This window comes from Gilliamella sp. W8126, assembly GCF_016102185.1.
In the GTDB taxonomy this organism is placed as follows: Bacteria; Pseudomonadota; Gammaproteobacteria; order Enterobacterales; family Orbaceae; genus Gilliamella; species Gilliamella apis_A.
This window is the reverse complement of record NZ_JACFPE010000001.1, coordinates 1-461373: the sequence shown is the minus strand read 5'-3', so window position 1 is coordinate 461373 and position 461373 is coordinate 1. Positions and strand designations below refer to the sequence as shown.

The following is a 461373-nucleotide window of genomic DNA, read 5'->3' as shown; positions in this document are numbered from 1 at the left end:
AGATCTTCAGCAAAACCTCTTAAACCAGCATTAATAACACTAATATGACTTAATAAAGGATAAGGTTTAACTAAATTGGCAGATTTATTTGTTGTAATGAGTTTTTTAGCTAGCAAGATAGCTTCGGGTAAATTATTCATCACAACAATATTTGCTGATTTTAATGCTTCAATTTGCTTACTACGGCACTGAGGATCTTGTTCAGAACCAGTCACAGTTGCGATAGCAATTAATGGATGATTATCATCACGTTTAGCGCAAGCTTTTTGATAACCAGAAATCACTGATTCGGCAGGATCAGCATTTGCACCATAACCGATTACTAAATCAATAAGTAATACACCAACATCAGGTTTATTGCCGAGTTGAGCGATTTCATCTTCGCGGATTGAAGGATCGATCATCGGATGAGGTTTACCTACTGTATAGAAATCATCACCTAAATCGATAATTTTATGGCCATTTTGCTCTAACATAACCCCTTTATCATGATGATGACTTGTTGTTAGATTCAGTTCCTCTGCCAATAACATCGCCGCTTCTGAGGCTAACGTTCCGCCAGTATACAATCCTGTAATAGTTTTGTTAGCTAAATTAGGTAAATTACTTGCTATTGCTTCGACTGGGCTTAATAAACAGGCTAATCGAGCCGCTTCATCTAATGTTCTGGCAAAATAGATATTATCATCTTTAGGTTTATCAATTTTAGAGCCCAAAAATAGTGCTACTACAGGTTTATCAATTAACTTCATAGCCGAAATAACTTTTTCCCTGACACTTTCCGCAGGCGGTTTCGAGATAAAGGTAATAACTTGAGTTTCGGGATCAGCCGCTAACATTTTTAAGGCTGTGAGTGCACTAATTCCCCCAACTTCTAAAGATAAATCACGTCCTCCAAGACCAATAGCTTGGGTAATTCCCTGATTTAATAAAGCGATTTGCGAAACCACCTCTTGAATACCGGTGCCAGATGCACCGATTACCCCAATGTTTCCTTTTGGAATAACATTGGAAAACGCCAATGGAGCACCAGCAATAAATGCAGTCCCACAATCTGGCCCCATGACAATTAAATCTTTTTCAGCTGCTTTTGTTTTCAACCGGATTTCATCTTCAATTGATACATTATCAGAAAAGATCATAACGTTTTTATTATCATCTAAAGCGCGATCGGCTAACTCAGCAGCATATTCACCCGCTATCGAAATTAAAACCAAATTGGCATCAGATAATTTTTTGGTCGCACTGGCTAGGCGTCTGGCTTTGAGCAGCTTTGCGCCACCTTGCTGAGCTTGAGCTATATTTTTTAAGGCATCTTCAAGTTGTTGACTGATTAACTCGACAACATCGGCAGAATCGTCGTTGGTTTTAATCGCCACACAAATATCATTTGGTGTAGCATCATTAAAATGATCACTCCAAAAACCAGTTGCGGTTAATAAAGACTTATTGGCAGGAGTACCCATCATGACAGATACTTCATCAACCTCATCAAGATTACTGAGTTTTTTGGATATCAACATCAAACTAACGGAATCTTGAAAGCTTCCCTTTTTTATAAAAGATTGAATCATGAAAACAGGCCTCTCAAATATGATAAATGCTGTTAATTTTGAACCTCATTAAGCTCATTATAAAAATTTAACAATGAGATTGTATTTATATATTACGGAAAAAATCAGTAATAAGCAGTTTATACATCACAAAACAATTACAATAACAAAAATATAATATTATTTAAAATCAGTATTATAAAAGATTATTAAAAAATTTTTTATAATAGTAACTAATTAATTTAATTAAATTTCACAAACATAAAAAAGCTAGTTTGATCACATTATTATTTGTTATTAATAGTATGGTAAACAAATATAAAAAAACGTTTAAAATGCTCCTGAGTATCGAAACAATACGATATGTGTAGTTAATATTAATCATGATTGATGTTAATAATGGATGGCGAGTTTTAAAAAATAGGTAAATATTAATGAATATTTTATATGATGATGTTGCTGATGCAGTTAAATGGATATCCAGTTTTGGTGGTTTAGAACAAGGTGGCACAACACGATTACTTTATACTACCGAGTGGCTGGCGGCCCAAAATTCGCTTAAAGAAAAACTTACGCAAATCGGCATGGATACCTATTTTGATGATGTAGGGAACTTATATGGCCGATTTGAAGGTAGCAAATACAAAGAACAGGTGATTATGTCTGGCTCCCATGTTGATACGGTCGTAAATGGCGGAAAACTTGACGGACAATTAGGCATTATTGCAGCTATGCTTGCCATGAAATATTTAAAAGAAAACTATGGCCAACCATTACGCAGTTTAGAACTTATCTCAATGGCCGAAGAAGAAGGTAGCCGTTTTCCTTATGTCTTTTGGGGAAGTAAAAACGTCTTTGCCATAGCGAACAATGACGATGTAGCCACAATTCAAGATAATAATGGAATCAAGTTTGTTGATGCTATGAGCAGCTGTGGTTTTAAATTTAACAGCCAAAAAGCACGAACTGATATCAAAGCCTTTTTAGAACTTCATATCGAACAAGGTGGTGTGCTTGAAAGAGAACAAAAAAGCATTGGTGTTGTCACCAGCATCGTAGGCCAACGCCGTTATAATGTTCGCCTAGTTGGTGAAGCCAATCATGCAGGCACCACACCAATGAGTTACCGTAAAGATGCTATCTATGCCTTTAGCCGAATTTGCCACGAATCAATCAATAAAGCGATCAAGATAGGCGATCCATTAGTATTAACCTTTGGTCATGTTGATCCTAAACCCAATGTAGTTAATGTGGTGCCTGGTGAAGTGATGTTTACGATAGACTGTCGTCATACTGATCAAGCTGAACTCAAAAAATTTACTGAAGAATTGGAAGCCGATATGCTCGGTATCGCTAAACAACTCGGTCTTGAGATCGAAATAAATCGTTGGATGGATGAAGCGCCAATCCCAATGGATGATCAATTAATCAAGATGTTCAAAGACATCTGTCAACAAGAAAACCTTAACTATCGTGTTATGCACAGCGGTGCTGGTCACGACTCACAAATTTTTGCACCACGAGTACCTACTGCCATGTTATTTGTTCCAAGTATCAAAGGTATAAGCCACAATCCAGCAGAAGATACTAAAACTGAAGACTTAGTCGAAGGAATAAAAGCATTAACCTATGCACTTTACCAATTGGCTTATCAAGAATAATAAGGAAGTAAAATGACAACAGTAGAAACAAAAGGCGGCATTCAGTACTGGCATAAAATTGTTGCTTTACTATTCCTTGGTTGGTTAGTAATGTGGATATATCGCCCTGTTCTAGCTGCGCTTTTTCCAGAAATTCAACAAACTGTAGGTCCACAATCAAATACTGAACTAGGTTTAATTGCTAGTTGTTACTTTTTTTCTTATACCCTGATGCAAATCCCAGCAGGGATCTTAGTCGATAAATATGGTAAAAAAGCCGTGGTTATACCAGGCTTTATTTTGTTCACTATTGCAGCGGTAATAATTGGTAATGCTCATTCGATGATGATGATTTATATCGGCAGCTTACTTGCTGGTTTAGGTTGTGGTTCTTATTATGGTTCTGCATGGTCACTATCAGCAGAAAATATTCCTGCTGAACATCGTAGCTTTGCCTCGGCAATTATCAATACTGGTGCAGCATTAGGTATGGGGATTTGTTTACTATCCACCAGCTTTTTAGTTAAATCATTAGATATGCCATGGCAATATATGCTCTTCATTATTGCAGCATTAACTCTCGCTTTAATAGCTGGATTTGCCATAATCATTAAAGAGCCATCGATTAAAACAGTTATAGCACGCAACAAACAGCAAAAACATAAAACCGTAACCGAAACGACAACAAAACAAAAACACAGCTTTTTTACAAGCCCAATGGTTGCTTGTTATATCATGTACTTTGCCACTTGTTATGGCTATTACATGGTAGTAAGTTGGTTACCCAACTTTCTTGAAACTGAACGGGGTTTTTCCGGCGGTAGTGTTGGTTCAGCATCCTCATTGGTTGCCTTTGCTGCTATTCCTGGTGCATTAGTTATCAGCAAAATTTCTGATAAATTTAGATCTAAACGACTGATGTTTATTATCGTATTAGAGCTGCTTTCAGCGTTAACACTGTTAATGGCAGTCCAATCAGCTACCATCACATTGTTGCTAATCGGCTTAATCTTATATGGATTGTTTGGCAAATTTGTAGTTGAACCGATTTTAATTTCTCACGTTGCTGACATTGCCCCAAAAAACAGTTATGGCACTGCATTTGGTGTATTTAACTTTTTTGGTATGAGTTCATCCGTTATTGCACCACCGTTGACAGGCTTACTAGCGGATATAACCGGTACCAAAATTACTGGTTTTTACGTTGCTATAGCAATATTAATCATTGCAACGGCGTTATTCTTTTTAATTAATTTGCGTAAACATATAACTTACTGATTGCGCAAAATGTCGACTATTTATCGATCTATAGCCCGAGTAAATGGTCGACCAATTAAAAATTAGTACACCAAGTTATGCTTTTAGGTTCACGCTCGTTGCACCTAAAAACCATAGCAGACCGAACATTATATGTTCCAAGGAGATCATTATGGGATATATCAATAATAATACCGGTTACCCAAAAGACCTATTAGCATCACGCGCAGTTATCAAACGTCAAAACTTCGCTTTAATTCCTCCAGATGGTTTAGTTAAAAATATTATTCCTGGTTTTGAAAATTGTGACATAACTATCTTAGCTACCCCTAAATTAGGCGCTTCGTTTGTTGATTATCTGGTTACCATGTATCAAGGTGGTCATAACTTACAAGGATTTGGTGATGATGGTATTGAGGTATTTGCTTATGTGATTGAAGGTGAAGTCAAGGTTAAAGCAAATGAACAATCATATGATCTGCATGCTGGCGGATATATCTATTGCCCTGCTGGCGTTAAACTTTACTTACAAAATTTAGTTTCTTCATCACGCTTATTTTTATATAAGCGTCGCTACAATCCTATTTTAGGTTACCAAACACGAGTTATTGTCAATCATGTTGAGCAATTAGAACGGGTTAATTATGAAAATATGAATAACGTATTTATTCAAGACCTACTACCTAAAGAGCTCGGTTTTGATATGAACTTTCACATTCTGACTTTTTTACCCGGTGCCAGCCATGGCTATATTGAGACTCATGTACAAGAACATGGCGCCTATCTACTTAGCGGTGAAGGAATGTACCTACTTGATAATCAATGGATTCCAGTAAAAAAGGATGATTATATCTTTATGGGTGCTTATGCATTGCAAGCTTGTTATGCGGTAGGCCAACAGCCTTTGAGTTATATCTATTCCAAAGATTGTCATCGCGATGTAAATATCTAAACAATAAACTATATTAGCTAAATATCTCAAAGGATACCATATGGAACTGATAGTTATTGCACTAGGTGGTAATGCAATTTCAAAACGAAACGAATTACTTTCTATTGATAATCAATATCAAAATATCAACAGCACCACCAAATTTATTGCAAAATTAGCCAATAAATATCGACTGGTAATTGTCCATGGCAATGGGCCTCAAGTTGGATTACTTGCCTTACAAAATGCCAGTTATCCAAGCGTGCCAGCCTATCCTCTCGATGTCCTAGTTGCACAAACCCAAGGTATGTTAGGTTATATGATACAACGCAGCTTACAACAATATGAAAATGTCGACCAAGTCGCCTGCGTATTAACCCAAGTTGAGGTCGACAATAACGATCCGTCATTTAAAGATCCAACCAAATATATTGGTCCTGTATATAAACCAGAAGAACAACAGAATCTACAAAATCAATACGGTTGGCAATTCAAGCAAGATGGTAAATATGTTCGTCGAGTTGTGGCATCGCCAAAACCGAAAAAAATAATCGAGCTTGATACTATTAAAGAATTGCTAAGCCAGAATACTATCGTTATCTGTAACGGTGGTGGTGGTATACCTGTAATAAAAGATAATACTGGTTATAAAGGTATTGAAGCTGTCATTGACAAAGATCATAGTGCCGCACAGCTCGCTATTGAATTAAAAGCTGACCATCTAATGATATTAACCGATACAGATGCAGTGTATGAAAATTGGGGTACGCCACAACAAAAAGCTTTAGGAAAAGTCGATACCAAACGTATACAACCAATGGCTATTGATGATGGCGCCATGGGACCAAAAATAAAATCAGTGATTGAATTTGTTGAGCAAACAGGTAACACCGCTTATATCGGTAATTTAACCGATATTGAATCGCTATTAGCAAAAACCAAAGGTACCATTATCAGCCAATAGCACCTATAAAACTCAGCAGTAACGGATAGATAGCTTGGACAGGAGTTTAAATATGAGATTAGACAGACAAACACTACATAACTTGATTGCCAAAAAGTTACATAAAGCTGGATTAACTCAAGAGCATGCCGATATCGCCGCAGATACACTGGCATTTGCCGATGCCAGAGGTATTCACTCGCACGGCGCCGTACGAGTTGAATATTACGCGGAACGGATTACCAAAGGTGGCATGACTCCCTATCCTAATGTCACTTATAAAGAGACTGGCCCATCGTCAGCAATCTTAGATTTTGATAATGGTTGTGGATTAGTTGCTGCTAAGGTCGGTATGGACAAAGCGATAGCAATGGCGAAGAAAAATGGTGTTGCAGTAGTTGGGATTCGTCGAATGTCACACAGTGGTTCACTGTGCTATTTTACCGAGATGGCAGCCAAACAAAACTTAGTCGCCATATCCATGTGCCAATCTGATCCAATGGCAGTTCCATATGGTGGCGCTGAAGAATTTTTTGGTACCAATCCTATTGCATTTGCTGCTCCCACCAATAACGAGCGAATTGTCTCATTCGATATGGCAACCACAGTTCAAGCTTGGGGAAAAGTATTATATGCTAGATCCAAAGGTGCCCAAATTCCACCTACATGGGCGGTTGATGAATTAGGTGAGCCTACTACTGATCCATATAAAGTAAATGCACTATTACCGATTGCCGATGCTAAAGGTTATGGATTAATGATGATGGTTGATGTACTTTCTGGCATATTACTTGGCTTACCATTTGGTAAAAATGTTTCATCCATGTATGCTGATTTATCCAAAGGCCGTGACCTTGGCCATCTGCATATTGTTATCAATCCTGAATATTTTATTGGCCTTGATATATTTAAACAAAGTATGTCTGCTATGCTTGACCAACTAAAACAAACTAAACCAGCCAAAGGTAATAGTGAAGTCTTCTTCCCAGGAGAACGAAGCAGAAAACGTGAAGCCGATTATCAAATAAATGGTATAGAAATTGTCGATGATATTTATAACTATTTAATTAGCGATGATATTCACTATAATCGATATGATCATAAAAATAAATTTGCGGAATAGTATCGAGGTTAAAAAACCCCGTTCCTCAAATTTTTTTATTCGCTGAGTTTCGGACGTTTTGTTGTTTGGTAGCTAGTTCTATACGGCGATTACGTCCGAGCAAAGCGGGTTGGCGCAACCCGCTTTACCATCTCCCGCGGCGACCTCGCAAGTGGTCACGATGTGACTGCCTTCCGCCTTCGTTCGCTCTTAACGCACCGGCTGTGATTTGTTCCTGACAAAACACAGCCTTGTCAAACTTCCCTGTTTGCCATGCTAACCTCACTCAGTTGTCAGCTCGTTGCTAAGGTCGCTAAATAAAACACACCAAACTGATTGGCAAACAATAAACTTTTATGTTTAGTGTGAGCTGATTTAATAACTAAGTGGTCCTGACACTAATTATTAGCAATAGATAAAAGATAATTAGTTTGTAAAAACATCATAAATAGTTATTAGTAAAAATATATTTTAGAAGTAATTGAGATAGTTTTTGATCTTTAGTTTAAGCCAGTTAACTAAACTTGCATATTTCTGCTTTCTAGTTTAATTTAACAACACAAATTTTTTTATATTTCGAGACTAAACATGACAATATCATTTAAAGAGCAGCAACAACGAATCAATTTTGTTAAACAATTTTTTGCCGAGCAATTAGCAAATAATCTATCATTAATTGAAGTTCAAGCACCAATATTGAGTCAAATTGGTGACGGCGTTCAAGATAATTTGTCAGGTACCGAAAAAGCCGTTCAAGTTAATATTAAAAGTATTCCAAATGCACAATTCGAAGTTGTTCATTCACTAGCTAAATGGAAACGTAAAACGTTAAGTCAGCACAATTTTCCTGTTGGTGAAGGCATTTATACCAATATGAAGGCTCTGCGCCCGGATGAAGATAAACTTTCGCCTATTCACTCTGTTTATGTTGATCAATGGGATTGGGAAAAAGTGATTCGTCCCGAAGATCGCAATTTAGCTTATTTAAAACAAACGGTTGAAAAAATTTATAGTGCAATTAAAGCGACTGAAAAAGCAGTCTCTGAAAAATATCATCTATCACGTTTTTTACCCGAAACAATTACCTTTATGGATAGTGAACAACTGTTAAAACGTTATCCAAATTTATCACCGAAAGAGCGTGAAAATGCAATTACCAAAGAGTTAGGCGCCGTATTTTTAATTGGTATTGGTGGTGAATTATCAAATAATGAAAAACATGATGTCCGTGCTCCTGATTATGATGATTGGAGTAGTGATAATGAAATGGGTTCAAAAGGCTTAAATGGTGACATTTTAGTTTGGAATCCTGTGCTAAATAGTGGTTTTGAAATCTCATCAATGGGAGTCCGTGTCGATCCAGAAACCTTAAAACGACAATTAAAACTGACTAATAATGAAGATCGCCTTCAATATGCGTGGCATAAAGCATTAGCTAATGGTGATTTTTTACAAACAATTGGTGGTGGAATTGGCCAATCACGATTAACCATGTTACTTTTACAGCAACAACATATTGGCCAAGTACAAGCAAGCGTTTGGGACGATGCCACCAAACGAGATTATTCAAAACTACTTTAGTTTAAACATTGTTTAAATATAGTTCAAATTCAGCATACTTTACCCAGAGTGGTAAAGTATGCTTATTATTTAAATACTTTTATCTAATCCCATTTGCCAGAAACCAGTTTCAAGTTTAGTTGCTTGCCTGAATAATTTTGTTAAATGTTCAATGCGACTAGCATCTAAATTTACTAAGCGCTGATCAATCCACGCAATTTCATTTTGCATTGTTTGTTGGAATTCCTTACTAGCATACATGTTAACCCAACTGTTATATCTATTGTTGTTAGCATCATACCAATGTTGTTTGGTTAGCCAATCAGCAATCATACTGTAACCAATTAAACAAGGCGCTAATACAATATGCAAATCTAATATATCCCCATGTAATCCGACATCCAATACATAACCCGTATATTCACTATTTGCTTTGGCTTCAGTTAATAGGTTAAGTTCGTTCTCAGTTATTTGCCACTTTTTACAATATTCAATATGTAAGTCTAGTTCAACTTCAACAATTGCTTTCAAGCTATTTAAAGATTGTTTGATTTCAATCAGATCATGACTTTTATACACTGCTAATCCCCATGCTCGGGAAAAATTGATAAGGAAAAGATAATCTTGTTTTAAGTAGTGTTGAAAGCAGGCAATATCTAATGTACCTTTACCTAATTGTTGAATAAACTCATGTTGAATATAGTTATCCCAATCACTTTGGCATGATTGAATAAGTGAATAAAATGATGACATGATGACTCCTTTTTATAAAAATTAGTAATTAAGGAGTACAACAGACTTGCAGAAAAGCGTGTTTTATACTCCCTTCGTCGGTACTAACCGAATCAGGTTCAACGGGTATAATCTCAGCCTAAGGCACCCCGGATAAATATAGATGAATAATAGCTCAGAAAATAAATAACAATTTTTGTAAAAATAATAGTTTATTAACCGTTACTATTTATTCAAATATTCTTCATTAATTAACCGATAGATCTTCTATAACTGTAGCTAATAATCAGTAATTATTCTGTCTTCGAGTCAATTTGCTGATTATCTTCTGAAGATGGCGCTACTATTTCTTGTTGAGAAGATTTCTCTAATTCAGCTTTTTCGGCTTGCTGATTAGAAATTGAAGACTCTTGTTGTTTTGCTTCAGTTGTTACCGAATTATCTTGTGAACGAATATATACAATCTTTTGTTGACCTCGGTCACACGATCCGACAATTTTACCTGCAACGCCTTGCTCAGCTTGTTCTGATGGAACTAAATTTAATTGAAAACTGTTTTCATCAACACCATTGTTTTTGATTTTCTCAGCGATACTGGCACTAATTTCTTCACAATTAGAAGCAGCGGCAACCATTGGAAGACCTAACAATAAAACCACGACTAACTTTTTCATACCCTTTCCTATAAATTATAAATAATAAGTCTTGTTGCATTGTAAAACGATTGATAAAACTTTCCATATCGTTATAAGCAATATGATAAATAAATTTTATCAGTTTATTAATGAAGTTAGCGCAAGATTCTAACCGATTAATCTTGCTTATGCTGGCTTTCAAGTACTTTCAATTTATCTAAAACCCAACAGCGAATATCGGCTAATTCAGTTTCAGACAATCGATTAACAAAATCTCTTTTTTCATGAAGTTGTTTACGATCTTCATCAGTCAAAACAACCCCTTTTAAATTTAATAATACTTCTTTACGGTACATAGAATAGATAAAATCTTTTATCAAATCGTCAGAAAGATTAATGTTAGTCATTTTGATTTCCTTATTTTATATCTTTAACGCTCATACGATTAAGTCGACATCTAAATTAATAACATCACCACTTAATATAAAAGAGTATTAAAAAATAAACTCTGTTTAATAAACAGCCGGATCTCCAATATAATCGAATCGCAAATAGATGACAATGATTGAATCAAATAACACAAACTAAAACTTTTTCATTTATTCAAAACTAACTTGTGAATTATTCACTTAATTATTTGATAAGTATTTAACAAACCTGTTGATAACTCTATAACAAATTGATATTTATGAATTTAATTTCAAGGTTAAAATTTAATCTGCAATATAAAAACCTATTTTTGAAAATAAATACTCTATATTTGTCAATAGAAATCATCTAACAATTTGATAAAATTTTGATAAAAAAATACAGCATAAGGTTTAAATTATGCTGTATTGAAATAATACAAAGAAGTATAACAATATATTTACAATGCCGTAAAAAACGCAATTAAACCAAACAAAACACCAGGGGAATTAGCTATAGCAATCGGCCAATCTTTTTTAGGTTGTAATAATCCATAACAAACCCATAATGAACAGTTAATTGCTGCTGCTAATGGTTGAGTTGGATTGGTTTTAAAACCATGAAGATTGTCGATAATTTGTGGGATATATGACACATACATGCCTAATGATGCAATCGTTGCAACGACGCCTAAATAATGGAAAGCTTTAGGGGAAAGATTCAAGATCAACCTGCCTGCTTAAATGTGAATGGAGAAATTAATCTATCATAGATAATCAGCGAATTAAACCTTGTGCTACCTAGCTTTTAGACAATTTTATGTAAATAAAATGATAAAAAATAACTGGCAAAATTAGTAATATTTTGAAAATAAAAAATAAAAAAATTTACTTTGGTTTGCCAAATTGCTTTGCTGAATTTTTTTGCTTTTATATTATCGTTAAGCTTAACAAGCAATGTACAAAAACTGATTACGACAGTAGCAGTATTAACAACTGAGTAAGGTTAGCATGACAAACATGGATGTTTGACAAGGCTGTGTTTTGTCAGGAATAAATAACAGTACAGCAGGAAATTTGCGCCTAAAACAGGGAAATGACGATAAATAGTCACTTATCTAGAGGTATTTAGGTCTAAATATAACCCCTAATGCCTCAAAAAAGCGCGGTTAGGAATTTAGTTTAAGTGAAGATTTATCGTACAAAGGCCACAATAAAAATCAAAGTGTTTTATACATATGGTAATTTATCAGTACCTGATTTTTTCTGTATATTTTGTTAGCTCGCTTTATTATAAAACCCCATTTTTGGAAAATTGGCATGGCCACTTTTGATGCATCTACACTTAATTGTGAAAAATTTTTCTGGTGGGCCAAATCGAGCACATGGTTATAGAGTTTTCTAGCTACGCCTCGTTTTTGAAAGTCAGGATGCACGTAAAAACAGTCTATGTAACCATCATCTTTAAGTTCAATAAATCCCGCAAGGCGTGAGCCAAAGATAGCTATCCAAGGCTGAGTGTTATCTAAACGTTTTAGCCACATCTGATAATCTGGTGGTGTTGGGCACCATGCTTCTTGCTCTGCTTTGCTATAAATATCGGTATCAATAGCATGAATAGTCGAATGAAACAAATCGCATATTTCAATGGCATAGAGTGAAGAGTATGCTTTTATTTCAATTTTAGATGTAGAATTATCCAATGTGTTTCCTATTTTCATTATGATTTACTTCAACAACTTCATTATCGCCAACATTGACAAGACTGGCTGTAGTTGGTAAAGAGGGTTTGCGCAAACCCTCTTTGCTCGGACGTAATCGCCATACAGAACTAGTCATAATATAATAAAACGTCCACAACTAAAACAACTAAGGTGGTTAATTAGTTATAAAAGACGAGTTTGTTTGGTCTCTTTGCCAAGCAATAATATTGCTAAAATAGCAACCAGAATTGATAAACTAAATAGCGCAAATATCATGCTTACACCAACTTGGTTAGCCATTAAGAATCCAACCATTAATGGACCTAATATGCCACCAATTCGACCAATAGATGCAGCCATACCAGCACCGGTAGCACGAATATTGGTGCTATATTGTTCTGGTGTATAAGCATACATTGCTCCCCATGCTCCTAAATTGAAAAATGATAATAATGCTCCACTGATAAGCAATTGGTTAATTGAGTCAGCAATACCAAATAAATAAGCACTGATTAAAGTACCCAATAAATATGCTATTAATACCCATTTACGCCCTACTCGTTCAATCAACCACGCAACTGTAAAATAGCCGGGTAATTGGGCTAAGGTCATCATGAGAATATAACCAAAGCTTTTTACCATATCAAAGCCTTTAAGCATCATTACGCTTGGTAACCATAAGAACATGCCATAGTATGAAAATACTACACAAAACCATACTATCCATAACATTATCGTTTGACGTCGGAATGAGTTTGATAATAGTGATTGTATTTTTTTGATAACTGGCTCTGTTTGAGCATGGCTATTTTGATGTTGATACGATTGTGAGTCCGGTAAATTAAAGCGTAAGTAAAGCGCGTAAAAAGCTGGTATTGCACATAATATCATTGCGCCACGCCAACCAACGGCAGGCAGAGGAATTAGAAAATAAGCAATTAGCGCAGCTAAAATCCAACCTACAGCCCAAAAGCTTTCAAGTAATACCACAATGCGCCCGCGTACTTCAGGCTCAACACTTTCACTAACTAGCGTCGATGCAACGGGTAATTCACCGCCTAGCCCCATACCAATGAAGAATCGTAAAACGAATAAACTACCTAACCCCCAAGCAAAAGCACTTAAGCCACTGGCAATACTAAACATTAATAAAGTGAATAGAAAAGCTGATTTGCGACCTTTTTTATCAGCATAAATACCAAATAAAAAGGCACCAACAGCCATACCAATTGAATTAACACTGCCAATCCAACCAAGTTGTGATGGTGTTAATCCCCAATCTTGCTTTAAAGCAGCTAATATAAAAGATAATAATCCAACATCCATTGCATCAAAAAGCCAGCCAGTGCCGGCAATAAGCAATAATTTATTGGTAGATAATAATGCGGTTTTAGAACTTTCCATAATCAATAATTTAACGCAGATTTTAGTATGTGTGATCAAAGCAATTTTTTTTCAAAATGTCCATAACTTAATCGGATAGAACCCACATTATCGCCAAAGTCAGTACCTTGCGAAACAATAATATGTTTTGACAACAATTGATTTAATATTGTCAGTTCTTGTGCAGCATTATTAACTGGTAAATGAGCATATAAATGAAAACCTCCGGTTGGGACTCGGTAAATAACATCACCATTAAAATAATCATCAAGCCAATCCATTAATTGATTAGCTTTATTCTGCAATTGTTGGCGGAGCCATTTTTGATGTGTTTGATAATGGTGACTTAAATATTCCTCAGCTAATAGTTGCGGTAAAATACTTAAGCCAGAGTCAATATGATGCCGGATATTGGCTAATTTTTCGATAATTTCACTTGGTGCTATCATCCAACCAATACGTATATTACGGCCGATATATTTGGATAAAGATCCTAAATAGACCACTTGATTACTTACATCAAATTTTTTAATCGGTAAAATATTGGTCTTTTCATCAAAAGCTAATCCACTATAGGCATCATCTTCAACAATACCAATACATTGTTTTCGACAAAATGCCAGTACCTGCTTCTTGCGCTGATTACTCATCACACAACCAATTGGATTTTGAAAGATAGGATTTAGAAATAACCATTTTATTTGTCGCTCTAAGGTAACTTTTTGTAAACTCTCTAAAGTAATACCCTCTTCATCACATTCAATACCGTATAAACGCAATCCTGCAGCTTGAAATAATGGTAATGAATAAAAATATGATGGTGATTCAATACCTATCGCATCGCCAGGTTTTAATAATCCTTGGGTAATCAAAAAAAGAGATTGTTGAGTGCCTGAGGTAATAAGAATTTGTTCGGTATCAACCACCATAGCAAATTGTTTCTTCATATAATGCGCAATTTGCTGCTTAAGCGAAGGAAGCCCTAATTGCAACATGTCGCTTTTCTTTTCGTAAGCAACCATTTCATGGGAAGTAATATTTGGTAATATTAATTTAGGGATCATATTAGTGGGCAAGTCACCATTAGCTAAATCACAAATATGATCCATTTGATGCCGAACCTGTGCCACTTTTTGGTGATATACATTTTGACGATGATGATAAAAATTGGCTGGCAATCGCCAATTAATAGTCGAATAAGCTTGCAGCCCCCACTTTTGTTCATTAACAAAAGTCCCACAGCCCTGCTTTCGCACTAATATACCTCGTTCAGTCAAACTATCTAGCGCATGCACAATAGTTGAACGGTTAACTTGTAGATCTTTGGCTAAATTACGCTCAGATGGTAATCGTTCACCGGCTATTAATACTCCTTGTTCGATATAGTTCTCAATCAATTGCGTGACTTTTTTAAATAATGCGCCATTAAAAAGGCTCAATTTTTGTTTATTCCACATCTTTTATTTTTTAAGTTTTCTAGAACTTATTACCTTAAAAGCAAAATTGGATGGGTTAATTATAGTCCAATTGGCTGTTTATTGCAGTGATTTAATTTTGAATAATAGTCCTGACATTAGACAACTAACATTAATTAATCAGGAGTAGCAATGAAACAACATACTGGTACACAAACTGTAAAACGCGGAATGGCACAAATGCAAAAAGGCGGCGTGATAATGGATGTCGTCAATGCCGAACAAGCAAAAATCGCTGAACAAGCGGGTGCCGTAGCTGTTATGGCTTTAGAACGTGTTCCTTCCGATATTCGTGCTGCTGGTGGCGTCGCAAGAATGGCCGATCCGACCATTGTTGAAGAAGTAATGAAAGCAGTAACAATTCCTGTTATGGCCAAAGCAAGAATTGGCCATATTGTTGAAGCACGTATTTTAGAATCAATGGGGGTGGATTATATTGATGAAAGTGAAGTGTTGACTCCTGCTGATGAACAATATCACTTATTGAAAGATGAATTCACTGTGCCTTTTGTCTGTGGCTGTCGAGATTTGGGAGAAGCATTACGCCGAATTGGTGAAGGTGCATCTATGTTACGAACCAAAGGTGAGCCAGGAACAGGCAATATTGTTGAAGCGGTTAGACATATGCGCCGTGTCAATGAACAAATTCGTTTAGTCGTTGGTAAATCAAAGGATGAACTCATGACATTTGCCAAAGAAATTGGCGCGCCATATGAATTAGTATTACAAATTAAACAACTTGGTAAATTACCAGTCGTAAACTTTGCTGCCGGTGGTGTAGCCACACCAGCTGATGCTGCATTAATGATGCAACTTGGTGCTGATGGTGTATTTGTCGGTTCAGGTATTTTTAAATCACAAAATCCAGAAAAATTTGCCAAAGCGATTGTTCAAGCAACAACTTATTTTGATGATTATCCAAGATTAGCTGAATTATCCAAAGGATTGGGTGAAGCAATGAAAGGGATTGAAATCAGTAAATTAACCGAATCAGAAAGAATGCAAGATCGAGGCTGGTAATGACAACAATTGCCAACTTAAAAGCTAACAAAATCATTGGGGTGCTTAATTTACAAGGTGCCGTAACTGAACATTTAAACATACTTGCTAGCATTGATTTTGTGTGCCCTATTGCAGTTAAAAAAACCGAACAATTGCGTCAACTTGATGGCTTAATTATTCCGGGAGGTGAATCAACAGCAATAAGTCGTTTAATTAGACAAAATGATTTATTCGAACCAATCCAAGCATTTGCTAAACAAGGTAAAGGTATTTTTGGCACCTGCGCTGGATTAGTACTTTGTGGCACTGAAACGAGTCATAATGAGGTTGAACAACTGGGACTAATAGATATTATTGTTGAAAGAAATGGCTTTGGGCGGCAAATAAATAGCTTCGAAACACTGTTAGATATTGCACCTATCGGTCAGCAAATTCCGGCGGTATTTATTCGTGCCCCCTATATTGCCAAAGCAGGTAAACAAGTAAAACAACTCGCTTTTGTTGATAATCATTGTGTAATGGCGGAACAAGATAATATTTTGGTATGTTCATTCCACCCAGAACTAACTACTGATAACCGCATAATGCGCTATTTTGTTGAAAAATGTTAATGCTTAAAATATAGTCCATTTTTAAACTATAAAAATGGCAAATTTTAGTAATATTTGATTATTGGCACTAATTATTAGTGCCATTTTTTTGTCTTAAAAACCTCGTTCCTCAAATTTTTTATTCGGTGAATTTCGGACTTTTTGTTGTTTGGTGATTAGTTCTATATGGCGTTTACGTCCGAGTAAAGAGGGTTTACGCGAACCCTCTTTACCAACTCTCGCGGCGACTACGCAAATGGTCACTGCGTGACTGCCTTCCGCCTGCGTTCGCTTTAACGCACCAGCTGTGATTTGTTCCTGACAAACACCAGCCTTGCCAAACATCACTGTTTGCCATGCTAATCTCTCTCAGTTATCAGCACATTGCTAATGTCGCTAAATGAAGTATTCCAGTCTGATTTGCTAGAAATAAACTTTTATGTTCAGAGCTAGCTGATTTTAGTTTTATAACCAATGTCAGTGAAATTGTGGCTAGATTTAGGCTTTAAAAACCCTCTCCTCAACTTTTTTGTTTTTTTAGTTTCGGACGTTTTGTTGTTTGGTCACTATTTCTATACTGCGATTACGTCCGAGTAAAGAGGGTTTGCGCGAACCCTCTTTACCAACTCCCGCGGCGACCACGCAAATGGTCACTTCGTGACTGCCTTCCGCCTGCGTTCGCTTTAACGCACCAGCTGTGATTTGTTCCTGACAAAACACAGCCTTGCCAAACATCCCTGTTTGCCATGCTAATCTCTCTCAGTTGTCAGCACATTGCTAATGTCGCTTAGATGAAGTATTCCAGTCTGATTTGCTAGAAATAAACTTTTATATTTAGAGCTAACTGATCTTAGTTTTAAAGCCAATTTCAGTGAAATTGTGGCTAGATTTAGGCTTTAAAAAACCCCGTTCCTCATATTTTTTGCTTTTTTAGTTTCGGACGTTTTGTTGTTTTGCAGTTATTTCTATTCGGCGATTACGTCCGAGTAAAGAGGGTTTGCGCGAACCTTCTTTACAAACTCCCGCGGCGACCACGCAAGTGGTCACTATGTGACAGCCTTCCGCCTGCGTTCGCTTTTAACGCACCGGCTGTATTTGTTCCTGACAAAACACAGCCTTGCCAAACATCCCTGTTTGCCATGCTAACCTCACTCAGTTGTCAGCATATTGCTAATGTCGCTTAGATGAAGTATTCCAGTCTGATTTGCTAGAAATAAACTTTTATGTTCAGAGCTAGCTGATTTTAGTTTTATAACCAATGTCAGTGAAATTGTGGCTAGATTTAGGCTTTAAAAACCCCGTTCCTCAAATTTTTGTGCTTTTGTTGAATTATGCTGATCATTTAGCTATCTATAGCTTATTTTAAATTTGCATGTAAAATGCGGTAATAATACGACTATAAATAATACAAGGAAATTAATCATGATGACAGGTAACTGCTTATGTGGCGAAATTGTCTATCAACTAAATAGTGATATCAAAGCGATTGTTTTTTGTCACTGTTCACGTTGTCGCAAACAAACCGGTTCAGCCTTTAATTCTGCCACACTCATTAACAAGGAAGATTTAACTTTTATCAAAGGGGAAGAAAATATAAAAGTTTTTTCTAACTTAGGTGTCAACCGTCATTTTTGTGGTAATTGTGGTTCACATCTATTTTCTAGTCGTGATAATGATAATAGTACTTACCGATTACGTATTGGATTGATTAATGAGCCAATTAATGCTGAAAAGCGTATACACATTTATATGGGTTCAAAAGCCAATTGGGATACTATTTGTGATGGTGATACTGAATATGAGGAAAATATCCCATCCAAGTTGTGATAACTCATTTTTGATTTAAGTTATTAGTGGGTTTTAGTTTGTGATTAGATAATGATTATGCTAAAACCTAACATACCATTTATCAAATTAATGATTTTTCAGATCTTCGTCTCGTTGCCAATAGCTTTTGTGCGCAAAACCAATCAGATTATTGGTCATCTTAATTTCTTGCAATCGTAGTGACCAAATCGGTGCTTTCATAACTCTTGCAAAAGGAAAGGCGGAATAATAAAGCTTATAAGCATTGCTAGCTTCATTATCAATGAGTTGTTCAGCTATAGCGCTAAATTGAATACCTTGAATTTTAGTTATCGATTTTGGATTAATACTTATAGTACCAGCAACATTTGGATTCTGTAGCATTGCTTGTGCATGCTTAGTTTTCAATTCCGATAAGAAATATAAACACCAATTCTCTTTGTCAAATACATAGAAGACATTACATGCCCATGGCTGGCTTTTAGCCAATATCACACATAAATTTAGTACATGTTGTTGCTGGATAAATTGCGCTATTTTAAACTCGTTTGTCTTCATGATATTACTTTTTATTCAGGCTTTTGATTAAGATTCCTATCTTCACCCCAGCGAGGTAAACAAGGTACATCAATATCAAACAGATCGAGCGCTCTAGCAACACTATGAGTAATAATATCATCAACACTTTCAATGTGTTGATATAGGGCAGGAACTGGTGGAAAAATAATCCCTCCCATTAAAGTCACTGCCTCCATGTTTTTGATATGACCTAAGTGTAATGGCGCTTCTCGCGTCATTAAAACTAATCGACGACGCTCTTTCAATACCACATCTGCTGCTCGAGTAAGTAAATTATCTGACAAACTATTCGCTATAGCTGCAAGTGTTCGCATTGAACATGGTGCAACTAACATTCCCATTGTTTTAAATGAGCCACTCGCTATCGCTGCACCAATATTATCGATCGCATATATAACATCAGCTAACCCTTGCAATTGCGTTAATTGTGATTTCGAATGCTCATAATGACCGGTAATTTTTGCCGCTTTTGAGATCACTAGATGTGTCTGAATATCCATTGGTTTTAATAGTTCTAAAGCTTTGATACCATAAGCAAAGCCTGTAGCACCACTTATTCCAATTACTATCCTTTTCGCAGCCATATTTATTCCTGTTATTTAATTGAATCCGAAAATTTGTTGATTAGTGTAGCTTAGAATAACATATTATAGATAATAATATTTTGAATCGACAGGATGATTAAAACTTTCTTTGAACAAGAAAAGATACCGCCAACAAAATTGTTAGCGGTATTTGTGAATGACTTATTCTTTTGCCATAGGCTCTTCAACTACTTTGGTCTGTTTGTTTCCTTGAATAGCCTTTATTTTAGCATCATAGTTTGCCACTTCTTCTTTATTTGACAATAGGCTATAAGTTAAAATAAATTCTGTACTTTTGCCCGCACCCAATTGAGGCACACGTTTTTGCTCACGCTCAATTGTAACTGGATAAGCAAAACTTGTTCCTGGTTCAATACCAGTTACATAGCCTTGTTTAAGCGTATCAGTATTTTTCCATAATGTCAGTACAGGTAATTGTTGAGTATTAAAAGCAATTCCAACCCCTTTATCACTTGCATTATTCGTCAACATAACTTGAGTCTGATTATTTGCATCTGAATAAGGGAAAATGTTATAAACCATTTCATCAAAGCCTTTGGTTGGCCCTTGATAAGTTTGCCAATTTTTCAAACCAGTTGCTGCATATTCATTGAAAGGTGAAATTTCTTTAACTGGTGCAACAAATTTAGCCCCTTGTTCTAAAATTGGCGTACCGAAATTGCTGTGATAAATAATTTGATAATCACGATCATAATCACTTAAATTAGTCAGGATATCATGTACGGTAAATTCTTTGCTGCCAGGAACATGTCGGATAGTAACCCAAGTTTCAAAATTGCTCTTCTTAAAAGTATTTTCTTTGATTAATCCCCTTATAGTAATCGTAAAAGGAGCTTGATCTTCAACCTCAACAAATAATTTTGACACAGGAGTATTTTGTGCACGACCATGAAGTGTATACATCATACCATCAGCTTGCACAGCATGCCCTGTCCATTCGAAACCACAACGAACCATCATTTCGTTAAAGCCATCTAGCCAACCTGCACCACCACGACTTTCTAAATTCATATATTTAGGATTAACAATCTCTTTAACCGGAGAGTCCCAACCTAAGCGAATCCCATTACCTTCAACGTTTACGATACCTAAACCACGAGTTGGGCTTAAATTAATTGTTAAGCCTTCACTCTTAATCGTTAATAGTTCAGATCCCTCTTGCTTCCCACCTTTGAGAATTACATTTTCAATAGTAAAAGAAGGTGCATCTGGACTAATATTTTTGTTTGATATTTGCCAATCACCTTTTTGAATTACTCTATCTCCATCGGTAATTACATAATCTTTTGCACTGGCGGAAGATGAAACTAAACCTAGTAAAATAGCTAATGATGTATTTTTAATTTTCATGAGATTAATTCCTTATAATAATTTAATATTTTTGCACATCAAAATATGAGCATTATTTTCTGATGCTAGAATATTTATCCAAATGCACAAGTAAATTTAATGATTTGGTCTTACCTGTCCAGCTTTCCAGTGTTTTCGACAAACTGAATGATACTCGCTATCACCAAGATGTATCGAATTTCCAAATTTCACTATTTGCCCATTTTCTCCCTCTAAAAGGATCATGGTGGCTTTTTTACCACACCAGCAAACCGTTTTAAGTTCTCTATAATTATCAGCAATTTCTAATAGGGTTTTCGAACCTTCAAATAAATGCCCCATGTAATCTGTTTTTAAACCAAAAAACATCATAGGAACACCGTATTCATCACAAACATCAGATAATTTCCAGATGGTATTAGATGATAAGAACTGACTTTCATCAATTAAAATACAAGCGTAATTATTTTGTTTGATGTGCTCAATTATGCCATCCACTGTACTATCGTCAAGTTGTAATGCTTTTTTACGTAAGCCAAGCCGAGATACAATTTCAACAGCGGAATCTCGAGTATCAACCGAAGATTTAAGCAATAATGTTTGCATATTATTACTTAAGTAGTTATGGTCGATTTGCAGTAATTCGGTAGATTTTCCGGCGTTCATTACGCCATAAATATAATAAATTTTCGACAAAATTAGCGTCTCAAAAAGTTAAATATTTATTCCCTGTGTTAGGAAATAAAAGGTAAGTTATTCAACTTACCCTTTAGATTAATTAATACTATTTTGCTTTACCTTGGTTCGCTACCGCAGCTTGTTTAGCGGCGATTTCATCAGCATTACCTAAGTAATAGTGTTTAACAACTTTCATGTTGTCATCAAATTCATAAACTAGTGGCACACCAGTTGGGATATTTAGATCGATAATATCATCATCACTGATGTTATCTAAATGCTTAACTAGTGCACGAAGTGAGTTACCGTGAGCAGCAATAATTACACGTTCACCTTTAGCAACACGAGGAGCAATAGTTGATTCCCAATAAGGAAGAACACGTTTAATCGTTAAAGCTAAGCTTTCAGTTAAAGGTAATTCAGATTCTGGTAATTTGCTATAACGTGAGTCATGCCCTGGGAAACGCTCATCAGATTTTTCAAGTGCAGGAGGAGTAATCGCAAAACCACGACGCCATAATTTAACTTGCTCATCACCATATTTAGCAGCAGTTTCAGCTTTATTTAGACCTTGTAGCGCACCATAATGGCGTTCATTTAATTTCCAGCTTTTTTCAACCGGTAACCATGCTTGATCAACTGCATCTAAAACGTGCCATAATGTGTGAATTGCACGTTTTAAAACAGAAGTATAAGCATAATCAAATTCGAAACCTTCTTGTTTTAATAATTGACCCGCTTCTGCTGCTTCTTTGTTACCTTTGTCAGATAAATCAACATCAGTCCAACCACAAAAACGGTTTTCTTGATTCCAAACGCTTTCTCCGTGACGAATAAGAACTAATTTTTTTACTGCCATGAATATAACTCCTTAAGTTACGTAAAATAAAATTGTTAAATCAAATTGGTTTGCAATAAAACACCTGATTAATTAGTCATAAGCCTCTATATTAATATAAAATACCGATTATTTTGTCGGTAAGTATTTTAACGGATCGACTGATTGTGCTTTATAACGAATTTCAAAATGTAATCTTACTGATGAAGTTCCTGTAGCCCCCATGGTAGCAATTTGTTCACCAGCACGAACATTTTGTTGTTCTTTAACTAAAATGGTTTGGTTATGTGCATACGCTGTCAAATAGTCATCGTTATGTTTTATAATAATTAAATTACCATAACCAGGTAATGCATTACCTGAATAAACCACTCGGCCATTAGCCGCAGCAACGACTTTAGCACCTAAATTACCTGAGATATCAATCCCTTTGCTAGCATTAGAAAATTTTTCAATAATTTTACCTTGTGCAGGCCATTGCCATACAATATTAGCTACGTTAGATGTAGTTGGTAGTTTAGTTGGCACTGCAGTATCAACTGGTTCAGTTACCGTTTCCGTAGTTTGAATCGTATTGGTTGGTTTATTTTTACCAGAAGTTGTAGTTGTAGTTGTTGTAACTGTCGTTACAACCGGTTTAGTTTTAGTCGTGGTATTGGTTACTGAACCGTTATTGTTATTATTTGTTGTGACAACAGGCATAGTAGAGGTGGTTTTTTTAGTTTCAACCACTGTTGTACCACCACTAACATCCAATACTTGCCCCACATTTACAGCAAATGGTTCTTTAATGTTATTTTTGGCTGCCAATGCTCTATAATCATTACCTGTTACCCAAGCGATATAAAAAAGTGTATCACCTCGTTTAACTGTATAAGTATCACCTTGATAACCACCTTTAGGTATATCATTGTAGTCACGATTGTAAACAATACGTTCATTGGAGGTAACCACACTTTGGCTATCTCTAGTGCTATTGTTATTGGCTGTAACTGGCGAGCGAGATGTTGTTGGTGTTGATGATGAATAAATTTGTGACGAAGAACGAGTCCCAGTAGAAATATTCGCCGGTGGTTTTGAATATACCGACGAAGTAGAACAACTGGAAGAGTCAGAAATATCTTCAATTTGAGCTGGATTAGTTTGTGTACATGCGGCGATCATCAAACTTAAACAACTTAATGTGAGAATTTTTTTCACAATAACACCTTTCATTAATTTATATTATATTATTTTGTTATGCACATTTTAACTTTTTTACAACAAAAAGCTATTATATTAATTACTTGTAAAGTAAATCAATAAAATCACTGGCAAAAATGTACAATTCTTGATTTAAAAGTTATTAATACATCTCATTTGATGGCTAATTGTTCACAGAATATATAAATAATTCCCGCATTCTAAATAACCTACTAACTATAGAACGAATAAATATCATCAATAAAAAAAAGCATTCAAGCAATATTTTTATCCAATAGTCATTAAAACTAATTTCACGGTAATGAGTATATACAATAAAACAAGGTTTGGTATAGTATATTTAATGTCTTACCATAAAATTTACAGTGATCAAAATAGAATGACTTTATATATTGTTGCAACACCCATCGGTAATTTAGATGATATTACACTAAGAGCCATTAATACACTTAAAAGTGTTGATCTTATTGCGGCTGAAGACACTAGACATAGTGGACTACTATTACAACACCTAGGTATTAAAGCTAAACTTTTTGCTTTACACGATCACAATGAACAAGAAAAAGCACAAGTTTTGATCGAAAAACTAAAATCAGGTTTATCAATTGCATTAATTTCAGATGCAGGCACACCGCTAATTAATGATCCTGGTTATCACCTAGTGAAAGCTTGTCGAGAAAATAATATTAATGTGGTACCAATTCCGGGCGCTTGTGCGGCTATTGCCGCATTATCGGTTGCTGGATTACCTTCTGACAAATTCAGTTATGAAGGTTTTTTACCGGCAAAAACCAAAGCTCGTCAAGATTATCTAACTACTTTATGCGAAGAGAGTCGAACAATGATTTTTTATGAATCAACTCATCGACTGTTAGAAACCCTAAATGATATGCAAACAATTTGGGGGTGCGATAAACATATTGTTTTAGCAAAAGAACTCACTAAAACATGGGAAACGATTGTCAACTATCCAGTAAATGAGTTAATTGACTGGTTACAAGAAGATAGTAATCGCCAAAAAGGCGAATTTGTTCTAATTGTTGAAGGACATAGCAAAACTGATAATGCTATTGATGCCAAAGTCATGACTACCTTAAAGTTATTAGTTAAAGAGTTACCATTGAAAAAAGCAGCGGCAATTACCGCAGAGATGTATGGGCTGAAGAAAAATCAATTATATCAGATCGGTTTATCACTGGAAAATTAATCAAAAAGGTAATTAATAGTTAATTATGATGATAGGAACAACAATTTTTAGTTCCTAAACTTAATACACTTGTTTTGCTCAATATTTTATATCAGTATCAACATTAGCATAATTAGCCTAATTTAGTATATAATTGCTGCCTATTTTTAAGATTTTTATAATACAAGGTAATAAACAGTATGGGATTTAAATGTGGAATTGTCGGACTACCTAATGTAGGTAAATCAACGCTTTTTAATGCACTAACCAAAGCAGGAATCGAAGCTGCTAACTTTCCGTTTTGTACGATTGAACCGAATACAGGTGTAGTGCCAATGCCAGATCCGCGTTTAGATCAACTTGCGGAAATTGTTAAACCACAGCGAACCTTACCTACTACAATGGAATTTGTTGATATTGCAGGATTAGTTAAAGGTGCATCGAAAGGTGAAGGCCTCGGTAATCAATTTTTAGCCAATATTCGTGAAACAGAAGCGATTGGCCACGTTGTTCGTTGTTTCGAAAATGAAAATATCGTTCATGTTGCAGGTAAAATCGATCCGGCTGAAGATATTGAAATCATTAATACTGAACTTGCGTTAGCTGATCTTGAGGCTTGCGAAAGAGCCATTACCCGTTTACAAAAACGTGCTAAAGGTGGTGATAAAGACGCAAAGTACGAACTTGAAATCTTAGATAAATGTTTACCTCATCTTGAACAAGGCAAAAAACTATTATTACTCGATTTTAGTAAAGAAGAATTAGATGCAATTAAATATTTAAGCTTTTTAACCCTAAAACCAACAATGTATATTGCTAATGTTAATGAAGATGGTTTTGAAAACAACCCATATTTAGAAAAAGTCAAAGCTATTGCTGAGCAAGAAAAAGCCGTCGTTGTACCTGTCTGTGCTGCTATTGAAGCTGAATTAGCTGAACTTGATGACGCTGATCGCGATGAATTTATGCAAGACCTTGGTTTAACTGAACCTGGCTTAAATAGAGTAATTCGCGCAGGTTATAGTTTACTTAATCTGCAAACTTACTTTACTGCTGGTGTTAAAGAAGTTCGGGCATGGACAATTTCTGTTGGAGATACTGCGCCACAAGCTGCCGGTAAAATTCATACCGATTTTGAAAAAGGCTTTATTCGAGCACAAACCATTGCTTTTGATGACTTCATTAAATATGGTGGTGAACAAGGCGCTAAAGAAGCAGGCAAAATGCGCTCTGAAGGGAAAGATTATATCGTACAAGATGGTGATATTATGAATTTCTTATTTAATGTTTAATCTTTGTTGATGCCGTATATTACGGCATCATTATCATATATTTATATAACTCAATAGATTATCTGCTATCAATTAACTACTTGTCTAACACCACGGAAAATCGATTATAAGGAGCTTCATTTATGTTATTAACCTTTGAACAAGCCAAAAAAAATATACTTGAAGCAACAAATAATCATAAACCGGCAATGGAAAAAGTAGCATTATTTGATGCCTTAGATCGAATCACTGCTGAACCTGTTATTTCTCCAATTAATGTACCTAGCTTTAATAATTCAGCTATGGATGGTTATGCTGTAAGATTATCTGATATCAATAAATCGACGTTATTACCGTTAGCAGGAGTCATTTATGCAGGTGACGATATCTCATCATTAAATTGGCCTAAAGGTAGTTGCTTACGAATTATGACTGGTGCACCAGTTCCTAACGAAGCTAGTGCAGTTGTAATGCAAGAAGAGACAGAACAAACTGAATCAGGAATTAAATTTTTACAGGAGATAAAACCAGCTAGTAATATTCGTTATATAGGTGAAGATGCTAAACAAGGTGCGGTTATTGTCGAAAAAGGTACTCGATTAACTATTCCGACCTTATCCAGTTTAGCAACACTTGGTATTGCTGAGTTAACAGTATATCGAAGAGTAAAAGTTGCAATATTTTCCACCGGTAATGAATTAACCGAGATTGGCAGCCCATTAGCAAATAATAGTGCAATTTATGATAGTAACCGATTTACCCTCAAATTATTATTAAACAAATTAAATTGTGAAATTATTGATTTAGGGATTATTGTCGATGATCCGAGCAAAATTAAGCAAACACTCGAAACCGCATCTAAACAAGCTGATTTAGTGATTAGTAGTGGCGGTGTTTCAGTCGGGGATGCTGATTATACTAAAATGGCACTAGAGGAACTGGGTAAAGTTAACTTCTGGAAAATTGCCATAAAACCAGGAAAACCGTTTGCCTTTGGCAATATAGGTAATGCGTTATTTTGCGGATTGCCGGGTAATCCTGTTTCAACTCTCGTCACTTTTTATCAATTGGTTCAGCCATTAATTTTGGCGCTTGCTGGACAAAATTTAACAGAAGTTGAGTTATCACTTAAAGTAAAAACAGCAACAAATCTGAAAAAAAGTATCGGTAGATTGGATTTTCAACGAGGTGTATTGCAAATTTCAACTAATGGCGAGTTAGAGGTTGTCTCAACTGGTCAACAAGGCTCCCATCTCACGCAATCGTTTAATCATGCTAATTGCTTTATCTTACTTGAAAAAGATAGAGGCAATGTAACCAAAGGTGAGATAGTAACTGTTGAGCTGTTTAATACACTATTAAAATAGTGCAACTAATATCGCCCCAGCAGCTATCATGGCAACGCCTATAGCCGAAAGAAATGAAATTTTTTCGCCAAATATGATGGCTGCAAAAATAACCGCAAAAACGACACTAAGTTTATCAATGGGGGCGACTTGCGATACTTTCCCTTCTTTTATTGCCATAAAGTAAAATAACCACGATAACGCCCCAGCAACGCCACTCAATGCAATAATAAGCAGTGCTTTTTTATCATTAAAAAAAGTATTAATTAAATTCAGTTTTCCCTGTACAACAACAACACCAACTAAAAATACTGCCATCACTATAGATCTAATTGCTGTCGCAGTATTAGCATCAAGATGTTGTAAACCAATTTTACCGAGAATTGCTACGCAAGCCGCAGTAATCGCCGATAATAATGCATAAATAAGCCAAGCACTCATATAAATTAATACCTATCAATTTGGAATAAATATTGTTGATTATTAGAATTTCTTTGACATTGCTCTGATTTATTCATTACACCACGGCAATCTTCGAGAACGCCATGAGCTTTTGACCAATGATATTGTTTACCTTCATCATTTTTGCCACCGCAAGCAGTTAAACCTAAACTAAGCGTTAAACAAGTTAATGCAATAATTACAGATTTCATTATATTTCCCCTCAGATATCAAAATGTAGTTTAAATTATTATTGCTAATTATTTTAGTTCATTATTGCGCTGATTGATAGCTAAGCTATCACCTATTTTTAATATATAAAAAGCTCTATCTTTCTTTAATGAATTTAATAATGTTGGTGGTTCATCTAATGGCTCATCAGCCAATTCAAAAGCCCCCCAGTGGATCGCAATGGCTGATTGGCAATTTAATTCATCATAAAGTTGTACAGCTTGTTGTGGATCTATATGCTGCGATTGCATAAACCAACGTGGTGCATAAGCACCAATTGGTATCAAAGCAAGGTCTATCTGCTTAAATTTATCGGTTATTTTCTTTAAGCTTGCGCAATAACCTGTATCCCCCATAAAGTAGACCGTTTTAGTTGATAATGGTTTATCAATATCTGTCTGCATAACCCATCCACTCCATAATGCTTTATTCACATCAAATGCACCTCGATTACTCCAATGTTTTGCTGGCGTAGCAGTAAAGGTAATTCCATTAACATTGGTCGATTGCCACCAATCTAACTCAATAACTTGCTTGGCCCCCCATTTTAATAATTTACTTTTAAGTCCCAAAGGCACCAGAATAGTAATTTGTGGAAACTGCGTGATAAGTTGGCAGATACTATTAAAATCAAGATGATCATAATGACTATGAGATATGACCACCACATTAATTGACGGTAATTTATTAATAGTGATTGCTGGTTTTGTTCGTCGTTTTGGCCCAATAAATTGAACCGGCGAAACCCGGTTAGAAAAAACTGGATCGGTTAATATCCATTGTTCATCAAGCTTTATCAAGGTAGTAGAATGTCCGATCCACCAAACTCTATCACCGCTTAAGCTAATATCAATTGAGCTAACCCAATTTTGGATGAATGCTTGATATCCGCCTTTCGGCGGTAACACTTTACGTTGCAGTCGCCAACGCAAAGCATCAGTTAATTTAATTGAAAAAGGTTCAGTATTATCAAAACCTTTCTTTTTATGATGTGACTGATCACATATTATTTTGTTCGCTTTACTCATTAAGGGATATCTAGTTGTAGTTATTTAGCGCTGCGTTCTATTAATACCGCAACGTTACCAGCATTAGCAATGGCATCAGGTTTTGACACTTTTATTTTCAACCATTGTACCGAGAATTGCTCAATGACTAACATTGCGACACGTTCAGCTACAGTTTCAATCAATTCAAATTTATTTCTTTCAATAAACGACGTTATTGATTGCGACACAACAAAATAGTCTAAACAAAACTTCACATCATCACTTTGCCCAGCAGGTTGATTATCCCATGCCATTTCAAGATCAAGAACTAACTTTTGTTTAATCGTTTTTTCCCAATCATAAACACCAATAGTGGTATAAACCGTTAGTGATTCAATGAATACTCTATCTTTAATTGTTAATGTCATATTCTATTCCAAATATAGATATTGTTTAAAATAGAGATTACCGAATCTTAATAAATTACGCTATAATTTATTTTAAATAATAGTAAATAATAGTTTATATGACGCGAATTTTTCAGCCTTACACAATCAATCAAAATAGTTTGATCACTTTGGATGATAATGCTTTTAATCACCTTATTCGAGTATTAAGAATGAAAACGGGGGAATCAATTACTCTTTTTGATGGTTCCAACCAAATTACGCCTGCCGTAATACATGAAGTTAATAAAAAAACGGTTATTGTTAAAACAGCAAACAGTATGTTAGATAATCGAGAATCACCATTGAACATTCATTTAGGACAAGTGATTTCTCGGGGTGATAAAATGGAGTTTACTATTCAAAAATCGGTAGAATTAGGTGTTAATACCATTACTCCCCTACTTTCAGAACGTTGTGGCGTCAAACTCGATCAAGAAAGACTCGAAAAGAAAGTTCAGCAATGGCAAAAAATTGTTATTTCGGCTTGTGAACAATGTGGACGAAATATCATCCCAAGCATCAATCCAGTAATGAAATTAGAAAATTGGTGTGCAAATTTAACCGATAGTTTAAAACTTAACTTACACCCTAAAGCCGAACAAGGAATAAATCAATTACCGAATGATAACAAAAATATTAGTTTATTAATTGGGCCGGAAGGCGGCCTATCTAATGAAGAAATTAGCATGACTCATCAATATCAATTTACTGATATTTTGCTTGGACCGAGAGTATTACGTACTGAAACAGCGGCGTTAACTGCAATAACAGCCCTTCAAGTTCGTTTAGGTGATTTAGGTTAGTCGCAAGAAATAAATAAGTTAACAAATGATTGCTTTGCTTATTAATCGGTAACGGGTATGATAGTTGAAAACTTGATTATTATTGCTAATACCTCTTTCTACCTTGATTTTATATAAATTATTAAATAGGTAGAGCAGCATGCAAATCATCAACACCGAATTCAGTAAAATCAAATATAATCAGTAAGGAGTTACCATGATCAAACTTGGTATTGTTATGGACCCCATTAGCCATATCAAATTAAAAAAAGATACTAGTTTTGCGATGCTACTTGAAGCACAAAAACGCGGCTATCAACTTTATTATATGGAAATGAATGATCTGTTTTTACGCAATGGAGAAGCTAGTGCAACAACACGTACAGTAACAGTTCATAACAATAGTGAGCATTGGTTTGATTTTGGAGACGAACAGACTATAGCATTAAGTGAACTTGATGTAATATTAATGCGCAAAGATCCGCCTTTTGATACTGAATTTATCTATGCAACCTATATATTAGAGCGTGCAGAAGAGAAAGGAGTATTGGTAGTAAACAAACCCCAAAGTCTGCGTGATTGTAACGAAAAATTATTTACGGCTTGGTTTGCTAATTTTACACCTGAAACCCTAGTTACTCGCCAGACATCACAAATTAAGGCTTTTCATCAACAATATCATGATATCATTTTAAAACCACTAGATGGCATGGGTGGTTCGTCAATTTTTAGAGTAAAACAAGATGATCCCAATGTTTCGGTGATTATTGAAACGCTTACTGAACATAATACCCGTTATTGCATGGCGCAAACATTTATTCCTGCAATCAAAGATGGAGATAAACGGGTTTTAGTTGTCGACGGTGTACCCGTGCCTTACTGCTTAGCAAGAATCCCACAAAAAGGGGAAACACGAGGAAACTTAGCAGCTGGTGGACATGGTGAAGTCAGACCATTAAGTGATAGTGATTGGCAAATCGCTAACAGTATCGGTCCTGTTTTGAAACAAAAAGGACTACTATTTGTGGGACTTGATATTATTGGTGACAAACTAACCGAAATTAACGTTACTAGCCCGACTTGTGTTCGAGAAATTGAAGCTGCCAACCCAGATTTATCAATCACAGGTTTATTAATGGATGCTATTGAATCAAGATTAAATATAAAGAGTTAAAAATGATTAGAGAATATCAAGCAAAAGATTTAGATGCCATAATGACAATTTGGCTTCAAGGTAATGAACAAGCACATAATTTTATCGATCCTGAGTTTTTTAAACAAAATTTTGAATTAGTGAAGATGTTGATCCCAATGTCAACAATATATGTTCAAGATATCAACGGCGTTGTTGTTGGTTTTATTGGCCTAACTGAAAATTATATCTCAGGTTTATATGTTGAAAAAAATTCTCGTCATCAAGGTACGGGGGCAGCATTAGTTGAAAAGGCCAAACAACGTCATAACGAATTAATGGTACATGTTTACAAACAAAATAGTGATGCAATTAACTTTTATTTATCACAAAATTTTGAAATTGTTGGTGAATCAATTAATGAAGAAACCAATCATCCTGAAATATTAATGCGCTGTAATGTTGAACATAAAGTCAAAATAGGTAAATGTGCATTATAAATTTAACGACAATGTGAGCATATGAATTTAAAAAATCATTTTATTATAGCCATGCCTACTGTTAATGACTCAATTTTTAGTCGTTCAGTAATATATATTTGTGAACATAATCGTGATGGTGCAATGGGGATTATTATTAATAAACCCATTGTTGATCTCAACGTAGAAACGGTATTATCCCGTTTAGAAATAACCGCATCAAAAAGTTGTGCTGAACTTGAACACCCCGTGTTTTGTGGCGGCCCGCTTGCAGAAGAGCAAGGATTTATTCTCCATACTCCTCATCAAGGGTTTGCTTCAAGTATAAAAATTTCTGATGATATCATGATTACCACATCTCTCGATGCATTAAAATCTATTGGCTCACCAGAACAACCAAAAGATCTTTTCTTAGCATTAGGTTATTCAAGTTGGCAATCATTACAACTTGAAAGTGAAGTAGCAAAAAATGATTGGTTAGTTACCGATGTTGATCCTGCAATTATCTTCGAGGTAGCTATTGAAGATCGTTGGCAGAAAGCAGCTGAATCATTGGGCATTAATATTAAAATGATTTCACCTCAAATGGGTAACGCATAAATTATGGCTACCATCATTGCATTTGATTTTGGTACAGCGAGCATCGGCGCAGCTATCGGTCAAGATATAACCAAGACTGCGAATCCACTTTGTTCATTCAAAGCTCGAGATGGCATCCCTAATTGGCAGTCAATAGAAAAAGTACTTAATGAATGGAAACCTGATTATTTAGTGGTAGGATTGCCACTAAATATGGATGGCACAGAGCAACCATTAACCGCAAGAGCACGCAAATTTGCAAACCGTCTGCATGGAATGTTTGGCTATCAAGTTCATTTACAAGATGAACGGTTATCAACCGTTGAAGCAAAATCACATATCTTTGCTTCACGTGGCTACCGAGCCCTTGAAAAAGGCCATGTTGATGCGACTTCGGCAATTATTATTTTAGAAAGTTGGTTCGAAAATAGCGAATCTTGATAATCAAGAAATTATTTTAACAATAATTAGTCGCCAATAAATTTCATCCTTGCTAAAATAACAAGCAATTTTTTCTATTGAAAGGACTGCTCCCCGTGTCAAATAATAAATCTCTTAGCTATAAAGATGCTGGTGTCGATATCGATGCTGGCAATGAATTGGTTGATCGTATTAAATCTGTCGTAAAAGAGACCAAACGTCCTGAAGTTATGGGTGGACTTGGTGGTTTTGGTGCATTATGTGCAATTCCGGAAAAATATAAACAACCTATTTTAGTTTCAGGTACTGATGGTGTTGGCACTAAATTACGCCTTGCAATGGATTTAAATCGCCATGAATCAATTGGTATTGATTTGGTTGCTATGTGCGTTAATGATTTAATTGTTCAAGGAGCTGAGCCTTTATTTTTCCTCGACTATTATGCTACAGGTAAATTAAATGTCGATGTTGCCGCAACAGTTGTTACGGGTATTGCGGAAGGTTGTAAACAATCTGGGTGTGCATTGGTTGGCGGTGAAACTGCAGAAATGCCTGGTATGTATCATGGCGATGATTATGACTTAGCCGGCTTTTGTGTCGGTGTAGTTGAAAAATCAGAAATGATTGATGGTAGTAAAGTTCAAGATGGCGATGCACTAATTGCCCTTGCATCAAATGGTGCGCATTCAAATGGTTATTCATTAGTACGTAAAATTATCGAAGTTAGTGGTGTTAATCCAGCAACAGAACAATTAGACGGAAAACCATTAGCAGATCACTTACTTGCGCCAACTAAGATTTATGTAAAATCAGTACTTGATTTGATTTCAAAAATCGATGTTCATGCTATTGCACACATTACTGGCGGTGGTTTTTGGGAAAACATTCCACGAGTTTTACCTGATAACACTCAAGCTGTTATTGATGAATCTAGTTGGCAATGGCCGGCCATCTTTAATTGGTTACAACAAGCAGGTAATGTAAGCCGTCATGAAATGTACCGTACTTTCAATTGTGGAGTAGGTTTAATCATCGCTTTACCAAAACAGTTAGCCGAACAAGCAATTAATTTACTTAATCAGCATGGTGAAAAAGCTTGGTTACTTGGCGAAATAAAACACTCTTCATCAACTGAACGAGTTGTTATTCAGTAATATATACAATATCAATTTTTGTCTAGTAATTGTAACTAATCAGCTAATATTACTGGACAAAAATTATTGATATAAAAATCTTCAAAGAAATTCCTTGCAGTATCAACCTAATATTTGCGTCTTATGTTTTTCTATACCAATACCCTTCCTTATTTATTTTTACTAAAAACGTATAGTTAGCCAAAAATTTAACTCAAAAATAACTAAAAGCTATCTTAGTTTCTGGTACAATATGCAAAATTATTATAACTAAGTAATGTCATAATACTCTAAGATACAAGGTTTTTTAATGATCATATCAGATGCTAATAGTGCGGTGTCATCTGTCGCATATCGTGCAAACGAAGTCATTGCTATTTATCCAATAACTCCAAGTTCATCTATGGCTGAACAAGCCAGCACGTGGGCGGAATTCAATAAACCTAATGTTTTTGGTGATACGCCGAAAGTCGTTGAAATGCAATCCGAAGCAGGAGCAATATCAACCGTACATGGCGCATTAATGACTGGGGCATTAGCAACATCATTTACTTCATCGCAAGGTCTGTTATTAATGATTCCTTCGCTATATAAAATAGCTGGGGAATTAACACCATTTGTATTACATGTTGCTGCCCGTACTGTTGCAACTCATGCCTTGTCTATTTTTGGTGATCATTCTGATGTTATGTCTGTCAGGCAAACTGGTTTTGCCATGTTGTGTTCTAGCTCGGTACAAGAAGCACAAGATTTAGCCTTAATCTCGCAAATTGCAACACTCAATAGTAGAGTACCATTTATTCATTTTTTTGATGGTTTTAGAACTTCACACGAGGTAAATAAAATTTATCCAATCAGTGATGAACAGATTCGTAATTTGCTTCCCCATCAAGCTATTGATGCTTTTCGCCACCGCGCCTTAACGCCTGATAACCCAGTCATTCGTGGAACATCAGCTAATCCTGATACCTATTTCCAGTGCCGTGAAGCAGTTAATCCATATTATGAGAATACTTTCAATCATGTTGCTGATGCTATGCAAGCCTTTGAAAAAGAGACAGGTAGGAAGTATCAACCTTTCGAATATTATGGCGCAAAAGATGCTGAACGTATCATTGTCATTATGGGCTCCGGCGTCAGCACCACGAAGGAAGTTGTCGATCATCTGATTAAAAATGACGAAAAAGTTGGTGTCGTTATCGTAAGATTATTCCGACCATTTTCAGCAACTCATCTACTTGACGTTATTCCGCAAACTGTGAAAAAAATCGCAGTACTAGATCGTACTAAAGAACCTGGAGCACAAGCTGAACCTCTTTATCTAGATGTAATGACAGCCTTTGCTGAGAGTTTTTCACGTGGCGAACGAAACCATTTACCGCAAATTATTGGTGGTCGTTATGGTTTATCATCGAAAGAGTTCGATCCTCGCTGTGTATTAGCCATTTTTAATGAACTGACAACAGAGAAACCTAAACCTCGCTTTACCGTTGGGATTTATGACGATATAACCGGTTTGTCACTGCCATTACCAGAAAAATCCATCCCACAAAAATCAGCACTTGAAGCACTATTTTATGGTTTAGGCAGTGATGGTACGGTTTCAGCGACCAAAAATAATATCAAAATCATTGGTGATAGTTCGCCATTTTATGTACAAGGTTATTTTGTTTACGATTCGAAAAAAGCAGGTGGTTTAACCACGTCTCATCTTCGAGTTAACCTTGAACCAATAGATTCACCATATTTGATAACCAGTGCCCATTTTATCGGTTGTCATCAAGATCAGTTTATCGACAAATATCAAATAGTTGAAAGATTAAAAGATGATGGTATTTTCTTACTAAATACACCTTATAGTAAGGATGAGGTTTGGCATAGATTACCTAAAGAAGTGCAAATTCAATTAATTAAGAAAAAAGCACATTTTTATATTATTAATGCAGCTAAAATTGCTCGAGAATGTAATTTAGGTGCAAGAATTAATACGGTCATGCAAGCTGCATTCTTCCATTTATCAGAAATATTTAAAAATGACTTTAGCATTTCACAGCTAAAAGAAGTTATTGCCAAAAGTTACAGCAGTAAAGGACAAGATATTGTTGAAAATAACTGGAAAGCACTCGATTTAGCCATTGCATCTCTTGAGCAAATTCCATTAAGTTGCGTGGATGAAAGTAGTTCATCACGTCCGCCAGTTGTGCCAAGCAACGCCCCTGATTTTGTTAAAATGGTCACTGCAACTATGTTAGCTGGCTTAGGTGATAGTTTACCTGTTTCAGCCTTTCCACCCGATGGAACATGGCCAGTTGGCACCACCAAATGGGAAAAACGTAATATTGCTGAAGAAATACCAATCTGGCAATCTGAACTTTGTACTCAATGTAACCATTGTGCAGTTGCTTGTCCGCATGCAGCCATTCGAGCAAAAGTTGTTGAACCAGAAGATATGATCAATGCACCAGAATCACTAAGCTCACTTGAAGTAAAAGCTCGAGATATGAAAGGTCAACGTTATGTTTTACAAGTTGCGCCTGAAGATTGTACCGGATGTAATTTATGTGTTGAAGTTTGTCCTTCACGTGACCGTAATAACTTTGATGTTAAAGCCATTAACATGCGTTCACGAATTGACAATTTAGAAACTCAGCGTGCTAACTATAATTATTTCACCGACCTTCCTGATCGGGAAATCAAAACGCTAGAACGAATTGATGTACGTACATCACAACTATTAACACCTTTATTTGAATATTCTGGTGCTTGTGCCGGTTGTGGTGAAACACCATACATCAAACTACTAACCCAATTATATGGTGATCATCTCGCTATTGCTAATGCAACGGGTTGCTCGTCAATTTATGGTGGTAATTTACCATCTTCACCATATACAACCGATCGCAATGGCCGTGGACCGGCTTGGGCAAATTCACTATTTGAAGATAATGCCGAATTTGCACTTGGTTATCGTATTACTTATGATCAACATAAAAAACGAGCATTACGTTTGCTTGAACATGTTGCCGGTGAGATTTCGCCAGAGATTGTTATTAATTTACAATCACCAGATTTATCAATTGATGAAAAACGAACTCAAGTTAATTTATTACGTCAACAATTAGCGCATTTAACTTCAGCTGAAGCTAAGGAGTTAATGCAAGATGCTAATTATCTGATTGATAAATCAGTATGGGCTATTGGTGGTGATGGTTGGGCTTATGATATTGGCTTCGGTGGACTCGATCATGTAATGAGTTTAACCGAAAACGTTAACATCTTAGTGCTCGATACCCAATGCTACTCGAATACAGGAGGACAGCAATCTAAAGCAACACCGATGGGAGCTGTATCCAAATTTGCAGATTTAGGTAAACATAAAGCTCGTAAAGATCTTGGGGTCAGTGTAATGATGTATGGCCACGTTTATGTCGCTCAAGTTGCTTTAGGTTCGCAATTGAACCAAACACTTAAAGCATTACAAGAAGCCGAAGCTTATGATGGCCCTTCTCTGGTTATTGCTTATAGCCCTTGTGAAGAACATGGTTACGACTTATCTAAATCTCATGAACAGATGAAAGATTTAGTTAAATCTGGTTTCTGGCCGCTATATCGTTATGATCCACGCCGCATGCAAGAAGGAAAACCAGGTTTAGTGTTAGACTCTAAAGCACCAAACAGTCAATCATTAACGGATGTTTTACTTAAAGAGCAACGTTTCCGTCGTTTAGAAACACTTGAACCAGTTATTGCCAATACTTTACATGAGCAATCAACTAAAATGGTAAATTCTAAATATAAATTCTTGCAAATGCTGGCAACCTATTCTGATATTGAAACACCAGCAGATAGTTAATAACAAAGTAACTATCAGGCAAAAATAGTCTTAGTTATGAGGTCTTAAGATCATTGTTCGTATATTCATTAATAGTAGCAATGATCTTAAACATTGACATAATGCAGTGCAAATCCGAACTAAATTAGTGCGCTTTTCAATCTAGCTAATTAGTATTCAAACATCATAAATTCACCAATCTTTAATTTTATCAATTTGATATCAGTTATTTCTATTTGTTTATTAAATTGGTATGAATCTTGCTGTATTTTATATTTGTAAAAGCGGACTGAACGTGAGGTGAATTATGGTAACAAATTTAAACATTAGTCGTAGAACATTATTGGGTTTTTCTACTGCAGCTATTGCTGGGTTATCTGTAAATCAATTATTATCTAAAGCCTATGCTAGCGAGTTACAAAAAACGATTTCATTCTCACTTCCGGTAATGGATACAGCTGTTACACCTAGTCTAGATAATCCAGTTAGACTCAACTTTAATGAAAATGCCATAGGTATGTCGGGAACAGCCAAACAAGCAGCTATAGATGCGGTTCCGAAAGCTAATCGATATGCTAAAGCTGAAATACTGCTATTGAGTAAAAGATTAGCACAGTATCATAATGTTAGCGAGGAACATATTTTATTAACAGCAGGATCATCTGAGGGTATTCGTAGTGCCATTGCTGCTCATATAAATCCTAACACTCAACTAGTTATTCCAGAATTGACTTATGGTGATGGGGAGCATTTCGCTAAAACTTTTAATTTGAAAATAACTAAAGTTCCTTCATTAAAAGATTGGCAAATTGATATTAACGGTTTGCGCAAAGCGGTTGAAAATCATCAAGGATTTTCGATTGTTTATCTAGTAAATCCGAACAATCCTACATCTACGGTAATTGGTTACAAAGAAGTTGAATCGTGGATAACAAGTAAGCCTAAAAATACATTATTTATTATTGATGAAGCTTATGCCGAGTTTGTCAATGATCCGGTATTCCGTTCTGTTGATAGTTTAATTTTTCAAGGTTATAGCAATATTATTTTACTGAAAACTTTTTCAAAAATTCATGCTATGGCAGGTTTGCGAGTCGGTTATGTTGTCAGTTCGCCAGATAATATCAAAAATATTGGTCAGTATGTAGCAGGTGAAAAACTGAATTACTGTGGAGTTTGTGCAGCTCTTGCATCAATCGATGATAATCAATTTTTGACCTACTCAAAGAAAGCAACTGATGTATCACGTAATATTATGGAAAAAGTATTGTCAGAATTAGGATTACACTATCTTAAATCAGAAACAAACTTTATCTTTCATAAGAGCCCTATTGAGTTGGGACAATATCGTGAATTAATGAAGAAAAATTTTATATTAATAGGACGTGATTTTAATCCAGCTACCAACTGGTGCCGAATATCATTGGGAACACCTGGCGAAATGTTGTATGTTGCCAATGTGTTATATGGTTTAAGAGAAAAATCACTGATATAAAATTGGAAAAACTAAGGAAAGGAAACAAAGACTCACTGAATATATTTCATATCAGTGAGTCAAAATTTTATTTAACTTTAGTATCAATTACCCGACGAGTCATCCAATAATGTTTTTTCCAATAATCTTCTTTTAAATTAGAGAAAATAACACCTTTTGATGTCGAAGCATGTAGGAATTTACCATCAGCATAATAGATGCCAACATGCAAACCACTTCGACTACGGCCAGTTTTAAAAAATACTAAATCACCAGCTTTAGGGGTGGTAACTTTATAACCTAATTTAGCTTGTTCAGCAGCACTTCTTGGTAGCGTTTTTGCCAATCTATTTTTGTAGAAATTCATGACTAAAGCAGAACAATCACTACCGGCTAAAGTCGTCCCACCATAACGATATGGGGTTTTTTTCCATTTTTTATAATGTTGATCGATTTTTGCCAAAATAACTGGATCTGATTTATTTACAGCTACTTGCCCCTGACTACTACTACAACCAAACAATACAAACAGAGAAAAAATAAGTGAAATTACTAAACATCGTTTTCTAACACTGCTGCAATTGTTGCGCAACTTGATTAATAACCGACTGTCTTTTTTTATCATTTCTTTTTGATCCTTTATTTAAAGTCGACCACTGCGAATAACGTCTCGCTACCTTTAGACTTTTAGGTAACACACCTTTTTGCCACTCGTTTTTATCTAATCTAGATAACCTAATCGGGCTGGTGTTCGCGTGGCTGCGATAATTTAGACTCTCTTTTAGTTGAACTAATCGTAAAGAAAGAAAACAAATAATCACATCATCAACACTTAATTTACTATATCCAGAAAACTGATAGCGCATTCTAGATCCATAATGCTTTGCAGTTTGCATCAAACTACCCACCGCAGCGCCAATTAACGCAGCTGAACCAAAGGATAATCCACCGGTAGCTAAATCAATACTAGCTCCGATAGTTGCGCCAGACACAAATCCTTTGGTCAAATGCATACCCATCAATTTCAACGCATCTAAGTTAAACAAATCAGCATTATATCTACCTTTAATTAAAGGTAGATTCTCTTCACTCTCTTGAGTTGAATCAAATTGATATAGTTGCAATAAATCGTTAATTACTTTTTGTTCACGTAACCTGACTTTATTTTGCATATCAGTTACAGCTTGATTATCATCCGATTTTGCCATTTTATAAAAAGCAGTCACATCAACCAATGCTTCGGCAATAAGCTTATTTGCTGTATGATTACGCGATTCACGAATCCTCGTAATATTATCTAACCAATTATCCAATATTTTTTTAGCTGGTTCAATTAATAAAGCTAAACTTTTGTATAATTTTTCCTCACCATCTATGGGTGGAAACATAGCGTCGAACCCAATGATAGCATGGATCCCCATTCTTGAAAGCAATCTTTTCCATTCCTTTTCGTTTTGTTCTTTAGTTGAAGTGAAGTTAAGGACAGCAAGAATGGGTTTATCACTATTCGCTAAGATGGCTAATTCATCGTGATATTTAGGTAGCACAGGCTCTCTCACATCGATGACATAAATAGCTGCATCACAATTTAACACTTGTCTAATGACTTTTGCTTCTTGATTAAAAAGGTTTTCAGCCTCTGGACTTTGTAAAAAATTCGTTAATTTATCGATACCATCAAGCTTAGTATTTGCTGGTAAAAGTTGTGTTATATAATCATAAAGTGCCAAACTATCTTCAAAACCAGGAGTATCATAAAAAGTGATGTCAGTATCATTAGCCAACGGCAACTTAATCGACTCGACGTGTCTTGTGGTGCCAGGTTTATCTGAAACATCACCAAAATGACTATTGTACGATAATGCTCGTAAAAGCGAAGTTTTACCAAAATTTGCATGACCAACTATCGCTAATTTCAATGAAGTTATCATATTAATTATCCTGCTCTAACCAATTAGGATTAGCTAATGGTAAAGATAACGATTGCCAATTATGAAATTGCTTTCCTTGATTAATAAACCATATCCGAGATTGCTGTGATTTATTAATTAACTGTTGAATAAAGTTCAATAATCCTCGATCAGGTGCTCGATCAGTATCGATGGCAATTAATAATTTTTTCGCCGGTTTTAGTTGCAAATGATCTAATATAGCAATCCGTTGTTCACGGGTATTGAGAAATCCATAGAACGGAACAATAGTTGCCGGTTTCCAACTGTCAACGATGTCCACTGCAACCAAATAGATACCATGTCCTTCTTCAATTTGCGAAATCGGCAATTGCCATCTAATTTCACCTAATTTATCTTCATCTTCTACATTAGTGACTAATGGCTGCAATTGTCGTGCTAGTATTTGATAATCTGGATCATCTAAATTTAATTTAAGCTTACGACTGCTTACCATCCAGATGACACCACAAAAAATCATTAGAAATAAACGAACAATTAAGCCATAAAAAATAAAAACGCCAAGTAACCATATCGCCCATGAAGAACGAATATCACCAGCACTTAATGCATGTTCACTAAGTTTAATCACTTCATCTTTTGGAATAGAAAATCCAAACCAAGAAGGTAAATAACCTAAATAATGAGTCAATTGGGTAATTGAATCCGCACTTAATAAAGTTGTTTTCCATTCAAAACTATAATGTTGTGTAGAAAAAAGTACTAGCAAAACGATTAAAGCGCTAGTCAAAATAACTGTCCAAAACAGATTAAGAACAAAACCTAATAACCAACGAATTCGATAACCAAATAATGAAACAAAAGCGGGAACAAGTTGTTTTACGGTCTTTTTTTGGTAAAGTTTTTCTGCTATCCATAACCAACAGTGAATTAATAGGCTACCACCAAACCGAGAAAAAAATAACAATGAGCAAAGCCAGATAATTAGCGTAATAAAATGAACCCCCAATAAACTGAATAACGCCCAATATAAATTGATTGGATTTTGACTTAATGCGCCAAATGTCAACGAGCTACCGATAAAAAGCGAAAAAAACAATAATAGCAAAAATGAGAGCTTAATTGAGCGCAACATGACTTTTTGTGCCAAATATAAACCATTTTGTTTAGATAATAAGGTAGCTCGCATAACAATACGATTAACCAAAGATGTTGGCATAGCTTTAACTTGCCGATTAATATCTTGATCAGCAAAGCGTCCAGATTGTGACTCAATTAAATGAATAGTTTCAGTAAGCCATAAAGATTTTAGCTTTTCACGCATTTTAATTTAATTTTCACATATTGGTTCGTCATAAAAGAAACGCGACATAAGTCGCGTTTAAAATCGATTAAATCGCTTACTGGGTAATTTCACCAATTTTATTTAAAAGAGTTTGAATCCGTTGCTGCCAAATTTGTTGGTCTTGTTTTAATTTTTCATTTTCATCACGTAATGCTTTCATTTCATCAGAACTATCATTAATTAATTGTTCAAGTTCTTGATTGCCTTGTTTTAATCTAGCGATCTCTTGTTGCAATGTATTAATGGTGTTAACAGTGTTTTGAATTCTAGTTTCTAATTGATTCAATATTTCTAATGACATATTTTTCCTCAAGCTCAATTTATTTGGTGTATAATAAGTAGTATTATAACCAATTCATTCTGAAATCAACACCTTTTTAAATTTTAAGTTGGAGAAAAATATGCGAAAACCTCTCGTTATGGGTAACTGGAAACTCAATGGTAGTATCGGTATGGCAAAAGACTTAGTCACAGGATTAAGAAATGAGCTATCAACAGATGCCAACTGTGGCATTGCAATTGCACCGCCTAGCGTTTATTTAGATTTTGTAGCACACCAATTAGGTGGCTCAAACATTCTTTTAGGCGCTCAAGATGTCGGTATTCATCTTTCTGGTGCTTATACTGGTGAAGTATCAGCAACTATGTTAAAAGAAATCGGCGTAACTCACGTTATTATTGGACATTCTGAACGTCGTACTTATCACAAAGAATCTGATGAATTTATTGCGCAAAAATTTGGTGTATTAAAAGAAGCAGGTTTAGTACCAGTACTTTGTATTGGTGAAACTGAGGCTGAGAACGAAGCTGGCCAAACTCAAGCAGTATGTGCTCGTCAAATCGATGCTGTCATTAATGCATTAGGTGTACAAGCATTTAACGGTGCGGTAATTGCTTATGAACCAGTTTGGGCAATCGGTACAGGAAAATCTGCAACTCCTGCTCAAGCACAAGCTGTTCACAAATTTATCCGTGATCATATTGCTAAACAAGATGCAGCTGTAGCTGAACAAGTAATCATTCAATATGGTGGTTCAGTTAATGATAAAAATGCAGCTGAACTATTTACACAACCGGATATTGATGGTGCTTTGGTTGGTGGTGCTTCATTAAAAGTTGATGCATTTGCAGCAATCGTTAAAGCAGCAGAACAAGCTAAGAAATAAAACGTAAGACGCCTATCTTAGGCGTCTTTTTCTACTCAGTAATACAATTGTAACTTATTTTTTAACCTTCTTTTCGTATCTAGATGGCCAAATTTGCTCAACAGGTACTTGTAAATATTCAGAGATAATACGTTCATATTTAGGACAATGTCGATATAATGCATTACGTAAAGTATCAGCCTGTAAACCACTTGAACGTGAAAGAGCTCTTAAATTTCCACCTCGAATTTTAATCTCACCTACTACTCTTGATGGTGTCCAGTCTTGATCTTGTTCTCTCATTATGAGATCCTCTATTGGTTAAATTTTTTGCTATTGTAAAGATTATCGGTATTACGCGACTAAAGCGATAACAAGTTACCAACAAAGAATAACATATAAAAAAACGAATTAAAATAATAAAAACAAAAAAATATCTAGAAATGGAATAAAAAACAATGGAAAATAAAGTAAAAAAACAGTCAGATCAAGAAAAAACACGAGCACTAACCAGTACGGGAGTAATAAACTTTAAAAATCGATTAACTATTGTTTTAGAAGGTCTCTCAGGAAACGCTTTTGCAAAAAAAGTAGGAATGTCTGAAGCAGTAATACGAGATTATTTATGTGGTAAAACCTATCCATCGCTAAATAGATTGGCAACAATAGCTCAGAAATGCGATGTACCAATCGAGTGGCTTGTGACAGGAAAGGGAGAATGTCGTTTACTTCCAGAAAGCCAAGGTAAAGGTTCTATTGATATTCCATTTCATCATCTCAATGAAACAAATAGTGCATTTTCAGTTTTGGAAACAATTCCATTTGATATCACCTTAATCAAACATCATGGTTGTGAAGTTGATAATCTAGTCGCTGTTTGGGCTAAGGGTGATAGTATGGAACCAACTATATCAAATCATGATATCCTTATTATCAATAAAGCTTATGCTAAACCTATTGATGGTTTTCTTTATGCGGTACAGTATGATGAGCATATAAGTATCAAGCGTATTCAAAATCAAGGTGCTAACTTAGTTTTAATTTCAGATAACCCTAAATATCCAGCTATGGTGGTTGACAGAAAAGAACAGGACGATTTTAAAATAATCGGTCATGTAGTCTATTTACTAAAAGATCTTAATTAATATCACCATGATAAAGCTATTTCTAATTTTAACTCCATTGATATTATCAATGGAGTTTTAAACTATAATTATTTTTTTCTGCGAATAAACATCAGCAGACAACTATTAATCAAAATTTGTTAATCTAATCCATATCCCTCTTTTGCATAGCCTTATACATTTCATCATAATTATGCTAAAATTATCACAAAATTTTTGCCCATTGATTTAGTTATTATGCCAAATATAAACACTCGAAAAAAAGTCGTTGTCGGCATGTCTGGCGGCGTAGACTCTTCCGTTTCTGCTTATTTATTACAACAACAAGGTTACGATGTTGTTGGTTTATTTATGAAAAATTGGGAAGAAGATGACACTGAAGAATATTGTTCAGCGGCGATCGATTTAGCCGATGCGCAAGCAGTTTGTGATAAATTAAACATCAAATTACACACAATCAATTTTGCTGCCGAATACTGGGATAACGTATTTGAACATTTTTTATCCGAATATAAAGCGGGTAGAACGCCTAATCCTGATATCCTGTGCAATAAAGAGATCAAATTTAAAGCTTTTCTTGAATATGCAGCCGAAGATCTTGGCGCTGATTATATCGCTACCGGTCATTATGTTCGCAAGCGAGAAAATGGAAATAAAGTCGAATTACTGCGCGGTATAGATAACAATAAAGACCAAAGTTATTTTTTATATACGCTGAGTGAAAATCAAATTAGACAAAGCTTATTTCCTGTTGGTGAACTGGAAAAACCACAAGTACGAAAAATAGCCGAAAAACTGGGCCTAGCAACAGCAGCAAAAAAAGACTCAACAGGGATCTGTTTTATTGGTGAAAGAAAATTCAGTGACTTTTTAGCTCGTTATTTACCCGCACAATCAGGAGTGATTCGTACTGTAGACGGTGAAGTTATTGGTCAACATCAAGGTCTAATGTATCACACATTAGGACAACGTAAAGGACTTGGTATAGGTGGTCTAAAACAAGCCGATGATACGCCATGGTATGTTGTTGACAAAGACATAAAAAATAATGAATTAATTGTAGCCCAAGGTCATGATCATCCTGCTTTGTTTTCGGATGGATTAATTGCTCAACAACTACACTGGGTTGATCGTAAAGTTGTGACAAAACCTTTCCAATGCACAGTAAAAACTCGTTATCGTCAACAAGATATTGTTTGTAGTGTCACACCATTAGAACAAGATAAAATTCAAGTAATGTTTGAACAACCTGTTGCAGCAGTAACACCAGGGCAATCAGCGGTATTCTATCAAGATGAAGTCTGCCTTGGTGGCGGTATTATTGAGGAACGAATTGTAAGCAGTAAGGAGCATTAAAGTGAATAGTAAATACCATCATATTGCAATAGCCCTTGCCGGCGTAACACAAAGTGCGTCACTTATTCCCCAACTTGCTAATACAGGGGGTTGTAACAATACGCTTTATCAAATAGCAATTAAAAGCATATTTAATACATCACCAAAAACCACTGATGATGTTTATGATGGTATTATCAATATTAAAACTGGTCTTGAAACACTTATCTCACTACTATCATCCAATCAAAAGCAACAAGTTGAAATCATCCGTTATTTGTTTGGTGCATTAAGTGTCACTAGCAAACTTTTAAAAAATAATGATGCATTAGGAAAAATAGATCAACGTTTACAACGGATATCTGGACTTTATTCAGATATGAATCAGGAGACAATTGGTAATCATGTTGATGATCTCTCTTATTCATTAGCGGGAATCTATTCGGATATTATCAGTCCTCTATCAACCAAAATCAAAGTAGTAGGTAAAGCTGAGTATTTACAAAATTCATTAGTGCAAGCCAAAGTTAGAGCTTCACTACTAGGTTGTGTTCGTTCCGCCATTTTATGGTACCAAGTTGGTGGTAGTCGCTGGCAAATTTTGCTGGGTCGTAAACGAATATGTAATGCAGCACAAGAATTATTAAAAGATGTTAATCAACAAAGTTATTAAATTTAAAAAAATAGCAACGGAGTAAAACCGATGGAATTATCTGCTCTTACCGCCCTATCACCAATTGATGGTCGTTATGGTGACAAAACAACAGAATTACGCACCATTTTTAGTGAATATGGTTTGTTAAAATATCGTGTGCAAGTTGAAGTTCGATGGCTACAAAAACTCGCTAAACAAGCAGATATTCTTGAAGTACCAACGCTAAGTGAGCAAGCTACTAAGCACCTTAATGAAATTGTTGAAAACTTTAATGAACAAGATGCAATACGCATCAAAACAATCGAAAAGACAACAAATCATGATGTTAAAGCTGTTGAGTATTTCTTAAAAGAAAAAGTTAACACTAACGAAGAACTGCAAGCTATTAATGAATTTATCCACTTTGCCTGTACATCAGAAGATATCAACAATCTATCTTATGCTTTAATGTTAAAAACAGCCAGAGACACAGTTCTTATCCCTTACTGGAACAAATTAATTACTATCATCACTACGCAAGCTAAGACTTATCGTGACTTACCATTATTATCAAGAACACACGGACAACCAGCTACGCCTTCTACCATCGGTAAAGAATTTGCCAATGTTGCTTATCGATTAAAAAGACAGTTAAAACAATTAGAGTCAATTGAAATCCTAGGTAAAATCAATGGCGCTACAGGTAATTATAATGCGCATATGGTTGCTTATCCACAAATCAATTGGCATAAATTTAGTGAGGAATTTGTAACTTCATTAGGATTACAGTGGAATCCATATACTACCCAAATTGAACCACATGATTATATTGCTGAATATTTTGATTGTATTGCCCGTTTTAATACAATTATGATTGATTTTGATCGTGATGTTTGGGGGTATATCGCTTTAAATCATTTTAAACAGAAAACCGTTGCTGGTGAAATTGGTTCTTCAACTATGCCACATAAAGTTAACCCAATTGATTTTGAGAATTCAGAAGGCAATTTGGGCCTTGCTAATGCAATTATGAGTCATCTTGGTAGTAAATTACCTATTTCTCGTTGGCAACGAGATTTAACCGACTCAACGGTATTACGTAATCTCGGAGTAGGTATTGGTTATGCGATTATTGCTTATCAGTCAACACTCAAAGGTCTAAATAAACTTGAAGTAAATCAAGAGTATCTGCTTGATGAACTTAATCGAAATTGGGAAGTATTAGCTGAACCAATTCAAACCGTGATGCGTCGTTATGGTATCGAAAAACCATATGAAAAATTAAAAGAATTAACGCGAGGTAAACGTGTCAATGCACAAGGAATGCAACAATTTATCGATTCGTTAGCGTTACCTGAACATGAAAAAGCTCGTTTAAAACAGCTAACCCCAGCAAATTACATTGGTTTTGCCATTAATTTTGTTGATGAATTATAACTGACATAATGAGTGTCGCAGCCTAAATCTCAAACATAATGAGTTTTAGGCTAATCAATTTATGTTGAATGACTTATAACAACAAAAATATTTAAAATTCGGTAGATAGGGAGCATCATTGAAAATCCGCATCGCAACAAGAAAAAGTCCCTTGGCCCTTTGGCAAGCTAATTTTGTTAAACAACAATTAATGACTATCCACCAAGATTTAACCGTTGAACTAATCCCAATGGTAACTAAAGGTGATGTACTATTGGATAGTCCGCTATCGAAAATCGGTGGTAAAGGGTTATTTGTCAAACAATTAGAACAAGCCATAATAGATAATGAAGCTGATATTGCCGTTCATTCTATTAAAGACATTCCAGCTCAATTTCCTACAGGATTAACACTTGCTACAATTTGTCAACGAGATGATGTTCGCGATGCATTCATATCAAATCAATATCAATGTTTAGATGATTTACCTGATGGAGCTATCATTGGCACCTCAAGTTTAAGACGTCAATGTCAATTACGGGCTAAATATCCACATCTCATAATCAAGGATTTACGTGGTAATGTTGGTTCGCGCTTATCAAAATTGGATAATCAAGAATATGATGGCATAATTCTAGCTGCGGTTGGTTTAAAACGACTAGGATTACAGGAACGAATCAAGCAATACATTGATACTGACTTAATTTTACCCGCGGTAGGCCAAGGTGCAGTTGGTATCGAAACTCGAATCAATGATGAAACAATCTTGCAATTACTTGCGCCACTTGATGATAAACATAGCCGAATTTGTATTCAAGCCGAAAGAGCAATGAATCAGGCATTGCAAGGTGGCTGTCAAGTGCCTATTGCCTGTCAAAGTCTTTTAAATAACAATTTATTAACCTTAAATGGTTTAGTTGGCAGTCTAGATGGTTCAACAATTATTAAAGTTAGTATAACAGGAGCTGCCAAAGAAGCCGAGAGCTTAGGTGAAAAATTGGCTGCAAAATTATTAGCTAAAGGCGCTGATAAAATATTAGCGGAACTAATTAACTAATGATTTATATTACTCGCCCTTCCCCCGAAGGGGATAATTTAACCCGATTATTAAATCAAGCCAGTGTATCAGCAATACATCTCCCTTTTTTTAATATCTTAGCTGGTCAAGATCTGAGGCATTTACAGCAACAATTGGATAATCTTAATCTAGGTGATATGGTTATTATTGTTTCACCACAAGTCACTTATATGATTAAACAACATCTGCCCAATCTCAGGTTACCTAATCACCTTCGTTATTTTGCTATTGGCAAAAAATCTGCCGAATTATTTAGTCAGCAAAATAACGTTCATGTTGATTACCCTAATGAAGAAAATAGTGCCGGATTATTATCATTATTAAATCAACAAGCAATAAGTGGTCATAATGCATTAATTCTTTGTGGGGATAATGGCGGTCAACAATTATCTCAGCAGTTAAAATTGCAAACAGTTAATGTGAAAACAATTGCATGCTATACTCGTCAAACTATCACTTATAAACCAAACATATTAGCCGAAAATATTGCCCAACAAATCATATTAATTACAAGTGTTGATCACTTATTACAACTAGATATTTACTGCCAAAATAAACATAAGAATGAAGCGCAACTAATCGTAACCAGTGAGAGAATTTTTACAAAAGCTAAACAGTTAAATTGGCAAAAAGTTTTAAAAATTGTTAGTGCAAATAATCAATTTTTATTTAAAACAATGATAACTCTATGTCATAATGCCAAAAATATTTAAAAAATCTAAATGAGGTTAATTTATGCCAGCAAAATATTATGGTGCCAATGCAACACTTTCAAACATCAGCACCACTTCATTTAGTCAACCGCCTATACCTAATGCAAACAAAGAAGCGAAAAAGACGATGAACGTAGATAAAAAAGAACCAATCAAAAAAACTTCTAGTCCAAAAATCGAACAACCAACCAATTCATCGGTTAATAGCAGTAAATCCCAGACACCAGTATCAAAACTGTCGATACTTGCCATAGCATTAACAGTTTGTCTAAGTGGATTTGTTTATTTCCAAGGATATAAACAAATTGAAAATCAAATGCGAAAGATTGCCACCTTACAAACAGAAGTTGCAAACTTAAAGCAAAATACTAAAGCTAGCATAATTAATGACTTGCAAAGTAATATTAATGATGCCGTCAATCAACAAAACCAACAGTTTACATCTTTATCACAGCGTGTTGATCGCCAATTAAATGAAAACCAAAAGATTCAACAACAATTAAGCATACAAATTAACGATGCAACTAAGTTTAACGAACAAAACTTAAATACTATTAATGAACGTTTATCAGCCCTATCCACACTTGATAATAATGTTTGGTTAATTTCACAGGCTAACTATTTAGTCCATCTTGCTGGTAGAAAAATTTGGAATGACCAAGATTATACCAGTGCCCGTCTATTATTAAAAAGTGCTGACGAAAGTTTGGCCAAAACCAATGATCCAAGTCTATTAGCCGCAAGACAAGCCATTAGCAAAGATATTAATGCCTTATCACAAATAAGTTTTATTGATGCGGATGGAATTATTATTAAGCTATTAGGTTTATCTGAATCATTAACAGACCTACCTTTAGTCGGTAATTATAAAGAAGCTGCGCAGGCAGTTAACCAAAATGAAATTAAAACCGCAGATGAGGTTTCAACAAGTAATAAACCGTCATCGAACTTAGCTGAAAATGATAATGTTAGCTCATCAATAGATGATTGGTCAGATAATTTACTTGTCAATGCCGAAAAATTTATGGACAAATTTATCAAAATTGAAAAACTTGACGCAAAAGATAACCATTTTGCCACTTGTTTAGATAAGGCTGGTAATGATGAAAAGCAAATTGTTAGATGTCAAATTTTAAAAACACCTTTAAGTTTAGAACAGACTCTGTATCTTCGTGAAAATATTCGTTTCCGGTTATTAATTGCGGCACAGGCAGTACCAAGACATCAAGAACTCATATATCAACGTGCTTTACATGATGCTTCGACTTGGATTAATGCTTATTTCGATGGTAATGCATCAGCAGTTAAATTGTTCTTAAATGATCTTGATAGTTTACAAAAACAATCGATTAGTAATCAAAATATCCCCGATAAACTCGACAGCATTATTGAGCTTGAAAAATTAATGCAAACCCGAGTCAAATCAGCATTAGGTAAATAGGAGAATAATAATGTTAAAAATACTCATTATTTTCTTAGTATTAGTCGGTGGATTTTTCCTTGGCCCTATTTTTGAAGGCCATCAAGGGTCAGCGGTATTTGAAGTTGCTAAATATAGAATAAGTATGTCTTTTAACTCATTTGTCATATTACAATTGTTAGGATTACTTGTCCTGTATTTAGTTTATGAAATATGTAAAAAAATCTTCAACTCAAAAACTGCTCTAGGTGAATGGTTAAGATTAAAATCACCGAAAAAATCGGTTAAACGTGTTGAACAAGCGCAATTTTACCTTTTACAAGGTGATTATCAACAAGCCGCTAAACTATTTATGAAAAGTGCCAAAGGTGCAAAAAGCTCAACTTTATCTTATTTACTTGCAGCTCAAGCACAAATTGATGCAGACCAATTAATCGCCGCCAATCAATCTTTAGTCGAGGCGGCAAAATGTTGCCAACCAAAAGAGTTATTTGCTTTTCAACTGGTACAAATTCGTCTACAACTCAAAAATCATGAATATAGTGCAGCTAAAATCACAATTGAAAAATTATTAAACGAAAAACCGCGTAATGTTGAAATCTTGAGATTAGCAGATCAACTCTATTATGAAACGGAAGATTATCAATCGGTTATTGATTTATTACCGATCATGTATAAAACTAAAGCTTATCCAGACTCTCAACTTGATCAATTTAGACAAGCAGCCTATATTGGTCGTATCAAACAATTATCAACCAATAGTGATCCACTTGCTTTAATCAAATGGTGGAAACAACAACCAAAAGTTATCGTCAATAACTTAGCTAATCAGAAAGCAATGGCCAACTATTTAAATCAATTAGGTCAAACAGCCGAAGCGGAGAAGTTGACTAAAAGCATTATAAGATTAGAACAAAAAGAAAGAACCTAAAAAAAATTAAATAGTAAAACAGGGCAATAGCCCTGTTTTTGTTGGAATAAGAAAATCAACTTAGATAATAAAATAGCGAATTAATGCCATACTACTCATTCCAACAATAACGACCCACATTAGGTTACGAGTCAAAACAGCAATACCAATAGTTGGCACTGCAGCTAAGCAATATTCAACATTAAAACTAGGAAATTCGCCTTGTTTAACTATAAAAAGATTTTCAACAAATAGTGCAGTTAAAATACAAATAGGTACATAGGATAAAAAACGAATGACTACTTCAGGCAATTGCAATTTTCTGACTAATAAGAAAGGGATAACCCGAGGTAGCCAAGTCACCAAACCACTACCCAAAATGATTAATATACTATAAATACTCATGCTTTACGCTCCACAATAATCCCCATAAAGCAACCTGCAAAAGTACTAAATAATATCGCCATTTCTGATGAGATAAAACGTAATAAAAAAATCAATATCACACTGACTGTCAACATTGCAATAACACGATTAAGAACTGTTTTAGATTTATCACCTGTTAACTGTAAATAAAGTAAACCAATAAACATCGCCACTAATGCATAATCTAATCCAAATTGTGCTGGATTGGGTAACCATTCACCAATCAATGCCCCAACTAAGCATGATAATATCCACGCAGAATAAGCGGTTATATTTAGTCCATGCATCCAGGCTGGATTTACGGGTTGTTTATTAGCAATAGCATTCATGGCTACTGCAAAACTTTCATCAGTTAATAGACTGCCAATACCAACATTATTCAATAATGAGAAACGACGAAATGCCGGTGCGGTAGCCATACTCATCAAAAAATGCCGTGAATTAACTAAAAACACCGTAAAAATAATCGCTGTTATTGGTGTTGCTACCATCATTAAACCGGTGATGATAAATTGTGATGCACCAGCATAAATAATAATTGCCATGAGAGTCACTTCTAATACCGATAAGTTAGATGCTTTACCCACAACACCTGCGGCAATACCTATTCCAATATAACCCAATAAAGTTGGAATACACGCTTGTACACCATCTTTAAATGTTAAAGACATTTTCCTTTCCTTAATGAAATAAATTGCTATCTAATATATTTAATAATTGTAATAATGTTGATCCAATTTCTATACTACATTATTCGTTATATAATTGATTGCTAATAATAAAATCTAGATGTAACAATAAGCCACATACAATAAGCAAATTTTGCTATAATAGCGCCTATCGACTATTTGTGACAATAAAAATCACTCATTATCTTATTAAAAAACGGTAATATTATTTATGTATACGGGTACTTTATTCATTATCTCGGCACCAAGTGGTGCTGGTAAATCAAGTCTTATTCGTGCCTATTTAGCACAAGAAAATCGCCATCCAGCAAAAGTTTCTATTTCTCATACGACAAGAAAACCAAGACCTGGAGAACAGCCTGGTGAACATTACTATTTTGTTGATAATCAAGAATTTGAATCATTAATTGAACAGAATGCTTTCGTGGAATATGCGCATGTATTCGATCACTATTATGGAACATCTAAAGCCGAAATTGAGCAATCTTTAATGCAAGGTATTAATGTTTTTTTAGATATTGACTGGCAAGGGGCGAAACAAGTTAGGCAGCAAATGCCCGAATCAAAAAGTATTTTTATCTTACCGCCATCATTGAAAGAACTTGAAAATCGACTCATCAAACGAGGTCAAGACGATGCGCAGGTGATCAGCAAAAGAATGCATAAAGCTCAATCTGAAATTTCACATTACAATGAATATGATTATGTGATTATCAATGATGATTTTGATGAATCACTAAGGTCATTAAATGCCATTATGACTAGTGCTAGTCTTGAACAAAGCAAACAAGCTATAGCACATCAACAGCTATTAGCCGCTCTATTAGCTGCGAAATATTAACTCAATTTAACGAACCAATATCGCCGATAATTCGGCGATAGTTAAAATTAGCATAACTGAATTAATTGCCTAATGCTTTAGTCGCTTGGCTATTTTGAATTAACTCTATTTTATAACCATCGGGATCTTCAACAAAAGCAATAATCGTTTTTCCCCCTTTCACTGGACCAGCTTCACGAGTAACTCGACCGCCAGCTTGACGAACATCCTCACACATTTTAGCGACATTATCTACACCAATAGCAATATGACCGAAAGCTGTACCGTGATCATATTTTTCTGTTCCCCAATTATAAGTTAATTCAATTACTGAACTGGTTGATTCATCACCATAACCGACAAAAGCGAGTGAATATTGATATTCCGGATTTTCACTGGTTCTTAGCAGTGTCATTCCCATAACTCGAGTATAGAAATCAATTGAACGTTTTAAATCTCCGACTCGGATCATTGTATGTAATACACGCATTGCTATATAGTTCCTTATTACTATTAAAACATTTAGTTTGAGTTTAGCGATTTGTGATTAGACAGGCAAATTTTTATGTCGACTAAATAATCAATTAGCTGATGGGGATTAAATAGCTAATAAGATAATTAAAATTAAAAGAAGCTTTCACTTATAATAACTATAAGCGAAAGCAAATTCAGATAAAACTAGCCAGATTTAAATGATAAATTTGAAATAAATAAGATATTATTTACCACTATATCTTGGAGCTGCATTGATACGTTGACCATTAGTAATTAATTTAACATTTTGTCCAGCATAAAACTGTTTAGCATCACCTTTTTGTACGATAACAAAATTAGAACCATTTTCAGGTTTAATTTCTAATTCAACTGCATCAGCTTGACTAGATTTGTTTTCAATCGCATCACCTAATATTGCACCACCAATAGCGCCCGTTGCTGTAGCTAAAATTCTACCGGTACCATCACCAATCGTATTACCTAAAACACCACCAATTACAGCCCCACCTACAGTACCAGCTAAATTACCATTATTTTTACCATCAGAATTCGCTTGAATCTTAACTGCTCTTACCGATACAACTGTACCATAACTTACTTGTTGGACTTGTTTTGCTTGGTCGGCTGTATAAACATCGCCAGAGTAAATATCACTATTACTACATCCAGATAAAATAGCTGCTAGAATAGTTAATGTGACGATTTTTTTCATAATTTATTCCTCATATAATTTGAGTATACTTTTTTATACCATGTTTAGCATAATATTCTTTTTGAAAAACAACAATATCATTTTCATTTTTTTATCATTAGATAATATAATTTTTGGTTAACTTGAGTTATACTCAGCTCAATTGTTAATCTACCATACAACAAGTACATGAAACGGTTATTTTTTCCTTTACTATTATCAGTTATGATAACGGCCTGTCATGATGAAAATCAACAACCGACGACAAAAAACGAAACCGTCTCTCATCAATCTAAACTAGATTGTTTACAAGACAAACCAACTAAAAGTTTAAATTTTGACGCCATTCCCGTTGATGGTTGTCCGGTAAAATAATTTAATAGGCAAAGTAACAGAATGAAAACTATCGAAATCGACGAAGAACTTTATCAATTTATTGCAGGTCAAACTAAACATATTGGTGAAGATGCATCAAGTATTTTGCGACGTTTATTAAACTTTAATCAACCTCTATTAGCTAAAGCTGATCCTATATTAGCCAAAGAAAATCACTACCCTATTTTTAATGATCTACTTACTAGCGATACATTTAAAAATGAAAAATCGATCATTAGCCGTTTTTTATTACTACTTGGTGCCCTCTATAACTATAACCCGGCACTATTTTCAATTGCTGCAACATCACTACATGGTAGTAAACGACAATACTTAGCTAAAGATAAACAATCTTTAGAAACCTCAGGAAAAAACACTAAACCAAGAGAAATTGTTGGTACCCCATATTGGGTAATTAGTAATACAAATACAGCTAGAAAACTTTATATTATTGAATCAATTATGAGTGACATGGGTATCTCAGAAAGCATGATTAATCAAGTTATCCATGCTTTTTTACCGTAAACTATATAATAATTCACTAACATAATGATTATAAAAGTGAATATTAAAATAAAGTTATGAAAGAGGAGTAAAAAATGGCTAAGTCAAGCCGTGCAGGATTATTAGCTCAACCATCTGACCTAATTAATATCCAAGAATTACAAAATAACTATTATCAAATTCAACCAGATGTTGATAATGTTAGCCAATTAGTTATTTTTGGGACATCAGGTCATCGTGGTAGCTCAAATAAAGCAACCTTCAATGAAGTACACATATTAGCAATTGCCCAAGCAGTAGCCGAATATCGCAAAGCAAACAATATTACTGGACCATGTTTTATTGGTCAAGATACCCATGCTTTATCTGAACTTGCTTTAAAATCAGTGCTTGAAGTCTTTGTGGCGAATGAACAAACTGTAGTTATAGCGCAAAATTGGGGCTATACTCCCACACCAGTGATCTCTCATGCAATATTGACTTATAATCAGGATAAACAATCTCAATTAGCTGATGGCATAGTTATTACTCCATCACATAATCCACCTGAAGATGGCGGTATCAAATATAATCCGACTAATGGTGGTCCAGCTGATACTGATATAACTAAACAAATCGAAAATCGTGCTAATGAATTATTAAAAAATAACCTTAGTGGTGTTAAACGTGTTAGCTTAGAGAAAGCAATAAAATCAGACTACGTTCATACTAAAGAATATGAAACTGATTATGTTAACGATCTTGAAAATATTTTAGATCTGTCATTAATTAAAGCATCATCGCTAAAAATTGGTGTTGATCCACTTGGCGGTGCATGTATTACTTATTGGCCCCGCATTGCTGAAAAATACGGCATAAACCTTGAAATCGTCAACAATAAAATTGACCCAACATTTAGCTTTATGCACCTTGATCATGATGAAGTGATCCGTATGGATTGTTCAAGTCGCTGGGCAATGGCCGGTTTATTAAACCTCAAAGATAAATTTGATTTAGCTTTTGGTAACGATACTGATGCTGACCGTCACGGCATTGTTACACCAAAAGGGTTAATGAATCCGAATGCTTACCTTTCAACTTGCGTAAACTATTTATTTCAAAATCGTCCACAGTGGCATCAAAATATCGCTATTGGTAAAACGCTGGTCACTAGCTCAATGATCGATCGTGTTGCTAATAGCTTAAACAAAAAATACCTTGAATATCCAGTTGGCTTTAAATGGTATGCTGATGGACTTTATCATGGTAAACTCGGTTTTGCCGGTGAAGAAAGTGCAGGTGGTTCATTCTTAAGAACTAATGGCAAAGTTTGGGCAACGGATAAAGATGGCATCATTTTATGCTTATTAGCGGCGGAAATGACGGCTAAAACAGGCAAAAATCCACAGGAGCAATACCAAGAACTTGAAGCTAAATTTGGTGTTTCTTATTATGGTCGAATTCAAGCACCTGCATCATTTACTGAAAAACAAAAATTAGCCAAACTCGATGCCAGCCAATTAACCACAGATAAACTAGCTGGTGAGGAAATTACTCAATGCTTAACCACTGCTCCGGCGAATAATGCGCCAATTGGTGGTTTAAAAGTGATCACGCAAAATGGTTGGTTTGCTGCTCGTCCTTCTGGTACAGAAGATGCTTATAAGATTTATGCAGAAAGTTTTATCGGTAATGAGCATCTATTAACTCTTCAACAAGAAGCACAGCAAATAGTCGCTAAAGCAATTCAATAAACTAAACTTAGGTAGGTTAATCAAAATTAACCTACTTTTTATTTATAATCGTAATTAACACTTAAGGTGTAACACAAGCAGCACGAATTTCAAATGCATATATACGAAGTACCCGAGTTTTTCCTTCAACCTGATATAAAAATGGTTTTCCTTCATTTTCAGGTAGCTCAGTATTTGTTGCTACATTATTCGTCCAATAATTATATGCATTCCAATCTGTTTCTGTATAAGTTTGGCAATACACATTTTGACCCAGCTTACCAACTTCAGATAAGCAACCCCATTCATTCGCAATTCCACCAATCCACTTTCCATTCTCCTGATAACTTAATTGTCGACGAGCATTCGTATCATATCTATTAATATAACCGCCAATCCAACCATCGTCAGGATTGGTATTGGAAAAATCATTCACATCTGACAATCGATAACCACTACCTAAACTTTTACAATAATCCCTTGCCTTAGATTGATAACTTAAAGCCTCATCATTTGAACCAATAGGTGGTTTAAATGGACTTTCATTATTAAAAACAATCTCAGGATTAGCAATAAACCAACGCATTAATTTAAATTCATAAATTAGCGTACTTTTATTACTATCTGCATATAATCTAAATGTCATAGGTCTAAAACTCTTATCCGTAGAATTAAAACGTGGGCCGATTAAGGTTATTTTTATAGCTGGTTGAGCCAATCCATATGGATCCGGTCCATGACCACTATGATCCTCCCATTCAGTGGTTTTACTCACACTTAATGATAAACTGACATTACCCCCCTCTATAGATTGTACAGTACTGCCATTGGCAGCTAATACCGCTTCAGGTGTTATACCGCCAAATAGTAAATAAAAATATAATCCATGTGACCCGGTAGTTGGAAAGTTATTTTTAGTTATTGAAGTTTCACCTTGATAATTACCACTATTGGTTGCTCGCAATACCTTAATACCTTTACTTGGATACCCTCGATAATGACCATATTCAGTGCCATCGTCAACTTGTGCTGAATCCCATAAAATGCCATCTACCTCATAATCACGACCGGCTAAACTAGCGTTATCAGGATACAAATTTGGCTGGGCATAACACACTTTTGGATCTAATTTTGGCGTTAAATAATAACTATGTGAACCTTCTTGAAAATGATTTGTATTGGGATCACCATAAGGTGTAGTTAACTCACTATCACTAGCACTAATGGTTATTTTATGGACCCCATCACATAAATCTACAATGGTATCAGGATGACTTTTCACCTTCGATGTAATATCTATAAATGCGTTTTTAGCATTAATATCTGCTACAGCAGGATTACGGGCTTCCCATTTTATCTTAATGTCACCTGTCGCGGTTGCAGTAATAAGGTCACTATCATCAAATCCATCACCATCATCATCAGCAAAATAATTATACGGTGTAGCAAGTAAATCAGTCATATTTATTATAGGAAACTGATTATTGCCTGATATAGGTAATGGAACAATCGTTTGTACACTGGCATATGTATTTTTTTTATCAGGTAACTCAATCGGATTGGATATACTTGATACATCATTTTGCGGGGTTATCACAGTACCATTAGGTAATTTAATTGCCAGTAGCTCTTCTGTACTCGTTATTTTACTAACACCATCATCTAGCGTTAAATAAGGCGCTGAACCTTGAATAATATTGGTCGTTTTAGTGGTTAATGCATAATTAGAAAAAGAGATAGACTGTAAAACAAACACCATTAACACGAAAACTATCTGCCGAGATAAAAAGGCTAAACCAAGAAATTTTAAAAAATTTTGCCGAATTTGCTGGAGAAATGAATTGTAGTGAGATAATAAACTGCGCGTGCTTAACTTTACTAACGTTAAATTATAGGTTGGGCATGTTTGGTGTTTGGTGTTTGGTGTTGTAAATTATAATACATATCCGACATCCATGTCAACTAAATTAATGATTTATTTGCAATTTTATACCTATTGGCACAAAATTCATCCTGTTATATAAATAAGTTATAAAAGTATAGTGATTGAAAAAAACCATGCAACTTATTTCGACTGTTAAATTGTTAATTTTTGTAAAGTTTAATGTAATATTACACTTTAATTATTCCTTTAAAACCAATTTCGAAGAGGTTATTAGAGGATTTTTGGCTTTAAAAACCTTGTTCCTCAAATTTTTTATAATCGACCTTTATTATTTACTCTATGGTCAATCATTTCTTCATGATGAGATACCTTATTAAATTAATTTACCTAGAAATCTCAATTAATTATTGGTACGCATTTTTAGAATAATTGAATACTTTGCTCTTTTATCCAATAAGCAAAAACAATTACCTTTTTGAATAAAAAATCTCTATAAAATATCGACTAAAGAGTAAATTTATACCAGAGAAACTGAATAAAAAACAGCAAGAATAAAATTCAACTTTATTTTTTTAATTCAGATATGCAGATTAATGCTAGACAAATAATAGTACTTATAAAACCACTTAAAAAAATTTTAATTAGTTAAATACTAGGTATTATATTGGCTTTTTATCTTTTTTATGCAATATATTAATAAAAAACCAATACTCTAATAACTGTTAAAATACATCAAAAACTAACAGTGACTATAACTTGCATTTATTATATTTTAGGATTAACACAATTAACACTTAAGGTGTAACACAAGCAGCACGAATTTCAAATGCATTTAAATGAAGTACCCGAGTTTTTCCTTCAACCCGATATAAAAATGGTTTTCCTTCATTTTCAGGTAGCTCAGTATTTGTTGCTACATTATTCGTCCAATAATTATATGCATTCCAATCTGTTTCTGTATAAGTTTGGCAAAACATATTATGACCAGGATCATACAAATCATCTTCAGCCATACACCCCCATTCATTCGCAATTCCACCAATCCACTTTCTATTCTCCTGATAACTTAATTGTCGACGAGCATACGTTGCATACTCATTAATATAACCGCCAATCCAACCATCGTCAGGATTGGTATTGGAAAACTCATTCACATCTGGCAATCGATAACCACTACCTAAACTTTTACAATAATCCCTTGCCTTAGATTGATAACTTAAAGCTTCATCATTTGAACCAATAGGTGGTTCAAATCGAGTTTCATTATTAAAAACAATCTCAGGATTAGCAATAAACCAACGCATTAATTTAAATTCATAAATTAGCGTACTTTTATTACTATCAGCATATAATCTGAAAGTCATTGGTCTAAAATTCTTATCCGTAGAATTGAAACGTGGCCCGATTAAGGTTATTTTTATAGCAGGTTCAGCCAATCCATATGGTATCGGTCCATGCTCACCATGCTCCCATTCAGTGGTTTTACTTACACTTAATGATAAACTAACATTGCCCCCCTCTATAGATTGTACAGTACTGCCATTGGCAGCTAATACCGCTTCAGGTGTTATACCGCCTAATAGTAAATAAAAATACAATCCATGTGATCCGGTCGTTGGAAAGTTATTTTTAGTTATTGAAGTTTCACCTTGATAATTACCACTATTGGTTGCTCGTAATACCTTAATACCTTTACTTGGATACCCTCGATAATCCCCATAATCATGGACACTCTCGACTTGTGCGGCATCCCATAAAATGCCATCTATCTCATAATCACGACCGCCTAAACTAGCGTTATCAGGATACAAATTTGGCTGGGCATAACACACTTTTGGATCTAATTTTGGCGTTAAATAATAACTATGTGAACCTTCTTGAAAATGATTTGTATTGGGATCACCATAAGGTGTAGTTAACTCACTATTACTAGCGCTAATGGTTATTTTATGTACCCCATCACATAAATCCGGAATGGCATCAGGATGACTTTTCACCTTCGATGTAATATCTATAAATGCGTTTTTAGCATTAATATCTGCTACGGCAGGATTACGGGCTTCCCATTTTATCTTAATGTCACCTGTTGCGGTTGCGGTAATAAGGTCACTATCATCAAATCCATCACCATCATCATCAGCAAAATAATTATACGGTGCAGCAAGTAAATCCGTCATATTTATTACAGGAAACTGATTATTGCCTGATATAGGTAATGGAACAATCGTTTGTACACTGGCATATGTATTGTTCTTATCAAGTAACTCGATCGGATTGGTTATACTTGATACATCATTTTGCGGGGTTATCACAGTACCATTAGGTAATTTAATTGCCAGTAGCTCTTCTGTACTCGTTATTTTGTTGACACCATCATCTAGCGTTAAATATGGTGCACTACCTTTTATACTTTCTGTGGTAAATGAACTTAACGCGTATACAGGGCTAAATATAGTTGAAAAAGTCATAGAACATAAACAAATCTTTTTCAAGAATTTCACTATTGTTTGGCCAAATGAGGATGAATATTTGAGTAGTGTTTTATTAAACGTTGAATTTCGCTTTATTGGCTGATTAATGAATAATTGCTGTATTGAAGGGACGTGACTTGATATATTTTCTTTATTGGTCAATGTTGTATTAACAATTAAATTAGAAATAGCGCCTAAATAAGGGTATCTCAACATGCTCTTAATCCTTTAATTTATAATTTTTATCTAAAAATATGCAATCCTTGCAGAAAAAAGTATAGATATATTAGGTAATTATAGCAAATTCAGATTGGTAAATAATTGTTAAGACTTTTGTCATACCTACAAGGTAGTGAACGTTGGGTTAAATCTTGTACTAGAGTTGTTTATTTTCTAAACCACCTGCACGGTAGTGAACGGTGAAAGTAATGGAAATGTTAAAAGTTTATCATTTCTAAACTACCTACACGGTAGTGAACCTGTGGTTCTAACCCTGTTAATAATTACATTTTTTCTAAACTACCTACACGGTAGTGAACAAAATTGATAATTGATATAGCTGAAGCGCACATTTCTAAACTACCTACACGGTAGTGAACTTCCTTAGTTCTTTGGTAGCATTTGATGAAAATTTCTAAACTACCTACACGGTAGTGAACCAGCAACTAAGGCGCTTGAGATAGACCCCACATTTCTAAACTACCTACACGGTAGTGAACGAAAAAGCACTAAGTTATTTAACTCGCGCTTTTTTCTAAACTACCTACACGGTAGTGAACTAGAACACAACATACTATAAATGCAGTTGGCAAAAAGACAAAGCGTAATTTTACTATTAAAAACCCTTTTTTTGAGTAACTTTTTAATATTTTGATTTTTAATCATTTTATTTTAAGTCAAAAAAAAGGGTTAGAAATGGGTACAAATTTAAGTTTCAAAAAACCCCGTTCCTCAACTTTTTTAGTTCTTTTAGTTTCGGACGTTTTGTTGTTTGGTAGCTAGTTCTATATGGCGTTTACGTCCGAGTAAAGAGGGTTTGCGCGAACCCTCTTTACCAACTACCATGGCGACCGCGCAAGTGGTCACTAAGTGACTGCCTTTCCGCCTTCGTTCGCTGTTAACGCACCGACTGTGATTTGTTCCTGACAAACTACAGCCTTGCCAAACATCCCTGTTTGCCATGCTAATCTCTCTCAGTTGTCAGCACATTGCTAATGTCGCTAAATGAAGCACTCCAATCTGATTTTCTAGAAATAAACTTTTATATTTAGAGCTAACTTATTTTAGTTTTAAAGCCAATTTCAGTAAAATTGTGGCTAGATTTAGGCTTTAAAAAACCCCGTTCCTCAACTTTTTTAGTTCTTTTAGTTTCGGACGTTTTGTTGTTTGGTGATTAGTTCTATATGGCGTTTACGTCCGAGTAAAGAGGGTTTGCGCGAACCCTCTTTACCAACTCTCGCGGCGACCACCAAGTGGTCACTGCGTGACTGCCTTCCGTCTTCGTTCGCTTTTAACGCACCGGCTGTATTTGTTCCTGACAAAACACAGCCTTGCCAAACATCCCTGTTTGCCATGCTAACCTCGCTCAGTTGTCAGCACATTGCTAATGTCGCTAAATGAAGCACTCCAATCTGATTGTCTAGAAATAAACTTTTATATTTAGAGCGAACTGATTTTAGTTTTAAAGCCAATTTCAGTGAAATTGAGGCTAGATTTAGGTTTTAAAAAACCCCTTTCCTCAACTTTTTTGTTCTTTTAATTTCGGACGTTTTGTTGTTTAGTGGTTAGTTCTATATGGTGATTACGTCCGAGTAAAGAGCATTTGAGCGAACTCTCTTTATCAATTCACGCGGCGACTACGCAAATGGTCACAATGTAACTGCCTTCCGCCTTCGTTCGCTGTTAACGCACTGACTGTTATTTGTTCCTGACAAATTACAACCCAACCAAACATCCCTGTTTACCATGCTAATTTCTCTCAGTTGTCAGTAGGTTGTTGATGTCGCTAAACGATGATAAAAACAATACCGCATTATCTTTATTTACTAATAACAATAATTGACCCAACTATATAAATAGTAATTATTACTTAATTTAATCGATTAAGTTAAATTAAAATAGGAAGGATGATGAAAAACTTAAAAGTGATAGGACTTATATTAATAGCCGGATTAGGTTTGACAGAATGTGAAGAAAAGAATCAAGAGTATTATTTAAAACATATTGATTCTGCTAAAGAAAAATTAGAAGAATGTCGTAATGATTTAAATAAAGCTTTTAGACAAAATGCTGAGAAATTATTCGAAAAAATAAAAAATGATACCAAATGTCAAGCTGTAGAGAATGCTATTAAAGAAGATCGAATCCTAAAAGCTAAATTAGAACAAGAACGTAAAGCAGCTGAGGAAAAACTAGCTTTAGAAACAGAAATGGTAGCAATTAAAAACCAAATAGCGGACAAATCATGGCAAAAGTCAATCAATGAATATCTGAAAGTTGAAGGGTGTAATGTATTATTCTCCGCACCGTCTCCTAAATGTAAAGCTTGGGAAATTGTTTATAATGAGAAAGTTGATGAGGGTAAAAAAGAATTAAAACAACTTTCATTCGAAGCTATTAAAGAGCAAATGATGTCTCTATGTAAATTAGAGCAACGTCGAGGTTCAAATTGTGCCGTTGCTCAATCGGCTTTAGAAGAAAACGCCACTGAAGATCTGGCTAACGCCGATATTCAAACAATTGAATCACAAAAACCACTTTATTGTGCTGAAGATATCTACTCTTTAAAGGCCTTTAGAAAAAGTTGGGAAAAGCTTTTGATAGAGAAAACGCAAAACATATAAAATTCTTTACCAATAATGATGATGAATTTATTAAAACATTTAACTCATGTGCTGATAAAATCGCAGACATTGAAGCACAAAATTTAAAATGGAACGAAAAAAATACTTTAGAACGTAAAATAACAGGAACCTATCCTTGCTATCAAGCAAAGGAAGCTTATATTAAAAGAGGAATGGGTTATTCTGTCAATTTTGAAAAGAAAATTGCAAAATAATTAAAATTAGGTGCACATTTTAAGATGTAGTGCTTGTCAGTAAAACTCATGATAAGTTAATCTGATTACAAGACCGAGACAACTAACAACTCGGTCTTGTTTATAAGTTGAAAATAAAACTTGCCACACCTAATAGTTAAAATAAAGCTCTCTGATATATAAACAATTTACTGTCTTGATTTCAGTATCATTCCTATTGAGATATGGGTTATTAGATGTATTTTGATAAGATTCAATATTTTCTTTTAAACTATAAGCCATCTATGTCATCATAAAAAACAATAAATCAAAGCTTAAAAATACTTCACCCAAAATTGCAGATAAACGCATTCTGTTTTTTACTGCGTAGCATTAGTCTATTATTTAACAAATGATATTTCATTTTATAATATCATAGCTTTGTTATTTCTTACGCTTCTTGTCAATGTAAATAACATCTATTTTGAGTTAACGGATTTGATCAAGCATTGGTATCAATAATCCATAACATAGTTTAATAAAATGTTATTTTCTACAAGCTATAAACGCAAAATCATTACCTGCGAAATCACCCGGCGTACGAGGAGAAGGCAATAGTCCACCATCATGTAGGTAAATAATGAAGTATTGTGTATCAGAATTAGGATCTTTAGTAAAATAAGTCGTTTCATCCCACTCCCATTTAGAATTTGGATAAGTACGACGATTTATATATCCCCATTCAGGATAAAGTCCTTGATTAATAGCACGAGTAGAAAAATTCCATTTCCCATGACGTTGCCAATTAGGACCAACATTAACTACAGGTGAGTTAGAATAATCTTTGCGAGATGGGAATCCATCAATTCCACCACAAAATCGGTTAAATGCAGTACGCCAATCATAACTACCCACATTTTGAGGTTCTATCCAAACAGAAGTTGGATTAAATTTATAATCAAAATGTTTGTTAGGAGATGATTTTAATGTAGCTCGAATAACAATATCACCATTACCTTCTGGTGGTTTAGCTTTTAAAAGAACATTACCTGTTTGATCAACTGTTGCCACATTACCAGGATTAACTGCTACATTATAAGTATAACTATCTTGAGAATAATTCATTATTAATTGAAATTCTGCACCCGGGAAGCCTGTAGTAGGAAAGGGTTTATCTGAAACAATTGGCCTAGCTCTAAATCCTTTATCAACAATAAAATCTTCATTATAACCTCCTCCACTTTCGGGATCTGGTTTTATTGGGCCTGTATTCCATGGGTACATAGTCCCTTGAGCATCACTACCACGCCATTGATTTAAAGGTAAAACTTTAGTTGAATTTGGTTTCAGATAACATACATCACCTGTAGGTGCAATTTTATATATTTTAGTTATCTCTACTGACTCACTTTCATTTGGGTTACCATATTCAGAATAGGTTTTTACTGAAGTTTTTAATGTCAATGACAAAGGCATTGCATAATTGCTTCCACAACCTATGATATTACCTATATCACTATCAGGAATTTTTTCACCATTATTATCAAACCAATTGTAAACCGTTTGTTCAACGATAAATGGCTTATTATTACGAATATTATCACCATCAGAATCATCATAATTAGATGAATTATCTAAATCATTTTCAGTATAGTTCTTAATAATAAAATCACTAAATTTTGTTAAACCATCAAATTCGTTAATATCCGTATCGTTTAAATTATGAGAGCTTGAACTATAAAAAACACCATTTAAGATAAAACCATGTTTGTTTGAAGCAGCTTCTATATTAACAATTTTTGGTTTACTACCAATAATGGTATTTACGGTATTAGCTAAGATTGCTTGGCTTTTTTGACTAATGGTTAAAAAACATAACATTAACAAAAGTAAACAGTTTAGTTTATTACTAAAATTAACCAAATTTAAATAATTATTTAGGCAGGTTTCAAATTTAAATTTATTATACATCGTGACTACCATGTCAATTAACCTGATGTTTGATATAATTTTTTACTCATAAAAGGATAAATACCAATCTGATTTCGTATTAGGAATCGTCAGCAAGTATAGTGACAGAAGAAAATCTATGCAATAAATTTTAATATTTAACTATTAACTTTCATTAATATTATTAAATTAAGCATTTAAAATAAAGCTTTGGATTTTTACAAAAACTTGTCTAAACTTTTTGGATAACAAATGATACAAATAAAAAAGGGATTGTATTCAATCCCTTTTAAATCATACTTATTAGCCAGCTCGATAGTTAGGTGGCTCTTTGGTGATAAGAACATCATGAACATGACTTTCTTTCATACCCGCACCAGTTATACGATAAAACTTCGATTTTGTGCGAAGTTCATCGATAGTTCCACAGCCAGTTAATCCCATACATGAACGTAAACCACCCATTTGTTGGTGGATAATTTCTTTTAACAAGCCTTTATATGCGATTCGACCTTCAATACCTTCTGGTACTAACTTATCAGCAGCATTGTCAGATTGGAAATAACGATCAGATGACCCTTTTGCCATTGCCCCTAACGATCCCATACCACGATAAGATTTATAAGCACGACCTTGGAATAATTCAATCTCGCCGGGAGCTTCTTCTGTACCGGCAAACATTGAACCAACCATAACACAAGATGCGCCAGCAGCAATTGCTTTAGCGATATCACCTGAAAAACGAATACCGCCATCAGCAATAACAGGAATATTATGTTGTTTGGCTACCTCAACAGCATCCATAATCGCACTAATTTGTGGTACCCCTACCCCAGTAACAATACGTGTAGTACAAATTGAACCTGGCCCAATACCGACTTTGACTGCGCTTACTCCGGCATCAATCAGTGCTTTAGCACCTTCACCGGTTGCCACATTGCCACCAACAATTTGCAAGTTTGGATAAGCTTGTCTTGTTTGGCGAATACGTTCAAGTACACCTTCTGAATGACCATGCGATGAATCGATAAGTAACACATCAACACCCGCTTCTACCAATGCAGCAATACGTTCTTCATTACCTGCTCCTGCGCCAACAGCAGCGCCCACTCGTAAACGACCTTTTTCATCTTTACAAGCATTTGGTTTTTGTTCGGCTTTATTGTAGTCTTTGACTGTTATCATGCCTTTTAAGTGAAAACGATCATCAACAACTAATACTTTTTCAACACGGTGTTCATGCATCTTTTTCAAAACACTTTCCCGAGATTCTCCTTCTTTAACAGTAACTAAGCGTTCTTTAGGCGTCATTACGGCTGTAACAGATAGTGATAAATCAGTAGCAAATCGAACATCACGAGCAGTAATAATGCCAACTAATTCTTGCGATTCTGTTATAACAGGGAAACCAGCAAAACCATATTCTTTGGCTAGTTCAATCACTTCTTTAATCGTTGCTGTAGGTAATACTGATACGGGATCTTGTACGATTCCGCTTTCATGTTTTTTTACCCGTTTGACATGTTCAGCCTGAACTTCAATTGGCATATTTTTATGAATAAAACCAATACCACCTTCTTGAGCAAGTGCAATAGCAAGTTCGGCTTCGGTAACGGTATCCATTGCCGCAGATAACATTGGAATATTTAATTGGATGGTTTGCGTCAGTTGAGTTGTAATATTAGCAGTATTAGGTAAAACAGTTGAATGGGCTGGAACTAATAAAACATCATCGAACGTGAGGGCTTCTTTAACTATACGAGACATGACAATATTCACCATTGAGTTGAATTGTTGATAAAATATTGCCGATGTATTCTACTCACTTTCAATATAAAAGACCAGTAAAATTTTATATTTATATTTCAGCAGATAAGTATAGCGCAAACTAATCTCTGTTACTTCCCATCGCTTTTTTGTGCCATTAAGATGTAATTGACATCAACATTTTTACCTAAGCGAAATTGATTACTGAGCAAATGATACTCCATACCAATTATTCCTTTTACAGTCAAATTAGCTTGTTCAACCCAAGTCATTAATTCAGAAGGACGAATAAAACGATTAAAATCATGAGTACCTTTCGGCACTAAGCGTGCAATATATTCCGCACCATAAATCAACATTAATTTTGCTTTATGATTGCGGTTAATGGTCGATAAATAGAGTTGTCCATTAGGCTTAAGCAATTTTGCACAAGCATGAATAATTGAAAACGGATCGGGAACATGTTCTAACATTTCCATACAAGTAATAACATCATAGTGCGCAGGGAATTGTTCAGCATGCTGCTCTACTGTTTGATTCTGGTAGTTTATTTCTAAACTATTTTGCTCGGCATGTAATTTTGCCACTGCTAATGACTCTTCAGCAAGATCAATTGCAGTTACATTAGCCGCGAGTTTTGCAAGACTCTCTGACAAAATACCACCGCCACAGCCAACATCTAATACATGTTTTCCATTTAGATCACCTGACAATTGTTTTATATAATCTACTCGTAATGGATTAATAATATGTAATGGTTTGCATTGGCCGTTGGGATCCCACCATTGCGAAGCAAGTTTTGCAAACTTATCTATTTCGTTCAAATCGATGTTTTGTGTCATGGCTATTCTTTTTAGAGAAGTAAATATTTTATGTAATATATGCGATGGGCTGATGATTAGCAATATCAAAGATTTCATGCTCCCTTTTTCTCAACTTTTTGTCATATTGAATTGTTTTAGCTCACTAACGTTTAGAGGTTTAAATAATTTCTGAGGGGATTTTAATACAAAGGATATTTTCGAATAAGGGGTTACACACAGCCACTAGTTTTTGCCATCGACAGCGAAACTAGCTGGTCATTACGCGACTAGTTTTTTTCACGTTAATTATTTATAGATTATCAATTATTTGTTTTAGAACATAAATAGCCTTGTCAAAAAAGCATATTTGACATGACCTTCAATCTCTTTCGTCAACATAATGTAATGACTTAAAATTTAAATCTACCTACACGGCAGTGAACTGAATTTTTATCCATTAAATATGTGTTAATCGTTTCTAAACTACCTACACGGCAGTGAACGAGCGGTAAAAAAATCGGGCGATACAATGACATTTCTAAACTACCTACACGGCAGTGAACATTTTAGTATATTAAGGCACTTCTAAGCCGTATTTCTAAACTACCTACACGGCAGTGAACGTATCGGTAAATTTGTTCGATTACAGGAAATATTTCTAAACTACCTACACGGCAGTGAACAGGCGATCGAATCAGCAAATGATTTAATTCACTTTCTAAACTACCTACACGGCAGTGAACTAGATGTAATGATTCACTGATAATAAAAATTAGGGAATATATAAAAATTTGCGGGAATAAATGGGATTAAGCTTGGTGGTGAAAGGGATTGTAGAGAATTGAAAAAAATAAAACGGCTAAAAAGTCAAAATGAAAATAGAATATAAAACGGCTTGAATTTTCGTTGAATATAGTAAAGCGAGTCAGCCGTTTAAATTGCATTTAAAAATAATTTAAAAATCTATTTTTTTGATAATACTCTTTCTAGTTTTGCAATTACTTTAAAGCTTGGTTCTTCTTTTGGGGTTACGGTAAATGTGTCGTAATGCTGATTATCACTTATAACGTTATACGATGCTTGGACTGGATTATATTGCAGTCTTTTTACCATTATAACGCCATTGAATAATATAATATAAATACCATCTAGCACTTTTGATTGTTCTGTATCATTGTGAATACTAACCAACAATGTGTCCCCGTTCTTAATTGTGTCTGACATGCTATCGTCTATCGCTGTGAGAGTTGCTAGCTTAACGTTTGATAACCCTTGTCTCTCAATGAACTCATTAGATAATATTATCCATGCTTTACCGTTAGTTGATATTTTGATATTTTCGATATTTGACGTGTCAACTTTTAGCTCACTAATTATTGTATGGTCTTTGAAAAAATCATCCACGGGCTTTTTTAATTGTCGGTTTTCATCCATATTATAATCTTCAATAAATTCATCCATTTTTTTATTTCGCTTATTTAGAATGGCTGATACCTCATACTCATAGACTCGCCCTTTTACTCCTGAAACTCTTCGGCGTACCCAATTTTCAGTTTTTGCTTTATAAGTTACACCTTGAATTGTAGACGGCATTCCATACTTTCCTACGATATCTTTCAATTGAATCCACAACTCTTTCATTCAAGCCCCTTTAATTTAAAGAACTCTTTACATCAAAAAATAAAATTTTATATTGAGTTTTGTTTAATATAAACAAAAATATAAAAAGATATTTGCAAATAAAGCACGCTTTTTTGATTTAAAGAGTATTGATTTAAAATTTAATTTGATTTAAAGTATCTTTAAATCAAACCGTAACACAACTTAAAAACATTGTGATTTAACTTTATATATTTACATAAATCTAGGGAGAAATAAACATGAGCAAAAAAGATTGGCATCCAGAAGATATTAAATGTGCACTTCGTAAAAAAAGGATTTCTTTAAGATCGCTTTCAATAAAGGCTGGACTTGCACCGTGCACATTAAATAATGCTTTGAGGATATCTTACCCTAAAGCTGAACGCATTATTGCGGAAGCTCTTGATTTAGACCCTAGAGATATCTGGCCATCCCGTTATCAATATAAATAAGGGTGTATTTATGTGGATTACAGCACAAGATTTAATACAAGTTTCAGGAATGCCAACAACGGTTCAGGGGATTGCATACAAAGCAAAATCTGAGGATTGGGAGCGACGCAGGGTCGAGGGGGTTAAAGGTAGGGTTTATGAATACAATGTCTCTTCTTTGTCTATCTATGACCAAGCTCGTATTTTGAAATCGAAAAACAAAATCATGATTAGCGATCAGATTTTAGATAAACCCGAACCAAAAGAGAAAAGCTATAGTGCTGATGCCCTTTGGGCGAAATGGGAAAAGGCAACTGATAAGCAAAAAGACAAAGCTAAAATCAAAGTTGGGGTTGTCCTTGCTGTTAAAGCTATTGTTGATGCTGGCACTAGCCCAGTAGAAGCATTTGATGTTGTCGCTCAAAGTCATGGATGCAATCCATCTGCTGCTCGTCGTTGGTATTATACAGCAATTAAAGTTGAGCAGCATGATTATCTTCCAATATTGCTAGATCGGCATGCAGATCGAAATTATTTATCTCGTCAGTGTGAAATGACCGCAGAGGCATGGGATTTTTTTGTTGCCAATTATTTTCGTCCTGAACAGCCTGCATTCAATATGTGTTATCAGATGTTATGTGATGCAGCCAAGGAAAATCAATGGACGATTCCTCATAAATCTAGCCTTAGACGTAAAGTCGAACGTGAAATAACACCACAGCAGAAAATCCTATGGCGCAAGGGCGAGCATGCACTAATGCAGTTGTATCCTGCTCAACAACGTAGCGTTATTGAGCTTGATGCGCTTGAATGGATTAACGGAGATGGTTACCTGCATAACGTGTTTGTTAAATGGCATAACGGCGAGGTTTTACGCCCTAAAACATGGATTTGGCAAGATGTTCGTACCCGCAAAATTTTAGCTTACTACTGTGATATTTCAGAGAATAGCGATTCAATTCGTCTATCGCTATCCGATGTGATTGAAAATTTCGGCATACCAAAACATATCACTATCGATAACACGCGAGCGGCAGCAAATAAATGGTTGACTGGTGGCGTGCCAAATCGCTATCGATTCAAAGTCAAACCCGACGAACCAATTGGGATTATACCGATGTTGGGTATTCAGCTCCACTGGTCAAGTGTGATTTTTGGTAAGGGACACGGTCAAGCCAAACCCGTGGAAAGGGCTTTCTCGCACGGAGGGCTGGGTGAGCTTGTTGATAAGCACCCGCTTCTTGCGGGCGCATATACGGGAGCAAACGTACTTGAAAAGCCTGATAACTATAACAGCAAGAATGCTGTTGATGTTGATGTTTTTTTAAAGGCATTGGAACAAGGTATTGCTATGTTTAACAGCAAACCGAACCGTAATACCGAAGTCTGTGGTGGTGTGATGTCATTTGATGATGCATTTAATGCTAGCTATCAATCAAGTGTTATTAAAAAAGCTACAGCAGAACAACGCCGATTATTGTTACTTCCTTCGGAAGCGGTAACTGTTCGCTTTGATGGCACGTTTACAATTGATGCTGGCGGCTCAATTCGTGGCGCTAAAAATCGCTACTACAATGAAAAATTAATCGGCATTCGGCCTAATAAAATTGTTATTCGGTTTGACCCTCGCAATCTACACGACAGTGTGCTTGTTTATACGTTAGATGGCCGCTTTATTTGTGATGCTGAGTGTTTAGAACGTGTTGCATTCGGTGATACGCAAGCAGCTCGTGAGCATAAACGTCAGCGCACGCAGTTTGTTAAACGTCACAAGGGCGCAGCTGAAAATCAAAAACGTATGTCGATTTTAGAAGTTCAATCGCTCATGCCTGATATTGAATTGTCAGAAAAACCAGATTCAAAAGTCATAGAGATTTTAAAAGCCAGTCAATCAATAAGAGGAATTGAGGTAGATGTCGACACTGACAGGCCAAAGGCGGATGTACTTGATTTTGATTCAGCGTTTGAAATCGGTTTAAAAAAATTAGCAACTAGAAATGAGGATTAGATCATGTTTACTGGTATTAGAAATGAAATAAAAGCGGCTGTTGAAAATGGTGCGAAATATAGCGCTATTGCGAAACAAAGTGACGTTTCACCAGCTGCACTCAGTCAGTTTATGAATGATTTGTACGTTGGCGATAATCAGAAAATTGCTGATAAGTTGGCTGTCTGGCTTGATAACAAAAAGAAAGCAAACAACTTGAAAACTGTACCAAGTTTTGTTGAAACGCCAACCAGTAAAAAAATTTTTAATGCGCTTGATTATGCAAAAATCGCTGGCTGTTTTGTTGTTGTGTATGGCAATAGTGGTGTTGGTAAAACTAACGCAATCACTGAATACGCTAAACAGCCAAATACTTGGCTTATCACTGTCCGCCCTTCATCATCAAAACTCATTGAATGTTTATATGACATCGCTTGCGAACTTAATATTGATTATACGCCTAAAAGATTAGCGACATTAAGTAGCAGTATTTGTAAAAAGCTTCGTGAAACAAAAGGGTTACTGATAATCGATGAAGCAGACCACCTGCCTTATGATGCTCTCGAAGAGATTCGCTTGATTCAAGAGATGACAGGAGTCGGGGTTGTCCTTTGTGGTAATCATCAAATTTATTCTAAGCTTTCTGGGAATGGTTCAAGAAAAACTGATTTTGCCAGATTGTTTTCTCGTATAGCCAAAAAGGTCGCAATTTTAAATACAACAGCTGGTGATATTGATGCAATTGCAGACGCATGGGGTATTGAAGGCGCGCGTGAAAGAAGGCTTGTGCACGAACTAGGCAAGAAGGCTGGTGCACTTCGTATTATAAAAATGACGTTATCGCTAGCTGCAATTCTTGCAAACAGCAGTAACACATCAATCAATGAAACACATATCAATGCGGCAATTAGAGATTTAGAGGGAGTGTAATTATGCAGACACAGCAAACAAAAGAACAAAAAATGCGTCCCTATACGGGCGGTGAAATAGCACTAACAATGAATGATGTATCGATAATTGTAACGGAGTTAGCAAACGAGGGTTTTTTAGTTAATAAGGTTGTGATAGGCAATGCTCAGCGTCCCACTATTTTTTTATTTAGTAATGATAAGTGCCGTGACTTGATATCATCAGGTAAAGCATCGTATCAACACTTCAATAATGTTACATCCATTAAGCAAGGTGTTTTTGAGTATTCGGGCTGTCGTGTGGTGTGGTCTGAAAGCTTGATTTAATTTTTTGGGTGAACGAATGGGCAGAAAAAGAATTTAAGGAAAGAAAAATGAACAAGAATAAATTTGGCAAACAATACACTGATGAAACGGTAATCGCGGGATATTGGAAAGACGCAAAAGGTGCATTAATTCCCAAGGAAGTGATTAAAGATATTGATATGGAGCGTGAAATCGTTGTCGCTGATATTATTGAACATGCCAAAACTCTTAATAAGGAGTTGGCATTATTCAAAGCTAAAGCTTTTGGTGACATATCCTTTTTTGTAGAACTATCAGCCGATTGTTACGGCGTTAATATTGGAGGTAAAAAAGGCAATATCACTTTGTTTAGTTTTGATGGTAAATATAAAATCCAGCGCTCAATGCATGATTGTATCGCCCCAAATGAGTGCGTTTTAGCAGCAAAACAACTAATCATTGATTGCGTTAATGGATGGACTGAAAATGCAAGACCAGAATTGAAAGCGGTGGTCAACAGAGCTTTTACAACCGATAAAGATGGTAGTCTGAAATTGGGTCGGTTGCTTGAATTACGTCGCCTTGACATTAAAGATGAGCGTTGGCAAAAAGCGATGGATGCACTAACAGACTCATTACAGGTCGTTGGGAGCCGTTCTTACATCCGTGTTTATGAACGCATTGGCGATAGTAACGAGTATCGACCGATTACGCTAGATATTGCTGGAGTTTGATATGACGAGATCGCAATTAATTAAACTTATTCATATAGCCAAGCTTTCGCTTGGCTTAGATGATGAAACGTACCGCGCCTTGCTTGTCACTGAAACTAAAAAAAACACATGTTCAAAAATGCTAAAGCATGAACTTGAAAAAGTTTATGATGCTTTGAAGCGGAAAGGTTTTAATTACTCAGGTGTAAAAAAGGGGGCTGCACAAGCTGTCAAAACCGCAGATTGGCGAGGTGACATTAAAAAGATTCGCGCCATTTGGATTACCATGGGGCATCAAGGGTTTATTTCTGATTCACGTGATAATGCGCTTGATGCATTCGTCGAACGCATGACAAAAAAATTTACTGGCGGACTTGGCATTAAAACTCTTGCGTGGCTTGACTCTAATTTAGCTCAGCATGTTTTAGAATCTTTGAAGAACTGGCATACCCGTGAAATGGTTGATAAATTTTTGTTAGTCAGCAATGTAAGCTATCAAAATAATGTGCTTTATTTGCCAGATGGCACATCATACAGCGGGTATGATGAAATTAGAAAGCTTTATGAAGATGTGCTTAAAAAGAAATATAAAGAGAGGCAAAAATGAAATTAGGACGCTGCCCCATTTGTCATAGCGATATTCATCTTGACGCACTGATTGAAGATGAAGCTGGACGTGAAGTTATGTCAATGCTACTTAAATTTACACATAATTGCGCTCGTCCGCTTGTTGCTTATTTGGGTTTATTCCGCCCTGCTAAATCAAATCTTAGCAATTCAAGAACGGCCAAGCTAATGCAAGAAGTTCTTGAGCAATTCAAACCCAGCCGTCACTTATCTCACGCATTAAACGAAACAGTCAAACAAATTCAGAAAAAACGAGCAAGTGCTAATGAAATTAAACCGCTTGCAAATCATAATTATTTAAAAACAGTTTATAATTCAACTTCACACTTATTTTTATATACTGAAACAAGCAAAGAAACAACCCAAACAAAAGAAAGCAACGAAGTTTATTTTGAACAGATGTATTGTGCCAAAGCTGATTTTTCAAAAATCAATGTTGAAGGTGCGATGGAATGGTACAAAAAAAGGAGAGCAAAAGATGAGCGGAGATAATTTTAGCTTATTCGATGACGACCATGCTGCGCTTGGCGAGTTGATTGATAATATAGGTAACTTATCTTCTGAAGAGTGTAAGAGAGCGTGGCCAAGGATTTTAGCTGACATTGTTGATTTATTTCTTGCTGAGTTAATGCGTTCTGGAATGAACATAAATGACGCTACAAAATATGCGCCAAAGCTTGCTGCGACTTTGGGACATTACTTTGGTGGACGCTCATATTATATTCCAACTGGCGAGACGTTAAAGCTGGCATTGCGTGACAACATGCTTTTTCATGATTATCAGCGTGGCAACGGTGATATAAAAAAACTTGCAGAAAAATATAAATTAACAGACAGTCGAATTTATCTTATTATCAGGGAGCAAGTTGCACTTCATAGGAAACGATTTCAAATGGATATGTTTGGAGAAAAAAAATGAAGAAATATCTATTTATGTTATTTTTAATCTTCTCTTTTAATTGTGGTGCTGAGCAATTAATTTTTTGCCATGATGATGACATCATGGAGTCGGCAACGAAATTATTTGATGCACTAACACCTAAAAAAACAAATGACGAACAAATTAAAATGCACTCTGGCTGGGCTTTGGATTTTAATGAAGAAAGAAATTTATTGTCATGCCAAGCTACTTTGCAAACAATAAATAAAAAGACCAAAACAATAGAAGAAAAGCTAGTTTATTTTGATGTTCAGCAATATGATAAAAATGATTATAAAATCATTTTAAAATAGCCTGTATTCATTAAGCTAGCTACAATTGAAACTCTACAAACCCAACTAATCTTCAATCCCCTTTATCCTTTAATTATTAAAACAATTAAAGGATAAAAAATGGGAAACCAATTATCACCTCACTTTAAAAAATCCGAGTTCATGTGTAAATGTGGCTGCGGCAATGTTTTATATGCATATGAATTACTAGATGTGCTTGAAGATGTACGTGAGCATTTCAATGTGCCAGTTATCATTAATAGTGCTTATCGCTGCCTTACCCACAATAAAGCTGTTGGTGGTTCACCTCTTAGTCAACACATGAACGGAAATGCGGCCGACATTGTCGTTAGAGGCATTAATCCAAAATATGTTGCCGACTATCTAGAATCAAAGTACCCAGATAAATACGGTCTAGGCCGCTATAAATCATTTACTCATATTGATGTACGCAAAAACCGTAGTCGTTGGGGTGCTAATTAATGATTGAGTCAGCTCACTCAATTAATGATTACGTAAAAATATATCCTATTTTACGTAACCAAAGATTTTTAGAGCTTTTTGAGTTTGCTCGAGAGTGCGTAATGAACCGAGCAATAAATGGAGATAATTATAAGGTAGTTCCGTTTTACAGTTATGACGCCACTTATCAATCCGTTTTTACAAAAGGTTGGCTAAGCGTTAGTGAGCAAGATATTAGATTGCAAAAAGCGCTTATGAGGAAATCAAAACATGAAAAAAATAATTGAATTAATTACTAACCCAAAAACTGGCAAATTATCATCATCTGATTGTGCTATCTGTTTGGCATTTGTTGTATCTAGCATCGTGGTGCTTTACCAGTGCTTTAATTATCAGCAAAACGAGTTGCTACTTGGTACTTATTTGGCAGCATGGGTTGCACAATCACAAGCGAGCAAGCGGGCAGCAATTAAGCGTGATCTTGATCGTGATATTGAATTGAAGGATGATTCTGATGATTAAATTTTTTAAAAACTTATCACCAGCTGTAATTGCACTTATTGCCCTTTCGATAATTAGTTTTTATTGGATGCACCAAAGCCAAAAATTGGAGACCGAAATTGCAACGTTAAAAGAGAATTATGCTAGCGAAATGTTGGCAGTTGCTAACGCTCATAAAATCGAGTTACAGCGGCAATCGTCACTTAATGATGAATTAACTCGCCAGTTATTCGAAAAACAAAACCAAATCACAGAACAGTTACAACAATTAGAGAACACGATTGATGATGCGATTAAAAAAGATGGTAATGCTTATAACGGCATTGGTGTTGACAGCTTGTGCATCTACAAAAGAGCCTACGGTTACGATTGTAAATAATAAGCCGCCAACATCAGCTATGACGCTAGTAGCAAGGCCGTCACCACCAAAGAACGGCAGTCCAGCTGAGTTACTGAGATTTGCTGCACAATACGGCGCGTACTGCCAGCAATTAGAAAGCAACATAAAAATAATCACAAAATGGAGTGAGTCGCAAAATGGACTTAGTCGATAAAAGTGCAGAACAATTACTGCGTAACACAGAGATTGATAACCATATTAATAGAGTTCGTGCAATGAGAGTTAGTGATAATTGCATTGATTGTGATGAAGCAATACCCACCGAGCGACTAAATGCTGGTGGTTATATTGTTCGTTGTATCGATTGTCAATACATATACGAACTAAAGAAAAAACAGGGGCGATTATGATTGATTTTCTGCGCCAATATTGGTCGACACTGAGCTCAATCGGCGCATTATTATTTTCTTTTTTAGTTATGTTTTTAGCAACAAAATTTGCACGCCGTGAAGAATTGGATGCTATCGCTAGCGATGTTTCTCGTTTGAAGAGAGATGTATCAATAATTCAAGGACAACTTGAATCACTGCCTACGCAAGATGATATTCATAAATTAAATCTTGAGATATCAGGACTTCGCGGTGATATCAAAGAAATTAAACCGGAGCTTGCAAGTGTTAAGCGAATTAGTAATCTCCTTTTGGAAAATGAACTAAAGGAAAAACAAAAATGAGTTTTAGACAATTACTTGATGAAGATCGGCGATTGGTTGCGCTCCGTGCATTATGTGATTGCGGGGGTTCAGCTAATGAATCGGTATTACAAACATGCTTGGATCAGTACGGTCATCGCATCAGTCGTGACTTAATGCGCTCATACATGAGCTGGTTAGCTGAGCAAAATCTGGTAAAACTTCAAGATGTGGCCGGCTGCTTTGTTGCTGATATTACGGGACGCGGTGAAGATGTTGCAACTGGGCGAGCAACGGTTATTGGTGTAAAAAAACCACGAGCAAGCGACTATGACTAAACAAACACGCGGGCGACCGTCTAAAGTTGATTTGCTACCGCAAGCAATCAAAGATGAGCTACATAAGCTACTACGTGATAAAAGCATGACACAGCAAGATATTCGTGTAGCTATTAATGAGCTTATTGATGAGCATGGTCTTAGTGATGATATGAAACTAAGCCGCACCGGATTAAATCGCTATGCAACCCGCATGGAAGATATTGGCGCTAAAATCCGTCAATCGAGGGAGGTAGCAGAAGCATGGACGGCAAAGCTCGGGGATGCGCCGACGTCTGACGTCGGTAAATTGCTACAAGAAATTGTTAGAACATTAGCTTTTGAAACATCGATGCACATGAGTGAATCGGATAAGGCTGCAGAGCCGAAAGCACTGGCTCAGATAGCGCTAGCTATTCAACGTGTAGAACAAGCTGCAATGGCTAGTCATAAGCGAGAAAAAGAAATCCGTGCTGCATTTGCTGAAGAAGTTGCCGAATCAACTGAAAAGGCGGTAAGAACGGCTGGCATGAGTGCCGAAACAGCACAAAATATTAAACAGATGATTTTAGGTATTGCGTAATGACTGAGTTTAAAACTGATATAACAACTGTTTCAGCATCGGTTAATGCTATTTTAAATAATGAATTTAATCCTGATGATGTACTGCTTGGTTATCAAAAGCGTTGGATTGCTGATTCGTCCGTTTTAAAAGTCGCCGAAAAGTCTCGGCGTACAGGTCTTACGTGGGCAGAGGCTTGTGATGCAACATTAACTGGTGCGATGAGTCGTGAGGCTGGAGGACGTAATACGTTTTATGTCGGTTCTAGCAAAGATATGGCGCGTGAGTTTATCGATGCATGTGCAATGTGGGCTAAGGCATTTAATTATGTGGTCAGTGAAATTGTTGAAGAAGCACTGATTATTGAGAACGAACGCACGGACGTTTTAACATTTGTTATCTATTTTTCATCAGGTTTTAAAGTTCAAGCGCTTTCATCAAATCCGAAAAACCTGCGTGGCATGCAAGGTAACGTGGTAATAGATGAAGCAGCATTCCATGAATATTTGCCGGAGCTTTTGAAAGCAGCAATGGCGCTCACGATGTGGGGTGCCAAAGTGCGCATTATCTCAACACACAATGGCACTGATAATAATTTTAATGAGCTGATTCAGGAAATCAGAAAAGGCAAGCGTAAAGGGGCTGTTCATACCATTACGCTTGATGATGCTTGCTGTGATGGGCTTTATCGTCGAATTTGCCAAGTTAATCATATTGATTGGACGCAGGAAAAAGAAGATGAATGGAAAGCTGATCTATTAAAGGGTTGCTTTACTGAAGATGATGCGCTGGAAGAATATTATTGTGTGCCAAAAAATGGCGGAGGTGCTTATATCCCCCGTGTACTTGTGGATAACGCAGCCAAAGCTGAGTATGAAGTTGTGCGATACGAAATGCCAAAGGGGCACATGCTTTGGACTGAGCCAGCTAGAACAACTGAAATAACTACGTTTTTCAATGAAAAAATCAAACCAATACTTGATAAATTAAATAAAGAAACTCGCCATGCTTATGGTCAGGATTTCGCTCGTAATAGTGACCGCTCAACAATAGCGATTGAGAGTATAGAACAAAGCACAACTCGTAAGATGCGATTAACAATAGAGCTGCATGATGTGCCGTACAATCAGCAACGTGAACTGGCCTTCTTGGTTATTGACAATACCCCAAGGATGATAGGTATAGCAATTGATGCAACTGGGAATGGTGGTTTTTTGGGCGAAGCATTACTATTACGCTATGGTCAATCAATGGTTGATGCGGTGCATACCACTGAAAATTTTTATCGCGAATGGTCACCAAAATATAAAGCATTGTATGAATCGGGCTTTATCGAAATACCAAAAGACGAAGATATTATCATTGACCAGCGACATCTGCAGATAATTCGTGGGGTGCCAAAAATCGACAAATCACGAGATAAAGGTAGTGACGGTAAGAAGCGTCATGGTGATAGTTGTGTTGCATATATCATGGCTCTACGTGCCAGTCATCTTGATGGATTTGTCGCTGAGTTCACTCCAATACCGAGTAAGCACGAACGCGAACAAGCAAAAATAAGTCGAAATAATAGATATGATGATTTACCAAATTACGAAAAAGGATGCTGGTGATGCTAGGTTTATTAAAACGTAACAAATCAACACTTATTGAGCGAGTAGCTGAGCCCAAACTTAGTTTACCTTCTGTTGCTAAAAAACCACAAACCGAACGACAAAATGACAGTGCAATAATAATAAAGCATCATGAAAGCACTCACCCATCAATCGGTTTAACGCCAGCCCTTGCAGCTTCAATATTGTTAGATGCAGAGCGTGGGGTGCTCTACTCTCAATGCGAACTAGCTGAAGATATGGAAGAAAAGGACACACATCTACAATCCGAGCTTGGCAAACGTAGACGAGCAGTTCAAGGTTTGAATTGGCATATAGTCCCTCCGCCCCGTGCAACTAATGCAGAGCAGCGGGATGTGGAGTTGCTCACGGAAATTATAGAGTCTTTTACGTGGTTTGACGATTGTATTTATGATTCAACCGATGCGATTTTGAAAGGGTTTAGTTGTCAAGAGTTTATGGGGTGGGAACACGTGGACGGATTAATGTTGCCAACTGGTATTGAGTATCGCGACCCTAGCTGGTTTCAATGCCACCCCGATAATAAAAATGCACTTCGATTGCGTGATGGTTCTTACGAAGGGCAAGAGCTTGAGCCGTTCAACTGGATATTTCATACCGCAAAATCAAAAAGCGGATATTTATCACGAATAGGATTAATCCGCACTTTAGTCTGGCCGTTCATTTTTAAAAATTATTCAATCCGCGATTTGGCTGAGTTTATCGAAATTTACGGACTGCCGATTCGTGTTGGTAAATACCCAGCTGGCGCTACCGATAATGAAAAAAACACATTATTACAGGCAGTAATGCAAATCGGGCATAATGCCGGTGGTATTATCCCTACGGGAATGGAGCTGGATTTTAAAAACGCAGCCGAGGGGGGGGCCGAGCCATTCACCGCCATGGTGAATTGGGCTGAGCTTAGCATGTCTAAAGCAATACTTGGCGGAACGTTGACAAGCCAAGCTGGTAGTGTTGGCTCGCAAGCGCTCGGTAATGTGCACAATGAGGTGCGTTTTGAGGTTCGTGATAGTGATGCTAAACAGTTGGCCGCAACGTTAACCCGTGATTTAATTATGCCCTTGTACATGTTAAACGGTAAATCGTTTAGCGACCCAAATCGTCACCCTCGCTTTAAATTTGATCTAAGTGAGCCTGAGGATTTGGCCACTTATGCAGGCAATCTACCTACCCTCGTCAGAATGGGCATGAAAATATCGACGGCATGGGTGCATGACAAGTTGCAAATTCCAGTTGCTTCTGAGGAGGATGATATTTTAAAAGCAACTGAACCACAAGTGCCCGCATTTTTAAATACTAAAAACTCCACAGGATTTGTGGCATTAAATGCTAGTCAAGAGGCCGACCCATTAAGAGCAGCTCCAGCAGCTATTTCCGGTAATGATTGGCAACAAACAATTGACCCTGTTTTAAAGCCGATTATAGATATTATTATGCAAAACGATTTAGCAACAGCTAAAAATAAAATTGAAAATCTGTACAGTGATTTAGATAGCGAACAGCTGGAAGATATGATTGCCCGTGGCATCTTTGTTGCTCAGTTATGGGGGCGGTTAAATGCATGACGTGGATCTGGGTTATGCAATGAAGCTGGAACCAAAGCTGGCGGTCGACTACTTTCGTAGTAAAGGCTACAAAATCACGTGGAACTGGCAAGAGATGTCTACACAAGCGCATGCACAAGCATTTACTGTCGCTAAGGCGACATCACTTGATGTGCTTGAATCTATCCAGCTTGAGCTTGATAGAGCACTGGCGACAGGGACGACAGAGCGGGAGTTTAAAAAGAATTTAACGCCTGTTCTTCAAAAACTCGGATGGTGGGGTAAACAGATTAATGTCAGCAGTAATGGAGAAGCCGAAGAAGTGCAGCTTGGCAGTCCTCGGCGTCTAAGTACTATCTATCGAACAAATCTTGCTACAGCGTATCAAGCAGGCCGTTACCAACAACAATTAGCTAGCAGCGAAACTCACCCATACTGGCAGTATATTGCAACAATGGATGATAGAACGCGAGCGGCTCATGCCGCATTGCATTTAAAAGTTTTTCGATATGATGACCCCATCTGGCAAAAATTATACCCTCCTAACGGCTGGGGATGCCGTTGCCGTGTTCGTGCGTTAACCAAGTCGCAAGTTGAACGTGAAGGGTTAATTGTTGAATCAAGCAAAGGGAAATTGGAAACGTATGAAGTCAGCACCGGCAATGATGATGAATATCAATCTGAGATTACACGGTTTAAATCAGGCAATCAAACAATGCGAACTGATGCCGGCTGGTCTGGGAATGTCGGTAGTGCCGCCATGGGTTCAGATGTTAATATCGCCAAAAAACTTACAGCACTTCAAAACAGAAAACTACGTCAGCAGGTTATTCAATCATTAAATAATGCGCCGGCGCGGCATGATGCATTTGCGCAATGGGTCGGCAATATTTTAACGACACGGCGAGCGAGTAACGCCATACAGCCACTCGGTTTTATGTCTGATGACATTGCAGAGAAAGTCAAAAAAATATCAGGCATTGAACCAGCTAGATTATTCGCTGTGAGCGAAAAAAATATATTGCATGCTGACAGTCTAAAGCATGGAAAAACCGGCGTTGGGTTAACATTAAAAGATTATCAATCATTGCCTAAATTGATTGCGGATGCGCAAGCAGTGCTGTGGGATAAGCAAAAAGGCAATTTGCTCTATATAGCTAAAGGCGACGATACAATGAAAATTGTTATCAATGCACCATATAATCTAAAAGGACAGAAAGACGCGCTAGATGTTGTAATTAACGCATATAAAGCCAGTATAGTTGATTTGCAAAAGAGCGTAAAAGGTGGACAGTATGCTGTTCTAAAGGGTGGGATTTAAATAACTAAACCCTGACACGCAGGGCTTAGTGCTGTGGTGGGATTTGAACCCACATAAACATGTGGCGCGACTGCGCTTATGCCGAATTACCGTTATCCGTACACAGCTTAATAATAACTATAAAACAAGATGAAATATTATGCAAATAGATTATAAGTTCAGTGATGAAGCAATCCGGGCTAGTATACAGCGCCTGCAAGAGCTCGGCACAGACATGACCCCTATCACGCGTGGCATAGCTGCAGTGCTCGCCAGCGAGGCGGATGATGCATTTCAAAAAGAAGCCGACCCTGCAACTGGGAAAAAATGGCAACAACTTACGCAGAATTATGCTGCACAGTTAGCCACGCGAGGGCTAACAGGTAAAATGCTGAATAGATCAATGGGTGGGTTGGCAATGTCATTAACTACTGATTTTGATGCGGTCAGCGCAGCTATCGGTTCAAATAAAGTTTATGCGGCGATTCATCAGCTCGGTGGTACACCTGGCATGCCCAATGCACCTGCCGCAATTCCTGCTCGTCCGTATATGGGGTTATCTCAAAACGGTATCAGTGATATTATCGATATAATTAATATAACGCTCTCTAACGCGATTAACGATAGACCTTAACAAACTATTGGCGTAATTTTTTTAAACAAGCCACGAGTTTTTTAAACGGGTTTTAAATGGGGTTCACCCCCTCTCCTTTCACTTTATTTATTTTCTTCACAAAAATGTTTGAAACACAACAAACCCAATAGTTTTTGCCGCCAGTTATTCTAGCAGCATGAAAACGAAAAATACACTCAACAAAAACAAGATTGCCATTTTATCCGCAGCATTAAATGCTGTTGGTGACGGCTGGTATCAATTGCTACCAGCGGGCGAATTTAAAGCACGGGATGGGCGCCCGTTTGATGTGGAGCGGGGTTGCTGGTTTTTAGATGAAAATATAGCTACTGCATTCATTCAACGCACAATCGATGAGAGTAAAGGGAAGCCAATTCTCATCGATTACGATCACCAAACACTCTACAAAAATGAAAACGGACAAAAAGCGCCTGCTGCTGGACGGATTGTTAACCCATCACAAGATATACAGTGGAGACCTGACGGCATATACATACGTCCTCGATGGACTTCTATAGCTGAGTCAGAAATTGCAAGCGAACAATTTAATGATTTATCCGCTGTTTTCCCATACGACAATAACGGCCACCCGTTATACCTTCGCATGGCCGCAATAACAAATGACCCAGCTTTGCTTGAAATTAAATCATTAGTTGCGCTAGCGGCTGAATTTTTTAACGAAGATAAACAAAAGGAAATAAAAATGAATGAAGCATTAAAACGCATTCTTGTGTTGCTCGGTGTTTTAGGCGCTGATGATGAAATTGAACTAAATGATGAAAACATAACAGAGCTAGCAAACAGTGCAGTCGAAAAGCTGAATACGTTGATTGAAGCATCAACAGCTGCAGTTGATATAAGCAATGTGCTAGAAAGTGAAACAACAACTGAATCTGCTATTACTGAGATTGTTGATGTTGTTGATAACTCACTTAGCGACATTGAAGAGGCGGAAATTATCGTTGAAGAAGCAGCGCTAAACGGTATTGATTTAAGAAAAGCTGTACCTGTTTCAGCATATCAGCGTCTTTCTGCTCGCTACGCCGCCCTTTGCGCAAATGCAGGTAATTCTGGGATTAATGAATTGCTGCAACGTGGACGCCGACGCGGTCAAGTGACCAATGCTAATATTGGCTATTTAACTGCCGTTGGGCGCAAGCATGGTGTCGCAGCTCTATCAGCAGCCATTAATGCAATTCCACCAATTACAGCTCTATCTGCTAAACAAACTAAATCGGTTAATAAACCAATCAAGCAACAAACGGGGACCGCAGTACTGTCTGCAAGTGAAAAAGAAGCTGCTCGGTTGCTCGGTATCACAGATGCTGAATTTCAAAAACGCAAAAAAGGAGTAACAAAATAATGGCTATTGTAACCAATGAACTAGTGCAAAATTTATTCACAGCATGGAAGAGTGATTTTCAGAAAGGTTTATCAGGTGCCGAGCATCAATATGCAAAAGTTGCAACTGTTGCTCCTAGTACATCACGGTCAACAACTTACGGGTGGCTTGGTGATTTCCCATCAATGCGAAAATGGATCGGTGAGCGTGTACTAAAAAGCATGAAAGAACACGGTTATCAGTTAACAAACGATGACTATGAGGGCACAGTTGTTGTTCCTAAAAATGCTATCGCGGATGATGAGGTCGGCGTGTATAGCATGATGTTTGAAGAAATGGGAAATTCAGCAGCAAACTTACCGGACGAGTTGGTTTTTGATGCATTAACAAAAGGATTTACTACGCCCTGCTATGACGGTCAAAACTTTTTTGATACAGACCATCCAGTTTACAAAGATGTTGATGGCTCTGGTGACGTTGTTAGTGTGAGCAATATATTAGTAGATTCAAATTATACAGGTCAGCCATGGTACGTTCTTGATTGTTCTCGCGTAATCAAACCGCTTATCTTTCAAGAGCGGCAACAACCAAATCTTATCATTATGAGTGATGATAAGGATGAAGCGCTATTTATGCGTAAAGAGCTGCGTTTTGGCGTCGACTCTCGTTGCGTTGCAGGGTATTCGTTCTGGCAGCTAGCGTATGCGGTTAAAGCTCCGTTAAATAGCGATAATATCTGGCGAGCAATTGAAAATATGAGAGCTATTCGCGGTGACGGCGATAAAAAATTAGGTATTAAGCCGACTCACTTAGTTGTACCTGCTTCGCTAGAGCAAGCTGCAACGAAAGCGCTTAAACGTGGTTTAACAGTTGAGCAAGGTGCTACTGTTGATAATGAGTTGCAAGATCGTCTCGAGCTTGTTGTCGCTGATTATCTCGGTTAGTTTGCTGCTTTACTTTGTTTAAATAATGTTAACAGCTGAAATGCTGTTAACTAAACCGAACATACCTAACGAGGTGAAAATGGAACATAAAATTGAGGTTATCAATAATCGGCACGAAGGTTATCGCCGAGCAGGCCTAACACTTGCTAAAGGCAAGAATGAGTTTTCAGAGCTAACAGCAGAACAAATCAAAATGCTACAGACGGATCCCTCACTAACTGTAACAATCGAGGTTGAAAATTCAAATGAAGATTTTGGTGATACTTTTGGCGATACCAATAGCACTGGCGGTAATTCGGAGTTGGGTGCAGGTAAAACCGATGGAAAAGAAAATAGCGATGGAGAAAGTAACGGAACAACTGGTGAAAATAGCGATAAAAATCCGGAGCCTCCTAAATCATATTTTGAGTTATCTCAGGCGGTCATGGTTGCCTTAGCTGAGCAAGACCCTCTTATTTATTTTAATATGGATGGTTCACCTCGAATCGCAAAATGGAAAGAAGTCACTGGCAATGAAGCTTTAACTAAACCAGACGTCATAGCAGCAATAGCTGCAGCTAAAAATCAGGAGTAATTATGCAGTACGCAACAGTGGCAGATATTTATAACAGATACAGTAAAACAGTCATCAATCAGCTTGCTAGCAATAAAGTTGATGTTGATGACGAAACTGATGAGCCGTCACAAACTCGTGAGCAAATCATTAACAATGCAATCCTTGATGCATCTGCCGCGATTGATGGCTATATCAGCGGACGTATCACTTTACCCGTTGATAAAGTGCCGGCTGTCCTCGTTCGCGCTGCTTGCGTACTTGCTTATTACAATCTTGCCGATGGTGTTGCAACTGAAAAAGCTGAAAAAGACAAAGATGACATTGTTCGTTTTTTAGAAAAAGTAGCCGACGGACAAATAAGTTTAGGGCTATCCGTCGATAATTCTAAGCTTTCTGAGGTTAGTAATGTTGCTGTAATCACTAGTGCTGGCTCAGTTTGGGCGCGTAATCGTTCAAAAGGATTTATCTAATGAAACAACTCTCCCCCACCGCCGCGCTTGAAAAAGAGCTGATTGATTGTGTTAAGAGCCATTTTACTGGTGAAATTAAAACCGTAGAGGCTCTGGGTGGTGCGTGGACTGACGAGACAATGCGCACACTGTTGAAGGTGGCGCCGGCTGTTTATGTTGCATTTATTGGTAATTCTCCGACTGACCTGCGTTATTGTGTTAAACAAACGTGGGCATTGTTCATATCTGTAAATGTATTAAACGGGATGAGAGTTGAGCCCGAAAAAGCATTTTTAATACACGATTATTTAATTAAATTACTTAATAATCGATTATTTGAATCTGCCGCACGAGCAATGCAATTTAGTCAGTCAGCTAATTTGTTTAGCGATTTATCTGCAAAGCGGGGGTTGTTTGTTTACGGTCTCTATTTCACTGTTGATATGCCACTTCCAACTGATAATGAACAGCACACAATCGATGATTTTATCACTTACTATCATAAATTTATATCAGAAACCCCTAACTGGGAATCATTAAATACATTACCGCGAGACAATAATAATGACTGAATTTTTTATTAAACCCATTAGCGGCGTCACAGTTCGTGACCCTGAAACTTTAGAACCATTATCTGAAAGTGGGGAAAAAAAACCGCAGAATGGTTATTGGCTACGACGCCTAAATGATGGCGATATCGAAGTCGTTGAGCAACAAAAAAAGAAAAAAGGAGCTGAGTAATGGCAGTTTCATTTAACACTATACCAAATACTGTCCGTGTGCCTCTAACGTATGTTGAGTTTGATAACTCGCAAGCGATTACGGGCACACCAGTCAAAAATAATAAAACACTAATATTGGGGTTGCGCCTATCAACAGGTTCTGTTAAAGCTGGCGAACCTGTTCGCATCACTCGCAAAGAGCAGGCGGAACAAGCTTTTGGGCGAGGTTCAATGCTTGCGGAAATGTTAAAAGCATTTTTACATGCAAATTCATCTTGCAACGTGTATGCTCTAGCGCTTGATGACGTTGATGCCCCCGTATATGCAACCGGTAAAATCGCGGTGACGGGGACATGTTCCAGGGCGGGACAAATCGCGTTAATGATTGCTGGTGTACCAGTCCCTGTTACTGTTCGCCAAAATGAAACTGCAGCAACAATTGCCAATAATATTTCTAAATCAATTAACGCAAATACAATATTACCAGTCACTGCGAATGTATCCGGCACTGATGTCATTTTAGCATGTCGCTGGGGGGGGATTACGGGTAATGATATTGATGTTCGCATTAATTATTATACAGGCGAAACATTACCCGCAGGTATCGCTGTCGATATTTTAAAAATGTCAGGGGGAGCTGGGAATCCAAACATCTCACAAGCAATCGTAGCGCTGGGCGACACATGGTGGACAGATATTGTTAATCCATTCATTGATGATGGGAACCTTAATCTGCTTAGTGATGAATTACAATCTCGTTGGGGTGGGATTCGACAAATTGATGGATTATGCTGGATTGCATATCGAGGAACACATGCTCAAGCTAGCACATTCGCATTATCACATAATGATTATTTGTATACGTGCCTACCAACAAATATATCACCCGAGCCTCCATATATTTGGGCATCAGTTAATGCTGCGGTCTGTACGTATGCATTAAATATCGACCCTGCTCGCCCCGTCCAAACTCTAGAATTAACTGGCATAAAACCACCGGCAATATCTGACAGATGGCAGTGGAATGAACGGAACCTGCATTTATTTGATGGGTTAAGCGCATACAATGTAAATGCAAATGGCAAAGTGCAGCTTGACCGAGTTATTACAATGTATCGTGTAAATAAATATAACATTGAAGATACCAGTTATTTAGATGTAGAAACCATCAAGACGCTGTCTTATATACGCTATGCAATACGTTCACGTATTACGCAAAAATTCCCTCGCCATAAATTAGCTAATGATGGCACTCGATTCGGAGTCGGTCAACCGATTGTTACACCTTCAATCATCCGAGCTGAATTAATAGCGCTATTTACTGAACTAGAAAATGTTGGCCTCGTTGAAAATTTTGATGCATATAAGGAATCATTGATTGTCGAGCGTGATACGAATGATAAAAATCGCATTAACGTTTTAAGTAATGATGATTTAGTTAATCAATTTAGAATTTACGCACATTCAATTCAGTTTTTACTGTAGGAGTTAAAAATGCAATACCAAGGAACTGCAATAATTCGTGTTAATGGCAAAGAAATTGAATCGCTCAGTGGTGCAACATTCACCACGGGCGGATTCACTCGTCAGCCAGTTAAAGGCGCGCGGGTCTATGGATTTAATCAAACGCCAGTTGAAGCAACAATTAATGTAACCATTCCAAATGGTGCCAATACTTCAATTGCTGATTTAAATAATATGACTGACGTAACTATTACATTTATTCCTGACGTAGGGAAACAGTGGCTGATGCCAAACGCATGGGCAAACGGTAATGCAAGCATTAATGGCGAAGGCAATATATCCGCTGGGTTTACTTCAGCTGAAGCAAAAGAAATTTAAAGGTAAATTAAATGGAAATTACATTAAAAGATGGCCTGATGGTTGGTGATGAACACATCAAATCACTGACGCTGCGTAAGCTGACAACAGGTGATATTCTCGATAGTGAAATTGCATCTGAGCAAGTGAAATTAACCAATCAAGGACATAAATTGATTGCCAGTTCTGCCGTCATGTCGGCCGAACTATACAGACGGAGCATAAAAAAAATTGGTGCTCTAGACGGTCCGCTATCGATGAAACAGCTGAAATCGCTGTCATTGACAGATTACGAGCTACTGAGAATAGCGTACGAGGCTCTTAATAACCCGATAATCGAAGAGGTGGCCGAAAATAGCACCGAGGGGCGATAAGCTCATGCTCGTTCGTCAGCTCGAACGAGCAGCGCTTTCGCTAAGCTCTCGGATTAACGCAAGCCCAGAGTGGATTTTAAAATTACCACTCGACCGTTTTTATCGATATCTAACGTGGACATTTAAAAATGACAGCACAGAATAAGACAAGTTTCATCGTCAATCTGGCGGGCAATGTTGCTCAAAAAGCAAAGTCGTTTGGCTCTGCAATATCTGAAATGGGCAAGAAAGGCTCGCGCTCAATGCGTCTGATGTCATCTGCGATGTCTGCATCAAATAAAATGCTAGATAAATTCGATAATAAGTTTGTTGGATTTGCAACTGGCGGCGGGCTAATGATAGCGGCTAAAAAAGTGGGGGACTGGCAACAACAACTCACAGAGCTTGGCACGCGTTATAATCTTACAGCAGAGCAATCTGGCGACTTTTTAAATACTGTGTATGCAACGGGTGCAGCATACAAAATGCCGTACAACGATGTGATTACTGCGTTAGATAAAATGCTCGAGCGCACTAACGATGTGTCGGGAAGCATCGGTAATGTTGATAATATTGCGAAAGCGATTAAGGGGCTGGGGTTAAGCGCCGACGAGGCCGGTGCACATGTTGCGCAATTAATGAACAAGGGTTTAACCCCTGACAATATTAATAAATTATTTAATGGCGTCGCATCAGCATCAAAGATTGGCACGGGCAATATTAAAGAGCAACTGGCTGGGATAATTGAGTTAACAAAAGATACACAGTGGCAATCACCTGAACAATTGATCCAGATGCTTGCAATTCAGCGATTAAGTGACTCTCATCTGGGTAATAGTACTGATGCGTCATCGTCGATTAAGTCATTTGCTGACGCAATTAAAGACCCTCAAAAACGTAAAATACTAAAATTAAATGGTATTGATGTTTTTAAAGATAAAGATAAGAAAGAATATAAAGATCCATCTCAATTATTATTAGAAATCGGCAATCGAGCAAAATTTAAAGATCATAATTTAAAAACAGTATTTTCTGACAATTTAATAAAAACAACTCAAGCATTTTCTGATTCTAAGCAACAACAAAAGCTTCTAAGTGGCGTAAAAATTGAAGAGGGTTTACTGGAAGAAAAAACATCGAAAAATATTAGCACTTTTAATGGAGCATTAACATCATTGACAAATGCTGGTGAACGCTGGGCTCAATTAAAATTAGCAAAACCAATTCAGGATTTAGCAGATGCAATAAACTCGTTAACACCCGAGCAACTAGATGCATATACAAAAAAACTAGAGACTGGCGCAAAAATTATTGGCGGAGCAATAGCAGCTCGTTATGCATATAAAGGGTACAAAGGAGTTAAGGATATCTTGAAAGGAGGTAAATCAGGAGGGGGAATATTAAATTCCACAGATATTAGCACAAAACCAACTCCTGTTTATGTTACCAATTGGGGCGAACAAAATCAAAATCAAAACCAAAATCAAAATCAAAATTTTAGTAAAAATAAAATGAATGGTTTTGCAACGGGAAATACGATGAAGCAAATAGCATTTGCTGAACAAGCCATGAATATGCTTGACTTAACTCTCACAGAAGACCGAGTCAAAGATTTGCCTGAAGATCATGTTTTAAGAAAAGCATATGAAGCCCAAGAGCGCGAAAAAAATGACCCAGCTTCATTTTACGATGAGGGTAACTCTCAGACATGGATGAGTTACTTTGGTATGGGCCTTGATAACAAAATACAAAATCTAGGGAAATCACTGGGTGACGCATTTACTGAAATGGGGAGCGCAATGGCCATGGAAGGACAAATGTATTATATGCCAGTTAAACCAGAACCATCGCCAGCTACAATAAAAGGGAATGCCCCCTCACTCAATGAAAAATCAGAAATAGTTTTAAAAATTGAATCGCCAGAAGGTTTAACAGTCAAAACAAAGTCAATAAGTACAACAGATACAGATATAGTAGTCAATACTGGTAAAACATATGGCCGTAATGGAGGTACGTATTGATACTTGATTTTTTAAAAAACTTTAGCTCAAAAAATACTGGGAAAGGCTCATTTCGTGGCGTGTCATTTTATATTATCGACAATTCAGAGCGTAGCGGCGGGAATCGATTAATTAAGCATCAATACCCGTTGCGCGATGTTGGCAAAATCGAAAATATGGGGTGCACAACAGCATCAACAACAATCAACGCTGTTGTGATTGGTGAAGATTGCAAAGAACAAGCCGATGCACTAATTGATGCATTAGAAAATCCAGAGTCTGGGGAGTTACAGCACCCTGCTTACAAAACACAATTAGTTTATATTGAAACGTGGAACTCACGAACTGTCGCCAGTGAGCAACGTGTTGTCTATTTTACAATAACATTTACGCCAGACACCGATGAAGAATCACCGACTGTTGTCGAAGATGGTCTGTCAATTATGGGGATTCTGTCCGACATTCTGGGTGCAGAGATTGTTAATGATTTTGTATCTATTTTCGATACTGTTAGTGATGCAATATCATTCATTGAAGATTGTATGGAATTCGGTGAAGCAATCGTAAATGGCATCGCAGGGGCGATTCGTGGTATTTCTGGCGGCTCAGGGTTATCTTCATTGCTGGGCAAAGCCACAGCGTTTAAAGCGGGGTTAAAAAACTTATTTAAAGCGCCAAAAAAAACAGCTGAAGAATTGCGTGATTTGCTGGGCGGTATAAGTGATTTACGTAAAGAAAGTAAGCAAAAGAAAAGCAACAAATTAAAAAATACGGCTAATGAAGTTGTACAAAAACAAAGTAGAGAACAAAAAACATTAACGCCCTCCGCCCCGCTGCTAAGTGGGCTAAATGTTGGCATAGCACAACTATTTGAATCTATTGAATTGAATATTAAAAATGCAACTGAAACAAAACAAAAAAATGACGTAACAAATGCATTACAAATGCTGGTTGATGTAATTATCGCTACAGAAGTTGCGAAAGCGATGGTTCAAGATGCCACAGTAGCAGCTAAAAAAAATCAATCTGAAGCGATTATGACCCATGACGATTGCAAACAAGCAATTAAAAATCACGGCGATAAGTTGCAAGCATTAATTATCGCTAGCAGTGATATGTACTGGTATCAAACTGCGCAAGCGTTAAAAGATGTTAAACATGCATTCATTACTCAATTAGAAAAACTATCAACTAAATTACCTAATGGGAAAATTATTACAGCATCGCAAACAGAACCGGCGTTAGTAATGCTGTACCGTGAAACGGGCAATGCCGTTCCGGTTGGTCAATTTACACGTAGAAATGGGTTAAAACACCCCTCTTTCGTATGTGGGAGCCAGAATTATGAGGTGATTGATAATGGATAGACCAATTGTAGAATTATATGTCGGTCAACAAATATATAGTGGCTGGACTGATGCGCGCATAACTCGCAGCATTGAAGATATGGCGGGTTCATTTAATCTTAAACTCACTTCAAAGAAAGATGTTAGTGATGGTGATATCAGAGCTGGTGCTGAATGTTACGTTGAGATTAATAGCAATCGAGTGATTACAGGCTATATTGATGATGTTGTTATTGATATTAGTGACACAGAGCACGCAATAACAGTAGCGGGTCGAGATAAAACTGCTGATTTAATTGATTGTGCGGCAATTCACCCGTCTGGACGCTGGCGAAACACATCGCTTCAAAAAATTGCTGAAGATTTATGTAAACCATTCGGCATTGATGTTATCTGGGATGTGAACGACAGTAAAGCCAGTGAGCCATTCCGATGGATGCAAATAGAGCCAAGTGAGACGGTTTTTGAAATATTAGCAAGAGCGGCGCGCCAGCGCGGCATTTTGATGACCAGTGATGTTTACGGCAATCTTGTGTTTACAGGCGCAGGTAAAAAAAATATCGCTATATTGACACTCGGCGACAATATCAAGAATTTAAGCATCACACGCTCATGGCGTGATAGATTCAGCTTGTATCGTGTGTTAGGTGACTCCGCAGGCGGTGCGATTTGGGGTGAGACTCAAACAGCAGTGCAATCAACTGCAGTTTACGCAAATATAATTGATGAGTCGATTACCCGCTACCGCCCAACCATCATCATGTCGGATGACAATATCAACAAAAAAAATGCAGCTGTGCGTGGCGATTGGGAACGCCGAAGAACTGCTGCACACGGGCAGCCAATTTCCGTCACAATTCAAGATTGGTTACACGATGATATAAATTTGTGGTTACCAAATTTTCAAGTTTTTCTTACTGCTGAAATTTATGACTTATTTGCAGAAGAGCTGCTCATTGTTGAGACAGAATTTGGCATCGGTAATGATGATGGTATAACAACAAAATTACTATTGATGCCGCGCGATGGGTTCATCGCACCAGCGGAATCTGAGCAAAAGTATGGGGACAGTGGGATTTGGAGATAAGAATGTTTAAACAACTCAAACGAAAGCTGCAATTATTAGTATCACGTGCAGTCGTCAATATTGTTACTGACTCACTCAAGCAACAAAATATGCAAATCAATTTACTCGATGGTGAAACAGCTGACGATGTTGAGCGATTTCAGAATTATGGGCACACATCGGTGCCGCCTGCTGGTTCAGAAGCGATTGTTTTATCAGTTGGAGGAAAAAGACAGCATCTTGTGGCGGTTGTCGTTGATAGTAAATCATCACGATTAAAAGGACTTAAAAGTGGCGACAGCGCGCTCTATCATCTAGATGGTCACTATTTATTGCTGACCGAATCCCAGCTTGTAAAGCTAGTTTGTAAAAATCTGCACGCAACTGTAGCTGAAAAAATTTTGTTTGAAACTCAACAAACCCAATTCACAGGTAACGTTGATATTATTGGTGGTAACAGTAAAGCGTCGGGAACAAGCACAGCTGCTGATCATGTCAGTGGTGACATTAGCTTTTTGAATCATGTCCACTATTGTGAAAAATGTGGCTCAACGACATCAACACCACGGGTAGGATAAATGCAATTAACATGGGCTACGCACACTGCAGATATCGATTATAAAAATGGTAACGAGATATTAACGAATATTATCGCATCATTGTTTACTGATACTCGTGCTAATGAAGATGATATTTTACCGAGCGGTGGAATTGATAAACGTGGCTGGTGGGGTGATTCATTTAGTAATAAAAAAATTGGCTCGAAGCTCTGGCTGCTTAGTCGTGAAAAACAATTGTCATCAGTGTTAAAGCGTGCGCAAGAGTATGCTGAAGAGTCACTACAATGGATGATTAAAGAACGTTTAATTAAATCAGTAACAGTAATAGCAACTAACCCTACAAATAGCGTATTACTGTTAACTGTGCGCCCCATTTTGTATAACTCTGATGATGTGCCTGAATATTCATTTACTGCAGCTTTAAACAATATTTAAACGGGGTTTAAATGTCATATACACCACCAAAACTAACAGAATTAATCAAGCGAGCCAGAGATGATTTTAATGCCGTCGGTGTTCGCTCATTATTAATTGATGCAATCGCAATGGTGCACGCGGGGCAAACAAACGGACTTTATGAGTTTTTAGGGTGGATATCGCGTCAAATTGTACCGCACCTTGCTGATGATGAAATTTTATTATTATTTTGTCAATTCTGGGGTATTCAGCGAAAGATGCCAAATAAGTCTAGAGGTCAATTAATGTTAACAGTTCGAGGCGACACGACTATCACTGCAGGTACACAGTGGCAAGCAAGTTCAGGGCTAATTATTGAATGTAATCAATCTAAGTTGTTGAGCTCAGGAACCGCTAAGGTTGAGGTCGTTGCTATTAATGAGGGCGCGGAAAGCAATGTTAATGGCGGCGTCGAATTTGAATTGATTTCACCTGTTGCCAATGTTGAGAGTAAAGCTGTTTTAAGTGAGACAGGCATGACTGGTGGCACCGATATCGAAAATATTAACTCACTGCGAGCTAGATTATTATTTCGTGTTCAATATCCACCCTCCGGAGGGAATAAATGGGATTATATTCGATGGGCACGTGAATGCGCGGGTGTGACAAGAGCTTGGTGCATTCCTGCCCCACTTTACTGCAATTACGTAAAAGTAGTATTTGTACTTGATGAGCAAGTCAATATTGTCCCCACAAACGATGATATTAATCGCGTTCGTGATTATATTAATGGACATATTAACCCTATCACAAACCAATTCGAAGGTAAACCTCCGGCCGCCGAATTAATTGTAAAAGCCCCCAAAATAAAGGTTATTAATCCAAAAATTCGATTGTTTCCCGATAATCCGGAAACACGAGCGGCAGTTTATAGTGCGTTGGTTGAATTGCTACATAAATCGCAATTAGGTGAAAAAATATATTTATCGCATATTCGTGCTGCAGTATCAAATGCAAAAGATGTTATCGACCATCAAATTAATTTATCGGCAGATATAGAGGCAGGAAGTGAAGAATTGATTACGTTGGGTGATATCTCATGGCTATGACCCCAGAAGATTATCAAAACGCAGGTTTGATGCTATTACCAAGCGGCTATGCGTGGAATAAGCAACTAGACAGCGAAAACGCGAAGCTGCAGCTGGTGTTTGGTTATGAATTTTCACGTATTGAATCAAGTGCCGAGTTATTACTAAAAGAAGTTATTCCTAATGACTCTATGCTCCTATTAAAAGAATGGGAATCTTTTGTTGGATTACCGGATTGCACAACCGACGAAACCGCGACCACCGAAATGCGCCATCAAGCGCTGTCTGCGAAAATCAAAATGACGCCATCATTATGCTCAAAATTCTTAGAGAAAATCGCGGCCGACAGAGGATACTCCATCAAAATTACAGACAGATACCCACACCACTGTATGCGCAATATTAACTACCCACTTCATCCGTGGCAAAACTGGTGGACTGCATACATTAAAGTTTTTAACTATGCGTCACATTATATGACCGTATTAGATAATGTTAAAACACATCTAAAAATCAACGATTACGGTGATTTACAGTGTTTATTAGAACGATATAAGCCAGCACATATCAATTTAATTTATGAAGAGGTATAAGAGGTAAATGTTTCATTTGGATAACAATAGCGGCATCAATGTGATGCCGAAGCAAAAACAAACAATATCACGCCAGCAGAAATGGTTTACGGAGGGCGACACACAAACTCCACCGAGTTACCCCGGAGCTGACTGGTTTAACATTATACAGGCTGAGCTGTTAAATGTATTAAAAGATGGCGATATAACACCTTCTAAATCAGAGCTTAGCCAGTTATCAGCTGCAATAAAAAGCATTATCAATAAAAATCAAATTAAGATTAATGATGCGTCACTAATCACTAAAGGTGTTGTTAATTTAAATTCAGCAGTTAATAGCACTTCAGAAACCTCAGCCGCAACACCGTTGGCCGTTAAAAAGGCCTATGATTCAGCAGTTTCAGCACAACAAACCGCAAATACAGCTAAAAATATAGCTAATGCTGCTGTCAAACGAACTGGTGACAATATGTCGGGGGCACTGTACATAAACGGCGAGCCAGTATTAACAAAACGAGCATTCGGTCTCGGCGTTTCACATGTGCTGAACGATGAATCTATCGATGAAACAAAAAATAAATATAGTGGATTTTTATTTAGTCAACCACAGTCTAATGGTGTGAAACCGTTCAATTACAGTCACGTAATGCGTTCAGCCATTAATGATTCGTTTGCTGATTTTGCAGTTGACATATTGAGCAAACGAGCAAAATTTCGAGGCGTGCTAACAGATGAAAAAAATGCAGGGTATTCGGGCGATTATTCGTGGACTGAATTTATAACTACTCAAAATATGTCTAATTATCTGCCAGTGGGTATACCACAACCGTGGCCGACTAATAAACCGCCAGCAGGATGGTTTGAATGTAATGGTTCAACATTTGATAAAAACAAATTTCCAAAATTAGCAAATGTATACCCATCTGGGAAATTGCCTGATTTGCGAGGCGTATTTATACGAGGGTTGGATACTGGTTCTGGATTAGATCCGAATCGAGGTATTTTGAGCTATCAGGGCGATGCTATTCGTAATATCACCGGTAATGTCTGGCCGATTTCTGAAACGTTTGGTCGAAATGGCGGGACAGGTGATGGGGCATTCAGAGCGTTTGATATAGTTGCTGCAGGAACTCCAACGAGCACAGATAGAGGTGAATCAGGTGGATTTAGTTTTGATGCATCACGTGTTGTACCAGTTGCTAACGAAAACCGTCCTCGAAATGTTGCATTTATGTATATCGTTAAAGCAGAATAAATAACAGGAGAAATATATGAAATATCAATTACAACCAGAAACAGCAGTATTAGATAGCAACGGATTAACAGTTTCGGCAGGCTGGACAGTCGTTTATAACGTTGATGCAAAAGGTGAATTTTTACAAGCCACCTATCAATATTTACCAGTAGGTGTTGGTTTGCCAGCTAATGCTTATTTAGACGCACCAAAAAGCGTTAAAGATAATCAAGCCATTATTCACAATGGCCAACAATGGACTTACCCTAAAGATTTGCGTGGTACAATGATTTACTCAACCGAAACGGGTGCAGAAACGACCATGCAAGAAGTGGGGGAAATCCCTGCTGGCTATACAACATCAAAACCAAACAGTGAATTTGACAGTTGGGACGGTGAAAAATGGGTGTTAGATACAGAAAAACAACATCAACATAATGTCGATATTGCAACATCACAAAAAAAACAATTATTAAGTGAAGCAACATCGCAAATCAGTTATTTACAAGATGCAGTTGATTCGCAAATCGCCACTGAACAAGAAATTCAATTACTCGCTGAATGGAAAAAATACCGCGCATTAGTAAATCGCATTGACGCTCAACAAGCACCAAATATCGACTGGCCTAGCAAACCATCACTCTAGTTTGTTTCGCTCAATTTGACAATTAAGGTGTTGTTATGTTGAGCGAATATTTTTTTTATTTCAACCGAGCCGCTACACTAGAACCAGATATACTATAAATGTTGTTGGCAAAAAGGCAAAGTCTATTTTTACTAATAAAAACCCTTTTTTTGAGCCATTTTTCAACATATTGATTTTTAAATCATTTTGTTTTAAGTAAAAAAAAGGGTTGCAATAATCTAAATGTAATCGCCAAAAACGTCACTCCTCAACTTTTTATTGCTCGTTTTTTACTCTGACCACTTCAAAACACGATTAAACTTAAGGTTAAAGATTTAATTTTTTATTGGTTATCGTTATAAATGATAATGTTTTCTTGTTTATAAATTTATTTCATGGCATGATTTAGCATTTTATTTATCTAATAAAAAAATAGTTAGGCTTTTGCTAAAACTAAAATTAAATATTTAATCAAAACTCTAGGGAAAATAGATTCATGAGTACAGGTACTATGAAGAAAAGTCATTCACAGTGGAGCTCTCGCATGGGATTTATGCTTGCAGCTGCCGGTTCTGCTGTGGGTTTAGGTAATATATGGAAATTTCCATATATGGCTGGTGAAATGGGTGGTTCAGCATTTGTTCTGACCTATTTACTATTTATGTTTGTCATTGGCTTGCCAATTTTAGTTTTAGAATGGTTAATCGGCCGTCGCGGACAAAAAAACCCAATACATACCATGGAAGATGTTGCCGCATCAGAAGGTCGCTCAAAATTATGGCGCTGGGTTGGTATTATTGGTGTACTTGGCTCGTTTTTAATTCTTTCTTTTTATAGTGTAATTGGTGGCTGGGCGACTGATTACATCTTTTTAGCTATCAATGGCACCTTCAATGGTGTTGATGGTGCTGCTACTGGGCAAATTTTTAGCGGTTTCCTTAGCGATGTCGGTAGCCTTTTAACTTGGCATACCGTGTTTATGGCTGCGAATACTATTATTGTGGCTATGGGCGTTGGTGGTGGTTTAGAGCGTGCTTGTAAAGTGATGATGCCTGGTTTAGGGCTACTGCTTTTAATTCTAGTTGGTTATGCAGCTATTGTTAGTGGCCCATCATTTGGCGTAGCGTTTAACTTTTTATTCACCCCTAATTGGTCAGCATTGAGTGGTACCGCTATTTTAGCTGCTTTAGGCCATGCGTTCTTCAGCTTATCATTAGGTATGGGGATTATGATGGCTTATGGTTCATATCTTGGTAAAGATGTGAATTTACTATCTACTGCCCGCACCGTGGTTATTTTAGACGTTATTGTGGCCATGCTATCTGGTATGGCAATCTTTCCGTTAGTATTTGCTAATGGTTTAGAAGCTGGAGCGGGTCCAGGTCTTATTTTTGTTACCTTACCAATTGCCTTTGGTAATATGGCTGCTGGCTCAATTTTAGGTTGCTTATTCTTTATCTTCCTAACTTTTGCTGCCTTAACTTCATCAATTTCATTACTTGAACCAACTGTAGAGCTTTTAGAAGAGAAAACGCCTATGGGCCGTAAAACTGCGACTGTGGTTAGTAGTGTATTAATTTGGGCATTAGGTATTGCTTGTATTTTATCCTTTAATGAATGGTCAGATGTCACGTTATTTGGTAAAAATATTTTCGATTTACTCGACTATCTAACGAGTAAGATTATGTTACCTGTGACTGGATTAGGAACAGTAATCTTCGGTGCTTGGATGATGAACCAAAAAATTATTCGTAAAGAATTGAACTTAGGCAATTTCTGGTTTGGTGTATGGTCAATCTTGACTCGCGTCATCATTCCTGTGGCCGTAGTAGTTATTTTAGTTTGTGGATTCTTACCAGAAACTCGATAATTAACTGGTTAGTAAATTTAAAAGCCTTGATTAATATCAGGGCTTTTTTATTGCCAAAATAACTAAAAAATCAGCAATTAATTAGTTATCTTAATACTCTCTCTTGAAATTGTCTTTTTTATTCCCATATAACGATACAACAATTAATCAAATCATTATGTCAATGTTAATCAGTTAATATTAACAAGATAACATCTTATTTATCGCATTAATAAGATGAACGTTTTGTGGTAAATATTAATTGAATTTGCAAATATAGCTGAGGTATTAGTCAATGAGTAAACAAGGAACTGAAACACGTGGATTTCAATCCGAAGTTAAACAAATTCTTCATTTAATGATTCACTCTTTATATTCTAATAAAGAAATATTTTTAAGAGAATTAATTTCAAATGCTTCAGATGCAGCTGATAAGCTTCGTTTTAAAGCACTTGAAAATCCTGATTTATACGCTGGTGATGCCGAGCTTGGGGTTCGTATTTCAACCAACAAGGAAGCTGGCACCTTAACCATTGCCGATAATGGTATTGGTATGACTCGTGATGAAGTCATTGAGAATTTAGGAACAATTGCTAAATCAGGCACCAAAGCATTTTTAGAGTCAATTGGTAGTGATCAAGCTAAAGATAGCCAACTTATTGGCCAATTTGGTGTCGGTTTTTACTCAGCATTTATTGTTGCTGATAATGTTACCGTGACAACTCGTGCGGCAACAGCCAAAGCAGATGAAGCAGTGATGTGGCAATCTGCTGGTGAAGGTGAATACACCATTTCTGATACTAACAAAGAAACACGTGGTACTGAAATCGTCTTACATTTGAAAGATGATGAAAAAGAGTTTTTAGATGATTGGCGCTTACGTTCAATTATTAGCAAATATTCAGATCACATCTCATTACCAGTTGAAGTACAAACTACTGATGAAGAAAGCAAAGAAGTTAAATGGGAAAAAGTGAATAAAGCCCAAGCACTTTGGACGCGTAGCAAATCAGAAGTAACAGATGAAGAATATAAAGAGTTCTATAAACATATTTCCCACGATTTTGCCGATCCGCTAAGCTGGAGCCACAACCGTGTCGAAGGTAAACAAGAATATACTAGCTTGCTCTATATTCCATCTAAAGCACCATGGGATATGTGGAATCGTGACAATAAACACGGTTTAAAATTGTATGTGCAACGTGTTTTCATTATGGACGATGCAGAACAATTTATGCCAAACTACTTACGCTTTGTAAAAGGCTTAATTGATTCTAATGATTTACCATTAAATGTTTCCCGCGAAATCCTGCAAGATAACAAAGTAACCCAGAATTTACGCAATGCATGTACTAAACGTGTTTTACAAATGCTTGATAAACTTGCTAAAGATGACAAAGAACAATATCAACAATTCTGGAGTGAATTTGGTCTCGTTTTAAAAGAAGGGACTGGCGAAGATTTTAGCAATCGTGAGTCTATAGCTAAGTTATTACGCTTTACTACCACTAACAGTGATAGCGAGGTACAGAGCGTATCATTAGATGATTACATCAGTCGTATGCAAGAAGGTCAAGAGAAGATCTACTTCATTACTGCCGATAGTTATGGCGCAGCCAAAAATAGTCCTCACCTTGAATTATTCCGTAAAAAAGGTATCGAGGTATTATTACTTTCTGATCGTATTGATGAATGGATGATGAGCAATTTAACTGAATTTGCTGGTAAACAGTTCCAATCTATCAGTAAATCTGACGAATCAATCGAGAAGTTAGCCGATCAAAATAGCGATGAACAAAAACAAGTTGAAAAAGAACTTGAGCCATTTATTGAACGAGTGAAAAAAGTTTTAGCAGACAAAGTTAAAGAGGTTAAATTAACCCATCGTTTAACTGATACACCAGCAATTGTAACAACAGCTGCTGACGAAATGTCTACCCAAATGGCTAAATTATTTGCTGCAGCAGGACAAAAAGCACCAGAGATCAAATACACATTTGAGATTAATCCTGATCATCAATTAGTCAAACGCATCGCTAATACTCAAGATGAAACAACATTTAGTGACTGGGTTGAGTTATTGTTAGATCAAGCGCTTCTTGCTGAAAAAGGATCCTTGAGTGATCCAAGTAAATTTATTCAGACCATGAATAAATTACTTGCTCAATAATTAATTAACTATTTCGAATATTCAACCCGACAAGGCTTGCCTGTCGGGTTTATTGCTATTTTTTACCGCAAAAAATCAACAATTTTTAAGCCAAATTTTGATACTTATCACACTTTTTCATTTTATTACTTTCTATTTTTGTTAAGCTAGACATAATAACCTAACCTTTAATTTAGACTGTAACAGATGAAAGTTCATAAAATATTAAATAATAATGTTGTCGTAACGTTAGATGCAAAGGGAAATGAATTAATTGTTACTGGACGTGGGGTAGGATTCAAAAAAAAGGAAGGAGATGAAATTGACCCCAAACTTATTGAAAAGCAGTTTTCATTGAATAATCAAGAAATACTGCCAAAGTTTGCTGAGTTGCTTTCGGAAATACCTATCGAAATTCATACAACTTCAGATATTATAATCAATTATGCAAAAAAACAGTTAGGTGGCAAATTACAAGATAGTATCTATATTTCATTAACCGATCATATCTATTTTGCTATTGAAAGACATAAGCAGGGATTTGATATTCCAAATAACTTCATTTGGGAAATAAAAAAATTCTATCCAAATGAATATCAAATTGGTTTGCATGCTTTATCGGTGATTAAACAGCGCTTAGGTGTAGAACTGCACGAAGACGAAGCTGGTTTTATTACCTTCCATATAATCAATGCACAACTAAATGATACCATGCCGAATATTGTTAATATGACGAAGATCATGCGTGAAATTTTGAATATTGTTAAATACCATTTTAAATTTGAATATGATGAAAATAGCCTATCCTATCAACGATTCGTCACGCACTTAAAGTTTTTTGCGCATCGTATCTTGAGTCAAGGTAAACAAGCTCAACAAGACACATCATTATATGAAATTATTCGGCAAAAATATGAACAAGCCTATTTGTGTACTAAACAGATAGACTTACATTTAATTCAACAATATCAGCATCCATTATCCGATGATGAAAGTTTGTATTTGACTATTCATATTGAACGACTAAGAGCCGAGCTAAAAAATAATAGTGTGATCGAAATCACAAAATAATTAACTATTAGCAACAATATTATTAAATTTATGTTAATTTAATTAACACTGAAATTTTGGATTGTTATTGCATCAACTATTTTTTGATGCAAGCAAAACCTAAACTCCCAATGGAATGGGAGTTTAGGTTTTTTTTTGCGCTTAAATAAGGATAAGCTATGAAAAACAAACAACTTGCCGAAGTAATTATTGAGCATGTAGGTGGTAAAGATAATATTATCAGTCTAGTGCATTGTGCAACTAGACTTAGATTTGCATTGAAAGATGAATCAAAAGCAAATGCTGAATTTTTAAAAAAACAAGCCGGTATCATTACAGTTGTACAAAGTGGTGGACAGTTCCAAGTCGTAATCGGTAACAGTGTTGCAGATGTATTTAATGTCATCATGCAATTAACCAATCTCAATGAAAAACCAACCAACGATGCACCACCGGCTGCCCCTAAAGGTATTGTATCAAAACTGATTGATTTAGTTTCTAGTATCTTTATCCCTGCACTAGTCGTACTTGTTGCTGGTGGTATTTTTAAAGGAATAGTAGCAATATTACAAGTCATGGAACTTGTTCAAGCTGACTCACCAACCCTTAACTTCTTAAATGCGATTGCTGACGCCCCATTCTATTATTTACCAATCATTCTAGGATTTTCAGCGGTTAAAAAATTCGGTGGTAATCCTTATGTAGGTATGGCATTAGGTGGTGCATTGGTTCATCCTAGTGTGGTTGGCATGTTAGGTAATAAGTTTGAATTACAAACAGAATTTTTTAGCATTCCTATTAAATTAATCCCTTATCCTTCATCGGTTTTCCCAATAATCTTAGCTGCATGGTTCTATTCATTATTAGAACGCAACCTAAACAAAATCATGCATGACTCATTCAAAAAGTTTATTGCTCCGTTATTTGGTTTGATAATTACCGTACCACTAACCTTTGCTGTTATTGGTCCAGTTGTGTCATTCTTAAGTGATACAGTTGCTAGTGGTATCATCTATGTTTATCAACTTAACTCTGTCATTGCTTCTATGATTTTAGCTGCTCTTTGGCAAGTGATGGTGGTGTTTGGTATCCATTGGGGATTAGTACCATTTGCGATGAATAATATCTCGGTTTATCAAGAAGATTTTATGATTCCAATCTTATTCCCTGCGGTATTCGCTCAAGTTGGCGCAGTATTAGCGGTTATGTTACGCAGCAAAGATCCACAAGTTAAAACATTAGCAAGTTCATCGGTATTATCTGGAATTTTTGGGGTAACCGAACCGGCCATTTATGGCATTAACTTACCATTAAAACGTCCATTTATTATCGGCTGTATTTCGGCAATGATTGGTGGAGGTATTGTTGGTTATTATCATTCGGTCATCTATTCATTTAGCTTTATTAGTATCTTCTCATTTTTACAATTAATTCCACCTACAGGCATTAATGAAAAATTTTATGCGGTAGTATTTGGTTCACTTATTTCATTTGCAGTAGCCACATTAGTCACTTATCTATTTGGTATTCCAAAAGATAAAAAACAAAATAATGAAAATGAAATAGAAAATTCTGATTCAAACAACAATAAAACTGATAGTGATGAACTAGTAAAAACAATCACTATTGCCAGCCCATTAACTGGTCAACTTATTGACTTAAAGGAAGTTAATGATGTTACTTTTGCGAGCGGTTTAATGGGTAAAGGTGCTGCAATTATTCCAACTATTGGCGAAGCTGTCGCACCAGAAGATGGTGAAGTAGTGTCACTATTTAGAACGAAACATGCTATCGGTTTCCAAACTAAATCAGGTGCAGAAATACTTATCCACATTGGTATTGATACAGTGAAGTTAGATGGCCAACATTTTGAAGCTCATGTAGAAAGTGGTCAAAAAGTGAAAAAAGGTGATCGACTAGTAAGCTTTGATATTGAAGCAATAAAACAAGCCGGTTTTGAAGTAACTACACCAATCATAATCACTAACAGTGATGACTATATCGATGTGCAGTGCATATTTAATCAAGATAATATTCAACATGGTGACGCACTATTAGCGTTAAGTGCAAACAAGGAGTAAAACATGGCTAATACTTTTCCTAATGATTTTTTATGGGGCGGCGCAATTGCCGCTAACCAAGTCGAAGGTGCTTATAATGAAGATGGTAAAGGTCTTTCAACATCAGACTGTACTCCTAATGGTCTATTTGGCGATATAGTTGATCGTAATAATGTCCAAATTAACAGTATCAAAGATCGGGCTATCGACTTTTATCATCGCTATCCAGAAGATGTAGCCCTGTTTGCGGAAATGGGATTTACTTGTTTAAGAACATCTATCGCATGGACACGTATTTTTCCTAATGGCGATGAAGAACAACCAAATGAAAAAGGTTTAGCATTTTACGATAAACTGTTTGATGAAATGTTAAAACACAACATTACGCCTTTAGTCACCTTATCACACTACGAAATGCCCTATTACCTCGTTACTCAATATGGTGGTTGGGGAAACCGTAAAGTGATTGAGTTTTTTACTCGCTATGCCAAAACTGTATTTGAACGCTATAAAGATAAAGTGAAATATTGGTTAACATTTAATGAAATTAATATGTCACTACATGAACCATTCACCGGTGTCGGTTTAGCTAGAAATAGCAGTAAAGCAGAAATCTATCAAGCTATTCACCACCAATTAGTAGCCAGTGGACGGGCTGTTAAACTTTGTCATCAAATTATACCTGATGCAAAAATTGGTAATATGTTACTTGGCGCTATCGCTTACCCTCTTAGTCCAAAACCAGAAGATGTTTGGGCAACGCATTTAGAAAATCATGGTTGGTTGTTCTTTGGTGATGTGCAAGCACGTGGCTATTACCCAACGTATATGAATCGTTATTTTAAAGAAAACAATATTGAATTAACGATTACCGATCAAGACCGTGAAGATTTAAAAGAAACTATCGATTTTATCTCGTTTAGTTATTACATGAGTTGTTGTGGAACAGCTGACGACTCACTTCGTCAAAAAGGTAACATTCTTGATATGGTACCTAATCCACATCTCAAAGCGTCTGAATGGGGCTGGCAGATCGACCCAATCGGTATCCGTTACTTATTAAACTTGCTTTATGAACGTTTCCAAAAACCTCTATTTATTGTTGAAAATGGCTTAGGCGCTAAAGACAAACTTGAAGCTGATGGCACCATTAATGACGACTATCGTATTAATTATATGAACGATCATTTAGTGCAAATTCGTGAAGCGATTAATGATGGTGTTGAAGTGATGGGATATACCAGTTGGGGACCAATTGACCTAATTAGTGCATCTAAAGCAGAAGTGACCAAACGATATGGTTTTATCTATGTGGATTTAAATCAAGACGGTTCTGGTACCCTACAACGTTATAAGAAGAAAAGCTTTTATTGGTATCAATCAGTCATTTCATCGAAAGGTGCTAATTTAAAATAATGATGATTCCGGTAGGTCTTCATTTGCCCTACCGGTAATTTCACGCATCATAATAGTGACTATGCCATATGAGGCTAAAGATGAAAAATAAAAAAATTAAAGCAGTATTCGTTACTAGTGCGCTGTTATTAACAACGCTTGCTACTGGTTGTAGCAATCAAGCAAATAATGCAACAAACAATAATAGTGATGATGCCATAAATATTTATTTTGCTCGACACGGTAAAACTTTATTTAATACCTATGATCTTGTACAAGGTTGGGCTGATTCACCATTGACTGACAAAGGTATTGAAGTTGCACGTTATTTAGGTGAAGGTTTTAAAAAGCAACACATTCAATTTGATGCTTATTACACCAGTGATGCTGGACGTCAACGTGAAACAATGCAAGTTTTGTTACAACAAAAAGGTGTTAAAGATTACCAGATCCAAGAATTAAAAGGTTTACGAGAAGTCTTTTATGGCGGATTTGAAGGTGGAAGCAATGCTAAAATGGTATCTGCATCCATGAAATCTCTTGGTTTTAAATCTGTTGATAGCTTTTATAAAAGTTATGTGCAAGGACAAATTCCCGTGGCAACTCTAACTGATGCCATCGCTAAGAGTGACCCTAAACAGCAAGCGGAGAACTTTGACCAGGTTAAAGAGCGAACCCAAAATGCGCTGCATAGCATTGTAAAAACAGCCCAAGATAAACATCAAAAAAATATTTTGGCTATTTCATCTGGTATGTCAATGCAAGCTATGATTTCTGATTTAACCGATAACCTAAATAAAAACAAACCATTGTCAAATGCTACCGTGGTTAAAATTGTGTATCAAAATGGTAAATATAGTGTAGTTGAAATTGGCAATATGGAGTATGTCAATCAAGGTAAATTATCACTAAATAAATAAACGACTGGAGGCAAACAAATAACTATAATCCGAATAAAATTAGATAATTAGTAATTAAATTAGCAAAATAGGATTGTTACTGCCTAGGCAGGCAAAACCTAAATATCAGCTCAACCGATAGGTTTTTGGGCGTTATTTAGGTTTTTTTTTGGAAAAATAAAGATAGGATATAACAATGAAAATAAAGTACCTTTCGCTTGCGCTACTTAATATTATGTGTTTTTCAGCTATTGCGGCTGAATCAAATTCGCTGAATACTGATAACAGTTTTTTCAAAGATAGCAAATTTGAATTTTCCACACGTAATCATTGGAAGTATTTAAAAGAAAATGCATCGCAACCCAAAGAAGTTCATAGTGCGTGGGGACAAGCATTAACATTTAACTATAAATCAGGTTATTGGTTAGATATCTTGGGATTCGATGTTACTTATGACAATGTCATCAAACTTGGAGCCAGTGATTACTTTGCTACTCGTAACTTACTTTATAACGATGGCAAAAAAGCGGATAAACACAATGCTCATGGTTTTAACAAATTTACGCAACGTTATGCTAAAGTCAAACTTGGTAATAAAGAGATTAATTTTAATGGTAAAGCAGGTTGGCATAGTTTAAAAGACATGGGGGTAATTAGTTCATCGCAACATTTAACCCGTAACAGTTATCTCGGGTATAGTGGAACACTTAAATACTCTAATTTAGCGTTATCGCTAGCTTATATAGATAGTACTTTACCTCGTGAATCGGCTAAAAAAGTGCATTTTTATAGTTTAGATAGAAAACACGTAATTGATAATATCAAAACTGCTGAAATCGCCTATAAAGATGAAGTAATTAAACTTGATTACTCTTATGGTGTTGCCAAAGATTATATCAATCGTCATGCAATTGAGTTTTCATATAAACCAATAGAAAAACTGACCTTTGGTTCACAAATCTATGGCAGTACCGCACTTAAAAATCATGACAAAATGAAAGCCAATGTGCGTGATTTTGATGATTCAGCGTGGCATTATGCAGCCGATGTTGAATGGAAAGAAGCAGACTGGAGTGCCAAATTCGGTATCGCTTATACCGATGCCAATCGAAAAGGCGCTATCGGTTATTATGGTCGTCACATAGGTAAAAATAACCGTGGCCGTTATAATGGTATGGCAGCTGCAGGTGCGGACTATATGCGTGATGGCGAAGTTGTATTATCCAGCGTATTAGGTTATGACTTCTTTAAAGATAATACCACTGGTTTATATCTAAACTATGGTGAATTTAACTATAAACATGAAACCCTAAAAAATGGTGAAATTAACGTGTTTAACATCTGGAAACCAACCAGTGGAACATTTAAAAATCTATCTATTTTGTCAAAATTTGGTTATGGTTGGTCTTATAAAACCATGAGTAGCAAAGACATTACCCCTAAATTGAGAGACGGCCATGCACAACGTTCACCAACATTATCAGCTGAAACCGTTATTGATTATCGATTTAACTTGTTATAAAAGGACGAAACTATGAAAAAACTTATTAAACTTATTGGATTAACGGCAATTCTTACTGCATCAATAGCACAAACTGTTGCTGCTGATGTGAATATCTATTTTACTCGTCATGGTAAAACTATGTTTAATAACGTGCATCGAGCACAAGGATGGTCAGACACGCCTCTTACTAAACCGGGTATTGAAGTTGCCGAGCAACTTGGCCGAGGTTTAAAAGATGTTGATTTTATTTCGGTATATTCAAGTGACTCTGGTCGTGCCAGACAAACAGCAAGAATCGTACTTGAATCTAAAGGTGAAACTAAATTAAGCATTAATGAAATGGAAGGTCTGCGTGAAACTTGCTTTGGTGATTTTGAAGGTGATCTTGATCCAAACATGTGGAACCCAGCTGCGCAGCATCTAGGTTATGAATCAGACAAAGCCCTAATGGCTGATTTAGCTAAAGGTAAAGTTACCCTTAAAAAAATGATGGATGCGATCAAAGCTGTTGAGAAATCAGGTCAAGCTGAAGACTACAATGCCGTTAAAACTCGTATGCAAGCCTCATTAAAGGCTATTGCTAAATCTGCTCAAGAACAAGGTGGTGGTAATGTACTGGTGGTCTCTCACGGTATGGCTATTATGGCAATGGTTGAAGAGATGTTAGATAAACCTATCACGAGTGGACTTGGTAATGCTAGCGTAACTAAAATCCGTTATACCGATGATGGTAAATTTATCGTTGAATCCTTAGGTGATATGAGCTATGTAGAAAAAGGCAAAGCTAGCAAATAATCTTTATAAAAAGACTCACTTACGTGAGTCTTTTTTTATTATTGTTGAATCATATTCTATTCACTCGACTATGCTTAATCACTTTGTTTGCGGTATTAATACATAAAAATAATAAGCTAGTTTATTCGAATTCATTATTCACGACTGTCTTACAATATCTTATTAATCAATATATTAATAAAAAAGTTTTAATAAATTTTTTATTTTAAATTATTCATTGCAGATAATATAAAAAAAGAAAAAATTTTTATAACTACTGAATAGAACAATCTAGAATAAACAACTATTTTTACTACTTAAATTACATCAACTGGTTATAATAAAATATCGCTTAATCGGTAATATCAGGATTTTTCATGTTTTATATTTGTCATTATTCGTCACCAATGGGATTGATAACTTTAGCTAGCCAGCACAATAAATTAGTTGGCGCCTGGATTGAAGGGCAAAAATATTTTGGTCAAATTGTTAATGCGACCAAACAAGAAAAATCTAATTTGACAATATTTAATCAAACTAAAAAATGGTTAGATGACTATTTTCTTGAAAAAAAACCATCTATAAAGCAATTATCACTTGCTCCTCAAGGTAGCGCATTTAGGCATATGGTATGGGATATATTAGCCCAAATTCCTTACGGCGAAGTCATTACCTATGGTTATATCGCAAAACAAGTGGCATTGAAATGTAATAAGCCGCATATGTCCAGTCAAGCCGTTGGAGGAGCGGTTGGTCACAATCCTTTATCAATTATTATTCCTTGCCATCGGGTTATTGGAGCCAATGGTAACTTAACTGGTTATGCTGGTGGAATTGACAAAAAAATTTGGCTTTTGCAACATGAACAAGTTGATATACAAAATTTTTTCATCCCTAAAAAAGGCACAGCGATTTAACAAAAGTTTACTTGTTAACTTTTTATTGCATAAAAAAAGCGTTTTTCGTAATTTTTTTAGTGATTTTAATGTTCACTTTTTGAGCAAAAAATTACGCCAATCGCTAAGCGCGACTGGATGCAATTTTTTGGGACAGTTTTTCGATAAAGCTTAAGTCAATTGATAACGGATATTTCCCTTTTTTCCAATCTTTCAAATAATTATATTCTCTTTCGCTTAGCATTAGATGCCAAGCATCCTGTGAATGCTTGCCGGCTAATGCTAATCGGGCTTTATCCTTTCTATTTGAGAGGTGGCTTGAATTAGGTTCTGTAATATTAGGGAGCGCTGACATCATTCTTAATTGCTCTATTGCAGTAAATTGCAATTTCTGCCATTCAATAACTTGTGTTAAATCAATCTGCCAATTTCCTCTTAATTGATAACCATAAGATTGAACAATAAGTTGGTCTGAGAAAAGTCCAATTAACTTTGGTATTGATATTCCAGCTTTTAATACTTTTTTATTATTCAATTTTTTATATTGTTGACAATAAACTTTCAAATCTAAATTTAATTTCGTAGCGGCTAAATAGAGTGATACTCCATAAACTTGTGCAAACATCCGTTCTCGAAAAAAATAGATACAATCAGACTGCTGACTTAATTTAAGTTTTTCTTCTATATTCATTAAATATAATTCATTTTAAATTAAAAATCCTAACCGTATCAATTTTGAAATTAACACAATTAGGTTTACAAAAAAGTACTTTATGTTTGTATATTTTTGTTCAATAACTTACTTACCAATCATTATGGTGTTATACAAGCAGTTAAATACATATGTTCAAAATCAGCTCGAGTGCCAACAATACCCTGTCGAGAATCGACTACATATAATGTTTTAGCATCACCTCTAAAGATATTACTTGACCAATAAATCGAAGTACCAAAATAAGGATCATTATAATCGTCCCAATCACTACTCTTATAGTAAAAATTAGTAGTATTACCCCATTCAGCAAATAGACCTCCCATCCATGTACCACGATCATTCTTATAACTAATCATTCTTCGATATTCTGGGCCAACACCAGGTATACCATAAGTCCAACCTATATAAATATTATTCTCATTGTATTCACGATTAGAATTAGTTAATTCCAATACATTAGGTATCCGATATCCACCATTTAAGCTGTTACATTTATTTTTTGAGTTAGCATAACTGCCAGAAGGCCCTATAAAGGCAATATACCATCGCTGTAACGTAAAGGTATAAAAAACATTTGTCTTACTATAATCCGCATAAAGTCTAAATGTAGAAGGTTGAAATTGACCGCCATTAGTTGAGGCTGATGGGCCTTTTAAAGTTACTCGCAAAAAGCCTTGATGGTCACTTAAAGCTAAACTTACGCCACTACCTGATATTTGAGAAACACTTTCGCCATTAATTTTAATTAGTTCTTTTGCTGATAAACCAGCTATTTTTAAATCAAAAAATAAATTATTTGATCCAGTAGTTGGAAAATTCTTATGAACATTATTAGGATCATAAAAGATAAAACCTTTGCCCTTTTTCCACTCACCATTTATATCATTTTCATATTCTACATTAGGTTTTGAATAACAAAATTTGGCGGTAGACATGACTTTTGGATAAATATAGTAGCTATGTTGAATAGCAGAAAATGATCTTGTTTTAGGAATCCCATAAGTAGTAGAAATAGTGCCTTGTGTTGCTGATACTGTTAATTTATATGGTGCCAAGCAACCATCTAGTAATGTATCAACTTGATTCTTCACTAAATTAGTTATATCGTTTCCCTCATCATCCTGCCATGTCACTTTTAAATTTCCGGTCACTGTCGGTGATTTATCGCTACCATCACCATCCATATCCCACCAATAATTTGAACCAACAACAATATCACTCAAAGGTTTTGTAGGATAATTTATATTGTCAACCGGAAAAGGAACAAAAGTTTGAATGTCGGCAAACTTTGTATTATTAGTATTAAGTCTAATAGGTTGTGTTGCACTTGATGTGTCAGTTAATGGGCTTATTTTTTCACCATTGGGTAAAGCAATTGATAATAAAGGTGAAAGATCCGATTGTGTTTTGTATTCATCAAAAGTTATATATGGTGCGCTACCATGAATAACATTGACAGTTGACGCAGATAATGCACTTACATTGTGAGTTATAATTGAGAAAACAAAAAAAACTAAAAAGGGCTTTTTTTTATCAAAAAAACGTTTTTGATTTAATAAATTATGGCTGGCTGGCTGGCTGGCTGGCTGGCTGGCTGGCTGGCTGGCTGGCTGGCTGGCTGGCCCCTAAACAACTGTATTTTAACATTTTTTCAATCCTTTGTCACGACATCCGGCTATTTTAATTGAATAAAAATATAATTTATTGTTGGTAAAAAGTATAATTAAATTGAGTGATTTTGGCAATTCCTGCCTGTCTAAAAATTGTAAAGATAAGTAAGTAAAATCAGGTCACTACTGTTATCAGTTGATCTTGATATCTTTCGGTCGTTCACAAAGATCATGATTATTTAATCATCATCCCAACAATCTTAAAATTCAATAAAATCATGGTAACAAGCAGCCTCGTTATGCAAATATCTTTATTAAAATAAATTAATAACTCAATCTTCAATCTTTTATAATGGTGTTTTGAGATTTTTGATAAAGGCTAAATCAACTTCAACAAGATAGCTAATTGATTAACAACTACTTAAATAATTAATTTGTTGACCTACTAAAATAAAATTAAAACTAAAACACTGCATATTTTGTTTTAATATTGTATATTTTTTAGTCGATAGCTCCGACGCCTGCCTTTCGCGCGTCTTCAAACGCGCTCGGCTGGCTTTTGCCGTTACTTTCGCTACGCTCTCTTCACGGCAACGTCGCTGATATCACTGTTCATAAATATGGATTACTTAGGACTCCCTGTGATACAAATAATTGAATACGTCCCGATTGCAGAAACACCAAGTACACCTTTATAAACTGTCTCTGCCGATGATTGTACTTTATTTTCCACGTTCCATAAACCAATATATTCGCCCCATTCACCAAATAGTGTATTTAATGATACCTTTTCTCCTTCAAAAAATTGCCCCTTGGATCTATATTTTGATAAGTGGCGTGGATCTGGTGTAATATAAATGTCAGGCTCTTTCGGAAGTTTGCGGCAGTTTTCCATCGAGGGAGATGATATTATTCTGTTGCCATTGTTTACTATAGATCCTACGCCATGTCTAATAAACCATTTATTGATTCTAAACTGGTAAAGTACTTTACTGTGATTTCTATCTGCATAGAGAACAAATGTTGACCATGTAAATTTCTTATCCACCGTTGTTATAACCGTTACCGGCTTCCCATTTACAACTATAAGCTTTTCCTGAACTTTAGGGCCATTTAATGTTATTTTTACTACAAATTTTCTCTCCGGTGATAAAGTTAGATATACGCCTTCCCCCTTTACTGCATTAACATTTGTGCCATTAACTGCAATCACCTCTTCTGAACTAATATCACTTAAATATAAATAATAACTCAATCCATCACCACCTGTTGTAGGAAAATTTTTATTTATATCTGATGTAACATCAAATGAGTGTCCTCCATTTAAGCCTTGTGTTCTTAACGCCCTAGCTTGAGATGCGGGTAATATGTAATAAGTATGGCTTGCTCCCTGAAAATTGCTTATATCACTTGATTGTGGAAGTCCATAACGCGTTGATAAACGTCCACTTGTAGACGAAATGGTAACTTTATAGGGCGAATCGGTAGTTGACAAAGATGCATCTTGATTATTTTTAACCCAATTAGTTATATCGTTATTATTAACGTCACTCCACTTCACATTTAAGGTGCCCGATGAACTAATTCCTATATCTCCATCAATATCATTAAAATAATTATTGCTTGCGATAACGCTACTTAAACTAATACTAGGATAATTATTAAACGGTATAATTGTTTGGATATCCTTTACTTTAGTAATCGACTCAGGTAACGCTATCGGATTGTTGCTGCTTGAACGGTCTTGATAAGGCTCATAAACCGTACCATTTGATAATCTAAGCCAAAGCAGTGGCTCTGCAGTAGAAGCGCGATTTATTCCATCAAAAGAGAGATACGGGCCATTTCCATGAATTGCATTGGCCGTACTGGCATTTAATGCATATGCCGAATTAATTGAAAGGATTAATAAACTAGATATAGCTAATATGGTTAAAAATGTTGGTTTTAAACACAAAAAGTTAAGACTTAACTGTAAGTTAAGTGAATAAGTTTTAGCGGTAATGATTTCTTTAACGGAAATAAAGAATCGTTGACTTGCAATTGGATGATTTATGCAAGCTTGACTTAATAATCCCTTTAATAACCCTAATTTATGGCTGGCTGGCTGGCTGGCTGGCTGGCTGGCTGGCTGGCTGGCTGGCTGGCTGGCTGGCCTCTAAACAACTGTATTTTAACATATTTTCAATCCTTTGTCACGAAATCCGATTGTTTCATTTCAATAAAAATTTAATTTTTTGACTGTTTAAGTATAAGTAAATTGCGTAATTTCCGCAATTGCTAGCTTTTTAAAAATTGTAAAGATTAGTAAGGAAAATCAGGGCATTACTGTTATTAATTGATCTTGATATTTTTCGGGCCATTCATAAAGATCATTATTATTTAATGATGATCTTATAAAATCTTAAAATTCAATAAAATCATGGTAACAAGCAGCCTCGTTATGCAAATATTTTTATTAAAATAGATTAATAACTCAATCTTCAATCTTCAATCTTTAATCTTTAATCTTTAATCTTTAATCTTTAATCTTTAATAATGGTGTTTTGAGATTTTTGATAAAGGCTAAATCAACTTCAACAAGATAGCTAATTGATTAACAACTACTTAAATAATTAATTTGTTGACCTACTAAAATAAAATTAAAACTAAAACACTGCATATTTTATCCTAATGTTGTATATTTTTTAGTCGATAGCTCCGACGCCTGCCTTTCGCGCGTCTTCAAACGCGCTCGGCTGGATTTTGCCGTTACTTTCGCTACGCTCTCTTCACGGCAACGTCGCTGATAGACCCTAAATAAATCCTTATGATAATCGCACTCTAACTCTGCACAAAATGACGTTAATAACCCATTTGGCTGGCGCTTAATCAACTTATTGTAATAGGAATCCACAATTTGCTATCCAATCATTAACATACTTTTGGTTGTAAAAATCTTACTTTTAATTTATGGCCTATAATGCAGTTACAATAAAGCTACCCTCATTGTAAACGTGTAAAAATACAATTTATTTATTATTACAATATTTCCTTATATTGAGATTGTAAGACTAATATTTTACTAATAGCTATTTAAAATCTCACATATAAATCCCAATACATTGGATAATATTTTAATTTAATTGTTAAACTTCTTATTATTAAGGTGAAACACAAGCTAAATAAGAAAATGTAGGGTCTGTGTTGCCAACACCACCTGAATACATACTAACCGACGGAATTCGTATATATTTACCATCATTTTTCGATATTGGTTCTGCAATCCCATAAGCTTCATGTAACCAATCACTATCAGGATAATTACGAGTGTGCGAGAAACTATTGTTATATAAAGATCCCCACTCATTGATTATTCCTCTGACCCATTCACCATCTTTACGGTAACTTAACTGACGAAGAGCATTATTGTTTGTTGGAGGTATAGCATGCCATTTTTCTTTAAAAACATCATAGGTCAAATCATACATTCCCGTTAACCGATAACCTTTACCTAATCGACGACACTCTTCTTCAGCTTTCGCTTGAGTGGTCGATAAATCTCCATCTATAAGAATATTTTGATAGACAATATCGGTAGGAATATACCAACGCATCAATTTAAATTCATAAAGTATTTTACTTTTTCCACTATCGGCATATAACCTAAATGTAGAAGGACTAAAACTCTTATCATTAGACGTTGCTCGAGGACCATTTAAGGTTATTTTTAATGCTTTTTGTGGTACACCATATAATGGGGCTTGATAAGGGTACATTATTGCATTATTAAATAGAAAAGAGCTATCATGCTCCCATAGAGTTATACCTGTACTTAAGCTTAATCTGACATTGCCACCTTCTACAGCGCTTATGCTACTGCCATTGGCCGCGATCACCGCTTCTGGACTTATTCCTGCCAATAACAAATAAAAATATAATCCATTAGACCCTGTACTTGGAAAATTATTTTTATAAATCGAACTTTCACCATCATAATTACCACTATTACGTGCGCCATTAATCTTAAATCCTTTACTTGGATAACCTCTATAATTCCAAGAAATAATGGCCGAATCCCAGCCAGATCCATCAAAAAACATACCCACTCCAGTAGTGCCATCATCATATAATGGGCTAGGTTGAGCATAACAGACATGAGGTTCAACTTTAGGATTTATATAATAATTATGGCTACCGCCCATAAAACTACTTTTATTTGGCTCTCCATATAGGGTATTTAATTCAACGTTACTTGCTGTTAAGGTTAATTTATATGGACTATCACATTCAATAAATTTACTATAGGCATTGTTTTTAACTGTGTCGGTAACATCAATACCATTAATATTTTCCCATTTAACGCCTATATCACCACTCGCTGTTGCGATAACTTCACCGGTTACATCATCATAACCATCGCCATCATCATCACCAAAATAGTTATACGGTGCTTTCAATAAATCAGTCATTTTCACTTTAGGGTAATTACTATTACCTGACTGTGGTAACGGAACGATGGTTTGAATACTCGCATAAGTATCGCCTTGATTAGGTAACTCGATTGGAGTTACTAAACTGGATTCATCATTTGAAGGATTAATTACTGTACCATCAGATAAAGTGATCCCCAATAAACTTTCCGTACTATCCGCTTTAGTTATGCCTCCGTCATAAGTAAGATATGGTGCTCCTCCATGAATTGCATTAGCTGTAGTTATATTTAAAGCATATGTGAAATTAACGGGAATGGTTAATAAACTATTTATGACCAATACACTTATTAGCATCGGTTTTAAACAAAAAAATGGGTTTATCAAATTGACTCCAAAAGACAAGAATTTAACAGTAAATAAAACTTTAAAAGAAAAAAATGAATGTTGATGCTGAGATAAATATATTCCTAACACTTGAAAAATTAATCAGTTAAATAATCTTCATTTATGGTTAATTACAGAACAACTAGCCAGTAAGACACATCAATTCATTTAAAATTAAAGTATTGTTTTATATTAAAAAATAAATAATTTTTTGATAAAAGTATAGTTTAAACCGTTAGTTATATCAAATTTTGTAATGTTAAATTTTGTCAAGATATGTAAAGTAAAATTAACAATTGTTGGTTTATTGATGAAAGTCTGAGTAAAAGTTTTTGCTAATTTATAAAAAAATATATATGGCAAGTTTTAACCACTGATTCGCATAGATTTTTTATTATAACTAATCAATTACTGTTATAAATTTACATAATCATATAGTTACAATGGTAGTCTACAATAAACTATTTATTATTTATTAACTTAGTCAGTTAAATTTAGGTAGAAAATTTAAAATAAGCCAGAATTAAATAGAGTCATAAATATTGGCATTATTAACGTTAATAAAAAACCTTGAACGATTGCTGGTGGTACAATACTAACCCCGGCTCCTTTTTGTAGCATAGGTAAGGTAAAATCCATTGAGGTTGCACCACATAAACCTAGTGCTGTAAGTTTATATCGTTTGATTAAGGTAGGAATTAAGATAATGGCACATAATTCTCGTAGAATGTCATTTAAGAAAGTAGCACTACCAATGATTGGACCATGAGCTTCTGTCATTAATATTCCCGATAACGAATACCAACCAAATCCTGATGACATTGCCAACCCTACTCTCACTGGTTGTGCCAATATGAAGGCGGCAATAATACCACCTAAAAAGGTACTTAGAATGACAATAATGGTAGTAGCAATACCCACTTTATTCAATAAAATCTGTTTTAACGAAATATTATTACTACGCAACTGAATACCAATAAGTAACAACAAAAATACTAAAACCACTTTGGTAATATCTTCACTATATTGCCAAATAAACAGTGGAAAAAGTCCTGCAACAAATCCTGCTATCAATGCAATACAGACCCGCAGAGATTCCAAGATCATTTTAAATCGTGATTGATAAGTTGCATTACTATGTGAAGTACGCCATGGTAAAAAAAGATCAACAATAGCTAAAAAAATAAAATTACCGCCAAAAGTACAGATAAAAATAATACCAGTATAAAATAAGATAATTTTTAAATTAGCAGCGAGATTATCTAAATGAGCTAGTTCGGTTCCCATTATAAATAATATAAAATAGACCATCCAACTTAAGATCTGATTAATCTTGGTTATCCACTTTTGCTCTTTGAATTTAATCAAATAACCTAAACATAACGGTACTAAAGCAATAAGAATACCAAAATACATATTTCATTCCTTAATTATCATTTTTATATTAAAAGTATCAGATAGATTTGGGTCTTGTTTAAGATCGCTTGCAATATAATGCAAGCGATAGATTAAAAGATTATTTTAATGATGCTAATTGTGTTTCAATATTGTTCTTGAGCTCATCTAATAATGCATAACGATTGCGATACTCAGAACGCTTTTTACTGGCAACCTCTTCCAGTGATTTGCGGTTAATCTGGTTTGGCAATATAAATAACGATCTTGAATCTTGCTTACCATCAATAGTTAACCAAAAATCATCATAATCAGATAAGATCCTTTCTTGTCGGCTATTATAACGCCAGTTGTTGTAGACATGAGTTTTATTGCCCACCGCAATAATTTGTTCAAGTTGATAATAACCAGCAATAATTAACGCTGCCTCAACCGCAACACGTTTAGGAAAAAGCCCATAGCACTGTTTTGTTGCCTGTTGTACTCGAGTTCGAGCTTCATGATGCCCTGTTCCTTGTAAGCCGGAAATAAAAAGTGTCGACTTTTGTTGATATTGCGCGATAGTAAAAGTTAACGTCGCTAAATCAATACCATCATTATCATAAAAATAGAGGCTGAGTTCCCCTTCCCGAGCATATTTATTACGTGCTTGCATCGCAATTTTTATATTGGCGTCATTTTTTGCCCTAATACTGGCTAATTCAAAAGGGATATCTAAGTTATAGAAGGCTTTTGTCATGCTATCAGGACGATTAGCTAAAAAATCATAATGATAAGCTAATGCCTCGTACCGTTCTTGTTGGCTCAAACATGAAGCTAAATAAGGTCGTTGTAGTTTACAAGGTAAATTAGTTTGGCATGATAAATAGTAACCAAGTAACTTGTATTGTCTTAATTTATCTAATAATTTAAGCGTAATAGGACTTAAAAATAGAGTTCGAAAAAAAAATTTATAACGATAAGTCGGTTTAAGCCATAATTCGTTAAGCGGTAATTTACCTGAACAAAGCCAGTTAAAAAGTTGCCATTTACTTTTAGGCTGGGACATATTCGTAATATTATTCATAAGCAGAAAAAGTATTCGTATTGGTTAATATAAAAGAGTTATATGTGGTTAAATTATAAATTATCAATTAGATATTTATGATTATTTTCAAATTTAAGGCACCATTTCAACGTAAGTGCCTAAGAGTACAACACAACCCAAAGCAACGCAACCCTTATGGTGTTATGTCATCGCTTTAGCAATAAAAAACGGTGAACTAAGTCACCGTTTTATTAAATAACATCGTTTATAAAAACGAATTATTGACCTTTAACTTCCTTTAAACCGTTAAATGGTGCTTTTGAACCTAAAGCTTCTTCAATACGGATTAATTGGTTGTATTTAGCAACACGGTCAGAACGGCTCATTGAACCAGTTTTGATTTGACCAGCAGCTAAACCAACAGCTAAATCAGCAATAGTTGAATCTTCAGTTTCACCTGAACGGTGAGAGATAACCGCAGTATAACCCGCATCTTTCGCCATTTTAACAGCTGCGATAGATTCAGTTAAAGTACCAATTTGGTTAACTTTAACTAGGATTGAGTTAGCGATACCTTTCTCAATACCTTGTTTGAAGATTTTAGTGTTAGTTACAAATAGATCATCACCAACTAATTGAATTTTGTCACCTAATGCTTTAGTTTGGTATGCCCAACCTTCCCAATCGCTTTCATCTAAACCATCTTCGATAGATACGATTGGATATTGTTCAGTTAAACCTTCTAGATAGTGAGTAAATTCTTGAGCAGTGAACTCTTTATTACCTTCACCTTTTAATACGTATTTACCTGTTTCTTTGTTATAGAATTCAGAAGCTGCACAGTCCATCGCTAAAGTAATGTCTTTACCTAATACATAACCAGCTTTTTCAACTGCTTCTTTGATGCAAGCTAATGCTTCAGCATTTGAACCTAAGTTAGGAGCAAAACCACCTTCATCACCAACAGCAGTGTTCATACCTTTATCATGAAGAACTTTTGCTAAGTTGTGGAATACTTCAGAACCCATACGGATTGCTTCACGAACAGTTTTAGCACCAACTGGTTGAATCATAAATTCTTGTAAGTCGATGTTATTATCAGCGTGTTCACCACCATTGATGATGTTCATCATTGGTAATGGCATAGAGTATTGACCTGGAGTACCATTAAGATCAGCGATATGTTGATAAAGTGGTACGCCTTTAGCTGCAGCTGCAGCTTTAGCTGTAGCTAAAGATACAGCTAGAATTGAGTTAGCACCTAAGTTTGATTTGAAATCAGTACCGTCTAAGTCAAGCATGACTTGGTCGATAGCTGCTTGATCTAACGCATCTTTACCAACAACTGCTTTAGCAATTGGGCCATTTACGTTTTCAACAGCTTTAAGTACGCCTTTACCTAAAAAGCGAGATTTGTCACCATCACGAAGTTCTAATGCTTCACGTGAACCTGTTGATGCTCCTGATGGAACGATTGCAAGACCAACGAAACCACCTTCTAAATGAACTTCAGCTTCAACAGTTGGGTTACCACGAGAGTCGATGACTTCACGACCATGTACTTTAACGATTTTTGCCATGTTATTTTCCTCTATATGACAGATATGTAACTATAATGTAAATATAAACTATTTTTGCTGCTGATCTTGATGATCTTTGGCAGCTTTAATAAAACTACTAAATAATGGATGTCCATCACGTGGTGTTGAAGTGAATTCCGGATGGAATTGACACGCAACAAACCATGGATGATCAGGAATTTCAATGATTTCTACTAGTTTTTTATCAGTTGATAATCCTGTTACTTTTAATCCAGCTTTAACCACTTCTGGTAATAAATTGTTGTTAACTTCATAACGATGGCGATGACGTTCGGTAATCGATTCTTTTTTGTACATACCTGCAACTAATGAATTAGGCTCTAAATGACAAATTTGTGAACCTAAACGCATAGTACCACCTAGATCACTATCTTCACTGCGCTGAACCACTTTTCCTGATTCATCGCTCCATTCAGTAATTAATGCGATTACTGGGTTTGCGCAATCTTTAACAAACTCTGTTGAATTAGCATCTTTGATGCCGGCAACATTACGAGCATATTCAATTAATGCTACTTGTAAACCAAGACAAATACCTAAGTAAGGGATCTTGTTTTCACGAGCATAACGTGCAGCCATAATTTTACCTTCAACTCCACGATAGCCAAAGCCACCAGGAATTAATATTGCATCTAAATCTTGTAATAATTCAGTGCCTCGTGATTCAAGATCTTCTGAATCAATATAACGAATATGTACAGTTAAACGATTCTTTAAACCACCATGTTTTAATGCTTCATTAACTGATTTATAAGCATCAGGTAACGCAATATATTTACCAACCATACCAATGGTCACTTCACCAACTGGGTTGGCTTCTTCATAAATCACTTGTTCCCATTCAGATAGATCCGCTTCTTTACATTCAAGATGGAAGCGATTGCAAACAAAAGTATCTAAATTTTGTGATTTTAATAATGCAGGGATCTTATAAATAGAATCAACATCTTTAAGTGAAATCACCGCACGCTCAGGCACATTACAAAATAGCGCAATTTTAGCTCTTTCATTGGCTGGAATAATGCGATCTGAACGACAAATTAAGACATCCGGTTGAATACCAATTGATAATAACTCTTTCACTGAGTGTTGCGTTGGTTTAGTTTTAACTTCACCAGATGATGCAAGATAAGGAACTAAAGTTAAATGCATAAACAAAGTATGTTCACGACCAACATCTACCGCTAATTGACGAATAGCTTCCAAAAATGGTAATGATTCAATATCACCAACAGTACCACCAACTTCAACGATAGCGACATCGTAACCTTTTGCACCATCAATAACACGATCTTTAATCGCATTAGTAATATGAGGGATAACTTGAACTGTTGCGCCTAAATAATCACCACGACGTTCTTTTCGCAAAACATCAGAATAAATACGTCCAGTGGTAAAATTGTTTTTTCGGCTCATTTTGGTGCGAATAAAACGCTCATAATGCCCCAAATCAAGATCGGTTTCGGCACCGTCTTCAGTCACAAAAACTTCACCATGTTGAATTGGACTCATTGTTCCCGGATCGACATTGATGTAGGGATCAAGTTTTAGCATGGTGACTTTTAAATTGCGGGCTTCTAAAATTGCAGCTAAAGATGCTGCGGCAATGCCTTTACCTAAAGAAGAAACGACACCGCCTGTTACAAAAATATAATTCGTGACCATTAATACCAGACCATTATTAATTTAGTTGAACAATATAACATAAGTTTAAACCATAAAAACTAATGCAATATATGATGAATCAGACGGGAAAATAGTATAACAGAATATGGCTTAGCTCACAATTGAATAATTATGTTTAATCGATAAGTTACTCTCTTCGCCTACTAATTTGGTATCTATTATTTCAGTAACCTATCTAATATTAATCCCCAACCATTGAATGGTTTTTTAAAATTTTATCACTATAATTAGAAATAATTTTTTCAAGTCGTAATTGATTGGCAGCTTTTTTCCAAATAAACAAAGTACAATTAATTAAGGTGATTAAGATAACAAATAGAAACACAAAATTGTTGATCAAAATCGGTGATAAAAATGAAAACAACTGATTTTTATCAATACTATAGATAGGATCTGTTGAAATAGTTAGTTTTGAAACTGTTCCATTATGGTAACTCACATTAGTGACTACACCTGTAATTTTTAAGTTAGCATTATTTCCCATTAAAATACCATTATAATAATCAAGTTGTTCTTTGAAAATTTCATTATTATATTTGTAATTATAATTTTTATCATAGAGTGGGATCAATTTAGTAAATTGTAAACTAAGGTTATTTTCATCATTTTGCAGCATTGCTACTTTTTCTTTAGCATCAAAGATAAAATGTTTAAGAATATTTTTTCGATATTGAGCAATTAGTTGGACAATATTTTGCGCCGAGTTTAAATTTACTATTTTTTGAATGTTGTAATGCGATTTCGCATAAGCCACCACGTCAGACCAATTGTTTAAATCAACACCACTTATCTCTGACAGTAAATTGGCTAGACTGTTTTTAATTTGGTCACAAGGTTCAAGGTTTAGATGTTTACAACTGTCATCAAAGGTTGGAATAGCTGTCTCAATATTATAGATTTTTATCAATTCAACTATATTTTTGTTTTTCGTGTATTGTTTGTATTTTGGATTATTCCTATATTTGGAGTCATTCTCTAAACGCTGATTTAAATATTTGTTGGCTAACGCAGTCATTACAATAACTTCTGAATCTTTTGTAATTCTTAAAATATTGCTATCATAAATCGCTTGTGTTGATTGAGGCCATGAAGAAAAAAGATTAAGTTTTGTACTGCCTATTGGATTGGTATTAACAAATATTTTATTACATTGAGAATGATCTTCATTTTCATTTTGAATATCACACGAGACACTTGATAAATCGAGATTAACCCGATCCATAAATTGAATGGCTATTTTCTTTAAGTTAGTTTTATCATCAATGTTCCAAATAGTGGCTTGTGAGGTTAATTGCTGATAGCTAAAATCAAATTTTTCACCGGCATTGGTAAAATAGTAAATTAATACAACCAATATTAATCCTGTAATAGCCAATTTAACATTATGCTTGATAAATTTTGGTGCACCATAATTTTCCACTTCTTCACTTATTGATAAATAGCCGCCATAACTGAGTAATTTTCGAGAATTAATGTCAACCTCCATATCAATTGGAGTTTCACTTTTATTTGATATGAACATTCTCCAGTGTTCGGGAGTGTTAACATAAAAGTATGATTCAATACCCAATTTTTGCGCTTTGATATGGTTGACATATTCAGTAGGTATTTCTCGTTTTATATGCGATACTATCATAGCTAATATAAAGCATATGATTGAGAAAAATGCCAACAATAGCGATTGAAAATGCTCTAAAACCAATAACCCCATCACACCTAATACAAACAAAAAAATCATTAATTTTCCGGAGTTACTTTGGTCTTCCATTGCAATTTCAAATTGATTTTTTTCTCTTTTGTTAACAATCTCAAAAGGCGGTGTCTTTTCTGATTCTTCTGTTAGAAGTTGGGTAATGGTTTCATTTGACTTTTCAGCGCTACTCAAACCAATAGGTTTCAAATTGCCGGTCTGCCAATAATCTTCAATTTGCCCCTCTTTTCGACCAGATAGATTTAGACCTGCTTCCAATAACTCACAAGTGTTTATTTTAACGACAATGGCATAACTTTTAGTAAACACAACTTCAGCGGTATTGATATAGTCAGACTTATTTTTAGGTAGTTCGCTATCAAAACTATCACGAAGACCTAAAATACGGTAAGACATATTGTAAGGAAAGAATAACCGTATATAACCCATCTTGTAATAGTAATTATTATTTTGTTTATCTGGATAATCTTTTTCAATATACGCTTTAATTCTCATGACATCATAATTGATTAATGAACTTTGCCATTGATAAGGAGGAGGAATATGATCTTCATTATCAAGATAAGGTTGAAGAAGAAGAATTTCTTCTTCAGTTAACTGTCGAATAGCATTTTCACGAATAAAAGGATCAATTTCGGCTTGCTTTTTTTGGGAAAGTTTATCTAGTTCTTTTTGAGTCAAGATACCTATGCGTAGCACCAAGAAAGCAAGAGCTGGAATAACGATAAAACAGATAATATTTGCTAACATACTATTGATATCTTCTTAATTTAAGACCTTTTAATAAAGATTAATACCTAAATTAACCTATCTTGATAATATTTAATAATTTCTTTAGAACGATTTCGATTAATTCTCGTTTTCTGAACTAGTTTTACAGCATTAATCGTAGCAATTAAAGTCATCATAACAAACATAATAACATTAATAATAATCAATAAATTTGATGATAACTGTTGATTTTCGTCCAAATTATAATGATGATTTGCGTTCACTTTCAGACCAGAAATACTCTGTGTTTCAAGATTATGTCTATCAGAATTTTCAACCTTGTGATAAAGAATATCACTTACCGAACCAACGATATTAATATTCGCAGGGATATTATTGTTTAAAATAGCAAAATAATAATTAATATAACCATTTTCATCGAATCTCATCGATTTACTCATTACTAATGGAGCCATGTCAACATAGCTTTGATTGGTTAATGTAATTTTTACACCGTTGTCAGATTGATATTTAGAAATGACATTCACCAATTCACTTTGAAGTTCTGATTTAAATGGTTCAAGCGCCTGTTTGAGGCTATGCATTCTGCGGGTTTCGACTATTTCACTAAAATCAGGATTTTTTGTAGACTCAGTCAATAAATCATCCCATGTAATATTTGCCTTGCTCCTACTGGTATCAAACAAATGAGTCAGATTGTATTTGACATTGTCACATTCTTTAACCGGTAAAATCTTACAAACCTTATCAATATCAATTACCATTTGACCAATACTTTCTATTTTAGAAAATGAATTTTTAACATAACGTCCATCATTTGAACTGCGGTTAAGCATATCAACATATAGGCTTTGTACATTTTGAAAACGCAACATTTCCGTATCGACCACGTCATCAACAAATTTTGTATCAAAAATATGTTTTAATGAACCTTCGATGGCCATGACATTATTTTCCTTCAAAGCCATTGGTTCATTATTGATAAAGAAGTTATGACATTGATAGTCTTCGTTTAAATCATTGACATCACATGACGTATTATTGATGGTGATATTCACCATGTCACCCGGCTTGATATCACTATTTTTTAAAGTGGTGAAATCTTTAATTTGCAGATTTTCAGATTGTTGACTGTAATATTGATAAGCAAAATAACCATTATTAACTGGATCAGTATAATAATAGAGAATAGCAGATAGAATTCCGCCAATCACGAATAAAATCTTATTTCTTGAAACTAGCTTTGGTGGTCCAAATTGCTCTACTTCATTATTAATGGATAAAGTCTGACCATAGCGAAGTAATTTTTTATTATCATTACTGATAACCATTTCAGTCGCGAGATCTGAAGTCTCAGGAATAAAATTTAACCAATACTTGGGATATTCTAAAACCATGAGATTTCCTACCTCTATGGAACAAGTGTTAGGATCTTTATCATAAATTTTTGCTTTAACGACGGATACTTGCTGTGGGTTTAAATAATCTTTAGGTTTATACCAAGCAAAAAAGGCAGCTGCGCCGAGACAAATTAATATTAAAATAGATATCTGATCATTTTCTCCCAACCATGAGCGTATCAAGAGAACCGTAGCTAAAATTAAGCAAAGCGATGTCAACCAACCAAGGCTATGTTTACGACGTATAGCAGCTTCAAATTGAGTTTCTTCACGTTGATAGAGGAGTTTATAGTAATTTTTTGATGCTTCTAAATAAGCCTGATTATTATCTAGATTTTTACTATCATTATAAATGCTGAGTGATTCAACATCAGAAGAATTAATACCATCTTGACGATGGGTAGTATTGTGTTCTTCAAAGAATTCATTGTCAAAAATCTTTTCTTTAGATTTAGTTTGCTTTACATCTCTAAATAAATATTCCTCATTTGGATCATAATTTTCAAATGCTGTTTTGATATCATAATCATTTACTTTAATAACGATCCCATAATGTTTGGTAAATACAACTTCAAAAATATTTGATTCATCAATATACATATCCATATTATATGGAAAGAATATTTCAATATTATCGACATCATAATAATAGGCGATTTCTTCTGTGTTGCTATAAAGACTTTTACGAGTACAAGTACCAAGTAAATACGATACTTTGTTATCAATCAAGGATGATTGAAAATTATAAGGATAAACTGCTAATTTACTAGTTAGAAAGGGTTGTAACAATTCTAGTTCTTCATCGGTTAAATCTCTTATTTGTTCACGTTGTCTTATATGATTATTTAAAATATTCTTATTGATACTACGATCACTTTTATAAAGAAACCAACTAATTAATCCAAAAATTAAAATACCTATTTTAAAAACTAAATACAAATCCATTGTTATTCCACAAGCTGAAATTATTGATTATTTTTATAACAAAAAATGAAAATTTAATCCTGTCGTTATTAATGTCTAGCCATAGTAATGTACTACTCTATCCGAATAATATTTGGTGATTAGTTTAATACGACGTTGATTAAATATAATTTTATAAAGTAGTGTGGTCCCATTAATTAATGCTACTGCTGCCATAATAATGAACATAATAATATCAATAATAACTGGCGACGTTAATGAAAATAGTTTTTCTGAATCAACCTTATAATAATCTTTAACATTAAGCTTAAGTTGTGAAATGCTACCATCTTCGCGATAGCTAATATCGCCTACTAGTCCAATCAAATTAATTGCATCATTTGCATTAGCTTCATTAGTTAAAATTTTATAGTAATAATCTAATGATAATTTCAAATCTTCCTTAGAAGATGCATTTTCAATACTATCTGATTGAGCTATTTGAATATAACTATTTTCTATTAATACAATTTCAACTCCTAAGCCATTAAATTGATAATTATAAACAACATTTTTCAATTCATATAAAATATCTTTTTTAATCTTATCAATATAAGGGATAAATTCTTTAATTTTTGATATTTCTATTGATTTTGAAAAATTTGGATTAAGTTCAGCTTCAGTAACTAATTTAGTCCATTCTGTTTCATCATAATTTCCTTTATTAGTATATAATTGAATTAATTTATATTTAACCGTTTCACATTCAATTTCAAGGATGTTACAAATTTTATCAATATCAATAACCATCTGTCCCATATTTTTCAAACTTAAATAAGATTCACCTTTATAAACTAGCATTCGGAGCGTATTTGGATCTATCACTGCATCAATGAATTTTTCATCAAATACTTTGTTTATAGTATTAAACAAAAGCATAAATTGATTATCCTCATTTCCCAGTGGCTTATCCTTGATAGCCAAGTGATGACATTTAGTGTCAATATTTTTATTTCTCTCTTTAATATCACATGAAGTACCGTTGATAGAGATGTTAATAAGATCCCCTCGCTTAATATCACTATTATTTAAGCTGGTTAAATCATTGATTTGCCAATTTTGTAATTGATGGCTGTAATATCGATAAGCTAAAAAACTATTGTTAATTGGATTAGAAAAAATATAGAAGACGATTGCCAATATTAACCCTAGAAAAAATAAAGCGTTATTGCGAAAAACAAATTTTGGTGGTCCGAATTGTTGTACTTCCCGATGAATTGATAAAATATTCCCACAACGCAGTAATGTATTAATATTACCTCTGATGTCCATTTCGGTGGTTGTTTTTGATACTTCAGGTAGAAAACGTGACCAATACTTTGGATAACCTATATTCGTTTTATGATCGACAATTAAGGTGTGAGATTTAGAATTTTTATTGAAAGTATTAACCTTAATGGTTTTCACTTGTTGTGGTTTTGATTTTAGCTTAGATTTATGCAAAGCAAAAAATACAGCTACAACAAAACATATTATAATTTTGATCAGAGTAGATAATATTTGATCATTTTCAGCTAACCATTCACGAATAAAAAGAATAGTTGCAAATAATAAACAAAATGAAGTTAATATGCCATAGTTGCTTAGATTGCGAGATTTTAATTCCAATGGTGTTTCTTCACGTGTAGACAAAGTTTTATAATCAACTTTTACGTCATTATTTACTGAAGCGAAATCAGCATTCTTAGGAGCTGTCTCTGATTTTGGAACATTAGTCGTTTTTATTCTATTAGGATCATAATTGTCAAAAGCAAACTGAATACCACAATTGTTGACATTAACTACATATGCATATGTGTTCGTAAAAACAACTTCAACAACATTATATTTTGAAAGATACATATCTAAATCATACGGAAAGAAAAGATTGATATTATTAATTTCATAGTAATAACGATTTTTGTTGTCTTCGGTGATTACCATATTACGAATACAAGCACCTTTTATTATCGATACTTTGCAATCAATTAACGGTTGGAGTTTATAAGGTCGAACAGATATTTTATGGCTTGTAAAAGGTTCTAATAGTTTTAATTCTTCATTAGTTAAATCTCTATATGACTCACGTTTTGCAATAAAATCTTTTATTTTTTTCTTATTTTTTTTAAGATTTTTGCGATCACGTCTTACAGCAAAGTAACCAAAAATGAAAATGAGTATAAATGCAAACACAATTACACCGGAGAAGATATTAAATATCATCACGATCCAAAATAATGCATCCAACATTCTTTATTTCCCTATAATATCGCGAATGTTAAAAAATCGACAACTATATCATTTGTTTGATATTTATCCAATATTTTTTCAAAATTTATTTAATATTATTATATATTTAAAAAAAGGCGCTTAATGCGCCTTTTATTTTATTTAGAAGATCATTTATTTAACCGTTTTTTCGCTGCGAGATAAACCAATGATCCCTGAACGAACAATTTCAACTATATTGCAGGTTTCACGAATTGAAGCTAAGAATGACTCTAATTTTTCACTAGTACCTGATAATTGGACAATATAATGAGTTGCTGTCACATCAACAATCGAACCTCTAAAGATATCAGCACAACGTTTAACTTCATCACGTGCATCAGAATTTTTAGCTACAACTTTAACTAGCATGATTTCTCGTTCAACGTGTGGACCTTCAGTGAGATCATTAACACGATAAACATTAACTAATTTATGTAGTTGCTTTTGGATCTGTTCGAGCACATGTTCATCACCAGATGTTTGAATTGTCATTCGACTCATTGTTGGATCTTCAGTTTGTGCTGTAGTAATGGATTCAATATTAAACCCACGCTGTGAAAATAAACCAATAATTCGTGACAATGCACCTGGTTCATTTTCAGTTAAAATTGATAATATATAACGCATTAGGTTCTCTCCGTTTTACTAAGCCACATCTCATTCATTGCACCACCGCGAATTTGCATTGGATAAACATGTTCTGTCGCATCAGTCATGACATCAATAAAAACTAAACGATCTTTTATCGAAAGCGCTTTTTTCAGTTTAGGTTCCAGATCTTCTCGTTTATTAATCACCATACCAACATGACCATAAGCTTCGGCAATTTTGGCAAAATCAGGTAATGATTCCATATAAGATGATGAATGACGGCCAGCATATATCATATCTTGCCATTGTTTAACCATGCCTAAAAAACGGTTGTTAAGATTTAAAACGATAACAGGTAAACCATATTGCAAAGCAGTTGAAAGCTCTTGAATATTCATCTGAATACTACCATCACCGGTTACGCAAACTACATGTTTTTTAGGAAATGCTAATTTAACTCCCAATGCAGCAGGTAAACCAAAGCCCATAGTGCCAAGACCGCCAGAAGTAATAAAGTGACGAGGTTTATCAAATGGGTAGTAAAGTGCAGTAAACATTTGATGTTGTCCGACATCGGTTGCAATATAAGCATCACCTTTAGTTAATTTATATAAAACCTCAATGGCTTCTTGTGGCTTAATACTTTCACCTTCATGACGATAAGCAAGGCATTTACGAGCTCGCCAATGTTCAATCTGTTTCCACCAATCAACTAATGCATCTAGATCACGTTGAACACTAAGATCTTTAAGTTGTGTTAACATTGTTTCAACAACTTGTTTTGCATCACCAACCACTGGAATAGTTGCCGATACGGTTTTCGATATAGACGTTGGATCAATATCAATATGAATAATTTTGGCTTTTGGACAATATTTTTCAATATTGTTGGTCGTTCTATCGTCAAAACGAACACCAATAGCAAAAATAACATCAGCATTATGCATTGCCATATTGGCTTCATAGACACCATGCATACCAATCATGCCTAAATATTTTTTATCGGTTCCGGGAAAAGCACTAATGCCCATTAATGTTGAAGTCACCGGTAGATTGAGTTTATCAGCTAGTGATTTAACCACATTACTAGCGTCAGCACTAATTACCCCACCACCAATATATAACACAGGTTTTTTAGCTGCTAATAAAGTAGTTAAGGCTTTTTTAATTTGCCCTTTATGCCCTTGTGTCGTTGGATTATAAGATCGCATTGTCACTGATTTTGGATAATTATAATTATATTTGTTAGCTGGATTAACAATATCCTTCGGCAAATCAATAACAACTGGTCCAGGGCGCCCAGTAGAGGCAATATAAAACGCTTTTTTGATTGTTTCTGGAATATCTTTACTATCTTTAATTAAAAAACTATGTTTGACAATTGGGCGCGAAATTCCAACCATATCACACTCTTGGAAGGCATCATTACCAATTAAATTACTCGCTACTTGGCCAGATAAAATTACCATTGGCACGGAATCCATATAGGCCGTTGCGATACCTGTAATAGTATTAGTTGCCCCTGGACCTGAAGTAACAAGTACCACACCAACATCACCAGTTGCTCTGGCATAACCATCAGCCATATGTACTGCAGCTTGCTCGTGACGAACTAAAATATGTTCAATACCACCTAAGGTATGAATTGCATCATAGATATCCAAAACACTACCACCTGGATAACCAAATATCTGCTTAACTCCCTGATCAATCAGTGACTGAATGACCATTTCTGCGCCTGACAGTTTTGCCATGGTTGTTGCCTCCATTTATAACTAATTTGTCATTTTTAATTTATTTTGCATGAACTAATACAGAAAATCAATAAAGTCAATAATATGTGCGGTATACTTATTATTTTTGGATACTAGGCCTCATTTTTGAAAGAAATAACTTGTAAATATTCTATTAATCGATTTTAATTGGATTAATGTCAATTTTTAATTGATGATAAATGATATCCTTATGATTATTAAGAGTTATTTATTATTATTTTTTGTTTGTTTTTTTATGCATGACTTATGCTAGTCATTTTGTACTAGAGTCCTTTATATTAAAAAGGTGTTTTTAATGAACAATTCTTATTGTAAACCAACTTCCCTATCTGATTGGCAATTAGTCAAAGTATCAGGTACTGACAATCGTACATTTTTACAAGGACAAGTGACTGCTGATATTAATCATCTTAATGAACATACAGCATTATTTGCAGCACATTGTGATGCAAAAGGACGGATGTGGAGTAATTTAATATTATTTCAACGAGGAGCAGATATTTTTTATATTGTGCGTAAAACGGTTGCTGAAAAACAAATTGCTGCTCTAAAAAAATATGCCGTTTTTTCAAAAGTGACAATTGAACCCGTTGTAGATCTTAGTCTAATTGGCTTAGAAAATAATGCCATTGAACAATCAATTATTGCGGAGCTTGGTGACAATAGTTGCATTACCAAAGATGATATAACTTATATCAAAATCCCATTACCTGAAATGCGGCTGATAAAAGTCTCGAATGAACCATTACCAACCGACTCACAAACTGCAGATCATTGGTTAAAACTTGATTTAGAAGCTGGTTATGCGATTATTGATGAACCAAATATTGAAAGTCTTTTACCACAAGCTTGTAACTTACAGCATTATAATGCTATCAGTTTTGATAAAGGCTGTTATTGTGGACAAGAGATGGTAGCTAGAGCACAATTTCGAGGCGCAAATAACCGTGGACTTTATCTGTTAGTTGGAAAAAGCAAAGCTTTGCCAATAATTGGTGACAAACTTGAATATGAACTTGACGGTAATTGGCGAGAAGGAGGTCAAGTATTAGCTGCATTAAAACTTGACGAAGATGATGAAATCTATGTACAAGTCGTTTTAGCCAATGGCATTGATATTGAAACAAACTTCCGTGTTAAGGGCCAATCAGATAGTCTGTTAAATTTCTAATGGTTCTGAACCAATAATATTAATTAAGCTGGAATAAATCTATTCCAGCTGATTGAAATTCACTGTCCTAATTCTTGCTGAACAATTTCGATAAAATAGTGCGCACCGGTTGTTAGAATTTCATCATTAAAATTATATGAAGGATTATGAACATTTGTGCCTTCACCTGCACCAATTTTAATATAAGATCCAGGTATTTTTTGCAACATGAAGGCAAAATCTTCTGATCCCATTGTTGGAGGTGAATCCACAATAATCTTATCATCACCGACAATTTTTTGTGCAGCTTTAACGGCAATATCAGCTTGTTTAGCATGATTAATGGTTGCTGGATAACGTCGCTGATAATCAATCTCTGCTTTGGTATTGAAGGTTAAAGCAATACCTGTCGAAATATGTTTAATTCGCTCTTCTGCTAAATCTTGATCTGCAGCACTTAATGCTCTAACTGTACCACGAATTACTGCGTGTTGTGGCAGTACATTCCAAGTATCGCCGCTGTGAATCTGTGTCACACTGATAACCAATGAATCAATCGGATTGAGATTACGACTAACAATCGTCTGTAAACTATTCACAATTGTGGTGGCAGTTAAAATCGTTTCTTTGCCTAAATGTGGTGCGGCAGCATGAGCACCCACCCCTGTTATTTTGATTTCAAAAACATCATAAGATGCCATCACAGCACCATGATTAATTAAAAAATGGTTTAATGCTAGATTAGGTTGATTATGCATACCATAAACAGCTTCAATAGGAAATTTATTAAATAAACCATTTTCAACCATAACTCTGCCACCACCTTCGTTTTCTTCAGCCGGTTGGAAAATAACCACAACTGTACCAGAAAAATCTCGATGGATGCTTAAGTATTTTGCTACACCTAATAAAGTTGCCGTATGGCCATCATGACCGCAGGCATGCATTTTGCCTGGAATAGTTGAACAGTAATCAATATCATTTTCTTCAATAATATCTAATGCATCTATATCGGCACGTAATGCAATAGTTCGACCTTCATTTTTACCATGAATAATGCCTACTACTCCTGTTGGCGCAAAATCTGTATATAGTTCAGTAATACCAAATGATTTTAATTTTTCGGTAATAAACTCGGTAGTTTGTTTTTCTTCAAAAGCAGTTTCTGGATGAGCATGAATATAATGACGCCATTCAGTCATTTCATCTTTTAATGCGTTAATTCTATTAGCAATAATATTCGTCATTGATCATTCCTTAATTAATCACTTAACTACAAATCTGAAAGAGTTAATTGCACTATAACGTTTATTGAAAGTGAATATAAATAACCATTTTTACTAACCTTATCGTTTTTAGTTATAAGTAAAGTTTGACAACAAAATCACAAACCAATAAGAAAATAACTATTTAAAATCATTTAAGATAGAAACAAAAAAATTGTTCAATTTAAGTAGAGAATAAAATACCCTGAGATTAATAAAAAGGGACCAAAAGCGATTAATTCATCACTTTTTTTAAATAGATATTTTGAGAAAGCGTAATAGATGATAGCCAACGTCGATGCGATGATTAACATTAATGGCAATAACTGATAAGGCAACCACGCACCTAAAGCAGCAATTAACTTTATATCACCACCACCTAATCCTTGTTTACTTGTAATACAAAAAAAGATGATTGCCGGTAATTTAAGCATTAAATAACCAAACAAAATACCTACTAGAGCATCGTTGATATTAAGTGAAGATAGATTAAAGTAAGCTATTATCAATCCACTCCACATTAATGGTTGAGTTAAAAAATCTGGCAATAATAAGTAGTTAATATCAATTAGTGCTAACAACAAAAAAATAACGACAAGTAACATAAGTAAAGCACATCTAAAATTTAGCCCCTTATCCAAATAAATCAGCAAAAATAATATTGCTATAGTTAGCTCAAAAATAACATAACTATTGGCTATTTTATGGTAACAATAATAACAACGTCTTTTTAACATCAACCATGACAATACAGGAATTAGCTGCCAAGCACTAAGTTTGTGATGACAATTCTGGCATGAGGAGCGAGGAATAGTAATAGCTAACAAATATTCATATAAAGACTGCATAGGTAAATAACGATAATAAGCGACTCGCAAAAAACTACCAATAGCAAGTCCGACGCAAAAAAAGAGTATTGCCATTAACTGATCACGTCCGCCATTTGGAATATTGGCAAATATATCGCAATAATCAAACTGCCGATTATTGTAGCTAAAATTAGCATTAATGAAGGTTCAAATGCTTTGACTAGATTGTCAGTTAAAGTTTGATTTTGTTGTTGATAGTAAAGAGTAATATTATCCAACATAATATCTAATGAACCAGACTCTTCACCGGCATGAACTAGTTGCACACAAAGCTTCGGTAAAGCGGGATAGCTAGCTAACATTTGACTAAAGCTATTCCCCTGTTCAATCCCCGTCATAATTTGCTTGATGATATTACGGTAATAAAAATTACTTATAGTTTTAGACGAGGCGGTTAATCCTGTCAAAAGTGGGATACCTGCTTGCTGAGTTATTGCTAATGTATGAAAAATTTGCATTAGACATTGAGATTGGATTATTGGACCAATTAAAGGAAGCTTTAGTTTATACTTATCTATAATAAGCTGATAACGTACTATAACAACATAATAAAAAAACAAATAACATAACGTAATAGCTAATAGTATAAATAATCCCTCTTGTTTAACATTATTGGTTATATCAATCACTAGTTGTGTAAAATAAGGTAACTCGGCATCAAAACTTTGATAAATATCGGCAAATTTTGGTAGTACAATAAATATCATAACCATAATCACTAGTACCGATACAAATAATAAAAACAATGGATAACGCAGCGCTTTCTTAATCTGATCTTGTATTGATAATGATCTTTCAAGATGACAGGTTAATTGTTCAAAACTCTCTTCTAATCTTCCGGTCAATTCACCAATGGCAATAATTTCACAATAAAGCTCCGAAAATACTGAATGATGCTGTTTTAAAGCAATCGATAGTGATTCACCTTTGGTTATCTGTTGACTAATATCGGTTAACAGATATTGCCATTGCACTTTAGGTTGCTCATCAATCAGTAATCGTAAGCTCTCTACAATTGATAATCCAGCTTTTAACATTGTGGCTAACTGTTTAGTTATAATGAGCAGTTCGCTAAGTTTAAAACTTTTTGAGGTAATTAAGTTACCGGAATCAATTTTAATCGCAAGTTGGCCTTCTAATAACAATTTTCTTCGCACATCTTGCTTAGATATGGCAATAATCTTATTTTGATGAAAATTAATATCATACCAATAATAGAGTCGCTTCATGCATTATCTCCAAACTATCACTCAATTATTACCTAAAACACGATTTAATTCCGCCAGTGTAGTAATGCCTTGTCGAACAAGCTTATTACCTACTTGCCTAAGTGTTACCATATTTTTTGAAACAATCGGTTGGTTGGTTAAAATCTGCTGTTGTACTTGTGGTGTGATAATTAACAGTTCATATAAGCCTATCCGCCCTAAATAACCACCCACACATTTTTCACAGCCCATGGCGATAAAATGTGGTGAAGGTTCGTTATTTATCAATGTAAGCTCACTAGCTACCACTTTACAATATTGGCACAATTTACGAACTAATCGTTGAGCAATGACTAGTTTTAAACTGGATGATAACAGGTAATTTTTAATACCCATTTGATTTAAACGGATGATAGCCTCAATACTAGAATTAGTGTGTAGGGTTGATAACACTAAATGCCCAGTTTGCGCTGCTTGAATTGCAATCTCAGCTGTTTCAGGATCACGAATTTCACCAATCATCATCACATCAGGATCTTGACGCAAAAAGGCTCGTAATATCACAGAAAAACTTAAACCAGCCTTAAGATTAACTGCAGTTTGATTAATACCATCTAATGGAATTTCGATCGGATCTTCAACACTACAAATATTACATTTAGGTTTATTTAACCGTTTTAAAGCACTATATAACGTCATAGTTTTGCCACTGCCTGTCGGCCCTGTTACCAAAATCAAGCCTTGCGGATAATCCAATATTTGCTTGAAGGTTAATAGATCTTCCCCTGTTAATCCTAAATCATCGATACTCAGTTCGGAGTCATGATTATCCATAACTCGTAATACAATCTTTTCACCATTGAGGACAGGCAAAGTAGCTATACGCATTGCATAATTATTGATCACTAGTTGACCATCTTGCGGAAGCCGTTGTTGAGCAATATTTAAATTGGCCATAATCTTTAGTCTAGCTGCAATCTGTTTAGCTAACATTAACGACGGTGTTAGCATATTTTGCAAAACGCCATCAATTCTCATGCGAATTCGATAATAATGTTGATAAGGCTCAAAATGAATATCAGATGCCCGCTTATCCAATGCTGAAAGCAATAATTTGTCGAGGCTTTCGACGAGATTCTCTTCTTGCATAGCGGTTATCCTATTAGCAATATTAATCACAATTAAAATTTAAAAATATCTTCACAAGCTGTAGTTAAAGTTGGATCTGGTGGATTGGTTTGACATGTTCTTGACCAATCTAAATTACCTAATTTAGCATTTAAAATAGGTGTTAAAGTTACTGTTAAACTTGATAAAGCGCTTTTACCTACTAAAGTTATCACCCCATTAGAGACATTAATTGACGTCACATAATTGGTCGTTCTCGTCGTTGGTACACCGTTATTACCACTGCTACATTTGCTTAAAGCGCCTTGCTCTATAGTGCAAATTTCAATTGCTGTTTTATATGCAGTCATTGATTGCAGCATATCGGTTAAGGCTGCTTTTTTTATATAACCTTGATAAGCAGGTAAACCGATAGCAGTTAAAATTGCTATTACGACAATAGCGATCATTAATTCAAATAGAGTAAATCCAGATTGGCATTGCATAATAGCCTCACAAATCAAATAATTGTTTGATAGTGTGACTTTATAGCTAATTCAAAAAATGAAATAATATACAGAGAGAATTTTAGAACTTGAAATACAAAATGATCACCACAATCATCATGGTGGTAATCAAAATTGTGAAACAGATCGAAATATAGAGCAAATCTAAATGTATCGGAGCTATTATGCCTTTAAAAATTGTTGATGGTTGGATTAAAAATATTAAGCAAATAAAATCGCCTTATTATAATGACCGTCCAGAAGATCAACCCATCTCATTACTGGTTATTCATAATATTAGCCTACCACCTAAGCAATATGGCGGTCCTTATGTTGAACAACTCTTTACAGGTAAATTAGACCCAAACGCGCACCCCTATTTTGCTGAAATTTATCAATTACAGGTATCAAGCCATTTGTTTATAAGACGTGATGGTGAAATTATTCAATTTGTCCCTTTTGATAAACGGGCCTGGCATGCAGGCAAATCTATTTTTGCAGGCAAGGAAAATTGTAATGATTTCTCAATTGGTATTGAAATGGAAGGTTGCGATACTGAAAACTTTACCGAAATACAATATCAACAACTAGCCATAGTAACCAAATTACTACAACAAACCTATCCAATTAAACATATTACTGGCCATAGTGATATTGCCCCAACAAGGAAAACAGATCCAGGACCTTATTTTGATTGGCAGTATTATCGATCACTAATTAATCATCATAAACAAATAGATTTAATAACTACTCAATTAAGATTGATTAGAGATGAATTACAAAGATTGACACTTTGGCAACCTTCGCCACCAGTAGCAGAGGCGTTCTTGAGTGAACAACCATTTGCGCTTGATACCATGCAACCTTATGAATGGTTACAGTGGATATTTATCCCTCGAATGCAAGCGTTGATTGATGCTAATGCTGAATTACCAAAATTTGCCCTTCATCCTTATTTTGAAGAAGCATTTAAACAGCAAGAAATAAATGTTAATGACTTATTAGCATTGATAAAACAACTTGATGAATTATCAACTAACCAAAGAGTGAATGACTGAGGGTATTTTATCAAAAAAACAGCCACAAAAATGTGGCTGTAGTATAAAATAAATTAATTATTATTCATAAGTCGGCGATATTCATTCACCGCTTGCTGATGGTTGCTATAAGTACTACTGAACGTATGCCCACCGGTTCCATTAGCAACAAAAAACAGATATTTGGTTTTTGCCGGATGAGCTGCCGCTTCAAGCGATGCCAAACTAGGCATAGCAATCGGTGTCGGTGGCAAGCCTTCAATTACATAGGTATTATAAGGATTATTAGTATCAGTCAAATCAATACGCCTAATCGTTCCTGTATAATTCTCACCCAAACCGTAAATAATGGTTGGATCCGTTTGTAACTTCATATTAGCTTTTAAGCGGTTAACAAAAACAGAGGCAACGTTTGCTCGTTCTGAACTGATTCCAGTCTCTTTTTCAATAATTGAAGCAATAATCAACAATTCATAAGGGGATTTATAAGGTAGATCACTATCACGATTGTCCCATACTTTTTGTAGATTCGTCTTCATAGTTAAATATGCACGTTTCAAAATATTGATATCAAGACTATCAGCTGTATATTGATAAGTATCAGGTGATAACCAACCTTCTAATGGGCCATCAATGCCTAACAACTTGGCAATTTCATCATGAGACTTACCCGTTAATGTTTGCTGAATATAAGGCGTGTTACTAAGCACATTTAACCAATCTTTTGCTCGCTTTCCTTCAACAAATTGCACATAAAAACTACTTTCTTTACCAGAGACAAGTAATTTTAAAAACTCTTCAACTGTCATATGAGGATGCAATTGATAAGTACCAGCTTTAATAGAGCTTAATGAAGGATCGAGTTTATATAAATACGGAAGCAAGTAAGCTTGTTGCATCAAATTACTACTCTTTACTTGCTCAACTAATTGATGTAATGAGGTTCCTTTTTTTAATACAAACATTTGATTATCCGTAGTGATATTCATATGTTGTTGAGAAAACTGCTGTAAAAAATAGTAACCAATACCTAGTGAACCACCACCAATTAAAACTAACGCCAGAAATGTGTATATAAATAATTTTTTAATCATAACTTAATCTTTATAACGAATTTTTGCGCGTGCAGTTAAGCGCGTTAATAACTCATAAGCACTAATTCCTGTGTGCTTGGCAATTTGTTCAATAGGTAACTCTTTGCCCCAAAAAATAACTTCATCTCCCGGTTTGTCTTGGCTATTTTGACCTAAATCTACCACAATCATATCCATTGAAACACGACCAACAATAGGTACAATTCGCCCGTTAACACTTACCGGTGTATTTGCTGGAATACCTCGAGGATACCCATCACCATATCCCATTGCCACAACACCTAAAATGGTGTCACTTTTACTAGTCCAAGTTTGTCCATAACCAACTGATTGCCCTTTCAGATGTTTACGAACCGTGATTAATTCCGATTTAAGTGTCATAGCTGGTTCAAGATCTATCACTTGCTCAGTAAAAGGTGAAACTCCATATAAAGCAATACCAAGTCGAATCATATTACGATGAGAATTAGGCCAGGCGAGTATACCACCTGATGCAGCTATTGATTGCTGGCTACCCACTAAATTCGCATCAAGAGAATGAATAAACTCATCAAACAGGGTCATTTGTTTATTGGTTTGTGTTGAACTTAATTCATCAGCACTACTAAAATGGCTAATAATATTGATTGGTTGACGAATAACATTACAGTTGGCTAATCGATTAAATTCTGTTACAGCCTCATCAAGATGAAAGCCTAAGCGATGCATACCTGTATCAATTTTGAACCAAGCTGTGATTTCATTTGCAAACGGAATGGTATATAATGCATCAATTTGCCAACTAGAATGAATGACTGGTTGTAGATTGAAATCCAGTAAATCATTAATATCATCGTGAGGAAAAAAGCCTTCTAAAAGTACAATGGAACTGCGAATACCGGATTGACGTAACGCTATCGCTTCAGAAATACGTGCAACGCCAAAACAGTCAACCCTATCCTCAACTAACTTAGCTACATCTTCCATACCGTGACCATAAGCATTTGCTTTGACTACAGCCATTAATGTGCTATCGGGAGATTTTTCCCTAAAAAATTCAATATTATGTATAATCGATTTACAATTCACTTCTACAACAGCAATAGACATTTTATAAAACCTAACATATAAATGAAGCTTCTATTGTAAAATTTGTTACCAATAATCACAATTAAAAAATCGGTAATTTACAAGATTTTGTTTGAATAAATTGAATGATAATAAAAAATTGATTTCGTGATAATAATAAGTAATATATTGTTAAATATTGATAATTTTCAACCCAAAAATCTTTATCCCGCAAAATTTTGATAAAAGTTATAAACTAATTTTTTTGTAATTGTTGTTTGATACTTTCTATAAAATTTTCCATGATAATTGGCAAACAATTTCCTCTTTGCCATTTGTGTAAAAATTTCAATTGTTGTTGGGTTAGCTGAATATTATAAAATATAGGGCTTGCCAAACTATCATTCATCGCGCTAGTTAACTGTCGCTGTAATATTTTTTCTTGTTTTTTTAGAGAATTTCCATCGTGATTAGCATTTTTCTTGTTAATATTTTTTATATATTTTGAATCTGAATCTAAACTTAATATCTGCTCAAACCAATCTTGATAATTAGATAATTCAAAATTTCCCTTTAATTCATAACCCCACTCTGTTTTAACTGCATGGGGTAATCTCTGCTTAATTTGCATTTTAGGGAACGCACAAAAAACTATCTGTTGATTATTAAGTTTTTTAACCATATTGGTTATAACTTTTAATTCTTGATGATAATATTGACTTAAAATATACGCTGATTGATTATAGGCTCTAAAAAAGATACCTTCTTCAATTAAACTTAAATAATTATGTCGTTGGGATATAATTAATTTTTCTTCTATAAACATGTCTGTTTTTTACTCAAATTTTTCGGCGGTGTATCGCTATGCGCTACTTCGCCGGTACTAAAAATTACTGTTCGCGGGCGCTTTGCGCTTGCGAACAGAATTCATTAAACATATTATTTTTAATAAATAAATTTATTTTATATGTTTTTTAATGGTTAATATTTCAAACATAACTTTTTTCAATTTATATTTTTATTACCAATATTTATCACCATACTTCGATGCTTCAAATAAAAAACTATTTAACACAACCTATCATATTAGAACTTTTACCAATTACTTAAATAATAATTCCATTCATATTCTTGTATTATCTCAATATCCAATTTCATCAAATTAATGAACTCTATGATATTTCAGCAAATCAACCTTTACAAATAACATAATGTGCATTTGTATCAACTCCAACTCCGACGTCGCCAAGATATAAACCTATCCTAAAATGAGCTGAGTTATCTCCAGAAAGAGCCCCCCAATATTCTGAAGTCCAATATAATTGATCTGCCCAATTTGATTGAGGATAATTTTTTGGGCTTATTGGTCCCCATTCACCTAATATTGTACCATCAATGGCTCGAGTAAATGCATTATATTCGTATAACCAATTTTGTGGAGCTTGATTTCTAGGAGAATTGGTAAATTCTTTTCGAGTTAGTAATCTGCAATAGTTAGACGCATTGGTCCAATTATATGACCAATTATAAGGTATAACCCAATTACTTCTTGGATCAAAACTATAGTCAAGTTTAATTGAAGTGTTTTTCTTATATGTTGCTCTAACCGTAACTTTTCCCAATGGTTTATCTTTTAATGTAATAAAACCCATTGCATCAATTGAAACATTATTTCCAGGATTAGCCACTATACTATAACTATAATCACGCTGCGCTCCGCTCATAAGTAACTGAAATTTTGCACCGGGAAATCCACTAGTTGGAAATAATTTTCCAGTTAAAGTGTTAGTGACCTTATATCCATAATCAGGTACATAATCACTAGTATATCCTCCACCATTTCTTACATGAGGTTTAGAATCTTTTTTTATATTCCACCAATTCTTATTGCTATCAAAACTAAAATCATTATCTTGGTTATTGGTTAACCATTGCATTTCTGGTGATATAATAGTTGAGTTAGGTTTGGCATAACAAATTTGCGGTTTTGCAGCAATTTGGTATACTTTCTTTATTGTCACGAAATCACTTTCTCGTGGTATTCCATATTGTGAAATGGCTTGTGCTTGATTGCTTATCTCTAATCTTAACGGCATTGGATAACCACTTCCACAACCAATTATCTTATTTTTATCTTTATCGGGTATTTTAACCCCATTCGCATCAAACCATTGCCAATAAGTTGTTGTCATCAAAAACGGTTGAATAGGATCGATATTATCTCCATCTACATCTTGATAATTCTTTTGATTGTCTAATGATTGATAACTAAATAGCTTTACAACAAAATGATTAAAGGTTAAATTGCCATCAAACTCTTTTATTTCACCTTCTCTTATATTGCCTGTTGATTCACTATAAAATACACCATTTACTGTAAAACCATGTTTATCTGCAGCTATTTTAGCATTAACCAATTCGGGAGCATTACCTCGGATAATATTAGTTGTATGTGCCGACAAAGCATATGCTTGACTAAGGGGTAGTGAGATAAAATACATTGAAAAAATAAGCAAACACCTAGCGATTTGCGATTGTAAACTGATTAAATTTGAAGAAAAATAATTAGTTAAATTTAGAAATAGTCGAGGATAGATAAGACTTAATAAGTGTAATTTTTCTACTAAGCTAAGTAGAAAATTATGGCTGGCTGGCTGGCTGGCTGGCTGGCTGGCTGGCTGGCTGGCTGGCTGGCTGGCTGGCTGGCTGGCTGGCTGGCTGGCTGGCCTCTAAACAACTGTATTTTAACATATTTTCAATCCTTTGTAATATATCTTTTTGTTTTATTTAAAAAACAAAATAATAACTTTAAAATTATAAAGAAGTTCCCTTAATTTGGCAAACACTGTCTAAGTACATTTTGTTAAGATATGTAAGTTGAAAATGGCAATACTACATCTAGTCGATTAAAGAAAAAGCTTTAAATTAAATGAAAACATCTTCAAAAAGATAGAAAATTGGCAATTATTCGTCCATAAAAACCCCTTTCCTCAACTTTTTTGATTAAAAAGTTAACCGTTTTTAAATTAAACTCTCGCGTCTCTTGTTTGCTGTCTTTTGTGATTAACTGTTATAATTGATTTTTACTATTTCTTATTTGGGAATAAAGCTATGTATATTATTTATGGCATTAAAAATTGTAATACCATGAAAAAAGCATTTACTTGGCTTGATGAGCATCAAATTAATTATCAATTTCATAATTATAAAACTGATGGTTTATCAGCAGAACTATTAAACGATTTATTAAAATTAGTTGATTGGCAAAGTTTACTAAATACTCGAGGTACAACTTGGCGTAAACTGGATGAAGCACTGCGCGATCAAATTGATAATCAAGATGCTGCAATTAAAATTATGTTAGCCAACCCATCAATTTTAAAACGACCATTGCTTATTGATGGTAAACAAGCATTATTAGGCTTTTCTGAAGAAAGCTATTCACAATTTGTTAAACCTTAACAATAAAATCGAGATCACCATGACTGAACCCGTTATTGCCCTAACCAAAGCATTGATTGCTGAAAAATCAATAAGCCCTGATGACAAAAATTGCCAACAGATAATTATCGATCGTTTAAAACCACTCGGTTTTGTTATTGAAGAAGTCAATATCGGCAATACCAAAAACCTCTGGGCCTATCATGGTGACTCAACAGGAAAAACCTTGATGTTTGCCGGTCATACTGATGTTGTACCGGCTGGAGATGAAAGTAAATGGAACTCCCCTCCTTTTGAGCCAACTATTGATAAAAATGGCATATTGTATGGTCGTGGAGCTGCAGATATGAAAAGTGGTGTAGCTGCTATGGTTTGTGCTGCTGAATCATTTGTCAAAAAATACCCTGAACATGCTGGACGAGTTGCTTTCTTAATTACTTCAGACGAAGAAGCTGATGCCAGCGATGGTACTGTTAAAGTAGTTGATTTATTGATAAAACGCCAAGAACATATTGACTATTGTATTGTCGGTGAACCATCAAGTGATAGTGTGTTCGGCGATCAAATTAAAAATGGTCGACGAGGCTCTTTAACGGCAAATTTAGTCGTGCATGGTATTCAAGGCCATGTTGCTTATCCTCACCTTGCAGATAATCCTGTACATAGATTTGCACCAGCACTAAATGAGTTAGTCGCAACAGTGTGGGATAATGGTAATCAATATTTCCCTCAAACCACTATGCAAGTGGCTAACATTAATGGTGGAACTGGTGCTGAAAATGTCGTACCTGGTGAGTTATCCGTTCAATTCAACTTCCGTTATAGTAGTGAATTGACCGATGAAATGATTAAATCTAAAGTCGATGCTATTTTACAAAAACACAACTTAAATTATACCTTAAATTGGCGATTGTCTGGACAACCATTCTTAACTCCTCAAGGTGAACTGACCGACGCTACAGCTAGTGCCATCAAAGCATTTACACAGATTGATACCAAACTATCAACCAGTGGCGGCACATCTGACGGCCGTTTTATTGCTAAATTGGGATGTCAAGTCATTGAATTTGGAGTAATTAACAAAACCATTCATAAAGTAAATGAAAATGTTAATTGCCAAGATATCATTACATTACAAGCTATTTATATCGATATTTTAGAAAAATTGTTACTTGCTTAAATATTTGCTCAGTTAATTGATATTTGTGTGTTGTGTGAACCTGAATGACAATACACACATATTAGCTAAATAGTAGCAAACCTATAATGCTAAGGAGATAGTAATGGAGTGGCTTAAAGATTACTGGTGGCTAATTATTATCGTGTTGATTGGAATTTTTATTAATACCATTAAAGCGCTAAATAAACTGAGTTATAAGGACTATTTAGAAAAAAAGAAAGGGATAAAACCTATCCCTTATAGTGATAATGAAGATGACGACTGGCCATCTCAACCTAAGCAAAACTAGTTTATCTATTGTCGAAAATCATGACTTTGACTAGTAAAGATAGCTTGGTGACGATAACGATCTACCCACATTGCTGTCGCACCACAAACCGCAATGGGCATAATAATTAAATTTAATAATGGCACCATGGTAAAGAAACTAATTAAAATGCCAAATAACAAATTATCCCCTCGATGTTGTTTTAATAATTGCCGCATATGCACAAAAGATACCTTATGATTATCAAATGCATAATCAGCATATTGAATATTGATCTGCCACGCGGTAAATAAAAACCAAACTATTGGGGTAACTGATTGGCCTATGACAGGAATAAAATAACTCAGTAAAATCGGAATCGCCCACAACAAATAATTAGCTAACTTTTGTAGTTCCCGTTTTAAAATTCGAGGCAGATCTTTAATCAAACTGATCCATGAAGTATCTGGTGCCGGAATTCCAGTTAATTGTGCTTCAACCTGCTCAGCCAGCAATCCATTGAAAGGGGCAGCAATAATATTAGTGATAGTACTAAAAAAATAACAAAATAAGATCACCAAGGTTAAAATCACAATAACACTGATAATATAACCTAACCAATGTAGCCAACTAGGTAAAAATGATAAACCCCAGTCGACCATGCCGGTAATTGAGACAAAGAACCAGTAAAAAAGTGCCGACATAATAATGATATTAGCAAGTAACGGTAAGAAAACAAACTTTTTTAGGCCAGAGCTAAATGCTAATGTCCATCCTTCAAGAAAATATTCAATACCGCTTTTCGGTTTTCGATTTTGGTTAGGATCTGAATATTGATGATGCGATGGTTGTTCTAACATAGGTATTGTCAAAATTTATTCCTTTTACTTTAATTTGGCGATATTTTAAACGTAGATTAAATTAGACAGCAATACACTTTACGCTTTTTTAGTATTAAATTATTTGCTTTAGACACAGTTAGGTTGGTTATTTTTAAACCAAGATTTAACTTCATGTTTAATTGACTTAATTAATTGATTACGACCGGTTAATTGATATTGTTTTATTAATTCTGATTCGCTAATCTTTTGTTTCACTAATGCTTTAAGTAGTGGCATTGGTGTTTTACTATGGTTAACATTTGCATTAGCCAAACGGCACAATGAAGCATAACAAGCTTCAAACGGTCGATGATAATCACAAAATCCTTGTAAAACTTGATAATCATCTAAAGATAAGCTTTGCTGATCATTGATTGTTATCAATTGATTAAACGGCAAATCGATAATCGTCGCAAGCCAATAGGCATTACGTTGTAAACACTGTACTAAACGTTGTGTTAGCAGATGACCTTGCTGAGTAATTGGCTTTATTGCCATCATAGAATAACTACCAGAATTCGCTTGTTTATGGCTAGCAATGTGTACCAATGCAAATCCACAAGCAAGCCAAAACTGATAATTTGCTTCACTATAAGCAAAACTAACCGAAATAAAATCATTATTATTTATGGATGCATGTTGATAAATATGTTGTACTAAATGTTTAGCTATCTTTTGACGTCGATAAGGTTCAATAACCGCAATACGGTTAATTCTAACCGACTTAAGTTTAGCAGCCAGTTTGTCACCAGCATGAGCTACCAGTGATTGTGCAACTAAATTACCTTTAGGTCGGCGAGTACCACGCCATACTTCATCAATTAGCTCATTTGGCAAATTACCTTCATTAATTGTTACTGCTGCTGCAATAAGTTGTTCGGTATGGTTGACTTGCCACACCGATAAATTTTCTGCATCAAATAACCTTCTTAAATCAACCAATGTTGTTTGATAATGCGCCATTTTCAATAAATAAAAAATTGATTTTAGCGTATCAATATCTTGCCTTTCAGTGATAAAATAGCTAATTGTATGTTCATCAATTTCCGATTTTATATCGCTAGTTGATACGCCATTGAGTAACAACTTGTCAGTTAACCGTTCTAAATCATCATTATCTTGCCAACGGATGGGTTTATCTAAATAAAATCGCCTAGCGGATTGTGTTTTTAATAACTTTAGTAAAAAACCTTGCCCAGTACCTTCATAACCTTCTACTGTGGTGGTCAGTAAAATTTTGCTTTGTTTAGACAATGCTAATTGCAATATTTTTTCTAGCATTGGTAATGGTATCATGGCGGCTTCATCAATAATTAACCAGTCAGGAAATTGATGTTCATTCATGACCATTAATTGATCTGGTGCATAGAACGATATATCAGCCTCAGCAAACTGGAAAAAAGTAACTAATGCATTTTTATTGGGTGCTGTTACCCAACATCTCCTATGATGAGTAAACAGCGCTGCCAATGCTGATTTACCTCGGCCTCGTTTAGCTATTAATATATTTAGTGAACTATCACTTTGCAATAATTGTGTTAGCACTATTTGCTGTTGAGTTACATCGCTATCTTGATTTTCCAAGGATTTAATAATTGGCATATCAACATGTGCAAATTCCAGCAATGTTTGCTGTAAATGACGAATAAAATTAGGCACCATAATTGGCGTGGTTGATTCATTCCAACGTAAACTATCTTGATCAAGCCAATTAGAATAACTTTCAGGTAGAAGTAAAATAAGGACACTATTTTTAATTAAGGTACCAGTTAACATAGCAAAAGCATCAAGATTAAAACTGTCAGTGGCATCAAAAATGGCATGCTTAAACTCTTGTCCAAGTAAAGATTTAGCTTGATTTGGATTAATATAATGGTGAATAGCATTTGGTAAATCAGTCAGCGTAGTGACCGTTACCCAATCACCAGGAAACTGATTAATTATAGCGTTAATTTGATTAAATAATTGGGTACGACAACCTTGTAACACCCATAGTTTTCTGGTGCTAGTAGGATTAATCATCAATTAACTTTTTCCAATTAATAGTGACAATATACCAGCTGCAATTAATGGTCCAACTGGCACACCTTTGAAAAAAGCAACCCCAATCAAGGTACCAATAATTAAACCATTAACAATAGTAGGATGAGCGCCAATTAATGATATCCCTCGAGTACCTAACCATGACACTAAAATACCAACTAAAATGGCTAAAATTGATTGCCAAGTGGTAAATGACTTTAAAATTTCGTTGATTTTTAATGAACCATCAGCCAAAGGAACCATCATTGCTGCGGTTAAGATAACAATACCAATGGTTAAGCCATATTGATTTAAGAACGGAAAATAGCTTGCTAGTGGTGTTAATTTAAATAACAACAGCAACAATACCGCAAAGGTCACTGTGTTATTATGAGTAACATAACACAGTGCAGCTAAACCTAATAAAAGAAAAAAAGAGATATCAAATTGGGCAAACATTAAAGTGGAACACCAATACGTTTGGCAACCTCTTCATAAGCCTCAATGACACCGCCAAGTCCTTGACGGAAGCGATCTTTATCCATTTTTTTCAAGGTTTCTTTTTCCCATAAGCGACAACCATCTGGAGAGAACTCATCACCTAAAGTAATTTCACCCTTGAATAAACCAAACTCTAACTTGTAATCAACCAGAATCAAGCCAGCTTTATCGAACAACTCAGTTAAAACAGTGTTGATTTTAAAGCTAAGTTCCTTCATGGTAGCTAACTGTTCGTCAGTTGCCCAGCCAAAGGATTTACAGTGTGACTCATTAACCATTGGGTCATGTAGTGCATCATTTTTTAAGAATAGTTCAAATGTTGGTGGATTAAGGATTTTGCCCTCTTCAACCCCTAAACGCTTAACTAATGAACCAGCTGCACGGTTACGCACCACACATTCAACTGGCACCATATCAAGTTTTTTAACCAGTACTTCATTGTCTGATAATAGGGCTTCAACCTGAGTTGGTATACCTGCTTCACGTAACTTTGTCATAATAAAATAGTTAAATTTATTATTTACCATCCCTTTACGATCTAACTGCTCAATGCGCAGTCCATCAAAGGCCGACGTATCATTACGGAATTCAAGAATCAATAGATCAGGGTTGTCAGTGGTGTAAACAGTTTTTGCTTTACCACGATAAAGCTCAGCCAACTTCTTCATGTTTATAACCTTATATCAAATTGCCAATAAATAATTAAGGAGCTATTCGCCCCTTAATTTCAAATCAAGTATAGTTACCTTATTGTATAATCTTTCATTATAGTATCAATAAAGGTAACCAAAAGTTACTCCACTATTGGGTTAAAATAGCCTTTGTACCGTTTTAACTCGTGTAGATGATAGATTATCGGAACGTTAAATTAGCGATCATTTCTGATGCCATCGCGAATATCATCTTTAAGGTCTTCTTTCAGCGCTTTATTTGGATCTGATTCTTTATCATCTTTTTTATCTTCATCTGTTTTTTCTTTAACCGGTACAGTTCGTAGCGACTCAGGGGCGACATCATCCATTATTTGATTAAATAATCCAACAGCATAACGCTGAACTTCGATCGGTTGTGACATAAGATCTTCATTACCGCGCGTTAATGTATGTAACACAATAGTAATTGTTTCTGTTTCACCTAATATTTGACGTTTAAAAATATATGATACATCGACCGGTTGTTGTTCGTCTCCTCGAGCAATAACAGCATTACCTGTTTTAATGGTATTATTGTCACTTGCAACGATTGAAATATTTTGCTTAGCCAATGTGTTTGGGATACTGTTCCAAACACCACTACTAATCGGTGCGTTAAATGTTACTGTAGCATTGTTATAAATAGCAAATGCCTCATCAACTGTTGTAATCGGCACCGTTGGTGGACGAATGTCAAGATGTTTACCTAATGCACCTTCAATATCACTATTATCAATATAGAAGTCACCGGCTTCAATTGGTACAGAAACCCCTTCTGGAATAACTAACGCTTTTAAGGATGGTGAATTAAGGTAGTCTTCATTACCATCAATCTCTCGTTTATAATTTTGATCACTACTACAGCCAACAAGAAATATAGAAGCAAATGCAGATATAATAGCTATTCTTTTAAAGGCATTGCTTTTTAATACAGTTTTATTCAACATAAATTCCTGCTTATAAATTAAGGGTTATAGTCAATATTACAGTAAATTAGCATCTTTTAATGCTTGCTCAACTACCGGAATGGCTGAATCACTTAATGGTACTAATGGTAAACGAATTGTTCCATTTGCCATTAAACCTAATCTGGTGCAAGCCCATTTTGCTGGAGTTGGATTAGGTTCAATGAATAAATTTGTATGTAATGCCATTAAAGTATCATTTAAAGCTCGAGCCTGTTGAATTTGATTATTAATTGCCAACTCATAAACCGTCGCTACTTGTTTAGCTGCCACATTAGCAGTAACTGAAATAACACCATTACCCCCTAAAATAATGAAGTCTAAGAAAGTTGCATCATCGCCACTTAATAACTTAAATTCATCACCAACCAATTTACGAGTTTTGTATACACGTGAAAGATCGCCTGTTGCATCCTTCAACGCCACAATATTTTTAATTTCCGCTAATCGACCTACAGTTTCCGGCTTAATATCACTACAGGTTCGACCTGGTACATTATAAAGAATTTGTGGTAATTCGGTATTTTCTGCGATAGCTTTGAAATGTTGGTATAGGCCTTCTTGGGTTGGTTTATTATAATAAGGAGCTACTGTTAAACAGCCTACCACACCAATATTTTCAACTTGACGAGTTAATTCGATCGCTTCTTTAGTAGCATTTGAACCAGTTCCAGCAATAATATCAATACGCCCATCAGAATAATCAATTGTGCGTTTAATAACATCAATATGTTCATGATGATTGAGTGTAGCTGATTCGCCAGTAGTTCCTACTGATACAATAGCAGATGTGCCATTTTCAATATGATATTCGACCAATTTTTTTAAGCTTACATGGTCGACATTTCCTTTCGTATCCATTGGAGTAACAAGTGCGACCAGACTTCCTGTAAACATAAAGCGACCTCTCATATTTTTTGTTTGTCAAAACAACTTAAAGATTAAAAAAACTGCGAATAAGTATGCGATATTTCTTATTTAAATTCAACATTTGTTATGCAGGATTATCAATATCGACAAAAATAATTTCTAAGTCATAGTGATTAGATAACCATTCACCTAATTTTTTGATACCACAACGCTCAGTTGCATGATGACCAGCGGCATAAAAATTAATACCATATTCACGAGCGATATGAATAGTACGTTCCGATACTTCACCGGTAAAAAAGGCATCAATGCCTTGTTGAGCTGCCGATTCAATAAAATCTTGACCACCACCACTACACCATGCCACTCGATTAATTACAGTTGGCGCATTATCACCACAAAACAGCACTGAACGTTGACCATTATGTAATTTTTGTTCAAGTTTTTGTTTAAACTCTAGCGCTGTAAGTGGATTGTTTAAAGTGCCTGTGAATAATAGATCGGTTATGTCTTCACGCATATCAACTGTAATATCCAACATTTGCCCTAGCAATACATTATTACCTAAAACAGGATGACCATCTAATGGCAGATGATAACTATATAAATTAATATCATGTTTGAGTAAGGTTTTCATTCGATGATATTTAATCCCAGTAATAGTTTGTGGTTCATTCTTCCAAAAATAACCATGATGAACCAACACAGCATCAGCATTAAGTTCCACTGCTTTATCTAACAATAATTGACAAGCTGTAACTCCTGTCACAATTTTTTTAACTTCCGATCGTCCTTGAACCTGTAATCCATTTGGTGCATAGTCACGATATCTTGTCACTTGCAATTCATTATTGATGATTTGTTGAAGTTCAAATTGATGCAAAATAACCTCACTTTTTAAATTTAACCCGCTCTATGTATGAAAAACGCAGATGGAATCAAACAATTTGAATTAATTAAACTTTTTTTACACAAAAAACTAACTAACGACTTTCTAATTATAGTCGCTTTCTCAAAATATCTCACGTATATTATCGAAAAATAGATTTCGATTTAACTACTGAAATTTATATTATACAGACATTGATATAAAGGATTTATGAAACAATGAAAACTCTCGGTGAATTTATTATTGAAAAGCAATCGGAATTCCCTCATGCCACTGGGGAATTAACTGCACTTATTTCGGCGATTAAATTAGGTGCTAAGGTTATTAATCGAGATATTAACAAAGCAGGATTAATAGATATTTTAGGCGAAAATGGTTCAGCGAATATTCAAGGTGAAAAACAGATGAAACTTGATGTTTTTGCTAATGAAACGTTAAAAAATGCACTTGAAGCAAGAGGAGTCGTAGCCGGTATAGCATCGGAAGAAGAAAATAATTTGGTTATTTTTGGTAAAGATCGCGCAACGGAAGGAAAATATGTCGTATTAATGGATCCGCTTGATGGTTCATCAAATATTGATGTAAACGTATCAGTCGGGACAATTTTTTCAATTTATCATAGAATTACCAAAATAGGATCCCCTATTTCAGAACAAGATTTTTTGCAACCTGGTTATAAACAAGTAGCTGCTGGTTATATTATTTACGGCTCATCGACTATGTTAGTTTATACTACAGGTTGTGGTGTACATGCTTTTACTTATGACCCTTCATTGGGCGTTTTTTGCTTATCCCATGAAAATGTCCGTTTCCCAAAACAAGCAACTACTTATTCGATTAATGAAGGTTACTATTCTAAATTTCCTACCGGAGTCAAAAAATATATCAAGTATTGCCAAGAAGATGATGATAAAACACATCGCCCTTACACTTCACGTTATATCGGTTCATTAGTATCTGATTTTCATCGAAACTTATTAAAAGGTGGTATTTATATCTATCCTAATACAGCTCAGTATCCTAAAGGTAAAATCCGTTTGTTATATGAAGCAAATCCAATGGCATTTTTAGCAGAACAAGCTGGAGGAAAAGCAACTAACGGATACCAACGAATTTTAGATATAGAACCAGAGCAATTACATCAACGCACACCATTTTTTGTAGGTATGAAATCAATGGTGGATGACGCCGATCGTTTTATGGCCGAATATAAAGATTAATATATAGATGAATGATAAATTAACTTATTATTCATCATGTTATTTAATTAATTTATCTAACATATTGAAATTTATGGTTAATTTATTATAGTTTTAATTATTTCACTGAATCATAATTATTATTTATGAAACAATGGGTTTAAAAAACTTGAACTTTACTCGATTTCATAAAAAATTAATAATTTTCACATGATGACTAATTATGATTCAAAGCTAAAAAACCTTACCAGCTATGTTGCAACATGTTTAATGGACATAAACTCAAAACAGATCTTCAATATCTAGCAATTATTATCCATTACTTAACCTACTAAGCGAGGTATTTTATTACCCCATAAATAAAAAATAACATAAGCAATCTAGGCAAAACTTTCTTCCTAAAACGTATTAAGTTTCTTACAATTCAATGTTTAATCTAAGTAAACAGTTAAAAATTACGATTAATCTAGTCGAAATAAGCAAAAACTGGCATAATAGCCAACAATTTTTGCCAAAGTAAGACAATGCATTGTGCCAAACGCCAAATTATGTGAACGCTTTCGTGGTTTCTATCCTGTTGTAATTGATATTGAAACATCAGGGTTTGATCCTAATCAAAATGCAATTTTAGAAATTGCAGCTATTACATTGAAAATGGATGAAGAGGGCTTTTTAGCACCAGATGAAACGCTACAATTCAATGTAAAACCTTTTGAAAATGCAATTTTGGAGCCGACAGCTTTAGCATTTAATGGAATTGATCCTGATAATCCGTTACGTGATGCAGTTGATGAAAAAATCGCATTAGAAGCGATATTTAAACTTGTGAGGAATGGTATTAAGGCCAATGACTGTACCCGAGCAGTTATTGTGGCTCATAATGCTCATTTCGACCATAGTTTTTTAATGGCTACATCTGAACGAGCAGGCATCAAACGCAATCCTTTTCATCCTTTTGCTACCTTTGACACAGCTTCGCTTAGTGGATTAGTGTTTGGTCAGACCGTCCTTGCTAAAGCGTGTGAAGCAGCTGAAATGCCATTCGATCATAAACAAGCCCATAGTGCCTTATATGATACCGAAAAAACAGCCATTTTATTTTGTGAAATTGTTAATCGCTTTAAACGACTTGGTGGTTGGCCATTATCAAATAATGATCATCATGCAAAAGAAGTAATTGAGCAGCAATTAGATTGAAAAAAACGAAGTCAAAACTTTAACTAAAAAAGAGAGTCGCAAGCTCTCTTTTTTACATCCTGCTTTTTTAAATACTAAATATTATGATTTATGTTTCTCGGCTGTTTGTTTGATCAAAGTCTGTAATTCACCAGTTTGAAACATTTCTAACATAATGTCACAACCACCCACTAATTCACCTTCAACCCAAAGTTGCGGAAAGGTTGGCCAGTTAGCATATTTTGGTAATTCAGCTCGAATATCGGGATTTTGTAAAATATCCACATAGGCAAAAGGTACACCACATTGTGATAATACTTGTACCGCTTGTGCCGAAAATCCACAACTTGGCAATTTTGGTGATCCTTTCATATAAAGAATAATCGGATTTTCAGCGATTTGCTTTTTAATCTTATCAAGTGTGGTTAATTCAGTTGTCATTAGGTTGATTCCTTAATATGTCATAACAATAAAGATACTATTTTAACGTAGAATAAAGTCAAGTTATATAGATTTATTTGTTTACTTTGATAGAAAAATATCAATTATGAGAGCCCTTATTTCATAACTTTTTCGTTCAAAAAAGTGCACTCCTCAAAATTTTTTGAATAACTAATATCAACTATTAACTTTGTTATAAGAAAAAAATATAACTATATATGAATATATTATTTAACAGTTAAATTAAGTTTTTATATTATAACTACTTGCTTCATAATTTTAATAAATAAAAAAACAATGCATAAATTAGCCAATAGACTCGATCACTTTTCTGATTCAGTTATCCGTCGAATGACTCGGATCGCTAATCAATATCAAGCAATCAATTTATCACAAGGGTTTCCTGATTTTGACCCACCTAAACCTTTAATTGATGCATTAAAACAAGCTGCGGATGATGGTCCTCATCAATATGAAATTACGTGGGGTTCAGCTGAATTTCGACGTTTGTTAGCTAAAAAACAACAAAAATTAATGAATATTGATATCAATCCAGATGAAAATGTGCTGGTAACATGTGGTAGTACCGAAGCAATGATGTGTGCGGTAATGACGGTCTGTAATCCGAAAGATAAGGTTATTATCTTTTCGCCTTTTTACGAAAACTACGGAGCAGACGCGATTCTATCCGATGCTACCCCAATTTATGTACCGCTAATTCCACCAACATTCGAATTTGATAAGCAACAACTACGACAAGCTTTTGAGCAAGGAGCCAAAGCGTTAATTTTATGTAATCCTAGCAATCCTTGTGGCAAGGTATTTACCAAAGCAGAACTTGACTATATTAGTCAACTAGCTATCGAGTTTGATGCTTACATTATTACCGATGAAGTTTATGAGCATATGGTTTACGCACCACATCAACATCTCTATTTGGCCAGTTTTCCTAATATGAAAGAGCGAACAATTTGCTGTAGCTCACTATCGAAAACATATTCGATAACTGGTTGGCGACTTGGATATATTATTGCTGATAAGAAAATTATTGACGGTTGTAAGATGATTCATGATTTTCTTACCGTTGGTGCTGCAGCACCATTACAAAAAGCAGCTTGTGCAGGATTAGCCTTAGGTGAAGATTATTACCAACAGTTAATCCAAACCTATACTGATAAACGTCATTTATTTTTAAGTGGATTAGATGACATAGGACTTACATATTATGAACCTCAAGGTGCTTATTATGTATTAGTTGATATTTCAGAGATTAATCCTTTTAATACCGATTTTGAATTTTGTGAATGGTTAATCAGAGAGGTTGGTGTAGCTGCCGTACCAGGCTCCGCCTTTTTTAAGCACCCTGAATATCGCTATATTCGCTTCCATTTTGCAAAACAAGAACCAACGCTAATTGCAGCTTTAGAAAGATTATCCAAACTCAAGGAAAAATTATCATGTTTAAAAAACTAATTGTGGCTAGTTTAGCTATTTTATCGTCTTTAATTGTCTTAACTGGTTGTGACAATGCAAAAAAAGAAAATCAAATTACGGTAGGTGTTGCCGCTGGGCCATATGGTGATATGTTTAAACAAGCTATTGCACCAGGTCTTGAAAAGAAAGGTTATCAAGTAGAAATTCGTGAATTTAGCGATTATGTTCAACCAAACTTAGCACTAGCCAATAAAGAAATTGATGTTAATTTGTTTCAACATTTAACTTACCTTAATAACTTTAAACAAGCACGCAATTTAGATATCACTGCTGTTGGCTTTGTACCAACTGCTGGCGCTGGAATTTATTCAAATAAAATTACTGATTTTTCACAGTTAAAACAGGGTGATCAAGTCACTATAGCTAACGACGTGACGAATGAAGCTCGTGCATTACGTATTTTAGAAGCAGCAGGATTAATTAAACTCGACCCAAATGTGGATAAAAATAATCTCACCCCTAACAACGTAATCGAAAATCGTTATGGTTTAAATATTGTACCCATTGAAGCACCACAAACACCACGTTCTTTAGATAGTGCTGTATTATCAGTAGTTAATGGCAATTATGCGATTGGTGCTGGGTTAGATCTTTCAAAAGCGCTTTATCAAGAGGTATTAGATAAAGATCTCAAAAATGTTATTGCGATTCGCAATGAATCTAAAGATAAATTAGGCAAAGACATTATCGACGTACTTAAATCACCAGAATTTGCTCAAGTGATTAATGATAAAAATGGTATTTTCTATACCTTCCAAAAACCAGATTATCAGTTATTTTAATTATGCAAACTAACCCATTAATTCAGGTAAAAGATGTTTCGGTAAGATTCGAAGCAAACCAGCAAGTGATTGAAGCCGTAAAAAAGGTCTCATTTGATGTAAATCAAGGCGAGATCTTCGGTATTATAGGATCGAGCGGTGCAGGCAAAAGTACATTAGTAAGAACTCTTAATCGGCTTGCAGATCCCTCTTCCGGACAAATTATTATTAATGGCGTTGACATAAAAACCTTGCGCGGTCGTCAACTGCAAGCATTTCGTTTTCAAGTTGGGATGATTTTTCAAAACTTTAATTTGGCGTCATCGAAAACTGTCTATGAAAATATTGCATTTGTGCTTAAAGCTGCCGGAAAAAAAGGTGATGCTGTAAAAAATAGAGTCAACGAATTACTTACTTTAGTTGGGTTAAGCGATAAGGCTAATACCTACCCTGCCGAACTCAGTGGTGGGCAAAAACAACGAGTTGGCATTGCTAGAGCGCTTGCCAATGATGCAAAAATTCTATTATGTGACGAAGCAACAAGTGCATTAGATCCAACTACCACTAGCGCAATACTTGATCTATTAAAAGAGCTCAATCAAAAATTTGCATTGACCATAGTACTAATTACTCATGAAATTGATGTGGTTAAAAAGATCTGTCATCGAGTTGCGGTGATGTCACAAGGCGAAATAGTGGAAATGAACACTACGTTCAATCTTTTTGCCGGCCCTAAACAGCGCTTCACGCAAGAATTTCTCAATATTGATGCAAACACTCATTTACCAGATACCATCAAACAAAATGCCAAAGGTAAATTAGTGCGTTTGCGTTATATTAACGAAAATACTACCCAACCAATACTATATCAATCAGCAATTGAAACTCAAGTGGCATTCAATATTTTGCATGGCTTTATAGAGTATTTTGATAACCAAGCGTTAGGTAATTTAGTGATCGAAATTATTGGGGAAACAGATAATATTCAAAATCTGATAACAAAATTAGAGCAGCAACAAGTTATTATTGAGGAAATAAATTAATGATAAAGCTCACCATTGCCGAAATGGCGCAAATGTTATGGCAAGCAGCTTACGAAACATTTATCATGGTAAGTTGGTCATTGTTAGCCGGTTTGGTATTCGGCACACTCATAGGTTTATTGCTGTTTTTAATGTCAAATCAGTTCTTCTTCAAAAACAGAATTATTAATAGTATCGCTAATTTTATCATCAATGCCACTCGTTCAATTCCTTTTTTGATTTTAATGGTTACCGTACTACCTTTGGGTGCGTTACTAGTCGGTACAACTGTAGGCCCCAAAGCGGTAATTTTCCCTCTTTCACTTGCAGCTATCGCATTTTATGCTAGGTTAGCTGAAAATGCATTTAGTCAAATAGATAAAGGGGTGATAGAAGCAGCGGTAGCAAGTGGTGCATCGCATATCCGCATTATATTCGGTATTTTATTTCCAGAAGCGATGGCACAATTGATTCGACACGCAACGGTTACCACCATTTCGCTTATTAGTTTTAGCTCTATGGCTGGGGTTGTTGGCGGTGGTGGTATTGGGGATTTAGCCATTCGTTATGGGTATCAACGCTATGTAACCGAAATCCTCATTTTATGTATTATTATTCTTATTTTTATTGTGATGGTGATTCAATACCTTGGTGACAAGTTAGCCAACCACTTCGATAAAAGTTATAAATAGTCGGTAATCCAGCATGAACAAACTCACAGACATTATTACAGATCCTAAACGTATCATTGCAAAAAATGCGATCCCACCATCACATTTAACTGATGGTTTAAAATTAAAATATGGCTATGCCGATATATTAGTCTACCCCAAAACAACAGCAGAAGTAGCTGCGATTGTTAAATACGCTAATACCAATAATCTTAATATTACCACTCGTGGTGCTGGTACTAACTTAGTCGGCTCGACTATTCCTAATGGCGGTATTATTCTTGATTTATCCTTAATGAATCATATTGTGGAACTGGACAAGCAAACATTCACCGTTACCGTACAATCGGGTATTTTACTGCAAGACCTACAACAGTTTGTTGAAAAACATGACCTTTTTTATCCGCCTGATCCGGGCGCTAAAAATGCCACCATTGGCGGAAATATTAGTACTAATGCTGGTGGTATGCGAGCAGTAAAATATGGTGTGACTCGAGATTATGTGCAAGCAATTGAAGTTGTAATGGCTAATGGTAGTGTGTTAAATATTGGTAGTAAAAATGTTAAAGACAACACTGGACTAGCCTTAAAACATCTCTTTATTGGCAGTGAAGGTACCTTAGGTATCATCACGCAATGTACTTTAAAACTGATAGCTAAACCAAAAGTATCACAAACATTTATTGTTGGTTTTAATACTATTGAACAAGCCATTAGTAGTATTACCACCGTGCTACATACCCTTACGCCGACTGCATTGGAGTTTGTTGAACGTAAAGTCGCACAATGGGGCGAACGGTATTCTGGTTTTAAATTCCCGCTACCAAATAGCCAAGCTTATCTAATTATTATGCTTGATGGTTCCGATCTACAAACCATTGAACAACTACGCAAACTGCTATTAACTAATTTAGGCGATTGTGACTATTTTGTTGCCGAAGATAATAATCAAACTAATCAAATCTGGACGATTCGAGGTTCGTTAGTACGTGCAGTTGAAGCAATAACAGAACAAGATCCAATCGATATAGTGGTACCAATAAATCGCATTAGCGATTTCATTAATTTCACCAAACAACTAGAAACACAAACCCACATGCGTATGTTAGCCTTTGGTCACGCTGGCGATGGTAACATTCATCTATGCATTTTACGTGATAATCGTGATGACAAACAATGGCAATCTGATCTGCAAAATGTTCACCAAGCGCTTTATCAAAAATGTCTTGAATTAGGAGGATTGCCTTCTGCGGAACATGGCATCGGAACGGCGAAAGTAAGTTATTACAATGCTGCAATTCCTGAAGCAAATCGCCAATTAATGCGTACAATTAAACAACAGTTTGATCCTAAAAATTTACTGAATAATCAAGTTTATATGACTGTAGTTTAAGTTTACTAATATTAATATTCTGACAATTTATATTAGATGTAATGATCTAAATCAGAATTAAAACGCTTTATAACCGTTTTAATTATTTCATAGACAAATTTGAGAACAGGGTTTTTTAAATTCTAAAAATCCCTTTTAATTAATGATTAAAAAGACTAAGTAACTATTCACTAATAAGTTGCTTATCTTTTATATAAAAATTTGATATCTAACCTAATATCTGTTGCTGACAGAAATTTTTATATAATCATTAAAAACACATCTACTTCTTATCAGTTAGGTAATTATCTATCCAACACGTTGACAAAAATTAATTCTTTTTGTTCGTTGAACTGAGTGAAACTTATTAGTCTACACTATGTTTTAATCATAAAAATAATTAGAAATAATTCTATTTGATTGAATACTTAAGAGGATAAATTTGTTGCCAGTTTTTTCACTAGCAACAGTGGTAAGTAATTACTGATGGAAAGTAGCTTTACGGGCTAACACAAGCTGCCCGATACTGATAGTCATAAGAATCATAAACCATAGGTTCGCCTACATTCATAGGATTGACTAATGGTTTTGCTTCATCCTCAGAGTCAGTAACATCTTTAGCTAAATTGTCAGTCCAATATGCATATGAATCCCAATCACTACCAGAATAACCACTGCAACGGTACTGATCACTACCTGCAGCATTCCAATCATTAACTAAACATCCCCATTCATTATTTATACCACCTACCCAGTTACCAGCCGAAAGGTAGCTTAACTGACGACGATACGCTTTAGAACCTCTACCAGCAATACCGCTATTCCAGCCATAGCGATATCGATTAGCATTAGTAAAATCGCTAATATTTGCCAAACGATAATTAGCACCTAAACTTGAACAATAAGCACGAGCTTTTGCTTGATAAGACTGCGCATCGCTCTTTGACCATTTTCTCGCATCACCTTCACCATAAGTAACTTTAGGTTGCGGAATATACCAACGCATTATTTTAAATTCATATAATGTGTGTGTCTCAGCACTATCGGTATAGAGTTTAAAAGTAGCGGGATTAAACGTTTTAGTGTTAGAACCACTATGTGGTCCAGATAATGTAACCTTTAATGCTGGCTCACTATTCCAATAAGGGATGGGAGCAGGTAATCTGTCATCATGCCTCCATTTTGGTGTAGATTCAACAGATAGTGATAACTTCACCCTACCACCTTCTTTAGCGATTATCGTACTACCATTGGCGGCTAACATCTCTTCTGGTGTTGCTCCTTTAAGGAGTAAATAAAAATATAAGCCATTTGAGCCAGTACTTGGAAAGTTATTATTGTAGACTGAATTTTCGCCTTCATATTCACCACTAGTATGCGCATTTCTTACTTTAAAACCTTTACTTGGAAAACCTCTATATTCATTATCTGAAAGCTTGGCTGAATCCCAAAGAGGGCCATCATAATCTACATTGATCATATTGTTGCCATAAGAAGCGTTATCATAAAGTAAATTCGGCTGAGCATAACAGACGGTTGGCAACATTTTAGCACTTATATAGTAAGTATGACTTTTTTGAGTAAAAATATTGTTATTAGGTTTGCCGTATTCAGTTTTTAATTCACCATTACTAGTACTTATCGTTAAGCGATATGGACTATCACATAAACTAATCATTTCTCTAGGATTATTTTTTACTGTTGAAGTAATGTCAATATACGCATTTTGAGCATTAATATCGGGCACTTTCGGATTCCGAGCCTCCCATTTCAAACTGATATTACCGCTAGCTGTTGCAGTAACATTACCATTTTCATCAAAACCATCACCATCATCATCAGCATAAAAGTTAAACGGCGAGCCTAGTAAATCAGAAATTTTCACTTGCGGGTAATTAGGATTTCCTTGTTCAGTGAATGGAATAATAGTTCTAATCCTTGTAAAAGACTGTTTTGAATGTGGTAAATATATTGGATTAGTTATACTTGAAACATCATCACTAGGAGTGATAACTTTGCCATTAGAAAGAGTAATGCTTAATAAAGAATCACTATTATCAGCTTTAATGCTGCCATTACCTAAAGTTAAATAAGGTTGAGAACCTTGTATACTTTCAGCTGTAGTGACATTCAAAGCATAAACAGAATTAACCATGATAATTATGAAAAATAAACTGATTTTTTGTATCTTGTTAATTAGCCTTACTACTATAGTAGGATTGAAAGTTAACAAAAAAAGCTGCATATAACGTCCAGATAATAATTTATCTTTAGCAAAATTGCATGGTAGTAAATGTTTAAATACTGAAAATATAAAACGATTTTCAATTACAAATTTAGAATAAATTCCCAACAATAATATTGAAAATAATTTCAAGTTATGACTATTTTTTAAATAATTGTATTTAAACATACTCCGAATCCCATTTATTCACACTTCATTGTTTTATTGTTATAAAATTACTTTTCTGACAAAAATATAATCAAAACAAATTTGGTTATCTGTTTTGCTTTATATTTAATTTGGTAATACATGCATAAATTAATTTATGCTTACTAATTTTGAAGAACAACTGTTATTGATTTTTATCTATAATGATACAAACTTTATAGTGCAAAGGTTGCTCGAAAACACACTTGTACTATTCAATTGAGAGAACTACAGTTTTGAAAATTAAATGTCTGCAATTCAATGAATTATCTATATTAATATTGCTATGGGGGGGAAGTGGTTCACTTTAAGAATAAAAACAATTTTCAATTAAATAATTTGAATATATTTTGCTATTAATTATTATAAATAATTTCAAGTAATATTTAACTTCCAACTGACTGTAGCTTGACTAACCTCCAGGTAACTTAAAACACACCCCATTGTTTTATATTAAATAATAAACATTTTTTTGACCAAAAAAGTATAATCAAAATAACCCATTTTATCAAATAGTAATTAGAGTTAATTTGTCAAGATATGTAAATTAGAGTTCCGACTATAATACTTTTGCTCTATTTAAAATGACCGAAATTGCTAACATACATTTGTCCATTTTTGTAGATATTAGGAACCTTATCATTAACAACTTTTTGCTAAAAACAGTCATTACATGACTTTTAAAAATATTTTGTGTTATGTAGTGACTATTAAGTTGATAAAAGTAATAATAATTCAATGGATGTAAAATAAACTGATTGCTTATTATAATGGATACTAAAACTAAGAATTTTGATAATTAAAAAATTCTTTTCTCAAATTTTGCTAGCTCGTAAAAAGCAATCATTTTGAATGATTATTAATATGAAAAATATATTGTTTTTAATTTGTCTTTGTCTTTCGTTCTCAGGTAGATGTGCAATTTATGCATTTACTGACAATAGTTCTAATAAAGATATTACTTTATATTTCAATAGTAGCATTACTTCGTTACATTTCTTAATTGATAAGCGTAATCCTGACCAGCTTTGGCAGCCTTTGGTACTAGATCAAAGTTCATTTAATTTAAATAACAAAAGTGTCGTTTTTTATAATACAAATTCTTCAAATAATAACCAACACTCTTATATTAAATTAGATAATATTAAATTTGATCAAACTGATGACTATGGCGGTGACTATATAATTTTAAATCATGAGTTAACTGGAGTTTGGTTTGATGAACATCAACAACGCTTAAAGCCAATCAAATTGCAAAGAGATTTTTTCATCAATGAAGAAGATATTAGCAGCGAATTTAATAATATTGAATTATTACAATACGATAGTTTAGAAAATATCTACTTTACCGCTGTATTACGAAAACAAAAAAATGAAAAGATTAAGTTATATGGAATTAATATTTATGAGCAAGCATCCAACAAATTATTACAAAAAATCGAAAATTTGAATTATAGCTACAATTCAATTTATAGCATTCATCTACAAGATATTAATTTTGATGGCGTTGCAGATTTAGCAATTGAAAGTTACAAATTTAATGCTAGACGAGGTTCCAATTATGATTATTATATCAACCATCATAATAAATTTATCGCAACTCATCTTTGGGGCAGTGATATAATCTTTAATCCAAAAGATAGATCGGCTGAAGGCAGTAAAGACTGTTATGATTTTGATGATCAAAATCACAGAGTCTTAACCAAAATAACTGCGATTTACGATTATCATAATTATCGATATGTTAATAAAAGCAATAGCTGCCATTATTATAATTTCGATAGTAAGCAAAATCGTCAATGCACTGATTTAGAATATAATAATTGTTTACTTAATCGTAATAATATTTATACTGAAAATCCTAGTGTAATAGGTGAAGATAATATTCTTTATAATGATAAAGTATGGTACAAAGGTAAATTAATACCTGGTTATATATACGACTAAGTACGATCTTTGATATTAAATTATAGAAAAATAAGAAGTCCACCTAAAGTCTAGGTCTTCTTTGTTAAATTAAGTTATTTTCAATTTTATATTTAATCACAAAGATTACATAATTTAGTTTTGATAAACTAAAAACCCCTTTCCTCAATTTTTTATCTAATTAAATGAGTTTGATTTTTTCATAAATAGGAATACTAATGCTATAAATAAAAAAGCCTGAAAATTAATTTTCAGGCTTTTTGGCTTTATTAATATTGTTGTAATTTCGACAACCAATCAATAAGTAGCTTTACTGTTTGGCAACAATATTACCATCATCCAAATCTAGATGAATCGTTTTACCCGGAACTAATTTGCCAGATAGAATCTGTTGTGCTAATGGATTTTCAATCTCTTGTTGTATTGCACGTTTTAATGGTCTTGCACCATAAATTGGGTCAAAACCAACTTTAGCTAATTGTTCCAGTGCGGCATCAGAGATATCCATTTCATATCCACGCTCATCAAGACGTTTTTCAACATGAGCTAATTGAATTTTCGCAATTGCTTTGATGTTTTCTTGTCCTAATGGATGGAATACCACAGTTTCATCAATACGATTGATAAACTCCGGTCTAAAGTGTTTAGTTACCACAGTCATGACTAACGCTTTCATCTCGTCGTAACTCAGTTCGACTTGACCTTGAATCAGATCAGAACCTAAGTTAGATGTCATGATAATTACTGTATTACGAAAATCAACAGTACGACCTTGTCCATCAGTTAATCGTCCATCATCCAATACTTGTAATAAGATGTTAAAAACATCTGGATGTGCTTTTTCGACTTCATCGAGTAAGATAACAGAGTATGGTCGTCGTCTCACTGCTTCAGTGAGATAGCCTCCTTCTTCATAACCAACATAACCAGGAGGTGCACCGATTAATCGAGCTACAGAATGTTTTTCCATAAACTCAGACATGTCGATACGTACCATAGCATCTTCACTGTCAAACATAAAGTTAGCCAATGCTTTGCAAAGTTCTGTTTTACCAACACCTGTCGGTCCTAAGAATAAGAAGGAACCAATCGGTTTATTCGGATCAGAAAGCCCTGCTCGACTACGACGAATAGCATTGGCCACAGCAACAACCGCCTCATTTTGACCAATAACACGTTTATGTAGGGCGTCTTCCATATGTAACAGTTTTTCTTTTTCACTCTCTAGCATTCTCGATACAGGAATACCTGTTGCTTTCGATAAAACTTCAGCAATTTCGTTATCGGTGACTTTGTTACGCAATAACTTCATAGTTTTACCTTCTAGCTGTGTGGCTGCTGCTAGTTTCTTCTCTAATTCTGGGATTTTGCCATACTGTAGTTCGGACATCTTGTTTAAGTCGCCCATTCGGCGAGCCTGTTCTATTTCAGTACGTGCTTTTTCCAACTCGGCCTTGATATTTTGAGTACCCGAAAGCGCAGCCTTCTCTGATTTCCACTCTTCTTCAAGTGATGCATAAGCCTTTTCTTTTTCAGCAAGTTCATCATTTAACATCTCAAGTCGTTTTTTACTTGCATCATCAGACTCTTTCTTGAGCGCTTGTTGTTCAAGTTTGAGCTGAATAATACGTCGTTCAAGCCGATCCAATGACTCTGGTTTTGAGTCCATTTGCATACGGATACTTGATGCTGCTTCATCAATTAAGTCGATCGCTTTGTCTGGTAACATACGATCGGAGATATAACGATGCGATAAGGTTGCTGCTGCAACAATTGCCGGATCGGTAATTTGCACATGATGATGCAGTTCATAACGTTCTTTTAAACCACGCAATATTGCGATGGTATCTTCAACTGACGGTTCTGCTACATATACTTTTTGAAAACGACGTTCTAATGCCGGATCTTTTTCGATATATTGACGATATTCATCAAGCGTGGTGGCACCAACACAGTGTAACTCACCTCGAGCTAATGCCGGTTTTAACATATTACCAGCATCCATTGCTCCATCACTTTTACCAGCACCGACCATAGTATGTATTTCATCAATAAAGAGAATAATACTACCTTCGGCTTTGGCGATATCTTTAAGTACCGCTTTTAAGCGTTCTTCAAATTCACCACGATATTTAGCACCGGCAATTAATGCCCCCATATCTAATGATAATACTCGTTTGTTACGTAAACCTTCTGGCACTTCACGATTAACAATACGTTGTGCTAAACCTTCTACGATAGCTGTTTTACCAACTCCTGGCTCACCAATTAATACTGGATTGTTTTTAGTTCGACGTTGCAATACTTGAATGGTTCGGCGAATCTCTTCATCACGACCAATGACTGGATCAAGCTTGCCTTGTTCGGCTCTTTCGGTTAAATCAATGGTATATTTTTTCAATGCACCACGTTGATCTTCAGCATTAGGATCGTTCACGTTATCACTCCCTCTTACTTGGTTAACTGCTTGGCTAAATTTGTCTTTGCTGACACCTGCTCTCTTTAAAATATCGGTTAAATTACCTTTTTCATCTAATGCAGCTAGTATGAATAATTCAGATGAAATATAGCTATCGCCATTTTTTTGCGCTAATTTGTCACATAGATTCAAAATTCTTACTAATTCTTGTGATGGAATAACTTCACCACCAATGCCTTGAACTTGGGGTAAACGTTCAATTGCTTGATTTAATTCTTGTTGTAATGTCGCAATATTTGCACCTGAAGCCACCAGTAATGGATTAATCCCACTACCTTCTTGATTAAGCATGGCAGATAATACATGGATGGGCTCTATATATTGATTGTCTTTACCTAATGCGATTGATTGCGCATCAGCTAAAGCTTGTTGAAATTTGTTAGTGAGTTTATCTAACCTCATATTATTTATCTCCTAAGCAATAAATTTGGATTAAATGTGTTACACATTTAATCCATTTGCATAATCACTAAATGAGTGTGGAAGAATAAATTTCAAGAGCTGATTAACAATATTTTTGACGAATTTTTGCAATAAAATCGTTTATATTTTACTCGCGTCTTTATAAAAGATAAAGTAGTTTGAAAAACCAGCACTTAAGCAAAAATGTTTAGTAAATTTGGATGACACTCAAGCTTTTATCCTTTATATTAGCCACTTTATTTTGTTAGATTAGCTAACCGTGGTTCGTAATCCATCCCACGAAAAAAAACTAGGAAAGAATTATGTTTAAAATTGCTAAAGAGTTCCAGTTTGATGCTTGTCATATGTTAGATGGGCATAATGGAAAATGTCATAATCTACATGGTCATACTTACCGTTTGTTAGTCGAAATCAGCAATGAACTTATTACCAACGGTTCAAGTGCTGATATGGTGATGGATTATGCTGACATAAAATCAGTTGTAAAACAGCAAATTATCGACCAACTCGATCATGCTTATCTTTATAATCAAAATAATACTAATGAAAGGCAAATAGCTGAGCTTTTGCAGCAAATGCAACGTAAAATTTTTGCTTTTCCTTGTCGCACTACTGCAGAAGGAATGAGTAAATTTATTTTTGACCACTTATCACAATTTCTACCCGTGTCGATGATTAAGCTTTGGGAAACCCCTACTTCTTACTGTGAGTATCATCGGGGCGAAAAATGATCGAATATCGTATTGTTGAAATCTTCGAATCTTTACAAGGCGAAGGTTATAACACTGGTATGCCAGCTATTTTTATTCGTTTTGCTGGCTGTAATTTAAATTGTAGTTGGTGTGATACTAATTTCCACAAATTTCAACGTTTTACGTTAGAGCAAATAGTTGCAAAAGTTAAGCAATATAAAAGTAGCAATATTATCATTACCGGTGGTGAGCCCACAATGGTTAAAGAGTTATCTTCATTATTAACGCATTTAAAACAAGCTGGCTATTATATCGCTATTGAGAGTAATGGACTAGGTAAAGTAGATCCGCTGATTGATTATATTGCACTGAGTCCTAAATTTTGTTATCACCATCGTTATCAAAAAATTTTGCAACCAACAGCTAGTGAAATAAGAATTGTCGCAGAGAAACAGACGGGATTTATCGATTTTTGTTACTATATTGAGCAGCATATTCAAGCTAAGCGTTACTATTTGTCACCTTGCGAAGTCAATGGTGAGATGAATATGTTTGATACCATTGAGTTGTTAGGTAAGATTAATCATAAACGTATTGATAATAAATGGATGTTAAGTTTGCAAACGCATAAGTTTGCCAATATTGAGTAATCTTTTACGATAAACGGCCGAATACGAAAATCAACCTTATCCATAATTTAGGCTTTAAACATTAAAAAGATAGCGTTATTATTGACCAATATTTTTATTGGTGATATTTAATCGTGTTTTAGTCGGTTTATAATTTATATTTGTTCATCCAGCACATTCCAATACGTGGATTGAGTTTCATCATATTGATTGGGAAAAGAGTTAACCAGTATATCAATTTTACCTCTCTATTAGTCATTACGAAGATGATAATGAATAGATATCTTAGTTAAATTTACAACAAGGGGCATGATAATTGTCACCGCTGGTTTAATTTTTCTCAAACCAGATCATTGTTGCCATTCTTCCTGTCTTGTTTTCTCGACGATATGAATAAAACAGATCTCGCTCAGTATAGGTACAATAGTTACCACCATAAATTTGCTTAATTCCGATTGAGTTTAATCGCTGTTTGGCAATCATATAAAGATCTGCTAAATATTTTTGTTGTTTGGCATCAATTAGTTTAAATGCATGATGCGCATTTGCATCGTAAGCTTCAAACTGCTTTTTCACTTCACCACCTACTTCAAATTTTGTAGCGCCAATTGCTGGACCAAGCCAAACGATGATATCACTAGCCTTACAATAAAATTTCTTTGCCGTTTCTTCTAAAATACCATGACAAAGCCCACGCCAACCAGCATGAGCGGCGGCGACCTCATTACCTTCAATTGAACAAAATAGTACAGGCATACAATCAGCCGTTAAGACAACACTAACTTGATTAACTTGCCGAGTATATGATCCATCAGCTTCAAATCGCTCACTACTACCAATTAATCCAGTTGCCGGCTGTAATTGAATTTCTGAAATATCAAGTACGGTTGTGCTATGGGTTTGATTTAGCCAATAAGGTTCACTAGGAATTTTTTCAGCATTAATTATAAGACGACGATTTTCGACGATATCATTCAAATCATCACCAGTACGGCTACCTAAATTTAGGCTATCAAACGGCGTAGAACTTACACCACCGATGCGAGTTGTAGTAAAAGCACGAATATTTGTCGGTGCTGGCCAATAGGGATAAATTGATTTAATCATAACTATTACCAATCAAGTTCATCTTTATGAAGTTCTGTATCTAATTGTAACTCTTGTATTAATTTTTGCATATCCTCAGGTATTGGTGCATGCCATTCCATTAGTTCGCCAGTAATTGGATGATATAAACGTAACATAGTGGCATGTAAGGCTTGGCGATCAAAATCACGCAGAGTTTGGATAAATGATTCGCTAGCGCCTTTCGGTGGCCTTGGTCGACCACCATAAAGGGGATCACCGACCAGTGGATGTGCAATATGAGCCATATGTACACGAATTTGATGGGTACGCCCTGTTTCCAGTCTTAAACGTAATCGAGTATGTAGACGATATTTTTCCATTACTCGATAATGGGTTACTGCAGGCTTTCCGGTTGGAAAAACCGCCATATGTGTCCGTTTAGTTGGATGGCGAGTAATTGGTTGATCTACGGTTCCACCAGCAGTAATGATCCCCATAGCAACCGCTTCATACTCACGAGTTATCTCACGAAGTTGTAATGATTCAACTAAATGAGTTTGTGCTTCAATGGTTTTAGCAACAACCATTAAACCTGTTGTATCTTTATCTAGACGGTGGACAATACCTGCTCTTGGCACTCGTGAGATATCTGGATAGTGATAAAGTAGTGCGTTCAATACCGTACCATTTGGATTCCCTGCTCCAGGATGAACAACTAAATCTCGTGGTTTATTAATGACCAAAATATGATCATCTTCATAAACAATATTAAGTTTTATATCTTCTGGTTGATGATAGGTTTCTTCTTCAATTTCAACTTCGATGGATATTTTTTCACCACCAAGTACTTTATCTTTGGGTTTATTTACAATATTATTGTTCACTAATACTTTATTATTTATAATCCATTCTTTAATTCTTGACCTAGAATAATCAGGAAAAAGCTCGGACAAAGCCTGATCCAATCGCATTCCAAGCTGAGTTTGTTCGATTTCAGATGTTAGTTTTAACTTGTGCATGTGTAATTTATCTATTTTAAGCTGTTATGTTTTAGAGTATTATATACCAATCATCGCCTTTAATGTTTAATTATATTTTGGATTGAAAACTGAATGAAATTGCGTCTACAAACTTTGTTAGCTATCGCTTTAAGTAGCATGCTAATTGGCTGTACAAGTACAAAGCATGATGTTGAAAATGTGCCAGAGATTGAGCTCCACAATAAAGCTAAAACAGAGCTTGAGAGTGGAAATATCAAATCCAGTATTAGTGTTTTAGAGGCTATCGATAAAAATTATCCATTTGGACCTTATTCACAACAAGTTCAATTAGATTTAATTTATGCCTACTATAAAACAGCGGATTATCCACTAGCCATTGCATCAATTGACCGCTTTTTGAAATTGAACCCAACGCACCCAAATATCGATTGGGTAATTTACATGCGCGGAATTTCTAATATGGCGCAGAATGACAATACCATTCAGGGGTGGTTTAATGTCGATCGTTCAGATCGTGATCCTGAGTTTGCCATAGCTGCATTTAAAGATTTTACTTATTTGGTAACTGGTTTTCCAAATAGTAGTTATGCCGCTGACGCCAAAAAGCGTTTAATATTTTTGAAAAACCGTATCGCACGTCATGAATTAAAAGTATCACAATATTACACTAAACGTGGAGCCTATGTTGCTGTGATTAATCGGGTTACCCAAATGTTAGCCTTATTCCCTGATACTGATTCAACTAAGAGCGCATTGTTATTGATGCGTAATGCATACAATGAATTAGGTTTAGTTGATGAAAGCCAAAAAGTTGATCAACTTATTCAGGCCAATTTGGAAAACATACCAAAAGAAGAACAAAAATCATTCTTCTCTAAATTTACCAGTGTCTTCAATGGTGGCTAATTTATTTACTAAGCGGGCATAGCCCGCTTTATTTATGCTTTTTACTAGTGCACAATATCCAAATTACATTTTTTAATTCCTAATAAATCAATCTTACAATTCACATAACGTTTGTAAAACACCTCAATAACCAATACAATTAGCAAATTATTTTTATTAGCAATAATAGATAGGACATTAATTCGTCATGCAAGAACAATATCGCCCAGATGAAATTGAAGCCAAAGTACAAAAACATTGGCAAGAAGACAAAACATTCCACGTTACTGAAGATCCATCTAAAGAGAAGTATTACTGTCTGTCGATGCTTCCATACCCTTCAGGTCGTTTACATCTTGGTCATGTCCGAAATTATACTATCGGTGACACTATTTCACGCTATCAACGTTTGAATGGTAAGAATGTATTACAACCAATCGGTTGGGATGCATTTGGTTTACCAGCCGAAGGCGCAGCAGTTAAAAATAATACAGCACCAGCCAAATGGACTTATGAAAATATTGCTTACATGAAGAAGCAATTACAGCTACTTGGTTTTGGTTATGATTGGGATCGTGAAGTAACAACTTGCCGTCCTGAGTATTACAAATGGGAACAATGGTTTTTTACCAAACTATTTGAAAAAGGTTTAGTTTATAAAAAAACTTCAGCTGTTAACTGGTGTCCAAACGACCAGACTGTATTGGCTAACGAACAAGTGGTTGAGGGGTGTTGTTGGCGTTGTAATACACCGGTTGAGCGTAAAGAAATTCCACAATGGTTTATCAAAATCACTGAATATGCTGATGAGTTATTAAATGATTTAGATACCCTTGAAAGCTGGCCAGAACAAGTCAAAACAATGCAACGAAACTGGATTGGTCGTTCTGAAGGGGTGGAGTTTGATTTCGCCGTTGAAAACTATAGCGATAAGTTACGTGTTTATACTACTCGCCCTGATACCTTAATGGGTGTAAGTTTTGTTTCGGTAGCTGCGGAACATCCACTTGCTCAATTAGCTGCACAAAATAATCCCAAAATTGCTGACTTTATTGCTGAATGCAAAACAACTAAAACCGCTGAGGCCGACATGGCAACAATGGAAAAGAAAGGTATGGCAACAGGATTTTTTGCTATCCATCCATTAACCGGTGCAAAAGTTCCGGTTTGGATTGCTAACTTTGTATTAATTGAATACGGCACAGGGGCGGTGATGGCGGTGCCTGGTCACGATGAACGTGATTATGAGTTTGCATCAAAATATAATCTACCAATTAAACCTGTTATTTTAACACAAGATGATCAAGTACCTGATCTATCACAGCAAGCTTATACTGAACATGGTAAATTATTTAATTCTGGTGAGTTTGACGGTCTTAATTTTGAACAAGCCTTTAATGCTATTGCAGATAAACTTATTGCATTAGGTATTGGTAATCGTAAAGTAAATTATCGTTTACGTGATTGGGGAGTCTCTCGTCAACGTTATTGGGGTGCACCAATTCCTATGGTGACACTTGAAGATGGCACTACAATCCCGACACCAGAAGATCAACTGCCAGTCATTTTACCAGAAAATGTTGAAATGAATGGTATTACTAGTCCGATTAAAGCAGATCCAAATTGGGCAAAAACGATGGTTAATGGTCAACCGGCACTGCGTGAAACCGATACTTTTGATACCTTTATGGAATCGTCTTGGTATTATGCACGCTACACCTGCCCTCATTATGACAAAGGTATGTTAGATGAAAATGCGGCAAATTATTGGTTGCCTGTTGATCAATATGTTGGTGGCATTGAACATGCAATCATGCATTTACTCTATTTTAGATTCTTCCATAAATTAATGCGTGATTTTGGTTTAGTAAAATCAGACGAACCAGCCAAACGCTTGTTATGCCAAGGTATGGTTTTAGCTGATGCGTTCTATTACACCAGCCCTACCAATGAACGTATTTGGGTTTCACCAACTGAAGTCACTATTGAACGTGATGACAAAGGTCGTATTGCTAAAGCCACAGATAATAAAGGTAATGAACTTGTTCATGCTGGTATGACTAAGATGTCTAAATCAAAAAATAATGGTATCGATCCACAAGAAATGGTTGAAAAATATGGTGCAGATACCGTTAGATTATTTATGATGTTTGCCTCTCCAGCCGATATGACGCTTGAATGGCAAGAATCTGGTGTGGAAGGTGCGAATCGATTTATTAAACGTGTATGGCGTTTAGTATATGAACATGCTCAACTAGGTAAAACAACAGCTCTTGATCTATCTAAATTAACTGCCGATCAAAAAGCTTTACGTCGTGAACTACATAAAACGATTGCTAAAGTCAGTGATGATATTGGTCGCCGTCAAACCTTTAATACGGCAATTGCAGCAGTAATGGAATTTATGAATCGCTTACAAAAAGCGCCACAAGATACCGCTCAAGACCGTGCATTGATGGATGAATCATTAAATGCAGTTGTCAGATTACTTTATCCTATGATGCCTCACGCTTGTTTCGTTATGTGGCAAGCATTAGGTCATAGTGAAACCATTGATAATGCATCTTGGCCTACTGCTGATGAATCGGCAATGGTTGAGGATGAAAAATTAATTGTTGTACAAATCAATGGTAAAGTACGTGGTAAATTTACCGTTCCGGCAGATGCCGAACAAGATTTTGTAGTAGAACAAGCTAAACAAGAGCCAAACATTCAAAAATATTTAACTGATACGACAATTCGTAAGGTTATTTATGTGCCAGGCAAATTATTGAATCTAGTTGTTGGTTAATAATGTTAGATAACTAAGAGATAGGTGATGATACCAATGAAAAAATATTTAGCTTTGATGTTATTGACAATATCGTTGTCTGGATGCGGTTTTCATTTGCAATATGAACCAGAGGTTCCTACTCGCTTTAAGACACTGTCCTATGAAAGTGGTGATCCATACGGTCGATTGTCAAGGGAAGTTAAAGAGTTACTACGCGATAATAAAGTTACATTAGTTAATGGCAATAATAAAGCTAAATATCCGTCATTGCGCATAGTCAGAAATTCATTGGATAAAAACACTATATCTATCTATCAAGATGGTAAAGCAGCAGAATATCAGTTAGTATTGACAGTTCAAGCGCAAGTAGTCATTGCAGGTGAACAAATTCATCCAATTAACGTTCGTATATTCCGTACCTTCTTTGATAATCCAGCAGCAGCATTAGCTAAGACAGTAGAACAAAATTTGATTGAGGATGAAATGTATAAGCAAGCAGCTAAAGAGATCATTCGTAAATTGAAATCAGTTGATGCAGCAAACTAACAACTAGTTATGATTAAAATTAGTGCTGAAAAAATAACCCAGCAATTAGGATCGCCTTATTATTTGATTTTAGGTAGCGATCCTTATCTGCAACATTATGCACAAACTGAATTACGTAATGCTTTTAAACAAGCTCAATATGACGAACAACTTTCTTTCACAATCAATAGCCAAACAGACTGGTCGGCAATGTATGATAGTTGCCAAGCAATGAATCTATTTTCAAGCAAAACTTTACTCTGTATAGATATTGGTGAAGGTGTGTTAAATGTTTCAGTGGCAACAAAATTAAACACATTATGTGAAATGTTAACCCCTGAGATTGGCTTGATAGTTAGTCTAGTGAAGATTACTAAGACCCAAGAAAATGCATTATGGTACAAAGCTTTATCTGACAAGTTAGTGGTAGTGAATTGTTCAACACCTGAAGCAGCACAATTACCACAATGGATCAAAAGCTATTTACAACAAATGCAAATAGCTATTGAATCTCCAGCGATTGAGCTACTTAGTTATTACTATGAAGGTAATTTGTTGGCATTAACGCAAATTATTGAGCAATTAAATTTACTCTATCCAAATCAAACTATTTCTTATGAACAAGTTGAGTTAAATATTAATGATTCAGCGATATTTACGCCTTTTCATTGGATTGATGCAATGCTTTCCAATAAAGCAAAACGTGCAACACATGTTTTACAACAGCTTAAAATGAATGATTTTGAGCCGTTAATATTGATGCGGATTATTCAACGTGAATTGATTTTGTTGATCAATTTAAAATTAGCTTTAAGCGAGAAATCACCTCGGCAAATTTTTGATGAATATAGAGTCTGGCAAAATAGGAGAACCATGTATAGCGCTTATTTGAATCGTTTTGATATCAAATCGTTATTTGCTCTACTGGCGACATTAACCGATATTGAAATTAGCCTAAAACATAATAATGATTTACCTATTTGGGATGCACTGCTAAGTTTAACTATGCAGTTTATGGGGTTAAATAAGTGTTAACAGCGTTATTTGGTGGAACCTTTGATCCAATCCATTATGGGCATTTACGCCCAGCTTTAGCCTTAGCCAAAGAGTTGGGATTAACTAAAATTAATCTATTACCTAACCGTATTCCGCCTCATAAACCACAACCAGAGGCCAATACAGAGCAACGTTTAGCTATGTTGCAGTTGGCTATAGCGGATTATTCTCTATTTTCAGTTGATACTCGAGAATTAGAACCAAAGCTAATTAATCAGCCCTCTTTTACCATTGATACTCTCAAATCATGGCGTCAACAAAATGGTACTCAGCAAAGTTTAGCTTTTATAATGGGAAAAGATTCTTTGCTTAGTTTACCAACATGGAAAGAGTGGCAAAAATTACTCGATTATTGTCATTTGCTAATATGTAAACGGCCAGGTTATGCTCAAACACCCTGTGATAGCAAGCTACAACAATGGATTAGTCAACACCAAACTCAAGATAGTCAAACATTACATCAATGTCCTAATGGCTATATTTACTTTGCTAATACACCACTTGAAGCAATTTCGGCAACAGAAATCCGGCAAAATATTAATAATCAACAAAGCTGTGAAAAGTTATTATCGCCTAAAGTTTGGCAATATATACATGAAAATAGGCTCTATAATGCAAAGAAATGTTAGAAATGACTTTACATCTGAGAGTTTTTTCGGCATTATTTCGCCGCTATATTTAGATAATTTGAATATAGTTGTTCTATGTTTATACTCAAATCAATCACTTTGTCTAGATCCAAAAATATTTTGGTAATTTAGTTGAGTTTGATTAATTCGCTTTTCTAGTTAATCGTAAAGAAAATGAGAATGATATTTATTAATTTGAGTGTATTTAATTTGTATTTAATATTAAGAGGCCCCAATGGCAAAAGAAGATAACATTGAAATGCAAGGTACTATTCTTGATACTCTTCCAAACACGATGTTTCGTGTTGAACTTGAAAACGGTCATGTTGTTACTGCACACATTTCTGGAAAGATGAGAAAGAACTATATTCGAATTCTAACTGGCGATAAAGTTACGGTAGAAATGACACCTTATGATCTTTCAAAAGCACGTATCATATTCCGTAGTCGTTAATATCGTTATCACGCTTGTTGTTTTACATTATTAACTAATGAGTTGATTAGTTATTTTCTCTTTTTTAATACAATTCCGTCGACTAAAGTCGACGGATGTACAAGTCATAATTTACGTTATTTCCTAATTAATCCATTTGAGAAAAATCCATTTGCTCATACTTTATCCATTTCGTTTTTTTAACGATTTTATAACCGAAGTAAATCGAAAGAAATAATGGAATACCGATGTAAGTGGCAATGACACCGTTCCAATCAATGGTTTCTTGTAAAAATGCTTCGTAATTTTGCCCTAATGTTATCGTCAAACAAAGTATAAAGGCAAAAATAGGACCAAATGGAAAACAACTTGAACGATATGGTAATTTATTGAGATCACGACCTTGCGCTATGTAGCCTTTTCTAAAACGATAATGACTGATAGCAATACCAAGCCAAGCAATAAATCCTGTCATACCTGACATATTAAGTAGCCATAAATAAACTTCCTGATCTTTGTATAGTGAGGTCAAGAAGCAAAGCATAGCAACCAATGTTGTCGCAAATAATGCCATATCAGGTACACCTGATGAAGATAATCGTCCAAAGATCTTCGGCGCTTTACCTTCTTTAGCTAAAGCATATAGCATTCGGGTTGAAGCGTATAAACCTGAGTTACCTGCAGAAAGTACTGAAGTTAAAATAACTGCATTCATAATAGCTGCTGCAGATAATAATCCAGCATGCTGAAAAACTAAAGTAAATGGACTAACACTGATATCAGTTTCATCATTACGTAGTAAGTTAGGATCAGTATATGGAATGATTAAACTAATAACTAAAATTGCAAAAATATAAAATAATAATATTCGCCAAAAGACTTGCTTCATTGCTTTTGGAATATTTTTCTCTGGATCTCTTGATTCTCCTGCAGCGATACCAATTAGTTCAGTACCTTGGAATGAGAAACCAACAACCATCGCAACACCAATCATTGAAGCAAAACCACCAACAAATGGAGCGTCACCAACTTGCCAGTTTTGCCAACCAGCAGTTTCAGCACCTTTTAAAATGCCAATAATCATTAATAAACCAACTACTATAAATAAAATCACAGTGACGACTTTAATTAATGAAAACCAAAATTCTGCTTCACCAAAACCTTTCACAGAAACATAGTTTAAGCAAAAGATAATACTTAGGAATAATAGGCTCCATAACCAACTATAAGCCCCAGCATCGAACCAATAGGAGATCACCAATTGAGCAGCAACTAAGTCAACAGCAACCGTTATTGCCCAGTTATACCAATAGTTCCAGCCAATAGCGAAACCAAATGCTTCATCTACATAGCGTGCCCCATAGGTCGCAAAAGTGCCAGAAACCGGAAGATAAGCAGCAAGCTCCCCCAAACTAGTCATTAAAAAGTAGACCATTATGCCGATAATGGCATAAGAAAGCAGTGCACCACCAGGACCAGCTTGTGCAACAGTAGCGCCTGAAGCGACAAATAACCCAGTTCCGATGGAGCCACCAATGGCTATCATCGCTAAATGACGGGCTTTTAAATCACGCTTTAATTTATCATTCATATTAATTTTCTTCTTGTTAAACAGATTCTAAATATATTTAGTTACTACCTTATGCTTAATATCTAGGTTAGTAACTGATTTAAAATAATTTATTACGATATTTATCATTAGCTGATAAATTGTGATGAAGTGTATCAAAAAAAATTATATGCGAGATAAATAATTCTAATAATCCGTCTGATATGTTAAATATTAGCAATACTTAGCTGCTAGTTAACTGTTCTAATTGAGTTAAATAATCCATCGCTTGATCACGATTTGTTCCACACATTTCAAAACAAGGTTTTAAACGACCACAGACTAGAGGTCTATTAGTATTACCAAATAATTTACACTGAAAATTCTCGTCTAAATGAAAACAGGCAATTCCGGCTGGTTTTCCATTCGGCATACTAGGTATAGCAGATGAAATTGATGGCGCAATACAACATGCACCACAGTTTTTACGGCATTTGAATGAATCAGTCATTAGTTTAGAGGAATTTGTCGTTGTTTTATAAAATTTATTGGAGACAATAGCAACTTAAGGGTAAAATAGCGAGCTAAATTTTTAACTCTATTAAACATGAAGAAAGTATTATGGCTAAAGCAAATGAAATAAAACGTGGTGATGCAGTCACCTACAATGGCAAACTATTATTAGTGAAAGAGATTGATGTTCAAAGTCCTAGTGCGCGTGGAGCAAGCACCCTTTATAAAATGCGTTTTACCGATGTGAAATCTGGTGGCAAAGTTGAGGAACGTTTTAAAGGAGATGATATTTTAGATACTATCGAACTATTTCGACGTCCGGTAAGCTTTTCTTATATCGATGGTGACGAATATGTATTTATGGATAATGAAGACTATACGCCATTTATTTTTAAGAAAGATCAAATTGAAGAAGAACTACTATTTATTCCTGATGGTGGAATGGATGGTATTCAGGTGTTAATGGCTGAAAGTGAAGTTGTTGCTTTAGAACTGCCACAAACAGTTGAACTAGAAATTATTGAAACTTCACCAAGTATCAAAGGTGCTTCAGCAAGTGCACGAACAAAGCCTGCAACACTATCAACCGGTCTTGTCATTCAAGTACCAGAATATATTGATAACCACGAAAGAGTTAAAATTCATATCGCAGAACGCCGATATATGAGTCGAGCGGAATAATCTATTAAATCGTGATGAATACATATAACCAAAATAAATTACATAAACGATTGCGACGTCTTACTGGTGAAGCTATCGCTGACTTTAACATGATCGAGGAAGGCGATCGTATAATGGTCTGCTTATCAGGCGGTAAAGACAGTTATACATTGCTGGATATTCTTATTAATTTAAAAATCAGCGCACCAGTACAATTTGAATTAGTCGCAGTTAATTTAGACCAAAAACAACCTGGTTTTCCTGAGCATGTCTTACCTGAATATCTTGAGTCATTAGGTATTGAATATAAAATTGTCCAAGAAAATACTTATGGAATTGTCAAAGAAAAAATTCCAGAAGGTAAAACAACCTGTTCTCTCTGTTCTAGACTTCGACGTGGTATTTTATATCGTACAGCAACTGAACTTGGTGCAACAAAAATAGCTCTAGGACATCACCGAGATGACATTTTAGAAACACTATTTTTAAACATGTTTTATGGAGGCAAACTTAAAGCCATGCCACCTAAATTGATGAATGATTCAGGTGAACACATTATTATTCGACCTCTTGCATATTGTAAAGAAAAAGACATTACAAAATATGCTGAAATAAAACAATTTCCTATCATTCCATGTAATCTTTGTGGCTCACAACCTAATTTGCAACGGCAAGTAATCAAAGAAATGCTAAATGATTGGGATAAAAAATTTCCTGGTCGTATCGAAACCATGTTTCGCGCTACACAAAATATTACTCTTTCTCATTTATGCGATACCAATCTTTACGATTTTAAAGGGATTAAGAAAGGTGATATTGATATCAATGGTGGCGATTTAGCCTTTGACCGTGAAGAATTACCCCCTACAGTCGGATTTGATGCGTCAGAACTCGACGAACAGGATCTAATTCTATGGAAAGAGGCTAACTAAAATTACCCTCCAGCATCTAAACTCTTTTATTATCGGCGATAAACAATATCGTCGATAATTATTTAATATTAAAACAATAACCTATTTTATAGAAACTTTGATCCTGCTCACGAATTAACAAAAAAAATACCATTTTTGTTGTGGTTATTATGACATTAAAATAAAATTGAAACGTTCCAATTTTTGCTAACATAATGCTAAAACTAGCATAAAAACAATCTAATTATAGATAGGAGAACAATGTGAAACTACAGTTTTTGGGTACTGCCGCTTCTGAAGGTATCCCAAATCCTTTTTGTAAATGTGAAATTTGTGAAAAATCTCGCCAACAAAAAGGTAAAAATATAAGAACTCGAAGTTCGATTCTTATTGATGATATTATACAAATTGATTTTGCCCCTGAATATAGCTATCAAGTAATGAGAGAAAACATTGACGTTACTAAAATAAAGGACTTATTGTTTACTCATACTCACCCTGACCATTTTAATGTTGGCGATCTGTTTAGTCGTATGGTGGACTATGGATTTAATATCGACCATCCGCTGTATATTTATGGCAATGATATTGCAATAAATGGTTGCTTAAATGTTTTACCTGGATATAGTCCTGAGCGTTTTGTATTTAATTTAGTGGTTCCATTTCAAACTGTTGTGACATCAGCTGGTTATACCGTTACTGCTTTGTTGGCTAATCATGCTAAATGGGAATTTTGTTTTATTTATTTAATCGAGAAAGATGGTAAAACCTTACTCCACGGACATGATTCGGGTTATTTTCCTGAGCTAACTTGGCAATGGTTGAAAAATAGCGGTAAAAAAATTGATATGGCAATTTTCGAGTGTACTTACGGCTATAAACAAAATGATAAAACCAATAATCACATGAGTATTGAAACTGTTATTGCAGCTCAAAAACGCATGTTAGAAGAAGGTATTTTTGATTCCAATACTCAACTTATCACTTCTCATCACTCCCATAGTAGTGGCTTCATGCATGATGAATTAGTTGAAATATTTAAACCTTATAATATTCAAGTGGCCTATGATGGCTTAACGAAGACGATTTAATACGGAGCAATATATGTTTAAAATACCACGTTTACTGGTAATGATGTTTTTACAATATTTTGTGCAAGGTGCATGGAATATGGTTATCGGCGCAGTACTTGCAGCTTATGGATTGAAAGAAATTGTTGGTTCTACTTATTCAGTTTTAGGAATTGCAACCATCATTTCGCCACTTTTTATTGGTATGATTGCTGATAGATTCATCGCATCTCAAAAAGTGATGGGGATATTACACATTCTTAATGCCGGTGTTTTATTTATCATTCCTAACTTTGTTGAAAGTGGCAATATTGTCGGCTTTTTAATAATGATATTTATTGTTGGTTTATTATTCTATCCAACAACGGCTTTAGCAAATAGCGTAAGCTTTAGGCATATAGATGGTGTGCGTTGGTTCCCAATTATTCGTGTATTTGGTACTATCGGCTTTATGATAGTAGGATTAATTCTTGGCTACACTGGTTTTTCAAGTTCAATCAATTCATTTTTACTTGCTTCTGGAGCTTCTGTGGTTTACGGCATTTATTGTTTCACTTTACCAAATACGCCACCAACCAGTCGAAATAAAAAATTCTCAATTCGAGATGCCATGTGTTTAGATGCCTTATCTCTTTTTAAAGATAAATATTTCACTATATTCATGCTTTCTACCTTTATCTTAATGATCACTAAAACTGCATATAGTGCTTATTTACCCGTTTATTTGCCTGTATTAGGATTAGAACCAGCATCAATGATGCAAATTGCTATTGCTACAGAAGTGCTATTTATGTTCCTTTTATCTTTCCTACTAGGTCGCTTTGGGTTTAAAAAGATCATCTTATTCGGTGCAATTTGTTGGATAATTCGTAGTATGATGCTATCGTTAGCCGCAACGTCAGACGGTAATATGTTCTTCTATATTATTGGCACTTTATTGTTACAAGGTATTTGTTGGGATTTCTTCTTTACCGCGGGCGATATTTATGTTGATAAAAAAGCTGGCCCAGAAATCAAAGCTCAGGCTCAAGGCTTACGTTTTATTGTTTCTAATGGCTTTGGTGTATTTATGGCGGCATCGGTATGTGGATTTATCAATAATCGTGTTGTTACTGAAAAAACATTACCTAATGCTGGACCTCAATGGCAAGAGTTTTGGATCTATCCAGCTGTAGTTGCAGCAATTGTTGCGGTAGGTTTCTGGTACTTCTTTAGAGACAAAGATGTCATCATGACACCTAAAAAAGTAGAATCAGAATAATCCATTCACAGTTAACGATAAAAAGTTACGTAAACTATGGCTAATAATTATTTATTAGCCATAGTTTTTTCTATCTCAACATTAATCAACCCTATGATTTGCATTGAACTATATTGATTAGTTATCCACTGTGTTAAATATTTGCCAATAATGTTTTCAATCAATCTTAAATTAATCGCATTACCAGTCATACTATTTTCCCGAATACCATTAGTGTATTGTTGTTGTACCACTGGTAACCATGGATAACTCTTAATAATTCTATGATTTTGAAAAATAGATTTTTGTGCCGTGGCGCCACCAAGTAATGCTATTTGTTCACTGATTTCATTAGAATAAAGCCAATCAAAAAAGATTTTAACTTGTTTATCTTTTTGACTATATTTCGACATACCAAGTGATCCACCACCAAATAAAGATTTTCGACCAGGTACTTTTGCATATCCAACTAAAGGTAAAATATTACGATGATTGATATAACTAAATAAATTCATATAAACAATTAACATTGCAAGTTGGCCTTGTTCAAATAAATTTACTGATTCTTGCCACCAAGGTGATTGTATATTTCTTGCTACCTTTATAAATGATTGCAACTGATTTAAAGTATTAAGAGCAATAGTCTTGTTTAAGCCTAATTTATTGCCATTAATTAATTTACCACCTTGAGCATAATAACGAACTAAAAACTCTGATGCAATGAGTTCATAATTGCCTAAAGTAATGCAACTGCCAAATTCTACTTGTGATTCAGGATTGTGTTGTCGACTAAAAAATTGTGCAATTTGATCAAATTCAGTAAAATTTTTAGGAACATTTAGTTGTTGTCGATACCTTTCAAAATAAGCTCGTTTACTTAATGGGTCATTAAATAAATCTTTACGATAAAAAAGCATCTGTACACTTGGGTCAAAAGGAATCGCATAAGCAATATTATTTACATAACTAAAGCGTTCGATGAGTTCTAGTGGGTATTTTGCCAATAAATGATCGAAGTCGATTGCTAATTTTGATAAAGGTTTAAATACTGACGGTGCAAACCAAGGTAATCCAGCCATATCTATTCGAATAATATCGATCTCTTGATGCTGATTAAGTTGATTCAAAATATGATATATTTCGTCGAAGGGCTTAATAATTAAATTAACATTAATACCATACATTTTCTTAAAATGAGGGAGTAATTTTTTGACCGCTTGTGTTGATGGACTTGGTAAGATTAGAAAATTAATGGTTTCATTATGTTTAGTTTTATTTGCTGAATTTGAATCAGGTAATAATGAAAAGCCTTTATTATCGATATTGGTTACAGTTTCTCCCTCTACCAATTTCATAATTTGTTCACTTAATATGCCATAGTTCATATGGTATTGATAGATATTGTCTTCATAATAAAAACTATTGTTCGTTAAAGTATAAATTGGTGGGCAGTCTTGTTGACTACCAAAATAATTCGCATTACGGACGAAATGAGCCCGCTCCATATCCATGGTAATAATGGCATCATACTTTGTCTGTTCATCGGCAAAAAAACTAAATGCTAAATTATAAGTACCGTTAGATGGCTTGGAAGCTATATTATTCAATAGGACTGAATAATTATGTTTTTTAAACTGGCTTTGTAAACCTTTTTTAAAGGATTGAGAATGAGTATGATGTTCTGAATTACTAAATAATCCAATTCGATGATACGATTCGTTGATCAACTCATTAGCAATGTCTTGCCCAGCTTTCTCATAATCTAGTGAAATAAATTGTAATGCAGATGAAGGTTTTCTATAAACAAAAATTATTTTCTCTTTTGGCAACTTAATTTTTTGATAATATTCACTAGCGTCAGATAATGAGCTAACAACTATAACAGCATAATCTCGTTTAACAGCCACCTTTTGAATTAATTGTAACTCAAGATCTTTTGAATCATAGGTTAGATAAAGTGACAACTCATAACCAAGCCGATTAGCTTGATTAAACAAACCATCATATAAATTACTATATTGTTCAGACGTAATATTGGGTAGTATGACCGAAATAGATTTAGTTGTACCTTCTTTTAAATTTTTAGCAGATAAATTAATTTGATAACCTAACCGTTGAATGGCTTGTTCAACCAATTTAATTTTTTTTACACTAACATTACCTCGATCATTAAGTACGTTTGAAACAGTTCCATGAGATACGCCGGCAAGTTTTGCAATATCTTTGATTGTCGCCATTAAGTTATAGACTCCATTAAATTTATTCAGCAATCAAATCGAAATTATTGATCAATAATAAAAATATTTTAGTGATTGGCTAAATACTATTTAAGCCATTTTAACCAACTTTGATTCACAATCTGTTTTTCTAATTTGAAGTATGAATCATCAACTGTACTCGGTAAAAGTTGTAATGATAATTGATGGATTTCATTGCGCATATCAATATAAGCTTTAGTTAACTGTTCAGCTTCTTGGCTATCCATGATTTGATAATTTGCCGCTAATTCTAAAATCCTTACGTTATCACTCCATGTTGTCATTTTAGGATATTGATGAGCATAGTTAAGTACCAGATATTGGGATAAGAATTCAATATCACCAATGCCACCTTCATCAATTTTCAAATTAAATCGATGTTGCTCAGTTGTACCTAAATGGGTCCGCATCTTTTCGCGCATCTCTCTAACTTCGGTTTTTAATACCTTTTCTTCACGAGGTTTACATAAAACATCATGCCTAATTTGGTTGAAGCGTTTAATCAGTTCTATCTCACCATATACAGCTCTAGCTCGGACTAATGCTTGGTGTTCCCATGTCCAAGCTTCATGCATTTGATAGTCATAAAAAGCATTTAAACTACAAGCTAATAAACCTGCATCACCTTGTGGACGTAAACGAACATCAACTTCATAAAGAATTCCAAAGCTGGTGCGAACATTGAAGAGATGAATAATCCTTTGTACTAATCGTAAATAAAATTGGCGACTATCAATTTGTTTATCACCATTAGTTATACTATCTACAGGGCAATCATGAAGAAATACCAGATCTAAATCTGAACCATAACCCAATTCCCAACCACCTAATTTGCCATAAGCGATAATAACCAATCCTTTTTGATTGTCAGTTAAATGTGTAGGTTTACCATAACGTGCGACCATTTGATTCCATGCCATTTGTACAACAAAATCAATTAGTGATTCTGCAACATAGGTCAAATGATCGCTTACCTTCATAGTATTTAATACCTGCTCAACATCGGCAGCCGCTATATGCAATAATTGCATTTGCTTAAATTGTCTTAGTGCTTCAAGTTGTTGTTCTTCATCATCAACCTCAATACGAAGTAAGTATTGATACAGTTCACTCTTATATTCATTTGGTGAAACAGTTTGATAAAGGGAGTTAATATCTATTAGTTCATCTAACAAAATTGGATAATGAGCTAGTTGCTCACTAATCATTGGCGAGGCACTACATAAACGAATTAACTGCTTCAATGCTGTTGGATATTCAAGGAGTAATTCTAAATAAGTTGTTCGGCTAACAATATTAACTAATAAATGTAAGATTCGTGATAATAGTACTAATGTGTTTTTATCAGTACAAACCAACTCCAATAATCGTGGCATCAATTGGTCAAGTATTTCACGACCTCGTACTCCAATTGTCCGTTTACCTATATCATCACGAAACTGACAAAGCATTTGATATAATTTTTCAGCATCATCATGTGAGTAAGAAGTCAGTACTGATGTAACATCACTTAATTGCAAATCTGGCACCCAAAGATCATCAAATTGTTCATTGTATTGCTTAGAATTAGATACTGATTCAGATGTATCTTCACCGATAAGTTGATTAAATACTTGTCGATTTAATTGCATTCTTTTAACAAGATCAGATTCAAATTCATACCAATCATTAAAGTTCATACTAGTGGCAATACGAATTCGATCCAGCTCATCGTCTGGTAATGCTTGTGTTTGCTCATCATGTATAGCTTGAAGTAAATTCTCACAACGACGTAAAAACAAATAATTTTCTCGCAAAGTGTCTACTTCATTCACGCTAAGTAACGATTCTTGTTCTATTACTTGTAAGGCGGTTAATAAAGAGCGAGTTTGTAGGCCCACGACGCGCCCACCACGTATAAGTTGAAAAACTTGTACAATAAATTCAATTTCACGAATACCACCAGCACCAAGTTTGATATTGTTAGTCAAGCCTCGACGCCGAACTTCACGCTCGATCATGCTTTTCATATTTCGTAATGACTGCAATACACTGAAATCAATATAACGGCGGTAAACAAATGGTTTTAACATTTGGTAAAGCTCTTTGGTGTAGGGTTCTTGCTGATCACCAAGTATTTTTGCTTTTACCATAGCATAACGTTCCCAGTCTCTTCCCTGCTCTTGATAATAATCTTCCATAGCAGAAAAACTTAAAACCAACGGACCGCCATCACCAAGCGGACGTAAACGCATATCAACGCGGTAGACAAAACCATCTTCAGTAATTTGGTCTAGTGTTTTAATTAATCGTTGCCCTAAACGAGTAAAAAACACAGCATTATCTAATTCTCGTCTCCCACCTTGAGTTTGTCCATGTTCAGGGTAGGTAAAGATAAGATCAATATCTGATGAAAAATTCAGTTCACCACCACCTAATTTTCCCATGCCTAAAATAAGTAAAGGTTGTGCTTGCCCTTGTAAATTACATGGCGTTCCCCATTCTTTACAACTAAGCTCATAAAGCCAATCACGTGCGGTGATAATAATCACTTCAGCTAGCTGCGTAAGTTGTAATAAAATTTGCTCATCATTACTTGTTTGGGTTAATTGTGACCATTCAAGCCTTACCAGAATATAGCGCCTAAATAATCTTAATACTTTCATTAGCGCTAATTCATCAAATACTGATGCTAGTCTTTCATTTAACCATTGTTGATAGAAACATCTTTCATCAGCTTGAGGGGGATGAGTAATAATATCTGTCAGCCACTCGGGAAATCGATAAAAAGCATCAATCAGAAAATCACTTTGTAGCAAAATATTAAGGTTATCAAGTACTTCTTTTGAATCACATTGTGACAATTGAGATATAATCTTTTCTTTTTGCTGAGCAATTAATGGTGAAACTAACGAGCTTGGCTGGGACATAATAAGCACTCACTTAAAATATTTTATATTGATAAAATCACCTAATTAAATATTATAAATGACTTTTTACATACCGATATCTTTTTATTGAACTATATTGTAAAAAATCATATCAATTGTTTTCATGCAATGAGTTAATTAGTTAATAAGCATGGTTAATATGAATAGGGTACAATCAATTTAGAGTAATAATATTTATTCTAAAAAAATAATTTAACCAATTAATTAAAATAAAAAAAGTGACTGTATTTGCAAGTCACTTTATATTAGTAAATAATTTTTGTGTTAACAAATAAACAACAATTCATTATGAGAAGCTATATCGGTACCCCATGTTAACTTGTTTTTGATCAAATTTATTGCCCAGAGAATAAACCACATCAGCATAAATATTATGATGATTATTAAATTGCATATTAACACCAATCCCGTTATCCCACCAATTGCCAGCAAAATCATATTTTTCTTTTGCTGTATGGTTAAATACATAAGATGTTTGGCCAGCAAACTCTTTCACATAGCCTGTTTTTAGATATACATCAATAATGTTATTATCTTGTGAAAAGTTGTTACCTAAGATAATGCTTGCTCGACTATGTAATGAATTGTAACTGTTTAATTCGGTTCTTAAACCATTAGTTGCTTTAATTACCGTGCTACCCTGACGGGAATAGGTTAGTTGTGTTTGTGGTTCAATATACCAACCTTGATTTGAATTCAATGCTGGAGAAAGGTAGAATCGTTGCCCAACTTCTATTCCTATTGAAACACCATTAGTATTGCCATCACCTTTTACTAAATATCCACCTCCAGTAGTTGTATTAAATTTATTCTTCATTATCATATACTTGGCTAAAGCATCGATATACAATCCAGATTGATCTAGAATGGTACCATAGATTGCTGCATAGTAGCCTGTTGTGTTTCCATCACCTACATGATGATCGATATTTCCTCGACTGTAACCGCCCATAAATCCATAATATACATCCTGTCTGTTATCTTCTATTCTTCGATCTATACCGAGCTGTAAACCATAATAATTCATAGCAAAATCAGACAAACGATTATCATTAAACGAGCTTAATTTACCACTATAAATATGCCCCCAAGCATCTCCAGCAACTGTTTCATTTCTGCGAAGTTTTCCCATTCGTTGATGTAAAGTTTGCGTTTCTATGTAACTGAGCAAATAATTTGAATTAAGAATATTAGCTGCATTTTGAGCAGTATTTGTTAAATGAGGCTTACTTGGTTTTATAGGATTAGCTGATTCCGAATTTGTTGCTGACAATACCCAATCTTCTGAGCCATTATTACGTTCGTTAGTAACTTTAGTTAATTTATTAAATTGATACGGACCAATATCAATTGATGGGGAAATTAAGTTAAACTTAGCGCCACCACCTTCAGTTTCAACTAAAGTCATTTTTTCATTACCATTAACCATCGCGGAACCAGTATAATCATCTTTAATTGAAATATTATGCTCCCCTGTCGCTTGCAAAGATCCGGTAATTTTAATTAAATCATTAGCAAAATTATTGCCTAATGATGTCCGTAATTCAAATAATCCATTGCCAGATAATGAGTTTGCGGTTAAAAGCATGCTATTTGAACCGTTAAGATTGTTGATCCTATTTGGTGTTTCATAATCGTAACCAAAACTAATTTTAGCATTATTATTTAATATTAAAGAATCAATATATGAACTATCTGTCATTCGCCATTGGTTTTGACTACCTGTCATTGTAACATTGATATTACCTTTTTCTTCAGGAGTTTCATTGAGCGCATTATTGATCGCAGTCAATAAAAGCGAACCATCAGTTAAATCAAGATCTATTTGCCCTTTATCTTTAGCATAAATATCCCCTTTTATATACGATTTTCCTTGAACAGTTACTTGTCCTGTATTCGCATATATGGCTTTATGGCTGTTATGATTAACCGAGACAATGTTATTAGTATTTGTACCACTATTGATAGATATTTTACCGGCACTTTGTTCCATTTCAATCGCGTTTCCATTGGCAGTTATTACATCTAATCCATTATTAAAATTAATAACACTGTCAGCATTTGGATTTGCTCCAACTTGTTCTTGTGCTGAAACTCCAACGGAGTTAGCCCCAGTCATATTAATCGTTACTTTATCATTAAAGTTTAAATTTATACCAATCGCATTAGGATTATTATTGAGTAGAGATAAAATACCATAACTACTATCTCCTATGGACTGAATAATTACTTCACCATCAAAGTTCCCATCAGTCTTAATTGTGTTTGAACCATTGTAGGCTCGAATTCCAATAAAACTATGATTTGCTACACCGGTACCATCTATTATTACTTTTTTTGCAAAATTACCTTTACCACCACTGGCTAAATAAATTCCAGTACCATCTTGAACATTTAAGCGAATATCACTTAAAACATCAACTTTTCCACCAGAATGAGCATGGATATTAAATGCGCTATTATAGTTACCCGTTCCATTAGTTTGGATAACAAACTCATCTAATCCACTATCAATAGTTATTTTTTTACCAGCAACTTGCGACTTAATAGCTGATATTTTATTTTTTGCTAAATTGATATGTGGTAGTGAACTATCTGTTAAATTCTGAATAACAATATCATCAGTTGTAACTGCAATACCTTTTTCAGTGTATTCCCCAATATTATTAGCATCAATGATGGTTAAGGCATTTGAAAAATTAGAGGTGATTAGACAAGTCCCGAATGTTAATTTGACCAATAGGTTAATTTTATTTGAATTACTATTAAGCACAAAACCTCCATATTTATTATAATTTCTATTCATTAGATTATTAAACTCAATGTGCACAATAAAAAACTAATTAATTGTTATACTTGAATTTTAAGATAATGATAAAATAACAAAAATAGATCATGAATGTCTATGCTAATTGCTTGATTATATGAGTGAATAGCGTTTTTTTGTACTAAAACGAAAAAAATGGCGAATCTTAATGAAATATAACCTAAATTTTGGTTATTTATCATCAGATTGATATAGGTTTACTTTGAGAGGGAAAAAGTCAAACAAATTTATTCTATTATAGAATCTTAATTTTCCTTTTTTGAATCAAAAAAAAGTTTTGCCATAGTTCTAACCATTAGGCTACTTACAATAAATAACATCACTATTATTACCCAACAACAGGTAATCAATGTTGGAGTATTAGGTAAACTATAATATATTTGTAAAAGTTCAAACATTCGGATACAAATAAAAATAATAAATACAAGCAATATACAGTTTAAGATAAAGGTACTTAGTGAACTAATAATTAGCCTTGTTAGGTTTAAACTTTCTGTTACCCCTTTAAAGCATCTTCTTAACAAAAAATAACCCAGCAAATTAGTAATTAATAAAAATATAATCAAAATACCTAATTCTATAATAATGCTATATGAACTGTAATCAATATATCTATCAAGCACAAAAAATGAAATAAATAAAGTGATAAAGTAACAATTATAAAGTGAAATAAATACGCCAAGATGTAACTTTTGACTTTCAATTTGCGTTAATCCACTATCATTATGTATATATTTGTAATTAAGAAATTTAACACTAAAAAAAGTTAAAATTGTTATGAAAAGATAACTCATCACTACTTTTGTACAGTTAAATATGTCGATTATAGAAATAAAATATATATCTATACCTGCATATTGCTGTTCAATAAACATCCACTTATTAATATAAGTCCGATAAAACCATCTTCCTACTATTTCACTCAAGACAATTAATATGGCTATAATGAAAGTATTAATAATATTTTTTCGATTGATTATATTAATATAATATTTATTCAATAAAACGATGGCAACAATAAAAAGTATAATTGAATTCGGTAACTGTAAATAGAAGTTAACTGAAAGTCGTTGAATAATTCCTTTACTTATCTGAAAAAATGTCAAATCAGATGCAGTAAAATAATTATTAATTACAATGAAATAGGCTGTAAACAAAACAATATTTACAAGCCAATAAAATAAAACAAATAATAAAGGTAATTTGAATAACGTTTTTTTCATTTTTATAACTATTTTTTATCCGCTTTATTTATTTCAGTAATTAACATGAGTTTTACTTTTGTATTGATTTCACTATAAGCAAAATTTTCGACCGAGTCGATATATGGAATGGCTGTTTGCCAATGATGAAATTCAGGTCCTATTGACAAGTTTTGGCTAATTAGCATTTCATTTATTTGAGTTACTAGCTGTTGATAATAGGTTAAATCATTATTTTCTAACGCATATTCTTCATGCTGTTGCCAAAAATCTAACACGCTTGATAAATCATTTAGCTTTGTCACAGAAATCATAGTTGGCGTAAAAGATAAGTTGTTTAATAAACGATAACCACGAGAAGCTTTACTTTGCGAAAATAAATGTAAATGGAATCGGCTTAATTCAATAGCAAAATTAATTAAATCCAATTTATTACCCTGTTTTATTTCGAGCTCAATCTCTTGAATAGGTATCAATTTTCCGTTTGAGGTAATTTGGCCTTGATCTAATGCCACTTCTATTTCACTATTCGCAAATGAAATTAACCAAGTTTGACGTTTAAAGTTAGTAGTAAACAGAGGGATTATTTCTTGTTGTAACAATTTTATATCACAATTAGCTGGTAATGCTCCTTTTGGTAACACACTCAAATCAAGTTTATCATCAGGAAGCGATTCATTAAACTCAATTCGTTCGTGTAATCCTCCGACAGATTTCCCTTTTGATTTTAATGTCATTTCAAAATGCTTACCGTTAGCATCTTCGCTTATTCTAACTCGTAAACCACAACCATTGTGACGTAGAAAATAATCTTCGCTATCATAATAAGTATTAATCAAATTTAATTGATTAACTAGTGTTCTTGATCCTTGCGAAGAAAATTCTGCTTCATCACAACATACCCATTGATTTAAATAAAGTTGTAGCTCTGCTATATCAGCTTGATTAATCTGAAACTTTAATTCAATTTCATTACTCATTCGTCTGTTTTTTATCAGTTATTTTGTTATATGATATACTGATTATTTTCAGAAATATAGCCAATCATTAATTAATAGACAATGTCTGTTTTTGTAGGCTATAAAGCTTAGTAAATAAGCCATTTTTAGCCATTAATTGCTGATAATTGCCTTGTTCTACAATTGAACCTTGATCTAAGACAATAATATTATCAGCACCAACGATAGTTTTTAAGCGATGAGCAATAACAATGACAGTTCTATCTTTTACTAGATTAGCAATGGCTTCTTGAATATAAACTTCATTTTCAGGATCCAAAGAAGCGGTAGCTTCATCAAGCAAAATAATAGGTGCATTTTTTAATAATGCTCTCGCAATTGAGATACGTTGCCGTTCACCGCCAGAAAGTTTACTACCGTTTTCACCAATTAATGTATTCCAACCATCTGGTAATCGAGCTACTAGCTCATCACATCTAGCGATTTTAGCCACATGTTTTACCTCTTCATCAGTAGCATTATGCCTACCAATTCGAATATTATTCATAATAGTATCATCAAACAATACCACCTTCTGAAAAACAAAAGCCATTGAATGCATTAATGTTTCCGGATCTATTTGCTTAATATCTTGATTATCTATAGTGATTTTTCCTGAATTTACATCCCAGAAACGAGCAATCAACTGTAATAAGGTACTTTTACCACTACCAGATGGCCCAACTAGTGCTGTCATTTTTCCTTCAGGTATAGCGCAACTTACATTATTAATAACACTTGTCTGATTATAGGAAAAATTAATCTGATCAATATTGATATTATAATTAGTAAAAGTCACATCATCTCTACCTTCCATAATAGGTTCATTTTGCAGACTCTTCATTCTATCGATTGAAACCAGCATATAGAACAGTTCAGGTAATAATGTTAAAACTGAAATTAATGGACTATAAATTCGCGAACTAATAATCACAAAAGCAATAAAAGTAATTGGATCCAAACTTCCAGAAACCATTAAGGTTACCCCGAGTAAAACAACAATACCTAAACCCACTTGTAATGTCATAGTAGACAAAGTAACAATAATTCCACCTATTCCTTCAAACTTAATCGATGCCCACATCATATTTTTCAGTGCTTTATCTAAACGATTGAATTTTTTACCACTTAATCCAAAACCTTTTATGATTTTTATACCATCAAGATATTCTTGAACCTCATCGGAAACAGCTAATTTAGCTTGAACATGTTTTTCCCCCAATTTTTGTTCGAGTCTTTTACCAGCAACAACTATAATAATAGCAATTGGCAAAGTACAAAAAATTGCCGCAGCCATTCGCCAATCATAAAATGCTAATAAGCAACAAGTTATTAGACTGCTAACTGAATATCCAATTAATTGCGGTATGACATGGCTAAGCATATTTTCAATAACCGCACAATCGCCCATAATATTTGCAGTAAGTTCAGAAAGATCTTTTCGATTAAAAAAGCTTAGTGGTAATTTGCGAAGTTTTTCAGCGACCGCAATTCGAGTATTGGCAGCTTGACTAAAAGCATTAGCGTAAGTCTTTTTATATTCTCTTTTATAACAGATTAAAAACAAAATCGCAGATAACACACCGAAGCCTGCCATTATCCAAAGATAATAAACATTCACTGGTATTTGGTTAGTTAAAGGCTCAATTAACAACATAATTACCTGTAATAAAATTATGAAAGGCAACATTAATGTTAAATTGGACAATGTACAAGCAATAATCGCTTGATTAAGATTTTTACTTTCTATATCGGACAACATTAATATTTTTTTAAACATGTGCTACCTCATCATTATGACAAGAGTGATCTGAATGACAATTATTAGCAGAATTTGGTTGATCCATTTGCCAATCTAATGTTTGCTTGTAATATTGCCACATTTTGTAATAGGTATTTTGTTTATCAATAAGTTGCTGGTGGGTTCCTTTTTCAACAATACTTCCTTTATCTAATACCACAATTTGATCGGCATCTTTTATTGTTGATAGGCGATGGGCAATCATAATAACGGTTTTACCTTCCATTAATACTTTTAAGGCAAGTTGAATTTTGTATTCATTTTCAGGATCAGCAAAAGATGTAGCTTCATCAAGAATCAGTATAGGTGAGTTTTTTAGTAATGCTCGAGCAATTGCTAATCGTTGCATTTCTCCGCCAGAAAGATGCACCCCCTTAGAGCCTATTACAGATTGATAGCCATCAGGTAATTTCTCAATAAAATCATGACACTGAGCGGCTTTAGATGCGGCAATAACTTCGTTTAGATCGGCATCTGGTTTACCGATTTTAATATTATCTAAAATTGTTTGTTTAAAGAGAAAAACATCTTGAAACACAAAACTCACTAATGATAATAAATATTCACTACTCATTTGCTTAATGTCTACATCACCAATGGTTATTGATCCTTCCCTAGGATCAAAAAAGCGCGGAATGAGTAATGAAATGGTACTTTTGCCACTACCAGAAAGCCCAACTAATGCGGTGGTTGTTCCTTGTTTGGCAGTAAAAGAGATATGATTGAGGGCATTACTTTCTAAAGAATCATTATCTTCATTCTCATTATAAGAGAATGTAACATCATTAAAACAAATATCATAATTATCAACTTCTAGGCCTGATTCCGGTTCAGCCAATGATTTTATATTGAGAACATTATCCATATTTTCAACACTTTTAACTGCTCTTTGAAAACTTTGTGATACATATAAAAGTTTGAAAAAAGGTGCCGGCAAAGCCAGTGAGAAAATTAAATAGAAAATAGATGACAAAATAAAATTGGCATAATTTTCTGTTGTACCTAATAATAAAATCATTACGGGAATAATAAAAAGATAGATATTATTTAATATGAGCAAAAACAGTGCCATATGATATTTAAAACAATCTATAAACTTAAGACAATATTGTTGATAAGCTTTGATAGATTCATAAAAGCGTTTAAAAGAAAAGAAAGTTTGATTAAAAGCTTTAACCACTGTTATACCACGAATATATTCAACTGAAGCATTACTCATATCAATTAATCGGGTTTGAAACTCTTGCATATTGTTTTTAATTTCTTTACGACGATAACCACTTTTTAAAACAATATAAGCTAAGATGATTGGTACTAATGTTGCCAAACCTAAACGCCAATCGAAAATAGCTAAAATAATAAAAATAATAATTGGAGTAGCAAATGAACCAATCATATCAGGCAACTGATGTGCAATAAAAATCTCTATTTTTTCAATATCATCATCAACAATTTTTCGTAATTCGCCACTTGAATGTTTAGTATAAAATCCTAGAGGCAAACATGATAAGTATCGAATAAAATTGTATTTTAAATGATAAAGAGTTTTAAACGCAGCAATATGCGAAAGACAAAGTGCTAAAAAATTTAAAAATATAGAAGATGCCGCAGCAATAAAAGCTAACCAACCATAATCGATAATTAATTCATTATTTAATGTAGTGTTGTTTACTAGACTAATAATTATTTCATAAACAATATAATATACTGAAATAAAAGGAATAAAGGCAGTAGCAACACTGAAGATTGAAAGTAAACAAGATAAAATAATGAGTACTTTATATCGAAAAGCAAGCTGCCAAAGACGAGAAGTAGGATTGTTATTACACGTTTTCATAGAATGAACACTCTGTTATGGTAATAATAATCATTATCAGTTATAAATTTTAAAATAACAATTATTTTTGCTCCTACTTTGATTTATATTGGCTATTACTATTATAGATATTACAGACAAAAAAGGACTATCTTATTTATGACCAAATATTAAGATTGTAAATAAGATAGTGAATTTTTTTATTATTCAAACAATTAATAATAATTATTTGACAACTCGGAAAGGATTAGCTGGTTTTGGTTTAATATTTTCTGCAGGTTTATTCGCTCCTTCTCTAAGAGCTTTATAATGTGGCTCATCCTCAAATCCCATACCAACACCATTTTCACGAGCATAAATAGCTTCAATAGCTGCCATTGGTACAACAATATGTTGAGGAACACCAGAAAACCTAGCATTAAATTCGATTTGTTCATTATTAGCTAAATATTGCCCGACCGATTGCGGGGCAATATTAAGTACTATTTGATTATCTTTTATAAACTCTTGCGGTACTAATACACCATATACAGAAGTATCAACCACAATATACGGAGTTAATTCATTATCTAAGATCCAGTCATAAAAAGCCCTGAAGATATAAGGGCGACGAGGAGTCATGTTATCAATTTCCATAACGGCTACCTTGTTTAATTGCTAATCTGTCGTTAGATAAAAAATAAACTATTACGCTCTAATTTTCTTTTCATCTTCAGTTAAAGAGCTTATAAAAGCTGGTCGTTCAAAAATTCGAGCCATATAAGCAAGATAATTTTTCTCGGCAACTTTTGGCAACTCAATACCAATCATAGGTAAACGCCAAAGCAAAGGAGCAAAATAACAATCACATAATGTAAAATCATCACTCATAAAGTAATCTTTTTCTTTAAACATTATGGAGATTGATACTAAATCATCAAGTAAATTTTTACGAGCTTGTTTAGCTGCTTCACTATCCGGATTAGCTAAAATTGTTTCGTAAGCGCTATACCATTCTTTCTTAATGCGATACATGGTTAATCGAGAATTCGCTCTTACAATTGGGTAAACAGGCATTAGCGGTGGATGAGGAAAACGTTCATCCAAATATTCTAATGCAATATGAGGTTCATATAAGGTAAGGTCACGATCAATTAGTGTTGGAATTGAACCGTAGGGATTTAAATCCAATAATTCTTGAGGTAGATTATCTGCTGTAACAAACTCGATTTCAGCTGTTACCCCTTTTTCTGCCAACACAAAACGAATCTGATGGCCATAAATATCTGTTGTATCACAAAATAATGTCATTACAGAACGTTTATTAACAGCAACAACCATGGTCACTCCAAATATGCAAAAAGTTAAAATAAGTTTATATTAATAACTATTCTAACAAATTGGATAACAAATTTGTTAAAAAAAATGAATTTTCTTTTTGTTTTTTTCTCAGATTTGTACTCTTTTCATCTTATAAACAGATTATATTTTTTGAGGAGAATAAAAGATTTATAATATATTATATTGAATAATAATAAGTTATTTTTGATTTGGGTGATTATTATCTATAATTTATATCGTAATAAATAAAACTGAAAAAAAACCCAGCTTGTGCTGGGTTTTGAAACAAATTTGTAACGTAGCAATTAACGTTTACTGAATTGTGGACGACGACGAGCTTTGCGTAGACCCACTTTTTTACGTTCAACTTGACGTGCATCACGAGTAACAAAGCCCGCTTGACGTAATGAAGAGCGTAAAGTTTCATCATATTCCATTAATGCACGAGTAATACCGTGGCGAATCGCACCAGCTTGACCTGAAATACCACCACCTTTAACCGTGATGTAAAGATCAAGTTTGTCAGTCATTTCAACTAACTCAAGTGGTTGCATAACAACCATACGAGCTGTATCACGACCGAAATATTGCTCTAATGAACGTTTATTAATAACGATATTTCCACTACCTGGTTTGATAAACACTCGAGCAGCGGAACTTTTGCGGCGACCTGTACCGTAATATTGATTATCAGCCATCTTCTATCCCCTTAAATATCTAATACTTGCGGTTGTTGTGCCGCATGATTGTGCTCACTACCAGCATAAACTTTTAGTTTACGGTACATTGCACGACCAAGAGGACCTTTCGGTAACATGCCTTTTACAGCAATTTCGATGACTTGTTCAGGATGACGTTCAATCATTTCTTTAAAAGTCGCTTCTTTAAGTCCACCGATGTAACCAGTATGACGATAATAGATCTTATCAGTGCGTTTTTTGCCTGTTACAGCAACTTTTTCTGCATTGATAACGATAATATAGTCACCTGTATCAACATGTGGTGTATATTCTGCTTTGTGTTTACCACGCAAACGGCTTGCGATTTCAGTAGCTAAACGACCTAACGTTTTACCTGCTGCATCAACAACATACCAGTCGCGTTTAACTGTTTCTGGTTTAGCTGAAAAAGTACTCATTCGTATTTATCCAAATTTTAATTAATCTCACGTTAATAAATCATTTGATTTATTTACACTTTTTGATTGCTACTATTAACTAACTAACCCCTTCGAGTTGCTATACTAATTTTGACAATCGAAAACAGCGTTGGGAAGAACACTGTTGTAACGTGGGTGGCAATATTATACAGAAATATTATAAAAGCGCTAGAACTTATAACAAAAAAACATAGCGATAAAAAACACTAACTGCTACACTTTCAGTTAACCTTTAATTACACGATATCAATTGATGAAAAATTTAATTCAACTTACCGAAAAAGATTATATAAGCAAAGGACTACATAGAAAATGCTATCATCATCCAGATGATCCGAATAAATGTATCAAAGTAAATTATAATGATGGCGCCGAAGAAGAAACAAACCGTGAAATTGCTTATTATAAACATCTTATAAAACGCAAAATATCGTGGGATGTTTTGGCAAATTATTATGGCCCAGTAACAACAAATTTTGGACAAGGACATGTTTTTGAATTAATTCGGGACTATGATGGGAAAATTGCTACACCGTTAGAAAAATATCTCTATGACGAACAATTAACTCAACAATATTATAGTGCGTTAGTTGTATCGCTTAAAGCACTAAAAACAGCGTTATTAAAAGATCGAATTATTACCATGACAATCAAAAGTAAAAATATTTTATTTCAGCATTTGTCATCTGAAAAAAATCGCTTAATCATTATTGATAATATAGGTAATTCGACCTTTATTCCGATTGCTAATTATGTCGGATTTTTTGCCAAAGCAAAAATAGAACGCACTTGGCAACGTTTTTTATCATCACTTATTAAAGAAAATCAACATAACAGTTTAATAACTAAGTTAATTGATGAAGTGAATCATTAAGTCTAACTTCGGCAATGGTACCTATTTGACGGTCCTGCCGATTTCTTAATGTAAATTGCCCATGATGCAATTTAGTGATGCGATTAACAATACTTAGGCCAAGCCCTATTCCATTATGTTTACGATCCATTCGGAAAAAGGCTTGCGTTAAATTTTCAGTCTTTGATTCATCAATACCACAGCCCTCATCTTTAACCGCAATAATAATATCTTGAATGTCTTGATAAAAACATATCGTAATTTTACTTTTATTTGGACTATATCGATAACTGTTTTCAACCAGATTGCGAATCAGTAAACGAATCAGAGTTGCATCGCCACTAAAAGTAATCTTATTAGTAATTTGCCATTCAATCGTTTGTTGTTTTTGTTCTGTTAGTTCGGTTAATTCATCAAAAAGTGGTATTTGAATATCATCATAAAAATTAATTTTTTGATACTGACCTAACGTAAATTTTTGACTAGCCCTAGCGAGCATCAAAAGTTGCTCTACCGTATTGACTAAACGATCTATACGTTCAATTAGTTCACGACAATCGATTTTATTTTTCGCTTCAAGTAATTCTAAATGCAGACGAATACCTGCCAATGGTGTTCGCATTTCATGTGCAACATCAGCAGTAAAAAGACGTTCTTGTGAAAGAGTATTATTGAGTCTCTCAAACAAATTATTCAATACCAGTGTAATCGATTTGATTTCACGCATATTACTAATTGGTTTTATCGGTCTAAGATTATCAGCTGTTCTTTGGTTTAGATCTTTTTCAAGAATCTCTAAAGGTTTAGTAATCCATTTAATAGCTTTATAAGCTAAAAATAAAGTTACAGCCATCATAGAAAAGGCAGAACAGAACAGAGCAAAAATAGCCTCTAACTCCTCGTGCTCAACTACTTCGTCAATTTTATTTTTACTTAATGTTAAATTAACTAGAACATCAATTTGCTCTTTACTTTCATGCCATAACCAAAATACCGTAATAATTTGGCAAATCAACATAATAGCGCCTAAAGTAAAAAAAAGATTCCAGCGAATACTATGACGTATCTTGGTCAAGGATTTTTCAATCATAAGTTTATCATTCACTAAATTTAGAATAATAGCTAATTATCAATATTGAGTTGATAACCATATCCACGTACAGTTTTGATTAAATGTTTACCTAATTTATTTCGTAGCGCATGAATATAAACTTCAAGCACATTTGAACTAGGATCACTTTGCCAATCATATAAATCATTTTGCAATAAATTACGATGTACTTTTTCTCCAGCTTTTAACATTAATCTAGACAATAAAATAAACTCTTTAGGTGTTAATATAACTTCTTGTTCATTTAATGTCGCTGTTTGTCTTTTAATATCAATGCTAATCGGGCCATAATTAATAATATTATCAGCTGTTCCTTGATTTCGACGAATCAATGCCCTCACTCTTGCTAGTAATTCAGTTAAAGCAAAAGGCTTAATTAAATAATCATCAGCACCAAGATCTAAACCTTCTACTCTATCTTCAATAGTATCGCGGGCAGTTAAAATAAGGACAGGAATATCAATTTGTTTTTTACGCCAACGAGTGAGTAATTCTAAACCATCACAATCTGGCAATCCCAAATCAAGAATAATTAAACTGAATTGCGAAAACTCTATATGTTCTTCCGCTTGCTTACCATTAGATGCCACTTCACAAACATAACCATCAGATGTTATACCATCGTATAACCCTTTTTGTAATAAACTATCGTCTTCGACTATAAGTATTTTCATTATAGTTCAACCTTAATTAGATTTGAAAAATAGCCTAGCTAGCATAGTTAACTAGTATATGCCTAACCTTAAACAACTTAAATTTTTATTCATTTATAAATTTTGTAATATAGAAACCAAAATTTTTTAATTAGAAAAACTGATATAAAACTTAATAACATACCAACTAAAATATCTAGTGGCCAATGAACCCCTAAGTAGATACGGCTCCAGCAAACAAGCAAAGCAACTACAGTAGATAAATATGCAAACGATTTAAATTGCTTTTTATAATTTAAATAAATAGAAAAGCAGATAGTCCAAATAAAAACAGCATGCTGACTTGGTAACGAACTCGTTTTATCATGGGTTAAAAAATTAGTACCAACATTAAGTACAAATGGCCGTGGCGAATAAAATAGATGCCTTATAATAAAAGTAACAGTTAGCACTAATGCTAAACTTATTAAAATTTTTATCACCAATGTTCTATATAGTGGTTTGTATATACAGCATATTCCTAATAAGCCAATAGGTAGTAATATTAAGTAATTAGCACAAAACACAGCAAAAAGAATAAACAACTTCGAAGCATGTTCTTGCGCATTGATTAATAAAAAAAGATGAGAGTTCATATTAAGTAACATATCAAAACCAATACTGACAATATTTACTTATAATTTAGCAAACGAAGCTTAAAAGAACCTTAATAACCTTTTTGAGTTTTTTAGAGATGTTTTGCTCAATAATATTGAAATAAACAATCTAGCTATTTTTTGCGAGAAAATAAATGATATTTAGGTAATACTGATACTGTAAAATCAAGTGTGGCACAAATAATAAAATAAACCACAATAACAAACAAAAAAATCTCTGTAGGATAAACCATACTGCGATTATTAATTTGGGTAGCAATAAAGGTAAACTCTGCAACACCAACGATATAAGCTAAAGAGGTATCTTTAATTAATGATACCCACTGATTAACAAAGGAAGGTAACATCATTTTTAATGCTTGTGGCAAGATAATAAAAATAATGACTTGGCTTTTTGTAAAACCCAATGAAAAAGCTGCTTGCCATTGTTCTTTGCCAATAGCTACCATTCCTGCATGAACAGAATGACCAATGTATGCACCACCAATTAATGATAAAGCAAAAATCACAGTAGTGATAGCTGGCACATCAATATTTAATAAAACTGGCAATAAAAAATAAGTCCAAAATATGAGCATAATAACGGGAATCGCTCTTAAAAAACCTAATACAATAACTAAAAGTTTACGTAAAAATCCGTCACAAACCGTTAAACCGACACCCGCGAAAACACCCAAAATGGTCGAAAAAACAATAGCAGCAAAACTCATTAACAATGTTAATACTATGCCACCAGGGAAATTTCCAAAAATAAGATAATCGAGATTATGCCAAATAATTTCAAAACCCTTAAAATCCATAACGTATTAGACCTTTCCAATTTGTAAATATTTTGATTGATAAATATTGCCTAGGGTACCCACAATAACAATAGCGAAAATATATAAAAAAGTTGCTACTGCAAAATCCTGAAATGTTTTTAACGATTCGGTTTCTACTTGACGAGAAACATAAGATAGTTCTAACACACCTATTGCCATGGTTAGCGATGAGTTTTTGATAATATTCATATATTGACCGATCAAAGGAGGAAAAGCGATACGAAAGCTTTGCGGTAAAATAATAAATCGCATACTCTGCCAACGAGTGAGACCTAATGCTAATGAGGCTTGTTCTTGTCCACTACTCACCCCCATAATTCCAGCCCGGAATTCTTCAGCAATAAAAGCACTGGAATAACATGTTAAACCAATTAAACCAATAATAAATTCAAAAGATGGCATTTTTAGAGTGAACAAAAACAGTTGAATTTCTGGTTCATCAAATAACCATAATTTAAACTCAATCGGTAACAAATTACCGATACCAAAATACCAGAAAAAAAGTTGTGGTAATAATGGCGAATAACGAAAAATGGCGTTATATCCAATAACAACGCCTTTGATAATTTTAATATGACTTTGCTGAGCAATAACTAACAAAAACCCTAATGTAGTAGAAAATATAATTGTTAAAAAAGAGATAGCCATAGTGACTAAAAAACCATCCCATAACCACCATAAATAACGAGGCTCTAGTAATTGCTCATACATATAATTTATTGACCTTTTCCTATTTTGAAATCGCCACGAGGCATCGCAGAATTTGTATCTGGACCAAACCAACGGTTATAAATAGTCAATGCTTCACCATCATTTTCAAGTTTTAATAATATTTGATTAACTTTTTCTTTTAATCGAGTTTCACCTTTTGGAATACCAACAGCTTGATATTCTTCAGTAATACTAAATGGTGAAATTTCAAAAACAGCACGTTGTTCTTCTGGGACATTTGCGAGTAAACCAATTAACTTAGCATCATCTTGAGTAATAGCTTGTACCACTCCATTACGTAATGCTGCAAAAGCAAAAGGCGTATCATCATAAGAAATCACTTTAGCTGTTGGAAACTTTTCACGAAGAGTAATTTCCATTACGGTACCTTTATCAGCCCCTATACGAAGTTTCTTAAGATCATCAGCTGTTTTTAACAATCCTTTTTTAGCCACAAACTTCTGACCTGTGGCAAAATAAGGCAAACTAAAATCAACTGTTTTAGCTCGCTCATCAGTAACCGTAAAGTTGGCAACGATCAAATCCGCTTTTTGCGAGGTAAGTAATGGAATACGATTAGCTGGATTAGTTGGAACAAGTTCCACTTTTACATTTAATCCTTTAGCTATTTCATTAGCATAATCAACATCTAGCCCTGTTATTTTATTGGTTTTTTCATCAATAAATCCAAACGGAGGATTGCTATCAAATACAGCAATTTTGATCTCGCCCCGTTTTTCAATATCGTCTAAACGATCTGCATAAGCAGAGTTCACGCCTAATAGTGTGCTAATCAAAGCTACAGCTGTTAATGATTTAGTTAGAAATTTCATGACAACATCCTTAATAAGATAGGTATTTACATAAAAAGTCTAACAATAAATAGTCTTTACGATAAATAACAAATATTTACATAGATATAACTATTAGTTATATGTTAATCACTAATTGGATTAAATTTATAACAAATTGATAATAATAAAATGGCAAAGTACGTGGAATCTAATACTTGATCTTTAAGCTTACAGGAAATCAAAAGAATAAATTTACTGTAAACTTAAATTGGATTGTAACCTCGAATTAAAAAATTAAATAATTTCAACAGGTACCTTGAATACTGCTTTACGAACTTTTTTAGGCACATCAACCATACAAAGTGCTTGATGCGGTTCGCCTGGATAGAAAGTGACAAAATCACCTTCTTTTAGGAGAATGGAGTTTGTTAATAAAGGATTCTCTAAAATAAAAAGGTCTGGTTTTTTTTCAAAAAATGACTCAGAACTACAATCATTTAAACTATAACGAATAATTTCTTCACCACTTAAAATTAATTGTATATCTAAATATTTTTTGTGAAATTCAGTGTGTCTTTCTTGAATTGGTGAAGTAATTGAATCATTTATATTATAAAACCATTTTTCACCTTCAAGCTGATAACGACCATCTGCTAAACTTTTCAAATAATTCAGACTTGTTTCTGGTTGAGATAGAACATCATATAACGACTTTGGTAACGTAGCTAGATTTAAAAAATTCATATTCCCTGCAATCATCATTACTCTCCATAACATTGTTTAAAATAATATTTAACCCAATATTGCCCATCAAAATTGATGGGCTAGATAAAATTATTTCTCTGCTTTTACCCAATTTTCATCGACAACAACATATTTAATTGCCATTCGGAAATAAGTATAAGCAATATGAAGCTTGCCATCGAAACCTTGCTTGATACTTGGATAAGAAAATTCTCTATTCAATTTATCTTTAGAATTATTTGACATGCAGTAACCATCACCTTCATCCAAATTTCGAATATAAGACCACGTTTTACCATTATCTGTTGAAATAGCTAAAGACATCGGTGCTCTTGGCGCTCCCCAGAAAGCATTTTTTTGGCCATCTATGATAGCGGCTTCTTTTTTATTGGTGCTGCTGGTATCTTCAATCTCATCATATAATGAGACACGCCTTTCTTTTGCATCCTTAGCACTTGAGTTATTAAACACTAAAGCGATATGTCCATTATTTAATACGGTTGCTTGAATAGACGAATTATTATTAGGTAATATGGTAGGAATAGGTTTTGACCAGGTATACCCACCATCATTAGACCGACTTTCATAAATATTATCAGCCCAACGACTACGGAAAAGAGCATATAAACTATTATCCTGTAACATCATAATATTCATATGAACACAACCTAAACTATCAGGTATATCAACATTAAACCATGTTTCTCCTTTATCTTTTGATATCATTACACCGCTAGTATCATAGCTACCAACCCATTTTTCACCAGGTTTAGCTATACAATAAAATACAGGTAATAACCAATCTCCATTTGGCATCACTGTTATAGGTTGTCTTATAAAAATTCCTTTATCAGGATCTTCAAGAAGAGTATTTATTGGCCCCCACGTTTCGCCAAAATCTTTTGATTTACGATAACGAACGATAGCCGTATCTTGATTACCTGAAACTTGAGCTGTATACAAAAGCCACAATACATTTTCAGGATCTAAAAAAAACAATGGATTTTGTTCAGATCTAGTTGCGTCATCTGACAATTTTGTGGCTTTTGTCCAAGTATTAGAGCCTTTCTTTAAACGCGAATAATAAGCTGAAATATCCGCAATACCTTCTTGTGTTCCCCCAAACCATGTACAAAGTAGATCACCATTTGGTAATGGTAATAAATTTGCAGCATGGTTTTGCACACATTCTGTTGGTAAATAAGCATCAACACGCAATGGATCAGAATTATTTGTAGTCAATTTACCCGAACAGTCCAATTTAACTTGAGTCATTAATTTATCTCCTTATAAAGAATCCGCTTTTGTTTTTTCTTTTACAAAAGGACTGATGAATAATTTGTCTAACAACATAATGATGGCTGGAGAAAGTAACGCAACATACATATTGTTAATTCCTAATGGATCACCACAATAGAACCAAGTAGAGGTGATAACAGCGGCACCAATTAATGCCATATTAGCAGCTCGAGTACTGTTTAAGAATGGTAAATAGAACGCTATCATTGCAACTATAGTTATAGACAACCTAATTGCTCGAGTAAAGAAAGAAAGCTTTAAGACCTCAGGAAAGGCTAAAACTAACAAGAGCGGAGCAAATCCAACAATAACTGAGATGACTTTTGTCGCTTTAAATTCTTTTTCTTGCGTTGGTTTAAAGTATGGAACATAAAAATCTTTAACGATTAATGATGCAATCGCTAGAGCAACAGTACTCACACTGATAAAAATAGAAGCAACTAATGAGGTAGTAATAATCCCAGCCATAAAAGGATTCATATCTTGAATGAATACTGGTAACGCATACAAGCTTTTAATATCTGGATGAAGAAATTTCGCACATACCCCAATAACCGCAATCGCAATCGCAATAGGTAAGCAGAAAAAGAAGGCATACCAGCAAGCACGTTTAGCCGATTTAGCATCTTTTGTTGATGAAATTGCTTGAATAACAAACTGCGTACAAAATATTGAACCAATTGTTCCGATTAGCCATGCAAAAATAGTACCTGCACCAATAGAGCCATCCCATGTCCAATAATGAGGCGGCATTTGTTCGATCATTGGAGCAAAACCACCGGTAAGGTATAAAGCCGTTCCTAAGATAAATAACACCCCAAAATATTTCACACCACTATGAACGATTGTTACATATGCAACACCTTTCAAACCGCCAAAGGCAAAATAAAAGGTACTGACTACTGCAGTAATAAATGCTGCCACAGGCAATGAAATTTGTAACACAGTTGAAATTGCAGCCGCTCCACTAATATAGTTACCAACATTAACAAGTATTAATGCATAAATCATGATAATCGATATCAAATTCTTAGTAGAATTACCATATTTTTGAGCAATTGCAGCTGAAATAGTAATTTCACCAGTATTATAGATTTTTTTTACTAACAATAATCCAAAAAGTGGGAAACCAATAGCAGCACCAATTACAGACCATGATGCAGCAATCCCATTATCAAACGCTGATTGTGCTGTGCCAATTGTTGATTTTGCACCAATATACTCAGTCATTAGTAATATCCCAACAACTATCGCCGGTACAGCTCGAGAACCTTCCATGAAATCACTATTATTTTTACTTCTTAAAAAATAAGTCATCCATGAGGTAGCTAATATATAAAGGACAACAATACTAACAATTATTATTGTGTCCATTGTTCCAAAGTAATGCATATATCACCTTTATTTCTTATAATTACATGTTAAATATTTGTTATAAATGATTCACAATGGTTTTAATGGTTGCAATGTGATCATCTGAAAACTGGATTGGATAACGACTTACACCAACTTCTTCTCCCATTAGTGTTAACGCTTTTTTCACTGCTGCCGGAGAGAATACAGTTGCATATAAATTTTTCCTTAAATCACCTACAGCATCCTGAGCTGCTTTAGATTTATCAAGGTCACCTGCTTTAAAGTTTTTCCAGATAGCATTGATATAACCCGGTGCAACATTAGCAAGCCCAGAAATCGAACCAACTGCACCACCAACAAATCCTTGATATATCAATGAATCAGGACCGGTTAATACATCAAAGTTATCTAAGCTTTTTGCTACATCAAGAAAGGCTTGCAAACTTTCGGCACTTCCTGCACTGTCCTTGATACCAGCAATATTAGGATGTTCGGCAAGTTTGGCGGCTGTTTCTGGTAAAATGGTGTTACCTGTTCTGGCTGGAATGTTATATAGATAAACAGGAACGGTTAGTGCATCTGCAATTGTTGAATAATGATAGATGAGTTCTTCTTGTTTTAATGGAATAAAATATGGCGCTATTACTGATACAGCATCTACGCCTAATTTTTCGATTTGCTTACCTAATTTTATGGTTTCTCGGGTTGAAATTTCACCGATGTGAGACATTACAGGAGAACGTCCAGATACTTCATCGACGCAAACCTCAGTAACTTTGATCTTTTCTTGCTGGGTTAAAACAAAAAATTCACCATTGGTACCATTACAAAAAACACTATTACCATGATTTAATTGGCGTTGAACCTGTTTACGCATTCTTTTTGGACAAAAATCCCCATTTTCATCAAACGTTGTGACAATGGCGGTTAAAATTCCTTCTATTTTTTTGCTCATAATTTTTACTCCAAGAGTAGGATTGTCTATAAAAGTGATTGATAAATAGCTAAAACATCTTGTTTGGTAACTTGTTTAGGAACGTTATTCATTAAACGTTTCACTTCTAAAGCTGAATCAACAAGATAGGGTAAATCTTGTGGCGAGATATTAAGTTCTTGTAACTTTGTAGGTAGTGCTAAACGACCGACTAAATCTTTAAAGTAACTGACTAATGCATGCGATTTTTCTTCATTAGTTAAATTTAGGTTTGCATCTGGCAATAAGTCATAAGCTTGTGCAAATTTTTCAACCACCGCGTCACGAACAAACTCCATACAAGGAACTAGTAGAATGGCATTTGCCACACCATGAGGAATATGGTATTTACCACCTAGAGGATATGACATAGCGTGAACTAGATGTGTACCTGAATGGGCAATCGCAGCACCACCATAATATGAAGCCCAAAGCATATTCAGTTTTGCTTCTAAATCAGTTTTATCATTTACTGATCTCTCAAGAAACTTAAATAATTTATCCATACCTATTAAGGCATAATTATCACCAACCGGATTGGCTATACTGGCTGTAAAGCATTCAATTAAATGACACAAAGCATCAATACCTGTAGAGGCCGCAATATGATTTGGCATAGAAATAGTTAATTCTGGAATCAAACACACATAATCAGGCAACATAACTGGTGAAATGATGCCTTGTTTGGTAGATTTTTCAGGAATAGCCAAAATAGCATTTGGAGTTGCTTCGGAACCTGTTCCCGCCGTAGTAGGGATAAGAATGGAAGTACATCGTTTAGAAGGTTTCACACCTGCCAATAATTGTTCAAGAGTCAATTGATTCTCTTTAGCACATAACACTGAAATTAATTTAGCAACATCAAGAACACTACCTCCACCGACACCAACAACTAGATCAGCATTAGCTATTTTCATTCGATTTAATAAATTTATGACATCATGATGACTAGGCTCTGGTGGAATATCATCAATGAGAGTGAAATGATGAACCGTATCTACAAGTGTTTTTATCAATTTAGTTACAACTGGTAAATTAATAATATTTTTATCAGTCATAAATATGACATGACGATGTTGTTTGAATAGAAAATTAAGATCATTTAATACACCTTGTCCACTTAAGACAGTACTGTTAATGTGCATAGTTAGCTCCAATCGATTGCAATTTAAATGAGTATTAAAAATCATATTGATTTAATTTAATCATTTAATGTTATTTTAAGTTAGATAATTGATCAATTTTAATATTACAAAACTATGATCCAGATCACATTATGATTAAAATGATTTATTTTAATCATTTTTATTGTTTTTTTGATTAAATAATCGGTATAATCCTAAAAATAGTTTTTTTTGAGTAAGATTAGTCAATGGTAAGGTTAATAATTGCAGACGATTTCACTGGTTCTAATGACGCTGGTGTACAATTTGTTAAGAAAGGATTCACTGTTGATGTTGTTTTTGATTGGCGATCTATACAGCCTTTAAAAACTCATATTAATGATAAAAAAGTTATGGTTGTTAATACTGAAAGTAGAGCAATCGAATATCATGAAGCCCAAAATAGAATTAAGCAAGTTGTTTTAAATAACCGACATTTACAACCTATTTATAAAAAAATTGATTCAACTCTGCGTGGTAATATAGGTGGGGAAATAGAAACATTACTGGCAACAACTCAAATTAAATTTGCTTTAGTTATACCAGCTTTTCCTAATATGAATCGTATTACTAAAAATGGTAAATGCTATGTTAATGGTATTGAACTAATCAACACCGAATTTGCCACTGATCCTAAAACACCTATTTGTTCATCCCATATAAAAACAATTATAAAACAGCAAACAGATTATCCATGTGAAGAAATCAATATAGATAAAGTAAGAACTCATCAAATAGCAAAATGTATTGAAAACTTTGCAACTCAAGGAACTAAGATCATCATAATCGATGCTGAAACAAATCATGATTTAAAAACGATTATAGAACAAACTCAAGGATTACTAGATAAAGTTTTACTAGTAGGCTCGGCTGGATTAGTTGAATTCCTTTCGCAATCAATGACAGAAAAAAAACCAAAATCAGAAAGACTAAGTAAAAAACCAATGTTAGTCATGGCAGGATCAATGAGCGAAATTACTCAACAACAGATAAATTATACCATTCAACATGATAATAACTGGAATGTAATAGATCTAAAAATATCAGATTTATTACCAGAACTATCAGCAACTACGTTAATAACATATAAAAATAAAATTCAAAAAATACTTGATAATAATCAACATTGTATTGTCAGAACCAGTACCAATAAGCAAGAACGAGAAAAAATCGATTTGTATTGCCAACAATATCAATTATCAAGAACCGAACTAGGTGAAAAAATCTGTAGTGGTTTAGGATTATTAGTTAAAAACATAAAGTTTAATAATTTATTTTTAACTGGTGGGGATGTAGCTATTTCCATTGCTAAATCTTTAGGTGCGATAGGTTTTACAATCGAGGGACAAGTTTGTGAAGGAGTCCCTTACGGTAGATTATTAAGCCATGAAATTTTAGATTATAAAATATTTACTAAAGCCGGTGGATTTGGAACAAAAGATATTTTTTTAAAAGCATTAAGATTTATTTAAAGGAGATAAATTGTGTCAAAAATCATAGCGATAACTATGGGAGATCCGGCTGGAATCGGACCGGAAATTATTGTCAAAGCACTACAATCAGATATTGTAAAAAATATACATTCGATTGTAATTGGTTCGGCTGATTTATTAAAAAAACAATTAAAAATGGGATTATTTAGCGATGTTAATTTTAATGTTATTAATAGCGTGAACGAGGCTGATTTCTCAAAAAATGTGATTAATATAATTGATATAAAATTGGAAGATATCGATTCATTACAACCTGGCAAAATTCAACCACAAGCGGGAGATCTAGCTTATCGATGTGTAAAAAAAGCAACTGAATTAGCACTTGCAGGCGAAGTTACAGCTATTGCAACAGCACCGCTAAACAAAGAGGCACTACACTCAGCAGGACACATGTATCCAGGACATACTGAGTTGTTAGCGAAGCTCACTAATAGTAAAGATGTCGCTATGGTACTTTATACTGATTCACTAAAAGTGATTCATGTTACCACTCACGTTTCATTAAGAAACTTTTTGGATAAATTAAGTAGTGATAGAATTGAAAAAGTTATTAAAATTGCTGATGATTTTCTTAAAAAAGTAGGAATTTCTGCGCCAAAAATTGCTGTAGCTGGCGTTAACCCTCACGCAGGAGAACATGGGCTGTTTGGTGATGAAGAAATAAAATTTGTTACACCAGCTATTGAAAAAATGCAACTTTGTGGCATTGATGCCATTGGTCCATGTGCACCCGATACAGTATTTTTACAAGCCCATCAAGGTAAATTTGATATGGTTGTTGCAATGTACCACGATCAAGGTCATATTCCCCTTAAATTATTAGGCTTTTATGATGGGGTAAATATCGCAGCCGGACTACCATTTATTAGAACATCAGCCGATCATGGCACAGCATTTGATATTGCATGGCAAGGTATTGCAAAAGCCGATAGTATGATAGAATCAATCCGATTAGCGGAACTGTTATCTTAGTTAACAATATTAATAAACTTAGAAAAATAGAAAGGGGAATTTTCAGTGGGAAAATACAATCGACTCGATCAAATCATGGATTATCTTAAGATTCATAACTTAGTCACAGTCGAAGAGTTAGTTATAGCTACTGAAGCCTCTCCTGCTACTATTCGCCGCGATTTAATTAAATTAGATCAACAAGGCGTAATCAGTCGGACACATGGCGGTGTTACTTTAAATCGTTTTATTCCTAGCCAACCAACTACATCTGAAAAAATTCATAAAAATTTTAGTGAAAAACAGCTTATTGCAGATGTTGCAGCCGATCTTATTAAAGCTGGCGACTCAATAGCGCTTGATGCAGGGACAACAACTTTGGAAATAGCTAAAAGAATTACCCAAATGCCTGTCAGAGTCATTACATCAGATTTGCATATTGCACTTTTTTTATCTGAGTTTAAACAGATTGAAGTAACCATCATTGGCGGTAAAATTGATGATAGTAGCCAATCATGCATTGGTGAACATGGACGTTCATTACTTCTACAAATTAATCCCGATATTGCATTTGTAAGTTGTAATTCCTGGAGTTTAAGTAAAGGGGTAACCGCACCAACAGAAGACAAAGCATTAATTAAAGCAGGATTTGCTCAAAAGGCTGATAAAGTAGTGCTTGTTGCGGATAGCAGTAAATACAATTCTTATTCTTTATTTACTTCCATACCACTTAATCGTTTTACCGATATTATTACCGATAACCATTTAGATATCGAAACAGTACAACATCTTCAAAGCCAACCATTTAAGTTACATATTGCCAGTTAATATAAGTCACAGATAAATTTGAAAAATCATAAAATTTATTTATCTGTGATATTTGCCTTATTCAGCAATTATCCAACTATTTCACTATCTACAAAAAAGTAGGCAATCTCTCTTTCCGCTGATGAAATAGAGTCTGAACCATGTACGGCATTTTCAGTAGTGTTATCGGCAAAATCAGCTCTCAACGTTCCTTGTTCGGCTTTACTTAAATCCGTAACACCCATCAATTGGCGATATTGGTTAATAGCATCTTCACCTTCCAGCACTTGCACAACTATTGGCCCTGAAATCATAAAATTAACTAATTTATCAAAAAAAAGTTTATCTTGATGTTCAGCATAAAAGCCTTCAGCTTGAGACTTTGTCAACTTGATCATTTTCATAGCAATGATTTTGAGTTTTGCTTTTGATATTCGAGTTTCAATCTCACCTATAACTTGTTTTTTAACAGCATTGGGTTTAATGATTGATAAAGTGCGTTGTATAGCCATGCGAGAATTCCTTTATTAATCTGATATAAAAGTTAATCGAACAATTTGACCGCTTTCATCTAATAATAATAAACGATGTTTCCCTTTTTTGGTCACTGTTAAAGCTATTTTTTCATTATTTTGAGAATTAGCCACTAATTCGCCATCTAAAAACCACCATTTCTCTCCATAACCACCTTCCGGAGTGAGATCAACAGTCACTTGATTAATACCCGGCAATGCTCTAATTAATTGTTTATCACGTAGCCCAACAATATTAAGTGAAGTAAAAATATCTTTACCCATTATAGGACACGTTTTATCGATAGGCGGTAATATCGATTGTCTTCGTTCTTTAGTTAATAACCAGTTTTCTAACGAAACAGGCCATAATGCTACCTGTTTTTTTTGCGCGCCTAAACAATCAGCTGCGACACGTTCCCCTCGTGCATTAACCCAAATATTTATCCAACCAGAACGGTAAATATTGTTTTTCAATTCGCTATAAGTACTTAATGTTGGTGGTACCATTTTATCCAATATCCATGCTGTTTTTTGTCGATGACAATTCGCATCTGATTCAGGAAGAGGTTGTCCTAATGGCCAACAAATTTTCATAGAAGAGACTGATTCTGGTTTTTTATTAGAAGTAATAAATCGATTTAAACGATTTTCTCTATTTAAAAGTATCGAATTAACTTGTTGCAAAATTGGCATTGCAGATATTGAACCATATTGTCCAGCAACAGGTGTACCGTCCGGTCGCCCAACCCAGACACCAATTAAGTATCTTGAATTAACTCCAACCGCCCAAGCATCCCGATAGCCATAACTGGTACCCGTTTTATAAGCTAACAGATTACTATTAATTAGCATTTGCCTTGTTATCCAAGCACTACCATCAGAAATAAGTGGTTTATTTATTAATGGTTCCTTTTTAGTGAAACGTAACGGACTCACCTCACCATGCCTAGCAAATGCACTATAAGCACTAACAAGATTATCCATTCTTAATGAAGCGCCGCCTAATATATAAGAAATGTTCGGTTCATTAGCTATAGAAGATAAAGGCAAACCAATACCTGCCAGTTTGGCGCTGAAGCGCTTTGGACCATATAATTCGATTAATTGAACTGCGGGTAAGTTCAGTGATTTACTTAGTGCCTCTGATGCACTAACTGGACCATAAAAACCTTCATCGAAATTAGTGGGTCGATAATCTGAGGTAATACGAGGAACATCTTGCAGTAAAGATTCAGAATGAATCATACCATCATCAATAGCAAAGGCATAAATAAACGGTTTTAATGTAGACCCCGGAGAACGTAATGCCCTAATCATATCAATCTGGCCAAAACGTTCTTTATCATTAAAATCAGCCGAGCCTACATAGCCTTTTACAGTCATATCAGTATGATCAACAACTAAAATAGCCAATGATGATTTAGGAGGTAATTGATTTTTACGATTAACAGCTAAATCTTCTAAATTATATTGGAGAGACACATCAATGGTTGAATGAATAATATCCTCATTAGGATATTGTTGTTTTAAGCGATAAGCTAATAATGGAGCCAACTGAGGGGCCTTTCGGGGATAAACCCAAACCTCATCACGGCGTACTTGTTCAATCAAGTCATTTGACCACACTTGATATTCAGCTAATCTATCTAGAACTTTGTCACGAGCTTGCTTAGCTCTTTCAGGAAACCTATCTGGTCGTAACCTACTAGGCGCTTGCGGTAACACAGCTAATAAAACTGCCTCACTACGGGTTAATGCTTTGGGCTGTTTACCAAAATAAGACCAGCTTGCAGCACCTATACCTTCAATTGTGCCACCATAAGGTGCGTGATTAATATATAAAGTGAGTATTTCTTTTTTGCTATAATGCAATTCTAGTTGAAAAGTGCGAAAGATCTGTTTTAACTTGCCAAACAATGTTCGATCATGAGGATATAATAACCGAGCCACTTGCATTGAAATGGTACTACCTCCAGACACAATTCTATCATTAGATATATTTTGCCAAGCAGCACGCAGTAAAGAAATGGGATTAATACCGATATGATCGTAAAAATAACGATCTTCATAATTTAATAAAACGTCAAGATAATAATCTGGGACTTCATCAAGGCTCACCGAATAACGCCAAATACCATTTTTATCGGCAAATCGCCATAATGGAGTTTCATCGTCGGCAACGACAGTTTGCGTAGTTTTATTTTGTGAAACAGATAATGGAAAAAGATAATCAGCAACAAAAAAGCCACCAACAAATAAAACTAGTAATACCAACAAAAATTTAAATAGTTTACAAAAGAACTTTTTCATTATCGTTATTATATTACCCAGCTAAATTTATTCGAAAATAAAAAATTCCGCCAACTATATTGGCGGAATAATCATTTTTATAAAATGTTACAGTGAAATTACTTATCACCTTCTTCACTATTATCTTTTTTGCTAGGACTAGATATTTTCATCAAATCAAGTGATTGTCCTATAGCAAATCGCTCTGGTCGATACATTGACTCAACATAAGGATAAGGAATCATGTAATCACCAGTAGTCACTGCTCTTACTAAATAAGCAACGCGTTTACGATATTTATTTTCATTGATATAGGTATTGATATTCACCGCAGCAACATATCTATCATCTCTAAATTCCTGATATTTAATCTCATTAATATCATCACTTTTTAATAAATCAGCAACCCATGGAATTGTTGATAAATGTACATTGCTATTGGTAAGATTTTGATTTTCAAGCTCCAAACCTGCAGGTAAGAAATCAACAATCAAAGCATCATGAACAGCTTTTTTGGCTGTTACATCCAAAACGACAACCATCATGGAACCTACTTCTATATCCGATGGTATTATTTCTTTACCATGTAAATCATAATAGGTTCGATTAATAGTTAAGAAACCATCTTGCGATGTTGGTGCAGGAGGCGTTTTTGCATAACCTGTAACTGAAAATTTAATATAAAGTGGCTGATCATGAGCGGAGTTATTAATAGACAATCCTTGTGCTAATCCCTCAAAATCATAGGAATGTGAAACAATTGAATCAACATCATCAATTTTGCCATTTATTGACACTTTGAATTTATTACCATTTTTATGTTGATCTAATGTCCAACCAGCAATAAATAACGCATTTAATTCCTGAGTTGAGAAATAACGTTGATCATTTAATAATTCTGACAAACTATATAGATAACTTGCCTGATTATTCTTAGCCATATTATTTTCTATCAATAAAGAAAGAATTAATGACTGATCACGAACTGTACTACCATAATTGCCTAACCACTTATCATTATATGCATATGGAGTAGTAAAAACTAACGGCAGTAATTTGTCATAGGTTGACTGATAACCATTTAATTTTGCTGTTACCGCTAAATGAGCTAATGGTAACGGTGAGTAGATAAATGATGTATCACTGCTCATTATTTTATCGGTTAAATAATTAATTTCATTACGCATTGCAGCAGTGATTTTCTCTTGTTTAGAAAGTATCATCAAAGCATAAGCTTTAATAGATAATTTATTAAACTCAAGCACGTTTAAATCACCGTAATAACTAAGATTATTAAATGCAGAGGCATCATAAATATATTGACCAATACGCGTCATTGCAGCATCAAGCGCTTTATCATTAACCTGATATCCACGTTCTTTAGCTTGCAATAAAAAGTCTGTCGCATAGACTGTTAGCCAATGTTCTTCTTCACTATAGTTACTCCATAAACCAAAGCTTCCATTACTACGTTGCATTGATAAGATGCGTGAAATACCTGTTTGAACTTTTTCTCGACGCTTTTCATCAGAATCAGTTTTAATGCCTAACTGCGCCAGTTGATCACTGTTAGCATATAAAGATGGGAATAACCCACTCGTAGTTTGTTCTAAACAGCCATACGGGTAAGCAAATAAACTTTTGATATATTGTGCAATATTTAAAGGAGGTTGATTAGAGACCACTAACTGCCCTTCAACAGTATTTTCGATTAAACCAGTTAAAGCTTGGTCTGATAATTGCCAACTTTCATTTGCATCTAATGCTGCGACATAAGATCTTGAAGTTGCGGCATATGCGGGTCTTATGCCAATTGTCCAAGAACGACTTATATTGAAATCAGAATTATCTTCAAGCAAAATGCCTTTTACATCTATCTTTATTGTTCCTTTACCATAACCATAGTCGGCAGCAACAGGAATCTTAATAATATCTTTCTGTTTACTATCTAGTTTTACAGCAACCGATTTTGTTTCATTTTGATGAAGCAAACCACTAGTTGATACCTCAACTTGCATGTTTTGCGTACTACCAGTCAAATTATGCAAATCTAACGCTAAAATCGCCTGATCACCACCAGATAAGAATCGAGGTGTTGTTAATTCAGCAATAACAGGAGCAGCAACTTTCATCGTTTTTTCAGCTCTACCAAAACGATTGTTATCCCAAGCTTGCGCCATTATTCGTAGTTCACCATTAAAATCAGGCAATGGTAAGTTAATGATCCCTTCGCCTTCATCATTTAACTGAATAGTTTCAAGTTGTTGTGCTACAATTAGGACTTCATTTGATGGTTTTTTACCACCAGCACCCATCGCATCACCACCAAAGCTCATACTAACATTACGCCCTGAAGCTTCAATCAATTTACCATAAACATCGTAAATATTGACATCATAGCGTTTACGCCCTAAAAATCCTGTATAAGGATCAGGAGTAACAAAATCAGTAATGTTTAATACACCGGAATCAACTGCAGAAACTAAAACAGTGACTTTTTTATCCTGTTGGATAAATTGTTTATCCATTTTGATTTTTATCGGTACAGTAGTTTCAGGTTCAACTTGTACTGGAGCATTAATTGCAACATTTAATTGTCGGTCTGCTGTATCAATTGGTAAATATAATAATCCAATCGCTCGTTTAACTGTTTGTACAGTAGCATCTGTCGATGGACGAATTATCATGGTGCTAATATAGATATCATGTCGTCCCCAATTTTCAATTGGTATATCAACATCTAAACCATTTTCATCAATAGTGATTGATTTTTTCCAAATGGTACCTTCATTGCTTTCTAAAGAGATATAACCGGAGCCAGCAACTGGTGCTTGCACATTCACTCTAGCTATATCGCCAACTTTATAAGATGGTTTATCAATAGTTAACTTAACTTGATCTGGCCGTACAGATTTTGTGCCACGAGTATTATCTTCCCAATCATAACCAGCCCAAAAACGGAAACTTGTCATAACGTTAGTTTGAGGATCAACAACTTCAACTCGATAAGAGCCATAATCTGTTGGTTGAAAACTTATTTTGGTTGTACTATTTGCATCAATAGATAGTTGATTTTCTGAAACCACATATTCACTAGAATTATAGTTTAATCGCCAACCATCCTCATCTGACCAAGTCCAATAATAACTACGACGTTCGCGAATCAACCGAGCTTTTAATGAATTTGTAGCTAACTTTTCACCTTCAAGATTGACATAAGCAATTTCAAATTCGGCATTATGGTCAATGTCAACGGTAGGTCGATCATAATATTGATCCTTATTCCAATCATAATATGGTGAATCTTCAAATAATGCTCGAATTGCAGGTAATTTATCTGCCGGCCATATGGTTTGTGTCGCATAACGTGTAACCGGTCGACCTCCTGAATCAAGTAAACTTGCTTGTAAAACCAATTTAGCAGGAGACTGTAATCCAGACCAGTTATCTTTGCTAACCTCAATTTGAGTTAAACCATCATCATCCAATTCCACTTCAAGAGGATCAAGCTCACGATATAGGCTTTCGTCTGTCACTTTTCCAATTTTGAAGTCAGCTAGGCCAGTAACTGAATCAACGCTCTTTAAATAGAGATTAGCTTCTAAACTGTTACCTGTTGCTGGTTCACCATATAAATACCAACCTTTAACATTAAAGTTAATATCTTCGTCATTAAGAATCGCACTGTTTGCTGAGCTTTTGATTTCCATTGCCATACGCTCAGGCAAAAACTCTTCAACTTTAAAGTTCCAAAAGCGATAATTATCATCGCCTAAATTAAAACGAATTGACCACTTACCAGTTGCTGCATCATCAGGAATATCAAAAGTTTGCTGATATAAACCATTTAAATCAGCATTACTTTTTAATTGGTAATTCTTAATCACTCGACCATCAGGAGAAATAATATCAGCAATGATTGGTTGATCCGGTAATGATTGCCCATCAGCATTACGTAATAATGCATTAAAATAGACAGTTTCTTCTGGACGATAAAGATCACGAGGTCCAAAAACAAACAATTGTTTTTGATAAAAAGGACTGCCTGACAAATTGAAATCAGTCAGATTAAGCGCATTACTATCAATATTTACAAATGAAGTTTGCAGGCCATCACTGGCTGTTAATACCGAATAGTCATAATCTTTATCTAGGTTAAATTCAGCATAACCATTCTGATCGGTCACTACTGAAATTGTATGGCAGTTTTTATTATTTTCATTTTTACGGCACATTAATGACAAGTTAATATTTGCTAATGGTTTACCATTATCTAAACCATGAGCCATTACGACTAGCTTAGCATTTTTATAACGATGAACTGACACACCAATATTACTAATTGAAAATAAAGTTGCTGGATTCGATTCGTTATAAATACCTGCCTCATTCATCACAGCAATATAAACACCTTCTTGATTAACTTCAGATATATTAGAAAGGTTTACTAAAATGGTTTCTTGCGCATTAGGTTTTGGATGAAGATCAAACCTTGATGAGTAAACTAAATCAGCATATCTAGTAAACTCTTTTTTGTTCCAAATTGAGAGTAAATCAATAAAACCAAAATAAGAAACAAATTCAGGTAATTTTTCTGGTTTAATTTTAAAAAAGTTAATATCAATTTTATTTACATTCAATGTTGTGACAGGTAATCCGCTCATAGATTTACTTGGTAGTAATATACCCGAACTTGCAAAACCTACTGTAGGTTGGCGGTCTTGAGTAGTAATTTCTTTTTGATAAACAGATTCTAAATGGCTATCATTGATGGCTGATAATAATTTATCAATGGTTAAAACCAGTTGCCGATCTGGTTGAAGATAACGATGTCTTAGCTCTAAACCATTATCCGATAACTCCCATGCACCATCAACATTACCTGTTTTTCTATCAACTAATCTGAGTAAATTAGAAAAATTCAATTTAGGATTTAGTGGTACAGAAAAAGTCACCACTAAAGTACTTGAACCATCGAGAATAACCTCTGAGCTATCAATGACAGTTAATTGTTTACCTTTATACTTTTCAATTAACTCTGGCGTTGGATTAAAGGCATTATGAGATTGAGATACAGCTTCACTTTCAGTTAAAGTTTCTGTTGCAACAGTATCGGTTTTGTTGTCAATGACATCTGTTGTAAACTCAGTTTTATCAACTTTCTGCGACTCTACAGTTTTATCTTCTTGATTATCACAAGCACATAGCATAAAAAATAAACTTAACACCGCTAAGTGTTTACTCAATCTCATTATTTCACCTAATCCCTTACTGTTACAATGAATGTATTGGTTGTTTTTTTAGCTATATTATGCACTTTCAGGCAAGGTTTGGCAAAACTTCTTTAATCAAATTTTTAAATTTTTTTATAATTAAATTATGAATTTTGTTGAAATTTTGAGGAACGGATTTTTTTGAGAGATAAAAATTGGCAGTTGGAATTTATTATATTGCCAATAAACCTTAACTGCCAGATAAATAATGAACCATAGGTAAACTTAAAGTCAAGTTACTGGGATTTGATAACTAATTTGTTTAAGATAAAATTTAAAATAATTCCGTATAATGGTAAAAAGAATAAACCACAGATGATTATTTTAAAGCTATAATCAATAGTGGCAATTTCACCCCAATGCGCTGCCATAAATTCGTCATTAGTTTTATAAAAAGCTATAGCAAAAAAGACAATAGTATCAATACCATTCCCTAATATTGCCGAAGCAGAAGGTGCCACCCACCATGCTCTGTTTTTTCTTAAATAATTAAATACGGTAATATCCATTAACTGTCCAACTAAATAAGCGGCAAAGCTAGCTAACGCAATCCGGAAAACAAAGCTATTAAATTCAGATAAAGCAGCCAATCCCATCCAATGAGTATCAAAAAATAACACTGAAACCCCGTAAGAAAGTAGCAAAGCAGGTATCATTACTACAAAAATTATTTTTCTGGCTAGACTAGCGCCAAAGACCCGAATAGTTAAATCCGTAGAAAGAAAGATAAATGGGAAAGTAAAAGCGCCCCAAGTAGTATGAAAACCAAAAATATCAAATGGGATTTGTACTAAATAATTGCTTGAAGCAATAACTAAAATATGAAAGAACGAAAGCCATCCAAGTGCTTTCATCTGTTCTACATGAGTAAATGGTTTAGTTTGTTCTGAATTAGTGTTCAGATACATAAGTTTTTCCTTTTTTAATGGGGTAAGCGAACCCAGTGTTACAATTAATTTGAATGACTAAGGTAATCGGTTAAACCATTATCTCGAAGAATACAGCTAGGACATTTACCACAACCACCATCAACGCCATAATAACAAGTATGGGTATATTTTCGGACATAATCCAAATAACCAAGCTTATCGGCCATTTCCCACGTTTGAGCTTTAGTAAGATACATCAATGGTGTAATGAGATTAAAGTTATAGTCCATAGCCAAATTCATCGATACATTCATTGATTTAATAAAGATATCTCGACAATCAGGATAACCACTAAAATCAGTTTCACAAACTCCGATAATAATATCGCAAATATCTTGTTGTTTGGCATAACATCCAGCTAGAAGTAAAAACAGCATATTACGACCATCAACAAATGTATTAGGATAATCAGTTTCCTTAGTGGCAGTAATTTCTTGAGAGTCATCAATTAAAGCATTATTGGTTGTCTGTTTAATCACCGACGTATCAATAACGGTTTGTTTGACACCAAGATCTTCAGCAATCCATTTAGCTTTTTCCAGTTCAATTGCATGACGTTGGCCATATTGAAAACTAATGGTTTCGACATTTTCACGACCATAATCAGCAATAGCTTGCAATAAACATGTGGTAGAATCTTGGCCACCAGAAAAGATAACAAGTGCTTTACGATTTTGCATTTTTAACTATTCCTGTAAAAAGATTAACGATTATCGATTTTTTCAGGATAAAGGTCATGATTAGCTAAGCGATTCACGGCTATTTGTTGCCAATCAGTACCTGCTTTACCATAATTAGCATAAGGATCAATAGATATTCCACCTCGGGGGGTAAATTTTCCCCACACTTCTATATATTTTGGATCCATCAATTTAATCAGATCTTTCATGATGATATTAATACAATCTTCATGATAATCACCATGATTGCGGAAGCTGAATAAGTAAAGCTTGAGTGATTTACTTTCTACCATTTTAATATTTGGCACGTACGAAATATAAATAGTAGCAAAATCAGGTTGCCCAGTTATTGGACAAAGACTGGTAAATTCGGGACAATTAAATTTTACAAAATAATCGTTGCCTGGATGTTTATTATCGAATGTTTCTAAGATTTCTGGACAATAGTCAGTAGGATAGCGAACGGATTGATCGCCTAGTAGTGTTATATTACTCATTTTTTTCCTTAGTTTTTTAGCGTGGGAGGTTCACGAACCACGTAATCAGGCGCACACCATACTCTTTTTAAATAAAAAAGTCCAGTTTAAGCAAAGTTGAGTGTATTAATAAAAAGCACCATTAATACTAGATCAATGGTGCTTATTTAGTTATAACTTAGTAAAAAAATGTGAGGAAAGCACTTTTTAAGCCGAATATAATTTATTTGCTGGTCAATTGTTTGTAATAATCAGCAAGCTTCTCTTTAGCATCAGCTAATTCTTTTTCGGCATCATTTAATTTCGCTTTTAATGCATCGATTGTATCTTGATGGGCATTAACCTTGTCTTTTGCATACTCTTTAGTTTTTTCAGCTAATTCTTTGGTTTTATCTGTAACATCTTTAGTTTTTTCAACTATTAATCTTTTATATTTTTGTTCTAAAGTTTCATCAGTACAATTGGTATTAACTTCTTGCAACGCTTTTTCAAGACCAGTCACTTCATTACTATTATTTGCTTTTTTAGCTTGTTCAATTTTTGTTTCAATTGCTTGCTTTTTAGCATCGCAATTTAATCCTTGGTTTTCGTCATTACTTGATGCATAACTATTTACCGAAAATGCAGTAACTAAAGTGATAATGCTTAACTTACTTAATAACCTTATTGCTGATTTCATATTGACTCCCCTTAAGTTTATTTTCTTAATTGAACACAATCTACTTTATGATCTTTACCTTTGGTTAAAATTAAACTTGCTCGTTCCCGTGTTGGTAGGATATTTTCAATCAAATTTAATTCATTGATATCTCGCCAAAGGCGGTTAGCAATATTCACGGCCTCTTCCTCTGGAAGCTTTGAATAATGGTTAAAGTAAGAGTTAGGATCGCTAAATGCCCCAGCTCTAAATTTTAAAAAACGATTAACATACCAATCGTGTAATAGCGGTAATTGTGCGTCGACATAGATCGAAAAATCGACATAATCAGAAACAAATACACGATTATTAGCTTGAGTATAGTTTATGCTGCCTTGTAAAACATTTAATCCTTCAAGAATTAAAATATCAGGACTATCAACAATAATATGTTCATCTTCAACAATATCGTAGACTAAATGAGAATAAACGGGCGCCTTAACTTCTGCTTGTCCTGACTTTACATCAGCAACAAAATTAAGTAATTTCTTGATATCATAGGATTGTGGAAACCCCTTTTTATTCATGATACCACGTTCTTCAAGATAACGATTAGGATATAAAAAACCATCAGTTGTCACCAATGCAACTTTCCGATGCTCTGGCCAACGAGTCAACAATGCCTGTAGGACACGGGCGGTAGTGCTTTTACCAACAGCTACACTACCTGCAATACCAATAATATAAGGTATTTTTTGACTTTTTCCTAAAAATTTTGATAACACTGCCTGACGGCTAAAACTGTTGCTTATATAATAATTGAGTAATCGAGATAAAGGCAAGTAAATTTCACTTACCTCATCCATGGATAAATCTTCATTAATACCTTGTAATGAAGTCAATTCTTCTGGCGTTAAAGTCATTGGTACCGCATTACGCAAGCTCGCCCATTCTTGTCGGGTAAATTGCATGTAAGGGCTCAAATGATTTGTCATATTTTATTCTCTATTGCTAGCTGATATAAATAATTTGGCTCAGATTATACTAAATCTATTTTTTTACAATCATAAATTGGTATTATCTCATGCTCATAGCTATATTGATGACTTACTGGTAAAATACATTTAGTCAGTTAATAATCAGATATTAAATTGAGATTGTATGTTAAAAAATAAATCAAAACAAAAACCTAAAAAAACCCGCCAAGAGATTAATGAAGAATCTCGTGAGTTAAAGCGCAAACGTAAGCATAAAGGTTTACCTAGTGGTTCACGTTTCAATGGTCAAGATAACAATCAAAGTAACAAAACAACTAAAGCAATAAAAGATCCTCGTATTGGCAGTAAAAAACCAATTTCATTGGTAGTAGATGATAATTCATCTATTAGAAAGGTAGATAAAATTAATCAGTCCAAAATAACTAAAGCTAAATTAACACCACAACAAGAATTAGAACAACTTGAAAATGATACTAAATTGGATCAATTACTAGATTTGGTTGAACAAGGTAAAACCTTAACTGACGAACAACAGACTTATCTTGATAATAAACTAAATCGTATAGACAAACTTATGCAACTATTAGGTTATGAAGATGAAGATTTCGAGGATGAACAAGAAGAAATAAAAGAAGATATCGTCAGTCTACTGAAACGTAATTAATTTAGTTTTAATTAAATATGTGTTAAAAACATCAATAATCTTATATACAAAATAATCACGATAAAGAGTCGTATACCATGCCACTATTGATTATGCTATGTTTATATTTAGGATTATTTATTTGCACTTTATTATATTTAAAAAAAACAAATTACATTAAATTAAAAACACAAATAAGAGCAAAACAACGTAATACAGCAAAACGTTATGGAAATGACAATGTCAAACGCAGGACTAAATAAAAATGTGATTCAACCCCTATTATGGGATCAAGCGTTAATTGAAAAATATAATTATTCAGGTCCAAGATATACCTCTTATCCAACAGCACTTGAATTTAACGAACAGTTTACTGAACAAGATTTCATTTTAGCGACCAACCTTTATCCTGAACGACCATTATCGCTTTATATACATATTCCGTTTTGCCATAAACTTTGTTATTTTTGTGGTTGTAACAAACTGATTACACGACAAACCCATAAAGTCACTAAATATCTTGATGTATTAGATATCGAGATTGCTAAACAGTCCGAATTATTTAAAAACCGGACTGTGACACAAATGCATTGGGGAGGAGGAACTCCTACTTTTTTAACTGATGCTGAAATTAGCCGCTTGCTCTCTTCAATAAAAAAACACTTTAACTTTGCTCAAAATGCCGAACTATCCATTGAAATAGATCCAAGAGAAATAAGTCCACAAACGATTGATCATCTAGCTAATGTTGGCTTTAATCGGTTAAGTATGGGGATCCAAGATTTCAATCATGAAATTCAAAATTTAATTAATCGTGAGCAAGATGAAAACTTGATCCGTTCACTAATTATCCAAGCAAGAAAAAATAACTTTCGTTCTATTAGTCTAGATTTAATTTATGGATTACCTAAGCAAACTGTTGAAAGTTTCACGGAAACATTAAATAAAGTGATTAATATTTCGCCAGATAGATTAAGTGTTTTTAATTACGCACATTTACCTAGCCGATTTGCTGCACAGCGTAAGATCAAAGATAATGATTTACCTAATGCAAGTCAAAAATTGAAAATCTTACAAACCAGTATTGAAAAATTGACTCTTGCTGGTTACCAATTTATAGGTATGGATCATTTTGCAAAACCAACTGATGAGTTAGCTATCGCACAACAACAGAACAAGTTACATCGCAACTTTCAAGGTTATACCACTAAAGGGGATGCTGACTTACTTGGTCTCGGTGTATCAGCAATAAGTATGTTGGGAGACAGCTATGCCCAAAACCAAAAAGACTTAAAAAGTTATCAAAATCAAGTTGAACAAAAAGGACATGGTTTATGGAAAGGATTTACCTTAAATCGTGATGATAAAATACGTCGAGATGTTATTAAACAACTTATTTGCCATTTCCAGCTTGATAAAAAGCAGATTGAACAATATTACCATATCCAATTTGATGACTATTTTGCTGAAGATTTAAAACTGCTTGCACCACTAGAACAAGATGGATTGGTTGTCGTTAATCAAGATAGCATTAATGTTCGACCTAAAGGCCAGCTTCTAATTCGCAATATTTGCATGTGCTTTGATATTTATATGCGTCGATTGGTACGACAACAACAGTTTTCACGCGTGATTTAATTGAATAAATTCACGCATGACCATTTAATGATACTGATTTAAGTGTTAATGACTGGCTAAATAAACCTTAAATTTAGTCGTTTGAGCAATAATTTCAACACTTTTAAATGTTTCATCCAAGATCGATTGATATGGTAAAAATGAATTTGCCACAATACAAAGATAGCCATTTAGTTTTAAGTGTTTTTTTGCTTCCTTAATCAACTTGTTAACTGCGGTATAACTTGTTTCTTTGCCATCGTGAAAAGGTGGATTAGAGATGATTAAATGATATTTATCGCTTATATCTGAAAACACATCACTAGCAATAACACTTGCCACAATGTTATTAGCAGCTAAAGTCGCTTTACTTGATTCTAATGCAGCACTACTTACATCAGTTAATGTTAAGCTTATATCTTGATTTAGTTTACTTATGACTGTTGATAATATGCCCGAGCCACAACCAACATCAAGAATATTTCCTTTGATAATATCACTATGATCCATAAGTGCATTTAATAACAGCTCACTTCCTGCATCTAAGGCTTTTTGGCTGAAGACGCCTGGTAAGCTTTTAATTTCGATATCCTGTTTTTCAATCGTTAAGTGATAACTCAACCACCAGTCTTTTACTTCAAAAGCCAAACGACTATCAGCTCGAAAATGATATAAACCACATCGTCTTGCACTATCTATTTTTTGGATAGAACCAAAGTCACTTAACAGCCCTTCCACACTTTTTACCCCTGAACGATTTTCACCAATGATAAAAATATCACTATCTTTAGGCATATTGTTCAATAAATAGGATAACTGAAATTGTGCTTCACTCTTGGTTTTAGGCCAATAATAAATGAGTGTATTTATATCAGTATAAAAAGATGTATCAGGATAGAGCGAAAATATAGTGCTATTGGCTCGTTTACTATTTTTAAAGCTTAAAAAAGTATGATATTGGGAACAATGAATCTTAACTATATTGGCTGAAATAACCGCAGGATAATTATCTTGAATATCACCAGCAATAAGGATATTTTTATCATCAAAAAATGACTGATGACGTTCAAGTACTTGGCTAGCTGGAGTAAAAACAGATGTTGCCATAATGCCTCAATGAAAAACCTTTATAAATTGAAGCGAAGATTATACAATTAACTTCCTTTAATCCCTAGTAAAACCGTAATCTGATAATGACACAAACTGATTGGTATCTTAAACAGTGTAATATTACTCAATATGTTTTACGCAATTCAACCGTTTTTCAGGGTGAACTTGCGACTCATATAGACGATAAAATTCGTTTAATTGTTGTTGCTAAACAAAAACCAACACAAAAAATATATTACGATATTTTAAAAGCCATCCGTTTAACAGAAGAACAAGTGTTATTTCTTACCCCTTCGCAATTAATTATTTCGGCGGATGAAGTAAAAATAGTGACATGGTTTATAGATGTGCTTAGCAATGAACCATGGCAAAATAGTTTAACCATTAATACCTGTGATTTAGATTCGCTAGCTAAAGATCCACACCAAAAACGTAAACTTTGGCAGCAGTTATGTGAATATGAAAACAATTTCCATCCTGAATGAACATGATTTAACGGAAGCATATGAGTTAGAACTCATATGCCACCCTATCCCTTGGTCCAAAGAAACTTTTTTTTCAAATCAAGGGGAACGTTATATCAATCTTAAAATAACTGTTGGTAATAAGCTAGTCGGCTTTTGTATTTGCCAACAAGTTGCCGACGAAGCAACTTTATTTAATATTGCTATACATCCTGCATACAGACAACAGGGATTAGCTAAAGCATTATTAAATCATTTAATTGATAACTTAATAGCCATTAGCTCACCGCAGGCTATTTCAACTTTATGGTTGGAAGTTAGAAAATCTAACACGCCAGCAATTGAGTTATATCATTCAATTGGCTTTAACCAAATAACAGTGAGAAAAAATTATTATCCAACAGTTAATGGTCATCAAGAAGATGCAATTATTATGGCTTACACATTAACGCTATAAATTAATTTAATGGGAATAATCATGCAAAAAAAAACAGCACTACTATTTGTCAATGGTGAACCACCAAAAGATATTCCCAGTAATATAAAAGATTATACTTATATTGCCTGTACTGATGGAGCCTATCATAGCTATTTATTTACATCAGCCATTGAACCTGATTTTATTATCGGTGATTTAGATAGCATAGACTCAACTAGGGCAATTCCGTCAAAAACACAAATTATTCATACGCCAGATCAATCTAAACCTGATTTTGAAAAAGCATTATTATTTTTGAATAGTAAAGGTGTTACATCATTTACAATATATGGTGCATCAGGAGGAGCCAGTGATCATTTCTTAGGTAACTTATCTATAGCAATGCAATACTATCATCAGTTCAAAATGATGTTTTATGACAATTATTGCCATTTTTTCTTCTCTGATCATCATCAGATTATCCACCACGTGAAAAATCATATTGTTTCGTTAATGCCATTGTCTACAGTAACTAATTTGACTATAACAGGCTTTGAATATCCTTTAACTGACCAAACATTAGTTCTTGGCGGCTACATTAGTTTGCGTAACAAAGCTATCGATGATAAAGTACAAATCTCTTTTAAAAACGGTGATTTACTAATTTTGATCCAAAATGATTTCAATTAGATTGACATAAATATTTACATTACTTTACAATACTATTACAAACAATTAGCGTGATTTTGGTGAAAGGAACCGCTCTATGATAATAAAAAAACTTACTGTGCTTGCTTGTTCTTCTCTCGTTTCTTGCATGGCTTTTGCGCAGAACGATAGTGTAAGCATTACAGATAAGATAGTAGATAGTTTTCTCGCTTGTGATAACCAATTTTTTAAACAATTGGCTGAAAATAAAAAATTATTCAGCGAATATGTTGATTTAACAACAACAGATAATGTTACTTATATTCCTGTAGAATCAATTTATCAACAAAACAAAGATAAAGTTAATTTCAAAAAACCTCTTAAATACCACGGATTAACAATAACTGGGTATCAAAACATCTATATTCCAACCAATTTATCTGGACAATATTACTATTGGGGCTTTATTTTTGATAATAGCCAAGAAGAAATTACTAATACACTTAATAATTTAAAATGGTTAAAATATAATAACGCTGTTTATATTGCCAATGCCAAAATCTATGATCGCAATGCAAAATCACCGGTATGGCAAGATAATCCCTACTCAATTGATGGTGTTGTACCAAAACTTGGTACCATTGAAAAATCACTTTATCTAGAAGCCTTTACTGATAATCAAAACCGTGTGCTTTGTTCCATCCAAGGTGATATAAAGAAAGACATTCTTTATAAAGATCGTCCAGATATGAAACCACTTGACGACAAAATGGATAAAGAGCGCCAAGAAAAGATCAAAGCTTATAAATTGAAAAAACAACAAGAAAAAGAACAAAAAGAAGCTCAAGAAAAGCAATCTCAACCCCAACAAGATAAACCAATTGAAAATAGCTCAAAAGAGGGAGATAAAATTTAAATGAAAAAATTATGTTTATTTTTAATGCTCTTTTCTTTTACAGCTATCACTCATGCAGAAGAAAAGAAACCACTTACTCAAGATGAATTAGCAGCTCAAGCTAAAGAAGTAGAAGTAATGCTAAGTAATCCTAAAATAGGTGAACAATTTACGCCTCTATCTAAAACTGATGAGGATAACACCATTGGTTATGCCTATCTTGATAAAAAATCCATAAAATTACATCCTTATAACGATAAAATTCGAATTTTTAAGGAAGTTACCAATTACATTCCAGCATTAGTTCAAGATATTGATAATGTAAAAACACCATATCATACAGTAGTTGTTAATCATTATGCTAATTGTGATAAAAAAGAAATTGCTAAAGGTAAAATTGAACTTATCGAGAACTATTTTGCCGAAGGTAAACTAGTAAATACTATTGATATTCCAAATCGTTGGACGAGAGCAGATAAAGGCGATGAAAAGCATAAATTACTCGTTATTGCCTGTTCATTACCATTAAACAATTAATTCGATTTTCATTCGTTTTTACTCTTGCCACCTAGCGGTGGCGGAGTATTTTTTTTTATGTTAATATCAATTTATTAACTGTATAATTTCAATTACATCAATATGAATATCACGCAATTCCATGCCTTAACCGATCAACTTTTTTACCAAATCGAATTATATCTAGATAAATACGCTGACGAACACGATATAGACTTAGATTATGAAACTAATGGCAACGTTATTACCATTAGTTTTCCAAACAATAGTAAAATTATTGTTAATACTCAAGAACCACTTTTTCAAGTTTGGTTAGCAACACAAAAACAAGGTTATCATTTTGATTTAATTAATGAACAATGGATATGTAATCGAACTGATCAACCATTTGAAGAGATATTTGCTTCGTCAGTGCAAGAGCAATCTGAGCAATAATTATAATGATCAAAAAAGGATACTAAGTTAAAAGTTAGTATCCTTTGATTGTTTAGTATTTTATTATTTACATTAAGGTAAGATTTGCCAGTTTCACAACTAGCCATTTAACCCCTTCGTTAACAAAAGCAATTTGCACTCGTCTATGTTCACCTTCACCATCTAAATTAACAATGGTACCTTCACCAAAACGATTATGCTTAACTTTCCTACCTAATGTGTATCCATCACTTTCTTTTTTCTTCTTAATATATGACTTTTTACGATCTTGATAGAATTGCTCATCTTTAGTGAAAGTATCATCATCATTATTATTAAATGATGTTAAATTAGCTCGGTAACTGATTTCTTGTAAATTATCAACTGGTAATTCTGCTAAAAAACGTGATGGCAAATTACGCTCTTCACGCCCATAAAGCCGCCTTAGTTCAGACAAAGAGAGCGTTAAAAACTTACGTGCTCGGGTAATACCGACATAAGCTAAGCGTCTTTCTTCTTCCATTTTGTCTCGTTCTTGAGAGGAACGTTGTGCCGGAAAAATACCCTCTTCCAATCCAACAATAAAAACATTGTCAAATTCTAATCCTTTTGCTGAATGTAAAGTCATTAATTGCACCGAATCTTGTTGATTTACTACGTCACGGCTTTCAAGAGAGGTAAATGCTAAAAATGATTCTAAAACAGTTAAGGTTTTGCCTGTTTCATTGTCTTGAATTACATTATCTTGGTTAACTCTAAAAAATTGCTCTGCAGATGAAACAAGCTCCTCTAGATTATCCAATCGTGCTTGTCCTTTGATGCCTGGTTCTTGTTCATACATTTGCAATACGCCAGATAATTTAATAATTGCATCTAGTTGTTTATAAAATGGTAATTCATTAACTTCGACATGAATAGATTCCATTAATTCTAAAAAACGACTAATACCTGAACGTTGCCTTTCAGTTAAAGCATTTTTTTGGATTAGCATTAAACATGCATTCCATAACGAAATATTATTTTGCTTAGCACATAATCTAACTTTGTCTAAAGTGACATTACCTATTCCACGAGTTGGAGTATTTACCGTAGTTTCAAATGCCATATCATTATCATGGTCATGCAATAATCGGAGATAGGCTAAAGCTAATTTAACCTCTTGCCTTTCATAGAATCTTATTGAACCATAAATTTGGTAAGGTACGCCAGCTTGTAATAAAGTATCTTCAAAAATACGTGATTGCACATTATTACGATATAAAATGGCACAGCTAGCATAATTATGACCATCGTCATGATATTTTTTTATTTGTCCTACAACAAACCTTGCTTCATCAATATCGTTGAAACCGACATATAGTGAAATTTTTTCTCCGTCACCACTGTCGGTCCATAAATTTTTACCTAACCGATTTTGGTTGTTAGCAATCAATTTATTTGCAGTATCTAAAATAATGCCTGTCGATCGATAGTTTTGCTCTAGGCGAATAATTTCAGTTTCTGGATAATCATTGATAAACATTTGTAAATTATCAGCATTAGCTCCACGCCAACTATAAATTGACTGATCATCATCACCAACAATCATTACATTCGCGGTGTCTCCAGCTAATTTTTTCACCAGCCAATATTGGATTTTATTAGTATCTTGAAATTCATCTATTAATATATTTGAAAAACGATGGCGACAATAATTTAAAACATTTTCATTACGACAAAGCAACTCATATGCTCTCAAAATTAATTCTGAGAAATCAACATACCCAACTCTGTCGCAAATTGCTTGATAATCACGATAAATTGTTTGCCACATTACTTGTTTCGGATCTTCTGGTTTTAGATTATCTGCCCTAAGACCTTTTTCTTTTTGTGTGGAAATAAAATTAGCACACTCTTTTGGTGACCATTGCTTTTCATCAATTTTCAGTTCACGAAAAATTCGTTTAATAAGACGAATCTGATCTTCACTATCAATAAGTTGAAAATTTTCGGGTAATTTAGCTTGTTGAGAAAACATACGCAATAAACGGTGGGTTAAACCATGAAAAGTTCCTACCCACATACCATTTAGGTATCCTTCACCGACTAAAGCTTGTATTCGCTCTTGCATTTCAGCAGCTGCTTTATTGGTAAAGGTGACTGCAAAAATAGAGTTAGGAGAATAATTTTTTTCAACACACAACCAAGCAATTCTATGAACTAATACACGTGTTTTACCACTTCCCGCACCAGCAAGAACAATAGTATATTGACTATCAGTTGTAACAGCATTTTTTTGTTCTGTGTTTAAGTCGGTTAATAACGACTGTTTATTTTCCATTATGTGTTAACCCATCGCAATTATAGCAACCATTAATTAGTATTAATGTTGTAAATGTTTTTAAATTTTTCATTATATTTATAATTATTATAAGTAGGGGTATAAAAGAATAAAGACAGGTATTAAATGCAAAATACATTTAACTTCACTGTCTTTTTATACATATATGAACTGAATTATAACAGATTATCTAATTCTGGCAATTGCGTTATTTCAATATGCGGTAAACATCTAGCATCGGAGAGAAGATAAATATCCTGTCCAAAAATATTAATCCAACAAGCTAAAAAACCATTATTAATCGCACCATTGACATCTGTCTCCAAATTATCACCAACGTGCAGAATATAATTATTAGGAATAGCCAATTTTTGCGCGGCTAAAGCAAAAATTTCGGGAAATGGTTTTGAACGACCGTCAGGACCACCTCTTAGCGAAAATTGAAAATAATCGCCTAAACCTATTCTATTTATATCAACATTACCATTAGTAATTACCCCTAATGGATACTTATTGGCTAATTTAGTTAATAACATATGCGTTGATTTAGGAACAACCATTTTATGACGCCAAAAATTAAAACAATCAATAGCTTCATCAATAATCTTGCTATATTGAGATGAAGGGATATTGGTTTTATTTAATAACGATTTAATTGTCTCAACTCGCCAATCAATAACATCATGATATATTTCTGGATTTATAGCGAGCACTAATTTTTTTTCTTGATAGTACAAATCCAATGTCAAATAATGTAATGGCTCATATTGTTGTAAATTTTTTATCACTTCCTCTTCAGCTTTATCAACAATCATACTATTGTCATATAAAGTGTCGTCGAGATCGAATGTGATTGCTTTAATGCAGTTAATTGAACGATAAAAATGCATTATTTTCTTCCTCTTTTAGCTCTCGGATGAGCCGAATCATAAACTTCTGATAAATGTGAAAAATCTAAATGGGTATAAACTTGAGTAGTAGATAAATCGGCATGACCTAATAATTCTTGTACTGCCCGTAAATCACCGCTCGATTCAAGCATATGAGTAGCAAATGAATGACGCAGTTTATGCGGATGAATATGTGAACTTAATCCTTGTTTTATTCCCCATTGTGCAAAGCGTTTTTCAACATTTCGTGGTGAAATTCGCTTACCCAGTTTAGAGATAAAAACAGCATCATCTTGCGGTTTTAAATTATTTCGCATAGTTAACCATTGCTCAATCCATCTAATTGACTCTCGGCCTAAAGGCAATTTCCGCTCTTTATTACCCTTTCCTGTTACCCGGACTTCACCCTCAGTTAAATTCAATTCCCGACAATTGAGACTTACTAATTCAGAAAGGCGTAATCCTGAACCATACATCACCTCCAACATTGCCCTATCACGTACAGAAAGCGGATCACTATACTCAATATCAAGCAACTGATTGATCTCATCGATATCAATATTTTTTGGAAGATGTTGACCCAATTTAGGGTTTAATACACCACGGGCTGGATTGGCTGAGATCAGATCGTTTTTAACCATCCAATCAAAAAAACTGCGTAATGCAGATAATCTTAATGATAAACTACGAGCTTGTAAGCCGGTTTGTCGACTGCGACTAATAAGTAACCTCACAGCAGATGAATCAATGTCCTGCCATTTAGTAATATCTAAGCCGTCAGTTAAATCAATAAGCGCATAAAGTTGACGACGATAGTTAATTTGAGTATTAAGACTAAGTTGTTTTTCAGATTTTAAATAATTTAAAAAATGATCTACAGGCTCGGTTAAAAAAGAAGAAAGATTAGAATTCATTTTAACCATCATATTTCCTTACTTTTTGCGCATGATCCATTTTTCAACAAGAATTGGCAATATTTCACCGATTTTTTCTAACAATAAGGTACCTTGTCCTGTCTGATAATGCTGTGGATCTGCACTCGTAAACATTAACAAACCAAGATCGCCAAATTGCCCTAACAATGATAAAGCCACAGAGCCAACGTAACCATGTTTGGGTAATAGAAAATCTAATTCAGTTGTATTTAATGAACCTAAATAAAATTGGCTATACTGTAAATGTCTTACCCGAATAAAATCAAACTGCGATGAATTTAAAGCTAAGTAATGATAGTTGGATGGTGCACTAAGTAACCATTTGTCATCAAATAAATATAAATAGGCACCATTAAGTCCTAAATCTTTAGCCCAAACTTTTAAAGAATCTAATAATTCGTTTATATCTTTTGCTTTAATTAATTGAAACTGCAATTTTATTAGCTGATTAAAAAGCAATTCATTAGCACTTGCGTGCTCCATCAGCATCGTGATTTCTGACTCAAGTTGACTGATTTTATTACGTTGCCTTGCCATATGCCATTCAGGTAGTGATATCATACCTCTCACTGGGTGTGGTACGCGCATACGCTCAATATGAGTCGCATTTCGAATAAAAAAATCTGGGTTATCAATAATATATTGGCTAACCATTTCATCATTTAATTTAACAAATGATTTTTTTCGTTGCGACGGTTTTGACTTCAATGTTTGTGTTTTTTTTACGACCATAATTTATTTCATTGTCTTTATGTAATCTATTAATAAAATTCATAAAGTCTAGCGTAATTAAATTGCAATATAACCATCATACACATGCGTAGCTGGTCCTGTCATATAAAGCGGCGACTGATTACCTTTCCAATCTATTATTAATTTTCCTCCGGGTAGATTAACATTCACCCGCTGGTTTAATAATCCTTGATTAATGCCAACAGCAACAGCCGCACAAGCTCCTGTTCCACAAGCTTGAGTTTCACCAACGCCTCTCTCATAAACACGTAAATTAATATTATCTCTATCAATAATATGCATAAAACCAATATTCGCTTTTTCAGGAAAGCGTTCATGTTGCTCTAATAACGGACCTAAAGTTAATACTTGAGCGGTTAACACATCTTCAACTTGAATTACACAATGCGGGTTCCCCATAGAAGCGACACCACATAAAACTGTTTGTTCTTGTGCTCGAATAATATAAGTTTTTTCTTCTTTAATGGCTTTGAAAGGAATTTTATTAGGCTCAAAAATTGGTGTTCCCATATTAACCCGAACGGTTTCATCATCATTTACCGTCAAAACAATATTACCTTTCATAGTACTGACTTTTAATACTCTTTTTTTAGTCAATCCTTTCAATCGTACAAAACGAGCAAAGCAACGAGCACCGTTACCACATTGCTCAACCTCTGAACCATCAGCATTAAATATACGGTAATGAAAATCACTTTCAGGAGAATAAGGTGGCTCAACAATAAGTAACTGATCAAACCCAATTCCTGTATATCGATCTGACATACGTTTGATCATTTCACTTGAAAGATGAACATTTTGCGTTACTGCATCAATAACCATAAAATCATTACCCAGTCCATGCATTTTTGAAAAGTTCATCTCTAGTTACCTTTTATTGTAAATCGTCAGTATTTATTACTTTTTCATCATATTGTTTGATTAGATGTATTAATCAAGCAAAAATTAGAAAACATATTTATCAACTTCATAATGAATTATAATACTAATTCACCACGCCATAAATCATCAAAAGTTTCACGCTCTCGAATCAATTTATGCTGATTACTATCTTCAAGCATGACTTCGGCCGGTCGAGGATGACTATTATAATTAGACGCCATACTAAAGCCATAAGCACCTGCACTACAAATAACTAACAGATCATCTTGTTCAACTGAAAGTTCACGTTGATAAGCTAATACATCACTAGATTCGCAAATTGGCCCTACAACATTATAAATCTTTTTGGTATTTGAATCTGTTGATTCTTTAACAGGTAGGACTTGCATCCACGCTTGATAAAGCGCTGGTCGAATCAGATCATTCATTCCGGCATCAACAATCGCAAAATGATTGCCATCTTGATGCTTAGTATATTCAACTTTAGTAATTAATAATCCAGCATTGGCAACGATTGATCTACCTGGTTCGAAAACAATTTCAAGTTCAGGATAATTTTTTAACTTTTCAATTAGTTTTGATACCAGTAATGTCGCTGATGGTGGCTGTTCATCATCATAACAAACACCTAAACCTCCGCCTAAATCAATATGCTTAAGATGAATATTTTCTGCTGCTAGTTGGTCAACTAATGCCAATACACGATCAGCTGCATCAAGAAAAGGCGACAGCTCAGTTAATTGAGAGCCAATATGACAATCAATACCGACTATTTTAATATTATTTAATGATGCTGCTTTACGATAAGTATCTAAAGCTAATTGATAACTTATACCAAATTTGTTTTCACGTAATCCTGTTGAAATATACGGATGTGTTTTTGCATCTACATCCGGATTAATCCGTAAAGAAATGTTCGCTGTTTTCCCTAATTGATGAGCAATATCATTGATACGATATAATTCAGGTTCTGATTCAACATTAAAACATTTAATTCCTACTTCAAGTGCACGTCTAATCTCAACAACAGATTTTGCAACTCCTGAAAATACAATTTTTTTAGGATCAGCACCAGCTTTTAATGCTCTCTCTAATTCACCTTGTGAAACAATATCAAAACCAGCACCAAGTTTAGCTAATAAGTTTAAAACAGATAAATTGCTATTCGCTTTTGCTGCATAACAAATCAAATGCTTCTTATTTTTTAAAGAATCTTGATAAGAAAGAAATTGCTTAGTTATGTGATCAGCAGAATAAACATATAAAGGAGTACCATATTGATTAGCTAAATCGCAAATAGAAACGTTATCCGCCAATAAATAGCCATTTTGGTAATGTAAAAAATCCATCATATTATTCCTTTAAGCTAATTTATTTGTATCATTAGATTCAATAATTGCATTTGACTGATCTGCTGGATGATAAAGAGGTCCTTTTAAACCACAACCTAATAAGGTGAAAATAACTAAAAAAAGAGAAAAGAGTTTTAGAGCGGATTTCATAAAATATTCGCAATTTAATCAGATTTATAATGCAGACTATATTACACGATAGCCATATTCGTGCAAAGATCAAATCTTTAAGTTTTCTAAGCATGATACAAAAAAAATTTGCATAATTTTATGCTATTGATAATAAAAAGTTATATAAAAATTTAATATAAATTACAACACTTACATCATAGTATCGCTAAAATTTAGTTCAATTAATCATAATTATTTTATTATTGATAATCAGAGAGTCTAAAAATAAAATTATAATTGCAATTAATAAATTTAAAGCTGCCATAATTGGATTAATTATATATCTTCAAATGATATATAAAGAATATCAATGCTCCATTTCTAAAATTCATGAAACATAGAATATTGATAATTTATGATTAGATAAAAATTAACTAAACAGGACAAATTCGGCATTTTCAGCTATGGTTTTGAGCCGTTTTTGAGCTGTTATAATGTTTTCTCTCCATTTATGATCTTTTGCCCACATTTCAATAACAAGCGGAGCAGTATAATTTATCTGTTTTAGTATTTTAAATATAGCAAGAAAATCAACCTCCCCCTCACCAATAGTTAAATCTCTAAACTGACCAGAATAATTAGCTTTAACCTTATAAGTATCTTTTAGATGTATTTGAACAATGTGCTCTCGACTTAACATAAGCTCTGTACAGACATCATAATTCCAACCAGAAATGTTCCCTACATCTGGGTAAGCCATAAAATAAAGAGAATTGACTTCTTTTTTTAGAATTTCAAACTTACAGAGTGAATTGAGATAACTAGTATCCATGATTTCAACGGCAAGCATTATCCCCATTTTTTCAGCCTGTTTCGCTGACCACTGCATTCCCGCAATAAATCGCTGGTGAGTCTGTAAATTGGCTGGTTCATAATAAACATCATATCCAGCTAATTGAATTACCCTTATTCCTAGTTTATAGGCGAGCATCAGTGCTTTATTCATAATAACTTTGGCTTGCTGACGTACGCTTTTATCGGCAGATCCAAATGGAAATTTACGATGAGCACTTAAACACATAGAATGCAATGGTAGTCCATATTGTTCACATAATCGCTTTAATCGATAAATTTCATCATCTGACCAATCAAGTCTTGCTCTTCGCTGTTCTGATTCATCAATTGATATCTCGATAAAATTAAATCCTAATGTTTTCGCTTCGTGCAGTTTTTCTTGCCAAGTAAGTTCATTAGGTAATGCCTTTTCATAAATACCAATATAATTAGATTGATTGGTCGGATTGATTGCATATTTTGCCATAATAAAACCTAATAATATTTATTTGAACATCAAATATGCAGTCATTTTACTGACTGCATCGCATCTATTACCAATATTTAGCAATTTGCTCTCTTAAAGCTTGAGCAGTTTGCTTACCATTTTCACTAGCAAGAGCTCGACCAGCAATAAAGGCTTTGGTTTTAATTCCTGCAAATAGGTGAATATCTTCAGGAATAATTCCGCCCGTTATGGAAAGTTCAAGACCTAAATCTGACAATTGTCGCATTTTAACCAAATCATCCTTTCCCCAGCCAATACCAGCTAATTCAGCATCACGAGAACGGTGATAAATAGCCTGTTTAATACCTAATTTTCGCCACGCTTTGGCATCATCAAAAGTCCAATGTCCATATAGTTCAATTTGAATTTCACCTTTGAAATCATCTGCCACTTTTTTACATGCTTCAATAGTGGCAATATGTGCTGCTGCTGATACAGTTAACCAATTAGCACCTGCATTAAAAGCCATTTTTGCTAAAATAGCTCCGCCATCAGTGGTTTTCAAATCACACACTAAGATATGATTAGGATACAGTTGCCTTAAACATCTAACACTTTCCATTCCACCACCAAAAGCAAGAATAGTTCCTACTTCTATGATATCTACAAATCCTGATACGTTTTTAGCAACATCAAGAGCTGATTTTAAGTCTGTTTGATCTAAAGCAATTTGTAATTTTGGTAAAGTCATTTTATTTCCTTAATTTATTTTATTTTGGCCATAATAAGCATTAGCACCGTGTTTACGGAAATAGTGCTTATCGGATAATGTTTGTTGAATTTTAACTGTTTGGTTAAGTTGTCGAGTTGAAATGGCCATCATTGCCACTTCTTCAAGAACTACCGCGTTATGAACAGCATTCGAAGCATTTTTACCCCAACAAAAAGGCGCATGACCTGAAACAATCACACCAGGCATAGCACTAGGATCAATAGCTTTACGCCTAAATTCTTCAATAATGACTAAACCGGTATTTTTTTCATAATCTGTAGCAATTTCACTATCAGTTAGTCGACGAGTACAAGGTACATCACCATAAAAATAATCAGCATGTGTAGTGCCTAGTGCTGGTATATCCAATTCAGCTTGCGCCCAAACGGTTGCATATCGCGAATGAGTATGGACAATCCCACCAATATTTGGGAATGCTTTATAAAGTTCAATATGTGTAGCTGTATCACTAGAAGGGTTTAAATGACCCTCTATTATTTCACCCGTTAATGACACAATGACAATATCATCAATAGCCATATCACTATACTCAACACCAGAGGGTTTAATAGCTATCACCCCATTTTTACGATCAATTTCTGAAACATTACCCCAGGTAAAAGTGACAAGATGATATTTGGGTAATAATAAGTTAGCTTGTAATACTCGGTCTTTTAAAGCTAGAAACATATTTAACCTCCATTCAATGCCTGATCGATGACAGCATAGACATCTTCTTTCGTGTTACAGCATCTTAATTTATCTAAATCAATACCTGTTTCACTATTTTCATCCTCTACGATTTTTATCACTTCCATCAAACCTTCCATATGCTGATCAGATGTACTGCCAGCAAGCGTGACAAGTACATCAACAGGTGCAACTTCACCGTCAAAATATATTGGATTTTTCAAGGTAACTAACGCAAAAGCAGTGCGATTTACACCATCTTCAGGTCTGGCATGTGGCATAGCGAGATTTGGAGCAATAATAATGTAAGGTCCCATTGTGTTAACACAATGAATGATTGCTTCATGGTAAGATGATTCAATTGCATTAGAAGCAATAAGCATATCAGTACCTAACTTCACCGCCTCTTGCCAATTATTAGCGTCTGCTTTTAGTAAAATAGAGTTATTTTCAATTAATGATTCTTTGAAAGCCATGTTAGCCTCCTTTTTAGTATATTTTGTCTATTTAGCATTAACTTTATTGATAATCTCGATGAGTTCATCGCCAAATGTTTGTGGATTTAACATATTTTGTACACCTAATGCATGTTGTCCTTCATTAACTTCAATTTCATGAATTAAATGCTTTGAAGCAACAATAATGTCAACGTTAGGCAATCGTGATTTGTAATCCGTAACTGCACATGAATCCATAATATTTGGAATACCTTTTTTATCTAGATAGTTAGCTATTTTCATTTTCATCATCATTGACGAGCCTTGACCACTACCACAGACAGCAAGAATACGTATCGGTTGACCTTCACTGATTGCTACTTCATCCATTTTTTCAACAACAGCTTCATTAATATCTTGGCTAACATCGTTGTCTTCTAGTCGATTTTTTTGTAATGCTTCTTCTGCTCGTAATCTTTTTGCAGCAAAAAACATATACACCAGTGCTAGTCCGATTAGTAAATAAATGAATAAATGAGAGAAAGATAAGCCTTGTAAAATTGGAGGAAATAAAATTGCCCAATCAGCCATTCCCATCCATGAATCAATTGGTGTGCCATGTTGAGCAAAAATATTAATTACCCACGCCGAACCCAATACTTCTATCATTCCCATCACAAAACAGATTTTCATTACTGCTTTCCATCCACCAAAATGGTTAGCGAATACCCCTATTGTTGCATTTGAAAAAAACATCGGGATAAATCCAGGAATAATCATGATTGGAGATTTAAAAATCAGTAATAGTGCAATAGCTAAAAATTGACCTAATGCGCCCCATATAAAACCGAATACCATTGCATTAGGAGAAAATGCATAAATAGCAGCACAATCGATAGCAAGAACCGCATTCGGAATTAATTTTTCAGAAATGCCTTTAAATGCTTCGGATAACTCTGCTACAAACATTCTTACACCACCAACAATAACCTGAATTGCGACAGCAAATTTAAGTCCTGTTTCAAAAATATAAATAGTCCAATGGGTTGATCCAGCCATTGTTTGTAAGTTATCTAAGCCAAATGAAAGTAAAATAATTCCGAAAAATATCGTCATAACTATTGTAGTTGCAGCAATACTATCGTGAAAAATATGTAACCATTTAGGTAGTTTTAAATTATCAACAGAATCATTTTTGTCCCCTAATTTTGGCGCTAACTTAACCGCTATCCATGAACCAAACTGTTGTTGATGGCCTATTGAAAAACCTGCTCCTCCAGTGACTGCTTCGGTAGGTTTAAACATCATATTCGAGAATATCCCCCAATATAACGCAGTGATAATTGATGAATAGATAATGGTTTCCCACATGCTATAGCCAAATAAGAAATAAAACAGTGTAATTAAACCAACTTGTTGAAACATAATATGGCCAGTTAACATAATCGTTCTAATACCAGTTAAACGACGAAAAATAACAAGTAGGATATTAATAGCTAATGCCAGTAAAACAGCATAGCCAACCCATGAATAGTGTTCACCCATGCCATTTTCCACCGCAACCATAGAAGCATATGTATCAATGATTGATCCTGTAATACCATGATATTCTGAAAGTTTGGCAATAACAGGTTTAAAAGTTGAAACTAAAACACCTGAACCAACTTGTAATAACATAAAACCAACAATGGTTTTAATCGTACCTTTTAAAATAGTCGTGATATCTTTACGTAAAAGGCAATAACCTAACATGGTGACCAACCCTAATAATAAAGGTGCCTTTGTCATAACCTGACTATAAAAAATATAAAATATGTTATAAATTACTTCCATATGTCCCTCTCATTGGTTATCGACATTTCTAACGTTAACGTTATTGTTTAGGTATCTATAACCTTCAAATGTCTTTTATATAATTACCTATCGCAAAACTCATAGATGGAACTTCAACCTATTTAATATTATTCAGTTCGCTGAATAACACTTGTTATATTCCACAATCAAAAATAATCATTCAATGATTGTTTATGATTATTTTGATATTGATCACTTTTCTAAACTTATTGACTTAGCAATTGTGACATTCATCACATTATCTTCAAAAAACAGAAGCAAAACCTAAAAATATAACTATTATTATCAATATATTGAACTTATGATTATTAATATTGATATTTAAATAATTGACAAAATACAAAATGATAACTAACATCATTTTCAATCAAATTTAATCATATTAAATTAATAAGAGGGAACAATGAACGAAATATCACGCCACAACGAAATAGTGGCAATGGTTAATGAAAAAGGGATGGTAAGAGTTACTGAATTGGTTTCTTATTTTGCAATATCACCAGCGACAGCCCGTCGAGATATTACAAAACTCGATCAGGACGGAAAAGTAAAAAAAGTTCGTAATGGCATTATGCGAATAGAAGTACAAAAACCAATTTGGGCACCGATAGGAAATAATAATACCGATCATTATCATGAAAAAGCACGTATTGCCATAAGAGCGGCAAAATTGTGTGGAAGTGATGAAAATATAGTTATTAATTGTGGTTCAACAGCATTTTTATTAGGTCGTGAATTATGTGGTAAAAATGTTTCGATCATTACCAACTACTTTCCTTTAGCTTGTTACTTGATTGAACATGATCACGAAAACGTCATCATTATGGGAGGATTATATAACAAAACACAAAACATTATTCTCAATCCTATAGCAAATATAACTGATTCTTATGCAGGAAAATGGATGTTTACAAGTGGTAAAACATTAACACCCAATGGGCTGTATAAGAATGAAATACTAGGAGCAGTGGCTGAACAACAAATACTTGAAAAAATTGAAAAATTAGTAGTCGTTGTTGATAGTTCTAAAATAAATACTAAAGCTAATTCTGGTATGCTTTTTTGCCCAGTAACTAAAATTGATATTTTAATTACTGGTAAACAAGCAAATAAGGAAGTAATTGAAAAGATAAAGGAACAAGGTACTGAAGTGATTTTAGTTTAAAAACGCAAATATAGAAGGAATAAAGTATGAGTAAAGTGAACGAAATTACCAGAGAATCATGGATTTTAAATACATTTCCTGAATGGGGAACATGGCTTAATGAAGAAATAGAAACGACCGAGGTTAAACCAAATACATTTACCATGTGGTGGCTTGCTTGTACTGGAATTTGGTTAAAATCTGCAGGTAATACAAATATTTCTGTCGATTTTTGGTGTGGTACAGGTAAAAAAACTCACGCAAATCCATTCATGAATAAACAACATCAAATGATGCGAATGGGAGGAGTAAGAGAATTACAACCTAATTTAAGGACTAGCCCATTTGTCCTCGATCCTTTTGCAATAAAAGAGATTGATGCAGTTATGGCAACCCATGACCATGCCGATCATATTGATGTTAATGTTGCAGCGGCAGTCATTCAAAATTGTTCACCGAAAGTAAAATTCATCGGCCCTAAAGCCTGTGTTGAGCTATGGAAAAGCTGGGGAGTTCCAGAGGATCGTTGTATTGTTGCTAAGGTAGGAGAAACCATTGAAGTTGGTGATATCACAATTCGCGTATTAGACTCTTTTGATAGAACGTCATTAGTAACCTTACCTAAAGGTGTATCATCCACTAACAAATCAATATTAGATAGTATGGATGATCGCGCTGTAAATTACCTATTCGAGACTTCTGGTGGTTCACTTTATCATTCTGGGGATTCACACTATTCTAATTATTATGCAAAACATGGTAATGATCACAAAATTGATGTTGCACTGCTATCTTATGGAGAAAACCCTAGAGGGGTGACGGATAAAATGACATCTTCTGACATTTTACGAGCAGCAGAATCATTAAAAACGGAAATCGTGATACCTTTCCATCATGATATTTGGGCAAATTTCCAAAGTGACCCTCGTGAAATAGAAGTACTTTGGCGAATGAAAAAAGATCGTCTTGAATATCAATTTACACCGTTCTTTTGGCAAGTTGGTGGGAAATATACATATCCAACTGATAAGCATAAAATGAACTATCAACATTATCGCGGATTCAGAGATATTTTTACAGATGAACCTGAGCTGCCATACCGTTCATTTTTATAATTAAAAAGCTAACTAATGTGGACTAGAACAACTTTCTATGTCCACTTTTTTATTGTTCTTTTCTATTTTGTTATATCCTATTGAGAAAAGAGATTTCAACAAAACAATAATCACTAATATTCAAAACTAAAAGCAATTTGTCAAAATAAGAACAAGATTAAGCATTGATATATTTTTGTCGTTCCGGAAGCCAACAATCAATAAGTTGCTTAGCGCACTCCGGAGACTCGCTGAAGATAAGATATGATGCTTTTTGTACCTCACTTATTAAATGCTGATCACGGATTAAATCAACGATTTTAAAATTCGCTTCCCCCATTTGCCTAGTCCCTAAAATTTCACCACTACCTCTAATTTCAAGATCTTTTTGGGCAATCACAAAACCATCATTACTTTCACGCATTACTCTCATGCGAGCCTGAGCAATTCTACTTAATGGAGCTTGATACATTAACACACAATGTGAAATTGCACTGCCGCGTCCCACCCTACCTCGTAATTGATGTAGTTGAGCAAGTCCTAAACGTTCAGCATTTTCAATGATCATTAAGCTCGCATTGGGCACATCGACCCCAACTTCAATAACCGTTGTCGCAACTAAAAGTTGAACCTCTCCCGCTTTGAAAGCCTGCATAACAGATTGCTTTTCATCAGATTTCATTTTGCCATGGACAAGTGCTATATTTAAGTGTGGTAACCTTTCTTTCAATTCCTCAACTAACATTTCAGCCGCTTGAGCATCCAGAGTTTCTGATTCTTCTACTAAAGTACAAACCCAATAAACCTGACGATGACTTAAACAAGCTTGATTAACCTTATCGATAATTTCTTCTCGACGGGAATTAGGAATAACAACAGTGGTAACAGGGGTTCGTCCCGGAGGTAATTCATCAATTATTGAGACATCCAAATCTGCATAAACTGTCATTGCCAACGTTCTTGGTATTGGTGTTGCTGTCATGATTAATTGATGTGGATGTATGGCATTTTTAATACCCTTTTCCCACAAACTTAACCGTTGATTCACGCCAAATCGATGTTGTTCATCAATAATAACCAGCCCCAAATTGAAAAATTCAACTTTATCAACAAACACCGCATGGGTACCAACTAACATCGTGATTTCACCTTGCTTTAAAGCCTCATATCGCTGCTGCTTATTTTTAGCTGTTAATCGACCAGATAACCAATCTACAGTAATACCTAATGGTTCAAACCATTGTTTAAAATTATTAAAATGTTGCTCTGCCAATATTTCGGTTGGTGCCATTAAAACAACTTGATGATCATTCTCTATCGCATTCAAGGCTGCCATAGCTGCAACTAAAGTTTTACCTGAGCCGACATCTCCTTGCACTAGTCGCATCATTGGAATATGCTTTGTCATATCTTGATAGATATCTTGTACAACTCTTTGTTGAGCGTGAGTTGGATTAAATGGTAATGAAGCTAGAAAAGGCAAAATCAATTGCTGATTACTGTGCATTGAATAAGCATGTTGCTTTTGATTATCTCTTTTAATCATTAACATGCTTAAATGATAGGCAAGTAACTCTTCAAATACAAAACGTTTTATAGCTGGGTGCTCACCGACTAATAACTGATCAATATCAGTCGTAATAGAAGGATTATGAATGATATTCAATGCATCTAAAATAGGTAAATAATTTTGATTTAATGAATCAGGTAATATTTCATTTGGTAAATTGTTTTTCAGTAAAATTAATGCCGATTTTATCATTTTACGGATCACATTTTGTGTCAATCCATATGTAGAAGGATAAATAGGTGTAAATCGCTCTTCATTTAAATCGCTTAGCGAAGCTTGTTCAGCTTTATTCGCTTTGATCTTAAATTGCGGATGAATAATTTCTAAATTAGTTTTACCGCTTTTTATTTCACCATATGCACTTATCCATTTTCCTACTATCATCGACGCTTTCATACCTGCATTAAAATGCATAAAACGTAAAATAGCGATTCCAGAATCATCTTGAATATAACATAACAGCATTTGACGACGCTTAAAAATAATCTCTGTTTTAATTATGCAACCTTCAATAGTGGTATATTCGCCAACTGTAGCATCACCGATAGCGCAAGAAGAACTTCGATCTTCATAACGGAGAGGAAAATGTAATAGCAGATCTTGAATGGTTTTAATGCCTAGTGCATGGAATTTACTTTCTAAACTAGCACCAATACCAGCTAATTTGATTAGTGGTATATGGTTTAGTAAACGATCAGACATGATAATTAATTAATATTACGTATCACACTCACTACATCTTGTTGTAGTGATAACTTTCTAATTAAATCATTTAATTGTTGTGAGTTTTTAACTTCAAGCTGCAAAATAATTGTATAAATTTGCCTATCTTTTTCTTCGGTATTCAACCACTGAATATGAGCTTTTTCGTCATTAATAATCGAAAGAATATGACCTAAAGTGCCTTGACTATTAATAATATCTATCCAAATCTCAGCAACAAATAGTTGTTCGATATTTGGTGCCCACTTAAGTGCAATATATTTTTCTGGGTTATTTTGATAACCACTAATATTGCGACATGATTCATGATGAACGGTTAAACCTTTTTCAGGGCTAACATGGCCAACAATCGGATCATTAGGAATAGGATGACAACATTTTGAAAAGGTCACTAAAACGCCTTCACTACCGGTAATAACTAGGGTTTTATTGGTATCAGATTGATTAGATAAAAGCGCTTTATGTTCTAAACCTTTAACAATAAAATGGGACATGATGTTACCAAGACCAATTTCGGCTAATACATCATCGAAGCATGTTAACTTGGTTAACTCAACAATACGATCTTTCTGTTTGAGTGTTAACGATTCAATACCACCTGATTTAATTAACGCTAAATTAAGTAGACGACGCCCTAACTCAATTGCATCTTCTCTTTTTAATGTTTTTAGTGCTTGGCGAATACGAGATCGTGCTTTAGCACTAACGACAAAATTTAGCCAGCTAGCATTAGGACGACTTTCTGGCGAAGTTATAATTTCGACAGTTTGGCCATTACTTAAAGGTTGAGAAAGCGGATAAGGTTTACGATCAACTAACGCACCAATACATTGGAAACCAATATCAGAATGCACTGCATAAGCTAAATCAACTGCTGTTGAGCCTTCAGGTAATTGGACGATACGACCTTTTGGAGTAAAAACATAAATCTCTTTTGGAAAAAGGTCTGATTTAACATTTTCAATAAATTCAAATGAATTACCAACACTTTGCTGAAGTTCTAGCAAACTTTGCATCCAGCGTTGGGCTTTAATCTGAGTGGTGGTATTGTTTAACTCATCATTTTCATTATAAATCCAATGCGCAGCAACGCCCATTTCCGCCATTTGTTCCATGTCTTCAGTTCGTATTTGAACCTCTACCGGGGTACCATGCGGACCAATTAATGATGAATGCAATGATTGGTAACCATTAGCTTTAGGAATAGCAATATAATCTTTAAAACGATTAAGGCGTGGTTTATATAAATTATGCACTAAACCAAGTGCACGATAACAAGCATCAACATCTTCCACTACAATTCGGAAAATATAAATATCCATAATTGAATGAAAATGTTGTTCACGCAGTTGCATCTTCTGATAAATCGCATAGATATTCTTTTCAAGCGCTTCTACTTGAGCATCAATACCTGCATCTGCTAGACGACTTCGTATTTCGGAGAGAATTTGTTGGATCAGTTCTTTTCTGGTACCTCGAGCAATTTTAACCACTTTTTTAAGAACCTTAGCTCGATTAGGATGCATAGCAGTAAAACCAAGTATTTCAAGCTCAGTTTTAATATGATGAATGCCTAAACGATGAGCCAATGGCGCATAAATCTCTAAAGTTTCTTTAGCAATACGGCGACGTTTATCTGGTCTTAAAGCACCAAGAGTACGCATGTTATGCGTTCTATCAGCTAATTTAATTAAAATTACTCGCACATCTTCGGTCATGGCTAAAACCATTTTCCGAAAATTTTCAGCTTGAGCTTCTTGTCGATTTCTAAATTTTAACTTATCAAGTTTTGAAACCCCTTCCACTAAAACTGCAACATGCTTACCAAATTTCTGCGTAATATCTTGGAAGGTTACCGGTGTATCTTCGATAGTATCATGCAAAAGTGCAGCGATGATGGTTTCATAATCTAGCCGCATATCAGCTAAAATGGCTGCAACAGCAACTGGATGGGTTACATATGGTTCACCGCTACATCGGAATTGCCCTTCATGTGCTTGCTTAGCAAAGAGATATGCAGCTTGGATCAATTCAACTTGCTTGACAGGAAGATAAGATGCAACTACCTCTTTTAAGCTTTCAAAATATTGCATGGGCAATTCTCAGCAATGTTTATTCGTATGAAGGAGTATTTTCTAAAAGTACCGTTTCATGAAGGGCTGTACGCACTTCTGATTCTTCATCTTGACGAGCTTGGAATTCAGCAGTATCAAGAATTTGTTTATTGACAAGTCCATCTTCAATTTCGCGTAAAGCAACCACAGTTTCTTTATCGTTTTCTTCTGGAATTAGTGGCGATTTATTTTCGACTTGTAATTGACGAGCACGTCTTGCGGCAACTAAAACGAGATCAAAGCGATTACCAATTTTTTCTACTGCATCTTGGACAGTTACACGAGCCATTTTTACCTCTAATATTTTAACTTATATGCTTCAATTGAAAGATCCGCTATTCTACTTAATTTTGTAGCGAATTGTCCATAACTAATATTACTATGTTATGCAAAATTCACTATTTTTGATAAATTAAAATAATAAATATCTATTCCATTACCTCTAGCCAAACATTAGCACCTATTATAGGCATATCTAAAAGGTAACGTCGTAAGCCATCCAACGCAATTGCTGCCAAAACTTGTTGCTGCGTTCTTTTGCTTTGACTTCGACCAATATACTTTAAGTTGAAATGCAATACTTTTTTTAATGTTGCAATAATTAAAGTAAATTGACTATTCTTTTCTTGAAAATTGATAATACCGATCGCAATATTAGCACCATGTTCTTTTAATAATTTTGTGAAATAACTGCTCGGATCATCCAATAATAAAGGTACAATCTCTGATTTTATGACAGGCGCATCAGCTTCGAGCAATTGATAACTAATCATCCCCACTGATTGCTGTTCAATAATAACGACAGATTGATTTTTATCGTGCAATAATTTTGATACCACATGAGCCAATCCTGACTCATCTGATTCATTTAATACACCTTCATAAAGCAAATTAGCATTAACAATCGATTTAATTTGTTGCCATAGCTTATCCATTTCATTTTTTTGGCTTTCAGGACCCGTTAATTTTAATTCAATAATAGGCATTGCAGCACGATAACCTATCGTGATATTTTCTGGAATCTCGAGTACGGCGTCAATTTCTTGTGCTAAATCGCTTTCAGTTCGGCCCATTGTTGTTAATCGATAACAAAGTTGGCTCTCAGTCAGTGGATAGTTGAACTTGATCTCGGGGAGAATCTCATTTTGAATCATTTGTTTAAATTCAGAAGGTACACCAGGAGTAAAGAATAATAGACAATTATTCAGCTTCATTTTAAAACCGCATGCGGTACCAATAGGATTATCAATTAACGTCGCACTTTGAGGTAACATAGCTTGTTTAATATTACTTGCAGGCATAGCCCTACCACGATTAAGAAAATAACGCTCAAGTGACTTAAGCCATTCTTCGTGTAAAACTAACGATTCATTATTAGCCAGTGCGGCTGCTTGAGCACTAAGATCATCACTAGTCGGCCCTAATCCACCATTGACAATTAAAATGTCATTTTGCAAACTACGCTCTTGCAAAGTATCAATCAGCGTTGATAAATTATCCCCTACTGTATGACGAGAAGTAATGATAATACCCTCTTGAAACAGAAAATCAGATAACCATGCAGCATTAGTATCAATAATTTGACCATATAAAACTTCATCACCGGTACTAAGCATTTCAATTTTAATACGATCTTTGATGTTAGCCATAATTACCCTTAGTTAATTAAAAATGATTATTCAATGTTTAGTTAATAACTTCTTCATCCTCTTTACTATCCATATGCTCCTTACTTTGCACTAATCGCACAGCAAAATAGAGGTCATAAGCAAATTCGATATAATCACTATCTAATTTAAGATTCATCTGTTTAAACCAATTTTTTAATGTTTTGCGTCGACCAGCCAAAATTAGCACAACATTTCTAACTTTTAATGAATTTACCAATTCATCAATACCCGTCAACACACTAACATCTTTATAAGTAAAACAAGGTATCGCATCGACAATGACATAATTGATCGGATCAGCAGAATCATCAATATAATTGATGATTCTACGCTTAAAATAGGCAATATTAAAATAAGTAAGTGGCGAATTAAATCGATAAATCATAGTATTACTCAATGGTTTGACATCTGAACCAATTGAATGAATTCGACCACCATCATCAACACCTAATAGTTGATCATTCGGTCTAAAAACACGACGTAAAAATAAAAATAATCCTAATAAAACCGCCAGCGCCATCCCCGGAATAATACCAATAACTAAAACTGAAATAAGTGTAGTTAAACTTAAATAGAATGCATCGCGATCAAATTTAAAAAACCGAATAATGGTTTGAAAATTAATAAGTGACAACGAAGAATAGATGAGAATCACGCCTAATACGCAGGTAGGAATGTATTGTAATGGAGATAAAAAGAACAACACTACAAAACCTATTAAAACAGCTGCTATGATTGACACTAATTGGGTTTTACCGCCATTAGCATCATTAACAGCTGTTCGAGATGAAGTACCACTAACAACAAATCCTTGGGATAACCCAGCAACTATGTTGGCCATACCCAATGCTTTAAATTCCACATCGGCATTGGTTTCATAATTATTTTTAGAAGCAAAACTACGTACCGTTATCATCATACTAACAAAACAGATAACGGCAATATTAAGAGAAGGAACGACTAGATTTCGCATTAAGCCTTTATCAAAATCTAACCATGATTCTGCTGGAATGAAATCACTGGTCACGCTACCAATAATCCGAACGTTATATTGTTCAAAATTAAACAGCCATGAAAAAAAAGTCATAATAATGACCGCAAACAGTGGTGCCGGATAACGTGGTTTAAATTTTTTTAAAGCTACCAATATTACTAAAGTAAAAAATGATACTAACGCAGTTAATATATGAATTTGTGATATCTTTAAAGGAAAATAAACAATCCGCTCAATCAAATAAGAGTAGTCATACTGAAATCCCAATGTTTTGGCGAGCTGATCAACCATAATCGTAATTGATATACCATTTAAAAGACCAATTAAAATCGGTTGGCTTAATAAATCAGCTAAAGCCCCTAGGTGAAGTTTACCGGCAATTAGACACCAAATACCAATCATAATGGTTAATAATACAACTAATTGCCAACGCAAAACGGGATCATTAGCAGCTAAAGGGAAAACTACAGCGGCTACAACTGCACAAGTTGCTGTATCTGGCCCAACGATTAATTGTTTAGAAGAACCAAATAGTGCATACACAATCAGTGGCAAGATGGTCGAATATAAGCCAGCAATTGCTCCCACGCCAGTCAGTTCAGCATATGCTATTGAAACTGGTAACGAAACCGCAGCTACTGACAATCCAGCTTTAATATCAAAATTGAGATATTCTCGCTTATAATGCAATAAACTCATCAGCCCAGGCATCCAAAAAATGATTTTTTGGAATAATGCACTATTAGTAAACTTTCCCATGTTTAATTACTTTCCTGCTATACTCATTTTCTCAATCAATATTGAACCACATTGTATATTACTTCTTGTTTCAATATCATTACCTATCGCTACAATATTCTGATATATTTCTTTAAGATTACCGGCAACGGTAATTTCATTAATTGGATATTGGATTTTACCATTTTCAACCCAAAAACCTGTAGCTCCACGCGAATAATCACCGGTCACATTGTTAACACCTTGTCCCATTAATGACGTAATAACAACGCCTTTATCTAGTTTTCTTAACATTGCAGTGAAATCAGCATCAGTTTGGCTTGGTGAGACTAACCAATTATGTATACCACCTGCATGTCCAGTAGATTTCAAACCCAGTTTTTTGGCTGAATAATTACTTAATAAATAAGTTTGCAAAATACCTTGTTCAATAATATTGCGCTTAACAGTTCTCGTCCCTTCACTGTCAAATGGTGAAGAACCTACTCCTCTTAAAATATATGGGTCTTCCAAAATTGTCAGCCAAGCGGGAAAAATTGCTTTTCCTACACTATCCAACAAAAAAGAAGACTTTCGGTAAATCGAACCACCACTAATTGCGGCAACTAAATGCCTTATTAAACCCACGGCTACTTCAGAACAAAAAAGGACAGGTACTTGCATGGTTGGAATTTGTTTAGCACCTAAATGGGCAACAGCTTTCTCAGCGGCGAGTTTTCCTACCCAAACAGGTGATTGCAGCTCATTAATCTCCCGAGATGAAGTATAGGCATAATTACGCTCCATTTGCCCATTTTGCTCAGCAATCACCGAGCAAGAAAGTGAATGCGAACTGGCACAGTAGCCTTGTAACATTCCTAAACTATTACCATAGACATAAACACCATAACGGCTATTAAAATAACCACCATCACAACTTATTAATGAAGACTCAGTAAGCGCAGTTAGTTCCGTCTGTTTAGCTTGTTCTATTGCATTATCAACATTTAAATCACTTGGATGAAAAAGATCTAAATCGGGAATATCAAATGCCATTAACTCACGATCGCCTAAACCAGAACATGGGTCAGGTGAAGTATATTGCATAATATTGATAGCCATATCCACTGTTTGGCTGATCGCCTGTGGCGACAAGTCACTGGTAGATGCGCTGCCTTTACGTTGATTTTGATAGACGGTTATACCTAATGCACCATCACTATTTAATTCAACATTTTCAGTATCCCCTTCTCTAGTACTGACACTAATACCAGTAGATTGATTAATCGACACCTCTACTGAATCGACCCGAGCTTGTGCTTGTTTGATAGCATCGGCAACAATAGCGGATAGATGTTGTTGTTGGCTTATCGCATCTTTTTTAATTTGTTCAATACTCATTTTATTATTTTCTACAATTCTGCTAGTGATACGTTATAATATGCCAGAATTTAATTTTAGTTAACAAAAGAAATAGCATGAATAACAATCAAGAGCCAAATCTAGAACCCGACTTCAATATAAATCAAGAAGATGATGAAATTATTTACGTTAGTAAAAGTGAAATCAAAAGAGATGCCGAGGTGCTTAAAAAATTAGGTGTCGAACTTGTCAATTTAAGCAAAAATGAAATAAGTAAAATCCCACTTGATGAAGACTTATTATATGCTATTGAATTAGCTCAAAAAATAAAAAAAGAAGGCTATCGTAGACAAATTCAATACATAGGTAAATTACTTAGAAATCGTGATATTGAACCGATTACACAGGCATTGGATAAACTCAAAAATCGCCATAATCAGCAAGTTGCCATGTTTCACCGATTAGAGAAACTACGTGATGAATTGATCGAAACTGGCGATGCTGAATCAATTATGGAGTTATTTCCTACCGCAGATAGACAGCAATTACGCACACTTGCGCGTTCAGCTAAAAAAGAGCTAGCTGCAAATAAACCACCAAAAACAGCCAGACAAATTTTTCAATATTTAAAAGAATTGTGCGAAACAGAGTAAGTTTTTATAATGTTCGCTTTATATTTATGATTAAATACTACTAACTAATAAAAGATAGAGGATACAAAAATGGGACTATTAAACGTACCAGCCGGTAAAGAATTACCAGATGACATCTATGTTGTGATTGAAATCCCAGCGAATGCTGACCCGATTAAATATGAGGTCGATAAAGATACAGGCGCAGTATTTGTTGATAGATTTATGGCAACTGCAATGTTTTATCCATGTAATTACGGTTATATTAATCACACTTTATCACTTGATGGAGATCCAGTTGACGTATTAGTTCCAACTCCATACCCATTACAACCAGGTTCTGTAATTCGTTGTCGTCCAGTTGGTGTTTTGAAAATGACTGATGAAGCAGGTTCTGATGCTAAATTAGTTGCAGTACCGCATACTAAACTATCAAAAGAATATGACCATATTAAAGATGTAGACGATTTACCTGAATTATTAAAATCACAAATCAAACACTTCTTTGAACAATACAAAGCACTAGAAAAAGGTAAATGGGTAAAAGTTGATGGTTGGGATAATGCTGAAGCCGCTCGTAAAGAAATAATTGAATCTTTTGAAAGAGCCAAACAGAAGTAATCCTACCTAAATTATTCAAAAAAGTAATCATTTCTACTGAGTCATAAGAAAAATTTTTTATGATTCAGTTTTTAAACTTTTTTTTACTTTCGAAATAACTTCAATAACTTAGCACCACTACAATTTGTCATTTATCAAATTACACTATTTAATATAAAAATTTTATATAAAACCGCGCACTAAGATGAAAAAATTGTCATTAACATCTTGCTTTCGATTTTAAATTGTGAGGTAATAGTAACGGGCTAACAACAAGAAGCATTTTTATGAAAACGATTAACTTTCTAATTTAGTTCCAGACTAGTTAGATTAGTTTATGAGTGGGTGTATTAATGTTTAGTTAATGCCTAAACTGCCGATAAGGCAAATTATTAATTATTGTTAGGATGTCTAGTAAATGAATAAAAAAACAGGCCAAGTAAAATGGTTCAACGAAAGTAAAGGTTTCGGTTTTATCACTCCAGCCGATGGTAGCAAAGATGTATTCGTACATTTTTCTGCAATCTCTGGTGATGGTTTTAAAACCTTAGCTGAAGGACAACAAGTCGAATTTGCTATCCAAGATAGCCCTCGTGGACCAGCAGCGGCTGAAGTAGTTGTTATCTAATTAAACTTTAATTAAATAATAAAAACAAAACGCCTATTTCTCGAAATAGGCGTTTTTTTTATTAAGGTAGAATATAATTTCTTTATTAGAACTAAAAAAAGCGACACAAGGTCGCTTTTTTGCAATTACAACTGCTTCTAATTATTTAGCAACAACTGCAATTAAGTCTAATACTTTGTTTGAGTAACCAACTTCGTTATCATACCAAGAAACTAATTTAACAAAGTTGTCACTTAATTGGATACCAGCTTTAGCATCAAATACAGAAGTACAAACTTCACCTAAGAAATCTGTAGACACAACGTCATCTTCAGTATAACCAAGAACGCCTTTCATTGGACCTTCTGCTGCTGCTTTGATAGCTTTACAGATGTCTTCGTATTTAGCTGGTTTTTCTAAACGTGCAGTTAAGTCAACAACAGAAACGTCAGGAGTTGGAACACGGAAAGCCATACCAGTTAATTTACCATTTAATTCAGGAATAACTTTACCTACAGCTTTAGCTGCACCAGTTGATGATGGGATGATGTTTTGAGCAGCACCACGACCACCACGCCAATCTTTGTGAGATGGACCGTCAACAGTTTTTTGAGTTGCTGTAGTTGCGTGAACAGTAGTCATTAACGCTTCAACGATACCGAAGTTATCATTAACTACTTTAGCTAAAGGCGCTAAACAGTTAGTAGTACAAGAAGCATTAGAAACGATATCTTGACCTGCATATTCTTTATCATTAACACCCATAACAAACATTGGAGTATTGTCTTTAGATGGGCCAGTTAAAACAACTTTTTTAGCACCAGCTTGGATGTGTTTACGAGCAGTTTCATCAGTTAAGAATAAACCAGTTGCTTCAGCTACAACATCAACACCTACTTCATTCCATTTTAAGTTCGCAGGATCTCTTTCAGCAGTAACGCGGATTGTTTTACCGTTAACGATTAATTTACCGTCTTTAACTTCAACAGTACCGTCAAAACGACCGTGAGTTGAATCATATTTAAGCATATAAGCCATATAATCAACGTCTAATAAATCATTGATAGCAACGATTTCGATGTCAGAGCGTTTTTGAGCAGCACGGAAAACAATACGACCGATACGGCCAAAACCATTAATACCTACTTTGATTGTCATAACAATTACCTTCTTTTTGTTTTAAATGATAAAAATAACTTGCAGTAAACTACCAAATTTTGGGGGCTTATTCAAGACCATTACACATAATTAGGCACGAATTAATCAAATAGTTTTTAACCATAAAAGAAATTATAGACAATATTAAATAAAATCAAATAATTAATGTAATAAAAAATTTTACTCTCAGCATAAAAATAACCACTGCATTAAGTAAAAATAATTCGTTATAATAAGTTGGATTATAAGAATGATACCGCTTCAAATTAAGTAACAATTTCATAGCGAAGATTTTATCGACCATAAACCTAATATATATTATTCTAGCAATAATTTATGCTAGCTTAGCTTAGTTACAAAATTTTACTATCATAAGCCATTTGGCTGTCTGACTATGAGATTCTGCGATAGAAGTTGAAATTGCAATAGATTTGATAAATTGAATTTTAAACATTAAAGAAATAACACTATGACTGATAACCAAGATTTTACCGACCACACACCAATGATGCGCCAGTATCTAAAGTTGAAAGCTGAAAATCCTGATATTTTGCTATTTTATCGTATGGGGGATTTTTATGAGATGTTTTATGAAGATGCTAAACGTGGTTCACAGCTCTTGGATATTTCACTAACCAAACGAGGCTCATCTAATGGTCAACCTATTCCGATGGCCGGAGTACCTTACCATGCGGTTGAAAGTTATTTAGCCAAACTCATTTCACTTGGTGAATCAGTCGCAATTTGCGAACAAATTGGCGATCCTGCAACAAGTAAAGGACCGGTTGAACGTAAAATTGTTCGTATTGTTACTCCCGGTACTGTAAGTGATGAATTATTGTTAGAAGATCGCAAAGACAATTTACTTGCTTGTATTTGGCAACAAAAAGAGCACTTTGGTTATGCAACTTTAGATATGAGTTCTGGACGTTTCTTTGTATTTGAATGTGATAATCCCGAAGCAATACAAGCAGAATTACAACGAACCTCCCCTGTCGAATTACTCTATCCAGAAAATTTCGAATCGCTGTCTTTGATTGAACATCGTCATGGTTTAAGGCGAAGACCTATATGGGATTTCGATCTTGAAACGGCAAAACAACAACTTAATTTACAATTTGGTACTAATGATTTAGTTGGTTACGGAGTTGAGAATTGTCATTATGCATTATGTGCAGCGGGATGCTTATTGCAATATGTCAAAGATACCCAACGTACGGCTATGCCTCATATTCGGTCAATAATTAAAGAATCGCCTGTTGACTTTGTAGTCTTAGATGCAGCTACCAGAAAAAACCTAGAAATTACTGAAAATTTATCGGGTGGTACTGAACATACCGTTGCCGACATTTTAGATAAAACCCAAACCGCTATGGGTAGTCGAATGCTTAAAAGATGGTTGCATTCACCGATACGCAATCTATCTATTTTACACAATCGTCAACAAGCAATAAGTGAATTACAGAATAATATTATCGATTTACAACCATTATTAAAACAAATCGGTGATCTTGAACGAATTTTGGCAAGATTAGCATTAAGAAGTGCACGTCCGCGTGATTTTGCTCGATTACGTGATGCCTACAACCTTTTACCACAACTTCAGCAATCATTGTCTGAACTTAAGGCACCGGCACTCATTGCATTGCGAGCTAAAATCAATCAATTTGATCAAATAGCCGATCTATTAAATCGAGCAATTATTGAATCACCACCAGTAATTATTCGTGATGGAGGTGTCATTGCTAGCGGTTATAATCAAGAGCTGGACGAACTGCGTGATTTAGCAGATGGTGCAACCAACTATTTAGAACAGCTCGAAATTCGCGAGCGTGAAACTTTAGGCATTGATACATTGAAAGTTGGTTTTAATGCGGTTCATGGTTATTACATCCAAATTAGCCGTGGGCAAAGTCATTTAGCACCAATCCATTATACGCGAAGACAAACACTAAAAAATGTCGAACGCTATATTATTCCTGAGTTAAAAGAGTACGAAGATAAAGTTTTAACATCTAAAGGGCGAGCTTTAGCTCTAGAAAAACAACTTTATGAACAACTATTCGATCAACTGATGCCATCATTAGCTGATATGCAAATCAGTGCTGATGCAATTGCGGAACTTGATGTACTAACCAACCTTGCTGAAAGAGCCTTGACGCTTAATTATTATTGTCCAACCTTAACCAATCAAGCAGGTATTGAAATCAAAGATGGCCGACACATTGTAATAGAACAGGTATTACAAAAGCCATTTATTGCCAACTCATTATCATTATCACCAAATAGAAGAATGCTAATTATAACTGGTCCAAACATGGGTGGTAAAAGTACCTATATGCGTCAAGCTGCATTAATCATTCTACTTGCTTATATTGGTAGTTTCGTTCCTGCCTCTAAAGCAATCATTGGTCCTGTTGATCGTATTTTTACACGGATTGGTGCTTCCGATGACTTAGCTTCGGGACGTTCAACCTTTATGGTGGAAATGACTGAAACCGCTAATATTATGCATAATGCGACACCAAATAGTTTAGTTTTAATGGACGAAATTGGGCGTGGAACGTCAACTTATGATGGTCTGTCACTAGCATGGGCATGTGCTGAAAATTTGGCTAACCAAATCAAAGCGATGACTCTATTTGCTACCCACTATTTTGAACTAACTCAATTGCCAGAACAGATGCAAGGTGTTTATAACATCCATTTTGATGCAATAGAACATGATAATACTGTCGCCTTTATTCATGAAGTCTCAGAAGGTGCTGCAAGCAAGAGTTTCGGTATAGCGGTAGCAGGACTTGCAGGAGTACCTAAAACCATCTTAAAACGCGCCAAACAAAAACTAAAAGAGCTAGAAGTCATTTCTAAACAATCAGCTAATAGCTATGTTGAAAGCTCACAACTTACCTTTATTGGCGATGCAGAACCATCAGAAGTCGAACTAGCCCTACAACAGATCGATCCTGATGCACTAACACCAAAACAAGCGTTAGAAACCATTTACCAATTAAAAAAATTACTTTAACTAATCAACAATGATAGTAAATTAATCAAAAACCGCCATTAAATTAATAGTGGCGGTGATAATTTTAGAATTTTGGTTTGAATTATTTCCAAAATTTCTTCTTGGAGGTTTTACCAATACCTGGATTGAAACTATTAGTTGGATCTAACTCATGGTAAAAGTTTTTCAAATCTGAATTAGCATGATACAAATGGCCAACATTATGTTCAGCTGGATATTGCGCTCCACGCTGATCAAGTATCACCAACATCTCCTCTTCCACTTTAGCACAGTCAGTACCTTTTTTTGCCAAATAGTCTTGATGGAACACTGAACAGAAAAAATGACCATAATATAACTTATGAATAAAATGCTGACTAATACTTTCAGGCAAGGTTTCGAACCAATCTTTATCATTACGTCGCAAAGCGATATCTAACGCGACTAAATCCTCAACCGTTTTAGTATGCACATTACGATAAACTGTCGCCGCACCAGCAACGGCAAAACGGTGCAACATTGCGGCTTCTGCCTCTTTATCATTACAACGAAAATAACTGCCATTACGTTTTTCCGTTGAACTGGTAGCAAAATAGTCCTGCAAAAATGCCTCAGCTTCAGCTATGCCTCCATCAGACATTTTTAAAATCAAATGATGTTCATAACGATCACGATAATCACGCATCGATTTTGGCAAATGATTTGGCCACAATTTACAAACAGTCACGGCAAATTTATCGGAAAAACTGCCCGAAATGAAGGGAATTTTACTCATTATTCGATCAACAAAATTCTTCAAAGCATACATGCGAGGTATGTTATCGGTGCCCAATTTTTGGATCGCTAAAAATAGATGTTTACCATATACTGCAGCTATATCAAACGCATCTCGATGAATATACTCACCAGATACTGGTAAATTTTTAAATTGTCCTAAAATATGACGACGAATATCATCCAGTTCATTGGTATTATTCGTGCCAATATAAAACACTGCAGTATTTTCTTCTAATGGAAACGTATCTAATCGCACCGCAAATACCATTAACCGCCCTGCACTACCTGACGCTTCGTAGTGACGAGCTGGATCTGCATTATATCGAGCCGGCGTATCAGCATCGATTTGTCGCACATGATCACAATAATGGTGATCATGCCCTAAACCTGCGTTCGGGTTAACATCTTTATCGGTATAAACACGATTTTGTAGATTTTGTAAAATATCTTCAGGCGTATCGCCTAACTCAATACCTAAATGATTAACCAAATGTAACTGCCCTTGCTCGTCCAATTGAGCAAATACTGCCATTTGAGTATAAGCTGGGCCCCGTTGAATTAACGCACCACCCGAATTATTACAAACGCCACCTAATACTGAAGCACCAATACAAGACGAGCCAATCACTGAATGTGGTCCACGATGATATTTTTTTAGTTCTTTTTCTAAATGAAATAACGTACTACCCGGCAAACAGACAACCTGATCGCCATTTTCAATTACTTGAATACCATCTAATCGACGGGTACTTACAATAACTATCGGTCTATCATAATCATTACCATCTGGCGTTGAACCACCTGTTAAACCAGTGTTAGCTGATTGAGTTATTACAATAACATCAGCTTCAACACAAGCTTTTAAAACTTGCCACTGCTCTAATAGTGTGCCAGGTATAACCACCGCTAATGCATCCCCTAGGCCAAAACGCGCACCTTGGCGATAAGGTAAAGTACGACTTGGATCAGTTAAGGTATATTTATCGCCAACAATACTTTTTAACTTTTCAACAAGGCCTGATGTACTATTATTCACTGTCATTTTGGTTCCCTTATTTAAATTAGAATTAGACAAATATTCAACTCTTCCTGATCATATTATAACCAATTAAATTTATTGAAAAGAGCACATTACACTTTACAGAGAGAAAGGACAAAACTGACACAAAAAGCTAAAAGGAATAAAAATAAAAGATAATTATTAGTGTATAGAGGTGGTATAAAGAATGAAGATTAAAGTTTTATTGAACAATGCATACATTTTTGAGTTTTAAAAATAGCGTTCCTCAACTTTTTTTGCTAAAAAATTCTTTTAGTCGATAAAAATACTTTCCTAAAAAAGCAAATATACGGTGTTGGTTACTATTCTTTTTTAGTTTTTTAAATTCTTGAACTGATTTTATTAATGGTACATCTGTTTTGAATATTTTTTTCGGTTTCTTTGGCTTTCTAATATTTTTATTTTGTATTCGATTTTCAATAACGCCAACAATACTAATCATAATAACAAATAATATGATTAAAAATTCAGAAAAAATAAAGAAAAATACCTGTTCACTATTGCCCCTAATAGTATAAAATCTTGTTGATACTACAGCTGCATAGCTATCTGTGATCGTCAGCAAAAATAGCATGAGAAATAAAAAAACACTTTTCAAATTTAACATTCCTTTGTCACTATATTCTTAAGTGATGACTGAAAATAAGCATACAACAAAGTATAAAATTTGCATATAAATTAGATAATTTTAGATTGTATTTCATTAGAAAAATCATTTAATTTTTCCAATTATATTATATAGGTTATGCAGATAATTTAAACATTGTTGTATTATAGATTTCATAACTTCATAATTAAAAAATATAGTTTAATCGCTTTTATCAATAGACAGGCTATCATTTCAAACTAATCATCTTGATCTTTCTATTTCACTTAATAAATATCACATAGGAAAATTACAATCACCTGATTTTAAAGAAGATAGATATGAGATGAAGATAGAATGAAAGTTTAATCGCTTCAATATCTCGTTTGTTCCCGATTGGGACATTAATGACCTTATATATCAGTGGACAAGTAGGATTTAAACCCCGAATAATTGAATGATCACCTGAAAAAGCAAAAATTGAATCGACATTATCGTTATTAGACAGTTAAAACGAATTACTTCAATGTATTAAGTAACTTTTCGCAAACAAATTGTTGAAACAAGCACACCTAAAAATAAAAGGTTAAACGCTGGTTTATATTGATATAAAAAGGCCTTAGATTCTAATATAGATAGAGAAGAAGCAATTATAGATATTGCTGAAGATAAAAATTTGAAAAGGATAAGAAGATTAACTCAGATTTAATTCTTTGTACATTAACTATTTAATATATTAAAATTTAAAATAAATATTGAATGGTTGGGAATATAATAACTAAATTTTATAATAATATGATGAAAAAACTTTATTTATTGATTATTTTCTTTTTTCTATTTTATAGTAGTAAGTCTGCAATTGCCGAACAAAAAACTATTGATGTAAATCCTATTAAAGAAACATCAGTAGTGCCAGAAAAAAATACTCAATCTCAATATATTTCTTATGAAATGGTGAAAAATTTATCCTTAGATGATGCACTAGAAAAATTTCCTTCCTATGAAAAAGAAACATATATTTTAGGAACTGATGAAGGTCCAATAACAGAATTTAGGATAAGGCTGCTAATTATTTTCAAACCAGACGAAATTGAGCAGCAGGAAATTAAAATAACCGAAATAACTTGGCAAATTAATGCTGTAGAAAATTTAACAGTTTGGTATCACCTACAAAAGGAACAATGGCTACCTATAGATCATTATATTTGGCATAAAGATTCGCTGTTTTAATCTGTTAAAAAATAGTTTGCCACCAATGACGACCACTATCTACAATTTAATAAGAGATCCATTTTATTAGTAAATGGATCTTAACGCTAAATTATAGAATCAAAAATCAAGTATAAAAAATACTAGAACAACGTAGTTTATCTTATAATCCGAAATGCTTTACAAAGCGAATAGAACACGCCATCACTTTCAATTTCATCTTAATAAAATTCAATTATTCATTTTCAATCACGAGTTTGTAATCTTTTGCAATAATATCAAAAACATAATCATATGTTTGTAATACATAGTGTTTATGATCTTCGCTTATCTTAGAGGATATGCTGCCGTTTTTTAACTCTTGAATTAAACTAGAATTACAAACTAAATCAAAAGATGAATCTAATTTTTTTTCATTTATATAAAGATCTAATTCGCAACACTGATAATAAATAACACCAGAAAAAGAAAAAATATATGGAATAAAATGTTTGTCAGAATTTATACCCGTCAATGAGGAGCTAAATTCACCTTTAAAAATACAACAATATTCTGTACCAAATATCTGTCTAAATTCATCCAAATAAATAGCATCTCTGCCATAAATAATACCTATCTCTTTGGTCTTAATAGCTCTATATTCCATAATATTAAATCATCCAGTTTTTAATTTTTTATATTAACTTAATATTAACAAGCACAAAAGTGCAAAAGTCAGTAGATAAATTTTGCACTAACAGAACTCATTAGCTGTAGCCGATTGCATTATAGAAAATATAAAATTGTACATTTATAGGATTAAAGCATTTTATTCCTGCAAATTCCTAATCAACCAGAATAATTAAGTAAATACAAAAATTTTGCATATCTTTATATTTTTTGGGAATAAAACTTTCTAATCCAATTTTGGATGCTGATCAACCAGTTCTTGTCTTTTATTTTGTAGTTCTTCGATCTGTTGATCAATATCTTCTACTTCATCTTCAATAGAATCAAAATGTTCAGATAAGAGAGCTTTGGCTTCATAGCGATTAGCCGCAGTTGGAGTCGTACCGTGCAATGGTTTTTTAGCTGTTTCGTGCATTGCAAGACCAGTAATAACACCAATAAAACCTATCATCATTAAGTAATAAGCTGGCATAAATAAATTGCCGGTTGATTCAACTAACCATGCCACTAGTGTTGGTGTTAACCCTGCAACAATAATCGCAATATTAAAAATACTGGCAATGGCACTATAGCGAATATTGGTTGGAAACATTGCCGGCAATATTGAAGTGATAATTCCAGTAAAACAGTTTATGAACAACGCTAAAACAAATACTCCTAAAAAGACGAGTGGAATATGTTGGCTATTAATTAACACAAATGCTGGATAAGATAAAAGAAGTAAGCCAATACTACCAATCAATATAAAGGGCTTGCGACCTATTTTGTCACTTAATAAGCCAATTATGGGTTGAATAATTAACATCCCAACCATAATAGCGATAATAATTAGCAAGCCGTGCTCAGTATCATAATTTAGGTTATGTGCTAAATAGCTTGGCATATAAGTTAATAATAAGTAAAAAGACACATTAGTCACAATGATCAATCCAGCACAAATTAAGATATGTCGCCAATATTGGCTAATAATTTGTTTTAGCGCAGTAGTTGATGATGTTTCAGCTATGTCAGCTGATTGCCTAGCCTCAAGGTGCTGTTGAAAAGTTGGGGTTTCTTCTGAGATATGATGCAATATAAAGCTAATTATACCTAAAGGTAAAGCGATTAAAAATGGGATACGCCAGCCCCAACTGTACAAAGCCGACTGACTAAGTAGCATAGACAAAAATACTACTAGACCTGCCCCTAAAATAAATCCAACCATTGAACCAAAATCAAGCCAGCCACCAATAAAACCTCGTTTACGATCTGGTGAATATTCAGCAACAACCGTTGCTGAACCTGAATATTCACCACCTATTGAGAAACCTTGAGCTAATTTAACAATTAATAACAGAACTGGTGAGGTAACACCAATAGTTTCATAAGTGGGAATAAGCCCAATACCAAACGTACTTAATGACATTATCACTAAACTAATCGATAACACTTTTTGACGGCCAATATTATCACCAATTAAACCAAAAATAATGCCACCTAATGGGCGAATGAAAAAGGGAATCGAAAAAGTCGATAATGCAGCAATAATTTGCACACTAGGAGATACATGAGGGAAAAATATCTGTCCGATAATATAAGCCAAAAAACTGTAAACCCCAAAATCATACCATTCAATAGCATTACTAAAAGCCGATGCCCAAGTCGCTTTTTTTAATTGATTATCATCAATAATGGGAATATCAGTAATGTCTAACGGTTTATTATTCGTTTTATTCACTTTTGCCATAAAATACCGCCTTTTAAATTAATCAATATCAAGATTTAAATCCAAATAATTAACTTTAATTAGCTACTATGCCAAACAGCAGTAGTTATCATTACCCGACTTGACTTACTTATTGTTGAAAGTGTACGATTCTTATTAATAGAAGACCATATCACAATGATTGATACAGTAAAAAGATAAAATCGTAAAGTTGTAAAAATGTATAATAAGTAACACTGACAAATAATTAGAGTTATCTAAGTGACTAGATAAAGAATTAAGATAAAACTTTAATCACATATAATTGCAAATTTAGTTTTGTTTGTACGAATAATACTCCAAAGAGTATAACCAAAATTATATACCTAAAATCAGCAAAAATAACGCTCTTATCATACTATTTTATCATTTACTTTTTTAATCAAGTAATGGATGTCTATTGCTAGTAACCTTATCTATAATCCTTTAAAATAATATAACTTAAACTGATGAGGTATTCCCTATGCGTTGGAGAAACCAAAGAGAGAGTGATAACATTGAAGATCGCCGCTCACAATCAGGAAGTGATATTGGAACAAGGATTCCAATTGGTGGTAAAGGTAAAATTATTTTATTTATTGTCGTGTTAGTTGCTGGTTATTACGGCGTTGATTTAACTGGCTTACTGAATAGCAATCTGATTGATTTAGACGATACCACATCCATATCATCAACATTGCCTGTTGATAATAGTTCTATAAATAATAATGCAACTAAATTTACCTCAATTATCTTGGCCAGTACTGAAGATTATTGGAGTCAAGAGTTTCAACAATTAGGTAAAACCTATATTGCACCTAAATTAGTACTTTATAGTGGTGCAACTCGAACTGCTTGTGGCACAGGTCAAGCAATGATGGGGCCATTTTATTGTAATCTCGATCAAACGGTTTACCTTGATCTATCATTTTATCAAGAGATGAAACAACGACTTGGAGGCGGTGGTGATTTTGCTCAAGGCTACGTGATTGCTCACGAAGTAGGACATCATGTACAAAACTTACTTGGGATTTTTGCTAAGGTTGAACAATTAAGGCAAAATCAATCTAACGAGACCAGTAACCAGTTATCAGTCAAACTTGAATTACAAGCCGATTGTTATGCTGGATTATGGGGAAATGCCATGCAAAAACAGAATATTTTAGAAATGGGTGATATCGAACAAGCCCTAAATACCGTACAAGCAATTGGCGATGATCGCTTACAACAGCAAAATAATGGTTATATAATTCCTGATAGTTTTACTCATGGTTCATCAAAACAACGTTATAGTTGGTTTAAACGTGGTTTTGATAGTGGAGCAATTGATCAGTGCAATACATTTATTCAATAAGGAAATTAAAAAGGAAATAAGTATGTCGAAAAAATTAGTCAACCGAGTATTATTAGTTAATGATGATGGAATTGATGCACCAGGGATCCGAATTTTAAAAAGTATTGCTGAAAAGATCGCCAACGAAGTTTGGATAGTCGCACCAGTTGTCGATCAAAGTGGTGTTTCTTGTTCAGTTAGTTTGAAATCACCATTTCGCGTACAAAAGCGTAACCAAACAGAATATGCAGTTTATGGTACACCAGCTGACTGTTCGTTATTTGCCATCAAATCATTAATGGCGGCACAATTACCAGATTTGGTTCTATCTGGGATTAACAATGGTTCAAACTTAGGCTTTGAAACTGTATTATCTGGAACAGTTGGCGCAGCAATGATGGCTATGACACTCGGTGTGCCAGCAATAGCATTGAGTCAAGTGAGTAGTGAGGACAATATACCAACAGATTGGCATTGCTCAACTCATCTTGCTGAGTCAGTAATAAGGCAATTGCTATCCCTAACGACACCAAAGAATACTTGTTTTAATATTAATTTTCCTAATTGCCGAGCAGAGCAAATAAAAGGAATTAAAATCACCAAACAAGGGACTGCTGATGTTAGCAAATTTGTGGTTGCTGAAACACAAGATCCTGAAGGACATGAATATTTTTGGTTTAGAGCACAACGCAATCAAAATGTGCTTGATGATGATAAAGAGCTCGATGCAGCCAATAATGGCTATATCGCGATTACGCCATTACATTATGAACGTACTGATTACGACTTTTATCAACAAATAAAAGCTACATTTAATGTTTAACTTTTTGTTTGATGGAATTATTGCGTCTTCCTTGATTAGCTAAATAATCAGGAAGACGTAAAATATAAAGCTTTTGAAATTATTTCTTAACCAATGCACAAAAGACGAAAGAAATAGTAACCATCACTAAACCAATCCAATAAATTATTTCATGACCATACGCTTGTGATGCAAAACCTTGAATAATCCCAGCCAAAATAACACTACAAATAATGCCATTATTAAATAAAGTTGAAGCAACCCCCATTCGAGTTGGTAACAAATCTTGGAAATAGATAATACCAATATTGGCAACGATGCCAATAAATAGTGCGTTAAAAATCTGCAATACATATAACATGGTTGGGTCAGTGAATAAAATCATACCAACATAAAATAAAATTCCGCAAATGATAGCGATAAAAAATAGATTGCGCTTACCTAATGCTGGTACCATATACCCTGCAATTATCATTACTGGAATCTCAATCCCTGCAGCCAGCCCCATTAACGCACCAGGTAATGAATCAGAAAGATGCAATACCTTTTCAACATAAATTGGCATATCGATAATATACATCATATTAGCAGTCCACATAAAAATAGTAGAAAGTAGCAAACACATCACATTACGATTAGTAAAAATTGATTGATTAGCGGTAGCTAACTGACCAGGACTAAGTGAGCTGATTGACTTCTTTTCTACTGGTGGTAAAAAAACTGCTACTACAAACATGGATATGATAAACATCGACATCGCACATAAATACATTGAGGTAAAACCATAATGGATAGCTAAACCAAATGATAATGGCGGACCAATAACCCATGCCAAAGATAATTGCGCTCTAATCAATGAATTAAATGCAACGGCATTACGGCCACTTTTTTCAGCATATTCTCGCGCCATAGCAAAAACTTGTGGCATGGCAGCCGAAGCTAACGCTGCAAAAAATACGCCTAATGTAATTAATACATAATAGTTACGTGAATAAGCAAAAATCAGACTATTTGCTAATCCCATCAAGCAACAAAAAATAACAATCTTACGTCTGTCACCTTTGTTGTCTGAATATTTGGCTAACAAATAACTACCGATAATACTAGCTAATGCATTAATTGAGAAAAAGATACCTACCAAACGAGGATCAGCACCCACTTCAAATGATAAGAAACGACTTAAGGTGGGTGATTGCAATGCACCAGCCACACCAATAATAAATGTAGTCACTAAAAAAGCGCCAAAAATTACGCCCGATTTTCGAAGAGATGAAGAAGTCATAATAGGAACTTAACAATTTGATAATGTGTGATAATTATATCCCTAAAAGTAGTGTGAATATAGGCTTAAGTTAGATCATTAGCTAATTATTCAAGCAATAATTAATATTAATAATAAAAAAAATTTGTGCTAATCATTTTTTCACCATTAAACTAACCATTCTAGTTTGAAATCAAAAAACTAGTTACACCGTTATCCTTTCAATCGATTATCTCCAATTCATTACTTAACCAACTTTCTATGATTTTTTCTATAGTATTATTAAGGTGATAACTTAATTCAGCAATAAATTAGCTATCTTAAGTTAAACCTTGCTTAGGTAATTGCCAAGTTAATAAAAAAAGCAAATTGCTCGTAAGTAAGATGAAATTTATTAACTAAATCAAATTGCAAAATTAAACGATCAATACCATTAAGCTTGCCATCAAACGCAGAGAAAACAATTGTTATTGCACTGCTATTAGCTTTTTATATCATTGGATCTTCGCCAAACTAAATAACCACTTGAGTCAAAGTCGCCAGCAAATTTAAATCCTCATGACTTAGGTTTAGATTTCTTTTCTACTATAGAATGACTTTCTCTTTGATGATTAAATGATTGTAGTAATTAAGGATAACGAACAAGTTTTTTGAGAAAAGTTCCTAATTTTAATTAGAAAAAATTTAATATTTTTAATCTTTCAAAATCCCCGTTCCTCAAAATTTTTTAAACATTATTTCTATAAAAAATTTGAGACAAAGAAATTTCGGTATCTTAATCATCATTGAATAAATAGATAAGCGGCATGGTTTAGTAAAACTAAAATAATATATAAACTCGGTAAATTGCAGAAAACATATTAATAATTGAACCATTTTTTATAATTCAATTAATCTAGTATTTACTAAACCATGTATGATACCAATAGATTGATAGTAATCTCTTTATCAACAATAAGTTAGCAAATTTTTACTTTAATCGAATTGATTTAAATCAATTTTATTGACAAATCCTGAATGAATTCATAATCAATTTCAACAGAAAATATCTCGACAACAACAAAAATTCATGATTATTCCAATCTTTGGTTAGAAAACATCCATGTTAATTAACAAAAATACCTTTTTTTGTACTAATTAGTATAAATAATTTATTTTTTTTTACAATTTTAGTTTTAAAAAAATTGTTAAGATATGTAAATAAATTTCAAAATTACTATTCTATTTTCTTTATTATGTTTTACAAATTTAGTTAAAAAAGATTTCTTTTTGTATTTTTGAGTGTACAATCAAAATCATCCACAAAAAGAGGTAACGTTATGTTATATAATAACAAATCCACCAAAACTCACCATAATAATCACGACCATTGTCATGGAGATTGTCATAATATTGCTCATAATCATACACATAATTCCCAACATACTCATGAAACAAATCATGAACTGGCTATAGGACATTGTTGTGATGGGCATGATCATAATTCATCACAACAGTGTGAAATTGAAGATCCTCCCGAAGATCCTGAACGGAGCAGTCAAGATGTTAAGCTTACCTGGAAAATTCAGGGTATGGATTGCGCACATTGCGCAAGTAAAATCGAAAACGGTGTAAAAATACTACCTAATATAAATCAAACCAAAATAATTTTTTCTACTGAAAAGTTAATTGTTTTTGTTCCTAAGCATGATGATGCAGTAATAAAAATGATTGAAGACAAAGTCACGGAATTGGGATATACCCCAATTTTTGAATCAACCCCTAACCATGTTCATCACCACGAGCATTCACATAATTTTGATAAAAAAGCATTTATTCCGTTAGGTATTTTAGGCATATTAATTGTTATTAGTTATCTTATTTTGTTGATGAACCATACAGTTGGAGAGTATGCGTTTATAGTGACAGCTGTTATTGGGATAATCCCAATTTTGAAACAGGCTATGGTGTTAACCCGTAGTGGTACACCGTTTGCTATTGAGTCTTTAATGAGCATTTCGGCGATTGGTGCGCTGTTTATTGGTGCCGCCGAAGAAGCCACCATGGTCATCTTTTTATTTATGATAGGTGAAATGCTTGAAGGCTTCGCCACTAGTAAGGCCAAAAAAGGAATTTCGTCACTGGCAGAATTAATGCCTGATGAAACAGTGGTTATCATTGATGGTAAAAGAAAAACCGTTGCCAGTCATACATTAAAACCTGATGATATAATCGAAATTTCCTCTGGTGGACGATTACCTGCTGATGTTGTTTTGATTAGTGAACAAGCCAGTATTGATGAGAGCGCTTTAACTGGTGAATCAATTCCAGTTAATTACTTAAGTGGTGACAAAATTTTAGCTGGCTCGTTAGTGGTAGATAATACCATTCAACTTAAGGTAGTTTCGGAATCAGGACAAAATGCGGTCGATCGCATTTTGCAATTAATTGAAGATGCAGAGGATCGTAAAGCGCCAATTGAGCGGTTTATTGATAAGTTTAGTCGTTATTATACTCCAAGCATTACACTATTTGCTTTATTAGTGGTAATAATTCCACCATTATTGATGGGTGCAGACTGGTATACATGGATCTATCGAGGATTAACATTATTATTAATTGGTTGTCCTTGTGCATTAGTCATCTCCACACCAGCAGTTATTACTTCTGCTTTGTCTAGCGCGGCTAAATATGGGGTATTGATAAAAGGTGGTGCCGCACTTGAACATATTGGTTCAATTAAAATGCTGGCATTTGATAAGACAGGTACCTTAACCGAAGGTAAACCACAAGTAACAGATGTAATTAACCATCAATGTTCCATAGAACAGTTATTATCTATTGTTGCGGCTATTGAAAGCGGATCACATCATCCTCTTGCGAAAGCTTTAATTGATTATGTGAGGCAAAAACAGATCCCTTTTTACGAAGCAAATAATCGTAAGGCAATTGCTGGCGTTGGCATTCAGGGAGAGCTTGATCAACAAACTTATTTTGTCGTGTCACCAAATAAGATTGAAACAGTAGCAAACGCACTAAGTATTGAAGATCTGCAAACGATCAACCAACTTGAAGATAATGGTAAGACTGTAGTAGTCGTCACAACCGACCAACGATTATTGGGAATTATTGCTTTACAAGATGTACTACGAAATGATGCTTTGCCAGCTATCGGTGAACTTAAACAACTTGGTTTACAAACCTTAATGTTAACCGGTGATAATCAACGAGCAGCAAAAGCAATTGCAGGTCAATTGGGCATCGATTATCGTGCAGAGTTACTGCCAACTGATAAATTAGTAAAAATTGAGGAGATTGGACGCAATACACCAATTGCGATGATTGGTGATGGAATTAATGATTCCCCGGCAATGAAAGCTGCAACTGTCGGAATAGCTATGGGCAGTGGTACTGATGTTGCACTTGAAACTGCTGATGCAGCACTGACTAAAAACAGTTTATTAAGTTTGCCAATATTAATACGCCTAGCCCGTTTTGCTAATCGTAATATTAAACAAAATATCACTATTGCATTAGGTATTAAGCTGATATTTTTAATCACCAGCTTATTTGGCGTAACTGGACTTTGGTTAGCTGTGTTAGCCGATTCGGGTACCACCGCGATTGTTACCGCTAATGCCTTGAGATTATTAAGAGTTAAAAAATAACAAACAATTAAATGGTGCCCCATTACAATTAAATGGGGCTATTTTATACAGTGCTAGTCATCACTTCTTAATGAAATTTCCCCACCAATAAAAGTATTAGTTTTACCATTTTGTTCTAAGATTAATGCACCTTGTTCATTTATTCCTTTAGCAACACCACGAATGACATTATCACCAATTAATAATTTAACTGGACGATCAACAAAATTGTCGAGTCGTAGCCAATCATCAAGAAATGGTGCTAAACCATGTTGTTCAAAGTCAGTAAGTTTTGATGTTAAGTTCTTGACCACTTTGGCCACTAATAAATTGCGGTCAACTTTACCTAAGTTAGCCCATTTCTGATTAACAATATTAGGATCGGGATTAGTCATCATTAAATTGACACCAATACCAATAACAACATGAGCACAGTCACCTGTTTTACCAGCAAGTTCAACTAATATACCGGCAAGTTTTTGATCATCTAGATACAAATCATTAGGCCATTTAACTTTGATATCTTGACCAGAAATTGCCCTTAACGTATCAGCCATTACAATACCAACCACTAAACTCAGTCCCATAGCAGCAGCAATGCCCTGATCGAGTCGCCAATACATCGAAAAATAAAGATTACTGCCAAATGGTGCGAACCATTGACGCCCTCGCCTGCCTCGGGCTTTGGATTGAAACTCGGCAACACAACTGTCACCCGTTGTTAATCTTTCTATATTATTTAATAAATATTGGTTAGTCGAATCAATGATAGGCAACACTTCGACGTGACTATCTGCGCCATAATAGTTATCGATTTTAGTTTTATCGAGTAAGTCTATAGGTGATGCTAAGCAGTAACCTTTACCTTGTACAGAAGATAAGGTAATCCCCCACTCTCTTAGTACTTTGATATATTTGTTGATACCCGCACGAGTAATACCAAATAGATTAGCTAACTCTTCACCAGAATGAAACTCTCCATCAGCTAATATATTAATCAGCTTCAATGGATTTTGGTTACTGCGCATTAAATCCCTCACTTTTTGACTAACAATAAAACAACAAAATATAGTGAAATTATAGCAAAACTGATGAATAAATAAGTATTGCTTAACTTATCCATTATAAAGGCTATAACCGCTGGTGCAACTAAACTACCAAGAGTATTAGTTAATAACATCGCTTGATTCATTGATACAATTTCTTGTTTGCGTACACACGAACAAGCCCACGCCATAGATATTGGATAAATGGTATAAATGGTTGAACCTAATAAAATAATGGCTAATACGCCACAAACATTAAATATCAGCAAGCTACAAGCAAACATCATTAAGATTGATTCGACCAGTAGCACTATACGCCTTCCAAACTTGTCAGCACACCAGTTGGCAGGCATTTGAGCAATAACACCTGAAAGTATCAGCAATACCATCCAATTTGCTACTTGATTATCAGTATAACCTAAGTGAGAGTAGTAAGCAGGCATTAGTGAATAAAGTGATCCAATTAACATACCAGCAATAGCACAACCAATTAAACCAACTCGAGAAGGTTTGTATAATATCATTGGCATAATATTAAAACTGTTTTTTTTCTTTTTCGGCAATTTATAGTGGGTTAGCAATATAAATAAGATGGCTAATCCCATTAGTACGGTAATCACTAAACCAAAATAGAGTACGTCTTGCGGAAAATATTGTAGCAATGCTTGTCCTAATACAGTACCTAAGTAATAGGTAGTTAGATATACAGCAAGCATTTTTCCTCGGGTGCGTACTGTACCAGTGACTAAAATACAACTTTCAATCACAACCCAAGTGACAGCACAGGCAATACCAATAAAAAAACGCCATATTGCCCAACTGTAAAAATCCATAGAGAAACTTAAACCAATTGTGGCAATCGCAAAAATTATGCAACTGTAGGTATAAGTAAATCTGGCGTTAAATCGGCTAATAAACCAATTTGCCATAATCGTGCCAAGCAAGTTACCAGTGAAATAGCTTGAACCAACTAAACCTATCTGTCCAAGCGAAAAATCTTCACGGACTAGCCAAAGCGGCACTTGCGTATTGAGTGCCGATAAGGCAATGGTAACAAATAATAAACTTGTTAATAAAATAGGAAATGAATACGAATGTTTCATAGTTTTATTGTTTATAAGTAGTTTTATTATCTATAAAGCGTTTGCCACTTTATAAAAAGTTATCCACGTCAATTTCACCTGTCGAGCCCATAAATCGAATTTCTGGCGATAGGTGCACCGAGAACTTTTGTAATACTGCATCTTTGATATAACGCGCTAACGCAACTACATCTTGCGCTGTAGCATTATCTTTATTGACTAATACCAGAGCTTGTTGTTGATGAACTGCTGCACCACCAATTTGATAACCTTTTAAACCACACTGATCAATTAACCAACCAGCAGCTAATTTTATTTGATTATTTATTTGAGGATATATAGGCATTGATGGGTATTTTTCAAGTAGTTTATCAGCAAGTTTTTTATCTACCACGGGATTTTTAAAAAAGCTACCACCGTTACCGAGTACTTTTGGGTCTGGCAATTTACTACGACGAATCTCACATACTTTGTCGAAGATCATTTGGGCTGTAACATTCTGCGGATCAAAATTTTTTAATTCTCCATAAGTTAGCACTGGGGTCCACTGTTTTGGTAATTTAATTCCTACATAGACAACCGCATAACCTTCGGCGTATTTTTGTTTAAAAATACTTTCACGATAACCATATTGACCATCAGTAATGCGAATAATTTGACCAGTCGCAAATTCAAGCAATTCAACATAATCTGCTACTTTTTCAAATTCAACACCATAAGCACCAATATTTTGGATTGGTGCAGAACCAACACATCCAGGAATCAGAGCTAAGTTTTCAAGTCCAGAAATATTTTGGTTAATAGTTTGAGCAACAATATCATGCCAATATTCACCGGCACCAACTTTTAAATGCCAATGTGTTTGCGTTTCAGTAATAGTTAATCCTTTGATTCGATTAACAATGATTGTGCCAGCAAAATTTTCGGTAAATAACGTATTACTACCTTGCCCAATCATCATGATTGGCTGATTATTGGGGTTGTTTTTCCAAACTTGCATTAGTTGTTCAACTGTTGTGATAGTTTCAACTTGTTTAGCATAAACATCTAAGGCAAAAGTGTTAGGAATTTTTTGATTCATTAATAATGACCTTTTATAAAAACAGACTTTTAATTTTGTTTAAACCAATCTTATTTGGCATTTTTATGAATTATTCCATTTGTTTGATTAGTTTTAGCGTTTAAAAACATCAAATTAATGGCTTTATCAATTGCATATATGATATAGCTTCTTTATGCAATTGTATTTACTCTTCATTTAGTTACTATTTTAGCACAATGCAAAACGATCTTTTATTTATTAAAATTTTTTTACAGATCTTAATGAGTTACTTGAGCAAAAAAGTGCCAAAAGATTAAGCAAATAATCAAGTAATGTAGATCGATCTCTTTTTTGTTTTTTTTTATCATGTATTATAGTCAGCCAAGCGATCTTTTTTATAAATTGAGTTAAAATCTATTTTACTCAAACTAATGGTAAACGTTATTATTAAAAGGTTTTTAAAAAGCTGATAAATCAGTCATTGATCCTATTTTCTAAAGATCATGGCTTTAGATGGCTTAATAATTTAGAATTGTTGCTATATTTAAAAAGTAGTTGAGATTTAGAGGAAAATATGAAAAGAGTTTTTATTATGATCCTCGATTCCTTCGGGATCGGTGGTGCAGAAGATGCAAAAAAATATGGTGATGAAGGTTCTAATACATTAGGTCATATTGCCGAAGCTTGTGCTTTAGGTAAAGCTGATAACGGCCGTCATGGACCATTAAGTTTACCAAACTTAGGAAAGTTAGGTTTAATTGAAGCTGCCTACGAATCAACTGGTTCATACCCAAAAGGAATGGCTACTGAAGGTAATGTTATTGGTGCTTATGGCTATGCCAGTGAAATTTCATCAGGTAAAGACACACCATCAGGTCACTGGGAAATCGCTGGTGTTCCTGTGCTATTTGATTGGGGATATTTTACTAATACTACTAATAGCTTTCCGCAAGAATTATTAGATAATATCGTTAAACGCGCCAAGTTGCCTGGTTATCTTGGCGATTGTCATTCATCAGGTACAGTGATTCTCGATGAACTTGGCCTTGAACATATGGCTACTGGTAAACCTATCTTTTATACTTCCGCTGATTCTGTGTTTCAAATCGCCTGCCATGAAGAAACTTTCGGTTTAGATAAGCTTTATGAAGTGTGTGAAATTGCTCGTGATGAACTTAATAAAGGCGATTATAACATTGGCCGAGTTATTGCTCGACCATTTTTAGGTAATAAACCAGGTGAATTCGTGCGTACTGGTAATCGTCATGATTTAGCTGTTGAACCACCAGCACCGACGATGATTAAAAAATTGGTTGATGAAAAACAAGGTAACGTTGTGTCAATCGGTAAAATTGCTGATATTTACGCCGAGGTAGGTATCACAAAGAAAGTGAAAGCAACTGGCATTGAAGCACTATTTAATGCTTCACTTGATGAAATTAAACAAGCTAAAGACAACACTATTGTGTTTACCAATTTTGTTGATTTTGACTCATCATACGGCCACAGACGTGACGTTGCTGGTTATGCTGCAGCATTAGAATATTTTGACCGTCGTTTACCTGAAATGTTAGAACTGATTCAACCTGGTGATCTATTAATTATTAGTGCCGATCATGGTTGTGATCCTACTTGGCCGGGAACAGATCATACTCGTGAACATATTCCTGTTTTAGTTTATGGTGATAGTGTTCCTGCTGGGTCATTAGGTCATCGAAAAACATTTGCTGATATCGGGCAAAGTGTTGCGGATTATTTTGATTTATCACCGATGGATTATGGTGAGTCATTTATTCGCAAATAGTAAACTGTTTTTTTGTTAGTGTAGTAACGTATTTTAGACATAAATCAGGAGAGTTAAATGCCTACCCCACATATTAACGCCGCCGATGACGCTTTCGCTCAAACGGTTTTGATGCCCGGCGATCCATTACGCGCTAAGTTTATTGCCGAAACTTTTTTAGAGAATGCTAAAGAAGTAACCAATGTTAGAGGAATGCTAGGTTTTACCGGTGACTATAAAGGTAAGAAAATTTCTGTTATGGGGCATGGTATGGGCATTCCATCCTGTTCTATATACACAACCGAACTGATTAAATTTTATGGTGTTAAAAACATCATTCGTATCGGTTCCTGTGGCGCCATCAGCCCCGCTGTCAATCTTGGTGATGTGGTTATTGGTATGGGTGCCTGTACTGATTCAAAAGTCAATCGGTTACGTTTTAAAGATCATGATTTTGCTGCGATTGCTGATTTCGGTTTAATTTGTAATGCAGTTAATGCTGCTAAACAATTAAATGTTAATGTGAAAGTGGGTAATCTTTTTTCTGCTGATCTATTTTATAGCGTCGAGCCAGATCTTTTCGATATCATGGAAAAATACAATATTTTAGGTGTCGAAATGGAGGCCGCTGGTATTTATGGTGTAGCAGCAGAATACGGAGCTAAAGCATTAGCGATCTGTACTGTTTCAGATCATATTCGCAAAGGCGAAGCTATGTCATCTGAACAGCGCCAGCTGGGTTTTAAAGAGATGATTACAGTCGCTTTAGAATCGGTATTAGTTAATTCATAATAAATAATGGCAGAATATCTGCCATTTTTTTTGGTTACTCAAAAAAGAGGAACCAATAGTTTTAACATTGACGTTATTATTAACGGTAAATGTTGTTGAGCGTTATAACTAGGTTATTAATAGTAATAACAAAATTTTATCTTTATTCATTAATTTTTATCTAATAGGTTAGAAAGATCTCATTTAATAAGGAATCGAAATGAATACCAAGCTACAACTGAAAGTTATATTATTCTTACAATTTTTTATCTGGGGGAGTTGGCTAATTACCTTAGGCTCCTATATGATGATTAAATTAAAATTTACTGGTATTGAAGTTGGCGCCGTATATGGCACCATGGGTATTGCTTCAGTATTTATGCCTAGTCTGCTTGGTATCGTAGCTGATAGATGGATACCTGCTAATCGCTTATATGTGTTATGCCATTTGGTTGGCGCAGTAACCTTATTTATCGCTGCATCTATCACATCGCCATTTTTAATGATGATTGTGATGCTTATCCATTGCCTTGCATTTATGCCAACTATTGCCATTTCTAATTCAATTTCTTACTCTTGTTTAGAATCACAAGGACTAGACGTTATCGAACAGTTCCCTGCTATTCGAATCTTCGGCACTATCGGCTTTATCGTAGCAATGTGGATGGTTAGTTTTATGCAGTTAGAACTCAGTAATATGCAACTTTATATTGCAGCTGGTAGTTCAGTTTTATTAAGTCTCTATTCATTAACCTTACCTTTAATTGAAGTTGCAAAAAATGATGGCAAAGAAAAGTCTATTGTAAGTTCATTAGGTTTAGATGCATTTGTATTATTAAAACAACCTAGATTGGCTATCTTCTTTTTATTTGCTGTATTATTAGGTGGGATTTTACAAATTACTAATACTTTTGGTAATCCGTTTCTACATGACTTCGACAAAGTACCAGAATATGCTGATAGCTTAGTGGTTAAATTCCCATCAGTGTTATTATCTATTTCACAAATTTCGGAAGTTGTATTTATCTTATTTGTACCATTTTTTATGAAAAAACTTGGTATTAAATATGTCATGTTAATCAGTATGCTGGCATGGGTTGCTCGTTTTGGTTTATTTGCTTATGGCGATCCATCACCATTCGGCTTTGTGCTGTTACTGTTATCGATGATCGTTTATGGTTGTGCCTTTGATTTCTATAATATTTCTGGCTCAATGTATGTTGAAAAAACAGTATCACCTAACATCCGTAACAGTGCTCAAGGTTTATTTATGACAATGACTAACGGTATTGGTGCTTATTTAGGTTCAATGATTAGTGGTATTGTTGTTGATCACTATACTTCAGAAGCGGGTATTGATTGGCATAATGTATGGCTTGTCTTTGCAGGTTATTCATTAGTGCTTGCAATTATTTTTGTTTTCATTTTCCAAAATGATACCGCTCAGCAAAAAACAGAAACCATTAGCAGTTAACTAAAATAAAATTCAAGTCAAAGAACCTTCTTTGACTTGAAATATTCAATTAATATTATAGTAAATAGTTGAATCAGATTATTCGCTAATAACTTGATAACATCAACAATTAGGCAACCGTTAAATAGTTGCCTAATTCTTAACTAGGCTAAAATGTTACCAGCCTCACAGAAATTTGATAAGTCACACAAAATGTATGGAAAATAAGTGTCTTATCAAGGTAGAATAAAACGCTTGTAAATAGGGCTTCAATTCGGCTTTTATTACTTAAATCAATTACCGAAATATGACTATTACAAGTGCCCTATAAGCATAATTGAACAGATTAGAACTAGATGAATAAACAAATAATCCCAAAAGTTATACTTCATGAGCATGTAGAAGGCAGTATTACTCCCTTTATGGCTAAAAAACTAGCCGATAAAAATCATTTACCTTTTCCTGATTCATTGTGTTATCAAATCGGCGATTATAATGAGATCGAGTATAAAAATGGTCGATATAATTATGATGAATCTGACTTTGTTTCATTTATCCAAACCTATGATACTGTTTCTAACTTTGTTAAAAGTCCTGACGATTATTACCTAATTACCTATGATTTTTTAAGTAGAAATGCTAAACAAGGGTTAATTTATTGCGAATTATTTTTGTCACCTTATCATATTTGTGCAACAGAAAACCAAGGTAAAGTTGTTTGGGATCAAGCAAGATTTCAACAAACACTAAATCAAATGGATAAAGCAATCATAGATGTTCAAAAAGAGCATAATATAACCGTACGATATCATGTTATTGGTGTACGCCATCTTGGCGCCGATGTAGTATACGATACATTGCAATTTATCGAAAATAATCCGCATCCATTTATTACTGGATTTAATATTGCAGGTAATGAAAAAGCTGGGCATTTTGATGATTTTGAAAAAGCTCATCAACTTGCTGAAAAATTAAATTTAAAAAAATCCTACCATGCAGGTGAAATTGATTCGGCTGAAAGTATTATTCAAGCCTTAAAACATGGTGCAAATCGAATCGGACACGGTATCGCGGCAATTGAAGATGATAGCTTGATTAAACAATTAGTTGATAATGAAATCACGTTAGAAATAGCTCTTACCAGTAATCGTATTTTAGTCAATAATTTACATGGTGATATTCATAATCACCCAATTCGACAACTTTATGATAAAGGGGTAAGAATTACCCTTAATACCGATGATGCTGGTATTTTTGGTACCGATATCGAAAAAGAGTATCAGCTAGCCGAGCAAGCGTTTCATTTTTCACGTTTGGAATTATTTGATATTACCCTTTGTGGAATTGATGCCGCATTCGTTGAGTCTAACGAAAAATCAAGTTTACTCAAGGAGGTTCTATCTTGTTTTAACGACAATGATAAGCAATCTTTACAACAAGCAATTAATGCTAAGCAGTATCATCCGGCTATTATTGCCAGATTAAAAAAATACCAAGATTTATTATTACAACATGTTAATGGATAACCATATCAGAAAAATAGGAAATAAATATGAATAAAACTCGATTAACCCTAAGCCTACTGACCCTATTAATTTCTGGAACACTGCAAGCTGCAACGGTTGATTTAAGAATTATTGAAACGACTGATCTGCACGGCAATATGATGAATTACGATTATTTTAAAGATCAGTATATTGATACCTTTGGTTTAGCTAAAACAGCCAATTTAATTCATCAAGCGAGGGAAGAGGTAAAAAATAGCGTATTAGTTGATAATGGTGATCTGATTCAAGGCAGTCCAATGGCTGACTATGCGCTTAATAAAGGACTAAATAAAGGTGATATTCATCCAGTTTACAAAGCCCTTAATACCCTTGATTATGTTGTTGGTAATATTGGTAATCATGAATTTAATTTTGGTTTGGATTTTTTACAAAAAAGTCTAGCAGGGGCAAATTTTCCTTATGTTAATGCCAATGTTTATGATGCAAAGAGCAATAAGCCTTTCTTTAAGCAATATATTATTTTAGATAAAAAAGTGGTTGATAGAGAGGGTAAGCAACACTCTATAAAAATTGGTTATATTGGGTTTGTACCACCACAAATTATGCAATGGGATAAACTTAATTTGGAAGGTAAAGTGATAGTTAAAGATATCACTGAAACCGCCAAAAAATTAGTACCAGAAATGAAAGAGCAAGGCGCTGATATCATCGTTGCTATTCCTCACTCCGGTGTTTCTGCGGAACCTTATAAAGCATTAGCTGAAAACTCTGTTTATTATTTAACTCAAGTTGAAGGTATTAATGCCATTATGTTTGGCCATTCTCATGGCGTATTCCCAAGTGAGGATTTTAAATCGCTACCTAATACCGATATTAATACCGGAAATATTAACAATATTGCTGCAGTGATGCCCGGACAATGGGGAAGCCATTTAGGGGTAGTCGATTTAGTGATTGAGGGAGACAAATCTAACTGGAAAGTAGTTTCTGGTAAATCACAAGCCCGCCCTATCTTCGATAGTAAAAATAAAAAAGCACTAGTTGATGCAGATAAAAATATAACCAAGGTATTAAAAGATGATCATGAAGGTACCCGTGAATTTGTTGGTAAGCCAATTGGTAAGGTATCAACGGATATCAATAGTTATTTAGCCTTAATCGAAGATACATCTGCTTTACAGATTATTAGCGATGCCCAAATTGATTATGTAAAACAATTTGTTCAAGGTGATCCTGATCTAGATGGGTTACCAATTTTATCGGCTATTGCACCATTTAAAGCTGGCGGTCGCAAAAATGATCCTACAGCTTATGTTGATGTGAAAAAAGGTGATTTAACATTTAGGAATGCAGCCGATATCTATCTTTATCCTAATATTTTATCTGCCGTAAAAATTACTGGAAAAGAGGTTAAAGAGTGGTTGGAATGTTCGGCTGGTGTTTATAATCAAATTGACATCAATTCCTCAAAACCACAATATTTGATTAATTGGGATAAATTTAGAACTTATAATTTTGATACTATCGATGGAGTAAGTTATGAAATTGATATCACTAAACCAGCACGTTACGATGGTAGTTGTCAATTAATTAATCCTGAATCAGAACGTATTATAAACTTAACCTATCAACAAAAAACAATTGATCCAAATCAAGCATTTTTAATTGCTACTAACAACTATCGTGCTTATACCGGTGCATTCCCTGGTACAGGTGGTAAAAATGTTAAATTTAATTCACCTGATGATTTAAGAGTTATTCTTTCAGCTTACATTACTAATTACACTAAAAAACAGGGACAAGTTGATGTAACTGTTGATAATAACTGGCGAATTGCACCAATTACCAGCCAAACAAAATTGGATATTCGTTTCGAATCATCACCAACTGATGAAGCTAAAACCTATATCGAAACATATTCATTGTATCCAACTAAGTTTGTTGAAAAAGATAATCTAGGCTTTGGTGTCTATCAACTTAATTTACAAGCACCAATAAATTTACAATCTAAAAAATAATAACATCTTGATGATGACAAGGATTATAAATATGGCAAATTGAATAATTAATCGAACTAGCAAAAATAGCCCGCTTTAAGGCTTATGTACCCTATCCTAAATTTCAAGTAGGTACGGTATTAATAATCGAAGATGACGAAGCAATTTTAGGTTGTAACATTGAAAATGCTTCCAATGGAATTGCTAACTATGCTGAAATAACAGCGATTTTTAAGGCAGTAGCAAAAGGAAAGAAAAAATCCGAAAAATTGTTGTGATTGATGATACTGAAGGGCCAATCTCAATTTATGTTGCTTGTCGTAAAGTAATTAATGAGTTTTGTGCTAAAGATATGCCAGTGATTTTGATCAATATACAAGGGAAAATCCAAGAAACCACTGTTGGTGAATTGTTGCCTTGGTGTTTTTCACAAAGTGATTTAGATTAATTTTATTGTTGAACAATATAATTTAACATATTGAAAAAGAAAAATAGCGATTGATGATAGTTAACCAAGATCAGCTCACTCATCAGTCCAAATTTTGGATGAGAAGAATATAATACTAATTTGCTTTATTAATATTAAGAGAGAAGTGTAATGAGATTTGTAGATATTATTGAAAAAAAACGTGATGGTAATGCTTTAACAACCGAAGAGATTCAATTTTTTATAACTAACTATACCAATGGTTCTATTCCTGATTATCAAGTCAGTGCCTTACTTATGGCGATTTATTATCAAGGCATGACTTCAAAAGAGTGTGCTGATTTAACTAGTGCGATGATGTATTCAGGTGATACCGTTGATCTATCATCAATTAAAGGCATTAAAGTTGATAAACATTCAACCGGTGGTGTGGGTGATACAACTACTTTAGTGTTAGCACCATTAGTTGCTGCATTAGATATTCCAGTAGCTAAAATGTCAGGTCGTGGATTAGGCCATACTGGTGGAACGACTGATAAATTTGAAACAGTACCGGGTTTTAAAATTGAATTAGATAAACAAGAATTTATTGATCAAGTTAATCAAAAAGGTGTCGCTGTTATTGGTCAATCCGGCAACCTAACCCCTGCCGATAAAAAACTTTATTCATTACGTGACGTAACAGGGACGGTTAACTCTATTCCTCTTATTGCTAGCTCAATTATGAGTAAAAAACTCGCAGCTGGTGCAGATGCTATTGTTTTAGACGTTAAAACAGGTGACGGTGCTTTAATGAAGACCATGGAAGACTCAGAAAAATTAGCTCATGAAATGGTTAATATTGGTAATCAAATTGGTCGTAGAACCATGGCGATTATCTCTGATATGTCTCAACCTTTAGGTTATGCGATTGGTAATGCGTTAGAAGTTAAAGAAGCCATAGATACATTAAACGGCCATGGTCCTGCTGATTTAACTGAACTGGTATTAACACTTGGCAGTCAAATGGTGGTGTTAGCGAATAAAGCTGAAACACTAGATGAAGCAAGAAAAAAACTACAAGAAGTGATTAAAAATGGTAAGGCCATTGAAAAATTCAAAACATTAATTGAAGCTCAAGGTGGTGATAGTTCAGTGGTTGATCATCCGGAGAAATTAGCTAATGCGCCTTACCAAATTGATCTACCAGCGCAAAAAGCAGGTTATGTATCACGCATTATTGCTGACCAAATTGGTATTGCAGCGATGCAACTGGGTGCAGGTCGAGCAACTAAAGAAGATGTTATCGATCCTGCTGTTGGTATCGTACTACATAAAAAAGTAGGTGATAAAGTTGAAGTAGGTGAAACACTGTTAACTATTCACGCAAGTAGTGATCGTATTGATACAATAAAACAAAAACTATATGACAATATTACTATTAGTGATAGCGCTGAACAGCCACAATTAATTTTTAAAGTAATTACGGAATAGCTTTAATAAATACGGATTCAGGAGACATCATGCATCGTTTAAAATTAAACAAAAAACTGTCACTACTTGTTATTTTAAGTTTGTTTTCAGTCAATTCATTCGCAGCTGTTGCTACCAAACAGTCTACGGCACCTGCTTGGGAAAAAGACAAGTCCTATTCTTTTACTATTTTACATACTAACGATCATCATGGCCGTTTTTGGCAAAATGATATTGGTGAATATGGGTTAGCAGCACAAAAAACAGTTGTTGACCAAATAAGAAAAGAAGTAGCAGAAAAAGGCGGAAAATTACTTCTGCTTTCTGGCGGAGACATTAATACTGGTGTTCCTGAATCCGATGTGTTACAAGCAAAGCCCGATTTTATTGGTATGAATGAAATTGGCTATGATGCAATGGCAGTAGGTAATCACGAATTTGATCATCCGTTAGCGATTATTCGTGAACAACAAAAATGGGCTCATTTTCCATTTTTATCAGCAAATACTTACTTCAAAAATACCGATAATCGTGTTTTTGATGCCTATAAAATATTTGATTTAAATGGTATTAAAGTTGCAATATTTGGTTTAACCACTGATGACACTATTTTCCTTGCTTCGCCTAAAAATACCGATGGTGTTGAATTTCGTAAAACACTACCAGAAGCGGAAAAAGTCATTAGCCAAATTAAAAGCAATGAACGTCCAGATATGATTATTGCGGTTACTCATATGGGGCATTATGAAAATGGTGAGCATGGTTCAATGGCTCCAGGTGATGTTGAGCTAGCCCGAGGATTAAAAACTGGTGAATTAGATATGATTGTCGGTGGCCATTCACAAAACCCAGTATGTATGGCTAGCCCTAACAAACGTATTACCGAATATGTCCCTGGAACACCTTGTGCTCCAGATCAACAAAATGGTACGTGGATTGTTCAAGCTCATGAATGGGGGAAATATGTTGGTCGTGCTGACTTCGTATTCTTAAACGGTAAAATTACCCTCAAAAATTATCAGTTAATTCCAATTAATTTGAAAAAAGAAGTTGATAACGGTAACGATACCAAACGTCTTGAATATTACACCAGTGAAATCGAACAGGATAAAAAACTGTTGGAAACACTAAAACCTTATCAAGAACAAGGTAAACAACAATTACTCATTAAAAGTGGTGAGTTAACCGGTCGTTTAGAGGGCGATCGTAACGTAGTTAGATATCAACAAAGTAATATGGGGCAATTATTACTTAGTGCCTTTATTGAAAAGACAAATGCCGATATTGGTATTATGTCTGGAGGTATGATTCGTGACTCACTTATCGAAGGCGATATTACTTATCGTGATATTTTGAAAGTTGAACCATTTGGTAATAGTGTTGTTTACTTTGAATTAACGGGTAATGAATTAATCGATTATCTTAAAGTTGCATTAGGTAAAAAACAGGGTTCGGGTGGTTATACGCATTTAAAAAATATTAGCCTAACTAAAACTGGCGATACTATCAGCGACATTAAAATTAATAATGAACCAATTGATTTGCAAAAATCATATCGAATTGCAACATTAGACTTTTTAGCCGCTGGTGGAGATGGTTACCCTATCGTCAATAACTCGCCAACTTATGTGGATACAGGTTATCGAGATGCCGACGCAGTAAAACAATATTTTGAAGCGCATTCACCAATTAATGCAGCCGATTATCAACCGTCTAACTTTATTTTAGAAAAATAATTCTATGGTTTAAAACAGAAATATAAAAACTAATGGCACTGATAATCATAATTCTCAGTGCTAATAATTTAATAATTAGTCATAAAGATTTAATCTTTGCTTTCAGCATATAGGTAATATAGAGGTATTTATGAACATGACAGAATTTCAAAAAAATTGTTACGATATAGTGACCGATGCCAATTTGTCACCAAAACAAAAAGCGAACCTTCTCGCATTAGCCGCAGAAAATAACTTACCTTATGTTGATTTAGATAATGAAACGCAAAATGCGCTCAATGAAAGGGTAATTTGTGATATGTACGAAGGACATGCGCCGTATAAACCTCGTTATGTATTACCTGATTATGCAAAATTTCTTAAGCAGGGATCTGAATACTTAGAACTCGAACCAGCAAAAACCTTTGATGATGCATTAAATATGCTCACTATTGCTTATCATCACGTACCATCGGTCACTGGTATGCCGGTTTATTTAGGCTGTTTAGATCAAGTGTTGCTTCCTTATATCGGTAATTTGACAGAAGAAGAACTTTACCCACGATTAAAGCGTTTTTGGATTATGCTGGATCGCAATCTTCCAGATGCATTTATGCATGCCAATATTGGGCCAACCGATAATGTGATCTGTCGGGTTATTTTACGTGTTGATCGCGAACTTAAACAAGTTGCCCCTAATTTAACTTTTATTTATGATGAAAATATCACACCAGAATCTTTACTAAATACCGCAATTGGAAACATTTGTGAAACAGCAAAACCACATATTGCTAATAATATGATGATTAAAAAGGATTTTGATGAAAAAGGTTATGGTGTTGTGAGTTGTTATAACTCTCTTCCTGTGGCTGGTGGTGGTAGCACTTTATCAAGAATCAATTTAAAAGAGGTTGCGTTAAAAAGTAAAAGCATCACTGACTTTTTACAAAATACTTTACCTTATTATTGCCAATTGCAATTAAATTTGATCAAAGCAAGATCAGAATTTCTTTATGAAAAATCTAATTTCTTCCAAAATAGTTTTTTAGTTAAGGAAGGATTAATTGACGCTACCCGATTTGCACCAATGTTCGGTATTTATGCCATGGCTGAAGCAGTCAATATTTTACAAGAAAAATCTAACTTAACCGGCCGTTATGGTGTTGACGAAGATGCGAATGAATTGGCAACAACCATTTCTAAACAGCTAGCTGACTTTATTGACAGCCATACAATTAAGCATGCTTGGAAAGGTAAAGCAATGTTACATGCTCAATCTGGCATCAGTTCAGATAGAGGCGCTACGCCAGGTTTACGTATTCCTTATGGTCATGAACCAGATCCAGTAACCCATATTATGGCATTATTCAAACACCATAAATATTATGCCTCTGGCATTAGTGATATTTTAACCATTGATGAAACGATTAAAAATAACCCATTAGCCTTAGTACAGATTTGTAAGGCGGCATTTAAATTTGGTTTTCGTGAATTTACCGCTAATATCAGTGGCAATGATCTGGTCCGTGTAACTGGCTATATGGTGAGATTGTCAGATATCAAAAAATATAAACAAGAAGGTTCACGAATTAATACCACATTTTTAGGTAGTGAAGCAGCCGAAGATACCGATAACAATAGTTACTTATGCCGAACACCTCGAGTAATTAGTCATGAACAAGTCATGGGCAATCGTTAATAAACTTTTACCCTTTTCTTGTGTTGACGGACCGGGAAACCGGTTAGTCATTTTTTTACAAGGTTGTAATTTTAAATGTTTAAATTGCCATAATCCTTACACCATTTCACGGTGTAAGAATTGTGGTGATTGCGTTACTACCTGTCCACATCAAGCATTAACATTTATCAATAACAAAGTGATTTGGCAATCTTCAAATTGCCAGCAATGTGATACCTGTATTAATACTTGTAGTTATCAATCCACACCAATGACCTATAACTACAATGTTGAAGATATTCTACTCGAAATTCGTAAATACTTACCTTTTCTAAATGGCATTACAATTAGCGGTGGTGAAGCGACATTACAATTACCTTTTATTGAAAAATTATTTCGAGCAATTAAACAAGCAGATGATTTAAAACACCTGACTTGTTTTATTGATAGTAATGGTTACTTAGCTGAAACTGGCTGGCAAAAAGTTGAAAAGGTTATGGACGGTGCGATGATCGATCTAAAAGCTTGGGATACTCAAGTTCATAAAAAACTCACAGGTCGGGATAATGATCGCGTCAAACAGACCATTGAATATCTAGCCAAAATAGAAAAACTATATGAAGTCAGATTTTTAGTGATTCCCGAGCATACTGATTTGCAAAACAGTGCTAAACAACTTGCTAATTTTCTAATAAGACTCAATCCACAAATTAAAGTCAGAATTAATGCTTTTCATAATCATGGTGTACATGGCATAGCCAAAACATGGCCAGCGGCTACACAACAGCAAATCGAATCTTTTGCTGCTAAATTAAAACATTATGGATTACAGAATATTATTTTGCCGAGTGTATATTTGTAATATTTTGAAAACAAGATCATAAACGAAGCGACTAGTGGCAATAGCTATCTACCTTAAAAGGTCTACAAGCTCAAAAAATTGAAGTTTTTCGTTTGGCTATAATATTAAGAATATATTAGAGTAATAAATTTATTTAACTAAAACGCATCAAAAGAAGTTTCATTACAAAATATTAGCGATTTTGTAATGAAACATAAAATATCGCAAAATTATCAGTACTTAACACACATAGTAAAAGCGGAATCTGGCTCTACAATAACATTACCTTCAACAGAACCAATACTATAACGCCTTGTCAAACCATTGTTATCTTTTAATTGCGACAATTCGTAAGTGAAATAAAAGTCATAAGCAACAAAGTGTTTTAAAGAATCCGTTATATCTGCCATCATATCTCTTCCTGAATTATCAATACCATTAGGCGCATATGGATACAGTTTTCCCCACTCGGATATTAATCCTTCACCGATAGCTCTTTTATAACCGTTTTGAGGTATATACCAATTTTCATTATTTGTTACACCAGTAGCTAAAAATGAATTGGTTAATTCGGCTCTAGATGGTAATCGGTCGTTATTAGCAGTGCACAACCTTTCAGCGGTATTATAATCTACCCAATTTAACTGTTGTTGGTATATATACATCCAATGATTTAATGAAAAACGATAATAAAACTGAGCTTTAGTCTGATTATTCTTTACCAATATTATAAATTGATCATCTTTTGCGGGAGCATTGTCAGTAAATTTAAATTCACTTTTTGAATCTGGATTTGAACTCCTTGCAGTACTTATTAAAGCACCATTAGGATTTTTAACTAATGTATAAGTATAATTAGATATTGCATTTACGGGTACAATTCTAAATCTTGCTTCAGGAAATGCAGTAGTAGGGAAATGATGACCTGTTGAATCAGTAGCTGAAGCTTTAAATCCTGAATGTAAAACAAATTGATCTGGATTGTAAGCATCTGTACGATTGATAGTATCTGCACCGTACGACAACCAATTATCCGTTTCGCTCCAACCACCTTTTGCAATTATGGCTAATACCCCTGGTCTAATATAACAAATACCATCGTTAGCTTTTACGGTAAATGTTTTTGAAATTTCTTTAGGCTGAGATTCGGCGGGATTACCATACTGAGTTTTAGCAGAAATACTAAAAGTAAGTTTTAGTGTTGAATCACCTTTATAAGTAGCTGAATTACAAATATTACTACCTAATGGAGCTGTTGAATCAGAAGAAATTATATTATTTTTACTATCACGCCATTCAGCTGTTACACTATCCACTTTAAAATTTTTGCTACTTCCCAAATAATCACCATCAACATCAATAATATCATCATCGTTCATGGCTGAAAAATCAACATCAAATGAATACATGCTGGGTGAGGTATCATAGGCAACAGATATTTCATTAGACGAACCTGGGGTAATAACTAGAGGAGCATTATTTGGTACCTGCAATTTTAGTTGAATACCATTAAGCGCTTTTGTACTACCTGACATTTTAATTTCAGGAGCATTACCATGAATATACATTTGCGTAGTCACGGATAATGATAAAATTGCAAATAGATTATTGGAAAAAATCAATAACATTAATAGCAATAATCTCTTTTTGAAAAATAATTTCAAAAAAATTTTTTTTAAAACAACAGTACAATTATTCATCGCTACTCCTCTACTCATAAACTTCTCCGCCTATTCGAATAAGATTATTGATTTGAAGCATTAGTGAATTAACAATTTTTATAAGTTGTTCAAAAATTGTTACCCGTTAATATCAGAGCTAAGACAATTAAAATCGTTATTTTTCTAACAGAAATTCATCCATATCTAATATACGGCTCGAACAAAATAATTTGACTACAACAATTTGTTTGTTGTTTAAGACTTAAATCGTAACATCCTAAATTTTAAAACTTGTAAAATAAGAACATCAGACAAAATTTGGAAAAGCTGTAAAGGTAAGACTCAATAAAGAAACTGAATTTGAAAACAGTTACTAATTAATTCAAATTTAGTAATAGTATTATTATATATGATTATACTTTGATAAGGGAATAGTAAAAAAAAATTATTTTCCGTTTATTAATACTAATTCATTGAAGAATTTAAAAGTAATGATATTAATTAAGTTATATCTCAATAATCAAAAAGGGGATAATTCCCCCTCTTTTTAATTTGATATATAATCACTTGCCTTTTTTAAATGCGGCAGCAAATGCATTACCCATAGCACTGTTAGTCAGCGTTGCAGCAGATTGATTTTTATTAGATACCTTATTGTTAGCCGATCTGCTACTATCTTGTTTCGGCGTAGCTGTATCATCTAAACGCATTGATAAAGCAATACGTTTTCGGGCAATATCAACTTCTATTACTTTCACTTTAACAATATCGCCTGCTTTTACAATGCTTCGCGGATCATCAACAAATCGATCTGATAATGCTGAAATATGAACTAGACCATCTTGATGCACACCGATATCAACAAAAGCACCAAAATTTGTCACATTAGTTACAGCCCCTTCCATAACCATACCGATTTTTAGGTCTTCCATTGTTTCAATGTTATCGGCAAATTGCGCTGTTTTAAATTCAGGCCTTGGATCTCGTCCTGGTTTATCTAATTCTTTAATAATATCAGTTACTGTCGGCACACCAAAATGGCCATCAACATAATCGATAGCTTTTAGTGATTTAAGATAATTCGAATCACCTAAAATGTCTTTTAAGGCTTTATGATTTTTTTCTAAAATCCTTTCAACAACAGGATAGGCCTCTGGATGAACCGCTGATGCATCAAGCGGATTTGCACCTTCCATAATTCTTAAAAAACCGGCACATTGTTCAAAAGCTTTGGGACCTAATCGTGACACTTTTAATAATTGTTTTCTATCAGTAAATTGACCATTTTGGTTACGCCAATCGACAATATTTTGGGCGATCACTTTATTAAGGCCAGCAATACGAGCAAGTAACATCATAGAGGCTGTATTTAAGTTAACCCCTACCGCATTTACCCCATCTTCAACTACTGCATCAAGTTTTTTAGCTAATTGAGTTTGACTTACATCATGTTGATATTGACCAACACCTATCGATTTTGGATCAATTTTCACTAATTCAGCTAATGGATCTTGTAAGCGTCGAGCGATTGAAACGGCTCCCCGAATTGAGACATCTAAATCAGGAAACTCTTGTGCCGCAAGTTCGGAAGCCGAATAAACAGATGCACCAGCTTCACTTACAATCACTTTTTGACCTTTGACTTCTGGATATTTCTTTTGTACATCAAGATAAAAACGTTCTGTCTCTCGTGAAGCCGTACCATTACCGATTGCGACAAGTTCAACTTTATATTTTATACATAACGCCGCAACAACCATTGCCGCTTTATCCGCCTGACCGGTATGTGGATAAATAGTTTCGGTAGCAACTAATTTTCCTGTTCCATCAACAACAGCAATTTTAACACCGGTACGTAAACCCGGATCCATACCCATGGTAACTTTCATACCAGCCGGTGCGGCCATTAACATATCATGAAGGTTAGCCGCAAAAACGTTGATAGCTTCTTCCTCAGCTCTTTCTCGCAGCGTAGTCATAAGTTCAGTTTCCATATGCATTAAGATTTTAATGCGCCATGTCCAGTTGATCACTGCTTTTCGCCACTTATCAGCTGGCTGATCGTTGAAGCGCACACCTAAATGTTCAGTAATAATCTGCTCGCAATAACTCTCTTTAGGTGCTTCTTCAAACTGTGGATCAGCATTTAATGATAACTGTAAAAATCCTTCATTTCGACCACGGAACATCGCTAAAGCTCGATGTGATGGTACTTTGGAAATAAGTTCACTTTGCGCAAAATAATCTCTAAATTTAGCACCTTCTTCCTCTTTACCGGTAATAACTTGAGAAACAAGGTGGGCATTATTCCAAAGATAATGACGAACTTTAGCTAGTAAAGCGGCGTCTTCGGCAAAGCGCTCCATTAAAATATAACGCGCTCCATCTAATACTGATTTAGTATCAGCTACACCTTTTTCTGGATCAATATATTTTTCAGCTTCTGCTTCTGGATTGAGATCCGGGCGTTGCCATAAATCATCAGCAAGTGGTTCAAGACCTGCTTCGATTGCAATTTGCCCACGAGTACGACGTTTTGGTTTATAAGGGAGATAGAGATCTTCTAATTCGGTCTTACTAAGGGTATTGGTAATTTTTTGACTTAATTCAGAGGTTAATTTACCTTGCTCCTCAATTGATTTTAAAATCGTTTGTTTACGCTCTTCAAGTTCTCGCAAATAACTTAAACGGCTATCTAAATTACGTAACTGAGTATCATCCAGTCCTCCAGTTACCTCTTTTCGATATCGAGCAATAAATGGCACGGTACTGCCATCATCTAATAATTGAATGGCAGCTAAAACTTGTTCTGGTTTTACGGTTAATTCACCAGCTATAATATGGCTTATTTGATTATTTATCATGGTATCTCTGTATATCTTGTCGATTAACGGAATTTATATTCATCATGCAAAAAGCTAATTATATAACAAGAGAAGGCTACTTGGCACTCGATCGTGAATTGAAATATTTATGGAAAGAAGAAAGACCTAAAGTAACTCAGGCAGTATCTGATGCCGCAGCACTCGGTGATCGTAGTGAAAATGCCGAATACATTTATGGAAAAAGAAGGTTACGCGAAATTGATAGACGAGTTCGTTTTCTAACTAAACGTTTAGAGACGCTAACCATCGTTGATCCAGATCCACGTCAAGAAGGTAAGGTTTTTTTTGGCGCATGGGTAAAACTTGAAGATGAATCTGGAGAATTACATATTTATCGTATTGTTGGTGCTGATGAATTTGATCCGAAAAAAAATTGGATATCAATTAATAGTCCTGTTGCTAGAGCCTTAATAGGTCATAAAATTGATGATGAAATATCAGTTTTAACACCAAATGGTAAAACATATTATGTTATTGTTGATATCAGTTATCAAAAAATAAGATGATTAAGCAAACCAAAATAATTTACCATATTATTCTCCCACTATAAGAAATTGGCTATATAATTTTATTTAATAATAAATTTAAGTTTTTAAACATAATGATCAAAGTTAACCAACTATTTATCTATCCTATTAAATCGATGCAAGGTATAGCATTAACAGCCGCCAATAGTATTGATGGTGGTTTTGAATATGACCGTGTTTTGATGATAAGTGAACCAGATGGCACCTTTATTACGGCTAGACAATATCCAGAACTTTTAAAACTTAAAACTGCATTACACAATAATAAAATAAGGGTTTCGCAGCCAACTAACCAATCAATAACTATTGATTTTGATGAGTTTTCATTAAGCAATGAAGCCACAGAGGTCTGGGGAAATCACTTCACCTCACATATTGCACCAATAAAAGTTAATCAATTTTTTAGTCATATTCTCGAAAAAGATGTACAAATGCGCTGGATAGGCAAACAACTAACCAGAAGAACTAAACGCTACCCAGACGTACCGGTAAGTTTTGCCGATGGTTATCCCTATTTATTATTAAATCAAGCTTCATTCAATTATCTGCAACAGCAATGTCCTGAAACATTGGATATTCAGCAATTTCGTGGCAATATTATTATTGATGGTGCCATTCCGTTTGCTGAAGATGGATGGAAAACGATTAAAATAGGCGAAGTAATTTTTGATATCGTTAAGCCTTGTACTCGTTGTGTATTAACTACCTTCAATGTCAATTCAGCCAAAGCATTACCGAATAATGAACCTTTAAAAACTTTAGGTTACTTTAGAGCTGATTTAGAAGGGAAAATCGATTTTGGCATAAATATGATTGCTCGCAATCATGGTACCGTATCTATTGGCGATAACATTGAGATACTTGAGCGGCAACCTGCTAAAAATTACATAAAAAACTTCCCTAAACAAACAACAAAAGACTCTCAACTTTGTACAATTACATTCGAAGATAAAAAAATTGTCGGTAATAATCAGCAAACAATTTTAGAACAACTCGAACAACATCATATTTCACTCCCTAATTCTTGTCGAGCTGGCGTATGTGGCCGTTGCTCAGTATTATTAAAAAAAGGAAATGTAAAATCTTTAACTCAATCAGCGGTCAAACAAAATAAACATATTCTTGCTTGTAGTTGTATACCTAAAGGGGATATCACGATAGAATTGGTAAAATGAAGAAAATAACTTTTATTGCAGGACGTAAAATTTATTAAAATTATAAGAAAGATAAAAGGTTATCATGGATGTTTAGAAAATTATTTTTATTTATATTTCTCTGTTCGCTTTCTACAGCTGTATTTTCTTTGGATCATTATAAAATGGTGTTTGATGATATAAAGGAAGGAAAAGAAGCTAAAATTCTTAAAGAACTAAATGAAGGCAATACAACAAACCTCAGTACCCTTTCACAATTAGGTATGAATTATATCGAATTAGCGCATAATTTTAGCTTAAAAAATTGTAAAAAACTTTACAAAATTAATGAATTGGTGTCTAGTTGGAAGGATAATTTTATTTTGACCGAAGATATCTACTATAACGAATATGATGAGGAAAAAGAATATAATGACTCCTTATCATATAGATGTAAAAAAGTAGATTATGCAGACATAAATTATTTTATTAAACCTAAATTAGTGGATAAAGGATTATCACTAATTCGAATAGCAATCCTGAATGGTGATTTAAACGCAGTTAGATTATTAATAGATTTAAAAGATTCAGATAAAATACCATACGGTTATGTCATTAATTTAATTGAATGTTTAAAAACAGATAATGAGATAAATGTTAATCAATATGCATCATTTTTAATTGGGCAAGAGTATCTTACCTCCCCACAGATTGATCCAACAAGCGCATTGCAACAATTTGCTAATGCAAAAGATATTGATGATCCATCTTTATCCTATTTTATTGCTTACGCTAAAATTGAAAAGCTAATTGAGGATTTATTAGATAATAAATACAGTTTTAGTGACGAAGATTATAAACATGAAAACAAAATAATTGATAAAGATACCTTAGAAAATATTCAAGAGAAAGCTTCTCGAGGCAATATAAAATCCCTACTTTATTTGAGCAAATATTATGTAAACGAAGTAAAGCTAAATAAAGCTTTAATGTATTTTAATCAAGCTTGCTCACTAGCTTCTTCACGAGCATGTGAAATGTATCAGCTACAGTTCAAGCTTTCATCAAACAGAGAACTTTACACTTTATTAGAAAAATTTGATAAAGACACACTTGATCCTGAAATAGCCATTGCCATTGCTAAATGGTGTGAATCACATCACAAGTATTTAGCTGCAATTTATTTCTATTCACATATTGCTGATAACAATCCTCAATTATTCCTTCATATAGCTGATTTATATCCTAAAACAGAGCTTTTTACCTCCGAAAAAGATGCAGAAATATTGAAAAATTATATCAAGTACGTGAATTATGTTAAAAGTCCTAAAATCATGGAAAAGATTGCTTTCAAGTATGACGATGATTCAAATCTTGATCAAAAAATTTATTGGTTAGAAGCGGCTGCAAATGCGGGTAGTTTTTCATCTAAACAAACATTATCCGAAATGTATATGAAAGGCGATTATGTAACTCAAAATTATGACAAAGCAATTTACTGGCATCAAAGATACTGTTTCGATGAACAAGATGGATATACATGGGGAAGTTGTATTGCTTTAAATAAATTAAAACAAGATCCTCAATTACAACGTGCATTAGATAATGGTGATATGGAGGCCCAGTACAAAGTAGGTTCAATGTTTATTGAACATACAACATTGTATGAAATAGGGGTAGATTTACTTGAAAAAGCAGCCAAACAAGGTCATAGCTCAGCTGAACTGAGACTAATTTTGAATCGTAGTAAACGCAGCGATTTAAACTTTTCTCAATAATATTAAATTGAAAGTAAAATTATTTTATCAAACGGAATTGTTAAGTTAAAAGAGAATAGATTAATAAATGAGTAGAAACTTGCTACTCATTTAGAATAAAATTATATTAATTAAGAAATAGCTTTTAATGCTAATTGCTCATTCTCAGAAACTACTGAATTTTCTGTTTTTGCTAATGAGTTAACTAAAGCTAATCTGTCATTCATCACTTTGATTGCTTCTGAAAAATAAAAAGTTTTATTCATCGCTACAAATGTTGGTTGTGCAATAATACAAAGTGAGGCGTTTTCACCCGCTTCAACAACTAATAAACATACTTTTTGGCCATTTTCTTGCATATTTACGCTAACAACATCAGCTACTTTAGGTTGGTAAAACATTGGCTGTTGAGAAAAATACCAGCTTTTAGGCATTTGTGGCTTTAAAAAATTTGCTGCAACAATTGCATTAATGGATAATTCAATTTTTTGAGAGTCAGTTAACGGCAACGATTGACAGCTATCATAAAACTGGTAATAAGCTGTTGCATCATCAACTGAAAAAGAAAACTCATCAAATACATCTGGAATTAATATTTTGCTAGCATAATTACAACGAAATAGCATTTCTGATGAAATTTCAAGCATTAAACTATCATATTCATTATCAAAATACCAACGCCAGCTGTCTGTTGGTCGAAAAGCCATTTTCATTGATATTTCATCCTTTCAAATTGAACTAAATTTGAACAAAATATATCATGATTTATATAAAAAATAAATAAAAATTTAAAATAAGAAAATTTTAATTATTTAATTTTTAAAAATTTTATGTCGATCTACTCAAGATCAAAATGATCTAAGTTAGATCTAAATTTAGATCTTAATGATCCTTTCGGATCAAATTTAATTTTAATGAAAATAGCATGTATATATAATTATAAATAACAAATTTTTAGCATAAAAAAAGGTGCTATTTAGCACCTTTTTATAATCAGTTAATAGAATTAACTTGCAACATTAATACGTTTCATATCAGTCATATAGCTACGAAGTTTACGTCCAATAACTTCGATTGGATGATGACGAATAGCTTCATTAACATCACGTAGTTGTGCGTTATCAACACTTCCTTCAGGGATTGCTTTCCCTAAATCACCAGCTTGTAACATTGGCATAAATTTCTCTTTTAACAATGGTACAGCAGCATTAGCAAATAAATAGTTACCATATTCAGCGGTATCTGAAATAACAACATTCATTTCATACAGGCGTTTACGGGCAATTGTATTTGCGATAAGTGGTAATTCGTGTAATGATTCATAATAAGCCGATTCAGGTAAAATTCCAGACTCAAGCATGGTTTCAAATGCTAGTTCAACACCAGCTTTAACCATAGCAACCATTACAACTCCTTGATCGAAATAAGCTTGTTCATCAATCTTACCTTGATATTCTGCCGCTTTTTCAAATGCAGTTTCACCTGTTTCTTTACGCCATTTCAATAAATTAACATCATCGTTAGCCCAATCTTTCATCATAGTAGATGAAAACTCACCAGAAATAATATCATCCATATGTTTACGATAAAGATCGGTCATAATTACTTTTAATTCTTTAGCTAACGCATTAGCGCGTAACTTAGCTGGATTTGATAAACGATCCATCATTAAGGTAATACCACCTTGTTTTAATGCTTCAGTGATCGTTTCCCAACCAAATTGTAATAATTTACACGCATATGCTGGATCTACGCCATCAGCAACCAATTTATCAAAGCAAAGTAATGATCCAGTTTGTAACATACCACATAAAATAGTTTGTTCACCCATTAGATCTGATTTAACTTCAGCAACAAAAGAAGATTGTAACACACCGGCACGATGACCACCTGTTGCTGCCGCCCATGCTTTAGCAATTGCTAGACCTTCACCTTTCGGATCGTTTTCTGGATGTACAGCGATCAAGGTTGGTACACCAAATCCACGTTTATATTCTTCACGAACTTCTGTTCCTGGACATTTTGGCGCAACCATAACGACAGTAATATCTGGTCGGATTTTTTCACCAACTTCAACGATATTAAAACCATGTGAGTAACCTAATGCCGCATCTTTTTTCATTAATGGTTGTACTGCTTGTACCACAGCAGAATGTTGTTTATCTGGAGTAAGGTTGATAACCAAATCAGCTGTTGGGATTAATTCTTCATAAGTTCCTACTTTAAAACCATTCTCAGTAGCTTTTTTCCATGATGCTCTTTTTTCATCAATAGCTTCTTTACGTAATGCATAAGCAATATCTAAACCAGAATCACGCATATTTAGCCCTTGGTTAAGACCTTGTGCACCACAACCTACGATGACAATTTTTTTACCTTTTAAAAAATTAGCTTCTGATGCAAATTCATCGCGCGCCATAAAACGACATTGACCTAATTGTTCTAATTTTTCGCGTAAATTTAGTGTATTAAAATAATTTGACATTATTCTCTCCATGAGTTGAATTTCTGATAATTAAGTTGTATGCACTATACCGTAAAAGCATAATTGCGGAAATTGATATATTTAGAATATTATGTTGCATAAATTGCAATATACTTGCTAAGTTAACTACTTTCTTTTACTCTAAGCCACCCCAGATAACTTAACCATTTATTTATTATGGATACTCGTTACAAGCAAGCTAATAAAGAAGCAAAACTTTCATTGCTACTGACTATCATTTACTTCGCTGCATGGGTAATTACTGCTTATATTGTCAAAAATCAAACCGGATTTTTGGGTTTACCATTATGGTTTGAACTATCCTGTATATTTATACCATTGGGTTTTATCTTGTTGTGTTTTGTTATAGTAAAAAAACAATTTAAAAATATTCCACTAGAATAGGCCATTAAACCGTGCAATTAGATATTATTCTTCCTCTTGTTATTTATCTTATATTTGTATTTGCATTATCAATTTATGCATATGCAAAACGAAAAAAAGTAAACCAATTTACTGATTATTTTATTGGTAATCGGACTATGGGCGGTTTTTTACTGGCAATGACTTTAGCTGCAACTTATATTAGTGCCAGTTCTTTTATCGGTGGTCCAGGTGCTGCTTATAAATATGGTCTCGGTTGGGTTCTGTTGTCGATGATTCAAGTTCCAACCGTATTATTATCACTTGGTATTCTTGGCAAAAAATTCGCAATTTTAGCGCGTAAATACAATGCAATAACGCTAAGTGATATGCTCTATTCTCATTATAAAAGCAAACTAATTGTATGTTTTGCCAGTATTGCGCTTATTGCGGCTTTTATTGGTGCTATGACCGTACAATTTGTCGGTGGAGCCCGATTACTACAATCATCTGTAGGTATTCCCTATGATATAGGATTACTTATTTTTGGTATTGGTACAGTAATTTACACAGCTTTTGGCGGATTTAGAGCCAGCATATTAAATGATGCATTTCAAGGGTTGGTAATGATGATTGGCGCCATTTTGTTATTAGTTGCCATTATTTATGCTGGCGGTGGCATTACAAATATAGTTGATCGTTTAAATCAGATCGATCCTGCTTTATTAACACCTCAAGGCCCTGACAATTTTATGGACTTTCCATTTATGGCATCATTCTGGGTTTTAGTCTGTTTTGGAGTTGTTGGTTTACCTCATACCGCTGTTCGTTGTATGGCTTATAAAGATAGTAAGGCTGTTCATCAAGGCATTATTATTGGTACTGCTGTTGTGACAGTCATCATGTTAACAATGCATCTATCTGGCGCACTTGGAAGAGCAATAATAAGTGATTTAACCATTCCAGACCAAATTGTGCCAACATTAATTATAAAGGTTTTACCTCCTTTAGCCGCAGGAATTTTTTTGGCAGCACCATTATCAGCAATTATGTCCACCATTAATGCACAATTATTACAAGTTTCATCTGTAATTATTAAAGACCTGTTCTTAACGATGAGACCAAATACTAAATTTAGTGATAAAATGCTTACTCGCATATCAATTATCATCACCTTTATTTTTGGTGGTTTATTAATTGTCGCTGCATGGAACCCACCAGAAATGATCATATGGCTTAATTTATTAGCTTTTGGTGGACTTGAAGCAGTATTCTTATGGCCTCTAGTACTAGGATTATATTGGAAAAAAGCTAATTCAACAGGTGCTTTTTGCTCGATGTTTGCTGGTGCTATAAGCTACACATTACTTGCTGTTTATAACATTAAAATTTATGCTTTCCATCCAATAGTGCCATCATTACTTATTGGATTAGTTATATTTATTATTGCCAATCATTTTGGCCAGACGGGAAAAAATTATGCCTTGGATTCAACTCAGAATTAACACAACTAGTGATTTAGCTGAAAGTATTAGCGAACAATTAGAAGAATCAGGGGCAGTGTCAGTCACTTTTCAAGATACTTTTGATAACCCTGTTTTTGAACCTTTACCTGGTGAAACAAAACTTTGGGGGAATACCGATGTTGTCGGATTATATGATGCTGAAACAGATATTGACGAGTTAAAATCAATTTTAAATCTTGAGCAATATTCTTATAAAATCGAACAATTGGAAGATAAAGACTGGGAACGAGAATGGATGGATAATTTCCATCCAATGCAATTTGGTAAACGATTGTGGATCTGCCCCAGCTGGCGTGAAATACCCGATCCCAATGCGGTTAATGTAATGTTAGATCCAGGTTTAGCCTTCGGTACAGGTACTCATCCTACGACAGCTTTATGCTTAACTTGGCTAGACAGTCTCGATCTTAATAACAAAATTGTGATCGATTATGGATGTGGTTCAGGTATTTTAGCCATTGCGGCGTTAAAACTAGGTGCAGCAAGAGTTATAGGCATTGATATTGATCCTCAAGCGATCCAAGCAAGTCATGACAATGCTGAACGTAACAAAGTAAGTGAAAAGATTGAGCTTTATTTGGCAAAAGATATTCCCGATAATTTACAAGCGGATGTGGTAGTAGCTAACATTTTGGCCGGCCCGTTGAAAGAACTTAAACCCCAGATTAGTAAATTAGTAAAGCCATCAGGAGAACTTGGACTATCTGGAATTTTAGCGAATCAATCGCAAAGCGTATGTGAAGCATATCAAACTGAGTTTGTCCTTGATCCGGTTATTGAACAGGATGAATGGTGCCGTATAACCGGTAAAAAATTATAAAAAATTAACATTACCCCTTTTAACTTCGAGAAAAAATGCGTAATATAGCCGGCCTTAATTCGCTTAGTATCGGCAAGGTCAATTTAAAAAATAATCTGATTGCTGCTCCAATGGCAGGAATCAGTGATAAACCGTTTCGGAATTTATGTCACCGCTTTGGTGCTGGAATGACTGTCTCTGAAATGTTTTTAGCAAATTCTGATGTTTGGCATACTGATAAATCAGCATTAAGAATGATTTCAAATGATGATGTCGGTATACGTGCAGTTCAAATAGTTGGCTCAGACCCCGACGAAATGGCGAGAGCGGCTGAATTTAACGTCAAGCATGGAGCTCAGTTAATTGACATCAATATGGGGTGTCCGGCTAAAAAGGTGAATAAAAAATTAGCTGGCTCTGCTTTAATGCAGTATCCAGAGCTAATAAAAACTATTTTGCAAAAAGTTGTTGGTGCTGTTGATGTACCAGTAACATTAAAAACTCGGACTGGATGGGATAAAAATAATAGAAATTGCATTGAAATCGCACAAATTGCGCAGGATTGTGGCATAAAGGCCATTACTATTCATGGGCGAAGTCGTGCATGCTTATTCAATGGGAAGGCTGAATATGAATCCATTAAAGCAGTTAAAGAAAAGGTAACTATTCCGGTAATTGCAAATGGTGATATTTGTACCCCAGAACAAGCAAAAGATGTTTTTAAATATACGCAAGCTGATGGTATAATGATCGGCCGAGCGGCACAAGGGCGACCTTGGATATTTGAAGAAATTGCATTCTATTTAACACACGGACAGTTAAAGAAAAATAAGTCAATTGATGAAGTTGAGCAAATAGTGTTAACACACCTTGAAGAACTTTATCAATTCTATGGAGAATACAAAGGATTACGGATTGCCAGAAAGCATGTAAATTGGTATACCAAGAACTATGCTGACAGCGATCAATTCAGGCGCTTATTTAGTGTACTTAGCAATTCATGTGAGCAAGTAAAAACACTAAAAGCATTTTTTAGTCAAATTAGAAACAAATAAAAGAGTTAAATATACTATGTCAGAACAACGCGTTACAGCTGCAGCACTTAAATTTACAACTGTAAACTCACAAGACCAAATAACACAAAAACCTTTGCGAGATTCGGTAAAACAAGCTTTAAAAAACTATTTATCACAATTAAATGGTGAAGATCCTACTGATCTATATGAATTAGTGTTAGCTGAAGTTGAACACCCATTCCTTGATATGGTTATGCAATATACTCGTGGCAATCAAACTCGAGCAGCAAATATGCTTGGTATCAACCGTGGTACTTTACGCAAAAAATTAAAACAATATGGAATGAGTTAGTCTAAATATCTAAAACCATATTATAGGATTATTTAAAAGCGTCTTCTTTAGAGGACGCTTTTTTTGTTCTCAATATATCAATTAGATGTTATTTACGCTGAAAAACGTTTAATTAATGTAGGGGTCAAAGTCAATATTTGTCGCGACTCTTGAGGATTTTGAATACGATTCAGTAAAGTTTCAACTGCTAACTGGCCTAATTCTTCTTTCGGTTGATGGATAGTTGTCAAAGAAGGAGTCATGTATTGCGCAATTTCAATATCATCATAACCAATAATAGCGATATCCTTGCCAACTTCAAGACCATTTTGATATAGAGTTTGGTAAGCACCAATTGCCATGGCATCATTAAAACAAAATACCGCTTCCGGCGGAATCGGTAAATCTAATAATTGCTGCATGGCAATCACGCCTGATGAAAAGTGAAAATCCCCTTGTACTTCATAGCTGTCAAGTCTGGTTATATTAGCGGCTTGCAGAGCATTTCTAAAGCCTTTTAAACGCAATTGTGATTGGTTATTATTCAATGGCCCAGTAATACACGCGATCTTTTTATAATTTTGTTCAATGAGATAATTGGTAGCTAAAGTAGCACCATATAAAGAATGATCCTTTATAGTATCATAAAGAGCACTAAATGGTGTCCGGTCAACCATAACTATGGCAAGTTTAGGATATTTAGTGAATATCTGTTGTGGGATTGGCTCAGTTTCAGTACACATTGTTAGTAAACCATCAACACGTTTTTGTAATAAATGTTCAATATTAATTAACATTCGTTGCTGGTCACCCTCGGTATGACATAATATCAAATTATACCCCAGTCTATAACAGCATCTCTCAACGCCCTGCACGACTTCTGAAAAGAAGGGATTATTACTTGCTGTTACTACCATACCAATAGTAAATGTTTTATTACTTTTTAAACTTCGAGCAATGGCTGAAGGTGTATAATTTAGTTGTTTGATTGCCAATTCAACTTTTTTGCGAATAGTTGGACTAACATAACGGTCATTATTAATGACATGAGAGACTGTTGATGTCGATACTTTCGCAAAATTTGCGATATCCTTCATAGTTGCCAAGTCGAAACTACCTATTTACTTTGTTGTTCAAGAAACTCTTCTACTTCATTTCGAGATGGTACTGCTGTTTGAGCTCCCGGTTTCGTAACTGATAATGCACCAGCTGCATGAGCATATTTAATCGCTTGTTCTAAGGTTTTACCTTCTAACAACGCGGTAACTAACATACCATTGAAAGTATCACCAGCACCAATAGTATCAATTGCTTTGACTTTAAATCCAGCAATGATTGCCCCTTGTTGTGCAGAACTTACCCAGGCACCTTTACAGCCTAAAGTAATAATAACCGTTTCGATACCTTTTTTATGTAAAAAAATCGCAGCTTGCTCGGCATCTTTTTCCGTTAAAACTTTAATACCTGTTAAGTATTCAGCTTCAGTTTCATTAGGGGTAATAATATCAATGTGTTTAAGTAAATCATCTGATAATTTTTGTGCTGGAGCCGGATTTAAAATAACTTGAGTCTGATGTTGTTTAGCCAATTTTGCTGCTTGTTCAATTGTTGCCAACGGTGTTTCCAATTGCATTAAAATAGCATCAGCATTGATAATATCTTCTTTATATTTAAGTAAATATTCTGTAGTAACTTGTGCATTTGCACCAGCATGGATAGCAATTTGATTTTCACCTTGTGCATTAACTAAAATCAAAGCTACCCCAGTATTTTGCCCTTCAATACAAGCTACTGAACAAGTATTAATATTATCATTGTTAAGCTGCTGTTTAATTTTGTTACCTAGTTCATCATTTCCGACAGCAGCAATAAATTGAATATTTGCACCCAATCGACCTGCTGCAACAGCTTGGTTTGCCCCCTTACCACCGAAAGAAATTTTATAGTTTGATCCTGATAATGTTTCACCCGGTTTAGGAAACTTAGGAACATTTAAAATATGATCAACATTAACACTACCTAAGACAATCAATTTTTTACGTTTCATTTATCTAATTCCTAATTAAATAGGACGTTTATCACGTCCTATACTAATCTATTTACTAATTAATTTTAACTCCACAGGAATACTCGGACTGACTTTTTCACCTTTTATAACTTTATCAGCGATTTCGACCCCAATTGCGCCAATTTTATCGGGTTGTTGTGCCACAGTTGCAGCTAATTTACCGCGTTCTACAGATTTGATACCATCATCAGTACCATCGAATCCAACGATCAAAATGTCAGTTCGACCAGCGGTTTGAATCGCTCGCATTGCACCTAATGCCATTTCATCATTTTCTGCAAATACAGCTTGAACAGTGGGATAAGCCGTTAATAAATTTTGCATAACATTCATACCTTTAGCTCTATCAAAATCCGCAGGCTGTGCCGTTAAAATGGTAAAATTATTTTCTTGTTGTGACTGATTAAATCCTTCACCTCTTTCACGTGAAGCCGAAGTACCTACAATTCCTTGTAGTTGAATGACTTTTGCCTGTTTACCTAACTTATTAACAATAAAATCACCAGCCATTTTACCGCCAGCAACATTGTCTGATGCTATATGGCTAACTACCTCACCTTTCACTGAACCACGGTCAAGGGTTATAACAGGAATATTTGCTTTGTTAGCCGCTAGAACAGCGTTACCAACTGCTTCCGAATCTGTCGGATTAATTAAAATAATCTTTGTTCCTTTAACAATTGTATCTTCAACATTTGCTAACTCTTTGGCGGGATTATTTTGGGAATCTAATACTACTAAATCGTAACCTAGTTCATTAGCTTTTTTTACGGCTCCCTCTTTTAAAGTAACAAAAAATGGATTGTTTAGCGTGGATATTATTAAAGCAATATTCTCTTTTGCCGAAGCTTGAAAGACAAATAAAAAACTTATTAATACAGCAATGTACTTATTTAATCTCATAACTTTCTCCTAGCTACTTTTATTAAAAAAATTACTTATTAGTTTTTTTATCAACTAAAACCGCAAGTAATATGACGCCACCTTTGACTATCATTTGATAATACGCATCGACCCCTAACATATTTAAGCCATTATTCAAAAAACCTAGAATTAACGCACCGATTAGGGTCCCAATAATTTTACCGCGCCCTCCTGACATACTTGTGCCGCCAAGAACAACAGCAGCAATTGCATCCATCTCGTAACCAGTTCCTGCTGTAGGTTGAGCTGAGGACAATCTTGAAACCTCAATTGTACTGGCAACAGCACACAGTAAACCACTCATCGCATAAACAATAATTTTTACCTTATCAACATTGATACCTGATAATTGTGTTGCTGATTCGTTACCGCCAAGGGCATAAATATAGCGACCTAAACGCGTATATTTCAACAAATACCATGCCGCGGCAAACACAACCAACATAATGATAATTGGTACTGGAATACCGAATACTCGACCAAATGCGATCCATTCAAACATTTCGGAATTATCATTAGTACCAATAGAAATTGGACTTCCTTTTGTATATACCAGTGTTGCACCACGTAAGATTAACATCATCACTAATGTTGCAATAAAAGCTTGAAGCTTTCCTTTCGCGATAATGACTCCAGAAAAGGCCCCTAATATTGCACTTAAAATTAAAGCAGCACATATAGCAATAAATGGGGAAATGTCGGAACCAATCATCGATGCGGTCACAGCGCCCGCTAGTGCAAATATCGAGCCAACTGTAAGATCAATACCGGATGTTAGAATGACTAAGGTCATTCCAACCGCAATAATGGCGTTAATTGAGGTTTGCTGCAAAATATTAAAAATATTATTTAACGTGAAAAAGTTATCACTTAAACATGAAACGATTAAGATTAATACCAGTAACGTTATTAATGACTTCTGCTCAACTAATACATTTTTGAGCGTTTTATTTTGCAGCATCAGATTTCTCCTGTATTTTTCCTACGGCAGCGGCCATAAGTTTTTCTTGTGTTGCTTCATTAATAGTAAAATTTCCGGTTACTTTTCCTTCATGAATAACTAAAATGCGGTCACTCATGCCAAGAATTTCGGGCATGTCGGACGAAACTAAGATAACACTTAATCCTTGTTGTTTGAATTGATTAATCAGTTGATAAATTTCCTTTTTAGCGCCAACATCAACACCTCTGGTTGGTTCATCCAAAATTAATATGCTTGGACGTGTCATTAATCCTTTAGCAATAGCAACTTTTTGTTGATTACCACCTGATAATAAACCTATTGTTTGATTAATTGATGGGGTTTTAATATTGAATAGTCCCACATAATCATCAACCGCTCGTCGTTCATTTTTTAGTTTTAACTGTTTAAATTGATTAACAAAATAACCAAGGGAGTTGAGTGACATATTATCTTTAACTGACATGCCTAAAATTAATCCATCTCTTTTGCGGTCTTCAGAGATATAAACAATGCCGTTCATTAAACCATCTTTTGGCGAACGTGTTTTAATGGCTTTGCCATTTAAAGTTATTGTTCCTGATTTAGCGGGATTTGCGCCATAAATCATCTTCATCAACTCGGTTCGTCCAGCCCCCATAAGACCAGAGATACCTAATATTTCTCCTTCATGAAGAGAAAAACTAACATCATTCACACCATCACCAATAAGGTGGTTAACCTGTAACGTGATATTTCCTTTTTCCATTTCGATGCGTGGATATTGTTCTTCAAGCTTACGACCCACCATCATCTCAATTAAACTATCTTCATCCAATTGAGTGATCTTCTTTTCCCCCACAAATTGACCATCACGTAATACGGTTACTGCATCGCAAATTTGAAAGATTTCTTTTAGACGATGAGAGATATAGACAATGCCACAATTTTGTTTTTTGAGTTTATTAATGACTTCAAATAATGAAGCGGTTTCTGTATCGGTGAGAGCATCGGTTGGTTCATCCATAATGATAACTTTAGAATCAAAACTTAGCACTTTGGCAATTTCAACCATTTGCTGTTCACCAATCGACAAATCACTAATCAATCTTCGACTGTTATAATTCAAATGCAATTGCGCTAATAATTTATCGGCTTCAGCATAGGTTTTTTGCCAATCAATACAACCGAATTTATTGGTAAATTCTCGACCTAAAAAGATATTTTCGGCGATGGATAATTGCGGTATTAAATTCAATTCTTGATGAATTATACCTATTCCGGCTAATTGCGAAGCTTTGGGACCATTGAAGTTAACTTTACTACCTTGATAAATAATTTCACCAGAATCTTTTTTATATATTCCTGTGAGTACTTTCATTAACGTAGATTTACCCGCGCCATTTTCGCCGATTAAGGCCATAACTTGACCAGCTTTAACAGTCAGATTAGCGCCTGAAAGCGCTTTAACACCGGGAAAAGATTTAGATATATCAGTAAGCTGTAATAAAATATCACTCATAAAATTCCCATTATTTTAATTGTTGTTTTTAAAAAATTACTCCCGACTGTAGAATAATATTCGCGTAAGGTGAACATTCACCAGTCCTAATTACCGCTTTGCATTCGCTGGTTTGCTGTTTTAACATTTCGTGAGTGACATATTCTATATCAATTATATTTTGTTGTGATTCCTCAATTTGTTTAATCTGAGCTAATATTTTTTTATTTATCTCTGGATTATGTTCAAGGATCTCTTCTGCCAGAAGAACTTTTTCAATTTGCATAGATTCAGTTACAGTTTCCAAAACTTGCATAAAAGATGGCACGCCAAATGTCAGCGCCAGATCTATTCTTTCAACATTTTCAGGTATGGGTAAACCTGCATCACCAATAGCAATTTGATCGGTATGTCCCATTTTGGCTAAAGTCTGAACTATTACTGAATTGAACAACTTACTTTTATACATAATGCAATCCTAAGAATAATAATGAAATTGTTTATCGAAACGTTTCGATGAAGGCTTAATCTATCAAGAATAAAGATATAATGAATTAAAACTAAATGAGTTGCAATGAATAAAATATGAATATTTGATACAAATCAATATAATTATTCATTATTAAAATGACATGAACCAATGAAAAAATAGATTGATAATGAACTTTAGTTAAAAGTTTGTTAAAATGATGCGATTTTTAAATTATTTAATCTGGAGAACTCTATGGCAGGTCATAGTAAATGGGCCAATACCAAACACCGCAAAGCAGCTCAAGATGCTAAGCGCGGTAAAATCTTTACCAAAATTATTCGCGAACTTGTAACGGCAGCCAAAATTGGTGGTGGCGATCCAGCGTCTAACCCTCGTCTACGTGCTGCTATGGACAAAGCATTATCTAATAACATGACTCGAGATACCATGAATCGAGCTGTTGCTCGTGGTGTCGGTGGTGAAGATGATACTAATATGGAAACTATCATCTATGAAGGTTATGGACCTGCAGGTACTGCAGTAATGGTTGAATGCTTAAGTGATAACCGAAACCGTACTGTATCTGAAGTTCGTCACGCTTTCACTAAAACTGGCGGTAATCTAGGTACTGACGGCTCAGTATCTTATTTATTTACTAAAAAAGGTGTGATCTCTTATCCTGCAGGCACTGATGAAGATCAAGTAATGGATGCGGCACTTGAAGCTGGTGCTGATGATGTGGTTACTTATGATGATGGTGCAATTGATGTATTTACTACACCTGAATCATTCGGTGAAGTTAAAGATGCACTCGATGCAGCTGGTTTAGTGGCTGAATCCGCTGAAGTTTCAATGATTCCAGCAACCAAAGTTGATCTTGATATTGAGTCTGCACCAAAATTACTACGTCTTATCGATATGCTTGAAGATTGTGATGATGTTCAAGAGGTTTATCATAACGGAGAAGTGTCAGACGAAGTTGCTGCAACACTCTAATGACTATTATTCTGGGTATTGACCCAGGCTCTCGTTTGACGGGTTATGGCGTAATTCGTCAAACGGGACGACAACTCACCTATCTTGGCAGTGGCTGTATTCGCACTGCTGTCGATGACTTACCCACACGTTTGAAACGTGTCTATGCAGGAGTAAGCGAAATCATTCTTCAATTTCAACCGAATATGTTTGCTATTGAACAAGTCTTCATGGCACGTAATGCCGATTCTGCTTTAAAATTGGGTCAAGCACGAGGTTCTGCAATTGTTGCAGCAGTCAATCATGATTTACCCGTTTTTGAATATGCTGCACGCTTGGTCAAACAAAGTGTTGTTGGCACTGGAGCAGCTGACAAAAAACAAGTTCAACATATGGTTAAACTACTATTGAAATTACCAGCAAGTCCTCAAGCGGATGCGGCAGATGCACTAGCTATAGCAATTACCCATGCCCATATGAGTCAACAATTAATCAAATCACATAAATAATCTGATACTATTCCATATTAACGCATGCTTTTATAACTTAAAAACCCCTTTCCTCAACTTTTATTTCAACTGCATAAAAACTGTTAAACAAAATATCGAATAGGTAATCTATTAAAAGTTAAATAAAAAAAGCACCAATATTATTGGTGCTTTAAATTCATATTAATTAGGTATTAATTATTCATTAACTATTTCTCTGTTTTACCAGTATAGTTAGCAGGCAACACCACTTTATTCTTATGTTTAGTGAATAATTTCGTTATAAACAAGAAGAATAACGGAACATAGAATATCGCTAAGAACGTCGCCGTTAACATACCTCCAATAACCCCAGTACCTACCGCATTCTGACTTACAGAACCGGCACCGCTACTGGTAGCCAGTGGATAAACACCGAGGATAAAGGCAAATGAAGTCATTAAAATTGGGCGTAAGCGTAAGCGACACGCTTCTAATGTTGCATCAATTAATGACTTACCTTCTTTTTCAAGCGCATCTTTAGCAAATTCTACGATCAGAATAGCATTCTTAGCCGATAGACCCATTGTTGTTAATAGACCAACGATAAAGTAGATATCATTATCAAGGCCTCTAAACATAGTTGCATATACAGTACCAATAATACCTAATGGGATAACGAATAAGATAGAAATAGGTACAGTCCAACTTTCATATAATGCAGCTAACGATAGGAACACTACGATAAGTGAGATAATATAAAGTGTTGTCGTTTGTGAACCTGTTTGACGTTCTTGGTAAGAAATATCTGTCCAATCATACGAGAAACCTTTCGGTAAGTTTTTAGATAGTTCTTCCATTATTGCCATAGCTTGTCCTGAACTCATACCTGGTGCAGCAGCTCCACTGACACCCATGGCTGCAACGCCATCATAACGAACTAGAGATGGCGAACCATAACTCTTAGTTGTAGTGGCAAATGCATCATAAGGAACCATTTCACCTTTTTGATTTTTAACATGCCAAAAGCTGAAATCATCAGGTAACATTCGATAAGCCGAATCTGATTGTAAATAGACTTTTTTAACCCGATTGTTATAAACAAAGTCATCAATATAAGCTGAACCCAATGCTGTTGAAAGTACGGTATTTACGCTACTTACTGCAACACCAAGTGCTTGAGCAGTTTCAAAATCAACATTAATCTTATATTGTGGAACATCTAGCATACTACCTGGACGAACTTGTTGTAGATTAGGATTCTGTGCAGCTTGACCCAATAATTGGAAAAATGCCCCCATTAGTGCCTCATGGCCAAGTCCAGCGGTATCTTTTAACATGTAAGAAAAACCATTTGCCATACCAAGCGATGGTACAGCCGGTACATTCGTAATAATGACCCGACCTTCAGTAATAGTAGAAGCAAATCCCCAACCACTACCAACTAATGCATCCACTTTTTGATCAGGGCGTTTACGTTCATCCCAATCTTTTAAGCGAATAAAGCCAAGTCCCATGTTTTGTCCACGACCAACCATGCTAAAACCTGCAACGGTAAAAATCTCTCTGACTGAATCAGCTTTTTCATTCATATAAAATTGAGAGGTTTTGTTCAATACACCCATGGTTTGTTCTAATGTCGCACCGGGTGGTAACTCAACCATTACAATCAACACCCCCTGATCTTCATTTGGTAAGAAACCAGTTGGTAAACGGTTAAAGCCAAATACTAAGCCAACAACTATCAAGACATAGCAAACAAATGAAATCAGTGGATAACGAATAAACTTAATTACCCCTTTTTCATAGGCATATAAACTTTTGTTATACAAATTATTGAACTTATTGAAAAACCATTTAGTTCCAATTGAAAGCCACGTAAACGGAGGTATGGTTTGTAATTTTTCGCCTAATGTTGTTATCTTAACTTTATTTTTCGATGGTGCTTTTAAAATTTGTGCGCAAAGTGCTGGCGTTAATACAATTGCCATCAATACTGATAAAGCCATTGACGTTACAATTGTGATTGAAAATTGACGATATATCCCCCCTGCAGCACCACCATAAAATGCCATTGGTACGAATACGGCGGATAATACCACAGCAATACCCACTAATGCCGAAGTAATTTGTTCCATCGATTTAACCGTTGCATCATAAGGCGAAAGGCCTTCGTCATGCATAATACGTTCAACGTTTTCAATTACTACGATGGCATCATCGACCAGAAGACCGATGGCCAGCACCATAGCAAACATAGATAACGTATTAATGGTAAATCCAAATATATATAAAACTGCAAAGGTACCTAACAATACTACCGGTACGGTAATAGTTGGAATAAGTGTAGAACGCAGATTTTGTAAAAAGACATACATAACGATAACAACCAATATGATTGCTTCAATTAATGTATGCACAACGTTATTAATCGATAATTTAACAAACGGAGTTGTATCATAAGGATAGGCAAATTTGATATCTTCAGGAAAAATCTGTGATAATTCTTGAATTTTTTGGTCAACTTTAGCTGATGTATCGAGTTGGTTTGCACCTGTCGCCAAATAAATACCTAAACCAGCTGATGGTTTACCGTCATAACGTGAAAGAAAGTTATAATCAGCGGCACCAATTTCAACATTGGCAACATCTTTTAATAAGATGTTTGAGCCATCTGTGTTAACACGTACTAAAATATTTTGAAATTGCTCAGGTGTTTTTAACCGAGATTGAGCTGTAATAGTTGCATTGAGCTCTTGACCTTCAGTTGCTGGTAAAGCACCTAATTGCCCTGCAGTAACCTGCGCATTTTGTGCTTGAATAGCAGCAATAATTTCTTCAATAGATAAATTAAAATAATTTAGTTTATTAGGATCTAACCAAATACGCATTGCATATTCAGAACCAAACAACTGAGTATCACCGACTCCTTGTACACGACGTATCTGATCTTGTACTGTTGAATAAATAAAGTCAGCGATATCTGCTTGTGTTTTTTGAGGATTGGTAGAATAGAAACCAATAACTTTTAAAAAGTTGGTATTATTTTTAGCAACCGATACCCCATTTTTTTGCACGCTTTCTGGCAAACGAGATTTAATACTTTCTACTTTATTTAAGACCTGTACTTGCGCAAAATCAGGGCTAGTGCCGGGAGCAAAAGTCAGAGTGGTTTGTACAACCCCTTGAGCACTACTGGTTGATTTCATATAAATCAAATTATCCAAACCAGTCAAGTTTTGCTCAATCAATTGGGTAACTGTATTCTCAATAGTTTGAGCATCAGCCCCTGGATAAACAGCAGAAACCGTAACAGCTGGTGGTGCGATATCAGGATACTGTTCAACAGCGAGTAGCTTAATACATAAAGCACCGCCCAGCATCATCATGATAGCAATTACCCATGCAAAAACAGGTCTATCAATAAAAAACTTAGCCATAATTAACTCTACCCCTGTTTTATTTCACGCTGCTTTTGATGATATTGTCTAATTGCTCTTGAGAAAGAGTAGCTGGCTTATCTACTACTTGAGCCTTCATTGGTTGCCCCCTTTCTACTGCGGTTAAATTAAGTAAACCGGTAGTAATCACTTGTTCACCAACATCAATGCCACTGGTAACAACCCAATAACCACTGATGCCAGTATAAACTTTAATATCTTGACGATATTCAACTGTATTATCTGGTTTTAAAATCTTAGCTGTATATTGACCTTTTTGGTTACTAGTAATACCTTGCTGAGGAACTAGTACTGCATTTTTGATAGTACCTAATGTCAATTGTGGTTTTACAAACATCCCCGGTAAAATTTTACCTTCAGCATTTGAAAATTGTGATCGCAAAGTAACTGTTCCAGTCGTTTCATTAACCGTCATATCTGAAAATTTAATATTTCCTGATAGAGCATATTTTGATCCATCATTAAAAAACAATTCAACATTATCGCCTTGAGCTGGTTCATAAATTATATTTTCATCTTGAAGATATTTATTATAACGAGTTGCAGCTTCAGTCATATCAACATAAATTGGATCAAGTTGCTGTACCAAAGCTAATGGAGCAGCTTGCCCTGCTGACACTAATGCCCCCTCCGTGACACTTGATTTACCAATATACCCATCAATTGGCGAGTATACTTTCGTATAGTCCAAATTAACTTTAGCTGCGTGCTCTGCTGCTTGAGCAACTAAAACACTTGCCTCAGCTTGTTTGGCATCGGCTGCCGCTTTATCATATTCTTGCTGACTGATAGATTTGGTATTCAAAAGTCCAGCATAACGTTTTAAGGTTAGTTGAGCTATATTAGCGTTAGCTTTCGCGCTAGCTACACTGGCCACCGCACTATCATAATTCGCTTGATAAATGGCTGGGTCAATTTGATAAAGTGATTGACCAGCTTTAACATTTGAACTTTCTTCAAATTCTCGATTTAGTACAATCCCACTAACCTGTGGTCGGATTTCAGCGATCTGGGAAGCAACGACCCGTCCAGGTAAGTTTATTTTTAGAGTATAGTCTAAAGGTTCAACTTTAAAAACAGTTACCTTTGGTAATTGGCCAGCACCATCTTGTGATTGATTATTATCACAACTTGTTAATAACAATAGACTAGTTAATGCCGCTGGCAGAGTAAGTAATAGCTTATTAAATCTCATATAAAAAAGACCTCGGTAACTTAATAATTATTTTTTAAATAAAAACAATGAATATTATTCAAAAGTGATCGGAGATTTTACAAAAAATATGCATAGATTGTAAGAGTCTTAACGCCTTAATAGCACAGAGTTCTAAAAATTATCTGACTTATAAGCCTTAAAAGCAAATTAATAAAAAAATTCTATTGATAATTATGATTATTGCTAGAAATAAAGTAATATAGAATAATAGTTTTTTTGCGCTGTAATAAGTGAGTATGGATTTAACTTAAATGTAAAAAGTAAAAAAATTTCGTTGTGGTATTTTTTAATCCTTTTTTTTCAATTATATTATTGAATAATTTGAATCTATATTTAATTTAATTCTGAGTGGGTATTATGGATAATTTACGTACTGTTCTAATTGTAGTGGCATCCTTGGTCATCATTGCATTATTAATTCATGGGCTTTGGATCAATAAGAAAGAACGTTCTTCTTTATTTAAGTTAGGCAAAAAAGATAAATTCACAACAAATACTCAGCAATATGAAGACATCTATAATGATGAAGATGATGTGATTTTACTCACGCCAAAAAGCAAAACAAATCAGGACGATGCTAATATTTCTATTAATAAAGCACTAGTAGTAGAAGAAGAACAACTACCCCTTCAAGTTGATCTATTTTCAGATGATGACGAACAACAACCAAAAATCGAAACTAAGGTTTCTAATGAGTCGACTCACGATGTTCAACAGGATATCTTTACTGATGAGCCAATGAAAGAAACTTCTAAAATCGAAAAAACAACCAAAGCTAACGAGGATATAAAAACAGATGCTCCTCAACCTGAAGAAAAACTCGAAAAACAAGACAAACTAACGATAGACGATAGTGAAGAAAGCAAAACTGAAATTATTGTATTAAATGTTACTGGCTTAAATGGCAAGGAATTACAAGGTGATATGCTATTAGCTAGCATCATGCAATCAGGATTTCAATTTGGTGATATGCGTATTTTTCATCGCCATGTTGACCCAGCAGGTAATGGGCCGATATTATTTAGTTTAGCAAATATGATTAGTCCGGGGCATCTAGATCCCGAAACTATGCACGAATTTACAACACCAGGTGTATCAATTTTTATGGTTGCACCAACCCATGGAAACAATCAACAAAATTTCAAATTAATGCTACAAACAGCACAACGTATCGCCGATGATGTTAATGGTGTCGTTTTGGATGATGAACATCATATGATGACACCTCAAAAAATCGATAGTTATAAAGAACGCATAAAAAAAGCTTGTAATGAAATTTAAGCTAGCTATTTAAAATTCCTCATTTTTGCTACTATTCCACTAAAAAATTAGTGGAATAGTCTGACTTATATTAGATAATTGACTATATTTAGTAAAATCTGTTGTTCTAAATACAGTTAAATACTATTTTAGTAATAAGCTTAAAAACCTTCTTGATAAATTAAGAGTTTAAAATCATGCCACAATCAAATATAACTGAACATTCAGTAGCGCCATCTAGCTCTAACCAAGATGTAATAACACAGATCTCGACTTTACGTGATCTGATAAGACATCATGAATACTGTTATTATGTGTTAGATGCTCCCGAAATACCCGATGTGGAATATGATAAATTAATTAAACAACTGCAAAATCTGGAGCTGACTCATCCTGAACTTATTACCCCTGACTCACCAACCCAACGTGTTGGAGGAGCACCATTATCACAGTTTTCGTCGATCAGACATCAATTACCTATGTTATCATTGGATAATGTTTTTGATGAATCGAGTTTTATCGCTTTTAATAAAAGAATAAAAGATCGCTTAGAGCTTGATGAAGAGCAAGCCGTTGAATACTGTTGCGAGTTAAAACTTGATGGATTGGCGGTAAGTCTGTTATATGAAAATGGCCAATTAATTCAAGCTGCTACACGAGGAGATGGAACGACTGGTGAAGATATTACAGCCAACGTTCGAACAATAAAAACTATTCCACTCGTATTGCAGGGTGAGAATATTCCGTCTCGCCTAGAAGTTCGAGGTGAAGTTTTTATGACGCATAAAGGTTTTGCTAAATTAAATGCAGAAGCTGAAAAACGTAACGAAAAAATATTTGCTAACCCTCGTAATGCTGCTGCCGGTTCATTGAGACAGTTAGATCCTAAAATCACGGCTAAAAGACCACTTACTTTTTTCTGTTATGGCGTTGGTATTAATGAAGGAGCAGATTTACCCAATACTCACTATGCAAGACTAATGCAATTTAAAGCTTGGGGCCTACCAGTAAGTGACAAAGTTCAAATTCGCCATGGTGCACAAGAAGCACTAGATTATTTTAAGCAAATTGGTGATCAAAGAATGTCATTAGACTTTGATATCGATGGTGTTGTAATCAAAGTCAATAGCATTACAGAACAAGAACAACTTGGCTTCGTTGCTCGTGCGCCTCGTTGGGCTACTGCATTCAAATTTCCAGCACAAGAAGAAGTAACAAAGTTAAATAAAGTTGACTTTCAAGTCGGGCGTACTGGAGCGATAACGCCAGTAGCCAGATTAGAGCCAGTATCAGTTGCCGGGGTAATTGTCAGCAATGCCACACTGCATAACAGCGATGAAATCATCCGGTTAGGTATTCGTGAGGGTGATTATGTCACCGTTCGTCGAGCTGGCGATGTTATTCCACAAATTGTCACAGTAATTAAAGATCGAAGACCCGCTGATACTAAAGAAATTATTTTTCCAACTCACTGCCCGATTTGTGGTTCAATCATTGTCCGTGATGAAGGGCAAGCGATATCTCGTTGCGCAGGGGGATTAATTTGTCAAGCACAACGCAAAGAAGCTTTAAAACATTTTGTTTCTCGTCGAGCGATGAATGTCGAAGGTTTGGGCGATAAAATAATTGAACAATTAGTTGATAAAGAATATGTCAAAACACCAGCAGATCTTTATAAACTTACAGTGCCAATTTTATGTTCATTAGATAAAGTTGGCGAAAAACTAGCCAATAATTTATTGGGCGCATTAGATAAATCTAAAAATACAAGTTTGAATCGATTTATTTTTGCGCTTGGTATTCCGAATGTTGGTGAAGTCACTGCGGAAAATTTAGTTAATCAATTAGGAAATTTAACCGCAATTGAAAATGCATCTTTGGAACAATTACAATCGGTAAATGATATTGGCGCTGTTATTGCAGAAAGTATTATCGACTTCTTTCAAGAACCTCATAACCGCACAGTAATTGATCAGTTAATTAGTGAGGAAATTGGTATACACTGGCCAGATGTTGAAATACAACTGCTAACAACTGACTCACCATTTTCTGACAAAACCGTCGTGTTAACAGGAACTTTATCAAAATTAACACGTGACGAAGCAAAAGCTAAATTAAAACAACTTGGTGCTAAAGTAACAGGTAGTGTTTCCAAAAAAACCGACTTTGTAATTGCTGGAGAAGCAGCTGGTTCAAAATTAACCAAAGCTCAAGAACTTGGAATAAAAGTGATTGATGAACAAGAATTGATAAACTTATTAAATCAATGAATATAAAATAGTGGGGTATATTAAGCTAATCAAGCAAAATGGCTTAATCCCAAATTCAAGGAGAAAATTATGCCTTTATTAGACAGTTTTAAAGTTGACCATACCAAAATGAAAGCGCCTTTTGTACGAATAGCCAAAACCATGGTAACCCCAAAAGGCGATGATATTACGGTATTTGATCTTCGCTTTACCATTCCTAATAAAGCACTATTACCTGAAAAAGGTATTCATACCTTAGAGCATTTATTTGCAGGCTTTATGCGTGACCATTTAAACAGTGATAAAGTTGAAATCATTGATATCTCACCAATGGGTTGCCGAACTGGTTTTTATATGAGTTTAATTGGCAAACCAGAAGAGTCTTCAGTTGTTAATGCTTGGTTGCAAGCTATGCATGATGTTATGAATGTAAAATCTCAATCAGAAATTCCTGAATTGAATGAATATCAATGCGGAACCTATACCATGCATTCTTTAGATGAAGCCAAAGCGATTGCTGAAAAAATTATCCAAACTGGAATTGGAATATGCCATAATCAATACATCGCATTAACCGATGAACAACTAGCCTCCATTAATAATTAGGAAATATTTATGCCAAATGTAGTGATTGATTTTTTAGAAGGTCGTACCATTGAACAAAAACGTGAAATGGCAAAACGGGTAACTGATGCCATTGTTGAAACGCTTAACTGTAAACCTGAAGCGGTACAAATTATTATGCATGAAGTCTCAAAAGATCAAATTGCTAATGGTGGCGTACTAAGATGTGACAAAGATTAATAAATTTTTTATTAACAGATAAAAATTAACCTCAAAACCGCTGATAGATTTTGAGGTTAAACGATTAAAGAATAATAATAACTAAATCAAAAAAACGATAACTCCTTAAAACTCACCTTTTAAAGAGTTAATGATTATAGTGGTGTAAATGTAATAAATGCCCTAATTTATTAGCTTTAGTCGCTAAATAATGCTCGTTGCTCGGGTTTTCGCCTACTTCCAAAGGTACTCTTTCAGTAACATTAATACCTGCTTGCTCAAGAACTTTTATCTTTTCTGGATTATTCGTTAATAATCTAACTTGAGAAACATTTAATAACCTTAGCATATCAGCACACAAAGTAAAATCACGCTCATCAGCAGCGAAACCTAATTGCTCATTTGCTTCAACCGTATCTAACCCCTGATCTTGAAGCGCATAAGCCCTAATTTTATTTAGCAAACCGATATTACGCCCTTCTTGACGATGATAAATTAAGACACCTTTACCCTCTTTAGCTATCTGCTTCAATGCAGCTTCTAATTGAAAACCACAATCACAACGTAAACTAAATAATGCATCGCCCGTCAAACATTCTGAATGAACACGTGTTAATATGGATGAATGATCATTAATGTCACCAAACACTAACGCGACATGATCCTTACCTGTTGCAATTTCTTCAAAACCAACAATAGTAAAACATCCCCAAGGGGTTGGTAGTTTAGCTTGTGCAACATGTTTTAATTGCATTATTATCTCCAAGTTTCGTCACAACATGATTAAGATTTTTTAAAAATAAATCGTATTTCCATGTTAAAATAAATAAATTTTTATGCTTAATTGAGTTTTAAATGGGGTTAGTAATAAAAAAAACAATAGTGCCATTGATCTTATTTCTGATTATACCTTTATCTGTTATAACCGTAAATTGGCAGTGGCAACCAACGTCAATAAATAATACATCTAAATATTTATTTTGGGTAACTGAAACTGCTAGTTTTCCGTGGGCAATAATAACATCTGGACTGTTTTTTTTACTCTTTTACCTAAAACTAGTTAATAAAAATAAAAAAACATTATTACTATTATGGCTAGTTTTAGTCAGTGCTATGTTAGGTGGTCAAATTATTAAAAGCATTATCAAACAACAAACTGCTGAAGCCAGACCTTATGTGATATGGTTAGATAAAGAGTTTAATCTTAATCAACAGCAATTTTATTCACAAGCAAGAGCAGAACGTAAAGCTAATATTGAAAAATTGTTAGCCAATTCAACTATTATTCCTAGATGGCTATCTAATCATTGGCAGAATGAAACAGGTTATGCTTTTCCTTCTGGGCACACCTTATTTGCAGTAACTTGGGCTTTATTAGCCATAACACTACTAAGTTTTAAACGACATTTTTTTATTGTATCAATCATTACTATTTGGTCATTGCTCATTGAAACGAGTCGGCTATTACTAGGCATGCATTCTGCTTATGATTTAATATTAGGGATATTGCTTGCTTGGTTAATTTCACTTATCTGCTGTTTTTATGTTAAAAAATGGCATATAGTAATGGAATAACACTAGGAAAAAGAATAGTTTTAAAGAAAAGAATTAGATTAAATCAATATTTTTAATAAAATAATAAGGTTAGCATTATGAAATTAGTAATATCAATTTTATTGATAATTCTTATTTTCGCCATTTCGATAACAATAGGTTCGGCTAATAATCAAATAGTGACTTTTAACTATTTAATTGCTAAAACTGAAGTCAGATTATCAGTATTATTGGCAATATTATTTGGCTCAGGTTTTTTAGTTGGTTGGATATTAACTGGAATATATTTCTTAAAATCTAAATTCCAACATTCATCGACTAAACGTAAATTAAATAAATTGCAAAAAAAATATGATGAAGACATATCAAATCATCAAAAAATGAATTTAACCAATACCAATTAAAATAGGTAATTATGTTTGAATTGTTATTTCTGTTACTGCCAATAGCCGCTGCCTATGGCTGGTATATGGGTGACAGGAATGCCAAACAAAAATATTTAAATCAATCGAATCGATTATCTCGAGAATACGTAGATGGTCTAAATTTTCTTTTGTCTAATCAAAAAGATAAAGCGGTTGACATCTTCCTTGATCTACTTAAAGAGGATGAAGGTACTCTCGAAGCGCATCTAACATTAGGAAACTTGTTCCGTTCGAGAGGCGAAGTTGATCGAGCAATACGTATTCATCAAGCATTAATGGAAAGTTCATCATTATCATTCGATCAACGATTATTGGCAATTCAGCAACTCGGCCGAGACTACATGGTTGCAGGCCTTTATGATCGTGCTGAAGAGATGTTTTTACAATTAGTTGATGAAGAAGACTTCCAGCAACATGCTCTACAACAATTACTTATTATTTATCAATCTACAAGTGAGTGGATAAATGCAATAAATACCGCATCTAGACTAGTGAAACTTGGCAATGAAAAATATAAAATCGAAATCGCCCAATTTTATTGTGAACTAGCCGCACTCGCTATAACTAATGATGATTTAGATCAAGCATACAACCTATTAAAGAAATCTGCTACAGCCGATGCTAACTGTGCTCGCACGTCATTAATGCTTGGACGAGTATTCATGGTCCAAGACAAAACCGAACAAGCAATTGAATCTTTTCAACAAATAATAAACCAAGACAAGGCTTTTATTGGCGAAGCATTGCCACTATTAAAAGCATGTTATGAAAAAATAAATCAGCCACAACTATTAAAACAGTTTTTAGAAATTTGTGTCAAACAGGACACTGGTAATGTAGCCGAACTAATGCTTGCCGATATTGTTGAAAAGAACAACGGATTAGATGCCGCCCAATATTACCTTTATCGTGAACTATTAAAACACCCAAATCTTAAAGGATTCTACCGTTTAATGGATTACCATGTGGCAGATGCTGAACAAGGAAAGGCTAAAGAAAGTCTACTACTACTTCGAAATATGGTAGGCGAACAAATAAAATCAGTTCCTAATTACCGGTGTCAAAAATGTGGATTTACCGTTAATACTCTCTATTGGTTGTGCCCAAGTTGTCGCTCATGGTCAACCATAAAACCTGTTCGTGATTTCGAACATCATTCAAATAATTAAAAGAGCTTAATATGTTTCTAATTGATTCGCACTGTCATTTAGACAGTTTGGACTATACTAATAAAACGCTTGATAGCGTTTTGCAAGAAGCACTACACAATGATGTGAAACATTGTCTAAGTGTTGCAACAACGTTGTCGGGTTATGAATCGATGAAAGCAATGCTAATGCCCTATAAAAAACAGTGCTCGTTTTCATGCGGTATTCACCCTCTCAATTTAGATGATGAACCTTACGATGCCGAGCGTTTTGCCCGCCTCGCTCAAGAAGACAATGTTATCGCTCTTGGCGAAACAGGTCTTGATTATTACTATCAACAAGATAATCTTGAACTACAGCAATACAATTTTATACAACACATTCATTTAGGTAAGCAATTAAAAAAACCAATAATTGTCCACACCCGTAACGCTAAACAAGATACCCTAAAAATATTAAAAGAAGAGCAAGTTTACTCGGGGGTTTTACATTGTTTTACTGAAGATATTGATACAGCTAAAGCTTTATTAGATATTGGTTTTTATATTTCATTTTCAGGAATTATCACCTTTAAAAATGCCGAATCTCTTCGAGAAGTAGCAAGATTTGTGCCATTAGATCGTATGTTGATTGAAACTGATTCCCCTTATTTAGCACCTGTTCCCTATCGGGGAAAAGAAAATCAGCCCGCTTATGTTAGAGAGGTAGCTAACTATTTAGCCGCACTAAAAGGCGTAACTCTTGACACTATTGCACAACAAACTACAACAAACTTTTGTCAATTATTCAATTTACAAGGAGTAATTAATGAGTAATAAATTAACAATCAATTGGGATGACTTTTTAACTAATTATTGGCAAAAAAAACCAGTTATTTTACGTAATGCTTTTAGTAATTTTATCGACCCAATTTCTCCTGAAGAACTAGCTGGTCTTGCCATGGAAGAAGAAATCGAAAGTCGAATTGTTACCAACAAAAATGGGGAATGGGACGCAAAATATGGGCCATTTATCGATTATAGTGACTTAGGTGAAGATCATTGGAGCCTGCTTGTCCAAGCTGTCGATCATTGGCATGAGCAAGCAGCCAGTTTAGTCGAACCATTTAAATGCATTCCACAATGGCAATTTGAAGACCTAATGATATCTTATGCAACCCAAGGTGCTGGTGTTGGCCCTCATATTGATAATTATGATGTCTTTATCATTCAAGGTAAAGGCCGCCGCCGTTGGCAAGTCGGTGATCGCAATCCTAACTATAAACAGTTTAGTGCTCATAAAGCTTTATTACATGTTGAAGATTATCAACCTATTATTGATGAAGAAATCACTGCTGGAGATATTTTATATATACCAATTGGTTTTCCACACAATGGAGTATCGATTGGCGAATCACTTAGTTACTCAGTAGGATTTAGAACCCAAACATCACAAGACTTACTCAGTGGATTTGCCGATTATATTATCGATAATTTGCCTAATGGTATTTTTTATCAAGATCCAGAGTTAAAATTACCAAAAGATCCTTATTTAATTCAACCATATGAAATTGAAAAGCTTCAAAGTCAAATGATTGATTTAATAAAAAATCCTGCTTTATTTAATGATTGGTTTGGTAAACATATCACAATGTCTATGCATGAACTAAACATCATTCCTATTGAACCTGCTTATGATTTAGATGAATTCGAAGCAATTCTCAAAGCTGGAGCTGAACTCTACCGAGTTCCTAGTATCCGTATCTTAAAAATCGGTGATACCGCCTATATCAACGGCAAAAAAATACCTTTACCAATGACAACAATCAATTTGTTATGTGAAACTGAAGTACTTTGCTATGAGCAAATACAAGACGATATAACCTTAGAAGTCATGTTAAAATTTGTTAATCTTGGCTATTGGTATTTTGCCGAAGAGTAAAATTTTCATCTTAACAATATCGGTTACTAAGCTATCGGCTAATATCCGTAAAATGGCAAAATTATCGGCCAATTTGTCTAAAAAATTAGATATTTTTCAATATTAAACAGATAATTTTGCCAAAACAACAATAAATAAAATAAAAGCTGATATTTTTGGATTTTCATTTAGCTTTTTACCATTTTTAAGTATATACTTGCCCCCGCTTTTGAGCCCCTTCGTTTAATGATTATTTAAACAAAATAACGCTTATATTGAACCACTATCTTTTTATTGACTTGAGGTAAACATGAATATTAACGCAAACATGACCAACCAAGCTGAGAGTGAAAGCGCACAAACAACTCCTTATCAAAAACGTACTTTATTTGCATCAACGGTAGGATATGCATTAGATGGTTTAGATATGATGATTTTAGGTGTTTGTTTTAGTCTAATTGCAACCACTTTTAACCTAACTAAACCCGATCTAGGTACATTAACTTCAGTAACATTATTAGGAGCTGTATTAGGTGGAATTCTTTTCGGCGTGCTTGCTGATAAATTTGGCCGTGTTAGAGTATTTTCATGGACAATCTTAATCTTTTCATTATTTACAGGCCTTTGTGCTATTTCACCAAATTACGAAAGCTTTTTAATTTTTCGCTTTGTTAGTGGCCTTGGTCTAGGTGGTGAATTTGGTATCGGCATGACATTGGTATCAGAAAGCTGGCCTAAACATAAACGTTCCAGAGCAACATCGATTGTGGCATTAGGCTTTCAAGTGGGTATAATTCTTGCCGCTTTAACAGTTAATTTTATTGGTGAAGTGCATGGCTGGCGTTGGGCATTTGCTATGGGTGTATTACCAGCACTATTTGTTGCATGGACACGTAAAGGATTAAAAGAGCCTGAAATTTGGCAAAACTTAAAAGACCAAAACAAAAATAAAATTGCTATCGGTAAACTATTTAAATCCCCTAGAATAACAGCTACTACTATTGGCTTAACTATTGCTTGTGCAGTACAAAACTTTGGTTTTTATGGGCTTATGGTTTGGATGCCAAACATGATTGCGACTGAATTAAAACTACCGTTCAAAAACACGATGTTTTGGACCATATCAACCACGATTGGTATGTCATTAGGGATCTTAATTTTCGGCTGGTTGTGTGATAAATTTGGTCGTCGCCCATCTTATATAATATTCTTACTTATATCAGCTATTTCAATATGGTTTTATTTTCACCAAACTGATATGTTAGTTTTAATTCTATTTGGTTCAGTAATTGGCTTTTTTGTTAATGGTATGATGGGTGGATATGGGGCTTTACTGGCTGAACATTACACTACTGATGCCCGTTCTAGTGCTGAAAATATTATCTTTAACGTGGGTCGTGGTATTGCGGGTGTCTCGCAAGTACTTATTGCCTATTTAGCAACTGTTTACTCTATCAGTTATGCATTAGCATTACTTTCTGGAGCTTACTTATTATCAGCAATAGCCTTTATCTTCTTGATCCCTGAAACCAAAGGCAAAGCATTAGAATAATTACATAAAAAAACAGGGCTAAATAGCCCTGTTTTACTAATAAAAGTAATAGTTATTTTTAACTATTTTGCATCACAATCAGAAGGTTTTAAGTGAATACTAAATACCACTTCATCTTTAATATAATAATTATGAATCGCACCATCAGGGAAAGCATTTTTAAAAGCTTTCATTTCACTATTATCTGAACAATAAAGAGTTTTTAATGCATCAGCGGTAATTTTTTTACTTTGGTCAATATCTAACTCATCTTTAGATATATCCATTACATATTTATAGTTAATTGAATTATTTTCTTTATAAAGATCAACTAGGCTTGAATTTGAATTCACTTTTGTTGGTAAGAAACCTTTAGCTTCACTTATATAATTGTCTTGAGCTTTACTTAGATCTGTCTTGGCTGCCTCCGCATCATTAGAAGCTGGTGCAGTTTTGGCTGGCTCACTATTGGCACTGTTATCTGCTGGTTTAGATTTTGAATCATCACAACCGAATAGAGCGGCAGCCATTAGGACAAATGCCGAATATTTTAAACCTTTCATATAAATTCCTTATTATAAAATTAATTAATGATTTAATCAGATTAAAAAGACTATTAAATTGTAAATTATAACTATAAAAAAATATACAACTTTTCATATTGAAAAAGAAAGAAAAAATCGTTCATATACAATATAAAAAAAGGGCTAATACAGCCCTTTAAAATATTATAATTATTGAAAATTAATTAATATGCATACCGCCAGTTACACCATATACTTCCGCGGTGGTATAGCTTGATTCTTCTGATGCAAGATGAACATAAACGCCAGCAAGTTCAACAGGCTGACCAGCACGTTTTAATGGCGTCTGTTTACCAAATTCAGGTATTACTTCGCTTGGTTGACCACCACAGATTTGTAATGGCGTCCAAACTGGACCAGGAGCTACACAGTTGACACGGATACCTTTACCACCTAATTGTGCAGCTAAACCTCGAGTAAAAGCTATAATTGCAGTTTTAGTTGCAGCATAGTCCAATAAATTAGCACTTGGTTGATAAGCCTGAACTGAAGAAGTGGTAATAATCGTTGCCCCTGGTTTTAAATACTCCAATGCAGCTTTAGTTAGCCAAAAGAGTGAAAAAACATTAATTTCAAAGGTTTTTTTAATCTGTTCAGTAGAGAGATGCATAATATCTTCAACGGCTGTTTGTTTACCAGCCACTAAGGTTAGATTATCAAGCCCACCTAATTTTTTATGCGCTTCATCAACTAATTTTTTACAAAATCCCTCATCACTTAAATCCCCAGGAATCAACACTACTTTACGCCCTACAGATTCGATAACTTTAGCAACATCTTCAGCATCTTTTTGTTCAGCTGGCAAATAGTTGATTGCCACATCAGCACCTTCTTTTGCATAAGCAATAGCTGCTGCACGACCAATCCCTGAATCCCCACCAGTAACCAACATTTTTCGACCTTCTAACCGTTGATGACCTTGATAACTTTTTTCACCACAATCAGGCACTGGATTCATTTCATATTGTAAGCCGGGAGGAGTTTGCTTTTGTTTAGGAAACTTGTCATGATGATATTTAGTTATCGGATTATAGGTTTGCTTGCTCATAATTTTCTCCTAAGTTAGACATGTATTTGTAGACAAATTCAATATAACTTAAATGAAATCAATTAATAATCACAAATTCCTATTGCTAGATTTATTTTATATCTTTAAAATATTTAATTAATTCAATTAATTATATTAACCGATAAAACACTGTAAAAATATTAATCATTAATAACCAAAATTTGAGAATAAAGTAACAGTGACTTCCTTGAATGGCCTAGCGAGGACAGAATAGATTTATGCTAAAACCATGACTGATTATAAATTGAACAGCAAAAATAGTGTAACAAATAAATAAACATTAAGCTAGCAACGCCTGCTTAATAATCGCTATTTATTAGTTGAGCAAGCAATCACGACTATAGTTAACACACTTTTCCCTTCAATATAATAGATAAATTTCGCACCTTGATTAAAATATTTTTTTCACCCTTTTCATTTGGGGAATCTCTTTGCAATAACTTTCAACCATTCCCTGACGAATTTGCTGTTTATTTTTTGGCGACATTAAAAACTTTCTAGCTATCCCTTTAATTTTATAATGATAAACAATAATATTATTTTCAGCTGTAACATCAAATAAGATCGTATGAACATCAATAGTAATAGACAATATTTCCTTAATTATACTGATGGCAGCAGCTTTATCATCATCTAAACCATAAGGTTTATTATTTTTTAACGCATTGTATTTTGCATAATTAGCTTGATCGATCAGTTATAATCGCTTCTCGGTCTTTTCAGCTCCAACATTTTACACAAGTCTATCAATTTTCTTATTACCTATCGGTGAATTATCACAACCAAATTGGAGCATAACCAACACAATAAAATAAATAATTGTCTTCATCCATAATCCTTAGCTAGCCTATTTCTTATACCTTCTTTGAAGAATGATCATTTTATCAATTACAGATAATTATTTAACATGACAATCTACCGGGGTTAATTCAACCACGACAATCTCTTTATTATCAATAAAATAATGATAGTTTGCGCCATCAGGAAATGCTGTTTTTAACTGTTGCATTTCTTCATTATTTTCACAATAAGCCTTAAACAAAGTTTGACGGATAGTATCAAGTGTACTTGGCAATAATAACGTATGTTCAGAGGTATTTTTAACCTCATATTGGTAATTAATGATGTTATGATCTTTATCTTTATCGATACCAATCAAAGTCGTTAACTCATCAATCACAATGGGTAAAGCTTTCTTGATGGGTTCAATCATTGCATTTTGTACCGCAACAAGTGATTCATCATTAACGTTATCCACGGTATTGTCTTTTGCTTTTTTACAACCAAACACTAAAAAACTCACTAGCAAAAATGCAACCAATCTAAGTATTTTCATATAAACATCTCTTAATGAGTAATAAATAATAATTAACAATACTAGGTTAAAACAGCTAGCTTACTTTTAAGATCAATGATTAATATTTATACACTAACCAGCCATAAAAAGCCAAATTAAAACCGAAAATAATCTTTTTTTAAGTCTAAAAAACCCCTTTCCTCAAACTTTTTTCAAACAATAAACAAATTAATTAAAGCTGCTTTTGAAAAAAGCATAAAAAATTGTTGCACTTTTTTTTAAAACGAGTATTTTGATTAAACATCTTTCGAAAATGACAAAAGAATTACAAAAGCATTATGATTTTTTCACTCATCGTCGTCCTCATTAACATTATTGTCAGCGTGGTCATTATTCCAACGCGGGGGCGTCTTTTGAGTTAAATATATGGTTACCATATTTCAAAAACCCCCGCCCCAAAAAGCGGGGTTTTTTTTATGAAAAATTTTGACATTAACAATAAATGAGCAAAAGTAACAAGTGAGGAATAAATGTTAGGAACACAGTGGATAGTAAGAACCTTAAAAGAAAAAGGCATTACCACCGTTTTTGGATATCCTGGTGGTCAAATTATGCCTCTATACGATGCACTTTATGATGGTGGAATTGAACACGTATTATGTCGTCATGAACAAGGTGCCGCAATAGCAGCCATTGGTTATGCTCGCGCCACCGGAAAAATTGGAGTTTGTATTGCAACATCAGGCCCTGGCGCGACCAATATTATTACTGGCCTTGCTGATGCATTAATTGATTCAGTACCTGTTATAGCCATTACAGGACAAGTTCCAACCACATTAATTGGTACTGATGCCTTTCAAGAAGTTGATGTTTTAGGCTTATCCTTAGCTTGCACCAAACATAGCTATTTAATTAATGATGCCACCCAGTTGCCAAATACCTTACAAGAGGCCTTCAATTTAGCCAATTCGGGTAGGCCGGGACCAATATTAATTGACATCCCAAAAGATATCCAGCTTGCCGAACATGATTACCAAACCTATTTAACACCGACAACCATAAAAACCCCTTCTGATAATGCTCAATTATATCCAATCTCATCTGACGAGATAGCCCTTGCTAAACAAATGATTGGCCAAGCCGAAAAACCAATGCTTTATATTGGTGGTGGCGTTGGACTATCAAATGCAATTGCTGAAATGCGTGAATTTATGAACTTAACGCAAATACCTAGTGTATCGACATTAAAAGGACTCGGTGTTGCTGATCTTAACAATCCTTATTACTTAGGATTAATTGGTATGCATGGCGCCAAAGCAGCTAATTTAGCGGTACAAGAGTGTGATTTATTGATTGCTTTAGGCGTTAGATTTGACGATCGAGTAACAGGCAAACTCAATGAATTTGCTAAACATGCTAAAGTCATTCATATTGATATTGATCAGTCTGAAATCAATAAATTACGCCAAAGCCATTTAGGATTGCAAGGTGATATCAAACATGTTTTACCAATGCTTCATCAAACTGTCTCTATTAAAGATTGGCACGAGAAAATTAAACAATTGAAGGCGCAGCACCCTACTCGCTATGATCATCCAGGTGAAGCAATTTATGCGCCAGCATTATTAAAACGTATTTCGGAAAGAAGGCCAGTCAACAGCGTAATTACCACTGATGTTGGTCAACACCAAATGTGGACAGCGCAACATATGAGTTTTAATCATCCACAAAACTTTATTACTTCTAGTGGATTAGGAACAATGGGCTTTGGTCTACCCGCAGCTATAGGTGCACAACTGTCCAGACCTGAAGATATGGTGATTTGTGTATCTGGTGATGGTTCTTTTATGATGAACGTACAAGAATTAACCACAATAAAACGTAAAAAATTGCCAGTAAAAATTGTACTAATTGATAATCAACGTTTAGGTATGGTGAGACAATGGCAAGAGCTGTTTTTTAATGAAAGATATAGCGAAACCAATTTATCGGACAACCCTAATTTTCTAATGTTAGCTAAAGCATTTGATATTCCGGGACAAATGATCAGTAAAAAGTCGGAAATCGAATCAGCGCTTGACAATCTATTTAATTCATCTGGAGCTTACTTACTGCATGTATGTATTGATGAACTAGAAAATGTATGGCCACTAGTACCACCAGGGGCAGCAAATGAAAATATGTTAGATAAAAGTAATAAGGAGTAAGTGATGAATCAAATAGCAACACATCAATTTACTATAAAAGCCAATGATAAATTGGGTTCTCTTGAACGCATTTTACGCGTTGTTCGCCACCGTGGCGGACATATACAACAGATGCAAATGCAATCAATTGATAATCATTTATTTATCTTAAATCTAACATTAACTACGGAACGATCACTATCATCATTACAAAGCCAAATTAGCAAATTGGAAGATGTTATAGAGATAGAATAAAGTATAAAATAAACCTTAGTGAAACAATAAGTTAAATAAAAAAAAGTAATTTTTTTAGCAGTTAAACAAACAAAAAAGTGATGTATAATGCTTACCATTAAATGAATAAAAGCAGTATACATGCTTAACAAAAGTAAATTTAAGAGGAAAACAAAAAATGGGTACTACAGCAAAATCTGATTATATTTGGTTCAATGGCGAAATGGTTCCATGGGCAGATGCGAAAATTCACGTAATGTCACATGCTCTGCATTATGGTACTTCAGTATTTGAAGGTGTCCGTTGTTATGAAACTAACAAGGGGCCAGCAATTTTTCGTCATAAAGAGCATGCGCAGCGCCTATTAAATTCAGCTAAAATTTATCGTTTTCCTGTTCCTTATTCACTTGAAGAGATCATGGAAGCAACACGTCAAGTAATTAAGAAAAACAACTTAAAAAGCGCATACATTCGTCCATTAGCATTTATTGGCGATGTTGGTATGGGGGTTATTCCACCAGCAGGTTATCAAACAGATGTTATGATTGCCGCATTCCCATGGGGAGCCTACCTTGGTGAAGACGCCTTAGAACAAGGTATCGATGCAATGGTATCATCATGGAACCGTTTTGCTCCAAATACCATTCCAGCAGCAGCAAAAGCTGGTGGTAACTACTTATCATCACTACTTATCGGATCTGAAGCTCGTGCTAATGGCTTCCAAGAAGGGATTGCATTAGACGTAAACGGTCAGCTTTCGGAAGGTTCAGGTGAAAACCTATTCATCGTTAAAGACGGTATATTATTTACCCCATTACTATCATCATCTGCACTTCCAGGAATCACTCGTGATGCGATCATTACCCTTGCTCGTGATCTAGGCATTGAAGTACGTGAACAGACTCTGTCTCGTGAATCACTTTATCTTGCTGACGAAGTGTTTATGACCGGTACTGCAGCCGAAATCACACCAGTACGAAGTGTTGACCGTATTCAAGTTGGTATTGGTCGTTGTGGCCCAATCACTAAACAAATCCAACAGACATTCTTCGGATTATTCAATGGCAAAACTGAAGATAAATATGGTTGGTTAGATCTAATTAAATAAGCATTAATAAGAGCCGCCGATTAAGATTAATTCGGCGGTGTCATCATTTTACTATTTATTAAGAACTCAAAAATGTACCGATAGAAATCGGTCACTTGCATTAGGAAAAATTGGGAGCAACAAATGCCTAAATATCGTTCAGCAACCTCAGTTGAAGGTCGCAACATGGCAGGCGCCCGCGCCTTATGGCGTGCAACAGGCGTAAAAAATGAAGACTTTGGTAAACCCATCATTGCAGTGGTTAATTCATTCACACAATTCGTACCTGGCCATGTCCACTTAAAAGATATTGGTCAACTAGTGGCAAAAGAAATTGAAGCTTGTGGTGGTATTGCCAAAGAGTTTAACACTATTGCTGTTGATGATGGTATCGCTATGGGCCATGGTGGTATGCTTTATTCCTTACCATCTCGAGAACTCATTGCCGATTCAGTTGAATATATGGTTAATGCACACTGTGCTGATGCTATGATCTGTATCTCAAACTGTGACAAAATTACCCCAGGGATGTTAATGGCATCACTGCGTTTAAACATTCCAACTGTGTTCGTCTCTGGCGGTCCAATGGAAGCCGGTAAAACTAAACTGTCAGATCAAATCATCAAACTCGACTTAGTTGATGCTATGATCCAAAGTGCTAACCCAAATGTTAGCGATGCCGACAGCGAGGCTATTGAACAATCAGCCTGCCCGACTTGTGGATCATGCTCTGGAATGTTTACTGCTAACTCAATGAACTGTTTAACCGAAGCATTAGGTCTCTCTTTACCGGGTAATGGCTCACTGGTTGCCACCCACAAACAGCGTGAACAACTTTTCTTAAATGCGGCTAAGCGCATTGTTGAAATAACCAAACAGTATTACGAACATGATGATGTAGCTTATTTACCTCGATCAATTGCAACTAAAGCTGCTTATGAAAATGCTATGTCACTTGATATCGCCATGGGTGGCTCAACAAATACCGTATTACATTTACTTGCCACAGCGCAAGAAGGTGAAATAGACTTTACCATGTCAGACATTGACAGATTATCACGTAAAGTTCCTCATTTATGTAAAGTTGCACCAAGTACCGCAATTTATCATATGGAAGATGTCCACCGTGCTGGTGGTGTGGTCTCTATCATGTCTGAATTGGACAAAGCAGGATTACTAAACCGTAACGTACATAACGTACTTGGTTTAAGTTTACAAGAAACCTTTGCCAAATATGATATTACGCAAACAACTGACGAAGCCGTTAAAAAAATGTATCGCAGTGGTCCAGCAGGCATTCGCACCACCAAGGCCTTCTCTCAAGATTGTTATTGGGATAGCTTAGATGATGATCGTGAAAATGGCTGTATTCGTGATAAGGCACATGCTTATAGTCAAGATGGTGGATTAGCAACCCTTTATGGTAACGTCGCCCAAGATGGCGCTATTGTAAAAACCGCTAGTGTTGCTGCCGAAAACCTAGTCTTCCGTGGTCCAGCCAAAGTTTATGAAAGTCAAGAAGATGCCGTTGATGCAATTTTAGGTGGCAAAGTAGAAGCAGGCGATGTGGTAGTAATTGTCTACGAAGGACCAAAAGGTGGGCCAGGTATGCAAGAAATGCTTTATCCGACAAGTTACTTAAAATCAATGGGGCTTGGTAAAGCCTGTGCATTAATCACTGATGGTCGTTTTTCTGGTGGTTCATCTGGATTATCTATTGGTCACATTTCACCTGAAGCCGCTAATGGTGGGGTGATTGGTCTTGTTCGTGACGGCGATATTATCGATATCGACATCCCAAATCGTACATTAGAACTCATCGTACCAAAAGATGAATTAGAACGTCGCCGTTTCGCAGAACTTGCTCGTGGTGATAAAGCCTTTACTCCTCATAATCGTGACCGTTATGTCTCATATGCACTAAAAGCTTATGCTAGCTTAGCAACTAGTGCAGACAAAGGTGCGGTACGTGATAAAAGCAAATTAGGTGGTTAATGTGAATCAACAAGCTAACAAACTAACCGGCGCTGATTATTTAAAAGCTACACTATGCAGTGCCGTGTATGATGTCGCCCAAGTGACGCCACTGGAACATATGGAAAAAATATCCACTCGTTTAAAAAATCAAATTTTTGTTAAACGGGAAGATCGTCAATTAGTCCACAGTTTCAAAATTCGTGGCGCTCAAGCCATGATAGCCAGCTTAACCCCCGAAGAACGTAAATGTGGCGTAGTTGCCGCATCAGCCGGTAATCATGCCCAAGGCGTTGCATTTTCAGCAACTAAATTAGGGATTAAATCGTTAATTGTCATGCCATTAAATACGGCTGATATCAAAGTCGAAGCCGTAAAAGGCTTTGGTGGTGAAGTACTACTCTATGGAGCCAATTTTGACGAAGCTAAAGCCAAAGCAATGGAACTGGCTAAGCAACAAAATCGGATATTTATTCCACCTTTTGATCATCCACTAGTTATCGCAGGTCAAGGCAGTATAGCTATGGAACTGCTACAACAAAATGCCAAGCTTGACCGCATTTTTGTGCCCGTCGGTGGTGGTGGACTCGCTGCTGGTATTGCCGTATTAATTAAGCAAATCATGCCATCAATCAAAGTGATTGCGGTTGAACCTGAAGATGCTGCCTGCTTGAAAGCGGCTTTAGTGGCAGGACATCCAGTCGATCTTGATCGGGTTGGTTTATTTGCTGAAGGTGTTGCAGTTAAACGAATTGGTGATGAAACATTTAGACTCTGTCAGCAATATATTGACGATATCATTACTGTTGATAGCGATGAAATCTGTGCGGCAGTTAAAGATCTATTTGACGACGTGCGGGCCATTGCAGAACCATCGGGTGCAGTAGCATTAGCTGGTCTAAAAAAGTATGTCGAACAAAATAACATCTGTAGTGAAAATTTAGCCCATATTTTATCTGGCGCTAACTTAAACTTCCATAATCTACGATATGTATCTGAACGTTGTGAATTAGGTGAAAAACGTGAAGTACTCTTAGCGGTAACTATACCTGAACAAAAGGGTAGCTTTTTAAAATTTTGCCAATTATTAGGTGGACGAGCAGTCACAGAATTCAACTACCGCTATCATGACGATAAATCGGCTTGCGTTTTTGTTGGCGTTAAAATTGCTAGAAGCAATGAAAAAGACGAAATCATGCAAGAACTCAGCGCAGCTGGTTATCAAGTTGTCGATCTCACTGATGACGAAATGGCCAAACTACATGTTCGTTATATGATTGGTGGTAAACCATGCCAACCTCTTAACGAACAAGTTTACAGTTTTGAGTTTCCTGAATCACAAGGTGCATTGCTTAAGTTTTTACAAACGCTAGGTACTAATTGGAATATATCAATGTTCCATTATCGTAGTCACGGTACCGATTATGGCCGAGTACTAGCTGCTTTTGAAATTGATAAAGCCAGCCATACAACCTTTGCCAAACATTTAACCGAGTTGGATTATGGTTTTAATAATGAAACTGAAAATCCATCACTTAAATTATTCTTAACCAATGAATAATTCAACAGCCCCTAATAAATTAGGGGCTGTTTTGCCTAATAAATAACATAATTTATAAATTAATAATGATAATTTTTGGCAATTAAATAGACTCAAAAACGCCGTTCCTCACATTTTTTTGCCAATAATTATCTTTCGATTATTATGTGATATGCACTAAGTCATTTAGTATAGGAAATTAATTATGTGTCGCCCAACCTTTAAATATCATCCTAATGCCTACGAACTTGATATATTTATTCATGAAGAGGGGGAGTGTTCGGTCTGTAATCAATTACGCCATCTTAAATATTCAGCAGATTTTTATAGTGAAGAAGAACCAGAATATATTTGCCCATGGTGCATAGCTAATGGCCTAGCAGCGGAAAAATTTGCTGGTTCATTCAATGATTATATTGGCGTCGAAGTTATACCTAAGGATAAACTTGATGAAGTGTTATATAGAACACCAAGTTATATATCTTGGCAACAACAAGTATGGCTATCACATTGTAATGAACCATGTGCTTTTTTAGCTTATGTTGGTGCAAAAGAGATATTACCTTTTTGGGATGAGCTTATTGAAGATATAGAACAACAGGAACTTTCTGCAGATTTTGTTAAAGCCAATTTATCCAAAGATGGGAATATGGCTGGATATTTATTTGAATGTCTTCATTGTTCAAAAAAGCGATTACATATTGATTTAAATTAATATTATTTATTAATAGATGAATTTGGTAAACTGATTTAATTAGCATTTATAGAATAAAAAACCCTCATGCGAGGGTTTTATTATTTAGTTAGGTTCTTATTTTTCTAATTTCATTCTATTGCTTAAATCTTCATAAATAATTGATACACCATTATCAAATGCAGATGACACAGAAACATCAGATAATTTAAAAGTGTTTTCTTTTCCAGCTAACAGTGTGTAAGTCGATACAGTCATTGGCTTACCATTTAGATATGATGCATGAGCAACAATATCAACATTTTCGCTAGTATCATTTTTAAGTGTTATTGTTACTGATGGCTGTATTTTAGACATTCCTGACTTACTGACTTTGTCAATTTTAGTTTTTAAGTTTGGTGACATTTTTACCACCAGACCTCCACCAAAATCAGCATTAGCCAATTGGATATCACCAGTTAACTCTTTACCACCAACAGTGATAGGAATTTCAAATAACGCTTTTGAATCCATTTTTTCTCTATAACATTCAATATATTTGGCATCACCAAATACTTCTGTTATCCCCTTTTTAGCTTGGATTAAGCTAGATGATTCATTACGAGAATCTTTATAATCAGCACATGCTGTCACTTCTACAATTAATTTTGATGAAATAGTTTTCGCTGTATCACTATTTATGTCGCTTAAATTTACGGTTGGAGCCAATTCAACTTTACAGCCAGTTAATAACACCACTGACATTAAAGACATAAGTACTTTTTTCATGTATTACTTCCTTTTATTAAAACAATCTCATTAAGGTTATTGAATTAGATTTAATTAGTAATAATTAAAGTTAAGATTATAACTAAGATATATAACGATATATTACATAATAATGATTCCAATCAAATCGGCAAATAACCACTTTGTATAGTAGCAATTGTGTAAATAGTTTTTAATTATATGATAGTTATAAAAATAATATTATTAACTGAAAAATATACCATTCAAAATTATCCACTAACTTCAGTTAATCCCATTGAAATAATAAATATTAGAATATAACAATAAAGATTATCTACTAAGGATCTAGCGAAGACGATTGATCAATCCAATAGAGATTATGAAATTTTAAATGGAAAACATCAATTGCCTTAACAACGATAAAAAATCTAAATCATATATTGAATATTTCATTTGTGATCTTAATTAGATAATTTGTATTGAGATAACATTGGGCGTAATCAATAGCTGATAATAAGTCTGAAAACGCCCCTATAATCAAATTTTTTAACAATTAGAAACTAATATGATCAATATATCCTTTCACTATATTGACACTATTAGTGAATAATTTTTTTTCGTTGTCATTAAAATTAAGTTCAATAACTTTTTTAATACCATGTTGATCTAAAATTGCCGGTACGCCTATTGCCAAATCTTTATAACCATACTCACCATCTAATACACAACTAAGAGCTAATGCTCGGTGACTATTGGTAAAAATATGTTGGCAGATCTCTGCAATAGTACTAGCTATACCATATTCAGTACAATGCTTATATTTGGCTATTTCAAAGCCTTTGTTTTTTGCTTTTAGCCCAATATCATTAAAATCGATGTTTTTACTTTCTAAATCGTTGAGATTGATACCATAAACCGATGAGTGTGACCAAACTGGAAATTGGGAATCACCATGCTCGCCAACAATAAATGCATCAATACTTTGTGGACCAATATCCATCTGTTCTCCTAATAGTCGTCGTAAACGCACGGTATCAAGCCAAACACCAGTACCAATAACTCTATGACGAGGTAAACCAGATAACTTCCACACTTGATAAGTAATCGCATCACACGGATTAGTAGCAATTAAAAATATCCCTTTAAAGCCACTTTTCATCATACTAGGAATAAGATTAGCCATAATTTTAGACGTACCTACAAGTTCTTCAGCCCTGCTTTTTTGCGCTAATCCGGAGGTAACTGTAATTACTGCAATATCAATATCGGCACAGTCCGTCGATTCACGCAAACTGACTTTAATCATATTTTGTCGATATGCTGCGGCGTCTAATAGATCTTGCCCATGACCGTAAGCTAAATCCTTATTAAGATCAACCAGTGCAATTTCTTCACAAAAGCCACGATTGACCAATGTATAAGCGGTAGTTGAACCAACATTACCTACACCAATAACCATTACTTTACGCAGTTTCATATTTAAATCCACCTTTTTAAATTACTGATTTTTAAGTTGTATAAATATCGTTGATTACTTCACTATCATATACCTTTACCATTAATAAGCAAGGAGCAGCAAATAGTTGATATAAATCGTTTTTAATAATAATTATTCGATAATAACAATTACTAATTTGAGTAACCTATTTTATTCTGTTAGGCTGTTTGTGAATATATAAGGAAAAGAAAGAGAAAAGAGATGAAAAAGAAAAAATTAATTACATTATTATCCCTAGTTATGCCATTAACGGTTAACGCTTTGAATTTACAAGGTACACAAACTTTTACTGATGAAGTAAATATTCCGGAAACACATAATTTCGAGAGTTTTAGAGATAATGTTACATCGGCAATAAATATAACTTCTGGAAGTAATACTGTTTTTGAAAAAGATGTTAGCATAATTATGTCCAGAGATGATTTACACAATCTTGATGATAAGTTTAATATTTCAGGTATTAGCGCATTTTCACCGTGGTCTCCGATAGGAGAATCATTTGTTGTATTTAATGGAGATCTTAACATTGAAATGAACGGCGAGAAAATGAATGCTATTTCTTTATTAGATAAAAATGTCAACTTGACTGTTAATGGAAAAGCAAATTTAAGATCTAAAAGTAGCGAAGATGATGAGACTATTTTTATTATGGGAGGAAGTAGTATAACATTTAATGATGAAACACATATAGATAGTGATATTGATGCTATTTTTCTATCAGGAACTGGTTCAAATGTGACATTAAATGGTGAATCTTATATCAATGGTAATCTTTTTATTAATAGCGGTGCATTATTAGAAATCAAAAATAAATCCATTATAAAAGGCGATATATGGGCTGAGTTTGGTGGTAAGGTAATTCTAGATTTAGCTGCGGGCTCTAAAATTGTCGGGGAAGTTTCAGCATTTGGAGACCCTGATGATCCTGACGAGCCTAATCAAGATACCACAGGAATTATAAAAATGAATCTAGCCAAAGGCTCTTCTTGGGAACTTGATGGTTACGATTCTTATTTAACTGAATTATCAGGACAAGGAAATATAATATTTACTAATATTGAGAATGATAATGATGACTACTTTGGTGAGCTCGTTATCGAAAATTTAAAAGGAGCTTCGACGTTTAATTTACGTACCGATATTGCCGCTCAACAAAGCGACAAAATTATTATCTCAAAATCATCTGATACCAATCGAACAGTTTCAGCTGAAGGAACCCATACGATTAACCTAATTAATAATGGTTCTGCAAAAACTACTGGTAATGAAAAGTTAACTCTAGTTGAAATCGATGAGAATGCGACAAATACAGCAGAATTTAAAACTAATCATGATGTAGAACTCGGTGGTTATCAATATAGTTTAAATAAAGAAGGGAAAGATTATGTCCTCACAGGACAACCGATTACCTCATCGGCTATGGCGAGTGTTAGTTTTCTTAATGCTAACTATTTGATGAGTTATGTTGAAACTCAAACCCTTTTAAAACGTTTAGGTGATATGCGAACTAGTGGCGAATTTGGTGATGTTTGGTTACGTGGTTTCACCGGTAAATTAGATTCATTTTCTAGTGGTAAATTAAGTCAATTCGATATGCGCTATCATGGTTTCCAATTTGGGGCTGACAAACAGTTATCTGAAAGTTCACCATTTGTCATTGGTACTTTTGTCGGACAGACTTATGGTGACCCAAATTATCGTAAAGGTGATGGTTCACTGCGTTCATTTAACGCCGGTCTATATGCAACTTATTTAGATAATAGTGGCTTTTATATTGATGGTATTGCCAAATATGACCGTCTAAAAAATCAATTTAAAGTTAGAGATACAGCGAATAATCGTGTACAAGGTTCAGGACATTCCAATGGAATTGGTGTATCAATGGAATTAGGTCAGAAATTTAAAATTAATGATTTCTATATCGAACCACAAACACAGTTATCATATAGTCATCAAAATGGTACTACGATTAATGCTTCTAATGGCCTTAATGTTAAATTAGGCAACTATAATTCATTACTAGGCCGAGCATCAGCTCTATTTGGTTATGAATATAAATCAGATAAAAATAGCATCAATCTCTATGCTAAAACCGGTATTGTAAGAGAGTTTGATGGTGATACTTACTATAAACTAAATAACCATAAAGAAAGCCATTCATTTAAAGGCAATTGGTGGAATAATGGCGTTGGTATAAACGCTCAAATAAATCAAAATCATAATATTTATTTAGATTTAGAAAGCTCACCAGGGAATAAATTCGATTTATTACAAGTTAATGGTGGTTACCGCTATTCGTTCTAATGCATAACTTTATTTAAATCGATCATATCAATCACACGCTGATTAACTGAGCGTGTGATTTTTTCAATTATCATTAAGTTTAACACTACATTAGCTATCAATCTAATAGATGTATCTATCTACGCTTTTTTTGTATCTTTATTTAACATTAATAGAATTAGTTATAAAAAATAATTTGACTTTCACTAATTAAATGATAATAATTCTCATTAACATTTAAATGTTACGGTTTTGTTATTAATAATTTATTTAGAAAAGGATTTCATTCATTTCTGACTAATTTTATCTATAACTTATTTTTGTATTTCGATCTAGCTTGAGCAAGTAGTATTAATAAGGATTCGCTAATGAAATTTAATTTTTTTAAAAGCCGCAAAACGTTATTAAATATGATATTAACATCATTGTTAGTTTTAACTGGCTTAGCTAATTCAGCATCGGCTGATGAAAAGAAATTTAAAGTGGTTACCACATTTACCGTCATTCAAGATATTGCCCAAAACGTTGCAGGTGATGCTGCAATTGTTGAATCCATTACCAAGGTAGGAGCCGAAATTCATGAATACGATCCTACCCCAAAAGATATTACTAAAGCTCTCTCTGCCGATTTGGTGCTTTGGAATGGTTTAAATTTGGAACTTTGGTTTAAACGTTTTTTTGAGGATATTAAAGATGTACCTTCAGTTGTAGTTACAGAAGGAATCGATCCTATGCCAATTCAAGAAGGCAGTTATAAAGGTAACCCAAATCCACATGCTTGGATGTCACCAACCTTAGCTTTAATCTATATTGAAAATATTCGAGCCGCTTTTGTTAAATATGATCCTAAAAATGCCGAAATTTATAATAAGAATGCCGCAGATTATGTAGCTAAAATTAAAGCGCTAGATGCCCCACTTCGTGAGCGTTTAGCTAAAATTCCAGAATCACAACGTTGGTTAGTCACCAGTGAAGGGGCATTCAGTTATTTAGCTCGTGATTATAATCTTAAAGAAGCTTACTTATGGCCAATTAATGCGGAACAACAAGGTACTCCCAAACAAGTTAAGAATCTTATTGACTTAGTTCGAGCGAATAATATCCCTGTCTTATTTAGTGAAAGCACCATTTCAGATAAACCTGCAAAACAAGTCAGTAAAGAAACCGGAGCTAAATACGGTGGTGTGCTATATGTTGATTCACTTTCAACTCAAGATGGCCCAGTACCAACTTATATCGATTTATTAAAAGTGACTGTTGAAACAATCGCTAAAGGATTTGAAAAATAATGACTCAAATTTGCTTAAATGTTGATGATATTACCGTGACTTATAATAACGGTCACACCGCAATTCATGATGCAAGCTTTCGTTTAAATGGTGGCACAATCTGTGCGCTGGTTGGCGTTAATGGTAGTGGTAAATCAACACTATTTAAAAGCATTATGGGAATGATAAAACCAACTAAAGGACAAGTGACTTTTAATAATATTTCGGTAAAACAAGCATTGAAGCAAAATATTATTGCCTATGTTCCACAAACAGAGGAAGTCGATTGGGATTTTCCGGTTTTAGTTTCTGATGTGGTGATGATGGGACGCTATGGTCACATGTCTTTTTTGCGAATACCAAGTAAAGAGGACAAAAGACAAGTCGATTTAGCGCTAGAACGGGTCAATATGTTAGATTTTAAACATCGCCAGATTGGTCAACTTTCTGGTGGTCAAAAAAAACGTGTTTTTTTAGCAAGAGCTTTGGCTCAGCAAGGTAAGGTATTGTTGTTAGACGAACCATTTACCGGCGTCGATGTTAAAACAGAAAATGCTATTATCGATCTGCTTAAAGATCTTCGTGATGAAGGCCATTTGATTTTGGTTTCTACCCACAATTTAGGTAGCGTACCTGAATTTTGTGATCAAGTGGTGTTAATTAACCAAACCGTATTGGCTTTTGGCGAAACCAAAACCACCTTTACACCACAAAATTTGATGACAACTTTTGGTGGTGCATTACGTTATTTAAGCTTATCAGGTGAACAATTGCATGAGGATGAAGATCCTCGCAAGATGTCAATTTTAACTGATGATGAACGTGCTGCTGTATTTTACGGTGAAGGTGGTGATAGTTCACCTCATCAAGATTTATTAGTCGAACCAACGATAATTGAACCTAAAGGGCAAAACTAAATGGAACTACTTCTGGAACCTTTTACCTATGGCTTTATGTTAAAAGCAATTTGGGTAAGTAGTATAGTTGGCGCCGCTTGTGCATTTTTATCAGCGTTTTTGATGTTAAAAGGCTGGTCTTTAATGGGTGATGCTCTTTCCCACTCTGTAGTACCTGGTGTAGCTGGTGCCTATGCGATCGGCTACCCTTATTCGGTTGGGGCGTTTTTTACAGGATTGTTGGCAGCTTTATCAATAATCATTGTCCGTGCTTTTACCCGTTTAAAAGAAGATGCAATTATAGGTTTTATCTTTTCCACCTTTTTTGCTATTGGCCTTTTAATCATCTCATTAAATCCAACCTCAATTAATGCCCAAACTATTATTTTTGGAAATATTTTGGGAATTGATGATAGTGATATGAGACAAGTGCAAATCATCATTTTGGTTTCGTTTATTTTGTTACTCTTATTCTGGAAAGATCTGTTAGTGGTGTTTTTTGATGAAACACATGCACGCTCTATTGGTTTAAAACCATTACCATTAAAGATTCTATTTTTCACTATTTTAAGTGCTTGTACGGTTGCAGCTCTGCAAACTGTGGGGGCAATATTAGTCATTGCGATGGTGGTAACGCCAGGCGCAACCGCTTACTTACTCACTGATAGGTTTACAAGGTTATTAATTATTTCTGTGGTTATTGGTGCATCAACTAGTGCAATTGGCGCTTGGATAAGTTATTTTTTAAATGGCGAAACCGGTGGCGTGATTGTGACACTACAAACCTTAATCTTTTTGACTGCTTTCTTCTTTGCGCCAAGACAAGGATTGATTTCCAACCGTCGTCGAATTAGACAAGCAAGACGCATTAAAGGGGGAGTGGTATGACTATGTTATGGGAGCTTATTTATCATCCCCTAACAATTCCTTTTGTTCAACGTGCTATTCTGGCTGCCTTAGCTACGGGGATTGTTTGTGCTTTGCTATCGTGCTTTTTAGTATTAAAAGGCTGGTCATTAATGGGGGATGCTATTTCTCATGCAGTATTACCTGGTATTGTACTCGCTTATTTAATTGGAATCCCCCTAATGATAGGTGCGTTTACTTCAGGATTATTTTGTTCTGTCGCCACCGGTTATATTAAGGAAAACAGTCGAATTAAAGAAGATACCGTGATGGGTATTGTTTTTTCGGGAATGTTTGCTTTTGGCTTGGTGCTATTTTCTAAAGTAGAAACATCCCAACATTTAAACCATATTCTATTTGGTAGCGTATTAGGTACTAGTTATCAAGAATTAATACAGATTATTGCTATTGCGGGCATTGTTTCGGTTATAGTGATTGTTAAGCGCCGCGATTTAATGTTGTACTGCTTTGATGCCGTACAAGCCAAAGTGGTTGGTTTGCCTGTTAAATTATTGCATTACGGTTTATTAAGTATTTTAGCATTAACCATTGTTGGATCACTAAAAGCCGCAGGTGTTATATTGGTTATTGCAATGCTAATTGCACCTGGTATCACTGCATTTTTATTAACCAAACGATTTGAGAAAATGCTAATAATTGCCGTGATTGTATCGGTTTTTTCGACAGTAACGGGCACATTAATCAGTTTTCATTTAGATGCATCTACCAGTGCTTGTATTGTGATTTTACAGGCGTTTATCTTTATTGTTGCTCAGTTTTATCGAGTCTATGCTAACCATAAGATAAAGCGTTAATTGTTCTAGTGTAAATGTTATATTTTTTCACATTTACACTAGTTATTTAGTTGATTTTATTATTCATCATCTAAATATTTACTGGCATCAGCATAATTATCAAATCTTGAAAATTGACCTTGGAATTTTAATCTCACTTTACCTATTGGACCATTACGCTGTTTACCTAAAATGATTTCGGCAATACCTTTATGTTCCGAAGCTTCGTTATAGACTTCATCACGATAGATAAACATAATCACGTCAGCATCTTGTTCAATAGATCCTGATTCACGTAAGTCAGAGTTAACAGGTCGTTTATCGGCACGTTGCTCTAAGCTACGGTTAAGCTGAGAAAGTGCAACCACTGGGATTTGCAATTCTTTTGCTAATGCTTTTAATGAGCGTGAAATTTCAGCGATCTCAAGTGTTCGATTTTCAGAAATATTAGGTACACGCATAAGCTGTAAATAATCGACCATGATCATACTTAATCCTTTATGTTCACGATAGATTCGTCGTGCTCGTGAACGCAATTCCATAGGTGTTAATCCTGATGAGTCATCGATATAGATATTTTTCTTCTCAAGGAGTAAGCCCATAGTGCTCGATATCCTAGCCCAGTCATCATCTTGTAGTTGACCTGTACGAATACGAGTTTGGTCAACACGTGATAGCGATGCTAACATACGCATCATAATTTGCTCTGATGGCATCTCAAGACTAAAAATAAGAACCGGTTTTTCTTGCATCATGGCGGCATTTTCACAAAGATTCATAGCAAATGTGGTTTTACCCATTGATGGACGAGCAGCAATAATAATTAAATCTGAACGTTGTAAACCTGCGGTTTTCTTGTCTAGGTCAAGGAAGCCTGTTGATACGCCAGTCACTCCATCATGTGGGCGTTGGAATAGTTCTTCAATTTTTGCTACCGTAGCTTCAAGCACATCGGTAATATTTTTAGGCCCTTCACCTTGCTTGGTACGACTTTCGGCAATTTGGAAAATTTTGCTTTCAGCTAAGTCTAAAATTTCCGTACTATCTCGACCTTCAGTTGAATAGCAGTTGTCGGCTATTTCATTTGAAGCACTAATCAGTTCACGCAATATAGCTTGTTGACGAATAATATCGGTATATGCAACCACATTAATCGCACTAGGGGTATTTTTAGAAAGTTCAGCTAAATACGCAAATCCACCAACATCGATCAGCAAATCCTTACTTTCTAAACTTTCAGAAAGTGTTATTAAATCTATCGGAGTGCCACGACTGACTAAGGTATGCATTTCCGAAAATATTAATTGATGATGACGAGAATAAAAATCACGGTCTGTAATCATTTCTGCGACAACATCCCAACGTTGATTATCCAACATTAGGCTACCAAGCACAGCTTGTTCTGCCTCGATTGAATGAGGAGGCAACTTTATATTTTGCAGTTTTGATTTTTTTGCGTCTTGATTTTTGAGTTCTTTATTCGAACTTGTTTCATCATTTTTCATTGCATTCATCTTTGTGTTTTTAAATTAATTTAACCTATAACTAATTCGCTTACTGTATAAATAATGGACCTAAAGTGCAATTAGGAATTTGATATTCTAATGGATAATCCACCTGAACCAAATATAATCCTTCAGGTTTTGCCGTTGCTGCTGCTTGGGTACGATCTTTTGCCGCTAATAAAGCTTCGATCCATTGTGGTGATTGGTTACCTGCACCAACTTCCAACAAACTGCCAACAATATTACGCACCATATGGTGAACAAAAGCATTAGCTTTAATATCGACAACAACATATTCACCCTGTCTTGTAACTTCAATATGGTGAATATTACGCCATGGAGTCCGTGACTGACATTGCGCAGCTCTAAATGATGAAAAGTCATTTTCACCTAATAAATATTGTGCTGCTTGATGCATGAGTTGTTCATTTAATGGCAGATAATAATGTGACACACCTTTAGCTAAAATAGCCGGACGATAACGATGATTATAAATAATATATCGATAACGGCGAGCTGTTGCGCTAAATCTAGCATGAAAACTATCATCAACACTTTTTGCCCAGCGCACAGCGATATTGTCAGGAAGATAGGAATTGACTCCCATTGTCCATGCTCCTTCAGCACGATGAGCAGTGGTTTCAAAATGAATGACTTGTCCTGTTGCATGAACTCCGGCATCAGTTCTCCCAGCGCAAAATACCGCGATAGGTTCATTAGCGATTACTGACAAGGCTGATTCTAATCTTTGTTGTACTGAATCAACATGTTGTTGACGTTGCCAACCAAAATAACCGCTACCATCATATTCAATACCTAAGGCAATCTTACAGGTAGTCATTAATTAAGATCTCTAACGTCTCGATTAACATTAAACCACCTAAATAACGGACATTATCCGCCACTGACCAAAATTGGATTTGCTCATAATTACCATAACTGTGTCGTAAATTAGCGAGTTTGATCGTCAGATTACTTTCAGCATCAGTATTTACTTCGGTTACCGGTGTTGGTAAATCTTCACTTTTTACTTCAACGCCAAATTCACCAAAACGGGCCATATCTAATTCAATTGGTAAACTGCTTGAAACATTAACCGCTTGAGCCAATCCATAAAATACGGGAACAATAACTGATTCAATAGAGATAGGTAAATCATAATTGCTTATCACTTTACGGATTTGATTAATTTGTGAGTGTTCACCTAAATTTAAGTGGTCAGACTCATGAGAAACCGGTAATAAATTAAAAGCAAGTTGATTGTCAAACAGTTGATTATCAACAGGCATACCATTTAGTAACCGAGCACTTTGCCCAGCAAGCTCGTCAACACCTGGTTTGCCATATAATGAAGAAGGAATGAAGCTACTTAAATGTAAATTAGTCAATAACTGAATATCAGTTAGCGAAGCAACACAGCGTAGTAATTGTGAAATGGTAGGGCTAGCAACAGCTATAATGTTTTCATTGCGATATTCGGTTAGAACACTGTTATTTGCTTTCGGTACAATTAATGGAATATGATCCTGATCAGCAAAAAAACCACTAGCATCAATAACGATACAGCCTACTTGCGCTGCTGTTTGAGCATATTTTTCACTGGTTTTACTACCAGCAACAAAAAAAGCAAAATGGCATTGACTCCAATCCATCTGCTCACTATCAATAACCGTTAAATTTTTACCAGCAAAACGCACCACTTCGCCAGCGCTGTTATCACTACCAACTAGGTAAAGATTATCAATTTCAAAACTTTTTTTTGGTAAGCTACGTTCTTGCAATAACTCAACCAACGCAGAGCCTACTTGCCCTGTTGCACCAACAATAGCTATATTCCATGCAGTCATATATTAAACCCAAATTAAAAAAATATGGCAGTAATTATACCACTATATTGCCAAAGATTTTGCAAAAAAGATGTTTTCTAACTTTGGAATATTGCTCGAAAAAATAGATATTAGCTAATTACAATTTCGCTGTTGTTCGTTAAAGTGATTTTATCAGTTATTCGATTGCAGTGAAAATTATGGCAAAAATCACTTTATCAGCGATTGCGAAAAAAGCTAAGGTTTCAGTAGCATCTGTATCTAGAGTACTAAGAACTCCTAATATGACATCGTCACAAACCCAATCTGTTGTTTATCAAGCTATGAAAGATTTAAATGTTGATTTGTCTGAAAACTTGAAAGACTACCAACTCAATCATTCCAGCAATAGAATATTAATTATTGATAATCAACTTATTTCAAAAAGTTTAATCAATTTTGGTATTGAACAAGCTTTATGTGAAGTTAAATTACAATTTTGTTATTTACAATTTTCTTACCAAGACGACTGTGATATTTATCATTTGATTCAGTACATTACTCAAAATCGCTTTATTGGTATTTTAATAATTAATCAAGCACCTTATTTAGACAATCTGTATAGTTATAAAAAATCATTACCACCAATGGTATTTGTGAATCATTTTAAACATAATTTTTCTTGTGTCTATTTTGATCATCTCACCATTGGTTTTAAAACAACGCAATATTTAATTAAAAAAGGCAACCAACGGATCGCTATTTTTGTTAATAGCGATAAAAGCATCAACTCATCGTTTTTCCTACAAGGTTATCAACAATCCTTACAACGACATAATTTACCAATTGATTCTGACTATATCATTCAAGGCTGTTTAACTTATGAACATGGTCGAGATGCAATTAAAACTTTATTAAATAGTAATAAACCACCAACAGCTATTATTTTTGAAGATTTAAGCAGTTTATCTTTCTTCAATTCAGATAGTTATCATGCACAAAATTATTTATCTTGTTATCGTTCTCTATTTGGTGCCTTACATCAAATCAATAAAGGCCAATCAAATCAGTTAAAATCACTGTCAATTGCTTATATTAGCCATAGCAATGAATATCAATATAATGACTTGGATAAATTGAATAGAATTAACAAACCACTCTATGAGATGGGCAATAAATCAGTACACTTACTTTGTGATTTACTTAAACAAAATATGACATCGTTAGCACGATGCCATATTATTGAAACCGAAGCTTTTTTTATCAACTAATTATTTGTTAATAAAAGGTAGTTAAAAAAGTTAAGAAGTTGAAATCAATCTTTTAGGTGACAATTTATCCAATAGTTGTATACCTGCACCAATAAATTGCTGATCTTGATAAATTCTAACTAAAGTTTCTACTGCTACACTGTCAGCTAATTTGATAGTTCTACCTAATAAGATATCGCTACCTTGGCTATCATTCAATTGCACTTTCGGACTATCTTGTAATGGACTATCTACCGGCATAAGTAATTGTGTTTTATCAGTAATATTTTCTAACTCATCCAAGCCAATCATTTTATCGATTGGATAATTTGACACTTGTAAACGTCTTAAATAAATCACATGGGCTCCACAACCGAGTAATTCACCTAAATCATCAATGATAGTACGGATATAAGTCCCTTTTGAACAATGGATCTCTAACGTTAATTCCTGTTTAGCCGAATCATATTGAATAAACTGGTTTTCGTAAACCGTGATCGGTCTGGCTTCCCGTTCAATGACAATACCTTGACGAGCATATTCATAAAGCGGCTTACCTTGATATTTTAAAGCCGAAAACATGGTGGGAACTTGTAAAATATCACCACGAAAATGAGTTAATGCTTGCTCAATTTGAAGTTGAGTAACATCAACGGATTTGGTACAGATTATTTGCCCATCAGCATCAGATGTGTCTGTCCGCTCACCCAATTTAGCAATTACTCGATAACGCTTGTCAGAATCTAATAAGTATTGTGAAAATTTAGTTGCTTCGCCAAAACAAATCGGTAACATTCCTGTTGCTAAAGGATCGAGAGCACCAGTATGACCTGCCTTTTTAGCATTAAATAGTCTTTTCACTTTTTGTAAGGCATCATTTGATGTAATGCCTTGTGGTTTGTCTAATAACAAAACGCCGTGAACATCACGGCGAATTTTTTTTATATTCATCATAGATATTTAAATTGAAACGGATAACACTTCTCAATATTTTTTACAAAAATTGAGTGTTTTTAATTATTAATCTTTATGACGTTCGTTGTCTTGCTTAATCACATCAGAGACTAAACTAGACATCTGCATGCCTTTGACAAGCGATTCATCATAAAAGAATTTAATTTCAGGAATAATTCGTAAACGCATAGCTTTACCGATCAACGTTCGAATATACCCTTTTGCATCATTTAAGACATTCAATCCTTGTTCAATAACTTGTGGATCATCATCATTTAAAAAAGTGACAAATACTTTGGCATAAGAGAGATCACGTGAAATATCTACACCAGAAACAGTCACCATGCCTAAGCGTGGATCTTTGATTTCACGCTGTAAAATAATCGCAATCTCTTTTTGTAATTCATGTCCAACTCGAGATGATCGATTAAATGCTTTTGCCATATCTATTTTCCTTAAAATGTGAATAAGCAAGGCTAAAACCTTGCTTATAACATGTTAACGTATTAATTAAATAGTACGTTTGATTTCGACAGTTTCAAAGACTTCGATATTATCACCAACACGAACATCGTTGTAGTTACGAACACCAATACCACATTCCATACCATTACGAACTTCGTTAACATCATCTTTGAAGCGACGTAGTGATTCAAGTTCGCCTTCATAGATAACCACGTTATCACGTAATACACGAATTGGATTATGACGCTTAACTACGCCTTCAGTAACCATACAACCAGCAATTGCACCAAATTTAGGTGATTTAAACACATCACGTACTTCGGCAAGGCCTATAATTTCTTGCTTATATTCTGGAGCAAGCATACCGCTCATTGCTTGTTTAACTTCATCAATAAGGTCATAAATAACTGAATAATAACGTAAGTCTAAGTTTTCAGCCTCTACAACTTTACGCGCAGATGCATCAGCACGAACGTTGAAGCCTAAAATGATCGCATTAGATGCTGCAGCAAGTGATGCGTCAGTTTCAGTAATACCACCTACACCTGAACCAATGATTTTAACTTTAACTTCATCAGTAGATAGTTTAAGTAATGAATCAGAAATTGCTTCAACGGAACCTTGTACGTCAGCTTTAAGGACGATATTAAGTTCAGATACATCACCTTCAGTCATGTTAGTAAACATGTTTTCAAGTTTAGCTTTCTGTTGACGAGCTAGTTTAACATCACGGAATTTACCTTGACGATATAGGGCTACTTCACGAGCTTTCTTTTCATCTCGAACAACTGTCGCTTCATCACCTGCTGACGGTACACCAGAAAGACCTAAAATCTCTACCGGAATTGAAGGACCAGCTTCAGTAACTTCTTTACCTAATTCGTTACGCATCGCACGAATACGGCCATATTCGAAACCACACAATACAATATCGCCTTTACGTAAAGTACCTGATTGAACCAGCACAGTTGCCACTGAACCACGACCTTTATCAAGGAATGATTCAATAACCACACCACTAGCCATACCCGTTTCATAAGCAGTAAGCTCAAGAACTTCCGCTTGTAACAGAATCGCTTCTAATAATTGGTCAATACCCGTTCCCGCTTTTGCTGAAACATGAACGAATTGAGTATCCCCACCCCAATCTTCTGACATAACGCCATATTGAGCTAGTTCGCCTTTAACACGATCTGGATCGGCTTCAGGTTTATCAATTTTGTTAACCGCAACGACAATTGGTACATTAGCGGCTTTAGCATGTTGAATCGCTTCAATGGTTTGTGGCATAACACCATCATCTGCTGCAACAACTAATACCACGATATCTGTTGCTTTAGCACCACGAGCACGCATTGAAGTAAATGCAGCATGGCCCGGAGTATCTAAGAAAGTGATTTCGCCACTTGAGGTTTTAACATGGTAAGCACCAATATGCTGAGTAATACCACCGGCTTCACCTGAAGCAACTTTCGCTTTACGAATATAGTCAAGAAGTGATGTTTTACCATGGTCAACGTGTCCCATGATAGTCACAACTGGAGCACGTGAAACTTTTTCTGCACCTGTATCACGGTCGCTCATTAGTGATTCTTCAAGTTCGTTTTCACGACGAAGTACCACTTTGTGTCCCATTTCTTCAGCAACCAATTGTGCTGTTTCTTGGTCAATAACCTGATTAATAGTTGCCATTGCACCCATTTTCATCATGGTTTTGATAACTTCTGAGCCTTTTACAGCCATTTTGTTGGCTAGCTCGGCAACAGTAATGGTTTCACCAATAACCACATCTCGGTTAACAGCCTGAACTGGTTTGTTAAAGCCTTGTTGTAAAGTACTTTTGCCTTTTTTCTTGTGGTTACCACGAGTTACAGCTCGAGCTTCTTCACGTTCAGCTTTACCTTCAGATAATTTGCTGGCTTTTTTCTGTTTAGTCTGTTTAGTACCACGACCACGACCTCGACCGCCTTCGACTTCACGATCGGTATCATCTTCAGCAGCACGAGCATATTTAGAAGTAGTTACGTGATAATCTTCATCATCACTGTTATTATTGGTTTCTTCTGTTTCGTTATATTGTTCAGCAAGTTTACGCGCTTCTTCTGCCATACGTTTGGCTTCTTCTTCAAGTTTACGGCGGTTTTCTTCTTCAGCTTTACGTTTAATTTCGTTAGCTTCAGCTTCTAAACGTGCTTTTTCTTCTTGTGCTTTTTTCACTTTTGGATCAGCTGCTTGTTCTTGAGCTGCTTTAGCCTTTTGTTCTTGACTACGCTTTTTAGCTTCTGCTTCTTCACGTTTCTTTTGTTCTTCAGCAGCTAATTTTGCCTTTTCTTCAGCTTCTTTACGCGCTTTTAACTCAGCTTCTTGTTGCGCTTTTTGTTCTGCTTCAAGACGTGCTTTTTCTAATTCAGCTGGATCTTGTTTAACAATAGTTCGTTTTTTACGAACTTCAACTTTAATTTCTTTGCTTTTACCACCGCCACTTGACACATTCAATGTTGAATGTGTTTTACGTTGTAGTGTTAATTTTGTTGGGCCTTGCTGAGGATTTAAATGCGCAAGCAAAGCTTCTTTTTCCTTTTGGGTAACAGAATCAGATGCAGTTTTTTTAATACCAGCATCAGCAAACTGTTGCAAAAGCGTTTCCACTGGAGTTTTTATCTCTTGAGCCAGTGTTTCGATTGATACTTTGGTCATGTATTACTTTCCCTCAATTATTCATTTGCAAACCAACAAATATTACGGGCAGCCATAATAAAATCGCCAGCTTGTGTGCTTGTTAAACCTTCAATATCCGCAAGATCATCTGTACCTTGTTCAGCTAAATCTTCTAAAGTTACCACATCTCGTTGTGCTAATTGATAGGCTAATTCTTGTGTCATACCTGGTAGATCTAATAAATCTTGAGCAGGTCGTTTATCACCACTATGAGCAAGAGCGATAGTTGTTAATGCATCTTTTGCTCGATTTCTTAATGCTTCAACCAGCTCTTCATCAAGTTCATCAATTTCTAATAACTCTTCAACTGGTACATAAGCTAGTTCTTCTAATGAAGTAAAACCTTCTTCAACTAAAAGCTGGGCAAGATCTTCTTCAATATCTAAATGTTTCATTAGATTATTAATTGCTGCAAAAGATTCTGCTTGATGTTTTTCTTGCAAATCTTCTGTGCTCATAACATTTAACGTCCAACCAGTAAGTTGTGATGCTAAACGAATATTTTGTCCATTACGACCAATTGCTTGTGGTAATGTTTCAGCATTAACTGCGACATCCATAGTGTGTTTATCTTCATCAACCACGATTGACACAACATCGGCTGGCGCCATAGCATTGATAACATATTGTGCAGGATTATCATCCCAAAGAACAATATCGATACGCTCACCACCAAATTCATTTGAAACCGCTTGAACACGAGCGCCTCGCATACCAACACAAGCACCAACAGGATCAATACGACGATCGTTACTGCTAACCGCAATTTTAGCACGAGAACCTGGATCACGAGATACACCTTTAATGTCTATCATCTCTTCACCGATTTCCGGCACTTCAATGCGGAATAACTCTTCCATCATTTTCGGATTTGAACGGCTAACACAAAGTTGTGCTGGTTTATTATCTTGTTCAACAAGATATAAAATACCTCGCACACGATCACCAATTCGGAAATTTTCACGAGGTAACATATCATGGCGAGACATCATTGCGTCAGCGTTATTACCTAAATCGAGGATAACGCTATCACGATTGGTCTTTTTAACAATACCAGTAACGATATCACCGATTCGGTTTCTAAACATGTCAATCACCATGGCACGCTCAGCTTCACGTACTTTTTGGACAATAACTTGTTTAGCGGTTTGAGTTGTAATACGGTCAAACGCGACTGACTCAATTTGTTCTTCTACGTAATCACCTAATTTTACATCAGGCTCTTCAAACTGTGCTGCTTCAAGGGTTATTTCTTTGGTAGGTTGAGTTACTTCATTTACCACTAACCAACGACGGAACGTATCATAATCGCCAGTTTTATGATCGATTTTTACAATAACATCGATATCAACAGTATGTTTCTTTTTAGTGGCCGTCGCTAATGCGGTTTCAAGCGCTTCGAAAATCTTATCTCGGGTAAGTGCTTTTTCATTAGATACTGCTTCAACAACAGCTAAAATTTCTTTATTCATCCTTTACACCTGTACTCTATTTAAGGTTAAAATTCGGTACAATGTTTGCTTTTTGAATATTACTAAAAGCAAACACTTCATCATTTCCATCTACATTAAACGTAATCATTTCATTCTCAATGGATTTAATCTGTCCTTTCCACTTGCGACGATTGGCAACAGGAATACGCAAACTGACGATGACTTCTTCACCAACAAAACGTTGATAGTGTTCAAGCGTAAACAAAGGCCTATCCATACCTGGAGATGAAACTTCAAGATTGTAGGCATCTGTGATAGGGTCTTCAACATCAAGTACCGCACTAATTTGTCGACTAACATCAGCACAGTCATCAACGGTAATACCATTTTCACTATCAATATATACGCGTAAAACGGGATAACGACCACGAATATATTCAATACCAACTAGCTCAAAACCAAGCGCATTAACTGGTTCTTGAATGATATCGGTCAATTGCTGTTCTAAATTAGCCAAACAAACCTCCACTGCAGAAAATAAAAAAGGGCATAAAGCCCAACATTCCTTTTAAACTCACGTTTGAATCATAACGCATAAAAAAACCCCGACAAGCGAGGCTACATTTAAAATTTAATATAATGAAGCCACTTGATTCGAACTTTCAGACAATAATAATAGGATAGATTAATGTATGAATGAAAATTTAAGTGGTTGCGGGGGCTGGATTTGAACCAACGACCTTCGGGTTATGAGCCCGACGAGCTACCAAGCTGCTCCACCCCGCGATAGATGGCTGAAGATTATACTATGTTTTGTAAAATATGCAACCCAAAATCATACTAGAATTATCAAAATCGTTTAAAGTCATTGAAAACTAAGCAGCTATAATTTTGTGTCGCAACTAATTACAATTAATCTCAAGTTATGATTAATATAAGTACAATTATTGTTTTTTCAAGTAATAAATTCCGCTGAATAATCAGCGGATAGTTTTACTGTTATTATTTTTGCGTTGCAGCTTTCATCGTTTTAACGAAACTCGCTAGTTCGCTCAACATTTTGGTTGGATTATTAAGGTTATTCTCAATAATTTTGACCGTTGCCGATCCTGCAATTGCGCCAGCAGCACCAGCTTTAATTGCTTCACTCACTTGATTTGGTTCTGAAATACCAAATCCTTGAATCGCAGGCGGTGCTTTAAACTCTGTCAATTTTTCCAGTAAATGAGTTAACGGTTTATTCGCACGATTTTCAGTACCGGTTACACCAGCTCGTGAGACTAAATAAGTATAACCTTTACCATGCTTAGCAATATTTTTTATTACCTCATCATCAGCATTAGGTGGGCAGATAAATATCGGAGCTATGCCATGTTTTTCTGCAGAACCAGTAAACTCTTGTGCATATTCAACCGGTAAATCAGCAACTAAAACAGAATCAACACCAGCTTTAGCGCATTTAGCATAAAAGTTATCAATACCATTTTTAAATACTAAATTGGCATAGATTAACAATCCAACAGGAATATCTGGATTGCTAGTTCGAATGTTAGTTAAGATTTCGAAGCATTTCTCAACAGTTATACCGCCATTAAAAGCACGAATATTAGCATTTTGAATTGTTGGTCCATCCGCCATTGGGTCAGAAAATGGAATACCTAATTCTAACGCATCAGCCCCTGCATCAATCATGGTTTGAATAATTTGACTTGAAAGTTGTGGATTTGGGTCACCAACTGGAACAAAAGGAACAAATGCACCTCGTTTTTCGACTGTTAAACGATCAAACAGTTTTTGATAACGACTCATTCTATTTCTCCTTTTGCTTTAAATATATCATAAACCGTAAAGATATCTTTATCACCACGACCAGATAAATTAACAATTAATAATTGTTCTTTATTTGGATTTTCTTTAATCATTTTCAGTGCATAAGCTAATGCATGCGATGACTCTAATGCAGGAATGATACCTTCACTTCGAGATAATGCTTTGAAGGCTTCAAGCGCTTCATCATCAGTGGCAGAGACATATTCTGCTCGACCAATACTATCTAAATATGCATGTTGTGGTCCGACTGCCGGAAAATCAAGGCCAGCAGAAACCGAATAAGACTCTTCAATTTGCCCTTCATCCGTTTGCATCATTGGTGTTTTCATACCAAAGTAGATACCGAGTTTACCATGTTTTAGCGATGCACCATGTTCACCACTTTCAATACCATGTCCACCTGGCTCTACACCAATTAATCTAACTGATTTATCATCAATAAAATTAGCAAACATACCAATTGCGTTTGAACCACCACCAACACAGGCGATGACTGCGTCAGGCAAACGACCTTCTTTTTCCATAATTTGCTGTTTTGCTTCACGACTAATCATTTGTTGAAATTCACGCACAATGGTCGGAAATGGATGTGGGCCAGCAGCTGTACCTAACATATAGTGTGCGGTTTCATAACTACCAGACCAATCACGTAATGCTTCATTACAAGCATCTTTTAACGTGGCAGAACCGGTTTCAACTGGAATGACGGTAGCACCCATTAATCGCATTCTAAATACATTTGGAGCTTGGCGTTGAACATCTTTTGCTCCCATGTAAATTCGGCATTTTAAACCTAATAATGCGCAAGCTAATGCTGAAGCGACACCATGCTGACCAGCACCCGTTTCGGCAATAATCTCTGTTTTACCCATTCTTTTAGCCAGTAATGCTTGGCCTAGGACTTGGTTAGTTTTATGGGCACCACCATGGACTAAATCTTCTCGTTTTAAATAAAGTTTTGTTTTGGTACCTGCAGTAAGATTTTTACACAATGTTAATGCGGTTGGTCGACCTGCATAGTTCACCAAAAGGTCATTAAATTCTTTTTGAAAACTTGCATCGTGTATCGCCGATATAAAGGCATCCTCAAGTTGTTCTAGCACTGGCATTAATATTTGTGGTACATATTGACCACCAAATTCGCCAAAATAAGGATTTAATTTAGACATAACCATTCCTTCAATATAATTAGTTAAATTTGTTCAAATACTGCAGTAATTTTTTGTTTATCTTTAATTCCGGCCGATATTTCAACACCTGAGTTAAGGTCAACGCCAATAACATCAGTAGCGAGTGCTTGACTTACATTTTGTGGATTAATACCACCAGCCAAAATGACATTACTTAAATCTTTACCCTTTAATAATGACCAATCAAAACTTTTACCCGTTCCGCCAGCACCATTATCAAATATATAACGAGAGACTAATGGATTATCATGGTTCGGAATACTATCACTAATACTTAATGCTTTCCAAATTTGACAAGTTGTTGGCAATTGTTGGCGGAGTGTTTGAATATAATTATCATCTTCATGACCATGTAATTGTACTGCGTACAGTGATAATTGTTGCGCTATTTGGCAAACTTCGTCTATATCACTATTTTTAAAAACTCCCACCCAATTTAATGGTGCTGCTGCAATAACACTACGTGCTTTAGTTGGTGTAATATATCTTGGTGAATTAGAGACAAAAATTAATCCGCCATAAATCGCACCTGCTTGATAGACAGTTATCGCGTCCTGCGCTCTGGTTAAACCACAGACTTTATTTTCACCTAGGATCACCTTACGAATAGCTAGATTTAAATTTGACTCAGACATTAACGCGCTACCAATTAAAAAACCGTTAGCATAATGGCTAAGATCTTTAACTTGATTATGAGTGTAAATACCCGATTCACTGATAATAATTCGATCATCGGGGATAGATTTAGATAATGTTTTTACTCGATTTAAATCTACTGACAGATCACGAAGATTACGATTATTAATACCAATAACTTTGGCGCCAAGATTAATGGCTCGTTCAACTTCTTGTTCCGTACTTGCTTCAGTTAAAACTCCCATTTTAAGTTGATGAGCAATTTGGCTAAGATGGCGATACTCATCATCATTTACCACTGATAACATTAACAAAATAGCATCCGCTTGATAATATCGAGCTAAGTAAATTTGATATTCATCGATAATAAAATCTTTGCAAAGTACTGGTTGTGTGACTTCATTACGTACCATAGGCAAAAATTCAAAGCTACCTTGAAAATATTTTTCATCAGTTAAAACTGAAATCGCTGAAGCATAATCTTTATAAACTTTAGCAATAGTTGCCGGATCAAAATCATCACGAATTAAGCCTTTAGATGGTGACGCTTTTTTACATTCTAAGATAAATACCGTTTTCGGTTGATTTAATGTTTGATAAAAATCACGATCACTTGCTACTACTTTACTTTTAAAGTTAGTTAGTGGTTTTTTAGTTTGCTGTTCGGCAAGCCATAACTGTTTATCTTGAATGATTTTTTTTAATACTGTTGCCATTTCAACATTTTCGGTTAATGCTGCAATTGCCATGTTATTCTCCACTTATTATCTTGCTGCTAACTTTTGTAATAGCTCATAAGCCTTGCCACTATGCATCAATTCAATTGCACGTTGTGCATTTTGTTTTAAGTCTGGTTCACCAAACAAGCTAATTAACATAGCTACATTTGCAGCAATAGCCGCTTCATGAGCTGGTTTACCATGTCCTTGTAAAATAGCTAACAACAAATCACGATTCATTTCAGGTGTACCACCCTCAATATCTTTTAAAGTATATTGTTGTAAACCAAAATCCTTTGGTGTTAGCGTAAAATAGCTGATTTCACCATTTTTTACTTCGGCTACTTGAGTCTCGCCATGAATAGCCACTTCATCCATACCTGCACCATGTACTACATATGCATGGGTATAGTTCAACATTTTTAATGTTTCTGCAATCGGTTTTATCAAATCAGGATGATAAACACCGAGTAAAATACGTTTTGGTCGTGATGGATTTATCAACGGACCTAGCACATTAAAAATTGTTCGTGTTTTTAATTGTTGACGAACTGGCGCAGCATGACGGAAACCTGAATGATATTGTTGAGCAAATAAGAAACATACCCCTAATTCATCAAGCGCTTTACGTGAGGCTTCCGCTGACATGTTTAATTTAATACCTAAAGCAGATAGTACATCGGAAGATCCTGATTTACTTGATACCCCTCGGTTACCATGTTTAGCGACTTTATACCCTAAGGCTGCAGTAACAAAAGCACTAGCTGTTGATATATTAATACTATTAGTGCCATCACCACCTGTACCAACAATATCGGTAAAATCATAATCAGGAACTTCAAAAGCATCGGCATTTTCAAGTAATGCTTGCGCAGCACCAGCAATTTCATCTGGTTTTTCACCTCGCACTTTCATACTTATAATCGCAGTTGCCAAAACAGTTGGTTCAATTTTACCTTGAATAATTAAGTTAAATAGTATTTTGCTCTCTTGTTGTGACAATACTTGTCCTAAATACAATTTATTTAAAATCGGTTGAATGTTGTATTCTTGCTTATCGACAATTGCCTCTTGTTTTGCTTGCGGTTGTTTTTGGACTGGATTAAGTGCCCATTCAATGGTTTGCTCTAATAATTTTACCCCTTGAATGGTTAAAATCGATTCAGGATGAAATTGAAAACCACAAACCCGATCCTCATCATTACGTACTGCCATAACAATGTTATTACACATGGCATTAATCGTTAATGTTTTCGGTATATTTTCACCTTTTAAAGAGTGATAACGAGCCACCGGTAATGGATTTGGTAAGCCTTTAAACATAGCTTGACCATCATGTTCAATTAATGAGGCTTTACCATGCAAAATATCACCAGCTGGTACAATCATACCACCATAAGATTCGACAATCGCTTGATGGCCTAAGCAGATACCAATAATCGGTAATTTCCCTTTTAAACGTTTTAGTAATTCAGGCATTGAACCAGCTTCACTTGGCGTACCTGGACCTGGCGATAACATTAAGATAGGATTTTGCATATGTGATAATTTTTCGATAATCACATCTGCCGGAATAGTATTACGGTAAATCGTCACGTTATGTTGATTATGACGTAACTGATTAACTAAGTTATAAGTAAACGAATCAACATTATCAATAAATAAGATATTAGCCATTAGAATACACCTTCTACATTATGTGCTGCCATAATCGCGCGAACAACAGCACGAGCTTTGTTACGTGATTCGTCCGATTCTGATTGAGGTTCTGAGTCTAAAACCACCCCACCACCTGCTTGCACCGTGGCAATGTTATCTTCAACATAAGCACTACGGATAACAATACAGGTATCCAAATCACCACTAGCGGTTAAATACCCCACTGCTCCACCATAACTGCCACGTTTTATTTTTTCCGATTCAGCAATTAGCTGCATTGCTCTTACTTTGGGTGCGCCGGTTAATGTTCCCATATTCATTGTTGCTTGATAAGCATGTAGTGCATCAAGATCAGTCCGCAACTGGCCAACTATTCTTGAAACAAGGTGCATAACACACGAATAACGGTCAACTTTTAATAACTCTTTAGTATAACGAGTGCCCGGCTGGCAAATACGAGCTAAATCATTACGGGCTAAATCAACCAGCATTAAGTGTTCAGCCAACTCTTTTTTATCGGTGCGCATATCAAGTTCCAGTCGGCTATCCAAATCATAATCAATCTCACCACTTGCGGTTAAACCACGAGGTCGAGTACCGGCAATAGGGTAAATTTCAACTTGATTATTGGTCTTATTATATTTAAGGGCACTTTCCGGTGATGCACCAAACAGAACAAAATCGCTATCTTGCATATAAAACATATATGGACTTGGATTGGTATTTTTTAACACTTGGTAAGCAGATAATGGTTCAGGGCATGGTAATGAAAAACGTCTTGAAGGAACGGCTTGGAAAATCTCACCTTGTTGGATAGCATCCTGCATTTTTTTAACTATAGTATTGAAATCATCATCACTCTTATTACATGAAACATTTATTTCTGCTAAAGATTGAGTCTTAATCGCTTTCATCGGTTGATTGAGTTTACTTTGCAACTCAGTTAAGCGCTGATTCAAGCGTTTTGTCTCATCAGGACAAGAAGTAAATGCCGTTGCTTTTAACAATGAAACACGATCTTTATGATTAATTTCCAGTAATGTTTCAGCTAAATAAAAGCGAAAGTCTTGGCAACGTTGTTCGGTTGGTAACAGAGGTAAATCCTCAAAGCCAGCGACAAGATCATAAGCAAATAAACCACCGACAAACACTGCATCAGAACTCGCTTGTTGTGGGATATTAACGATGTTTAATAATGTTCTTAGTGCATCAAAAATTGATAATGACTTTAAGCGAGAATCTTCATCTTGCAAATTATCAATAGCCGGAAAAATTAGCTGAAGATTATGTTCATCTAATTGTGTTTTAGCGACGTTATCAGGAAAAGCTTGTAGCAATAAAGGCAATAATTTTTGTCCGTTACTGGTTAAAGCTTGAAAAGTGACTTGGTTATTGAGTGCAGAAATAGTCAAAGCGCTATCAACTATCATTACACTTTTAATACCTTGCTTATTATCAATTTCAGCTGATTCCAATAACAATGTTGCCGGTTTGTTATCACAAAGTTGATAAAATACCTGAGTCGGATCCTGATAATAACCAATGGTTTTAATTATCTGTGTTAATGTAGGCTTATTCATTGTTGACTCTCTTTTATAAAATTATTTTTATCTTTGCAAAACTAAAATACCCGCACTGAGCGGGTATTATGAAAAAAGGATATCATCACATCACCCGCAGGAAGTAATGCGCCACCATCCCAAAACGGTAGTTTGTTTACAATGCGTTAATGTGAATTGCTGATTTATCATTATTGTATCTGCTAGAAAAGATTTTGTACTATTAAACTAGTTCGGTGATGTATTGTCAAGTGAATATTTTATGTACATTTAAATTAAGGCTATCTGCTACAAATCAGAAGGTCTTTTTACAGTAAAGAAGTTTATTCTTTTTTATCAAACGAATTAAAACTAGCCAAACAAGATATTAGTCTTTAAAATGAACGACTCCGATAAATAATTGATAAAAATTAGAGATTTTGATCTATGCCTATATTTTATATTTTTATAGCAGTAATCGTTTTACTTGCTTTAGTTACTGTTTTTAAAACCATCACTATTGTTCCGCAAGGATACCAATATACTATCGAGCGTTTCGGTAAATACACTCATACCTTAGAACCTGGTTTAAATATTATTATTCCTTTTATGGATGGTGTGGGCCGTAAAATTAATATGATGGAACAAGTGCTTGATATCCCATCTCAAGAAGTTATTTCTAAAGATAATGCAAATGTACAAATTGACGCAGTTTGCTTTATACAAGTACAAGAAGCAGCAAGAGCAGCTTACCAAGTTAACCAACTTGAGCGTGCTGTTATTAATCTGATGATGACAAATATCCGTACAGTACTTGGTAGTATGGAACTAGATGAGATGTTATCACAACGTGACCATATTAACTCAAAACTACTTAGTATTGTCGATGATGCAACTAGCCCATGGGGAATAAAAATTACTCGTATTGAAATTCGTGACGTTCGACCACCGGCAGAACTAATTGCAGCCATGAATGCACAAATGAAAGCTGAACGTAATAAACGTGCGGAAATCCTTGAAGCGGAAGGTATCCGTCAAGCAGCTATTTTACGTTCTGAAGGTGAAAAACAGTCAGAAATTTTAAAAGCTGAAGGTGAAAAACAAGCAGCATTTTTACAAGCTGAAGCACGTGAACGTGCGGCCGAAGCAGAAGCTAAAGCAACACAAATGGTTTCGGACGCTATTGCAGCAGGTAATATTAATGCTATCAACTACTTTGTTGCGCAAAAATATACTGAAGCGTTACAACAAATCGGTGCTTCAGATAACAGTAAAGTTGTGATGATGCCGCTTGATGCTTCAAGTCTAATGGGTAGCATTGGTGGTATTGCCGAATTAATCAAAAATACTAAATAGACTAAGTTTAGCAAAATCATATCCCTAACTGATAATAAATTGGTTTGAGAGATGATTGGAAATATAATTTAATTAATAATAGGTAACAACCAATGACAGATTTTTTAATGGTTATTTATGATTCTCCTCACTGGGTATTTTTTGCTTTAGGCGGTATTTTGCTGATAGCTGAATTATTAGGAACTGGCGGATATGCACTTTGGAGTGGAATGGCAGCCATTATTGTTGGCTTAATTGCTTGGATTTTACCACTGTCTTGGCCTGTTTTATGGATTTTGTTTGCTATTTTTACGTTAATATCCGCTTATCTTTGGTGGGCTTGGTTAAAAAAACGCGATAATAACAAATCAAGTAAAGTTGAAATTAATCAACCACAACAAGAATTAATTGGCATTAGAACAATCGTTACCGAAGCCATTACTAATGGTTCAGGTCGAGTAAAAATCAAAGACGGCACATGGTCAGCAAAATGTAATCAAGATCTAGAAGTAGGTCATCCTGTTGAGGTTGTTGCAGTTGAGGGCATAATACTGAAAGTAAAAGCACTCAATAAATAAATTAATAATTAAATACGAGTCAATGACTCGTATTTTTTTGTTTATCATAAAAAATAATCAATCAGATAAACCGATTATTAAATATCTTCTATAGTAAAAATTCATGGTAATTATCATAATAAGATAATTACTGTTAATCCAGCTTCAATATAAAATTTAAAGTGCTTAAGTACTTATAACAGTAATTATCATTTTTACTAAAAACTAGTGTAAAAATAAGCCAATAAGAATGCTAACACTAATTCGATTATTTAGGATCAATACCAATAACTTTCCAATTATTATTTGATTCATCGGTAATCTTACCTTTCTTCACATCGGTAATATATTTAATGGTCATATTACGAATGGTACCTTCTTCATCACCTAATGCAGTGCGAGAATTCCAAATTGGCTCGACTCGGCGCCCTTCTAATGGACCACCTTTTTTCACCAGCATTTCATAACGATAAGCATTCATACCTAGTTTGAGTTTCATATCATCAGTAATAACTTTACCATTTAAAAGTGTTAGATTTTTAATTCGATTTCCTACTGGTTCACTTAAATCAATAATATATTTAATGCCACCAAACATATCATAAGTCATATATTTAGATGCGCCTCGCACTGAATCATATTGATAATTTTTATCCGTTGGTTGTACTTGAGCAAAATATGCCGCAGACCATTCCATATAATCTTTAAGATCCTTCCCTGTAACTTCAAAAATAGAGGTTTCACCAGCAGTATATTGATAATTGTTAGCAATATCTTTGCGAGCGATTGGCCCTTTATTTAATATCGCTTTTTTATTATCGACTAAAACCGCAGTCACATCCGCACCGCTATAATAAATTTGTACAGAATTAAGTAAATTAGTTAAACCACTTTCTTGCAAGTAAACCGCTGGTATACCATGTATTATCTCTTGTGGTACAAGATCTTGATCTGTTTCACCAATAACTTGATTAGAAATTTCTCTTAATTGTTGATGATAAGGTGAATAAATTTTTTCGATTTCAGGATCAGCTGGATAAGTTTTTACTGGTAATGTTTGCGATTTTTTTGCTTTTAAGGTTTTTTTATTGCCATCAATATCAAATTTAAGATCAACCACCGATACTACTGTTCCATAGCGATGAGGTTCAGTAATAACCACATTATTAATGACTTTTTCACTAATATTTTGATGATTATGTCCGGCAATAATTATGTCAATTTCAGGTAATTGATTAGCAACATCGGCAACACCTGTACCAGGTTTATTGTTTTCATTATCTAATCCCATATGGGTAACTAAAACAATAGCATCAACTGATTGTTGTTTGAGATTAGCAATTTGTTTTTTTATTTCCGGTATTGGCATGGTAAATTCCATTTGATTTACATAACCAGTTTTATTCTCGTATTCTGGAACAAAAGGCGTAGTTGCACCAATAAAGCCAATCTTAATACCTTCTTTCTCAATAATGGTTGTGGCGGGTAAATAAGGTTTACCGGAATCTTTATAATAAATATTAGCCGCTAAAGATTGGCCTTTAAATTCAGAAGTGACTTTATCGACTATCGGCATACCAAAATTAAATTCATGATTGCCAAGTACCATAATGTCATAATGCATGGCATTTAATGCCGCAATAGCCGGATGATTTTGCACATTGTGAAATCGTTCAATTTGATTATCTTGAATAATATCACCAGCATCAACCACAATGACATTTTCATGTAGTGAACGGTACTCCTTTAAAAACGAAGATATCTGCGCATAAGAGCCTGAAGAGTCTGCTTTGTCAGTACCATAATCCCATGGTAACATTCGCCCATGCACATCTGACGTTGCTAAAATAGCAACATCAACTTCTTTTGCATTAACCTGAAATACACAACCTAATATGAATAAACCGCTTAACAAAGCACGTTTTTTGCTTACCAACATCCTTATCTCCTATCACTATTATGTAAAATTAATATCCTAATTAATTTAAATCATTTTTATAAAAACAGTCTATTATTCTAAAGTATTATTTTTTCAATTAAAGCGTTTTTATAAAAAAATAAGCTGCTTAATCAGTGATAAAAAATGCCTAACGATAGTGACTATTGTTAGGCAAAATAAGGAGTACGAAAGTTATTTTCATAAACAGACAGAATGTTACTTTAATTTAACATTCTGTTTACTGTTAATTAATGTGACATCGTAGTTTTAACACCACCTTCAGGAATAGGCACATAAGCGGTTTCTTTATCAGTTCTTTGTTTATTATTACGCACTTTAAGTGCAGTTTTAATACCAAAGAAGATAATGCTATACACAACCACTAAGAATAAGATACTTAAACCGGCGTTAGTGTAGTTATTAATGACAATATGATGCATATTATCAATTTGTTGTGCTGTTAATTCGCTACCTTCGGCAATTCGACGGTTATACTCATTAGCTAAATAGAAGAATCCTTCTAAATTAGGATCATTACTAAATAGTTTAAGTGCCAATGCCCAAGTAGTACAAATTAATAACCAAACGGCAGGAATAATAGTCACCCAAACAAATTGAGCTCGTTTCATTTTAATTAATACAACTGTAGCTAATACTAATGCTACGGCTGCTAACATTTGGTTTGAAATACCAAATAATGGCCATAAGCTCTTAACACCACCTAATGGATCAACCACACCTTGGTAAAGTAGATATCCCCATAAACCAACACATCCTAAAGTACCAATAAAGCCAGCAATAAGTGAATCGGTTTTTTTCAAGAATGGTACAAAGTTACCTAATAAGTCTTGCAACATGAATCGTCCAGAACGAGTTCCTGCATCAAGCGCGGTTAGAATAAATAGTGCTTCAAATAAGATACCAAAGTGATACCAGAAGCCCATATTTGCGCCTGGAAGAATTTGATGGAACACATGTGCAATACCTACGGCTAAGGTTGGTGCACCACCGGCACGATTTAATACTGATGGTTCGCCAATATCTTTGGCTGTTTGTAAAATTTGCTCAGGTGAAATCACAAATCCCCACGAACTAACTGTAGCCGCAGCATGTGCTGTCACATCTTGTAGTTGAGACATTATCATCGCCGCATCGCCAGTACCTAATTTATGTAAATCAGGCATAGTTATTCCTAGCGCAGCTGGTGGAGTATTCATAGCAAAATATAAACCTGGCTCAATAATTGATGCAGCCACTAAAGCCATAATAGCCACGAAAGACTCCATTAACATAGCACCATAGCCGATAAAACGTGCATCTGTTTCATTAGCAAGTAATTTTGGTGTTGTACCTGATGAAATTAAAGCATGGAAACCAGAAACAGCACCACAAGCAATAGTAATAAATAAGAATGGAAATAAAGAACCTTTCCAAACAGGGCCTGTGCCATCCACATATTTAGTTACATCTGGCATTTTTAAATCAGGATTTAAAATAACAATACCAATAGCTAAACCAACGATTACACCAATTTTTAAGAAAGTGGCGAGATAATCACGCGGTGCTAAAATTAACCATACAGGCAACATCGCAGAAACTAAGGCATAACCAACTAAAGTAAAAGTAATCGTGGTTGCTTTGAAAGTTAATGCTGGTCCCCAATATGGGTCATGAGCAATAACACCACCAAACCAGATAGATAAGATGAGTAATACAATACCAATTATTGAAACTTCTAAAACACGGCCTGGTCTGAGGTATCGCATATAAATACCCATAAATAGGGCAATTGGCACGGTAGAACAAACAGTAAATACACCCCACGGACTTTCAGCTAATGCTTTAACAACAATCAATGCCAATACAGCTAAAATAATTAGCATGATTAAGAAACAACCAAATAAGGCTATTGTCCCAGGAATTGGTCCCATCTCTTCTTTTATCATTTCACCTAAAGATGAACCATTACGGCGTGATGATAAAAATAGCACCATAAAGTCTTGTACGGCACCAGCAAATACCACACCAGCTAATAACCATAAAGTACCCGGTAAATAACCTACTTGTGCTGCAAGTACAGGGCCTACAAGCGGTCCAGCACCGGCTATTGCCGCAAAATGGTGTCCAAATAAGACATATTTATTGGTTGGAACATAATTTAAGCCATCATTATTGATAACTGCCGGTGTCGCTCGTGTCGGATCTAACTGCATTACTTTATTGGCGATATATAAACTATAATATCGATAAGCAACGAGATAAACGGACACTGCAGCAGCAACAATCCACAATGCACTAATATGTTCCCCTCGACGTAGTGCGATGACAGCTAAACAGCATGCACCAACGATAGCAAGAATAACCCAAGGTATATGCTTTAGTATTCTATTATTCATAATAATTCTCTTTATCGCTTTAAGATTAATATCATCTATTTAATTTTTAACTTAATTATATAGTTAAAAAGGTAGATAAAATTTATTGATATTAACTTCAAATTGTTTTTGAATTTTGTTGTATTGAATCATGAGATAAAGCTTACTTTATGCTCAAGGGTATAGTAATTTTTTAGTTAATTGAATGGTATAGGAAATTTAGTTACAGGTTGAAACAACTATATGAGTGGTTAAAAATGGCTGGTAAACGGTATCTCTATCGATGAAATAAACCCAGATAAAATGATTATAGTCCTAATATCTCTTTAAGCGATTTTAAATATCGACGACTCACAGGCACAGCAACATCATTATTTAAAATAATATCAACACTACCTGCTTCATTAAAACGAATCTCTTTTAACTTTTTTAAATTAACTAAATATTGTCTATGGCAACGAATAAGCGAGGTTTTATCTTCTAACGTTTTTAGTGTCAGTTCAGTAAAATATTCATTATTATTTTGATTAAAAACATAAATACCACAGACTTTAGATGAAATATAAAAAACATCATCATTAGATAGTAAATAAATTCGATTATGACCAATACAAGGTATATATTTTAACTGTTGATCAATTCCTGATAATTGATTTATATCAGCTACAGGACATTTTTTGTGTAAGCGGCTTAATGTTTTATTTAGCCTATCTTGTTCAATAGGTTTTAATAGGTAATCAAAAGCTTGTTCTTCAAAGGCTTTTACAGCAAACTCACTATAAGCAGTTAAAAAAACAATATGAGGCATAGTTTGTGGATCAAGCATTGATAACATTTCAAGACCATTTATCTTCGGCATTTGAATATCAAGAAAAACAACATCAGGCGCTAACCGATGAATTTCACGTATAGCATCCATTGCATTATTACATTCTGCGACAATATTAATTTGGCTATCGTTGTCTAGCAAACAACGTAAATTTTCGCGAGCAAGTAATTCATCATCAACAATAATCACATTTAACATTAAACTACGACATCCTCTAGCAAAGGCAAAGATAACATTACATTTGTATATTCGTCTGGTTTACAGATTATCTTTATACCATAGTTTTCACCATAGCGGATCTTAATTCGTTTATCTACTAAATTAAGACCAAGCCCTTTATTATCTTTTTTATTTTCTCGATAATTACCTGCATTATCAATAACCTCTAAAATTAAAGTCTGATCATTTTCATAGGCTCTAATCGTTACTTCTCCTTGACTAATTAATTGTGATGTACCATGTTTAATGGCATTTTCCACAATTGGTTGTAATGAAAATGCTGGTAATTGCGCATATTCGAGTTGTTCAGGAATATCAAAATTTATACTTAACTGCTCCATAAAACGCATTTTTTCGATCTGTAGGTAAGCATTTACATGCTCTATTTCATCTCTTAATGTTACTATTTCATCAGTACGTTTTAAGTTTTTACGGAAAAAAGTTGATAAGTTTTGCACTAATTGCGATGCTTGTTCTTTATCACGCCTAATAATAGCCAGTAAAGTATTTAAGGCATTAAATAAGAAGTGAGGATTTACTTGGGCATGTAGTAGTTTAATCTCAGTTTTAGACAATAACTGTTTGTAGTACTCATTTTGCCCGGCCAATATTTGCGCAGATAACAAGCTGGCAATACCTTCACCTAAAGTTCTATTTATTGAGCTAAATAATGTATTTTTACCTTCATAAAGTTTAATAGTACCAACTACATTATTATTTTCACCACGCAGAGGAATAACCAAAGTTGCACCTAAACGACAATTTTTATTGATTGAACATTGATAAGGTTGATGTGTACCATCAAGATATTTAACATCATTTTGCTCAATTGCTTCTAAAGTAACATTTGAAGTAATTTGAGTACCAGGTAGATGATGATCGTCACCTACCCCAATAAAAGCAAGAATTTTTTCTCTATCTGTTATAGCTACAGCGCCAATATCTAATTGTTGATAAATAATTTCTGCAACTTTAGTACTATTTTCTTGATTGAAGCCTTCGCGCAATAGACCTTCAGTACTCACTGCGATTTTAAGAGCCTTGGCAGAAAAAGCCGATGTATAACGTTCAAAAATCGCCCGTCTATCTAGTAAAATTCGCATAAACATTGCAGCGCCAATACTATTAGCAACAATCATCGGTGCAGCAATACTACGCACTGCATGTAGAACAACATCAAAAGGTCTCGATATTAATAGTACTTGAATCATTTCTAACGATTCAACCAAAACACCTAATACTCCGACTAAAAATGGATTATAGACTAAATCAATTCGACCTCTTTTCATTAAGGTATAGTGAAATAGCCCACTAATTAAACCTGTCAAGATAGTCGATAACATACAACTTTCAGCTGTAATACCACCTAATGTATAACGATGAATACCACCAGTTAAGCCAACTAAAAGGCCTACTACTGGACCACCAAGCAACCCTCCTAAAATAGCGCCAATAGCACGAGTATTCGCAATAGTATCTTCAATATGTAAACCAAAATAGCTACCCATAATGCAAAATAAAGAAAAAATAAAATAACAGACTAATTTATGAGGTAAATGGATGGTGACTTGCATTAAAGGAATAACAATTGGGGTTTTACTTAACAAATAAGCAATAACCAAATACACGCACATCTGCTGTAAAAGCTGTAGTACAAGATCAAACTCAAACATAACAATAACCACGGCAAAAAACCGCCGACCAAAGTCGACGGAAAATGCTAACTTTAATTATCAAGTAAAGTAAATGTTTGCTTATCTTTAGTTGTAGAATCCGCACCTACAAACACATTAAATTTACCAGGTTCTGCAACATATTGCATTTTATCATTCCAGAATTTTAACATGTCATATTTGATAACAAATTTTACTTGACCTTTTTCATGCGGTTTAAGAGTAATAAATTCAAAACCAATTAACTCTTTTACCGGTCGGCTTACTGATGCTGTCACATCTTGCAAATAGAACTGCACCACTTGTGAACCTTCTCTTTCACCAGTATTTTCCACATTAGCAATAACTTCAATTTCCCCATTTGGTGACATTTCAGTTTTTGATAATGAAAAATCAATAGTAAAATCAGTATAACTTAAGCCAAAACCAAATGGAAATAAAGGCTCATTCGGGCTATCAAAGTAAGACGTTGTGTATTTACCCATATTAACTGTACCATGTGGTCGACCAGTTTTTAAATGGCTATAATAAACAGGGATCTGGCCAACATTATCTGGAAAAGACATAGGTAATTTAGCTGACGGATTATAATCACCAAACAGCACATCGGCCACAGCATTTCCCCCTTCAGTACCCAAAAACCAAGTTTCAAGCATAGCATCAGCTTGCTGATATTCTTCTTTCACAGTAAGTGGACGGCCATTCATTAAAGCAATAATAAGTGGTTTACCAGTGGCTTTTAATGCTTTAATTAATCGTTTTTGACTAGCTTGTAGATCAAGATCGGTTCGACTTGATGATTCATGAGCCATGCCTTGTGCTTCACCAACAAAAACCACAACAATATCTGATTTTTTAGCTTGAGCAACAGCTTCGGCTATCATCTTATTAGCTGGTCGTTTATCAAATTTGCTGCTTTCACCATATAAATTTAAAAATTTATCAAGGTTAGGATCATCCGAGAGATTAGCCCCCCATGCGTAACTCACTAATTTGGGATTTGCGATGGCATTTTTAATGCCTTGCAACGGCGTTACCGCTAAATTAGCACGCCCAGCACCTGACCAGCTACCTAAAATATCTCGTTTTGAATCAGCCAATGGTCCAATGACAGCTATTTTTTTATTTTTGTCTAACGGTAATAAATTATTTTCATTTTTTAATAATACAATACTACGACGAGCTACATCTCTGGCTTCAGTACGATGTAGGCGATCGTTAGCAAACATAGTTTCAATATCAAAATTAGGATCTAAATTTCGATGCGGATTTTTAAACAACCCCATATCATATTTAAGCTCTAACACATGGCGACAAGCTTGATTAATCAGATCTTCTGAGATTGCACCTTCATCAACCAATTCTGGTAAAAACTGTAAAAAGTATTCATCATTCATACTCACATCAATACCAGCTTTGATAGCAATACGTACCGCATCTTTAGCATCCTGTGCAACGCCGTGATTAATTAATTCACGGATAGCACCATGGTCACTAACAACTACTCCATCAAAGTGCCATTGGTTGCGTAATACATCAGTTAATAACCAATGATTAGCTGTAGCAGGAATACCATTTACACTAACCAGCGCAACCATAACCGCTCGGCTACCGGCATCAATAGCCGCTTTATAAGGCACAAGATATTCTTGAAACATTTTGCGTTCACTCATATCGGTGCTGTTATATTCGCGCCCTGCTTCTACCGCACCATAAAGTGCAAAATGTTTAACCGTTGTGACTAATGATTTTTTATCAGCCAAGGATTGCTTTTGCATTTTTTCAACAAAAATTCGCCCTGCTTCTGAAGCTAAATAAGGATCTTCACCAAATCCTTCGGAAACTCGTCCCCACCTAGGATCACGAGTAATATCTACCATTGGCGCCCAAGTAACATTAAGTCCATCAGATGTAGCTTCATCAGCAGAGACCTCAGCCACTTTAGCGAAAGCATTACGATCCCAAGTTGCAGCTATACCTAAATTAATTGGAAATACTGTACGATGCCCATGAACAATATCAAAACCAAAATAAACCGGAATTTGGTTTGGTGATCTTAAAGCTCTTTCCTGCATTCTGGATAGATCGGGTTCCACAACAGTATTAAAAATGCCACCTATTTCACCAGCTTCTATTTGATCAAGTACTTTGTCTAAGGTTAGATCACCGCCGACACTAATTAACCGCAATTGCCCCACTTTTTCTTTAATAGTCATTTTTGATAATAAGTTATCAATAAATACTTTCTTTTCTTCGTCATTGGGATTTTGTGCAAATAAAGGACATGAAAAAATAAAAAAAACAAAAAAGAAAACTAATTTTTTCAGCATAATAAGTATTGTTATAATATAAGAGGATAGACAAGTAAATAGAATAACGTATTTAGTCAAAAAAATCTCGTTATTTGAAATAATGCCTCACCAAAAATAAAAATAAAAGCACATATTATTAAAAATTTAGCCGCAAAAAAGTGCTTTCCTCAAATTTTTTAAAAGTTGATTCTGTGAATAAATAAAAACATATTGCCGAACAATTTTGTCAAAACAATGTCGGCAATAATAAAGATTAGAATGATTGATTAGTCGCGGAAATTAGTAAATTGAAATGGTTGACCTAACTCACCATTTTTAACTAGTGCCATAGTTGCTTGTAAATCATCACGTGATTTTCCAGTAACCCGAACTTGGTCACCTTGTACTTGTGCTTGGACTTTAATTTTACTATCTTTGATTAATTTAACTATTTTTTTAGCTAATTCTTTATCGATACCTTGTTTCAGCTTAACTGTAATACTATAAAACTTACCACTATGTTCCATCTCTTCTGGAATTTCCAGCGCGCCACCATCAATACCACGCTTAGCTAACTTATCACGTAAAATATCCAGTAATTGTTGTACTTGGAAATCTGATTGGCTCGTCGCTTTGATAGTTTCATTTTTCTCATTAAGCTCAAATGATGCTTCGACATTTTTGAAATCCCAACGTGTTGCCAATTCTCGAGTCGCATTTTCGACCCCATTTTTGACTTCTGGCATTTGAATTTCTGATACAATATCAAAAGAAGGCATAAATTTTCCTCTTCTAATCGTTATAAGATATAACTCACTTTAAACAACTCATTTTATTGCTACCGTAACATTTACGGTAGCTTTAATAGATAGATTAATAAAATTAATCAATAGTACGAAGTAATTCGTTAATACCGACCTTACCTAACGTTTTAGCATCTACTTTTTTAACGATTACTGCACAATAAAGGCTGTATTTACCATCTTTAGTTGGTAAGTTACCTGATACCACCACAGAACCAGCCGGTACGCGACCATAGTGAACTTCACCAGTTGCACGATCATAAATTTTAGTACTTTGTCCAATAAATACACCCATTGAGATAACGCTGCCCTCTTCGACAATCACACCTTCAACAATTTCACTACGAGCACCGATAAAACAGTTATCTTCAATAATAGTTGGATTTGCTTGTAATGGCTCTAATACACCACCAATACCAACGCCACCAGATAAATGGACATTTTTACCAATTTGTGCACATGAACCAACAGTTACCCATGTATCAACCATAGTCCCTTCATCAACATAAGCACCGATGTTGACGTAAGAAGGCATTAATACTGTATTGCGAGCTACATAAGCACCTTTACGTGCAATTGCTGATGGAACTACGCGGAAACCTTCTTGTTGGAAACGCGCTTCATCATAATCGGCAAATTTTAACGGTACTTTGTCATAATAATTAGTTGCGCCACCATCAATAAGTTGATTTTCATTAATACGGAATGAAAGCAACACTGCTTTTTTTAACCATTGATGAGTTACCCAATCGCCATTAATCTTTTCTGCGACACGCATTTTACCGCTGTCTAATAAAGCGATACATTGATTAATCGCATCACGTGTCACTGTATCAACATTTGAAGGGGTAATTTCAGCACGACGTTCAAATGCTGCCTCAATAATAGTTTGTAATTGTTGCATTTCTCGTTTCCTTTAACTTAAAGTCCGTTAGCAAATTTAATTGGCCTAACAGTATAATATAATATGCCGCTATTTTTAAGTGGTTTATCTTATCATTAAGATCTCTCAAAAAAAGTTAATTATTTGGAATACCTTTCACAAAATCTTAGTAAAAGTTAATACCGTGATTTTATTTGGATATAAAGTTTATATTCTCATTAAATTTCTCAATAAAAAATAATGCAAAACAGCGGATTTTCTTTATTAGAGCTTTTATTAGTTATCAGCATTAGTGCTATTTTGGCCGCAATTGGTGTACAACATTGGAAAGAATTACAACTGCGTAATGAACTAACAACCACCACAAAACAGCTAGCCTATTTTTTAGAAGAGGCTCAAGCAAGAGCTTACAACACTAATGAAAACTATCACGTATATTATTTTTTTAAGCCTTGGTGCATAAGTATTAGCAAGGGCGAAAAACCAACCACTTGCCAAGAAGGCACCGCCTATTTTATGAAGCCTAATAATTCTGTTGAATTGAGTGATTTAACTGATAAAAAAACCATCTCCTTTTGGGGCCGGAAAAATATGGCACAAACGGGGACAATCGAATTACACAACGCCATTGGTACCACGCAAATTATCATTTCTTATCGAGGGCGGATCCGATTTTGTAAGAAAAATAGTTATTTACCCGGACTACCGCGATGCTAAAACAAAATGGATTTTCATTATTTGAAATAATGTTAAGTATTGCATTTTCCAGTTTAATATTTATAGGTATCACCTCATTCTATAGTAAATTACAATCGATATTGTTGGAAAAAAATTTGCATATTCATTTAGAAAAAAATATTCATCAAGGTTTAGCTAGTATAACCAAAGATCTAAAACGTGCTGGATTTATTGCCAATAGCCCCGAAAAAATGAAACAATATCCAATTGAAATCAATACTTCAAACAATTGTTATATTTTCCGTTATGATAGTGAAATTCGCAATGATTGGATTTATGATCGTAATGCGCCAAGTAAATCAGACATCTTTGCTTATCGTTTCTACAAAAATAATTTGGAATATAAAGTAGGTTCAATAAGTTGTGAGGGTGTAAATTGGGAGAAAATATTCGATCCACATGACATTAAAATAACGCAATTTTCAATAAAACAGCAAAACAGCTATTTTGTAATAAATATTGCTGCTCAATTAAAGAAAAACAAAAAAATAATCTATCAAACGGTAACCATTATCAAAAATGAAAATCCATTTTAATAAAAAAACAACGCAAGCCGAAGGTTTTAGCACGCTAATAATGGTAATTATCCTAACCATTGTCGGCCTCATTTTATTAACCGGTTTTCAGGCTCTAGTTAATTCATTAAAAAAAAACTATTTGATTGAGATTCAACATTATCGTCAGTTTAATCAAGCAAGCTCAAGTTTAAATTGGGCAAAAAAACAGGTATGGCAATCACCGAGTGAGCAATGGCAATGTTTATTAGATAATCAATATCAATTCAAGGCTTGCATCAAAAAATCACGATTAAAAATCGATAACTATACTCTACTGAGAGCTCAAGCTGATGACTATTATCTTTATATGTTAACGTATTTTGCTGATAATCACTTGATTATTGAAAAAGGCCATTGGCTAGATTATTGTCCAGAAAAAAGGCTCGTTGATTGTGAATAGAAAAAACATAGCCGGATTTAGCTTAATTGAAGTCATGATATCATGCTTAATGTTTGCTATCATTATGCTAGGTTTTAGTGGTTATTTAACCGCAATCATTAGTCAACACCACTATTTCCAAAAACAGTTTAAAGCGGAGCAAATCGCCTTTGCTTTACTTGATAGTTATCCTCATAATTTACAGCAAATCATACCAAATAATTGGCAATATCAAGTTTATAGCCAACCTTATGGTAGGTCTTGTCAGATGGTTTTTGTTAGCGTCACCCCTATTCATCACAAAACGATTAAACAACAACGTTTTTTATGTGATTAATATTTATGTCCAAAAATAAATCGCGCTTTTTATTTTCAATTCTTTTATTTCACGCCACGGCAATATCCCATCCCAGTTGCGCTAAATCTAGTGTAATGAGTTTCACACCTTTAGGTAAAAAATGACGAACACTAGCTGGCACAAAAGCAATTCCATTTTTAGCGGCAATTAACGCTAAAAGCGTAGGAAGATCATTAGTTGTTCCTCCTTGTATTAAAGTCACATTAATTCCTTCAAGCATTAATTGGGTTTGTTCAGTTAAACAAGGGGGCTAAATCTGGATTTATCTGCAATAACGGGTGCGTTGCCAGTATCTCGTTAATATTACCGGAACTCACTTTTACCTCAGTTGGTACCGCCAATACAATATACTCTTTAGATAATATAATTGAACGCAATGATTCTGGCACCGGCATCCGGACAAAACCAATATCGAGTTCACCTTGCATTAACAGATTTATTTGCTCACTAGAAGGTAGTTGTTTAGTCACAATATGACATTCAGGGGATCCATCAGAAAAAGTCCGAATCCATTTAGGCACCTGTTGAAAACAAGAGATACCAAAACCAATTGATAAGCATTCATTCGCTTTTTTCTTAATATTATCGGCAAATAACAGGAATTTCTGATGTTGTTGCAGTAGTTTTTTAGCTTCGGGATATAACGCATTGCCTATTGCAGTCAATGTTGCTCCATTCCGACCACGGATAAACAGTTTTTGATCGATGACTCGTTCAAAAGATTGAATTTGTTTAGTTAACGCTGGTTGTGTTATGAATAGCCGGTGCATATTGTGTCGGCATTGGTAATGCTGAACTGATCCAACATGGTGCTCAAACCGCAATTGCTAATTTTTCTAAAGTCAAAGTTATGAACCAAAACAACAATGATATTCGTATCTGGTTAGATAATGAACATAAATTGATTTATAATAAATAAATCACACCATAAAGAATAAAAGAAATACGTATTGGCTAATACTGCTTATACTATGACTATTCATGTTGGTTGATTGAATTTACCAAACAACCAATCTTATTTTTTAGTGTTATTGCTTATTAAATCATGCAATCTTTAGTTTCAATTAAAAAATAAAAATCAGTAACCATCAATTAAGCAATTGCTGTACTGATTAATTTTATTGTTGAAATAATTATAATCAGTCAGCTAACCAATGATATAAATGTTGCAATACTTGCTCTGTTTTTTCAGCATGAACATTATGACCAGCGCCTTCTACAATATCAATTTGTGCATTGGGAAATTGATTAAATATAGCTGGATAATTTTCATCACTGATATAACTAGAATTACCACCGCCAATAAATAACGTTGGTATGGCACTGGCTGAGATAGTTTGCCAATCACAAATATTGGCATACTGATTAATAATTACATCAGCATTAAATAGCCAACGCTCACGTTTAAAGGATTTAAGCAAAAATAAAATCGTTGGTTCATTCAATCCATGTTGTCGCATAACTTCAGCGATTTGCTTTCTATCAACTAATTGTTGATCAATGCATTGTGCCAATGCTTTTATGACCGGAGTATTAATTGTTTGAGTATATTTAACTGGCGCAATATCAATTGCACAAATGTTGCTAATCAGTTGCGGAATAAGTTGGCTTAATTGTAAAGCAACTTTGCCACCCATTGAATGACCAATTAAGATTAAGTTCTGTAATTGCAAACCATGGCATAGTTCCGCGATATCTTCCGCCATAGCTTGATAGTTCATGATATTTGACCATGGCGATTGGCCATGATTACGTAAATCAACTTGTATAGTTTGATAATTTGCAACGAGGTCTTTAGCTAACATGTTTAAGTTATCTAAACTACCAAATAGCCCATGCATTAATAAAATCGGTTGTTTATTGCCTTGTAATTTATAATTTAATTTCATGTTTTAACTCTTTATTTATTGTAACTGACTTCAATAGCCAGTCATTGATGAACAATTCAATAACCCCTAAAAGCATAACTATGATAGAATTTAGTCTAAATTTTTCAATTAATATTAAGCCATATGTTTCAAAATAACCCATTACTCGCCCAACTTAAACAAGAATTTGCAGAACAAAAACCTCATGTTGAAGGTATCGTCCGAGCACACGAAAAAGGATTTGGTTTTTTAGATGTTGATAATAAAACAAATTATTTTATTCCTGTTGCCAAAATGAAGCAGCTTTGCCATGGAGATAAAGTATCGGGAACCATCATCAGCAATAATGATAAAGAGTCATTTGAACCTGAAATATTAATTGAAAGTAGCTTACAAAAATTTATTGGTAAAATCGGCTTTTTAGATCGCGCTATGGTGATTTATCCTGAAAATATGCCAACTAAGTTTGCTATACGTTGTCAAGTTAACACCGAAGTTAAGCAAAAATTAACCGAAGGTGATTGGGTTGTGGCAACATTACAATCGCATCCATTGCAAAAAGATAAACAACAATTTCTTGCTCAAGTAACACAATTTATCGCAAGTTCTGATTCAATTTATCAATTATGGTTGAAAACCTTAGCTCGTTACCAATTAGAGGATAATGCACCCCAAGCTGAATCATTCATCATTTCTGAAAGTGAACAACAAAATCGACAAGATTTAACCAATGTGTCGTTTTTCACTATTGATAATGAAAATACCGAAGATATGGATGATGCAATTGCTATTTGCCAAGATGAAATGGGTAATTATAACTTAATGATAGCTATTGCCGATCCTACGGCTTATATTTTACCTGATAGTGAGCTGGATAATATTGCCAAAGTTCGTAATTTTACAACTTATCTGCCCGATTTTAATATTCCAATGTTACCTAAGCAATTGGCTGATGATCTATGCTCATTAAAAGCCAATCAAAAACGTCCAGCAATGGTATGTAAAATTCACCTAGATAAAACGGGACAATTTACTGCTGAGGATATCCATTTCACCCCGGTTTGGATTGAATCCAAAGCTAAGCTTTGTTATAACAATGTTTCTAATTTCCTTGAAAATCAAAGTGATTTAAATATTGCTAATACAGAAATTAAAACCCAATTGAAATTGTTAGCTGATTTAGCAAAAGTTCGTATCAATTGGCGACAACAAAATGCGTTAATTTTTAAAGCAAACAATGATTATCGATTTGTACTTGATGATAATCGCCAAGTGCAAACAATCCTCAAAGAAGAGCGCGGCATCGCCAATAATATCGTTGAAGAAATGATGATTATTGCTAATTTAGCTTTGACCTTATATTTAACTGAAAAGATTGGTATCGGCGTCTTTAATACTCATTCAGGCTTTGATAGTAAGTACATTGAACAGATTTTAAAAATATTAGTTGATAATGGCATTTCTGATTTTGATAAAGAGTCACTAACTTCATTTGAAGGATATATTAGATTACGCCGATTAATTGATAATAACGATTTTCTATCAACTAAGTTGCGTAAATTCCAAAGTCCTGCTGATTTTTCGATAACGCCACAACCTCACTATGGTTTGGGCTTTTCGGCCTATGCCACTTGGACTTCACCAATTCGCAAGTATGGTGATATGATAAACCATCGTTTACTTAAAGCTTCTCTTAAACAGCAACCATTCTCTGCACCAACTAATGAACAATTAGAAATTATGGCAGATCGTCGTAAGAAATTACGTTTAGCTGAACGAGATATCGCCGAAAATCTTTATAGCCAATACTTATATGATAAACAAGAGCAATGTTTTACTGCTGAAATAGTTGACATTAATCGAGGTGGGGCCCGAGTTCGATTAACAGAGATAGGCGCATTCGCATTTTTACCACTATCAATGATTCATAACATTCGTGATGAAATAACCTTAAACATTGATGAAGGTTCAATTAAAATTAAAGATGAATTGATACTTAAACTAGCTGACAAACTATCAGTTGTGATCCATCAGGTTAAAATTGAAAACCACTCAATTATTGTAAAAATCGGTGAAAATAAATAAAGATTATCTTGTCAATTTGACTTTTTTCACTCTAATTATTTAACCCTGATAATAATCAGGGTTAATCTAAATACAATTAATGATTTTTTTAACATTTAACCTCTTTTTTTTATTAAAAATATCTGCTATCTTTCACCGCTTAAAAAATAATAATTAGAGCGAGATAAACCGCAATCTAGGAGAGGAAAATGATATCAATTCACGGTCATGAAGTACTACAGATGATGGATGGGAACAATTATACCGAATCATCTTTACTTAATGCTATCCATGAAAAATTTGGTACCGAAGCTAGATTTCATACCTGTTCTAACTCCGATATGAATGCCGAGCAGCTTATTGCTTTTTTAAAAGCAAAAGGAAAATTTAAGCCAGCTTTAACCGATGATTCACAATTTACTGTCGATATTAAAAAAATATGCCGACATTAAACAAAATCGGCAAACGAATATTTAGTGCGTTTTTTACTAAATTAATGTAATCATCTAGTGTTTTTAAAAGAATAAGAGTATATAATTTCGCGTTACGACTTCACTACAAAGTGTTAAGTTTCTCAACCTGAAATTTCAACTCAAGAATATGTTCATGGAATTTGATATATGAAAATAAGTAATATCCTTACATGTGCCATTGTCTTTATTCTTGCCACAGGCTGTGTAAAAAACAATATGTCTAAAACAAAAAATAATGGCAAAAATATTGAAGTCGATCCGTTAACAATATTAAAAGAACAAACGGAACAAAATAACCCGTTTGTATCTAATGCCAAAAATCAATTACTTCAATTAGTTGGCGATAAACAATTTGACAGTTATATAAAAAAACAAGGTATTTTAGACTGTAAAGATGATAGTAACGAATCATCCTGTGTGTTAAATTTTTATCTTAACGAATTTTATAAGTTAAAATATGATATACAACTCAAAAAAGTGATTGAAGAAAATCAAGCCGAACATAAAATTGAGTTAAAAAAAATTAATCCAACCGACAATAACCTAAACAATTACTGTCAATGGTCAGCTGATTTCGTTGCCGCAGTTTACAGCAAAGATACCGAAAATATAACCAATCGCTATCAACCATTATTTAGAATGTCAGAACAAGATTTGGCTGCATTACAAACTAAAATTCTCAAAGATAATTACTCGCATTTTTTAATTGATGAAAATCCAAGTATTCTTGACGAAATGAAAACTGATTATCTTGAAAATTGTTTAAGTAGCCCTAAAGACAATATTATCAATTACATTAATATTTTTAGATAATACTTAAGTGAGTCTTTTTTATGTACAATTTATTACCTATTAGTCGATTTAGTAAAACACTAACTTGCAAGATGTTATGCATAGCATCAATATCTTGTTTGAGTTTTTCTTCATGGGCTTTTACTTTTAATGATGTAGTGACAAAAGCAGAAAAATTATCAAAAAAGTCTTATGTCCAACCATCTAAAAACATTCCTAGTGAGCTATCTTCACTGCAATTTGCTGATTATCAGAAAATTTCTTTTAAACATGATAAAGCTTATTGGAATGATCGCAAAAGTCGCTTTAAACTAGAGTTTTATCATGAAGGTATGTATTTTGACATGCCGGTTAAAATTAACGAAATTGTCAATAACCAAGTTAATGAAATTAAATACGATCCAGATTATTTCGACTTGAGTCAACTTCATTTAGATAATTTAAATACTAAAAATCTTGGTTTTGCCGGTTTTAAAGTTCATTATCCAATTAACAAACCAACAAAAACCGATGATGAAATATTTACTGCTCTTGGTGGTAGTTACTTCCGTGCTGTTGGTAAAGATCAACGATATGGCCTTTCCGCTCGAGGTCTTGCTATCGACACCGGTGAAATGTCAGGAGAGGAGTTTCCTCGCTTCAAAGAATATTGGATTGAACGTCCAGAACCAAATCAAAAGCATTTAGTCATTTATGCATTACTTGACTCTCAAAGTGTTACTGGAGCTTATAAAATCACCCTAGTACCAAGTATCGATACCACCGTTACGGTTGAAGCTAAAGTATTCTTCCGTAATTCAGTTAAAAAATTGGGTATTGCGCCATTAACTAGTATGTTCTTATATGGCCCAAATCAGCCATCACCACTACTTAATTATCGTCCAGCAATGCATGACTCAAACGGGTTATCTATTTTGGCTAATAATAATGAGTGGATCTGGCGTCCCTTAAACAATCCTAAACGTTTATCTTTTTCATCATATAGTTTAGAAAATCCAAAAGGTTTTGGCCTAATCCAACGAGATAAAGGTTTTGATGATTATCAAGATTTAGATGATCACTACGAACTACGACCAAGCGTTTGGGTTGAAATTTTAAATGATTGGCAAAAAGGACGAGTTGAACTTGTCGAAATTCCAACAGCAGATGAAACCAATGATAATATTGTTTCTTTCTGGGTTCCTGAAAAGCAATATAAAGGCGGTGATCAACTTACTTTTAAATATCGACTACATTACACACTAAACGAACAAAATCGTTATCCGGCTAACGTCGCTAGAGCAGAAAGTACTCGTTTATCGCTAGGTGATATCAAGCAAGCCAATTTAATACGTAAACTTGATGGTTCTAATGCATATGTTATTGATTTTACTGGACCTCAGTTATCTGATAAAAATCCTGTTAAAGTTATTTCAAGTATTAATAACGGCTCAATTGTAAGTTGTGATTCCCAATACAATTCAGTAACTAAAGGTTGGCGTGTTATTATTCGATTCAACGTTGAAGATAACAAAAAAGCAACCGATCTGCGGGTTCAACTCGCTTCTCAAACGGGTGAAGTTTTGTCCGAAACTTGGAGTGGGCAATACCCTGCTCAATAATTATAATAATCAGCCAATAATATGAAAAAAGATTACTTCGAAAATCTATCTGACGCCGAAATTTGGCGTCAGAAATCGGAAAACAATAACTCTCTTGCCAATGATGTCGAATTCTTAAAATATCGATTGAGTCAAGTCGGCAACATTGACCATTTTAATGAAGCAAGACAACAGCAACCTAGTTATCCCAAAGTTGAACGTGTGTCAGTACAACCACAAATTTGGAATGAACGGTATACAGCTAAATCAAAACCTCGTGTGAATATTATCGCACTTATTCGTCGTCTAATTATGTTTGTGCTTATAGCAGTTCAAACATACTATGGAACAATTTATTTATCGTCACTTTTGCCGTATCAAAGCTGGCAAAAGATTAGTTTCATGGCTAATTGGAACATCAATCCTGAACTCGCTATCTATAGTATTATCCCTTATATCATACAGGGTTTTATTATTGGTCTCTTTGCTATTTTATTTTGTTGGATTTCAATCGGTTTTTGGACTAGTATCATGGGTCTTATTTTGGCAGTGATAAAAAAAGACCGTTATACCATTGCTATTCCAAATGATCCCGCAGCTCATATTGACGCAAAACATCGTACCGCTTTAGTCATGCCTATCTGTAATGAAGATGTTTCACGAGTATTCGCTGGACTTGAAGCCACCTATGAATCACTAGTTGAAACAGGACATGCTCAATGTTGTGATTTTTATATTCTTAGTGATACAAACGATCCTGATTTGTATGTTAATGAATTAAAGGCTTGGGCTGATTTTAATGCTAAAAAAGCAGATAATGGTTGTAATATTTTCTATCGTCATCGTAAACGCCGTGTAAAACGTAAAAGCGGTAATATCGATGACTTTTGTCGTCGCTGGGGTCATCAATATGAGTATATGATGATTCTTGATGCTGATAGTATTATGACTGGCGATTGTATTTTAAAAATGGTTGCCATGATGGAAATGAATCCAACAGCGGGTATATTACAATCACCACCAAAATCGGTCAGAATGACAACCTTATACGGCCGTATTCAACAATTTGCCAATCAAATTTATAGTGATATTTTTTGCTCAGGTACTCACTTCTGGCAACTAAGTGAAGCCCAATATTGGGGTCACAATGCCATGATTCGCCTAAAACCTTTTATTGAACACTGTATTTTATCACCATTGCAAAAACGTAAAGGCCCGATTCATATCTTATCGCATGATCTGGTTGAAGCAACTTTGATGCGCCGAGCTGGTTATGGAGTATGGATTGCTTACGATATGAACGGCAGTTATGAAGAGTTGCCAGGTAATATGATTGAAGATCTTAAACGAGATAATCGTTGGTGTATGGGTAATCTTATCAATCTTCGATTAATATTCAAAAGTGGCATTACTTTAACCCATCGAGTTATGTTTTTAACCAGTGGTATGGCTTACATTTCATCATTATTGTGGTTGGTATTTTTAATTTTCTCAACATTGTTATTATTGGTATTCAATATTTCTGAACCACAATATTTTTTCCAACCCAACCAATTTTATCCAACTTGGCCTAGGTGGGATGAACAATTAGCTATTCAATTACTTTCAACCACGATGGTATTGCTGTTTGCACCTAAATTATTTAGCTACGGAATTATTATAGCCAGAACAGGGGCAAAAGATGTAGGTGGGATATTTAAACTAACCTTATCAATTCTTATTGAAATGGTGTGGTCAATGATCCTTGCTCCAATCCGTATGATCTTCCATAGCAAATTCGTTGTTAAAGCATGGCTTGGTAGCAAAATTCAATGGAAGTCACCATCACGAAATGATGATGCCTTAACTTGGGGTGAATCATTCTATTTTTGTTGGCCTTTATCGTTATTAGGAATTGTGTGGTTATGTGTGATTATTTGGTTAAATCCACAATTTACCTATTGGTATATCGCAATTTTAATTCCATTAACTATTTCACCACTAGTAATTCGTATTTCTGGTTTATCCAGTATTGGTATGAAAGCTAAAAAAGCAGGGTTATTTTTAACACCTGAAGAAACCCACCCTTCACGTGCAGTAAAACTCACTGGTGACTATTTAGCGCAAACCGAAGCTGCTTTTATGGAACATGGCTTTATTATGGCACTTGTTGATCCTATTTATAATGCATTAGCCTGTGCATTATCGACTTCTCGTCATTTACCTAATACAAAAAATCAGCAATTGCGCCAACAACTGATTGAGCACTATCAGCAAGTGGATTTAGAAAAAATCAGTAAAGAACAACAATTAGCGATTTTAGAAGACCCTATTATTCTTTCTGCACTTCATTGCCACATCTGGCATCAGCAAGAAAAATACGACAATTTGTTCTCATTATGGCAAAATGAACGCCAGCAATAAGAGATAGGGCTTAATGCCCTATTTCTTCTTTTAGTAATTAATCAAAATCCATGGATATTTTTTTTATGACTTGGCAACCAACTGCATCAATTAATAATTTACTTAAGCGCGCTAAAATTGTATCTCAAGTAAGACAGTTTTTCGCTGATCGCTGTATATTAGAAGTCGAGACGCCAACCTTAAGCCAATATGCAGTAACAGATGTGCATCTGAGCTCATTTCATACCTTATTTTTAAAACCTGGTGAAACCAATGAACAACAAGGGCAGAAAATGTCATTAATCACCAGCCCTGAATATCATATGAAGCGTTTATTAGCGGCTGGCAGTGGCCCTATTTATCAAATATGTAAATGCTTTCGTAATCATGAAGAAGTGAGTCGCTATCATAATCCTGAATTTACCATGCTTGAGTGGTATCGTATCCAATTTGATATGATGCAAATGATTAACGAGGTCGATGATCTTCTACAAAACATTTTAGATTGCGAACCAGCCGAACGTATCTCTTATCAAAAAGCATTTCAACGTCATCTAAATATTGACCCATTAGAAGCAGATCAAGCAAGGCTAATTGATGCGATGAAAAAGCTTAATATCGAGCTCAATACTGATGATTATGATCGCGATACTTTATTACAATGCCTATTTAGTTTCGGCGTCGAACCTCATATTGGTCAAGAGAAACCGGTTGCAGTATATAATTTCCCAGCATCTCAAGCAGCATTAGCAACGATCAGTTCGGAAGACCATCGAGTCGCCAGCCGTTTTGAGTTTTATTATAAAGGGGTTGAACTGGCTAATGGATTTAAAGAATTAACTAATCCGCAAGAACAAAAGATGCGTTTCGAACAAAATAATATTGATAGGGCTAATCAAAATTTACCACCACAAAATATTGATATTGAATTAATTGCGGCTATGGAAGCAGGTTTACCTGATTGTGCCGGTGTTGCCGTAGGACTTGACCGCTTAATTATGTTAGCACTTGATGCCATGAATTTAGACGATGTCATTTCATTCACTTTTGCAAGGGCTTGATCATGTTTGGAAGTTTAGGCTTAAGTGAATGGACAGCGATAATAATTGCTATTATCGCCGTTGTTTTATTAATCGCTTTATTAAAAACGCAATTTAGAGCCAATAATCTACATGCTTTATTTGATTTACAACTAAATCAAAAAAAACAAGAAAATCAAGTTTTAACCACTCAAATAACACAGTTGGAACAAGAATTAAACCAATGCCAACAACAAAATATCGCCCAAAATATCAAAATTAGCGAGTTACAAACTCGTTTGGAAGAGACCATGAATGCGGCACAGCAACGGCAAACCATTCTGGAACAAAGTGAGCAACGCTTAACAACTCAGTTCGAAAATTTAGCTAATCGAATTTTTGAACAAAGCGGCAAAAAGATTGAGCAACAAAATAAACAAAGTTTAGATTTTCTACTTTCACCACTAAAACAACAATTAGAAAGCTTTCAGAAACAGGTTCAAGACAGCTTTGGACAAGAAGCCAAAGAGCGTCATACGCTCACCCATGAAATCCGCAATTTGCAAAAGCTTAATGAATTAATGACTAAGGAAGCCACTAATTTAACTAATGCATTAAAAGGCAATAACAAAACTCAAGGTAATTGGGGAGAGTTTATTCTTAGTCAAATTTTGGATAATTCAGGACTCCGCTTGGGACATGAGTATCACACTCAGGTTAATTTAACCAATGAAAATAATCAACGATTGCAACCAGATGTAATTGTTCATTTACCTCAAGGTGGTGATGTTGTCATTGATTCAAAAGTTACTTTAGTTGCCTATGAACGTTACTTTAACAGTGATGACGATGATATTAGAACTAAGGCTATTGCCGATCATCTTGCTTCGGTACGTAATCATTTAAAACAGCTTAGCCAAAAAGATTATCACAAACTCATTGGTATCAATTCATTAGATTATGTTTTAATGTTCATTCCAGTTGAACCAGCATTTTTGTCAGCAATTGATCAAGATCCTACATTAATTAATGATGCTTTAAAAAACAATATTATGATTGTTAGTCCAACAACCTTATTGGTAGCGTTAAGAACTATTCATAATTTGTGGCGATTTGAATACCAAAATCGTAACGCCGAACTTATTGCTGATAGAGCAAGTAAACTATATGATAAAGTTCGTGGTTTTATTGAGGATATGGAAAACCTAGGTAACTGCTTAGATAAAGCGCAACAAACCTTTCAATCTTCAATGAACAAACTATCTAAAGGACGAGGTAATGTTGTTGGTCAAATAGAACGATTCAGGGAATTAGGAATTGAAGTAAAAAAACCGATCAATCCTGATATAGCCCAACTATCAGTTGATGAACTTGAACGTGAACAAGAAGATTATCCATCTTGCCACGATACTCAATAAAACTAATCACAACTCATTGTGCAATGACGTTTTAATTAATGTAAAAATTTAACTTAAATATCTTAATTCACCATCAGAAAAAATACGTGTATACTCATTTAACACAGAGGGGGACGATATGGCAAAAAAACAAGATAAAGAAGCAAGTTTTGAAGAAACGATCAAACAACTTGAAGCAATTGTCACTCAACTTGAAAATGGTGATTTACCATTAGATGAAGCTTTAAATGAGTTTGAAAAAGGGATTAAATTAGCCCGTTCAGGTCAAAAACAACTTAATGAGGCTGAACAACGCATCCAAATTTTGTTATCTGAAAATAGTGATGCTCAATTATCTGAATTTTCAATTGATAATAATGAATAGCACAAAACCATTACAAGAACGTATTGATAATTATTTAACAACATATATTTCGCAATTTGCCCCTTCAAACTTGCAACAGGCGATGAGTTACAGTCTGCTTGCCGGAGGCAAACGAATCCGCCCTATTCTAGTTTATCTAACTGGGCAGATGTTTAATTGTCCTTTAGAAAAACTTGACCCTATTGCAGCAGCTATTGAATCAATGCATACTTATTCTTTAATTCATGATGATCTACCAGCCATGGATAATGATAACCTCAGGCGGGGTAAACCTACTTGTCATATTCAATTTGGTCAAGCAGAAGCAATTCTTGCTGGTGATGCCTTACAATCGCTAGCTTTTGGTCTATTATGCGAAAATCAACATATTGATAACCAAAGTAAAATTAATATGGTTAGTGAACTTGCTAACGCCAGTGGTCTTGCAGGTATGTGCTTAGGTCAATCACTTGATTTGCAAGCAGAACAACAAAAAGTAACCCTTGAACATTTACAAAATATCCATAATTATAAAACCGGTGCTTTAATTCAAGCTGCAGTTAGGCTTGGTGCTTATGCTAGTGGTGAGGTAGCCAAACCCTATTATCAAATCTTAGATGACTATGCTCAAGCTATTGGATTAGCATTTCAAATTCAAGATGACATTTTAGATGTTATTGGTGAACAAGAACTAATGGGTAAACCACAAGGCTCAGATATTGCACTTGAAAAAAGTACTTATCCGGCATTAGTTGGCTTACAAAATGCAATTGAAATGACAAACACATTATATCGACAAGCTATCGATAGTCTGCAGCAAATACCTTATAATAGCCAACCATTACAAGATCTTGCTGGTTTTATTATTAATCGAAATAGTTAACCTAATAACTAGATGATAAAAATGAATTTAGATAAATTTCCTTTATTAAAGCAAATCAATTTCCCCACGGATCTTAAACGTTATCCGCTATCACAATTGCCAGAGATTTGTCAGGAATTACGACAATTTTTATTAGATAGTGTTAGTCAATCTAGTGGCCATTTAGCTTCAGGTTTAGGTGTAGTCGAATTAACCGTTGCTTTACATTATGTCTATAACACTCCATTTGATAAAATTATATGGGATGTAGGACATCAAGCTTATCCGCATAAAATCCTTACTGGTCGACGTGATCAGATGCTAACCATTCGCCAAAAAGGTGGATTGCACCCTTTTCCTCATCGTTATGAAAGTGAATACGATGTGTTAACAACTGGCCATTCATCAACATCTATTAGTGCCGCGCTAGGTATTGCTATTGCTGAACAACAAAAGCAATCAGGACAAAAAGTAGCAGCAATTATTGGTGATGGAGCATTAACCGCTGGTATGGCATTTGAAGCAATGAATCACGCAGGTCATATAAAACCTGATATGCTAGTCATTGTTAATGACAACGATATGTCGATTTCTGAAAACACCGGCGCACTTAATCAGCATTTAGCGCAACTTTTAACAAGTAAAGCTTATACCTCTTTTCGTGAAAGTGGTAAAAAAGTCCTTTCGAATATTCCGCCATTAAAAGAATTATTCAAAAAAACCGAAGAACATTTAAAAGGATTAGTGACTCCAGCCATTTTATTTGAAGAATTAGGCTTCAATTATATTGGCCCAGTAGATGGTCATGATGTCGAAACACTTGTAGCTACCTTGCAAAATGTGAGGCAGTTAAAAGGACCACAACTACTGCACATTATTACTCAAAAAGGTAAAGGCTATGGCCCTGCCGAACAAAACCCGACTTTATGGCATGGTGTTCCCAAATTTAATCCCAACGAAGGGACTTTACCGATTTCAAAAAAAGTTGCACCAACCTATTCAAAAATATTCGGAGATTGGCTGTGTGAGATAGCCGAACATGATAAACGTTTAATGGCAATTACCCCTGCCATGGGCGAAGGCTCTGGTATGACTGAATTTGCAAAACGCTATCCCAATCAATTTTTCGATGTGGCCATTGCTGAGCAACATGCGGTAACGTTAGCCGCAGGCTTTGCTATTAGTGAATTTAAACCGGTAGTAGCCATCTATTCCACTTTTTTGCAACGTGCGTATGATCAAGTGATCCATGATATTGCTATCCAAAATTTACCTGTCCTGTTTGCTATAGATAGAGCTGGTATTGTTGGCGCTGATGGTGAAACCCATCAAGGGGCTTTCGATTTAAGTTTTCTACGCTGTATTCCTAATCTTGTTATTATGACTCCGAGTGATGAAAATGAATGTCGACAAATGCTTTATACAGGTTATTTACATAATGGCCCATCAGCGGTACGTTATCCTCGTGGTGAAGGATGTGGTGCTAGCTTACAACCACTCAATCCAATACCATTGGGACAATCAAAATACTGTCGTGAAGGTGAAAATATTGCTTTACTTAATTTTGGCACATTATTACCTGAAGCTTTACAAGCAGCCGATCAAATAAATGCTACAGTGATAGATATGCGTTTTGTAAAACCACTAGATGAAAAAGTCCTTTTGCACATTGGTCAAAGCCATAATATACTTGTCACCATCGAAGAGAACAGTATCAAAGGTGGGGCTGGAAGCGCCGTCAATGAATTTTTGTTATCGAAAAAAACAAAATGTGATATTTTAAACATCGGATTGCCTGATGTGTTTATTCCACAAGGATCACAACAAGAAATGCGTGATGAAGTTGGATTAAACGCCAAACATATAATCGACAAAATTAATACATTTATAAAACTATAGGTTAAATATGGAAACTCAAGCTGTCACGGTTCAGATTTTTGGGCGAACTTTAAAATTTAATTGCCCTGTTGAAGAAGTTGACGCACTTACAAATGCGGCTAAAGATTTAGATGCACGCTTAACAAATTTACGAGAAAAATCACCACAAGTTGGCAGCGATCAACTTATTATGACTGCTGCACTAAATATATCTTATGAACTAACTAAAGAGAAAGAAAAAAGCGATGAGTTTGCTAATAGATTAAAAATGCTACAGCAGTTACTTGATTCCGCTTTAAATACCAACAATTAGTTAGCTTAAACGTAAATAATCAACAAAGACTATTGTATGATTCTCTAAATTTTGTATTATATTAATTATCTCTGAGATGCTCGGGATAAGGGTTAGTCCCCTGAGCCGATATTCTTTAATTTAGAGTGGTGTGGTTTTTGATTGGTGTGTATGCCTAATTTATTTAGGAAACCTAAAAATTAAAACATGCAACTCACCTTGAACCTTGGGTTCAAGGGTTACGACCCTAACGACATCTTGGAGTGCTTCTTTACTTTTCTTTTTCAATCGATAACTAATGAATATTCGGCAAGCGATACGTCAAAAAAGACGTGATTTATCTCCACAACAACGCTGTAATGCGCAGCAAATTATTTATCAAAAAATTAAAAATCATCCAGCTTTGAATCAAGCTGAAAATATCGCTATTTTTTTGTCATTTGATGGGGAAGTCGATACTAAACCGATTATTGAATATCTATGGCAACAAAACAAATCAGTCTACTTACCAATTACCCATCCATTTTGTAAAAATCACCTACTCTTTTTAAAGTACACCACAAATACGCCACTCATAAAAAATCATTTTGGCATCTTTGAACCAGAACTTAATGTCAATAATGTCATTCCGTTTGCACAACTTGATATCGTCTTTACACCATTAGTTGCTTTTGATGAACGAGGTTATCGTATGGGAATGGGCGGTGGCTATTACGACCGAATGCTAGCAAATTATCAACAACAACAGATATTACCTATTGGGCTCGCATTTTCCTGCCAAAAATTGGCCAATATTGATAATCAACCTTGGGATATCAAATTGCCAGAAATAATTTATGCTTAAACAGGCATTATCATAAAATCAAACAAACTATAAGTAATCAATAACTGGTTATTTTAGCTTATTCGACTTTTTCAGAATGGCTGCCATTAGCGGACGATGGCAATGATAAATCATGTCAGATTTTAACATCACTAATTCGGCTAACGGTACAGTCCAATCAGGTATTTCAGTAGTCTCTGGATGTTTTGGATCAATCGGATTATCTACAGTATAAAGTTCAGTACTAGCAAATAAATCTTGCTTTTTAGCAATATCTACATCATCACTGTCGCTAAGCATTTTACAGTTATCTAATAGTTCTTGGGCAAATTGTTCTGGCCAATCATCCGCAAAGTGCTTAAATTTAGCAAAGCTTGCAATGTGCCTCAACATATCACGAAACAGTAATAAATAGACCATTTGAACATTTCGCCCAGATAAACTAGCAAGCTGTTCATCAGACAATTTGTTGTTGAAAACACTAGGCCCCCATTTAAAAAACAGCGTATCTTTATACAAATTGATGATATGTTTAGCTGCACTATATTTCGACTTAACTAAACTATCAATTTCACGAGATAGTTGCATGGTAGGATAACCAACATTATTACGACCATTTAAGTCTCGTTCTGATAAAGATTGTGTTTTTTTGCTGGGTAAAAATTTTTTCAAAAATCCTAACATGATATATCACTCAAACTATCTATTTTTTTGTCTAACAATTTCAAATAAGCAAATACCTGTCGCTACCGAAACATTAAGTGAAGAGACAATTCCTGCCATAGGTATACTGACTAGCTCATCACAATGCTCTTTAGTTAATCGACGCATACCTTCGCCTTCAGCCCCCATTACTAAGGCCAGAGATAAGTTTTTTGAACTTTTATAAAAATCAGTCTGATAAAGTGTGCTGGTTGCTTCACCGGCAGTACCTACAATCCAAACTTGATATTCATCTTGTAACATCCGCATAGTTCGAGCTAAATTGGTAACTCTAACTACAGGCACGCTTTCAGCGGCGCCACAAGCAACTTTTTGTGCGGTTGAGTTAAGTGGTGCAGAGCGATCCTTTGGCACAATAATAAAATTGACACCAGCGGCATCAGCGGTACGAATACAGGCACCTAAATTATGTGGATCGGTCACACCATCTAAAATTAAAATAACCGGAATGGGATATTGTTCCATCAGTAAAGGTATATCATTTTCTTGGTAACCACGGCTTGGTTTTACCATCGCTAATATACCTTGATGAACACCATTTTTTGATTTTTCATCTAGATATTGTCTATTGGTTACTTTCACAGTTAAACCTAACTGTTCTAATTCTTGAACAAGGGCTGTCAAGCGTTTATCTTCTCGACCTTTAGCGATAAAAACTTCAATAATTCTTTCTGGAGCACGCGTTAACAATGCTTCAATGGCGTGGATACCGTATACTGTTTCACTCATCTATTAATTACTCTTTTTTTCTCTTATTACTTGATGTCGATGCTGATTTAGATTTAGTCTTAGATGCCGCTTTAGATTTTGCTTTAGCTTTTGTTCGTTTTTTACTTTTCACTTTAGCTTCTGCTTTATTTGCTACTTTAGCGTTCGCTTTTTTCTTTTTGCTATCTGGTGGACTTTTAGCTTTGCGTTTTACTGGTAAATCAGTAGCAAAACTTATATCAGCTTTATTAGCTTTATCTCTTGCCGTCTTACCTTGACGTTGTGGCTTATTATTACTGCCGACCAAAGAAAAATCAATTTTACGCTCTTCTGGATTAACATTATCGACTTTTACTTGAACTTTATCACCTAAACGATAACTAAAGCGAGTATTCTCACCAATTAGACGATTACGTGATGCATCATAAATATAATAATCATTTTCCAGTGACGAAACATGCACTAAACCATCAATAAACAGATCATCTAACCGGACAAAAAAGCCGAAATTAACCACACTAGAGATAGTACCATTGAATACCTCACCAACATGATCTTGCATATAGTCACATTTTAGCCAATCAACGACATCACGCACGGCTTCATCCGCACGACGTTCAGTCATTGAGCAGTGTTCACCAAAATAAAGCATTTCGCTAATGGTATAACGATGCCCACCAGTTTTACTGGTTTTATGTTGTTCATTCGCCAGTACCCATTTAATGGCTCGATGTAATAATAAATCAGGATAACGACGAATTGGCGACGTGAAATGAGCATATTCTTCAAGCGCTAGGCCAAAATGACCACGATTTTCGGGATCATAAATTGCTTGCTTCATTGAGCGTAAAATTACAGTCTGTAACATCTCATGATCGGGTCTTGCTTCAACATCAACCATTAATTTGGCAATATCTTTAGGTGTTGGATTTGCTCCACCGCCAAGTGATAAACCGAGTTCACTTAAAATACTGCGTAAATTATTCATGCGATCTTCATCCGGTCTATCATGCACGCGGAATAAAGACGGAATCTCAGCATTAATGACCAATTTTGCCGCAGCAACATTGGCTAAAATCATACACTCTTCAATAATTTTATGTGCTTCATTACGCTGTACTAATTCAATACTCTCAATACGTTTATCTGCATTAAAAATAAATTTTGGTTCTTCTGACTCAAAACCGATTGCGCCACGAGTAACCCGAGCATTATCTAATACCTTATATAAGCCATAAAGATTTTCAAGATGAGGCACTAACTCTCGATAGTGCTCACGTAACTCTTTATCACCTTCTAAAATTTTGGCAACCTTAGTATAAGTTAAGCGAGCATGCGAGTTCATTACAGCTTCATAAAATTGATAACCAGTTAAACGTCCTTTATTAGACACCGTCATTTCACAAACTAAACATAAACGATCAACTTGTGGATTGAGAGAACAAAGGCCATTAGATAACACTTCTGGTAACATTGGTACCACTCGTGATGGAAAATAGACCGACGTACCTCGTAAGCAAGCCTCTTTATCTAAAGCTTTACCGTTGCGAACATAATAACTCACATCAGCAATTGCTACCCATAATCGATAGCCACCGCCACGATTTTTTTGACAATAAACTGCATCATCAAAATCACGGGCATCTTCACCATCAATAGTAACTAACGGTAAATCTCGTAGATCTTTACGTCCTTTTTTAGCACTTTCAGGCACTTGATCACTAAATTTGTTGACCTCTTTTTCAACTGCTTTAGGAAATTCGTAGGGGATCTCATGATTACGTAACGCAATATCTATTGCTAAATTGGTTCCCATAATCTCACCAAGAACTTCTTTAATAATACCTACTGCTTTTTGACGACGCTCAGGACGTTGTTGTAATTCAACTACCACAACCGACCCCATTCTTACGGTGCGATTTGGTTTACCCGCGATCAAAATATCAAAGTTCAATCGACTGTCATCAGGTACCACAAAGCCAACACCTTGTTCAATAAAATATCGCCCAACGATTTGGTTAGTTCTGGGTTCTAAAATTCGTACTACACGTGCTTCTGTTTTACCTCTATATTGGCTACCAATTGGTTGTGCTAATATAACATCACCCTGTAACACTTTTTTCATTTGTTCAGGTGATAAAAAATAATCTTCTGGTTTTCCTTCTACCCTTAAAAAACCAAAGCCATCACGGTGGGCAATAACACTCCCCTTCACCATATCGAATTTTTCCGGTAAGGCATAACACTTACGCCGTGTAAACACCACTTGGCCATCACGTTCCATCGCCCGCAATCTTCGATGTAATGCTTCTTTTTGTTCATCATTCTTAATTGATACTGCTTGAGCTATCTTGTCTAAATTAGCTGGTTTTGCTTCTTTAGTTAGGTAGTCCAAAATCAGCTCACGGCTGGCGATCGGCGAATCATATTTTTTCGCCTCACGATCATAAAATGGATCTTTTATCATATGGAACGTCCTGTGATCGAATATTAGGTTAAGCATAACATAGAGTTGCATAACTTAAAATCAAGATTACTTTTTTGAAGTGCAAAAGCCTTTACTCACAACATATTTATAATTACTAATTCTTAAGATTCATGATTAATAAATAGGAGATGCTAATAAGGTAATTTATCTAAATAAAATATAAATATAATTTATATCTATTTATTCAGCTTTGTTTGATTGTTTTTTGATCAAAAAATTGCTTCCAGTACGCTACGCATAACTGGAAGCAATTTTTCTCTGCTTTTAATATATAAAATGTTTCCCTTTTATATTAAACATATTTTAATCACCACGACAAACAGCCGTTGTACTTGGATATCTTGGCTCCTGAAGATCAATTGCACCTGTTTTACCCCTTACTCGGTAAACGTAATATTGATCTCTTATTTCAGCAGTCCATAAATCACCATCTGGAAGCCAGATTCCACCATAGAGTTTTGTAATACCCCACTCACTCATAAATGTACCCACTGCCCTTATAAAATGAGACTCATTATTAGTCAGTTCAGAAGTTGTATATAAATATTTTAACCGAAAATTTTTATCCAATACCTGTTCTTTAGTAACTTTATTTATCCCGCTACAAAAACTTAATGCACTAAATCCTCTAGAGATGTTTATAAACTTTCCATCACCAAAATTAATTGCCTTACCTGATCCTTTTCGAGGCCATTTGTTAGGAACTGGAATAGTAAAACTATCAAACCTTTCCCAATTACGACCATTATAAAATTCCATTGTTATTGTTGGTGTGCCATTTTGAATAAATTGACTTTTTTGCCCTGCAATATAATTTACCGTACAATTTGAAGCATAACCACCAATTGTCGATAAGCTTATCTTTCCACCACCATTAGACGTATAACAACGATAAAGACTTTGGTCTGAACCACTACCAACTAAAGTAAAGGCCGCATTCTGAAAACCGGTAGTTGGAAAACCACTATTTCGTGAAAAACCATAGGTATTATTAAAGACATTGGGATCATGATCACCAAAGTGAGTCATTTCATTCGGTCGTAAATAACATATTTGCCCATTTGGAATTATCCTATACTCTACCGAACTACTGCCATAGTAACGATTTCTAGGTAAACCATATTGAGTATTGGCCTGAATATTCGAGACTTCTACGCGTAATTTATAAGGTCCGCCACAATTCCAAAGCTCCCAACTTAACTTATCATTAGGTATTTGAATGCCATTCTCAAACCAAGTTGCTCTAATTGTGCCAGAGATATAACCGCCAACTTGATCACCATCAATATCATCAACCTTAAGTGCCGATGGGATACGTGCAACACCATCAGTTGATAAAGCAAAAGCCAAAACGTCTTTGAAATGCATCCCTTTAGGGGCTCGCAAGATAAGATCTGTATCCCAGGCACTGATCCATTCAGTACCGCCTTGTCCATTACGATTAGGAAAATTAATCCACATGATTTGACGTAAATCAGTTAGTGGTGTTACGCCATCAGTTAATAAAATATACGGCGTATTACCGGTTATCATTTTTTCAGTTTGAGCAGAATATGAAGATAATGCCCATACATTATTTACCAATAACAGACTACTTAGAATAAAAATTATTTGTGCAAATAGTGTTTGATATCTAGTTAAATTTATCGCTTTTTGTTTATTTTTATGTTGGTGGATATTTAATACAATTTTTGCTATATAAGTTTTTAGATTATGGAAAGATGAGTTTATGGCAGATTTTATTTGCGAATTTTGTTTAGCCTGAAAGATGGCTAGAATACTATTTAGCCTATATGGCTGGCTGGCTGGCTGGCTGGCTGGCTGGCTGGCTGGCTGGCTGGCTGGCTGGCTGGCCTCTAAACAACTGTATTTTAACATTTTTTCAATCCCTTGTCAATGTATCCAATTATTTTATAACAATAAAAATATATTTTATTGACTTAAATAGTATAAATATATTCATTAATTTTGACAAATATTGTTTCGTAATGAATTGTTAAGATTCATGATTAATAAATAGGAGATGCTGATAAGGTAATTTAACTAAATAAAGTATAAGTATAATTTATACTTATTTATTGAGCTTTATTTGATTGTTTTTTGATCAAAAAATTGTTCCAGTACGCTCCACTTAACTGGAACAATTTTTCTTTACAGTATACCTAAAATGTTGCTGATTGTTATTAAATATATATTAATCACCTCGGCAAACAGTTGTTGTACTTTGATATCCTGGCGGCTGGGCTTCAATTCGACCTGTCATTCCCATTACACGATAAATCCTTCTATCATCACTTGTTATGTCAGCTGTCCAGAGATCACCATCAGGGCGCCAAACTCCACCATATCTTTTTGTAATACCCCACTCACCCATAAACGTACCTACAGCCCTTATAAAATGAGACTGATTATTACTCAGTTCATCAGCTTTATACAAATATTGTGCCCGAAAACCTAGGCTATGCGCTTGAATATAACTGATTTTTTCTATATTACTACAAAAAGTCAATGCATGATAAATCTTGCTACTGTAAAACCAGTAACCATCACTAAAATACATTTCTCTACCAGAGCCTTTACTAGGCCATTTATTAGGAACTGGAATAGTAAAATTATCTATCCATTCCCAATAACGACCATTATAAAATTCCATTGTTATTGTTGGTGTGCCATTTTGAATAAATTGACTTCTTTGCCCTGCAATATAATTTACCGTACAATTCGAACCATAACCACCAATTGTCGATAAGTTTATCTTTCCACCACCATTAGACGTATAACAACGATAAAGACTTTGGTCTGAACCACTACCGACTAAAGTAAAGGCCGCATTCTGAAAACCGGTAGTTGGAAAACCACTATTTCGTGAAAAACCATAGGTATTATTAAAGACATTGGGATCATGATCACCAAAGTGAGTCATTTCATTCGGTCGTAAATAACATATTTGCCCATTTGGAATTATCCTATACTCTACCGAACTACTGCCATAGTAACGATTTCTAGGTAAACCATATTGAGTATTGGCCTGAATATTCGAAACTTCTACGCGTAATTTATAAGGTCCGCCACAATTCCAAAGCTCCCAACTTAACTTATCATTAGGTATTTGAATGTCATTTTCAAACCAAGTTGCTCTAATTGTACCAGAGACATAACCACCAACTTCATCACCATCAATGTCATCAACATTAAGTGTTGATGGATTATGTGCTTCACCATCCGTTGGAGTTGCAAATGTCCACACATCATTGAAATGCATTCCTTTAGGGGCTCGCAAGATAAGATCTGTATCCCAGGCACTGATCCATTCAGTACCGCCTTGTCCATTACGATTTGGAAAATTAACCCCCATAATTTGACGTAAATCAGTTAGTGGTGTTACGCCATCAGTTAATAAAATATACGGCGTATTACCGGTTATCATTTTTTCAGTTTGAGCAGAATATGAAGATAATGCCCATACATTATTTACCAATGATAGACTACTTAGAATAAAAATTAGTTGTGCAAATAGTGTTTGATATCTAGTTAAATTTATCGCTTTTTGTTTATTTTTATGTTGATGGATATTTAATACAATTTTTGCTATGTAAGTTTTTAGATTATAGAAAGATGAGTTTATAGCAGATTTTACTTGCGAAGTTTGTTTAGCCTGAAAGATGGCTAGAATACTATTTAGCCTATATGGCTGGCTGGCTGGCTGGCTGGCTGGCTGGCTGGCTGGCTGGCTGGCTGGCTGGCTGGCTCCTAAACAACTGTATTTTAACATTTTTTCAATCCCTTGTCAATGTATCCAATTATTTTATAACAATAAAAATATATTTTATTGACTTAAATAGTATAAATATATGCATTAATTTTGACAAATATTGTTTCGTAATGAATTGTTAAGATATGTAAGCAAGAATTGATGCAAAAAATATTCCTCAATATTTTGATTAAAAAATTTTACATAAAATTAACTTTCCCTATTTAGAGCAATCGGTTAACTATTTATGCATTTGAATGCTCACCTAACTAAATCGTTATGCTCGTCTTGATATTTGCTGTTTTTGGTGCTAACAGAAGCTGTTCTAGGCCTTTTTTGACTAAAGGTACATTTTGCAAATTTTATGGTTTGTTTGCAATAAATTGGGGTGATAGATTTATAAAAAAAACGGACTGTTATAGTCCGTTTCCTTGTCTAAAGAATAATCTTTCCATACCTTTTACAACATTTTTCGAGAGTTTTTCCGATAGCTTTTGTTTACGTTGATAGTTAACTGCTATGATTTTATGCGTGTCTAGATGCGATAAGATAAAATCATCACTGGTACTAATTTCGTCGACTAAGCCCTTTTCTTTAGCCTGTGTTGCAAACCAATGTTCTCCTGTAGCAATCTGTTCAATATCAATATTAGGACGATACTCTTTTACAAAGTCTTTAAATAATAGATGAGTCTCTTCTAATTCTTGTTTAAATTTTTGGCGACCTTCATCGGTGTTTTCACCAAACATGGTTAAAGTTCGCTTGTATTCACCTGCTGTTTGCAATTCAATATCGACATCATGTTTTTTAAGTAATCGATTAAAGTTAGGAATTTGCGCAACTACCCCAATTGAACCAACAATAGCAAATGGTGCTGCAACTATTTTGTTGGCTGTACATGCCATCATATAGCCGCCACTGGCTGCAACTTTATCTACCACCGCAGTAAAAGGAATATTTCGTGTTCTAAAGCGTAATAATTGCGAAGCGGCCAACCCATAACCATGCACTACCCCACCAGGGCTTTCAAGTTTTACCACAACTTCATCTTCTGGTTTGATGATAGCTAATACGGCAGTAATTTCTTGGCGCAACTCTTCTACTTCATGCGCATCCATACTACCATTGAATGATAGAACAAACAGTTTAGGTTTTGTCTGTAAAGTTGATGTTGTCTCGGATAATTTTACAGTATCGTCCGACGACGCATTATCGGTTTGTTTCTTATTTAGTTTAGCTGTTTGTTTAGCCTGTTTCTTTTCAAGTTTTTTCTGCTTTTTCAGATTTTTAGTGAATTGTTTGGCTTCGGTCTCGTCCATACTAGACATTAACATTTCATCTTTAGCTTGTTCATACTCTTTACTTATATCTTTGACTGACATTCGCCCAGCAACTGTGGATGATTTTCGACGCTGACATAAAATAAATATTAATATTGCTAGAATAGCAACAACAACAGTTACTGTTTCAGCCAAGAAAAGTGAATACTGTGAAAACCAATTCATTTGACAATTATCCTATAGTTTAAAAATTTGCCCATTATAACAATATAATTAAAGATTGTGCCGAAAATCAATAAAGATAAAATTGTTGCTTTATTCGGCATTTTAAATTCTTTATACTGACAACCTGTTTAATTTAATACGAGAACGAGTATGCCTTTACGTCCAATAACTGAAATCGCAAAACAATGTAATATCCCTGATGAATATGTGCTGCCTCATGGTAAATATGTCGCTAAAATTGATTTATCTATTATTAAAGCAAATCAAAATAAAGCTCAAGGTAAATTAGTATTAGTGACAGCAATAACCCCAACGCCACTCGGTGAAGGAAAAACCGTAAATACTATTGGATTAAGTGAAGGTTTAAATTATTTGGGAAAATCTGCTATCGCTTGTATTCGTCAACCTAGTTTAGGGCCAGTGTTTGGCGTTAAAGGTGGTGCAGCAGGTGGGGGACAGGCTGAAGTATTACCAATGGAAACATTAAATCTTCATCTTACTGGCGATATCCACGCTATAACTGCAGCCCATGATCTGGCTTCAGCAGCATTAGATTCTCGACTTTACCATGAAGAACGTCTGGGTGAGGAATTTACAGCACAAACAGGTTTGCCTCGTCTAAATATCGATATAAACCGTATTGTCTGGAAACGAGTCATCGATCACAATGACCGTGCGCTACGAAATATTACTGTTGGTGTCGGTGGTGGTGTTAACGGTGTTGAACGCCGAGATGGCTTTGAAATTACCGCTGCATCAGAGCTTATGGCAATTTTAGCGTTAGCATCTGATCTACATGATATGCGCGCACGAATTGGACGAATTATTTTAGCCTATAACACTAGTGGTGAACCAATTACTGCTGAACAACTTGAAGTTGCTGGGGCAATGACCGTTCTGCTTAAAAATGCCATTAATCCAAACCTTATGCAAACAGTGGAAAATACACCTGTATTAATCCATGCAGGCCCATTTGCCAATATTGCTCATGGTAATTCATCTGTAATTGCAGACCGCATTGCTATGCAATTAGCTGACTATGTTATAACCGAAGCAGGATTCGGCTCAGACATGGGAATGGAAAAATTCTTTAATATTAAATATCGTCAAGCTGGTATCAAGGCATCTTGTGTAGTGCTTGTTGCAACTGTGCGTAGCTTAAAATCCAATAGTGGTAAATATAATATCAAACCAGGACAAGCCATACCAAAAGAGATTTCAGAATCTAATGTAGAATTACTTGAAATTGGTGCAGCTAATTTAGCGTGGCATATCAATAATGCTAAAAGTTATGGTTTACAAGTGATTGTCGCAATCAATCGATTCCCACATGATAGTGAAGAAGAATTAGCATTTTTACAAAAATACGCCATTGAACACGGTGCATTTGCTTGTGAAGTCAGTGAAGTATTTACTCAAGGTGGTAAAGGTGCAGAAAAACTTGCCAAACATGTGATTAAAGCGTGTGATATGCCAAGTGAAATCAAGTTACCTTATCCTGACAGTATGCCATTAATAGATAAAATCCAAACAATGGTAAAAAAATACGGTGCGAATAAAGCTAATTTATCAGACACAGCACTTAAAAACGTTAAAGAAATTGAAGCATTAAAATTAGATCACTTACCACTTTGTATCGCGAAAACACCAATGTCAATCAGTGCTGATGCAAATTTAAAGAATGTGCCGACTAATTTTGATGTCGATATCAGCCATTTAGCAATTTCTGCCGGTGCTGGTTTTATTCGAGTTTATGCAGGTAATGTGATGACAATGCCTGGACTTGGTACTAATCCGGCTTATCGAAATATCGATATTGACAAAGATGGTAATATTGTTGGTTTAAGTTAATTTAAAAAATTATTATGCAAAAACAATATAAAGCGTTAATTGATGAAGAAAATTGTATTGGTTGTGGCAAATGTATACGCGTTTGCCCAACTGATGCTATTGTGGGGAGCAAACAAGTATTACATACCATATTGCCACAATATTGTACATCTTGTAGTAATTGTATTAATACTTGTCCAACCGACTGTATTACCTTAAGTACACTAGGTATTGCTTTAAATGAACAGGAAGAGTTACTGTTGACACAAAAAAAACAGCAACGATTAAGTCACAATCAATTGGTACCGCCAACAATTTTATTCCCTAGGTCGATGCCAATAAGCAATAGTAATGCGACTACACAAAAAGATCGCAAACAATCAATTGCCGATGCTATCGCCAGAGTGAAAGCCAAAAAAAACCTCGCTAATTAGCGAGGTTTTCATTTCTAATTTAAACTAACAAATTAAACTTGCTAGTTTTTTACTGACATTACTCTTTATTGCTTCTGAATGCTCGTTTACGATCATTTTCAGTTAAATGACGTTTACGCAAACGTACAGATAATGGTGTAACTTCTACTAATTCATCATCATCAATAAATTCTAATGCTTGTTCTAACGTCATTTTAACCGGTGGTGAAAGCGTAGTCGCTTCATCAGTACCCGATGCCCGCATGTTAGTTAATTTTTTACCCGTTAAGCAGTTAACGGTTAAATCATTTGAGCGGGTATGAATACCAATAATTTGTCCTTCATACACTTCTGCACCATGACCAAGGAATAATTTACCGCGATCTTGTAAGCTATAAAGTGCATAAGCTAACGCTTTACCTGTACCATTCGAAATCATTACACCATTATTACGTTGGCCGATTTCACCTGGACGTACATCATCATAATGGCTAAATGTTGAGTAAAGTAAACCAGTACCAGATGTCATAGTCATAAATTCAGTTCTAAAGCCGATAAGACCACGGCTTGGGATCACATAATCTAAACGTACACGACCTTTACCATCAGGTAACATATTGGTTAAATCACCTTTACGTAAACCTAAAGCTTCCATCACTGAACCTTGGTGCTGTTCTTCAATATCTAAAGTAACTTGTTCGAAAGGTTCTTGCTTTTTACCATCGATTTCTCTATAGATAACTTTAGGACGTGATACCCCAAGCTCATAACCTTCACGACGCATATTTTCGATAAGAACCGATAAGTGCAACTCACCACGACCTGAAACTTTAAATGCATCTGGGTCAGGAGTTTCTTCAACGCGTAAAGCCACATTGTGCACCAGTTCTTTGTTTAAACGCTCAAGAATTTGACGTGAAGTCACATATTTACCTTCTTTGCCAGCAAATGGTGAGCTATTAACATTAAAGAACATAGTAACAGTTGGTTCATCAACACTTAATGCAGGTAATGCTTCAACGCAACTATTATCACAAATCGTATCAGAGATACCGAGTTCGCCTAAACCAGTGATCGCAATAATATCACCTGCTTCAGCAACTTCAGCTTCATAACGTTGTAAACCTAAATGACCTAATACTTGGCCTACTTTACCAGTGCGTTTATTACCTTCACTATCAACAATAGTGACTTGTTGATTTGGTTTAACACGACCACGTTTAATACGACCAATACCAATAACACCAACATAGTTATTATAATCAAGTTGTGAAATTTGCATTTGGAAAGGACCATCTAAGTCAACTGCTGGTGGCTCAACATGTTCAACAATTGCTTCAAATAATGGCGTCATATCTTCAGCCATATCTTCATGATCAAGTCCTGCAAATCCCATTAATGCTGATGCATAAACAATTGGGAAATCAAGCTGTTCATCAGTTGCACCTAGATTTACAAATAAATCGAATACTTGATCCACAACCCAATCAGGACGAGCGCCTGGACGGTCAACCTTATTGATAACAACAATCGGTTTTAAACCATAAGCAAACGCCTTTTGAGTAACAAAACGTGTTTGTGGCATTGGTCCATCCATTGCATCAACCAGCAATAATACCGAATCAACCATTGACATTACACGTTCAACTTCACCACCAAAATCGGCATGTCCCGGAGTATCAACAATATTAATACGATAACCATTCCAATCGATAGCCGTATTTTTAGCTAAAATAGTAATACCACGCTCTTTTTCTAGCGCATTAGAGTCCATTATTCTTTCATTGTCGTCGCCACGTAAATTATCAAGCGTACCAGACTGTTTTAATAATTTATCAACCAAGGTTGTTTTACCATGGTCAACGTGAGCAATAATGGCTATATTTCTTAAATTTTCAATCACAATTAAAATCCCAATTAGGAGATAAATTCTTTAGGCGCAATATTGTACACCTTTTTAGTAAAAATGTTGATCTATATCACAAAGTTTCTTAAAAAGAACTTTAAGACTTGATATATAACGAGAATACTGACTTATTTTATAGGGATAACTAAGATTACTCATTGATAAATGTCGCAAATTGATGAGCAAACTCATCTACTTTGTCCCAATTTGTGTACTCAATCACTTCTTTAGTCACATCGGTATCACCTTTACCTAACCACATAATAAAACGGATCATATTACGATCAAACCAATTATATTTTGGATAATAAAGTGCGCCAGCAAATACCGCTTTAATCGTTGGTTGCCATGCAATTTTAGCTAAGAGTTTTTTAGTATATATATTCGTTTCAGGCGTATTTTTATTCGGTTTTCTTGCCACCATATTCACGCCAAAAAAGCCAGATTTGAGTGTGTTTAATTGCAGATAGTTAGCATCAATAAATTTTTTCATGGTTTTACTATAAAAACCATATCGAATAGACCCCCCAATCAATACCGCTTGGTAATTAGCAAGATCTATATGGCTATTTGGTAATAACTCAATCAAATCACAATCGCATTTACCAGCAAGCTGTGTTTTTATTCGCTGCATAATTTTAAGGGTTTGCTTTTCGTGAGTGGTATAAAGCAATAAAACCTTGATAATGCTATTCATAACAATGCTTCCTTTTATTAAAACTCTTGGTAAATATCAATAATTCTTTTTTTAGGATAAAAATTAACAATTTCGGGGTGATTTCATGGAAAACTTTGATTATAGTATTAGCCTTATTTAACCAGACCGGAACTGATTATGGCAATTTCACCTCCAAAACGTAGTGCTATTATTTTGGCGGCAGGAAAAGGCACACGGATGTATTCCAACCTACCTAAAGTTTTACATAAAATCGGCGGTAAGCCGATGTTACAACATGTTATTGATACAGTTCAACAACTTAATACTAATCGCATCAATATTGTTTATGGGCATGGCAAAAACGAACTTGAAAAATCGTTACAAAATCAGCCGGTGCAACTTGTTTATCAAGCAGAACAATTAGGGACAGGACATGCGGTTCAACAAGCTATCCCTTACATTCAAGATGATGAAGATATCTTGATTTTATATGGTGATACTCCACTTATCTCAGTTGAAACTTTGCAAAATCTTATTGCTAGTAAACCCAAACAAGGTATTGCCTTATTAACAGTGATTTTAGATGACCCAACTGGCTATGGTCGAATTGAACGCAAAGATGGTAAAGTTGTGGCTATCGTTGAACAAAAAGATGCCAATGCCGAACAAAAAAAAATCACCGAAATTAATACTGGTATTATGCTAGTTTCAGGCAAATTACTTAAGCAGTGGTTAGCTCGTTTAACCAATAACAACGCGCAAAAAGAGTATTATTTAACCGATATTATTGCCTTTGCACATCAAGATGGTTATGAAATTTTAACTTCACATCCAATAAAGCAATTTGAAGTTGAAGGCGTCAACAATCGATTACAGTTAGCAACTTTAGAACGTCATTATCAACAGTATCAAGCCGAGCAATTGTTACTTGCTGGAGTAACTTTACTTGATCCAGCCCGTTTTGATCTACGTGGAAAATTAACTCATGGTAAAGATGTTATCATTGATACAAATGTGATTATTCATGGTGATGTGACATTAGGAAATAATGTCATTATCGGTGCAGGCTGTATTTTGAAAAACTGCACCATCGCCAATAACAGCGAAATTAGTCCATACTCGGTGATTGAAGATTCGATTATTGCTCAGCACTGTACTATCGGACCATTTGCCAGAATAAGACCAGGCAGCAAACTAGATGATCATGCCCACGTTGGTAATTTTGTTGAGTTGAAAAAAGCTCATCTTGGCCATGCAACCAAAGCTGGACATTTAAGTTATTTAGGTGACAGTGAAATTGGCAGTAATGTCAACATTGGCGCTGGCACAATTACCTGTAATTATGATGGTGCTAATAAATTTAAGACAGTTATTGAAGATGATGTCTTTGTCGGATCTGACAGCCAGCTTATTGCCCCAGTCAAAATTGGTAAAGGAGCAACTATTGCGGCTGGCACAACAGTTACTAACGATGTCAACGACAATGAATTAGTGGTTAGTCGTGTAAAACAAAAACAACTTGCGGGTTGGCAAAGACCAACGAAATCGAAAGAGGGATAGACGATGTGTGGTATTGTAGGTGCAATCGCTAAGCGTGATGTGGCAGATATTTTATTAGAAGGACTTAAACGTTTAGAATATCGTGGTTATGATTCTGCCGGACTTGCTATTATTTCACCAACAGGTGAATTGCAGCGAATAAGACGGGTAGGAAAAGTACAAGCGCTTAAAGATGCGGTAAACGAACAACCTGTTGCCGGTTCAACCGGTATAGCCCACACTCGCTGGGCAACACATGGTGAACCAGTTGAACATAATGCGCACCCACATATATCCGACTTTATTGCCGTTGTGCATAATGGAATTATCGAAAATTTCGAACCACTGCGTGAAAAACTTATCGCGAAAGGTTACCAATTCCGTTCAGAAACAGATACTGAAGTCATTGCCCACTTAATTCATGACATCATCAGCACTGAAGAATGTTCCTTATTAGAAGCTGTGCAAAAAGCCATTCCACTCTTACGAGGTGCTTATGGTACAGTAATTATGGACACTCGAAATCCTGATATCCTAGTTGCCGCACGTTCTGGTAGCCCACTTGTTATTGGTTGTGGCATTGGCGAAAACTTTATTGCCTCAGATCAACTGGCTTTATTACCGGTAACTCGGCAGTTTATCTTCTTAGAAGAAGGTGATATAGCGCTTGTCACTCAACGTTCAGTGACGATTTATGACAAAAATTTTAATCAAATAAATCGCCCTTGCATTGAATCAGATGCCAAATATGATGCTGGCAGCAAAGCTGGTTTTAACCATTACATGCAAAAAGAGATTTATGAACAGCCGAATGCGATTAAAAATACCTTAGAAAGTCGCATGGCTCATGGCAAAGTCAATTTATCAGAACTAGGCCCAAATGCAGAAAATATTCTCAAGCAAGTTGAACACATCCAAATTGTTGCCTGTGGCACAGCTTATAATGCAGGCATGGTTGCTCGTTATTGGTTTGAATCCTTAGCCGGCATTCCTTGTGATGTGGAAATTGCCTCGGAATTTCGTTATCGAAAACCAGCTCGTCGCAAAAACAGTTTATTTATCACCCTATCACAATCCGGGGAAACTGCCGATACCCTTGCTGCTTTACGCTTAGCTAAACAGAACAATTACCTAAGTACTCTTGCGGTATGTAATGTGGCAGCATCGACTTTAGTTCGAGAAGCTGATTTGGTTTTACTAACCAAAGCTGGCGTTGAAATTGGTGTCGCCTCAACCAAAGCATTTACCACACAATTGACGGTATTATTACTGTTAGTGGCAAAGTTAGGCCGACTTAATGATATGGCAGAAATCACTGAACAAGCAATCGTCCATGCATTACAAACTTTACCAAACCGTATAGAACAAGTATTAATGGCCGAACCTGTAATCAAAAAACTTGCTGGTCATTTTGCCGATAAACATCATGCACTATTTTTAGGTCGTGGCGATGAATATCCAATCGCTATAGAGGCATCATTAAAGCTAAAAGAGATCTCCTATATTCATGCCGAAGCTTATGCAGCTGGTGAATTAAAACATGGGCCTTTAGCATTGATTGATGCAGATATGCCAGTTATTGTTATGGCGCCAACGAATGACTTACTTGAAAAACTCAAAGCCAATATTGAAGAAGTGCGTGCCCGTGGTGGTCAACTTTATGTGTTTGCTGAGCAAGATGCTGGTTTTGTTAGCGACGATACTATGCATATTATTAACTTACCCCATATTGAAGAACTTACTGCACCAATCTACTACACCGTACCGACGCAATTACTTGCTTACCATGTTGCCCTAATTAAAGGTACCGATGTCGACCAACCTCGTAACCTAGCAAAATCAGTAACAGTGGAGTAATTTATTAGATTAAATGTGAGGACTTGCTTTAATAGTATGTTTAGCCAAAGTTCTCACATTTACTTATTAAAACCTCACAACAGGCATTTATAGTTTATAAAAATATTTGCATAGCTTCTCTTACTAATGAATTGCTAGTTGTTTAAATAGTTATCTTAACTTTATTGCCACCTTTCATCTAAAATGACTAAACTCTTTTTTATAATGTTGTTAGCAATAATAGATAATATTTTAAATATCAATAAAATAGTTAATTTATTCTCAATAAGGAATAAATTAACATTAATTAAGTTTTATTAAATTGGATTGATAAAAATAGAGTAACTATTAACTTTTACTAACTATTATTTAATAAAATTTATAAACTCATAGGGTTATTGAGCAAATTGATTTTTCATTCTAACCAGAGACTATGCCACACTGTTTTTTTTGCGGAAAATAAAATATAAAATAAATGCAACAAACATCAATACTACATGATATTTAACAAAAAATAGATAAGTATCAATTCCTGAATTTGCGGCTATAGAAGCTAATACTGGAGACAAAAATGCTGTGCTAAAGATATTAATCCCAAAAATAGCACCAGAAATAGTTGGTTGCTTAACGAATGTAATTAATGCTAATAAACTACATAACATGGCAATAAGTATACCAAATATAGGAATAAAAATAGATATTATAGCGAAAATTAATCCAACAATTGATAGTGCTTTCATTTTACCTCTATTCAAAAAGATGCTTAATTAAAATCTATTAATTAAATAATTTATTATAAAATTAATCTGAAACCAAAGCCTGTGCATATTAACAAATTATGGTATAGAGATAAACATTTCCACTTGTCCTAATTAAATATTGTGTTTCAAATGCAAAATATAAATTATGCTAAAAGTCACATATTTTTTAAAAGTACTCATTGATGATTAACCGTAAGTTTATGGTTTAAAAAGCTAGCGAATAATACAATAATTGATTAACACTACGTAATTTACATATCGTGTCTAAATTTGTGTATTAAGGGGTGACACATGCAACACGACGTATATAATTTGGACTAGCATCATATAAAACTGGACGACCATATCCTGAAAACACTAATAAACCTTTACCATAATCATTAGAATTTAATGCTGTACTTTTAGTCCAGTAATAATAAGAGTCCCAATTCGTGGAAGGATAACCTGAACATAAACCATTTGTATATTTATCTTTACCTATGATACTAGCTCCATTTGCTAAACAACCCCATTCATTAAATAATCCGCCAATCCATCGCGCGTTATCTTGATAACTTAATTGACGCGCATACTTATCTCCTTGTCCAGGAAAACCATTCGACCAACCAACATTAGTTTCATTAGCATTAGTAAAGTCATTTACATCAGGCAATCTATAATTGACGCCTAATTTTTGACAATAATTGATCGCTGCCATCTGATTTTCATATTCAACTTCAGGTTGCACTATGTACCAACGCATTAATCTAAATTCGTATAATAACTGACTTTTCGCTTTATCAGCATAAATTTTAAATGTAACAGGTTTAAAATCTTTATTTGTCGAATCGAATTTTGGTCCATTTAAAGTTACCTTTACAGCTGGCTCAATACCTTTATTCCAATGAGTTCCAACAAATTTACCTTTTGTGTTTTTAGAGCCTGCTCTCCATTTACTTGCAGACCAGTAACTTGTTTTGCCTGCATTTAGAACTAGACTTATGTTACTATTCTCATCAGATCTAATAATATTACCATTTATCTCTACCACTTTTTCAGGGATAATGCCGGCTAAAGTCAAATAAAAATACAGACCATCAGCACCAGTAGATGGAAAATTATTTTTAGTTATACTTGATTGACCAGAATAATTTCCACTATTAGAAGGACTAAATACTCTATAACCTTGGTAATTTGTCCAGGTTGTTCCATCATAAAATCCTGGTTCAAAACCTGAATGATAGACTATATTAGGTTGGGCATAACATACAAAAGCTTGTTCAGCATTAGGTTTGATATAATAAGTATGGTTTCCATCACTAAATTCACTATAATTTGGTAACCCATATTTAGTTTTAATATAACCATTGGTTGTATTTATAATAAGCTTATAGATACCATTACAAGGATTAAGTTTCATTTTAGGGTTATTTTTGACTAAATCAGTGATATCTCGCTCCTCTATTTTATATGGATATATTGGACTTGATTGATAATTTTTCCATTTAATCGAAATATTTCCGGTTACTTTTGCACCACTATCACCATCTTCATCAATAAAATAATTATAAGGTTCATCAATAAGAGTATTAAGGTTTACATTTGGATAGTTATTATTTCCTTTGTTTGCCAAAGGTACGATAGTTTGTATATTTTCAAATGTATCAGCTGTATTGGGTAAAATTATTGGATTATCTTCACTAGATACATCTTTACTTGGCCTAATAATTGTATTATCAGATAGAGTTATGCCAAGCAATGAATCTGTATCATTAATTTTAGTAATTCCATTATCAAAAGTTAAATACGGCAAATGTCCATGAATTGATTTTACTGATGATGAACTCAAAGCATTAACATCATTAACATTTATTGTTAATGATAAAGTGATAGCAACAAACAAAATGATTAATGATGTAACAATAATATTGCAGAGTTGTTTATTAAAAATTAGCATAAATAGATTTCTTGATAAGAATTTAAATTATAGATAGCATTTGAACAACTATCTTTTGACATAACAATATAGCTAATTATCTTAACTATTTGTTTTACTTATAAAAATTATATATTTTTTGTTATAAATCAAAAAATTATAAAGAAATAAGCATTATTTAGCAAACCTTGTTCGCGAGGATTTTGTTAAGAATCGTAAACATGAGCAAAAAGTATTTTCGATGTTTTAACTTTATATCTATTATTTGCAAATTTTTTATTCTTATTATTTTTGTTTATAGATTGTTTAATTTGACCATTTCCCACAATTGCAATTAGTCGGTATAATGCCTGCAATTTTATTGTTAAGTGGATTATGCATGAAAACGCTATTTGCCAGCACCTCTCGCGGGCTTGAAGAGTTATTAAAAAAAGAGTTAGAAAATATTGGCGCGGTAAATTGTAAAGTATCGCAAGGTGGTGTCTACTTTGACGCTGATCAATCAACCATGTACCAATCATTATTATGGTCACGTTTGGCTTCTCGGATCCTATTACCCATTGCCGAGTTTGATATCTATAGTGACCTAGATCTCTATTCATGTGTGATGAATATCAAATGGAACGATATTTTTGCAGTCGATAACTCATTTATTATCAACTTTGTTGGCGTTAATGACTTTATCCGTAATAGCCAATATGGAGCGCTAAAGATCAAAGATGCAATTGTTGATCATTTTATGCGTCAAACCAATCAACGCCCAAATGTTGCCAAACAAAATCCAGATATTCGTTTACATGCTTATCTAAACAAAAATCGAGTTACCTTATCATTAGATCTAAGTGGTGAAAGCCTACATCAACGTGGTTATCGTCAGCAAACAGGTCAAGCACCGTTAAAAGAGAACTTAGCTGCAGCAATTATTCTCCGTTCAGGCTGGCAAACAGATGAACCTCTTATCGATCCAATGTGTGGTTCAGGAACCTTACTAATTGAAGCTGCGATGATGGCCTCTAATATTCCACCTGGACTGTTACGTAAACAGTGGGGATTTTTTGCTTGGCAAGGATTCAACCCAACACTTTGGAATGATTTACTCTTTAAAGCTAAGCATAATGTCCAAAAAACAAAAACTACTTTTATCGGTTATGACAATAATCCTATGGTATTAGAACGTGCCAAACAAAATGCTATCTATGCTGGTGTTGGTGATTTAATTACTTTTACTTTGCAGGACGTAACCCAATTAACCAATCCACTTGATCGTAATATACATGGTATGATCATTAGTAATCCACCTTATGGTGAACGGTTAGAAAGCGAGCCAGCTTTAGTTGCTTTGCACTCAACCCTAGGTCGACAAATTAAACAACAGTTTGGGGGGTGGCGATTATCGTTATTTAGTGGTACACCACAACTATTAGATTGTTTACAAATGCGGGCTGATAAACAATTTAAAGCCAAAAATGGACCTTTAGATTGTGTACAAAAGAATTACTCAATTGCTGATCGCCAATCTGATCAACCACTCACTAAGCAAAATTTACCCGCAGCCGATTTTGCCAATCGTTTACGTAAAAATTGCCAAAGATTTGAAAAATGGGCTAGTCAAGAACAACTTGAATGTTATCGTCTTTATGATGCAGATTTACCTGAATATAACGTGGCAATCGATCGTTACAAAGACAAAATTGTGGTACAAGAATATGCTGCACCAAAAAATATTGATCCACAAAAAACTCGACAAAGACTTTTTGATATTATTAATGCGACTATGTCTGTACTAGAACTAACCGCTGATCAGTTGGTACTAAAAACTCGTGAAAAACAGAAAGGTAAACAACAATATCAAAAACTCGGACAAAAACAGGATTATTTTTTAGTCCATGAATATCCAATTAACAATAAACAAACACAGTTTTGGGTTAACGTAGTGGATTATTTAGATACTGGATTATTTTTGGATCACCGCTTAGCCAGAAAAATGATTGGCCAAATGAGTGCCGGAAAAAACTTTTTAAATCTATTTGCTTATACAGGTAGTGCTACAGTTTATGCTGGTCTTGGTAAAGCTAAATCGACGACAACTGTTGATATGTCTCGTACCTATTTAGAGTGGGCTGATCGCAATTTAAAACAAAATGGCTTAACCGGTAAAAACCATAGATTAATACAAGCAGACTGCTTGCTCTATTTATCTCAAGCAGATGAACAATTTGATCTGATTTTTATCGACCCACCGACATTTTCTAATTCTAAACGAATGAACGATACCTTTGATGTTCAGCGTGATCATCTAAAATTAATGAATGATTTAAAACGTTTACTCAGACCAAATGGTGTAATAGTATTTTCAAACAATAAACGTGGGTTCAAAATGGATGCCGATGGTATGCAAAAACTAGGGCTAACCTTTCAAGATATCACCGATAAAACTTTATCGCTCGATTTTAAACGCAATAAACAGATCCACTGCTGTTTTATTGTTAAACATCAATAATAAATAAAATACCGCCGCAAGGCGGTAACTTCTTACCACTTTTATTATTATTTAAAACAAATTGATCTTTGCAATCTACTATTGATTATTCTGCTTGTTTTAATTAATATGATAAAATAGTTAAATAACTAATGAACCATTAAACTATAAAACAAAAAAAGTTAGTTTACACATAGGCCAATACATTAAACATATACATTGACAGCCCTATTTTAGCTAAGTATAGCAAAGCAAAAGGTTAATAAAATGCAAGAAAAAACAGTCAATTCATCAGCCATTATTATTTTAACTTCATTAGGATTTTTCATGTCAATGATAGATTCAATGATAGTCACCACAGCCACTACCGCCATACGGAATAATTTTCAAATATCAGTTAATTTATTACAGTGGTTGTTGAATATTTATAATATAACCATAGCGGCATTATTACTTGTAGGTGTCTCACTAGGCGAAAAAATAGGCAGAAAAAAAGTCTATCTTGTTGGTATCGCTATTTTCACTATCGCTTCCATATTTTGTGCTTTATCGAATAATATTATTGAATTAATCATTTCTAGAATGATACAAGCTGTTGGTGCTTGTGTTATGACACCAATGTCAATGGCTATTTTAACCCATTCATTACCCGCAAATATACGTGGAAAAGCGTTGGGAATATGGAGTGGTATTGGTGGTTTAGCGCTTATTGTTGGGCCTGTTTTAGGTGGGTTTATTGTCGCTACTTTATCTTGGCAATGGATATTTTGGATTAATTTACCTATAGGTATAATAACAATCTATTTTTCCCATATATTATTACCTGAAAGCAAAGGCAAAGAAGATAAATTAAACTTTACTGATTTTCTACTTATCACCATCTCTTCAGCGGGAATAATATGGTCATTATCAGAGATAACGACACAAACCTCGCACGTTATAACGACTATTACCGGCTTATCTTGTCTAGTTCTTGGTATTTTATTTATCATTAGACAAAAAATGACTACTACCCCTATGATTCCGTTGATATTATTTCATTCAAAAGTATTCACTAACGGTAATATCGCAACTTTTTTATTATATGCATCTATGTTTGGCGTATTATTCTTTTTACCTCAATATTTCTTAGTGTTTGAAAAAACTAATCCACTGATAGCTGGGTTACAATTATTACCATGGACAGCAACATTAGTAGTAATAGCACCATTTGCTGGCAACGCAGTAGATAAATTTGGTGAAAAGATTATTGCAACATTAGGATTATTTTTACAGGGAATAGGTTATTTGCTAATTATTCTTTTAGTTAATGTAACTAATTCATATATAGCTATGGCAATACCTTTAATGATCGCCGGTATGGGACTTTCAATGGCTGGACCAGCTCTGCAAAAATCAGTGTTAAGTGCTGTCGAGCCAATATATTTAGGGAAAGCATCTGGGATATACAATATATTTCGCTTATTTGGCGGTGCCATAGGTACAACAATATCAGTAATTATATTCAATATTTTTGGTGGAATAACTAATTCGATAGCTTTTGCCCACGGATTCGATGCGGTACTTATCACAACAGGAGTGATATCATTATTAGGAATAGTTTTTTCACTCAAATTAACGACAAGGCGCAAATTATAATAGTTAATAAACATCCAGTAGTAAACTCAAGATTAAATCAACATTTAAATATATTAAAGACTATCAAAAAAGCCTGTAATATATTTATCAAATGTTGATTTATTCAGTCCTATATATTTTTCTCTAGCACTTTTTCTTACATTAATTAATTCAGCTTGTTGTAATAACCTAAAATGATAAGTTCCCGAAGGTTTACTGATACCAACCGCTTGGCCTATTTCACCACAAATGACCTCAGTTCTTATGTTTTTTAAGTATTTAATTATTTCAATTCTAACTGGATCAGAGAGTGCTTTGAAAATAAGCACCATTTTTTCATTTAGTTTGTTGTCAATTGAATTATTATTCACAATAGGTGTAAAGTTTAATTATGAGTGAAAACAATTATAGCATGTGATAAGTTTATTCACCTTAAAAAACTCCTTTGCTAAACGTTTCTAGTTTGGTGGATTTCGAGCGTTATAACTTTAACTAATTTTAATCTACCTACACGGCAGTGAACTTCATCTTCAAAAATCGGCTCTAAATCTCCGCTTTCTAAACTACCTACACGGCAGTGAACAAACCGACGCAAAACCCCGATCATAGTTTTACTTTCTAAACTACCTACACGGCAGTGAACGTGCTGTATTTTGTTCGTCGGTTACGACGCCGTTTCTAAACTACCTACACGGCAGTGAACAATGAAGAGGTGGGCGAGGACCAACGCCAACATTTCTAAACTACCTACACGGCAGTGAACTGCTGTTAGCCTATCGTTTCGTGAACCTATTGTTTCTAAACTACCTACACGGCAGTGAACCGTTTTTCGGAGCGTCTAGACAAACATGATCTTTTCTAAACTACCTACACGGCAGTGAACCTAAATTCGATGAAGCTATCCAGTGGCTAGGCTTTCTAAACTACCTACACGGCAGTGAACTAGAATCCCATATACTATAAATGTTATTGGCAAAAAGGCAAAGTCTATTTTTACCAGTCAAAACCCTTTTTTTGAGCCATTTTTCAACCTATTGATTTTTAAATATTTTATCTTAAGTCAAAAAAAAGGGTTAGTGATGGGATGGATTTTAAGCTCAAAAAACCCCGTTCCTCAAATTTTTTTATTCTTTGAGTTTCGGACGTTTTGCGCTTTTGTGGCTATTCCTATACGGCGATTACGTCCGAGCAAAGAGGGTTTACGCGAACCCTCTTTACCAACTCCCGCGGCGACCACGCAAGTGGTCACTATGTGACGGCCTTCCGCCATCGTTCGCTATTAACGCATCGGCTGTATTTGTTCCTGACAAAACACAGCCTTGCCAAACATCCCTGTTTGTCATGCTAACCTCACTCAGTTGTCAGCACATTGCTCATGTCGCTAGATAAAATTTACCGAACTGATTGATAAAAATAAACTTTTATTATTGTCACTAGCTGATTTTATAACTAACTTTAGCGATTCATTGACTAGATTTAGGCTTTAAAAAACCCCGCTCCTCAAATTTTTTTATTCTTTGAGTTTCGGACGTTTTGTTGTTTGGTGATTAGTTCTATACGGCGATTACGTCCGAGCAAAGAGGGTTTATGCGACCCCTCTTTACCAACTCCCACGGCGACTACGCAAGTGGTCACTATGTGACGGCCTTCCGCCATCGTTTGCTTTAATGCATCGACTGTATTTGTTCCTAACAAAACACAGCCTTGCCAAACATCCCTGTTTGCCATGCTAACCTCACTCAGTTGCCAGCACATTGCTCATGTCGCGAAATGAAATACTCCAATCTGATTTGCCAGAAATAAACTTTTATATTTAGAGCTAACTGATTTTAGTTTTAAAGCCAATTTCAGTGAAATTGTGGCTAGATTTAGGCTTTAAAAAACCCTTTTCTCAAATTTTTTTATTCTTTGAGTTTCGGACGTATTGCGCTTTTGTGGCTATTCCTATACGGCGATTACGTCCGAGTAAAGAGGGTTTGCGCGAACCCTCTTTACCAACTCCCGCGGCGACCACGCAAGTGGTCACTGCGTGACAGCCTTCCGTCTTCGTTCGCTGTTAACGCACCGGCAGTGATTTGTTCCTGACAAAACACAGCCTTGCCAAACATCCCTGTTTGCCATGCTAATCTCTCTCAGTTGTCAGCACATTGCTAATGTCGCTAGATAAAACTCACAGAACTGATTGATAAAAATAAACTTTTATTATTGGCACTAGCTAATATTATAGCTAATTTTAGTGATTTATCGGATGGATTTTAGTCTTCAAAAACCCCGTTCATCAAATTTTTATTTTTAGATAACCAATTATTTAAGTTTGGTCGATCAGTATTAACTTTAATTACAATAATTAGCTAGTTCGACAAGATTTCCAACTAGATCTCTTAGATATAGGCTTTTGATATTACCTTTAGCACCGTGTCGTTCAACAATCCCTTCTACAAGGGGATAGCCCTTTTTTCGAACTCTTTTTTTACGATTTCAATATCGTCTTCAACAATTAAACAAAAATCTTGGCTTCCATATTCTGGGGGGGAATACCGCTGGTTGAAACTCGCCTTTTTGGGCATGAATATTGATTTTTTGATTGCCAAAAACAAAGGCATGTCGTCCGTCACGTTCGACATGTTTCAATCCTAAAATATCTTAATAAAATACGATACTTTTACTGAGATCTTGGCTGGTAATAACAAAATGATCGATATTTTTAATTTTCATTTTTTCTCCTTAAGTTGAGATGAAAATTGTTAATAATAGGTAAATCGATAGATTTTGTGTCTAAATGAATAACAACATAATGCCCTCATTTAAAGGGCACTTTGATTATAACTGAATTAGCGAACTACTAACACTGATGTTTGTGCGCCTCGCACCACGCCTGAGGCATTTGATCCCAGTAAGTGTGTTGAGATATTAGGACGTCTTGAACCTAAAATAATAAGATCTGGTTCAATTTCTTCGGCCAGACGTAAGATCTCATCTCGTGGATTACCAAAAGCGATTGAAAAAGATAAATTTTCCCGAGGTAAATTAATTGTATCAATCAAACGATGTAACCACTGTTCTGTTTGTACAGTAGCTTGATCTTTAAACTCATCAAAACCAAATGAGTAAGCATTCACGATAGCCGATGCAACCGGTAAGGTATGAAAGAAGATAACTTGTGCATTAGATAATTTTGCTAAACACTCTACATGAGGGATCACTTTTTGAGTGAGTTCATCTTCAAGCACATCAATCGGAACTAATATTTTTTTGTACATAACGCCTCCTCACAATATTTAAACTTGGCTTTACCATTTTATTGGTGAAGGCCAACGGTATTGGTTCAGTATGATACTAATTTTAAATGAAATCCAGTCGTTACATGACTATCCTAACGCGAATTTAAAAGATTGAAATAATTTTTTTGCAAAACCATGATGGAGATCAACTATAACGAACATTATTTATCATCATGACCTCAAACCGACAGTAAAACAATATTTCTCTTAAATCGGTTATGAAACTAAAATCAGCGAGCGCTAATAATAAAAGTTTATTTTTATCAATCAGTTCGGTGAGTTCTATCTAGCGGCATTAGCAAAGTGCTGACAACGGAGTAAGATTAGTATGGCAAACAGGGATGTTTGGCAAAGCTGCTCTTCGTCTGGAACAAATACAGCCGGTGCGTTAACAGCGAACGATGGCGGAAGGCCGTCACATCGTGACCACTTGCGTGGTCGCCGCGGGAGTTGGTAAAGAGGGGCGCGCAAATCCTCTTTACTCGGACATAATATTGGTATTGAAATTGCCACCAAACAATAAAACGTCTGAAATTCAATGAACAAAGATTTGTTGCAATTACTTGTAGTTTAACAGATTTAGTAGTTAATAAAACTTATCGAAAAAGAGTGATTAATAAGCCTTTTAGACAATAGCCCCAAAATAACACTGACCATCGTTGCATAATAAATTTATAACATAAGAGACAGTTGATTATTACCGTCATATCGGTTTTAATGCTCATCTTTCCCCATGAATCTCAAGAGAATAGTTGCAATGAGAATTATCTTAGCATCGACATCGCTATCACGTAAAAAGGTATTGGAAAAATTAGCCATTCCGTTTGAGTGTGTACCACCCATTTGTGATGAAACGCCTTTGGTAAATGAAAGTGCACAGCAATTGGTAGTGCGTTTAGCTAATGCCAAAGCGCAGTCGTTAGTGGCTAATTATCCTGATAGTTTGATTATTGGTTCTGACCAAGTAGGTGTATTGGATGATCAGATTGTTTGCAAACCACATACCATTGAAAATGCCCAACAACAATTAAAAAATAGCAGTGGCAAAGCGTTTTACTTTTATACCGGAATGACCGTCATTGATACTCGTACTGGCCAATCGCAAACAATTTGTGAACCGTTTAAGGTTACTTTTCGCCAGTTAACTGGTGCAGAAATTGATGCTTATATCGCTAAAGAGATGCCACTACAATGTGCTGGTAGTTTTAAATGTGATGAATTAGGTATTACTCTTTTTGATAAGCTTGAAGGTGATGATATTAATTCATTAGTTGGATTACCGCTGATAAAGTTAAATAAAATTATGATCGATATGGGCTGTAATCCACTACTCTTATAATTAATAATAAAGCCATTAAGGTAAATTAATTAATCAATTAATCGACCCGAAGACATTTTTAACGTTCTTTGGCTATAATTTGCTACATCATTATCATGAGTAACAATTAATAGTGCTGTACCTTGTTGATGAATCTCGGTTAATAATGCCATAATTTGTGCGGAGCTTTCTTCATCAAGATCGCTGGTAGGTTCATCGGCAATCACTAATTGTGGTCGACAAATCAGAGCACGTAAAATAGCAATTCGACGCATTTCTCCTCCCGACATATTCGCCGGATAAGTATCTTTTAAGTAGCCAATTTTAGCCTTTTCAAGCAGATCCAGTGCATAATTTAAGCTAGATTGGTTTTCCCGTTTAGTTAAATAAAATGGTAATCGAATATTTTCCAGTACGGTCAAATTGGGTAATAAACTACTACCTTGTGGAATGTAGCCAATATTTTGATTACGAAATGCTGATACCTGCTTATCATCAAGTTCAAATAAGTTGGTACCATTAATGGTAATTTTACCTTGAGTAGGAGTTAATAACCCAGCAATCATATTAAGTAACGTCGTTTTACCACTGCCTGATTTGCCCATAATACTGATGAAATCGGTTTGTGCCATTGAAAAACTAACATTATTTACCGCTGAGAAATGTTGCGAACCACGTTGATAATCTTTGCGAAGGTTTTTGACATCCAATAACATTATTCACCCTCTCTTAATGTTTGATAAGTATCAAATTTAGTCAACGATAATGCCGAATAAATACTAGATAGTGGACCAATAATCAACGTCAACATAAATACTATTAATGCATAAATTAATCCGTCAGTAATGGAAATGTTCATACATGGCAAACCTATCGACTGGCAAATCAATAAGCTAAAGGCATAAATTAATACACCAGCGATCACAATACCTGCAATGCCACCTAAGGCGCTAATAATAAGTGATTCTCGCAGTAACATTTTGACCAGATCACTACGTGAAGCGCCTAAAATACGTAATAGACTTATTTCACGTTTACGTTCATTAAGTGATGATGAAAATATCACAAAGATGACAATAATTGCCAATACCCAGAAAATTGCCGATAAACTATAGACAATAGTTGAAAAACCAGTTAGCCATTTGGAAATATTACTTAACATGCCTTTGGTCATCACAAAATCAATATTGTAGTCAATAGCATATTTCGGCATAATTTGATTAACAATATCTTTAGGCTGATAATCAGGATCGACTTTAACAAAAATCGATGATACATAGTTAGTAAAGTGTTCTGTATCGCCTTCAATTAGGTTCGCTTCTTTCATCAGTAATTGTGCCGTAGGAATTGTCATAAATACAGAGGTATCAAAACCCATTCCGGTACTATCCATTTTGGCTGCGACTTTAAATGGATGATTAAAAAACTTAATTTCTTCACCTAAATTGGCGGTAATTTTGCTACCAACAACAACCTGATTATCGATCAACGGTTGGCTTAACTGCGTTTGCAACCATGGTTTGATCACAAAATCACTTTCTTGATCAAAACCAATAAGTTGTACTTTAGAGGTACAGCAGCCAGCACTTAACGAAGCAATAAACAATTGTGGCGAGACCGCTGTAATTCCCTTAATATTTTTAATTTTATCCATCAAATCCGCTTTTAGATAAAAACTACTTGGTTCACCACGTAACAATGCAACTTCAAGATTTTTTTCATAACCGTAAGGTACAACAAGAATATCCGCGCCTAAACGATTAGCCATACCGGAAATACCTAAACTCAGATTTTTCATTAACACGCTACCGCCAAATAGCGTAGCGGAAAACAGCATAATAATGATAATCAAACAACAACTCCGAAATGGTCGTCTTTGAATGTTTCGCCATGCTAAATTTGCTATAGTAATCGGTTTTTCTTGCATGTTTTAGTTCTCGTTTTCTATATCTTGTTGTATTAAGGCTGATATTGACTAATGTTGATTGTTGATACTTACTTAATACTGTTTATCTTATTTGTTTATTCACTTGTTTATTCAAATAGAGCACATTGCTAATTGCTGCAATTACTAAAACGATAGCTAATAAAATCAGTGCAGGTTTGGCACCCATATTACAACGCATCATCTCATTGCCACAGACACCGATTAAAATAGTTGGAATAGCTGCCGCTAAAACTGCAGTGCAAGCTAACGCCATACTCAATCCCATACGAATAAATAATGAGCGACTAAATAGTACTAACGCACCAATGGCAATCACTAAACTACCAATACCAATTTCTGCCCTTGCAGTCCAAAAGCATTTCATGATTTTACCTGGAGTTGAATGCATATGCCCATCCCCTGCCATCGTTGTAGCAGGTATAGCTTGCGCATCAGGTAACGGGCAGACAGGTAAAATATAAAGCGGAAATAAAATAAGTAGCGCCCCGATGAATATAAACAATACAGATGAAACAATGCGATTTTTCATAAATATAGACCCTTTAATCATTAATTATTGATAATACTTGCTACCTTACCATGTTCAAGAACCACCGTAGTCTGCGCATGTTTTGATACTTCAGGCGAATGCGTAACAACGATGATTGTACTTCCTTCTTCGTGAAGTTGATGTAGTAAGTTCATAACCATTGCTTCATTACTTTCATCTAAATTACCAGTTGGTTCATCAGCTAAAATCAGTTTTGGATAATTAATTAGTGCTCTGGCAATACAGACCCTTTGCTGTTCACCACCAGATAATTGGCGTGGTAAATGTTTGGCCCGTGCCGCAAGTCCAACTCGTTCTAATGCTTGTAAGGCTTCTTTTTCATCTACCATACTGTGATAATATTGCGCCACCATTACGTTTTCTAATGCAGTTAAATAGGAAACAAGATGGAATTGTTGAAAGATTAGACCAATCTTATCACGGCGAATTTCCGTCAGCTGTGGTAATGACAACTGGGTAATATCTTGTCCATCTAAAATCACAGAGCCTAATGACGGTTTATCCATACAACCAATAATATTCATTAAGGTTGTTTTACCACTGCCTGATGGTCCCATAATAGATAACCATTTACCCTCTTCAACGGTTAAGTTAATTTCAGACAAGGCATGTAATGAGCCATAGATTTTAGATACATTATTCACTTCGAGCATATTCATACTTTACTATCCTATTCGCCACGTAAAACTAATGCTGGTTCAACTTCAAGTGCACGTTTTACTGGAATCAAACACGCAATAATGGTTACCACAGCCGAAATAATAATCGTTGTTGGTATTAAATAAAATTCAATTACAATTGATCGCCCAAATACATTAGCACTGATTACTTGGGCAAAAATCAGACCACAAATTACGCCTATCACGCCACCGACAATACCTAAAATTAATCCTTCGGCTAAAAATTCTTTGGCAATACTTTTGTTACTTGCACCAATAGCTTTTTTCAGACCAATCTCTTTACGGCGCTCCATGACGACGGTCATCATAGTGGTGGCGACACAGATCATTGTCAAAATTAACACCACTAGTGTAACCAAATAGAGTAAAGATGACAGTTTACCGAGCACCGATGCTTCCGATTGTGTTACCCATTTTATAAGATGGGGGTCGACCGAGCTGGAATTATCTTTAATGGTTTGAATATAGCGCTGTAACTCATCTTGCGTTGCCGTAATACTTATTTCGACCACTTCAGCTTGATTGTTTTCTTCGAGTAACATTTCAAGATCATTGAGTTCAATAAAGATAAAGTTATCCTCAGTTCGACCGGATTTGACGATGCCGGTAATAGTTAATTCTTCATCGAAGCGCGAATTTTGTTTAGATTTTCCTGAAATTGGTATGGTGCTACCAATGCTAAGCTTAGCAAAATGGGCAATATCGGTACCGATCATAATTTCATTTGGATTTTTCGGCACTTCACCTTCTATTTTCCAATAAGGGCTAGTATTGATAACTTGATCAAACTGCGTGCCGACAATGGTATAAGGCTGTTGATTACTGCGGATAGAGTCATAACGAAATGGGGTAACCCCTAATAGCTTATCTTGCGGGAGTAAGCTAACGGCTTTTTTTACTTCCGCCATTGGCATGGTAGGTTGATTATTAGCCGGCATCAACAGCAGATTAGCACCATAAGAGCGAAACTCTTGTCCCATTTGTCTTGGGATATCATAACAAAGTGTAACCATACCAAGTAAAACCGTGGCTCCTATCGCTACACCGAGTAACGCAATAGCAATCCGGGAACGACGGCGAATTAACGAACTAAGCAGCGTTTTTAAAATAAAGCGTTGATTTTTATTCATCATCATTTAGCCTCACTTACCGACCATGCAACACATCGGTTGGGCGTAAAAACATCATAATACGTAATGCCGGTAAGCTACCTAATAATGTAATCATGCTTACCATAATTAACACCAGTGGAATAATTATCATCTTAGGTTCAACAAACGAACCAAATACCGTTTGCCCAATAATTTGCGCAAAGCCAAGACCGACAAAATAACCAACCATCCCCCCGAGTAAAGCAATGATCAGTATTTCAGTAAGGATTAACATCGCTACCGAAATATTTGTTGCTCCTAACGCTTTTAATAAACCAATTTCAGTACTACGCTCAATCACATTGGCAGTAACTAAATTGGATATTGCTAGCGCCGAGCAAATTAAGGATAAAACAGTTAACAATAGCATTAATAACTGCGTTTTTTGTAAGATTGATCCTTCTGATTCAGCGACTTGCATAATTGCTTTAACTCTAACATCGGGCATTAACTCCTCCAATTGATAGGCTATCGAACTGATATAAGCGGTACAGTACCATGTATCCCATTCAGTTCGTGATAAGCTATTTGGATCTTGTGCTGCTTTACGAGCTAAATCATTCTCGGGCGTGGTTAATGCACTCACCTCTACCCGTTCAACCAAACCATCTTTATTAGCCAGATTTTGCGCGACAGGAAGTGACACATAAAGCTCTGCATCTTCGATTCCTCCGCTATGGAAGATATTATTTACAGTTAAAGTAACTTTTTTATTTGTTAATGGTGAAATTAGCTCAAGGCTATCGCCTAGTTTCAGATTCAATTGCGTGGCAATAGTCTCACCCACCATGACACCTTGCAAATTATCATCCTTCATAGTGTTGCCTTCAATTGACCACCATGACTTCATGGCTAACATACCAGTGTCAACCTCATCACCAGTTGGAATAGTCAGATGTTTATTAAACCAAGTTCCAACGAGGGTAACTGGTTTATCATTAACTGTTACTTGTGTAGTAAGATAAGGTGCAAAATCAACAATATTATATGCCCAGAAGATCATCTTAATCTTTACTAAATCATCTTGCTTGATATATTGAATAGCAGCTCGGGTATCAGCATTATCCAGTTGATATAACTCATTAACCAATGCAGCCCCTTTGGGAACGATATTTAAGTTAGCACCGTAGGCTTTTAATTCCTGATTAACTTTATCACCGACATCAAACATTACATTTAACATGGCTGTCGCCAGCGACACACCTAAAGCAACGGTTAAGGCGATTAAAAATAGCTTCTTTTTTTGACGAACTAACACGCTAAGTAACATTCTACGAAACATATTTTCTTCCTTTTAAAACCATTTACTTAAAACGACTTTTTTCAGCTTCAAGATGCGTAGGTCGAATAATCATATTGCCATCTAAAATCTCATATTTAAGCGGAACGGGATTACAACCACCAGAAAAACCAATAGTCGCAATATTCATCACGACATCACATAAAATACAAACAACTTGATTTCCTCGTTGATAATAACCACTTGCCCCACAAATATCACAAGCATCAAAACCAACCCCATAAGCATTTTCGCTTTTCTTAATCACAATAAATCTTACTAATGTGCCATCGGTTGTTTGATAACCATAACGATGCAAATTGCCGTCATTAACTTGTTCTAATGGAATAACAATTAAACCATCAGCATTTAGCGTAACCGGTTCAGCTGGGGTGAGTTCGACCCCTTTTTCAAATATATAACGAGCACGAGTGACGGTGTAGGCAGTAATAGCCACTCCCGCCATTAACAACAATGATGTACGACGATCACGGCGTAAACTTGCTTTAAGTTTGCGTATTTGAGCGGGATTATTACCAACCAGCGAGGTAGTTTTTGCTTTGGTATATAATAAAACAGTGAGTAGTAATACCAACACCATAAAGATAAAAGTAAACAAGTTGACATGCGCTAAAATAAAAATCACCAAATCCATCATCCACTGTTGCGGTGAGATAAATCGTCTGACAATTAATATTTGTAGTAAATTAATGGCGTTTTGAATGGTAAAGATAATAATGGCAAATGTCGCAATCACCATCACCAATCGAGTTGATAACCTAGCGCAAAGGCGATAAATCAACCAGCCAATTAAACCACAAACTAATAGAGCAAAGCCATAACCAACCCATTTAAACAGATAATCATTATTGAATATTGACTCCATGCCAACATCAAATCCAAATGGGTACAGTAAAATATTCGGTAAGCATTGAGCTGTAATCAGCCCTATGGCAACTGCAGTTAATACAGCCAATAGAATCTTAATAATAGGTTGTTGAAACGAATTTCTGAGCGACCAACTGATAAGCAATGGAATGACAATGATGCACCAAGGAATAATCACACCAAGGTCATAGTACTCTCGAACAGCAATACCGGTATTACGCTTTAAGATGGCATAAATGATTGCCGCCAGCATTCCCAATAAAAAACCAATGATAAGATATTTTTTACCACTATAAAGGTTTGACTGAACAAACACTGCACTAACAAGTGCCAATATGATCACAGGTACAAAAGTATTATCGGTAATACTGATAAGATATTGGAGCATAACGATTGCCTAAAGATTACAACGTATATTGGCGAGTTGTTACACTCGCCAATGGTTTAGCTAAATATTTATTGAGTTAACTCATTTAAAAATAATCATTACCATGCACGAGGGATGTAGTCAAAGTCCCAAGAAACCTCGATTGGTTTAGACCAGAAACGACCTTCAACACCCGTTTCTTTATCTACATGCAATAAATAACCTTGTTTTTCAGGGTTTTCGATTGTGAATGTAACTTTATATTTACCAGCACCATCTAACTTAATATTGTTACCATAGTGTGGGCCATCTGATGCATTCATCGGCATAAAATTACCTTCGATAGTTTTGTCACTACCTTGTTTTTGAATTTTATATTTTACAGTTAAGTAAGGGACAAAATCACCTACACCAAAACCTAATTTATTACCTTCGGCAGCAGAAATATCGGCTTCGATATGCATATCTGACTTAGAAGCAGGTAAGCCACCCATACCAGCAGGCTCCATATCTACAGGTTGGAAGTAAACCGCACCAATATGTAATGGACCAACAGTGACTTCTTCACCGATTGGAAACTCTTCAAAACCTTTTTCTTCACCTGGTGCTGGCGCAGCTGCATTTGCCATTGAAGAAAGTGCAAGTATTGACGAAATACCAGCAGAAATAATTAGTTTTTTCATTGAAAACTCCTTAATTTTTTTAACAACTTGTTTTACTCTTTAATAATTAGTCAATAAATTAATAACTAATCAATTACAAATTACTGCCAATGTTTTCATTACTATTCAAGTTTAAATTACACCAAGAATAATAATATTATTTAATTTTTATGATATTTTTTGTAATACATAATAGAGAGCATCACGACAACTAGCATGACTAACTGTGGCACCAATGTTTCAACCGTTGGATAGATGCCTAATACCTCTACTGAATGGACAAAATCTACTGGGGTGACCGAAATAATATCCGCTTCTTGTAACTCTTTCACACCACCGCCTGCAAAGGCTATCGCCATAAGATACATTAATGCACTGGTACAAATAAAAAATGGTTTAAGCGGTAATTTAACACTGCCAAAGCGGATAACAATAAATACCAAAGTCAACACGATGGTACCAACACCTAGTCCATACCACACCATATCCATGTGATCTTTAGCATCCGCTAACATAGCTTGATAAAATATGATCGTTTCCGCTCCTTCACGAAATACAGCTAAAAAGGCAGCAAACCCTAACGCAAAACTGCTTCCGGTTGATACCGCACTTTGCACCTTACCTTCAACATAATTTTTCCATGCTTTCGATTCTGACTTAGATAGCATCCAGTTACTTATAAAAAACAGCACCACTGTTGCGAGTAACATGGCGGCGCCTTCCATAATTTCTTGATTGGCACCACTTAAACCAACAATAGTATGCAAGGCGATAGCAGCCAACACGCTGGCAAACACCGCAAATAAACTGCTTAGATAGACGACTTTAAGCATTGGCTTATTATCTGAACGAACTAAATATGCAGAAATGGCCGCAATCACCAGTATCGCCTCTAATCCTTCACGGAAAATGATAATAAATGAGGCAAAGAAGACACTCCAACCACTCTCTTTTTTACCATCTAACTCGTTAGCATCCTCGTGGAGCATTTTCAAAATAACATCAATCTCGGTTCGCACGACTTTGTTAGGCGCGCCTTGACTCATTAATCGTTTAATTTTAGCAAATTGGTATTCGGTATCAGTGCCACGTTTACCGGAAATGTAAGACATTACCGCTCGTTCAACACCATGCTTTTCATAAAAGCCAAAATAAGCATTGTTTACTCGATCTTTGGCAGCCTCGCTGTCTTTCATGAAATAGATGTTATAAGCATCATTTAAAATGATATCCATCTCATCCACAATCGCATTCCAGCTTGCATACTTCTTTTCAGTTGCGTAAGAAGGGGTACTAAAAATCGCTAAACTGGCAATCAGTAGTAACACTAAAGTTAAATACTTTTTCACTGCTTACTCCTTATTTTGCTAACAACATTATCCCTATTGGTTTGCTGTTTTCTGGCAATTGTAACGATTGACTAATAATCTCAGGCTTAATTGAATGGATGTAACGGGTGCTGAGTTTTAATGCCGCCGCAGACAAATAGACATTTTGACTCATAGCTCCAACGGCAATTTGACTAAAATCATTGGCTTTTTGTGCATCAAAATCATTGAGATTAGTACCATCAGCTACAAAAATAAGAATATACGGTGCTCGCTTAGTAAAATTTTGCATACCAATGTCAGCACGAATATCTTGCTTAGTTATCTCACGAAGATAGTGTCCTTCCCATTCATATAAAAAGGCACCTTTATCGCTTGCTACATAGAGGCGAACATAAGGTTGTTTACCATTAGCCATTGGCACCGTCCAACCATTTTTACCTCGATTTAATCCCGTTGCCGACCAAAGCACGCTTGATAGTTCATCATCTGAAACCATTCCGGTTGGAAACCCACCGCCTGAAGTTGAAGCACGTTTTTTAAGACTATCAAATAACCCCATGCCATCTTTCATTTGTGGCGAAGGTAAAGTAATATCAGCATAACTTATTGATAAAAAAAATAAAGACATTGATAAAGCAATTGTAACATTGCGTAACCAGCACAACATGGCATAGACCTTAAAATAGTTGCAAATATTTGTTAGCTATCTTATTGCTAATGCTTTCAATTATCAACAACAAACAATAATTATTATCATTAAGGTGAAATAACTTAAGTAAAATAGTTGATATAGTTGATAAAGTAGAAATCGACATTGACTGCAAAGGACTGGTTAAGGTATTAACCAATCAATGCCGATTTTTATTTTTCTGTTTATTAAGTATATACTGGGACAATTTTTAAATTTTAAAGTAAAAATGAGTATTGATTGTTATGCCATTATCGACGTTAATTGTTTTACCACTTTTTATCTTAACCATTAGTTTAGCTTCGTTTTTTAAACAAAAAAAATGGCAATTATTCACCATCATTTTAATGACAGTTATTATTGTGATGGAGCTTACCTCAATTTATTTTAGTGGTGGATTTATTGATTATCAGTTTTACGTCAATCTGAACGTGAATGATATTATTGAAGGATTATTCATCTTTAAACTGCAAGCGCTATTAGTGATTGTGGTATTTTTGGGATTAGTGGTTATCCTCAGCAAATTAGCTAACTGGTTTCGCCATAAATATAAATTACACTGGCGATTACTATTAGTCATCGTTGCCGTTGCCTCAATTAGTTATCATAACGGCCCGATTAGTCGTGCTTATGAAATCTATCAAGTTACTTGCGCCCCAAAAGCAACTTTTGCCCAAGCGTTACAAAACTTAAATATGAATGATTATGTTGAAAAATCACAACTTGATAGCCAAAAAGGCAAAAATATTATTGTGTTGTCATTAGAATCTTTCGAACAAGGATTTTTGGATTTTGCAGATATCACGCCAAATTTAAGACAACTCAGGCAACAATACACTTTCTTCGCTAATATGCCAATGAGTGCAGGTAGTACATGGACAACAGCCTCTATGTATACTTATATGACTGGTGTGCCATTTTTAATCGGAGAACACTCAACTTCACCATTAAAAGGTGCAAATACCACCCAATTGGTTACTTTAGGTGATGTGCTAAAACAAGCCGGTTATCAAACTCGCTATGTTATGGCTGGTCCGGATTTCGCAGGAATTGGCCACACCGCCGAAGTAATAGGCATGCAAGTCGTTTCAGAAAAAAATTATGTAGGCAAATATCCAAATGCACCATTTGGATTGTATGATAAAGATATACTAGACATTGCTAAACAGCAAATACAAGAGTTGCAAAATGCAGATAAACCCTTTGCGCTATTTATCTCAACAGTCTCAACTCATGCTCCAAACGGTTTTAATGATGAGCGCATGACATCAGTAATCAGCCCAAAACCAGATAATATGTCTTTTGTAGCCGCTTCGCTCGATTATAATTTAGGGGAATTTATTAACCACCTAAAACAGCAAGGTATATTAGACAACACTGTGTTTTACATCTTCCCTGACCATTTAATGATGGGGGCAGGTACCGAAACGGTGAAAAAGTTATCAGAAAAAGAGCGCAAACTCTATTTGTTAACCAATGCAAATATTGATGATTTAAAAAAATCACCCAATCAAAGTATTTATCAAATTGATTTACCGAGATTGATTCTAAATGGTGCACAAATTAAAACCAATGCAAAATTTTTAACCGATTACTTAAGCGGTGAGAACGTTGATAAAAAACAGTTTATTGAACAACATAAATCGAATATCGCGACATTAAACAATGCGGCACAAGTACAAAAATGAGCGTCGATACCTTAATTTTAGTTATCACTATTAGCTGTTTAGGCATGATATCCCCTGGACCAGATTTTTTTCTGGTCTTAAAAAATAGCTTAAGTTATAACCGAAAAATGGCATTAATGACCTGTTTAGGGGTGATAAGCGCGATCGCCATTCATATGAGCTATTGTGTGGCAGGTATTGCGGTATTAATCACCGCTACCCCGTGGCTATATAATGCCTTGCGTTATGCAGGCGCCACTTATCTGCTATGGATAGGTATTAAAGCGTTATTGGCTAAAAGTAGTGCTACCACTTATGTCAGCAAACAAACTCAGCAGATTAATGTCACCGCAAAGGCGGCATTTATGCAAGGGCTATTATGTAACTTACTAAATCCGAAAGCGACACTGTTTTTTCTGGCTATATTTACCCAACTGCTCAATGCTGATTCAACTATAATGGACAAATTGCTTGTTGCATTTATTATTTGCCTTGAAGCCCTACTTTGGTGGCCATTGGTAGTATTTATCTTTCAAACCCAAATCGTCCAGCGACGTTATTTCAAACTTCAATTTATTATTGATAAATTATTAGGTGTAATATTGATCTTACTCGGGGTTAAAGTAGCGTTGGGATTTTAATACTTCAAAAAACCATTGCTCAATTTTTTCTTGAAAAATAACGTTTGGCAATAGTTAATCCGCCCAAGGGCGGAAATAGATTTCCTAAATATTTTATCGTTAACCCTATAAAACTACTTTAAGCTATTATTCAAATAGACAATAAGGCCAAAATCATTACTAAGGATAAACACAAGCACCTGGCTGCCTCCAGTATCTGATATCAAGATTGGCTACAATCTCACCACGACCCGATCCTACATAGTGGTATGCTCTGTCGATATCTGCTGCCGTGTAGGCTTCTCCGTGCTTTGCAATATCATAGTTATACAAATGGCCCCATTCCGAAAATAATCCGGCACCAATAACTCGCTGATAAAAATTATTAGGTGATGAAGGCGTAGCGCCGACTCGACCGGCAGAATATTCGGCACAATACTCCCTCTTCACTCCCTGACAAGATGCATTAGTTAAATCCCTAACATTTGCAAGACGATATCCTATTTTTTGACACCAATCTATGTGATTATAGGGAATATTACTACTCACAGTGTGTCTATCAATAAACCACTGCTTTAACTTAAATCCATATTTAACAACCTGATTACCACGACTATCTCTACCCACTAGTTCAAAAGTCTGGGGTAATGATGGTATAGCTACCTTACGAGGATTCTTTGACTCTCTCTCTTGACTACTCCGGGCATGAGGCCCTTTTAATTGAACGCGAACATTTGTATTTGATACATTCGAAAAGATAACGCTAATTCTGCCATCACCATCAGTAACTGAAGACCAAGATAAGGCCTGGTTACTACCACCAATTTCTAAATCAAAATATATATCCAACATACCTGTTGTCGGGAAATTTAAATGGTAAGACGATGGGTCTGTAGACTGTGGAATAAACCCTCTATTTTCATTCCACATGGTGGGTGGCCCGCGGAAATCATGATCACCATCAGTAAAATGCTCTAGTTTACCAAATTCTAAATCAGGTTTAGCAAAACAAACCACGGGTGTTGCTTTAGGGTTAATGTAATAAGTCACACTACTGGCACTAAAATTACTACTATTTGGCACACCATAACGGGTTTGTAATATGCCTTTAGTACTAGTTAATTTGACTTTATAAGGTGAGTTACAAATTGTTAGTACAGTATTACGTGATACAGATTGATTAAACTTATCAACAATAGATAAACTTAGATCACCCGTAGCCGTAATACTAGCATCACCATCATCATCTCGCCAATAGTTATACGGTGAACCAATAAGAGAAGTTAACGAAATTGAATTGCTATTAGTTGGTATCATCATGCCAATATTGGCAAAACTTTCCCCTGCATTGGGTAACACAATAGGTGTTACCGAAGAATTATTTGTTTCTGGAGTAATTTTTTCACCATTCGATAACGTTATAGCTAATAAATTATTAGTATCAGTGACCCGTGTTTGTCCACCATCAAAAGTCAAATATGGCGCTGTACCGTGAATAACATTTGTCGTATGAGCCGACAACGCTTGACTATTAAATGAAAATGACAGGAATAGAATAAACAGAAAAGTTAACAAAAACGGCGAGAATAAAAATGACCTTAATAGTGATCTGAAATTTTGCTGATAAAACTGACTAAGCAGAAATAATGAACTTGGCTTGTTAAAACTAAACCAATTTAAAGGATAAGTTTGGCAGGTTGGGTGTTGGGTGTTGGGTGTTGTAAATTATAATCCATTTCGACGCTCATTGTCAAGTAATCCTATGTTTTATTTAACTTTATTTTATTTAAACTGCCTAATTCCTCGTCGAATAGTGCGGTTTAAATCATCTATAAAGTATAGTAATAAAAAAGATCTACGCAACTTTATTTAACGATTAAATTGTTAAATTTTGTAAATATTATTACTGACTGAAGTCTAAAAAATAGAGTTTTAACCCTTTAAAAAACCCAGTTCCTCAATTTTTTTGCTATTAAAAAAACGTTCTTAAATATTCTTTCACTAATTTTGTTTTTTAATTCTAAAAGCTTTTTGAATATTCAATAGTTAATTGTTAGACTATCTAACATAATCTGATTAAATATAATCATAAAATTGATTATAAATTTAATTTTTGTGTAAATTTAATTCTATAGGCAAGTAAACATGGATAAATTGTTACAATATGGTCGAGAACTTCTTGAACTTGAACTTCACGAAGCACAAAAGTTACCAGCACGGCTTGGCAAAGACTTTATTAAAGCTTGTCAGTTCATCTTGTCCACCAAGGGAAAAGTTGTCGTGTCAGGTATTGGTAAATCAGGACATATTGGAAAAAAAATCGCCGCTTCATTAGCTAGTACTGGTAGTCCAGCTTTTTTTATGCATCCCTCTGAAGCTTTACACGGTGATTTAGGCATGGTAACCGAAAACGACGTAGTAATTTTGATCTCTTATTCTGGTCGAGCAAAGGAGTTTCAATTTATTTTACCAATCCTTGCAGCCATGAATATTCCGGTTATCGCTATTACTGGTGGCCTTGATTCGCCACTTGCGACAGCAGCACAAGCAGTATTAGACATTTCAATTGAGAAAGAAGCATGCCCAATGGGACTTGCACCAACCTCAAGTTCAACCAATACATTATTAATGGGTGATGCATTAGCTATTGCCGTTATGCGTGCTCGTGGTTTTAAAGAAGAAGATTTTGCTCGTTCACATCCTGCTGGTAGTCTAGGCGCTAAATTGTTAAATCACGTAAAAGATATTATGCGAAAAGGAGATTTAATTCCTAAAGTTTCACAATCAGCAACGGTACTCGATGCGATGTTAGAATTAAGTCGAACGGGTGTAGGATTAGTGGCAATATGCCAAGATGATAATAAAATTGTTGGCGTTTTTACTGATGGGGATTTGCGTCGTTTACTATTAAAACATGGTACACTACAAGACAATATTATCGAAGTAATGACCAGTCCAGGACATCAAATACCGGAAAATTGGAAGGCGGTCGAAGCCTTAAAAACATTTAATGATCATAATATTACAGCTGCCCCAGTAGTCAATAATCAAGGTGAATTAGTTGGTGCACTTAATATTCATGACCTACATCAAGCGGGGATAAGTTAACTGATTAGTAAATACCTGTTGCAAAATAGGGCTATCTATTGAGATAATTACCGACCTAAATTTTTGTCGTTAGACGGAGATCCAAGAAAGTTACACAATTCAAAGGTAAAATGATGATAAAAATCATTGAAAATTGATATTGTGTTGTAAATTTTAACCAAAATTAATAGATGATGAAACTACAATGGCAGAAAAGCGAAATATCTTTCTAATTGGCCCAATGGGGGCAGGAAAAAGCACAATAGGCCGACAAATTGCACAACAGTTAGGCATGGAATTTTTTGACTCTGATCAAGAGATTGAAAAACGTACAGGTGCTGATATTGCATGGATCTTTGACTTAGAAGGTGAAGACGGATTCCGAGCCAGAGAAGAGAAAGTCATTAATGAATTGACTGAAAAACAAGGTGTAGTACTTGCTACCGGTGGTGGTTCAGTACTATCGAAAGAGACGCGTAATCGTTTATCAGCACGCGGTATTGTCGTTTATTTAGAAACAACAATTGAAAAACAAATGGCAAGAACACAAAAAGATAAACGTCGTCCTTTATTACAAGGTGGCAATACCCCTCGCGAACTTTATGAAGAATTAGCTCAGGAACGAGATCCTCTTTATGAAGAAATTGCTGACATCACAATTAAAACCGATGAGCAAAGTGCTAAAGGTGTTGCTGGATATATCATTGATAAAATAGAACAAATTTAAATCATTGATCGATAAACCATGGTTGGTTATAAGGCATTAAACCTATTAATAGGTTAAGGAGTTAATATGCGTGTAGATAAAGATGATCGTTATATATCAGAACAATCCAATAAGCCGTCTACGCCCTCATTTAGTATTGCCAATTTTTTTCAGCATTATTCGAAAAAGAAATTGATAATTATGGGGTTAACTATTGTTATTATTGTCTTATTAATTAGCGCAATGTTATTGCGTTCGTCAAAACCCAAAACACCTACCCCACTAACTCCACCTGAAGTTAGCGGTGTTTCGACGACGCAAGAACCTGAACCAACCATAACAACGCAAGCCAATGACGTTGCAACAGATACAACTCAAGGTCAAGCATCTAGTACGGTACCAGCGCCTATGGCGCCGGCACCAATTACCGATGTTAATGAACAACAAAACAGTAGCGAATTGACCGGTAATAATGGTAATGGAGCCAACAGTCAACCTTTACCAGAGAGTAAACCTGAGTCACAAATTGACCATAATACCCGTCAGGGTAATAATTCATCACATAATAGTGTGGATAGTAGACCAACCTCATCAAACAAGGTTGAATCTAAAGCAAATAATAACCTGACTAAAATTGATAAAATAAAGAGTAATCAGTTTTCAATTCAACTTAGTGCATCAACTTCGCTTGAAGGTTTAAAAAAATTAGTAAAAGAACATAATCTAACTAATTACCAAATTTATGAAACTAAGAAGAATAATGCCAAATGGTTTATTTTAGTTAATGGTACGTATGATTCTGCTGCTGAAGCTAAAAAAGCAATCAACTCTTTACCTGATGCACTACAAAAAGATAAACCTTGGGTTAAATCTGGCGCAACGATTAATAAAGAAAAATCGGCAAAATAGTAAAGGATATCGTTCATATATCCTACCAATGACAAAATAGGAGTTTCCGTTGAAGAAGCGACGAGCCTTTTTAAAGTGGGCTGGAGGAAAATATGAGCTTGTAGACACTATAAAACGGTATCTACCGGAAGGTGAACAACTCATTGAGCCCTTTGTAGGCGCTGGTTCCGTTTTTTTAAATACTAACTTCAAAAGTTATATTTTAGCTGATATCAATCATGATCTAATTGCACTATTTAAGTTATTACAATCCAATCCGGAGCAGTTCATTAATGATCTTAAATTACTATTTAATGATCAAAATAATCAGGCTGAAGCATTTTATCAACTACGTGACGTGTTTAATTATAGCAAAGATCAATATTTGCGATCGCTTTTATTTGTCTATTTAAATCGTCACTGTTACAACGGCCTATGTCGTTATAATAATAGTGGTTTATTTAATGTGCCATTTGGCCGTTACAAGACTATTTATTTCCCGGAAAGGGAACTCTATTTCTTTGCCAAAAAGGCACAAAATGCTGAGTTTGTCTGTACGCCTTATCATAAAGCGATGAAAATGGCGAAACGTAACTCAGTTATTTATTGTGATCCACCTTATTTATCACCTAATGAAACAGCAGGTTTTACCGCCTACTATTCTAATAATTTTGGGTTTGATGAACATCAAAGGTTGTCACAATTAGCGGAGCAAATTGCCTATAAAAAAGAGATTCCAGTTCTGGTATCAAATCATGATACTCACTATACCAGAACGTTATATAGTAAAGCGCGCCATCTTTACCGAGCAGAAATGCGGCGCTCAATTAGCTGCGCTGGCGAAGGACGCAAAAAAATTGATGAAATATTGGCCTTGTACCAAAAATCCTAAGCTATTTTTAAGTATAAGGTGTTTATGAGTAGAGGTATGTTATGAATGAATTTATTATTGCACCATCAATACTATCCGCCGATTTCGCTCGTCTTGGTGAAGATACCCAAAAAGTATTAGATGCAGGAGCGGATGTTGTCCATTTTGATGTGATGGATAATCATTTTGTTCCCAATTTAACAATGGGTAGTATGTTTTGTAAGGCATTGCGAGACTATGGAATTAGTGCACCAATTGATGTCCATTTAATGGTTTCTCCAGTTGAAGAGCTAATTACCTCTTTTGCCAAAGCTGGAGCAACAAACATATCTATTCATCCTGAAGCGACAATTCATCTAGATCGTTCATTACAATTAATTAAAGATCATGGTTGCAGTGCCGGTATTGTGCTTAATCCGGCAACACCACTTGACCATTTAGACTATGTGATGGATAAAGTTGATATTATTTTATTGATGGGTGTTAACCCAGGTTTTGGTGGTCAATCATTCATCCCAGCAACGCTTAAAAAGTTGCAGCAAGTTAAACAACGCATTATTGATTCAGGTAAAAATATTCGCCTAGAAATTGATGGCGGTGTAAAAGTAGATAATATAGCTGAAATTGCCAAGGCAGGAGCCGATATGTTTGTTGCTGGCTCAGCGATATTTGGTCAACCTGACTATAAAACGGTAATTGATGCAATGCGTAAAGAGTTAGCAGGAGTAAAACATGGCTAAATTAGATGATATTCAAGCTATCGCTTTTGATTTAGATGGAACATTAGTAGATAGCGTACCTGGACTTGCTTTAGCAACCCAGAAAATGTTGGCAGATCTAAACTTACCAACAGTTACCAATGAACAAGTTAAAAACTGGGTAGGTAATGGTATTGATGTGATGCTTGAACGCGTTTTCAAAGCTATTGATATTAATCCATCAAAAGAATATTTTGTTGAAGCTAAACAAATATTTAGTCAGCATTATGATAAGGTTATGGATGAACAGACAACACTGTTTCCTCATGTAAAACAGACCTTAAAAGCTCTTTATGAAAATCATTACCCTTTAGCTCTTGTAACTAATAAACCGGCACAATTTTTACCGGGATTACTAAGCTCATTAGGTATCAAAGAGTATTTTTCATTAGTACTCGGCGGTGGTGATGTAATTAAATTAAAACCACACCCTGCTCCGCTTTATCAAGTCATGGCAACATTTGGATTATACAATGATCAGTTATTATTTGTTGGTGATTCGAAAAATGATATTACCGCAGCCAAAAATGCTAATTGCCCTACTGTTGCGTTAAGTTATGGTTATAATTATGGCGAATCAATTGCAACAAGTGAACCCGATTTTTTATTTGATAATTTTCAAGATATATTAACCCTATTACCTCAGCCAAAAGCTGATGCAAAAAAATAATAAGTTTAAATTAGGAATAAATTATGAGTAAACCAATTGTATTTAGTGGCGCTCAGCCATCAGGAGAACTAACATTAGGCAACTATTTAGGTGCTTTAAAGAATTGGGTGTCTTTACAAAATGAATATGATTGCGTTTATTGTATCGTCAATCAACATGCGATCACGGTACGCCAAGATCCTAATAAGTTACGTAAAGCAACACTTGATACATTAGCACTTTATCTAGCCTGTGGTATTGATCCACAAAAAAGTACTATTTTTGTGCAATCCCATGTGCCTGCACATGCTGAATTAGGTTGGGCATTAAACTGTTATACCTATTTTGGTGAACTTAGTCGTATGACACAATTTAAAGATAAATCTTCTCGTCATTCAGAAAATATAAATGCCGGGCTTTTTGATTATCCAGTGTTAATGGCTGCCGACATTTTGTTATATCAAGCTAATTTAGTTCCTGTTGGTGATGATCAAAAACAACATCTTGAACTTTCTCGCGATATTGCTATGCGTTTTAATGCCCTTTATGGCGATATCTTCACTGTTCCTGAACCATTTATTGCTAAAGTTGGCGCACGGGTTATGTCGTTACAAGATCCTAGCAAAAAAATGTCTAAATCAGATGAAAATCGCAATAATGTTATTGGGTTACTTGAAAATCCAAAAGATGTCGAGAAGAAAATTAAACGGGCAATGACCGATTCTGATGAACCACCTGTCGTACGTTATGATTTAAAAAATAAAGCGGGGGTATCAAATCTGTTAGATATCTTAACCGGTATTACGGGTAAACCTATTGCTGAACTTGAGAAAGAATTCGAAGGTAAAATGTACGGCCATCTAAAAACTGAGGTCGCAAATCAAGTTATTGATATGTTAACTGGTTTACAAGCGAAATATCATCAGTATCGTGATGATGAAAATTATCTTCTGACAATTATGCAAGAAGGTGCACAAAAAGCTCGTGCAAAAGCAGAGCCAACGTTGAAAAAAGTTTATGACGCAATTGGTTTTGTATAGTTAACCGTAAAACTAGATTGCAATTAACGCTAAACAATATCAATTGGCTTTAATGACTAAAAGCATTATCGTTTTTATTAATGATAAATGCCGTTGAAGCCTTTTTGATTATCATAGGTTAGTTATGAAAATTATCATTCTTGGTGCAGGTCAAACAGGTAGTGCTCTTGCCGAATATCTGGTTACTGAAAAACAGAACGATGTGACAGTTGTAGATGAAGATCATGACAAATTGCAATCATTGCAAGAACGTTTTGATTTGCAAGTTATTTGTGGAAAATCATCTTATCCACAAGTATTAGAAAGTGCTGGTGCAGAATCTGCCGACATGTTAGTCGCTGTTACCAATTCTGATGAAGTCAATATGATGGCTTGTCAAATTGGGCATGTAATGTTCAATATCCCTCAAAAAGTGGCACGAATTCGGGCGCCTGAATATAATGATGAAAGATACTCGTTTTTTAATAAAGATTGTATTAACATCGATCATATTATTGCCCCAGAAAATCTAATCACCAATCATATCAGCCAACTAGTGCAATATCCTGGCGCACTACAATTTGCCTCATTTTATGATAATCGAGTCTGCTTAGTTGCCGTCACAGCTTACTACGGTGGTGCATTGGTGGGTAGTGAATTATCAGAGCTAAAAGAACATTTACCTCATGTCGAAGCTCGGGTGGTGGCTATTTATCGTAAAAATCGTTTTATTCGTCCGATCGGTTCAACCTTGATTGAAGCTGGGGATATGGTTTACTTTATTACCCCACCGCTTAACATCAAAGCGGTAACCAGTGAATTACAACGGTTAGAAAAGCCTTATAAACGAATAATCATTAGTGGTGGTGGCGGCATTGCTGTTGCTTTAGCTAAGCGATTAGAAAACGATTATCAAGTTAAATTGATTGAACGTAATGCCGAAAAAGCAGAATTAATTGCCGAGCAGTTAGTTAATACTACCGTATTACATGGTGAATCATCGGATCAAGAGCTATTATCGCAAGAACAAGTCGAACTTACCGACCTTTTTGTTGCAGTGACGAGTGATGATGAATCAAATATTATGTCATCAATGCTTGCCAAAAGGATGGGAGCAAAAAAAGTCATCGTACTTATTCAACGACAAGCTTATTTAGAGTTAATTAACGATAGCGTGATTGATATTGCCATTTCACCACAACATGCCACTATTTCAGAATTACTCAGTCATGTAAGACAAAATGGCGTGGTAAAAGTTGTCTCACTACGGCAAGGTGAATCAGAAATTGTCGAAGTGATTGTTCGTGGTGATACTGAAAATTCTAAACTAGTAGGTAAAAATATTAACAGTCTAAAATTACCTTCAGGGGCAACTATTGGTGCTGTGGTGCGTGGTGAAGATGTGATTATTGTTAATACCGATTTAATGATCGAAGATGGTGATCACTTAATCATCTTCTTACCAGATAGACGATCTATTAGCGATATCGAAAGATTATTACAATAGCTTGTATAAAATATAAACTCAGTACATAATTAAACTGTTTTTATTAATTGTTTTTTGACTCGGGGTGTTTTTTGTTACTACAAAAAACTGAGATTTTACCCGTTGAACCTGATCTGGCTAATACCAGCGTAGGGAAGTCTTCGTCTTAATTATTCGTTTTGACACATTCTTCCCTTAATATCAATAATAAATAAGGAAAGAATATGTCTACCATTCAGTTATTCCAAAACAATGATGCCATTCCCTTTATTGAGCAAGTTAAACAACAACGACCGTTAGTCCATTGCATTACCAATGATGTTGTACAGAATTTTACCGCCAATGTCTTATTAGCCATTGGTGCTTCACCAGCAATGGTCGTTGCGAAACAAGAAGTTGAGGACTTTGTAACTATTGCCAGTAGCTTATTAATTAATATTGGTACCATTGATGAGCACAGCGCAAATAGTATGTTGTTAGCTGCAGCAAAAGCTGAACAGACGCAGACACCGTGGGTACTGGATCCTGTAGCGGTTGGTGCGGCACTTAAATACCGTACTGAAGTTGCCAAACAACTGTTAACCTTTAGACCAAGTGTTATTCGAGGAAATGCCTCTGAAATTCTCGCATTGAGTGGTCAACAATCATCATCGAAAGGGCCTGATGGACTTGATTCTACCGATTCTGCATTAAATGCAGCAATACTATTAGCACAAAAATATCAAACCATTGTCGCAATAACAGGTGAGATAGATTATATCACAGATGGTGAACAAATTTATAGTATTGTCGGTGGCGATATCGCTTTAACTAAAGTAACCGGCACAGGCTGTTCGTTATCTGCGATGGTAGCAGCATTTATTGCAACCACTAGTAATCGTTTAACCGCTACTGCAACAGCCTGTTTTATGATGAAAAAAGCAGGACAGCTTGCTAATAAACAGCAAGGGTTAGGTAGTTTCGCCATTGCTGTTATTGATCATCTTTCACGATTCAATCAAAACTAAAAATAAGGATGTTTGATGAAAAAGCAACTTGATTTAACTCTCTATTTAGTCCTCGATCCGTTATTATGTGACGGTATAGATGGCATGGTCACTACTACCAAAATTGCCGTTGAGAATGGTGTTACCGCCGTGCAACTACGTTCAGAACAAGAATACTCTGGTAAAAATTGGTATGACGCCGCACAAGCGCTCAAAGAAGTGTTAAGTCGTACCCAAGTTCCACTATTTATCAATGACCATGTTGATATTGCTTTAGCCATTGATGCCGATGGCGTTCATATAGGACAAAGCGATCTCCCGGTTGAAGTTACTCGACGTTTAATTGGCACAGACAAATGGTTAGGACTTTCAGTTTCAAATCGATCACAACTAGAGAATGTTCCTTGGCATTTAGTTGATTATCTTGGCATAGGGCCTATCTATCCAACTGCAACCAAAAAGGATGCCGCAGCTGCGACTGGCATTGCTCAATTGAAAGAACTGGTTAAAGCGAAACAATGCCCTGCCGTAGCGATCGGTGGTATCGGCGTGAATAATTTAACCGAAGTAATCCAAACTGGCATTGAAGGTATTGCCGTTGTGTCGGCAATATGTGGACAAGCTAATCTTGCCAAAGCTACATCAGACCTAATCAGTAAAATAAAACAAGCAAAATAGGAAACCAAATCATGACAACAGTTGCATTAACAATAGCGGGCAGTGACCCTAGTGGTGGCGCAGGTATTCAAGCTGACTTAAAAGCATTTTCAGCACTTGGTGCTTATGGTATGTCAGTGATCACCGCATTAACCGCACAAAGTACGCAAGGCGTTAATGGTGTACATGCCATTCCCTCTCAATTTATTGAAGCACAGTTTAATACGCTGTATCAAGATATCTACATTGATAGTGTGAAAATTGGCATGCTAATGAATAAAGAGATTGTTACTTCGGTTGCTCAACTATTAAACGATAACCCTATTGCCAATATTGTGCTTGATACCGTAATGATTGCTAAAGGCGGACATCCATTGTTAAAAGCTGATGCCATTTCTGCTATTCGAGATCTATTATTACCATTAGCCACAATTATTACCCCAAATCTACCTGAAGCTGCTGCATTACTTGATTGTAGTGAGGCAAAAAACGAAGAGCAAATGCAACAACAGGGGTATGAATTACTTAAATTAGGTTGTCAGGCAGTATTAATGAAAGGCGGACATTTGCCAAGTCAAGAAAGCCCTGATTATTTAATCACTCGCAACAACATCATCAGAATGACATCACCAAGGATCGCAACGAGAAATACCCATGGTACAGGTTGTACCCTCTCTGCGGCAATTGCAGCCTTATTACCGAAACATCATTTAGAAGATGCAATAAAACATGCTAAAAACTACCTACAAGGGGCTATTGAGCATGCAGATAGTTTAAAAATTGGTAAGGGAATTGGACCTACTCACCATTTTTATCAATGGTGGTAACTGCAAATTTTTACATTGAATAATTAAATATTTATTTTTCTACAAATGGTTATCCAAAATAGTAATTAAAAATATGGTTAGAAAAATTGCTCAATAAGTTATATTTGATAAGAAATAATATATTTTTAAATCATTTTAAATTAATTTTTGATATGAATTAATTTAAGATATAAATAGGATTAAAAAAATAATATTAAAAACATTAAATGGAATTAGTTGGTTATAATATGATTTGTATAAAATATCTTATCTCAGTTGTTTTGTTTTTCCCTTGTTTAGTTTTAGCAATTGACTTAGATGTTCTTAAGGCGAACATTGATAAATATGATGTTGAATTAAATTTTAAAGATGGCGGTGATCTCGATATTCTTATTGAGAATGAAGAAATTAACAATATAGAGTTATTACAAAAAAGATCGACAGATGATTTTTATTTTAAAATGATACTTTCCTATAAAAAAGGTCAAGGATTGAAACCAACTGGTATAAATATTTATAGTAAGAAAAGTGGTCAATTACTTCAAACTATAACTAATTTACAAGGAATCGACTGGTTAATATCAGGAATTGAATCTGACTATTTTAAAGCAAATATTGATAAATATGATGTCGATTTAGATTTTCATGATTATGATTATCTCTCTTTTCCTATTAAGAATGAAGAAATTAACAATATAGAGTTATTACAAAAAAGATCGACAGATGATTTTTATTTTAAATTGATACTTTCCTATAAAAAAGGTCAAGGATTGAAACCAACAGGTTTAAATATTTATAGTAAAAAAAATGACCAATTATTTCAGACTATAGATAATTTGCAAGGATTTGACTTTTTAGGAGAATATTCAGTAGGTGCGGTTAACCATATAGATGATAGCTATCGTTTTGCACCAGATTTTTTTGATCACAATGGCATAGAAATAGACTACAATTTTGATGGTAATTATAATGATTTTTATATAGCCAGAGCCGTTGATGATATGGAAGATGGACCTATCATTTATCGGTACTATTCTTATGATGAGAAGAAAAAAGAGTTTATTTATCTCAACTTAGATGGTCGTTATATCGATTTTGACCCCAGCAAAAAAATAGCAAAAAGGAAAAAAATTTGCGAAATAAATAACTATTCTGCAGTTATTTTAAATGAAACCTATCGGTTTATACCTAAAAATGGCAATTATACTTTAACAAATTCAGCCTGTATTTATAAAGAATACCAATCTTTTAGAAATGTTGAGGGCAAAGATTCTAAAGTTTCCCGTCAATGTTCTCAAAAAGAAATAAATTTTTGTATTAACGAAAATGAACTTGATAAAGATTTTGATTAATTGTTGCTTAAATATAACTGTGAACTAACTAAATTTTGATGAGCCACTTAATACTAAAATGTTTGGTAATAGTTTTTTTATAAGCTATAAATATCAACCTGAATTCACTTTTTATAAATACGAAAAGCGAGCAAATGTTTTTTAGGTGAAGGATATATTAAATTGACACACAGATATACTTCATCAACAATCCAAGTCGATGAAGTATACAAAAACTGTTAATAGATGATTTGATAAAAATACTCTCTAAGGTTTAGGCGATGATTATAATCATCTAAAATTTAATAACTCTAAATACTGTTAATAAGCAATACCGACAAACTCAAATCCCGCTTCATTAATTGCCGCAATTGCCGCTTCTTGCGAGATAGTACCTCCGTCAATATCAACTTCATGCTTAGCTAAATCAACGGTAACTTTCGCTTTAGGATCAATATCATTAATTGCTTTAGTAATGGTTTTAACACAATGTTGGCAACTCATATTATCAACTATTAATTTCATCATTAACCCCTTTTGTTATTTAATCATTTATCGGTAAACTATCAATGCCAACAAAAAGCAAAATCAGATTATTCTTTAAATAAAACAAATTTGCTAGCTATTGCCATTAATTAAATAAAATTTAATTCTTATATTACGCCAAAACAAACTAAAACCAAGCCTACTTAAAAAATAAATTAACCTAATTTTAATAGACTTACCAAGATTAAGTTAAATACATCATCCATGTTACACAGCTAATTATCATGATTGGGATAAAAGTTATAGTATTAATTACTCGTTATAATAAAAAAATCCCAGTTGTTAAACTGGGATAATATTATTTGCCAAAAATTTTAATTCCGTAATGGAAGCATTCATAACACCAAACACCTAATGCTAAAGGAAACCAAATACAAGCTGCTTTACCAGCTAAACATATATCATGAATACCGAATTCAAAAGCTATATCATATTTAATCAACAATATTAATGAGATGAACAAGCGCATTATAATAATTAATAAAAATCCCATGAAAGGTAAAAAGATTAAATAATTTAATAATACTAAATATTTCTTATTTTTTTTCATGATTATTTTCTCAATATTATCTTGTACACTATTTCCAACAAAAGTAGAAATAATGCTTTCGAGTGTAGCGCTATACTACGAGGCTAGTTTTATTCAGCTATATTTCTTTTTCCAGTTCCTAACTGTGAATCTCTTTTGTTACCAACTAATTATGCTGGTAAAAGATCTTTTTATTGAATTGTAATGAATGTACATATCCACCCACTACCTAACAGTGCAAATTACTGTGACACAAATTATCTTTTACCGTGAGTAAAACTCCTTACTCCACATATAAACATAACCATCTGATATTCCTTCTCCTGTAGCTACGCTTTTAACATTTTGATTAACTCTTATTAGGTTAAATATCTATTGCCTTTTTAATCCAAATTATAACTAGAAACAGGTTTATCACCATAACCTACTGATATTTCTATATTCATCATAGTTCCTAATATCTTTATAGCTATTTTTCACTCTCATTTTTACTGCGAGCAATAGTTGTAGCAATATCATCTATATCGCAAACTATAGTTGCACTAGATCTACTACTATTTTCACTTTTATATGCTTCTGGTTCTTATGTTTACATAAATAATAGTTTTAGTTTTGTTGATGCTAACTTTTGCTCTGTTGCTACTACTTCAGTATTGATATCTCCTTAGCTAATCAATCGGTCATGCATTTTAGTCATTAATAAATTGAAACCCTATGCAGTTAAACAACAGTGCTCAGCTTGACGAGACTGTTTATTGATAGGAATAAACTAAGGTAATTTATCTCATTCTAATAATTGCATCTGATTAATACTCAAATAGAAAAAACCGATGAGAAATGAATATCTCTCGTTTCATAAGTAGTAGGTAATAGATAGATGTCAGGCAATGAAGGTATTGATGAACTTTATCACTTTTTCTTTTCTGGATAAGTTGTTGGTCACTCAGTTGTTGCGTTGGTGATGGTTCAGCTAACGCAACAAACGAGGGTATGATAATAGCCCCCCAAGCAAATAAATATTTTTTTATCATTAAATTCATCATATTGACTACGAGACAACATCACATAAAAAAGATATGAAACCATGTTAACAACAAAATACTGGAAGATCCATGAATAAAGTTGATATATATCAATTTATAATATCTTTTAATGTTTTATTTATATTACTTATTTGATTACCTTTTCCTTTTTATAAAAATCAGTAATGAATAAGATTAGGATTATTTAATAACAACTCATTAGCAGCTCTAAACTCTGCACAACGACCTAATCTATTTCCACATGAAGTCTTAAACCTAATCCCCCTAATTTCAGCATAGGCTTGTAATTAAGGGGCTATCTTAGAAGGAACAACCCCATTTGATACAGTAACTTTAATGGATCAACTGCTCCAATTGCTGTAGCTGGTTTAAGTCAGTTTCACTGTTGTATTTGCTTGAATGGAATTACTTCCTACTACTTTTGTTTCGGATCCAATAGAGCTTGAGCTAAAACTTATCTCCTTCCGTTAATTTTGATTTAGTTTATTGAGGTTTATTGGTAAAAATAATTGAGAAGTATATACCGTCTTATTGATATTAGGATATGAATGAACTAGTCAAAGTTTGCGAGAATTATGTGTAAAAGAGCTAACGGCTAAGAAACATTCTACGCTAAAAAACACCATTACCCAAACCCGAACGGTAAAACAACCGCTGAAGCACTGCATAACGGTCAGTTACAGCCTCAATGGCCGGCAATCCAACCCCAGACCGCAGCTGACCATTAAAGGCCGCTGGCTGGAGCAACTTGGGTTTTATCCCGGATTACCTGTCACCATTAAGATTGAGCAGAACAAGTTAATTATTGAATTTACTATGCGGCTCTAAAAGATAATAAGTCAGATCCCCACTGCGTGGGGATCTTGCCATTCTATTTATTAGATAGATCCATAGCGATAGCCAGAGTCAATTTAGACGATTTATCTTTAACTTTTTTAGCGTATTCGTTTAATGATTCTACTTGTACATCACTAATAGAATGATCTAATCGGGATAATTCAAACTCGATAACATACTTTCCATTAACTAATAAAGTATATATATCCTCAGCTTGCTCTATAATCTGATTTAAACAATAACTGTGTTTAATTTCATCAAAATGACTGACCAAAAGGTTATATATCACCTCATTATTTAAAATAATTTGCTCAAATTTTTCTAACCGTTCTCGTATTAAGCTTTCAGTTCTAGACCCTATTAATTTCATTTAATTCTACCTGGTGTTGTTGTTATCAAATTACCTTTTGCATCGGTCAAAATAGTCATAGTATTTGTTGGACTTTTACTAAATTTATCCACGCCTATATGCTTATCAAATGTAATAACTCGTTCATAACGAGGTCCATCAGCACTATCAATTACTCTACTAATAGGTACTTTAGAAACTTCATTACTTTGAAGGATTGTCTTCAGTTCAGATTGACTAATTGTAAACTGACTAGCGTTTTTATCAGAGAAATGTCTATCAACAACGTGATCCCAACCAGCTTTTTGGACATTAATACGGGACTGAACGATCGGATGATCTAAATCAGTTTTAGCTATTACTGTATCCGCACCATTTGAGACTATATATCCATTAGATGTCGTTCCCGTCGTGCCTTTTCCAGCATTTGAACTATGGGCTTGTCTAATTACGGTTGTTTCAACTTGTGTAGATTGACTAGCAACCTGATTCATTAATCGATTGCCTTCTGCTACATTACCTGCCTTGTATGCTGCCTCAGCTTCTTTTACTAAAGCTTGTGCTGCTATAGTTTCAACCTTAACAACTTTTCCTGCTACCTTGATATATTTTACAAAAGGTAACACTCCGGCAATTGCTATTGCATAGTCCCCCCAACTATCAGCATCCCTAAAGGCAATATAATCTCCATACGGCGTTACCAAAATAGCAAGATCTTCTGGAAATCGTTTTAAATCCTCTCTTAAAGGATCATACATGTATTTACCCGAGTTCATATCATCTATGATCTGAAAAGTTTCCTCGAGAGTTAAATAACCTGCTGCTGAAGCATGAACTATTGAATCATAATTCGCTCCTGTTTCTGGTGGTAAACCGATAATATCACCACCATGCCATAGTCCCGTCGAGTTATTCTCAACCGCATTTTTACTGCTACTAATTGCTGTGCTAGCATCGCTAATATTACCACCCCAGTAGCTAGCTGAGATAGTGCACTGATGGTTTCTTTTTCCTCTTCGGTTAAATCTTTGACTTCTTTGCCATACAGTTGTTTGCGGATGATATCTGCCGCAACTTCACCAACCACTCCACCTGCTCCACCAGATAATGCTGAGTTGCCTTGTAGCTCAGCTATTACCGTACCAAGTATTGCATGGGCAACTAACCTCGCTGTTTCGTTATCACCGGCTTGTATCTTTATCTGCTCTGCCAGCCATGGTGCGCTGGTGAACTTAAGAAGTAAATACTAGATGTAAAAAATCCCAGTTTTTAGGCTGGGAATTAAATTATTTACCAAAGATCTTAATCCCTAATCGGCGGCATTCTAAATACCACATAGCTATACCAATAGGAACACCAAAAGGAGCTAATTTACAAGCTACATAAATATCTTTTACTTCAAATATAAAATCTCTATACATTACATAAGTAAATATTGAAAATAAAAAAATAATTATGATGTAAGATAAAAATACAATAATTGGCATGGCGACACATGAATACAACAAGGCCAAATATTTCCTATTTTTTTTCATTTTTTTTCTTCTCTATATAGTGGTTAAGTCTATCTTCAACTGATTTGCCAATCGAAGAATCAACTGCACTACCACCAATAGCAGGAATAGAACTTTCAGTAAAATGACCTGTAATCCCCAAAAATCCTCTGTTTGTTTCATGAATATATTTATTAGCAACTGGATTAAACCACGATTGTAATGGTTTTTCTACTAATTTTCCTGCTCCATATCCGATAGATGATGAACCTGCTCCTATTAACGCCCCAATGATAGGGTTTTCATCTTTTAAATAACTTGACGTTGCACCGCCTGCAGCATTCCAACCAACTGTCCCCCAAAAACCTGTCCCTGCGCCACCAGTAACAGCTCCAACTCCTGATGCAATTCCGACATCAGTCCAATTAATACTTCCATCTGGATTTAATGTATATTGCATTCCTGCATTAATGGCGCCACTCAGTGAACCACCAATTATTGCAGTATCAGGAAGAACAACACCTCCTACAATTACACCAGTTGCAACACCGCTTGCAATTGCTCTATCTCGAATCATTTCATTAACATAATTTGTTGCTGCTTTTTCATCACCATTAAATAGCAATAAACCATCTCTATAATCACGATCAAATTCATCCATAACTTGATTAGCCATAAAGTTATTCTCAACCGCATTTTTACTGCTACTAATAGCCGCGCTAGCATCACCAAAATTACCTCCTGTAGTGGCAGCAGCAAGACCCGTCGCTAATTGAGATAAAGCACTAACGGTTTGCTTTTCCTCTTCGCTTAACTCACTTATTTTTTTATCACCGTAAAGTATACCAATAATTGCTTTATTTGCTAGTTCACCAGCTACCGCTCCAGCACCACCGGCTAACCCCGAATTACCTTGCAGTTCAGCTACTACCGCGCCAAGTATTGCATGAGAGATTAAGTTACCGGCAAGGTTATCAGTGACCCATTCACCATCCTTGTCTAGGTGCCCAGTGTGCAGTTTTATCTGCTCAGCTAACCATGGTGCACTGGCGCCAGCAAGGCCACCAGCAATATCGCCAGTGATAATGCTGGTAATAATTGCTACGGCTGAGTCAACGCCTTTACTAAAGTCATTGCCCATTTTACCATCTTTTGAGTCTTTACCGGCATCTTTATGAATAGTGCGCTCAA

The 461373-nt window shown here is 34.8% G+C and carries 420 protein-coding genes, 1 tRNA gene, 1 other RNA gene, 4 pseudogenes, 3 CRISPR repeat arrays and 4 riboswitches (1 of these 433 only partly in view); of the genes and pseudogenes, 218 read left to right on the top strand and 208 right to left on the bottom strand.

Annotated features, from left to right (window positions below):
- A protein-coding gene (locus tag H3S74_RS02115) for an acyl-CoA synthetase FdrA (RefSeq protein ID WP_198247120.1) crosses the window boundary here: on the bottom strand, positions 1 to 1574 show its 5' portion. It extends 94 nt beyond the left edge of the window; 1574 of the gene's 1668 nt are visible here — the first part of the coding sequence; it begins with the start codon at positions 1572 to 1574; the stop codon falls past the left edge of the window.
- A gap of 413 nt (positions 1575 to 1987) precedes the next feature.
- On the opposite strand from H3S74_RS02115, the gene allC reads away from it, so the two are divergent.
- From allC to asnA, 6 genes are all read left to right on the top strand, one after another.
- Complete coding sequence (gene allC / locus H3S74_RS02110; RefSeq protein WP_198247119.1) at positions 1988 to 3214, top strand: allantoate deiminase; 1227 nt, start codon at positions 1988 to 1990, stop codon at positions 3212 to 3214.
- 12 nt (positions 3215 to 3226) lie between these two features.
- Positions 3227 to 4471, top strand: a complete 1245-nt coding sequence (locus H3S74_RS02105) for an MFS transporter (RefSeq protein ID WP_198247118.1) — start codon at positions 3227 to 3229, stop codon at positions 4469 to 4471.
- Between the two features lie 151 nt (positions 4472 to 4622).
- The gene (gene allE / locus H3S74_RS02100) at positions 4623 to 5402 is read left to right on the top strand and encodes a (S)-ureidoglycine aminohydrolase (RefSeq protein WP_198247117.1); all 780 of its coding nucleotides are present in this window, start codon (positions 4623 to 4625) and stop codon (positions 5400 to 5402) included.
- A gap of 40 nt (positions 5403 to 5442) precedes the next feature.
- Positions 5443 to 6345, top strand: a complete 903-nt coding sequence (locus tag H3S74_RS02095) for a carbamate kinase (protein ID WP_198247116.1) — start codon at positions 5443 to 5445, stop codon at positions 6343 to 6345.
- A 52-nt stretch (positions 6346 to 6397) separates the two neighbouring features.
- On the top strand, positions 6398 to 7447 hold the full coding sequence (gene allD, locus H3S74_RS02090; protein ID WP_198247115.1) for an ureidoglycolate dehydrogenase: 1050 nt from the start codon (positions 6398 to 6400) through the stop codon (positions 7445 to 7447).
- A 567-nt stretch (positions 7448 to 8014) separates the two neighbouring features.
- Positions 8015 to 9007, top strand: a complete 993-nt coding sequence (gene asnA / locus H3S74_RS02085) for an aspartate--ammonia ligase (RefSeq protein WP_198247114.1) — start codon at positions 8015 to 8017, stop codon at positions 9005 to 9007.
- Positions 9008 to 9076: 69 nt separating this feature from the next.
- Here asnA and tenA read toward each other — a convergent pair whose 3' ends face one another.
- The 8 genes from tenA to H3S74_RS02045 form a co-directional block, all read right to left on the bottom strand.
- The gene (gene tenA, locus H3S74_RS02080; protein WP_198247113.1) at positions 9077 to 9739 is read right to left on the bottom strand and encodes a thiaminase II; all 663 of its coding nucleotides are present in this window, start codon (positions 9737 to 9739) and stop codon (positions 9077 to 9079) included.
- 51 nt (positions 9740 to 9790) lie between these two features.
- A riboswitch (TPP riboswitch) is annotated at positions 9791 to 9880 on the bottom strand.
- A gap of 131 nt (positions 9881 to 10011) precedes the next feature.
- Positions 10012 to 10392 (bottom strand): DUF1161 domain-containing protein, encoded by a 381-nt coding sequence (locus tag H3S74_RS02075; RefSeq protein ID WP_198199658.1) that lies wholly within the window; start codon positions 10390 to 10392, stop codon positions 10012 to 10014.
- Positions 10393 to 10529: 137 nt separating this feature from the next.
- Positions 10530 to 10760, bottom strand: coding sequence for a hypothetical protein (locus H3S74_RS02070; protein ID WP_110448084.1), 231 nt, complete (start codon positions 10758 to 10760; stop codon positions 10530 to 10532).
- 461 nt (positions 10761 to 11221) lie between these two features.
- Complete coding sequence (locus H3S74_RS02065; protein ID WP_034903376.1) at positions 11222 to 11485, bottom strand: SemiSWEET family transporter; 264 nt, start codon at positions 11483 to 11485, stop codon at positions 11222 to 11224.
- Positions 11486 to 11980: 495 nt separating this feature from the next.
- Positions 11981 to 12463, bottom strand: coding sequence for a GNAT family N-acetyltransferase (locus tag H3S74_RS02060; RefSeq protein ID WP_198199656.1), 483 nt, complete (start codon positions 12461 to 12463; stop codon positions 11981 to 11983).
- A complete protein-coding gene (locus H3S74_RS02055) occupies positions 12456 to 12599 on the bottom strand; it encodes a hypothetical protein (RefSeq protein WP_181414678.1) in 144 nt (47 codons plus the stop codon). The genes H3S74_RS02060 and H3S74_RS02055 overlap by 8 nt, the downstream gene beginning before the upstream one ends.
- Before the next feature lie 47 nt (positions 12600 to 12646).
- Positions 12647 to 13867 (bottom strand): MFS transporter, encoded by a 1221-nt coding sequence (locus H3S74_RS02050; protein ID WP_198199654.1) that lies wholly within the window; start codon positions 13865 to 13867, stop codon positions 12647 to 12649.
- A 35-nt stretch (positions 13868 to 13902) separates the two neighbouring features.
- Positions 13903 to 15303 (bottom strand): PLP-dependent aminotransferase family protein, encoded by a 1401-nt coding sequence (locus H3S74_RS02045; protein ID WP_198199652.1) that lies wholly within the window; start codon positions 15301 to 15303, stop codon positions 13903 to 13905.
- Positions 15304 to 15453: 150 nt separating this feature from the next.
- On the opposite strand from H3S74_RS02045, the gene pdxS reads away from it, so the two are divergent.
- A complete protein-coding gene (pdxS, locus tag H3S74_RS02040) occupies positions 15454 to 16341 on the top strand; it encodes a pyridoxal 5'-phosphate synthase lyase subunit PdxS (RefSeq protein WP_086363324.1) in 888 nt (295 codons plus the stop codon).
- Positions 16341 to 16934, top strand: coding sequence for a pyridoxal 5'-phosphate synthase glutaminase subunit PdxT (gene pdxT, locus H3S74_RS02035; RefSeq protein ID WP_198247111.1), 594 nt, complete (start codon positions 16341 to 16343; stop codon positions 16932 to 16934). The genes pdxS and pdxT overlap by 1 nt, the downstream gene beginning before the upstream one ends.
- A gap of 93 nt (positions 16935 to 17027) precedes the next feature.
- Here the strand turns inward: pdxT and H3S74_RS02030 are convergent, their stop codons facing one another.
- Both H3S74_RS02030 and H3S74_RS12520 read right to left on the bottom strand, forming a co-directional pair.
- Complete coding sequence (locus tag H3S74_RS02030) at positions 17028 to 17258, bottom strand: hypothetical protein (RefSeq protein ID WP_198247110.1); 231 nt, start codon at positions 17256 to 17258, stop codon at positions 17028 to 17030.
- A 667-nt stretch (positions 17259 to 17925) separates the two neighbouring features.
- Positions 17926 to 18054, bottom strand: a complete 129-nt coding sequence (locus tag H3S74_RS12520; RefSeq protein WP_255518840.1) for a hypothetical protein — start codon at positions 18052 to 18054, stop codon at positions 17926 to 17928.
- Between the two features lie 281 nt (positions 18055 to 18335).
- Here H3S74_RS12520 and H3S74_RS02025 point away from each other — a divergent pair, with 281 nt between their 5' ends.
- Positions 18336 to 18740: a GFA family protein gene (locus H3S74_RS02025; protein WP_110448089.1), complete on the top strand. Its 405-nt coding sequence runs from the start codon at positions 18336 to 18338 to the stop codon at positions 18738 to 18740.
- A gap of 87 nt (positions 18741 to 18827) precedes the next feature.
- Here the strand turns inward: H3S74_RS02025 and H3S74_RS02020 are convergent, their stop codons facing one another.
- The 6 genes from H3S74_RS02020 to nlpD all read right to left on the bottom strand — a co-directional run bounded on the left by H3S74_RS02020 (position 18828) and on the right by nlpD (position 23963).
- Positions 18828 to 19277, bottom strand: a complete 450-nt coding sequence (locus H3S74_RS02020; protein ID WP_198247109.1) for a pyridoxamine 5'-phosphate oxidase family protein — start codon at positions 19275 to 19277, stop codon at positions 18828 to 18830.
- Positions 19278 to 19288: 11 nt separating this feature from the next.
- Positions 19289 to 19882 carry a UbiX family flavin prenyltransferase gene (locus H3S74_RS02015; RefSeq protein ID WP_198247108.1) on the bottom strand — a complete coding sequence of 198 codons (594 nt, stop codon included), beginning with the start codon at positions 19880 to 19882 and terminating at the stop codon, positions 19289 to 19291.
- A 162-nt stretch (positions 19883 to 20044) separates the two neighbouring features.
- Positions 20045 to 21253, bottom strand: a complete 1209-nt coding sequence (locus H3S74_RS02010) for an aldose 1-epimerase family protein (RefSeq protein WP_198247107.1) — start codon at positions 21251 to 21253, stop codon at positions 20045 to 20047.
- A gap of 96 nt (positions 21254 to 21349) precedes the next feature.
- Entirely contained in the window at positions 21350 to 21928 is a 579-nt protein-coding gene (locus tag H3S74_RS02005; RefSeq protein ID WP_198247106.1) for a thymidine kinase, read from the bottom strand.
- An 88-nt stretch (positions 21929 to 22016) separates the two neighbouring features.
- Positions 22017 to 22769, bottom strand: coding sequence for a 2,3-diphosphoglycerate-dependent phosphoglycerate mutase (gene gpmA, locus H3S74_RS02000; RefSeq protein ID WP_034902210.1), 753 nt, complete (start codon positions 22767 to 22769; stop codon positions 22017 to 22019).
- 108 nt (positions 22770 to 22877) lie between these two features.
- Positions 22878 to 23963, bottom strand: coding sequence for a murein hydrolase activator NlpD (nlpD, locus tag H3S74_RS01995; protein WP_110448094.1), 1086 nt, complete (start codon positions 23961 to 23963; stop codon positions 22878 to 22880).
- Between the two features lie 331 nt (positions 23964 to 24294).
- On the opposite strand from nlpD, the gene rsmI reads away from it, so the two are divergent.
- The 3 genes from rsmI to moeA all read left to right on the top strand — a co-directional run bounded on the left by rsmI (position 24295) and on the right by moeA (position 27775).
- A complete protein-coding gene (gene rsmI, locus H3S74_RS01990) occupies positions 24295 to 25158 on the top strand; it encodes a 16S rRNA (cytidine(1402)-2'-O)-methyltransferase (protein WP_198247104.1) in 864 nt (287 codons plus the stop codon).
- A gap of 179 nt (positions 25159 to 25337) precedes the next feature.
- Positions 25338 to 26429 carry a redox-regulated ATPase YchF gene (ychF, locus tag H3S74_RS01985; RefSeq protein ID WP_034902214.1) on the top strand — a complete coding sequence of 364 codons (1092 nt, stop codon included), beginning with the start codon at positions 25338 to 25340 and terminating at the stop codon, positions 26427 to 26429.
- 122 nt (positions 26430 to 26551) lie between these two features.
- Positions 26552 to 27775 (top strand): molybdopterin molybdotransferase MoeA, encoded by a 1224-nt coding sequence (gene moeA, locus H3S74_RS01980; RefSeq protein ID WP_198247103.1) that lies wholly within the window; start codon positions 26552 to 26554, stop codon positions 27773 to 27775.
- Here moeA and H3S74_RS01975 read toward each other — a convergent pair.
- The 4 genes from H3S74_RS01975 to folB are packed head-to-tail and all read right to left on the bottom strand — an operon-like array spanning position 27767 to position 29843.
- Positions 27767 to 28195 carry an EamA family transporter gene (locus H3S74_RS01975; protein ID WP_086359021.1) on the bottom strand — a complete coding sequence of 143 codons (429 nt, stop codon included), beginning with the start codon at positions 28193 to 28195 and terminating at the stop codon, positions 27767 to 27769. The two genes, moeA and H3S74_RS01975, sit on opposite strands and share 9 nt — an antisense overlap.
- Positions 28196 to 28200: 5 nt before the next feature.
- Positions 28201 to 28407 carry a hypothetical protein gene (locus H3S74_RS01970; RefSeq protein ID WP_110448097.1) on the bottom strand — a complete coding sequence of 69 codons (207 nt, stop codon included), beginning with the start codon at positions 28405 to 28407 and terminating at the stop codon, positions 28201 to 28203.
- 48 nt (positions 28408 to 28455) lie between these two features.
- On the bottom strand, positions 28456 to 29454 hold the full coding sequence (locus H3S74_RS01965; protein WP_198247102.1) for an MBL fold metallo-hydrolase: 999 nt from the start codon (positions 29452 to 29454) through the stop codon (positions 28456 to 28458).
- A gap of 20 nt (positions 29455 to 29474) precedes the next feature.
- On the bottom strand, positions 29475 to 29843 hold the full coding sequence (gene folB / locus H3S74_RS01960) for a dihydroneopterin aldolase (RefSeq protein ID WP_198247101.1): 369 nt from the start codon (positions 29841 to 29843) through the stop codon (positions 29475 to 29477).
- A gap of 98 nt (positions 29844 to 29941) precedes the next feature.
- On the opposite strand from folB, the gene rsmE reads away from it, so the two are divergent.
- From rsmE to H3S74_RS01920, 8 genes are all read left to right on the top strand, one after another.
- The gene (gene rsmE, locus H3S74_RS01955; RefSeq protein ID WP_198247100.1) at positions 29942 to 30667 is read left to right on the top strand and encodes a 16S rRNA (uracil(1498)-N(3))-methyltransferase; all 726 of its coding nucleotides are present in this window, start codon (positions 29942 to 29944) and stop codon (positions 30665 to 30667) included.
- A 196-nt stretch (positions 30668 to 30863) separates the two neighbouring features.
- Entirely contained in the window at positions 30864 to 31820 is a 957-nt protein-coding gene (gshB, locus tag H3S74_RS01950; protein ID WP_198247099.1) for a glutathione synthase, read from the top strand.
- Positions 31821 to 31822: 2 nt separating this feature from the next.
- Positions 31823 to 32278: a GNAT family N-acetyltransferase gene (locus H3S74_RS01945; RefSeq protein ID WP_110448102.1), complete on the top strand. Its 456-nt coding sequence runs from the start codon at positions 31823 to 31825 to the stop codon at positions 32276 to 32278.
- Positions 32279 to 32299: 21 nt separating this feature from the next.
- Positions 32300 to 32857: a YqgE/AlgH family protein gene (locus H3S74_RS01940; RefSeq protein ID WP_110448103.1), complete on the top strand. Its 558-nt coding sequence runs from the start codon at positions 32300 to 32302 to the stop codon at positions 32855 to 32857.
- A gap of 3 nt (positions 32858 to 32860) precedes the next feature.
- On the top strand, positions 32861 to 33277 hold the full coding sequence (gene ruvX / locus H3S74_RS01935; RefSeq protein WP_232351535.1) for a Holliday junction resolvase RuvX: 417 nt from the start codon (positions 32861 to 32863) through the stop codon (positions 33275 to 33277).
- Positions 33278 to 33372: 95 nt separating this feature from the next.
- Positions 33373 to 34410 (top strand): phosphoribosylformylglycinamidine cyclo-ligase, encoded by a 1038-nt coding sequence (purM, locus tag H3S74_RS01930; protein WP_198247098.1) that lies wholly within the window; start codon positions 33373 to 33375, stop codon positions 34408 to 34410.
- Between the two features lie 289 nt (positions 34411 to 34699).
- Entirely contained in the window at positions 34700 to 38242 is a 3543-nt protein-coding gene (nifJ, locus tag H3S74_RS01925) for a pyruvate:ferredoxin (flavodoxin) oxidoreductase (RefSeq protein ID WP_198247097.1), read from the top strand.
- A 286-nt stretch (positions 38243 to 38528) separates the two neighbouring features.
- Positions 38529 to 39716, top strand: a complete 1188-nt coding sequence (locus H3S74_RS01920) for a histidinol-phosphate transaminase (protein WP_198247096.1) — start codon at positions 38529 to 38531, stop codon at positions 39714 to 39716.
- Positions 39717 to 39783: 67 nt separating this feature from the next.
- On the opposite strand, the gene H3S74_RS01915 is transcribed toward H3S74_RS01920, so the two are convergent.
- The 4 genes from H3S74_RS01915 to zapB form a co-directional block, all read right to left on the bottom strand.
- Positions 39784 to 40320, bottom strand: coding sequence for a C40 family peptidase (locus H3S74_RS01915; protein ID WP_110448108.1), 537 nt, complete (start codon positions 40318 to 40320; stop codon positions 39784 to 39786).
- Positions 40262 to 41626: a DUF3482 domain-containing protein gene (locus H3S74_RS01910; protein WP_198221599.1), complete on the bottom strand. Its 1365-nt coding sequence runs from the start codon at positions 41624 to 41626 to the stop codon at positions 40262 to 40264. Before H3S74_RS01910 ends, H3S74_RS01915 begins: the two co-directional genes overlap by 59 nt.
- A gap of 1 nt (position 41627) precedes the next feature.
- Entirely contained in the window at positions 41628 to 42929 is a 1302-nt protein-coding gene (locus H3S74_RS01905; RefSeq protein ID WP_198247095.1) for a DUF2868 domain-containing protein, read from the bottom strand.
- 76 nt (positions 42930 to 43005) lie between these two features.
- Positions 43006 to 43251: a cell division protein ZapB gene (gene zapB / locus H3S74_RS01900; protein ID WP_110448111.1), complete on the bottom strand. Its 246-nt coding sequence runs from the start codon at positions 43249 to 43251 to the stop codon at positions 43006 to 43008.
- 100 nt (positions 43252 to 43351) lie between these two features.
- Here zapB and tpiA point away from each other — a divergent pair, with 100 nt between their 5' ends.
- Positions 43352 to 44116, top strand: coding sequence for a triose-phosphate isomerase (tpiA, locus tag H3S74_RS01895; protein ID WP_110448112.1), 765 nt, complete (start codon positions 43352 to 43354; stop codon positions 44114 to 44116).
- Between the two features lie 54 nt (positions 44117 to 44170).
- Here the strand turns inward: tpiA and H3S74_RS01890 are convergent, their stop codons facing one another.
- Complete coding sequence (locus tag H3S74_RS01890) at positions 44171 to 44398, bottom strand: helix-turn-helix domain-containing protein (RefSeq protein ID WP_110448113.1); 228 nt, start codon at positions 44396 to 44398, stop codon at positions 44171 to 44173.
- A 155-nt stretch (positions 44399 to 44553) separates the two neighbouring features.
- Here H3S74_RS01890 and H3S74_RS01885 point away from each other — a divergent pair, with 155 nt between their 5' ends.
- From H3S74_RS01885 to H3S74_RS01850, 8 genes are all read left to right on the top strand, one after another.
- Positions 44554 to 45240: a LexA family transcriptional regulator gene (locus H3S74_RS01885; protein ID WP_110448114.1), complete on the top strand. Its 687-nt coding sequence runs from the start codon at positions 44554 to 44556 to the stop codon at positions 45238 to 45240.
- A gap of 216 nt (positions 45241 to 45456) precedes the next feature.
- A complete protein-coding gene (gene mnmA, locus H3S74_RS01880; RefSeq protein WP_198247094.1) occupies positions 45457 to 46575 on the top strand; it encodes a tRNA 2-thiouridine(34) synthase MnmA in 1119 nt (372 codons plus the stop codon).
- A 1-nt stretch (position 46576) separates the two neighbouring features.
- The gene (gene hflD, locus H3S74_RS01875) at positions 46577 to 47227 is read left to right on the top strand and encodes a high frequency lysogenization protein HflD (RefSeq protein ID WP_198247093.1); all 651 of its coding nucleotides are present in this window, start codon (positions 46577 to 46579) and stop codon (positions 47225 to 47227) included.
- Between the two features lie 30 nt (positions 47228 to 47257).
- Positions 47258 to 48625 carry an adenylosuccinate lyase gene (gene purB, locus H3S74_RS01870; protein WP_198247092.1) on the top strand — a complete coding sequence of 456 codons (1368 nt, stop codon included), beginning with the start codon at positions 47258 to 47260 and terminating at the stop codon, positions 48623 to 48625.
- A 118-nt stretch (positions 48626 to 48743) separates the two neighbouring features.
- Positions 48744 to 49661: a hydroxymethylbilane synthase gene (hemC, locus tag H3S74_RS01865; protein WP_198247091.1), complete on the top strand. Its 918-nt coding sequence runs from the start codon at positions 48744 to 48746 to the stop codon at positions 49659 to 49661.
- Positions 49661 to 50395, top strand: coding sequence for a uroporphyrinogen-III synthase (locus H3S74_RS01860; RefSeq protein ID WP_198247090.1), 735 nt, complete (start codon positions 49661 to 49663; stop codon positions 50393 to 50395). The genes hemC and H3S74_RS01860 overlap by 1 nt, the downstream gene beginning before the upstream one ends.
- A gap of 22 nt (positions 50396 to 50417) precedes the next feature.
- Positions 50418 to 51836: a uroporphyrinogen-III C-methyltransferase gene (locus tag H3S74_RS01855; RefSeq protein ID WP_198247089.1), complete on the top strand. Its 1419-nt coding sequence runs from the start codon at positions 50418 to 50420 to the stop codon at positions 51834 to 51836.
- A 10-nt stretch (positions 51837 to 51846) separates the two neighbouring features.
- Positions 51847 to 52746, top strand: coding sequence for a heme biosynthesis HemY N-terminal domain-containing protein (locus H3S74_RS01850; RefSeq protein ID WP_110448121.1), 900 nt, complete (start codon positions 51847 to 51849; stop codon positions 52744 to 52746).
- A gap of 60 nt (positions 52747 to 52806) precedes the next feature.
- On the opposite strand, the gene H3S74_RS01845 is transcribed toward H3S74_RS01850, so the two are convergent.
- Together H3S74_RS01845 and H3S74_RS01840 are read right to left on the bottom strand one after the other, a co-directional pair.
- A complete protein-coding gene (locus H3S74_RS01845; protein ID WP_198221615.1) occupies positions 52807 to 53130 on the bottom strand; it encodes an AzlD domain-containing protein in 324 nt (107 codons plus the stop codon).
- On the bottom strand, positions 53127 to 53822 hold the full coding sequence (locus H3S74_RS01840) for an AzlC family ABC transporter permease (protein WP_198247088.1): 696 nt from the start codon (positions 53820 to 53822) through the stop codon (positions 53127 to 53129). The genes H3S74_RS01845 and H3S74_RS01840 overlap by 4 nt, the downstream gene beginning before the upstream one ends.
- A 229-nt stretch (positions 53823 to 54051) precedes the next feature.
- Here H3S74_RS01840 and gmk point away from each other — a divergent pair, with 229 nt between their 5' ends.
- Positions 54052 to 54681, top strand: a complete 630-nt coding sequence (gene gmk, locus H3S74_RS01835) for a guanylate kinase (protein ID WP_198247087.1) — start codon at positions 54052 to 54054, stop codon at positions 54679 to 54681.
- Positions 54682 to 54742: 61 nt separating this feature from the next.
- Here gmk and gloA read toward each other — a convergent pair whose 3' ends face one another.
- Entirely contained in the window at positions 54743 to 55150 is a 408-nt protein-coding gene (gene gloA, locus H3S74_RS01830; protein ID WP_110448125.1) for a lactoylglutathione lyase, read from the bottom strand.
- 228 nt (positions 55151 to 55378) lie between these two features.
- The gene (locus H3S74_RS01825) at positions 55379 to 55870 is read right to left on the bottom strand and encodes a glycine zipper 2TM domain-containing protein (RefSeq protein WP_110448126.1); all 492 of its coding nucleotides are present in this window, start codon (positions 55868 to 55870) and stop codon (positions 55379 to 55381) included.
- A gap of 165 nt (positions 55871 to 56035) precedes the next feature.
- Between H3S74_RS01825 and H3S74_RS01820 the strand changes: the two genes are divergently transcribed.
- The 3 genes from H3S74_RS01820 (at position 56036) to pgm (ending at position 58458) form a co-directional block, all read left to right on the top strand.
- Positions 56036 to 56221 carry a hypothetical protein gene (locus tag H3S74_RS01820; RefSeq protein WP_146208331.1) on the top strand — a complete coding sequence of 62 codons (186 nt, stop codon included), beginning with the start codon at positions 56036 to 56038 and terminating at the stop codon, positions 56219 to 56221.
- A 21-nt stretch (positions 56222 to 56242) separates the two neighbouring features.
- Positions 56243 to 56746 (top strand): replication initiation regulator SeqA, encoded by a 504-nt coding sequence (locus tag H3S74_RS01815; protein ID WP_198247292.1) that lies wholly within the window; start codon positions 56243 to 56245, stop codon positions 56744 to 56746.
- A gap of 74 nt (positions 56747 to 56820) precedes the next feature.
- Positions 56821 to 58458 carry a phosphoglucomutase (alpha-D-glucose-1,6-bisphosphate-dependent) gene (gene pgm / locus H3S74_RS01810; RefSeq protein ID WP_198247086.1) on the top strand — a complete coding sequence of 546 codons (1638 nt, stop codon included), beginning with the start codon at positions 56821 to 56823 and terminating at the stop codon, positions 58456 to 58458.
- A 61-nt stretch (positions 58459 to 58519) separates the two neighbouring features.
- Here the strand turns inward: pgm and H3S74_RS01805 are convergent, their stop codons facing one another.
- The 3 genes from H3S74_RS01805 to H3S74_RS01795 form a co-directional block, all read right to left on the bottom strand.
- Positions 58520 to 60196 carry a hypothetical protein gene (locus H3S74_RS01805; protein WP_198247085.1) on the bottom strand — a complete coding sequence of 559 codons (1677 nt, stop codon included), beginning with the start codon at positions 60194 to 60196 and terminating at the stop codon, positions 58520 to 58522.
- Positions 60197 to 61116: 920 nt separating this feature from the next.
- Positions 61117 to 63009 (bottom strand): hypothetical protein, encoded by a 1893-nt coding sequence (locus H3S74_RS01800; protein WP_198247084.1) that lies wholly within the window; start codon positions 63007 to 63009, stop codon positions 61117 to 61119.
- Between the two features lie 114 nt (positions 63010 to 63123).
- Positions 63124 to 63572: a CRISPR direct-repeat array (repeat unit 28 nt; unit sequence TTTCTAAACTACCTACACGGTAGTGAAC).
- A gap of 585 nt (positions 63573 to 64157) precedes the next feature.
- Positions 64158 to 64367 (bottom strand): hypothetical protein, encoded by a 210-nt coding sequence (locus H3S74_RS01795; protein WP_110448070.1) that lies wholly within the window; start codon positions 64365 to 64367, stop codon positions 64158 to 64160.
- A gap of 555 nt (positions 64368 to 64922) precedes the next feature.
- On the opposite strand from H3S74_RS01795, the gene H3S74_RS01790 reads away from it, so the two are divergent.
- Positions 64923 to 65636: a hypothetical protein gene (locus H3S74_RS01790; protein ID WP_198247083.1), complete on the top strand. Its 714-nt coding sequence runs from the start codon at positions 64923 to 64925 to the stop codon at positions 65634 to 65636.
- A complete protein-coding gene (locus H3S74_RS01785) occupies positions 65597 to 65851 on the top strand; it encodes a hypothetical protein (RefSeq protein WP_198247082.1) in 255 nt (84 codons plus the stop codon). The genes H3S74_RS01790 and H3S74_RS01785 overlap by 40 nt, the downstream gene beginning before the upstream one ends.
- Positions 65852 to 66355: 504 nt before the next feature.
- Here the strand turns inward: H3S74_RS01785 and H3S74_RS01780 are convergent.
- The 4 genes from H3S74_RS01780 to H3S74_RS01765 all read right to left on the bottom strand — a co-directional run bounded on the left by H3S74_RS01780 (position 66356) and on the right by H3S74_RS01765 (position 71970).
- Positions 66356 to 67780 (bottom strand): hypothetical protein, encoded by a 1425-nt coding sequence (locus H3S74_RS01780; RefSeq protein ID WP_198247081.1) that lies wholly within the window; start codon positions 67778 to 67780, stop codon positions 66356 to 66358.
- 282 nt (positions 67781 to 68062) lie between these two features.
- On the bottom strand, positions 68063 to 69526 hold the full coding sequence (gene guaB, locus H3S74_RS01775; protein ID WP_198247080.1) for an IMP dehydrogenase: 1464 nt from the start codon (positions 69524 to 69526) through the stop codon (positions 68063 to 68065).
- Between the two features lie 131 nt (positions 69527 to 69657).
- Positions 69658 to 70368, bottom strand: coding sequence for a bifunctional 2-polyprenyl-6-hydroxyphenol methylase/3-demethylubiquinol 3-O-methyltransferase UbiG (gene ubiG / locus H3S74_RS01770; RefSeq protein ID WP_198247079.1), 711 nt, complete (start codon positions 70366 to 70368; stop codon positions 69658 to 69660).
- A gap of 376 nt (positions 70369 to 70744) precedes the next feature.
- Positions 70745 to 71072: a CRISPR direct-repeat array (repeat unit 28 nt; unit sequence TTTCTAAACTACCTACACGGCAGTGAAC).
- A gap of 220 nt (positions 71073 to 71292) precedes the next feature.
- Positions 71293 to 71970: a S24 family peptidase gene (locus H3S74_RS01765; protein WP_198247078.1), complete on the bottom strand. Its 678-nt coding sequence runs from the start codon at positions 71968 to 71970 to the stop codon at positions 71293 to 71295.
- A 239-nt stretch (positions 71971 to 72209) separates the two neighbouring features.
- Between H3S74_RS01765 and H3S74_RS01760 the strand changes: the two genes are divergently transcribed.
- The 50 genes from H3S74_RS01760 to H3S74_RS01515 all read left to right on the top strand — a co-directional run bounded on the left by H3S74_RS01760 (position 72210) and on the right by H3S74_RS01515 (position 113792).
- The gene (locus H3S74_RS01760; protein WP_198247077.1) at positions 72210 to 72422 is read left to right on the top strand and encodes a helix-turn-helix transcriptional regulator; all 213 of its coding nucleotides are present in this window, start codon (positions 72210 to 72212) and stop codon (positions 72420 to 72422) included.
- A 10-nt stretch (positions 72423 to 72432) separates the two neighbouring features.
- Positions 72433 to 74409, top strand: coding sequence for a transposase domain-containing protein (locus H3S74_RS01755; protein WP_198247076.1), 1977 nt, complete (start codon positions 72433 to 72435; stop codon positions 74407 to 74409).
- Between the two features lie 3 nt (positions 74410 to 74412).
- A complete protein-coding gene (locus H3S74_RS01750; protein WP_198247075.1) occupies positions 74413 to 75318 on the top strand; it encodes an AAA family ATPase in 906 nt (301 codons plus the stop codon).
- Positions 75319 to 75320: 2 nt separating this feature from the next.
- A complete protein-coding gene (locus tag H3S74_RS01745; RefSeq protein WP_198247074.1) occupies positions 75321 to 75623 on the top strand; it encodes a hypothetical protein in 303 nt (100 codons plus the stop codon).
- A 47-nt stretch (positions 75624 to 75670) separates the two neighbouring features.
- The gene (locus H3S74_RS01740) at positions 75671 to 76315 is read left to right on the top strand and encodes a DUF3164 family protein (RefSeq protein ID WP_198247073.1); all 645 of its coding nucleotides are present in this window, start codon (positions 75671 to 75673) and stop codon (positions 76313 to 76315) included.
- Position 76316: 1 nt separating this feature from the next.
- Positions 76317 to 76901 (top strand): gp16 family protein, encoded by a 585-nt coding sequence (locus tag H3S74_RS01735; RefSeq protein ID WP_198247072.1) that lies wholly within the window; start codon positions 76317 to 76319, stop codon positions 76899 to 76901.
- Entirely contained in the window at positions 76898 to 77413 is a 516-nt protein-coding gene (locus H3S74_RS01730; protein WP_198247071.1) for a hypothetical protein, read from the top strand. The genes H3S74_RS01735 and H3S74_RS01730 overlap by 4 nt, the downstream gene beginning before the upstream one ends.
- Entirely contained in the window at positions 77400 to 77840 is a 441-nt protein-coding gene (locus tag H3S74_RS01725; protein WP_198247070.1) for a Mor transcription activator family protein, read from the top strand. Before H3S74_RS01730 ends, H3S74_RS01725 begins: the two co-directional genes overlap by 14 nt.
- Positions 77837 to 78154 carry a hypothetical protein gene (locus H3S74_RS01720; RefSeq protein WP_198247069.1) on the top strand — a complete coding sequence of 106 codons (318 nt, stop codon included), beginning with the start codon at positions 77837 to 77839 and terminating at the stop codon, positions 78152 to 78154. Before H3S74_RS01725 ends, H3S74_RS01720 begins: the two co-directional genes overlap by 4 nt.
- A 99-nt stretch (positions 78155 to 78253) precedes the next feature.
- The gene (locus tag H3S74_RS01715) at positions 78254 to 78616 is read left to right on the top strand and encodes a D-Ala-D-Ala carboxypeptidase family metallohydrolase (protein WP_198247068.1); all 363 of its coding nucleotides are present in this window, start codon (positions 78254 to 78256) and stop codon (positions 78614 to 78616) included.
- The gene (locus H3S74_RS01710) at positions 78616 to 78882 is read left to right on the top strand and encodes a hypothetical protein (protein ID WP_198247067.1); all 267 of its coding nucleotides are present in this window, start codon (positions 78616 to 78618) and stop codon (positions 78880 to 78882) included. The genes H3S74_RS01715 and H3S74_RS01710 overlap by 1 nt, the downstream gene beginning before the upstream one ends.
- Positions 78866 to 79117: a hypothetical protein gene (locus H3S74_RS01705; RefSeq protein ID WP_198247066.1), complete on the top strand. Its 252-nt coding sequence runs from the start codon at positions 78866 to 78868 to the stop codon at positions 79115 to 79117. The genes H3S74_RS01710 and H3S74_RS01705 overlap by 17 nt, the downstream gene beginning before the upstream one ends.
- Positions 79110 to 79475: a hypothetical protein gene (locus tag H3S74_RS01700; protein ID WP_198247065.1), complete on the top strand. Its 366-nt coding sequence runs from the start codon at positions 79110 to 79112 to the stop codon at positions 79473 to 79475. Before H3S74_RS01705 ends, H3S74_RS01700 begins: the two co-directional genes overlap by 8 nt.
- A 19-nt stretch (positions 79476 to 79494) precedes the next feature.
- Entirely contained in the window at positions 79495 to 79650 is a 156-nt protein-coding gene (locus H3S74_RS01695; protein ID WP_198247064.1) for a hypothetical protein, read from the top strand.
- Positions 79634 to 79846 (top strand): TraR/DksA C4-type zinc finger protein, encoded by a 213-nt coding sequence (locus tag H3S74_RS01690; RefSeq protein WP_198247063.1) that lies wholly within the window; start codon positions 79634 to 79636, stop codon positions 79844 to 79846. The genes H3S74_RS01695 and H3S74_RS01690 overlap by 17 nt, the downstream gene beginning before the upstream one ends.
- Complete coding sequence (locus H3S74_RS01685) at positions 79843 to 80169, top strand: DUF2730 family protein (RefSeq protein WP_198247062.1); 327 nt, start codon at positions 79843 to 79845, stop codon at positions 80167 to 80169. The genes H3S74_RS01690 and H3S74_RS01685 overlap by 4 nt, the downstream gene beginning before the upstream one ends.
- Positions 80166 to 80465, top strand: coding sequence for a hypothetical protein (locus H3S74_RS01680; RefSeq protein WP_085163764.1), 300 nt, complete (start codon positions 80166 to 80168; stop codon positions 80463 to 80465). The genes H3S74_RS01685 and H3S74_RS01680 overlap by 4 nt, the downstream gene beginning before the upstream one ends.
- On the top strand, positions 80458 to 81027 hold the full coding sequence (locus H3S74_RS01675; protein WP_198247061.1) for a DUF3486 family protein: 570 nt from the start codon (positions 80458 to 80460) through the stop codon (positions 81025 to 81027). Before H3S74_RS01680 ends, H3S74_RS01675 begins: the two co-directional genes overlap by 8 nt.
- A complete protein-coding gene (locus tag H3S74_RS01670; RefSeq protein ID WP_198247060.1) occupies positions 81027 to 82619 on the top strand; it encodes a terminase large subunit domain-containing protein in 1593 nt (530 codons plus the stop codon). The genes H3S74_RS01675 and H3S74_RS01670 overlap by 1 nt, the downstream gene beginning before the upstream one ends.
- Entirely contained in the window at positions 82619 to 84208 is a 1590-nt protein-coding gene (locus H3S74_RS01665; protein ID WP_232354835.1) for a DUF935 domain-containing protein, read from the top strand. The genes H3S74_RS01670 and H3S74_RS01665 overlap by 1 nt, the downstream gene beginning before the upstream one ends.
- Positions 84201 to 85508: a phage minor head protein gene (locus H3S74_RS01660; RefSeq protein ID WP_370547356.1), complete on the top strand. Its 1308-nt coding sequence runs from the start codon at positions 84201 to 84203 to the stop codon at positions 85506 to 85508. Before H3S74_RS01665 ends, H3S74_RS01660 begins: the two co-directional genes overlap by 8 nt.
- Positions 85509 to 85647: 139 nt before the next feature.
- On the top strand, positions 85648 to 86121 hold the full coding sequence (locus H3S74_RS01655) for a phage virion morphogenesis protein (RefSeq protein WP_198247057.1): 474 nt from the start codon (positions 85648 to 85650) through the stop codon (positions 86119 to 86121).
- Between the two features lie 241 nt (positions 86122 to 86362).
- Entirely contained in the window at positions 86363 to 87484 is a 1122-nt protein-coding gene (locus tag H3S74_RS01650; protein ID WP_198247056.1) for a phage protease, read from the top strand.
- Positions 87484 to 88407: a Mu-like prophage major head subunit gpT family protein gene (locus tag H3S74_RS01645; RefSeq protein ID WP_198247055.1), complete on the top strand. Its 924-nt coding sequence runs from the start codon at positions 87484 to 87486 to the stop codon at positions 88405 to 88407. Before H3S74_RS01650 ends, H3S74_RS01645 begins: the two co-directional genes overlap by 1 nt.
- Positions 88408 to 88486: 79 nt before the next feature.
- Positions 88487 to 88981, top strand: a complete 495-nt coding sequence (locus tag H3S74_RS01640) for an HI1506-related protein (protein ID WP_198247054.1) — start codon at positions 88487 to 88489, stop codon at positions 88979 to 88981.
- 2 nt (positions 88982 to 88983) lie between these two features.
- Complete coding sequence (locus H3S74_RS01635; protein WP_198247053.1) at positions 88984 to 89433, top strand: gp436 family protein; 450 nt, start codon at positions 88984 to 88986, stop codon at positions 89431 to 89433.
- Complete coding sequence (locus H3S74_RS01630; protein WP_198247052.1) at positions 89433 to 89984, top strand: phage protein Gp37; 552 nt, start codon at positions 89433 to 89435, stop codon at positions 89982 to 89984. Before H3S74_RS01635 ends, H3S74_RS01630 begins: the two co-directional genes overlap by 1 nt.
- Positions 89977 to 90153: a DUF2635 domain-containing protein gene (locus tag H3S74_RS01625; RefSeq protein WP_198247051.1), complete on the top strand. Its 177-nt coding sequence runs from the start codon at positions 89977 to 89979 to the stop codon at positions 90151 to 90153. The genes H3S74_RS01630 and H3S74_RS01625 overlap by 8 nt, the downstream gene beginning before the upstream one ends.
- Positions 90153 to 91619: a phage tail sheath C-terminal domain-containing protein gene (locus tag H3S74_RS01620; protein ID WP_198247050.1), complete on the top strand. Its 1467-nt coding sequence runs from the start codon at positions 90153 to 90155 to the stop codon at positions 91617 to 91619. Before H3S74_RS01625 ends, H3S74_RS01620 begins: the two co-directional genes overlap by 1 nt.
- Before the next feature lie 9 nt (positions 91620 to 91628).
- Positions 91629 to 91976, top strand: coding sequence for a phage tail tube protein (locus tag H3S74_RS01615; RefSeq protein WP_198247049.1), 348 nt, complete (start codon positions 91629 to 91631; stop codon positions 91974 to 91976).
- An 11-nt stretch (positions 91977 to 91987) separates the two neighbouring features.
- On the top strand, positions 91988 to 92329 hold the full coding sequence (locus tag H3S74_RS01610) for a phage tail assembly protein (RefSeq protein WP_198247048.1): 342 nt from the start codon (positions 91988 to 91990) through the stop codon (positions 92327 to 92329).
- Positions 92330 to 92333: 4 nt separating this feature from the next.
- A complete protein-coding gene (locus H3S74_RS01605; RefSeq protein WP_198247047.1) occupies positions 92334 to 92474 on the top strand; it encodes a hypothetical protein in 141 nt (46 codons plus the stop codon).
- The gene (locus H3S74_RS01600) at positions 92458 to 94329 is read left to right on the top strand and encodes a hypothetical protein (RefSeq protein WP_198247046.1); all 1872 of its coding nucleotides are present in this window, start codon (positions 92458 to 92460) and stop codon (positions 94327 to 94329) included. Before H3S74_RS01605 ends, H3S74_RS01600 begins: the two co-directional genes overlap by 17 nt.
- Positions 94326 to 95675, top strand: a complete 1350-nt coding sequence (locus H3S74_RS01595; protein ID WP_198247045.1) for a DNA circularization protein — start codon at positions 94326 to 94328, stop codon at positions 95673 to 95675. The genes H3S74_RS01600 and H3S74_RS01595 overlap by 4 nt, the downstream gene beginning before the upstream one ends.
- The gene (locus H3S74_RS01590) at positions 95668 to 96741 is read left to right on the top strand and encodes a phage baseplate assembly protein (protein WP_198247044.1); all 1074 of its coding nucleotides are present in this window, start codon (positions 95668 to 95670) and stop codon (positions 96739 to 96741) included. The genes H3S74_RS01595 and H3S74_RS01590 overlap by 8 nt, the downstream gene beginning before the upstream one ends.
- Positions 96742 to 96743: 2 nt before the next feature.
- Positions 96744 to 97298: a phage baseplate assembly protein V gene (locus tag H3S74_RS01585; RefSeq protein ID WP_198247043.1), complete on the top strand. Its 555-nt coding sequence runs from the start codon at positions 96744 to 96746 to the stop codon at positions 97296 to 97298.
- Entirely contained in the window at positions 97299 to 97715 is a 417-nt protein-coding gene (locus H3S74_RS01580; protein WP_198247042.1) for a phage GP46 family protein, read from the top strand.
- Positions 97716 to 97726: 11 nt separating this feature from the next.
- Entirely contained in the window at positions 97727 to 98785 is a 1059-nt protein-coding gene (locus H3S74_RS01575; RefSeq protein WP_198247041.1) for a baseplate J/gp47 family protein, read from the top strand.
- On the top strand, positions 98776 to 99357 hold the full coding sequence (locus tag H3S74_RS01570) for a YmfQ family protein (protein WP_198247040.1): 582 nt from the start codon (positions 98776 to 98778) through the stop codon (positions 99355 to 99357). Before H3S74_RS01575 ends, H3S74_RS01570 begins: the two co-directional genes overlap by 10 nt.
- Positions 99358 to 99364: 7 nt before the next feature.
- Entirely contained in the window at positions 99365 to 100591 is a 1227-nt protein-coding gene (locus H3S74_RS01565) for a phage tail protein (RefSeq protein WP_198247039.1), read from the top strand.
- Positions 100592 to 100607: 16 nt separating this feature from the next.
- Entirely contained in the window at positions 100608 to 101216 is a 609-nt protein-coding gene (locus H3S74_RS01560) for a tail fiber assembly protein (protein WP_198247038.1), read from the top strand.
- A 475-nt stretch (positions 101217 to 101691) separates the two neighbouring features.
- On the top strand, positions 101692 to 103065 hold the full coding sequence (locus H3S74_RS01555) for a sodium-dependent transporter (RefSeq protein ID WP_198199572.1): 1374 nt from the start codon (positions 101692 to 101694) through the stop codon (positions 103063 to 103065).
- 274 nt (positions 103066 to 103339) lie between these two features.
- Positions 103340 to 105214 (top strand): molecular chaperone HtpG, encoded by a 1875-nt coding sequence (htpG, locus tag H3S74_RS01550; protein ID WP_065578237.1) that lies wholly within the window; start codon positions 103340 to 103342, stop codon positions 105212 to 105214.
- A 186-nt stretch (positions 105215 to 105400) separates the two neighbouring features.
- On the top strand, positions 105401 to 106264 hold the full coding sequence (licT, locus tag H3S74_RS01545) for a BglG family transcription antiterminator LicT (RefSeq protein WP_198199568.1): 864 nt from the start codon (positions 105401 to 105403) through the stop codon (positions 106262 to 106264).
- Positions 106265 to 106422: 158 nt separating this feature from the next.
- Positions 106423 to 108324: a beta-glucoside-specific PTS transporter subunit IIABC gene (locus H3S74_RS01540; RefSeq protein ID WP_110448136.1), complete on the top strand. Its 1902-nt coding sequence runs from the start codon at positions 106423 to 106425 to the stop codon at positions 108322 to 108324.
- A 3-nt stretch (positions 108325 to 108327) separates the two neighbouring features.
- Complete coding sequence (locus H3S74_RS01535; RefSeq protein WP_198247037.1) at positions 108328 to 109719, top strand: glycoside hydrolase family 1 protein; 1392 nt, start codon at positions 108328 to 108330, stop codon at positions 109717 to 109719.
- Between the two features lie 80 nt (positions 109720 to 109799).
- Positions 109800 to 110618: a histidine phosphatase family protein gene (locus H3S74_RS01530; RefSeq protein ID WP_198247036.1), complete on the top strand. Its 819-nt coding sequence runs from the start codon at positions 109800 to 109802 to the stop codon at positions 110616 to 110618.
- Positions 110619 to 110793: 175 nt separating this feature from the next.
- The gene (locus tag H3S74_RS01525) at positions 110794 to 112119 is read left to right on the top strand and encodes an OprD family outer membrane porin (RefSeq protein WP_110448139.1); all 1326 of its coding nucleotides are present in this window, start codon (positions 110794 to 110796) and stop codon (positions 112117 to 112119) included.
- A 12-nt stretch (positions 112120 to 112131) separates the two neighbouring features.
- The gene (locus H3S74_RS01520) at positions 112132 to 112896 is read left to right on the top strand and encodes a histidine phosphatase family protein (protein WP_110448140.1); all 765 of its coding nucleotides are present in this window, start codon (positions 112132 to 112134) and stop codon (positions 112894 to 112896) included.
- 356 nt (positions 112897 to 113252) lie between these two features.
- A complete protein-coding gene (locus H3S74_RS01515; protein ID WP_232354819.1) occupies positions 113253 to 113792 on the top strand; it encodes a methylated-DNA--[protein]-cysteine S-methyltransferase in 540 nt (179 codons plus the stop codon).
- A 103-nt stretch (positions 113793 to 113895) separates the two neighbouring features.
- On the opposite strand, the gene H3S74_RS01510 is transcribed toward H3S74_RS01515, so the two are convergent.
- Together H3S74_RS01510 and H3S74_RS01505 are read right to left on the bottom strand one after the other, a co-directional pair.
- The gene (locus H3S74_RS01510) at positions 113896 to 114462 is read right to left on the bottom strand and encodes a hypothetical protein (RefSeq protein ID WP_198247035.1); all 567 of its coding nucleotides are present in this window, start codon (positions 114460 to 114462) and stop codon (positions 113896 to 113898) included.
- Between the two features lie 122 nt (positions 114463 to 114584).
- Positions 114585 to 115709, bottom strand: a complete 1125-nt coding sequence (locus tag H3S74_RS01505) for a hypothetical protein (protein ID WP_198247034.1) — start codon at positions 115707 to 115709, stop codon at positions 114585 to 114587.
- Positions 115710 to 115761: 52 nt separating this feature from the next.
- Here H3S74_RS01505 and H3S74_RS01500 point away from each other — a divergent pair, with 52 nt between their 5' ends.
- Both H3S74_RS01500 and H3S74_RS01495 read left to right on the top strand, forming a co-directional pair.
- On the top strand, positions 115762 to 115932 hold the full coding sequence (locus H3S74_RS01500) for a hypothetical protein (protein ID WP_181414682.1): 171 nt from the start codon (positions 115762 to 115764) through the stop codon (positions 115930 to 115932).
- 49 nt (positions 115933 to 115981) lie between these two features.
- Positions 115982 to 116170: a hypothetical protein gene (locus H3S74_RS01495; RefSeq protein WP_198247033.1), complete on the top strand. Its 189-nt coding sequence runs from the start codon at positions 115982 to 115984 to the stop codon at positions 116168 to 116170.
- Between the two features lie 551 nt (positions 116171 to 116721).
- Here H3S74_RS01495 and H3S74_RS01490 read toward each other — a convergent pair.
- The 11 genes from H3S74_RS01490 to ilvI all read right to left on the bottom strand — a co-directional run bounded on the left by H3S74_RS01490 (position 116722) and on the right by ilvI (position 136005).
- Positions 116722 to 118053, bottom strand: coding sequence for a hypothetical protein (locus H3S74_RS01490; RefSeq protein ID WP_198247032.1), 1332 nt, complete (start codon positions 118051 to 118053; stop codon positions 116722 to 116724).
- A gap of 1186 nt (positions 118054 to 119239) precedes the next feature.
- Positions 119240 to 120895 (bottom strand): hypothetical protein, encoded by a 1656-nt coding sequence (locus H3S74_RS01485; RefSeq protein WP_198247031.1) that lies wholly within the window; start codon positions 120893 to 120895, stop codon positions 119240 to 119242.
- A 507-nt stretch (positions 120896 to 121402) separates the two neighbouring features.
- Complete coding sequence (locus H3S74_RS01480) at positions 121403 to 122311, bottom strand: lysine exporter LysO family protein (RefSeq protein WP_110448148.1); 909 nt, start codon at positions 122309 to 122311, stop codon at positions 121403 to 121405.
- 100 nt (positions 122312 to 122411) lie between these two features.
- A complete protein-coding gene (locus H3S74_RS01475; protein WP_198247030.1) occupies positions 122412 to 123356 on the bottom strand; it encodes a VirK/YbjX family protein in 945 nt (314 codons plus the stop codon).
- Between the two features lie 239 nt (positions 123357 to 123595).
- Positions 123596 to 124897 (bottom strand): phosphopyruvate hydratase, encoded by a 1302-nt coding sequence (eno, locus tag H3S74_RS01470; protein ID WP_110448150.1) that lies wholly within the window; start codon positions 124895 to 124897, stop codon positions 123596 to 123598.
- 48 nt (positions 124898 to 124945) lie between these two features.
- The gene (pyrG, locus tag H3S74_RS01465; RefSeq protein WP_086364110.1) at positions 124946 to 126583 is read right to left on the bottom strand and encodes a glutamine hydrolyzing CTP synthase; all 1638 of its coding nucleotides are present in this window, start codon (positions 126581 to 126583) and stop codon (positions 124946 to 124948) included.
- A 202-nt stretch (positions 126584 to 126785) separates the two neighbouring features.
- On the bottom strand, positions 126786 to 129065 hold the full coding sequence (locus H3S74_RS01460) for an intracellular growth attenuator family protein (RefSeq protein ID WP_198247029.1): 2280 nt from the start codon (positions 129063 to 129065) through the stop codon (positions 126786 to 126788).
- Positions 129066 to 129112: 47 nt separating this feature from the next.
- Positions 129113 to 131392, bottom strand: coding sequence for an IgaA/UmoB family intracellular growth attenuator (locus tag H3S74_RS01455; RefSeq protein ID WP_198247028.1), 2280 nt, complete (start codon positions 131390 to 131392; stop codon positions 129113 to 129115).
- Positions 131393 to 131467: 75 nt separating this feature from the next.
- A complete protein-coding gene (locus tag H3S74_RS01450) occupies positions 131468 to 133639 on the bottom strand; it encodes an IgaA/UmoB family intracellular growth attenuator (RefSeq protein ID WP_198247027.1) in 2172 nt (723 codons plus the stop codon).
- Between the two features lie 153 nt (positions 133640 to 133792).
- Positions 133793 to 134287 carry an acetolactate synthase small subunit gene (ilvN, locus tag H3S74_RS01445; RefSeq protein ID WP_198247026.1) on the bottom strand — a complete coding sequence of 165 codons (495 nt, stop codon included), beginning with the start codon at positions 134285 to 134287 and terminating at the stop codon, positions 133793 to 133795.
- A complete protein-coding gene (gene ilvI / locus H3S74_RS01440) occupies positions 134287 to 136005 on the bottom strand; it encodes an acetolactate synthase 3 large subunit (RefSeq protein WP_198247025.1) in 1719 nt (572 codons plus the stop codon). The genes ilvN and ilvI overlap by 1 nt, the downstream gene beginning before the upstream one ends.
- Positions 136006 to 136321: 316 nt before the next feature.
- On the opposite strand from ilvI, the gene ygfZ reads away from it, so the two are divergent.
- Positions 136322 to 137197, top strand: a complete 876-nt coding sequence (ygfZ, locus tag H3S74_RS01435; RefSeq protein WP_198247024.1) for a tRNA-modifying protein YgfZ — start codon at positions 136322 to 136324, stop codon at positions 137195 to 137197.
- A gap of 59 nt (positions 137198 to 137256) precedes the next feature.
- Here the strand turns inward: ygfZ and H3S74_RS01430 are convergent, their stop codons facing one another.
- The 5 genes from H3S74_RS01430 to ppdD all read right to left on the bottom strand — a co-directional run bounded on the left by H3S74_RS01430 (position 137257) and on the right by ppdD (position 142131).
- Positions 137257 to 138423, bottom strand: coding sequence for a M20 aminoacylase family protein (locus H3S74_RS01430; protein ID WP_198247023.1), 1167 nt, complete (start codon positions 138421 to 138423; stop codon positions 137257 to 137259).
- Positions 138424 to 138620: 197 nt separating this feature from the next.
- Entirely contained in the window at positions 138621 to 139364 is a 744-nt protein-coding gene (locus H3S74_RS01425; protein WP_198247022.1) for an A24 family peptidase, read from the bottom strand.
- Positions 139364 to 140539 carry a type II secretion system F family protein gene (locus tag H3S74_RS01420; RefSeq protein WP_198247021.1) on the bottom strand — a complete coding sequence of 392 codons (1176 nt, stop codon included), beginning with the start codon at positions 140537 to 140539 and terminating at the stop codon, positions 139364 to 139366. Before H3S74_RS01420 ends, H3S74_RS01425 begins: the two co-directional genes overlap by 1 nt.
- Positions 140540 to 140560: 21 nt before the next feature.
- Complete coding sequence (locus H3S74_RS01415) at positions 140561 to 141667, bottom strand: ATPase, T2SS/T4P/T4SS family (RefSeq protein WP_198221681.1); 1107 nt, start codon at positions 141665 to 141667, stop codon at positions 140561 to 140563.
- A 32-nt stretch (positions 141668 to 141699) separates the two neighbouring features.
- Positions 141700 to 142131, bottom strand: a complete 432-nt coding sequence (gene ppdD, locus H3S74_RS01410) for a prepilin peptidase-dependent pilin (RefSeq protein WP_198221684.1) — start codon at positions 142129 to 142131, stop codon at positions 141700 to 141702.
- Between the two features lie 185 nt (positions 142132 to 142316).
- Between ppdD and ampD the strand changes: the two genes are divergently transcribed.
- The gene (gene ampD, locus H3S74_RS01405) at positions 142317 to 143189 is read left to right on the top strand and encodes a 1,6-anhydro-N-acetylmuramyl-L-alanine amidase AmpD (RefSeq protein ID WP_198247020.1); all 873 of its coding nucleotides are present in this window, start codon (positions 142317 to 142319) and stop codon (positions 143187 to 143189) included.
- A gap of 53 nt (positions 143190 to 143242) precedes the next feature.
- On the opposite strand, the gene mltG is transcribed toward ampD, so the two are convergent.
- The 4 genes from mltG to H3S74_RS01385 all read right to left on the bottom strand — a co-directional run bounded on the left by mltG (position 143243) and on the right by H3S74_RS01385 (position 147771).
- Positions 143243 to 144262 carry an endolytic transglycosylase MltG gene (mltG, locus tag H3S74_RS01400; protein ID WP_198199486.1) on the bottom strand — a complete coding sequence of 340 codons (1020 nt, stop codon included), beginning with the start codon at positions 144260 to 144262 and terminating at the stop codon, positions 143243 to 143245.
- Positions 144263 to 144265: 3 nt separating this feature from the next.
- A complete protein-coding gene (gene alr, locus H3S74_RS01395; RefSeq protein WP_198247019.1) occupies positions 144266 to 145351 on the bottom strand; it encodes an alanine racemase in 1086 nt (361 codons plus the stop codon).
- A 214-nt stretch (positions 145352 to 145565) separates the two neighbouring features.
- Complete coding sequence (locus H3S74_RS01390) at positions 145566 to 146135, bottom strand: hypothetical protein (RefSeq protein ID WP_198247018.1); 570 nt, start codon at positions 146133 to 146135, stop codon at positions 145566 to 145568.
- A 364-nt stretch (positions 146136 to 146499) separates the two neighbouring features.
- Entirely contained in the window at positions 146500 to 147771 is a 1272-nt protein-coding gene (locus H3S74_RS01385) for a hypothetical protein (RefSeq protein WP_198221694.1), read from the bottom strand.
- 649 nt (positions 147772 to 148420) lie between these two features.
- On the opposite strand from H3S74_RS01385, the gene H3S74_RS01380 reads away from it, so the two are divergent.
- From H3S74_RS01380 to H3S74_RS01370, 3 genes are all read left to right on the top strand, one after another.
- Positions 148421 to 148771 (top strand): ArsC family reductase, encoded by a 351-nt coding sequence (locus H3S74_RS01380; protein WP_198247017.1) that lies wholly within the window; start codon positions 148421 to 148423, stop codon positions 148769 to 148771.
- A 19-nt stretch (positions 148772 to 148790) separates the two neighbouring features.
- Positions 148791 to 149930, top strand: coding sequence for a succinyl-diaminopimelate desuccinylase (gene dapE, locus H3S74_RS01375; RefSeq protein ID WP_198247016.1), 1140 nt, complete (start codon positions 148791 to 148793; stop codon positions 149928 to 149930).
- Between the two features lie 103 nt (positions 149931 to 150033).
- Entirely contained in the window at positions 150034 to 150219 is a 186-nt protein-coding gene (locus H3S74_RS01370) for a YpfN family protein (protein ID WP_198199464.1), read from the top strand.
- Positions 150220 to 150224: 5 nt separating this feature from the next.
- Here the strand turns inward: H3S74_RS01370 and cysZ are convergent, their stop codons facing one another.
- The 7 genes from cysZ to H3S74_RS01335 form a co-directional block, all read right to left on the bottom strand.
- The gene (gene cysZ, locus H3S74_RS01365) at positions 150225 to 151037 is read right to left on the bottom strand and encodes a sulfate transporter CysZ (RefSeq protein WP_198247290.1); all 813 of its coding nucleotides are present in this window, start codon (positions 151035 to 151037) and stop codon (positions 150225 to 150227) included.
- 108 nt (positions 151038 to 151145) lie between these two features.
- On the bottom strand, positions 151146 to 153080 hold the full coding sequence (locus tag H3S74_RS01360; protein WP_198247015.1) for a tRNA-binding protein: 1935 nt from the start codon (positions 153078 to 153080) through the stop codon (positions 151146 to 151148).
- 3 nt (positions 153081 to 153083) lie between these two features.
- Positions 153084 to 153539 (bottom strand): DUF441 domain-containing protein, encoded by a 456-nt coding sequence (locus tag H3S74_RS01355; RefSeq protein ID WP_198247014.1) that lies wholly within the window; start codon positions 153537 to 153539, stop codon positions 153084 to 153086.
- Positions 153539 to 154249 (bottom strand): phosphoribosylaminoimidazolesuccinocarboxamide synthase, encoded by a 711-nt coding sequence (gene purC, locus H3S74_RS01350; RefSeq protein ID WP_065651639.1) that lies wholly within the window; start codon positions 154247 to 154249, stop codon positions 153539 to 153541. Before purC ends, H3S74_RS01355 begins: the two co-directional genes overlap by 1 nt.
- 200 nt (positions 154250 to 154449) lie before the next feature.
- Complete coding sequence (bamC, locus tag H3S74_RS01345; protein ID WP_110448174.1) at positions 154450 to 155220, bottom strand: outer membrane protein assembly factor BamC; 771 nt, start codon at positions 155218 to 155220, stop codon at positions 154450 to 154452.
- A 36-nt stretch (positions 155221 to 155256) separates the two neighbouring features.
- Positions 155257 to 156135, bottom strand: coding sequence for a 4-hydroxy-tetrahydrodipicolinate synthase (gene dapA, locus H3S74_RS01340; protein ID WP_110448175.1), 879 nt, complete (start codon positions 156133 to 156135; stop codon positions 155257 to 155259).
- Positions 156136 to 156232: 97 nt separating this feature from the next.
- Positions 156233 to 156991 (bottom strand): Nif3-like dinuclear metal center hexameric protein, encoded by a 759-nt coding sequence (locus H3S74_RS01335; RefSeq protein WP_110448176.1) that lies wholly within the window; start codon positions 156989 to 156991, stop codon positions 156233 to 156235.
- A 224-nt stretch (positions 156992 to 157215) separates the two neighbouring features.
- Between H3S74_RS01335 and fbp the strand changes: the two genes are divergently transcribed.
- Positions 157216 to 158217 (top strand): class 1 fructose-bisphosphatase, encoded by a 1002-nt coding sequence (fbp, locus tag H3S74_RS01330; protein WP_198199446.1) that lies wholly within the window; start codon positions 157216 to 157218, stop codon positions 158215 to 158217.
- Positions 158218 to 158727: 510 nt separating this feature from the next.
- Complete coding sequence (gene rnt / locus H3S74_RS01325; protein ID WP_294912969.1) at positions 158728 to 159393, top strand: ribonuclease T; 666 nt, start codon at positions 158728 to 158730, stop codon at positions 159391 to 159393.
- 81 nt (positions 159394 to 159474) lie between these two features.
- Here the strand turns inward: rnt and H3S74_RS01320 are convergent, their stop codons facing one another.
- Positions 159475 to 159813 (bottom strand): Grx4 family monothiol glutaredoxin, encoded by a 339-nt coding sequence (locus tag H3S74_RS01320; protein WP_198199444.1) that lies wholly within the window; start codon positions 159811 to 159813, stop codon positions 159475 to 159477.
- Between the two features lie 297 nt (positions 159814 to 160110).
- Here H3S74_RS01320 and H3S74_RS01315 point away from each other — a divergent pair, with 297 nt between their 5' ends.
- From H3S74_RS01315 to H3S74_RS01295, 5 genes are read left to right on the top strand one after another with little or no spacing between them, the layout of a single operon-like run.
- Positions 160111 to 161286: a pyridoxal phosphate-dependent aminotransferase gene (locus tag H3S74_RS01315; protein WP_198247013.1), complete on the top strand. Its 1176-nt coding sequence runs from the start codon at positions 160111 to 160113 to the stop codon at positions 161284 to 161286.
- Positions 161271 to 162089, top strand: coding sequence for a MetQ/NlpA family ABC transporter substrate-binding protein (locus tag H3S74_RS01310; RefSeq protein WP_198247012.1), 819 nt, complete (start codon positions 161271 to 161273; stop codon positions 162087 to 162089). Before H3S74_RS01315 ends, H3S74_RS01310 begins: the two co-directional genes overlap by 16 nt.
- 2 nt (positions 162090 to 162091) lie before the next feature.
- A complete protein-coding gene (locus H3S74_RS01305) occupies positions 162092 to 163111 on the top strand; it encodes a methionine ABC transporter ATP-binding protein (protein ID WP_198247011.1) in 1020 nt (339 codons plus the stop codon).
- Positions 163111 to 163782, top strand: coding sequence for a methionine ABC transporter permease (locus H3S74_RS01300; RefSeq protein ID WP_363317440.1), 672 nt, complete (start codon positions 163111 to 163113; stop codon positions 163780 to 163782). Before H3S74_RS01305 ends, H3S74_RS01300 begins: the two co-directional genes overlap by 1 nt.
- Before the next feature lie 13 nt (positions 163783 to 163795).
- Positions 163796 to 165154: an FAD-binding oxidoreductase gene (locus H3S74_RS01295; RefSeq protein ID WP_110448181.1), complete on the top strand. Its 1359-nt coding sequence runs from the start codon at positions 163796 to 163798 to the stop codon at positions 165152 to 165154.
- A 478-nt stretch (positions 165155 to 165632) separates the two neighbouring features.
- On the opposite strand, the gene H3S74_RS01290 is transcribed toward H3S74_RS01295, so the two are convergent.
- On the bottom strand, positions 165633 to 167546 hold the full coding sequence (locus tag H3S74_RS01290; RefSeq protein WP_198247010.1) for a hypothetical protein: 1914 nt from the start codon (positions 167544 to 167546) through the stop codon (positions 165633 to 165635).
- An 882-nt stretch (positions 167547 to 168428) separates the two neighbouring features.
- Between H3S74_RS01290 and H3S74_RS01285 the strand changes: the two genes are divergently transcribed.
- On the top strand, positions 168429 to 169511 hold the full coding sequence (locus H3S74_RS01285) for a hypothetical protein (protein ID WP_198247009.1): 1083 nt from the start codon (positions 168429 to 168431) through the stop codon (positions 169509 to 169511).
- Positions 169512 to 169800: 289 nt separating this feature from the next.
- Here the strand turns inward: H3S74_RS01285 and clpB are convergent, their stop codons facing one another.
- Positions 169801 to 172371 carry an ATP-dependent chaperone ClpB gene (gene clpB / locus H3S74_RS01280; RefSeq protein WP_086363919.1) on the bottom strand — a complete coding sequence of 857 codons (2571 nt, stop codon included), beginning with the start codon at positions 172369 to 172371 and terminating at the stop codon, positions 169801 to 169803.
- A 274-nt stretch (positions 172372 to 172645) separates the two neighbouring features.
- A riboswitch (PreQ1 riboswitch) is annotated at positions 172646 to 172691 on the top strand.
- A 3-nt stretch (positions 172692 to 172694) separates the two neighbouring features.
- Between clpB and queD the strand changes: the two genes are divergently transcribed.
- Positions 172695 to 173123, top strand: a complete 429-nt coding sequence (gene queD, locus H3S74_RS01275) for a 6-carboxytetrahydropterin synthase QueD (protein WP_110448184.1) — start codon at positions 172695 to 172697, stop codon at positions 173121 to 173123.
- Entirely contained in the window at positions 173120 to 173734 is a 615-nt protein-coding gene (locus H3S74_RS01270) for a 7-carboxy-7-deazaguanine synthase QueE (protein ID WP_198247008.1), read from the top strand. Before queD ends, H3S74_RS01270 begins: the two co-directional genes overlap by 4 nt.
- Positions 173735 to 174043: 309 nt before the next feature.
- Here the strand turns inward: H3S74_RS01270 and pgeF are convergent, their stop codons facing one another.
- Both pgeF and rluD read right to left on the bottom strand, forming a co-directional pair.
- On the bottom strand, positions 174044 to 174817 hold the full coding sequence (pgeF, locus tag H3S74_RS01265; RefSeq protein WP_181414691.1) for a peptidoglycan editing factor PgeF: 774 nt from the start codon (positions 174815 to 174817) through the stop codon (positions 174044 to 174046).
- Between the two features lie 8 nt (positions 174818 to 174825).
- Positions 174826 to 175800, bottom strand: coding sequence for a 23S rRNA pseudouridine(1911/1915/1917) synthase RluD (gene rluD, locus H3S74_RS01260; protein ID WP_198247007.1), 975 nt, complete (start codon positions 175798 to 175800; stop codon positions 174826 to 174828).
- A 93-nt stretch (positions 175801 to 175893) separates the two neighbouring features.
- On the opposite strand from rluD, the pseudogene bamD reads away from it, so the two are divergent.
- From bamD to infA, 6 genes and pseudogenes are all read left to right on the top strand, one after another.
- Positions 175894 to 176625, top strand: a pseudogene (bamD, locus tag H3S74_RS01255) (outer membrane protein assembly factor BamD); the annotation flags it as partial.
- A 250-nt stretch (positions 176626 to 176875) separates the two neighbouring features.
- Complete coding sequence (gene leuS / locus H3S74_RS01250) at positions 176876 to 179458, top strand: leucine--tRNA ligase (protein ID WP_198247005.1); 2583 nt, start codon at positions 176876 to 176878, stop codon at positions 179456 to 179458.
- Between the two features lie 36 nt (positions 179459 to 179494).
- On the top strand, positions 179495 to 179986 hold the full coding sequence (lptE, locus tag H3S74_RS01245; protein WP_198247004.1) for an LPS assembly lipoprotein LptE: 492 nt from the start codon (positions 179495 to 179497) through the stop codon (positions 179984 to 179986).
- 9 nt (positions 179987 to 179995) lie between these two features.
- A complete protein-coding gene (holA, locus tag H3S74_RS01240) occupies positions 179996 to 181000 on the top strand; it encodes a DNA polymerase III subunit delta (RefSeq protein ID WP_198247003.1) in 1005 nt (334 codons plus the stop codon).
- Complete coding sequence (nadD, locus tag H3S74_RS01235; RefSeq protein ID WP_198247002.1) at positions 180994 to 181650, top strand: nicotinate-nucleotide adenylyltransferase; 657 nt, start codon at positions 180994 to 180996, stop codon at positions 181648 to 181650. Before holA ends, nadD begins: the two co-directional genes overlap by 7 nt.
- Positions 181651 to 181885: 235 nt before the next feature.
- The gene (gene infA / locus H3S74_RS01230; RefSeq protein ID WP_025315083.1) at positions 181886 to 182104 is read left to right on the top strand and encodes a translation initiation factor IF-1; all 219 of its coding nucleotides are present in this window, start codon (positions 181886 to 181888) and stop codon (positions 182102 to 182104) included.
- Positions 182105 to 182231: 127 nt separating this feature from the next.
- On the opposite strand, the gene H3S74_RS01225 is transcribed toward infA, so the two are convergent.
- Together H3S74_RS01225 and H3S74_RS01220 are read right to left on the bottom strand one after the other, a co-directional pair.
- On the bottom strand, positions 182232 to 183698 hold the full coding sequence (locus H3S74_RS01225) for an amino acid permease (RefSeq protein WP_255518843.1): 1467 nt from the start codon (positions 183696 to 183698) through the stop codon (positions 182232 to 182234).
- Positions 183699 to 183876: 178 nt separating this feature from the next.
- Positions 183877 to 184143, bottom strand: a complete 267-nt coding sequence (locus H3S74_RS01220; protein ID WP_086359767.1) for a YkgJ family cysteine cluster protein — start codon at positions 184141 to 184143, stop codon at positions 183877 to 183879.
- Between the two features lie 110 nt (positions 184144 to 184253).
- Here H3S74_RS01220 and yeiP point away from each other — a divergent pair, with 110 nt between their 5' ends.
- From yeiP to H3S74_RS01200, 4 genes are all read left to right on the top strand, one after another.
- Positions 184254 to 184826 carry an elongation factor P-like protein YeiP gene (gene yeiP / locus H3S74_RS01215; RefSeq protein ID WP_086359766.1) on the top strand — a complete coding sequence of 191 codons (573 nt, stop codon included), beginning with the start codon at positions 184254 to 184256 and terminating at the stop codon, positions 184824 to 184826.
- A 14-nt stretch (positions 184827 to 184840) separates the two neighbouring features.
- Positions 184841 to 185737: a tRNA 2-thiocytidine(32) synthetase TtcA gene (gene ttcA / locus H3S74_RS01210; RefSeq protein WP_198247289.1), complete on the top strand. Its 897-nt coding sequence runs from the start codon at positions 184841 to 184843 to the stop codon at positions 185735 to 185737.
- Between the two features lie 242 nt (positions 185738 to 185979).
- Complete coding sequence (locus H3S74_RS01205; protein ID WP_198247001.1) at positions 185980 to 186807, top strand: MBL fold metallo-hydrolase; 828 nt, start codon at positions 185980 to 185982, stop codon at positions 186805 to 186807.
- 13 nt (positions 186808 to 186820) lie between these two features.
- A complete protein-coding gene (locus H3S74_RS01200; protein WP_086359763.1) occupies positions 186821 to 188047 on the top strand; it encodes an MFS transporter in 1227 nt (408 codons plus the stop codon).
- Between the two features lie 47 nt (positions 188048 to 188094).
- On the opposite strand, the gene H3S74_RS01195 is transcribed toward H3S74_RS01200, so the two are convergent.
- The 11 genes from H3S74_RS01195 to rplM all read right to left on the bottom strand — a co-directional run bounded on the left by H3S74_RS01195 (position 188095) and on the right by rplM (position 204316).
- Positions 188095 to 190263 carry an extracellular solute-binding protein gene (locus tag H3S74_RS01195; RefSeq protein ID WP_198247000.1) on the bottom strand — a complete coding sequence of 723 codons (2169 nt, stop codon included), beginning with the start codon at positions 190261 to 190263 and terminating at the stop codon, positions 188095 to 188097.
- A gap of 86 nt (positions 190264 to 190349) precedes the next feature.
- Positions 190350 to 193193, bottom strand: a complete 2844-nt coding sequence (glnE, locus tag H3S74_RS01190) for a bifunctional [glutamate--ammonia ligase]-adenylyl-L-tyrosine phosphorylase/[glutamate--ammonia-ligase] adenylyltransferase (protein ID WP_198246999.1) — start codon at positions 193191 to 193193, stop codon at positions 190350 to 190352.
- Positions 193194 to 193500: 307 nt separating this feature from the next.
- Entirely contained in the window at positions 193501 to 195987 is a 2487-nt protein-coding gene (locus H3S74_RS12630; RefSeq protein WP_198246998.1) for an autotransporter outer membrane beta-barrel domain-containing protein, read from the bottom strand.
- Positions 195988 to 196286: 299 nt separating this feature from the next.
- On the bottom strand, positions 196287 to 197264 hold the full coding sequence (locus H3S74_RS01180; protein WP_198246997.1) for a hypothetical protein: 978 nt from the start codon (positions 197262 to 197264) through the stop codon (positions 196287 to 196289).
- Positions 197265 to 197272: 8 nt separating this feature from the next.
- Positions 197273 to 198223, bottom strand: coding sequence for an inorganic triphosphatase (locus H3S74_RS01175; protein ID WP_198246996.1), 951 nt, complete (start codon positions 198221 to 198223; stop codon positions 197273 to 197275).
- A 67-nt stretch (positions 198224 to 198290) separates the two neighbouring features.
- Positions 198291 to 200021: an ABC transporter ATP-binding protein gene (locus tag H3S74_RS01170; protein ID WP_198221746.1), complete on the bottom strand. Its 1731-nt coding sequence runs from the start codon at positions 200019 to 200021 to the stop codon at positions 198291 to 198293.
- Positions 200014 to 201879, bottom strand: coding sequence for an ABC transporter ATP-binding protein (locus H3S74_RS01165; RefSeq protein WP_198246995.1), 1866 nt, complete (start codon positions 201877 to 201879; stop codon positions 200014 to 200016). Before H3S74_RS01165 ends, H3S74_RS01170 begins: the two co-directional genes overlap by 8 nt.
- Positions 201880 to 202083: 204 nt before the next feature.
- Positions 202084 to 202494: a ClpXP protease specificity-enhancing factor gene (locus H3S74_RS01160; protein ID WP_110448204.1), complete on the bottom strand. Its 411-nt coding sequence runs from the start codon at positions 202492 to 202494 to the stop codon at positions 202084 to 202086.
- A gap of 51 nt (positions 202495 to 202545) precedes the next feature.
- On the bottom strand, positions 202546 to 203178 hold the full coding sequence (gene sspA, locus H3S74_RS01155; protein ID WP_086359756.1) for a stringent starvation protein SspA: 633 nt from the start codon (positions 203176 to 203178) through the stop codon (positions 202546 to 202548).
- A 305-nt stretch (positions 203179 to 203483) separates the two neighbouring features.
- Positions 203484 to 203876: a 30S ribosomal protein S9 gene (rpsI, locus tag H3S74_RS01150; protein ID WP_034901366.1), complete on the bottom strand. Its 393-nt coding sequence runs from the start codon at positions 203874 to 203876 to the stop codon at positions 203484 to 203486.
- A gap of 11 nt (positions 203877 to 203887) precedes the next feature.
- Positions 203888 to 204316, bottom strand: a complete 429-nt coding sequence (gene rplM / locus H3S74_RS01145) for a 50S ribosomal protein L13 (RefSeq protein ID WP_034901369.1) — start codon at positions 204314 to 204316, stop codon at positions 203888 to 203890.
- A gap of 274 nt (positions 204317 to 204590) precedes the next feature.
- Here rplM and H3S74_RS01140 point away from each other — a divergent pair, with 274 nt between their 5' ends.
- Positions 204591 to 205211, top strand: a complete 621-nt coding sequence (locus H3S74_RS01140; RefSeq protein ID WP_198199337.1) for a YrbL family protein — start codon at positions 204591 to 204593, stop codon at positions 205209 to 205211.
- Here the strand turns inward: H3S74_RS01140 and pmrB are convergent.
- The 11 genes from pmrB to H3S74_RS01085 form a co-directional block, all read right to left on the bottom strand.
- Positions 205183 to 206280, bottom strand: coding sequence for a two-component system sensor histidine kinase PmrB (gene pmrB / locus H3S74_RS01135; RefSeq protein ID WP_198221755.1), 1098 nt, complete (start codon positions 206278 to 206280; stop codon positions 205183 to 205185). The genes H3S74_RS01140 and pmrB overlap by 29 nt on opposite strands.
- 32 nt (positions 206281 to 206312) lie before the next feature.
- Positions 206313 to 206975 carry a two-component system response regulator PmrA gene (gene pmrA, locus H3S74_RS01130; protein WP_110448208.1) on the bottom strand — a complete coding sequence of 221 codons (663 nt, stop codon included), beginning with the start codon at positions 206973 to 206975 and terminating at the stop codon, positions 206313 to 206315.
- An 89-nt stretch (positions 206976 to 207064) separates the two neighbouring features.
- Positions 207065 to 207589, bottom strand: a complete 525-nt coding sequence (locus tag H3S74_RS12625) for a phosphatase PAP2 family protein (RefSeq protein ID WP_198221757.1) — start codon at positions 207587 to 207589, stop codon at positions 207065 to 207067.
- Between the two features lie 134 nt (positions 207590 to 207723).
- Positions 207724 to 208410, bottom strand: a complete 687-nt coding sequence (locus H3S74_RS01120; protein WP_086364485.1) for an amino acid ABC transporter permease — start codon at positions 208408 to 208410, stop codon at positions 207724 to 207726.
- A gap of 6 nt (positions 208411 to 208416) precedes the next feature.
- On the bottom strand, positions 208417 to 209142 hold the full coding sequence (locus tag H3S74_RS01115; RefSeq protein WP_110448210.1) for an amino acid ABC transporter permease: 726 nt from the start codon (positions 209140 to 209142) through the stop codon (positions 208417 to 208419).
- Between the two features lie 5 nt (positions 209143 to 209147).
- Positions 209148 to 209975, bottom strand: coding sequence for an ABC transporter substrate-binding protein (locus H3S74_RS01110; protein WP_198221759.1), 828 nt, complete (start codon positions 209973 to 209975; stop codon positions 209148 to 209150).
- 255 nt (positions 209976 to 210230) lie between these two features.
- Positions 210231 to 210695, bottom strand: a complete 465-nt coding sequence (locus H3S74_RS01105; protein ID WP_110448212.1) for a YhcH/YjgK/YiaL family protein — start codon at positions 210693 to 210695, stop codon at positions 210231 to 210233.
- Positions 210696 to 210770: 75 nt separating this feature from the next.
- Positions 210771 to 211955, bottom strand: a complete 1185-nt coding sequence (locus H3S74_RS01100; protein ID WP_110448213.1) for an exo-alpha-sialidase — start codon at positions 211953 to 211955, stop codon at positions 210771 to 210773.
- Between the two features lie 12 nt (positions 211956 to 211967).
- The gene (locus tag H3S74_RS01095) at positions 211968 to 213371 is read right to left on the bottom strand and encodes a sodium:solute symporter family protein (protein ID WP_198199318.1); all 1404 of its coding nucleotides are present in this window, start codon (positions 213369 to 213371) and stop codon (positions 211968 to 211970) included.
- A gap of 40 nt (positions 213372 to 213411) precedes the next feature.
- A complete protein-coding gene (locus H3S74_RS01090; RefSeq protein ID WP_110448215.1) occupies positions 213412 to 214290 on the bottom strand; it encodes a dihydrodipicolinate synthase family protein in 879 nt (292 codons plus the stop codon).
- Between the two features lie 26 nt (positions 214291 to 214316).
- Complete coding sequence (locus H3S74_RS01085; protein WP_110448216.1) at positions 214317 to 215453, bottom strand: iron-containing alcohol dehydrogenase; 1137 nt, start codon at positions 215451 to 215453, stop codon at positions 214317 to 214319.
- A 227-nt stretch (positions 215454 to 215680) separates the two neighbouring features.
- On the opposite strand from H3S74_RS01085, the gene H3S74_RS01080 reads away from it, so the two are divergent.
- The 3 genes from H3S74_RS01080 to H3S74_RS01070 are packed head-to-tail and all read left to right on the top strand — an operon-like array spanning position 215681 to position 218743.
- Entirely contained in the window at positions 215681 to 216943 is a 1263-nt protein-coding gene (locus tag H3S74_RS01080; protein WP_198246994.1) for a four-carbon acid sugar kinase family protein, read from the top strand.
- A 12-nt stretch (positions 216944 to 216955) separates the two neighbouring features.
- Positions 216956 to 217936: a 4-hydroxythreonine-4-phosphate dehydrogenase PdxA gene (pdxA, locus tag H3S74_RS01075; protein WP_198199314.1), complete on the top strand. Its 981-nt coding sequence runs from the start codon at positions 216956 to 216958 to the stop codon at positions 217934 to 217936.
- 45 nt (positions 217937 to 217981) lie between these two features.
- Positions 217982 to 218743 carry a DeoR/GlpR family DNA-binding transcription regulator gene (locus tag H3S74_RS01070; protein ID WP_110448219.1) on the top strand — a complete coding sequence of 254 codons (762 nt, stop codon included), beginning with the start codon at positions 217982 to 217984 and terminating at the stop codon, positions 218741 to 218743.
- Between the two features lie 68 nt (positions 218744 to 218811).
- On the opposite strand, the gene ndk is transcribed toward H3S74_RS01070, so the two are convergent.
- The 8 genes from ndk to coaA all read right to left on the bottom strand — a co-directional run bounded on the left by ndk (position 218812) and on the right by coaA (position 230516).
- A complete protein-coding gene (gene ndk / locus H3S74_RS01065; protein ID WP_110448220.1) occupies positions 218812 to 219234 on the bottom strand; it encodes a nucleoside-diphosphate kinase in 423 nt (140 codons plus the stop codon).
- A gap of 15 nt (positions 219235 to 219249) precedes the next feature.
- Positions 219250 to 221547, bottom strand: a complete 2298-nt coding sequence (gene pbpC / locus H3S74_RS01060; protein WP_198199311.1) for a penicillin-binding protein 1C — start codon at positions 221545 to 221547, stop codon at positions 219250 to 219252.
- Positions 221548 to 221645: 98 nt separating this feature from the next.
- Positions 221646 to 226778 carry an alpha-2-macroglobulin gene (locus H3S74_RS01055; RefSeq protein ID WP_198246993.1) on the bottom strand — a complete coding sequence of 1711 codons (5133 nt, stop codon included), beginning with the start codon at positions 226776 to 226778 and terminating at the stop codon, positions 221646 to 221648.
- Between the two features lie 257 nt (positions 226779 to 227035).
- Positions 227036 to 227707 (bottom strand): 7-cyano-7-deazaguanine/7-aminomethyl-7-deazaguanine transporter, encoded by a 672-nt coding sequence (locus H3S74_RS01050; protein WP_110448223.1) that lies wholly within the window; start codon positions 227705 to 227707, stop codon positions 227036 to 227038.
- Positions 227708 to 227751: 44 nt separating this feature from the next.
- Positions 227752 to 228408, bottom strand: coding sequence for a 7-cyano-7-deazaguanine synthase QueC (queC, locus tag H3S74_RS01045; protein WP_110448224.1), 657 nt, complete (start codon positions 228406 to 228408; stop codon positions 227752 to 227754).
- A gap of 23 nt (positions 228409 to 228431) precedes the next feature.
- Positions 228432 to 228905: a preQ(1) synthase gene (queF, locus tag H3S74_RS01040; protein WP_086363504.1), complete on the bottom strand. Its 474-nt coding sequence runs from the start codon at positions 228903 to 228905 to the stop codon at positions 228432 to 228434.
- Between the two features lie 2 nt (positions 228906 to 228907).
- Positions 228908 to 228952, bottom strand: a riboswitch (PreQ1 riboswitch).
- 155 nt (positions 228953 to 229107) lie between these two features.
- Positions 229108 to 229563, bottom strand: coding sequence for a DUF1090 domain-containing protein (locus H3S74_RS01035; protein WP_110448225.1), 456 nt, complete (start codon positions 229561 to 229563; stop codon positions 229108 to 229110).
- A gap of 17 nt (positions 229564 to 229580) precedes the next feature.
- Positions 229581 to 230516 carry a type I pantothenate kinase gene (gene coaA / locus H3S74_RS01030; RefSeq protein ID WP_086357041.1) on the bottom strand — a complete coding sequence of 312 codons (936 nt, stop codon included), beginning with the start codon at positions 230514 to 230516 and terminating at the stop codon, positions 229581 to 229583.
- A gap of 166 nt (positions 230517 to 230682) precedes the next feature.
- Here coaA and yihI point away from each other — a divergent pair, with 166 nt between their 5' ends.
- Together yihI and hemN are read left to right on the top strand one after the other, a co-directional pair.
- Entirely contained in the window at positions 230683 to 231183 is a 501-nt protein-coding gene (gene yihI / locus H3S74_RS01025; protein WP_198221777.1) for a Der GTPase-activating protein YihI, read from the top strand.
- Positions 231184 to 231402: 219 nt separating this feature from the next.
- Positions 231403 to 232800 (top strand): oxygen-independent coproporphyrinogen III oxidase, encoded by a 1398-nt coding sequence (gene hemN, locus H3S74_RS01020; RefSeq protein WP_198246992.1) that lies wholly within the window; start codon positions 231403 to 231405, stop codon positions 232798 to 232800.
- Positions 232801 to 232845: 45 nt separating this feature from the next.
- On the opposite strand, the gene rsmC is transcribed toward hemN, so the two are convergent.
- Complete coding sequence (gene rsmC, locus H3S74_RS01015; RefSeq protein WP_110448228.1) at positions 232846 to 233886, bottom strand: 16S rRNA (guanine(1207)-N(2))-methyltransferase RsmC; 1041 nt, start codon at positions 233884 to 233886, stop codon at positions 232846 to 232848.
- 86 nt (positions 233887 to 233972) lie between these two features.
- Between rsmC and H3S74_RS01010 the strand changes: the two genes are divergently transcribed.
- The 6 genes from H3S74_RS01010 (at position 233973) to cyaY (ending at position 237265) form a co-directional block, all read left to right on the top strand.
- Positions 233973 to 234374: a DNA polymerase III subunit psi gene (locus H3S74_RS01010; protein WP_110448229.1), complete on the top strand. Its 402-nt coding sequence runs from the start codon at positions 233973 to 233975 to the stop codon at positions 234372 to 234374.
- The gene (gene rimI, locus H3S74_RS01005) at positions 234349 to 234810 is read left to right on the top strand and encodes a ribosomal protein S18-alanine N-acetyltransferase (protein WP_110448230.1); all 462 of its coding nucleotides are present in this window, start codon (positions 234349 to 234351) and stop codon (positions 234808 to 234810) included. The genes H3S74_RS01010 and rimI overlap by 26 nt, the downstream gene beginning before the upstream one ends.
- A gap of 21 nt (positions 234811 to 234831) precedes the next feature.
- Positions 234832 to 235461 carry a thiamine diphosphokinase gene (locus tag H3S74_RS01000; protein ID WP_198221779.1) on the top strand — a complete coding sequence of 210 codons (630 nt, stop codon included), beginning with the start codon at positions 234832 to 234834 and terminating at the stop codon, positions 235459 to 235461.
- A gap of 76 nt (positions 235462 to 235537) precedes the next feature.
- The gene (locus tag H3S74_RS00995; protein WP_198221781.1) at positions 235538 to 236335 is read left to right on the top strand and encodes a hypothetical protein; all 798 of its coding nucleotides are present in this window, start codon (positions 235538 to 235540) and stop codon (positions 236333 to 236335) included.
- Entirely contained in the window at positions 236336 to 236851 is a 516-nt protein-coding gene (locus tag H3S74_RS00990; protein WP_110448233.1) for a surface-adhesin E family protein, read from the top strand. It abuts the gene before it with no gap.
- A gap of 102 nt (positions 236852 to 236953) precedes the next feature.
- Positions 236954 to 237265, top strand: coding sequence for an iron donor protein CyaY (gene cyaY, locus H3S74_RS00985; protein ID WP_198199271.1), 312 nt, complete (start codon positions 236954 to 236956; stop codon positions 237263 to 237265).
- 67 nt (positions 237266 to 237332) lie between these two features.
- Here cyaY and uvrD read toward each other — a convergent pair whose 3' ends face one another.
- The 12 genes from uvrD to H3S74_RS00925 all read right to left on the bottom strand — a co-directional run bounded on the left by uvrD (position 237333) and on the right by H3S74_RS00925 (position 249456).
- Positions 237333 to 239564 carry a DNA helicase II gene (gene uvrD, locus H3S74_RS00980; RefSeq protein WP_110448234.1) on the bottom strand — a complete coding sequence of 744 codons (2232 nt, stop codon included), beginning with the start codon at positions 239562 to 239564 and terminating at the stop codon, positions 237333 to 237335.
- Positions 239565 to 239740: 176 nt separating this feature from the next.
- Positions 239741 to 240454: a 5-amino-6-(5-phospho-D-ribitylamino)uracil phosphatase YigB gene (gene yigB, locus H3S74_RS00975; protein ID WP_198246991.1), complete on the bottom strand. Its 714-nt coding sequence runs from the start codon at positions 240452 to 240454 to the stop codon at positions 239741 to 239743.
- Positions 240454 to 241368, bottom strand: coding sequence for a tyrosine recombinase XerC (gene xerC / locus H3S74_RS00970; RefSeq protein ID WP_198247288.1), 915 nt, complete (start codon positions 241366 to 241368; stop codon positions 240454 to 240456). Before xerC ends, yigB begins: the two co-directional genes overlap by 1 nt.
- Before the next feature lie 18 nt (positions 241369 to 241386).
- Positions 241387 to 242097 (bottom strand): DUF484 family protein, encoded by a 711-nt coding sequence (locus tag H3S74_RS00965; RefSeq protein ID WP_370527365.1) that lies wholly within the window; start codon positions 242095 to 242097, stop codon positions 241387 to 241389.
- An 81-nt stretch (positions 242098 to 242178) separates the two neighbouring features.
- Positions 242179 to 243003, bottom strand: coding sequence for a diaminopimelate epimerase (gene dapF / locus H3S74_RS00960; RefSeq protein WP_065650897.1), 825 nt, complete (start codon positions 243001 to 243003; stop codon positions 242179 to 242181).
- A 116-nt stretch (positions 243004 to 243119) separates the two neighbouring features.
- Positions 243120 to 244373: a diaminopimelate decarboxylase gene (gene lysA, locus H3S74_RS00955; RefSeq protein WP_198222026.1), complete on the bottom strand. Its 1254-nt coding sequence runs from the start codon at positions 244371 to 244373 to the stop codon at positions 243120 to 243122.
- 12 nt (positions 244374 to 244385) lie between these two features.
- Positions 244386 to 244526, bottom strand: coding sequence for a lipoprotein (locus H3S74_RS00950; protein ID WP_110448238.1), 141 nt, complete (start codon positions 244524 to 244526; stop codon positions 244386 to 244388).
- Between the two features lie 391 nt (positions 244527 to 244917).
- On the bottom strand, positions 244918 to 245808 hold the full coding sequence (locus H3S74_RS00945; RefSeq protein WP_198246990.1) for an L-ribulose-5-phosphate 3-epimerase: 891 nt from the start codon (positions 245806 to 245808) through the stop codon (positions 244918 to 244920).
- Between the two features lie 67 nt (positions 245809 to 245875).
- Positions 245876 to 246520: a 3-keto-L-gulonate-6-phosphate decarboxylase UlaD gene (locus H3S74_RS00940; protein WP_086363488.1), complete on the bottom strand. Its 645-nt coding sequence runs from the start codon at positions 246518 to 246520 to the stop codon at positions 245876 to 245878.
- Positions 246521 to 246529: 9 nt separating this feature from the next.
- Positions 246530 to 247231, bottom strand: a complete 702-nt coding sequence (locus H3S74_RS00935) for an L-ribulose-5-phosphate 4-epimerase (protein WP_110448240.1) — start codon at positions 247229 to 247231, stop codon at positions 246530 to 246532.
- Positions 247232 to 247233: 2 nt separating this feature from the next.
- Positions 247234 to 247707, bottom strand: a complete 474-nt coding sequence (locus tag H3S74_RS00930) for a PTS sugar transporter subunit IIA (RefSeq protein ID WP_110448241.1) — start codon at positions 247705 to 247707, stop codon at positions 247234 to 247236.
- A gap of 27 nt (positions 247708 to 247734) precedes the next feature.
- Positions 247735 to 249456 carry a PTS ascorbate-specific subunit IIBC gene (locus H3S74_RS00925; protein WP_232350069.1) on the bottom strand — a complete coding sequence of 574 codons (1722 nt, stop codon included), beginning with the start codon at positions 249454 to 249456 and terminating at the stop codon, positions 247735 to 247737.
- A 469-nt stretch (positions 249457 to 249925) separates the two neighbouring features.
- Here H3S74_RS00925 and ulaR point away from each other — a divergent pair, with 469 nt between their 5' ends.
- Positions 249926 to 250687, top strand: a complete 762-nt coding sequence (gene ulaR, locus H3S74_RS00920) for an HTH-type transcriptional regulator UlaR (RefSeq protein ID WP_086363484.1) — start codon at positions 249926 to 249928, stop codon at positions 250685 to 250687.
- Positions 250688 to 250713: 26 nt separating this feature from the next.
- Positions 250714 to 251781, top strand: a complete 1068-nt coding sequence (gene ulaG / locus H3S74_RS00915; RefSeq protein WP_198246989.1) for an L-ascorbate 6-phosphate lactonase — start codon at positions 250714 to 250716, stop codon at positions 251779 to 251781.
- A 157-nt stretch (positions 251782 to 251938) separates the two neighbouring features.
- On the opposite strand, the gene recG is transcribed toward ulaG, so the two are convergent.
- From recG to pmbA, 6 genes are all read right to left on the bottom strand, one after another.
- Positions 251939 to 254032 (bottom strand): ATP-dependent DNA helicase RecG, encoded by a 2094-nt coding sequence (gene recG / locus H3S74_RS00910; protein WP_198246988.1) that lies wholly within the window; start codon positions 254030 to 254032, stop codon positions 251939 to 251941.
- A 5-nt stretch (positions 254033 to 254037) separates the two neighbouring features.
- The gene (gene spoT / locus H3S74_RS00905) at positions 254038 to 256146 is read right to left on the bottom strand and encodes a bifunctional GTP diphosphokinase/guanosine-3',5'-bis pyrophosphate 3'-pyrophosphohydrolase (RefSeq protein ID WP_198221789.1); all 2109 of its coding nucleotides are present in this window, start codon (positions 256144 to 256146) and stop codon (positions 254038 to 254040) included.
- Positions 256147 to 256165: 19 nt separating this feature from the next.
- On the bottom strand, positions 256166 to 256456 hold the full coding sequence (rpoZ, locus tag H3S74_RS00900; RefSeq protein ID WP_034903119.1) for a DNA-directed RNA polymerase subunit omega: 291 nt from the start codon (positions 256454 to 256456) through the stop codon (positions 256166 to 256168).
- Between the two features lie 139 nt (positions 256457 to 256595).
- The gene (locus tag H3S74_RS00895) at positions 256596 to 257816 is read right to left on the bottom strand and encodes a CinA family nicotinamide mononucleotide deamidase-related protein (protein ID WP_198246987.1); all 1221 of its coding nucleotides are present in this window, start codon (positions 257814 to 257816) and stop codon (positions 256596 to 256598) included.
- Positions 257817 to 257853: 37 nt separating this feature from the next.
- Positions 257854 to 259590: a SulP family inorganic anion transporter gene (locus H3S74_RS00890; protein WP_198199255.1), complete on the bottom strand. Its 1737-nt coding sequence runs from the start codon at positions 259588 to 259590 to the stop codon at positions 257854 to 257856.
- A 6-nt stretch (positions 259591 to 259596) separates the two neighbouring features.
- On the bottom strand, positions 259597 to 260949 hold the full coding sequence (gene pmbA / locus H3S74_RS00885; protein WP_198246986.1) for a metalloprotease PmbA: 1353 nt from the start codon (positions 260947 to 260949) through the stop codon (positions 259597 to 259599).
- A 77-nt stretch (positions 260950 to 261026) separates the two neighbouring features.
- On the opposite strand from pmbA, the gene yjgA reads away from it, so the two are divergent.
- The 3 genes from yjgA (at position 261027) to H3S74_RS00870 (ending at position 262770) form a co-directional block, all read left to right on the top strand.
- On the top strand, positions 261027 to 261563 hold the full coding sequence (gene yjgA, locus H3S74_RS00880) for a ribosome biogenesis factor YjgA (protein ID WP_198246985.1): 537 nt from the start codon (positions 261027 to 261029) through the stop codon (positions 261561 to 261563).
- A 69-nt stretch (positions 261564 to 261632) separates the two neighbouring features.
- Positions 261633 to 262163, top strand: coding sequence for an inorganic diphosphatase (gene ppa, locus H3S74_RS00875; protein WP_065578025.1), 531 nt, complete (start codon positions 261633 to 261635; stop codon positions 262161 to 262163).
- 397 nt (positions 262164 to 262560) lie between these two features.
- On the top strand, positions 262561 to 262770 hold the full coding sequence (locus H3S74_RS00870) for a cold shock domain-containing protein (protein ID WP_025315032.1): 210 nt from the start codon (positions 262561 to 262563) through the stop codon (positions 262768 to 262770).
- A gap of 141 nt (positions 262771 to 262911) precedes the next feature.
- Here H3S74_RS00870 and gapA read toward each other — a convergent pair whose 3' ends face one another.
- On the bottom strand, positions 262912 to 263907 hold the full coding sequence (gene gapA / locus H3S74_RS00865) for a glyceraldehyde-3-phosphate dehydrogenase (protein ID WP_086363477.1): 996 nt from the start codon (positions 263905 to 263907) through the stop codon (positions 262912 to 262914).
- Positions 263908 to 264376: 469 nt separating this feature from the next.
- On the opposite strand from gapA, the gene mutS reads away from it, so the two are divergent.
- Complete coding sequence (mutS, locus tag H3S74_RS00860; protein WP_198246984.1) at positions 264377 to 266935, top strand: DNA mismatch repair protein MutS; 2559 nt, start codon at positions 264377 to 264379, stop codon at positions 266933 to 266935.
- A gap of 82 nt (positions 266936 to 267017) precedes the next feature.
- Here the strand turns inward: mutS and dld are convergent, their stop codons facing one another.
- Both dld and H3S74_RS00850 read right to left on the bottom strand, forming a co-directional pair.
- Positions 267018 to 268733: a D-lactate dehydrogenase gene (gene dld, locus H3S74_RS00855; protein ID WP_110448250.1), complete on the bottom strand. Its 1716-nt coding sequence runs from the start codon at positions 268731 to 268733 to the stop codon at positions 267018 to 267020.
- A gap of 244 nt (positions 268734 to 268977) precedes the next feature.
- Positions 268978 to 269349: a hypothetical protein gene (locus H3S74_RS00850; protein WP_146208341.1), complete on the bottom strand. Its 372-nt coding sequence runs from the start codon at positions 269347 to 269349 to the stop codon at positions 268978 to 268980.
- Positions 269350 to 270096: 747 nt separating this feature from the next.
- Between H3S74_RS00850 and H3S74_RS00845 the strand changes: the two genes are divergently transcribed.
- Positions 270097 to 270567 (top strand): hypothetical protein, encoded by a 471-nt coding sequence (locus tag H3S74_RS00845; protein WP_198246983.1) that lies wholly within the window; start codon positions 270097 to 270099, stop codon positions 270565 to 270567.
- A 214-nt stretch (positions 270568 to 270781) separates the two neighbouring features.
- On the opposite strand, the gene H3S74_RS00840 is transcribed toward H3S74_RS00845, so the two are convergent.
- The gene (locus H3S74_RS00840; RefSeq protein WP_198221802.1) at positions 270782 to 271192 is read right to left on the bottom strand and encodes a hypothetical protein; all 411 of its coding nucleotides are present in this window, start codon (positions 271190 to 271192) and stop codon (positions 270782 to 270784) included.
- Positions 271193 to 271441: 249 nt separating this feature from the next.
- Positions 271442 to 272941: a glycine betaine/L-proline transporter ProP gene (gene proP / locus H3S74_RS00835; protein WP_198246982.1), complete on the bottom strand. Its 1500-nt coding sequence runs from the start codon at positions 272939 to 272941 to the stop codon at positions 271442 to 271444.
- A gap of 481 nt (positions 272942 to 273422) precedes the next feature.
- Between proP and H3S74_RS00830 the strand changes: the two genes are divergently transcribed.
- Positions 273423 to 274292 (top strand): neutral zinc metallopeptidase, encoded by an 870-nt coding sequence (locus tag H3S74_RS00830; RefSeq protein WP_198246981.1) that lies wholly within the window; start codon positions 273423 to 273425, stop codon positions 274290 to 274292.
- Positions 274293 to 274314: 22 nt separating this feature from the next.
- A complete protein-coding gene (gene surE / locus H3S74_RS00825) occupies positions 274315 to 275094 on the top strand; it encodes a 5'/3'-nucleotidase SurE (RefSeq protein WP_198246980.1) in 780 nt (259 codons plus the stop codon).
- 79 nt (positions 275095 to 275173) lie between these two features.
- Here the strand turns inward: surE and H3S74_RS00820 are convergent, their stop codons facing one another.
- Complete coding sequence (locus H3S74_RS00820) at positions 275174 to 276355, bottom strand: sugar efflux transporter (RefSeq protein ID WP_110448257.1); 1182 nt, start codon at positions 276353 to 276355, stop codon at positions 275174 to 275176.
- 1298 nt (positions 276356 to 277653) lie between these two features.
- Between H3S74_RS00820 and H3S74_RS00815 the strand changes: the two genes are divergently transcribed.
- Entirely contained in the window at positions 277654 to 279981 is a 2328-nt protein-coding gene (locus H3S74_RS00815) for a zinc/cadmium/mercury/lead-transporting ATPase (protein WP_198246979.1), read from the top strand.
- Between the two features lie 53 nt (positions 279982 to 280034).
- Here the strand turns inward: H3S74_RS00815 and birA are convergent, their stop codons facing one another.
- The 3 genes from birA to murB are packed head-to-tail and all read right to left on the bottom strand — an operon-like array spanning position 280035 to position 283169.
- A complete protein-coding gene (birA, locus tag H3S74_RS00810) occupies positions 280035 to 280988 on the bottom strand; it encodes a bifunctional biotin--[acetyl-CoA-carboxylase] ligase/biotin operon repressor BirA (RefSeq protein ID WP_198199219.1) in 954 nt (317 codons plus the stop codon).
- 8 nt (positions 280989 to 280996) lie between these two features.
- On the bottom strand, positions 280997 to 282109 hold the full coding sequence (locus H3S74_RS00805) for an MFS transporter (RefSeq protein WP_198246978.1): 1113 nt from the start codon (positions 282107 to 282109) through the stop codon (positions 280997 to 280999).
- Between the two features lie 49 nt (positions 282110 to 282158).
- Positions 282159 to 283169 (bottom strand): UDP-N-acetylmuramate dehydrogenase, encoded by a 1011-nt coding sequence (gene murB / locus H3S74_RS00800; RefSeq protein WP_198246977.1) that lies wholly within the window; start codon positions 283167 to 283169, stop codon positions 282159 to 282161.
- A 535-nt stretch (positions 283170 to 283704) separates the two neighbouring features.
- Here murB and H3S74_RS00795 point away from each other — a divergent pair.
- The 10 genes and pseudogenes from H3S74_RS00795 (at position 283705) to H3S74_RS00750 (ending at position 296776) form a co-directional block, all read left to right on the top strand.
- The gene (locus H3S74_RS00795; protein ID WP_110448262.1) at positions 283705 to 284934 is read left to right on the top strand and encodes a phosphopentomutase; all 1230 of its coding nucleotides are present in this window, start codon (positions 283705 to 283707) and stop codon (positions 284932 to 284934) included.
- Positions 284935 to 284991: 57 nt separating this feature from the next.
- Entirely contained in the window at positions 284992 to 285705 is a 714-nt protein-coding gene (deoD, locus tag H3S74_RS00790; RefSeq protein ID WP_110448263.1) for a purine-nucleoside phosphorylase, read from the top strand.
- Between the two features lie 199 nt (positions 285706 to 285904).
- The gene (locus tag H3S74_RS00785) at positions 285905 to 287158 is read left to right on the top strand and encodes a nucleoside permease (protein WP_110448264.1); all 1254 of its coding nucleotides are present in this window, start codon (positions 285905 to 285907) and stop codon (positions 287156 to 287158) included.
- A gap of 335 nt (positions 287159 to 287493) precedes the next feature.
- Positions 287494 to 288663: an adenosine deaminase gene (gene add, locus H3S74_RS00780; RefSeq protein ID WP_198246976.1), complete on the top strand. Its 1170-nt coding sequence runs from the start codon at positions 287494 to 287496 to the stop codon at positions 288661 to 288663.
- 26 nt (positions 288664 to 288689) lie between these two features.
- A complete protein-coding gene (locus tag H3S74_RS00775) occupies positions 288690 to 290663 on the top strand; it encodes a bifunctional 2',3'-cyclic-nucleotide 2'-phosphodiesterase/3'-nucleotidase (RefSeq protein ID WP_198246975.1) in 1974 nt (657 codons plus the stop codon).
- Between the two features lie 50 nt (positions 290664 to 290713).
- Positions 290714 to 291090: pseudogene (locus H3S74_RS12620) on the top strand (cytidine deaminase).
- Positions 291091 to 291240: 150 nt separating this feature from the next.
- Entirely contained in the window at positions 291241 to 292542 is a 1302-nt protein-coding gene (locus tag H3S74_RS00765) for a pyrimidine-nucleoside phosphorylase (RefSeq protein WP_198246974.1), read from the top strand.
- Between the two features lie 29 nt (positions 292543 to 292571).
- Positions 292572 to 294257, top strand: coding sequence for a bifunctional UDP-sugar hydrolase/5'-nucleotidase UshA (ushA, locus tag H3S74_RS00760; protein ID WP_198246973.1), 1686 nt, complete (start codon positions 292572 to 292574; stop codon positions 294255 to 294257).
- A 130-nt stretch (positions 294258 to 294387) separates the two neighbouring features.
- The gene (locus H3S74_RS00755) at positions 294388 to 295935 is read left to right on the top strand and encodes a YjjI family glycine radical enzyme (RefSeq protein ID WP_198246972.1); all 1548 of its coding nucleotides are present in this window, start codon (positions 294388 to 294390) and stop codon (positions 295933 to 295935) included.
- On the top strand, positions 295910 to 296776 hold the full coding sequence (locus H3S74_RS00750; RefSeq protein WP_198246971.1) for a YjjW family glycine radical enzyme activase: 867 nt from the start codon (positions 295910 to 295912) through the stop codon (positions 296774 to 296776). Before H3S74_RS00755 ends, H3S74_RS00750 begins: the two co-directional genes overlap by 26 nt.
- 212 nt (positions 296777 to 296988) lie before the next feature.
- Here the strand turns inward: H3S74_RS00750 and H3S74_RS00745 are convergent, their stop codons facing one another.
- Together H3S74_RS00745 and H3S74_RS00740 are read right to left on the bottom strand one after the other, a co-directional pair.
- Positions 296989 to 298473, bottom strand: coding sequence for a hypothetical protein (locus H3S74_RS00745; protein WP_198246970.1), 1485 nt, complete (start codon positions 298471 to 298473; stop codon positions 296989 to 296991).
- A gap of 638 nt (positions 298474 to 299111) precedes the next feature.
- Positions 299112 to 301280 (bottom strand): annotated as a pseudogene (locus tag H3S74_RS00740) (Tex family protein); the annotation flags it as partial.
- 44 nt (positions 301281 to 301324) lie between these two features.
- Here H3S74_RS00740 and greB point away from each other — a divergent pair.
- The 3 genes from greB (at position 301325) to H3S74_RS00725 (ending at position 304739) form a co-directional block, all read left to right on the top strand.
- Positions 301325 to 301807: a transcription elongation factor GreB gene (gene greB, locus H3S74_RS00735; RefSeq protein WP_110448273.1), complete on the top strand. Its 483-nt coding sequence runs from the start codon at positions 301325 to 301327 to the stop codon at positions 301805 to 301807.
- A gap of 95 nt (positions 301808 to 301902) precedes the next feature.
- On the top strand, positions 301903 to 303003 hold the full coding sequence (locus H3S74_RS00730; protein WP_198246968.1) for a YcbX family protein: 1101 nt from the start codon (positions 301903 to 301905) through the stop codon (positions 303001 to 303003).
- A gap of 68 nt (positions 303004 to 303071) precedes the next feature.
- Positions 303072 to 304739 carry a tetratricopeptide repeat protein gene (locus H3S74_RS00725; RefSeq protein ID WP_198246967.1) on the top strand — a complete coding sequence of 556 codons (1668 nt, stop codon included), beginning with the start codon at positions 303072 to 303074 and terminating at the stop codon, positions 304737 to 304739.
- A gap of 110 nt (positions 304740 to 304849) precedes the next feature.
- On the opposite strand, the gene H3S74_RS00720 is transcribed toward H3S74_RS00725, so the two are convergent.
- The gene (locus H3S74_RS00720) at positions 304850 to 305431 is read right to left on the bottom strand and encodes a cell division protein ZapC (RefSeq protein WP_198246966.1); all 582 of its coding nucleotides are present in this window, start codon (positions 305429 to 305431) and stop codon (positions 304850 to 304852) included.
- 293 nt (positions 305432 to 305724) lie between these two features.
- On the bottom strand, positions 305725 to 307203 hold the full coding sequence (gene ilvC / locus H3S74_RS00715; RefSeq protein ID WP_065614117.1) for a ketol-acid reductoisomerase: 1479 nt from the start codon (positions 307201 to 307203) through the stop codon (positions 305725 to 305727).
- A 177-nt stretch (positions 307204 to 307380) separates the two neighbouring features.
- Here ilvC and H3S74_RS12615 point away from each other — a divergent pair, with 177 nt between their 5' ends.
- Genes H3S74_RS12615 through fis form a run of 5 tightly spaced genes read left to right on the top strand, consistent with a single transcriptional unit; the run spans position 307381 to position 311259 of the window.
- Positions 307381 to 307608, top strand: a complete 228-nt coding sequence (locus tag H3S74_RS12615) for a DUF997 family protein (RefSeq protein ID WP_198246965.1) — start codon at positions 307381 to 307383, stop codon at positions 307606 to 307608.
- Between the two features lie 11 nt (positions 307609 to 307619).
- Positions 307620 to 309071 carry a sodium/pantothenate symporter gene (gene panF / locus H3S74_RS00705; protein ID WP_198246964.1) on the top strand — a complete coding sequence of 484 codons (1452 nt, stop codon included), beginning with the start codon at positions 307620 to 307622 and terminating at the stop codon, positions 309069 to 309071.
- On the top strand, positions 309046 to 309912 hold the full coding sequence (gene prmA, locus H3S74_RS00700; RefSeq protein ID WP_198246963.1) for a 50S ribosomal protein L11 methyltransferase: 867 nt from the start codon (positions 309046 to 309048) through the stop codon (positions 309910 to 309912). The genes panF and prmA overlap by 26 nt, the downstream gene beginning before the upstream one ends.
- A gap of 35 nt (positions 309913 to 309947) precedes the next feature.
- Positions 309948 to 310946: a tRNA dihydrouridine synthase DusB gene (gene dusB / locus H3S74_RS00695; protein ID WP_110448279.1), complete on the top strand. Its 999-nt coding sequence runs from the start codon at positions 309948 to 309950 to the stop codon at positions 310944 to 310946.
- 16 nt (positions 310947 to 310962) lie between these two features.
- Positions 310963 to 311259 (top strand): DNA-binding transcriptional regulator Fis, encoded by a 297-nt coding sequence (gene fis, locus H3S74_RS00690; RefSeq protein WP_034883623.1) that lies wholly within the window; start codon positions 310963 to 310965, stop codon positions 311257 to 311259.
- 92 nt (positions 311260 to 311351) lie between these two features.
- Here fis and H3S74_RS00685 read toward each other — a convergent pair whose 3' ends face one another.
- Genes H3S74_RS00685 through rbsD form a run of 6 tightly spaced genes read right to left on the bottom strand, consistent with a single transcriptional unit; the run spans position 311352 to position 317140 of the window.
- Entirely contained in the window at positions 311352 to 312344 is a 993-nt protein-coding gene (locus H3S74_RS00685) for a substrate-binding domain-containing protein (RefSeq protein ID WP_198246962.1), read from the bottom strand.
- A gap of 11 nt (positions 312345 to 312355) precedes the next feature.
- On the bottom strand, positions 312356 to 313285 hold the full coding sequence (gene rbsK / locus H3S74_RS00680; RefSeq protein WP_198246961.1) for a ribokinase: 930 nt from the start codon (positions 313283 to 313285) through the stop codon (positions 312356 to 312358).
- 48 nt (positions 313286 to 313333) lie between these two features.
- Positions 313334 to 314209: a ribose ABC transporter substrate-binding protein RbsB gene (gene rbsB / locus H3S74_RS00675; protein WP_110448282.1), complete on the bottom strand. Its 876-nt coding sequence runs from the start codon at positions 314207 to 314209 to the stop codon at positions 313334 to 313336.
- Positions 314210 to 314240: 31 nt separating this feature from the next.
- Complete coding sequence (rbsC, locus tag H3S74_RS00670; protein WP_198221841.1) at positions 314241 to 315191, bottom strand: ribose ABC transporter permease; 951 nt, start codon at positions 315189 to 315191, stop codon at positions 314241 to 314243.
- Positions 315178 to 316692, bottom strand: a complete 1515-nt coding sequence (gene rbsA, locus H3S74_RS00665; protein ID WP_198221843.1) for a ribose ABC transporter ATP-binding protein RbsA — start codon at positions 316690 to 316692, stop codon at positions 315178 to 315180. The genes rbsC and rbsA overlap by 14 nt, the downstream gene beginning before the upstream one ends.
- 28 nt (positions 316693 to 316720) lie before the next feature.
- Complete coding sequence (rbsD, locus tag H3S74_RS00660) at positions 316721 to 317140, bottom strand: D-ribose pyranase (protein ID WP_198221845.1); 420 nt, start codon at positions 317138 to 317140, stop codon at positions 316721 to 316723.
- Positions 317141 to 317395: 255 nt separating this feature from the next.
- Between rbsD and H3S74_RS00655 the strand changes: the two genes are divergently transcribed.
- Together H3S74_RS00655 and ruvC are read left to right on the top strand one after the other, a co-directional pair.
- Positions 317396 to 318139, top strand: a complete 744-nt coding sequence (locus tag H3S74_RS00655) for a YebC/PmpR family DNA-binding transcriptional regulator (RefSeq protein ID WP_110448286.1) — start codon at positions 317396 to 317398, stop codon at positions 318137 to 318139.
- Complete coding sequence (gene ruvC / locus H3S74_RS00650) at positions 318139 to 318627, top strand: crossover junction endodeoxyribonuclease RuvC (RefSeq protein ID WP_198246960.1); 489 nt, start codon at positions 318139 to 318141, stop codon at positions 318625 to 318627. Before H3S74_RS00655 ends, ruvC begins: the two co-directional genes overlap by 1 nt.
- Before the next feature lie 188 nt (positions 318628 to 318815).
- On the opposite strand, the gene H3S74_RS00645 is transcribed toward ruvC, so the two are convergent.
- Positions 318816 to 322025: an efflux RND transporter permease subunit gene (locus H3S74_RS00645; RefSeq protein WP_110448288.1), complete on the bottom strand. Its 3210-nt coding sequence runs from the start codon at positions 322023 to 322025 to the stop codon at positions 318816 to 318818.
- Positions 322026 to 322044: 19 nt separating this feature from the next.
- A complete protein-coding gene (locus H3S74_RS00640) occupies positions 322045 to 323241 on the bottom strand; it encodes an efflux RND transporter periplasmic adaptor subunit (RefSeq protein WP_110448289.1) in 1197 nt (398 codons plus the stop codon).
- Positions 323242 to 323616: 375 nt separating this feature from the next.
- Here H3S74_RS00640 and zipA point away from each other — a divergent pair, with 375 nt between their 5' ends.
- The 4 genes from zipA (at position 323617) to H3S74_RS00620 (ending at position 327575) form a co-directional block, all read left to right on the top strand.
- Positions 323617 to 324543, top strand: a complete 927-nt coding sequence (gene zipA / locus H3S74_RS00635; RefSeq protein ID WP_370547453.1) for a cell division protein ZipA — start codon at positions 323617 to 323619, stop codon at positions 324541 to 324543.
- A 176-nt stretch (positions 324544 to 324719) separates the two neighbouring features.
- Positions 324720 to 326792 (top strand): NAD-dependent DNA ligase LigA, encoded by a 2073-nt coding sequence (gene ligA, locus H3S74_RS00630; protein ID WP_198246959.1) that lies wholly within the window; start codon positions 324720 to 324722, stop codon positions 326790 to 326792.
- Positions 326793 to 326861: 69 nt separating this feature from the next.
- Positions 326862 to 327377 carry an S-ribosylhomocysteine lyase gene (gene luxS, locus H3S74_RS00625; RefSeq protein WP_198246958.1) on the top strand — a complete coding sequence of 172 codons (516 nt, stop codon included), beginning with the start codon at positions 326862 to 326864 and terminating at the stop codon, positions 327375 to 327377.
- Between the two features lie 9 nt (positions 327378 to 327386).
- A complete protein-coding gene (locus H3S74_RS00620; protein ID WP_034901609.1) occupies positions 327387 to 327575 on the top strand; it encodes a 2-hydroxymuconate tautomerase in 189 nt (62 codons plus the stop codon).
- Between the two features lie 127 nt (positions 327576 to 327702).
- Here H3S74_RS00620 and ribA read toward each other — a convergent pair whose 3' ends face one another.
- On the bottom strand, positions 327703 to 328308 hold the full coding sequence (ribA, locus tag H3S74_RS00615) for a GTP cyclohydrolase II (RefSeq protein ID WP_198246957.1): 606 nt from the start codon (positions 328306 to 328308) through the stop codon (positions 327703 to 327705).
- A 101-nt stretch (positions 328309 to 328409) separates the two neighbouring features.
- Between ribA and H3S74_RS00610 the strand changes: the two genes are divergently transcribed.
- The 6 genes from H3S74_RS00610 (at position 328410) to H3S74_RS00585 (ending at position 334132) form a co-directional block, all read left to right on the top strand.
- Complete coding sequence (locus H3S74_RS00610) at positions 328410 to 329129, top strand: phosphatase PAP2 family protein (RefSeq protein WP_198199172.1); 720 nt, start codon at positions 328410 to 328412, stop codon at positions 329127 to 329129.
- Between the two features lie 77 nt (positions 329130 to 329206).
- On the top strand, positions 329207 to 329512 hold the full coding sequence (locus H3S74_RS00605; protein WP_198199171.1) for a LapA family protein: 306 nt from the start codon (positions 329207 to 329209) through the stop codon (positions 329510 to 329512).
- 11 nt (positions 329513 to 329523) lie between these two features.
- Positions 329524 to 330702 carry a lipopolysaccharide assembly protein LapB gene (gene lapB / locus H3S74_RS00600; protein ID WP_198221857.1) on the top strand — a complete coding sequence of 393 codons (1179 nt, stop codon included), beginning with the start codon at positions 329524 to 329526 and terminating at the stop codon, positions 330700 to 330702.
- An 11-nt stretch (positions 330703 to 330713) separates the two neighbouring features.
- Positions 330714 to 331496, top strand: a complete 783-nt coding sequence (locus H3S74_RS00595; protein WP_198221859.1) for a YchF/TatD family DNA exonuclease — start codon at positions 330714 to 330716, stop codon at positions 331494 to 331496.
- The gene (locus H3S74_RS00590; RefSeq protein ID WP_198246956.1) at positions 331489 to 332601 is read left to right on the top strand and encodes a cupin domain-containing protein; all 1113 of its coding nucleotides are present in this window, start codon (positions 331489 to 331491) and stop codon (positions 332599 to 332601) included. Before H3S74_RS00595 ends, H3S74_RS00590 begins: the two co-directional genes overlap by 8 nt.
- 289 nt (positions 332602 to 332890) lie before the next feature.
- The gene (locus H3S74_RS00585; RefSeq protein WP_110448299.1) at positions 332891 to 334132 is read left to right on the top strand and encodes an MFS transporter; all 1242 of its coding nucleotides are present in this window, start codon (positions 332891 to 332893) and stop codon (positions 334130 to 334132) included.
- A 62-nt stretch (positions 334133 to 334194) separates the two neighbouring features.
- Here the strand turns inward: H3S74_RS00585 and H3S74_RS00580 are convergent, their stop codons facing one another.
- The 4 genes from H3S74_RS00580 to H3S74_RS00565 form a co-directional block, all read right to left on the bottom strand.
- Positions 334195 to 334674 (bottom strand): hypothetical protein, encoded by a 480-nt coding sequence (locus tag H3S74_RS00580; RefSeq protein WP_110448300.1) that lies wholly within the window; start codon positions 334672 to 334674, stop codon positions 334195 to 334197.
- Between the two features lie 181 nt (positions 334675 to 334855).
- On the bottom strand, positions 334856 to 335743 hold the full coding sequence (locus H3S74_RS00575) for an SDR family oxidoreductase (RefSeq protein WP_198199166.1): 888 nt from the start codon (positions 335741 to 335743) through the stop codon (positions 334856 to 334858).
- A gap of 412 nt (positions 335744 to 336155) precedes the next feature.
- Positions 336156 to 336356 (bottom strand): hypothetical protein, encoded by a 201-nt coding sequence (locus H3S74_RS00570; protein WP_198199165.1) that lies wholly within the window; start codon positions 336354 to 336356, stop codon positions 336156 to 336158.
- A 306-nt stretch (positions 336357 to 336662) separates the two neighbouring features.
- Positions 336663 to 337100: a hypothetical protein gene (locus H3S74_RS00565; protein WP_110448302.1), complete on the bottom strand. Its 438-nt coding sequence runs from the start codon at positions 337098 to 337100 to the stop codon at positions 336663 to 336665.
- A gap of 491 nt (positions 337101 to 337591) precedes the next feature.
- Between H3S74_RS00565 and ilvG the strand changes: the two genes are divergently transcribed.
- The 6 genes from ilvG (at position 337592) to H3S74_RS00535 (ending at position 344797) form a co-directional block, all read left to right on the top strand.
- Complete coding sequence (ilvG, locus tag H3S74_RS00560) at positions 337592 to 339268, top strand: acetolactate synthase 2 catalytic subunit (RefSeq protein ID WP_198246955.1); 1677 nt, start codon at positions 337592 to 337594, stop codon at positions 339266 to 339268.
- 3 nt (positions 339269 to 339271) lie between these two features.
- Positions 339272 to 339502, top strand: coding sequence for an acetolactate synthase 2 small subunit (gene ilvM, locus H3S74_RS00555; RefSeq protein ID WP_110448304.1), 231 nt, complete (start codon positions 339272 to 339274; stop codon positions 339500 to 339502).
- Between the two features lie 157 nt (positions 339503 to 339659).
- A complete protein-coding gene (locus H3S74_RS00550; protein WP_110448305.1) occupies positions 339660 to 340589 on the top strand; it encodes a branched-chain amino acid transaminase in 930 nt (309 codons plus the stop codon).
- A gap of 123 nt (positions 340590 to 340712) precedes the next feature.
- Positions 340713 to 342563, top strand: a complete 1851-nt coding sequence (gene ilvD, locus H3S74_RS00545) for a dihydroxy-acid dehydratase (RefSeq protein ID WP_198246954.1) — start codon at positions 340713 to 340715, stop codon at positions 342561 to 342563.
- A 1-nt stretch (position 342564) separates the two neighbouring features.
- The gene (ilvA, locus tag H3S74_RS00540) at positions 342565 to 344103 is read left to right on the top strand and encodes a threonine ammonia-lyase, biosynthetic (RefSeq protein WP_258334371.1); all 1539 of its coding nucleotides are present in this window, start codon (positions 342565 to 342567) and stop codon (positions 344101 to 344103) included.
- 184 nt (positions 344104 to 344287) lie between these two features.
- Positions 344288 to 344797: a CbrC family protein gene (locus tag H3S74_RS00535; RefSeq protein ID WP_198246953.1), complete on the top strand. Its 510-nt coding sequence runs from the start codon at positions 344288 to 344290 to the stop codon at positions 344795 to 344797.
- 96 nt (positions 344798 to 344893) lie between these two features.
- Here the strand turns inward: H3S74_RS00535 and H3S74_RS00530 are convergent, their stop codons facing one another.
- Positions 344894 to 345544 (bottom strand): hypothetical protein, encoded by a 651-nt coding sequence (locus H3S74_RS00530; protein WP_198246952.1) that lies wholly within the window; start codon positions 345542 to 345544, stop codon positions 344894 to 344896.
- 514 nt (positions 345545 to 346058) lie between these two features.
- A complete protein-coding gene (locus H3S74_RS00525; protein ID WP_198221869.1) occupies positions 346059 to 346982 on the bottom strand; it encodes an L-lactate dehydrogenase in 924 nt (307 codons plus the stop codon).
- 222 nt (positions 346983 to 347204) lie between these two features.
- Here H3S74_RS00525 and H3S74_RS00520 point away from each other — a divergent pair, with 222 nt between their 5' ends.
- The 5 genes from H3S74_RS00520 to H3S74_RS00500 all read left to right on the top strand — a co-directional run bounded on the left by H3S74_RS00520 (position 347205) and on the right by H3S74_RS00500 (position 353171).
- On the top strand, positions 347205 to 349307 hold the full coding sequence (locus H3S74_RS00520) for an autotransporter outer membrane beta-barrel domain-containing protein (RefSeq protein ID WP_198246951.1): 2103 nt from the start codon (positions 347205 to 347207) through the stop codon (positions 349305 to 349307).
- A gap of 389 nt (positions 349308 to 349696) precedes the next feature.
- Positions 349697 to 350575 carry a metal ABC transporter substrate-binding protein gene (locus tag H3S74_RS00515; RefSeq protein ID WP_370547451.1) on the top strand — a complete coding sequence of 293 codons (879 nt, stop codon included), beginning with the start codon at positions 349697 to 349699 and terminating at the stop codon, positions 350573 to 350575.
- Positions 350575 to 351471 (top strand): manganese/iron ABC transporter ATP-binding protein, encoded by an 897-nt coding sequence (locus H3S74_RS00510; protein ID WP_110448312.1) that lies wholly within the window; start codon positions 350575 to 350577, stop codon positions 351469 to 351471. The genes H3S74_RS00515 and H3S74_RS00510 overlap by 1 nt, the downstream gene beginning before the upstream one ends.
- The gene (locus H3S74_RS00505; RefSeq protein WP_110448313.1) at positions 351472 to 352338 is read left to right on the top strand and encodes a metal ABC transporter permease; all 867 of its coding nucleotides are present in this window, start codon (positions 351472 to 351474) and stop codon (positions 352336 to 352338) included. It abuts the gene before it with no gap.
- Entirely contained in the window at positions 352335 to 353171 is an 837-nt protein-coding gene (locus H3S74_RS00500; protein WP_110448314.1) for a metal ABC transporter permease, read from the top strand. Before H3S74_RS00505 ends, H3S74_RS00500 begins: the two co-directional genes overlap by 4 nt.
- Before the next feature lie 59 nt (positions 353172 to 353230).
- Here H3S74_RS00500 and dnaB read toward each other — a convergent pair whose 3' ends face one another.
- The 3 genes from dnaB to H3S74_RS00485 are packed head-to-tail and all read right to left on the bottom strand — an operon-like array spanning position 353231 to position 356502.
- Positions 353231 to 354655: a replicative DNA helicase gene (gene dnaB / locus H3S74_RS00495; RefSeq protein WP_232350066.1), complete on the bottom strand. Its 1425-nt coding sequence runs from the start codon at positions 354653 to 354655 to the stop codon at positions 353231 to 353233.
- A 49-nt stretch (positions 354656 to 354704) separates the two neighbouring features.
- Complete coding sequence (gene truA, locus H3S74_RS00490; protein ID WP_198246949.1) at positions 354705 to 355496, bottom strand: tRNA pseudouridine(38-40) synthase TruA; 792 nt, start codon at positions 355494 to 355496, stop codon at positions 354705 to 354707.
- A complete protein-coding gene (locus H3S74_RS00485) occupies positions 355483 to 356502 on the bottom strand; it encodes an aspartate-semialdehyde dehydrogenase (protein WP_198246948.1) in 1020 nt (339 codons plus the stop codon). The genes truA and H3S74_RS00485 overlap by 14 nt, the downstream gene beginning before the upstream one ends.
- A gap of 179 nt (positions 356503 to 356681) precedes the next feature.
- Between H3S74_RS00485 and H3S74_RS00480 the strand changes: the two genes are divergently transcribed.
- The gene (locus tag H3S74_RS00480; protein ID WP_198199153.1) at positions 356682 to 357731 is read left to right on the top strand and encodes a LacI family DNA-binding transcriptional regulator; all 1050 of its coding nucleotides are present in this window, start codon (positions 356682 to 356684) and stop codon (positions 357729 to 357731) included.
- Positions 357732 to 357761: 30 nt separating this feature from the next.
- On the opposite strand, the gene truB is transcribed toward H3S74_RS00480, so the two are convergent.
- From truB to H3S74_RS00425, 11 genes are all read right to left on the bottom strand, one after another.
- Complete coding sequence (gene truB, locus H3S74_RS00475) at positions 357762 to 358664, bottom strand: tRNA pseudouridine(55) synthase TruB (RefSeq protein ID WP_198246947.1); 903 nt, start codon at positions 358662 to 358664, stop codon at positions 357762 to 357764.
- A gap of 66 nt (positions 358665 to 358730) precedes the next feature.
- Complete coding sequence (gene rbfA / locus H3S74_RS00470; RefSeq protein WP_034882735.1) at positions 358731 to 359108, bottom strand: 30S ribosome-binding factor RbfA; 378 nt, start codon at positions 359106 to 359108, stop codon at positions 358731 to 358733.
- A gap of 66 nt (positions 359109 to 359174) precedes the next feature.
- Positions 359175 to 361826: a translation initiation factor IF-2 gene (gene infB, locus H3S74_RS00465; protein ID WP_198246946.1), complete on the bottom strand. Its 2652-nt coding sequence runs from the start codon at positions 361824 to 361826 to the stop codon at positions 359175 to 359177.
- A gap of 17 nt (positions 361827 to 361843) precedes the next feature.
- Positions 361844 to 363319 carry a transcription termination factor NusA gene (nusA, locus tag H3S74_RS00460; RefSeq protein ID WP_110448321.1) on the bottom strand — a complete coding sequence of 492 codons (1476 nt, stop codon included), beginning with the start codon at positions 363317 to 363319 and terminating at the stop codon, positions 361844 to 361846.
- Positions 363320 to 363335: 16 nt separating this feature from the next.
- Positions 363336 to 363797 carry a ribosome maturation factor RimP gene (gene rimP, locus H3S74_RS00455; RefSeq protein WP_065578449.1) on the bottom strand — a complete coding sequence of 154 codons (462 nt, stop codon included), beginning with the start codon at positions 363795 to 363797 and terminating at the stop codon, positions 363336 to 363338.
- A 192-nt stretch (positions 363798 to 363989) separates the two neighbouring features.
- Positions 363990 to 364066, bottom strand: a tRNA-Met gene (locus H3S74_RS00450).
- A 216-nt stretch (positions 364067 to 364282) separates the two neighbouring features.
- A complete protein-coding gene (trpA, locus tag H3S74_RS00445; protein ID WP_110448323.1) occupies positions 364283 to 365089 on the bottom strand; it encodes a tryptophan synthase subunit alpha in 807 nt (268 codons plus the stop codon).
- Positions 365086 to 366279: a tryptophan synthase subunit beta gene (gene trpB, locus H3S74_RS00440; protein WP_110448324.1), complete on the bottom strand. Its 1194-nt coding sequence runs from the start codon at positions 366277 to 366279 to the stop codon at positions 365086 to 365088. Before trpB ends, trpA begins: the two co-directional genes overlap by 4 nt.
- Before the next feature lie 23 nt (positions 366280 to 366302).
- Entirely contained in the window at positions 366303 to 367685 is a 1383-nt protein-coding gene (gene trpCF, locus H3S74_RS00435) for a bifunctional indole-3-glycerol-phosphate synthase TrpC/phosphoribosylanthranilate isomerase TrpF (protein WP_232354814.1), read from the bottom strand.
- A 15-nt stretch (positions 367686 to 367700) separates the two neighbouring features.
- Entirely contained in the window at positions 367701 to 369332 is a 1632-nt protein-coding gene (trpD, locus tag H3S74_RS00430) for a bifunctional anthranilate synthase glutamate amidotransferase component TrpG/anthranilate phosphoribosyltransferase TrpD (protein WP_198246945.1), read from the bottom strand.
- The gene (locus tag H3S74_RS00425) at positions 369332 to 370894 is read right to left on the bottom strand and encodes an anthranilate synthase component 1 (RefSeq protein ID WP_198246944.1); all 1563 of its coding nucleotides are present in this window, start codon (positions 370892 to 370894) and stop codon (positions 369332 to 369334) included. Before H3S74_RS00425 ends, trpD begins: the two co-directional genes overlap by 1 nt.
- Before the next feature lie 405 nt (positions 370895 to 371299).
- On the opposite strand from H3S74_RS00425, the gene H3S74_RS00420 reads away from it, so the two are divergent.
- Complete coding sequence (locus H3S74_RS00420) at positions 371300 to 372208, top strand: SPFH domain-containing protein (protein WP_086359750.1); 909 nt, start codon at positions 371300 to 371302, stop codon at positions 372206 to 372208.
- A gap of 92 nt (positions 372209 to 372300) precedes the next feature.
- Entirely contained in the window at positions 372301 to 372765 is a 465-nt protein-coding gene (locus tag H3S74_RS00415) for an NfeD family protein (RefSeq protein ID WP_198221897.1), read from the top strand.
- A 247-nt stretch (positions 372766 to 373012) separates the two neighbouring features.
- On the opposite strand, the gene H3S74_RS00410 is transcribed toward H3S74_RS00415, so the two are convergent.
- The 7 genes from H3S74_RS00410 to dapD form a co-directional block, all read right to left on the bottom strand.
- On the bottom strand, positions 373013 to 374683 hold the full coding sequence (locus tag H3S74_RS00410) for a bifunctional UDP-sugar hydrolase/5'-nucleotidase (protein ID WP_198246943.1): 1671 nt from the start codon (positions 374681 to 374683) through the stop codon (positions 373013 to 373015).
- Positions 374684 to 374931: 248 nt separating this feature from the next.
- Positions 374932 to 377079 carry a carbon starvation CstA family protein gene (locus tag H3S74_RS00405; protein ID WP_232354813.1) on the bottom strand — a complete coding sequence of 716 codons (2148 nt, stop codon included), beginning with the start codon at positions 377077 to 377079 and terminating at the stop codon, positions 374932 to 374934.
- A 286-nt stretch (positions 377080 to 377365) separates the two neighbouring features.
- The gene (gene btsR / locus H3S74_RS00400) at positions 377366 to 378085 is read right to left on the bottom strand and encodes a two-component system response regulator BtsR (protein WP_110448330.1); all 720 of its coding nucleotides are present in this window, start codon (positions 378083 to 378085) and stop codon (positions 377366 to 377368) included.
- Positions 378085 to 379779, bottom strand: a complete 1695-nt coding sequence (locus H3S74_RS00395; RefSeq protein WP_198246942.1) for a sensor histidine kinase — start codon at positions 379777 to 379779, stop codon at positions 378085 to 378087. The genes btsR and H3S74_RS00395 overlap by 1 nt, the downstream gene beginning before the upstream one ends.
- A gap of 53 nt (positions 379780 to 379832) precedes the next feature.
- Positions 379833 to 382109, bottom strand: a complete 2277-nt coding sequence (gene bglX / locus H3S74_RS00390; RefSeq protein WP_198246941.1) for a beta-glucosidase BglX — start codon at positions 382107 to 382109, stop codon at positions 379833 to 379835.
- A 248-nt stretch (positions 382110 to 382357) separates the two neighbouring features.
- The gene (locus tag H3S74_RS00385) at positions 382358 to 382849 is read right to left on the bottom strand and encodes a YajQ family cyclic di-GMP-binding protein (protein WP_110448333.1); all 492 of its coding nucleotides are present in this window, start codon (positions 382847 to 382849) and stop codon (positions 382358 to 382360) included.
- Positions 382850 to 382952: 103 nt separating this feature from the next.
- Positions 382953 to 383777, bottom strand: a complete 825-nt coding sequence (dapD, locus tag H3S74_RS00380; RefSeq protein WP_065563367.1) for a 2,3,4,5-tetrahydropyridine-2,6-dicarboxylate N-succinyltransferase — start codon at positions 383775 to 383777, stop codon at positions 382953 to 382955.
- Positions 383778 to 383996: 219 nt separating this feature from the next.
- Between dapD and H3S74_RS00375 the strand changes: the two genes are divergently transcribed.
- The 4 genes from H3S74_RS00375 to H3S74_RS00360 are packed head-to-tail and all read left to right on the top strand — an operon-like array spanning position 383997 to position 385767.
- On the top strand, positions 383997 to 384473 hold the full coding sequence (locus H3S74_RS00375) for a prepilin-type N-terminal cleavage/methylation domain-containing protein (protein WP_198221903.1): 477 nt from the start codon (positions 383997 to 383999) through the stop codon (positions 384471 to 384473).
- Complete coding sequence (locus H3S74_RS00370) at positions 384467 to 385030, top strand: prepilin peptidase-dependent protein (RefSeq protein WP_110448336.1); 564 nt, start codon at positions 384467 to 384469, stop codon at positions 385028 to 385030. Before H3S74_RS00375 ends, H3S74_RS00370 begins: the two co-directional genes overlap by 7 nt.
- 40 nt (positions 385031 to 385070) lie before the next feature.
- Positions 385071 to 385451: a DUF2509 family protein gene (locus H3S74_RS00365; RefSeq protein WP_198246940.1), complete on the top strand. Its 381-nt coding sequence runs from the start codon at positions 385071 to 385073 to the stop codon at positions 385449 to 385451.
- Complete coding sequence (locus tag H3S74_RS00360) at positions 385444 to 385767, top strand: prepilin-type N-terminal cleavage/methylation domain-containing protein (protein WP_198246939.1); 324 nt, start codon at positions 385444 to 385446, stop codon at positions 385765 to 385767. Before H3S74_RS00365 ends, H3S74_RS00360 begins: the two co-directional genes overlap by 8 nt.
- A gap of 49 nt (positions 385768 to 385816) precedes the next feature.
- Here the strand turns inward: H3S74_RS00360 and H3S74_RS00355 are convergent, their stop codons facing one another.
- The 3 genes from H3S74_RS00355 to H3S74_RS00345 all read right to left on the bottom strand — a co-directional run bounded on the left by H3S74_RS00355 (position 385817) and on the right by H3S74_RS00345 (position 387677).
- Positions 385817 to 385990, bottom strand: a complete 174-nt coding sequence (locus tag H3S74_RS00355) for a hypothetical protein (protein ID WP_181414689.1) — start codon at positions 385988 to 385990, stop codon at positions 385817 to 385819.
- A gap of 31 nt (positions 385991 to 386021) precedes the next feature.
- Complete coding sequence (locus H3S74_RS00350; RefSeq protein ID WP_110448339.1) at positions 386022 to 386558, bottom strand: LysR family transcriptional regulator; 537 nt, start codon at positions 386556 to 386558, stop codon at positions 386022 to 386024.
- A gap of 369 nt (positions 386559 to 386927) precedes the next feature.
- The gene (locus H3S74_RS00345; protein ID WP_086363685.1) at positions 386928 to 387677 is read right to left on the bottom strand and encodes an alpha/beta fold hydrolase; all 750 of its coding nucleotides are present in this window, start codon (positions 387675 to 387677) and stop codon (positions 386928 to 386930) included.
- Between the two features lie 123 nt (positions 387678 to 387800).
- On the opposite strand from H3S74_RS00345, the gene H3S74_RS00340 reads away from it, so the two are divergent.
- The 13 genes from H3S74_RS00340 (at position 387801) to H3S74_RS00280 (ending at position 401603) form a co-directional block, all read left to right on the top strand.
- Complete coding sequence (locus tag H3S74_RS00340) at positions 387801 to 389741, top strand: exoribonuclease II (protein ID WP_198246938.1); 1941 nt, start codon at positions 387801 to 387803, stop codon at positions 389739 to 389741.
- 188 nt (positions 389742 to 389929) lie between these two features.
- A complete protein-coding gene (locus H3S74_RS00335) occupies positions 389930 to 390172 on the top strand; it encodes a YecH family metal-binding protein (protein ID WP_110448341.1) in 243 nt (80 codons plus the stop codon).
- Between the two features lie 168 nt (positions 390173 to 390340).
- Entirely contained in the window at positions 390341 to 391006 is a 666-nt protein-coding gene (locus tag H3S74_RS00330; protein ID WP_198246937.1) for a hypothetical protein, read from the top strand.
- Between the two features lie 20 nt (positions 391007 to 391026).
- Entirely contained in the window at positions 391027 to 392586 is a 1560-nt protein-coding gene (locus H3S74_RS00325; protein WP_232354812.1) for a glucan biosynthesis protein G, read from the top strand.
- A 21-nt stretch (positions 392587 to 392607) separates the two neighbouring features.
- A complete protein-coding gene (mdoH, locus tag H3S74_RS00320; protein ID WP_198246936.1) occupies positions 392608 to 394968 on the top strand; it encodes a glucans biosynthesis glucosyltransferase MdoH in 2361 nt (786 codons plus the stop codon).
- Positions 394969 to 395033: 65 nt separating this feature from the next.
- Positions 395034 to 396008, top strand: coding sequence for an elongation factor P--(R)-beta-lysine ligase (epmA, locus tag H3S74_RS00315; RefSeq protein WP_198246935.1), 975 nt, complete (start codon positions 395034 to 395036; stop codon positions 396006 to 396008).
- 2 nt (positions 396009 to 396010) lie between these two features.
- Positions 396011 to 397384: a DNA recombination protein RmuC gene (rmuC, locus tag H3S74_RS00310; protein WP_198246934.1), complete on the top strand. Its 1374-nt coding sequence runs from the start codon at positions 396011 to 396013 to the stop codon at positions 397382 to 397384.
- A gap of 118 nt (positions 397385 to 397502) precedes the next feature.
- Complete coding sequence (gene xseB, locus H3S74_RS00305; RefSeq protein WP_065614071.1) at positions 397503 to 397748, top strand: exodeoxyribonuclease VII small subunit; 246 nt, start codon at positions 397503 to 397505, stop codon at positions 397746 to 397748.
- Positions 397738 to 398610, top strand: coding sequence for a (2E,6E)-farnesyl diphosphate synthase (gene ispA / locus H3S74_RS00300; RefSeq protein ID WP_370547449.1), 873 nt, complete (start codon positions 397738 to 397740; stop codon positions 398608 to 398610). Before xseB ends, ispA begins: the two co-directional genes overlap by 11 nt.
- Positions 398611 to 398622: 12 nt before the next feature.
- The gene (dxs, locus tag H3S74_RS00295; protein WP_370547301.1) at positions 398623 to 400488 is read left to right on the top strand and encodes a 1-deoxy-D-xylulose-5-phosphate synthase; all 1866 of its coding nucleotides are present in this window, start codon (positions 398623 to 398625) and stop codon (positions 400486 to 400488) included.
- A 7-nt stretch (positions 400489 to 400495) separates the two neighbouring features.
- The gene (gene zapA / locus H3S74_RS00290) at positions 400496 to 400780 is read left to right on the top strand and encodes a cell division protein ZapA (protein ID WP_034903801.1); all 285 of its coding nucleotides are present in this window, start codon (positions 400496 to 400498) and stop codon (positions 400778 to 400780) included.
- 65 nt (positions 400781 to 400845) lie between these two features.
- Positions 400846 to 401028: non-coding RNA, 6S RNA (ssrS, locus tag H3S74_RS00285), on the top strand.
- Between the two features lie 29 nt (positions 401029 to 401057).
- A complete protein-coding gene (locus tag H3S74_RS00280; RefSeq protein WP_198221927.1) occupies positions 401058 to 401603 on the top strand; it encodes a 5-formyltetrahydrofolate cyclo-ligase in 546 nt (181 codons plus the stop codon).
- Between the two features lie 48 nt (positions 401604 to 401651).
- Here H3S74_RS00280 and H3S74_RS00275 read toward each other — a convergent pair whose 3' ends face one another.
- From H3S74_RS00275 to sohB, 6 genes are all read right to left on the bottom strand, one after another.
- Positions 401652 to 402266 carry a hypothetical protein gene (locus H3S74_RS00275; RefSeq protein WP_232354811.1) on the bottom strand — a complete coding sequence of 205 codons (615 nt, stop codon included), beginning with the start codon at positions 402264 to 402266 and terminating at the stop codon, positions 401652 to 401654.
- 15 nt (positions 402267 to 402281) lie between these two features.
- Entirely contained in the window at positions 402282 to 403034 is a 753-nt protein-coding gene (rlmB, locus tag H3S74_RS00270; RefSeq protein ID WP_198246931.1) for a 23S rRNA (guanosine(2251)-2'-O)-methyltransferase RlmB, read from the bottom strand.
- Between the two features lie 7 nt (positions 403035 to 403041).
- The gene (gene rnr / locus H3S74_RS00265; protein ID WP_198246930.1) at positions 403042 to 405480 is read right to left on the bottom strand and encodes a ribonuclease R; all 2439 of its coding nucleotides are present in this window, start codon (positions 405478 to 405480) and stop codon (positions 403042 to 403044) included.
- Between the two features lie 324 nt (positions 405481 to 405804).
- Entirely contained in the window at positions 405805 to 407379 is a 1575-nt protein-coding gene (locus H3S74_RS00260; RefSeq protein ID WP_198246929.1) for a hypothetical protein, read from the bottom strand.
- A 316-nt stretch (positions 407380 to 407695) separates the two neighbouring features.
- Complete coding sequence (locus H3S74_RS00255; RefSeq protein ID WP_198246928.1) at positions 407696 to 409273, bottom strand: hypothetical protein; 1578 nt, start codon at positions 409271 to 409273, stop codon at positions 407696 to 407698.
- 395 nt (positions 409274 to 409668) lie between these two features.
- On the bottom strand, positions 409669 to 410757 hold the full coding sequence (gene sohB, locus H3S74_RS00250; protein WP_110448354.1) for a protease SohB: 1089 nt from the start codon (positions 410755 to 410757) through the stop codon (positions 409669 to 409671).
- 150 nt (positions 410758 to 410907) lie between these two features.
- On the opposite strand from sohB, the gene H3S74_RS00245 reads away from it, so the two are divergent.
- Positions 410908 to 412608, top strand: a complete 1701-nt coding sequence (locus H3S74_RS00245; protein WP_110448355.1) for a formate--tetrahydrofolate ligase — start codon at positions 410908 to 410910, stop codon at positions 412606 to 412608.
- Positions 412609 to 412622: 14 nt separating this feature from the next.
- Positions 412623 to 413021, top strand: a complete 399-nt coding sequence (locus tag H3S74_RS00240) for an RnfABCDGE type electron transport complex subunit B (protein ID WP_110448356.1) — start codon at positions 412623 to 412625, stop codon at positions 413019 to 413021.
- A gap of 58 nt (positions 413022 to 413079) precedes the next feature.
- On the opposite strand, the gene typA is transcribed toward H3S74_RS00240, so the two are convergent.
- Both typA and hemG read right to left on the bottom strand, forming a co-directional pair.
- Complete coding sequence (gene typA / locus H3S74_RS00235; RefSeq protein ID WP_065578484.1) at positions 413080 to 414903, bottom strand: ribosome-dependent GTPase TypA; 1824 nt, start codon at positions 414901 to 414903, stop codon at positions 413080 to 413082.
- Positions 414904 to 415057: 154 nt separating this feature from the next.
- Complete coding sequence (gene hemG / locus H3S74_RS00230) at positions 415058 to 415594, bottom strand: menaquinone-dependent protoporphyrinogen IX dehydrogenase (RefSeq protein ID WP_370547447.1); 537 nt, start codon at positions 415592 to 415594, stop codon at positions 415058 to 415060.
- A 147-nt stretch (positions 415595 to 415741) separates the two neighbouring features.
- On the opposite strand from hemG, the gene glmU reads away from it, so the two are divergent.
- Together glmU and glmS are read left to right on the top strand one after the other, a co-directional pair.
- Positions 415742 to 417124 (top strand): bifunctional UDP-N-acetylglucosamine diphosphorylase/glucosamine-1-phosphate N-acetyltransferase GlmU, encoded by a 1383-nt coding sequence (gene glmU / locus H3S74_RS00225; protein ID WP_198246927.1) that lies wholly within the window; start codon positions 415742 to 415744, stop codon positions 417122 to 417124.
- 3 nt (positions 417125 to 417127) lie between these two features.
- Complete coding sequence (gene glmS, locus H3S74_RS00220; RefSeq protein ID WP_198246926.1) at positions 417128 to 418960, top strand: glutamine--fructose-6-phosphate transaminase (isomerizing); 1833 nt, start codon at positions 417128 to 417130, stop codon at positions 418958 to 418960.
- A 410-nt stretch (positions 418961 to 419370) separates the two neighbouring features.
- Here glmS and H3S74_RS00215 read toward each other — a convergent pair whose 3' ends face one another.
- Both H3S74_RS00215 and H3S74_RS00210 read right to left on the bottom strand, forming a co-directional pair.
- Positions 419371 to 419679: a hypothetical protein gene (locus H3S74_RS00215; protein ID WP_198246925.1), complete on the bottom strand. Its 309-nt coding sequence runs from the start codon at positions 419677 to 419679 to the stop codon at positions 419371 to 419373.
- 298 nt (positions 419680 to 419977) lie between these two features.
- Positions 419978 to 421636 (bottom strand): hypothetical protein, encoded by a 1659-nt coding sequence (locus tag H3S74_RS00210; protein ID WP_198246924.1) that lies wholly within the window; start codon positions 421634 to 421636, stop codon positions 419978 to 419980.
- Positions 421637 to 421994: 358 nt separating this feature from the next.
- On the opposite strand from H3S74_RS00210, the gene rlmKL reads away from it, so the two are divergent.
- Positions 421995 to 424115 (top strand): bifunctional 23S rRNA (guanine(2069)-N(7))-methyltransferase RlmK/23S rRNA (guanine(2445)-N(2))-methyltransferase RlmL, encoded by a 2121-nt coding sequence (rlmKL, locus tag H3S74_RS00205; protein ID WP_198246923.1) that lies wholly within the window; start codon positions 421995 to 421997, stop codon positions 424113 to 424115.
- Positions 424116 to 424361: 246 nt separating this feature from the next.
- A complete protein-coding gene (locus H3S74_RS00200) occupies positions 424362 to 425732 on the top strand; it encodes an MFS transporter (RefSeq protein WP_198199127.1) in 1371 nt (456 codons plus the stop codon).
- Positions 425733 to 425785: 53 nt separating this feature from the next.
- Here H3S74_RS00200 and H3S74_RS00195 read toward each other — a convergent pair whose 3' ends face one another.
- From H3S74_RS00195 to H3S74_RS00180, 6 genes and pseudogenes are all read right to left on the bottom strand, one after another.
- Positions 425786 to 426043: a helix-turn-helix transcriptional regulator gene (locus H3S74_RS00195; RefSeq protein WP_232354831.1), complete on the bottom strand. Its 258-nt coding sequence runs from the start codon at positions 426041 to 426043 to the stop codon at positions 425786 to 425788.
- Positions 426044 to 426206: 163 nt separating this feature from the next.
- Positions 426207 to 426654: direct repeats of the CRISPR family, unit length 28 nt; unit sequence TTTCTAAACTACCTACACGGCAGTGAAC.
- Between the two features lie 271 nt (positions 426655 to 426925).
- Positions 426926 to 427054 (bottom strand): hypothetical protein, encoded by a 129-nt coding sequence (locus H3S74_RS12515; protein WP_255518839.1) that lies wholly within the window; start codon positions 427052 to 427054, stop codon positions 426926 to 426928.
- A 157-nt stretch (positions 427055 to 427211) separates the two neighbouring features.
- The gene (locus H3S74_RS00190; protein WP_198246921.1) at positions 427212 to 427439 is read right to left on the bottom strand and encodes a hypothetical protein; all 228 of its coding nucleotides are present in this window, start codon (positions 427437 to 427439) and stop codon (positions 427212 to 427214) included.
- Positions 427440 to 427602: 163 nt separating this feature from the next.
- The gene (locus H3S74_RS12510; RefSeq protein WP_255518838.1) at positions 427603 to 427737 is read right to left on the bottom strand and encodes a hypothetical protein; all 135 of its coding nucleotides are present in this window, start codon (positions 427735 to 427737) and stop codon (positions 427603 to 427605) included.
- Between the two features lie 308 nt (positions 427738 to 428045).
- Positions 428046 to 428426 (bottom strand): annotated as a pseudogene (locus tag H3S74_RS12610) (VOC family protein).
- A gap of 116 nt (positions 428427 to 428542) precedes the next feature.
- Positions 428543 to 428971, bottom strand: a complete 429-nt coding sequence (locus tag H3S74_RS00180; protein WP_110448364.1) for a universal stress protein — start codon at positions 428969 to 428971, stop codon at positions 428543 to 428545.
- Positions 428972 to 429749: 778 nt separating this feature from the next.
- Between H3S74_RS00180 and H3S74_RS00175 the strand changes: the two genes are divergently transcribed.
- Positions 429750 to 430331 carry a nucleoside triphosphate pyrophosphatase gene (locus tag H3S74_RS00175; protein ID WP_198246919.1) on the top strand — a complete coding sequence of 194 codons (582 nt, stop codon included), beginning with the start codon at positions 429750 to 429752 and terminating at the stop codon, positions 430329 to 430331.
- 29 nt (positions 430332 to 430360) lie between these two features.
- Here H3S74_RS00175 and H3S74_RS00170 read toward each other — a convergent pair whose 3' ends face one another.
- From H3S74_RS00170 to H3S74_RS00125, 10 genes are all read right to left on the bottom strand, one after another.
- The gene (locus H3S74_RS00170; RefSeq protein WP_198246918.1) at positions 430361 to 431026 is read right to left on the bottom strand and encodes an ABC transporter ATP-binding protein; all 666 of its coding nucleotides are present in this window, start codon (positions 431024 to 431026) and stop codon (positions 430361 to 430363) included.
- Positions 431026 to 432237, bottom strand: coding sequence for an ABC transporter permease (locus H3S74_RS00165; RefSeq protein ID WP_198246917.1), 1212 nt, complete (start codon positions 432235 to 432237; stop codon positions 431026 to 431028). Before H3S74_RS00165 ends, H3S74_RS00170 begins: the two co-directional genes overlap by 1 nt.
- 82 nt (positions 432238 to 432319) lie before the next feature.
- On the bottom strand, positions 432320 to 432787 hold the full coding sequence (locus H3S74_RS00160) for a DUF4418 family protein (RefSeq protein WP_198246916.1): 468 nt from the start codon (positions 432785 to 432787) through the stop codon (positions 432320 to 432322).
- A gap of 20 nt (positions 432788 to 432807) precedes the next feature.
- Positions 432808 to 433467, bottom strand: coding sequence for an ABC transporter ATP-binding protein (locus H3S74_RS00155; RefSeq protein ID WP_065614032.1), 660 nt, complete (start codon positions 433465 to 433467; stop codon positions 432808 to 432810).
- A gap of 11 nt (positions 433468 to 433478) precedes the next feature.
- Positions 433479 to 434618 carry an ABC transporter permease gene (locus H3S74_RS00150; RefSeq protein ID WP_198246915.1) on the bottom strand — a complete coding sequence of 380 codons (1140 nt, stop codon included), beginning with the start codon at positions 434616 to 434618 and terminating at the stop codon, positions 433479 to 433481.
- 16 nt (positions 434619 to 434634) lie between these two features.
- Positions 434635 to 435921, bottom strand: coding sequence for an ABC transporter permease (locus H3S74_RS00145; RefSeq protein ID WP_086359802.1), 1287 nt, complete (start codon positions 435919 to 435921; stop codon positions 434635 to 434637).
- A gap of 22 nt (positions 435922 to 435943) precedes the next feature.
- Positions 435944 to 437194, bottom strand: a complete 1251-nt coding sequence (locus H3S74_RS00140; protein ID WP_198246914.1) for a Fe-S-containing protein — start codon at positions 437192 to 437194, stop codon at positions 435944 to 435946.
- 98 nt (positions 437195 to 437292) lie between these two features.
- The gene (locus tag H3S74_RS00135) at positions 437293 to 437856 is read right to left on the bottom strand and encodes an iron transporter (protein WP_065578501.1); all 564 of its coding nucleotides are present in this window, start codon (positions 437854 to 437856) and stop codon (positions 437293 to 437295) included.
- A 140-nt stretch (positions 437857 to 437996) separates the two neighbouring features.
- Complete coding sequence (locus tag H3S74_RS00130) at positions 437997 to 439184, bottom strand: FTR1 family protein (protein WP_198246913.1); 1188 nt, start codon at positions 439182 to 439184, stop codon at positions 437997 to 437999.
- A gap of 10 nt (positions 439185 to 439194) precedes the next feature.
- Positions 439195 to 439833 carry a nitroreductase family protein gene (locus tag H3S74_RS00125; RefSeq protein ID WP_198246912.1) on the bottom strand — a complete coding sequence of 213 codons (639 nt, stop codon included), beginning with the start codon at positions 439831 to 439833 and terminating at the stop codon, positions 439195 to 439197.
- A 266-nt stretch (positions 439834 to 440099) separates the two neighbouring features.
- On the opposite strand from H3S74_RS00125, the gene H3S74_RS00120 reads away from it, so the two are divergent.
- Positions 440100 to 441542 (top strand): LTA synthase family protein, encoded by a 1443-nt coding sequence (locus H3S74_RS00120; protein WP_198246911.1) that lies wholly within the window; start codon positions 440100 to 440102, stop codon positions 441540 to 441542.
- A complete protein-coding gene (locus tag H3S74_RS00115) occupies positions 441539 to 442162 on the top strand; it encodes a LysE family transporter (RefSeq protein ID WP_198246910.1) in 624 nt (207 codons plus the stop codon). Before H3S74_RS00120 ends, H3S74_RS00115 begins: the two co-directional genes overlap by 4 nt.
- A 159-nt stretch (positions 442163 to 442321) precedes the next feature.
- On the opposite strand, the gene H3S74_RS00110 is transcribed toward H3S74_RS00115, so the two are convergent.
- Positions 442322 to 443662: a hypothetical protein gene (locus tag H3S74_RS00110; protein ID WP_198221972.1), complete on the bottom strand. Its 1341-nt coding sequence runs from the start codon at positions 443660 to 443662 to the stop codon at positions 442322 to 442324.
- 624 nt (positions 443663 to 444286) lie between these two features.
- Between H3S74_RS00110 and gutQ the strand changes: the two genes are divergently transcribed.
- The 12 genes from gutQ to H3S74_RS00050 all read left to right on the top strand — a co-directional run bounded on the left by gutQ (position 444287) and on the right by H3S74_RS00050 (position 455406).
- Entirely contained in the window at positions 444287 to 445249 is a 963-nt protein-coding gene (gene gutQ / locus H3S74_RS00105; protein ID WP_065614018.1) for an arabinose-5-phosphate isomerase GutQ, read from the top strand.
- 184 nt (positions 445250 to 445433) lie between these two features.
- A complete protein-coding gene (gene aroK / locus H3S74_RS00100; protein WP_034901329.1) occupies positions 445434 to 445955 on the top strand; it encodes a shikimate kinase AroK in 522 nt (173 codons plus the stop codon).
- Positions 445956 to 446021: 66 nt separating this feature from the next.
- A complete protein-coding gene (locus H3S74_RS00095; protein ID WP_198246909.1) occupies positions 446022 to 446843 on the top strand; it encodes an SPOR domain-containing protein in 822 nt (273 codons plus the stop codon).
- Between the two features lie 49 nt (positions 446844 to 446892).
- Positions 446893 to 447714 (top strand): Dam family site-specific DNA-(adenine-N6)-methyltransferase, encoded by an 822-nt coding sequence (locus tag H3S74_RS00090; RefSeq protein ID WP_110448378.1) that lies wholly within the window; start codon positions 446893 to 446895, stop codon positions 447712 to 447714.
- Positions 447715 to 447755: 41 nt separating this feature from the next.
- The gene (gene rpe / locus H3S74_RS00085; RefSeq protein WP_110448379.1) at positions 447756 to 448433 is read left to right on the top strand and encodes a ribulose-phosphate 3-epimerase; all 678 of its coding nucleotides are present in this window, start codon (positions 447756 to 447758) and stop codon (positions 448431 to 448433) included.
- Positions 448426 to 449121, top strand: a complete 696-nt coding sequence (locus H3S74_RS00080; protein ID WP_198246908.1) for a phosphoglycolate phosphatase — start codon at positions 448426 to 448428, stop codon at positions 449119 to 449121. Before rpe ends, H3S74_RS00080 begins: the two co-directional genes overlap by 8 nt.
- A 23-nt stretch (positions 449122 to 449144) precedes the next feature.
- On the top strand, positions 449145 to 450140 hold the full coding sequence (gene trpS, locus H3S74_RS00075) for a tryptophan--tRNA ligase (protein WP_110448380.1): 996 nt from the start codon (positions 449145 to 449147) through the stop codon (positions 450138 to 450140).
- Between the two features lie 124 nt (positions 450141 to 450264).
- On the top strand, positions 450265 to 451626 hold the full coding sequence (gene trkA, locus H3S74_RS00070; RefSeq protein ID WP_086363737.1) for a Trk system potassium transporter TrkA: 1362 nt from the start codon (positions 450265 to 450267) through the stop codon (positions 451624 to 451626).
- Between the two features lie 50 nt (positions 451627 to 451676).
- Positions 451677 to 451778: riboswitch (TPP riboswitch) on the top strand.
- A gap of 60 nt (positions 451779 to 451838) precedes the next feature.
- Positions 451839 to 452612 carry a hydroxyethylthiazole kinase gene (gene thiM / locus H3S74_RS00065; protein ID WP_370547444.1) on the top strand — a complete coding sequence of 258 codons (774 nt, stop codon included), beginning with the start codon at positions 451839 to 451841 and terminating at the stop codon, positions 452610 to 452612.
- 15 nt (positions 452613 to 452627) lie between these two features.
- Positions 452628 to 453269 carry a thiamine phosphate synthase gene (thiE, locus tag H3S74_RS00060; protein WP_198246906.1) on the top strand — a complete coding sequence of 214 codons (642 nt, stop codon included), beginning with the start codon at positions 452628 to 452630 and terminating at the stop codon, positions 453267 to 453269.
- A gap of 11 nt (positions 453270 to 453280) precedes the next feature.
- Positions 453281 to 454075, top strand: a complete 795-nt coding sequence (gene thiD, locus H3S74_RS00055; protein WP_110448383.1) for a bifunctional hydroxymethylpyrimidine kinase/phosphomethylpyrimidine kinase — start codon at positions 453281 to 453283, stop codon at positions 454073 to 454075.
- Positions 454076 to 454281: 206 nt separating this feature from the next.
- On the top strand, positions 454282 to 455406 hold the full coding sequence (locus H3S74_RS00050) for a hypothetical protein (protein WP_198246905.1): 1125 nt from the start codon (positions 454282 to 454284) through the stop codon (positions 455404 to 455406).
- 300 nt (positions 455407 to 455706) lie between these two features.
- Here H3S74_RS00050 and H3S74_RS00045 read toward each other — a convergent pair whose 3' ends face one another.
- The 3 genes from H3S74_RS00045 to H3S74_RS00035 form a co-directional block, all read right to left on the bottom strand.
- Entirely contained in the window at positions 455707 to 455910 is a 204-nt protein-coding gene (locus H3S74_RS00045) for a heavy-metal-associated domain-containing protein (protein ID WP_198197801.1), read from the bottom strand.
- Between the two features lie 319 nt (positions 455911 to 456229).
- Positions 456230 to 456481, bottom strand: a complete 252-nt coding sequence (locus tag H3S74_RS00040) for a hypothetical protein (RefSeq protein WP_198246904.1) — start codon at positions 456479 to 456481, stop codon at positions 456230 to 456232.
- A gap of 785 nt (positions 456482 to 457266) precedes the next feature.
- A complete protein-coding gene (locus tag H3S74_RS00035; protein ID WP_110448386.1) occupies positions 457267 to 457491 on the bottom strand; it encodes a hypothetical protein in 225 nt (74 codons plus the stop codon).
- Positions 457492 to 458067: 576 nt separating this feature from the next.
- On the opposite strand from H3S74_RS00035, the gene H3S74_RS12605 reads away from it, so the two are divergent.
- A complete protein-coding gene (locus H3S74_RS12605) occupies positions 458068 to 458331 on the top strand; it encodes a SymE family type I addiction module toxin (protein ID WP_198246903.1) in 264 nt (87 codons plus the stop codon).
- A gap of 43 nt (positions 458332 to 458374) precedes the next feature.
- On the opposite strand, the gene H3S74_RS00025 is transcribed toward H3S74_RS12605, so the two are convergent.
- The 3 genes from H3S74_RS00025 to H3S74_RS00015 form a co-directional block, all read right to left on the bottom strand.
- A complete protein-coding gene (locus H3S74_RS00025) occupies positions 458375 to 458710 on the bottom strand; it encodes a hypothetical protein (protein ID WP_198246902.1) in 336 nt (111 codons plus the stop codon).
- Positions 458707 to 459447: a hypothetical protein gene (locus tag H3S74_RS00020; RefSeq protein ID WP_198246901.1), complete on the bottom strand. Its 741-nt coding sequence runs from the start codon at positions 459445 to 459447 to the stop codon at positions 458707 to 458709. Before H3S74_RS00020 ends, H3S74_RS00025 begins: the two co-directional genes overlap by 4 nt.
- 77 nt (positions 459448 to 459524) lie before the next feature.
- Entirely contained in the window at positions 459525 to 459776 is a 252-nt protein-coding gene (locus H3S74_RS00015) for a VENN motif pre-toxin domain-containing protein (protein WP_198246900.1), read from the bottom strand.
- Here H3S74_RS00015 and H3S74_RS00010 point away from each other — a divergent pair.
- A complete protein-coding gene (locus H3S74_RS00010; RefSeq protein WP_198246899.1) occupies positions 459748 to 459939 on the top strand; it encodes a hypothetical protein in 192 nt (63 codons plus the stop codon). The genes H3S74_RS00015 and H3S74_RS00010 overlap by 29 nt on opposite strands.
- Positions 459940 to 460210: 271 nt before the next feature.
- Here the strand turns inward: H3S74_RS00010 and H3S74_RS00005 are convergent.
- A partial coding sequence (locus H3S74_RS00005; protein ID WP_198246898.1) for a VENN motif pre-toxin domain-containing protein occupies positions 460211 to 461373 on the bottom strand: 1163 nt, incomplete at its 5' end.

Bases quoted from the DNA above. Each gene is read 5' to 3' on its own strand.
- allC (WP_198247119.1), top strand. From the start codon at position 1,988: ATGAATATTTTATATGATGATGTTGCTGATGCAGTTAAATGGATATCC.
- H3S74_RS02105 (WP_198247118.1), top strand. From the start codon at position 3,227: ATGACAACAGTAGAAACAAAAGGCGGCATTCAGTACTGGCATAAAATT.
- allE (WP_198247117.1), top strand. From the start codon at position 4,623: ATGGGATATATCAATAATAATACCGGTTACCCAAAAGACCTATTAGCA.
- H3S74_RS02095 (WP_198247116.1), top strand. From the start codon at position 5,443: ATGGAACTGATAGTTATTGCACTAGGTGGTAATGCAATTTCAAAACGA.
- allD (WP_198247115.1), top strand. From the start codon at position 6,398: ATGAGATTAGACAGACAAACACTACATAACTTGATTGCCAAAAAGTTA.
- asnA (WP_198247114.1), top strand. From the start codon at position 8,015: ATGACAATATCATTTAAAGAGCAGCAACAACGAATCAATTTTGTTAAA.
- tenA (WP_198247113.1), bottom strand. From the start codon at position 9,739: ATGTCATCATTTTATTCACTTATTCAATCATGCCAAAGTGATTGGGAT.
- H3S74_RS02075 (WP_198199658.1), bottom strand. From the start codon at position 10,392: ATGAAAAAGTTAGTCGTGGTTTTATTGTTAGGTCTTCCAATGGTTGCC.
- H3S74_RS02070 (WP_110448084.1), bottom strand. From the start codon at position 10,760: ATGACTAACATTAATCTTTCTGACGATTTGATAAAAGATTTTATCTAT.
- H3S74_RS02055 (WP_181414678.1), bottom strand. From the start codon at position 12,599: ATGACTAGTTCTGTATGGCGATTACGTCCGAGCAAAGAGGGTTTGCGC.
- H3S74_RS02050 (WP_198199654.1), bottom strand. From the start codon at position 13,867: ATGGAAAGTTCTAAAACCGCATTATTATCTACCAATAAATTATTGCTT.
- H3S74_RS02045 (WP_198199652.1), bottom strand. From the start codon at position 15,303: ATGTGGAATAAACAAAAATTGAGCCTTTTTAATGGCGCATTATTTAAA.
- pdxS (WP_086363324.1), top strand. From the start codon at position 15,454: ATGAAACAACATACTGGTACACAAACTGTAAAACGCGGAATGGCACAA.
- pdxT (WP_198247111.1), top strand. From the start codon at position 16,341: ATGACAACAATTGCCAACTTAAAAGCTAACAAAATCATTGGGGTGCTT.
- H3S74_RS02030 (WP_198247110.1), bottom strand. From the start codon at position 17,258: ATGTTTGGCAAGGCTGGTGTTTGTCAGGAACAAATCACAGCTGGTGCG.
- H3S74_RS12520 (WP_255518840.1), bottom strand. From the start codon at position 18,054: ATGGCAAACAGGGATGTTTGGCAAGGCTGTGTTTTGTCAGGAACAAAT.
- H3S74_RS02025 (WP_110448089.1), top strand. From the start codon at position 18,336: ATGATGACAGGTAACTGCTTATGTGGCGAAATTGTCTATCAACTAAAT.
- H3S74_RS02020 (WP_198247109.1), bottom strand. From the start codon at position 19,277: ATGAAGACAAACGAGTTTAAAATAGCGCAATTTATCCAGCAACAACAT.
- H3S74_RS02015 (WP_198247108.1), bottom strand. From the start codon at position 19,882: ATGGCTGCGAAAAGGATAGTAATTGGAATAAGTGGTGCTACAGGCTTT.
- H3S74_RS02010 (WP_198247107.1), bottom strand. From the start codon at position 21,253: ATGAAAATTAAAAATACATCATTAGCTATTTTACTAGGTTTAGTTTCA.
- gpmA (WP_034902210.1), bottom strand. From the start codon at position 22,769: ATGGCAGTAAAAAAATTAGTTCTTATTCGTCACGGAGAAAGCGTTTGG.
- nlpD (WP_110448094.1), bottom strand. From the start codon at position 23,963: ATGAAAGGTGTTATTGTGAAAAAAATTCTCACATTAAGTTGTTTAAGT.
- rsmI (WP_198247104.1), top strand. From the start codon at position 24,295: ATGTCTTACCATAAAATTTACAGTGATCAAAATAGAATGACTTTATAT.
- ychF (WP_034902214.1), top strand. From the start codon at position 25,338: ATGGGATTTAAATGTGGAATTGTCGGACTACCTAATGTAGGTAAATCA.
- moeA (WP_198247103.1), top strand. From the start codon at position 26,552: ATGTTATTAACCTTTGAACAAGCCAAAAAAAATATACTTGAAGCAACA.
- H3S74_RS01975 (WP_086359021.1), bottom strand. From the start codon at position 28,195: ATGAGTGCTTGGCTTATTTATGCATTATTATCGGCGATTACTGCGGCT.
- H3S74_RS01970 (WP_110448097.1), bottom strand. From the start codon at position 28,407: ATGAAATCTGTAATTATTGCATTAACTTGTTTAACGCTTAGTTTAGGT.
- H3S74_RS01965 (WP_198247102.1), bottom strand. From the start codon at position 29,454: ATGAGTAAAGCGAACAAAATAATATGTGATCAGTCACATCATAAAAAG.
- folB (WP_198247101.1), bottom strand. From the start codon at position 29,843: ATGACATTAACAATTAAAGATAGAGTATTCATTGAATCACTAACGGTT.
- rsmE (WP_198247100.1), top strand. From the start codon at position 29,942: ATGACGCGAATTTTTCAGCCTTACACAATCAATCAAAATAGTTTGATC.
- gshB (WP_198247099.1), top strand. From the start codon at position 30,864: ATGATCAAACTTGGTATTGTTATGGACCCCATTAGCCATATCAAATTA.
- H3S74_RS01945 (WP_110448102.1), top strand. From the start codon at position 31,823: ATGATTAGAGAATATCAAGCAAAAGATTTAGATGCCATAATGACAATT.
- H3S74_RS01940 (WP_110448103.1), top strand. From the start codon at position 32,300: ATGAATTTAAAAAATCATTTTATTATAGCCATGCCTACTGTTAATGAC.
- ruvX (WP_232351535.1), top strand. From the start codon at position 32,861: ATGGCTACCATCATTGCATTTGATTTTGGTACAGCGAGCATCGGCGCA.
- nifJ (WP_198247097.1), top strand. From the start codon at position 34,700: ATGATCATATCAGATGCTAATAGTGCGGTGTCATCTGTCGCATATCGT.
- H3S74_RS01920 (WP_198247096.1), top strand. From the start codon at position 38,529: ATGGTAACAAATTTAAACATTAGTCGTAGAACATTATTGGGTTTTTCT.
- H3S74_RS01915 (WP_110448108.1), bottom strand. From the start codon at position 40,320: ATGATAAAAAAAGACAGTCGGTTATTAATCAAGTTGCGCAACAATTGC.
- H3S74_RS01910 (WP_198221599.1), bottom strand. From the start codon at position 41,626: ATGATAACTTCATTGAAATTAGCGATAGTTGGTCATGCAAATTTTGGT.
- H3S74_RS01905 (WP_198247095.1), bottom strand. From the start codon at position 42,929: ATGCGTGAAAAGCTAAAATCTTTATGGCTTACTGAAACTATTCATTTA.
- zapB (WP_110448111.1), bottom strand. From the start codon at position 43,251: ATGTCATTAGAAATATTGAATCAATTAGAAACTAGAATTCAAAACACT.
- tpiA (WP_110448112.1), top strand. From the start codon at position 43,352: ATGCGAAAACCTCTCGTTATGGGTAACTGGAAACTCAATGGTAGTATC.
- H3S74_RS01890 (WP_110448113.1), bottom strand. From the start codon at position 44,398: ATGAGAGAACAAGATCAAGACTGGACACCATCAAGAGTAGTAGGTGAG.
- H3S74_RS01885 (WP_110448114.1), top strand. From the start codon at position 44,554: ATGGAAAATAAAGTAAAAAAACAGTCAGATCAAGAAAAAACACGAGCA.
- mnmA (WP_198247094.1), top strand. From the start codon at position 45,457: ATGCCAAATATAAACACTCGAAAAAAAGTCGTTGTCGGCATGTCTGGC.
- purB (WP_198247092.1), top strand. From the start codon at position 47,258: ATGGAATTATCTGCTCTTACCGCCCTATCACCAATTGATGGTCGTTAT.
- H3S74_RS01860 (WP_198247090.1), top strand. From the start codon at position 49,661: ATGATTTATATTACTCGCCCTTCCCCCGAAGGGGATAATTTAACCCGA.
- H3S74_RS01855 (WP_198247089.1), top strand. From the start codon at position 50,418: ATGCCAGCAAAATATTATGGTGCCAATGCAACACTTTCAAACATCAGC.
- H3S74_RS01850 (WP_110448121.1), top strand. From the start codon at position 51,847: ATGTTAAAAATACTCATTATTTTCTTAGTATTAGTCGGTGGATTTTTC.
- H3S74_RS01845 (WP_198221615.1), bottom strand. From the start codon at position 53,130: ATGAGTATTTATAGTATATTAATCATTTTGGGTAGTGGTTTGGTGACT.
- H3S74_RS01840 (WP_198247088.1), bottom strand. From the start codon at position 53,822: ATGTCTTTAACATTTAAAGATGGTGTACAAGCGTGTATTCCAACTTTA.
- gmk (WP_198247087.1), top strand. From the start codon at position 54,052: ATGTATACGGGTACTTTATTCATTATCTCGGCACCAAGTGGTGCTGGT.
- gloA (WP_110448125.1), bottom strand. From the start codon at position 55,150: ATGCGTGTATTACATACAATGATCCGAGTCGGAGATTTAAAACGTTCA.
- H3S74_RS01820 (WP_146208331.1), top strand. From the start codon at position 56,036: ATGAAACGGTTATTTTTTCCTTTACTATTATCAGTTATGATAACGGCC.
- H3S74_RS01815 (WP_198247292.1), top strand. From the start codon at position 56,243: ATGAAAACTATCGAAATCGACGAAGAACTTTATCAATTTATTGCAGGT.
- pgm (WP_198247086.1), top strand. From the start codon at position 56,821: ATGGCTAAGTCAAGCCGTGCAGGATTATTAGCTCAACCATCTGACCTA.
- H3S74_RS01805 (WP_198247085.1), bottom strand. From the start codon at position 60,196: ATGGTGTTTGTTTTACAGTCTATCTCTTTTTCTAATTATGCATTAACC.
- H3S74_RS01800 (WP_198247084.1), bottom strand. From the start codon at position 63,009: ATGTTGAGATACCCTTATTTAGGCGCTATTTCTAATTTAATTGTTAAT.
- H3S74_RS01795 (WP_110448070.1), bottom strand. From the start codon at position 64,367: ATGGCAAACAGGGATGTTTGGCAAGGCTGTGTTTTGTCAGGAACAAAT.
- H3S74_RS01790 (WP_198247083.1), top strand. From the start codon at position 64,923: ATGAAAAACTTAAAAGTGATAGGACTTATATTAATAGCCGGATTAGGT.
- H3S74_RS01780 (WP_198247081.1), bottom strand. From the start codon at position 67,780: ATGTATAATAAATTTAAATTTGAAACCTGCCTAAATAATTATTTAAAT.
- guaB (WP_198247080.1), bottom strand. From the start codon at position 69,526: ATGTCTCGTATAGTTAAAGAAGCCCTCACGTTCGATGATGTTTTATTA.
- ubiG (WP_198247079.1), bottom strand. From the start codon at position 70,368: ATGACACAAAACATCGATTTGAACGAAATAGATAAGTTTGCAAAACTT.
- H3S74_RS01765 (WP_198247078.1), bottom strand. From the start codon at position 71,970: ATGAAAGAGTTGTGGATTCAATTGAAAGATATCGTAGGAAAGTATGGA.
- H3S74_RS01760 (WP_198247077.1), top strand. From the start codon at position 72,210: ATGAGCAAAAAAGATTGGCATCCAGAAGATATTAAATGTGCACTTCGT.
- H3S74_RS01755 (WP_198247076.1), top strand. From the start codon at position 72,433: ATGTGGATTACAGCACAAGATTTAATACAAGTTTCAGGAATGCCAACA.
- H3S74_RS01750 (WP_198247075.1), top strand. From the start codon at position 74,413: ATGTTTACTGGTATTAGAAATGAAATAAAAGCGGCTGTTGAAAATGGT.
- H3S74_RS01745 (WP_198247074.1), top strand. From the start codon at position 75,321: ATGCAGACACAGCAAACAAAAGAACAAAAAATGCGTCCCTATACGGGC.
- H3S74_RS01740 (WP_198247073.1), top strand. From the start codon at position 75,671: ATGAACAAGAATAAATTTGGCAAACAATACACTGATGAAACGGTAATC.
- H3S74_RS01735 (WP_198247072.1), top strand. From the start codon at position 76,317: ATGACGAGATCGCAATTAATTAAACTTATTCATATAGCCAAGCTTTCG.
- H3S74_RS01730 (WP_198247071.1), top strand. From the start codon at position 76,898: ATGAAATTAGGACGCTGCCCCATTTGTCATAGCGATATTCATCTTGAC.
- H3S74_RS01725 (WP_198247070.1), top strand. From the start codon at position 77,400: ATGAGCGGAGATAATTTTAGCTTATTCGATGACGACCATGCTGCGCTT.
- H3S74_RS01720 (WP_198247069.1), top strand. From the start codon at position 77,837: ATGAAGAAATATCTATTTATGTTATTTTTAATCTTCTCTTTTAATTGT.
- H3S74_RS01715 (WP_198247068.1), top strand. From the start codon at position 78,254: ATGGGAAACCAATTATCACCTCACTTTAAAAAATCCGAGTTCATGTGT.
- H3S74_RS01710 (WP_198247067.1), top strand. From the start codon at position 78,616: ATGATTGAGTCAGCTCACTCAATTAATGATTACGTAAAAATATATCCT.
- H3S74_RS01705 (WP_198247066.1), top strand. From the start codon at position 78,866: ATGAAAAAAATAATTGAATTAATTACTAACCCAAAAACTGGCAAATTA.
- H3S74_RS01700 (WP_198247065.1), top strand. From the start codon at position 79,110: ATGATTAAATTTTTTAAAAACTTATCACCAGCTGTAATTGCACTTATT.
- H3S74_RS01695 (WP_198247064.1), top strand. From the start codon at position 79,495: ATGACGCTAGTAGCAAGGCCGTCACCACCAAAGAACGGCAGTCCAGCT.
- H3S74_RS01690 (WP_198247063.1), top strand. From the start codon at position 79,634: ATGGACTTAGTCGATAAAAGTGCAGAACAATTACTGCGTAACACAGAG.
- H3S74_RS01685 (WP_198247062.1), top strand. From the start codon at position 79,843: ATGATTGATTTTCTGCGCCAATATTGGTCGACACTGAGCTCAATCGGC.
- H3S74_RS01680 (WP_085163764.1), top strand. From the start codon at position 80,166: ATGAGTTTTAGACAATTACTTGATGAAGATCGGCGATTGGTTGCGCTC.
- H3S74_RS01675 (WP_198247061.1), top strand. From the start codon at position 80,458: ATGACTAAACAAACACGCGGGCGACCGTCTAAAGTTGATTTGCTACCG.
- H3S74_RS01670 (WP_198247060.1), top strand. From the start codon at position 81,027: ATGACTGAGTTTAAAACTGATATAACAACTGTTTCAGCATCGGTTAAT.
- H3S74_RS01665 (WP_232354835.1), top strand. From the start codon at position 82,619: ATGCTAGGTTTATTAAAACGTAACAAATCAACACTTATTGAGCGAGTA.
- H3S74_RS01660 (WP_370547356.1), top strand. From the start codon at position 84,201: ATGCATGACGTGGATCTGGGTTATGCAATGAAGCTGGAACCAAAGCTG.
- H3S74_RS01655 (WP_198247057.1), top strand. From the start codon at position 85,648: ATGCAAATAGATTATAAGTTCAGTGATGAAGCAATCCGGGCTAGTATA.
- H3S74_RS01645 (WP_198247055.1), top strand. From the start codon at position 87,484: ATGGCTATTGTAACCAATGAACTAGTGCAAAATTTATTCACAGCATGG.
- H3S74_RS01640 (WP_198247054.1), top strand. From the start codon at position 88,487: ATGGAACATAAAATTGAGGTTATCAATAATCGGCACGAAGGTTATCGC.
- H3S74_RS01635 (WP_198247053.1), top strand. From the start codon at position 88,984: ATGCAGTACGCAACAGTGGCAGATATTTATAACAGATACAGTAAAACA.
- H3S74_RS01630 (WP_198247052.1), top strand. From the start codon at position 89,433: ATGAAACAACTCTCCCCCACCGCCGCGCTTGAAAAAGAGCTGATTGAT.
- H3S74_RS01625 (WP_198247051.1), top strand. From the start codon at position 89,977: ATGACTGAATTTTTTATTAAACCCATTAGCGGCGTCACAGTTCGTGAC.
- H3S74_RS01620 (WP_198247050.1), top strand. From the start codon at position 90,153: ATGGCAGTTTCATTTAACACTATACCAAATACTGTCCGTGTGCCTCTA.
- H3S74_RS01615 (WP_198247049.1), top strand. From the start codon at position 91,629: ATGCAATACCAAGGAACTGCAATAATTCGTGTTAATGGCAAAGAAATT.
- H3S74_RS01610 (WP_198247048.1), top strand. From the start codon at position 91,988: ATGGAAATTACATTAAAAGATGGCCTGATGGTTGGTGATGAACACATC.
- H3S74_RS01605 (WP_198247047.1), top strand. From the start codon at position 92,334: ATGCTCGTTCGTCAGCTCGAACGAGCAGCGCTTTCGCTAAGCTCTCGG.
- H3S74_RS01600 (WP_198247046.1), top strand. From the start codon at position 92,458: ATGACAGCACAGAATAAGACAAGTTTCATCGTCAATCTGGCGGGCAAT.
- H3S74_RS01590 (WP_198247044.1), top strand. From the start codon at position 95,668: ATGGATAGACCAATTGTAGAATTATATGTCGGTCAACAAATATATAGT.
- H3S74_RS01585 (WP_198247043.1), top strand. From the start codon at position 96,744: ATGTTTAAACAACTCAAACGAAAGCTGCAATTATTAGTATCACGTGCA.
- H3S74_RS01580 (WP_198247042.1), top strand. From the start codon at position 97,299: ATGCAATTAACATGGGCTACGCACACTGCAGATATCGATTATAAAAAT.
- H3S74_RS01575 (WP_198247041.1), top strand. From the start codon at position 97,727: ATGTCATATACACCACCAAAACTAACAGAATTAATCAAGCGAGCCAGA.
- H3S74_RS01570 (WP_198247040.1), top strand. From the start codon at position 98,776: ATGGCTATGACCCCAGAAGATTATCAAAACGCAGGTTTGATGCTATTA.
- H3S74_RS01565 (WP_198247039.1), top strand. From the start codon at position 99,365: ATGTTTCATTTGGATAACAATAGCGGCATCAATGTGATGCCGAAGCAA.
- H3S74_RS01560 (WP_198247038.1), top strand. From the start codon at position 100,608: ATGAAATATCAATTACAACCAGAAACAGCAGTATTAGATAGCAACGGA.
- H3S74_RS01555 (WP_198199572.1), top strand. From the start codon at position 101,692: ATGAGTACAGGTACTATGAAGAAAAGTCATTCACAGTGGAGCTCTCGC.
- htpG (WP_065578237.1), top strand. From the start codon at position 103,340: ATGAGTAAACAAGGAACTGAAACACGTGGATTTCAATCCGAAGTTAAA.
- licT (WP_198199568.1), top strand. From the start codon at position 105,401: ATGAAAGTTCATAAAATATTAAATAATAATGTTGTCGTAACGTTAGAT.
- H3S74_RS01540 (WP_110448136.1), top strand. From the start codon at position 106,423: ATGAAAAACAAACAACTTGCCGAAGTAATTATTGAGCATGTAGGTGGT.
- H3S74_RS01535 (WP_198247037.1), top strand. From the start codon at position 108,328: ATGGCTAATACTTTTCCTAATGATTTTTTATGGGGCGGCGCAATTGCC.
- H3S74_RS01530 (WP_198247036.1), top strand. From the start codon at position 109,800: ATGAAAAATAAAAAAATTAAAGCAGTATTCGTTACTAGTGCGCTGTTA.
- H3S74_RS01525 (WP_110448139.1), top strand. From the start codon at position 110,794: ATGAAAATAAAGTACCTTTCGCTTGCGCTACTTAATATTATGTGTTTT.
- H3S74_RS01520 (WP_110448140.1), top strand. From the start codon at position 112,132: ATGAAAAAACTTATTAAACTTATTGGATTAACGGCAATTCTTACTGCA.
- H3S74_RS01515 (WP_232354819.1), top strand. From the start codon at position 113,253: ATGTTTTATATTTGTCATTATTCGTCACCAATGGGATTGATAACTTTA.
- H3S74_RS01510 (WP_198247035.1), bottom strand. From the start codon at position 114,462: ATGAATATAGAAGAAAAACTTAAATTAAGTCAGCAGTCTGATTGTATC.
- H3S74_RS01500 (WP_181414682.1), top strand. From the start codon at position 115,762: ATGTCGGCAAACTTTGTATTATTAGTATTAAGTCTAATAGGTTGTGTT.
- H3S74_RS01480 (WP_110448148.1), bottom strand. From the start codon at position 122,311: ATGTATTTTGGTATTCTTATTGCTTTAGTACCGTTATGTTTAGGTTAT.
- H3S74_RS01475 (WP_198247030.1), bottom strand. From the start codon at position 123,356: ATGAATAATATTACGAATATGTCCCAGCCTAAAAGTAAATGGCAACTT.
- eno (WP_110448150.1), bottom strand. From the start codon at position 124,897: ATGGCAAAAATCGTTAAAGTACATGGTCGTGAAGTCATCGACTCTCGT.
- pyrG (WP_086364110.1), bottom strand. From the start codon at position 126,583: ATGGTCACGAATTATATTTTTGTAACAGGCGGTGTCGTTTCTTCTTTA.
- H3S74_RS01460 (WP_198247029.1), bottom strand. From the start codon at position 129,065: ATGTTAGCAAATATTATCTGTTTTATCGTTATTCCAGCTCTTGCTTTC.
- H3S74_RS01455 (WP_198247028.1), bottom strand. From the start codon at position 131,392: ATGGATTTGTATTTAGTTTTTAAAATAGGTATTTTAATTTTTGGATTA.
- H3S74_RS01450 (WP_198247027.1), bottom strand. From the start codon at position 133,639: ATGTTGGATGCATTATTTTGGATCGTGATGATATTTAATATCTTCTCC.
- ilvN (WP_198247026.1), bottom strand. From the start codon at position 134,287: ATGCGTTATATATTATCAATTTTAACTGAAAATGAACCAGGTGCATTG.
- ilvI (WP_198247025.1), bottom strand. From the start codon at position 136,005: ATGGCAAAACTGTCAGGCGCAGAAATGGTCATTCAGTCACTGATTGAT.
- ygfZ (WP_198247024.1), top strand. From the start codon at position 136,322: ATGAACAATTCTTATTGTAAACCAACTTCCCTATCTGATTGGCAATTA.
- H3S74_RS01430 (WP_198247023.1), bottom strand. From the start codon at position 138,423: ATGACGAATATTATTGCTAATAGAATTAACGCATTAAAAGATGAAATG.
- H3S74_RS01425 (WP_198247022.1), bottom strand. From the start codon at position 139,364: ATGGCAATACTCTTTTTTTGCGTCGGACTTGCTATTGGTAGTTTTTTG.
- H3S74_RS01420 (WP_198247021.1), bottom strand. From the start codon at position 140,539: ATGAAGCGACTCTATTATTGGTATGATATTAATTTTCATCAAAATAAG.
- H3S74_RS01415 (WP_198221681.1), bottom strand. From the start codon at position 141,667: ATGCAAGAAGAGAATCTCGTCGAAAGCCTCGACAAATTATTGCTTTCA.
- ppdD (WP_198221684.1), bottom strand. From the start codon at position 142,131: ATGCAATGCCAATCTGGATTTACTCTATTTGAATTAATGATCGCTATT.
- ampD (WP_198247020.1), top strand. From the start codon at position 142,317: ATGCCTTTAAAAATTGTTGATGGTTGGATTAAAAATATTAAGCAAATA.
- mltG (WP_198199486.1), bottom strand. From the start codon at position 144,262: ATGATTAAAAAATTATTTATATACACATTTCTGGCGTTAGTTTTAATT.
- alr (WP_198247019.1), bottom strand. From the start codon at position 145,351: ATGTCTATTGCTGTTGTAGAAGTGAATTGTAAATCGATTATACATAAT.
- H3S74_RS01390 (WP_198247018.1), bottom strand. From the start codon at position 146,135: ATGTTTATAGAAGAAAAATTAATTATATCCCAACGACATAATTATTTA.
- H3S74_RS01380 (WP_198247017.1), top strand. From the start codon at position 148,421: ATGTATATTATTTATGGCATTAAAAATTGTAATACCATGAAAAAAGCA.
- dapE (WP_198247016.1), top strand. From the start codon at position 148,791: ATGACTGAACCCGTTATTGCCCTAACCAAAGCATTGATTGCTGAAAAA.
- H3S74_RS01370 (WP_198199464.1), top strand. From the start codon at position 150,034: ATGGAGTGGCTTAAAGATTACTGGTGGCTAATTATTATCGTGTTGATT.
- cysZ (WP_198247290.1), bottom strand. From the start codon at position 151,037: ATGTTAGAACAACCATCGCATCATCAATATTCAGATCCTAACCAAAAT.
- H3S74_RS01360 (WP_198247015.1), bottom strand. From the start codon at position 153,080: ATGATTAATCCTACTAGCACCAGAAAACTATGGGTGTTACAAGGTTGT.
- H3S74_RS01355 (WP_198247014.1), bottom strand. From the start codon at position 153,539: ATGTTTGCCCAATTTGATATCTCTTTTTTTCTTTTATTAGGTTTAGCT.
- purC (WP_065651639.1), bottom strand. From the start codon at position 154,249: ATGAAGAAGTTGGCTGAGCTTTATCGTGGTAAAGCAAAAACTGTTTAC.
- bamC (WP_110448174.1), bottom strand. From the start codon at position 155,220: ATGTTGAATAAAACTGTATTAAAAAGCAATGCCTTTAAAAGAATAGCT.
- dapA (WP_110448175.1), bottom strand. From the start codon at position 156,135: ATGTTTACAGGAAGTCTGGTCGCACTTGTTACTCCAATGGATACGAAA.
- fbp (WP_198199446.1), top strand. From the start codon at position 157,216: ATGAAAACTCTCGGTGAATTTATTATTGAAAAGCAATCGGAATTCCCT.
- H3S74_RS01320 (WP_198199444.1), bottom strand. From the start codon at position 159,813: ATGACAACTGAATTAACCACACTTGATAAGATTAAAAAGCAAATCGCT.
- H3S74_RS01315 (WP_198247013.1), top strand. From the start codon at position 160,111: ATGCATAAATTAGCCAATAGACTCGATCACTTTTCTGATTCAGTTATC.
- H3S74_RS01310 (WP_198247012.1), top strand. From the start codon at position 161,271: ATGTTTAAAAAACTAATTGTGGCTAGTTTAGCTATTTTATCGTCTTTA.
- H3S74_RS01305 (WP_198247011.1), top strand. From the start codon at position 162,092: ATGCAAACTAACCCATTAATTCAGGTAAAAGATGTTTCGGTAAGATTC.
- H3S74_RS01300 (WP_363317440.1), top strand. From the start codon at position 163,111: ATGATAAAGCTCACCATTGCCGAAATGGCGCAAATGTTATGGCAAGCA.
- H3S74_RS01295 (WP_110448181.1), top strand. From the start codon at position 163,796: ATGAACAAACTCACAGACATTATTACAGATCCTAAACGTATCATTGCA.
- H3S74_RS01290 (WP_198247010.1), bottom strand. From the start codon at position 167,546: ATGTTTAAATACAATTATTTAAAAAATAGTCATAACTTGAAATTATTT.
- H3S74_RS01285 (WP_198247009.1), top strand. From the start codon at position 168,429: ATGAAAAATATATTGTTTTTAATTTGTCTTTGTCTTTCGTTCTCAGGT.
- clpB (WP_086363919.1), bottom strand. From the start codon at position 172,371: ATGAGGTTAGATAAACTCACTAACAAATTTCAACAAGCTTTAGCTGAT.
- queD (WP_110448184.1), top strand. From the start codon at position 172,695: ATGTTTAAAATTGCTAAAGAGTTCCAGTTTGATGCTTGTCATATGTTA.
- H3S74_RS01270 (WP_198247008.1), top strand. From the start codon at position 173,120: ATGATCGAATATCGTATTGTTGAAATCTTCGAATCTTTACAAGGCGAA.
- rluD (WP_198247007.1), bottom strand. From the start codon at position 175,800: ATGCACAAGTTAAAACTAACATCTGAAATCGAACAAACTCAGCTTGGA.
- leuS (WP_198247005.1), top strand. From the start codon at position 176,876: ATGCAAGAACAATATCGCCCAGATGAAATTGAAGCCAAAGTACAAAAA.
- lptE (WP_198247004.1), top strand. From the start codon at position 179,495: ATGAAAAAATATTTAGCTTTGATGTTATTGACAATATCGTTGTCTGGA.
- holA (WP_198247003.1), top strand. From the start codon at position 179,996: ATGATTAAAATTAGTGCTGAAAAAATAACCCAGCAATTAGGATCGCCT.
- infA (WP_025315083.1), top strand. From the start codon at position 181,886: ATGGCAAAAGAAGATAACATTGAAATGCAAGGTACTATTCTTGATACT.
- H3S74_RS01220 (WP_086359767.1), bottom strand. From the start codon at position 184,143: ATGACTGATTCATTCAAATGCCGTAAAAACTGTGGTGCATGTTGTATT.
- yeiP (WP_086359766.1), top strand. From the start codon at position 184,254: ATGGCTAAAGCAAATGAAATAAAACGTGGTGATGCAGTCACCTACAAT.
- ttcA (WP_198247289.1), top strand. From the start codon at position 184,841: ATGAATACATATAACCAAAATAAATTACATAAACGATTGCGACGTCTT.
- H3S74_RS01200 (WP_086359763.1), top strand. From the start codon at position 186,821: ATGTTTAAAATACCACGTTTACTGGTAATGATGTTTTTACAATATTTT.
- H3S74_RS01195 (WP_198247000.1), bottom strand. From the start codon at position 190,263: ATGGCGACAATCAAAGATATTGCAAAACTTGCCGGCGTATCTCATGGA.
- glnE (WP_198246999.1), bottom strand. From the start codon at position 193,193: ATGTCCCAGCCAAGCTCGTTAGTTTCACCATTAATTGCTCAGCAAAAA.
- H3S74_RS01180 (WP_198246997.1), bottom strand. From the start codon at position 197,264: ATGAAAAAAACGTTATTCAAATTACCTTTATTATTTGTTTTATTTTAT.
- H3S74_RS01175 (WP_198246996.1), bottom strand. From the start codon at position 198,223: ATGAGTAATGAAATTGAATTAAAGTTTCAGATTAATCAAGCTGATATA.
- H3S74_RS01170 (WP_198221746.1), bottom strand. From the start codon at position 200,021: ATGTTTAAAAAAATATTAATGTTGTCCGATATAGAAAGTAAAAATCTT.
- H3S74_RS01165 (WP_198246995.1), bottom strand. From the start codon at position 201,879: ATGAAAACGTGTAATAACAATCCTACTTCTCGTCTTTGGCAGCTTGCT.
- H3S74_RS01160 (WP_110448204.1), bottom strand. From the start codon at position 202,494: ATGGAAATTGATAACATGACTCCTCGTCGCCCTTATATCTTCAGGGCT.
- sspA (WP_086359756.1), bottom strand. From the start codon at position 203,178: ATGGTTGTTGCTGTTAATAAACGTTCTGTAATGACATTATTTTGTGAT.
- rpsI (WP_034901366.1), bottom strand. From the start codon at position 203,876: ATGGCTGATAATCAATATTACGGTACAGGTCGCCGCAAAAGTTCCGCT.
- rplM (WP_034901369.1), bottom strand. From the start codon at position 204,316: ATGAGTACTTTTTCAGCTAAACCAGAAACAGTTAAACGCGACTGGTAT.
- H3S74_RS01140 (WP_198199337.1), top strand. From the start codon at position 204,591: ATGAAAAATTTAATTCAACTTACCGAAAAAGATTATATAAGCAAAGGA.
- pmrB (WP_198221755.1), bottom strand. From the start codon at position 206,280: ATGATTGAAAAATCCTTGACCAAGATACGTCATAGTATTCGCTGGAAT.
- pmrA (WP_110448208.1), bottom strand. From the start codon at position 206,975: ATGAAAATACTTATAGTCGAAGACGATAGTTTATTACAAAAAGGGTTA.
- H3S74_RS12625 (WP_198221757.1), bottom strand. From the start codon at position 207,589: ATGAACTCTCATCTTTTTTTATTAATCAATGCGCAAGAACATGCTTCG.
- H3S74_RS01120 (WP_086364485.1), bottom strand. From the start codon at position 208,410: ATGGATTTTAAGGGTTTTGAAATTATTTGGCATAATCTCGATTATCTT.
- H3S74_RS01115 (WP_110448210.1), bottom strand. From the start codon at position 209,142: ATGTATGAGCAATTACTAGAGCCTCGTTATTTATGGTGGTTATGGGAT.
- H3S74_RS01110 (WP_198221759.1), bottom strand. From the start codon at position 209,975: ATGAAATTTCTAACTAAATCATTAACAGCTGTAGCTTTGATTAGCACA.
- H3S74_RS01105 (WP_110448212.1), bottom strand. From the start codon at position 210,695: ATGATTGCAGGGAATATGAATTTTTTAAATCTAGCTACGTTACCAAAG.
- H3S74_RS01100 (WP_110448213.1), bottom strand. From the start codon at position 211,955: ATGACTCAAGTTAAATTGGACTGTTCGGGTAAATTGACTACAAATAAT.
- H3S74_RS01095 (WP_198199318.1), bottom strand. From the start codon at position 213,371: ATGCATTACTTTGGAACAATGGACACAATAATAATTGTTAGTATTGTT.
- H3S74_RS01090 (WP_110448215.1), bottom strand. From the start codon at position 214,290: ATGAGCAAAAAAATAGAAGGAATTTTAACCGCCATTGTCACAACGTTT.
- H3S74_RS01085 (WP_110448216.1), bottom strand. From the start codon at position 215,453: ATGCACATTAACAGTACTGTCTTAAGTGGACAAGGTGTATTAAATGAT.
- H3S74_RS01080 (WP_198246994.1), top strand. From the start codon at position 215,681: ATGGTAAGGTTAATAATTGCAGACGATTTCACTGGTTCTAATGACGCT.
- ndk (WP_110448220.1), bottom strand. From the start codon at position 219,234: ATGGCTATACAACGCACTTTATCAATCATTAAACCCAATGCTGTTAAA.
- pbpC (WP_198199311.1), bottom strand. From the start codon at position 221,547: ATGAAAAAGTTCTTTTGTAAACTATTTAAATTTTTGTTGGTATTACTA.
- H3S74_RS01055 (WP_198246993.1), bottom strand. From the start codon at position 226,778: ATGAGATTGAGTAAACACTTAGCGGTGTTAAGTTTATTTTTTATGCTA.
- H3S74_RS01050 (WP_110448223.1), bottom strand. From the start codon at position 227,707: ATGTATCTGAACACTAATTCAGAACAAACTAAACCATTTACTCATGTA.
- queC (WP_110448224.1), bottom strand. From the start codon at position 228,408: ATGCAAAATCGTAAAGCACTTGTTATCTTTTCTGGTGGCCAAGATTCT.
- queF (WP_086363504.1), bottom strand. From the start codon at position 228,905: ATGAGTAATATAACACTACTAGGCGATCAATCCGTTCGCTATCCTACT.
- H3S74_RS01035 (WP_110448225.1), bottom strand. From the start codon at position 229,563: ATGAAATCAGCAATAAGGTTATTAAGTAAGTTAAGCATTATCACTTTA.
- coaA (WP_086357041.1), bottom strand. From the start codon at position 230,516: ATGACAAATCATTTGAGCCCTTACATGCAATTTACCCGACAAGAATGG.
- yihI (WP_198221777.1), top strand. From the start codon at position 230,683: ATGTTAAAAAATAAATCAAAACAAAAACCTAAAAAAACCCGCCAAGAG.
- hemN (WP_198246992.1), top strand. From the start codon at position 231,403: ATGTCAAACGCAGGACTAAATAAAAATGTGATTCAACCCCTATTATGG.
- rsmC (WP_110448228.1), bottom strand. From the start codon at position 233,886: ATGGCAACATCTGTTTTTACTCCAGCTAGCCAAGTACTTGAACGTCAT.
- H3S74_RS01010 (WP_110448229.1), top strand. From the start codon at position 233,973: ATGACACAAACTGATTGGTATCTTAAACAGTGTAATATTACTCAATAT.
- rimI (WP_110448230.1), top strand. From the start codon at position 234,349: ATGAAAACAATTTCCATCCTGAATGAACATGATTTAACGGAAGCATAT.
- H3S74_RS01000 (WP_198221779.1), top strand. From the start codon at position 234,832: ATGCAAAAAAAAACAGCACTACTATTTGTCAATGGTGAACCACCAAAA.
- H3S74_RS00995 (WP_198221781.1), top strand. From the start codon at position 235,538: ATGATAATAAAAAAACTTACTGTGCTTGCTTGTTCTTCTCTCGTTTCT.
- H3S74_RS00990 (WP_110448233.1), top strand. From the start codon at position 236,336: ATGAAAAAATTATGTTTATTTTTAATGCTCTTTTCTTTTACAGCTATC.
- cyaY (WP_198199271.1), top strand. From the start codon at position 236,954: ATGAATATCACGCAATTCCATGCCTTAACCGATCAACTTTTTTACCAA.
- uvrD (WP_110448234.1), bottom strand. From the start codon at position 239,564: ATGGAAAATAAACAGTCGTTATTAACCGACTTAAACACAGAACAAAAA.
- yigB (WP_198246991.1), bottom strand. From the start codon at position 240,454: ATGCATTTTTATCGTTCAATTAACTGCATTAAAGCAATCACATTCGAT.
- xerC (WP_198247288.1), bottom strand. From the start codon at position 241,368: ATGAATTCTAATCTTTCTTCTTTTTTAACCGAGCCTGTAGATCATTTT.
- dapF (WP_065650897.1), bottom strand. From the start codon at position 243,003: ATGAACTTTTCAAAAATGCATGGACTGGGTAATGATTTTATGGTTATT.
- lysA (WP_198222026.1), bottom strand. From the start codon at position 244,373: ATGGATTTTTTACATTACCAAAATGGCTATTTATTGGCGGATAACGTT.
- H3S74_RS00950 (WP_110448238.1), bottom strand. From the start codon at position 244,526: ATGAAATCCGCTCTAAAACTCTTTTCTCTTTTTTTAGTTATTTTCACC.
- H3S74_RS00945 (WP_198246990.1), bottom strand. From the start codon at position 245,808: ATGGCAAAATATGCAATCAATCCGACCAATCAATCTAATTATATTGGT.
- H3S74_RS00940 (WP_086363488.1), bottom strand. From the start codon at position 246,520: ATGACTTTACCAAAATTACAAATTGCTTTAGATCAAACAGACTTAAAA.
- H3S74_RS00935 (WP_110448240.1), bottom strand. From the start codon at position 247,231: ATGTTTCTAGCTTTAAAAGACCGAGTATTACAAGCTAACTTATTATTA.
- H3S74_RS00930 (WP_110448241.1), bottom strand. From the start codon at position 247,707: ATGGCTTTCAAAGAATCATTAATTGAAAATAACTCTATTTTACTAAAA.
- H3S74_RS00925 (WP_232350069.1), bottom strand. From the start codon at position 249,456: ATGACAAAGGCACCTTTATTATTAGGGTTGGTCACCATGTTAGGTTAT.
- ulaR (WP_086363484.1), top strand. From the start codon at position 249,926: ATGAACGAAATATCACGCCACAACGAAATAGTGGCAATGGTTAATGAA.
- ulaG (WP_198246989.1), top strand. From the start codon at position 250,714: ATGAGTAAAGTGAACGAAATTACCAGAGAATCATGGATTTTAAATACA.
- recG (WP_198246988.1), bottom strand. From the start codon at position 254,032: ATGTCTGATCGTTTACTAAACCATATACCACTAATCAAATTAGCTGGT.
- spoT (WP_198221789.1), bottom strand. From the start codon at position 256,146: ATGCAATATTTTGAAAGCTTAAAAGAGGTAGTTGCATCTTATCTTCCT.
- rpoZ (WP_034903119.1), bottom strand. From the start codon at position 256,456: ATGGCTCGTGTAACTGTCCAAGATGCAGTAGAAAAAATTGGTAATCGC.
- H3S74_RS00895 (WP_198246987.1), bottom strand. From the start codon at position 257,816: ATGGCTAACATCAAAGATCGTATTAAAATTGAAATGCTTAGTACCGGT.
- H3S74_RS00890 (WP_198199255.1), bottom strand. From the start codon at position 259,590: ATGGGAAAGTTTACTAATAGTGCATTATTCCAAAAAATCATTTTTTGG.
- pmbA (WP_198246986.1), bottom strand. From the start codon at position 260,949: ATGAGTATTGAACAAATTAAAAAAGATGCGATAAGCCAACAACAACAT.
- yjgA (WP_198246985.1), top strand. From the start codon at position 261,027: ATGAATAACAATCAAGAGCCAAATCTAGAACCCGACTTCAATATAAAT.
- ppa (WP_065578025.1), top strand. From the start codon at position 261,633: ATGGGACTATTAAACGTACCAGCCGGTAAAGAATTACCAGATGACATC.
- H3S74_RS00870 (WP_025315032.1), top strand. From the start codon at position 262,561: ATGAATAAAAAAACAGGCCAAGTAAAATGGTTCAACGAAAGTAAAGGT.
- gapA (WP_086363477.1), bottom strand. From the start codon at position 263,907: ATGACAATCAAAGTAGGTATTAATGGTTTTGGCCGTATCGGTCGTATT.
- mutS (WP_198246984.1), top strand. From the start codon at position 264,377: ATGACTGATAACCAAGATTTTACCGACCACACACCAATGATGCGCCAG.
- dld (WP_110448250.1), bottom strand. From the start codon at position 268,733: ATGACAGTGAATAATAGTACATCAGGCCTTGTTGAAAAGTTAAAAAGT.
- H3S74_RS00845 (WP_198246983.1), top strand. From the start codon at position 270,097: ATGGTTGGGAATATAATAACTAAATTTTATAATAATATGATGAAAAAA.
- H3S74_RS00840 (WP_198221802.1), bottom strand. From the start codon at position 271,192: ATGGAATATAGAGCTATTAAGACCAAAGAGATAGGTATTATTTATGGC.
- proP (WP_198246982.1), bottom strand. From the start codon at position 272,941: ATGGCAAAAGTGAATAAAACGAATAATAAACCGTTAGACATTACTGAT.
- H3S74_RS00830 (WP_198246981.1), top strand. From the start codon at position 273,423: ATGCGTTGGAGAAACCAAAGAGAGAGTGATAACATTGAAGATCGCCGC.
- surE (WP_198246980.1), top strand. From the start codon at position 274,315: ATGTCGAAAAAATTAGTCAACCGAGTATTATTAGTTAATGATGATGGA.
- H3S74_RS00820 (WP_110448257.1), bottom strand. From the start codon at position 276,355: ATGACTTCTTCATCTCTTCGAAAATCGGGCGTAATTTTTGGCGCTTTT.
- H3S74_RS00815 (WP_198246979.1), top strand. From the start codon at position 277,654: ATGTTATATAATAACAAATCCACCAAAACTCACCATAATAATCACGAC.
- birA (WP_198199219.1), bottom strand. From the start codon at position 280,988: ATGCGCAGTAACCAAAATCCATTGAAGCTGATTAATATATTAGCTGAT.
- H3S74_RS00805 (WP_198246978.1), bottom strand. From the start codon at position 282,109: ATGAAACATTCGTATTCATTTCCTATTTTATTAACAAGTTTATTATTT.
- murB (WP_198246977.1), bottom strand. From the start codon at position 283,169: ATGAATCAAAAAATTCCTAACACTTTTGCCTTAGATGTTTATGCTAAA.
- H3S74_RS00795 (WP_110448262.1), top strand. From the start codon at position 283,705: ATGAAAAGAGTTTTTATTATGATCCTCGATTCCTTCGGGATCGGTGGT.
- deoD (WP_110448263.1), top strand. From the start codon at position 284,992: ATGCCTACCCCACATATTAACGCCGCCGATGACGCTTTCGCTCAAACG.
- H3S74_RS00785 (WP_110448264.1), top strand. From the start codon at position 285,905: ATGAATACCAAGCTACAACTGAAAGTTATATTATTCTTACAATTTTTT.
- add (WP_198246976.1), top strand. From the start codon at position 287,494: ATGAATAAACAAATAATCCCAAAAGTTATACTTCATGAGCATGTAGAA.
- H3S74_RS00775 (WP_198246975.1), top strand. From the start codon at position 288,690: ATGAATAAAACTCGATTAACCCTAAGCCTACTGACCCTATTAATTTCT.
- H3S74_RS00765 (WP_198246974.1), top strand. From the start codon at position 291,241: ATGAGATTTGTAGATATTATTGAAAAAAAACGTGATGGTAATGCTTTA.
- ushA (WP_198246973.1), top strand. From the start codon at position 292,572: ATGCATCGTTTAAAATTAAACAAAAAACTGTCACTACTTGTTATTTTA.
- H3S74_RS00755 (WP_198246972.1), top strand. From the start codon at position 294,388: ATGAACATGACAGAATTTCAAAAAAATTGTTACGATATAGTGACCGAT.
- H3S74_RS00750 (WP_198246971.1), top strand. From the start codon at position 295,910: ATGAACAAGTCATGGGCAATCGTTAATAAACTTTTACCCTTTTCTTGT.
- H3S74_RS00745 (WP_198246970.1), bottom strand. From the start codon at position 298,473: ATGAGTAGAGGAGTAGCGATGAATAATTGTACTGTTGTTTTAAAAAAA.
- greB (WP_110448273.1), top strand. From the start codon at position 301,325: ATGCAAAAAGCTAATTATATAACAAGAGAAGGCTACTTGGCACTCGAT.
- H3S74_RS00730 (WP_198246968.1), top strand. From the start codon at position 301,903: ATGATCAAAGTTAACCAACTATTTATCTATCCTATTAAATCGATGCAA.
- H3S74_RS00725 (WP_198246967.1), top strand. From the start codon at position 303,072: ATGTTTAGAAAATTATTTTTATTTATATTTCTCTGTTCGCTTTCTACA.
- H3S74_RS00720 (WP_198246966.1), bottom strand. From the start codon at position 305,431: ATGAAAATGGCTTTTCGACCAACAGACAGCTGGCGTTGGTATTTTGAT.
- ilvC (WP_065614117.1), bottom strand. From the start codon at position 307,203: ATGTCAAATTATTTTAATACACTAAATTTACGCGAAAAATTAGAACAA.
- H3S74_RS12615 (WP_198246965.1), top strand. From the start codon at position 307,381: ATGGATACTCGTTACAAGCAAGCTAATAAAGAAGCAAAACTTTCATTG.
- prmA (WP_198246963.1), top strand. From the start codon at position 309,046: ATGCCTTGGATTCAACTCAGAATTAACACAACTAGTGATTTAGCTGAA.
- dusB (WP_110448279.1), top strand. From the start codon at position 309,948: ATGCGTAATATAGCCGGCCTTAATTCGCTTAGTATCGGCAAGGTCAAT.
- fis (WP_034883623.1), top strand. From the start codon at position 310,963: ATGTCAGAACAACGCGTTACAGCTGCAGCACTTAAATTTACAACTGTA.
- rbsK (WP_198246961.1), bottom strand. From the start codon at position 313,285: ATGAAACGTAAAAAATTGATTGTCTTAGGTAGTGTTAATGTTGATCAT.
- rbsB (WP_110448282.1), bottom strand. From the start codon at position 314,209: ATGAGATTAAATAAGTACATTGCTGTATTAATAAGTTTTTTATTTGTC.
- rbsC (WP_198221841.1), bottom strand. From the start codon at position 315,191: ATGCTGCAAAATAAAACGCTCAAAAATGTATTAGTTGAGCAGAAGTCA.
- rbsA (WP_198221843.1), bottom strand. From the start codon at position 316,692: ATGAGTGATATTTTATTACAGCTTACTGATATATCTAAATCTTTTCCC.
- rbsD (WP_198221845.1), bottom strand. From the start codon at position 317,140: ATGTATAAAAGTAAGTTGTTCAATTCAGTAATAGTTCAGACTTTAGCC.
- H3S74_RS00655 (WP_110448286.1), top strand. From the start codon at position 317,396: ATGGCAGGTCATAGTAAATGGGCCAATACCAAACACCGCAAAGCAGCT.
- ruvC (WP_198246960.1), top strand. From the start codon at position 318,139: ATGACTATTATTCTGGGTATTGACCCAGGCTCTCGTTTGACGGGTTAT.
- H3S74_RS00645 (WP_110448288.1), bottom strand. From the start codon at position 322,025: ATGGCTAAGTTTTTTATTGATAGACCTGTTTTTGCATGGGTAATTGCT.
- H3S74_RS00640 (WP_110448289.1), bottom strand. From the start codon at position 323,241: ATGAGATTTAATAAGCTATTACTTACTCTGCCAGCGGCATTAACTAGT.
- ligA (WP_198246959.1), top strand. From the start codon at position 324,720: ATGCCACAATCAAATATAACTGAACATTCAGTAGCGCCATCTAGCTCT.
- luxS (WP_198246958.1), top strand. From the start codon at position 326,862: ATGCCTTTATTAGACAGTTTTAAAGTTGACCATACCAAAATGAAAGCG.
- H3S74_RS00620 (WP_034901609.1), top strand. From the start codon at position 327,387: ATGCCAAATGTAGTGATTGATTTTTTAGAAGGTCGTACCATTGAACAA.
- ribA (WP_198246957.1), bottom strand. From the start codon at position 328,308: ATGCAATTAAAACATGTTGCACAAGCTAAACTACCAACCCCTTGGGGA.
- H3S74_RS00610 (WP_198199172.1), top strand. From the start codon at position 328,410: ATGGGGTTAGTAATAAAAAAAACAATAGTGCCATTGATCTTATTTCTG.
- H3S74_RS00605 (WP_198199171.1), top strand. From the start codon at position 329,207: ATGAAATTAGTAATATCAATTTTATTGATAATTCTTATTTTCGCCATT.
- lapB (WP_198221857.1), top strand. From the start codon at position 329,524: ATGTTTGAATTGTTATTTCTGTTACTGCCAATAGCCGCTGCCTATGGC.
- H3S74_RS00595 (WP_198221859.1), top strand. From the start codon at position 330,714: ATGTTTCTAATTGATTCGCACTGTCATTTAGACAGTTTGGACTATACT.
- H3S74_RS00590 (WP_198246956.1), top strand. From the start codon at position 331,489: ATGAGTAATAAATTAACAATCAATTGGGATGACTTTTTAACTAATTAT.
- H3S74_RS00585 (WP_110448299.1), top strand. From the start codon at position 332,891: ATGAATATTAACGCAAACATGACCAACCAAGCTGAGAGTGAAAGCGCA.
- H3S74_RS00580 (WP_110448300.1), bottom strand. From the start codon at position 334,674: ATGAAAGGTTTAAAATATTCGGCATTTGTCCTAATGGCTGCCGCTCTA.
- H3S74_RS00575 (WP_198199166.1), bottom strand. From the start codon at position 335,743: ATGAGCAAGCAAACCTATAATCCGATAACTAAATATCATCATGACAAG.
- H3S74_RS00565 (WP_110448302.1), bottom strand. From the start codon at position 337,100: ATGAAAATACTTAGATTGGTTGCATTTTTGCTAGTGAGTTTTTTAGTG.
- ilvG (WP_198246955.1), top strand. From the start codon at position 337,592: ATGTTAGGAACACAGTGGATAGTAAGAACCTTAAAAGAAAAAGGCATT.
- ilvM (WP_110448304.1), top strand. From the start codon at position 339,272: ATGAATCAAATAGCAACACATCAATTTACTATAAAAGCCAATGATAAA.
- H3S74_RS00550 (WP_110448305.1), top strand. From the start codon at position 339,660: ATGGGTACTACAGCAAAATCTGATTATATTTGGTTCAATGGCGAAATG.
- ilvD (WP_198246954.1), top strand. From the start codon at position 340,713: ATGCCTAAATATCGTTCAGCAACCTCAGTTGAAGGTCGCAACATGGCA.
- H3S74_RS00535 (WP_198246953.1), top strand. From the start codon at position 344,288: ATGTGTCGCCCAACCTTTAAATATCATCCTAATGCCTACGAACTTGAT.
- H3S74_RS00530 (WP_198246952.1), bottom strand. From the start codon at position 345,544: ATGAAAAAAGTACTTATGTCTTTAATGTCAGTGGTGTTATTAACTGGC.
- H3S74_RS00525 (WP_198221869.1), bottom strand. From the start codon at position 346,982: ATGAAACTGCGTAAAGTAATGGTTATTGGTGTAGGTAATGTTGGTTCA.
- H3S74_RS00520 (WP_198246951.1), top strand. From the start codon at position 347,205: ATGAAAAAGAAAAAATTAATTACATTATTATCCCTAGTTATGCCATTA.
- H3S74_RS00515 (WP_370547451.1), top strand. From the start codon at position 349,697: ATGATATTAACATCATTGTTAGTTTTAACTGGCTTAGCTAATTCAGCA.
- H3S74_RS00510 (WP_110448312.1), top strand. From the start codon at position 350,575: ATGACTCAAATTTGCTTAAATGTTGATGATATTACCGTGACTTATAAT.
- H3S74_RS00505 (WP_110448313.1), top strand. From the start codon at position 351,472: ATGGAACTACTTCTGGAACCTTTTACCTATGGCTTTATGTTAAAAGCA.
- H3S74_RS00500 (WP_110448314.1), top strand. From the start codon at position 352,335: ATGACTATGTTATGGGAGCTTATTTATCATCCCCTAACAATTCCTTTT.
- dnaB (WP_232350066.1), bottom strand. From the start codon at position 354,655: ATGAAAAATGATGAAACAAGTTCGAATAAAGAACTCAAAAATCAAGAC.
- truA (WP_198246949.1), bottom strand. From the start codon at position 355,496: ATGACTACCTGTAAGATTGCCTTAGGTATTGAATATGATGGTAGCGGT.
- H3S74_RS00485 (WP_198246948.1), bottom strand. From the start codon at position 356,502: ATGACTGCATGGAATATAGCTATTGTTGGTGCAACAGGGCAAGTAGGC.
- H3S74_RS00480 (WP_198199153.1), top strand. From the start codon at position 356,682: ATGGCAAAAATCACTTTATCAGCGATTGCGAAAAAAGCTAAGGTTTCA.
- truB (WP_198246947.1), bottom strand. From the start codon at position 358,664: ATGATGAATATAAAAAAAATTCGCCGTGATGTTCACGGCGTTTTGTTA.
- rbfA (WP_034882735.1), bottom strand. From the start codon at position 359,108: ATGGCAAAAGCATTTAATCGATCATCTCGAGTTGGACATGAATTACAA.
- infB (WP_198246946.1), bottom strand. From the start codon at position 361,826: ATGACCAAAGTATCAATCGAAACACTGGCTCAAGAGATAAAAACTCCA.
- nusA (WP_110448321.1), bottom strand. From the start codon at position 363,319: ATGAATAAAGAAATTTTAGCTGTTGTTGAAGCAGTATCTAATGAAAAA.
- trpA (WP_110448323.1), bottom strand. From the start codon at position 365,089: ATGAGTCGTTATCAAAAACTGTTTGATCGTTTAACAGTCGAAAAACGA.
- trpB (WP_110448324.1), bottom strand. From the start codon at position 366,279: ATGTCTAAATTAAATCCTTATTTTGGCGAATTTGGTGGTCAATATGTA.
- trpCF (WP_232354814.1), bottom strand. From the start codon at position 367,685: ATGGCAATTGCAGCATTAACCGAAAATGTTGAAATGGCAACAGTATTA.
- trpD (WP_198246945.1), bottom strand. From the start codon at position 369,332: ATGGCTAATATCTTATTTATTGATAATGTTGATTCGTTTACTTATAAC.
- H3S74_RS00425 (WP_198246944.1), bottom strand. From the start codon at position 370,894: ATGAATAAGCCTACATTAACACAGATAATTAAAACCATTGGTTATTAT.
- H3S74_RS00420 (WP_086359750.1), top strand. From the start codon at position 371,300: ATGCCTATATTTTATATTTTTATAGCAGTAATCGTTTTACTTGCTTTA.
- H3S74_RS00415 (WP_198221897.1), top strand. From the start codon at position 372,301: ATGACAGATTTTTTAATGGTTATTTATGATTCTCCTCACTGGGTATTT.
- H3S74_RS00410 (WP_198246943.1), bottom strand. From the start codon at position 374,683: ATGTTGGTAAGCAAAAAACGTGCTTTGTTAAGCGGTTTATTCATATTA.
- H3S74_RS00405 (WP_232354813.1), bottom strand. From the start codon at position 377,079: ATGAATAATAGAATACTAAAGCATATACCTTGGGTTATTCTTGCTATC.
- btsR (WP_110448330.1), bottom strand. From the start codon at position 378,085: ATGTTAAATGTGATTATTGTTGATGATGAATTACTTGCTCGCGAAAAT.
- H3S74_RS00395 (WP_198246942.1), bottom strand. From the start codon at position 379,779: ATGTTTGAGTTTGATCTTGTACTACAGCTTTTACAGCAGATGTGCGTG.
- bglX (WP_198246941.1), bottom strand. From the start codon at position 382,109: ATGCTGAAAAAATTAGTTTTCTTTTTTGTTTTTTTTATTTTTTCATGT.
- H3S74_RS00385 (WP_110448333.1), bottom strand. From the start codon at position 382,849: ATGCCTTCTTTTGATATTGTATCAGAAATTCAAATGCCAGAAGTCAAA.
- dapD (WP_065563367.1), bottom strand. From the start codon at position 383,777: ATGCAACAATTACAAACTATTATTGAGGCAGCATTTGAACGTCGTGCT.
- H3S74_RS00375 (WP_198221903.1), top strand. From the start codon at position 383,997: ATGCAAAACAGCGGATTTTCTTTATTAGAGCTTTTATTAGTTATCAGC.
- H3S74_RS00370 (WP_110448336.1), top strand. From the start codon at position 384,467: ATGCTAAAACAAAATGGATTTTCATTATTTGAAATAATGTTAAGTATT.
- H3S74_RS00365 (WP_198246940.1), top strand. From the start codon at position 385,071: ATGGTAATTATCCTAACCATTGTCGGCCTCATTTTATTAACCGGTTTT.
- H3S74_RS00350 (WP_110448339.1), bottom strand. From the start codon at position 386,558: ATGCACCGGCTATTCATAACACAACCAGCGTTAACTAAACAAATTCAA.
- H3S74_RS00345 (WP_086363685.1), bottom strand. From the start codon at position 387,677: ATGAAATTAAATTATAAATTACAAGGCAATAAACAACCGATTTTATTA.
- H3S74_RS00340 (WP_198246938.1), top strand. From the start codon at position 387,801: ATGTTTCAAAATAACCCATTACTCGCCCAACTTAAACAAGAATTTGCA.
- H3S74_RS00335 (WP_110448341.1), top strand. From the start codon at position 389,930: ATGATATCAATTCACGGTCATGAAGTACTACAGATGATGGATGGGAAC.
- H3S74_RS00330 (WP_198246937.1), top strand. From the start codon at position 390,341: ATGAAAATAAGTAATATCCTTACATGTGCCATTGTCTTTATTCTTGCC.
- H3S74_RS00325 (WP_232354812.1), top strand. From the start codon at position 391,027: ATGTACAATTTATTACCTATTAGTCGATTTAGTAAAACACTAACTTGC.
- mdoH (WP_198246936.1), top strand. From the start codon at position 392,608: ATGAAAAAAGATTACTTCGAAAATCTATCTGACGCCGAAATTTGGCGT.
- epmA (WP_198246935.1), top strand. From the start codon at position 395,034: ATGACTTGGCAACCAACTGCATCAATTAATAATTTACTTAAGCGCGCT.
- rmuC (WP_198246934.1), top strand. From the start codon at position 396,011: ATGTTTGGAAGTTTAGGCTTAAGTGAATGGACAGCGATAATAATTGCT.
- xseB (WP_065614071.1), top strand. From the start codon at position 397,503: ATGGCAAAAAAACAAGATAAAGAAGCAAGTTTTGAAGAAACGATCAAA.
- dxs (WP_370547301.1), top strand. From the start codon at position 398,623: ATGATAAAAATGAATTTAGATAAATTTCCTTTATTAAAGCAAATCAAT.
- zapA (WP_034903801.1), top strand. From the start codon at position 400,496: ATGGAAACTCAAGCTGTCACGGTTCAGATTTTTGGGCGAACTTTAAAA.
- H3S74_RS00280 (WP_198221927.1), top strand. From the start codon at position 401,058: ATGAATATTCGGCAAGCGATACGTCAAAAAAGACGTGATTTATCTCCA.
- H3S74_RS00275 (WP_232354811.1), bottom strand. From the start codon at position 402,266: ATGTTAGGATTTTTGAAAAAATTTTTACCCAGCAAAAAAACACAATCT.
- rlmB (WP_198246931.1), bottom strand. From the start codon at position 403,034: ATGAGTGAAACAGTATACGGTATCCACGCCATTGAAGCATTGTTAACG.
- rnr (WP_198246930.1), bottom strand. From the start codon at position 405,480: ATGATAAAAGATCCATTTTATGATCGTGAGGCGAAAAAATATGATTCG.
- H3S74_RS00260 (WP_198246929.1), bottom strand. From the start codon at position 407,379: ATGTTAAAATACAGTTGTTTAGAGGCCAGCCAGCCAGCCAGCCAGCCA.
- H3S74_RS00255 (WP_198246928.1), bottom strand. From the start codon at position 409,273: ATGTTAAAATACAGTTGTTTAGGAGCCAGCCAGCCAGCCAGCCAGCCA.
- sohB (WP_110448354.1), bottom strand. From the start codon at position 410,757: ATGAATTGGTTTTCACAGTATTCACTTTTCTTGGCTGAAACAGTAACT.
- H3S74_RS00245 (WP_110448355.1), top strand. From the start codon at position 410,908: ATGCCTTTACGTCCAATAACTGAAATCGCAAAACAATGTAATATCCCT.
- H3S74_RS00240 (WP_110448356.1), top strand. From the start codon at position 412,623: ATGCAAAAACAATATAAAGCGTTAATTGATGAAGAAAATTGTATTGGT.
- glmU (WP_198246927.1), top strand. From the start codon at position 415,742: ATGGCAATTTCACCTCCAAAACGTAGTGCTATTATTTTGGCGGCAGGA.
- glmS (WP_198246926.1), top strand. From the start codon at position 417,128: ATGTGTGGTATTGTAGGTGCAATCGCTAAGCGTGATGTGGCAGATATT.
- H3S74_RS00215 (WP_198246925.1), bottom strand. From the start codon at position 419,679: ATGAAAGCACTATCAATTGTTGGATTAATTTTCGCTATAATATCTATT.
- H3S74_RS00210 (WP_198246924.1), bottom strand. From the start codon at position 421,636: ATGCTAATTTTTAATAAACAACTCTGCAATATTATTGTTACATCATTA.
- rlmKL (WP_198246923.1), top strand. From the start codon at position 421,995: ATGAAAACGCTATTTGCCAGCACCTCTCGCGGGCTTGAAGAGTTATTA.
- H3S74_RS00200 (WP_198199127.1), top strand. From the start codon at position 424,362: ATGCAAGAAAAAACAGTCAATTCATCAGCCATTATTATTTTAACTTCA.
- H3S74_RS00195 (WP_232354831.1), bottom strand. From the start codon at position 426,043: ATGGTGCTTATTTTCAAAGCACTCTCTGATCCAGTTAGAATTGAAATA.
- H3S74_RS12515 (WP_255518839.1), bottom strand. From the start codon at position 427,054: ATGACAAACAGGGATGTTTGGCAAGGCTGTGTTTTGTCAGGAACAAAT.
- H3S74_RS00190 (WP_198246921.1), bottom strand. From the start codon at position 427,439: ATGGCAAACAGGGATGTTTGGCAAGGCTGTGTTTTGTTAGGAACAAAT.
- H3S74_RS00180 (WP_110448364.1), bottom strand. From the start codon at position 428,971: ATGTACAAAAAAATATTAGTTCCGATTGATGTGCTTGAAGATGAACTC.
- H3S74_RS00175 (WP_198246919.1), top strand. From the start codon at position 429,750: ATGAGAATTATCTTAGCATCGACATCGCTATCACGTAAAAAGGTATTG.
- H3S74_RS00170 (WP_198246918.1), bottom strand. From the start codon at position 431,026: ATGTTATTGGATGTCAAAAACCTTCGCAAAGATTATCAACGTGGTTCG.
- H3S74_RS00165 (WP_198246917.1), bottom strand. From the start codon at position 432,237: ATGCAAGAAAAACCGATTACTATAGCAAATTTAGCATGGCGAAACATT.
- H3S74_RS00160 (WP_198246916.1), bottom strand. From the start codon at position 432,787: ATGAAAAATCGCATTGTTTCATCTGTATTGTTTATATTCATCGGGGCG.
- H3S74_RS00155 (WP_065614032.1), bottom strand. From the start codon at position 433,467: ATGAATATGCTCGAAGTGAATAATGTATCTAAAATCTATGGCTCATTA.
- H3S74_RS00150 (WP_198246915.1), bottom strand. From the start codon at position 434,618: ATGAATAAAAATCAACGCTTTATTTTAAAAACGCTGCTTAGTTCGTTA.
- H3S74_RS00145 (WP_086359802.1), bottom strand. From the start codon at position 435,921: ATGTTTCGTAGAATGTTACTTAGCGTGTTAGTTCGTCAAAAAAAGAAG.
- H3S74_RS00140 (WP_198246914.1), bottom strand. From the start codon at position 437,194: ATGCTCCAATATCTTATCAGTATTACCGATAATACTTTTGTACCTGTG.
- H3S74_RS00135 (WP_065578501.1), bottom strand. From the start codon at position 437,856: ATGAAAAAACTAATTATTTCTGCTGGTATTTCGTCAATACTTGCACTT.
- H3S74_RS00125 (WP_198246912.1), bottom strand. From the start codon at position 439,833: ATGTTGTGCTGGTTACGCAATGTTACAATTGCTTTATCAATGTCTTTA.
- H3S74_RS00120 (WP_198246911.1), top strand. From the start codon at position 440,100: ATGCCATTATCGACGTTAATTGTTTTACCACTTTTTATCTTAACCATT.
- H3S74_RS00115 (WP_198246910.1), top strand. From the start codon at position 441,539: ATGAGCGTCGATACCTTAATTTTAGTTATCACTATTAGCTGTTTAGGC.
- gutQ (WP_065614018.1), top strand. From the start codon at position 444,287: ATGGATAAATTGTTACAATATGGTCGAGAACTTCTTGAACTTGAACTT.
- aroK (WP_034901329.1), top strand. From the start codon at position 445,434: ATGGCAGAAAAGCGAAATATCTTTCTAATTGGCCCAATGGGGGCAGGA.
- H3S74_RS00095 (WP_198246909.1), top strand. From the start codon at position 446,022: ATGCGTGTAGATAAAGATGATCGTTATATATCAGAACAATCCAATAAG.
- rpe (WP_110448379.1), top strand. From the start codon at position 447,756: ATGAATGAATTTATTATTGCACCATCAATACTATCCGCCGATTTCGCT.
- H3S74_RS00080 (WP_198246908.1), top strand. From the start codon at position 448,426: ATGGCTAAATTAGATGATATTCAAGCTATCGCTTTTGATTTAGATGGA.
- trpS (WP_110448380.1), top strand. From the start codon at position 449,145: ATGAGTAAACCAATTGTATTTAGTGGCGCTCAGCCATCAGGAGAACTA.
- trkA (WP_086363737.1), top strand. From the start codon at position 450,265: ATGAAAATTATCATTCTTGGTGCAGGTCAAACAGGTAGTGCTCTTGCC.
- thiE (WP_198246906.1), top strand. From the start codon at position 452,628: ATGAAAAAGCAACTTGATTTAACTCTCTATTTAGTCCTCGATCCGTTA.
- thiD (WP_110448383.1), top strand. From the start codon at position 453,281: ATGACAACAGTTGCATTAACAATAGCGGGCAGTGACCCTAGTGGTGGC.
- H3S74_RS00050 (WP_198246905.1), top strand. From the start codon at position 454,282: ATGGAATTAGTTGGTTATAATATGATTTGTATAAAATATCTTATCTCA.
- H3S74_RS00045 (WP_198197801.1), bottom strand. From the start codon at position 455,910: ATGAAATTAATAGTTGATAATATGAGTTGCCAACATTGTGTTAAAACC.
- H3S74_RS00040 (WP_198246904.1), bottom strand. From the start codon at position 456,481: ATGAAAAAAAATAAGAAATATTTAGTATTATTAAATTATTTAATCTTT.
- H3S74_RS00035 (WP_110448386.1), bottom strand. From the start codon at position 457,491: ATGATAAAAAAATATTTATTTGCTTGGGGGGCTATTATCATACCCTCG.
- H3S74_RS00025 (WP_198246902.1), bottom strand. From the start codon at position 458,710: ATGAAATTAATAGGGTCTAGAACTGAAAGCTTAATACGAGAACGGTTA.
- H3S74_RS00020 (WP_198246901.1), bottom strand. From the start codon at position 459,447: ATGTATGATCCTTTAAGAGAGGATTTAAAACGATTTCCAGAAGATCTT.
- H3S74_RS00010 (WP_198246899.1), top strand. From the start codon at position 459,748: ATGATATCTGCCGCAACTTCACCAACCACTCCACCTGCTCCACCAGAT.